The organism is Streptomyces griseorubiginosus, assembly GCF_001514195.1.
In the GTDB taxonomy this organism is placed as follows: domain Bacteria; phylum Actinomycetota; class Actinomycetes; order Streptomycetales; family Streptomycetaceae; genus Streptomyces; species Streptomyces griseorubiginosus.
Window position 1 is genome coordinate 87207 of record NZ_KQ948738.1, and the last position, 461373, is coordinate 548579.

381 protein-coding genes and 5 pseudogenes (1 of these 386 cut by a window edge) are annotated in these 461373 nt (G+C 71.3%); 188 read left to right on the forward strand and 198 right to left on the reverse strand.

The annotated features are described in order from the left end of the window. Positions 1-160 precede the first annotated feature (160 nt). The 4 genes from AQJ54_RS23195 to AQJ54_RS23210 all read left to right on the forward strand — a co-directional run bounded on the left by AQJ54_RS23195 (position 161) and on the right by AQJ54_RS23210 (position 5005). On the forward strand, positions 161-568 hold the full coding sequence (locus AQJ54_RS23195) for a HEAT repeat domain-containing protein (RefSeq protein WP_107121126.1): 408 nt from the start codon (positions 161-163) through the stop codon (positions 566-568). Positions 569-998: 430 nt separating this feature from the next. Further along, on the forward strand, positions 999-2138 hold the full coding sequence (locus AQJ54_RS23200) for a GNAT family N-acetyltransferase (protein ID WP_062240632.1): 1140 nt from the start codon (positions 999-1001) through the stop codon (positions 2136-2138). Between the two features lie 118 nt (positions 2139-2256). Continuing rightward, positions 2257-3486, forward strand: coding sequence for a DegT/DnrJ/EryC1/StrS family aminotransferase (locus tag AQJ54_RS23205; RefSeq protein ID WP_062241285.1), 1230 nt, complete (start codon positions 2257-2259; stop codon positions 3484-3486). Between the two features lie 76 nt (positions 3487-3562). Continuing rightward, on the forward strand, positions 3563-5005 hold the full coding sequence (locus AQJ54_RS23210) for a glyceraldehyde-3-phosphate dehydrogenase (protein ID WP_062026542.1): 1443 nt from the start codon (positions 3563-3565) through the stop codon (positions 5003-5005). Between the two features lie 99 nt (positions 5006-5104). Here AQJ54_RS23210 and AQJ54_RS23215 read toward each other — a convergent pair whose 3' ends face one another. Both AQJ54_RS23215 and AQJ54_RS23220 read right to left on the reverse strand, forming a co-directional pair. Continuing rightward, positions 5105-6334: an aminotransferase class V-fold PLP-dependent enzyme gene (locus tag AQJ54_RS23215; protein WP_062241293.1), complete on the reverse strand. Its 1230-nt coding sequence runs from the start codon at positions 6332-6334 to the stop codon at positions 5105-5107. Between the two features lie 103 nt (positions 6335-6437). Next, positions 6438-6635, reverse strand: a complete 198-nt coding sequence (locus AQJ54_RS23220) for a hypothetical protein (protein ID WP_062026541.1) — start codon at positions 6633-6635, stop codon at positions 6438-6440. A 365-nt stretch (positions 6636-7000) separates the two neighbouring features. Between AQJ54_RS23220 and AQJ54_RS23225 the strand changes: the two genes are divergently transcribed. Continuing rightward, positions 7001-8026, forward strand: coding sequence for a LacI family DNA-binding transcriptional regulator (locus AQJ54_RS23225; protein WP_062240633.1), 1026 nt, complete (start codon positions 7001-7003; stop codon positions 8024-8026). Here AQJ54_RS23225 and AQJ54_RS23230 read toward each other — a convergent pair. Beyond that, a complete protein-coding gene (locus AQJ54_RS23230) occupies positions 8003-11956 on the reverse strand; it encodes a glycosyl hydrolase (RefSeq protein ID WP_062240634.1) in 3954 nt (1317 codons plus the stop codon). The genes AQJ54_RS23225 and AQJ54_RS23230 overlap by 24 nt on opposite strands. Before the next feature lie 237 nt (positions 11957-12193). On the opposite strand from AQJ54_RS23230, the gene AQJ54_RS23235 reads away from it, so the two are divergent. Both AQJ54_RS23235 and AQJ54_RS23240 read left to right on the forward strand, forming a co-directional pair. Further along, positions 12194-13492 carry an MFS transporter gene (locus AQJ54_RS23235; RefSeq protein WP_062240636.1) on the forward strand — a complete coding sequence of 433 codons (1299 nt, stop codon included), beginning with the start codon at positions 12194-12196 and terminating at the stop codon, positions 13490-13492. A 25-nt stretch (positions 13493-13517) separates the two neighbouring features. Beyond that, the gene (locus AQJ54_RS23240) at positions 13518-14990 is read left to right on the forward strand and encodes an L-fucose/L-arabinose isomerase family protein (RefSeq protein ID WP_062240638.1); all 1473 of its coding nucleotides are present in this window, start codon (positions 13518-13520) and stop codon (positions 14988-14990) included. Between the two features lie 193 nt (positions 14991-15183). Here the strand turns inward: AQJ54_RS23240 and AQJ54_RS23245 are convergent, their stop codons facing one another. Beyond that, entirely contained in the window at positions 15184-15939 is a 756-nt protein-coding gene (locus tag AQJ54_RS23245; protein WP_062240640.1) for a FadR/GntR family transcriptional regulator, read from the reverse strand. 241 nt (positions 15940-16180) lie between these two features. On the opposite strand from AQJ54_RS23245, the gene AQJ54_RS23250 reads away from it, so the two are divergent. From AQJ54_RS23250 to AQJ54_RS23275, 6 genes are read left to right on the forward strand one after another with little or no spacing between them, the layout of a single operon-like run. Next, positions 16181-17077: a proline iminopeptidase-family hydrolase gene (locus AQJ54_RS23250; protein WP_062240642.1), complete on the forward strand. Its 897-nt coding sequence runs from the start codon at positions 16181-16183 to the stop codon at positions 17075-17077. A gap of 17 nt (positions 17078-17094) precedes the next feature. Beyond that, a complete protein-coding gene (locus tag AQJ54_RS23255; protein ID WP_062240644.1) occupies positions 17095-18813 on the forward strand; it encodes an ABC transporter substrate-binding protein in 1719 nt (572 codons plus the stop codon). Next, positions 18801-19826 carry an ABC transporter permease gene (locus tag AQJ54_RS23260; RefSeq protein ID WP_248845418.1) on the forward strand — a complete coding sequence of 342 codons (1026 nt, stop codon included), beginning with the start codon at positions 18801-18803 and terminating at the stop codon, positions 19824-19826. Before AQJ54_RS23255 ends, AQJ54_RS23260 begins: the two co-directional genes overlap by 13 nt. A 2-nt stretch (positions 19827-19828) precedes the next feature. Further along, entirely contained in the window at positions 19829-20797 is a 969-nt protein-coding gene (locus AQJ54_RS23265) for an ABC transporter permease (RefSeq protein WP_062240648.1), read from the forward strand. Then, entirely contained in the window at positions 20790-21851 is a 1062-nt protein-coding gene (locus AQJ54_RS23270) for an ABC transporter ATP-binding protein (protein ID WP_062240650.1), read from the forward strand. The genes AQJ54_RS23265 and AQJ54_RS23270 overlap by 8 nt, the downstream gene beginning before the upstream one ends. Then, positions 21848-22864 carry an ABC transporter ATP-binding protein gene (locus AQJ54_RS23275; protein WP_079069993.1) on the forward strand — a complete coding sequence of 339 codons (1017 nt, stop codon included), beginning with the start codon at positions 21848-21850 and terminating at the stop codon, positions 22862-22864. Before AQJ54_RS23270 ends, AQJ54_RS23275 begins: the two co-directional genes overlap by 4 nt. Positions 22865-22921: 57 nt before the next feature. Here AQJ54_RS23275 and AQJ54_RS23280 read toward each other — a convergent pair whose 3' ends face one another. The 3 genes from AQJ54_RS23280 to AQJ54_RS23290 all read right to left on the reverse strand — a co-directional run bounded on the left by AQJ54_RS23280 (position 22922) and on the right by AQJ54_RS23290 (position 25889). Beyond that, entirely contained in the window at positions 22922-23392 is a 471-nt protein-coding gene (locus AQJ54_RS23280) for a carboxymuconolactone decarboxylase family protein (protein WP_062026529.1), read from the reverse strand. Positions 23393-23486: 94 nt separating this feature from the next. Then, positions 23487-24092, reverse strand: a complete 606-nt coding sequence (locus AQJ54_RS23285) for a restriction endonuclease (protein WP_391144586.1) — start codon at positions 24090-24092, stop codon at positions 23487-23489. 738 nt (positions 24093-24830) lie between these two features. Then, positions 24831-25889, reverse strand: a complete 1059-nt coding sequence (locus tag AQJ54_RS23290; protein ID WP_062240654.1) for a glycoside hydrolase family 5 protein — start codon at positions 25887-25889, stop codon at positions 24831-24833. 148 nt (positions 25890-26037) lie between these two features. On the opposite strand from AQJ54_RS23290, the gene AQJ54_RS23295 reads away from it, so the two are divergent. Genes AQJ54_RS23295 through AQJ54_RS23305 form a run of 3 tightly spaced genes read left to right on the forward strand, consistent with a single transcriptional unit; the run spans position 26038 to position 29095 of the window. Then, positions 26038-27084, forward strand: coding sequence for a LacI family DNA-binding transcriptional regulator (locus AQJ54_RS23295; protein ID WP_062026526.1), 1047 nt, complete (start codon positions 26038-26040; stop codon positions 27082-27084). A gap of 28 nt (positions 27085-27112) precedes the next feature. Beyond that, positions 27113-27643, forward strand: a complete 531-nt coding sequence (locus AQJ54_RS23300; RefSeq protein ID WP_062240657.1) for an AAA family ATPase — start codon at positions 27113-27115, stop codon at positions 27641-27643. 33 nt (positions 27644-27676) lie between these two features. Further along, positions 27677-29095 (forward strand): MFS transporter, encoded by a 1419-nt coding sequence (locus AQJ54_RS23305; protein WP_248845420.1) that lies wholly within the window; start codon positions 27677-27679, stop codon positions 29093-29095. Here AQJ54_RS23305 and icmF read toward each other — a convergent pair. Together icmF and AQJ54_RS23315 are read right to left on the reverse strand one after the other, a co-directional pair. After that, the gene (gene icmF, locus AQJ54_RS23310; RefSeq protein ID WP_062240661.1) at positions 29046-32276 is read right to left on the reverse strand and encodes a fused isobutyryl-CoA mutase/GTPase IcmF; all 3231 of its coding nucleotides are present in this window, start codon (positions 32274-32276) and stop codon (positions 29046-29048) included. The two genes, AQJ54_RS23305 and icmF, sit on opposite strands and share 50 nt — an antisense overlap. Before the next feature lie 216 nt (positions 32277-32492). Beyond that, complete coding sequence (locus AQJ54_RS23315; protein ID WP_062026522.1) at positions 32493-33407, reverse strand: AraC family transcriptional regulator; 915 nt, start codon at positions 33405-33407, stop codon at positions 32493-32495. An 88-nt stretch (positions 33408-33495) separates the two neighbouring features. Between AQJ54_RS23315 and AQJ54_RS23320 the strand changes: the two genes are divergently transcribed. The 5 genes from AQJ54_RS23320 (at position 33496) to AQJ54_RS23340 (ending at position 39824) form a co-directional block, all read left to right on the forward strand. Beyond that, positions 33496-34500, forward strand: a complete 1005-nt coding sequence (locus AQJ54_RS23320; RefSeq protein ID WP_062240663.1) for an aldo/keto reductase — start codon at positions 33496-33498, stop codon at positions 34498-34500. Positions 34501-34789: 289 nt separating this feature from the next. After that, positions 34790-36961 carry an MMPL family transporter gene (locus AQJ54_RS23325; protein WP_062240665.1) on the forward strand — a complete coding sequence of 724 codons (2172 nt, stop codon included), beginning with the start codon at positions 34790-34792 and terminating at the stop codon, positions 36959-36961. A gap of 199 nt (positions 36962-37160) precedes the next feature. Next, positions 37161-37484, forward strand: a complete 324-nt coding sequence (locus AQJ54_RS23330) for a hypothetical protein (protein WP_062240667.1) — start codon at positions 37161-37163, stop codon at positions 37482-37484. A gap of 152 nt (positions 37485-37636) precedes the next feature. After that, positions 37637-38704 (forward strand): glycerophosphodiester phosphodiesterase family protein, encoded by a 1068-nt coding sequence (locus AQJ54_RS23335; protein ID WP_062240669.1) that lies wholly within the window; start codon positions 37637-37639, stop codon positions 38702-38704. Positions 38705-38792: 88 nt separating this feature from the next. Beyond that, positions 38793-39824, forward strand: a complete 1032-nt coding sequence (locus AQJ54_RS23340) for a LacI family DNA-binding transcriptional regulator (protein WP_062026517.1) — start codon at positions 38793-38795, stop codon at positions 39822-39824. Positions 39825-39843: 19 nt separating this feature from the next. Here AQJ54_RS23340 and AQJ54_RS23345 read toward each other — a convergent pair whose 3' ends face one another. Continuing rightward, a complete protein-coding gene (locus AQJ54_RS23345) occupies positions 39844-40488 on the reverse strand; it encodes a DUF6629 family protein (RefSeq protein WP_062240671.1) in 645 nt (214 codons plus the stop codon). A gap of 84 nt (positions 40489-40572) precedes the next feature. Here AQJ54_RS23345 and AQJ54_RS23350 point away from each other — a divergent pair, with 84 nt between their 5' ends. Next, a complete protein-coding gene (locus AQJ54_RS23350; RefSeq protein WP_062240673.1) occupies positions 40573-41319 on the forward strand; it encodes a phosphotransferase family protein in 747 nt (248 codons plus the stop codon). A 28-nt stretch (positions 41320-41347) separates the two neighbouring features. On the opposite strand, the gene AQJ54_RS23355 is transcribed toward AQJ54_RS23350, so the two are convergent. The 3 genes from AQJ54_RS23355 to AQJ54_RS23365 all read right to left on the reverse strand — a co-directional run bounded on the left by AQJ54_RS23355 (position 41348) and on the right by AQJ54_RS23365 (position 46778). Further along, on the reverse strand, positions 41348-42622 hold the full coding sequence (locus tag AQJ54_RS23355; RefSeq protein WP_062240675.1) for a hypothetical protein: 1275 nt from the start codon (positions 42620-42622) through the stop codon (positions 41348-41350). Continuing rightward, positions 42619-43743 (reverse strand): hypothetical protein, encoded by a 1125-nt coding sequence (locus AQJ54_RS23360; protein WP_062241297.1) that lies wholly within the window; start codon positions 43741-43743, stop codon positions 42619-42621. Before AQJ54_RS23360 ends, AQJ54_RS23355 begins: the two co-directional genes overlap by 4 nt. A 215-nt stretch (positions 43744-43958) precedes the next feature. Next, entirely contained in the window at positions 43959-46778 is a 2820-nt protein-coding gene (locus tag AQJ54_RS23365) for a tetratricopeptide repeat protein (RefSeq protein ID WP_062240678.1), read from the reverse strand. Positions 46779-47055: 277 nt separating this feature from the next. On the opposite strand from AQJ54_RS23365, the gene AQJ54_RS23370 reads away from it, so the two are divergent. Beyond that, complete coding sequence (locus AQJ54_RS23370) at positions 47056-49254, forward strand: protein kinase domain-containing protein (RefSeq protein ID WP_248845421.1); 2199 nt, start codon at positions 47056-47058, stop codon at positions 49252-49254. Between the two features lie 52 nt (positions 49255-49306). Here AQJ54_RS23370 and AQJ54_RS23375 read toward each other — a convergent pair whose 3' ends face one another. Continuing rightward, the gene (locus tag AQJ54_RS23375; protein ID WP_062240680.1) at positions 49307-50449 is read right to left on the reverse strand and encodes a S1 family peptidase; all 1143 of its coding nucleotides are present in this window, start codon (positions 50447-50449) and stop codon (positions 49307-49309) included. A 208-nt stretch (positions 50450-50657) separates the two neighbouring features. Between AQJ54_RS23375 and AQJ54_RS23380 the strand changes: the two genes are divergently transcribed. Continuing rightward, positions 50658-51368, forward strand: a complete 711-nt coding sequence (locus tag AQJ54_RS23380; RefSeq protein ID WP_062240682.1) for a ThuA domain-containing protein — start codon at positions 50658-50660, stop codon at positions 51366-51368. Beyond that, positions 51338-52435, forward strand: coding sequence for a Gfo/Idh/MocA family protein (locus AQJ54_RS23385; protein WP_062240684.1), 1098 nt, complete (start codon positions 51338-51340; stop codon positions 52433-52435). Before AQJ54_RS23380 ends, AQJ54_RS23385 begins: the two co-directional genes overlap by 31 nt. Here AQJ54_RS23385 and AQJ54_RS23390 read toward each other — a convergent pair whose 3' ends face one another. Both AQJ54_RS23390 and AQJ54_RS23395 read right to left on the reverse strand, forming a co-directional pair. Beyond that, positions 52436-53911 (reverse strand): glutamate-cysteine ligase family protein, encoded by a 1476-nt coding sequence (locus tag AQJ54_RS23390; RefSeq protein ID WP_062240686.1) that lies wholly within the window; start codon positions 53909-53911, stop codon positions 52436-52438. Positions 53912-54135: 224 nt separating this feature from the next. Next, positions 54136-57318: an amidohydrolase family protein gene (locus tag AQJ54_RS23395; RefSeq protein WP_062240688.1), complete on the reverse strand. Its 3183-nt coding sequence runs from the start codon at positions 57316-57318 to the stop codon at positions 54136-54138. A 337-nt stretch (positions 57319-57655) separates the two neighbouring features. On the opposite strand from AQJ54_RS23395, the gene AQJ54_RS23400 reads away from it, so the two are divergent. After that, entirely contained in the window at positions 57656-58267 is a 612-nt protein-coding gene (locus AQJ54_RS23400; RefSeq protein ID WP_062240690.1) for a YdcF family protein, read from the forward strand. Positions 58268-58544: 277 nt separating this feature from the next. On the opposite strand, the gene AQJ54_RS23405 is transcribed toward AQJ54_RS23400, so the two are convergent. Further along, a complete protein-coding gene (locus AQJ54_RS23405) occupies positions 58545-59465 on the reverse strand; it encodes a helix-turn-helix domain-containing protein (protein ID WP_248845422.1) in 921 nt (306 codons plus the stop codon). Positions 59466-59762: 297 nt separating this feature from the next. On the opposite strand from AQJ54_RS23405, the gene AQJ54_RS23410 reads away from it, so the two are divergent. The 3 genes from AQJ54_RS23410 (at position 59763) to AQJ54_RS45725 (ending at position 61945) form a co-directional block, all read left to right on the forward strand. Continuing rightward, positions 59763-60929, forward strand: coding sequence for an MFS transporter (locus AQJ54_RS23410; RefSeq protein ID WP_062240694.1), 1167 nt, complete (start codon positions 59763-59765; stop codon positions 60927-60929). 453 nt (positions 60930-61382) lie between these two features. Continuing rightward, on the forward strand, positions 61383-61607 hold the full coding sequence (locus AQJ54_RS23415) for a LexA family protein (protein WP_062026505.1): 225 nt from the start codon (positions 61383-61385) through the stop codon (positions 61605-61607). Then, positions 61604-61945 (forward strand): hypothetical protein, encoded by a 342-nt coding sequence (locus AQJ54_RS45725; protein ID WP_159055546.1) that lies wholly within the window; start codon positions 61604-61606, stop codon positions 61943-61945. The genes AQJ54_RS23415 and AQJ54_RS45725 overlap by 4 nt, the downstream gene beginning before the upstream one ends. On the opposite strand, the gene AQJ54_RS23420 is transcribed toward AQJ54_RS45725, so the two are convergent. After that, positions 61875-63014, reverse strand: a complete 1140-nt coding sequence (locus AQJ54_RS23420) for a hypothetical protein (protein WP_062240696.1) — start codon at positions 63012-63014, stop codon at positions 61875-61877. The genes AQJ54_RS45725 and AQJ54_RS23420 overlap by 71 nt on opposite strands. Before the next feature lie 124 nt (positions 63015-63138). Further along, complete coding sequence (locus AQJ54_RS23425; RefSeq protein WP_062026625.1) at positions 63139-63474, reverse strand: hypothetical protein; 336 nt, start codon at positions 63472-63474, stop codon at positions 63139-63141. Between the two features lie 160 nt (positions 63475-63634). Between AQJ54_RS23425 and AQJ54_RS23430 the strand changes: the two genes are divergently transcribed. Beyond that, positions 63635-64255 carry a TetR/AcrR family transcriptional regulator gene (locus AQJ54_RS23430; RefSeq protein ID WP_062240698.1) on the forward strand — a complete coding sequence of 207 codons (621 nt, stop codon included), beginning with the start codon at positions 63635-63637 and terminating at the stop codon, positions 64253-64255. A 77-nt stretch (positions 64256-64332) separates the two neighbouring features. Here the strand turns inward: AQJ54_RS23430 and AQJ54_RS23435 are convergent, their stop codons facing one another. Further along, positions 64333-65028, reverse strand: coding sequence for a type 1 glutamine amidotransferase domain-containing protein (locus AQJ54_RS23435; RefSeq protein WP_062240702.1), 696 nt, complete (start codon positions 65026-65028; stop codon positions 64333-64335). Between the two features lie 50 nt (positions 65029-65078). Here AQJ54_RS23435 and AQJ54_RS23440 point away from each other — a divergent pair, with 50 nt between their 5' ends. Continuing rightward, on the forward strand, positions 65079-66023 hold the full coding sequence (locus tag AQJ54_RS23440; protein ID WP_062240704.1) for a LysR family transcriptional regulator: 945 nt from the start codon (positions 65079-65081) through the stop codon (positions 66021-66023). Positions 66024-66058: 35 nt separating this feature from the next. Then, positions 66059-66817 carry a maleylpyruvate isomerase family mycothiol-dependent enzyme gene (locus AQJ54_RS23445; RefSeq protein WP_062240705.1) on the forward strand — a complete coding sequence of 253 codons (759 nt, stop codon included), beginning with the start codon at positions 66059-66061 and terminating at the stop codon, positions 66815-66817. A gap of 161 nt (positions 66818-66978) precedes the next feature. Here the strand turns inward: AQJ54_RS23445 and AQJ54_RS23450 are convergent, their stop codons facing one another. Then, complete coding sequence (locus AQJ54_RS23450; RefSeq protein WP_062240707.1) at positions 66979-67359, reverse strand: MarR family winged helix-turn-helix transcriptional regulator; 381 nt, start codon at positions 67357-67359, stop codon at positions 66979-66981. Positions 67360-67445: 86 nt separating this feature from the next. Here AQJ54_RS23450 and AQJ54_RS23455 point away from each other — a divergent pair, with 86 nt between their 5' ends. Continuing rightward, complete coding sequence (locus tag AQJ54_RS23455) at positions 67446-68933, forward strand: MFS transporter (RefSeq protein ID WP_062240712.1); 1488 nt, start codon at positions 67446-67448, stop codon at positions 68931-68933. Positions 68934-69016: 83 nt separating this feature from the next. Further along, complete coding sequence (locus AQJ54_RS23460; RefSeq protein ID WP_062240714.1) at positions 69017-69304, forward strand: DUF6332 family protein; 288 nt, start codon at positions 69017-69019, stop codon at positions 69302-69304. Here AQJ54_RS23460 and AQJ54_RS23465 read toward each other — a convergent pair. From AQJ54_RS23465 to AQJ54_RS23475, 3 genes are all read right to left on the reverse strand, one after another. Beyond that, positions 69265-69930 (reverse strand): response regulator, encoded by a 666-nt coding sequence (locus tag AQJ54_RS23465; RefSeq protein WP_062026496.1) that lies wholly within the window; start codon positions 69928-69930, stop codon positions 69265-69267. The genes AQJ54_RS23460 and AQJ54_RS23465 overlap by 40 nt on opposite strands. Beyond that, the gene (locus AQJ54_RS23470) at positions 69927-71141 is read right to left on the reverse strand and encodes a sensor histidine kinase (RefSeq protein WP_062240716.1); all 1215 of its coding nucleotides are present in this window, start codon (positions 71139-71141) and stop codon (positions 69927-69929) included. Before AQJ54_RS23470 ends, AQJ54_RS23465 begins: the two co-directional genes overlap by 4 nt. 111 nt (positions 71142-71252) lie before the next feature. Then, the gene (locus tag AQJ54_RS23475; protein ID WP_062240718.1) at positions 71253-71945 is read right to left on the reverse strand and encodes a TetR/AcrR family transcriptional regulator; all 693 of its coding nucleotides are present in this window, start codon (positions 71943-71945) and stop codon (positions 71253-71255) included. 130 nt (positions 71946-72075) lie between these two features. Between AQJ54_RS23475 and AQJ54_RS23480 the strand changes: the two genes are divergently transcribed. Then, complete coding sequence (locus AQJ54_RS23480) at positions 72076-72528, forward strand: nitroreductase family deazaflavin-dependent oxidoreductase (RefSeq protein ID WP_062026493.1); 453 nt, start codon at positions 72076-72078, stop codon at positions 72526-72528. Positions 72529-72562: 34 nt separating this feature from the next. On the opposite strand, the gene AQJ54_RS23485 is transcribed toward AQJ54_RS23480, so the two are convergent. After that, complete coding sequence (locus AQJ54_RS23485) at positions 72563-73807, reverse strand: geranylgeranyl reductase family protein (protein WP_062241301.1); 1245 nt, start codon at positions 73805-73807, stop codon at positions 72563-72565. 244 nt (positions 73808-74051) lie between these two features. Between AQJ54_RS23485 and AQJ54_RS23490 the strand changes: the two genes are divergently transcribed. Both AQJ54_RS23490 and AQJ54_RS23495 read left to right on the forward strand, forming a co-directional pair. Continuing rightward, on the forward strand, positions 74052-75410 hold the full coding sequence (locus tag AQJ54_RS23490; RefSeq protein WP_062026492.1) for a dipeptidase: 1359 nt from the start codon (positions 74052-74054) through the stop codon (positions 75408-75410). A 242-nt stretch (positions 75411-75652) separates the two neighbouring features. Then, positions 75653-76765: a hypothetical protein gene (locus AQJ54_RS23495; protein WP_062240720.1), complete on the forward strand. Its 1113-nt coding sequence runs from the start codon at positions 75653-75655 to the stop codon at positions 76763-76765. Here AQJ54_RS23495 and AQJ54_RS23500 read toward each other — a convergent pair. From AQJ54_RS23500 to AQJ54_RS23535, 8 genes are all read right to left on the reverse strand, one after another. Next, positions 76666-77787, reverse strand: a complete 1122-nt coding sequence (locus AQJ54_RS23500) for an ABC transporter ATP-binding protein (protein WP_062026490.1) — start codon at positions 77785-77787, stop codon at positions 76666-76668. The genes AQJ54_RS23495 and AQJ54_RS23500 overlap by 100 nt on opposite strands. Then, positions 77784-78860, reverse strand: coding sequence for an ABC transporter ATP-binding protein (locus AQJ54_RS23505; protein ID WP_062240723.1), 1077 nt, complete (start codon positions 78858-78860; stop codon positions 77784-77786). The genes AQJ54_RS23500 and AQJ54_RS23505 overlap by 4 nt, the downstream gene beginning before the upstream one ends. Before the next feature lie 27 nt (positions 78861-78887). Then, on the reverse strand, positions 78888-79880 hold the full coding sequence (locus AQJ54_RS23510; protein ID WP_062026488.1) for an ABC transporter permease: 993 nt from the start codon (positions 79878-79880) through the stop codon (positions 78888-78890). A 72-nt stretch (positions 79881-79952) separates the two neighbouring features. Then, positions 79953-81620 (reverse strand): ABC transporter substrate-binding protein, encoded by a 1668-nt coding sequence (locus AQJ54_RS23515; RefSeq protein WP_062240725.1) that lies wholly within the window; start codon positions 81618-81620, stop codon positions 79953-79955. Positions 81621-81700: 80 nt separating this feature from the next. After that, on the reverse strand, positions 81701-82729 hold the full coding sequence (locus AQJ54_RS23520) for an ABC transporter permease (RefSeq protein ID WP_062240727.1): 1029 nt from the start codon (positions 82727-82729) through the stop codon (positions 81701-81703). A 346-nt stretch (positions 82730-83075) separates the two neighbouring features. After that, the gene (locus tag AQJ54_RS23525) at positions 83076-84116 is read right to left on the reverse strand and encodes an NUDIX hydrolase (protein ID WP_062240729.1); all 1041 of its coding nucleotides are present in this window, start codon (positions 84114-84116) and stop codon (positions 83076-83078) included. Positions 84117-84260: 144 nt separating this feature from the next. After that, positions 84261-84461, reverse strand: coding sequence for a hypothetical protein (locus AQJ54_RS23530; RefSeq protein ID WP_062026484.1), 201 nt, complete (start codon positions 84459-84461; stop codon positions 84261-84263). Between the two features lie 460 nt (positions 84462-84921). After that, positions 84922-85872, reverse strand: coding sequence for an ROK family protein (locus tag AQJ54_RS23535; RefSeq protein ID WP_062240731.1), 951 nt, complete (start codon positions 85870-85872; stop codon positions 84922-84924). Positions 85873-86087: 215 nt separating this feature from the next. On the opposite strand from AQJ54_RS23535, the gene AQJ54_RS23540 reads away from it, so the two are divergent. Then, complete coding sequence (locus tag AQJ54_RS23540) at positions 86088-87137, forward strand: LacI family DNA-binding transcriptional regulator (RefSeq protein WP_062240733.1); 1050 nt, start codon at positions 86088-86090, stop codon at positions 87135-87137. 159 nt (positions 87138-87296) lie between these two features. After that, positions 87297-88034: a hypothetical protein gene (locus AQJ54_RS23545; RefSeq protein WP_248845440.1), complete on the forward strand. Its 738-nt coding sequence runs from the start codon at positions 87297-87299 to the stop codon at positions 88032-88034. On the opposite strand, the gene AQJ54_RS23550 is transcribed toward AQJ54_RS23545, so the two are convergent. Both AQJ54_RS23550 and AQJ54_RS23555 read right to left on the reverse strand, forming a co-directional pair. Then, positions 87980-90061 carry a serine/threonine protein kinase gene (locus AQJ54_RS23550; protein ID WP_062240735.1) on the reverse strand — a complete coding sequence of 694 codons (2082 nt, stop codon included), beginning with the start codon at positions 90059-90061 and terminating at the stop codon, positions 87980-87982. The genes AQJ54_RS23545 and AQJ54_RS23550 overlap by 55 nt on opposite strands. Positions 90062-90273: 212 nt before the next feature. Further along, entirely contained in the window at positions 90274-91578 is a 1305-nt protein-coding gene (locus AQJ54_RS23555) for a DUF6986 family protein (protein ID WP_062026480.1), read from the reverse strand. 191 nt (positions 91579-91769) lie between these two features. Between AQJ54_RS23555 and AQJ54_RS23560 the strand changes: the two genes are divergently transcribed. Further along, the gene (locus AQJ54_RS23560; RefSeq protein WP_062240737.1) at positions 91770-92663 is read left to right on the forward strand and encodes an endonuclease/exonuclease/phosphatase family protein; all 894 of its coding nucleotides are present in this window, start codon (positions 91770-91772) and stop codon (positions 92661-92663) included. 59 nt (positions 92664-92722) lie between these two features. On the opposite strand, the gene AQJ54_RS23565 is transcribed toward AQJ54_RS23560, so the two are convergent. The 4 genes from AQJ54_RS23565 to AQJ54_RS23580 form a co-directional block, all read right to left on the reverse strand. Further along, entirely contained in the window at positions 92723-93685 is a 963-nt protein-coding gene (locus AQJ54_RS23565; RefSeq protein WP_062026478.1) for an electron transfer flavoprotein subunit alpha/FixB family protein, read from the reverse strand. A 70-nt stretch (positions 93686-93755) separates the two neighbouring features. Continuing rightward, positions 93756-94544 (reverse strand): electron transfer flavoprotein subunit beta/FixA family protein, encoded by a 789-nt coding sequence (locus AQJ54_RS23570; RefSeq protein ID WP_028809541.1) that lies wholly within the window; start codon positions 94542-94544, stop codon positions 93756-93758. A 275-nt stretch (positions 94545-94819) separates the two neighbouring features. Beyond that, positions 94820-95329 carry a flavin reductase family protein gene (locus tag AQJ54_RS23575; RefSeq protein WP_062026477.1) on the reverse strand — a complete coding sequence of 170 codons (510 nt, stop codon included), beginning with the start codon at positions 95327-95329 and terminating at the stop codon, positions 94820-94822. A gap of 208 nt (positions 95330-95537) precedes the next feature. Further along, positions 95538-95951, reverse strand: coding sequence for a TlpA family protein disulfide reductase (locus AQJ54_RS23580; RefSeq protein WP_079070015.1), 414 nt, complete (start codon positions 95949-95951; stop codon positions 95538-95540). 75 nt (positions 95952-96026) lie between these two features. Here AQJ54_RS23580 and AQJ54_RS23585 point away from each other — a divergent pair, with 75 nt between their 5' ends. Beyond that, entirely contained in the window at positions 96027-96443 is a 417-nt protein-coding gene (locus tag AQJ54_RS23585) for a DUF4395 domain-containing protein (RefSeq protein WP_062240739.1), read from the forward strand. Positions 96444-96627: 184 nt separating this feature from the next. After that, positions 96628-97356 (forward strand): lysophospholipid acyltransferase family protein, encoded by a 729-nt coding sequence (locus AQJ54_RS23590; RefSeq protein ID WP_062026474.1) that lies wholly within the window; start codon positions 96628-96630, stop codon positions 97354-97356. On the opposite strand, the gene AQJ54_RS23595 is transcribed toward AQJ54_RS23590, so the two are convergent. The 6 genes from AQJ54_RS23595 to AQJ54_RS23620 form a co-directional block, all read right to left on the reverse strand. Further along, complete coding sequence (locus tag AQJ54_RS23595) at positions 97353-98048, reverse strand: B3/B4 domain-containing protein (protein ID WP_062240741.1); 696 nt, start codon at positions 98046-98048, stop codon at positions 97353-97355. The genes AQJ54_RS23590 and AQJ54_RS23595 overlap by 4 nt on opposite strands. Then, positions 98045-98629, reverse strand: coding sequence for a transglutaminase domain-containing protein (locus AQJ54_RS23600; protein ID WP_062240744.1), 585 nt, complete (start codon positions 98627-98629; stop codon positions 98045-98047). The genes AQJ54_RS23595 and AQJ54_RS23600 overlap by 4 nt, the downstream gene beginning before the upstream one ends. Before the next feature lie 61 nt (positions 98630-98690). Further along, a complete protein-coding gene (locus tag AQJ54_RS23605; RefSeq protein ID WP_062240746.1) occupies positions 98691-99206 on the reverse strand; it encodes a GNAT family N-acetyltransferase in 516 nt (171 codons plus the stop codon). A gap of 38 nt (positions 99207-99244) precedes the next feature. Next, positions 99245-100318 carry a threonine aldolase family protein gene (locus tag AQJ54_RS23610; RefSeq protein ID WP_062240748.1) on the reverse strand — a complete coding sequence of 358 codons (1074 nt, stop codon included), beginning with the start codon at positions 100316-100318 and terminating at the stop codon, positions 99245-99247. Further along, positions 100315-101064 (reverse strand): SDR family oxidoreductase, encoded by a 750-nt coding sequence (locus tag AQJ54_RS23615; protein WP_062026469.1) that lies wholly within the window; start codon positions 101062-101064, stop codon positions 100315-100317. The genes AQJ54_RS23610 and AQJ54_RS23615 overlap by 4 nt, the downstream gene beginning before the upstream one ends. Positions 101065-101099: 35 nt before the next feature. Next, a complete protein-coding gene (locus AQJ54_RS23620) occupies positions 101100-102497 on the reverse strand; it encodes a DUF6421 family protein (RefSeq protein WP_062026468.1) in 1398 nt (465 codons plus the stop codon). A 270-nt stretch (positions 102498-102767) separates the two neighbouring features. Here AQJ54_RS23620 and AQJ54_RS23625 point away from each other — a divergent pair, with 270 nt between their 5' ends. Further along, positions 102768-103451, forward strand: coding sequence for a glycerophosphodiester phosphodiesterase (locus AQJ54_RS23625; protein WP_062240750.1), 684 nt, complete (start codon positions 102768-102770; stop codon positions 103449-103451). 15 nt (positions 103452-103466) lie between these two features. On the opposite strand, the gene AQJ54_RS23630 is transcribed toward AQJ54_RS23625, so the two are convergent. Then, positions 103467-104003: a GNAT family N-acetyltransferase gene (locus AQJ54_RS23630; RefSeq protein WP_062026466.1), complete on the reverse strand. Its 537-nt coding sequence runs from the start codon at positions 104001-104003 to the stop codon at positions 103467-103469. A 71-nt stretch (positions 104004-104074) separates the two neighbouring features. Here AQJ54_RS23630 and AQJ54_RS23635 point away from each other — a divergent pair, with 71 nt between their 5' ends. Together AQJ54_RS23635 and AQJ54_RS23640 are read left to right on the forward strand one after the other, a co-directional pair. After that, on the forward strand, positions 104075-104467 hold the full coding sequence (locus AQJ54_RS23635) for a VOC family protein (RefSeq protein ID WP_062240752.1): 393 nt from the start codon (positions 104075-104077) through the stop codon (positions 104465-104467). A gap of 91 nt (positions 104468-104558) precedes the next feature. Then, entirely contained in the window at positions 104559-105881 is a 1323-nt protein-coding gene (locus tag AQJ54_RS23640; RefSeq protein ID WP_062240754.1) for a diacylglycerol/lipid kinase family protein, read from the forward strand. Positions 105882-105944: 63 nt separating this feature from the next. Here the strand turns inward: AQJ54_RS23640 and AQJ54_RS23645 are convergent, their stop codons facing one another. From AQJ54_RS23645 to AQJ54_RS23655, 3 genes are all read right to left on the reverse strand, one after another. Beyond that, the gene (locus AQJ54_RS23645) at positions 105945-108530 is read right to left on the reverse strand and encodes a carbohydrate-binding protein (RefSeq protein ID WP_062240756.1); all 2586 of its coding nucleotides are present in this window, start codon (positions 108528-108530) and stop codon (positions 105945-105947) included. A gap of 198 nt (positions 108531-108728) precedes the next feature. After that, the gene (locus AQJ54_RS23650) at positions 108729-109268 is read right to left on the reverse strand and encodes a MarR family winged helix-turn-helix transcriptional regulator (protein WP_062026462.1); all 540 of its coding nucleotides are present in this window, start codon (positions 109266-109268) and stop codon (positions 108729-108731) included. After that, a complete protein-coding gene (locus tag AQJ54_RS23655; protein ID WP_062240758.1) occupies positions 109265-110968 on the reverse strand; it encodes an FUSC family protein in 1704 nt (567 codons plus the stop codon). The genes AQJ54_RS23650 and AQJ54_RS23655 overlap by 4 nt, the downstream gene beginning before the upstream one ends. Positions 110969-111134: 166 nt before the next feature. Here AQJ54_RS23655 and AQJ54_RS23660 point away from each other — a divergent pair, with 166 nt between their 5' ends. The 4 genes from AQJ54_RS23660 (at position 111135) to AQJ54_RS23675 (ending at position 114240) form a co-directional block, all read left to right on the forward strand. Beyond that, positions 111135-111665: a DUF5134 domain-containing protein gene (locus tag AQJ54_RS23660; protein WP_062241304.1), complete on the forward strand. Its 531-nt coding sequence runs from the start codon at positions 111135-111137 to the stop codon at positions 111663-111665. Between the two features lie 220 nt (positions 111666-111885). Beyond that, positions 111886-112605 (forward strand): phosphatase PAP2 family protein, encoded by a 720-nt coding sequence (locus AQJ54_RS23665; protein WP_062240760.1) that lies wholly within the window; start codon positions 111886-111888, stop codon positions 112603-112605. Positions 112606-112657: 52 nt separating this feature from the next. Next, the gene (locus AQJ54_RS23670; protein WP_062240763.1) at positions 112658-113350 is read left to right on the forward strand and encodes an HAD family hydrolase; all 693 of its coding nucleotides are present in this window, start codon (positions 112658-112660) and stop codon (positions 113348-113350) included. A gap of 215 nt (positions 113351-113565) precedes the next feature. Then, complete coding sequence (locus AQJ54_RS23675; RefSeq protein ID WP_062240765.1) at positions 113566-114240, forward strand: TetR/AcrR family transcriptional regulator; 675 nt, start codon at positions 113566-113568, stop codon at positions 114238-114240. On the opposite strand, the gene AQJ54_RS23680 is transcribed toward AQJ54_RS23675, so the two are convergent. After that, positions 114228-115730 (reverse strand): LVIVD repeat-containing protein, encoded by a 1503-nt coding sequence (locus AQJ54_RS23680; RefSeq protein ID WP_062240767.1) that lies wholly within the window; start codon positions 115728-115730, stop codon positions 114228-114230. The genes AQJ54_RS23675 and AQJ54_RS23680 overlap by 13 nt on opposite strands. Before the next feature lie 95 nt (positions 115731-115825). Between AQJ54_RS23680 and AQJ54_RS23685 the strand changes: the two genes are divergently transcribed. Then, on the forward strand, positions 115826-116494 hold the full coding sequence (locus AQJ54_RS23685; RefSeq protein ID WP_062240769.1) for a DUF305 domain-containing protein: 669 nt from the start codon (positions 115826-115828) through the stop codon (positions 116492-116494). Between the two features lie 58 nt (positions 116495-116552). Here the strand turns inward: AQJ54_RS23685 and AQJ54_RS23690 are convergent, their stop codons facing one another. Further along, positions 116553-117020 carry a DUF6214 family protein gene (locus AQJ54_RS23690; protein ID WP_062240771.1) on the reverse strand — a complete coding sequence of 156 codons (468 nt, stop codon included), beginning with the start codon at positions 117018-117020 and terminating at the stop codon, positions 116553-116555. Between the two features lie 189 nt (positions 117021-117209). Between AQJ54_RS23690 and AQJ54_RS23695 the strand changes: the two genes are divergently transcribed. Both AQJ54_RS23695 and AQJ54_RS23700 read left to right on the forward strand, forming a co-directional pair. Then, the gene (locus AQJ54_RS23695) at positions 117210-118574 is read left to right on the forward strand and encodes an FAD-dependent oxidoreductase (RefSeq protein ID WP_062240772.1); all 1365 of its coding nucleotides are present in this window, start codon (positions 117210-117212) and stop codon (positions 118572-118574) included. 45 nt (positions 118575-118619) lie between these two features. Further along, positions 118620-120032 (forward strand): nucleobase:cation symporter-2 family protein, encoded by a 1413-nt coding sequence (locus tag AQJ54_RS23700; protein ID WP_248845423.1) that lies wholly within the window; start codon positions 118620-118622, stop codon positions 120030-120032. On the opposite strand, the gene AQJ54_RS23705 is transcribed toward AQJ54_RS23700, so the two are convergent. Further along, entirely contained in the window at positions 119952-120305 is a 354-nt protein-coding gene (locus AQJ54_RS23705) for an ArsR/SmtB family transcription factor (RefSeq protein ID WP_062026452.1), read from the reverse strand. The two genes, AQJ54_RS23700 and AQJ54_RS23705, sit on opposite strands and share 81 nt — an antisense overlap. A gap of 153 nt (positions 120306-120458) precedes the next feature. On the opposite strand from AQJ54_RS23705, the gene AQJ54_RS23710 reads away from it, so the two are divergent. After that, positions 120459-121538: an NADH:flavin oxidoreductase/NADH oxidase gene (locus AQJ54_RS23710; protein ID WP_062026451.1), complete on the forward strand. Its 1080-nt coding sequence runs from the start codon at positions 120459-120461 to the stop codon at positions 121536-121538. Positions 121539-121569: 31 nt separating this feature from the next. Here AQJ54_RS23710 and AQJ54_RS23715 read toward each other — a convergent pair whose 3' ends face one another. Next, positions 121570-122874: an extracellular catalytic domain type 1 short-chain-length polyhydroxyalkanoate depolymerase gene (locus AQJ54_RS23715; RefSeq protein WP_062241308.1), complete on the reverse strand. Its 1305-nt coding sequence runs from the start codon at positions 122872-122874 to the stop codon at positions 121570-121572. Between the two features lie 307 nt (positions 122875-123181). On the opposite strand from AQJ54_RS23715, the gene AQJ54_RS23720 reads away from it, so the two are divergent. Together AQJ54_RS23720 and AQJ54_RS23725 are read left to right on the forward strand one after the other, a co-directional pair. Continuing rightward, entirely contained in the window at positions 123182-124159 is a 978-nt protein-coding gene (locus AQJ54_RS23720) for a pectate lyase family protein (RefSeq protein WP_062240774.1), read from the forward strand. A 49-nt stretch (positions 124160-124208) separates the two neighbouring features. Beyond that, complete coding sequence (locus AQJ54_RS23725; protein WP_062240776.1) at positions 124209-125012, forward strand: pectate lyase; 804 nt, start codon at positions 124209-124211, stop codon at positions 125010-125012. 65 nt (positions 125013-125077) lie between these two features. Here AQJ54_RS23725 and AQJ54_RS23730 read toward each other — a convergent pair whose 3' ends face one another. After that, positions 125078-125836 carry a PaaX family transcriptional regulator C-terminal domain-containing protein gene (locus tag AQJ54_RS23730; protein ID WP_062240777.1) on the reverse strand — a complete coding sequence of 253 codons (759 nt, stop codon included), beginning with the start codon at positions 125834-125836 and terminating at the stop codon, positions 125078-125080. 56 nt (positions 125837-125892) lie between these two features. Between AQJ54_RS23730 and AQJ54_RS23735 the strand changes: the two genes are divergently transcribed. Both AQJ54_RS23735 and AQJ54_RS23740 read left to right on the forward strand, forming a co-directional pair. Further along, positions 125893-127557, forward strand: coding sequence for an acyl-CoA dehydrogenase family protein (locus AQJ54_RS23735; RefSeq protein WP_062240778.1), 1665 nt, complete (start codon positions 125893-125895; stop codon positions 127555-127557). Positions 127558-127693: 136 nt separating this feature from the next. Beyond that, on the forward strand, positions 127694-129781 hold the full coding sequence (locus AQJ54_RS23740; RefSeq protein WP_062240779.1) for a HEAT repeat domain-containing protein: 2088 nt from the start codon (positions 127694-127696) through the stop codon (positions 129779-129781). Between the two features lie 241 nt (positions 129782-130022). On the opposite strand, the gene AQJ54_RS23745 is transcribed toward AQJ54_RS23740, so the two are convergent. Continuing rightward, a complete protein-coding gene (locus AQJ54_RS23745; protein ID WP_062240780.1) occupies positions 130023-130610 on the reverse strand; it encodes an Rv1733c family protein in 588 nt (195 codons plus the stop codon). Between the two features lie 302 nt (positions 130611-130912). Here AQJ54_RS23745 and AQJ54_RS23750 point away from each other — a divergent pair, with 302 nt between their 5' ends. After that, complete coding sequence (locus AQJ54_RS23750; protein WP_062240781.1) at positions 130913-131998, forward strand: WD40/YVTN/BNR-like repeat-containing protein; 1086 nt, start codon at positions 130913-130915, stop codon at positions 131996-131998. Positions 131999-132047: 49 nt separating this feature from the next. Here the strand turns inward: AQJ54_RS23750 and AQJ54_RS23755 are convergent, their stop codons facing one another. Beyond that, positions 132048-132884, reverse strand: coding sequence for an MOSC domain-containing protein (locus tag AQJ54_RS23755; RefSeq protein ID WP_062240782.1), 837 nt, complete (start codon positions 132882-132884; stop codon positions 132048-132050). A gap of 246 nt (positions 132885-133130) precedes the next feature. Here AQJ54_RS23755 and modA point away from each other — a divergent pair, with 246 nt between their 5' ends. From modA to AQJ54_RS23770, 3 genes are read left to right on the forward strand one after another with little or no spacing between them, the layout of a single operon-like run. Continuing rightward, positions 133131-133958, forward strand: a complete 828-nt coding sequence (modA, locus tag AQJ54_RS23760; protein WP_062240783.1) for a molybdate ABC transporter substrate-binding protein — start codon at positions 133131-133133, stop codon at positions 133956-133958. Continuing rightward, the gene (modB, locus tag AQJ54_RS23765) at positions 133955-134833 is read left to right on the forward strand and encodes a molybdate ABC transporter permease subunit (RefSeq protein WP_062240785.1); all 879 of its coding nucleotides are present in this window, start codon (positions 133955-133957) and stop codon (positions 134831-134833) included. Before modA ends, modB begins: the two co-directional genes overlap by 4 nt. Continuing rightward, positions 134830-135897, forward strand: coding sequence for an ABC transporter ATP-binding protein (locus AQJ54_RS23770; protein ID WP_062026439.1), 1068 nt, complete (start codon positions 134830-134832; stop codon positions 135895-135897). The genes modB and AQJ54_RS23770 overlap by 4 nt, the downstream gene beginning before the upstream one ends. A 16-nt stretch (positions 135898-135913) precedes the next feature. On the opposite strand, the gene AQJ54_RS23775 is transcribed toward AQJ54_RS23770, so the two are convergent. Beyond that, complete coding sequence (locus AQJ54_RS23775) at positions 135914-136690, reverse strand: phosphotransferase enzyme family protein (protein WP_248845424.1); 777 nt, start codon at positions 136688-136690, stop codon at positions 135914-135916. A gap of 215 nt (positions 136691-136905) precedes the next feature. After that, positions 136906-137700 carry a hypothetical protein gene (locus tag AQJ54_RS23780; RefSeq protein ID WP_159055547.1) on the reverse strand — a complete coding sequence of 265 codons (795 nt, stop codon included), beginning with the start codon at positions 137698-137700 and terminating at the stop codon, positions 136906-136908. 308 nt (positions 137701-138008) lie between these two features. Between AQJ54_RS23780 and AQJ54_RS23785 the strand changes: the two genes are divergently transcribed. Beyond that, on the forward strand, positions 138009-138461 hold the full coding sequence (locus tag AQJ54_RS23785) for a peptidoglycan-binding domain-containing protein (protein ID WP_062240790.1): 453 nt from the start codon (positions 138009-138011) through the stop codon (positions 138459-138461). A gap of 70 nt (positions 138462-138531) precedes the next feature. On the opposite strand, the gene AQJ54_RS23790 is transcribed toward AQJ54_RS23785, so the two are convergent. Further along, positions 138532-139209, reverse strand: a complete 678-nt coding sequence (locus AQJ54_RS23790; protein ID WP_028809551.1) for a uracil-DNA glycosylase — start codon at positions 139207-139209, stop codon at positions 138532-138534. Positions 139210-139488: 279 nt separating this feature from the next. Here AQJ54_RS23790 and AQJ54_RS23795 point away from each other — a divergent pair, with 279 nt between their 5' ends. Next, complete coding sequence (locus tag AQJ54_RS23795; RefSeq protein WP_062240793.1) at positions 139489-140460, forward strand: N-acetylglucosamine kinase; 972 nt, start codon at positions 139489-139491, stop codon at positions 140458-140460. Positions 140461-140555: 95 nt separating this feature from the next. Continuing rightward, complete coding sequence (locus tag AQJ54_RS23800) at positions 140556-141479, forward strand: sirohydrochlorin chelatase (RefSeq protein ID WP_063802974.1); 924 nt, start codon at positions 140556-140558, stop codon at positions 141477-141479. Positions 141480-141641: 162 nt separating this feature from the next. On the opposite strand, the gene AQJ54_RS23805 is transcribed toward AQJ54_RS23800, so the two are convergent. Together AQJ54_RS23805 and AQJ54_RS23810 are read right to left on the reverse strand one after the other, a co-directional pair. Next, a complete protein-coding gene (locus tag AQJ54_RS23805) occupies positions 141642-142673 on the reverse strand; it encodes a lactonase family protein (RefSeq protein WP_062240794.1) in 1032 nt (343 codons plus the stop codon). A 165-nt stretch (positions 142674-142838) separates the two neighbouring features. Beyond that, positions 142839-144326: an FUSC family protein gene (locus AQJ54_RS23810; RefSeq protein WP_062240797.1), complete on the reverse strand. Its 1488-nt coding sequence runs from the start codon at positions 144324-144326 to the stop codon at positions 142839-142841. Positions 144327-144571: 245 nt separating this feature from the next. On the opposite strand from AQJ54_RS23810, the gene AQJ54_RS23815 reads away from it, so the two are divergent. Together AQJ54_RS23815 and AQJ54_RS23820 are read left to right on the forward strand one after the other, a co-directional pair. After that, complete coding sequence (locus AQJ54_RS23815; RefSeq protein WP_062026432.1) at positions 144572-145048, forward strand: Lrp/AsnC family transcriptional regulator; 477 nt, start codon at positions 144572-144574, stop codon at positions 145046-145048. Positions 145049-145067: 19 nt separating this feature from the next. Continuing rightward, a complete protein-coding gene (locus tag AQJ54_RS23820; protein WP_062240798.1) occupies positions 145068-145754 on the forward strand; it encodes an HAD family hydrolase in 687 nt (228 codons plus the stop codon). Between the two features lie 12 nt (positions 145755-145766). Here AQJ54_RS23820 and AQJ54_RS23825 read toward each other — a convergent pair whose 3' ends face one another. After that, the gene (locus AQJ54_RS23825; RefSeq protein WP_062240800.1) at positions 145767-146261 is read right to left on the reverse strand and encodes an FBP domain-containing protein; all 495 of its coding nucleotides are present in this window, start codon (positions 146259-146261) and stop codon (positions 145767-145769) included. Between the two features lie 70 nt (positions 146262-146331). Here AQJ54_RS23825 and AQJ54_RS23830 point away from each other — a divergent pair, with 70 nt between their 5' ends. Together AQJ54_RS23830 and AQJ54_RS23835 are read left to right on the forward strand one after the other, a co-directional pair. Continuing rightward, the gene (locus AQJ54_RS23830) at positions 146332-146901 is read left to right on the forward strand and encodes a TetR/AcrR family transcriptional regulator (protein ID WP_062240802.1); all 570 of its coding nucleotides are present in this window, start codon (positions 146332-146334) and stop codon (positions 146899-146901) included. Positions 146902-146917: 16 nt separating this feature from the next. After that, positions 146918-148093: a GDSL-type esterase/lipase family protein gene (locus AQJ54_RS23835; RefSeq protein WP_062240804.1), complete on the forward strand. Its 1176-nt coding sequence runs from the start codon at positions 146918-146920 to the stop codon at positions 148091-148093. Positions 148094-148328: 235 nt separating this feature from the next. Here the strand turns inward: AQJ54_RS23835 and AQJ54_RS23840 are convergent, their stop codons facing one another. Next, the gene (locus AQJ54_RS23840; RefSeq protein WP_062240806.1) at positions 148329-149177 is read right to left on the reverse strand and encodes a LysR substrate-binding domain-containing protein; all 849 of its coding nucleotides are present in this window, start codon (positions 149175-149177) and stop codon (positions 148329-148331) included. Between the two features lie 58 nt (positions 149178-149235). Between AQJ54_RS23840 and AQJ54_RS23845 the strand changes: the two genes are divergently transcribed. Continuing rightward, positions 149236-149619 (forward strand): DUF5997 family protein, encoded by a 384-nt coding sequence (locus tag AQJ54_RS23845; RefSeq protein WP_062026426.1) that lies wholly within the window; start codon positions 149236-149238, stop codon positions 149617-149619. Positions 149620-149705: 86 nt separating this feature from the next. Beyond that, positions 149706-151877, forward strand: coding sequence for a TerD family protein (locus tag AQJ54_RS23850; protein WP_062241312.1), 2172 nt, complete (start codon positions 149706-149708; stop codon positions 151875-151877). Between the two features lie 233 nt (positions 151878-152110). Here the strand turns inward: AQJ54_RS23850 and AQJ54_RS23855 are convergent, their stop codons facing one another. Next, the gene (locus AQJ54_RS23855; RefSeq protein WP_248845441.1) at positions 152111-152989 is read right to left on the reverse strand and encodes a fructosamine kinase family protein; all 879 of its coding nucleotides are present in this window, start codon (positions 152987-152989) and stop codon (positions 152111-152113) included. Positions 152990-153158: 169 nt separating this feature from the next. Here AQJ54_RS23855 and AQJ54_RS23860 point away from each other — a divergent pair, with 169 nt between their 5' ends. The 5 genes from AQJ54_RS23860 to AQJ54_RS23880 are packed head-to-tail and all read left to right on the forward strand — an operon-like array spanning position 153159 to position 158519. Then, a complete protein-coding gene (locus AQJ54_RS23860) occupies positions 153159-154493 on the forward strand; it encodes a sugar ABC transporter substrate-binding protein (protein ID WP_062240809.1) in 1335 nt (444 codons plus the stop codon). After that, complete coding sequence (locus tag AQJ54_RS23865; protein WP_062240811.1) at positions 154490-155395, forward strand: carbohydrate ABC transporter permease; 906 nt, start codon at positions 154490-154492, stop codon at positions 155393-155395. Before AQJ54_RS23860 ends, AQJ54_RS23865 begins: the two co-directional genes overlap by 4 nt. Continuing rightward, positions 155392-156336: a carbohydrate ABC transporter permease gene (locus tag AQJ54_RS23870; protein ID WP_062240813.1), complete on the forward strand. Its 945-nt coding sequence runs from the start codon at positions 155392-155394 to the stop codon at positions 156334-156336. Before AQJ54_RS23865 ends, AQJ54_RS23870 begins: the two co-directional genes overlap by 4 nt. A 24-nt stretch (positions 156337-156360) precedes the next feature. After that, positions 156361-157269, forward strand: coding sequence for a 5-dehydro-4-deoxyglucarate dehydratase (locus AQJ54_RS23875; RefSeq protein WP_062240815.1), 909 nt, complete (start codon positions 156361-156363; stop codon positions 157267-157269). Next, on the forward strand, positions 157266-158519 hold the full coding sequence (locus AQJ54_RS23880; protein ID WP_062240818.1) for a glucarate dehydratase family protein: 1254 nt from the start codon (positions 157266-157268) through the stop codon (positions 158517-158519). The genes AQJ54_RS23875 and AQJ54_RS23880 overlap by 4 nt, the downstream gene beginning before the upstream one ends. A 52-nt stretch (positions 158520-158571) precedes the next feature. On the opposite strand, the gene AQJ54_RS23885 is transcribed toward AQJ54_RS23880, so the two are convergent. Then, positions 158572-162564, reverse strand: a complete 3993-nt coding sequence (locus AQJ54_RS23885) for an nSTAND1 domain-containing NTPase (protein WP_062240820.1) — start codon at positions 162562-162564, stop codon at positions 158572-158574. 242 nt (positions 162565-162806) lie between these two features. Between AQJ54_RS23885 and AQJ54_RS23890 the strand changes: the two genes are divergently transcribed. From AQJ54_RS23890 to AQJ54_RS23910, 5 genes are all read left to right on the forward strand, one after another. Continuing rightward, entirely contained in the window at positions 162807-163271 is a 465-nt protein-coding gene (locus AQJ54_RS23890) for a hypothetical protein (protein ID WP_062240822.1), read from the forward strand. Between the two features lie 302 nt (positions 163272-163573). Beyond that, positions 163574-164395 (forward strand): hypothetical protein, encoded by an 822-nt coding sequence (locus tag AQJ54_RS23895; RefSeq protein ID WP_248845425.1) that lies wholly within the window; start codon positions 163574-163576, stop codon positions 164393-164395. An 85-nt stretch (positions 164396-164480) separates the two neighbouring features. Continuing rightward, entirely contained in the window at positions 164481-165536 is a 1056-nt protein-coding gene (locus AQJ54_RS23900; RefSeq protein WP_062240826.1) for an NAD-dependent epimerase/dehydratase family protein, read from the forward strand. Between the two features lie 138 nt (positions 165537-165674). Further along, positions 165675-167294, forward strand: coding sequence for an NlpC/P60 family protein (locus tag AQJ54_RS23905; RefSeq protein WP_062240827.1), 1620 nt, complete (start codon positions 165675-165677; stop codon positions 167292-167294). 203 nt (positions 167295-167497) lie between these two features. Then, positions 167498-168268: a response regulator transcription factor gene (locus AQJ54_RS23910; protein WP_062240829.1), complete on the forward strand. Its 771-nt coding sequence runs from the start codon at positions 167498-167500 to the stop codon at positions 168266-168268. On the opposite strand, the gene AQJ54_RS23915 is transcribed toward AQJ54_RS23910, so the two are convergent. From AQJ54_RS23915 to AQJ54_RS23945, 7 genes are all read right to left on the reverse strand, one after another. After that, entirely contained in the window at positions 168237-169790 is a 1554-nt protein-coding gene (locus AQJ54_RS23915) for an MFS transporter (protein ID WP_248845426.1), read from the reverse strand. The two genes, AQJ54_RS23910 and AQJ54_RS23915, sit on opposite strands and share 32 nt — an antisense overlap. Before the next feature lie 35 nt (positions 169791-169825). Further along, positions 169826-171271, reverse strand: a complete 1446-nt coding sequence (locus AQJ54_RS23920) for an alpha-amylase family protein (protein WP_062240831.1) — start codon at positions 171269-171271, stop codon at positions 169826-169828. Then, the gene (locus AQJ54_RS23925) at positions 171268-173952 is read right to left on the reverse strand and encodes an MGH1-like glycoside hydrolase domain-containing protein (RefSeq protein WP_062240833.1); all 2685 of its coding nucleotides are present in this window, start codon (positions 173950-173952) and stop codon (positions 171268-171270) included. Before AQJ54_RS23925 ends, AQJ54_RS23920 begins: the two co-directional genes overlap by 4 nt. Positions 173953-174064: 112 nt before the next feature. After that, positions 174065-177439, reverse strand: coding sequence for a pyruvate carboxylase (locus AQJ54_RS23930; protein ID WP_062240835.1), 3375 nt, complete (start codon positions 177437-177439; stop codon positions 174065-174067). A gap of 124 nt (positions 177440-177563) precedes the next feature. Beyond that, positions 177564-178352, reverse strand: a complete 789-nt coding sequence (locus AQJ54_RS23935) for a DUF427 domain-containing protein (RefSeq protein ID WP_062240837.1) — start codon at positions 178350-178352, stop codon at positions 177564-177566. A 14-nt stretch (positions 178353-178366) separates the two neighbouring features. Next, positions 178367-179563: a cysteine desulfurase-like protein gene (locus AQJ54_RS23940; RefSeq protein ID WP_062240839.1), complete on the reverse strand. Its 1197-nt coding sequence runs from the start codon at positions 179561-179563 to the stop codon at positions 178367-178369. A 107-nt stretch (positions 179564-179670) separates the two neighbouring features. Then, entirely contained in the window at positions 179671-180081 is a 411-nt protein-coding gene (locus tag AQJ54_RS23945) for a MerR family transcriptional regulator (RefSeq protein WP_062026618.1), read from the reverse strand. A gap of 99 nt (positions 180082-180180) precedes the next feature. Between AQJ54_RS23945 and AQJ54_RS23950 the strand changes: the two genes are divergently transcribed. From AQJ54_RS23950 to AQJ54_RS23960, 3 genes are all read left to right on the forward strand, one after another. Continuing rightward, on the forward strand, positions 180181-181254 hold the full coding sequence (locus AQJ54_RS23950; protein ID WP_062240841.1) for an alkene reductase: 1074 nt from the start codon (positions 180181-180183) through the stop codon (positions 181252-181254). Between the two features lie 74 nt (positions 181255-181328). Next, the gene (locus AQJ54_RS23955; protein ID WP_062240843.1) at positions 181329-182588 is read left to right on the forward strand and encodes a glycosyltransferase family 4 protein; all 1260 of its coding nucleotides are present in this window, start codon (positions 181329-181331) and stop codon (positions 182586-182588) included. Further along, positions 182585-183376, forward strand: coding sequence for a hypothetical protein (locus AQJ54_RS23960; protein WP_062240845.1), 792 nt, complete (start codon positions 182585-182587; stop codon positions 183374-183376). The genes AQJ54_RS23955 and AQJ54_RS23960 overlap by 4 nt, the downstream gene beginning before the upstream one ends. 19 nt (positions 183377-183395) lie before the next feature. On the opposite strand, the gene AQJ54_RS23965 is transcribed toward AQJ54_RS23960, so the two are convergent. Further along, positions 183396-184712 carry a cytochrome P450 gene (locus tag AQJ54_RS23965; protein ID WP_062240847.1) on the reverse strand — a complete coding sequence of 439 codons (1317 nt, stop codon included), beginning with the start codon at positions 184710-184712 and terminating at the stop codon, positions 183396-183398. A gap of 155 nt (positions 184713-184867) precedes the next feature. Between AQJ54_RS23965 and AQJ54_RS23970 the strand changes: the two genes are divergently transcribed. From AQJ54_RS23970 to AQJ54_RS24000, 7 genes are all read left to right on the forward strand, one after another. After that, positions 184868-186541: a hypothetical protein gene (locus AQJ54_RS23970; RefSeq protein WP_062240849.1), complete on the forward strand. Its 1674-nt coding sequence runs from the start codon at positions 184868-184870 to the stop codon at positions 186539-186541. A gap of 84 nt (positions 186542-186625) precedes the next feature. After that, on the forward strand, positions 186626-187882 hold the full coding sequence (locus AQJ54_RS23975) for an AAA family ATPase (protein ID WP_248845427.1): 1257 nt from the start codon (positions 186626-186628) through the stop codon (positions 187880-187882). Beyond that, a complete protein-coding gene (locus AQJ54_RS23980) occupies positions 187879-189240 on the forward strand; it encodes a vWA domain-containing protein (protein WP_062240853.1) in 1362 nt (453 codons plus the stop codon). The genes AQJ54_RS23975 and AQJ54_RS23980 overlap by 4 nt, the downstream gene beginning before the upstream one ends. A gap of 102 nt (positions 189241-189342) precedes the next feature. Beyond that, entirely contained in the window at positions 189343-190242 is a 900-nt protein-coding gene (locus AQJ54_RS23985; RefSeq protein WP_062240855.1) for an amidohydrolase family protein, read from the forward strand. Between the two features lie 161 nt (positions 190243-190403). Next, positions 190404-191342 (forward strand): metal ABC transporter solute-binding protein, Zn/Mn family, encoded by a 939-nt coding sequence (locus tag AQJ54_RS23990; RefSeq protein WP_062240857.1) that lies wholly within the window; start codon positions 190404-190406, stop codon positions 191340-191342. Further along, positions 191339-192139 carry a metal ABC transporter ATP-binding protein gene (locus tag AQJ54_RS23995; protein WP_062240858.1) on the forward strand — a complete coding sequence of 267 codons (801 nt, stop codon included), beginning with the start codon at positions 191339-191341 and terminating at the stop codon, positions 192137-192139. The genes AQJ54_RS23990 and AQJ54_RS23995 overlap by 4 nt, the downstream gene beginning before the upstream one ends. Next, positions 192136-193005, forward strand: a complete 870-nt coding sequence (locus tag AQJ54_RS24000) for a metal ABC transporter permease (protein ID WP_062240861.1) — start codon at positions 192136-192138, stop codon at positions 193003-193005. Before AQJ54_RS23995 ends, AQJ54_RS24000 begins: the two co-directional genes overlap by 4 nt. 6 nt (positions 193006-193011) lie before the next feature. On the opposite strand, the gene AQJ54_RS24005 is transcribed toward AQJ54_RS24000, so the two are convergent. Next, positions 193012-193803, reverse strand: a complete 792-nt coding sequence (locus tag AQJ54_RS24005) for a helix-turn-helix domain-containing protein (RefSeq protein WP_062026397.1) — start codon at positions 193801-193803, stop codon at positions 193012-193014. A 70-nt stretch (positions 193804-193873) separates the two neighbouring features. On the opposite strand from AQJ54_RS24005, the gene AQJ54_RS24010 reads away from it, so the two are divergent. The 5 genes from AQJ54_RS24010 (at position 193874) to AQJ54_RS24030 (ending at position 198042) form a co-directional block, all read left to right on the forward strand. After that, the gene (locus tag AQJ54_RS24010; protein WP_174857009.1) at positions 193874-194695 is read left to right on the forward strand and encodes a phytanoyl-CoA dioxygenase family protein; all 822 of its coding nucleotides are present in this window, start codon (positions 193874-193876) and stop codon (positions 194693-194695) included. Beyond that, positions 194692-194991 (forward strand): hypothetical protein, encoded by a 300-nt coding sequence (locus AQJ54_RS24015; RefSeq protein ID WP_062026396.1) that lies wholly within the window; start codon positions 194692-194694, stop codon positions 194989-194991. Before AQJ54_RS24010 ends, AQJ54_RS24015 begins: the two co-directional genes overlap by 4 nt. 91 nt (positions 194992-195082) lie before the next feature. Continuing rightward, complete coding sequence (locus AQJ54_RS24020; RefSeq protein WP_062026395.1) at positions 195083-196840, forward strand: SpoIIE family protein phosphatase; 1758 nt, start codon at positions 195083-195085, stop codon at positions 196838-196840. A gap of 284 nt (positions 196841-197124) precedes the next feature. Further along, complete coding sequence (locus tag AQJ54_RS24025) at positions 197125-197499, forward strand: roadblock/LC7 domain-containing protein (protein WP_062026394.1); 375 nt, start codon at positions 197125-197127, stop codon at positions 197497-197499. 153 nt (positions 197500-197652) lie between these two features. Further along, on the forward strand, positions 197653-198042 hold the full coding sequence (locus AQJ54_RS24030; protein ID WP_030316789.1) for an ArsR/SmtB family transcription factor: 390 nt from the start codon (positions 197653-197655) through the stop codon (positions 198040-198042). On the opposite strand, the gene AQJ54_RS24035 is transcribed toward AQJ54_RS24030, so the two are convergent. The 3 genes from AQJ54_RS24035 to AQJ54_RS24045 are packed head-to-tail and all read right to left on the reverse strand — an operon-like array spanning position 198008 to position 200747. Continuing rightward, complete coding sequence (locus tag AQJ54_RS24035; protein WP_062240862.1) at positions 198008-198589, reverse strand: hypothetical protein; 582 nt, start codon at positions 198587-198589, stop codon at positions 198008-198010. The genes AQJ54_RS24030 and AQJ54_RS24035 overlap by 35 nt on opposite strands. Then, positions 198586-200049, reverse strand: a complete 1464-nt coding sequence (locus AQJ54_RS24040) for a sensor histidine kinase (protein ID WP_062240865.1) — start codon at positions 200047-200049, stop codon at positions 198586-198588. Before AQJ54_RS24040 ends, AQJ54_RS24035 begins: the two co-directional genes overlap by 4 nt. Before the next feature lie 2 nt (positions 200050-200051). Beyond that, positions 200052-200747: a response regulator transcription factor gene (locus AQJ54_RS24045; RefSeq protein WP_062240866.1), complete on the reverse strand. Its 696-nt coding sequence runs from the start codon at positions 200745-200747 to the stop codon at positions 200052-200054. A 158-nt stretch (positions 200748-200905) separates the two neighbouring features. Between AQJ54_RS24045 and AQJ54_RS24050 the strand changes: the two genes are divergently transcribed. The 3 genes from AQJ54_RS24050 to AQJ54_RS24060 all read left to right on the forward strand — a co-directional run bounded on the left by AQJ54_RS24050 (position 200906) and on the right by AQJ54_RS24060 (position 206210). Continuing rightward, positions 200906-201727 carry a DUF3152 domain-containing protein gene (locus AQJ54_RS24050; RefSeq protein ID WP_062240868.1) on the forward strand — a complete coding sequence of 274 codons (822 nt, stop codon included), beginning with the start codon at positions 200906-200908 and terminating at the stop codon, positions 201725-201727. Between the two features lie 30 nt (positions 201728-201757). Then, positions 201758-205204, forward strand: a complete 3447-nt coding sequence (locus tag AQJ54_RS24055) for a S8 family serine peptidase (RefSeq protein WP_169808248.1) — start codon at positions 201758-201760, stop codon at positions 205202-205204. Positions 205205-205394: 190 nt separating this feature from the next. Next, positions 205395-206210, forward strand: a complete 816-nt coding sequence (locus AQJ54_RS24060) for an SAM-dependent methyltransferase (RefSeq protein ID WP_062026388.1) — start codon at positions 205395-205397, stop codon at positions 206208-206210. An 87-nt stretch (positions 206211-206297) separates the two neighbouring features. Here the strand turns inward: AQJ54_RS24060 and AQJ54_RS24065 are convergent, their stop codons facing one another. Together AQJ54_RS24065 and AQJ54_RS24070 are read right to left on the reverse strand one after the other, a co-directional pair. Next, positions 206298-207134, reverse strand: coding sequence for a helix-turn-helix domain-containing protein (locus AQJ54_RS24065; RefSeq protein ID WP_062026387.1), 837 nt, complete (start codon positions 207132-207134; stop codon positions 206298-206300). A 210-nt stretch (positions 207135-207344) separates the two neighbouring features. After that, positions 207345-208607: an MFS transporter gene (locus tag AQJ54_RS24070; RefSeq protein WP_062240870.1), complete on the reverse strand. Its 1263-nt coding sequence runs from the start codon at positions 208605-208607 to the stop codon at positions 207345-207347. 256 nt (positions 208608-208863) lie between these two features. On the opposite strand from AQJ54_RS24070, the gene AQJ54_RS24075 reads away from it, so the two are divergent. Then, complete coding sequence (locus AQJ54_RS24075) at positions 208864-209760, forward strand: S1 family peptidase (protein ID WP_248845428.1); 897 nt, start codon at positions 208864-208866, stop codon at positions 209758-209760. Positions 209761-209783: 23 nt separating this feature from the next. On the opposite strand, the gene AQJ54_RS24080 is transcribed toward AQJ54_RS24075, so the two are convergent. After that, positions 209784-211268 (reverse strand): hypothetical protein, encoded by a 1485-nt coding sequence (locus tag AQJ54_RS24080; RefSeq protein WP_062240875.1) that lies wholly within the window; start codon positions 211266-211268, stop codon positions 209784-209786. A 194-nt stretch (positions 211269-211462) separates the two neighbouring features. On the opposite strand from AQJ54_RS24080, the gene AQJ54_RS24085 reads away from it, so the two are divergent. After that, positions 211463-214393, forward strand: a complete 2931-nt coding sequence (locus AQJ54_RS24085) for an AfsR/SARP family transcriptional regulator (protein ID WP_062240877.1) — start codon at positions 211463-211465, stop codon at positions 214391-214393. A gap of 173 nt (positions 214394-214566) precedes the next feature. Here the strand turns inward: AQJ54_RS24085 and AQJ54_RS24090 are convergent, their stop codons facing one another. From AQJ54_RS24090 to AQJ54_RS24105, 4 genes are all read right to left on the reverse strand, one after another. Next, a complete protein-coding gene (locus AQJ54_RS24090) occupies positions 214567-216141 on the reverse strand; it encodes a glycosyl hydrolase (RefSeq protein WP_062240879.1) in 1575 nt (524 codons plus the stop codon). Positions 216142-216255: 114 nt separating this feature from the next. Beyond that, entirely contained in the window at positions 216256-217347 is a 1092-nt protein-coding gene (locus tag AQJ54_RS24095) for a hypothetical protein (protein ID WP_062240881.1), read from the reverse strand. Between the two features lie 77 nt (positions 217348-217424). Continuing rightward, entirely contained in the window at positions 217425-217766 is a 342-nt protein-coding gene (locus AQJ54_RS24100; protein WP_062240883.1) for a hypothetical protein, read from the reverse strand. 323 nt (positions 217767-218089) lie between these two features. Next, a complete protein-coding gene (locus tag AQJ54_RS24105; RefSeq protein WP_062240884.1) occupies positions 218090-218521 on the reverse strand; it encodes a DUF4913 domain-containing protein in 432 nt (143 codons plus the stop codon). Between the two features lie 155 nt (positions 218522-218676). Between AQJ54_RS24105 and AQJ54_RS24110 the strand changes: the two genes are divergently transcribed. Beyond that, positions 218677-220125, forward strand: a complete 1449-nt coding sequence (locus tag AQJ54_RS24110) for a hypothetical protein (protein WP_062240885.1) — start codon at positions 218677-218679, stop codon at positions 220123-220125. A gap of 97 nt (positions 220126-220222) precedes the next feature. Here the strand turns inward: AQJ54_RS24110 and AQJ54_RS24115 are convergent, their stop codons facing one another. Further along, positions 220223-221950: a hypothetical protein gene (locus tag AQJ54_RS24115; RefSeq protein WP_062240886.1), complete on the reverse strand. Its 1728-nt coding sequence runs from the start codon at positions 221948-221950 to the stop codon at positions 220223-220225. Positions 221951-222138: 188 nt separating this feature from the next. Between AQJ54_RS24115 and AQJ54_RS24120 the strand changes: the two genes are divergently transcribed. Continuing rightward, positions 222139-222621: a DUF4913 domain-containing protein gene (locus AQJ54_RS24120; protein ID WP_248845429.1), complete on the forward strand. Its 483-nt coding sequence runs from the start codon at positions 222139-222141 to the stop codon at positions 222619-222621. 69 nt (positions 222622-222690) lie between these two features. Here the strand turns inward: AQJ54_RS24120 and AQJ54_RS24125 are convergent. Continuing rightward, a pseudogene (locus AQJ54_RS24125) lies at positions 222691-222921 on the reverse strand (C40 family peptidase); the annotation flags it as partial. 107 nt (positions 222922-223028) lie between these two features. Continuing rightward, positions 223029-224063, reverse strand: a complete 1035-nt coding sequence (locus AQJ54_RS24130) for a C40 family peptidase (RefSeq protein ID WP_062240888.1) — start codon at positions 224061-224063, stop codon at positions 223029-223031. Positions 224064-224245: 182 nt separating this feature from the next. Between AQJ54_RS24130 and AQJ54_RS24135 the strand changes: the two genes are divergently transcribed. Beyond that, positions 224246-224638 carry a hypothetical protein gene (locus AQJ54_RS24135; protein ID WP_062026374.1) on the forward strand — a complete coding sequence of 131 codons (393 nt, stop codon included), beginning with the start codon at positions 224246-224248 and terminating at the stop codon, positions 224636-224638. Continuing rightward, positions 224635-225873 carry a DUF418 domain-containing protein gene (locus AQJ54_RS24140; protein WP_248844964.1) on the forward strand — a complete coding sequence of 413 codons (1239 nt, stop codon included), beginning with the start codon at positions 224635-224637 and terminating at the stop codon, positions 225871-225873. Before AQJ54_RS24135 ends, AQJ54_RS24140 begins: the two co-directional genes overlap by 4 nt. On the opposite strand, the gene AQJ54_RS24145 is transcribed toward AQJ54_RS24140, so the two are convergent. The 8 genes from AQJ54_RS24145 to AQJ54_RS46405 all read right to left on the reverse strand — a co-directional run bounded on the left by AQJ54_RS24145 (position 225770) and on the right by AQJ54_RS46405 (position 234471). Next, the gene (locus AQJ54_RS24145) at positions 225770-227593 is read right to left on the reverse strand and encodes a type IV secretory system conjugative DNA transfer family protein (protein WP_062240890.1); all 1824 of its coding nucleotides are present in this window, start codon (positions 227591-227593) and stop codon (positions 225770-225772) included. The two genes, AQJ54_RS24140 and AQJ54_RS24145, sit on opposite strands and share 104 nt — an antisense overlap. Beyond that, positions 227581-229392 carry a P-loop NTPase family protein gene (locus AQJ54_RS24150; protein WP_062240892.1) on the reverse strand — a complete coding sequence of 604 codons (1812 nt, stop codon included), beginning with the start codon at positions 229390-229392 and terminating at the stop codon, positions 227581-227583. Before AQJ54_RS24150 ends, AQJ54_RS24145 begins: the two co-directional genes overlap by 13 nt. Then, the gene (locus AQJ54_RS24155) at positions 229389-230882 is read right to left on the reverse strand and encodes an SCO6880 family protein (RefSeq protein WP_062240893.1); all 1494 of its coding nucleotides are present in this window, start codon (positions 230880-230882) and stop codon (positions 229389-229391) included. Before AQJ54_RS24155 ends, AQJ54_RS24150 begins: the two co-directional genes overlap by 4 nt. 167 nt (positions 230883-231049) lie before the next feature. After that, a complete protein-coding gene (locus AQJ54_RS24160) occupies positions 231050-232279 on the reverse strand; it encodes a hypothetical protein (RefSeq protein ID WP_062240896.1) in 1230 nt (409 codons plus the stop codon). Between the two features lies 1 nt (position 232280). Further along, positions 232281-233036: a DUF8175 domain-containg protein gene (locus AQJ54_RS24165; protein WP_063802971.1), complete on the reverse strand. Its 756-nt coding sequence runs from the start codon at positions 233034-233036 to the stop codon at positions 232281-232283. A 13-nt stretch (positions 233037-233049) separates the two neighbouring features. Then, on the reverse strand, positions 233050-233337 hold the full coding sequence (locus AQJ54_RS24170) for a hypothetical protein (protein WP_062026368.1): 288 nt from the start codon (positions 233335-233337) through the stop codon (positions 233050-233052). A gap of 79 nt (positions 233338-233416) precedes the next feature. Further along, the gene (locus tag AQJ54_RS24175; RefSeq protein ID WP_062026367.1) at positions 233417-233698 is read right to left on the reverse strand and encodes a hypothetical protein; all 282 of its coding nucleotides are present in this window, start codon (positions 233696-233698) and stop codon (positions 233417-233419) included. Continuing rightward, entirely contained in the window at positions 233698-234471 is a 774-nt protein-coding gene (locus AQJ54_RS46405) for a hypothetical protein (RefSeq protein ID WP_062240898.1), read from the reverse strand. The genes AQJ54_RS24175 and AQJ54_RS46405 overlap by 1 nt, the downstream gene beginning before the upstream one ends. A 321-nt stretch (positions 234472-234792) precedes the next feature. Here AQJ54_RS46405 and AQJ54_RS24185 point away from each other — a divergent pair, with 321 nt between their 5' ends. The 3 genes from AQJ54_RS24185 (at position 234793) to AQJ54_RS24195 (ending at position 237460) form a co-directional block, all read left to right on the forward strand. Next, entirely contained in the window at positions 234793-235623 is an 831-nt protein-coding gene (locus AQJ54_RS24185) for a transglycosylase SLT domain-containing protein (RefSeq protein WP_062240899.1), read from the forward strand. Between the two features lie 28 nt (positions 235624-235651). Then, on the forward strand, positions 235652-236692 hold the full coding sequence (locus tag AQJ54_RS24190) for a hypothetical protein (RefSeq protein WP_159055548.1): 1041 nt from the start codon (positions 235652-235654) through the stop codon (positions 236690-236692). A 177-nt stretch (positions 236693-236869) separates the two neighbouring features. Further along, positions 236870-237460, forward strand: coding sequence for a sigma-70 family RNA polymerase sigma factor (locus tag AQJ54_RS24195; RefSeq protein WP_062240903.1), 591 nt, complete (start codon positions 236870-236872; stop codon positions 237458-237460). 26 nt (positions 237461-237486) lie between these two features. Here AQJ54_RS24195 and AQJ54_RS24200 read toward each other — a convergent pair whose 3' ends face one another. Both AQJ54_RS24200 and AQJ54_RS24205 read right to left on the reverse strand, forming a co-directional pair. Beyond that, positions 237487-240423, reverse strand: coding sequence for an AfsR/SARP family transcriptional regulator (locus AQJ54_RS24200; RefSeq protein WP_079069997.1), 2937 nt, complete (start codon positions 240421-240423; stop codon positions 237487-237489). Between the two features lie 79 nt (positions 240424-240502). Beyond that, positions 240503-240925 (reverse strand): secondary thiamine-phosphate synthase enzyme YjbQ, encoded by a 423-nt coding sequence (locus tag AQJ54_RS24205; RefSeq protein ID WP_062240905.1) that lies wholly within the window; start codon positions 240923-240925, stop codon positions 240503-240505. A 122-nt stretch (positions 240926-241047) separates the two neighbouring features. On the opposite strand from AQJ54_RS24205, the gene AQJ54_RS47805 reads away from it, so the two are divergent. The 6 genes and pseudogenes from AQJ54_RS47805 to AQJ54_RS24225 all read left to right on the forward strand — a co-directional run bounded on the left by AQJ54_RS47805 (position 241048) and on the right by AQJ54_RS24225 (position 245500). Beyond that, positions 241048-241131, forward strand: coding sequence for a putative leader peptide (locus tag AQJ54_RS47805; RefSeq protein ID WP_349817350.1), 84 nt, complete (start codon positions 241048-241050; stop codon positions 241129-241131). 153 nt (positions 241132-241284) lie between these two features. Continuing rightward, positions 241285-242205: an ABC transporter permease gene (locus AQJ54_RS24210; RefSeq protein WP_062026361.1), complete on the forward strand. Its 921-nt coding sequence runs from the start codon at positions 241285-241287 to the stop codon at positions 242203-242205. Beyond that, entirely contained in the window at positions 242178-243038 is an 861-nt protein-coding gene (locus tag AQJ54_RS24215; protein WP_062240907.1) for an ABC transporter ATP-binding protein, read from the forward strand. The genes AQJ54_RS24210 and AQJ54_RS24215 overlap by 28 nt, the downstream gene beginning before the upstream one ends. Positions 243039-243080: 42 nt before the next feature. Continuing rightward, on the forward strand, positions 243081-244106 hold the full coding sequence (locus AQJ54_RS24220; protein ID WP_062240909.1) for an ABC transporter substrate-binding protein: 1026 nt from the start codon (positions 243081-243083) through the stop codon (positions 244104-244106). Next, positions 244103-244359: pseudogene (locus tag AQJ54_RS46780) on the forward strand (hypothetical protein); the annotation flags it as partial. The gene AQJ54_RS24220 and the pseudogene AQJ54_RS46780, both read left to right, overlap by 4 nt. A 64-nt stretch (positions 244360-244423) precedes the next feature. After that, complete coding sequence (locus AQJ54_RS24225) at positions 244424-245500, forward strand: NAD(P)-binding domain-containing protein (RefSeq protein ID WP_062240910.1); 1077 nt, start codon at positions 244424-244426, stop codon at positions 245498-245500. A gap of 133 nt (positions 245501-245633) precedes the next feature. On the opposite strand, the gene mltG is transcribed toward AQJ54_RS24225, so the two are convergent. Together mltG and AQJ54_RS24235 are read right to left on the reverse strand one after the other, a co-directional pair. Then, positions 245634-246485, reverse strand: a complete 852-nt coding sequence (gene mltG, locus AQJ54_RS24230) for an endolytic transglycosylase MltG (protein ID WP_062240912.1) — start codon at positions 246483-246485, stop codon at positions 245634-245636. Between the two features lie 43 nt (positions 246486-246528). After that, entirely contained in the window at positions 246529-248340 is a 1812-nt protein-coding gene (locus AQJ54_RS24235) for an ABC transporter ATP-binding protein (RefSeq protein ID WP_062240914.1), read from the reverse strand. 94 nt (positions 248341-248434) lie between these two features. Between AQJ54_RS24235 and AQJ54_RS24240 the strand changes: the two genes are divergently transcribed. Further along, a complete protein-coding gene (locus tag AQJ54_RS24240) occupies positions 248435-248881 on the forward strand; it encodes a MarR family winged helix-turn-helix transcriptional regulator (RefSeq protein WP_062240916.1) in 447 nt (148 codons plus the stop codon). Between the two features lie 87 nt (positions 248882-248968). Here the strand turns inward: AQJ54_RS24240 and AQJ54_RS24245 are convergent, their stop codons facing one another. The 3 genes from AQJ54_RS24245 to AQJ54_RS24255 form a co-directional block, all read right to left on the reverse strand. Continuing rightward, a complete protein-coding gene (locus AQJ54_RS24245; RefSeq protein ID WP_062240918.1) occupies positions 248969-250393 on the reverse strand; it encodes a cation:dicarboxylate symporter family transporter in 1425 nt (474 codons plus the stop codon). Positions 250394-250561: 168 nt separating this feature from the next. After that, positions 250562-252214 carry a peptide-N4-asparagine amidase gene (locus tag AQJ54_RS24250; protein ID WP_062240921.1) on the reverse strand — a complete coding sequence of 551 codons (1653 nt, stop codon included), beginning with the start codon at positions 252212-252214 and terminating at the stop codon, positions 250562-250564. Positions 252215-252270: 56 nt separating this feature from the next. After that, the gene (locus AQJ54_RS24255; RefSeq protein ID WP_062240923.1) at positions 252271-253020 is read right to left on the reverse strand and encodes a hypothetical protein; all 750 of its coding nucleotides are present in this window, start codon (positions 253018-253020) and stop codon (positions 252271-252273) included. Positions 253021-253288: 268 nt separating this feature from the next. Here AQJ54_RS24255 and AQJ54_RS24260 point away from each other — a divergent pair, with 268 nt between their 5' ends. From AQJ54_RS24260 to AQJ54_RS24275, 4 genes are all read left to right on the forward strand, one after another. After that, positions 253289-255145 carry an ABC transporter transmembrane domain-containing protein gene (locus AQJ54_RS24260; RefSeq protein WP_062240925.1) on the forward strand — a complete coding sequence of 619 codons (1857 nt, stop codon included), beginning with the start codon at positions 253289-253291 and terminating at the stop codon, positions 255143-255145. Continuing rightward, the gene (locus AQJ54_RS24265) at positions 255142-256923 is read left to right on the forward strand and encodes an ABC transporter ATP-binding protein (protein WP_062240927.1); all 1782 of its coding nucleotides are present in this window, start codon (positions 255142-255144) and stop codon (positions 256921-256923) included. The genes AQJ54_RS24260 and AQJ54_RS24265 overlap by 4 nt, the downstream gene beginning before the upstream one ends. A 341-nt stretch (positions 256924-257264) precedes the next feature. Then, positions 257265-257735, forward strand: a complete 471-nt coding sequence (locus tag AQJ54_RS24270) for a DUF5709 domain-containing protein (RefSeq protein ID WP_062026349.1) — start codon at positions 257265-257267, stop codon at positions 257733-257735. Positions 257736-257804: 69 nt separating this feature from the next. After that, positions 257805-258065, forward strand: a complete 261-nt coding sequence (locus AQJ54_RS24275) for a type B 50S ribosomal protein L31 (protein ID WP_030316680.1) — start codon at positions 257805-257807, stop codon at positions 258063-258065. Positions 258066-258127: 62 nt separating this feature from the next. On the opposite strand, the gene AQJ54_RS24280 is transcribed toward AQJ54_RS24275, so the two are convergent. Further along, positions 258128-258922 (reverse strand): metal-dependent hydrolase, encoded by a 795-nt coding sequence (locus AQJ54_RS24280; protein ID WP_062240929.1) that lies wholly within the window; start codon positions 258920-258922, stop codon positions 258128-258130. A gap of 145 nt (positions 258923-259067) precedes the next feature. On the opposite strand from AQJ54_RS24280, the gene AQJ54_RS24285 reads away from it, so the two are divergent. Next, positions 259068-261581, forward strand: coding sequence for a DEAD/DEAH box helicase (locus tag AQJ54_RS24285; RefSeq protein ID WP_062240931.1), 2514 nt, complete (start codon positions 259068-259070; stop codon positions 261579-261581). A gap of 73 nt (positions 261582-261654) precedes the next feature. Continuing rightward, entirely contained in the window at positions 261655-262521 is an 867-nt protein-coding gene (locus tag AQJ54_RS24290) for an acyl-CoA thioesterase (protein WP_030316676.1), read from the forward strand. 22 nt (positions 262522-262543) lie between these two features. Here the strand turns inward: AQJ54_RS24290 and AQJ54_RS24295 are convergent, their stop codons facing one another. Then, positions 262544-263440: a DUF6397 family protein gene (locus AQJ54_RS24295; RefSeq protein ID WP_062240934.1), complete on the reverse strand. Its 897-nt coding sequence runs from the start codon at positions 263438-263440 to the stop codon at positions 262544-262546. Between the two features lie 124 nt (positions 263441-263564). Then, positions 263565-263978, reverse strand: coding sequence for a roadblock/LC7 domain-containing protein (locus AQJ54_RS24300; RefSeq protein WP_020137219.1), 414 nt, complete (start codon positions 263976-263978; stop codon positions 263565-263567). A gap of 93 nt (positions 263979-264071) precedes the next feature. On the opposite strand from AQJ54_RS24300, the gene AQJ54_RS24305 reads away from it, so the two are divergent. Beyond that, entirely contained in the window at positions 264072-264500 is a 429-nt protein-coding gene (locus tag AQJ54_RS24305; protein ID WP_062026344.1) for a PPOX class F420-dependent oxidoreductase, read from the forward strand. Positions 264501-264513: 13 nt separating this feature from the next. Here AQJ54_RS24305 and AQJ54_RS24310 read toward each other — a convergent pair whose 3' ends face one another. The 5 genes from AQJ54_RS24310 to AQJ54_RS24330 all read right to left on the reverse strand — a co-directional run bounded on the left by AQJ54_RS24310 (position 264514) and on the right by AQJ54_RS24330 (position 269573). Then, the gene (locus AQJ54_RS24310) at positions 264514-265119 is read right to left on the reverse strand and encodes a GTP-binding protein (protein WP_020137221.1); all 606 of its coding nucleotides are present in this window, start codon (positions 265117-265119) and stop codon (positions 264514-264516) included. Between the two features lie 129 nt (positions 265120-265248). Next, positions 265249-265662 carry a DUF742 domain-containing protein gene (locus AQJ54_RS24315; RefSeq protein ID WP_062026343.1) on the reverse strand — a complete coding sequence of 138 codons (414 nt, stop codon included), beginning with the start codon at positions 265660-265662 and terminating at the stop codon, positions 265249-265251. Positions 265663-265684: 22 nt separating this feature from the next. Next, the gene (locus AQJ54_RS24320; protein WP_020137223.1) at positions 265685-266155 is read right to left on the reverse strand and encodes a roadblock/LC7 domain-containing protein; all 471 of its coding nucleotides are present in this window, start codon (positions 266153-266155) and stop codon (positions 265685-265687) included. Continuing rightward, positions 266152-268716: a sensor histidine kinase gene (locus AQJ54_RS24325; protein WP_062240936.1), complete on the reverse strand. Its 2565-nt coding sequence runs from the start codon at positions 268714-268716 to the stop codon at positions 266152-266154. Before AQJ54_RS24325 ends, AQJ54_RS24320 begins: the two co-directional genes overlap by 4 nt. 83 nt (positions 268717-268799) lie before the next feature. Next, a complete protein-coding gene (locus tag AQJ54_RS24330; RefSeq protein WP_030316663.1) occupies positions 268800-269573 on the reverse strand; it encodes an MHYT domain-containing protein in 774 nt (257 codons plus the stop codon). A gap of 152 nt (positions 269574-269725) precedes the next feature. On the opposite strand from AQJ54_RS24330, the gene AQJ54_RS24335 reads away from it, so the two are divergent. After that, complete coding sequence (locus AQJ54_RS24335; RefSeq protein ID WP_062241320.1) at positions 269726-270325, forward strand: class I SAM-dependent methyltransferase; 600 nt, start codon at positions 269726-269728, stop codon at positions 270323-270325. 45 nt (positions 270326-270370) lie between these two features. Here AQJ54_RS24335 and AQJ54_RS24340 read toward each other — a convergent pair whose 3' ends face one another. Then, entirely contained in the window at positions 270371-271126 is a 756-nt protein-coding gene (locus AQJ54_RS24340) for an alpha/beta fold hydrolase (protein ID WP_062240938.1), read from the reverse strand. A 107-nt stretch (positions 271127-271233) separates the two neighbouring features. Between AQJ54_RS24340 and AQJ54_RS24345 the strand changes: the two genes are divergently transcribed. After that, positions 271234-271758, forward strand: a complete 525-nt coding sequence (locus tag AQJ54_RS24345) for a PadR family transcriptional regulator (protein WP_062240941.1) — start codon at positions 271234-271236, stop codon at positions 271756-271758. A gap of 111 nt (positions 271759-271869) precedes the next feature. Then, the gene (locus AQJ54_RS24350) at positions 271870-272355 is read left to right on the forward strand and encodes a VOC family protein (protein ID WP_079069998.1); all 486 of its coding nucleotides are present in this window, start codon (positions 271870-271872) and stop codon (positions 272353-272355) included. A 77-nt stretch (positions 272356-272432) separates the two neighbouring features. Here AQJ54_RS24350 and AQJ54_RS24355 read toward each other — a convergent pair whose 3' ends face one another. Next, positions 272433-273791, reverse strand: a complete 1359-nt coding sequence (locus AQJ54_RS24355) for an NAD(P)/FAD-dependent oxidoreductase (RefSeq protein ID WP_062241325.1) — start codon at positions 273789-273791, stop codon at positions 272433-272435. Between the two features lie 253 nt (positions 273792-274044). Between AQJ54_RS24355 and AQJ54_RS24360 the strand changes: the two genes are divergently transcribed. Both AQJ54_RS24360 and AQJ54_RS24365 read left to right on the forward strand, forming a co-directional pair. After that, entirely contained in the window at positions 274045-274341 is a 297-nt protein-coding gene (locus tag AQJ54_RS24360) for a hypothetical protein (RefSeq protein ID WP_062241327.1), read from the forward strand. A 135-nt stretch (positions 274342-274476) separates the two neighbouring features. Then, positions 274477-275523, forward strand: coding sequence for a hypothetical protein (locus AQJ54_RS24365; RefSeq protein WP_062240943.1), 1047 nt, complete (start codon positions 274477-274479; stop codon positions 275521-275523). A gap of 53 nt (positions 275524-275576) precedes the next feature. Here AQJ54_RS24365 and AQJ54_RS24370 read toward each other — a convergent pair whose 3' ends face one another. Both AQJ54_RS24370 and AQJ54_RS24375 read right to left on the reverse strand, forming a co-directional pair. Then, positions 275577-275759 (reverse strand): hypothetical protein, encoded by a 183-nt coding sequence (locus tag AQJ54_RS24370; RefSeq protein ID WP_020137233.1) that lies wholly within the window; start codon positions 275757-275759, stop codon positions 275577-275579. A 120-nt stretch (positions 275760-275879) separates the two neighbouring features. Continuing rightward, entirely contained in the window at positions 275880-276938 is a 1059-nt protein-coding gene (locus AQJ54_RS24375; RefSeq protein ID WP_062240945.1) for a fatty acid desaturase family protein, read from the reverse strand. Positions 276939-277289: 351 nt separating this feature from the next. On the opposite strand from AQJ54_RS24375, the gene AQJ54_RS24380 reads away from it, so the two are divergent. Both AQJ54_RS24380 and AQJ54_RS24385 read left to right on the forward strand, forming a co-directional pair. Beyond that, positions 277290-280208: a DEAD/DEAH box helicase gene (locus tag AQJ54_RS24380; RefSeq protein ID WP_248845442.1), complete on the forward strand. Its 2919-nt coding sequence runs from the start codon at positions 277290-277292 to the stop codon at positions 280206-280208. Then, positions 280205-281464: a hypothetical protein gene (locus AQJ54_RS24385; RefSeq protein ID WP_062240946.1), complete on the forward strand. Its 1260-nt coding sequence runs from the start codon at positions 280205-280207 to the stop codon at positions 281462-281464. The genes AQJ54_RS24380 and AQJ54_RS24385 overlap by 4 nt, the downstream gene beginning before the upstream one ends. A 235-nt stretch (positions 281465-281699) precedes the next feature. Here AQJ54_RS24385 and AQJ54_RS46785 read toward each other — a convergent pair whose 3' ends face one another. Both AQJ54_RS46785 and xylA read right to left on the reverse strand, forming a co-directional pair. After that, complete coding sequence (locus tag AQJ54_RS46785) at positions 281700-282152, reverse strand: hypothetical protein (protein ID WP_248845431.1); 453 nt, start codon at positions 282150-282152, stop codon at positions 281700-281702. Positions 282153-282385: 233 nt separating this feature from the next. Further along, on the reverse strand, positions 282386-283552 hold the full coding sequence (gene xylA / locus AQJ54_RS24395) for a xylose isomerase (RefSeq protein ID WP_062240948.1): 1167 nt from the start codon (positions 283550-283552) through the stop codon (positions 282386-282388). A 146-nt stretch (positions 283553-283698) separates the two neighbouring features. Between xylA and xylB the strand changes: the two genes are divergently transcribed. From xylB to adh, 6 genes are all read left to right on the forward strand, one after another. Next, positions 283699-285144, forward strand: a complete 1446-nt coding sequence (gene xylB, locus AQJ54_RS24400; RefSeq protein ID WP_062240950.1) for a xylulokinase — start codon at positions 283699-283701, stop codon at positions 285142-285144. Between the two features lie 7 nt (positions 285145-285151). Next, complete coding sequence (locus tag AQJ54_RS24405; protein WP_248845432.1) at positions 285152-286456, forward strand: ROK family transcriptional regulator; 1305 nt, start codon at positions 285152-285154, stop codon at positions 286454-286456. A gap of 247 nt (positions 286457-286703) precedes the next feature. Further along, positions 286704-287717, forward strand: a complete 1014-nt coding sequence (locus AQJ54_RS24410) for an acetamidase/formamidase family protein (RefSeq protein WP_062240952.1) — start codon at positions 286704-286706, stop codon at positions 287715-287717. Between the two features lie 28 nt (positions 287718-287745). After that, a complete protein-coding gene (locus AQJ54_RS24415; protein ID WP_062240953.1) occupies positions 287746-288345 on the forward strand; it encodes an N-acetylmuramoyl-L-alanine amidase in 600 nt (199 codons plus the stop codon). Positions 288346-288406: 61 nt separating this feature from the next. Further along, positions 288407-289723, forward strand: coding sequence for a GAF domain-containing protein (locus AQJ54_RS24420; RefSeq protein ID WP_211278583.1), 1317 nt, complete (start codon positions 288407-288409; stop codon positions 289721-289723). Between the two features lie 56 nt (positions 289724-289779). Further along, positions 289780-291303 (forward strand): aldehyde dehydrogenase, encoded by a 1524-nt coding sequence (gene adh / locus AQJ54_RS24425; protein ID WP_062240955.1) that lies wholly within the window; start codon positions 289780-289782, stop codon positions 291301-291303. 99 nt (positions 291304-291402) lie between these two features. On the opposite strand, the gene AQJ54_RS24430 is transcribed toward adh, so the two are convergent. The 10 genes from AQJ54_RS24430 to AQJ54_RS24475 all read right to left on the reverse strand — a co-directional run bounded on the left by AQJ54_RS24430 (position 291403) and on the right by AQJ54_RS24475 (position 308886). Beyond that, the gene (locus AQJ54_RS24430; RefSeq protein WP_062240956.1) at positions 291403-292332 is read right to left on the reverse strand and encodes an extracellular catalytic domain type 1 short-chain-length polyhydroxyalkanoate depolymerase; all 930 of its coding nucleotides are present in this window, start codon (positions 292330-292332) and stop codon (positions 291403-291405) included. Positions 292333-292377: 45 nt separating this feature from the next. Next, positions 292378-293682 carry an RICIN domain-containing protein gene (locus AQJ54_RS24435; protein WP_062241334.1) on the reverse strand — a complete coding sequence of 435 codons (1305 nt, stop codon included), beginning with the start codon at positions 293680-293682 and terminating at the stop codon, positions 292378-292380. Between the two features lie 44 nt (positions 293683-293726). Then, entirely contained in the window at positions 293727-295709 is a 1983-nt protein-coding gene (locus AQJ54_RS24440; protein WP_062240957.1) for an alpha-L-fucosidase, read from the reverse strand. A gap of 56 nt (positions 295710-295765) precedes the next feature. Further along, positions 295766-298174 carry a ricin-type beta-trefoil lectin domain protein gene (locus AQJ54_RS24445; protein ID WP_062240958.1) on the reverse strand — a complete coding sequence of 803 codons (2409 nt, stop codon included), beginning with the start codon at positions 298172-298174 and terminating at the stop codon, positions 295766-295768. A 96-nt stretch (positions 298175-298270) separates the two neighbouring features. Continuing rightward, on the reverse strand, positions 298271-300103 hold the full coding sequence (locus AQJ54_RS24450; protein ID WP_062240959.1) for an RICIN domain-containing protein: 1833 nt from the start codon (positions 300101-300103) through the stop codon (positions 298271-298273). A 146-nt stretch (positions 300104-300249) separates the two neighbouring features. Next, the gene (locus AQJ54_RS24455; protein ID WP_062240968.1) at positions 300250-301761 is read right to left on the reverse strand and encodes an arabinofuranosidase catalytic domain-containing protein; all 1512 of its coding nucleotides are present in this window, start codon (positions 301759-301761) and stop codon (positions 300250-300252) included. Positions 301762-301791: 30 nt separating this feature from the next. Continuing rightward, complete coding sequence (locus AQJ54_RS24460; RefSeq protein WP_062240970.1) at positions 301792-303393, reverse strand: glycoside hydrolase family 27 protein; 1602 nt, start codon at positions 303391-303393, stop codon at positions 301792-301794. Between the two features lie 54 nt (positions 303394-303447). Then, positions 303448-304878, reverse strand: a complete 1431-nt coding sequence (locus AQJ54_RS24465; protein ID WP_062240972.1) for an arabinofuranosidase catalytic domain-containing protein — start codon at positions 304876-304878, stop codon at positions 303448-303450. A 359-nt stretch (positions 304879-305237) separates the two neighbouring features. Then, positions 305238-306374: an SGNH/GDSL hydrolase family protein gene (locus tag AQJ54_RS24470; protein ID WP_062026321.1), complete on the reverse strand. Its 1137-nt coding sequence runs from the start codon at positions 306372-306374 to the stop codon at positions 305238-305240. A gap of 55 nt (positions 306375-306429) precedes the next feature. Beyond that, positions 306430-308886, reverse strand: coding sequence for an RICIN domain-containing protein (locus AQJ54_RS24475; RefSeq protein ID WP_248845434.1), 2457 nt, complete (start codon positions 308884-308886; stop codon positions 306430-306432). A gap of 412 nt (positions 308887-309298) precedes the next feature. Here AQJ54_RS24475 and AQJ54_RS24480 point away from each other — a divergent pair, with 412 nt between their 5' ends. Then, positions 309299-310309: a LacI family DNA-binding transcriptional regulator gene (locus AQJ54_RS24480; protein ID WP_062240974.1), complete on the forward strand. Its 1011-nt coding sequence runs from the start codon at positions 309299-309301 to the stop codon at positions 310307-310309. A 74-nt stretch (positions 310310-310383) separates the two neighbouring features. Here the strand turns inward: AQJ54_RS24480 and AQJ54_RS24485 are convergent, their stop codons facing one another. The 6 genes from AQJ54_RS24485 to AQJ54_RS24510 form a co-directional block, all read right to left on the reverse strand. After that, positions 310384-311238, reverse strand: a complete 855-nt coding sequence (locus AQJ54_RS24485) for an NAD(P)H-binding protein (protein WP_062240976.1) — start codon at positions 311236-311238, stop codon at positions 310384-310386. A gap of 68 nt (positions 311239-311306) precedes the next feature. Continuing rightward, a complete protein-coding gene (locus tag AQJ54_RS24490) occupies positions 311307-312761 on the reverse strand; it encodes an FAD-dependent oxidoreductase (protein WP_062240978.1) in 1455 nt (484 codons plus the stop codon). A 233-nt stretch (positions 312762-312994) separates the two neighbouring features. Further along, the gene (locus tag AQJ54_RS24495) at positions 312995-314203 is read right to left on the reverse strand and encodes a hypothetical protein (RefSeq protein ID WP_062240980.1); all 1209 of its coding nucleotides are present in this window, start codon (positions 314201-314203) and stop codon (positions 312995-312997) included. Continuing rightward, a complete protein-coding gene (locus AQJ54_RS24500) occupies positions 314200-315207 on the reverse strand; it encodes an LLM class F420-dependent oxidoreductase (RefSeq protein ID WP_062240982.1) in 1008 nt (335 codons plus the stop codon). Before AQJ54_RS24500 ends, AQJ54_RS24495 begins: the two co-directional genes overlap by 4 nt. 12 nt (positions 315208-315219) lie before the next feature. Beyond that, positions 315220-316446, reverse strand: a complete 1227-nt coding sequence (locus AQJ54_RS24505) for a cytochrome P450 (protein WP_062026314.1) — start codon at positions 316444-316446, stop codon at positions 315220-315222. Positions 316447-316585: 139 nt separating this feature from the next. Further along, positions 316586-317290 (reverse strand): TetR/AcrR family transcriptional regulator C-terminal domain-containing protein, encoded by a 705-nt coding sequence (locus AQJ54_RS24510; RefSeq protein ID WP_062026313.1) that lies wholly within the window; start codon positions 317288-317290, stop codon positions 316586-316588. A 227-nt stretch (positions 317291-317517) separates the two neighbouring features. Between AQJ54_RS24510 and AQJ54_RS24515 the strand changes: the two genes are divergently transcribed. The 13 genes from AQJ54_RS24515 to AQJ54_RS45730 all read left to right on the forward strand — a co-directional run bounded on the left by AQJ54_RS24515 (position 317518) and on the right by AQJ54_RS45730 (position 328112). Next, entirely contained in the window at positions 317518-318981 is a 1464-nt protein-coding gene (locus tag AQJ54_RS24515; protein WP_062240984.1) for an MFS transporter, read from the forward strand. A gap of 363 nt (positions 318982-319344) precedes the next feature. Continuing rightward, positions 319345-320022 (forward strand): response regulator transcription factor, encoded by a 678-nt coding sequence (locus tag AQJ54_RS24520; protein WP_243659675.1) that lies wholly within the window; start codon positions 319345-319347, stop codon positions 320020-320022. A 283-nt stretch (positions 320023-320305) separates the two neighbouring features. Then, on the forward strand, positions 320306-320977 hold the full coding sequence (locus AQJ54_RS47625) for a TcmI family type II polyketide cyclase (protein ID WP_159055549.1): 672 nt from the start codon (positions 320306-320308) through the stop codon (positions 320975-320977). Continuing rightward, complete coding sequence (locus tag AQJ54_RS24530; RefSeq protein WP_062240986.1) at positions 320974-322245, forward strand: beta-ketoacyl-[acyl-carrier-protein] synthase family protein; 1272 nt, start codon at positions 320974-320976, stop codon at positions 322243-322245. The genes AQJ54_RS47625 and AQJ54_RS24530 overlap by 4 nt, the downstream gene beginning before the upstream one ends. After that, positions 322242-323435, forward strand: coding sequence for a ketosynthase chain-length factor (locus tag AQJ54_RS24535; protein WP_062240988.1), 1194 nt, complete (start codon positions 322242-322244; stop codon positions 323433-323435). Before AQJ54_RS24530 ends, AQJ54_RS24535 begins: the two co-directional genes overlap by 4 nt. Positions 323436-323503: 68 nt before the next feature. Further along, complete coding sequence (locus AQJ54_RS24540) at positions 323504-323767, forward strand: acyl carrier protein (protein WP_062026309.1); 264 nt, start codon at positions 323504-323506, stop codon at positions 323765-323767. Positions 323768-323824: 57 nt separating this feature from the next. Next, positions 323825-324610, forward strand: coding sequence for a 3-oxoacyl-ACP reductase FabG (gene fabG / locus AQJ54_RS24545; protein ID WP_062240989.1), 786 nt, complete (start codon positions 323825-323827; stop codon positions 324608-324610). A 27-nt stretch (positions 324611-324637) separates the two neighbouring features. Further along, positions 324638-325588, forward strand: a complete 951-nt coding sequence (locus AQJ54_RS24550; protein ID WP_062026307.1) for an aromatase/cyclase — start codon at positions 324638-324640, stop codon at positions 325586-325588. After that, positions 325585-326493: an alpha/beta hydrolase gene (locus AQJ54_RS24555; RefSeq protein WP_107121391.1), complete on the forward strand. Its 909-nt coding sequence runs from the start codon at positions 325585-325587 to the stop codon at positions 326491-326493. Before AQJ54_RS24550 ends, AQJ54_RS24555 begins: the two co-directional genes overlap by 4 nt. A gap of 165 nt (positions 326494-326658) precedes the next feature. Beyond that, positions 326659-327060, forward strand: coding sequence for a lipocalin-like domain-containing protein (locus AQJ54_RS24560; RefSeq protein WP_062026306.1), 402 nt, complete (start codon positions 326659-326661; stop codon positions 327058-327060). Next, the gene (locus AQJ54_RS24565; RefSeq protein ID WP_159055550.1) at positions 327057-327248 is read left to right on the forward strand and encodes a hypothetical protein; all 192 of its coding nucleotides are present in this window, start codon (positions 327057-327059) and stop codon (positions 327246-327248) included. Before AQJ54_RS24560 ends, AQJ54_RS24565 begins: the two co-directional genes overlap by 4 nt. After that, the gene (locus AQJ54_RS24570; RefSeq protein ID WP_062240993.1) at positions 327245-327979 is read left to right on the forward strand and encodes a 4'-phosphopantetheinyl transferase family protein; all 735 of its coding nucleotides are present in this window, start codon (positions 327245-327247) and stop codon (positions 327977-327979) included. Before AQJ54_RS24565 ends, AQJ54_RS24570 begins: the two co-directional genes overlap by 4 nt. Beyond that, a complete protein-coding gene (locus tag AQJ54_RS45730) occupies positions 327972-328112 on the forward strand; it encodes a hypothetical protein (RefSeq protein WP_159055551.1) in 141 nt (46 codons plus the stop codon). The genes AQJ54_RS24570 and AQJ54_RS45730 overlap by 8 nt, the downstream gene beginning before the upstream one ends. A gap of 85 nt (positions 328113-328197) precedes the next feature. Here the strand turns inward: AQJ54_RS45730 and AQJ54_RS24575 are convergent, their stop codons facing one another. From AQJ54_RS24575 to AQJ54_RS24620, 10 genes are all read right to left on the reverse strand, one after another. Continuing rightward, a complete protein-coding gene (locus AQJ54_RS24575; protein ID WP_062240995.1) occupies positions 328198-329619 on the reverse strand; it encodes a DEAD/DEAH box helicase in 1422 nt (473 codons plus the stop codon). 155 nt (positions 329620-329774) lie between these two features. Continuing rightward, a complete protein-coding gene (locus tag AQJ54_RS24580; protein WP_062240997.1) occupies positions 329775-330620 on the reverse strand; it encodes an endonuclease/exonuclease/phosphatase family protein in 846 nt (281 codons plus the stop codon). A 91-nt stretch (positions 330621-330711) separates the two neighbouring features. Next, positions 330712-333714 (reverse strand): tetratricopeptide repeat protein, encoded by a 3003-nt coding sequence (locus tag AQJ54_RS24585; RefSeq protein WP_062240999.1) that lies wholly within the window; start codon positions 333712-333714, stop codon positions 330712-330714. Between the two features lie 2 nt (positions 333715-333716). Further along, on the reverse strand, positions 333717-335543 hold the full coding sequence (locus tag AQJ54_RS24590; RefSeq protein WP_062241001.1) for an HSP90 family protein: 1827 nt from the start codon (positions 335541-335543) through the stop codon (positions 333717-333719). A gap of 61 nt (positions 335544-335604) precedes the next feature. Continuing rightward, positions 335605-336597, reverse strand: coding sequence for a tetratricopeptide repeat protein (locus tag AQJ54_RS24595; protein WP_062026299.1), 993 nt, complete (start codon positions 336595-336597; stop codon positions 335605-335607). 250 nt (positions 336598-336847) lie between these two features. Beyond that, positions 336848-338575: an amylo-alpha-1,6-glucosidase gene (locus AQJ54_RS24600; RefSeq protein WP_062241004.1), complete on the reverse strand. Its 1728-nt coding sequence runs from the start codon at positions 338573-338575 to the stop codon at positions 336848-336850. A 77-nt stretch (positions 338576-338652) separates the two neighbouring features. Beyond that, on the reverse strand, positions 338653-339462 hold the full coding sequence (locus tag AQJ54_RS24605) for a carbohydrate ABC transporter permease (protein ID WP_062241006.1): 810 nt from the start codon (positions 339460-339462) through the stop codon (positions 338653-338655). Then, positions 339459-340409, reverse strand: coding sequence for a carbohydrate ABC transporter permease (locus AQJ54_RS24610; protein WP_063806460.1), 951 nt, complete (start codon positions 340407-340409; stop codon positions 339459-339461). Before AQJ54_RS24610 ends, AQJ54_RS24605 begins: the two co-directional genes overlap by 4 nt. 23 nt (positions 340410-340432) lie before the next feature. Next, positions 340433-341680 carry a sugar ABC transporter substrate-binding protein gene (locus AQJ54_RS24615; protein WP_062241008.1) on the reverse strand — a complete coding sequence of 416 codons (1248 nt, stop codon included), beginning with the start codon at positions 341678-341680 and terminating at the stop codon, positions 340433-340435. A 108-nt stretch (positions 341681-341788) separates the two neighbouring features. Further along, positions 341789-342799 carry a LacI family DNA-binding transcriptional regulator gene (locus tag AQJ54_RS24620; RefSeq protein WP_062026295.1) on the reverse strand — a complete coding sequence of 337 codons (1011 nt, stop codon included), beginning with the start codon at positions 342797-342799 and terminating at the stop codon, positions 341789-341791. Positions 342800-343201: 402 nt separating this feature from the next. On the opposite strand from AQJ54_RS24620, the gene AQJ54_RS24625 reads away from it, so the two are divergent. After that, positions 343202-346807 (forward strand): LamG-like jellyroll fold domain-containing protein, encoded by a 3606-nt coding sequence (locus tag AQJ54_RS24625; protein WP_062241009.1) that lies wholly within the window; start codon positions 343202-343204, stop codon positions 346805-346807. Between the two features lie 37 nt (positions 346808-346844). Here the strand turns inward: AQJ54_RS24625 and AQJ54_RS24630 are convergent, their stop codons facing one another. After that, positions 346845-347882: a LacI family DNA-binding transcriptional regulator gene (locus tag AQJ54_RS24630; RefSeq protein ID WP_107121129.1), complete on the reverse strand. Its 1038-nt coding sequence runs from the start codon at positions 347880-347882 to the stop codon at positions 346845-346847. Positions 347883-348073: 191 nt separating this feature from the next. Here AQJ54_RS24630 and purU point away from each other — a divergent pair, with 191 nt between their 5' ends. Both purU and AQJ54_RS24640 read left to right on the forward strand, forming a co-directional pair. Beyond that, positions 348074-348946 (forward strand): formyltetrahydrofolate deformylase, encoded by an 873-nt coding sequence (gene purU, locus AQJ54_RS24635; protein WP_030316557.1) that lies wholly within the window; start codon positions 348074-348076, stop codon positions 348944-348946. 32 nt (positions 348947-348978) lie between these two features. After that, the gene (locus tag AQJ54_RS24640; RefSeq protein ID WP_174857007.1) at positions 348979-349770 is read left to right on the forward strand and encodes an IclR family transcriptional regulator; all 792 of its coding nucleotides are present in this window, start codon (positions 348979-348981) and stop codon (positions 349768-349770) included. Between the two features lie 30 nt (positions 349771-349800). Here AQJ54_RS24640 and AQJ54_RS24645 read toward each other — a convergent pair whose 3' ends face one another. The 9 genes from AQJ54_RS24645 to betA all read right to left on the reverse strand — a co-directional run bounded on the left by AQJ54_RS24645 (position 349801) and on the right by betA (position 365082). Beyond that, on the reverse strand, positions 349801-350439 hold the full coding sequence (locus AQJ54_RS24645) for a sarcosine oxidase subunit gamma (RefSeq protein WP_062241343.1): 639 nt from the start codon (positions 350437-350439) through the stop codon (positions 349801-349803). 22 nt (positions 350440-350461) lie between these two features. After that, complete coding sequence (locus tag AQJ54_RS24650; RefSeq protein WP_062241013.1) at positions 350462-353728, reverse strand: sarcosine oxidase subunit alpha family protein; 3267 nt, start codon at positions 353726-353728, stop codon at positions 350462-350464. Between the two features lie 23 nt (positions 353729-353751). After that, entirely contained in the window at positions 353752-354984 is a 1233-nt protein-coding gene (locus AQJ54_RS24655; protein WP_062241015.1) for a sarcosine oxidase subunit beta family protein, read from the reverse strand. A 56-nt stretch (positions 354985-355040) separates the two neighbouring features. Then, a complete protein-coding gene (locus tag AQJ54_RS24660; protein WP_062241017.1) occupies positions 355041-357479 on the reverse strand; it encodes a GcvT family protein in 2439 nt (812 codons plus the stop codon). A gap of 181 nt (positions 357480-357660) precedes the next feature. Next, on the reverse strand, positions 357661-358626 hold the full coding sequence (locus tag AQJ54_RS24665; RefSeq protein WP_062241019.1) for an ABC transporter substrate-binding protein: 966 nt from the start codon (positions 358624-358626) through the stop codon (positions 357661-357663). Between the two features lie 13 nt (positions 358627-358639). Next, positions 358640-360649, reverse strand: coding sequence for an ABC transporter permease (locus AQJ54_RS24670; protein ID WP_062241021.1), 2010 nt, complete (start codon positions 360647-360649; stop codon positions 358640-358642). Beyond that, positions 360649-361737: a quaternary amine ABC transporter ATP-binding protein gene (locus AQJ54_RS24675; protein ID WP_062241023.1), complete on the reverse strand. Its 1089-nt coding sequence runs from the start codon at positions 361735-361737 to the stop codon at positions 360649-360651. The genes AQJ54_RS24670 and AQJ54_RS24675 overlap by 1 nt, the downstream gene beginning before the upstream one ends. Positions 361738-361757: 20 nt before the next feature. Then, positions 361758-363227 carry an aldehyde dehydrogenase family protein gene (locus AQJ54_RS24680; protein WP_062241025.1) on the reverse strand — a complete coding sequence of 490 codons (1470 nt, stop codon included), beginning with the start codon at positions 363225-363227 and terminating at the stop codon, positions 361758-361760. Between the two features lie 184 nt (positions 363228-363411). After that, positions 363412-365082, reverse strand: a complete 1671-nt coding sequence (gene betA, locus AQJ54_RS24685) for a choline dehydrogenase (protein ID WP_062026285.1) — start codon at positions 365080-365082, stop codon at positions 363412-363414. A gap of 241 nt (positions 365083-365323) precedes the next feature. Between betA and AQJ54_RS24690 the strand changes: the two genes are divergently transcribed. After that, positions 365324-365806: a MarR family winged helix-turn-helix transcriptional regulator gene (locus AQJ54_RS24690; protein WP_062241345.1), complete on the forward strand. Its 483-nt coding sequence runs from the start codon at positions 365324-365326 to the stop codon at positions 365804-365806. A 34-nt stretch (positions 365807-365840) separates the two neighbouring features. Here AQJ54_RS24690 and AQJ54_RS24695 read toward each other — a convergent pair whose 3' ends face one another. From AQJ54_RS24695 to AQJ54_RS24725, 7 genes are all read right to left on the reverse strand, one after another. After that, the gene (locus tag AQJ54_RS24695; protein ID WP_211278584.1) at positions 365841-367028 is read right to left on the reverse strand and encodes a PP2C family protein-serine/threonine phosphatase; all 1188 of its coding nucleotides are present in this window, start codon (positions 367026-367028) and stop codon (positions 365841-365843) included. Positions 367029-367166: 138 nt separating this feature from the next. After that, entirely contained in the window at positions 367167-368903 is a 1737-nt protein-coding gene (locus tag AQJ54_RS24700; RefSeq protein ID WP_062241027.1) for a PP2C family protein-serine/threonine phosphatase, read from the reverse strand. Continuing rightward, complete coding sequence (locus tag AQJ54_RS24705; protein WP_062241028.1) at positions 368900-370054, reverse strand: SpoIIE family protein phosphatase; 1155 nt, start codon at positions 370052-370054, stop codon at positions 368900-368902. The genes AQJ54_RS24700 and AQJ54_RS24705 overlap by 4 nt, the downstream gene beginning before the upstream one ends. Then, positions 370051-370494: an ATP-binding protein gene (locus AQJ54_RS24710; protein ID WP_062026282.1), complete on the reverse strand. Its 444-nt coding sequence runs from the start codon at positions 370492-370494 to the stop codon at positions 370051-370053. Before AQJ54_RS24710 ends, AQJ54_RS24705 begins: the two co-directional genes overlap by 4 nt. Beyond that, positions 370494-370913: an STAS domain-containing protein gene (locus tag AQJ54_RS24715; protein ID WP_062241030.1), complete on the reverse strand. Its 420-nt coding sequence runs from the start codon at positions 370911-370913 to the stop codon at positions 370494-370496. Before AQJ54_RS24715 ends, AQJ54_RS24710 begins: the two co-directional genes overlap by 1 nt. After that, positions 370910-371806 carry an STAS domain-containing protein gene (locus AQJ54_RS24720; protein ID WP_062026280.1) on the reverse strand — a complete coding sequence of 299 codons (897 nt, stop codon included), beginning with the start codon at positions 371804-371806 and terminating at the stop codon, positions 370910-370912. The genes AQJ54_RS24715 and AQJ54_RS24720 overlap by 4 nt, the downstream gene beginning before the upstream one ends. Positions 371807-371914: 108 nt before the next feature. Beyond that, positions 371915-373108, reverse strand: a complete 1194-nt coding sequence (locus tag AQJ54_RS24725; protein WP_062026597.1) for a PP2C family protein-serine/threonine phosphatase — start codon at positions 373106-373108, stop codon at positions 371915-371917. Between the two features lie 195 nt (positions 373109-373303). On the opposite strand from AQJ54_RS24725, the gene AQJ54_RS24730 reads away from it, so the two are divergent. Next, positions 373304-373735 carry a MarR family transcriptional regulator gene (locus AQJ54_RS24730; RefSeq protein WP_062026279.1) on the forward strand — a complete coding sequence of 144 codons (432 nt, stop codon included), beginning with the start codon at positions 373304-373306 and terminating at the stop codon, positions 373733-373735. 398 nt (positions 373736-374133) lie between these two features. Here the strand turns inward: AQJ54_RS24730 and AQJ54_RS24735 are convergent, their stop codons facing one another. After that, on the reverse strand, positions 374134-374973 hold the full coding sequence (locus AQJ54_RS24735; protein ID WP_381011007.1) for an RNA polymerase sigma factor SigF: 840 nt from the start codon (positions 374971-374973) through the stop codon (positions 374134-374136). 223 nt (positions 374974-375196) lie between these two features. On the opposite strand from AQJ54_RS24735, the gene AQJ54_RS24740 reads away from it, so the two are divergent. Together AQJ54_RS24740 and AQJ54_RS24745 are read left to right on the forward strand one after the other, a co-directional pair. Next, positions 375197-376393 carry a phospholipase D-like domain-containing protein gene (locus tag AQJ54_RS24740; RefSeq protein WP_062026278.1) on the forward strand — a complete coding sequence of 399 codons (1197 nt, stop codon included), beginning with the start codon at positions 375197-375199 and terminating at the stop codon, positions 376391-376393. A gap of 137 nt (positions 376394-376530) precedes the next feature. Further along, a complete protein-coding gene (locus AQJ54_RS24745; protein WP_062026277.1) occupies positions 376531-377277 on the forward strand; it encodes an IclR family transcriptional regulator in 747 nt (248 codons plus the stop codon). Here AQJ54_RS24745 and AQJ54_RS24750 read toward each other — a convergent pair. From AQJ54_RS24750 to AQJ54_RS24790, 9 genes are all read right to left on the reverse strand, one after another. Continuing rightward, a complete protein-coding gene (locus tag AQJ54_RS24750; RefSeq protein ID WP_062241031.1) occupies positions 377265-378392 on the reverse strand; it encodes an aromatic ring-hydroxylating oxygenase subunit alpha in 1128 nt (375 codons plus the stop codon). The genes AQJ54_RS24745 and AQJ54_RS24750 overlap by 13 nt on opposite strands. 86 nt (positions 378393-378478) lie before the next feature. Further along, positions 378479-379639 carry an NAD(P)/FAD-dependent oxidoreductase gene (locus AQJ54_RS24755; RefSeq protein ID WP_062241032.1) on the reverse strand — a complete coding sequence of 387 codons (1161 nt, stop codon included), beginning with the start codon at positions 379637-379639 and terminating at the stop codon, positions 378479-378481. Further along, entirely contained in the window at positions 379636-379998 is a 363-nt protein-coding gene (locus tag AQJ54_RS24760) for a bifunctional 3-phenylpropionate/cinnamic acid dioxygenase ferredoxin subunit (RefSeq protein WP_020137296.1), read from the reverse strand. The genes AQJ54_RS24755 and AQJ54_RS24760 overlap by 4 nt, the downstream gene beginning before the upstream one ends. Positions 379999-380146: 148 nt before the next feature. Then, the gene (locus tag AQJ54_RS24765; protein WP_062026274.1) at positions 380147-381232 is read right to left on the reverse strand and encodes an S-(hydroxymethyl)mycothiol dehydrogenase; all 1086 of its coding nucleotides are present in this window, start codon (positions 381230-381232) and stop codon (positions 380147-380149) included. A 381-nt stretch (positions 381233-381613) separates the two neighbouring features. After that, complete coding sequence (locus AQJ54_RS24770; protein ID WP_062241033.1) at positions 381614-383989, reverse strand: ATP-binding cassette domain-containing protein; 2376 nt, start codon at positions 383987-383989, stop codon at positions 381614-381616. A 54-nt stretch (positions 383990-384043) separates the two neighbouring features. Then, positions 384044-384379, reverse strand: coding sequence for a VOC family protein (locus tag AQJ54_RS24775; RefSeq protein ID WP_062241348.1), 336 nt, complete (start codon positions 384377-384379; stop codon positions 384044-384046). A 65-nt stretch (positions 384380-384444) separates the two neighbouring features. Then, a complete protein-coding gene (locus AQJ54_RS24780) occupies positions 384445-385035 on the reverse strand; it encodes a TetR/AcrR family transcriptional regulator (protein WP_062241034.1) in 591 nt (196 codons plus the stop codon). A 39-nt stretch (positions 385036-385074) separates the two neighbouring features. Next, positions 385075-387126 carry a galactose-binding domain-containing protein gene (locus AQJ54_RS24785; RefSeq protein ID WP_062241035.1) on the reverse strand — a complete coding sequence of 684 codons (2052 nt, stop codon included), beginning with the start codon at positions 387124-387126 and terminating at the stop codon, positions 385075-385077. A gap of 154 nt (positions 387127-387280) precedes the next feature. Further along, positions 387281-388930 (reverse strand): cellulase family glycosylhydrolase, encoded by a 1650-nt coding sequence (locus AQJ54_RS24790; RefSeq protein ID WP_062241036.1) that lies wholly within the window; start codon positions 388928-388930, stop codon positions 387281-387283. A gap of 182 nt (positions 388931-389112) precedes the next feature. Between AQJ54_RS24790 and AQJ54_RS24795 the strand changes: the two genes are divergently transcribed. From AQJ54_RS24795 to AQJ54_RS24810, 5 genes are all read left to right on the forward strand, one after another. After that, positions 389113-390279, forward strand: coding sequence for a bifunctional class I SAM-dependent methyltransferase/NUDIX hydrolase (locus tag AQJ54_RS24795; protein ID WP_248845435.1), 1167 nt, complete (start codon positions 389113-389115; stop codon positions 390277-390279). Positions 390280-390352: 73 nt separating this feature from the next. After that, positions 390353-390631 carry a hypothetical protein gene (locus tag AQJ54_RS24800; protein ID WP_062241039.1) on the forward strand — a complete coding sequence of 93 codons (279 nt, stop codon included), beginning with the start codon at positions 390353-390355 and terminating at the stop codon, positions 390629-390631. Between the two features lie 36 nt (positions 390632-390667). After that, the gene (locus AQJ54_RS45735; RefSeq protein WP_159055552.1) at positions 390668-390817 is read left to right on the forward strand and encodes a hypothetical protein; all 150 of its coding nucleotides are present in this window, start codon (positions 390668-390670) and stop codon (positions 390815-390817) included. Between the two features lie 56 nt (positions 390818-390873). Next, on the forward strand, positions 390874-391266 hold the full coding sequence (locus tag AQJ54_RS24805) for a DUF779 domain-containing protein (RefSeq protein WP_243659678.1): 393 nt from the start codon (positions 390874-390876) through the stop codon (positions 391264-391266). Between the two features lie 73 nt (positions 391267-391339). Continuing rightward, positions 391340-392575, forward strand: coding sequence for a phosphodiester glycosidase family protein (locus AQJ54_RS24810; protein WP_062241041.1), 1236 nt, complete (start codon positions 391340-391342; stop codon positions 392573-392575). A gap of 12 nt (positions 392576-392587) precedes the next feature. Here AQJ54_RS24810 and AQJ54_RS24815 read toward each other — a convergent pair whose 3' ends face one another. From AQJ54_RS24815 to AQJ54_RS24835, 5 genes are all read right to left on the reverse strand, one after another. Continuing rightward, positions 392588-392782 (reverse strand): hypothetical protein, encoded by a 195-nt coding sequence (locus AQJ54_RS24815; RefSeq protein WP_020140413.1) that lies wholly within the window; start codon positions 392780-392782, stop codon positions 392588-392590. A 166-nt stretch (positions 392783-392948) separates the two neighbouring features. Further along, complete coding sequence (locus AQJ54_RS24820; protein WP_062241043.1) at positions 392949-393806, reverse strand: phosphatidylinositol-specific phospholipase C/glycerophosphodiester phosphodiesterase family protein; 858 nt, start codon at positions 393804-393806, stop codon at positions 392949-392951. A 182-nt stretch (positions 393807-393988) separates the two neighbouring features. Then, complete coding sequence (locus tag AQJ54_RS24825; RefSeq protein ID WP_062241045.1) at positions 393989-395062, reverse strand: acyl-CoA dehydrogenase family protein; 1074 nt, start codon at positions 395060-395062, stop codon at positions 393989-393991. Then, the gene (locus tag AQJ54_RS24830) at positions 395059-396240 is read right to left on the reverse strand and encodes an acyl-CoA dehydrogenase family protein (protein WP_062241047.1); all 1182 of its coding nucleotides are present in this window, start codon (positions 396238-396240) and stop codon (positions 395059-395061) included. The genes AQJ54_RS24825 and AQJ54_RS24830 overlap by 4 nt, the downstream gene beginning before the upstream one ends. Beyond that, on the reverse strand, positions 396237-397205 hold the full coding sequence (locus AQJ54_RS24835; RefSeq protein ID WP_062241050.1) for an NADPH:quinone oxidoreductase family protein: 969 nt from the start codon (positions 397203-397205) through the stop codon (positions 396237-396239). The genes AQJ54_RS24830 and AQJ54_RS24835 overlap by 4 nt, the downstream gene beginning before the upstream one ends. A gap of 232 nt (positions 397206-397437) precedes the next feature. Between AQJ54_RS24835 and AQJ54_RS24840 the strand changes: the two genes are divergently transcribed. The 3 genes from AQJ54_RS24840 to AQJ54_RS24850 all read left to right on the forward strand — a co-directional run bounded on the left by AQJ54_RS24840 (position 397438) and on the right by AQJ54_RS24850 (position 399109). Beyond that, positions 397438-397908, forward strand: a complete 471-nt coding sequence (locus AQJ54_RS24840) for a CGNR zinc finger domain-containing protein (protein ID WP_062241052.1) — start codon at positions 397438-397440, stop codon at positions 397906-397908. 206 nt (positions 397909-398114) lie between these two features. Then, complete coding sequence (locus AQJ54_RS24845; RefSeq protein WP_062241053.1) at positions 398115-398489, forward strand: VOC family protein; 375 nt, start codon at positions 398115-398117, stop codon at positions 398487-398489. 74 nt (positions 398490-398563) lie between these two features. Continuing rightward, positions 398564-399109, forward strand: a complete 546-nt coding sequence (locus tag AQJ54_RS24850) for a GNAT family N-acetyltransferase (RefSeq protein WP_062241056.1) — start codon at positions 398564-398566, stop codon at positions 399107-399109. Positions 399110-399124: 15 nt separating this feature from the next. On the opposite strand, the gene AQJ54_RS24855 is transcribed toward AQJ54_RS24850, so the two are convergent. The 3 genes from AQJ54_RS24855 to AQJ54_RS24865 form a co-directional block, all read right to left on the reverse strand. Beyond that, positions 399125-399982, reverse strand: a complete 858-nt coding sequence (locus tag AQJ54_RS24855; RefSeq protein WP_062026259.1) for a prephenate dehydratase — start codon at positions 399980-399982, stop codon at positions 399125-399127. Between the two features lie 61 nt (positions 399983-400043). Then, positions 400044-401696 carry a dolichyl-phosphate-mannose--protein mannosyltransferase gene (locus AQJ54_RS24860; protein WP_248845436.1) on the reverse strand — a complete coding sequence of 551 codons (1653 nt, stop codon included), beginning with the start codon at positions 401694-401696 and terminating at the stop codon, positions 400044-400046. 146 nt (positions 401697-401842) lie between these two features. Continuing rightward, complete coding sequence (locus AQJ54_RS24865; protein WP_062026258.1) at positions 401843-402415, reverse strand: helix-turn-helix domain-containing protein; 573 nt, start codon at positions 402413-402415, stop codon at positions 401843-401845. 82 nt (positions 402416-402497) lie between these two features. Here AQJ54_RS24865 and AQJ54_RS24870 point away from each other — a divergent pair, with 82 nt between their 5' ends. The 5 genes from AQJ54_RS24870 (at position 402498) to AQJ54_RS24890 (ending at position 407187) form a co-directional block, all read left to right on the forward strand. Next, on the forward strand, positions 402498-403442 hold the full coding sequence (locus AQJ54_RS24870; RefSeq protein ID WP_062241351.1) for an NAD(P)/FAD-dependent oxidoreductase: 945 nt from the start codon (positions 402498-402500) through the stop codon (positions 403440-403442). A 29-nt stretch (positions 403443-403471) separates the two neighbouring features. Next, positions 403472-405010: an ATP-dependent DNA ligase gene (locus AQJ54_RS24875; protein ID WP_062241059.1), complete on the forward strand. Its 1539-nt coding sequence runs from the start codon at positions 403472-403474 to the stop codon at positions 405008-405010. After that, on the forward strand, positions 405007-405468 hold the full coding sequence (locus AQJ54_RS24880; protein WP_062241062.1) for an NUDIX hydrolase: 462 nt from the start codon (positions 405007-405009) through the stop codon (positions 405466-405468). Before AQJ54_RS24875 ends, AQJ54_RS24880 begins: the two co-directional genes overlap by 4 nt. Before the next feature lie 72 nt (positions 405469-405540). Beyond that, on the forward strand, positions 405541-406926 hold the full coding sequence (locus AQJ54_RS24885; RefSeq protein WP_062241064.1) for an NADP-dependent succinic semialdehyde dehydrogenase: 1386 nt from the start codon (positions 405541-405543) through the stop codon (positions 406924-406926). Between the two features lie 24 nt (positions 406927-406950). Further along, on the forward strand, positions 406951-407187 hold the full coding sequence (locus AQJ54_RS24890; RefSeq protein WP_007380390.1) for a DUF6213 family protein: 237 nt from the start codon (positions 406951-406953) through the stop codon (positions 407185-407187). A 78-nt stretch (positions 407188-407265) separates the two neighbouring features. Here the strand turns inward: AQJ54_RS24890 and AQJ54_RS24895 are convergent, their stop codons facing one another. Further along, positions 407266-408495 carry an acyl-CoA dehydrogenase family protein gene (locus AQJ54_RS24895; protein WP_062026254.1) on the reverse strand — a complete coding sequence of 410 codons (1230 nt, stop codon included), beginning with the start codon at positions 408493-408495 and terminating at the stop codon, positions 407266-407268. Between the two features lie 171 nt (positions 408496-408666). Between AQJ54_RS24895 and AQJ54_RS24900 the strand changes: the two genes are divergently transcribed. Further along, positions 408667-409311 carry a TetR/AcrR family transcriptional regulator gene (locus AQJ54_RS24900; RefSeq protein ID WP_020140431.1) on the forward strand — a complete coding sequence of 215 codons (645 nt, stop codon included), beginning with the start codon at positions 408667-408669 and terminating at the stop codon, positions 409309-409311. A 65-nt stretch (positions 409312-409376) separates the two neighbouring features. Here the strand turns inward: AQJ54_RS24900 and def are convergent, their stop codons facing one another. Further along, a complete protein-coding gene (gene def / locus AQJ54_RS24905; protein ID WP_062241066.1) occupies positions 409377-409922 on the reverse strand; it encodes a peptide deformylase in 546 nt (181 codons plus the stop codon). A gap of 112 nt (positions 409923-410034) precedes the next feature. Between def and AQJ54_RS24910 the strand changes: the two genes are divergently transcribed. The 7 genes from AQJ54_RS24910 (at position 410035) to AQJ54_RS45105 (ending at position 417949) form a co-directional block, all read left to right on the forward strand. Continuing rightward, positions 410035-411273 (forward strand): MurT ligase domain-containing protein, encoded by a 1239-nt coding sequence (locus AQJ54_RS24910; RefSeq protein WP_020140433.1) that lies wholly within the window; start codon positions 410035-410037, stop codon positions 411271-411273. A gap of 16 nt (positions 411274-411289) precedes the next feature. After that, complete coding sequence (locus tag AQJ54_RS24915) at positions 411290-412018, forward strand: type 1 glutamine amidotransferase (RefSeq protein ID WP_020140434.1); 729 nt, start codon at positions 411290-411292, stop codon at positions 412016-412018. A 191-nt stretch (positions 412019-412209) separates the two neighbouring features. Then, positions 412210-413235, forward strand: coding sequence for a 6-phosphofructokinase (locus AQJ54_RS24920; RefSeq protein WP_062026251.1), 1026 nt, complete (start codon positions 412210-412212; stop codon positions 413233-413235). A 156-nt stretch (positions 413236-413391) separates the two neighbouring features. After that, complete coding sequence (locus AQJ54_RS24925; protein ID WP_062026250.1) at positions 413392-414342, forward strand: cytochrome c oxidase assembly protein; 951 nt, start codon at positions 413392-413394, stop codon at positions 414340-414342. A 70-nt stretch (positions 414343-414412) separates the two neighbouring features. Next, positions 414413-415816 carry a PASTA domain-containing protein gene (locus tag AQJ54_RS45100; RefSeq protein ID WP_062026249.1) on the forward strand — a complete coding sequence of 468 codons (1404 nt, stop codon included), beginning with the start codon at positions 414413-414415 and terminating at the stop codon, positions 415814-415816. Positions 415817-415866: 50 nt separating this feature from the next. Further along, positions 415867-417762 carry a serine/threonine-protein kinase gene (locus tag AQJ54_RS24935; RefSeq protein WP_062241068.1) on the forward strand — a complete coding sequence of 632 codons (1896 nt, stop codon included), beginning with the start codon at positions 415867-415869 and terminating at the stop codon, positions 417760-417762. A 13-nt stretch (positions 417763-417775) separates the two neighbouring features. Next, positions 417776-417949, forward strand: coding sequence for a hypothetical protein (locus tag AQJ54_RS45105; protein WP_020140439.1), 174 nt, complete (start codon positions 417776-417778; stop codon positions 417947-417949). Position 417950: 1 nt separating this feature from the next. Here AQJ54_RS45105 and AQJ54_RS24940 read toward each other — a convergent pair whose 3' ends face one another. From AQJ54_RS24940 to AQJ54_RS24955, 4 genes are all read right to left on the reverse strand, one after another. Then, the gene (locus AQJ54_RS24940) at positions 417951-419156 is read right to left on the reverse strand and encodes a sensor histidine kinase (protein ID WP_062241070.1); all 1206 of its coding nucleotides are present in this window, start codon (positions 419154-419156) and stop codon (positions 417951-417953) included. A 73-nt stretch (positions 419157-419229) separates the two neighbouring features. Then, positions 419230-420942 (reverse strand): sodium/solute symporter, encoded by a 1713-nt coding sequence (locus tag AQJ54_RS24945; protein WP_062241073.1) that lies wholly within the window; start codon positions 420940-420942, stop codon positions 419230-419232. A gap of 22 nt (positions 420943-420964) precedes the next feature. After that, positions 420965-421324: a hypothetical protein gene (locus AQJ54_RS24950; protein ID WP_062026245.1), complete on the reverse strand. Its 360-nt coding sequence runs from the start codon at positions 421322-421324 to the stop codon at positions 420965-420967. A gap of 2 nt (positions 421325-421326) precedes the next feature. Further along, positions 421327-422076: a LytR/AlgR family response regulator transcription factor gene (locus AQJ54_RS24955; RefSeq protein ID WP_062026244.1), complete on the reverse strand. Its 750-nt coding sequence runs from the start codon at positions 422074-422076 to the stop codon at positions 421327-421329. A gap of 78 nt (positions 422077-422154) precedes the next feature. Between AQJ54_RS24955 and AQJ54_RS24960 the strand changes: the two genes are divergently transcribed. The 7 genes from AQJ54_RS24960 (at position 422155) to AQJ54_RS24990 (ending at position 431122) form a co-directional block, all read left to right on the forward strand. Next, positions 422155-422643, forward strand: coding sequence for an Lrp/AsnC family transcriptional regulator (locus tag AQJ54_RS24960; protein ID WP_030316437.1), 489 nt, complete (start codon positions 422155-422157; stop codon positions 422641-422643). Positions 422644-422794: 151 nt separating this feature from the next. Next, positions 422795-423619, forward strand: coding sequence for a dimethylargininase (gene ddaH, locus AQJ54_RS24965; RefSeq protein WP_062241075.1), 825 nt, complete (start codon positions 422795-422797; stop codon positions 423617-423619). Continuing rightward, positions 423616-424836 (forward strand): ornithine--oxo-acid transaminase, encoded by a 1221-nt coding sequence (gene rocD / locus AQJ54_RS24970; protein ID WP_062241077.1) that lies wholly within the window; start codon positions 423616-423618, stop codon positions 424834-424836. Before ddaH ends, rocD begins: the two co-directional genes overlap by 4 nt. 185 nt (positions 424837-425021) lie before the next feature. Continuing rightward, on the forward strand, positions 425022-427664 hold the full coding sequence (locus AQJ54_RS24975) for a SpoIIE family protein phosphatase (RefSeq protein ID WP_062241079.1): 2643 nt from the start codon (positions 425022-425024) through the stop codon (positions 427662-427664). A gap of 115 nt (positions 427665-427779) precedes the next feature. Then, positions 427780-429009: a PP2C family protein-serine/threonine phosphatase gene (locus AQJ54_RS24980; RefSeq protein WP_062241353.1), complete on the forward strand. Its 1230-nt coding sequence runs from the start codon at positions 427780-427782 to the stop codon at positions 429007-429009. 294 nt (positions 429010-429303) lie between these two features. Continuing rightward, entirely contained in the window at positions 429304-430023 is a 720-nt protein-coding gene (locus AQJ54_RS24985; RefSeq protein WP_030316429.1) for a lysophospholipid acyltransferase family protein, read from the forward strand. A 73-nt stretch (positions 430024-430096) separates the two neighbouring features. After that, on the forward strand, positions 430097-431122 hold the full coding sequence (locus tag AQJ54_RS24990; protein WP_062241081.1) for an NAD-dependent epimerase/dehydratase family protein: 1026 nt from the start codon (positions 430097-430099) through the stop codon (positions 431120-431122). A 46-nt stretch (positions 431123-431168) separates the two neighbouring features. Here the strand turns inward: AQJ54_RS24990 and AQJ54_RS24995 are convergent, their stop codons facing one another. From AQJ54_RS24995 to AQJ54_RS25030, 8 genes are all read right to left on the reverse strand, one after another. Beyond that, positions 431169-432782 (reverse strand): alpha/beta hydrolase, encoded by a 1614-nt coding sequence (locus AQJ54_RS24995; RefSeq protein ID WP_062241355.1) that lies wholly within the window; start codon positions 432780-432782, stop codon positions 431169-431171. Positions 432783-432913: 131 nt separating this feature from the next. Beyond that, positions 432914-433693: an urease accessory protein UreD gene (locus AQJ54_RS25000; protein WP_062241083.1), complete on the reverse strand. Its 780-nt coding sequence runs from the start codon at positions 433691-433693 to the stop codon at positions 432914-432916. Then, positions 433678-434358 (reverse strand): urease accessory protein UreG, encoded by a 681-nt coding sequence (gene ureG, locus AQJ54_RS25005; protein ID WP_062026238.1) that lies wholly within the window; start codon positions 434356-434358, stop codon positions 433678-433680. Before ureG ends, AQJ54_RS25000 begins: the two co-directional genes overlap by 16 nt. A gap of 91 nt (positions 434359-434449) precedes the next feature. Further along, on the reverse strand, positions 434450-435124 hold the full coding sequence (locus AQJ54_RS25010; RefSeq protein WP_062241084.1) for an urease accessory protein UreF: 675 nt from the start codon (positions 435122-435124) through the stop codon (positions 434450-434452). Between the two features lie 13 nt (positions 435125-435137). Then, positions 435138-436859 carry an urease subunit alpha gene (locus AQJ54_RS25015; protein ID WP_062241086.1) on the reverse strand — a complete coding sequence of 574 codons (1722 nt, stop codon included), beginning with the start codon at positions 436857-436859 and terminating at the stop codon, positions 435138-435140. Next, positions 436852-437163 (reverse strand): urease subunit beta, encoded by a 312-nt coding sequence (locus AQJ54_RS25020; protein WP_020123372.1) that lies wholly within the window; start codon positions 437161-437163, stop codon positions 436852-436854. The genes AQJ54_RS25015 and AQJ54_RS25020 overlap by 8 nt, the downstream gene beginning before the upstream one ends. 9 nt (positions 437164-437172) lie before the next feature. Beyond that, the gene (locus AQJ54_RS25025) at positions 437173-437475 is read right to left on the reverse strand and encodes an urease subunit gamma (RefSeq protein WP_028810102.1); all 303 of its coding nucleotides are present in this window, start codon (positions 437473-437475) and stop codon (positions 437173-437175) included. A 177-nt stretch (positions 437476-437652) separates the two neighbouring features. Further along, positions 437653-438282, reverse strand: coding sequence for a TetR/AcrR family transcriptional regulator (locus AQJ54_RS25030; protein ID WP_062241088.1), 630 nt, complete (start codon positions 438280-438282; stop codon positions 437653-437655). A 100-nt stretch (positions 438283-438382) separates the two neighbouring features. Here AQJ54_RS25030 and AQJ54_RS25035 point away from each other — a divergent pair, with 100 nt between their 5' ends. Then, on the forward strand, positions 438383-439375 hold the full coding sequence (locus AQJ54_RS25035) for an ABC transporter permease (protein WP_062241089.1): 993 nt from the start codon (positions 438383-438385) through the stop codon (positions 439373-439375). Positions 439376-439438: 63 nt separating this feature from the next. Here AQJ54_RS25035 and AQJ54_RS25040 read toward each other — a convergent pair whose 3' ends face one another. Then, the gene (locus AQJ54_RS25040; protein ID WP_062026232.1) at positions 439439-439717 is read right to left on the reverse strand and encodes a type II toxin-antitoxin system Phd/YefM family antitoxin; all 279 of its coding nucleotides are present in this window, start codon (positions 439715-439717) and stop codon (positions 439439-439441) included. Positions 439718-440053: 336 nt separating this feature from the next. Here AQJ54_RS25040 and AQJ54_RS47810 point away from each other — a divergent pair. After that, positions 440054-440209, forward strand: a pseudogene (locus tag AQJ54_RS47810) (hypothetical protein); the annotation flags it as partial. A gap of 347 nt (positions 440210-440556) precedes the next feature. Here AQJ54_RS47810 and AQJ54_RS45740 read toward each other — a convergent pair. The 3 genes from AQJ54_RS45740 to AQJ54_RS25050 all read right to left on the reverse strand — a co-directional run bounded on the left by AQJ54_RS45740 (position 440557) and on the right by AQJ54_RS25050 (position 451558). Further along, on the reverse strand, positions 440557-440901 hold the full coding sequence (locus AQJ54_RS45740; RefSeq protein ID WP_159055553.1) for a hypothetical protein: 345 nt from the start codon (positions 440899-440901) through the stop codon (positions 440557-440559). A 2-nt stretch (positions 440902-440903) separates the two neighbouring features. Then, positions 440904-447395 carry a polymorphic toxin-type HINT domain-containing protein gene (locus AQJ54_RS25045; protein WP_062241092.1) on the reverse strand — a complete coding sequence of 2164 codons (6492 nt, stop codon included), beginning with the start codon at positions 447393-447395 and terminating at the stop codon, positions 440904-440906. A 461-nt stretch (positions 447396-447856) separates the two neighbouring features. Further along, entirely contained in the window at positions 447857-451558 is a 3702-nt protein-coding gene (locus tag AQJ54_RS25050; protein ID WP_063806455.1) for a laminin G domain-containing protein, read from the reverse strand. Positions 451559-452049: 491 nt separating this feature from the next. On the opposite strand from AQJ54_RS25050, the pseudogene AQJ54_RS46170 reads away from it, so the two are divergent. Both AQJ54_RS46170 and AQJ54_RS25055 read left to right on the forward strand, forming a co-directional pair. Further along, positions 452050-452153: pseudogene (locus tag AQJ54_RS46170) on the forward strand (IS5/IS1182 family transposase); the annotation flags it as partial. Between the two features lie 495 nt (positions 452154-452648). Beyond that, complete coding sequence (locus tag AQJ54_RS25055; protein ID WP_159055554.1) at positions 452649-453170, forward strand: hypothetical protein; 522 nt, start codon at positions 452649-452651, stop codon at positions 453168-453170. A gap of 9 nt (positions 453171-453179) precedes the next feature. Here AQJ54_RS25055 and AQJ54_RS46410 read toward each other — a convergent pair. From AQJ54_RS46410 to AQJ54_RS25065, 3 genes and pseudogenes are all read right to left on the reverse strand, one after another. Beyond that, positions 453180-453371: pseudogene (locus AQJ54_RS46410) on the reverse strand (IS5/IS1182 family transposase); the annotation flags it as partial. A gap of 22 nt (positions 453372-453393) precedes the next feature. Beyond that, on the reverse strand, positions 453394-453810 hold the full coding sequence (locus AQJ54_RS25060; RefSeq protein ID WP_062241096.1) for a hypothetical protein: 417 nt from the start codon (positions 453808-453810) through the stop codon (positions 453394-453396). Next, positions 453807-460196: an RHS repeat domain-containing protein gene (locus AQJ54_RS25065; RefSeq protein ID WP_079070005.1), complete on the reverse strand. Its 6390-nt coding sequence runs from the start codon at positions 460194-460196 to the stop codon at positions 453807-453809. The genes AQJ54_RS25060 and AQJ54_RS25065 overlap by 4 nt, the downstream gene beginning before the upstream one ends. A gap of 498 nt (positions 460197-460694) precedes the next feature. On the opposite strand from AQJ54_RS25065, the gene AQJ54_RS25070 reads away from it, so the two are divergent. Further along, on the forward strand, positions 460695-461373 hold the 5' end (the start) of the coding sequence (locus AQJ54_RS25070; protein ID WP_062241100.1) for an FG-GAP-like repeat-containing protein. It continues 2531 nt past the right edge of the window; the window shows 679 of its 3210 coding nt (coding positions 1-679); its start codon is at positions 460695-460697; the stop codon falls past the right edge of the window.

Here is a 461373-nt window from a genome sequence, read left to right on the forward strand (position 1 = left end):
AGGCATGGGCGGGGGCGAACCCCGCCGGGGGTGCCGGACATGAGTCGAGGTGCGGACATCGTCGGGGGCTGCCTCTGTGTCCTTCCGCAAGCGGGTCGCCGCTTCGGCCCCGCGGTTCGGTCTGCTTCCTCGGGCATGAGACCGTCTCGTCGTGCCAGAGATGACGAGTGGGCTGGAGGCGGCCTTGGCCGAGGCGTCCTCTCCTTCGTGGACGCGACGCGTTCGTGCCGGCCGTGACCTCGCTTCCTTCGCCGATGTTCCTGAGGCCGCGGCAGTCCTGGTGGGGCTGCTGCTGGATGCCGAGGACACGGCGGTGACGCGACAGACGGCAGAGGCCCTGGCCCGCATCGGAACGGTGGCCGCCGTGAGACTCATCGCTCTCGCGGTTGTCGAGGCCGACGGCAACCAGGCCGAGTGGCTGGAGACCGGGGTGCACGACGCGCTCGCGGGACCGGACGGCGTGCCGGAGGTTGCAGCGGCCTGTAGGCATCTTGCCCAGGACCAGGACGAAGCTGTCCGGCAGGGAATCGCGGAGATCTCGGCGTGGACAGGCGACACAGAGCGTTGACCTGAATCGACCTGTCCTGGCTGGTTCATGCGGGCGTTGCTTATAAGAAACGGGACCGACCAGACCCAACCCGCAGACAGCATCCCCCATCCCGCCGACCACACGGCGAGGCCGTTCCCTCCACGCGGAACGCGCGCAGCCCCCGACCGGTCACCCGGATCCTGAACTCGCCCCCCCACGAGCCCTTCCCCGTCAGGTAAGTCGAATTCACGGCGAGTCGGGCACCGGAACCCCGTCGGTCGTCGTGCGCGTACTCGCGAGAGCGGCGACCGCGATCGCGGCCGCCCGGCGACCGGCCGTGGGAACCATATGCGTACGTTCGGCGTTGTTCCGTTACAGCGGGCACCCTTGACAGCGTGCGTACTGTTTCGCGACGTTTGATCCTTGCCGACCGTTCGATCGGCAATGGGGGAATGGGGGGCGGTCGCCCATGCGATCGACGAGCAGCGACACGGACATCACGATCCACAGACCCGACGAACTCGATGCCACGCTCCGGGGGGCCTGGCATCGGGCGATGGACGAGTCCCCCGACTACGCCAACCCCTTCCTGGCACCGGAGTTCGCGGCCGGGATCGGCAGACACCGCGCCGGCACCCGGGTGGCGGTCCTGCACCAGCGGGGCGAGGCCGTGGGCTTCCTGCCGTACGAGCGCGGCAGCTTCGGTGTGGGCCGGGCCGTCGGCCTCGGACTCTCCGACTGCCAGGGCCTGGTGCACCGCCCCGGGGTCAGCTGGGACACCCGCGCCCTGCTGAAGGCCTGCGGGCTCTCGGTGTTCGAGTTCGACCACCTCGTGGAGGAGCAGAAGCCGTTCGCCCCGTACGTCACGGGCACCTACGCCTCCCCGGTGATCGATCTGAAGGTGGGAAGCGACAGTTACCCGGAGTGGCTGCGCGGCGCCTACCCGGGGCTCGCCAAGACGACCCTCAAGAAGGAGCGCCGGCTCACCCGCGACCTGGGCGAGCTGCGGTTCGTGTTCGACGAGCGGGACCCGAGCGCGCTGCGCACGCTGATGCGGTGGAAGTCCGCGCAGTACCGCAGGACGGGCCGGATGGACCGGTTCGCGCGGCCGTGGATCGTGCGTCTCGTGGAGGACCTCTTCCAGGTCCGCGAGGAGCACTTCTCCGGGGTCCTGTCGGTGGTGTATGCCGGCGACCGGCCGGTGGCCGCGCATTTCGGGCCGATCTCGCGCACCGTCTTCGCCCCCTGGTTCACCGCGTACGACCCCGAGCTGCGCTACTACTCCCCCGGATTGATCATGCACCTGCGGATGGCCGAGGCGGCGGGGCGGCGGGGGGCGCGGCTGATGGACATGGGGCGCGGCGACAAGGAGTGGAAGGACTGGCTCAAGACCCGGGAGCTGCGCGTGGCGGAAGGATTCGCCACCCGTCCCCACCCGGTGGCGACGGCACACCGTATGTGGCGGCGGCCGGTGCGGGGCCTGCGCAACACGGTCAACGCGCACCCGGCCCTGCGCGAGCCCGCCGACCGCCTGCTGAAGACCGTCGGGACCCTGCGCACCTCCCGGCAGCACACGGACTCCGGTGGAGCGGGACCGCTGGCGAACTGAGCTCGCTCCTCAGGAGGCACGCGCCCCCGGGCGGGTCGAGCCCGCTCACCGCCTCCCCACAGCGGGCGCGCCGACCTCCCGCACGGCTCTTCTCTGCCCACCGACACAAGGGGTGCCGATGCCGTACGGCTCACTGCTGGCCACGACGATGACACGGCGACTGGGCCGCGAGTGCGTCTACACGCCCTCGGCCCGGCTGGCCCTGTACCTTGCGCTCCGGCGCTGGTGCCGGCCCGGCGCGCGGGTGCTGATGTCGCCGGTGAACGACGACGTGATCCTGTTCGTGGTCCTCGCGGCCGGACTGCGCCCCGTGCAGGCGCCCGTGTCCGTGTGGGACGGCAACATCGACCCGGCCGCCGTACCGGAGTCGACCTGGCGGAGCGTCGACGCGGTCCTGACCACCAACCTGTACGGCGTCCCCGACCGGGTTCTCGAACTGCGGCGCCGCTGCGAGCAGTTGGGCATCCCGCTGTTCGAGGACGCGGCGCACGCCATCGGCAGCCATGTGGACGGGCAGCCGGTGGGGACCTTCGGCAGGGCGGCCGCGTTCAGCCTCTCCAAGCACGTGGCCGGGATGGCCGGCGGCTTCCTCGCCGTCGAGGACGCCCGTACCCGCCGCGAGCTGGAGCTGCTGCGGGACGACCTCCTGACTCCCGGCCGGCTGCGCGAGGACCTGGCCACCACCCTGCGTCCGCTGGCGAGGTCCGCCGTCCGGTCGCTCCACCTGGTGCGGCCGGTGTGGCGGGCCATGGAGCGGCTGGGGCTGATGGAGCGGGAGGCGTTCCGGATGGACCTGCGGGCACCGCGACTGGCCGCCGCCGCCCGGGAGGCACCGGGCCTGACCGCCTACGACCGGTGGATCCGGGTCGATCTGCACGGCTACCGCTCCCGGCACGGCTCGCTGGTCCGCGGTCAGTTGCGGTTGCGGATGGCCCGCCTGGACGAGGACCTCGCCCGGCGCAGGGCCGGCGTCGCCCTGCTGTCGGGCACACCGTGGGCCTCGCCCGCGCTGCGCGACCGCACCGCGCACGACGGCCCCCTCCCCCTCTTCCGGGTGCCGCTCCTGGTCCACGACCGCGACGCGCTCGTCCAGCGCCTGGTGCGGCACGACGTGGTCTCCGGCTACCTCTACGACCCGCCGCTGGACGACTACGCGGGCGCGGAGTTCGTCGAGCCCTCCCCCGATCCGTCGGCCGCCCGCTGGTTCGCCGCGCACGCGCTCCCGGCCGATCCGCTGCTGGCCCGCAGGATCCTGGCCGCGTTCACGAAGGAGCGGGTGGTCGACGCGCACCCCGCGCTGCTGCGGCCGGTCCCGGACGCCACGCGGCCCCGGATCCTCGGTCAGTGAGCTCTGCCACCCCCACGATCGATCAAAACATCAGGGGGTTAGCATATGAGCGCTGCCTAGCTCGAAAGAGAATTCTGTGACTGTCAAGGACGACTCGTTCACCGACTGGAAGAACCGCGAAGAGATCGCGGAATCGATGATCCCGATGATCGGGAGGCTGCACCGGGAGCGGGACGTAACGGTTCTCCTGCACAGCCGTTCCCTCGTGAACAAGTCGGTGGTCAGCATCCTCAAGACCCACCGGTTCGCCCGGCAGATCGCCGGTGAGGAGCTCTCCGTCACCGACACGCTGCCCTTCGTCCAGGCCCTCACGACGCTGGACCTCGGCCCCTCGCAGATCGACATCGGCCGCCTGGCCGAGATCTACAAGACCGACGAACGGGGCCTGTCGGTCGCCGAGTTCACTGCCGAGGCCGTGGCGGGCGCGACGGGCGGCAACAAGATCGAGCGCCGCGAGCCGCGGGACGTCGTCCTCTACGGCTTCGGCCGCATCGGCCGCCTGGTCGCACGGCTGCTGATCGAGAAGGCCGGTTCCGGCAACGGCCTGCGGCTGCGCGCGATCGTGGTCCGTGGGGGTGGTGACCAGGACATCGTCAAGCGGGCCTCGCTGCTGCGCCGGGACTCCATCCACGGCCAGTTCCAGGGCACGATCACCGTCGACGAGGCCGAGGGCGCGATCATCGCCAACGGCAACACCATCAAGGTGATCTACGCGAACGACCCGTCCGAGGTGGACTACACGGCGTACGGCATCAAGGACGCCATCCTCATCGACAACACCGGCAAGTGGCGCGACCGCGAGGGCCTCTCGCAGCACCTGCGCCCCGGCATCGACAAGGTCGTACTGACCGCGCCGGGCAAGGGCGACGTCCCGAACATCGTGCACGGCGTCAACCACGACACCGTCAAGCCGGACGAGCAGATCCTGTCCTGCGCGTCCTGCACCACCAACGCGATCGTGCCGCCGCTGAAGGCGATGGCCGACGAGTACGGCGTGCTGCGCGGCCACGTGGAGACGGTCCACTCGTTCACCAACGACCAGAACCTGCTGGACAATTACCACAAGGCCGACCGCCGGGGCCGCTCCGCGCCGCTCAACATGGTCATCACGGAGACCGGCGCTGCCTCCGCCGTCGCCAAGGCGCTGCCCGACCTGAAGGCGCCGATCACCGGGAGCTCGATCCGGGTGCCGGTGCCGGACGTCTCCATCGCGATCCTGAGCCTGCGGCTGGGCCGCGAGACCACCCGCGAGGAGGTCCTGGACTACCTGCGTGACGTCTCGCTGACCTCTCCGCTCAAGCGCCAGATCGACTTCACGACGGCCCCGGACGCGGTCTCCATGGACTTCGTCGGCTCCCGCCACGCCTCGATCATCGACGCGGGCGCCACCAAGGTCGACGGCGACAACGCGATCCTCTACCTCTGGTACGACAACGAGTTCGGCTACTCCTGCCAGGTCATCCGGGTCGTCCAGCACGTCTCGGGGGTCGAGTACCCGACGTACCCGTCGGCGGTCTGATCCGGGCTCGTCCGGAACTCCGCGGATCAGTGCGCACCGAGGGTGCGAGGGGGGTCGGAACGTATCTCTCCAGCACCCGCGCACTGATCCGCTCCAGGATCAGTCCCGGCCCGCCGCCCTGGCCCACTCGCCGAGCACCGGGACGCACTTCTCGGCGAAGTACTCGTAGTCCTCGGCCGTGTTGTAGACATGCGCGGACAGGCGTAGGTAGCCGATGCCGTCGAAGCTGGTGAAGGCGGCCTCGACGTCGAGTTCTCCGGCCACCCGGTCGCGCAGGGCGTCGGCGTCGAGGCGGGTGAGGCCGAGGCCGTCGGGCAGCCGCACCAGACGCATGCCGGGCACGGGCATGCCGACGTCGACCGCGCAGTCGGCACCCGTGAGGTCGGCGAAGGCGGCCCCGATCACCTGGGCCCCGTAGTCGGCGAGCCGGTCCATGTAGCCGCGGGCGGTGGGCCACCCCCAGGTGTCGGCGACGAAGGCGAGAGCGGTCGGCGCGGCGAGGTAGGCGGTGGCGTCCAGGGTGCCCTGATGGTCGAAGCGGTCGGGGTACGGCTCGTGCGCGCCCCATGAGTCGATCAGGGGGTGGAGCGCCTCGCGCAGCGGTCCCCGGGCGACCAGCGCGGCCGTACCGCGGGGTGCGCAGCCCCATTTGTGCAGGTTGCCGGTCCAGAAGTCGTACGTGGCCCCCGCGAGCGGCGATGCGAGCAGACCGGGAGCGTGGGCGCCGTCCACGAGCACCGGGATGTCGCGCCGCCCGGCCTCCGCGCCGATCCGCTCCACCGGCAGCCTACGGGCGGTCGCCGAGGTGATCTGGTCGAGGACCACGAGGTCGGTGTCGGCGCTCAGCGAGGCCACGACGGCCTCGTACGCCGTGTCCTCGTCGGCGCCCAGCGGGACGTGGACGGTGCGCACCCGGCCTCCCCAGCGGCGGGCCAGCCGCTCGGCGCCCATGCTCACGGCCCCGTAGCCGTGGTCGGTGACGACGATCTCGCCGCCGCGGCGCCTGGTGAGTGCCTGGTGGACGACGCTCGCCCCGGCACTGGCGTTGGGCACCAGGGCCAGATCGCCCGGGTCGACGTCGAGGAAGGCCGCGAGTTCCACGCGGGCCGCCGCGATGCGCGGCGGCAGCGTCGGGAACCACACCACGGGTGAGCGTTCCATCTCGGCGCGCAGGGCCTGCTGGCGTTCCTGCGCGACCAGGGGCACCGCCCCGAACGACCCGTGGTTGAGGTGCCGTTGGGCGGGGTCGAGCGACCACGCCTCGGCGGCGGGTCTGCCGTCGGCCAGCAGCAGTGGGGCCGGCGCGCCGGCCGGCTCGGTGTCGCTCACGGAACTCTCCTCGTCGGCGGTGTCGGGACGGTCGCCCTCCAGAGGAAACACCAAGGGCCCCGGATCAGCGGATCCGGGGCCCTCGCAACGTGCGATGCCGTGGTCAGCCGAGGACGACGTCGGCGTTCGCGTGCGCGGCGACACCCTGGGCCGAGACGAACGCGCCGAGGTCGGCGCAGACGGCGAGCGGACCGGCCTCGACGTGCAGACCGGAGGTCGCGGCGGCGGCCACACCACCGGAGATGGTGTCGAGGTCCGCGTCGTTGATCTCGATGGTCTCGAAGCGGGGAGCGGAGTTCATGACGTGCGTTTCCTTTCGCGGAAGCAATGCCGGGGACGGCTCCCGGATCGAAGCATGACCAGGGCATGACTGCCAGTCGCAGCACGTCGGTCGTCGCGCCCGGCTTCACCAGCGTCGCAACCCGCTCACCGAACACGTCATTTCCTTCACAGACTTCGCCGTCGCACCGACGCGCAAAAGGCGTGTGACGGCACAACCGCGGCCATGGTTCGGGCCGGTTCCGACCTGGAGGTGCGCGGTGTGCAGGTTCACCGGATTTTCGATGACCGCCGGGGCGAAGTCCGTCGCCCCTCATGCGAAAAACGTTTCACGTACCGCGAGGGTAGACTTGCGTCGCCCGGTCGAACGGCCGCAACAGCGAGGGGGTGGACGCCATTTCGCTTCGCCCCGCCCGCATCCAGGACGTCGCCGCCGCAGCCGGAGTCTCCGTGTCCACGGTGTCGAACGTCCTCAACCGTCCGGAGCGGGTCAATGCCCGCACCGCCGAGCGGGTCCGTGACGCGGTCGCCGCGCTCGACTACGTCCCGCACCCGGGAGCCGCCGGTCTGCGCACCGGTCACTCCTCGTCGATCGGTCTCGTGCTGCCGGACGTGGCCAACTCGTTCTACTCACGCATCGCGCGCGGTGCCGCGGACGCGGCGTACGAGCACGGCTACTCCCTCGTGCTCTGCGACAGCGGCGACGACCCGGAGCGGGAGCAGGGCTACTTCACCATGCTGGTCGAACAGCGGGCGGTGGGCGCGGTGGTGGTCCCGCTCAGCGCCGACCCCACCCGATTGTCGCGGCTGCGCGAGCGCGGGATACCGCTGGTCCTGGCGGACCGCGCGATGCCCGCCCAGGAGGGCTGTTCGGTCTCCGTGGACGACATCGCCGGTGGCCGCATGGCCGTGCAGCACCTGCTGGACCGTGGGGCGCGCGACATCCTCGTCGTCAACGGCGACCGGACGATCCGCCAGTGCGCCGACCGCTACCAGGGCGCCCGCCAGGCCGTGCGCACCCGGCGCGAGGCCCGCCTCGGGCAGGTGGTCGCCGAGGAGATGACGGTGGCGTACGGCACCGCCATAGCCCGGGGTCTCGACGAACTGCCCGACGCCGTCTTCTGCACCAACGACTTCTTGGCGGCGGGACTGTGCCGCGCACTCGGCGAGCGCGGGGTGAAGGTCCCGGAGGACGTCCAGGTGGTCGGATACGGCGACCTGGACATCGCGAGCTTCGTGGGCACGACCCTCACCACGGTCCGTCAGCCAGTCGAGGAGCTCGGCAGGGCGGCCGTGGAGATGCTCCTCGACGAGGTGGAGGCCCGGACCGAACACGCCCACGAGGCAAGGGTGTTCGCGCCGGGCATGGTCCTGCGGGACTCCACCCGGTCAGCCTCCGACGGGCCTTTCTAGCGTCACCGGACCCAGCAGTCCGGACGGCAGTTGCGAGGGGAACGCCCAGGCGGTCGGGGTGGCCTCGGCGAGGTAGGGCGCCAGGGTGTTGTGGACGGTCACGTCGAGGCGCACGGTACGCCCGGCGCAGCCGCGCAGGGTGAAACGGTACGGCGCGCAGAAGGCCTCCCCGACGAGCTCCCCGTCGACGGACACCGCCGCGCTGCCGCGCACCCGGCCCAGGTCGAGCACCGGATCCGGCCCGGCCGGCAGCTCAAGGGTCCGCGTGTACGTCACGCCTCCGCTCCAGCCTCCCAGCCCGAACTCCCCCCACTCCCCCAGCGGCAGGGGTGCCGGAACCGTGCGCACCCGCACCGGCTCGCGCCAGGCCGAACCACCGCGCAGGACGGCCGTGGGGGCGGTGACCACCTCCAACTCCGTTGCCTCGGACAGGGGTTGGTTGAGCATCAACTCGCAGGCGTGCAGATCGATTTCAGATCCGCGGCCGACCCTCACCCGGGCCGGAAGCTCCACCGGCAGCTCCAGGGACACGGTTCCCGCCGGCGCGGTGAACCGGAAGCGCTGTTCGGCCTCCCGGACGTCGTCGGTGGACCGCAGCGGCAGTACGGCGGAGCCGAGCACCGGCGCTCCGGCCAGCCACTCGGCCTCGGGCAGGGGGTGCGGTCGTACGGCAGCGGCACAGTGCTGCAACTCCCCCCAGCGGCCCTCGTGTTCGACGGTGAGCCCGCTCCACTCCCCCGTCCGCGCTTCCCAGCCGGGGCCGCTGACCAGGGCGGTGGTGCCCGCCACCAGGTCGACGAACACCGCGTCCCGGGCGTCCACGCTGTCGGTCACGAGTTCCAGCTCGTGACCGCCCGCGCTCAGGGCCAGTTCGTGCCGGAAGAACATCGGCACCGCGCCCCAGTCGGACTCGTAGTACTCGACCTTCTCCTGCCGCGCCACGACCGCTCCGTCGAGCAGGACGGTGACGCCCACCGCGGCGCCCACGACGAGGACCGCCGTCGCCCCCGGGTCCGGGGTGCCGATCCGGCCGCTGTAGGTCACGCGGCCGTCCGGGCGGACGCCGTCGGGGACTCGCATGAACAGCGGGCGTGGTACGAACCCGTCCGGACGGGACAGACAGAAGAAGCTGCCCAAGGGGGTGCCGGCGGCGCCCGAGATGGTCTGCGGGCGGTCCTGGGCGTCGGACAGCTCGTACTCGAGCACGTTGCGTGCCCGCTCGACCTCCACCCGGGCGGAGGCCAGGTAGCCGCCGCTGGTGTCGACCCTGCTGCCGTTCCACCACACGCGTTTGGTCGCGGCCGCGCCGATGTGCAGGTCGGCGGGCCCGCGGTGGTCGGTCTGCACGACGGTCCTGACCCGGGCGACGAGACCCGGCCCGGGCACGGGAACGCGGACGAACTCCTCGGGGACGAGCCCCTTGTTGCCCAGCAGCCCGTTCGGGTCCGGGATGCCGCGGCTCGACGAGTACAGCGAGACCTCCCACCCGGCCGGAGCCAACTCCCGCTCTCCGGAGAGGACTTGCTCGACTGCGGCCACGTCGAGGGGAGCCGGTGCCTGAGCGGCCGGCACGGGCGCAAGGACACGGACCCGATTGCCGTAGGTCACGCGCGCCCGCTCCCAGGGGCCGTCGCCCTCGCTCCACCGCATGGTCCAGATCTGCGGCTCGGCGACGGACGAACCGGCGGGCAGCGCCAGGTCGCCCCAGGTGTTGTCCATCGTGGGGACGAGGCTGCCCTCCCAGCCGGTCGCCAGGTCGAGGGTCTGCGACGCCTGCGGCTCCGGCCTGGCGGGCGGAGGTGTGTCGTCCGTCGGCGGGCCTTCGCGCCATACGACGAGGGCAGCCGGGGCGCCTTCCAGGGGCACCTCGACGGTGGAGACGCCGTCGGTGACCGTGACCCGTGCGGGCCGCCGGTCACCGGTCGCCGGGTTCCAGACCTCGGCCTCGGCGACCGGTCCCCGCACGGTGACGGTGGAGCTGCGGGCGTAGCGGGCGGGGTCGATCTCGTGACGGCCCCTCGGCGGATGCGTACGGGCGTCGGGAAACGCCCCCGTGACCAGCGCGACCGCCATGTCGCCGTTCCTGCGGACGAGCAGCGGCACCTCCCCCGTGGCGTAGCCTGAGGCATCGGCGACCGCGGCCGCGGCGGCCTCGGCGTCGGGCACCCGCTCCAGGCGCGGGTGGTCCACCAGCGCTGCCACGACGGCGTCGTCACCGGACGTCCCCGCGGCGTGGGCCGGTGGTCGGCCGACGACCACGACCCGGCCTCCGGCGTCGAGGAGTTCGGTCAGCCGGCGGGCCGTCTCGTGCTCCAGGACACTCGTCGAGGGCAACAGGACGGCGGTGTACGCCAGGTCCCGGACGCGCAGGGCGCCGTCGCCGGCCTTGGCGCCCTGGACCGAGGCGTCGTCGATGACGTCGAAGGAGACGCGACGGCGGTCGAGGGCGCCCACGGCGGGTTCGAGCCAGTTGTTGGTGCCGCAGAGCTCCAGGTAGTGGCGCTGGGTCTCGTCGGCGTGGGGCTCGCCGAGGCGGCCGTCGCCGAAGTGCTGGACGGGGGCGTCGAGCGGGATGAGGGCCTGCATGGTGGCGGTGGGGTGCAGGACCGCCACGTCGGCGCTGTAGGTGCCCCAGGACAGGATCGAGCAGATCCGGGCGACGGCCCGGGAGAAGGCGGGGTACTGCTGCCAGTAGGGCTGGCGCCAGTCGGTGGAGGGGGGCGCCCACTCGAACCAGCCGCCCGCGGTGCCGAAGTAACTGGCGTGCGGGTTGTACAGGTTGGCGCCGCTGCGCAGGAAGGGCAGCAGCCAGTCGTAGGTCTCCTCCAGGGTGCCGCCCCAGCCGGAGGAGTGGAAGGACTCGATCCAGACGCGCTCGTGGCCGTAGAGGTGGGCCATGGAGGAGTGCACCTTGGCGTCGCCGTGGTGGTCGCTGCCGGCGGCGCTGTACCAGCGGTGGGTGCGGAAGTAGTCCGTGTAGAGCTGGGTCGACTGGGCCGGGTAGCCGGAGCGGGCCGGGTGGCTCTGGTCGCAGCCCAGGAGCAGGCCGCGCTCCTCGTGCCAGGCGGCGAGGGGGCGGAAGAGGGCCTCCTCGGTGAGTTCGGCACGGACGGCGTAGTAGTCGGCGCGGATTTTGCGGTCCCTCGGGCTGTCGCCCCTGAAGAGGGCCGGGAGGTAATCGAGGAGGTCGTAGCCGCGCCTGGTGCGGAACTCCTCGGGGAACCGTGCGGTCCAGGAGTTGGTGGCGGGCAGTTCGTCCTGGAAGCTGCCGGCGATGACGTTGCCCAGGTACTCGGGGACGCGGCGGTCGTACTCGTGATGAATGGCGTCGAACAGGCGACCGACCGACTGGGGGTTCAGGTAGTCGAAGGCGGTGGGGACGGCGAGGACCAGGCGGACCTCGGTGCCGTCGGGGGCCTCGATCCGCGCAAGCCCGGTGGGACGGCCGGAGTCCGTTGCGCCGACCGGCAGGCGTGCACCCGAACTGTCGTACGCCCCGAGCAGTGCCTCGGCGCCCCGCAGCGCGACCGTGCCGCCCGACACGACGGCCGTGCGCGAGCGCAGGGCCCGGCCCGCCGCCTCGGGGTGCCGTCGGGTGATGCCGCCCTGGACGTTGGCGCCGGAGAAGCCGATCTGGTCGTAGAACCACAGGCGGGTGCCCAGGTCACCGGCGATCTCGCAGGCGTCGGTGAAGCGGGCCCACCACTCCTCGCCGAACCACACCGGATCGTCGGTGCGGGCGCCGAAGGTCGGGCCGGCCGGGGCCAGGTTGATCACCACGAGGTTGTGGACGCCGCCGTCCGCGAACCGGCGCAGCTGCCAGGCGAGGCGCTCGCGGGTCACCTTGGCGCCGGACCACCACCACAGCGGGGTGGGTCCGAAGTCCCGGGGCGGGTTATCGAACAGCTGTCGCAGAGCTGGAGAGATCACGGATAGGTCCTTCCGACTGGCCCGGACACTCTCACGGATCAAAAACGTTTTACATCAGCCTCACCGTAAGACAGGCCCGAGGAGCCCACCAGGGCCGCGGGGCCGTCAGGTCGTTTCCACGGATGGCCGCATGACGTCTTGTTGGAACGTTTTTACGCTCCTATAGTCGCTGGAATCGGCCGAGAACAGCGACGTCCCCCTCCGCTCGGACCCACTCTCCCCAGACGGAGCCGCATCATGGCCCGAACCTCCCCTGCCCCGAACCAGCCGGAACCCCCCATCGAGAAGCGCCTGTGGAAGGTCGCGACGCTCTCCGGCATGGCGTCCTACCTCGACGCCGCACTCATCGTCAGCATCGGCGTCAACCTGGCCATCTACCGCGACGCCTACGACATGGGCGTCTGGATGGCCGGGGCGATCAGCGCGATCGTCACCATCTGCATCGCGGTCGGATCCCTGGTCGGCGGCCGTCTCGCCGACGTCTTCGGTCGCCGCCGCCTCTACAACCTCGACATCCTCTGCTACGCCGTCGGGGCGATCATCATCACGCTGGCGCCCGACGACATCACCCTTCTGGTGGGTGTCCTGCTCGCCGGTCTCGCGGCGGGCGCCGACCTGCCGACCTCCCTGGCGGTCGTCTCGGACGCGGCCCCCGACCACGCCCGGGGCAGACTCATCGCGTTCACGCAGGTCATGTGGATGCTGGGCATCATCGTCGTGGTCTTCGCCGGCTTCGCCCTGTCGGACACCGGCATGCTCGGCGCCCGCCTCATCACCGCCCATCTGGCCGTCGCCGCACTGCTCACCTGGCATCTGCGCTCCCGGCTGGAGCTGGCCACCGGGCCGGACCCGGAGCAGGACCGGGTCACGACGGAGAAGCCGGCCGAGCAGCAGGGTGTGGCCCTGAAGAACGTCTGGACCCGCGCCGCGCTGGTGCCCATGCTCGCCACCTTCGCCTTCTACGTCACATGGGGCCTCGGCGCCAACACCATGGGCCAGTTCACGACGTATCTGCTGGTCACCGTCAGCGGGGCCTCGCAGAGCGTGGCGACCGGCATCAATCTCGCGTGTCTGCCGATCGGTCTGCTGCTGACGCTCGCCTTCGTGCGGATCGCCGACGGCCCGCGGCGCGACAAGATGTTCTACGTCGCCACGGTCGTGCAGATCGCCGCCTTCGCGATCGGCACCCTCACCCTCGGCGCCATCGTGGGCTTCCTCGTCTTCTACGTCCTCTACCAGCTGTCCTATCCCTTCGCGGGCGAGGCCAACTACAAGGTGTGGTCGCAGCTGACGCTGCCCGCGGACACCCGGGGCACCACGCAGGGCATCACCTACGCCGTCTCCCGCGGGGTCTTCGCGGGCGTCGCGTTCGTCACGCCCGCACTCCTGGACAGGAGCCCCAGCCTGTTGCTGTGGGTGATCACCGGGTGCATGGCGCTGTCGGCGATCGCGGGCGTCTACATCGTGCGCGTCCTCGTGCCCCGCGCGGCCCCGGACGTCACCGCGCCGGCCGACGTCAGGGTCGCGCAGACCTGAACCGACCACCGAAGGAGCGCCGACCATGGCGACCACCGAATCCACCACGACCCGTCCCGGTGAACGGCAGGCCGCCCTGGCCGAGTTGCTCCCGCCCGTGACCCGTCGCCGCCCGCGGATCGGGCTGGTCTCCGGCGGACTCGGCACCTACTGGCCGCAGTTCCCCGGCCTGCTGCCCCAGTTGAAGGAGTCGGCGGCCTATGTCGCCGAGCGGCTGGGCCAGTTGGACGCCGAGGTGACGGACGCCGGGTTCGTCTCCGACGCCCAGGAGGGCGCGGCCGCCGCCGAGCGGCTGCGCCGGGCGGACTGCGATCTGATCGTGCTGTTCCTGACGACGTACCTGACCTCGTCGATGGTGCTGCCGATCGCCCAGCGGACCCACACCCCGGTCCTGGTCGTCGACCTCCAGCCGTCCGAGCGGATGGACCACGCGTCCTTCGACACGGGTGCCTGGCTGGCGTACTGCTCGCAGTGCTCGGTGCCGGAGGTCGGCAACGTCTTCCGGCGGGCCGGGATCCCCTTCCGGTCGGTGTCCGGCTGGCTGCGGCAGGAGTCGGCGTGGCGGCGCGTCGAGCGGTGGGTGCGGGCCGCGCACGTCCGGGCCGCGCTGCGGCACGCCCGGCACGGGCTGATGGGGCACGTGTATCCCGGGATGCTCGATGTGCAGACCGATCCGACGCTGCTATCCGCGACCTTCGGCTCGCACGTCGAGGTGCTGGAGTTCGACGACCTGCGCCAGCGGGTGGAGAAGGTGACCGAGGCGGAGACCCGGGAGCGGGTGGCGCTGGCGCGCAAGGTGTTCAGCATCGACGGCAGCGTGGTCGACGAGGACTTCGCCTGGGGCGCGACCGTGTCGGTGGCCCTGGACCGGCTGGTGGAGGACTTCCGGCTCGACTCGCTCGCCTACTACCACCGGGGCCTCGACGGCGAGCTGCACGAGCGGATCGGTGCCGGGATGATCCTGGGGGCCTCGCTGCTCACCGCCCGGGGAGTGCCCGCGGCCGGTGAGTTCGAACTGCGCACCAGTATCGCCCAGTTGGCCTCGCAGAGCATCGGCGCCGGGGGCTCCTTCACGGAGATCCAGGCGCTGAACTTCGAGGACGGCGTGGTGGAGATGGGCCACGACGGGCCCGCCCACCTGGCGCTCAGCTCCCGCGACCCGCTGCTGCGGGGTCTCGGCGTCTACCACGGCAAGCGCGGCTGGGGCGTCAGCGTGGAGTTCGACGTCCGGCCGGGGCCGGTCACCCTCCTCGGGCTCGGCCAGGACGCGGACGGCAGCCTGTCCTTCATCACGTCCGAGGGCACGGTCGTCCCCGGACCGGTCCTGGAGATCGGCAACACGACCAGCCGGGTGGACTTCGGCCGGGACCCCGGGGAGTGGGTGGACGCGTGGAGCGCCACGGGGGTCGGGCATCACTGGTCGCTCGCGGTGGGCCGGCACGGCGCCGACTTCGGCGCGGCGGCGAGTCTGCTGGGGATCGATCACCGGGAGGCATAGGGAGCGGTCACCGGGAGGTATAAGGAGCGGTCCGGCCGCGGTCGAGGGGCCCGAGCCACCCACACCCGCGGCCAGGAGGCCCCAGCCACCCACACCCGCGCGTCAGGGGACCTAAGCCACCCACACCCGCGACAAGAGGGCCCAGTCACCCGCACCCGCAAGTCAAGGGGCCCTGAGCCACCCGCACCCGCGGTCAAGGGGCCTGAGTCGCCCGCACCCGTGCCAGGACGTCCCGGATCATCTCCGCGCTGATCATGAAGTGCTCCCTCGCGATCTCCTCGGCGCGCTCCGGCTCACCCGCCGCCACGGCCTCGTAGAGCGCGGTGTGCCCATGGCCGGCCCGCTCATGGTGGGACCGCTCGCCCCTGCCCCAGGGCTCGACCGGGAAGCCCAGGCTGATGCGGGTGAGCAGGTCCCGGCTGAGCTGGGCGATCTGCGGATTGTGGGTGGCCGCGCAGATCGCCCGGTGGAACGCGCTGTCGGCGGCCTGCTCCTCGCGGGGTGTGCTCGCGGAGAGGTGCGCGGACAGTGCCTCGCGCATCGGCTCCAGATCCTCGGGCCGGCGCCGCCGGGCGGCCGTCGCGGCCACCATGCCCTCCACCAGACCGCGCAGGTCGAAGAGTTGCTCGAACTCCGCCCAGCGGGGCAGCAGCGTACGGCGGACCGCGGCGCCGGAGGACTCGGTCCAGCTGTCGCGGACGAACGCCCCGCCGTTGCGGCCCCGCCGGCTCTCCACGACCCCCAGCGCCTGGAGACGGGCCACCGCCTCGCGCACGGTGGGACGGCTAACGCCGAGCAGTCCGGTCAGATCGCGTTCGGCGGGCAGCCGCTCGCCGGGCAGGAAGTCGCCGACGGCGATGGCGGTGAGCAGCCGGTCGGTGACCTCGTCGACCGCCGAAGTCACCCTGACCGGACGCAGCGAGGCCGTCGGACCGTCGCCCAGGAGCACGCGGTCGAGGACGCGCGAGAACTCGTCACCGGGCTCGGATGCGGATGTCAGGTGTCCTCCCGCAAGTCGTCGTTCCTGTAAACGAACACGGGCCGTGTGAACCCGTCGTTACGTCTTTCCCTGCCCCAGCTAAAAGGTCTTGTGGACTGACCTTTTACCGCCCCACTATCTCACCCATCCGTCACACCCAACTATTTTCAGACGTCGGTCGGCTGGTTCCGACCGGTCTGGGAGGCTCTTCGTGGCGATCCCCGAACCGAACCACACCGGAACCGTCGACTTCAACGGGCATTCCACCTGGTACCGGATCACGGGCGAGCCGGGCAGGACACCCCTGGTGGTCCTGCACGGCGGCCCCGGCGCCGGCCACCACTACACGCTCAGCATCGCGGGCATCTCCCGGCAGGGCCGGCCCGTGATCCACTACGACCAGCTCGGCACCGGGTTCTCCACCCATCTGCCCGACAAGGGGGCCGACTTCTGGACCGTCCAGCTCTTCCTCAACGAACTGGACAACCTGCTCACAGAGTTGGGCATCGCCGACGGGTACCACATTCTCGGCCAGTCCTGGGGCGGCATGCTCGCCGCCGAGCACGCGGTACGGCGCCCCGCCGGCCTTCGGGGACTGGTCATCGCCAACTCCCCCGCGTCCATGGGGCTGTGGCTGGCGGCGGCCGCCGAGCTGCGCGCCGCGCTTCCCGAGAAGGTCCAGCGCACGCTGTACGCCCACGAGGCGGCCGGGACCACGGACCACCCCGACTACCGGGCGGCCGAACAGGTCTTCAACGAACGGCATGTGTGCCGCCTGACCCCCAACCCGCCCGAGGTGCAGGCCACCTGGGACAACATCGCGGCCGATCCGACCGTGTACCACACGATGAACGGCCCCAACGAGTTCCATGTCGTCGGCACCCTCAAGGACTGGTCCGTCATCGACCGGTTGCACCTGATCGAGGCACCGACCCTGCTGGTGTCCGGCCGCTTCGACGAGGCGACCCCCGAGACCGTACGCCCCTTCGCCGACCACATCCCCGATGTGCGCTGGCACATGTTCGAGCACTCGAGCCACATGCCGCACGTCGAGGAGGAGGAGCTCTACCTCCGGATCGTCGGCGAGTTCCTCGACTCCACCGACTGACACGGGAGTTGTCCGCCATGTCCCGCACCACCAGACGCATCGCGCCGGCCGCAGCCGTTGCCGCCCTCGCCCTGACCGCCGCCTGTTCGTCCTCCTCCGACTCGGGGTCCTCCTCCGCGCCGAGCTCGTCCGGCTCCGGTTCCTCCGCGTTCCAGGCCCAGCACAAGGGCGGCACGCTCAAGCTCGTCGCCCACGCGGCTGCGGGCAGCTTCGACCCGCAGGTCAACTACACGCTCCAGTACTGGCAGTTGTTCCAGTCGATGTACGACGGGCTGCTCGCCTTCAAGAAGGTCGGCGGGCAGGAGTCCTTCACGGTCGTGCCGGACCTGGCCACCGCGATGCCGAAGGTGACCAACGGCGGCAAGACATACACCTTCACGCTCCGCAAGGGCATCACCTTCTCCAACGGCAAGCCGCTGACCACGGACGACGTGGTGGCGTCGTTCCAGCGCATCTTCAAGGTCTCCAGCCCCACCGCGGGCACCTTCTACAACGGCATCGTCGGCGCCGACGCCTGTCTCAAGACGCCCGCCTCCTGCACCCTGCCGAAGGGCGTGATCGGCGACGCCAAGACGAACACCGTCACCATCAATCTGACTGCCCCGGATCCCGAGTTCGAGTACAAACTCGCCGTCCCGCACGCCGTCGTCGTACCGAAGGACTCACCCACGAAGGACGCCGGGACCAAGCCGCTGCCGACGACCGGCCCCTACACGGCGGCCTCGTACGACCCCAACCGGGCGCTGAAGCTGGTGCGCAACCCGCACTTCAAGGAGTGGTCGCGGGAAGCCGAACCGCAGGGGTACCCGGACGTCATCGACTACACCTTCGGCCAGACGGTCGAGTCCGAGGTGACCGCCGTGGAGAACGGCCAGGCGGACTGGATGTTCGACGCCCCGCCCGCCGACCGGCTGAGCGAGATCGGCACCAAGTACGCCTCCCAGGCGCATGTGAACCCGCTGACAGCCTTCTGGTACGCCACGCTGAACGTCCACATGGCCCCGTTCGACAACAAGCTGGCGCGGCAGGCGATCAACTGGGCCGTCGACCGGTCCGCCGTGGTACGGCTGTACGGCGGCACCAACCTCGCCTCCCCCGCCTGCACGATCCTGCCGCCTGGCTTCCCCGGACACGTCAACTCCTGCGACTACACCAAGGGCGGCGGTACCACCTGGAGGGCGGCGGACCTCGCCAAGGCGAAGGCGCTGGTCAAGCAGTCCGGTACGGCCGGGCAGGAGGTCGGGATCGTCGTGCAGGACGACGACGTCAACAAGTCGATCGGGCAGTACCTCCAGAGCCTGCTCACCCAGCTCGGCTACAAGGCGACGCTCAAGCCGCTCTCGGGGAACATCCAGTTCACCTACATCCAGAACACCAAGAACAAGGTGCAACTGGCCCTGACGTCCTGGTACCAGGACTATCCGGCGGCCTCGGACTTCCTCAACGTGCTGCTCTCCTGCGCGAGTTACCACCCTGGCAGCGACTCCAGCATCAACATCTCCGGGTTCTGCGACAAGACGGTCGACGCGCGGATGCAGGCGGCGATCAAGACCTCGCAGACCGACAAGGCAGGCGCGGACAAGCAGTGGGGGGCCGTCGACCAGCAGATCATGGGCGAGTCGCCGGTCGTCCCGCTGATCAACCCGAAGCTGATCGACTTCACCTCGACCCGGGTCGGCAACTACCGGTTCAGCAAGCAGTTCTACATGCTGGTCGGGCAGCTGTGGGTGAAGTGACCCTCGCCCCGTCGGCAGGGGCCCGGCGCTCGCCGGGCCCCTGGCGGACCGCCGCCGGCGACCTGCTGCGCAACAGGTCCGCCCTGGCCTCGGCCGCGGTCCTTCTCCTCGTCGTGCTGGCGACGGTGTGCGCCCCGCTCTACGCGGACCACATCGCCCACACCGACCCCTTCCAGTCCCACGTCTCCGGCACCACCGTGGTCGACGGGAAGACCGTGCCGGTGCTCACCCCGAGCAGCACCGGCCTCGGTCTCGGCGTCACCCCGATCGGTCCGACCTGGGACCCCGCCCACTACTTCCTCGGCGCCGACAACCAGGGCCGCGATGTCATGGCCCGGCTGCTGTACGGCGGCCGTACGAGCCTGTTCATCGGGTTCACGGCGGCGCTGCTCACCTGCGTCCTCGGCACGGCCGTGGGGGTCGTCGCCGGGTACGCGGGCGGGGTCTTGGACGCGGTCATCTCCCGGGTCCTGGACGTCATCTGGGCGTTCCCGGTGTACCTGCTGGCCATCTGCCTTTCGGTGGTGCTGCTCACCAACGGCCTGAAGCTCGGCCCACTCACCGTCGACGCCGGGAGTCTGTGGCTGCCCGTCGCGATCATCGCGGCGATCTACGTGCCGTACATCGCGCGGCCGTTGCGCGGTCAGGTGCTGGTGCTGCGGAACAAGGAGTACATCCAGGCGGCCGTCGGCTCCGGTGCGCCCACCCCACGCATCCTGCGCCGGGAGGTGCTGCCGAACGTGGTGCCCACGGCACTCGTGTTCGTGCCGTTGATGACCGCGCTGGCCATGCTCACCGAGTCGGCGCTGTCCTTCCTGTCCGTCGGCGTCCAGCCTCCCGACGCCAGTTGGGGCACGATCATCGAGGACGGTCTGGGGCTCCTCTACACCAGGCCCGCCGTGACCATCGCGCCCGGCCTGCTGATCGCGCTGACGACGGCCGCACTCAACGTCCTCGGCGACGGGGTACGTGACGCGCTCGACCCGGGCGCCCGGCTGCGCGGAGGGGTGTGACCATGCTTGCCTTCGCCCTCAAGCGCTTCGGCTCGGCCCTGCTGGTGATGTTCGCGATCAGTGTGCTGGTGTTCCTCATCTTCTTCGCCACTCCGGGGGTCGACCCGGCGGCCCGTATCGCCGGCCGCAACGCCGACCCGGCCACGCTCGCCCAGGTGCGGCACTCCTTCGGCCTGGACCGGCCGATGCCGGTCCGCTATCTGCTGATGATGCGTCATCTGCTGATCGACCGGGACCTGGAGTCGTTCGTCAACCGCGGCTCGCGGGTCATCCCGCAGATCCTCCAGGCCACTCCGGTGACGCTGTCGCTGGTCGTCGGGGCGGCCCTGATCTGGATGACGGCCGGCATCCTCATGGGCACCGCGGCGGCCACCCTGCGCGGCAGAGCCGCCGACCCGCTGATCATGCTCGTCGGTGTGGTCGGCGTCTCGCTCCCGGCCTACTGGCTGGGCGAGGTCGTCAACCTCCTCACCCAGAAGCAGTTGCACGACTCGCTGTTCTCCTGGGTGCCCCCGCCCGGCTACGTCGGCCTCGGGCAGGACCCCGGTCAGTGGGCGCTGCACATGCTCTTCCCCTGGCTGACCCTGGCCCTGCTGTACGCCGGGATCTACGCCCGGCTGCTGCGCGGGGAGGTCGTCACCGCGCTGAACGAGGACTACGTCCGTACGGCCCGCGCCAAGGGCCTGTCCGAGCGGCGCATCCTGATCCGGCACGCCCTGCGCTGCTCGCTGATCCCGATCGTGTCCCTGTTCGGCCTGGACTTCGGGGCGCTGGTGGGCGGTGCGGCCCTGCTCACCGAAGTGGTCTTCGGCCTGCCCGGCATAGGCAAGCTCACCTTCGACGCCCTCCAGAACCTGGACCTGCCCGTGATCATGGGGACCGTGCTGTACGCGGCGTTCTTCGTGGTCCTCGCCAACGCCCTGGTGGACATCCTGTACGCACGACTCGATCCGAGGGCCCGCCATGCCTGAACCGCTGCTGGACGTACGCGACTTGAGCGTGCGCTTCCGTACCCGCCAGGGGGTCGTCACCGCTGTCGACGGCATCTCGTTCTCCGTCGCGCCCGGTGAGGTCCTGGGCATGGTCGGCGAGTCGGGCTCCGGCAAGAGCGTGTCGATGCTGGCCGTGCTGAGGCTCCTCACCAACCCGAACGTCTCCGTGTCGGGCCAGGTCCTCTTCCGTGGGCGTGACCTGCTCACCCTGCCCGACAAGGAGATGCGCGCGGTACGCGGCCGGGAGATCGCGATGGTCTTCCAGGACCCGATGACCGCGCTGACGCCGGTGTACACCGTGGGCTGGCAGATCGCCGAGGCGATCCGGGCCCACGAACAGGTCTCCCGCAAGGAGGCGCGAGCCCGTGCGGTCCGGTTGCTCTCGGACGTCGGCATCCCCCACGCGGCCTCGCGGGCGCACGCCTATCCGCACGAGTTCTCCGGCGGGATGCGCCAGCGCGCGGTCATCGCGATGGCGCTCTCCTGCGGGCCCTCTCTGCTCATCGCCGACGAACCGACCACGGCGCTGGACGTCACCGTGCAGGCTCAGATCCTCGATCTGATGCGGGAGCTGAACAGCCGGGGCTCCGCGATGGTGCTCATCACCCACGACATGGGCGTGGTGTCCCAGATCGCCGACCGGGTGCTCGTGATGTACGGGGGCCGGGCGGCCGAACAGGGGCCGCGGCAGGCGGTGTTCCACCGTCCGCGGCACCCGTACACCTGGGCCCTGCTCGACTCGGTGCCGCGGGTCGGCGGGGCCCGGGTGCGGCGGCTGCCGACCATCGCCGGCACTCCTGTCTCGCCGGGCGCGATCCCCGAGGGCTGCGCGTTCGCCCCGCGCTGCCGACTGCGGCACGAGCGATGCGCGGAACGGCCGGCGCTGACCGCGGGCAACGCTGAACCCACGCATCTGGACGCCTGCTGGCTCCCGGGCGAGGACCGCGCACGCCTCAGGGTGGCGGCCGACGGGGACCGCGCACGACCCGATGCGGCGGCCGACGAGGACGTGAACAGGGAGGTGGCGTCGTGACGCCCCAGGAGAGCGTGACGGTGGACGAGGCGGCACCCCCCGGGGAGGTCCTGCTGCGCGCCACCGACCTCACCAAGCACTACCCCGTGCGCGGCAGACGCCAGGTGCTGCGTGCCGTCGACGGGGTCTCCCTGGAGGTGCGCGGCGGAGAGACCCTCGGCGTCGTCGGCGAGTCCGGTTGCGGCAAGTCCACGCTGGGACGCTGCCTGGTCCGGCTCACCGAACTCACCGGCGGGCGGGTCGAGTTCGACGGACAGGACATCTCGACGCTGTCCAACCGACGGCTGCGACGGGTGCGTCCGGGCATGCAACTGGTCTTCCAGGACCCACAGGCCTCGCTCAACCCCCGCCGCCGTGCCGGGGACATCGTGGCCGAACCGCTGCTGGTCCACCGGTACGGCGACAAGCACGCGGTCCGCCGCAAGGTCGGGGAGCTCTTTGACGTCGTAGGACTGGCGGCGGCCCATCTGGACCGGTACCCGCACGAGTTCTCCGGCGGGCAGCGCCAACGCATCGGTATCGCGCGGGCTTTGGCTACGAACCCGAAGCTGGTCGTGGCCGACGAGCCGGTGTCCGCGCTCGACGTGTCGATCCAGGCCCAGGTGCTGAACCTGTTCGCCGATCTCCAGGAGGAGTTCGGCCTGACCTATGTCTTCATCGCGCACGATCTCGGGGTGGTCCGTCATGTGTCGGACCGGATCGCGGTGATGTATCTCGGCGGGATCGTCGAACTCGCCGGGACCGACGCCCTGTACGCACAGCCCGCCCACCCGTACACCCAGGCGCTGCTGTCGGCCGTCCCGGACATCGACGACGGGACGGTCGGGGGCGAGAGGCCGCGCGAGCGGATCGTGCTGACCGGTGAGGTGCCCAGCCCGGCGGACAAGCCGACGGGATGTCCGTTCCGTACGCGGTGTCCCTACGTCCAGGAGCTGTGTGCGGTCGAGCGTCCGCCGCTCACGATGACGGCTTCCGGCCGCCATGTGGCCTGTCACTATCCGCTGGCCGGATGAGGAACCGGGGCCGGCCCGGGGTCTGCAGCCCCCAGGTGGCCGACCCGGCCGTCAGGTTCAGCCGAACTGGCCCACGACGTAGTCGCCGGCCGGCTGCTGGGTGAGGACGTTCAGCCGGTTGAAGGCGTTGATGACGGCGATCAGGGAGACCAGGGCGAGGAGTTGCTCCTCGTCGTAGTGCTTGGCGGCGTTCTCCCAGACCTCGTCGGACACGCCGGTCCCGTCGGCGAGGCGGGTGCCCTGCTCGGCGAGCTCCAGCGCGGCGCGCTCGGCCTCGGTGAAGACCTTGGCCTCACGCCAGGCGGCGACCATGTGGAGGCGCTGCGCGGTCTCGCCCGCGGCGGCGGCCTCCTTGGTGTGCATGTCGAGGCAGAACCCGCAGCCGTTGATCTGGCTGGCGCGGATCTTCACCAACTCCTGTGTGGTCAGCGGCAGTCCCGAGTCCGTGACCACCTTGCCCGCGGAGGCGAAGTGCTTCAGCAGCTTGCCGGCCAGCGGGCTGGTGAAGACGTTGAGTCGGGCTTCCATGGTGTGCTCCTTCTGCCGTGGTCGATGGCTACACACCTATGACTGAAGAGCCCGACGGTTTGTGACACGGACGAATGTGACCTGCGTCTCCCGCCTACTCGCCGTAGGCCTGCTTCCAGCGCCTGCGGTGGCGGGCGTCGCCCTGGCCGCGGCCGTTCACCTCGCTCAGGGACATCAGCGAGGCCCCGTTGTTCCACAGGCCGAGGTGGTCGCGGTGCACGGCGAGGATGTCGTGCTCCAGCGCGAACCTCTCGGAGGGGCCGGTGAAGCGCGAGGTCGTCACGAGCACGGCCAGGTCGGCGCGGAAGTGCAGCCGGGCGCCCAGCAGTTCGCGCAGTTCGCGGTTGGGGATGGCGCGGTGCGGTGCGTAGCGCTTGCACTGGACGACGATCGTGCGGCCGTCCGGCAGCCGTGCGAGGACGTCGGCGCCGTTGTCGCCCGCACCGCCCACGCGCCGGACCTCCGTGCAGCCGTCCCTTCGGCACAGGTCCGCGACCAGTTCCTCGAACTCGGTGCCCGTCATGGCGTCCACCTCGGCGAGGGTGCGCCGCCCCGCCCGCACCGCGTCCTCCCGACGCCAGTCACGATCCCGGCTGCGCAGAAGCCGGTCCGTGCGCCACAGTCGCAGGCCGACGGCCACGAGGATACGGACCAGCAGGAAACCCAACACATACGGCCACACGTGGGACCAGTACGTCATCACGACGACCAGTGCCGCCGCGCCGCCCACCTCACCCCACTTGACCCGCTGCATCCGCCGCCGGACAGCGGCCGCACCCCATCGACGCGTGGCCACGACGGCCTCCCCTCCCCCGCTTCTCCTGCCGAGAAGTCTGGGCAGGTCGGGGCGGCGCGGGTAGGGGGCGAGTCGGCCATGTCCGGATGCCGAGGAGGGGCGGGGTGGGATGCGGGCAGGTACGGGGGGCTGACGCGGGCGGGCAGGCGGTCGGAGGCAGGGAGGCGCGCAGGTGCAGGGGGCTGACGCGGGCGAGCGCTCGGCCGGAGGCAGGCAGGCGCGCAGGTGCAGGGGGCTGACGCGGGCCGGCACTCTGCCGGAGGCAGGCAGGCGCGAGGCCAAACGCAGGCAGCGCGCTGTTGGAGGCGCGGAGGCGCGCAGGCGGACGCGAGGAGGCGGGCCGGTCGCAGCCGCGCAGGCACAAGGTCGGACGCCAGCAGGCGCGACAGCGCACGCAGACAAGCGCCAGGGCGAACGCGAGAAGGCATGCGCTCAGCGCCGCAGAGGCACAAGGCGGGACACCAGCAAGCGCGACGGCGGACGTCAGAAGGCATGCGGTCGGCGCCGCGGAGGCACCTGGTCGGACGCCAACAGGCGGGCGCCGCGGGTGCCGTAAGCGCCCGACCAGCGGTCACGGACGGCCGGGTCCGGGCGCGGGTCGGCCGCGATGCCCGAGGGCACCGCGGCCGGTCGGCGGGCGGGTCAGCCCTGGACGGGCTTGCCGCGGCCCCAGCCCCAGGCGAGCCGGTCGGCGCCGGACCTGTTGGTGGTCTCCAGCCATGGCCGGGCCGCCGGACCGACGAGCTTCTGGATCGAGTAGATGTCGTCGGTGCGCAGGCCGGGCCAGTACACCGAGCCCATCTTCAGCTCGCGGAAGGTGTCGGTGGCGGCCTGGATGAAGTTGACGTAGTTGTCGTCCGGGGTCTTCACGTTGTAGTTCAGGCCGGTCGTCATCGGCGCGCCGAACTCGTCGGCCACCGTCCGGTTCGCGCAGTCGCCGATGCGGGTCTTCACGTCGGCCACCCACTCGTCGTAGGTGGCGTACGACTTCCAGAAGCCGTAGTCGTGCAGCGACAGGTAGGTCCCCTTCAGGCGCGGGTCGGCGCACACCGTGGTGACGTGGTCGTTGTAGCCGGCGCCGCTGACGAAGACGCGGTTGCGGGGGACGAACCGGTAGGTGTCCAGCCACTTGGCGGCGATGTCGGCCCACTGGGCGTCGGTGTAGCCGTGGGGCTCGTTCATCGGCTCGAAGTAGACCCGGGAGTTGTTCTTGTAGGCCTTGACGACGGTGTTCCACATGGGCCAGTAGGTGGCCTCGTCGTCGATGAAGCCGTCCCTGCGGTCTCCCGTGCCCTCCCAGTAGGACACGATGACCTTGAAGCCCTGGGCCGTGGCCGCGTCGATGACGCCCCGGTACGACTTCCAGTACGAGCCGTTGACGGTGTACGGGTTGATCGGCAGTCGTACGGTGTTGGCGCCGAGGTTGGTGCGGAACGCCGCGATGACGCGGCTCGCCTTGGTGTAGGTCTGGGCGTAGGTGTCCGTGGTCGACAGGCCCGACAGCTGGAGCTCGTCGTCGGCGAAGTTGTCGCGCGGGTCGGCCCAGTTGACGCCCTTGAACTGGGTCGTGTCGGTGGTCGGCGCGGCGGCGGAGGCGGGACTGCCGGTGAGGCCGGCGGCGCTGATCGCGGCGATCGCGACGGCGACGAGGGAGGCACGCAGGTGGGGGGCGCGAGGGGAACTGGTGGGGGTCTTGCGCATCGACCAAACCCTTTCCGGATGACAGCATGTTTACGTAAACATGACGGCGCCGGAATCGTGGCATCCGCTCCGGCGGCCGTCAAGGTTTCCCCCACGTAACATCCGGTGCGATACGCAACACGTCCGTGCGCGTGTGAAGGAGGCAGCAGTGGTCGAGCGGGGAGGTTCCGGTGTCCCCGGTGGGCGGCGCAAGCAGCGGGTGTCCATGGCCGACGTCGCGAAGCTGGCGGGCGTCTCCTCGCAGACGGTCTCACGGGTCTCCAACGGTCACCCGGGAGTGATCAGTTCGACGCGCGAGCAGGTCCTGGCGGCGATGCGCGAGTTGGGATACAGACCCAACAGTGCCGCGCGGGCGCTGCGGTACGGCCAGTTCAACACCATCGGCGTGATCCTGTTCAGTCTGTCCTCGACGGGCAACAGCCGCACCGTGGAGGCGATCGCCACGCACGCGGCGGCCGAGGGGTACGCGACCACTCTGATCCCCATCGACGTCCCGACCCAGGACAACGTGCTGGGCGCGTTCACCCGCATGGGCGAGCTGGCCGTGGACGCGGTCATCGTCATCATGGAGATCCATCTCCTCGACACCGGGACGGTCCAGCTGCCGCCCGGGGTGCATGTCGTCGTGGTGGACTCCGACGCGGGCGACCGCTACAGCGTGGTCGACACCGACCAGGCGGACGGGGCCAGGAAGGCCGTACGGCATCTGCTCGACCTGGGACACCGGACCGTGTGGCATGTGACGGGTCCGCAGGAGTCCTTCGCGGGGCAGCGGCGGGCGCAGGCGTGGCGGGCCGTGCTCGGGGAGGCGGGGCGGCCGGTGCCGCCCGCGCTGTACGGGGACTGGTCGGCGGCCTCCGGTTACGAGGCAGGGCTCGTGCTGCCCGAACCGCCGGACTGCACGGCCGTGTTCGCCGCCAACGACCAGATGGCGCTGGGGCTGTTGCGGGCGTTCCACGAGCGGGGGCTGTCTGTGCCGTACGACGTCAGCGTGGTGGGTTTCGACGACATCCCCGACGCGGGGTTCTTCGTGCCACCGCTGACCACCGTCCACCAGGACTTCGCCGAGGTGGGCCACCGCTGCGTCCAGAAGGCCCTGGAGCAGATCCGCGCCCAGACCGAGGCACGCCCCGGCACGGACCTCGTGCCGACCACCCTGGTGGTGAGGGGCAGCACGGCACCGCCGTCGGTCTGAACCGGGTACATCGAAAAGGGGGATTGCTGTGATCGTCTGGATCAACGGCGCGTTCGGCAGCGGCAAGAGCACGCTCGTGGAGGAACTGCGGCCGCGGTGGCCCGAGTCGCTGGTCTTCGACCCGGAGATGGTCGGCTATGTGCTGCGGGAGATCGTGGAGGTGCCGACCGGCGACTTCCAGGACCTCCGGCTGTGGCGACGGCAGGTAGCGCAGTTGGCCGTGGGCCTGGTCGAGGAGTACCGGCGGCCGCTGCTGGTGCCCATGACCCTGGTGAACCCGGGCTATCTGGACGAGATCTTCGGCGCGCTGAGGGAAGCCGGCCTCGACGTCCGTCACTTCTTCCTCAAGGTCGCTCCCGAGGTGCTGGAACGGCGGATCGACGGGCGGAGCTTCTTCCCCGACGATCCCGCGCGGGAGGAGCGGGTCCGCGCCTGGTGCAAGGAGCGGATCGAGGCCTGTTCCGCCGCCGTCGACACGCTGCCCGGTGACACCGTGTTCCTCGATGGAGAGGCGAGCCCAGGAGAGTTGGCCGGGCAGGTGCTCGCTCACCTCGGTTGACCTTGACCCTGCGGGAACCCGCAGCCTCGGTGCATGACGCGTGCGAAACGGATGCTGGTCGACGTGCGGCCGCTGCGGGTGGGCGAGTTCCGGCGGCTGTGGCTGGCCGGGATCGTGACCGGACTCGGAGCTCAACTCACCGCGGTCGTCGTGCCGTTGCAGATCTACGAGGTCTCCGGTTCGTCGGCCGACGTGGGGCTGGCCGGCCTCGTCGGACTCGTTCCGATGGCCGCGGCGGCGCTGTGGGGCGGGGCGCTCGCCGACCTGCGGGACAGACGGCGAGTGCTGCTGGTGACGACGATCGGCATCGGCGGCACGTCGTTGCTGCTGTGGGCGCAGGCGTGGGCGAACCTGCGGTCGGTCGGTGTGCTGTTCGTGCTGGTGGCTGTCCAACAGGCCCTGTTCGGCGCGAACTCCACGGTCGGCAGGGCCGTCACTCCCCGTCTGGTGCCACCCGAACTGCTCCCCGCCGCCAACGCGCTCCAGTCGACCGTCCTCCTGGCCGCCGGGATCGCCGGGCCGCTGCTCGCGGGCGGCCTGTTGCCGGTCGTCGGCAGCCGGACGCTGTACCTGGCGGACGCCATCGCCGTCTGCGCGACGGTGTGGGCCGTGTGGCGGCTGCCGGATCTGCCTCCGTACGACGGCGGAGAACGGCCGAAGGGAGCGGTACTGCGGCAGATCGGCGACGGCATACGGCTGGTGATGGACCGTCAGGTGCTTCTTCTGGTCTACGTCGCCGACTTCGCCGCACTGTCCCTCGGTCTGCCCACCGCGCTCTTCCCCCAGCTCGCCGCGGAGACCTTCCGTCCGTCGGACATCGGGGTGCTGTACGCCGCCGTGTCGGCCGGTGGTGTGCTGGCGGGGCTGTTCTCCGGGGCCTTCACACGGGTCGGCCGGCACGGTGTCGCGGTCGGGGTCTCGGTCGGCGTGTGGGGAGCGGCCGTCGCCGGGTTCGGGCTGTCCGGCACCCTGGTCCCGGCGGTGGCGTGGCTGGTGCTCGCCGGGGGCGCGCTCCTCGCGCTGGGGGTCTTCCGCAAGACCGTGCTCCAGACGGCCGTTCCGGACGGGATGCGGGGCCGGCTCCAGGGCATCGACACGGTGGTCGCCGTCGGTGGGCCGCGCGTGGGCAACCTCCTGCACGGCACGGTCGGCGCCGCCCTCGGCGTCCCGTGGACGGTCACGGGAGGCGGTGTCCTGACCGTCGCGGCGGCACTGCTGCTGCTCGTGCTCTTCCCTGGGTTCCGGCGTGCGGGCGGTCGCGGCGAAGCCCGCCGGGGTCCTCGCAGACCTCCTCACCGAAGTCGGCGAGGAGGTCCACATGGTGACGATGTCGCCCGCCTGGCTGCCGCACCGCGCGATCCCGGTGCCGCCCGCCGCCTCCCGGTCGGTCGGGCCGGCGCCCTCAGACGTTCCGCCGGTACTGCCCGCCCACCTCGAAGAACGCCTCGGTGATCTGCTGGAGGGAGCAGACGCGGGTGGCGTCCATGAGGACCGCGAACACGTTCTCGCCGCGCACCGCCGCGTCCTTGAGGGCGGCCAGGGCGGCCTGGGCCTCGTCGTGGTGGCGGGCGTGGAAGTCCCGTACGCGCTCCAGCTGGGACTGCTTCTCCTCCTCGGTGGCGCGGGCCAGTTCGACCACGGCCGGCTCGGCGGTGTCGGCGTGTGGGTTGCGGAAGGTGTTGACGCCGATGAGGGGCAGCGTGCCGTCGTGCTTGCGCTGCTCGTAGAGCATGGACTCGTCCTGGATACGGCCGCGCTGGTAGCCGGTCTCCATCGCGCCGAGCACTCCGCCGCGCTCGTTGATCCGCTCGAACTCCTGGAGGACGGCCTCTTCGACCAGGTCGGTCAGCTCGTCGATGATGAACGATCCCTGGAGGGGGTTCTCGTTCATCGCGAGGCCCCACTCCCGGTTGATGATCAGCTGGATGGCGAGGGCCCGGCGCACCGACTCCTCGGTGGGTGTGGTCACCGCCTCGTCGTAGGCGTTGGTGTGCAGGCTGTTGCAGTTGTCGTAGATGGCGATGAGCGCCTGGAGCGTGGTGCGGATGTCGTTGAAGTCCATCTCCTGGGCGTGCAGGGAGCGTCCGGAGGTCTGGACGTGGTACTTCAGCTTCTGGCTGCGCTCGCCCGCGCCGTACTTCTCCTTCATCGCCACCGCCCAGATGCGGCGGGCGACCCGGCCGAGGACCGAGTACTCGGGGTCCATGCCGTTGGAGAAGAAGAACGACAGGTTGGGCGCGAAGTCGTCGACCTTCATCCCGCGGGCGAGGTAGGCCTCGACATAGGTGAAGCCGTTGGCGAGGGTGAAGGCGAGCTGGCTGATGGGGTTCGCGCCCGCTTCGGCGATGTGGTAGCCGGAGATGGACACCGAGTAGAAGTTGCGGACCTGCTGCCGGATGAACCACTCCTGGATGTCGGCCATCATCCGCAGGCTGAACTCGGTGGAGAACAGGCAGGTGTTCTGGCCCTGGTCCTCCTTGAGGATGTCGGCCTGCACGGTGCCGCGCACGTTCGCGAGCGCGTGCGCGCGCAGCCTGGCCGCCTCCTCCGGCGCGGGGTCGCGGCCCTCCTCGGCCCGGAACCGCTCGATCTGCTGGTCGATCGCGGTGTTGAGGAAGAACGCCAGGACGGCCGGGGCCGGGCCGTTGATCGTCATGGAGACGGAGGTCGTGGGCGCCACGAGGTCGAAGCCGTCGTAGAGCGCCTTCATGTCCTCCAGGGTGGCCACGGAGACCCCGGAGGTGCCGACCTTGCCGTAGATGTCGGGGCGTTCGTCGGGGTCGCGGCCGTAGAGGGTCACGGAGTCGAACGCGGTGGACAGGCGGGTCGCCGGCTGGCCCTCGGACAGGAGCTTGAAGCGGCGGTTGGTGCGGAAGGGGTCGCCCTCGCCCGCGAACATGCGGGCCGGGTCCTCGCCGTCGCGCTTGAAGGGGAACACCCCGGCCGTGAAGGGGAATCGGCCGGGGAGGTTCTCGCTCCGCCAGAACCGTACGAGTTCGCCGTGGTCGGTGAAGCGGGGCAGGGCGACCCGGGGGATCTTGTTGCCGGACAGGGACTCACGGGTCAGCTTGGTGCGGATCTCCTTGTCACGGACCTTCACCACCTGCTCGTCGCCGGAGTAGGAGGCGATCACCGCGGGCCAGTGGTTGATCTGCTCCGTGATCTCGTACGGCAGCTGCCTGCGCGCCTCGGTCAGCAGGGACCGTACGTCCTCGGCGTCCAGGCCGGCGTCGGCGAGCTCGCCCTCGACGATCTCCAGCCGCTGCACCCGCCGTGCCCGCTCGGCCAGTTGGAGGGTCTCGGCGTGATAGCCCCGGACGGCGTCGGTGATCTCGGCGAGGTAGCGCACCCGGTCCGTGGGGACCACCTGGCGGATGCCGGAGGAGTGGCGTACGTCCACCGGGTCCAGCGCTCCCTCGGACAGCGGCAGGCCCCTGTCCGCCAGCGTGCCCCTGAGGTGCTGGTAGAGCGCGGTGACGCCGTCGTCGTTGAACGTGGCCGCGGAGGTGCCGTACACCGGCATGTCCTCGGGCCGCTGTCCGAACGCCTCGCGGTTGCGCACGAGTTGGCGTCCCACGTCCCGCAGGGCGTCCTTGGCGCCGCGCCGCTCGAACTTGTTGATGGCCACCACGTCGGCGAAGTCGAGCATGTCGATCTTCTCCAGCTGCGAGGCGGCCCCGAACTCCGGGGTCATCACGTACAGCGAGGCGTCCACGAACGGCACGATCGCGGCGTCGCCCTGGCCGATGCCCGGCGTCTCCACGACCACCAGGTCGAACCCGGCGGCCTTCACCACGTCGATCACGTCGGAGAGGTGCTCGGGCAGCTCACGGCTGCCGCGGGTGGCCAGGCTGCGGAAGAACACCCGCTCGCCGTCGAGGGAGTTCATCCGGATCCGGTCGCCGAGCAGGGCGCCACCGCCCCGGCGCCGGGTCGGGTCCACGGCGATCACGGCGATGCGCAGGGCGTCCCGCTGGTCGACCCGGAACCGGCGCACCAGTTCGTCGGTCAGCGACGACTTGCCCGAGCCGCCGGTACCGGTGATGCCGAGCACCGGTACGCGCCGCCCGGCCGCGGCGGTCCGCAGTTCCGCGCGGAACTCCGCTGGCAGCTTGCCGAGTTCGGCGCCGGTGACGGCCCGGGCGATCGCGAACCGGTCGCCGGCCAGGACCGCGGAGAGGTCGGCCGGCTTGCCGTCCCAGAGGTCGAAGTCGCAGTCCCGTACGACGGTGTTGACCATCCCGGCCAGGCCCATCCGCTGGCCGTCCTCGGGCGAGAAGATCGTCACCCCGCCCTCGCGGAGCCGGGCGATCTCCTCGGGCACGATGACACCGCCCCCACCGCCCACCACCCGGATGTGCTCCGCGCCCTGCTTGCGCAGCGAGGCGACCAGGTACTCGAAGTACTCGACGTGTCCGCCCTGGTAGGACGAGACCGCCACGCCGTGCGCGTCCTCCTCCAGTGCCGCGTCCACGACCTCCCGCACGGACCGGTTGTGGCCGAGGTGGATGACCTCGGCACCCTGCGACTGGAAGATCCGCCGCATGATGTTGATCGAGGCGTCGTGCCCGTCGAACAGCGCCGAGGCGGTGACCAGGCGGACGGGGTGGACGGGGCGGTGCAGATCGCTCATGGCGAGGCCTTCCCAAGACACGACGAAGAGCGGGGCTGAGAAAATAGTAGGACGTCCTAGTAAATTATCAGGGGTCGGCGTGCTGAAGAACACACGCCTCGCCGTGGGACCGGGATCAGTGTCCGGACCCGACGTCCGCCGAGCGGGCGAGCGGGGGCCCGGAGCCGCCACCGGGGAACACCGGGCAGCCGCAGCCGCTACCAGTGCGCCTCCACGTCAGGGCTTCGCGCCCGTCGCGTCGCGCAGCAGCGGTACTTCGCCGGCCTCGGACAGCCGGGTGCGCAGCCGTGCCGCGTCCTGGCCGGGCGGCAGCCCGTACGCGCGTCGGTACTCGCGGTTGAACTGGGTGGCGCTGACGTAGCCGACGTCCTGGGCGACCTGGGCCGCCGTGCCCTCACCGGTGAGCAGCCGCCGTCGCGCTTCCTGGAGCCGCAGGTGCTTATGGAACCGCAGGGGGCTCATGCCGGTGGCCGCCTTGAAGTGCCGGTGCAGGGTCGCCGGGCTCATCCGGGCCACCTCGGCGATCTCGTCGATGCCGAGCCGCTCGGTGCAGTGGTCGCGGATCCACCGGGCCGTCATACGGATCCGGGCGGCGGCGGAGTCGGCGAGCGACCAGTGGCGCAGTACGGGCCCGAGCGGGCTGCGCAGCAGGCGGTAGAGGATCTCGGTCTCGATGCGGGGCGCCAGGGGGCCGATGTCCTCCGGGGCGTCGAGGAGGCGGACCCAGCGGGTGACCGCGTCGACGAGCTCCGGTGCCATCGGCGCGGTGACCGCCGCCGCGGCGGGCTGTGGCGACGGCGGTCCGGTCGTCGCCAGCTCCAGCTGGAGGGCGGAGAGCGCCTGGTTGTCGAGCCGCATGACGGCGGCCCGGTAGGGCACCTCCTCGAAGGCGGCGGTGACCGGCAGGTCGAGGGTGAACAGCGCCATCGAGCCGGGCGGGGTGATCCAGCTGCGCTCGCCCGCCGCGGTGCGCTTGGCGCCGTCGGCGATGAAGCAGACCATGGGCTCGTACATCACCTCGATGGGCTCCATGATCTTGTCCACCGCGACCAGCGACAGTCGGGGCACAGCGGTCTGCGACCACGGCCCCACGCAGTGCCGCTCGACGACCCGTGCCAGTCCGTCCAGCATGAGAGGGACCCTTCGCCTGAGAGGATCAGGCAATCCTATGCGATCAGCGCCCCATGACGTCCGGGCACCGTGTTCCTAGCGTGGAGCCATGACTCAGCACCAGAGGAACCTCCCGCTCCGCAGGCTCGGCACCCAGGGTCTGGAGGTCGGCGCCGTCGGCCTCGGCACGATGGGCATGACGATGGCCTACGGCACCGCGGACGAGCAGGGCAGCATCGCCACCCTCCGCCGCGCCCACGAACTCGGCGTCACCCTCTTCGACACCGCCGAGCTGTACGGCATGGGCACCGGCAGCAACGAGCAGCTCCTCGGGCGGGCCCTCAAGGACGTCCGCGACGACGTCGTCCTCGCCACCAAGTTCGGCTTCGACCTGAGCGACCCGACGAAGCTCGGCGCTCTCGACAGCCGCCCCGAGCACATCCGCGAGGTCACCGAGAACAGCCTGCGCCACCTCGCCACCGACCACATCGACGTGCTCTACCAGCACCGGGTCGATCCGGCCGTGCCCATCGAGGAGGTGGCCGGCACCGTCGGCGAGCTGATCGCGGAAGGCAAGGTCCGCTATTTCGGTCTGAGCGAGGCGGGCCCCGACATCCTCCGGCGCGCCCACGCCGTGCACCCGGTGTCCGTGCTCCAGACCGAGTACTCGGTGTTCGAGCGGGCCGTGGAGCAAGAAGTGCTGCCCGTCGTGCGCGAGCTGGGCATCGGCTTCGTGCCGTACTCGCCGCTGGGCCGCGGCTTCCTCACGGGGGCGGTGCGGCCGGCCGCCGAGTACCCGTCGGACGACATGCGCAGCTGGGACGAGCGCTGGCAGCCCGGCAACTACGAGAAGAACCTCGCCGCCGTGCGTGAGCTGACCGCCCTGGCGGAGTCCAAGGGCATCGCGGTCACCCAGCTGGCCCTCGCCTGGCTGCTGGCCCAGGGTGACGACATCGTGCCGATCCCGGGCACGCGCAGCGTCCGCCGTCTGGAGGAGAACGTCGCCTCCGCGTCCGTCGACCTCACGCCCGAGGACCTCGCCCGGGTCCAGGAGATCCTCCCGCACGGCTCGGCCGGCTCCCGCTACCCGCAGAGCATGATGCCGATCTGGTAACGACAGGCCCGTGCCGAGTACAGAAGGAGGGCGGGCAACCTGCTCTCCTGCTCGGCGAGTTGCCCCGCCATCCCCGGTAGGCACGGGCTCGGCGGCCACGACGACCCCGGCGGCCATAACTCGCGAGCGATCTTCGTTCGTGATCCCTACGATGAGGGCCGAGAAAAGAGCCCAAGACAACCATCCGGCCGCCCGAGGGGGGAATGCCCTGCGGGGCGGCCGGGGTCGCCGATGCCAGGGACCGCTCCCCGGGCTGCGGTGATCTTCCTGTCCAGGAGGACGCCCCCGCATGTTCCGACGTATTGGCAACGTAGTCGTCCGACATCCCGTGTGGACGATCGTGGCCTGGCTCATCGCCGCCGTGGCGATCGTGGCCACCGCCCCCAGCCTGCCCTCGAACAGTGACGAGAGCAGCTTTCTCCCCAAGAGCTATGAATCCATCAAGGCCGCGGACATCCAGGCGAAGGCGTTCCCCGCCGCCTTCACCCCGTCCGCGATCGCGCTCTACCAGCGCACCGACGGCGGCAAGCTGACCGCCGCCGACAAGAAGGACGTCGAGCGGATCAGTTCCGAGCTCGGCGAGAAGAAGATCGACCAGGTGCAGAAGGTGGTCCCCGGCCAGCCGTCCTCGGACGGCAGGTACACCATGACCCTGGTCCAGATGGACAGCAAGAACGCGGGCCAGCCCGTGCAGGCCGACGCGGCCAAGGTGCTGCGCGACGACGTCAAACAACTCGTCAAGGGCACGAACCTCGAGGTCAAGCTCGGCGGCTCCGCCGCTCAGGCGCTCGACCAGCAGGACTCCTCCAAGCGCGGCGAGGCGCTGATCGGCATCGGTACCTTCGTCATCATCCTGGTGACCCTGCTGATCATCTTCCGGGCGCCGATCCTGGCCTTCCTGCCCCTGATCACCATCGGGCTGGTGTCCGCCATCGCCAACGGGCTGATCGCGTACGCCACCAAGCTGTTCGGCCTCCAGGCCAACAGCTCGATCTCCTCGATCCTGATCGTGGTGCTGTTCGGCGTGGGCACCGACTACTTCCTGTTCCTGATGTTCCGGTACCGCGAACGGCTGCGCCTGGGCGACGAACCGAAGCAGGCCATGGTCAACGCCGTCGACCGGGTCGGTGAGGCCATCGCCTCCGCCGCCGGCGCGGTCATCATCGCCTTCTTCGCGCTGGTCCTGTCCACGCTGGGCTTCCTCAAGCAGATGGGCCCGGCTCTTGCCATCGCGGTCACCGTCACCCTGATCGCGGGCCTGACGCTGATCCCGGCCGTCGTCTCGCTGATCGGCCCGAAGGTCTTCTGGCCGTCCAAGTCCTGGCAGCGGGAGCCGGAGAACGCCCGGTTCGCCGCCCTCGGCCGGGGCGTGCAGAAGCGTCCGGCGCTCACCGCCGCGCTCTCCGGTCTTGTCCTGGTCGTGCTGTCGCTCGGGACCCTCGGCTTCAACGCCACCTTCGACCTGGCCGCGGGCTCCATGCCCAAGACCAAGGAGTCGATGGTCGTCCAGGACGAGATGCAGAAGGCCTACTCGGCGGGTGCCGCCGCACCCACCGACGTGTACCTCTCCAGCACCGACGGCAAGGCGATCGACACGACGGTCTTCGACGCGTACGTGAAGAAGCTCGCGGCCGTGGACGGGGTGGCGAACGCCCGCCTGGCCCAGCTGAACAAGGACGGCAGCACGATCGACTTCAACGTGACGCTCAAGTACGAGGCGTCCACGGACAAGGCGATCGAGACGGTGGGCCGGGTCCGTGAGGTCGCGCACGCCGACGCCCCGCCCGGCACCGAGGCCGTGGTGGGCGGCATGTCCTCGATCTACAAGGACATCGACACCGCCGTCACCCACGACTACAAGACGGTCTTCCCCGTCGCCGCCCTGCTGATCATGCTCATCCTGGGGCTGCTGCTGCGCAGTGTGGTCGCCCCCTGGTACCTGATCGCCTCGGTCGGCCTGGGCTTCGGCGCCACGCTCGGTGCGACGGTCTGGATCTTCCAGGGCGCGGTCGGTCATTCGGGCCTGATGTTCATGCTGCCGGTGATCATGTATCTCTTCGTGGTCGCCATCGGCACCGACTACAACATCCTGATGATCGCCCGGCTGCGGGAGGAGGCCCGCGAGGGCCGGGAGCCGCGCGAGGCGGCGGGCATGGCCCTGCGGCACGCCGGTCCCACGGTGGCCGCCGCCGGGTTCATCCTGGCGGCGACCTTCGCCACGATGATGCTGGCCGGGAACGCCCTCCTCACCGAGATGGGCTTCGCGGTGTCCTTCGGCATCGCCGTCGCCGCGTTCGTCATGGCGATGTTCTTCACCCCGAGCCTCACGGCCCTGATCGGCCACGCCGCCTGGTGGCCGGGCCACGCCGACCGGGCGAAGGAACCGACGGCGACCCCGGCTCCGGTCTCGGGCGGTGAGCGGGACACGCTCGCGCACGATCCGGCGGGGCGCCGCAGCTGACCCCACCCCTACCGACGGCGGCCACCGGGCTCTACGGCCCGGTGGCCGCCGTACGTCTGGAGGCCCTCCTCGTCACCGACCAGCGGTCGACGTCCTGGTCAAGGACGGGGAGTGGATCGCTGATCATTTAAGATGCGCGCAGCGATCGCCAGGGGGACCAGTGAAAACTCGACGGCTGCACGGATGCCTCGGAACAGTCGTGGGGCTGGCTCTCGCGGCGGCCACCGCCATGCTTCTGGGCAGGGCGTGGAACGCCTGTGACGTGGGCGTCAACAACGCGGCCAACAGCACCTTCCTGATATGGCTCTTCATTCCGGGCCTCTGGGCGGTCCTGGTACTGGCGTGGGTCGCGGTGGGCGCTCTTTTCGGGAACCACCCCCTTGTCCATGCCCTCGCCCTCGCGGTGGCGCTTGCCGGTCTGGTCTGGTGCACCCTCTCGCTCTGGCTGGGCGAAGCCACCCCTGTGTGCCCCGACGGCGTACCCCCGTGGTGGCCGCGTCTCATCCCCGCACCGGGGTTCTGAGAAAGCAACCTCGCGGAGGCAGGCGAACCGGAGATACCGAACGGAGCCGCGTTTCCCTGACCTTCATCGCGGGATCACGTCCCGGGGCTTGAACCGGCGCGTGTTCCCACTAGCGTCTGCAGGTGTCCCGCTCCCCCACGAGTGAGGTGTCGATGTCCGCAAGGCATGTCCTCGCCGGCCTGGCGTCGGCGGCGTTGCTCACGGTCTCGGTCGCGGTGCCCGCCGGGGCATACGACGGCCGCCAACTGCCCGACCGGAAGGCCCACTTCGACCTCCAGGCCCACCGCGGCGGCCTCGGTATGACGACCGAGGAGTCCCTGGAGGGGTTCGGCAAGGCGCTGCGGCTCGGGGTGTCCACACTGGAGCTGGACACCCATGTCACCAAGGACCGCAGGGTCGTCGTCAACCACGACCGGCAGATCAGCGCGGTCAAGTGCCGTGACACGGCGCCGGTGACGCCCGACGACCCGATGTACCCGTATGTCGGCAAGTACATCAAGGATCTGACGTTCGCTCAGATCCGGACGCTGGACTGCGGTTATCAGCAACTGCCCGGATTTCCCGAGCAGGAGGTCGTCCAGGGCTTCCGGATGGTCGAGCTGAAGGACGTCCTGAACCTGGTCAAGCGCTACCGCGCCCGGCAGGTCACGCTGAACATCGAGACGAAGGTCGAGGCGGGCGCTCCCGAACAGACCGCGCCGCGCGGGCTGTTCGTGCGGCGCGTGTACGAGGAGATCCACCGCTCGGGCATCGAGAACCAGGTCACGATCCAGTCCTTCGACTGGGGCGCGCTCAAGGCGATGCACGAACTGGCGCCGAGGTGGCCCCTGGTCGCGCTCACCAACTACGACTTCCTCCAGGTCGGCCGACCGGGCGCGTCCCCCTGGCTCGGCGGGATCGACGCAGACGACTACGGCGGCGACTTCGTGAGGGCCGCCGCCACCGTCCCCGGCGTCAAGGCCCTCTCCCCGAACTACGGCTTCCCGCAGAGCGGCAAGGTCGGTGACCCCGGCTTCCGCTTCTACGCGGACCGCACGATGGTCCGCGAGGCCCATGCCCGGGGCCTCAAGGTCATCCCCTGGACCTGCGACGACCCGGCCACCGTGGAGGCGCTCATGGACATGGGCGTCGACGGCGTCATCACGGACTATCCCAACCGCGTACGGCAGATCATGGCCGACCGGGGTATGCGCCTGCCCCGGCCGTACCGGCCCCGCTGACGGAGGAACCGGCACCGACTCGTCCAGCAGCGTGATCCGTCGCCCTGTCCCCTTGACGTCCGCGGGAGCGACCAGCGAGACTCCAGACATGAATGTGACCGGTCACAACCGCAGTCCGGCGAGCATCCGTGATGTCGCCGCGGCCGCCGGGGTCTCCTACCAGACGGTGTCCCGGGTGATCAACGGCCACCCGAGCGTCAAGCAGTCCACGCGCGAACGCGTCCTCGCCGCCATCGACGAGCTGGGCTTCCGCCGCAACGCCACCGCGCTCGCCCTGGCCAGGGGCCGCAGCAGGGCCGTGACCGTGCTCACCGCCAACACCACCCACTACGGCTACGCCTCGATCCTCCAGGGCGTCGAGGAGTCGGCCCGGTCGGCAGCCTACTCGGTGGGCGTGGGGGTCCTCGAGTCGGCCGACCCGGCCGCCGTCACCGCCGAGGTGCAGCGCGCCGCCGACGCGGGCGGCGGACTCGTGGTGATCGCCTACGACCCGGAGGGCGTCCAGGCCCTGGAGGCGGTCCCGGCCGGAGTCCCGGTCGTCGGCATCGTCGAGACCCCCGCGAGCCCGCCCACGGACAACCGGCCGTGGGTGTGGACCGACGACCGCCAGGCCGCCTACGAGGCGACCCGGCATCTGCTGTCCCTCGGTCACGAGACCGTGCACTACGTCGCCATCCCCTCCAGCACCCGCCGCACCGGAGCCCGCACCAGCGGCTGGCGACAGGCCCTCAAGGAGGCAGGCGCCGCACAACCCCGGCCCGTGCAGGGCAGTTGGGGTCCGGCAGGCGGCCACGCGGCGGGGCGGAAACTGGCCCGGGACCCCTCGGTCACGGCGATCCTGTGCGGCAACGACGACCTGGCCCTCGGGGTGCTGCGCGCCCTGCACGAGGCCGGCCGCTCGGTGCCGGGCGAGGTCAGCGTGGCCGGGTTCGACGACGCCCCGCACTCCGCCTATCTGACACCGTCCCTGACGACCGTACGCCTGGACTTCACCGGGCTGGGCCGGGCCGCGTTCGCCCTGCTGCACGGAGTCCTGGAGGAGTCCGCGCCGATCGCTCCGCACCCCGTGTCCGTACCGGAACTGGTGGTCCGGGAGAGCACAGGGCGACCATCGGCCTGAACCCCTTGTCGTGCACCGATCAGTACCGGGTGTCCCACGCCGGCAGGGGCCTCGGCGCGGGACCTCGGCGCACCCAGCCGTACAGCACCACCGAGCAGAGAGCCGCGAGCGCGCACCAGGTCGACACGAACTCCAGCCGCCACAGCAGCCAGCACACCAGAGCACCCGCGCCGACGAGGATCCCGAGCACGGTGAGCCGGCGCTCGCCGGAGAGCAGCAGGGCGCCGACCGTGGCGACCAGGTAGCCGGCGACGAGGAGTCGGGCGTGGGGCAGTCCGATGACGTAGGCCATGGTGTGGCCGCGGATCTCGGCCCGGACCGGGCGGGTGGCGAGCCCGTACGCGAGGAACGCGGCCGTCGCCGTCCCCAGCAGGACGAGGGGGGTCACGCGGCGCCTCGCCCGGCGTGCGGAGGCGGACCACACGCCCGCCGGCACCCACAGCGCGAGGAGGGGCAGGGCGATGACGGCCCACGCCAGGGTGGCCGCACCGGTTCCGCCGCCCATGTGCCAGACCTGGGCCTCGACCAGTTGGTGAGCGCCGAGCAGCAGGGGCAGCGCGGCCAGCGGGAGGTCCCCGGCCCGCCGGGTCCCGGCCACACACGCCACCCCGACGGAGGTGATGGCGGCACCCGCCACGAGATCAGCTGTCGCACTCCAGCACATGACACCACCATGTCAGCACCGGGCACCGCACGTACGCGGGAAATCCGGCGACGTCGGTGAACGTCGCCGGGATACTGGGCGTCCATGGATGAGGTCGAGGTCGTCGTCGCCCATGCCGAGCGGGCGACTCTGCGCGTCGGGGACGTGTTCCTGAAGGTGGACGCCGATCGGGCGCGCCTCGACGCCGAGGTCGAGGCGATGTCCCTCGCGCCGGTCCCGACCCCCGAAGTCCTGTGGTGCAGGCCGCCCGTCCTCGCGCTCGCCGCCCTCCCGGGAACGACACTCGGGCGCCTGGGCGGGCCGTCGACCGGATCGCCGGCGGCCTGGGCCGCGGCGGGCGCCGCCATCCGCCGACTGCACGACGCGCCGCTGCCGCCACGGCCGGGACAGGCCGGCCGGGACGTCGTGGCGTTGGCGGCGGAACTCGACGAGGAGTGCGAGGTGCTCGTGGCGAACGGTGTCCTGCCCGCCGACCTGGTCGCCCGCAACCGCCGGGTCGCCGAGGCCGCGCTCCGGCCGTGGACTCCGGCGTTCACCCACGGCGACCTCCAGATCGCGCACGTCTTCGTCGACGGCGACGAGGTCACGGGCATCATCGACTGGTCCGAGGCGGGCCGGGGCGACGCCCTCCACGACCTCGCCACCTTCACGCTCGGCCACGAGGAGCACCTCGACGACGTCCTCGCCGGCTACGGCACGGACGTCGACCTCGACGTGATCCGCGCGTGGTGGTCGTTGCGCAGTCTGCTGATCGTCCGCTGGCTCGGCGAACACGGCTTCGACCCGTTCGCGCCGGGGTGTGAGGTCGATGTGCTGAGATCCCGGATGTGAGACCGAGTTCTTGTGGCCGCCGGACCGTTCACCCCTGCGGCTCGCAGATCGCCTGGGGCGGGCGGAAGCTGCGGTCCGTACCCGAGTCGGTGTTCGTCTGGACGCGGATCGTCTCCAACTGGTCGAGAAGCGAGTCGAGCTGACGTTCCGTCGGGTCACGGAAGAACTCCAGGACGGCCCGGTGGAAGGCGTCGCGGAGTTCGGGCGCCATCACGTCGGAGGCGTCGAAGCACAGGGTGTGGGCGCGGGAGGTGAGCAGGGAGTGGATCTCGCGCTCGACCGGGGTCGCGGACTTCGGCAGTGCCAGCCCGGCGGTGTCCGGGAAGAGCGGCCGCACCTCGGGTTCCGCCTCGCCGCGCCAGAGTTCGCGCCCGGCCCGGCTCGACAGCCGCGCCACGAGTTCCTGGGCGTCCGGGTCGTCGCTGAAGACGGCCGCCATGTCACCGGCGACCTCGAAGGTGTCCCGGTAGGCGGACGGACCGCCCAGATAACGGGCCGACGGCTCCACCTCGACGTCGTCGCCGGCGTAGACGTACCGGATGAAGGCGCTCTGGTGTTCGTGCGTGCAGTCGAAGCCGGGCGAGTCGAGCAGCCCGCGCGGCTGTCCGTCGGCCGTGGACGTGCCCTCGAACGACGTGGTCAGGGACTGCTCGACCGCCTCCGGGGTGCGCTTGCCGAGCAGGCGTGCCCAGCTGGTCCAGGCCCCTTTGACGGCCGGGTCACGCCAGTCGAGGCGGCCCGTGGCCCACTGGGTGTAGAGCGCGGGTCCGGCCCGGTGGAGCACGAGGTCCTCGATCCAGTCGGTGCCCGGCCAGCCGGAGGTGGCCTGCGAGGCGAGGCCGACACACCACGTGGGCCGGTCGCCCGGCGCGCCCCGCTTGCTCCACACCAGGCTCTTGAGGTCGATCTTCAGCGGCACCCAGAAAGTGCGCTGCCTGTTGTCCACGATCAGGGTCGGCGACCAGGGCGCGAAGGCCCGCTCGGCACTCTCGTCGACGAGAGGCCTCAGCTTGTCGCGGCGGGCGTACTCGGTGAGTTCGCCGATGCTGTTGAGGACCGCCACGTCCGGCGGATCGTCGGCCTCCAGCTGTGAGACGAGCGTCTCGCGGAGCGAGCGGGTTCCTTCGTAGGTGTACGTCCGTCCCGTCCCGTCGTCCAGTTCGTCCAGGGCGGCTTCGAAGGCCTTGCCCTCCTCGCCGGTCCAGGGGCCGAGGACGACGAGCGGGTCGCGGGTGTCCGTGCCGCAGCCGGGGACCAGGGCGAGCAGGCAGGCCGCGAGGAGGGTGCGCAGCAGGCGGCTCATGCGAGGGCTCCCGGTCGGGTGACGACGAGGTACTCACGGCGGTAGGTGTGCAGGGCGCCGGCGATGACGGCCGCGGCGACCAGGCCCGTGGGGAACACGAACGGGGCGGTTCCGTCCAGGGCGGCGAACCGTCCGTCCGCTAGGGTCTCGTCGATCCGGACCCGGAGCGTCTCGACGGCCCGCGGGTCCGGTCCGGCGAAGGGGCGTTCCTCGGCGATCATCTCGACCGGCGGCGAGGTCCGTTCGGCCAAAGCGTCCGCGAGGGCGACGGTCTCGTGCTGGGCGTGCAGGGCGAGCAGGGCGTCAACAGCCAGGAAGGGCACGGCGAGCAGGGGCAGGGCGGCGGCCGCGAGGGGGATGCTCAGCCGGATCCGGAAGCGGCGGCGCAGGAAGGCCACCGTGCGCCACAGCCCTGCGGCCAGGAGGACGAGGGCGAGCGCGGCGACGACCACCGCGGTGATGCCGCCGGCGCCCCAGGCGGCCCGGTCGGCGAGGCGTGCGCGCAGTCGCCCCTCCAGGCCGGTCACCCGGTCCACGATCGAGGTCGCTGCGGAGCCGGTCGCGGCCGGGCATGCGGGGTAGGGGTTCGTACGGGTGGCGTCGGTGGCCCGGGAGCAGAGCATGCTGCGCGCGTAGGAGAGTTCGGCGTCACGCAGCACCGGGTCGCCCGCATGACCCTGGGCCCGGCCGATCCGGCTGGTGTAGTCGACCACCAGCGCGGACACGACCCGCAGTTCCTGTTCCTCGGCGACAGTGAGGGCCCCGCTGCGGGTGACCTGGTTCAGGCTCTGCGTGGCACGGGCGATCCGGGTCCGGTACCGGTCGCTGAGCCCGCTGAGCTCGGCCGCGCGCCCCTCGTCGAGGTTGCGCTCGGCCTCGCCCTGCGCGATGAGCAGCGAGGCCCGGGCGTCGGCGAGGTCGACCAGGGCGGGCGCGGCGCGATCGCGCAGGTAGGCGGAGTCGTCGCGCGCGCCCGCGTAGGCCCAGCCGAGCGCCCCGAAGGCCACCACGGCGAGCAACGGCAGGGCGACGAGCCGGTCCCGCAGATATCCGCGGTTGCGCCGGTCGGCGCTCGACGGCCAGGCGTAGCGGCGGACCCGACGGCCGAGTTCGGCGGTCACGGCGGCTCCGGCCCGCGTGAGGCGACGTGCGGTGTGCGTGAGGCCGCGTGGGGGGCCGCCGGAAGTCAGCGGGCGCATCTCCTGCCGAGCCATGGGGTGTCCCTGCGAAGTCGGGAGGCGAACGGACGGATCAGGTGTGCACGGTCCAGAAGAATCCGAGCCACGGGCGTCCTCGACGGCGTTGAAACGGGCCGTCCGGCGAGCGAGTTGGCCCGTCACGGCGGTTCCGGCCCGCGGGAGGGGGCGGGCGTTCCGCGCGAGGACGCGTGGGCGGTCGTCCGGAGCCAGTCTGCGAATCTCCTGCCGAGCCATGGGCTGTCCCGGCGATGCCGGAAAGCGAGCGGACGTGTCTCGTAGGCACGGTCCAGGAGGCTCTCGGCCACGGCGGCGTCCTCGGCGGCGGTGGAACGGGCGGCCTGGTGGGCGAGGGTGACGTAGCGGCGGGAGAGGTCCTCGCGCAGGGCGTGCTCGTCGGGCGGGAGACCGAGCCGGGGGTCGGCACCCGCGGACAGGGCCGCGAGACCCGCCGCGTCGAGGGCACCGCGGGCGAGGGCCCCCTGTACGGCCTCCCAGACCTCGACGGTCATCCGGACCCTGGCCTCCTCGTCGGTGAGGCCGTGGGCGTGGAAGAGCAGGGCGAGCCGGTCCAGCACCTCACGCAGCCGCCGCGGCACGTCATCGTCGCGCTCGGCGCGGCGCACGTACTCGATGCCGATCCGCACGGCCGCGGTCCGCGCGGGGGTCCGGTGCCGCGAGTGCTGCGGTACGGCGTCCAGTTCGCGTACGGCCTCCTCGTGGGCCCTTTCGCCGTCCCGTGCGAGGCGGGCACGCGCGGCGCCGAAGGCGGCGCTGCCGAGGGAGGGGTTGCGCAGCCGTACGGCCTCGTAGAAGGTCAGGGCCGCGTGCCCGTGGCCGAGGCGTTCCGCGCAGTGGCCGAGGGCGAGCTTGGGCGCGTACTCACCGGGGATCGCCGCGTACACCCGGTCGAAGTGGCCCCAGGCCGCGGTGACTTGGCCCCGGGCCAGAGCGAGGAGACCCCGGTGCCAGTCCAGCCGCCAGTCGTAGGGGGCACGCCCGGGGCCGATCCGTGTCTCGGCCGCGCGCAACTCCCGTGCCGCGGCGTCGGGTCCGTCCGCCGGGTTGCGCAACCGCAGTCGGCAGCGCAGGAGATGGACCTCGGTGGAGTCCGGCCAGTCGCCGATGTGCTGGAGCAGGGCCTCAGGAGCGGCGTCGGCCAGCCGGCTCAGCTCGGCGTGGTGCTCGTCGTGCGGGTCGGGGCGCGGGACGGGCAGGCGTTGGGCGACCTCGGCGGGCGGCGGTGGGGCGAACGGGGTCGGGGCGCCGGGTGCGGCCCAGTGGGCGAGCGGCGGGGCGGAGCCGAGGGCGCCGTCGAGGGCGTAGGGCGACTGGAGGAAGAGCGGGGAGGGCTCGAAGGTCTCGGTGCCGGTCCGCAGGGATCTCAACTCCCGGAAGACACCGCGTAATTGCTCGTCCATCTCCCGCGCGTCGGCGAACCGCCCGGCCGGCACACGCAGGGTCGCGCGACGCAGCACCCGAGCGAGGGAAACCAGACCGAGCCCATGGGGGACGGGGGCGGTGGCATCGGCTACGGACCAGGCGTCCTTGGAGACCGGCGAGGGCTTGCGGGGAGCGGGGGCGCCTACTGTGCCGGGCACGCCGTCTATGCCGGGCAGGCGTTCTGCGCCGGGCACGCGTTCTGTGCCGGGCACGCGTTCTGTGCCGGGCACGCGTTCTGTGCCGGGCACGCGTTCTGTGCCGGGCACGCGTTCTGTGCCGGGTGCCCCTTCGGGACCCGGCGCCCCGTTGCGATGCGAGGCCCTTTCCCGAGTCGGCGCGCCTTCTCGACCCGGCGTGCCTTCGCCACCGGGCGCTCTTTCGACACCCGGCGCCCCCTTGCGACCAGGTACCCCTTCGCGATGCAAGGCGCCCTCTCGACCCGGCATGCCCTCTCGACCCGGCGCGCCTTCGCACCCCGGTGCCTCCTCGGTTCCGAGGCCCTCCCCGGCACCGCCCCCCTCGCCGATGCCCGGTGTCTCCAAGGCACCCGGCACTTCCCCGACTCCGGCCCCCGGCCCCGGCCTTGGCCCCGACGGCGGCTTCGATGCCGCCACCGGAGTCGAGGCCGAGCCCGAATCCAGCCCCGCCCTCTGCCCCCGTCCCTGCGCGGCTCCCGGCCCTGCCCCCGACCCGACGCCCCGCTCCCCCACCCCCCGCAACTCCTCCAGCGTCCGAAGATCCCCCAACCGCGCCAGGTCCTCCGCCGACCGGCCCAGCCCGCACAGTCGCCGCAGTGTCTCCCCCAGGCTGAACAGGTCGTCCTGGCCGGTGGATTCGCCGTTCGGCCCGACCGTCGGTGCTCTGAAGCCGTCCGTCGTCATCCCCGGCGCCCCGGCCGGACGTACGCTCCCCACGTCGATGATCTTCGTGGTGGTGCCGTCGTGCATGACGTTGTCGGGTTTGAGGTCGCCGTAGACCTTGCCGGGCCGGTCGGCGTGCAGATACGCGAGGGCGGACAGGATCCGCACCCCGTACGCGAGCACGAACTCGTGGAAGCGCCGGTCGCCGAACTCCCCCGGGTTCAGCCTGGCCCGCGCCCGCACCTCCTCCAACGTGAGCCCGTCCACGTACTGGAGGACCAGGAAGTCGCCGAGTTCGGGATGGTGGCCGTAGTTGAAGACGCGGATGATGTCGTCGTGGCCGAGGTCGACCAGGGCGCGCCGCTCCCGGGCCAGCGCGCCGGCCGCGGCGCCCGCCCGCTCGGGGCGCAGCATCTTGATGGCGACCTCGCGGTCGTCGACCTTGGTGTCGAGGGCGAGATAGACCTCGCCCATGCCGCCGTAGCCGAGGGGCCGGATGAGCCGGTACTGACCGGCGAGCAACCGCCCCGGCGGCAGGGGCAGTTCCCGGGCGTCGGCGAACGGGGCCCAGCCGCGGCCCAGCAGGGTGATCGAGGGCAGCACGGTCGGATCGGGGTTCTCCGCGGGCAGTTCGACCTGCGCGGTCCTCAGGTGCATCGGCTGTCCGGTGACGACGAGCGGACCGAACGACCCCCCGGATTCCGGAACCTCACCGAATGCACTCCCGCCCCGAGCCCCCTTCATCCTCCTCAGAATAGGGCCACGTGCCGGGATTGACCCCTTGCGTTCCTCCAGCGAACCGTGGGGCTGCCGATTCGGGACACGGCAAGGCCGAGAGGGGCGTCCCGCGCGGATCGGTGCCCCTCTAGAGTGAGGAGTTCCTGTCAGAGGGGTCCGGACCGCAGCCGTCCAGGCCGGCAGCGGTGAAGGAGACATGGTGACCCTGCGCGAGCACGATCCGGAGTCCGTCGGCGGCTACCGGATCGAGTCGCGGATCGGGACCGGCGGCATGGGTGTCGTCTACCTCGGCAGATCGGCGTCGGGACGGGCCGTGGCCGTCAAGGTCGTGCACACCCGCTACGCCGACAACCCCGAGTTCCGGGCCAGGTTCCGGCAGGAGATCGCCGCCGCCCGGCGGGTCAGCGGCGCGTTCACGGCACCGGTCGTGGACGCCGACCCGGAGGCGGCACGGCCGTGGATGGCCACCGCGTTCGTCCCGGGCCGTACCCTCGCCGAACGCGTCGGCGAGACGGGGCCGCTGGACCGGCCCGCACTGCGCCGCCTGGGCACCGAACTCGCCGAGGCGCTGCGGGAGATCCACCGTGCGGAGGTCGTGCACCGGGACCTCAAGCCGAGCAACGTGCTGCTGCTGGAGAGCGAGGGCGACGACGGGGCGGTGCGGGTCATCGACTTCGGCATCTCCCGCGCGGCCGACAGCGATGTCCGCACGCAGACCGGCATGGTGATGGGCTCACCGCCCTTCATGGCTCCGGAGCAGTTCAGCAGGCCGCACGAGGTCGGTCCCGCCGTGGACGTGTTCTCGCTGGGCGCGGTCCTCGTGTACGCGGCCACCGGGCACAGCCCCTTCGAGGCGGAGAACGCCTACCTGGCCGCGTACAACACCGTGCACGGCGAGCCGAGGCTGGGTGAACTGCCCGCGGAGCTGCGCCCGTTGGTCGCCCGGTGTCTCGCGAAGGAGCCCGGGGACCGGCCCACCGCGAGCGAGGTGCTGGAGGCGCTGGCGGCGCTGCCGGAGGAGTTGTCCGACGGCGCGCCGGACGAGGAGCGGTCCCGGGCGCCGGAGACCGCGCCGACGGAGGCGGTGGTGTCGCCGCTCGGGGGCACCGAGGCGCTCCGGACGGAACGCCGTGGACCTCGGGGCCGGCGCGGGCGGAGGCTGTGGGCCGCCGTGGCCGCCGTGCTGCTTCTCGGCGGGACCGGGGCGGCCGCGGTCGCCATGATGGAGGACGACCCGGCGAGCACCGTCGGGGAAGCCGTGCCGGCCGCCCCGAGGTCGCCGTCGGCGGGGAAGGTCCCGGCGGGCTGGCGGCCCTGGCACAACACGCTGGGGTCGGACGGGAAGGACGAGCCGAGGGGCCTCGGTCCCTCGTGCACTCCGGACGCGCTCGGCGTCTTCTGCGCCTCCGAAGAGGTCGCGCTGATGCGGCTGGACCCGGCGACGGGAAAGACCGACTGGACCAGGCCCATGAGCCGCAAGCAGGTCAGCAGCTTCTCGCTGCGGCAGCCCGTCGTCCGGGACGGCGTGGTGTTCGTCTACAGCGCGGACCGCTCGCAGGGGGTCGACGCGTACGACGCGAGAACCGGCAGGCTCCTGTGGCAACTCAAGGGCCCCCTGGGCGACTTCGACTACCTGGGCAAGGCACTGCTGGTCCGTCTCGACACGCTCGACGCCTCCGCCGCCTCCCCCGGGACCGCCGCGCGCTACGCGGCGTACGAGCCGCGCACGGGCAAGGAGTTGTGGCGGCGCGAGCTGAGCACCACCTCGTCGAGCCCCTTCCACGAGGGCCCCGAGGGCACGCTCTACGCGGATCTGCGCGGCGGGTCCGGTGGCATCGCCCGCATCGACGCGCGGAGCGGCCGGACGCTGAGCAGTGTGGCAGCCCCGAAGGGCGGTCTCTGGCTGGCCACGATCCACGACAGCACGGCCTACTACGCCCGCTGGGAGGGCGACTCGGGCGTCTCCGCCGAGTTCTTCGTGCAGGACCTCCACTCCGGCAAGAGCCGCCGGATCGACTTCCCCTGGAGCGTCCAGCCGGAGGCGCCGCCGCTCGTCGTGGGCGACACGCTGTACATCTTCGACTACGGCAACGAGACGCTGCTCGCCCTCGACGTCAAGCGCGGCAAGCCGCTGTGGTCCAGCTCCCGCGACCTGCGCGTCTTCAGCGAACCGTCCTACCACGACGGCCGGTTGTACGTGACGATGCCGGACACCAGTGTCCTGGCGCTGGACCCAAGGACGGGCAAGGAGATCGGCCGTACGTCCCCGTCCTTCGACACGACGGGCCGTTCCTTCGAGGAGCTCTCGCCGAGCTCGGTACCGCCGCTGCTGGTGGGCGACGTGCTGTACGGGGTCACCGGGCCGGGTGTCTTCTCGGTGCCCGACGTCACCTGAACGGGCGTTGGGGGCCCGGCACCTGGGCCGGACCCCCACCGAGTCGGCCGGTTCAGTAGGTGTGCAGGGTCAGGCCGTAGCGGTTGAGGATCTCGTTGACGGGCTGGAACCAGGTCTCGCCGCCGCTGGAGCAGTTGCCCCAGCCGCCGGAGGTGACGCCCTGGGCCTGGTCGCCGCTGATGAACGAGCCGCCGGAGTCACCGGGTTCGGCGCAGACGCTGGTCTTGGTCATCTGGTGCACCGCGCCCTGGCTGTAGTTGACGGTCTCGTTCATGGCGAGGACCGTGCCGCAGTGCCAGTGGGTCGTCGAGCCCGAGCGGCAGATGGAGGAGCCGACGGGCGCCACGTTGGAGCCGCGTACGAGCTGGTCGGAGACGGTGCCCCAGCCGAGCACCACCGGGACGGTCCACCAGCCGCTGCCCACGTTGACCCAGGCGTAGTCGTTGTCCGGGAAGGAGGAGCCCTGGAAAGTGCCGACGTAGCTGCGGTCCCAGCCGTAGACGCTGCCGGTGTGCTGGTCGCAGTGCCCGGCGGTGACGAAGCCGCCGTAGACCGAGAAGCCGATGGAGCAGCGGACGTTGCCGGTGTAGTAGGGGTCGCCGCCGACGGTTCCGGCGGCGAAGGTGGTGGGCGCGGAGGCCACTTCGCGGACGGTGATGGGTCCTGCCGCACGGGCGCGGGCGAGGAAGGCCCGGACATCGTTGTCACCCTGTCGGCCTCGGACAACGTTCACCACGACCTTGCCGGCCTTCGCGTCGACGTGCCAACTGCTGACGGCGTCGGGCGCGGTGATCCTGTCGATCCTGGCCTGAGTGGCGGCGAGTGCGCGGGCGCTGTGCGCGACCGTGCGCACACCGGCACCGGTGGCGCGGATCTTCTGGAGGGTGCCGGTGGAGGTGCCGGGGGTGACGGCGACGGTGAGGGTGCCCCGGTCGGCGTCGAACCAGGAGCCGCCGTACGAGGCGCCGGCGGCCTTGCGCGCCACCGGTTCCAGGGCGGCGGCCTTCTTCTCGGCGGCGAGTCTGGCCTCGGCCTGCTGGCGCGTGAGGCCGAAGTCCCGCTGCATCGCGGTGAGCAGCCCGGCCGAGGCGGGCGCCTTCTCCTCGGCGGTGGCGGGGGTGGTCGCGGCGGTGGCGCCGGCGCCGAGCAGGAGCAGCACGGCGAGGCCCGCGCGCAGGATGCGGTTGCGTCTCATGGAGATTGCCCTTCGTTGTGGCAACGGGACGGCAGAGTTCTCTGAGAGCGCTCTCAGTGGTGTGGCGGGGCAGAGCCTAACCGCGCCAGCCTCTCAGGTCCATACCAATTTCCGGCCGCGAAAATTTCGCGCACCTGCCACCCCTTTGTCGGGCGGAGACGGCGGGCGATAGTGGGGTGACCCTTTTCCCCGCACGTGAAGGAACGCGATGACGCGGAAGAAAGCCCTGGTGGTACGAGGTGGTTGGGAGGGGCACCAGCCGGTTGCGGCCACGGAGCTCTTCCTGCCCTTCCTCCGCGACCACGCCTACGACGTCCTGATCGAGGAGTCGACCGACGTGTACGCCGACGCCGACGCGATGGCCGAGACCGACCTCGTCGTACAGTGCGTGACGATGTCGGAGATCAAGCCCGAGCAGCTGTCCGGGCTGAGCGCGGCGGTGGTGGCGGGGACCGGATTCACCGGCTGGCACGGTGGGATCGCCGACTCCTTCCGGGCCTCCTCCGACTACCTCCACCTGGTCGGCGGGCAGTTCGCGACCCACCCCGGCAAGGAGCCGTGCGAGCGCGCGGGCGACGAGTCCGACAACTTCCTCCCGTACACGATCAACGTCACCGACCTCGGCCGTGAGCATCCGATCACCGCGGGGATAGAGGACTTCGAACTGCACACCGAGCAGTACTGGGTGCTGCACGACGACCTGGTCGACGTCCTCGCCACCACCACCCATCCCGCCCGGCCGTGGCAGCCGTGGCACCGGCCGGTCACCTCCCCCGCGGTCTGGACCCGGCAGTGGGGCGCGGGACGAGTCGTGGTGACGACCCCGGGACACAGCCTCGACGTGCTGGAGAACCCGAACGTCCGTACCGTCATCGAGAGGGGCATGCTGTGGGCGACGCGCACCGCATCGGCGTCGTAGGTCTCGGCGTCATCTCCCGTGCCTACCTGGACACCCTCGTCGGCCGCGACGCGGTGCGGGTCACCGCGGTCGCCGACCTCGACGCCTCCCGGTCGGCCGCCGTGGCCGCCGAACTGCCCGGCGTGCGGGCGCTGTCCGTGGCGGAACTGCTCAACAGCCCTGACGTGGACACGGTGTTGAACCTCACCGTGCCCGCGGCCCACGCCGAGATCGCCCTCGGCGCCATCGGGCACGGCAAGAACGTCTACGGCGAGAAGCCGCTGGCCGCCGAACTCGCCGACGCCCAGGCCGTCTTGGAGGCCGCGGCGAAGGCGTCCGTACGGGTGGGATGCGCGCCGGACACCGTCCTGGGCACCGGAGTCCAGACGGCACGGGCGGCGGTGGAGGCCGGTGCGATCGGCCGCCCCCTGTTCGCCTCGGCCGTCATGATCACCCCGGGTCACGAACGCTGGCACCCCCAGCCCGACTTCTACTACGCCCCCGGCGGTGGCCCGCTGCTGGACATGGGGCCGTACTACCTGACCTCGCTGGTGCATCTGCTGGGCCCGGTGCGGGCCGTGATCGGGGCGTCGAGCCGGCTGCGCTCCGAGCGGGTCATCGGCTCAGGTCCCCGCGCGGGCGAGCGGATCCCGGTCGAGGTGGACAGCCATGTCTCCGGTGTCCTGGAACACGAGGGCGGGGCCCTGACGACGCTCACGACGAGCTTCGACGGCGTGGGCACCACGGCCGCGCCGATCGAGGTGCACGGCGAGACCGGCACCCTCACGGTCCCGGATCCGAACCACTTCGACGGCGAGGTACGGCTCCTGGAGCTCGGCGGGTCCGAGCGGCGCACGCTCCCGCCCTCGGCCGGGTACGTCGGTGGCGCTCGGGGGGTCGGGCTGCTCGACTTCGTCGCCGCCGACGGCGGGCGCCCGGCGCGGGCGAGCGGTGAACTCGCCCTGCACGTCCTGGAGACGATGACGGCACTGCTGCGCTCCTCGGCCGAAGGACGCCGGATCGAGCTGTCGACGTCGGTGCAGCGGCCCGCCCCGGTGCCGCTGACACCGGTGGAGGAGTGGCGGTGATCAGTCCACCGGCCAGGTGTGCGCGGGCGCGTTGAGGTGCATGTAGTCCATGTAGGTCATCGTCATCCGGCGGAGCGCCTCCTGCCGGTCGCAGCCCGCCTTCTCCAGTCGGTGGACCGTCTCCGCCTGCCACAGGGCGCCGTTGCGGCCCGTGACACACCGCTGCTCGATGACGCCGAGCAGGGGCTCGCGCCACTCGGCGTCCATGCCGGCCAGTTCCAGACCCTGGTGGGCGAGGGGCAGCAGGCGCCGCAACACCAGTTCCGTGACCGGCACTTCGCCCACCCCGGGCCAGTACAGGCGGGCGTCGATGCCGTCACGGGCCGCGGTGTGCAGGTTCTCCTCGGCGACCGAGAAGGACATCCGCGTCCACACCGGCCGGTCCTCGTCGACGAGGGCGCGGGTCAGGCCGTAGTAGAAGGCGCCGTTGGCGATGGTGTCGGCGACCGTGGGTCCGGCGGGCAGGACCCGGTTCTCGATGCGCAGATGGGGGCCGCTGTCGGTGACGGCGTAGATCGGGCGGTTCCAGCGGTAGATCGTGCCGTTGTGCAGGGTGAGTTCGCCGAGCTCCGGGACGCCGCCGTCGTCGAGGGCCTGCTGCGGGTCCTCCTCGTCGCAGATCGGCAGGAGGGCCGGGAAGTAGCGCACGTTCTCCTCGAACAGGTCGAAGACGCTGGTGATCCAGCGCTCCCCGAACCACACCCGGGGCCGTACGCCCTGCGCCTTGATCTCCTGGGGACGGGTGTCGGTGGCCTGCTCGAAGAGGGGGATACGGGTCTCGCGCCACAGCTCCTTGCCGAACAGGAAGGGTGAGTTGGCCGCGAGGGCGGTCTGGACCCCGGCGACCGCCTGGGCCGCGTTCCAGTAGTCCGCGAACTCCTTGGGGGCGACCTGGAGATGGAACTGGGTGCTGGTGCAGGCGGCCTCGGGGGTGATGGCGTCGGCGTACATGGCGAGGCGTTCCACGCCGTCCACCCTGATCCGCAGGTCCTCGCCGCGGGCCGCGAAGATCTGCTCGTTGAGCAGCCGGTAGCGGGGGTCGCCGGACAGGGCGGTCTCGTCCACGTCCGACTCGCCCAGCGTCGGCAGGATGCCCACCATGATCAGGTGTGCGCCGATCGCCGAGGCGCGTTCCTCGGCGTGGTTGAGCGCGTCCCTGATCTCCTGCTCCCAGGAGCCGGGGCCGCCGGACAGGAGCCGGCGGGGCGGGATGTTGATCTCCAGGTTGAAGCGGCCCAGCTCGGTCGACCAGGCGGGGTCGGCGATCGCCCGGAGCACCTCGGTGTTGCGCATCGCGGGACGGCCGTCGTCGCCCACCAGGTTGAGCTCGATCTCCAGCCCGACCTGCGGCCGCTCGCTCTCGAAACCGGACTCGCGCAGCATCTGGGCGAGGACGTCCAGGCAGGTGTGCATCTTGTCCCGGTACCGTCGGCGGTCCTCCCGCGTGAACACCAGAGCCGGCACATCACGTCCCATAGGGCCCTCCCGAGTCCCCCCGGCGGTTGCCTCTGCGGTCCCAGAGTCCCACCTCGGACGCTCCTCGCCCAGTCAGCGCGGGCCACCGGGGCGGTGTGCGACGACTCGGTCACGGTACGTGCACCCCGCACCAGCGGCCGCTCCTGCTCACTTCGCACGGTGCGGTGCCTCACCGACCCGGGGTGCGCGCGGAGCAGGAGTCGGACACCTCGGACCCGGGACCGTCAGAACGCGGCCCCCGGATCGCAGCAGCCCTCCCGTCGCATGTGGCGGGACACCTCGAGCCAGTCCGTGGCGGCAGCGGCACCGTCGCGCCGGGCGGAGCCGAAGGCGTCCACGAGGTCCGTCTGCTCGAAGAGCACGCCGCCGCGCAGGACCGCCGCCGTGCGGATCAGGGCGTCGAAGTCGTCGAAGGGGTCACCGTCCACGATGGTCACGTCGGCGAGCTTGCCCTCCTCCAGCGTGCCGAGATCGGCGTCCGCCCCGAAGACACGGGCGGGCAGCAGGGTGGCGGTGCGCAGCGTCTCGGCCGGGGAGAGCCCGCCGCGGTGCAGCGCCCGCAGCGCGAGGTGCAGATGCAGCCCGACCGGCACGAGCGGCTGGTCGGTGCCGAGCGCCACGAGACCGCCGTCCGCGAGGATGCGCCGATAGACGGACAGCTCGCGGTCGAGGGTGGCCAGTTGGGCGGCGGTGGGAGGCTGCGCCGCCTGCTGCCGGACCAACGCGGTGTCCCACGGCGGCATCAGCGTGGTGACCCGGCGGTCCTCGGCCGGCGCGGGGTCGGCGCCCAGCAGCGGGAACGCCGTGAACGGGGTGGCGATCAGGTGGAAGCCGGCCCGGGTGTAGATCTCCTGGACATCCTGGTGGGACCGGCCGGTGGCGCTGGTCGCGTGCCCGAACTCCAGTCGCTGCGTCGCCTGCAGATGGGTCGTCAGATCCTGGCCCAACTGCACACCAGGCGTGCAGAGATGGCTGCCGCTGCGGACACCGAGCCGCTCATGGGCGAACTCCGCGGCCTCCTTCATCACCCAACCCGGGGCGCGGACATACGTCTTCACGAAGTCCCAGTCCAGCGCGGCCGCCCGCCGCAGTGATCGGCGCAGCCCCTCGGGGGTCCGGTGGGCACGGCCCATGCTGTACGCGACGCGGGCCCCGTCCAGCAGTTCACCGGTGGTCAGCAGCCGCGGCCCGGCGAGCACGCCCGCGGCGACCGCCTCCCGGATCCGGGCCTGCTCGTAGGCGAAGCCGCCCAGCGAGACGGCGGTCGTGACACCGTACGCGAGTTGGAGCGCGGTCTGGCGGCCGCCGTAGGTGCTCTGCCAGGGGTGGGTGTGCGCGTCCCACAGCCCCGGGAGCACGGTCCGCCCGCTCGCGTCGACCCGTCTGACGGCGGGGCGTCCGCCGCGGTGCGGTGCGACCTCGGCGACACGGCCGTCCCGGATCAGCACGTCGACGTCCTCGCGGACCTCCGGCCCGGTGCCGTCCCAGAACCGGCCGGCGTGCACGAGGGTGTCGACGGGGCGCGGACGGCGGTAGTCCAACGGCACCTTGACGGTGCGGGCCTTGCCGCCGCGGACGTCGATCAGGCGCAGGGTGCCCGCGGAGAGGTAGAGCAGGCTGCGGGCGTCGGCGGACCAACTGGGGTGATCGGCGGGCTCGTCGGTCAGCCGGTACGGCTTCCCGTCGGGGGTGCCGTCCGCGCGGACCGGCAGCAGCCACAGGGCGGACTCGGCGACCACGGCGAGGTGGCGGCCGTCCGGTGACCAGACCGGACCGGAGTCGTAGCGGTCCGAGAGGGAGGTGTGCGGGGCGAGGGCGTGCAGGACGGCGGTGCCGGTGGTGGTGTCGACGATCCGGATGAGGTTGTAGCCCTCGCGGAAGCGCTGGTTGAGCCGGTTGCGGTCGCACAGGGCGACGTACCGGCCGTCGGGTGACCAGCTGGGGCGGCCGGGCAGCCCGCCGGCGCCGAGGGGTGCGACGAGGGTCCTCTCGCTGCCGTCGGGCAGGTCGCGCACGAGGAGGTTGCCGGACATGTCGAGACAGGCGAGCCGCCTTCCGTCGGGCGAGAGGGCGGGGAAGACCCGGCCGCCGGCGGCGAGCACGGTCTCCTCGCCGGAGTCGAGGTCACGGCGCCGGACCGCGAACAGTCCGTCGCGGTCGTCGGCGTACACCAGGCCCGTGCCGTCGGGGGTCCAGGTCGGTCCGAGCACATAGCGGGTGGGCGGGACCTGGAGGATCCTGCGCGGTGGCCGCCCGCCCGACGTCCCCGCGGTCCACAGGGCGTTGAGGGCCGCGAAGGCCACGCTGCGGCCGTCGGGCGAGAGTGCGGGCAGGTGGAGCGAGCGCACCGGACGGGTGGCGGCGCCCTCGAAGTCGTACGGCTTGACCCGGTAGCGGGGTCGTCGCACGGGCATCGCCGCCGTGAACGGGATCCGCTCCCCCGCCGCGGGCGCCTCGGGGTCGAGGAGGCGGAACTGCCCGTCGACCGCGAGCAGGAGTCGTTCGCCGTCGGACCAGCGGGGCGGGGCGGGCAGGACGTCTCCGTCCACGGTGACGGGTGTGCCGTCCACGACGAGGGTGCAGGAGGCGGTGGGCGCGGGCGTGGTGCGCAGGTACGCCAGCCGGCCGCCCGGTGCGACGGCCGGGGTCATGAGCTGGGCGCCGGAGTCGTCGGTGTGCTCCACGGCGACCGGTCCGGAGCCGTCGGCGGCGACCGAGGCGATGGTGTCGGCACGCAGACCGCCCGCCGCGGTGACGGCCGCGCGCACGAACAGCACGCGCTCGCCGTCGGCGGACCAGGTGGGGTCGAAGTCCTCCCAGCCGCCCGCCGGACCCGGATCCTGCCGGCCGGTGAGCCGGGTCAGTGCGCCGGTGCGCACGTCGACGACCCAGACCCGGTAGGGGCTGCCGGTCACGGTGTCGCCGCCGCGCTCGGAGGCGAACGCGATCCGGGTGCCGTCCGGGGACCAGGCGGGCCCTCGGTCGTCCCAGGGGCCGTGGGTGAGCTGCCGCAGGTCGCTGCCGTCGGGCCGCAGCGTCCAGAGGTGGAAGCCGCCGCCGCGGTAGGCGCAGACGACGAGGCGGCTGCCGTCCGGCGAGAACTGCGGACGGGTGGGTTCCAGTCCGGGCGCGGTGAGCGCGACGGCGGTGCCACCGGTCCGCGGCAGCGACCAGAGGATGTTCTGGACCTCGGCGACGAGCCGGTCACCGGCCGGGGAGAGGGTCGCGGAACCGCCGGTGGTGGCGGTCAGGGTGAGGCTGACCGGCCGGGCGGGGGCGGCGGCCGAGGCGGGTGTGCCGGCGGCCGACACGGCGGTGGCGGTGGCCGTGACGCCGGCCGCCTGGAGGAAGGTGCGGCGGGAGAGCGGGCCGGGGCGGGAAGGGCCGGGAGTGCCGTGGACGTCCAAGGGAGTCTCCAGTGCGCGGGTGAGGTGCCGGATCTCAGGGACCTTCCCCGTGAGGACGGGCCCTGCGCTCGGACACCGGGTCCGGGAGCGGTTTTGCGCCCCCGGACACCAACCCCTCAACTCACCGGTCGTCACGCACCGGGGCCTTGCCGCGCCGCGGAACTTCCCGACGGGAGCGGTGACTTGGGCGCCGCTCCAACGGCCGTCGCGGTCGCCACGGTGCCCGCAGTGTGGTCTGCCCGGTCATGCGATCGCGGTCGCTGCCGAAGCGGACGGTCCCCTGCGCGTCTCCGGCAGACAAGGGCGGCGTGAGGTCGATGTGTCCTAGAGTCGCCGGATGCGACGAGCAACAGGACTGGCGACGGCCGCGGTTGCCGCCCTCGCGTGGGGTGAGTGGCTGAACTGGCGCTGGTCCCGGGTTCTCGTGGGAGACCGAGCGGGCACTTCGACGGCCGTGGTGGTGTTGGGGTACCGCAATCCCCGGCCGACGGCGAACTTGATCAACCGGTGGCGAGTCCGTGCCGGTCTGCGTTCCGTCACCGATACCGATGCCGATGTCGATGCCGGAGAAACCCGCGTGATCTTCAGCGGTGGCGAGAACGGCGCCGGGGGCACCGAGGCCCAACTGATGGCCGATTACGCGCGATCGGTGCTCGCGTTCGACGGCACGGTGGTCCTCGAGGACCGGTCCACGACGACGTGGGAGAACATCACGAACGTCATCCCGCTGATCGAGGACGTGGACCGCATCAAGATCGTGTCGCAGCCGGCTCACGCGCTCAAGGCCCGCGCGTACCTGCGCCGACAGCGCCCCGATCTGGCGGCGAAGCTGGTGCGCGCGGAGGACTACCGCGTGGGCGAGTGGTTGCTCGTCAAACCGCTGCTGGCTCTGTACGGGCTGTGGACCCTACGGGTACTGGAGTCCGACGAGCGGACTGTCTCGTCGTAGGCGGGGGTGGTCGGCCCGGGCCGTGGGGTGTCCACCTTGGCGGAGGGGGCGCGAGGGCCCGGTCCGCCTTGGCGCAGAGGCGCGCGAGGGCCCAGTCCGCCTGGGCGGAGAGGCGCGCGAGGGCCGCTCCGAATCAACTCCGGTCGTCGCGTGGATTCCGGCAAGGACAGCAGCCGTCGCTCGAGGCCGCGTGCCCGCCACCCCGCACCGCGAGGTCCGGCCGGTCGGACGGTCCCCCGCGCCATCCGACCGGCCATCGGTCGTACGAGCCGGGACGCTACCGGGCCTCGGCCGACGCGGTCTTGGAAGAATTTGCACTCCTGGTCAGCGCCACCGCCCCTTCGACCCGCCGCGCCGCCACCATCCGCCCGGGTGTGGTTCCGGCGATGGCCCGGAACTCGCGGTTGAGATGGGCCTGATCGTAGAAGCCACAGGCCGTGGAGATCTCGGTCAGGCTCGCCGTCCCGCGGCCGAGCAGGGTCACGGCACGGCGGAACCGCAGCACCCGGGCGGACGCCTTCGGGGTGAGCCCGATCTGCTGGGTGAACCGCCGGATCAAGTACCCCTGGCTCCAGCCCACTTCGGCGGCGATCCGGGCGATCGGGATCGCTCCGGCGCTGCCGGAGAGCAACTGCCAGGCCTGGTCGACCTCCGCAGTGGGATCGGGGCCTAGACCCAGCCGGTCGAGGAGGGCCGCGTCCAGCAGGTCGAACCTGGCGGCCCAGTCCCGGGTGGCCGCCATCCGTTCCACCAACTCCCCTGCCCCGGGGCCCAGGACGTCCCGGATCTCGACGGCCAGGTTCGTCAACTCGCTCATCGGCATGCCGAACAGCCGGTACGCGCCGAGCGGGGTGAACTCGACCCGGATCGCCTCCTGACCGCCGGGGTGCGTACAGATCGCGGGCCGGTCCTCCAGCCCCACCACCAGCGACCCGATGGACCCGCTGCCCTCGTCCCGCATGCCGAGCCTGCGCAGCTGCGTGAACGGTTCGGCGAGACTGATCAGCAAGGTCGCGCACCCGGTCGGCACCAGCCTCGCCTCGTACGGAGTGGGCACGGCCTCCCAGTAGCCGACGTAACTGCGCAAGTGCGGCCGCAGTCCGGGATGCCAGGGCCGCGTGACCCGCCACAGGCCACCGAGCCGCGCGATCTCGACCGCTCCCGTCCCAGCCGTGGTGCCGCGTGCACCGAGAACCACCAAAGAGGCTCCCCTCATCCCCGAGGGACCGCTCCGCACCACCGGCCCGCCGAACAGGCCGAGCCCTCACCGCCGTCCGGCGGGGCGGCGGATCGTCCGCCTGGCCCAGTATCCCCACCGGCACGGCCGACTCAACGGCACGGAAGTGAAGTCGGCTTGCGGACCGGCGCGAATGCGATGACGTGGAAGCCGGGCGGACGGGCCAGGACCGCTCAACCGAACACCCTTGCCCACAACCGAGCGCCCACCTACCCTGATTTTGTGCCGCAAATAAACAAAGCCCGGTCGCACAGCGCCGTGCGGGGCAGTCGCAGCGACCTCAGCCGGCTCCGCATCGCCCTCACCGTCTTCTTCGCTCTCGACGGCTTCATCTTCGCCGGATGGGTCGTCCGCATCCCCGCGATCAAGGAACGGACGGGTGCCTCCGCCAGCGCCCTCGGCCTCGCCCTCCTCGGCGTGTCGGCCGGCGCGGTGATCACCATGATGCTGACCGGCCGCCTGTGCGGGCGCTACGGCACCCACCGCGTCACCGTCGCCTGCGCCGTCCTGCTCTCCCTCAGCGTCGCGCTGCCGCCCCTGACCCACTCCGCGGTCGCGCTCGGCACCGTCCTGCTGCTGTTCGGCGCGGCCTACGGCAGCCTCAACGTGGCGTTCAACAGCGCCGCCGTCGATCTCGTGGCCACCCTGCGCCGGCCGATCATGCCCAGCTTCCACGCAGCCTTCAGCCTCGGGGGCATGATCGGCGCCGGTCTCGGCGGACTCGTCGCCGGCAGCCTCTCCCCCGTCCGGCACCTGTTCGGGCTCACCCTGATCGGCCTGCTCGTCACCGCCGTCGCGGGCCGGACCCTGCTGCGCATCCAGCCCCCGAGCGCCCCGGAGGACACCACCCACCAGCCCTCCGCACCGCGCCGCCCGAACCCCCGGACCCGCGGTCTCGTCATCACCTTCGGCCTGATCGCCCTGTGCACGGCCTACGGCGAGGGCGCCCTGGCCGACTGGAGCGCGCTGCACCTGGAGCACGACCTCGACGCCGCACCCGGGGTCGCGGCGGTCGGCTACTCCTGCTTCGCGCTCGCCATGACCATCGGCCGTCTGACCGGCACCAGGCTGCTCGAACGCCTCGGCCAGACCCGCACGCTCGTGGGCGGCGGCGCCACCGCCGCACTCGGCATGCTGCTCGGCGCCCTCGCCCCCTCCGTCTGGGCCGCGCTCCTCGGCTTCATGATCACCGGGCTCGGTCTCGCCAACCTCTTCCCCGTCGCCGTCGAGCGTGCGGGCAGGCTGGCCGGACCGGACGGGGTCGCGATCGCCTCCACCCTCGGCTACGGCGGCATGCTCCTCGGGCCGCCCGCGATCGGTTTCATGGCCGACTGGTTCTCCCTACCCGCCGCCCTCACCAGCGTGGCGGTCCTCGCCGCGACAGCCGCGGCCATCGCCCTGCTGACCCGCCGGGCGGCGGGCTGAACAAGGCATCCCGGCGGCGGTGGGCCTGCGCGACCCCCTTGACGTCACCGCCCGGACACCCCGGCACATCCGCCATCCGCCTGCTGCACGGGGCAGGACTCAGCGTCGGGGCATGCCTACGACTCACCGTCTCGTACGCCTGTTCCGCCGCCCCGCCACCACACTTCGCCGCCCCCGCCACCCCGCGACCACACCCCCCCCCAGGCCCCACCGCCCCGCGACCGCACCCCCCAGGCCCCACCGCCCCGCGAACACACTCCCCCGCCCTCCGCCGTCCCGCCCTCGGCCGTCCCGCCCTCCGCCTCCGCAGTCCCGCCCTCCCCGTCCCGCGTTCAGCGCCGTGACCAGCGGCTCCATGCCGCCCCATGGCAACCGCACCCCCTCACTCCCGCCGACCGATCGACCGATCATGTCGACTTGCCGTCGAATTCGAACACGCGATCTAATCCGACTATGGCGAACCACAGGGTCGACTACCTCACCAGCACCCAGGAGCAGATCCTGCGCTGCATCCGCGAGTCGATCACCGAGCGCGGCGAAGCCCCCACCGTGCGGGAGATCGGCGCGTGGGTCGGCCTGCGCAGCCGTTCCTCCGTCCACTACCACCTGGGCCGGATCGAGGCGCTCGGGTACATCGCCCGCGAGCCGCACAGACCGCGCGGGATCAGACTCACATGACCGTCCCCGCGCCCGATCCGCAGCGTTTCCACCTCACGGTGTCCTCCAGCGGCCGCCCGGTGATGCACGGCTGGTGGTCGCGGGAGGCCACGGCCCGCGACAAGTTCCGGGACTGGATCGGCGCGTACGGCGGGATGCCGGCCGCACACCTCCTGCTGGCCGAGCGGACCGGGGACGACGAGCGGCCGGTGGAGAGCTGGCCCGTGGACGCCCCGCCCGGGCACCGGGCCGAGGCCGGGCGCTCCGGGTCCGGGGAGAGCGGCAGCCCTACCGGCCCGCCTCCTCGGGACCGTCGGCCACCGACGGGTGGACGTACCGGCCCTCGTCGAACGGCGTGAACCACTCCTCGAACGCCACGAGTTCGATCCCGAGGGGATGGCCGAGCGTCTCCTCGTCGTCGCCGTCGAGCGAGCCGTCGTGGAGCCACTCGTGATCCATGTCCTCGAAGACGTGGCCGGCGAAGGCGTCGAGCGCCGCCGAGACGTCGTCGTCGAGAAGGCCGTAGACCTCCAGGGTCGCCGTCGCCTCGCGCAGGAGGAACCGCAGGGCGAGCTCCTCGGCCACACAGCCGAGCCGCCGGAAGCTTCCGTCGGTGAAGCGGGTGGTCAGGGCGATCACGGTCACCAGGAAGCGGCGGGCGAACAGGGCGTCGTAGCGCAGGGCGTACCGGTCGGGCAGCCGCTCCAGGTGCCACAGGGGCCCTTCGCATTCGGCGACGCTGCTGTCCTCCTGCGTCAGGACCTGCACGTCCTCGAACAGCTCGGCGATCAGAACGTCGGTCGCGAGGACGAGCGCACCGGCCACGAGCGCGGCACCCTCCGGAGAGACGGAGAAGCCCGCGGCCTCGTCCTCCCGCCCCTCCGCGCCGTCGAGAACGCCGAGGGCGGCGGGAGGGAACGAGCGCAGCCGATCCGCCAGTTCCAGCATCCGGTTCCGTACGGACTTCGCCCGTACGTCCGCGTCGTACTCCTCGCCGACGCGCTCACCGGCCGGGGGCTGTGTGTGCCGGGCCTTGCGGGCGGCCGGGTCGTCGGGCGGGACGTCGGGACCGTCGGCGGCGTCGAGGCTCTCCTTGGCGAGATCCTGGTGGAGTTCGACCTCGCAGCGCTCGATCCGCCAGTCCGCGAGCAGTTCGGAGCGCTCCAGCAGTTCGTCCACCAGGACCTGCACCGCGTCCTCGGCGAACTCCAGCGCCGGAGCGTCCACGAAGACCTTCAGCAGGGCGCCGTCCGGGTGGACGGCCACGATGCTGTCGAGGAGCTCGGCTTCCGCACCGTCGGCGCCCTCCAGGGACTTGACGGACTGGAATCCGTCCTCGAGGAGGGCCACGGCGCCCGCTCGCTGGAGGGGGTCCATCTCCGGAGTGCCTTCCGGGATGCGGGTGTCCACAGTCACTACGTACGTCACACACCGAGCTTCGCAGGAAGGAACCGTTCTGCGCGGAAGAACGGCTGGTCCGCGCGGTCTGTTCGCGATCAGTTACCCGTTGCATCACTCCGCTGCCCGTTGCATCACTCCGCTGCCCGTTGCGTCACTCCGCGTGAGCCACTGCCTCCTCCCGCAGCTGGACGGCCGCCGCCAGACTCAGCTTCGGCTCCGCCTTGCGCAGCGCCCGCACCGCCGCCACCGAGGTGATGTCACCCGTGAAGCCGACCTCGGCCAGCCGGGAGCGGACCCAGCGGGCGCGCAACTCCGCCTCGGTGGCGGCCGCGGTGGACTCGACGAGGGCGGCGGCGCGTTCCAGCCCGGGGCGCTCCTCGGGGGTGGCCTCGGCCAGCGCCTGCCGCAGGGCCGCACCGACCAGGTCGGCGTCCCTGACGAGCAGCACGAAGTTGTGTTTCTTGTTCAGTCCCGTGATTCCCGGCATGCGGATCATCGTGAGGGTCATGTCCCGCCCGCGCCAAGCGACTTGAGGAGCTTCAGAGGCTCACTTCCAGGACCCGCTTCACCGTCGAGACAGTTTCATATTGAACAACCGAGGAGTAATCTGAAAATGTACGAAACCGTTTCGTTTGGATGAGGTGGGCATGGACGGCAGCGACAGGGGCGGCACCGGCACCGCCCGCGTCCCCCGCAACCGCCGCAGCAAGCTGACGCGGGCGCGGCAGGCGGAGCTGTTCACGAGCGTCCTGGACCTGCTGCGGGAGGTCGGCTACGACAGCCTCACCATGGAGGCCGTCGCCGCCCGCACCCGGTGCAGCAAGGCCACCCTCTACCGCCAGTGGACGGGAAAGCCGCAGCTGGTCGCCGAGGCGCTGCGCCATGAGAAGCCCGTCGCCCTGGCCGGTATCGACACCGGCTCGCTGCGCGGCGACTTCCTGGCGGTGGTGGACCGGTTGAGCAAGCGGCAGATCGAGCGGGACACCGCACTGCTGCGCGGGCTCGTCCAGGCCTCCCACGCCCACCCCGACCTGCTCGAGGCGCTGCGCGAGCTGTTCGTGTTCCCCGAACTGACCGCTCTCGCCGAGTTGTTGGGACATGCCGTCGAGCGGGGTGAGGTCTCCCCGGACACCCCGGCCCTGCGCTTCGTCCCGCACGCGCTCGTCGGCCTGCTGCTCGCCCACCAGCTGGCGGAGGCCCGGCCGGCCGACCCCGCCTTCGTCCGGGACTACGTCGACGCGGTGGTCCTGCCCGCCCTGGACGTCTGAGCGCCTCCCCGGGCGGCCGACGAGGCGGGCAGGGCGTCCCCGCCTCGCGCCGACCGCCCGCGCTACCCCCCGGGGCCTCAGCCCAGCTTCTTCAGCAGTTCGTCAGCGAGCGGCGCGGAGGACGCCGGGTTCTGCCCGGTCACCAGGTTGCCGTCGACGATCACGTGCGGGGCCCACGGCTCGGCCGCGTCGACCAGCACACCCGCCTCGGTGAGCCGGTCCTGGAGCAGCCACTTCGCCTTGTCGGCGAGGCCCGCCTGGGTCTCCTCGGCGTTGGTGAACGCGGCCACCCGGCGCCCGGCGAACGCGTTGGAGCCGTCGGCCCCGGTCGCGGCGAGCAGCGCGGCGGGAGCGTGGCAGACGACACCGAGGGGCTTGCCGCTCTCCAGGGCGGCGGTGAGCAGCCGGCCGGAGTCCGCGTCGACCGCCAGGTCCTCCATCGGGCCGTGGCCGCCGGGGTAGAACACGGCCGCGTAGTCGTCGAGGCGCACGTCCTCCAGGCGCAGGGGCCGCTGGAGTTCGGCGGCCGAGGCGAGCACCCCGGCGATGCGGTCGGCGTTCTCCTGCCCGCCGTTGACCTCGGCGGCGAGGCTGCCCTTGTCCACGGTCGGCACGACTCCACCGGGGGTGGCCACCACGATCTCGTGGCCGGCGGCCTTGAAGGCCTCGTACGGGGCGACGGCCTCCTCGGCCCAGAAGCCGGTGGGGTGCTGCGAACCGTCGGCCAGCGTCCAGTGATCGGCGCCGGTCATCACAAAAAGGATCTTCGACATGGTGAAACCGTAGTCCCGCCCCGGCTGGGCGGGCCAATAGGCTCACGCATATGAGGGATAGGAACACCAATGGCTCCGGGGAGCCCGCGCGGAGCGTCGCCGCCCCGCTGGACCTGAATCTGCTGCGGACGTTCCTAACGGTCCACCGCACCGGCTCCTTCACCGCCGCCGCGCGCCTTCTGGGCCTCTCCCAGCCCACGGTCACCACCCAGATCCGCAGTCTGGAACGGCAGTTGGGCCACGAGCTGTTCGAGCGCCAGGCGCGGGGCGTGACCCCGGCACCGCACGCGGACGAGCTCGCCGCCCGAATCGTGCGACCCCTGGACGAGCTGGCCGCGGTCGCCGGGCCCGCCGACGGCGCGGACGACGCCCCGGCCGAGCCGGTACACCTGGCCGGCCCCGCCGAGCTGCTGTCCCGCTGTGTGCTGCCGGGGCTGTCTCCCCTGGTGGACGCGGGGGTACGGCTACGCATCACGCCGGGTCTGACCGAACCGCTCCTGGAGGATCTGCGCGCGGGCCGGCACGACCTGGTGATCGCCACCTTCCGGCCCCGCGGCCGCGCCCTCACGGCCCTGCCACTGACCGACGAGGAGTTCGTCCTGGTCACGTCCCCCACCCAGGCGAGACGGCTCACCTCCCCCGCCCGCCTCCAGGCCGCCCTGCACGCCGTCCCCCTCGTCGCCTACGCCGAGGACCTGCCCATCGTGCGCCGGTACTGGCGGCACGTGTTCGGGGGGCGCCTGGTGCGGCAGCCCGAGGTGACCATGCCCGACCTGAACGCGGTCAAGGCCGCCGTCGTCGGCGGCACCGGATTCACCGTGCTGCCCCGCTACCTGTGCGCCGCGGAGCTGGCGTCGGGATCACTGGTCCTGCTGCACGATCCCGAGGACCCGCCCATCAACACCAGCTTCCTGGTGCAGCGGCCCGGCACCTCCGGCAACCCGCACGTGGCCGTGGTCCGCGACCACCTGCTGGCGGCGGCCCGCGACTGGTAGTCCCGCCGGGCGTCGCCGTGGGGCACACTCCCCCCATGGAGACAGCCGAGTTCATCCGGATCCTGGAGCGTGAAGGCCGGTCGCTGGCGTCGGCCGCGGAGCGGGCGGGTACCGACGCCAAGGTGCCGACCTGCCCGCAGTGGCAGGTGCGGGATCTGCTCAGGCACACGGGGGTGGTGCATCGGTGGGCGACCGCGTTCGTGGCCGAGGGACACACCGCGTTCCGCCCCATGGCCGACGAACCCGCCCTGGACGGCGAGGAGTTGCTGGCCTGGTTCCGCAGCGGCCACCGTCGTCTCGTCGACACGCTCGACTCGGCGGCACCCGATGTGGAGTGCTGGCACTTCCTGCCCGCCCCCTCACCGCTGGCTTTCTGGGCCCGGCGCCAGGCGCACGAGACGGCCGTGCACCGCTTCGACGCGGAGGCGGCCCGCGGCGGCACCCACGGCGAGATCGCCCGGGACTTCGCGGCCGAGCTCGGGCCGGACTTCGCAGCCGACGGCATCGACGAGTTGCTGCGCGGGTTCCACGCCCGCGCGAAGAGCGGGGCCCGCAGCGCCGAGCCCCGGGTCCTGCGGGTGCGGGCGGGCGACACCGACGGCGCGGTGTGGACCGTACGGCTGAGCGAGGAGCCGCCCGCGGCGGAGCGCGGGGAGCAGGGGCCCGCCGACTGCGAGGTGTCCGGGCCGGCGGCGGACCTGTATCTGGCGCTGTGGAACCGGCTGCCGTTCCCCCGCGTGACCGGGGACGCCTCGGTCGCCGAGCTCTGGCGGCAGCGGTCCGCCGTGGACTAGGAAGACGCCCCCTGACCAGGAGGGCCGCCGCGGACAAGAGGGCCGCCGTGGTCAAGAGGGCCGCCGTGGACAAGAGGGCCGCCGCGGACAAGAGGGCCGCCGCGGACCAGAAGGGCCGCCGCGACCAGGAGGCCTGCCGCGGCCAGGAGGCCCGCCACGGACTAGGAGGGCTCCAGCATCCTGGTGAGGACCGCGCGCTGCACCGGAAGGGCGTCGCCGTGCAGCGCGCGTCCCTTCGGGGTGAGCGACACCCGGACGCCCCGGCGGTCCTCCGCGCACATCCCGCGTTCGACGAGGCCGTCCTTCTCCAGGCGGGCGATCAGCCGGGACAGGGCGCTCTGGCTCAGGTGGACGCGCTCGGAGATCTCCTGGACCCGGTAGGCGCAGTCGCCGTCGGCCAGGACGTCCAGCACCTCGAAGTCACTCGCGCACAGGCCGTGGCCGTGCAGCGCGCGGTCCAGTTCGCACTGCGTGCGCGCGTGCAGGGCCAGGATGCCCCGCCACTGCTCCGCCAGCTCCCGCTCGGGCTTCATCGCCACCATGCGCGGCACCGTAGCAGAGAACACAGATTATTGCACCGGAATTAAATGCATTTGCATTCGATGCATACGCATGTAGTGTCTTCGGCATGACCTCTCCGCTCACCACCCCCGCGGACCCTTCCTCAGCGGTCCGCTGGACACCCAGGCTCTGGGGCACCCTGCTGGTGCTGTGCGCCGCCATGTTCCTGGACGCGCTGGACGTGTCGATGGTCGGCGTCGCCCTGCCCTCCATCGGCGCCGACCTGGACCTCTCGACCTCGACGCTGCAATGGATCGTCAGCGGCTACATCCTCGGCTACGGCGGTCTCCTGCTCCTGGGCGGCCGGGCCGCCGACCTGCTGGGCCGCCGTCAGGTCTTCCTGGTGGCGCTCGGCGTCTTCGCGGTCGCCTCGCTGCTCGGCGGCCTCGTCGACTCGGGGCCGCTGCTGATCGCCAGCCGGTTCATCAAGGGCCTGAGCGCCGCCTTCACCGCGCCCGCGGGCCTGTCCATCATCACCACGACGTTCCCCGAGGGCCCGCTGCGCAACCGCGCGCTCTCCATCTACACCACCTGCGCCGCCACCGGCTTCTCCATGGGCCTGGTGCTCTCCGGCCTGCTCACCGAGGCCAGTTGGCGGCTGACCATGCTGCTGCCCGCCCCGATCGCGCTGCTCGCCCTGGTCGCCGGCCTGAAGCTGCTGCCGCGCAGCGCCCGGGAGAAGGACCACAACGGCTACGACGTCCCCGGCGCCGTTCTCGGCACCGCCTCGATGCTGCTGCTGGTCTTCACCGTCGTCCAGGCCCCGGAGTCCGGCTGGGCCTCCGCCCGCACCCTGCTGTCCTTCCTCGCCGTGGCCGCCCTGCTCACGGTGTTCGTCCTGGTCGAGCGGCGCTCGCCGGGCCCGCTGATCCGCCTCGGGGTGCTGCGCTCCGGCTCCCAGCTCCGGGCCCAGCTCGGCGCCATGGCCTTCTTCGGCTCGTACGTCGGCTTCCAGTTCCTGGTGACCCTGTACATGCAGTCGCTGCTCGGCTGGTCGGCGCTGCACACCGCGCTCGCCTTCCTGCCCGCCGGCGCTTTGGTGGCGGTTTCGTCCACGAAGGTCGGCTCGATCGTCGACCGGTTCGGCACCCACCGGCTGATCCCGGCCGGCTTCGCACTGATGGTCGTCGGGTACGGGCTGTTCCTGGGCGTCGACCTCAGCCCCGTGTACGCCGCCGCGATCCTGCCGTCGATGCTGCTCATCGGCGCCGCCTGCGCGCTGGTCTTCCCCTCGCTGAACATCCAGGCCACCAACGGCGTCGAGGACCACGAGCAGGGCATGGTCTCCGGACTGCTCAACACCTCGGTCCAGGTCGGCGGCGCGATCTTCCTGGCCGTCGTGACCGCCGTGGTGACCGCGGGCGCCCCCGAGCACGCCACCCCGCAGGCCGTCCTCGACAGCTACCGCCCCGGACTGATCGTGGTCACGGCCGTCGCCGCGGCCGGACTGCTGATCACCCTCACGGGAGTCCGCACCGCGCGCCGGCCGCAGCCGTCGGTCGTGGTCGCCAAGTCCACCGTGCGGGAGGCGGAGCGCGTCGCCGTACGCGACTAGCGCGACCAGGGGGACGCCTCCGGCACCGTGCGCCCGGCGGAGCATGCTTGCTCCGCCGGGCGCACGGCTGTGAGACTTCCAGGATGGAGACGTACGGGGGACGCCGGAGCCAGGCCGAGCGGGACGCCATCACCGTGGAGATCGGATACGCCCTGTGCAGCGCGCTGTTCGCGGCGGCGGTGCTGTTCGGGGCGGTGGCCGGGCCTGCGCTGCTGTTCGAACTTCCGGGCTCCGTCGAGCTGTTGCTGCTCCGCGTGGGGCTCGTTCTCGCTCCCCTGCTCTTCGTGGCGCGGGTGGTGAGCGTGCTGGTGCGGTTCCGGCGGGAGGGCGCTCAGCCCAGCCAGCCCGGTCGCACCAGTCCCGACTCGTAGGCCAGCACGACCAGTTGGGCCCGGTCGCGGGCGCCGAGCTTGACCATCGTGCGGCTGACGTGGGTCTTGGCGGTCAGGGGGCTGACGACCAGGCGCCGGGCGATCTCGTCGTTGGACAGGCCGATACCGACCAGGGCCATCACCTCCCGTTCCCGCTCGGTGAGTTCGGCGAGGGCGCCGTCGGCCGCGGGTTCCTTGGAGCGGGCCGCGAACTCGGCGATGAGACGGCGGGTCACACCCGGGGAGAGCAGCGCGTCCCCGCCGACCACCGCCCTTACGGCGCGCAGGAGTTCCTCCGGTTCGGTGTCCTTGACGAGGAAGCCGGAGGCGCCGGAGCGGATCGCCTCGAAGACGTACTCGTCGAGTTCGAAGGTGGTGAGCACGACCACCTTCACCTCGCCGAGAGCGGTGTCCTGCGTGATGCGCCGGGTCGCGGCGAGGCCGTCGAGCAGCGGCATCCGGATGTCCATCAGGACGATGTCGGGCCGCAGTTCACGCACCTTGCGGACCGCCTCCTCGCCGTCGGAGGCCTCCCCGGCCACCTCGATGTCCGGCTGGGCGTCGAGCAGTGCCCGGAAGCCCGCCCGCACGAGGGACTGGTCGTCGGCGAGCAGTACGCGGATCACCGGTCGTCCTCCTTGGCCTTCACCTTGAGCGGCAGTACGGCGAGCACCCGGAACCCGCCGTCGGGACGCGGGCCCGCCTCGATGGTGCCACCGAGGGCCGCGGCCCGCTCCCGCATCCCGGCCAGGCCGTTGCCGCCGCCGCCCGCGTCGGCGCCGGTCGCGGGTCCGTCGTCGTCGACACGGAGCCGTAGGGCGTCCTTGTCGTGGTCGAGCCGCACGCGCGCGTGCCGCGATCCCGAGTGCCGTACGACGTTGGTGAGCGCCTCCTGGACGATGCGGAAGGCGGCGAGGTCGGCGCCGGGCGGCAGGGGCGGTGCCGTTCCGGTCACCTCGACGGTGAGGCCGGCGGACGCGGCCTGGGAGGTCAGCTCGGGGAGGCGGTCGAGCCCCGGGGCGGGGGTACGGGGCGCGTCGCCCGGGGTGCGCAGGGTGTCGAGGACCTGGCGGACCTCGCCGAGCGCCTCCTTGCTGGCGGCCTTGATGGTGGTGAGCGCGGTACGGGCCTGTTCGGGGTCCGAGTCGAGGAGGGCGAGGCCGACGCCCGCCTGGACGTTGATCACGGAGATGCTGTGGGCGAGGACGTCGTGGAGTTCGCGGGCGATCCGCAGCCGTTCCTCGTCGGCGCGGCGCCGGGCGGCCCGGGCGCGTTCGGCGCGCTCGCGGGCCCACTGTTCGCGCCGGGTGCGGGCGAGTTCCGACACGGCGACGATGGCCACCACCCAGGCCGCGACCACGCCCTCCTGCCCCCAGGGGGCGGCGGAGTCGTGGTCGGGCGGCAGCCACCTGAACAGCCAGTGGGCGACCAGGACGTGCCCGGCCCAGAGCATTCCGAGCGCGCTCCAGGCGGCCTTGCGGTGTCCGGTCACGACGGCGCTGAAACAGGCGAGGGCGACGGGGAGGAAGACGGGCCCGTAGGGGTATCCGGCGCCCAGGTACAGCACGGCGGCGACCGCGGTCCCGAAGACGACGAAGACCGGGTGCCGGTGCCGCCACAGCAGCAGCCCCGAGCCGATCACCAGGAGCGCCCGCGCGAACGGATCGAGTGCGGCCCGTGCCCCGGCCTGCTGGTGCGCCGCGAAGTTCGACCCCACGAGCACGAAGAGGGTCAGCAGCAGGGTGGACACCCACGGCCACCGGCTCTGCTGCCGCTCACCCCCGAACCGCTGCCACCACGGCGAACGATCCCCGCGCACGCCCCGCACACCGTCCATGACAGCCACGCTAGGGCCCCGTACCGGTCCGGGCGTCCTCTGAGCGGGGTGATCAGCCGTACTCCCGGCGAAGTACGCGAGCCAGGGGCCGGTCCGCGGTGTCCGGAACCGCTACCGCAGCCCCACGCCCCACCCCAACTGCCGTACCGCATGACGGAAGAACGGAGCGCGGGCTTCCACGACCCGGTTGAACTGGCCGAAGAGCTCGAAGCCGACCAGGCCGTAGAGCTGGGACCAGGCCGCCACCAGGGCCGTGACCGCCTCGGGCGGGAGGTCGGGGGCGAGGTCGGCGGCGATGCGGTCGGCCTCGGGGCGGAGTTCCTCGGGCAGTGGGGGAAGCGTGCGCAGGCCGCCCGGGGTGTGGTGGGCGTCGCGCACCACGCCGATCAGGAGGAGGCCGACGCGGGCGGCGGGCGGGACCGTCGTCTGCGGCGCGGTGTAGCCGGGGACGGGGGAGCCGTAGATCAGCGCGTACTCGTGCGGATGGTCGAGGGACCAGCCGCGGACCGCCTCGCACACCGTGACCCACCGGTCCAGAGGTTCCGCCCCCGCGGCCGCCTCGTGGGCCCGTTCCGCGCTCTCCCCCAGCGAGTCGTAGGCGTCGATGATCAGCGCGGTGAGGAGTTCGTCGCGGCTCGGGAAGTAGCGGTACAGCGCGGAGGAGACCATCCCCAGCTCGCGCGCCACGGCCCGCAGCGAGAGCTTGGCCGCCCCCTCGGCCGCGAGCTGCCGGCGCGCCTCGTCCTTGATGGCTGCGGTGACTTCGATCCGGGCGCGGGCCCGGGCGCCCTGTGCGGTGTTCATGGGCCTCAGTCTCGCAAAAAGAGAGCGGTGCACACAAGAGAGAGCGCCGCTCTTGCTTTGCCGTGCGGATGCGTGCAGACTGATGCCACGAAACGAGAGCACTGCTCTCTCAACTCGATGGGGAGACACCATGTCGTCGTCGCCGTACTACCTCAAGGGCAGCCCGCTCAACGTCCGACTCAACGGCGTCATCGGCTGGCTGGCCCGGCACGGCTTCAGCCTCGCGGGCACCGCGGAGATGTCGGTGCGCGGCCGCAAGAGCGGACAGTTGCAGCGGATCCCGGTCAACCCGCACACGTACGACGGCGGGCAGTACCTCGTCTCGGCGCGCGGGCACTCCCAGTGGGTGCGCAACATGCGCGCAGCCGGCGGCGGGGAGCTGCGAGTCGGCCGCAAGGTGCGCGAGTTCACCGCGGTGGAGCTGCCCGACGCGGAGAAGCTGCCGATCCTGCGGACCTATCTGGAGAAGTGGGGCTGGGAGGTCAACCAGTACTTCCAGGGCGTGACCGCGAAGTCCTCCGACGAGGAGATCGTCGCGGCCGCCCCGGACCACCCGGTGTTCCGGATCACGGTCAGGAAGTGACCGTGGGGCAGGCGCACCCCACGGACACCGACCGTCAGGACGCGGCCTCTTCGCCCTTGTCGGAGCCCTTGTCGGTCTCCCGCTCGCCCGAGCCCGCACCCCGCTCGGCCGGACGCGGGTCCAGGGCGGCCAGCGCCCGCTGGGCCATCGGCCGGCCCCGGACCAGCTCGCCCAGCGAGGTCGCGCCCTGGGTGATCTCCTTGAACGCGTTCCACGCGGGCCTGAAACCCGTCAGCGCCGCGTGGAAGAGGCCGGGGCGGCGCTCGAACGCGGTCAGCATCCGCTTGCCGACGCTCATCTCGACGCCGAGTCCCGCCTTGACGGCGAACGCGTAGTTCAGCGCCTGGCGCCGGGTGTCGACCGCGTCATGGGCCTCCGCGATCCGCACCGCCCACTCCCCCGCGAGCCGGCCGGAGCGCAGCGCGAAGGAGATGCCCTCACGGGTCCACGGCTCCAGCAGCCCGGCCGCGTCACCGCACACCAGCACCCGCCCGCGCGAGAGCGGCGAGTCGTCGGCACGGCAGCGGGTCAAGTGGCCGGAGGAGATGCTCGGTTCGAACCCCGCGAGGCCGAGCCGCGCGACGAAGTCCTCCAAGTACCGCTTGGTGGCCGCGCCTTCACCGCGCGCCGAGATCACGCCGACCGTCAGGGTGTCCCCCTTCGGGAAGACCCAGCCGTAACTGCCGGGCATCGGGCCCCAGTCGATGAGGACCCGGCCCTTCCAGTCCTCGGCGACGGTCTCCGGCACCGGGATCTCCGACTCGAGGCCGAGGTCGACCTGGTCGAGCTTGACCCCGACATGCGCTCCTATCCGGCTGGCGCTGCCGTCGGCCCCGACGACCGCCCGCGCGAGGACGGTCTCGCCGCCCTGGAGCACCACCGCGACCGTGCGCCGGTCCGGCACCGCCGAGCCGTGCTGCTCGACACGCTGCACGGTGACGCCCGTGCGCAGCTCGGCGCCCGCCTTCTGGGCGTGCTCGACGAGCTGCTGGTCGAACTCGGGCCGGTTGATCAGCCCGAACAGCATCTGCTTGGAGCGCCGGGTGCGGGTGAAACGGCCGTTGTTCGAGAAGGTGACCGCGTGCACCTTGTCCCGGAAGGGCAGCTCGAAGCCGGGCGGCAGCGCGTCCCGCGAGGGTCCGATGATGCCGCCGCCGCACGTCTTGTACCGCGGCAGCTCGGCCTTCTCCAGCAACAGCACACGCCGTCCCGTGACCGCCGCCGCGTAGGCGGCCGAGGCCCCCGCGGGTCCCGCGCCCACCACGACGACGTCCCACACCCGCTGCGCCTCGTCCCGGACGCCGTCCGCCGGGGAGTCGCCCGCCGAGGGGCCGGCCGCCGAAGAGCCGTCCGTCGAAGGGTCGCCCGCCGAAGAGTTCTCGCTGCTCACGATGGTCTACTGCTCCTGATCAAGCCGCTGCCGCACCTGTCTCCCGCATCCTACGGCGGGCCCGCCCACAACCCACTGTGGGAGGATCTACGGCACTCACAGGTACAACGTCGCACCCACAAGGAGCGTGCCCATGTCGTCGAATCCGGTCGCCGAGACCGTCGCCTCGCTGATGCCGAGGGCGCGGGCGGAGCTCACCGAACTGGTGGCGTTCAGGTCGGTGGCGGACTTCGAGCAGTTCCCGAGGAGCGAGAGCGAGGCCGCCGCGAACTGGGTCGCGGACGCGCTCAGGGCCGAGGGTTTCCAGGACGTGGCCCTGCTCGACACCCCGGACGGCACGCAGTCGGTCTACGGCTACCTGCCGGGCCCCGAGGGCGCGAAGACCGTCCTGCTCTACGCCCACTACGACGTGCAGCCCCCGCTGGACGAGGCGGGCTGGCAGACCCCGCCCTTCGAGCTCACCGAGCGCGAGGACGGCCGCTGGTACGGGCGCGGGGCCGCCGACTGCAAGGGCGGGCTGATCATGCACCTGCTCGCGCTGCGCGCCCTGAAGGCCGACGGCGGGATCCCGGTGCACGTCAAGTTCATCGCCGAGGGCTCGGAGGAGCAGGGCACGGGCGGCCTGGAGAGGTACGCCGAGGCGCACCCCGGGCTCCTCGACGCGAACGCCGTCGTCATCGGCGACGCGGGCAACTTCCGCACCGGTCTGCCGACGGTGACCGCGACCCTGCGCGGCATGACCATGATGCGGGTCCGGATCGACACCCTGGAGGGCAACCTCCACTCGGGCCAGTTCGGCGGTGCCGCCCCGGACGCGCTGGCGGCGCTGATCCGGGTCCTGGACTCGCTGCGCGCGAAGGACGGCTCCACCACGATCGACGGGCTCACCCCGGACGCGTCCTGGGAGGGCCTCGCGTACGACGAGGAGCAGTTCCGCAAGGACGCGAAGGTCCTGGACGGGGTGGAGCTGATCGGCGACGGCACGGTGGCCGACCGCATCTGGGCCCGCCCGGCGGTCACGGTCCTCGGCATCGACTGCCCGCCGGTGGTCGGCGCCACCCCGTCCGTGCAGGCGAGCGCCCGCGCCCTGGTCAGCCTGCGGGTGCCGCCGGGCATCGACGCGGCGGAGGCGAACAAGCTGCTGCGGGCCCACATCGAGGCGCACACGCCGTGGGGTGCCCGTGTGAGCATCGAACAGGTCGGCCAGGGTCAGCCGTTCAGCGCGGACACCACCAGCCCCGCCTACGCGGCGATGGCCGAGGCGATGGCGGTGGCCTACCCGGGCCAGGAGATGCAGTACGCCGGCCAGGGCGGCTCGATCCCCCTGTGCAACACCCTCGCATCGCTCTACCCGCACGCGGAGATCCTCCTCATCGGCCTGAGCGAACCGGCGGCCCAGATCCACGCCGTGAACGAGAGCGTCTCCCCGCAGGAGCTGGAGCGCCTGTCGATCACGGAGGCCCTGTTCCTGCGCAACTACGCGGCGAGCTGATCGACGGCTCCGCGCTCGGCGGAAAGGCCCTCGCCCGCGGCCGGGGGCCTTTCCACGGTCGTCTGCCGGAGGTCGGCCAGGCCCACCTCCGGCGCCACGACGACGAGTCGCCCCTGATCGACGCGGGCCCTGCGGGTTCGGCGCCGCCGATCGCCGCCGGCATCCAAGGGCGCCTACGACGGATCGTGCTCACCCGCTGCAAGGCTCGCCCGTGTCGGCCACGGAGACCCGATCATGGGCCCATGGACTCTCCCGCCCGCCTCCGCACCCACGCCGACCTCGCCTCCACCCTCGCGCTCCTGAGCGACAGCGACCTCGCGGAGCTCGTGGCGTCGGGTACGGCCGCCGGTAGCGGTATCGGCGGGCGGGCGGTGCTGTTGGAGGTGGACGGGGTGCGGGTGTTCGTGAAGCGGGTACCACTCACCGACACCGAACTCCGTCCGCACCACGTCCGCTCCACAGCGAACGTCTTCGACCTGCCGGTCCCTTGCCACTACGGCATCGGCGCGATCGGCAGCCCCGGCTTCGGCGCCTGGCGCGAGCTGGCGGTGCACGAGATGACGACGAACTGGGTGCGGTCGGGCCGGTTCCCGGGATTTCCGCTCCTGCACCACTGGCGGGTGCTGCCCGACACCCCGCAGCCGCTGCCCGGGGAACTCGCCGACGAGGGGCGGGCCGTGGCCTACTGGGGAGGCTCACCAGGGCTCAGGGAGCGCCTCGCGGCCCTGCGCACCGCCTCCGCGAGCCTCACCCTGTTCCTGGAGCACGTGCCGCACACCCTCCACGACTGGTTCCACGCCCAACTGCGCACGGACGACGCCGCCTCGGCCTGCGCGCTGGTGGAGCAGGGCCTCGACGCCGTCACCGGATTCCTGCGGGAGCAGCAACTCGTCCACTTCGACGCCCACTTCCGCAACATCCTCACCGACGGGCACCGGCTCCACCTGACCGACTACGGCCTCTCCCTGTCCGGCCGCTTCCGACTCGGCCCGCAGGAGCGCGACTTCCTCGACCGGCACCGCCCCTACGACCGCGCCTACGTCTTCTCGTACCTCGTCCACTGGCTGGTCGTCGACCAGTACGGCTACGACCGGGACGAGCGCGAGGACTTCATCCGCACGTGCGCGGACGGCAGGCGCCCCGAGGGCATCCCCCGGGCCGCCGCCGAGCTCATCTCACGTCACGCCCGACTCGCCGTCGTCGTAGGGGACTTCAACCGGCGCCTGGAACAGGAGAGCCGACTGACGCCCTACCCTCACGAAGCGGCGGACGCGTTGTCCTCCAGGGTCGTCAGTGCCGGGTCGAGCACGATGTCCTCGGCGCGGGCCTCGACGCTCGGCTCCTCCGGGAAGTGACAGGCCGTCAAGTGGCCCTCCGCGTTGCCCCCGAGCCGTACCAGCGGCGGTTCCTCGGTCGCGCACCGCTCCTGGGCCTTCCAGCAGCGGGTGCGGAAGCGGCAGCCGGAGGGCGGGTCGACCGGTGAGGGCACGTCCCCGGCGAGCCGGATGCGCTCGCGTCGGTGCACGGCGTCCGGGTCGGCCTCGGGGACCGCGGAGAGCAGCGCGTGGGTGTAGGGGTGCCGGGGGCCTGTGTAGAGGGTCTGCCGGTCGGCGACCTCGACGATCTTGCCGAGGTACATCACCGCGACCCGCTCGCAGAAGTGCCGTACGACGGCGAGGTCGTGGGCGATGAAGACGAACGCGATGCCCAGTTCCCGCTGGAGGTCCTGGAGCAGGTTGACGATCTGCGCCTGGATGGACACGTCCAGGGCGGAGACCGGCTCGTCGGCCACGATCAGCTTGGGCCGCAGTGCGAGGGCGCGGGCGATCCCGATGCGCTGGCGCTGACCGCCGGAGAACTCGTTCGGGTAGCGGTTGTAGTGCTCGGGGTTGAGGCCGACCGTCTCCAGGAGTTCCTGGGCGCGCTTCTTGTGACCCTGCGGCGGGTTGATGTCGTTGAGCCGCATCGGCGTCTCGACGATCGTGCCGACCGTGTGCCGGGGGTTCAGCGACGAGTACGGGTCCTGGAAGATCATCTGGAGGTTGCGGCGGGCCTCCTTCATCCGGTTCTCCGGGGTGTGGGTGATGTCCTCCCCGTCGAACACCACCTTCCCGGCCGTGGGTTCCAGCAGCCGGGTGATGAGCCGGCCCGTGGTCGACTTGCCGCAGCCGGACTCGCCGACCAGTCCGAGCGACTGGCCCGCGCCGACCGTGAAGTCGATGCCGTCGACGGCGTGCACGGCCCCGATCTGCCGCTGGAAGACGATTCCGCGGCGGATCGGGAAGTGCTTGGTGAGGCCGCTGACTTCGAGCAGGTGCTCCCCGGCGGCGGGCTGGGTGGTGCTCACGGGCTGCTCCTGTTCGTCCGCCGCGCTCACTGCGCGGCCCCCGTGGCCGTACGGACGCGGATCTCTTGCCGGGTCTCGGGGGTGAGGTGGCAGGCGGCGAGGTGCCGTCCGGTGCCGGCCACCTCGACCAGCTCGGGCCGGTCGACCGCGCAACGCCCCTCGGGCACCCAGCCCTTGTAGGTGCAGCGGGGGTGGAAGGCGCAGCCGCCGGGCGGGTTGATGAGGCTGGGCGGGGAGCCGGCGATCGGGTTCAGCCGTCGTCCGACGTCGCCGGTGATCTGCGGCATGGATTCCAACAGGCCCCACGTGTAGGGGTGCTGGGGCTCCTTGAGCACGTCGTGGACGGTGCCGTACTCGATGCGGCGGCCGCCGTACATCACCAGGATGTCGTCGGCGATGTCGGCCACCACCCCGAGGTCGTGGGTGATGAGGATGACCGCGGAGCCGAACTCCTCCTGGAGGTCCCGGATCAGGTCCAGGATCTGCGCCTGGACGGTGACGTCGAGGGCGGTGGTCGGCTCGTCGGCGATGAGCAGTTCGGGGTCGCAGACCAGCGCCATGGCGATCATGGCGCGCTGGCGCATACCGCCGGAGAACTGGTGCGGATAGTCCCGCACCCGGCGTTGGGGCTGCGGGATGCCGACCCGCTTCAGCATCTCCACGGCCCGCTCCCGGGCCTCCTTCTTGGAGACCTTGTGGTGGACCTGGTAGGCCTCGGCGATCTGGGCGCCGACGGTGAAGTAGGGGTGCAGCGCGGACAGCGGGTCCTGGAAGATCATGGAGACGGTACGGCCGCGCAGCGAGCGCATGGCGTGCTCGGGCAGGGAGACCAACTCCCGGCCGTCCAGGCGTATCTCGCCGGAGACCTGGGCGCGCGTGCCCTTGTGCAGACCGAGCAGGGCCAGCGAGGTGACCGACTTCCCCGAGCCGGACTCGCCGACGATGCCGAGGGTGCTGCCCTTCTCCAGGGTGAAGGAGACGCCGTCGACGGACTTGACGATCCCGTCCTCGGTGGGGAAGTGCACACGCAGGTCCCGTACGTCGAGGAAGGGCGCGGCCGCGTCGTCGGCGGCCGCCGGTTGCGGTGAGGTCAGGAGGGACACGGGCTTTCCTTGCTGCGGGTGAGGGGCTCAGGCGAGGCGGACGCGGGGGTCGATGAGGCCGTAGACCACGTCGACGACCACGTTGGCGAGGACGACGAAGGTGGCCGCGAAGAGCGTGGTGCCGAGGATGACCGGCAGGTCGGAGTTCTGTACCGAGTCGACCGCGAGCTTGCCGATGCCGTTGATGCCGAACACCGACTCGGTGATGACCGCGGAGCCGCCGATCAGCGAGCCGACGTCCATGCCGAAGATGGTGATGATCGGGGTGATCGCGGCCCGCAGGCCGTGCTTGAGGACGACGCGCTGACTGGACAGGCCCTTGGCGCGGGCGGTGCGCATGTAGTCCTCGGCGAAGACCTCCAGCATGGAGGAGCGGGTGAGCCGGGTGTACAGCGCGAGGTAGACGATGACGAGGGTGAACCAGGGCAGGATCAGCCCCTGGAACCAGGCTCCCGGGTCCTGGGTGATCGGGGTGTAGCCGGAGGCGGGCAGGATCTGCCACTTGTCGACGAACAGGTAGAGCAGCAGCAGTCCGACGAAGTAGATCTGCACGGAGACACCGAGCAGGGCGAGTCCCACCGCCGCCTTGTCCGCGGCCTTGCCCCGGCGGACCGCGGCGACCGTGCCGAGGCCGACGCCCAGGATCAGGAAGAACACCGCCGCGCCGAGACCGAGCGAGAGGTCGGCGGGGAAGTCGTCGAGGAGGGTGGTCAGGACCGGGGTGTCGGTCTGGAAGGAGATGCCCAGGCAGGGCGCGCCGCAGTGGATGTGCACGCTCTCGTCGCCGAAGTCCCGGCCGACGAAGAGTCCCTTGAAGAACTCCCAGAACTGCTTGAGGAAGGTCTGGTCGAGCCCCAGCGAATGCTTGATCTCGGCCAGCCGGGACGGCGAACAGGTCTTGCCGCAGGCCAGGAGGGCGGGGTCGGACGGCAGCGCGAAGAAGATCACGAAGGTGATCACGGTGATCACCAGGAGGATCGCGACCGCTGCCAGCAGGCGCCGGATGAGGTAACGAAGCATGTCGTGCTGGACCCTGACGTGAGAGGGGGTGCCCCGCCGGCCGGGACCGCCGGCGGGGCTGGGAGGGGTGCGTCAGCTCTTGACGTAGACGTGGACCAGGCTGGGCTCGGCGAGGATCGGGTCCGAGATGACTCCGCCCACCTTGGAGCCCGCCAGATCGCTGAACTTCATGTACATCAGCGGGATCACGGCGGCGTCCTTCATGATCTGCTGGTCCAGCGCGCCGTAGGCGGCGTCGGCCTGCTTGACGTCCGTCATCTTGGCGATCTTGTCGATCTGCGCGTTGACCGCGGGGTCGTTCAGGTACGACAGGTCCTGGTTGGACTGCGGCAGCTTCGCGATCTGGCGTCCGTCGAAGAGGACGGGCAGCACGGTGGAGGCGTTCGGCCAGTCCGCGATCCAGTCGCCCCAGGTGAGGTCGTACTGGTTCTTGACGTTGTCGATGTTGCTGAAGTAGTTCGCCGCGTCGATCGGGGTGATGTTCACCGTGATGCCGATCTTCGCGAGCGAGGTCTTCACGGCGTCGCCGAAGTGCTCCAGGGTCGGGGTGTTCTCGACCGCGAGCGACATGGTGAGCTTGGGGTCGCCGGCCTGCTTCATCAGCGCCTTGGCCTTGGTGAGGTCTCCGGCGGGGTTGGTGCTGTAGAGGTTGAACTTCTGGTAGCCGTCGATGCCGGGGCTGAGCATGGTGCTCGCGTAGTCGCCGTAGGCCGAACCGCCGAACGCGCCGCGGACGGTGGTCTTGTCGATCGCGTACTCGATCGCCTGACGGACCTTGACGTTCTTGGTCCGGGTGGTGTTGATGGCGAGGTAGTTGATGCCCGGGGCCGGGATGTTGTAGAGGCGCGACTTCAGGGACGGGTCATTGGTGATCGTCGTCAGGTCGGAGCCCGCTATCGGCCACTGCATGATCGAGGTCTGGGCGGTGCCGGCGTCGGACTTGATCTGCTGGTCGATCGCCGACTGGTCCTGGCCGAGCTGCACGTCGATCTCGTTGACGTTCTGCTGCCGGATCGGGTCGGTCGACTGCTTCCAGTGGGTGTTCCTGACGAGGACGAGTTCCTTGTTCTTGGTGTACGACTTGATCATGTACGGCCCGTCGGACCAGACGTGGGTGTCGTACGTGGCGCCGGTGTCGTGCGCCTTGGGCACCCCGGACCAGCCGGGCATGGCGGTCGTCTGGTTGAAGTCGGCGACCGGCTGGTTCAGGTGGAAGACGATGGTGGAGGCGTCGGGCGTCTGGATGGAGGCGAGTTCCTTGCCCTTGTAGGGGCCCTTGTAGGTGGAGCCGCCGACCAGCCACTGACTGGCGTACGGCGGGCCGCCGTTGATGTCGGGCGAGAAGGTCCGCTCGACGCCGTACTTGACGTCCTGCGAGGTGACCGGCGTGCCGTCCTGCCAGTCGACGCCCTTGCGCAGGTGGAAGGTCCACACCGTGTCGTTCGCGCTGGGCGTTCCGGTGTCGGTGGCCAGGTCGCCGACCAGTTTGGGCGTCGAGCCCGTCTCGTCCCAGCCGGTCAGGGTGCGCACGAGCTCCTGGTCCATGCTCGAACCCTCGGTCGTGTAGACGCGCTGGGGGTCGAGGTGGTCGAAGTCGGCGTGGTCGAGGACGGTCAGGGTGCCGCCCTTCGCCGGGGAGCCGCTTCCGCTGGTGCTGGAGGAGCCTCCGCATGCGGTGGCCCCCAGGGCGATCGCCACGGCGGTGGCCGTGAGCGCGATCGAGCGCCTTCTGCGCGTCATGAGGTAACACTCCGTTCTTCTACGGCTCGGCGACGACGGCTCAAGTGGGGCCGCACTCGCCGGTGTTGAGGGGGACCGCGTCAGCCGCGGGCCGCGCGGGGATCCAGGGCGTCCCGGACGCCGTCACCGAGGAGGTTCAGCGCCAGGACGAGAATCAGCAGCAGGACTCCGGGAACGAACAGGTACATGGGGTCCTGGAGGAAGAACTGGGAGGCGTCCGAGAGCAGCGCTCCCCAGTCCGGGTTGGGCGGGATGACACCCACGCCGAGGTAGGACAGGGCCGCCTCGGTGGTGATGTTCTGCGGGACGGCCAGCGCGAAGGAGATCAGCACCGGCGCCCACAGGTTCGGCAGCAACTGCCGGAAGAGGATGTGCCACTTGCCGGCGCTCATGATCCGCGCCGCGTCGACGAACTCCCGCTCGCGCAGGGACAGGACCTGGCCGCGGACCAGACGGGCGGTGTAGGCCCAGGCGAACACCGCGATGTTCAGGACGAGGACGAGCAGCCGCAGGTTCTCGTCGGTGCCTCCGTGGTCGTTGGTCTGCATCGCGTTCTGGATGACCGGGGTCAGCGCGATGATGAACAGCAGCTGCGGGAAGGCCAGCATCACGTCCATGATCCGCGACAGCACGGAGTCGACCCAGCCGCCGGAGTACCCGGCCGCGAGGCCGGCCACGACGCCGACGACGGTGGACAGGACGGCCGAGGCGAAGCCGACGAAGAGCGAGGTGCGCAGGCCGTAGACGATCCGGGCGAACAGGTCGTAGCCGGTGCCCGGTTCGACGCCGAGCAGATGGGTGAGGCTGATGCCGCCCAGCGAGCCGCGGGGGAAGTTCCCGGTGTCGGGGTTGATCGCCTTGCCGTCGGGGGTGATCGGGCCCCAGCCGGTGATGTCGGTCAGGACCGGCGCCAACAGCGCGATCAGGATGAAGAGCACCGTGATCACGAACGCGGCCATGGTGACCTTGTCGCGTCTGATGCGCCGCCAGGCCATGCGGGCGGGCGACCGTCCGGTGATGGCGGTGCCGTCGCTCAGCGGGGCCGGCGAGGGTTCGCCGGTCGCTTGCGTGGCGCCGGTGGCGGGCATCGGCTGCTGTTGCGTCGTCATCGTGCGGACGTCCCGGGTATGTGCTGAAGCTGGCGCGGGGGTCTCGGCATGAGGCTGTCCCCTGGAGGAAAAGGCGTCGGTCGCCGGCCGTTGTCGGCGCCGTGAGGCTGAGCGGGACTGTCGCAACACGCCGGAAGGCCGGTCAAGCCGGAAAATGACCGAAAAGGGGATTGTTTGCGCTCGTTGCCAAGAGTTGACGAGGGCGGGGTGTTCCGTTAGCTCTGACATGGAGGTAACGCGACGATTCCCTTGGCGGGTTCTCGCCTTCCACTTGCCAGATCCGAACATGCTTCGAACGCGACAAGGCCCCGCCGGCCGCGAACGCCGGCGGGGCCTCGAACGGTCCTCAGCCTGTCGGAATCCCCGCTTCCAGGTACAGGGCGGCACCGCGTTCCCGGGCCCTGAGCGCCCACCGCAACCGCTCGTAGCGCACCGGCGGCAGCAGCTCCGCGGCCTCCTCCTCGCTCGCGAAGCACCAGCCCCGCAGCTCGGGTCCGGGCAGCAGGACCCGGCCCGCCTCGGTGGAGTCGAGCCGTCCGCCGTCGAAGAGCAGCCGCAGTCCGCCGTACCCGGGAGGCGCGGGCGGTTCCCAGTCGACGACCAGGAGACGGGGCACGTCGTCCAGCTGGATGCCGGTCTCCTCGGCGACCTCGCGCACCCCGGCCCGCGCGGGCGCCTCGCCGGGTTCGACGACCCCGCCGGGGAACTCCCAGCCTGCCTTGTAGGTGGGGTCGACGAGCAGCACCCGGTCCTGCTCGTCGAAGAGGAGGACCCCGGCGGCCACCGTCTCGGCGGTGGGCTCCGGGGTCTGCACGATGTCGCACGCGGGCACGGTCCCGGCACCGAGGTCCTCGGCGATCCGGACGGCCGTCTCGTACGGGGTGAGCCCGCTGGTGTCGATCGGATGGGCGTCGGCGGTGAGCCAGGAGGCGAGGGCGGCCCGGTAGGGCTCGATGCGGTCGTACGCCCAGTGGCCCTGGCCCGTCGCGCCGAGCGGCAGGGCCGGTGTGGCGCCCCGCCCGGCTATTCGTTCCCGCAGGATCGTTTCCGCCGGAGCGAGGAGCAGATGCCGGACACTGATCCGGCGGGCGGCGAGGCCGCCGAAGATCTCGTCGCGGTACTCCTGGCGCAGCAGGGTCATGGGGACCACGAGGGTCCCGCCGAGCTCGGCGAGCATCGCGGCAGCAGTGTCGATCACCAGTCGTCGCCAGATCGGCAGGTCCTGGAAGTCGCCGACCTCGGCGAGGTGCTTGGGCGGCAGCAGGCGCACGACCGCTGCGCCGATCTCCTCGGGGTCGAAGAGCGTGCTGTTCGGGATCAGTTCGATCAGTTCCCGTGCGGCGGTGGTCTTCCCCGCACCGAACGCGCCGTTGATCCAGACGATCACGGACTCCCCCTCTTCTGTTTGGCCCCCTGTGGCTTGCCCGTTCCACCCTGCCACGGAAACCAGCCGCAGTTGAGAGCACACGAAACGGCGCCGGGACCCTCGTTCGAGGGCTCCGGCGCCGTGGCCTCGCGGGGGCGGGCCCCGTCAGACGTTGTTCCCCAGCGCACTCTCCTCCACGCCGTCCAGACTGGCGTCGGCGATGGTGTGGTGGGGGTCGACGGCGGTGAGGGTCTTGTCGAGGTCGAGGTCACCGAGCGCACCGCCCGCGGCGTGCGAGGGGGTGACCGCCGCGACGACGAAGCCGGTGGCGAGGGAGGCGATGGCGAGCATGCTGCGCTTCTTCATGAGCTGATCAACGCAGCCACACGCGATGGGTCACGCCCACCCACTCCGCTCACCGGGTGGAACGCTCCGCCGGGGCTACACCCACCACTCCGGCCACCGGACGAAACGCGACGCCGCCTCACACGCGCTGAGGCCACCGGACGGAATGCCCCGCCGGCACAACACACGCCGCGTTGGCCACCGGACGGAACCTTCCGCAGCCGTCCCATCCGCAGCTCCGGCCACCGGACGGAACCGTCGGCCGCCATCACACTCGCCGCTCAGCCCACCAGATGGGACCTCCCGCCGCCATCACGCCCGCCGCTCGGGCCACAAGACAGAACCGTCCGCCGCCATCACACTCGCTGCTCAGCCCACCAGGTGGAACCTTCCGCCGCCGTCCCACCCGCCGCTCTGGCCACCGGCTGGGGGGTTCCGCCTGGCCGCTCCGCTCACCGGGTGGAACGTTCCGCCCCCGCCGTCAGACGGCCGCCGCGGTGTCCGTCTGACGGGCGAGCGCCGCCGCGGCCGCCCCGACCAGGCCTGCGTCCGTGCCCATCTGCGCGGGCACGATCGTCAGGCGCTGGACGAAGGACAGGGTCGCGTAGCTGCCCAGGGCCTTGCGCAGGGGCTCGAAGAGGATGTCTCCGGCCTTGCCGACCCCGCCGCCGATCACGGCGATGTCGATCTCGACGAGGGTCGCGGTGGCGGCGATACCGGCGGCCAGCGCCTGGGCCGCCCGCGCGAAGGAGGCCACGGCGACCGGGTCACCGGACCGGGCCGCCTGGGCCACCGCGGCGGCGGACGTGTCGCCGTCCGGGCCGGGCCGCCAGCCGTTCTCCAGCGCGCGCCGGGCGATGTTCGGACCGCTCGCGATGCGCTCCACACAGCCGCGCGCACCGCACGGGCACGGGTCGCCGTCCAGGTCGACACTGATGTGCCCGATGTGACCGGCGTTGCCGGTGGGGCCGGCGTGCAGCTGGCCGTTCAGCACCAGACCGCCCCCGACACCGGTCGAGACGACCATGCACAGCGCGTTGTCGTGTCCGCGTGCCGCGCCCTGCCAGTGCTCCGCGGCCGTGATCGCCACACCGTCGCCGATCAGCTCGACGGGGAGCCCGCCCGCCGCCTCCCGGACCCGCCGGACCAGCGGAAAGTCGCGCCAGCCGGGCACGTTCACCGGGCTCACCGTGCCGGTGGAGGCGTCCACCGGACCCGCACTGCCGATCCCGAGGGCGCCGGCCCGTCCCCACAGCGGCGAGCCGGCCAGCTCGCCGACGGTCTCCTCGACGGCCCGCATGACGGTCTCGCCGTCCTCCTGCGCGGGTGTGGCGCGCTGGGCGCGGTGCAGGATCCGGCCGTGGCCGTCCACCAGCGCCCCGGCGATCTTGGTGCCGCCGATGTCGAGCGCAGCCACGAGGTCGGTGTGCATCAGTGTCAGTTCTCCGCGTCACCTTGAGGAATGGGCAGTCCGGTCTCGCGGTGGGGGCGCAGGCCGGCAGATTGCGGTGGACAGTGTCTCCTGCATCTGACAACGTTGTCCAGGCTCTATGCTCGACGCCACATCCTCATACAAAATCATGGGCCGCCACACCCCTTTGCCACGACCTTGCCAAGAGCTCTGACGACAGGACAGGACGCCGTATCGTGCCCGAGACCCACAGCCGAGCAGACCGTCTCTCCGCGACCCGGTACGGCAACCGCCCGACCATGAAGGACGTGGCCGCCCGGGCCGGCGTGGGGCTCAAGACGGTCTCCCGCGTGGTCAACGGCGAAGCGGGGGTCACGGCCGAGACCGAGCACCGGGTCAAGGAGGCCATCGAGGCGCTCGGCTTCCGCCGCAACGACAGCGCGCGGGTGCTGCGCAAGGGGCGCACCGCGAGCATCGGCCTGGTCCTGGAGGACCTCGCCGACCCGTTCTACGGCCCGCTGAGCCGCGCGGTGGAGGAGGTCGCCCGGGCCAACGGGGCGCTGCTCATCAACGGTTCCAGCGCTGAGGACCCGGAGCGGGAGCAGGAGTTGGTGCTGGCGCTGTGCGCGCGGCGCGTGGACGGGCTGGTGGTGATCCCGGCCGGCGACGACCACCGGTATCTGGAGCCGGAGCTCAAGGCGGGCGTCGCGACGGTGTTCGTGGACCGTCCGGCGGGCCGGATCGACGCCGACGTGGTCCTGTCCGACAACTTCGGGGGCGCGCGGGACGGGGTGGCCCACCTCATCGGGCACGGGCACCGCCGGATCGGCTTCATCGGCGACATGCCCCGCATCCACACGGCCGCCGAGCGGCTGCGCGGGTACCGGGCGGCGATGGAGGACGCCGGCATAGCGGTCGAGGACGCGTGGACCTCCCTGGGCGTCACCGACCCCGAGCGGGTACGCCGGGCAGCCGAGGAGATGCTCTCCGGGCCCTCCCCGGTCACCGCGATCTTCGCCGGCAACAACCGCGTGACGGTCACCGTGGTCCGCGTCCTCGCCGAGCACACCCGGCGGGTCGCCTTCGTCGGCTTCGACGACATCGAGCTCGCGGACCTCCTCCAGCCGGGCGTCACGGTCGTCGCCCAGGACGCGGCGGCCCTGGGCCGCACGGCCGCGGAACGACTCTTCCGCCAACTGGACGGCACGCTCCTGACCCCGGAACGCATCGAACTGCCCACCCGGTTGATCACACGCGGCTCGGGCGAGTTGCCTCCGGCGGACTGAGCGGAGTGCATGGGGAGCGGGGAGAATCGTCGAGTGGGTGAGGTCACGTGGCTGGACCGGGACGACGGCGAGAGAGGGGCGCCGGAGGCGGGGAGCCCTGACCCGGCCGCCCCCTCCCTGGAGTCGCTGGGGCTCGCCGAGGCTCCGCGTGATCATCCGTTGCTCTACCCCGGCGCCTGGCCGACGCACTCCGGCCTGCTCGACGGCGACCGGCTGCACCCGCTCGACCGGCTGGTGCACGAGGACCGCACCCCCGTCCTCGCGATCGGGTCCAACGCCAGTCCCGGGCAACTGCGGCACAAGATGGTCGAGTTCGGTATCGCCTCACCGGTCCCGATGGTCAGGGCGCGCGTGACCGGCGTCGGCGTCGGGGTGTCCGCGCATGTCAGCCGGATGGGATACGTCTCCGCCTCCCCCTTCCACGCCCCGGACTCCACACGGGAGTTGTTCGTCATCTGGCTGGACGCCGAGCAGCTCGCGGTCGTCGACGCGAGCGAAGGCGTCCCCCTGAGAAACGGCAACTACGGCCGCGCCTGGCTGCCCTCACCCGAGGTGCGGGTCGAGCTGGAGGACGGCGTGACCCTGCCCGGCGTCCACTCCTACGTCAACCGCCACGGCGTGCTGCACGACGGCACGGGCCTCCCGCGCACCCACCCCGGGCAGCGGGAGCTGCTCACCGAACTCCTCGTGGGATCGGCCCGGTTGAGAGAGCTGTTCGGGGTCACCCCCGAGGAGTTCGTGACCCGGGCCCGCGCCGACCGCGGGCGGTGCGAGGCCGGCACCCGGCTCTTCGCCGAGGAGAAGCGGGTGACGGAGTCCGGTCTGGAGCGGTACGTGAGGGTTCAGCAGACCGGGAGTCCCGGCACCGGCTCGTCGTTGCCGCCGCCCTTGACGTAGACGACGCTGACGTACACCCCGGTGTTGCCGCTGTCGTCGTCGGTCCTGGCCCACCACACGTTGGTCCACTCCCCCGAGGTCTCGCGGCGCCCCAGGTTCGACTGGCAGAAGAAGTAGTTGGTGCCCGCGTAGAGGATCCCGGCCTCGGCGCCGGAGGCCGTGTAGGACTTGGCGGTCTTCCAGACCGTGCAGTTGTACTTGCCGCCGCCGATCGCCGTGCAGGCCGGGGCGGGAGTGCTGGGCTCGTCGGTCGGACCGCCGCTCCCCGACTCGCCGGAGCCGCCTCCGTGCGCGTCGCCCTTCCCCGAAGTGCCGCCTTTGGAGGTCGCCTTGGCGGACGGGGAGGCACCGCTCGTGGGGTCGGAGCCGCCCTTGTCGCCGGAGGTCGCCTTCGCGCTCGGCGACTTCTTCTCGTCCCCGGATGTGGGCTTGGCGCCGGCGGAGCGGTCGGTGTCGGTCCGCCCGGACGGGGTGGAGGAGACCGACGGGCTCGCCCCGGACCCGATCGGCCGGGCGTCGGCATCGGCCTCACCCGAGCCGTTCAGCAGCGCTGCGGTCGTCCCGGCCGCGGCGAGCACGACGGCGACGGCCACGGCGGCGAGCAGGGCCCGCCCCTTGCGGCGAGGTGAGCCGGAAGCGGCTATCGCGGCGGTCGGCGGCTGCTCCTGGGAGACCTGCGAGCCCGGTCCGTGCACGAGGGGCCCCGCCTCTCCCGACGCTCCTCCGCCGGGAAACCCGCCGCCCTGCGCACCGGGAAGCCCCGCGCCCGGAGCGTGAACCTGAGCCGTGGGAAAGCCCGCACCCGGAGCATGAGCCTGGGCCGTCGGAAACCCTGCACCCGAAGCGTGAACCTGGGCCGCATGCCCCTGCTCCGCGTCCCCGAACCCGGCCACGGCCGGAGTTACAGTCCCCTGCCCCGGCACCACAGTGGGATCGGCCGACGGACCACCGGCCCCCGGCACCACCGTGGGATCGGTCGACAGACCACCGGCCCCCGCCCCCTCCGACTGCTGCGGTCCGGTCCCATGGGCCGCTCCCGCCGCTCCCGCCCCTCCCGGCATCCGGAAAGCCGCCGGCAGGACCGGGCCGCCGTCCGGCTCCGTGCGCACCCGCGTCTCCTGCGCCTCCGTACCGCGCAGCGTGGTCGTCGCACTGTCGGTGGCGGGGGCGTCCGCCACGGCCTGGAGCAGGTCGCGGGCCTCCTCGGCCCCGGGGCGCGCCTCGGGCCGCTTGTCGAGCAGGCGTCGCAGGACCGGTGCGAGGGGCCCGGCGCGCTGTGGCTCGGGCAGCGGTTCGCCGACGATCGCGGTGAGCGTGGAGAACGTCGAGGTGCGGCGGAACGGCGCGGCTCCCTCGACGGCCGCGTACAGCGTGGCGCCGAGGGCCCACACGTCGGAGGCCGGGCCGGGATCCGCGCCCTGGGCGCGCTCGGGGGCCATGTAGTCCAGGGAGCCGACCAGATGACCGGTGCGGGTGAGGCTGGTGGCGGCGCCGTCCCCCGGGTCCTCCATGGTGGCGATGCCGAAGTCGGTGAGCAGCACCCGGCCGGAGTGGTCGAGCAGGATGTTGCCGGGCTTGACGTCCCGGTGCAGGACACCGGCCCGGTGGGCGGCGGCGAGCGCGTCCATGACCTTGGCGCCGATGCCGGCCGCCTCGCGCGGGTCGAGGGGTCCGCTCTTGCGCAGCACCTGGTCGAGGGACGGGCCCTCGACCAGCTCCATGACGATCAGCGGGCGTCCCTCGACCTCGCCGATGTCGTGCACCGCGACGACTCCGGGATGCCGGACCCGGGCCGCCGCGCGGGCCTCGCGCTGCATCCGCAGCCGCAAATCCGCCAGTTCGGGCCCGTCGGCGTCGTGGTACGTGCGCAGTTCCTTGACCGCGACCTCGCGGCCGAGCACCTCGTCGACCGCCCGCCAGACCACGCCCATGCCGCCGCGGCCGAGCTGGCCCACGACCCGGTATCGCCCGGCCAGCAGCCGACCGGCGTCGTCCTGGCCCTTTCCGTTGGTCTCCCCCGAAGACACCGCTGCCCCGTTCCTGTGACATGTCAATGCGTGCGGTACAGACTACGGGGCAGGAGTGACAACTCCAGTGCGCGGTTGCGACTGTGACAGCTCCGCGACGTGCGCGACTTCGGGCGGAGACGGTCGGGGCGTCGCCGCGGCTACGGGCGAAGACGGTCCGGGTCTCGCCCCCGCGGCTACGGGCGAAGACGGTCCGGGTCTCGCCCCCGCGGCTACTGGGCGGAGACGGTCAGGTCGCCGCGCCGCGGGGCCGCGTACCCCTCCAGGTCGGCGCGGGTCAGACCGGTGAGCCGGGCCACCTCCCCGATGTCCAGGGCACCGCAGTCCAGCCCGCGCAGCAGATAGCCGCTGAGCGCCTTTGCGGTGGCGGGTTCGTCCATGACGTCACCGCCGACCCTGCCCGCGTACCGGGCGAGCCGGGCGGCGGCCTGCTCGAAGCCCTCGCGGTAGAAGGCGAACACGGCCGCGTACCGGGTCGGAATGTGGCCGGGGTGCATGTCCCAGCCCTGGTAGTAGGCGCGGGCCAGGGCGCGGCGGGTGAGGCCGTAGTGCAGTCGCCAGGCGTCGTGGACCTTCGCGGTGGGGCCGACGGGCAGCACGTTGGTGGAGCCGTCCGAGACCCGTACACCGGTGCCCGCGGCGGCGACCTGCATGACCGCCTTGGCGTGGTCGGCGGCGGGGTGGTCGCTGGCCTGGTGGGCGGCGGAGACGCCGAGGCAGGCGCTGTAGTCGAAGGTGCCGTAGTGCAGTCCGGTGGCGCGTCCTTCGGCGGCCTGGATCATGCGGGCGACGGTGGCGGTGCCGTCGCCGGCGAGGATGGACTGGCTGGTCTCGATCTGGATCTCGAAGCCGAGCCGCCCCGCGTCCAGTCCGTGCGCCTTCTCGAAGGCCTCCAGGAGCCGGACGAACGCGCCGACCTGCTCGGCGTACGTCACCTTCGGCAGGGTCAGCACCAGCCCGTCGGGGAGTCCGCCCGCCGCCATCAGGCCGGTGAGGAAGACGTCGAGGGTGCGGATGCCGCGGTCCCGGACGGCCGCCTCCATGCACTTCATGCGGATGCCCATGTACGGCGCCGCCGTGCCGTTCTCGTACGCCTCGGCGATCAGGCGGGCCGCGCGGGCCGCCGTCTCGTCCTCCTCGGCGTCCGGGCGCGGGCCGTAGCCGTCCTCGAAGTCGACCCGGAGGTCCTCGATCGGCTCGTGCTCCAGCTTGGCGCGCACGCGCGTGTACACGGGCTCGGCGAGTTCGTCGGACAGCCCGAGGACGGCGGCGAAGGACCCGGCGTCCGGGGCGTGTTCGTCCAGGGCGGCGAGGGCCCGGTCGCCCCAGGTGCGGATCGTGTCGGCGGCGAAGGCGTCGCCCGGGACGTAGACGGTGTGCACGGGCTGGCGGGTCCCGGGGTCTCCGGGGTAGCGGCGCTCCAGTTCGGCGTCGACCGGCGCGAGGGAGGCGCTGATCTCCTCGCTGACGGCGCCCGCGAGGCTCCTCGCGACCTGCTCCTGCCGGCCCTGACCCATCCTGTACCCTCCAGTTTTCCGCTGTACGGAATCAACAATCCGTAGAACGAAGTTATCCGTGAAGCTTCCCGACGGTCAACACCCTGTCCACAGCATGAGCGATCACGTTCATCCGAACTGCCGAGAACCCCTACGCCGTCTTCCACACTCCGGTTCGACCATTCATCCTGGTCCGTCGGGAGGGACCTCACATGCCGGACACCCACAGATTGACGCGTCGCATGGGGCTCAGAACCGCCGTGGCCGCCGCCGTCATCGTGCCGCTGATGGGCACGCTGCCGGCATCGGCCGCGAAGCCGTCCAACCGCCGACTCGATCTCATGACGTTCAACCTGCGGTACGCCGACACCGCCGAACCCAACAGCTGGGCCACCCGCCGCCCGGTGATGCGCCGCCTGTTACGCCGGGAGACGCCCACACTGATCGGCACCCAGGAAGGCCTGTACCAGCAACTGCTGGACATCCACGCCGACCTCGGACCGCGCTACGACTGGATCGGCACCGGCCGCGAGGGCGGCAGCCGGGACGAGTCCACGGCGGTCTTCTACGACAACCGGCGCCTGGCCCCCGTCGAGCACGACACGCTCTGGCTCTCCGACACCCCGAGGGTGATCGGCTCGAACACCTGGGGCGGGTCGCTCCCCCGGATCCTCACGTGGGTCCGCTTCCGCGACCGGAGCGCCGACGACCGGGAGTTCTACGTCGTCAACACCCACTTCGACCATGTGGGACAGTACGCGCGCGAGCGGTCGGCGCAGTTCCTCGGCGAGACGATCGCCGGGTTCGACCCAGCCCTCCCGGTCGTCGTGACCGGCGACTTCAACGCCACGGCCCACGACAACCGGGCGTACGACATCCTGCTGGCCGGCGGGCTGGTCGACACCTGGGACGCGGCTGCCGAGCGGGGCCGGCAGTACGCCACCTTCCACGGCTACAAACCCCTGACGCCCGACGGCGACCGCATCGACTGGATCCTCACCACCCCCGGCATCACCGTCCACCGGGCCTCCGTCAACACCTTCGCGCTCGACGGGCAGTACCCGAGCGACCACCTTCCGGTGCAGGCCACGGTGACCCTGGGATGAGCCGAGGCCCCCGTGACCGCGTCGGCGGTCACGGGGGCCTCGTACGCCCGGAGTCGGGATCAGCCCTTGCGGGTCTTGATCTCCTCGGTGAGGGCGGGGACGACGTCGAAGAGGTCGCCGACCACGCCGTAGTCGACGAGGTCGAAGATCGGGGCCTCGGCGTCCTTGTTGACGGCCACGATGGTCTTCGAGGTCTGCATGCCCGCGCGGTGCTGGATGGCGCCGGAGATGCCGTTGGCGATGTACAGCTGCGGGGAGACCGACTTGCCGGTCTGGCCGACCTGGTTGGTGTGCGGGTACCAGCCCGCGTCCACCGCGGCACGCGAGGCACCCACGGCCGCGCCGAGGGAGTCGGCGAGCGCCTCGATGATCGCGAAGTTGTCGGCGCCGTTGACGCCGCGGCCGCCGGAGACCACGATCGCGGCCTCGGTCAGCTCCGGACGCCCGGTCGACTCGCGCGGGGTGCGGCCGGTGACCTTGGTGCCCGTGGCCTGCGCGGAGAAGGTCACGCTCAGCTCCGAGACGTCACCGGCGGCCGGGGCGGCCTCGACGGCGGCGGAGTTGGGCTTGACGGTGATGACCGGGGTGCCCTTGGAGACGCGGGACTTGGTGGTGAAGGAGGCGGCGAACACCGACTGGGTGGCCACCGGGCCCTCGTCGCCGGCCTCGAGGTCGACGGCGTCGGTGATGATGCCGGAGCCGATGCGCAGCGCCAGACGGGCGGCGATCTCCTTGCCCTCGGCGGAGGACGGGACCAGGACGGCGGCCGGGGACACAGCCTCGACGGCGGCCTGGAGGGCGTCGACCTTGGGGACGACCAGGTAGTCGGCGTACTCGGAGGCGTCGTGGGTGAGGACCTTGACGGCGCCGTGCTCGGCGAGGGCGGCGGCGGTGTCGGCGGCACCCGCGCCGAGCGCGACGGCGACCGGCTCGCCGATACGGCGGGCGAGGGTCAGCAGCTCCAGGGTGGGCTTGCGGACGGCACCGTCCACGTGGTCGACGTAGACGAGAACTTCAGCCATGGGAATGCTCTCCTGCGGATTGCGAAGTCTGAGGGGCGGAAGGGGGTTGAGCCTCAGCGGGCCAGAACCCTTAGATGAACTTCTGGCTCGCGAGGAACTCGGCGAGCTGCTTGCCGCCCTCGCCCTCGTCCTTGACGATCGTGCCGGCGGTGCGGGCCGGACGCTCCGCGGCGGAGTCGACCTTGGTCCAGGCGCCCTCGAGGCCGACCTGCTCGGCCTCCAGGTCCAGGTCGGACAGGTCCCAGGACTCCACCGGCTTCTTCTTGGCCGCCATGATGCCCTTGAAGGACGGGTAACGCGCCTCGCCCGACTGGTCGGTCACCGAGACCACGGCCGGCAGGGACGCCTCCAGCTGCTCCGAGGCGGCGTCGCCGTCGCGGCGGCCCTTGACGGTGCCGTCCTCGACCGAGACCTCGGAGAGCAGGGTGACCTGCGGGACGCCCAGACGCTCGGCGAGCAGGGCCGGGACGACGCCCATGGTGCCGTCGGTGGAGGCCATGCCGGAGACGACCAGGTCGTAACCGGCCTTCTCGATCGCCTTGGCCAGCACCAGGGAGGTGCCGAGGGCGTCGGTGCCGTGCAGGTCGTCGTCCTCGACGTGGATGGCCTTGTCGGCACCCATGGACAGCGCCTTGCGCAGCGCGTCCTTGGCGTCCTCGGGGCCCACCGTCAGGACGGTGACCTCGACGTCGTCGTCGGAGTTCTCGGAGATCTGCAGCGCCTGCTCGACCGCGTACTCGTCCAGCTCGGAGAGCAGACCGTCCACGTCGTCCCGGTCGACGGTCAGGTCATCGGCGAAGTGCCGGTCGCCAGTGGCGTCGGGCACGTACTTCACAGTGACAACGATCCTCAAGCTCACGCCGGCTCTCCTACTGCATCGTCATTTCTCGGCTGCCTCTTGCAGGCAGCATAGGCGCCCCAAGCGGCCGATCCCGGTCGGGGCGGGCTGCGCTCCGGCCGAAATATTACTCGCCAGTACACCCACTACGTGCCCGCTAAGCAAGCGCTTTGAACTGTGACCTTTGCAACGCAGCGTAATCGGAACTCGACGGCCGCGCACACCAGAGGAAGAGCCGACGATCCGATCGGGCGCACGCGCCCCTGAGGTGCCGCCCCCTGGACCGGCGCGGTGAATCAGTCGCGCAAGGCGTTGAAGCGGCCCTGGTGGTACAGCAGGGGCCGGCCCACCCCGGCGGGGTCGCCGATCCGCACCTCGGCCAGCACGATGCGGTGGTCCCCGGCGGGCACACGCGTGTGCACCCGGCAGACCGTCCAGGCGAGGACGTCGTCGAGGACGGGGACGCCCTCGGGTCCCTCGTGCCAGGCCGTCGGCGCGCCGAAGCGGTCCGCGCCGCTGCGGGCGAAGGTGGCGGCCAGCTCCTCCTGGTGCTCGCCCAGTATGTGCACCCCCACGTGCTCGGCCCGGGATATCGCGGGCCAGCTGGAGGCGCCCGTGCCGATCCCGAAGGAGAGCATGGGCGGATCGGCGGAGACCGAGGCGAGAGAGGTGGCGGTGAAGCCGACCGGACCCTCGTCACCCCGTGCGGTGATCACGGCGACGCCCGCGGCGTGCCGCCGGAAGAGGGAGCGCAGGAGGTCGGGAGAGGCGAGCCGGGGGGTGCCGAGGTCGGAGATGGCCGTCATGCGGGATTCCTTCTGCGAGGGGTGGCGAACGGGACCGTGGCTGCTCAAGAAGCCGGACAGCGCGCGCTCGCGGTGCGGGCGAGGTCGACATGGACCCGCCCGTACAGAAGGAGTTCCAAAGGCATACGGTCAGGTTGACGATACGTGCTGCGCACAGTCAAGTACGTTCCGGCATCTGGGAGATGCCTCACCGTCGGGTCGTCCCGCGTCAAACCGCCTCCCCGATCGCCGCGATGACGTCGGCCTTGCGCGGTTGCCCCGCGGCTCGCCGGACGACCCGGCCGCGGGCGTCGAGGACCAGCACGGTCGGCGTCTTGAGGATGTCGAGTTCACGGACCAGGTCGAGGTTCTTCTCGGCGTCGATCTCGACGTGGGTCACTCCGGGAACCATGCCGGCGACCTCGCCGAGCACCCGCCGGGTCGCCCGGCAGGGTGCGCAGAAGGCGCTGGAGAACTGGACGAGCGTGGCGCGTTCGCCGAGTTCCGCGCCCAACTCGGCGGCGCCGAGCCTCTTGCCGTCGTCGCGCCCGCGCACCCGTACTCTCCCGCTCCGCCGCCGTTGCAGCACTCCGTAGGCGCTCGCCGCCGCGAGCACCACCCCACACACCACAAGTCCGGTCATCACCTGCACAAGCATTCACGAGACTGCAAAGATTCCCGCCTCCCCTGAGTCTTTCCGTTGCGGAATGCTTGATTCATGGACATTGACGCAAGGGGGCCGCGCTTCGGAGCGGCCGTGACGTCCGTCGTTCTGGCGGCCGTTCTGATCACGGGCAGCGTCTGGCTGCTGGCCTGGCAGACGCTGGCGTTCGCGCTGGGCGCGGCGGGCGGGGTGGGGCGTTCATCGTACGGCTGGCTGTTCCGCAAGGCCGTACGGCCGCGGATCGGGCCGCCGACCGAGTTCGAGTCGCCCCAACCGCCGCGGTTCGCGCAGGCGGTGGGCCTCGCCTTCGCGGCCCTCGGACTCGTGGGGTACGGGATCGGGCCGGAGTGGCTGGGGCTCGCCGCCACCGGGCTGGCCCTCGCGGCGGCCTTCCTCAATGCCGCGTTCGGGTACTGCCTGGGCTGCGAGATGTACCTGCTCGTGCGGCGGGTGGCGGTACGTGCCGAGTAAAGGCGGCTTAAAAGCCCGAGGTGGATCACCGGAGGGACGTGACGAGAATCTCGCCCGCGTCGGGCACCAGGACTGGCTCCCCGCCCGTTCTTCGGGCACGATCTGCGAGATGCCGTAAACCTACGGCTGCGTAACTTAATGCCGGCTCCCCCTCCCGGCAGAGCAGGAAGGGCTCACCCCGCCCATGGCAGAGCTTGTCTACCGTCCCGTCGTCGGATTCGCCCAGGCGCTGTTCAAGGCATGGGACCTCAAGATCGACTGCAAGGGTTCGGAGAACATCCCGCGCTCGGGCGGCGCCGTGCTGGTGAGCAACCACATCAGCTACCTGGACTTCGTCTTCAACGGCCTGGCCGCGCTCCCGCAGAAGCGTCTCGTGCGTTTCATGGCGAAGGAGTCGGTGTTCCGCCACAAGGTCTCGGGGCCGCTGATGCGCGGGATGAAGCACATCCCGGTCGACCGCCAGCAGGGCGAGACGGCGTACGCCCACGCCCTGGAGTCGCTGCGGTCGGGTGAGATCGTCGGGGTCTTCCCGGAGGCGACGATCTCGCAGTCCTTCACCCTGAAGAGCTTCAAGTCGGGTGCGGCGCGGATGGCGCAGGAGGCGGGCGTCCCCCTGATCCCGATGGCCGTCTGGGGCACCCAGCGGCTGTGGACCAAGGGGCACCCGCGCAACTTCAAGCGCAGCCACATCCCGATCACGATTCGGGTCGGCGAGGCGATCGAGGCGTCCCGGGACAAGTACGCCGGGGCCCTCACCCGTCAGGTCCGCGAACGTGTCAACGAGTTGCTGGAAGCGGCTCAGCGTGCGTATCCGGTGCGGCCGAAGGGGCCGGACGACACCTGGTGGATGCCGGCACATCTCGGCGGAACGGCACCCACGCCGGAAGCGGTGCGCGAGGCCGAGGCCCGCTAGCCGGCTGTCCCCGCCGTCTCGATCCGGGCTCCCGGGCTGAACTTCTCCAGCAGTTCGGCCAGTTCGGCGGCGGCCCGCTCCACGTCGGCCACCGGCATCGGCGCCAGGCTCTCCAGCAGGAAGATCCCCGAGACCGTCTCCTCCGTGAGCCGGGTGCGGGGGCCCTGGCGCCAGTTCCAGCGCCGGCAGGTCACACCGGCGTCGTCGCGCCACACCACCTCCCCCTCCTCGGGATGCTCGACGACCTCCTCCCCCGCGGCCACCGTCACGAACTCCTCGTCGCCGGTGGCCCGTACGAGGCGCATGCCGCCCTGGATCCGGTCGAGGTCCTCGCCGCCGACGGGGACGAGGTGGGCGACGCTGATCGCGTTGTAGAGGTCGACCAGAAGGTTGACGCGCGGCAGGCCGGCGCCCGACAACGCCCTCTTGGCCAGCGCCTCGGCGGAGTTGCGGGTGCGGGACGGCTTCGCGCCGAACGCCGTGTACACCTCCCGCCAGGCCGCGATGTGCGGGTGCTCGTGCGGGGCGCGCCCGTCCAGTCGTACGGCGAGCCGGCGGACCGCGTCGTCGAGGAGCGCCGAACTGGCCGCGGTGCTGGGCCCGTTCACGAGTCCGTGCGCCTCGACGACGAGGTGCGTGAAGCCGGGCGCGAGGGCACGTACCTCGTCGGACACGGTCAGGGAGAGGGTCATGGAGTGCCTCGGAGAGCGACGGGGAGCGTTTGCCAGAGACGCGGGCGGTCCGGGGCCGCTTTCAGGACCTCCAGGACCGTCGGGTGCGGTTCAGCGTACAGGACCGGATAGTCCATCTCGCTGGACCCCGGTGCGGGCGTGAAGGCCAGCAGCTCGCCATTGAGGGAGAACTGGGCGTTCACGCCGGGCTTGTTCCCCCGGGGGTCCTGGCGGTGCCAGGCGCCGTTGAAGCGCACGGCGACCAGACCGTGCACCACGTCCAGCTTCTGGTAGCAGAGCGCCGTCGGGATGTCCTCGGCGCGCAGCAGTGCGGCCAGCGCGTGCGCCTTGGCGTAGCAGATGCCGGTGCCCTGCTCCAGCACGTCCGACGCCCGCCAGGTGACGCGGGGATCGCCGGAGTCCTGGGAGTGCGGGATGGCGTCCCGGACGTACTCGAAGGCCAGTCGCGCATAGGAATACGAGTCCTCGGACTCCTTGGCGAGCCGCGCGGCGACCTCCCGGACCACCGGATGGTCATGGTCGATGACGTCGTCGGCCGCCAAGTAGGCGGACAGGTCAGGGGTGTTCTGGATCAGCTCCATGCCGGCAGAGCATAGGAAAACGATCACCGTCGAGTCAATCGATTTACGGTACTTAGTATATTTATGCAGGCGCCGCATAGCAGTGCACGGTCACTGCCTGGGAGGCACTCCAGCGCTGCTCGACCGTGGCCAGCCGCGTCCAGCCCAGCCGTTCGTACAGGGCCGCCGCGGCGGCGTCGGACGCGACGACGTCGAGCACCGGGTGCAGTCCGCGGTGCCGCGCCTCCTCCGTCACCCGGGCCATCAGCAGCGCGCCGATCCCGTGCCCTCGGGCGCACGGTGCGACGAACAACCGCCCCACGACCGCGGCCAGTTCCCGGCTCGTGCCGTGCCGCTCGCTCCACAGCCCGGGGGCCATGTCGCCCTCGGCGCTGCGGGAGAGACCGACATGGCCGACCACCCGGCCGTCGAGTTCGGCGACCCAGGCCCCGAGCCCGGCCGGCTGCGACAGCCAGTCGCCGGGCCGGGCAGGCCAGTTCACCGGGTAGCCGTCGCCGCGGTGGACCTCCTCCAGCACCCGTACGCAGGCCTCGACGTCGTCATCGGTCCTCGGCCGGACCCGGCGCTCCGTGTTCACGCCGTCATGCAAGCACAGGAGCGCCCCGGCTCACGGCCCTACCGGGCCATCTCCTCCTTGAGCGCCGCCAGGAAGGCGTCCACGTCGTCCTCCGTCGTGTCGAAGGCGCACATCCAGCGGACGTCGCCCGCGGCCTCGTCCCAGAAGTAGAAGCGGAAGCGCTTCTGGAGGCGCTCGCTCACGTCGTGCGGGAGCCGGGCGAAGACGCCGTTGGCCTGCACCGGGTAGAGGATCTCCACGCCGTGGACCGCGCGCACGCCCTCGGCGAGGCGCTGGGCCATCTCGTTGGCATGACGGGCGTTGCGCAGCCACAGGTCCCTGGCGAGCAGGGCCTCCAACTGCACCGACACGAACCGCATCTTGGACGCGAGCTGCATCGACAGCTTGCGCAGGTGCTTCATGTGGGAGACGGCGTCCTGGTTGATCACCACGACCGCCTCGCCGAACAGCGCACCGTTCTTGGTGCCGCCCAGCGAGAGGATGTCCACGCCGACCGCGTTGGTGAACGTCCGCATCGGCACGTCCAGGGAGGCGGCCGCGTTGGCTATGCGGGAGCCGTCCAGGTGGACCTTCATGCCGTGCGCGTGCGCGTGGTCGCAGATCGCTCGGATCTCGTCCGGGGTGTAGAGGGTGCCGAGCTCCGTGGACTGGGTGATCGAGACGACCTGCGGCATCGCACGGTGCTCGTCCTCCCAGCCGTACGCCTGCCGGTCGATCAGCTCGGGGGTGAGCTTGCCGTCCGGCGTCGGCACGGTGAGCAGCTTCAGGCCGCCCATCCGCTCGGGGGCGCCGCCCTCGTCGACGTTGATGTGCGCGCTCTCGGCGCAGATCACCGCGCCCCAGCGGTCGGTGACCGCCTGGAGCGCGACGACGTTGGCGCCGGTGCCGTTGAAGACCGGGAAGGCCTCCGCCGTGGCACCGAAGTGACTGCGGACGATGCTCTGGAGGTGCTCGGTGTAGTCGTCCTCGCCGTACGCGACCTGGTGCCCGCCGTTGGCGAGGGCCAGGGCGGCGAGCACCTCCGGGTGGGCCCCGGCGTAGTTGTCGCTGGCGAATCCGCGGACCTGCGGGTCGTGACGGCGGCGCGCCTGGGTGAAGGCGGTCGGGTTCACGGCTTCTCGGTCAGCCACAGACGTTTTCCGTTCACTTCGGCGGCGGGCTTCTCCCAGACACCGGCGATGGCCTCGGCCAGTTCCTCGACGTCGGTGAAGCCCGCGAACTTCGCGTTGGGCCGCTCGGCACGCATGGCCTCGTGCACCAACGCCTTCACCACCAGGATCGCAGCCGCGGACGTCGGCCCGTCGGCGCCCCCGGCCTTGCGGAAGGCGTCGGCGAGGGCGAGGGTCCAGGCCTCGGCGGCGGCCTTGGCGGCGGCGTACGAGGCGTTGCCGGCGGTCGGCTTGGTCGCGCCGGCCGCGCTGATCAGGACGTAACGGCCGCGCTCGCTGCGCTGGAGGCCCTCGTAGAAGGCCAGCGAGGTGTGCTGCACGGTGCGGATCAGCAGCAGTTCCAGGAAGTCCCAGTCGTCGAGGCTGGACTTGATGAAGGTCTCGCTGCCGCGCCAGCCGCCGACGAGGTGGACCAGGCCGTCGACGCGGCCGAAGTCCTTCTCGATGTGCGTGGCCCAGTCGCGGGTGGAGTCGAGGTCGAGCAGGTCGACGGGTTCCCCGGTGACGGTGGCGCCGCCGGACGCGTAGCGTGCCGCGTCCACGGCCTCCGCGAGCCGCTCGGGGTCGTTGTCGGCACCGACGACGGTCGCGCCCGCCTCGGCCAGGCGCAGCAGTGCCGCCCGGCCGGCGGGACCGCCCGCTCCGGCCACCGCGATCACCGCACCGCTGAGAGCTCCGTTCCCCACCATGCGCTTCGCCTCCTGAGCAGTTGTGGTGCGGTCGCTCACGCGGCGACCCGCTCGGCACTCTCCGCCGTGATGCCCCGGGTGGAGGCGATCACGTTCTTGAGCTTCTTGGAGAGGGCCTCATAGAACATGCTCAGCGGAAACTCGTCCGGAAGCACGTCATCGACGAGTTTCCGGGGCGGCTGGGACAGGTCGAGGGCGTCCGGGCCCTTGGCCCACCTGGATCCGGGGTGCGGGGCGAGGTACTGGGAGACCAGGTCGTAGGCGGCGAACCAGTGGACCAGCTTCGGGCGGTCGATGCCGGCCCGGTACAGGTCCTCGATCTCGGCGCACAGCTGGTTGGTGACCTGCGGGGCGCGCTGCCAGTCGATGAACAGCTTGTTGTCGGTCCAGCGGACGACGTCGTGCTTGTGCAGGTAGGCGAAGAGGAGCTGGCCGCCGAGCCCGTCGTAGTTGCGTACCCGCTCGCCGGTGACCGGGAAGCGGAACATGCGGTCGAACAGGACCGCGTACTGCACGTCACGGGCCTGCGGGACGCCGTCCTCCTGGAGCTTCACGGCCTCCTTGAAGGCGGTGAGGTCGCAGCGCAGCTCTTCGAGGCCGTACATCCAGAACGGCTGGCGCTGCTTGATCATGAACGGGTCGAAGGGCAGGTCGCCGTGGCTGTGGGTGCGGTCGTGGACCATGTCCCACAGCACGAAGGCCTCCTCGCAGCGCTTCTGGTCGTGGACCATCGCGGCGATGTCCTCGGGCAGCTCCAGACCGAGGATGCCGACCGCGGCGTCGGTGACGCGGCGGAAGCGGGCGGCCTCGCGGTCGCAGAAGATGCCACCCCAGGAGAATCGTTCCGGCGCCTCGCGCACGGCGATCGTCTCCGGGAAGAGGACGGCGGAGTTGGTGTCGTACCCGGCGGTGAAGTCCTCGAACTTGATGCCGCAGAACAGCGGGTTGTCGTAGCGGGTGCGCTCCAGCTCGGCCAGCCAGTCGGGCCAGACCATGCGCAGCACGACCGCCTCGAGGTTGCGGTCGGGGTTGCCGTTCTGCGTGTACATCGCGAAGACGACCAGGTGCTGGAGACCGTCCGCGCGGTTCGCGGCGGGCTGGAAGGCCAGCAGGGAGTCCAGGAAGTCGGGCACCGCGAAGCCGCCCTCGGCCCAGCGCCTGAGGTCCTTCACGAGGGCCGCGTGGTAGTCGGCGTCGTGCGGGAGCAGCGGGGACAGTTCTTCCACGGCCTCGACGACACGCCGAACGGCGGCCTCGGCGTCGGAGCGCGTGGGGGCGCCCTCGGCCTCGAAGTCGATCGACCCGTCCTTGGACTGCCATGGCCGGATCCGCTCCACGGCATCCTTGAGCACAGGCCATGCCGGGTGCTCCACCACCCTGGCCATGGGAGGAACCTGGTCCCCCGTCGTCGCCTGCACAAGAATTTCCGTCATGTCCCATCCTCCACGGGAGAACCTCGCGTATGGAGACCGTATACATACGGCCTTCCTTCCAGCAAGAGCGACCACGGGAAGTTATCCTGCGCAACGCAATGGTCACCGAACTTTTTCCTGTCGAGTGCCATGAACACCGCGATTGCGGGTACGAGTTAACGGCTTCCCCGTTCCGCCGCGATCCCTCGTGTACGCACGGGTCCATCACACGGCGTAGCCGTTAGGCTGCGGCCCTGCACCGAGCCGCCGTCGACGGAAGCGAGTTGAACCTTGAACTTCCTTACCATCGGTCATCGCGGAGTCATGGGTACCGAACCCGAGAACACCCTCCGTTCCTTCGTCGCCGCCCAGCAGGCCGGCCTCGACGTCATCGAACTCGATCTGCACCTGAGCAAGGACGGCGCCCTCGTCGTCATGCACGACACCCACGTGGACCGCACGACCGACGGAACCGGCCCGATCGCCGAGAAGACCCTCACCGAGCTGCGCGCCCTGGACGCCGGGCGCGGGGAACAGGTGCCGGTGTTCGAGGAGGTGCTGGACACCGTCCGCTCGCCGCTCCAGGCCGAGATCAAGGACATCGCGGCGGCCCGGGCCCTGGCCGAGGTCATGCTCCGGCGGGACCTGGTCTCCCGGGTCGAGGTGTCCTCGTTCCACGACGAGGCGATCGCCGAGATCGGGCGGCTGGTGCCCGGCGTACGGACCGCGCTGATCGGCAGCCGGTTCGGCCCCGACATCGTGGAGCGCGCCGTGGAGGCCGGCGCCGGGACGGTCTGCCTCAACATCCGCCGGCTGACCCTGGAGGTCGTGGGGGCGGCCCGCAAGGCGGACCTGAAGATCATCGGCTGGGTGGTGAACACGCAGGACCACCTGCGCCTGGTGCGCGCCCTGGAGCTGGACGGCGCCACGACCGACTACCCCGAGATCAAGCGCACCGGCCGCTTCACCGCCTGACCCACGGCAGGAACGTCACACCAACGGCTTGACCAGCAGCTCGAACCGGAGGTCCTCGCGCTGCGGGATGCCGAAGCGCTCGTCGCCGTACGGGAAGGGCGTCATCCGTCCCGTACGGCGGTAGCCGCGCCGCTCGTACCAGGCGATGAGCTCCTCCCGCACGGAGATCACCGTCATGTGCATCTCGGTGACGCCCCAGGTCTCGACGGCCAGCCGCTCCGCCTGAGCGATGACCACCTTGCCGAGGCCGCCGCCCTGGAGCGTCGGGCTGACCGCGAACATCCCGAAGTAGGCGTAGTCGCCGCGGTGTTCGAGCTGGCAGCAGGCGACCACCCGGCCGTCCCGCTCCACGGTCAGCAGCCGGCTGTCGGGCGACTTGATGACCGCGAGCACGCCCTCCGGGTCGGTGCGCTGCCCTTCGAGGATGTCCGCCTCGGTGGTCCACCCGGCCCGGCTGTCGTCCCCGCGGTAGGCCGACTCGACCAGCGCGACGAGGGTGTCCACATCGGCGTCCGTGGCATCACGGAAGGTGAGTCCGGCGGTGGTCTCCATGGGGCGCATCTCCACTTCAGCGGCACGACTCGGGCACGGCCGAGCGTAACGCCCCCGATAGGCTCGCCCGCATGGTGCACGTACTGAGCGGCCGCGTCCTGCTGCGGCCCACCGATCCGGAGCGTTCCCGCGTCTTCTACGGCGACCAGCTGGGCCTCGCCGTGTACCGCGAGTTCGGGACGGGCCCGGAGCGGGGCACCGTCTACTTCCTCGGCGGCGGCTTCCTGGAGCTGTCGGGACGCTCCGAGGCACCGCCCGCCGCGGACGTCCGGCTCTGGCTCCAGGTCCCGGACGTGACCGCGGCGCACCAGGAGCTGCTCGCGAAGGGCGTCGAGATCGTCCGGCCGCCGGTGAAGGAGACGTGGGGGCTGGTCGAGATGTGGGTGGCGGACCCGGACGGGACACCGATCGTGCTGGTGGAGGTGCCGGCGGACCATCCGATCCGGTACCGGCCCGGAATCTGACCGCATCCCGCGCGACACCGTTCGTTCCTCCGACCTGGATATGCTCCGCCGACCGCCGTCGCCCCGAGGGCGTCGAGCAGTGGAGGAGTGGATGAGCGTGGACCTGACCGGCGCGGCCTGGGACAGACAGCGCTGGGCCGCCCGGGTGTCGCTGGCAGCGGCGGCGCTCGCCGTGCTGCTGCCGCTCGCCTACGGCGGACTCGGCGGAGTGCTGCTGCTCGCGGCCGGCCTCGCGGGCGCGGCCGTCACAGCGGCGGCGCTGTGGTGGACGCTGACCCGGCGCGGCCCGGAGCGCTGGCTGTCGGCCGTGGTCACGGTCGTCACGCCCACCCTCCTCGTGGTGCTGTTCGCGGTGACGCTGGGCCGGGTGCTCCTGCTGTCCCTGGCGCTGTGGACCGTGGCCGTGTCGAGCGGACGGTACGCGCTGCGCAGCACCGGCCGCCTCCCGCGGCGGACGAAGGAGCACCGGGCGCGGCCGGTGGAGCGGCCGTTCCTGATCATGAACCCCCGTTCCGGTGGCGGAAAGGTCGAGCGGTTCGCGCTGAAGGAGAAGGCCGAAGGGCTGGGGGCGCGGGTCGTGCTGCTCGACCCGGAGGAGCACCAGGACGTGACCGCGCTGGCACGGGCGGCCGTGGCGGAGGGCGCCGACCTGCTCGGCGTCGCGGGCGGTGACGGCACCCAGGCACTGGTCGCCGCCGTCGCCGCGGAACACGACCTGCCCTTCCTCGTCATCTCCGCCGGAACCCGCAACCACTTCGCCATGGACCTCGGCCTCGACCGCACCGACCCCTCGACCTGCCTGGACGCGCTCACCGACGGGGTCGAACTGCACGTGGACCTGGGTTTCGCCGGGGACCATCCGTTCGTCAACAACGCCTCCTTCGGCGCGTACGCGGCGGTCGTGCAGAGCCCCGCCTACCGCGACGACAAGATCGGCACCACTCTGGAGCTCCTGCCCGACCTGCTCACCCGCCAGCGGGGCCCGCACCTGACCGCGCGGGTCGGCGACACCACCCTGGACGGACCACAGGCGGTACTGGTGAGCAACAACGCCTACCGCACCGGCGATCCGGCAGGTCTCGGCCGGCGTCGACGGCTCGACTCCGGGCGACTCGGCGTGCTCGGCGTCAAGGTGGACAGCGCGGCCGAGGCCGCGGCACTGCTGCTCGCTCCCGATCCGCAGGGGCTCGTGGTGCTGTCCGCGCGGGAGGCGGTCGTCGACGCCGACCGGACGGAGATCGAGGTCGGCGTCGACGGCGAGGCGCTGGTCCTGCCCACCCCGGTCCACTGCCGTATCGCCCCGGGGGCACTGCGCGTCCGCGTACCGCGGAAACGCCCCGGGGTGCCGGTGGAACAACCCCGCCTGAACTGGCGGCGGTTGCGGAAGCTCGCGGCGACGGCCGGGCGGGGTTGAGCCGCGGGAATTGAGCCTGCGGCGACGGCCGGGCGAGCCTGAGCCGTAGGGGTTCAGCCCCGGTCAGGCAGGCCCCTCCCCCTGGGCCAGCGGTGTCACCGTCACCTGGTCGATGACGGGGGCGTACGCGGAGCGCCGGCCGTAGGTGTCCTCGGTGCCGCCGACCAGGTCGGGGAGCCGGTCGGAGGTGAAGGTGACGGTGTTGGGGCCCGGGCGCAGGGTGACGGGCACGGCGAGCGTCCAGAAGTTGTTGAAGTGGAAGGTCGTGGGGAACAGGACCCGGTGCGCGGGGCCGCCGTTGACGGAGATGTCGGCGTGGCGGCAGACCGGGTCCGGGTTGTAGTGGGTGGAGGGCGGCTGCTCGCCGTTGGAGTAGCGCACGGTCAGCGCGTGGCGGCCGGCGCGGTCCGCGGTGACCGTCAGGGAGAGCGCGTTGGCCGGCCCGGCGCCGACTCCCTCGACCGCCTTGCCGCCGTGGGCGCAGGAGTGTCCGACCACCCTCGCGGTCCCGGTCAGGACGCCCTCCTCGGCGGCGTACACGCTCGTGGGCAGCAGGCCGCGCGAGGGGGCGATCCGCAGCCGGTCCACGATCAGGCGGTCCGAGGCGCCGGTGACGGTGATCTTGTTGACGCCGCCGGCCAGGAAGAGCGGTACGGCACCGCGCTCGACGCGTCCGATCTCCTCGCCGTTGACGCTCAACACCCCTTCCCCGGGCCCGAGTACGTCGAGGGTCACGGAGGCTTCGCCGTCGTCGGCCGCGTGTGCCCAGAAGGTGACGGTGCCGCCGCGCGGGAGCACGGCGACTCCGGGTCCCGAGGCACCTCGATGGGCGTGGCTGACCCGGGCGCCCCCGCCGAGATCCGCGAACTCGGCGTCGTACAGGGCGGTTTCGTCCTCGCCCCGCAGGACGAGGTCCAGCTTGTCGACGACCGCGTCGCCCTGGGTGACACCGAGCTCGGGGTCCTGGGCGGCGAGGGTGATCCGGTGCCGGCCCGCGGTCAGCCGCACCCGGGTGTCGGTGTGCCCCCACACCGCCCACTTGTAGCCGAGCGGCAGCCGCAGTTCGCGCGGGTCCTCGCCGTCGACGCGCAGGAAGACGTTGGTGGGGCCCTGTTCGCGCACGAGGTCCGCCAGATTGTGCGAGTTGGCGAACACCAGCAGCTCGTACGTGCCGTCCTGCGGGACCTCGACATCGAAGGCGAGCACCCCGTCGGAACCGGTGCGCAGGCCGCCCACGTGGTAGCCGCCGGAAGTGGCGAACCGGTCGACGGCGGACGGGGAGCCCTCGGGCCCGTTCTTCGTGTAGCCGCCGCCCGTGTAGGTCGCGTCCTCGGCTTCGTACGTCCCCCGCCAACGCACCGCAGGCGGCAGGGACTTGGCCCCGTTGCCGCCGGGCGACAGGATCACCTGGCAGGCCGACATGGCGTCGAGGCCGGTCAGACCGACCGTCACCATGCCCTCGACGACCGGCAGTTCCTCGTCCCGCAGCCGCAACGGCTGTTCGGAGGCGCCCACTTGGCCCGTCCAGGGGATCTCCACGAGCCGGACGTGGACCACGGAGCCGAAGACCTCCTCGTCCACGTGCTCGAAGACGAGGTCGGCGGCGCCCCCGGCTCCGCCGAACAGCGCCCGGGCCTGCCGCTTCCCACGGTCGAGGGTGGCGACGCCCTGGAGGGTGTACTGCACGTTGGGGTGCGGGGCGACGACCCGGACGGTGTTGCCGGTCAGCTGTCCGTAGGCGTTGTACAGCCACCACTGGCCGTTGGCCTTGTTCGCCTCCACCGCCGAGTCGTTGAGATTGCCGGCGATGTTCCAGTAGGCGAGGTCGGCGTCGACCTTCGACTCCTCGATCGCGGCGATCCACTGGATCATCTGGCCGGGCACCGAGACGTGGTAGTTGTGGGCGTACTCGTTGATGTTGACGGGCAGCGGGCCGATGCCCAACTCACGCTCCAGCGCGCGGTACTTGGCTGTGTTCGTGCGGACCTCGGCGGGCGAGGACAGTTCGTGCCAGGTGACGATGTCGGGGAGCACGTCCCGGGACTTCGCGAACTCCAGGAAGTCCCTGACCTCGGGGTACAGGACGCAGGTGTTGGGTCCGGCGATGCGCGCGCCCGGGTCGAGGTCCTTGATGAGACGGTAGGCGGCCTCCCAGGCGCCGAAGTAGTGGTCGGGCCGGATCCGCCAGGAGACCCCGTCGTAGCTCCACTCCCCCTCGCCGAACATGTTGCCCTCGGGCTCGTTGAACGGCACGTACACGACGTGCGACCTCAACTCCCCCAGGGTGAGGACGTGTTCGACCTGGCGGCGGATCACGTCCAGGTGTCCGGCGAGCCGCTCCTCGCCGGTGGCGCCGGGCCACTCGTAGGGGAAACCGCGGTAGAAGTCGGGCAGATAGACGTAGACGTCCTTGCCGCCGGCCGCCACGAAGGGCGGCAGGATCTCCAGGGCGTCACCGCCGGGATGCTGGACGCCGTCCTGGGCCTTGGTGGTCACCGTGCGCGGGTACATGCCCTCGACCACCACGCGGCTGGGCACTCCGTCGCCGTAGAGGCCGTAGAGCGTGCCGCTCGCTCCGCCGTGGAAGGGGCCGGTCTCGGTGCCGAGGTCGATGGTGAGCCGGTCGGGGGTGGGGACTTCGGCTGTCACGGCAACCCTCCTTCGTTCGAGATTCCGCACGACGGTCGATGATCCGCACCGACCTGGACGAACGTAGGAAGCGGGGATGCGCCGCGTCAACAGGCGACAGGTTCAAGAACTTCCGAAACCGCAGGTCGGGGGCAGACCCGCAGCGCTCCGGGGGCTGTCCTCCAGTCAGGCCCGCAGCACTCGGGGACTGCCCTCCAATCAGGCCCGCAGCACGCCGAGGCTGCCCTCCAGTCGGGCGAGCAGTTCGCCGAGCCGGGTGGCGAGCTCGTCCCGCGCCTCGGGGGCGAGGACGGACAGCACGGCCGTCTCGTAGGCCAGTTGCTCGGGGAGGATCCCGTCGACCAGCTCGCGCCCGGCGTCGGTGAGCCGGACGTGGGCGACCCGGCGGTCGCGGGTGTCGCCCCGGCGCTCCACCAACCCTCGCTCGGTCAGCTGCTTGAGGCGTTTGGTGACGGCGGCACCGGAGGAGAAGGTCTCGCGGGCCAGGTCGCCGGGGGTGAGTTCGTGGCCGGTGCGGCGCAGGGCGCCGAGCAGGTCGAACTCGGGGCGGCTGAGCCCGGCCCGGCGCAGCGGTGCGTCCTCGGCCTGCTGGAGGAGGGCGGCGCAGCGGTTGACCCGGCCGATGATCTCCATGGGGCCGGTGTCGAGGCCCGGGTGGACGGTCTGCCACTGCCGGACGACGGCGGCGACGGTGTCGTTCCTCGCCGCGTCCGCCGCTCGTCCGTTCGCTGCCGTCATGCGTCTGCGCCCTCCGCTCTGTGGTGCCGGACCGTCGCGGCGAGCGTACGGTGTCCGTTCCGCTCGGCGTGCACGACCCTCTCCTGGGGCAGGGCCCGCTGCCACCATTCGCCGGAGGCGGCCTCGACTCCGGCACGCAGGTCCACCAGGGCGGCGGCGAGGACACGCCGGGCGTGATCCAGCGCGCCGGGTGCCGGGCGAGGGTCCGCGAGGAGCCGTGCGGTGCGCTCCCGCGCCCCTTCCACGGCGGCCAGTGCCCGCTCGACCCGGTCGCCGGCCCGCCGGTTGGTGACGGCGACGGCGGCGAGGAACCCCACCACGGCACCGACGAGGGTGTCCACGAGCCGCTCGGTGATCAGCCGGCCCGGCTCCTGGTATCCGGCGAACTCGGTGATGAGCAGTGCCATCGGGGTCACACAGATGCTGCCCAGCCAGTAGTTGCGGGCGATGAGCGCCTCGGCGCCGAAGTTGAACGCGAGGCAGCACAGCACGAGCGCCGCCGCCCCGAGGTGCGCGAGCGGGACCACGGCGGCGAACACCAGCACCCCGACGAGGTTGCCGACGACCCGCTGGACGCCCCGGCTCCAGGTGAGGGTGATGTTGGCCTGGTAGAGGGAGGCCGCGGTGACCAGTGCCCAGTAGGGGCGGCCGACACCGAGCGCGAGGGAGGCGTATCCGGCCAGGGCACAGCCGAGGGCGGTACGTACGGCGATCGGGGCAAGGGGTCCGAGGGCGCGCCACCAGGGGTGGGCGGTGAGGGCCAGTTCGACGTCCACGCCGAGGAGTTCGTCGTCGTACGGCGCCTTGGGCACCGGTCCGTTGCCGCGCAGTGCGCGGGCCCAGGCGCGCAGTCGGGCCGGGTCCGTGTCGGCGGGGGCGGCGAGGGCGATCTCGGCGCGGACGACGAGGCGTTCGAGGGCGCGCCGGGTCTCTGAGCGGGCTCCGCGCGAGAGAAGGGTGTGCCAGGCGGACTGGACGGCGGTGTGGGCGGTCCGGCTCTCGGGAGTCAGGTCGGAGTGGGCGCTTCGGCTCTCCTCGGTCCGGCCGGCGTGGGCGTTTCGGCTCGCCTCGGTCCGGCCGGCCTGAGCGCTTCGGCTCGCCTCGGCGAGGCCGGCATGGGCGTTTCGGCTCTCCACGTACGCCGCGGCGGCGAGCAGGGCGTGGGCGGTGGCCCGTCGCTCCGGGCCGTGCGGGCGCAGCAGGCCGGGTGCCATGCAGACCAGCCAGGCCCAGGCGCCCGCCGCGAGGGCCAGGGCGAGGTGGCCGGGGACCTGGGCGAGGGTCTGCGGGGCGAACAGGGCGGCGGAGCTGATGAAGGTCAGGATCACGTGGCCCGGCGGGCCGATCCGGGTCGCGTCGCACAGGGCCTTCTGCACGGCGGCCAGCAGGGCGCCCACGGTGACGAGGACGACCGCGCTGCCGGTGAGGGAGGCGGCGACCAGAGCGACGCCGAGGCCGGTGACCATGCCGAGCAGCACCCAGGCCAGGACGCGGGCCCGGGCGGCGTAGGGCCGGCTGTGGGCGTACAGGGCGCACAGGGAACCGGCCATGGTGTACATCGCCAGATCGAGCCGGCCGAGGGCCAGCAGGGTCAGGTTGGGCGGGGCGACCGCGACGACCACGCTGAGGGCGGGCTTGAACCAGATGTCCGAGGGCCTGCCCAGGCGCAGCACACCGGTCAGCGGGAGTCGAGCGTTCATGGACACAACCTTAACAGGTGTTTTACCAGTAAACGATCTGACGTCTGGCGTCACCTGCTTCGACCTGTCGTGCTCCGTCGCACGCTCCCCGCGTACACCCTTGCGCTCGATTGCGCGCCGCACGGCCCGGGCATTCCTTGACCGACCGTCGACGGGGGAGGTGGACGTGCACGGACCGGCTTCGCCCGGCTGGCTGCTGGTGGCACTCTGCGCGGCGACCGGGGCGTACTGCCTGCTGCGGATGCGCAGCGGCGTCGAGGAGCAGCGCCGGGCCGCGGGCGGCGAGGCGCTGATGGGTTTCGGCATGGCCGCGATGGCCGTACCGACCGCGGTGTTCACGCCGCCGTCGTGGGCCTGGCCGCTCTACACGGCCGTGTTCGGGGCCGCCGCGCTGCGCGCGCTGTGGGCGGCCCGCACGAGCGCCCACCATCTGCACCACCTGGTGGGGGCCGGGGCCATGGTCTACATGGCGGTGGCGATGGCGTCCTCGACCGGACACCACGGCGGCGCGGGAGTGCCCCTCGTGACGGGCCTGCTGCTCCTCTACTTCACCGGATACGTCCTGCTGTCCGGCGTCCGTCTGATACCCGTGACCGCCGGCGTCGGAGCCGTCGGCTGGGCCGACCGGCCCGAACTCGCGCGGGCGTGCCGGCTGTCGATGGGCATCGGGATGGTGGCCATGCTGCTGACGATGTGAGACGGGGGCGCGCCGAGCCTGCCGCTTGCGGCGTGATCGCCCGGTCGTCTCTTTCGGCACGGCCACCCGTTCACCTTCGTCGCGGCCGCCCGTTCATCCTCGGCACGGCCGCCCGTTCATCCTCGGCACGGCCACTCGGTCGTCCTCGGCACGGCCGCTCGCAGTCGCCCTGACCCCGGGGATTCGCCTCAAGGCGCACCGGTCGGCGAGGATCGTTGCTATGCACACCCCGTCCGTCGCCTCCCCGCCCCGACCGCCGGAGCACCGGACCACGGCTCGCGCCACCGGTGTCCTCGCCCTGTGCTCGGCGCTGCTGCTCGTGCTGGTCGTCGCCGGGTGGAGCCCGCTGCTCACCGCCGACGGCGACATCGCCGACACCACCCACCGCTGGGCGGTGGACGAACCGGGGCTCACGCATGTCTTCCGGATCCTCTCCGACTGGGTCTGGGACCCCTGGACGATGCGCATCCTGGCCGCGGTCGCGGCGATCTGGCTGGTGTGGCGGCGCAACGCCCGCTGGACGGCCGTATGGCTGGTGGCCGCCTGTGCGGTGGGCACCCTGGTCCAGCAGGCCCTGAAGGCCGCGGTCGGCCGCGAACGCCCCGTCTGGCCGGACCCCGTCGACACCGCGCACTTCGCCGCCTACCCCTCGGGACATGCCCTGACGGCCACGGTCGTCTGCGGCCTGCTGCTGTGGCTCCTGCATCATGAGGGCGTCGGCGGCGCACTGTGGGGCACGGCCCTGGCAGTCGCCGTGCTCTCCGTCGCGGGCGTGGGCCTCACACGCATCTGGCTGGGCGTCCACTGGCCCTCGGACGTTCTGGGCGGATGGGTCCTGGGCGCGACCCTGGTGGCGCTGGCCATCCTGGTCCACCGGCGATGGGGGCCGGGCGGGCCCGAGGGACAACTGAAGCCGGAGGCGGGCCCGCACGACGACTGAAGCCGGGGGCGGGCCCGCACGACGACTGAGCACGTACGCCTAAGATCGCCGCATGACTGCCGTCCTCTTCGACTTCTCGGGCACCCTCTTCCGGATCGAGTCCACCGAGTCCTGGTTGCAGGCCGTCCTCGACGAGGCGGGACTCACCCTCGGCGAGGCCGAGTTGACGCGTGCCGCGCAGGCGCTGGAGAGCGCGGGGGCGCTGCCCGGCGGGGCGGCGCCCGGGATACCGATGCCTGACGAGGTCGCCGCCGTGTGGGGGGTGCGGGACGAGAGCGCCGAGCTGCACCGGGCGGCCTACACCGGCCTCTCGCGGCTGGTCCCGCTGCCGGACCCGGCCCTGCACGACGCCCTGTACGAACGGCACATGTCCCCCGCCGCCTGGCAGCCGTACCCCGACGCCGCCGAGGTGCTGCGGACGCTGCGCGAGCGCGGGATCGGGGTGGGTGTGGTCAGCAACATCGGCTGGGACCTGCGGCCCGTCTTCCGGGCGCACGGCCTCGATCCGTACGTCGACGCGTATGTGCTGTCGTACGAGCACGGCGTCCAGAAGCCGGACGTCAGGCTCTTCAAGACGGCCTGCGCGGCGCTCGGCGTCGAGCCGGGGGACGTGCTGATGGTCGGCGACGACCGGCGGGCGGACGGCGGTGCGGCGGCCCTGGGCTGCGGGGTGCACTTCGTGGACCATCTGCCGGTGGCGGGCCGCCCTGACGGGCTGCGGCCGGTCCTGGATCTGGTGGGCTGAGAGACCGGGTTGGCGCCCGGAAATCGACGACCGAAAACGGGGCGGTCACCCCGCCAGGAAGGTCGCCTGAGGCCACTAATGGGGCATAAGCTCGCCCGCCCTGGACGATCCCCCGCGTCGCCCAGAGCAGGCGGCAGCCGGAACAGGCCTTTCGCGGGCCTGCCCCGATGCGCTGAGTATAGTTGGCTGATAGCCAGTCAACGCAGGAGTTAAGCATGTCCCCGCGCAGCGCCTCGGTCAATGAAGAGTTGCGCCGCCGTTCCCGGGAGCGGCTCCTGCGGGCGGCCATCGAGCTGGTCTCCGAGCGCGGCTACGAGGCCACGACCCTCGGCGACATCGCGGACCGGGCGGGTTCGGCGCGCGGTCTGGTGTCGTACTACTTCCCCGGCAAGCGCCGGCTGGTGCAGTCCGCCGTGCACCGGCTCATGCACCGCACGCTGGAGGAGGCCCTGGAACGCGAGCCGCGGACCGAGGACGGCCGGGAGCGGATGGCTCGGGCCATCGACGCCGTCCTGGGCCTGGCCCGGGACCGGACCGTGCTGATGCGTCAGCACATGGCCGGCCTGCTCGACACCGACGGCTTCGTGGAGTGCCCGGAGCAGCAGCGCCTGGCCGAACTGCTGCGCGACACCATGGAGCGGCACGGCTCCCAGACGGTCGAGACCGACTATCCGATGCTGCGCTCCCAGCTCATGGGCGCGGTCTACGCCATGGTCGTCCCCAACGTCCCGATGCCTCTCGCGACCCTGCGCGCCGAGCTGTTCACGCGGTACCGGCTCGACTGGGAGCAGGGCGTCCCGCCGGGCACCGAGATGCCCGGCGGGACGTGTGACGCGGATCTGTCGCGGTACTTCGATACGGGCCCGGAGCCCGGGGATCAGTCGAAGTAGTCCGGCTGCGTCTGGACGTTGAGCTCCCCGAGCCGCACCTTCCTGGCCGGATCCGTCCGCTTGTCGCTGAGCTTCAGGACGTCGAAGCCTTTGACGATGTCGTTGGAGTAGATGTAGCCGTTGTAGTAGTACGCCGACCAGGCCCCGCCGGTCTGCATGGTGGTCGTGCTGAGCGGACCGCGCTCGAAGTAGGCGATCTCCCGCGGCTTCGACGAGTCGGTGAAGTCCCAGACGGACACGCCACCCTGGTACCACGCCTGGACCATGAGGTCCTTGCCCTTGACCGGGATCAGCGAGCCGTTGTGGGCGACGCAGTTCTCGGTGTCGGCCTGGTGGCGGGGGATCTTGTAGTAGCTGCGGAAGACGAGCTTGCGCTTGTCGCCCTTGCCGACGATGTCGTAGATGCCGTCGGCGCCGCGGTTCGGGCCGATCGCCGCGTTGCAGGTGGCCGCACCGCCGCCGCCCAACTCGTCGGTGAAGACGACCTTGTTCGCCTTCTGGTTGAAGGTCGCCGAGTGCCAGAACGCGAAGTTCACGTTGTCCTGCACCCGGTCGATGACCTTCGGGTGCTCCGGGTCCTTGATGGAGAACAGGATGCCGTCACCCATGCAGGCACCCGCCGCGAGGTCCTTGTCCGGGAGCACGGTGATGTCGTGGCAGCCGGTCGTCTTGGAGACGCCGGGGTTGGTGGGTGCGCCGGGGTTGCCGCCGCCGTCGGGGCCCTCACCCGGGAAGAGCACCGGGAAGTTCACGACCGCCGCCTGCTCGGGGGCGTTGCGCGGCACCTTGATGACCGAGATGCCGTCGTGCGGGGGCTGGCAGTCGGGGTAGGCGGCGTTCGGGGAGTACGAGGAGACGTAGAGGTAGACGTCCCTGCGCTCCGGCACCAGCGTGTGGGTGTGCGAGCCGCAGGCGGTCTCCACGGCGGCGACGTACTTCGGGTTGCGCTTGTCGCTGATGTCGAAGACCTTCATGCCCTCCCAGGAGGACTTCTCCGTCACCGGCTGGGTGGTGCTGTTGCAACTGCTGTCGCTGCGCGAGGAGTCGGTGGAGAGGAACAACAGGTTCCCCGAGACGGAGATGTCGTTCTGGGAGCCGGGGCACAGCACCTGGGCGATCGTCTTCGGCGCCTTCGGGTTGCTGATGTCGAAGATGCGGAAGCCGTCGTAGTTGCCGGCGAACGCGTACCGGCCCTGGAAGGCCAGGTCCGAATTGGTGCCGGGCAGTGCGTCCTTGGGGACGTTGACGAGGTGTTCGATGTTGGCGGAGTGGACGATCTCGTCCTGGCCGGGGATCTCGCCGTCGGCTATCGCCGCGCGCACCTCGGCCTCGGCGCTCCTGGACACCCCCTTGCTCGCGGCCGGCCCGTCCCCGGGGTCGGGGGTCGCGACGGCCGGACCGGCGGTCAGCAGAGCGGCCAGGAGGCCCGCGGCGGCCGCGGCAACTCCCAGACGTCTGTGCCGGGTTCGGGACTCATTCAACAGGATCACTGTTTCCTCCCTGTGCCGTTCATGTGGAACGGTTCACGCGTCACCGCAGTATCGTCTGCACCATGCACAGATCAACAGAGGGCAACGAACCTGTAATGAGAGGACCATGGGTGAGTACTGTGCTTTTCGGCCGTGTGCCGTTCGTGACGGCCGTCCTGGCAGCCGTCGCAGCCCTGGCCCTCGCGGGCTGCGACTCCGACGCGGACCCCAAGTCGGCCTCGGCGACCGGGCCTTCGGTGCTGGTGCCGGGCAAGCCGGGTGAGGCGAACCGCACGCTCTCCGCGCAGGACGCGGAGGAACAGCGCGCCGACGACGACACCCCCAACTCGGCGGACGTCTCGTACGCCCGGATGATGATCACGCACCACGCCCAGGCCCTGGACATGACCGAACTGGTCCCGCAGCGGGCCGAGTCGGCGCAGCTCAAGGCCCTCGCCGAGCGGATCCAGGCCGCCCAGGGGCCGGAGATCGAGGCGATGAGGGCCTGGCTGAAGCAGCACGGCAAGTCCGAGAAGAGCGACGGGCACCTGCACGCCGCGATGCCCGGCATGGCGAGCGCATCACAGCTGAAGAACCTGCGCGCGGCGAAGGGGAAGGCGTTCGACGAGCTCTTCCTCACGCTGATGATCACTCACCACCAGGGGGCGATCACCATGGCGACGGAGGTGAAGGGGCAGGGCAACAACATCCGGATCGAGGAGATGGCGGACGACGTGGTGGCCCAGCAGACGAGCGAGATCAACCGGATGCGGGACATGCTCTGAGCCCCGCGCCCGACGAGACCGCCCGACGGGGCCGCCCGGGACTGCCCGACGAAGCCGCTCAGCGCCGGGCGTGACGCGGCGTCAGGAAGCCTGCGTCGCGCGCCTGCGAGATGAGCCGGAGCGACTTGCGGCGACTGTGCCCGGTCGCGCACATCACCGCGAGGACCGGGTCGACGCCGTCCTCCTGGGCGGCCCGGTACTCCTGCGCGATCAGCCAGCGCCCCTCGATCCCGCGGGGCCAGGCCGGGCGGGCGCGGCGCGGCCCGGCCGCCTCTCCATCGGTGGCCTCCGCCCCGGGCTCCCTGCCGCACGCCTCGAACAGCGGCCCTTCGATCCAGTCGGCGAGCACCCCCAGGTCGTCGAGCGACAGCGCGGGCTGCGCCCGGACGTCCTCCAGGGACACACCGTTCTCGGTCACGACCGCGAGCGTGTCCACCCTGGCGCCGTCGGCGAAGGCCAGCCGGACGTGGAACCACGCCGTCGCGCCCCCGTCCTCCCGCACTTCCCACGCGGGCCACACGGACACGCTGCCGTCCGTCGGACAACGATCAGAAAGATTAAGAAAGGATGCTTCTAGCACACACGCAACGTAACCGCATGATCACATTCCATACGAACGGACACGCACGCCGAGGTCCCTCCGGCACCCTGTCAGAGCAGCTCCGGCGGTGCGATCCTGGGGGTGTCAGCGACTCCTCTCGTAAGGAGTTCAGCCGTGCTGCGTGTCGCCGTCATCGGCTCCGGGCCCAGCGGCTGCTACACCGCCCAGAGTCTCGTCCAGCAGGACCCCGACGTGCTCGTGGACGTCCTGGACCGGCTGCCCTGCCCCTACGGCCTGGTGCGCTACGGCGTGGCACCGGACCACGAGAAGATCAAGTCGCTCCAGAACACCCTGCGCACCGTCCTGGAGCACGACCGGGTGCGGTTCCTCGGCGGAGTCGGGATCGGTCCGGGCGGAGTGCCCGCCGCGCGGCTGCGCGAGCTGTACCACGCGGTGGTCCACTGCGTGGGCGCCGCCACCGACCGCCGTCTGGGCATCCCGGGCGAGGACCTGCCGGGCAGCTGGTCGGCGACGGAGTTCGTGTCCTGGTACAGCGCGCATCCAGACTCCACGGCCGACGGTTTCGTCGCCGGCGCCCGCTCGGCGGTGGTGATCGGCGTGGGCAACGTGGCGGTCGACGTGACCCGGATGCTGGCGCGCGGGGCGACGGAGCTCAGCGCCACCGACATCCCGCAGTCCGCGCTGACCGCCCTGGCGGCGAGCAGGGTGGCCGACGTCCACATGGTGGGCCGGCGCGGCCCCTCCCAGGCCCGCTTCACCACGAAGGAGCTGCGTGAGCTGGGCTCGCTGCCTGGCGTCGAAGTGGCGGTGCGGGAGGACGAGTTGGCACGGGACCCGGCGTATCCGGATCCCGCTTCCCTGCCCGCGCCGCAGCGCCGGAACGTGGAGGTGCTGCGGGGCTGGGCTGGGGCCGCCCCGCGGCCGGCACCCCGCACGATCTCGTTGCGCTTCTTCCTCCGCCCGGTCGAACTCCTCGCCGACGGCGGCCGGGTGGGCGCGGTCCGCTTCGAACGGACCACGCCGGACGGCAGCGGGGGCGTGCGCGGGACCGGTGAGTTCGAGGAGATCGAGGCGCAGTTGGTGCTGCGGTCGGTGGGCTACCGGGGCCTGCCGGTGGAGGGACTGCCGTTCGACGAGCAGTGCGGCACGGTGCCCCACGTCGACGGCCGTGTCGTGCGCGGCTGCTTCGTCATGCGGGGCGAGTACGTGGCCGGCTGGATCAAGCGCGGCCCGACCGGAGTGATCGGCACCAACCGCCCGGACGCCAAGGAGACGGTGGCCTCCCTGCTCGAGGACGCCCCCGCCCTCGTAGAGCGCGAACTGCCCGGAGACCCGCTCGACGCGCTGCGAGCGGACGGAGTCGTGCCGGTGGAATGGGCGGGTTGGTGCGCGATAGAACGCGCGGAGGCGGAGCTGGGCGCGTCCCTGGGCCGGGGCGTGGTGAAGCTGCCCGACTGGCAGTCCCTGCTGCATGCCGCCCAGGGGATCCCCTCGGAGCACCCGGCAACTCATGGATAACACGCCCGAAATCAACAAACTGTGCAAGGAGCTTACGGTCCCCCCATGACCCAGCACCCCGCCATGCCTCCGCACCCCGTCATGACCAAGCACCCCGTCGACGAAGTCCCCCCGGTCCGGCAGCTCGCCGCCTTCGGCCTCCAGCACGTGCTCGCGATGTACGCCGGCGCGGTCGCCGTCCCCCTGATCGTCGGCAGTGCGATGAAGCTGTCGCCCGCCGACCTCGCGTACCTCATCACGGCCGACCTCCTGGTGTGCGGCATCGCCACACTCATCCAGTGCGTCGGCTTCTGGCGCTTCGGCGTACGGCTCCCCATCATGCAGGGCTGCACCTTCGCGGCCGTGTCACCGATGGTGCTGATCGGTACGACCGGCGGCGGACTGCCCGCGATCTACGGCTCGGTGATCGTCGCCGGACTGGCGATCATGCTGCTCGCACCGGTCTTCGGCAGGCTGCTCCGCTTCTTCCCGCCCCTGGTCACCGGCACCGTGATCCTGATCATCGGGATCTCGCTGCTGCCGGTCGCGGGCAACTGGGTGGCCGGTGGCGCCGGCTCCGCGGACTTCGGCGCACCGAAGAACATCGCGCTGGCCGTGTTCGTGCTGGCGGTGGTGCTGGGTGTGCAGCGGTTCGCCCCGGCCTTCCTGAGCCGGATCGCCGTACTGATCGGCATCGTGGTGGGTCTCGTGGTGGCCGTGCCCTTCGGGTTCACGGACTTCGACGGGGTCGGGGACGCCGACTGGGTCGGCATCAGCACTCCGTTCCACTTCGGTGCGCCCACCTTCGAGTTCTCGGCGATCGTGTCGATGCTGGTGGTGGCGCTGGTGACGATGACCGAGACGACCGGCGACCTGATCGCGGTCGGCGAGATGACGGACCGCAAGGTGCAGCCGCGCTCCCTCGCGGACGGTCTGCGCGCGGACGGCCTCTCCACCGTGCTCGGTGGCGTCTTCAACACCTTCCCGTACACGGCGTACGCCCAGAACGTCGGCCTCGTCGGCATGACCCGGGTGCGCAGCCGCTGGGTCGTCGCCACGGCCGGCGGCATCCTGGTGCTGCTGGGACTGCTGCCCAAGCTGGGCGCGGTGGTCGCGGCGATTCCGGCACCCGTGCTCGGAGGCGCGGGCCTGGTGATGTTCGGGACGGTGGCGGCGAGCGGCCTGAGGACCCTCGCCCAGGTGGACTTCAGGGGCAACAACAACCTGACGGTGGTGGCCGTCTCGGTCGCTATGGGGGTGCTGCCGGTCGGGGTGCCGACGATCTACGGGAAGTTCCCCGACTGGTTCCAGACGGTGATGAACAGCGGGATCAGCGCGGGCTGTCTGACGGCGATCGTGCTGAACCTGCTGTTCAACCACCTTCCCGCGCGGTCCGGTTCAGCCGCTCCCGATCCGGACGGCCTGGCGGGCGGCGGCGTCGAGGAGGGCGTCGAGAAGCCCCGGGAAGAGATCGTCTAGGTCGTCCGCGCGCAGGCCGTTCATCTTGGCCGTGCCCTGGTAGACCTGGCGGATCACGCCGCTCTCGCGCAGCACCCGGAAGTGATGGGTGGTCGTCGACTTGGTGACGGGCAGGTCGAAGTGCGAACAGGAGAGCTCGGCGCCGGCGGCGGCGAGCTCCCGCACGATCCGCAGACGCATCGGGTCGGAGAGCGCGTGCAGGACGCCCTCCAGGCGGATCTCGTCGCGCTCGGGGTGCGGAAGATCGCGGCTGCTGACAGCGGGGGAGGTCACGGCGGCTCACTTCTTCCGGTCCTGCGGGAATCCTTCGGGGAAAGCTGCGGGCGAACCCATAGTACGAGAACTCTCGTAGTTTGACATCCGGCGTACTACGATGCCTATCGTACGAGTCGACCAGCACCGGTCCCGTGACGATTGGAGCCCGCCGTGAGTGCACTCTTCGAGCCCTTCACCCTGCGCGATGTGACGATTCCGAACCGGGTGTGGATGCCGCCGATGTGCCAGTACTCGGCCGCTCCGGAGGGTCCCGAGACCGGCGCTCCGAACGACTGGCACTTCGCGCACTACGCGGCCCGCGCGGCAGGCGGGACGGGTCTGGTCCTCGTCGAGGCCACCGGGGTCAGCCCCGAGGGCCGCATCTCCCCCTACGACCTCGGCATCTGGAACGACACCCAGGTCGAGGCGTTCCGTCGCATCACCCGCTTCCTGGTCTCCCAGGGCACGGTCCCGGGCATCCAGCTCGCCCACGCCGGCCGCAAGGCAGCCACCGACCAGCCCTGGAAGGGTGGTGCGCCCCTCACCCCGGACCACCTGGGGTGGCAGCCGCTGGGCCCGAGCCCGGTGGCCTTCGACGAGAAGCACCCGGTCCCGGCGGAACTGACGACCGCTCAGATCGCCTCGGTGGTGGGGCAGTTCGCGGACGCGGCCCGTCGCGCCCTGGCCGCCGGTTTCGAGGTCGCCGAGATCCACGGCGCCCACGGCTATCTGATCGGCAACTTCCTCTCCCCGCACAGCAACCGGCGCACGGACGAGTACGGCGGCTCCTACGAGAACCGCACCCGCTTCGCACTGGAGGTCGTCGACGCGGTGCGCGCGGTCTGGCCCGACGACAAGCCCCTCTTCTTCCGCATCTCGGCGACCGACTGGCTCACGGAGGGCGGCTGGACCCCGGACGACACCGTCCGCTTCGCCCGCGACCTCCAGGCGCACGGCATCGACCTCCTGGACGTCTCCAGCGGCGGCAACGCGTCCGGCGTCCGCATCCCGGTCGGCCCCGGCTACCAGGTTCCCTTCGCCGCCCGGGTCAAGGCCGAGACGACGCTGCCGGTGGCCGCGGTGGGCCTCATCACGGACGCCGAGCAGGCGGAGAAGATCCTCTCCAACGGCGAGGCGGACGCGGTCCTGCTGGGCCGTGAGCTGCTGCGCAACCCGTCCTGGGCCCGGCACGCGGCGCGCGAGCTGGGCGGGGACGTCCACGTGCCGGACCAGTACCACCGCTCGGTCTGACACCGGACGTCCCGCGCGAGCCGTGCGGCGCTCAACCCGCCGCGCACGCCTTCCCGTTGAGCGTGAAGCCGCTCGGCGCCGCGCTGTCGCCGCCGTGGTTCGCCTGGTAGCCGATGCCCACGCTCATGTTCGGGGCGATCGTCCCGTTGTACGACACGTTCGTGGCGGTCACGGCCCCCGAACTCGGGGCGTACGTGGCGCCCCAGCCGCCGGTGATGGTCTGGCCGCCGGGCAGGGTGAAGGCGAGTCGCCAGCCGTTGATCGTCGACGTGCCGGTGTTGGTGACGGTGACCGACGCCGTCAGACCGGTGTTCCAGGCGTTGGTCGTGACCGTCACCTTGCAGGCGCCGGGCTCGGGTTGGGGTACCGACCCACCGCCGTCCAGACCGAAGAAGGTCAGGGCGCGGGCGGCCATGCCCGCGCCGTAGGCGTTGTGGCCGACGCCCCGGAGACTGACGGCCTCCACGGGGGCGCGGTCACCGGTGGCGCCGTAGCGGGTGCGGGTCCAGCCGGAGACGGGCGAGTCGGTGGCCGCGGGCGTCTGACCGACGCCGAGGACGTTCGTCCACTGCTTGATCTCCTCGCCGAAGTTGGGGTAGCGCAGCACGTCGTCCTCGGTGCCGTGCCACACCTGCATGCGGGGCCGGGGCCCGGTCCAGCCGGGGTAGGCGGCGCGCACCAGGTTGCCCCACTCCTGCGGGGTACGGATGATCGTGCCGCCCGCGCAGGCGCTGTTCCACTCCGAGCCGTCCGTGGTCGCGAAGCAGCCGAAGGGGACGCCGGCGAAGGCCGCGCCCGCCGCGAAGACGTCCGGGTAGTCGCCGAGCAGGACGTTGGTCATCATCGCGCCGGAGGAGTTGCCGGTGGCGTAGATCCTGGCGGTGTCGGCGGAGTAGGTGCGGACCGTCCAGTCGATCATCGACTTGATGCCGACGGGATCGCTGCCGCCGCCTCGCTTCAGCGCCTGCGGCGAGGACACGTCGAAGCACTTGCTGGCGCGGGTGACCGAGGGATAGATCACGACGAAGCCGTGGGTGTCGGCCAGTCGGGCCCACTCGGTGCCGCTGTACATGGCCGGTCCTGAGCCCGTGCAGTAGTGCACGGCCACGACGACGGCTGGGTGCGGGGAGACGTCGGCCGGCACATACAGGTACATCTGGAGGTTGCTGGGGTTCGTGCCGAAGCCCGTCACCTCGGTGAGGGTCGCAGCCGGTACCGCCTCGGTGCGCGCCGAGGCGGTGGGTGTGCAGAGGAGAACCGCGGCGAGCAACGACAGCACGGCCGTCAACGCCGAACACAGCCGCCTCGTCGCGGAGTTGTGGGGGGTGGCGGACACGTCGATGCCCCTTTCCTTCAGCGGGATGATGGGGGGGGATCTCTCGGAAGGGAAGCGTCCGGCGTGCATCGTGGCATGCACATGGCCCCCATGGAAGCGCTCCCACACCTCGAAAGAATTCGCTCGACGCAAGGCGTTGACTAGAAAGCGCTTGCCCCCTACCTTCCGTTCAGCGATGTGAACACTCTCGCGATATCCGACCCACCCATCGCACTCTGCATCACACCTGCTGTTCAGCAGGTCGATTACTGATCACGTACATGTCCAACCTGGCTCCACGCAGGCACCACGAAGGGACGCACCCCGCATGCGTACTCGCCCCCCACGTACACACGCGCAAAGATCCGCTCTGGCCGCCGGTGCGGCCGCGCTCGCGACGGCGGCCGCGCTGGCCGTCCCGCAGCCGGCCGGGGCCGCCGAGACCTCCCCCATGGGTTTCGGCGCCGGAACCACCGGCGGCGGCAGCGCTTCGGCGGTCACCGTCTCGACCCTGGCCGCGTTCAAGACGGCCGTCACGGGCAGCACGGCGAAGGTCGTGAAGGTCAACGGCCTGATCCCACTGAGCGGCACGGTCGACGTCGGCTCCAACACCACGGTCCTGGGCGTCGGTTCGTCGTCCGGGTTCACCGGTGGCGGGCTGCGGCTGAAGAAGGTCACGAACGTCGTCGTGCGCAACCTGAACATCAGCAAGCCCCTCGCGCCCGCCGACGGCATCGAGGTGCAGGCCTCGACCAAGGTCTGGATCGACCACAACTCCTTCTCGGCGGACCGCGATCACGACAAGGACTACTACGACGGTCTGCTGGACATCAATCACGCCTCTGACAACGTCACGGTGTCCTGGAACACCTTCAAGGACCACTTCAAGGGCTCGCTCGTCGGCCACAGCGACAACAACGCGAGCGAGGACACCGGCCACCTGAAGGTGACGTACCACCACAACTGGTTCGACAACGTCAACTCGCGCATCCCCAGCCTGCGGTTCGGCACCGGGCACTTCTACGACAACTACGTCGTCGGCGCCGAGACCGCGGTGCACTCGCGGATGGGCGCCCAGATGCTCGTGGAGAACAACGTCTTCCGCGGTACCGCAGTCGCCGTCACCACGAACCGGAGCAGTGATGTCGACGGCTACGCCAACCTGCGCGGCAACGACCTCGGCGGAGCCGCCACCGAGATCTCCCGCGTCGGCACCTTCACCGCCGCGCCGTACGGCTACACCGCCGAACCCGCCTCCTCCGTCGTCGCCTCGGTGACCGGTGGCGCGGGCGCCGGAAAGCTCTGACCACCCACATCGCTCAACCGTCCACCCCTACGGAAGAAGGACTCGGGACATGACTTCTTCGCCACCTCCCCGCGCGCGTACGCGTGCGCTGACCGGAGCCGCGGCCGCACTCGGCCTCTCGGTTGGCATGATCATGACCATGCAGGCACCGACCGCGAGCGCCGCCACCTGGCCCTCCGCGAACGGCAGCCAGGCGGTCTCCTCGACCATCCAGCTGTCCGGCACCAAGGACTACGGGATGAAGCGCCTGTACGGCACCGGCGACCTGGGCAGCGGCAGCCAGGACGAGGACCAGGGGCCGATCCTGAACCTGGCCGCCGGAACCGTCCTCAAGAACGTCATCATCGGGGCGCCCGCCGCCGACGGCATCCACTGCGCGGGCAGTTGCACGCTCCAGAACGTGTGGTGGGAGGACGTCGGCGAGGACGCGGCGACCTTCCGCGGCTCCTCGTCGTCCAACGTGTACACCGTCTCCGGCGGCGGCGCGCGGTCGGCCAGCGACAAGGTGTTCCAGTTCAACGGGGCCGGGACGCTCAACGTGTCGAACTTCGCGGTGCAGAACTTCGGCACCTTCGTGCGCTCCTGCGGCAACTGCTCGACGCAGTACAAGAGGACGATCAACCTCAACACCATCGAGGCGACCTACTCCGGGAACAAGCTCGTCGGCATCAACACCAACTACGGCGACAGCGCGACCCTGAAGAAGATCACGATCGTCGGCGACTCAGGCAAGAAGATCGTCCCGTGCCAGAAGTACATCGGGAACAACACGGGCAAGGAGCCGACCACCAACGGCAAGGATCCTGACGGCACTTATTGCAAGTACACGACCTCCGACATCACCTACAGGTAGTCCCGTCGGCAGGTGAAGGCGGCCGTACGGAGCGTCTCCGTCCGACGCTCCCTACGGCCGCCGCGTCAGAGACGCCGATCGCGCTGGGGGACGGTGTCCGCCAGCTCCCGCCGATAGGCCGCGTACGCGGACCGCAGCCGCTCCCCCGGCCAGTCCGGCGGCAGGAGCTCGGGCGGCAGGACCGGGTCGGCCAGCAGATGCCGTACGACCGCCGCGAACCCGGTGAGCCGGTCCGCGGGCCGTTCGGCGCGGGCGACATGGGCGAGCAGTGCCCGGGCGTCGGCCGCCCAGCCGTCGAGGGGCCACAACGCGGCGGCCAGTTCGGGCCCGGGGCGTTCGAGGCGGGCCGTGCAGCGCTGGGCGACCGCGTCGAGGTCCTCGGGGAGCCGTCGTAGCAGGTTGGCGGGGCGCAGCCAGACGCCCTCACGGAGTTCCGCGAGCCTGAGGGCGGTCAACCGGGCGCGCAGCTCGGCGCGTTCGGCCGGGCCACGGCCCGTCGCGGTGATCACGACCATCTCCCAGTCGCCGCTCCACGCGCGCGTGGAGGGGTGCACGGCGTCGTCCTGGCGGCGCTGCCGCGCGAGCAGACGGTCGCTGAGGCCGTAGACGGAGTCGACGCGCCGCAGGTCACCGGCGCCGACCATCCGGCTGAGCGCGGCACGCAGCGTGGAGCCGCCCACCCCGAACGGCTCCACCGCGCGGATCAGGTCCTTCACCGGCATCTCCGGTGGATGCGCGCCGAGCAGCAGGCTCAGCACGACCGACCGCGCGGAGAGCGGTCGCAGGTCCGCCTCACCGGGCTGCACCGACACGTTCCTAGGCATGGCCAGTCACTGTACGTCTTGTTGCACTATTGATACGACCGCAGGGCAAGTGCAACATGGTCTCCATGGCCACCCCACCCGCGCTCGAAGCGTCCACCACCCACACCGTCACCAACCAGCCGCCGCCCCTCGCCCCCTACGACGCCTCCGCCGACCCCGCTCTGCTGGAGGGGCTGCGCCGCGAGGGCGCCGGCTGGGCCGAGGAGCAGGTGCGGCGGCTCGGGCTGCGCGCGGGCTCCGCCGAGGCCCAGGAGTGGGCGGATCTGGCCAACCGGCACGAGCCGGTCCTGCGCACGCACGACCGTTACGGCAATCGTGTCGACGAGGTCGACTTCCATCCGAGCTGGCACCACCTGATGCGGACCGCCGTGGCCGAAGGGCTGGCCGGCACCCCGTGGGCGGAGGACCGGCCGGGCGCCCATGTCGCCCGCACCGCGGGCGGGTTGGTGTGGGGGCACACGGACGCGGGCCACGGCTGTCCCACGTCGATGACGTACGCGGCGATCCCGGCACTGCGCCGGGAGCCGGACCTGGCGAAGGTCTACGAACCCTTGCTGACCGGCCGCGTGTACGAGCCGGAGCTCAGGGTCCCGACCGAGAAGGGCGGGCTGCTGGCGGGCATGGGGATGACCGAGAAACAGGGCGGCTCCGACGTCCGCACGAACTCCACGGCGGCCACGCCGACCGCCGAGCCCGGCGTGTACACCCTGCGCGGCCACAAGTGGTTCACCTCGGCCCCGATGTCCGACGTCTTCCTGGTGCTGGCGCAGGCGCCCGGCGGGCTGTCGTGCTTCCTCGTGCCGCGGATCCTGCCGGACGGCAGCCGCAACACCTTCCGCATCCAGCGTCTCAAGGACAAGCTCGGCAACCGGTCGAACGCCTCGTCCGAGCCCGAGTTCGACCGGACCGTGGCCTGGCTCGTCGGTCCGGAGGGACAGGGCGTCAAGACGATCATCGAGATGGTCAACTGCACACGCCTGGACTGCGTGATGATGTCGGCGACCCTGATGCGCAAGACCCTCGTCGAGGCCGGCCACCACGCCCGGCACCGCAGCGCGTTCGGCGCCCGGCTGGTCGACCAGCCGCTGATGCGCAACGTCCTGGCCGACCTCGCGCTGGAGTCCGAGGCCGCCACCACGCTCACGCTCCGGCTGGCGGGCGCGGCCGATCGCGCGGTGCGCGGGGACGCCGGTGAGCAGGCGTTCCGCCGTATCGCCACCGCGGTGGGCAAGTACTGGGTCACCAAGCGGGGTCCGGCCTTCACCGCCGAGGCCCTGGAGTGCCTCGGGGGCAACGGCTACGTGGAGGAGTCGGGCATGCCCCGGCACTACCGGGAGGCGCCCCTGCTCTCCATCTGGGAGGGGTCGGGCAACGTCAACGCCCTAGACGTCCTGCGGGCGTTGCGCCGCGAGCCGGAGACCGCCGAGGCGCTGTTCGGCGAACTCGCCCTGGCCCAGGGGGCGGACGCCCGGCTGGACACGGCCGTGGCCCGGTTGAAGGACCTGTTGACCACGGCGTCCGAGACGGGTGCCCGACGCCTGGTGGAGCACATGGCCCTGACGCTCCAGGCCTCCCTCCTCGTCCGGCACGCCCCGGCCGCGGTCGCCGACGCGTTCTGCGCAAGCCGGCTGGGCGGCGACTGGGGTCATGCCTTCGGCACCCTGCCCGACGCCACGGACCTGGACACGGTCCTCGCAAGGGCGCTGCCCGGCGACAACTGAGGCCGTTCCAGGACCTCCTGGCGAAAACCGGGCCCCGCCCTGTCCGGATCGCTCACCGTCACCCACCGATTCCGCTTCGTTGTCAGTCCCGTGGTGCAGACTCCGATCAGTTGGTGCTTCGCCTGGGGAGGACGACGTGTTCACGGGGATCGACGAGGTCGACTGGGCCTCGCTGCGGCATGCGTACGGCAGCGCGGAGGACGTGCCCGCCCTGCTGCGGGGACTCGCCTCCGCGGACCGGGACGAGCGGGAGACCGCCCTCGACGGGATGTACGGCGCCGTGCACCACCAGGGCGACGTGTACGACTCGACCCTGGCCTGCGTTCCGTTTCTGCTCGCGCTCGTGGCGAGCGGAGAGGTCGCGGACCGGGCGGGCATCGTCGAACTGCTGGTGAGCATCGGGGGCGAGGGGCGGGAGGACGGGGTCCCGGGCCCCGCGGGCTTACCTGTTGGGGACTCGGCGCACGCCGCCGCCGACGGCGACCTGTGCGCGCGTGCCGCTGTCGGGGTGCGGGCCGGCGCCGAGGTGTTCGTCCGGCTGGCGGGGGACGCCGACCCCTCCGTCCGCCGGGCCGCACCCACCGCACTGGTGGGCTTCCTCGACGAACCGGCCCGTGTGCTGGCGCTGTTGCGGGAGCGCTGCGCCCTGGAGCGGGACGACCGGGTTCTGCAAGCCCTCACCGAGAGCCTGGGTGTGTTCGTCCGCCGCCGTCCCGGACACGCGGCCGGGGCACTGGAGTTGTTGACGACCCTCAGCTCCGAGCCGTACGCCCCGGGACCGCGACTGGCAGCCCTCGGCCAGCTCGTCGCCTGCGCTCCCGACCACCTGCCGGTGGACCTGGTGCCTGCCGCCGTCGGACTGCTCAGGGAGCGTTCCGCGCGGCGGTCCGCCGGACGGGACGGCGTCGGCTGCCCGCACTCCGACACCCTCGCGAGCCGGTTACGGCGGCTACGGCCCTCGGACGACGAGGGCTCGCAGCTGCTGCGCACCCTGCACCGCGGTCTCGGCGACCGGCTCGACCTGCGGAAGGCCCTCCTGCGGGGGCAGTTGACCAGCCCGGACGTGGTCGACCGCTGCAACGCCGTATGGATGGCGGCGGGGCTCCTCCGCGAGTGGCGGGCCGACTGGGCCGAGCCGGTGTCCCTGATCGGCGCTCAACTCCGTTTCGAGGAGGGCCGGTTGCGGGAGGCGGCGGTGTCCGTCCTGGAGGATCTCCACACCCTGGCCGCCCCCGCCGCCGACGACCTCGCCGCTCTGGTGGCCTCCCGCCCCGATCTGTGGGTGCGGCGGTGGGAGCGCGGGGCACCGACACTGGGCGGCCCGCTCAAGGCACTGGCGAGGAGCGGGGACCGCCGGGCGGTGCCGGTGCTCTCGGAGGTGCTCGACGGTCCTGTCGTCCCGGACGATCTGGGGTACGCGATCGGACCTCTGGGCCGTTCCGCCGCCTCGCTCGCCCCCGCGTTGCGCCGACGGCTGGGCGAGACTCCCCTGGACTCCCCCGGAGTGTTCGAGCGGGCCGTACCCCTGCTGTCGGCGGTGGCCGCGCTGCGTGACGCGGAGGCGGTGCCGGAGGTGCTGCGCGTGTTGCGCGGCGTACCGGCGGGGGCGCGGCTGCGGGACGCGGTCGTGGAGTCGGCCGTTCGTGCGCTCGACGCGGTCGGGAAGGAGGGGGCGGGCGCCCACGCACCGGAGGTCATACCGGTGCTGCGTCAGCTGCTGGCGACGGAGTACGCGGCGGTCGCGGCGGGGCCGTTGTGGTCCGTGGAGGGCGATGCGTCGGCCGTACTGCCTGTGCTGACGGCCGAGTTGGCCGAAGGGCGGCCACGGCGACGGGCCGCCGCGGGGGCGCTGGCGCGACTGGGGCCCGCGGCGGCTCGGGCCCTGGCGGAGTTGCGGCGGACGGTCCGGGCGGACGACCTGTGGGAGCGGGTCGCCGCCGCGTGCGCCGTGTGGCGGATCAGCGGGGACGCGGACCTGTCCGCGCCGGTGCTGAGAGCGGCCTGGACGCAGAACCCGTACACGCGCCGGACCATCACGTCCTGCCTCGCCGCGCTGGGCCCCGCGGGCGTGCCGCTGCACGATCTCGTCCGCGCGGAAGTCACCGCCCGGCGACGGCATCTCGCGGTGCGGGGCGGCGGCCGCGGAAGCCAGGACGTGCTGGACGACGAACGGCTGGTGCGGGCGTGTGGGGAGGTGTTGGCGGGGGCTTCGGGGATGGAGTGACTGGGCCAGGGGGTGTGGGTGAACGAAGGCCGGGAGGGGCGTGACCGGCCGCGACCGGAGGACGGGAACGCCCGGGCCGGAGGACGGGAAGGTCCGGGGCCGGGTCGGAGGGCGGGAGTGGCCAAGGGCCGATGGGCGTGGGTTTCCGGGTCCGGAGGGCGTGCCCCCTGGCGGCCCCGGACTGGCTGGACGGCCATCCCCCGGCCGCTCACACGCTGGACCCCGCCCTCGCTCCCGCCGCTCACCTCCCGTCCGCGCGTCTCCCGCCCCACAGGGGGCCGAAGTGGGCCCAGTCCGTGTCCCACTGGTCCAGGCGGCGGCGTTCCAGACGGCCGCGGAGGACTCGGGCGCCGACGAAGGGGACGGCGGCGGCGCTGACACCGACGAGGGCGCCGATGAGCGCGGCACGGATCTGGGCCTGGCCCTCGGTCGCGGGCTGGGTCATCAGACGGCCGTGGGCGTCGGTCCAGATCGTGACCGGCGTGCCCTGGGTGCTGCCGGGGTCGACGCGGACCTGACCCGTGTGGTCCGACCCGTCGGCCCCGGTCCACGCCACCTCGCCCCACACCCGCTCGCCACTGGACGTACCCGGGTCGGCCGTGCCGGGAGCGTGTTCGGTGAGCCGGGCGACGACCGGCTGCCATTCGACGCGCTCCCGCGCCAGCTGATGCTCGACGGCCCGGCTCACCGCCAGCCCCGCGCCCACCCCCGCTAACAGAGTGACAAGCCAGGCACCGAGCACGACCCACGCCTCGAGGGTGTCGGCACGGCGTCTGAGCGGATTGCGCCGCCACCGCCACAGCCAGACCTTGGGACCACGGAACGCCATCGAAGGCATCCTCCTCATGAGCGACGGGCGCACGAACATGCCGGACCGCTCTCCCATACGGGCGAGTTCCCCTCGATGCTCACGGGTCTCGGCGAGTTCTCCGTCACCACCGTCCCCCGGCCGTGGGCCCGCGCGGGCATCTTGGCGAAAGCCGCCCGTCAAGGGCGGCGGACGGTTATCATCCGCGCCCTTACCTGCTCTGACCTGCGGCGAAGCCGTCTCCAGGGGTGAGTGTCAGTGGTGGGGTGCAGACTGGCCGGTGGCTGGGACAAAGACGTCGAAGCACAGCGGAGGTGACCGGTATGACGGAGAAGCTGCTTGCCGTGGGGACACGCAAGGGTCTGTTCATCGGGCGGGCGCGCGGCGGCACCTGGGAGTTCGACGAGAGCCCCTACTTCAACGCACAGGCCGTGTACTCGGTGGCGATCGACACGCGAGGCGATCGTCCGCGGCTGCTGGCCGGAGGGGACAGCGCGCACTGGGGACCGTCCGTGTTCCACTCCGACGACCTGGGCCGCACCTGGACCGAGCCCGCTCAGCCGGCGGTGAAGTTCCCGAAGGACACCGGGGCCTCGCTGGAGCGGGTCTGGCAGCTGCACCCGGCGGCCGCCGAGCCGGACGTGGTGTACGCGGGCACGGAACCGGCCGCGCTGTACCGCTCCGAGGACCGTGGGGAGAGCTTCGAGCTGGTCCGGCCCCTGTGGGAGCATCCGACGCGCTCGAAGTGGGTGCCGGGAGGCGGCGGTGAGGGCCTGCACACCGTCCTGACCGACCGACGGGATCCGCGTGCGGTCACGGTGGCCGTCTCCACGGCCGGGGTGTTCCGTACGAAGGACGGCGGGGCGAGCTGGGAGCCGTCCAACTCCGGTGTCTCGGCGGTGTTCCTGCCGGACCCGAACCCGGAGTTCGGCCAGTGCGTGCACAAGGTCGCGCGGGACGCGGCCGACCCGGACCGGCTGTATCTCCAGAACCACTGGGGGGTGTACAGAAGCGACGACGCGGGTGGGCACTGGACGGACATCGGCGAGGGACTGCCGTCCACCTTCGGCTTCGCCACGGCCGCGCACCCGCACCGCGGCGGGACGGCGTACGTCTTCCCGATCAACGCCGACGCGGACCGGGTCCCGGCCGACCGCCGGTGCCGGGTGTTCCGCACGGCGGACGCGGGCAAGAGCTGGGAGCCGCTGACCTCGGGGCTGCCGCAGGAGGACCACTACGGCACGGTGCTGCGGGACGCGATGTGCACGGACGACGCGGACCCGGCCGGCGTCTACTTCGGCAACCGCAACGGCGAGGTGTACGCATCGGGCGACGACGGCGACAGCTGGCGGCAGCTGGCCTCCCATCTGCCGGACGTGCTGTGTGTAAGGGCGGCGGTGATCGGCTGACCCGGGCACAGGGGGCGGGGCAGTTGGTGCCCCTGAAGCGGTGGCGGCCTCAGCAGAGGGTGATCGTGTCGCCCACTCGGACCGTGCCCGCCTCAAGGACGTCCAAGTAGACGCCGAGACAGGAGAGCCGGCCCAGGTCGAGCACGGGGACCCGGTGCTCGCGGGCGACCGCGCGCATGATGCCGGGGTCCGGCGGGAGCTCGTCGTGGCCGAGGGTCGGGATCACGCAGCGGGGCGTGGGCACCACCACCCGGAACAGCGCCTCGCCGGCCCGCAGCCGGGCGCTCGGCCAGGTGTCCTCGGGAAATCCCGGTTCCCCGCCGGTGTCGACGACCAGGTTCGGCCGGAAACGGCGGGCGTCGAAGTCCCCGGCGGGATGGGCCTCGCGCATCCGGGCCAGGGAGGCCGTGGTGAGGAGATGCACCTGGCCGAAGTCGAGGAAGGTGCCCTGGGCGACGCTGCCCGTCGTGATGCTCGTCCCAGTGGCATCGACGGAGGCCGACTCCCGCACCACGTCCGGGACCCCGCCCTCGTACTCGGGCACGGCACGTTCGAGTCTGCTGTGCTCGGGCGCGACAGCCGAGAGGAAGACCTTGCGGCCCAGCAACTCGGACAGCCGTACGTCCAGCTCGGGGTCCTCGGCCGGCAGGGCGGTCCCGTCGGGCAGGACGATCCGTACGCGGCCGCGGTCGTCCCACCGGCTGCGACAGCGCAGCAAGGCACCCCACTTGCGCGGGTGCTTGGCACTGCCGACCGCGCCCGTCCCGTCGAGCACGGCGTACGTCCGGTCGCCACGGAACCCCCTCTCCGTGACCGTCACCGCGCTCACGGCCTCGCCCAGCATCGACTTCACCGGATAGCGGTACAGCGCCGCCACACTCCCCATGGATCAAGTATCCCGATGGGTGGTGCCTCCCCGACCGGCGTCCAGTACGTCGCATGTACAAACGCACATGCCAACCTGATGGATCAAGGTTCCGGCTCATGCAATGGCACCAGAGACTTTTGCCTCGCATATGCGGCACTATGGTCGACCGTGGGGGTCGCACCGTCGAGCGTGGCGTCGAGCGACCGTTGGCCAGGCCGTGAGGCCGTAGTGGGGTCCTTGAGGACCTTGAGGAGTGGACCCGTGATGACCCGTTCCGTGCGCACCCGCAGCCGTCGGTCCGTGCAGGTGGCCGCCCTGGGCGCCGCCGCGCTGCTGGCCCTGAGCGCCTGCTCCTCCTCCGACGACTCGAGCTCCGCGAAGTCGGGCGCCTCGCAGTCGGGCTCCGGGACGAAGGTCTCCGGTGACATCACCGTCTTCGCCGCTGCCTCGCTGAAGGAGAGCTTCACGACGCTCGGCAAGGACTTCGAGAAGGCCCACCCCGGCACGAAGGTCACCTTCAGCTTCGGCGGCAGCGACTCCCTCGCCGCCTCCATCACCGGCGGGGCACCAGCCGACGTGTTCGCCTCCGCCAGCCCCAAGACGATGAAGGTCGTCACGGACGCCAAGGACAACGCCGACGCGCCCGCCACCTTCGTGCGCAACCAGCTGGAGATCGCCACCCTGCCCGGCAACCCCGACAAGGTCGCCTCGCTGAAGGACCTCACCGGCAAGGACCTGAAGGTGGTCCTTTGCGACAAGACGGTCCCCTGTGGCGCCGCCGCCGAGAAGGCGCTCACGGCGAGCAAGCTGAAGCTCACCCCGGTGTCCTACGAGGAGGACGTCAAGTCGGCCCTCAACAAGGTGGTGTTGAAGGAGGCCGACGCGGCCGTCGTGTACAGGACCGATGTGAGGGCGGCAGGTGACAAGGTGGAGGGTGTGGAGTTCCCCGAGTCCGCCGACGCCATCAACGCCTACCCGATCGCCCTGCTCAAGGAGTCGAAGAACACCGAGACCGCCAAGGCGTTCATCGCGCTGGTGCGGTCCGCCGAGGGCCAGAAGGTCCTGACCTCAGCCGGGTTCCTTCAGCCGTGACGCTCCGCTCCCCCGGCCGGGCCGACGCCACGGACACCCTCACGGGCGGTCCGCAGCGTCGCCGTGCCTCCGGGTTCGGTGGGAGTCGACGGGCTCGCGGCGGTGCTCCGCTGCCGCTGCTCGTGCCCGCTCTGATCGGCCTGGCGTTCCTGACCCTGCCGCTCGTCGCGCTGCTGATCCGGGCTCCCTGGCGCAGCATGCCCGAGCTGCTCACCAGCCCCGAGGTCTGGCAGGCGCTCCGGCTCTCCCTGGTGTGCGCGACGGCGGCGACCGCGGTGAGCCTGGTGATCGGGGTGCCGCTGGCCTGGCTGCTGGCCCGCGTGGAGTTCCCCGGCCGCGGCCTCGTACGGGCCCTGGTCACACTGCCGCTCGTGCTGCCCCCGGTGGTCGGCGGTGTCGCCCTGCTCATGGCGCTGGGCCGCAACGGGGTCGTCGGCAAGTGGCTGGACTCCTGGTTCGGCGTCACGCTGCCCTTCACCACCACCGGGGTGGTGATCGCCGAGGCGTTCGTGGCGATGCCGTTCCTCGTCATCAGCGTCGAGGGCACCCTGCGCGCCGCCGACCCCCGGTACGAGGAGGCCGCCGCCACGCTCGGCGCGTCCCGCTTCACCGCGTTCCGCCGCGTCACCCTCCCGCTCATCGCGCCCGGCGTGGCGGCGGGCGCCGTCCTGGCCTGGGCACGTGCGCTGGGTGAGTTCGGGGCGACGATCACCTTCGCGGGCAACTTCCCGGGCCGTACCCAGACCATGCCGCTGGCCGTCTACCTGGCCCTCCAGAACGACCCGGAGTCCGCGATCGCCCTCAGCCTGGTCCTGCTCGCCGTCTCCGTCGCGGTCCTGGCCGGACTGCGCGACCGCTGGATGAGCGCCTCATGACCGAGACCGGCACGCCCGGCGCCGCCGCGGGCCTCGACGCCCGTCTCGTGGTCGAGCGCGGCCCCTTCCACCTCGACGTCACGCTCGCGGCGGCGCCCGGTGACGTGGTCGCGCTCCTCGGCCCGAACGGCGCAGGCAAGACCACGGCACTGCGCGCGCTCGCCGGTCTCGTACCGCTGTCCGCCGGTCATCTGCGGCTGGACGGAGCCGAGTTGGACGGTACGCCGCCGGAGTCCCGCCCGGTCGGGGTCGTCTTCCAGGACTATCTGCTCTTCCCGCACCTGAGCGCACTGGACAACGTGGCCTTCGGCCCGCGCTGTCACGGGGCGAGCAGGGCGGCGGCCCGCGCGCAGGCCGCCGTATGGCTGGAACGTCTGGACCTCACCGCGCACGCGTCCGCCAAGCCCCGGCGCCTGTCGGGCGGCCAGGCCCAACGGGTGGCCCTCGCCCGCGCGTTGGCCACGCACCCGCGGCTGCTCCTCCTCGACGAACCCCTTGCCGCCCTCGACGCCCGCACCCGGCTCGAGGTCCGGGCCCAACTCCGGCACCATCTGGCAGAGTTCGAGGCGGTCGCCGTCCTCGTCACGCACGATCCGCTGGACGCCATGGTCCTGGCCGACCGTCTCGTCGTCGTCGAGGACGGCCGGATCGTCCAGGAGGGCACCCCGGCACACATCGCCCGGCATCCCCGCACCGACTACATCGCCCACCTGGTCGGTCTCAACCTGTACCGGGGCGAGGCGGAGGGGCACACCGTCCGGGTGGAGGGCGGTGCGGAGGTCACCACCACGGAGGACCTCACCGGTCCCGTCTTCGTCGCCTTCCCGCCCAGTGCGGTCACCCTGCACCGGGACCGGCCCACCGGCTCCAGCGCCCGCAACCTCTGGCGCTGCGAGGTGGCCGGACTGGAGACCCACGGCGACCAGATCCGCGCCGCGCTCACCGGCCCGCTCCCCCTCGCCGCCGACCTCACGACCATCGCCGCCGCGGAACTCGACCTGCACCCCGGGGCCACCGTATGGGCCACGGTGAAGGCGACGCAGACCCACGCGTATCCCGCGTGAAGGCACCCGGCAGGGCCTAGGAGCGCCCGTTCGCGTCCGGCCCGTAGGTCTCCTCGATCCACCGGGCGTCCGTGAGGTACCGCCGGTCGTGTCCCTCGGCGACATGGCGCCGTACGGCCGTGTGGCCCGCCGCCGCTTCGGCGTGCATCCACTCCACCAGCGCCCGCAGCCGGGCCCCCGCGGCCGTGGGAAGTGCCGCTCGCTCCGCCTCGGACAGGCCGTAGGCGTCGGCGAAGAGACTCAGCCGGCGCCTTCCCTCGGGCACCGGCAGCGAGGGCTCGGCCGCGTCCGGGGCGTAGAGCGGCACAAAGCGGTAGGCGGTGTACGCCACGTCCCACAGGCGTGGGGCGGGGTGGGCGGTGTCGAAGTCGATGAACGCGACCGGGAGCCGGTCACGGAAGACGGTGTTGTAGGTGGCCGCGTCGCCGTGGCAGACGACCTCCGCGGGCTCGCGCGGTGCGAACTGCCATACGTCGTCGAGCAGTCGCACGAAGCTCGCCGAGGCGTCGTGGAACTCCCGCAGGAGTCGGGCCGCGGCGATCAGAGACGCGTCACTGCGCACCTGGGGCGCGTCGAAGTCGTGCCCGACCTCTCCGGGCAGGAACTCGACGATCTCCTCCTCGCCGTCCTCACTCATCCCGTACGGCCGCGGTGCCCCGGTGAACCCCGCCGCCGCGAGATGGGCGAGGAACCTCTGCACGGTCGCGCTCCATGGAGCCGCGGGGCGTCTGACGCGGTCCCCTTCGCGCACGACCTCGTTGATTCCGCCGGTCAGCACTTCGCGATCCTCCACGAGGGCACGGTAGGCGGCTCGACGGGGAGCACGCAGCCGGTTTTCGACGAGCCCGCGGTTCGGCGCGCGATCCTCAGGCCCCGTCCTGGCGTGCCGTCCTCAGGCGCCGTCCTGGCGTGCCGTCCTCAGGCGCCCACTGGCGCGCCGTCCTCAGACGCCGTCCTGGCGTGCCGCCCTCAGACGCCGTCCTGGCGCGCCGTCCTGGCGCACCGTCCTCAGGCCCCGCCCTTCCTCAGAACCGCCATCACGTCCCCGGACGCCACGGTCTGCTCCCCGTCCGGACGGTGCACGGTGACGGGTTCGCCGAGGTCGCTGAACCGCACCGAGAAGGACCGGCCACCCTCGACCCGGTACTCGGCCTCGACCCGGTGGTCGCCGAGCCGCGCCTTCGGACCGGACCGCTCCGGCACGTACACCCGGACGGTCACCGGTCCCGCGGTCCGGGACAGCGGGCGCAGCCGCTCCCCGTCGCGCACAGTCACGGAGCCGGAGACCACGTCACCGGCGCCCGTCGCGGCCTCCGCGAGCAGCGACCCCGTCCGGCACACCGGCGCGATGCCCTCCGACTCCGGCACCTCACCGGGCAGGGTCGTGACCATGTACGAGCCCCGCAGCAGCCGGACGGCGGTCCACCGCCCGTCCTGCGCCGGGTCCGCGACCGGGTCGAGCTCGGGGGTCTCCTCGTCCCCGGCGAGCCTGCTCACGGCCTCGGGCAGCGCGCTGTCGGCCCAACGCGTCCACACCCGCTCCCCGATCAGCAGGCTCTCCGCGTCCCCCACCGTGCCCGCGCAGGCGCCGTGGCCGTCGAGGCGGGCGTCGAAACCGGTCCGTGAGCCGTCGGGGCCACGGAATTCCCCCACCATGCGGAAGGACTTGGCCTCGCCCAGGGGCCGGAGAGCCTCCTCGAAGGCCCGGGCCTCATCGCTGCGCTCGTCGGCCGTGCACGACGTCACCGACACGGCCGCCAGCAGCACCGCCGCGCACACCCCGCCACCCGGCCTCACTCGCATGCCCGTCTCTCCCCCCGATGGCCCGCAACTCGCCGACTTCCCTACGACAACGACCACTTGACCATCACGTCGAGGCCCTTCGCCACCCCGTCCGGCGAACAAGTGGTTTGTCGGCCAGAGTTCATGAATTCCTGACGCAAATCCCTTGCGGCACATTCTCAGGATTTGGCCCGAATTCAGTCATACGAAAAAGAAGCTCGCATTCGCACGGGATTCGAGCGCATTTCCCCTGGCACGCTGTGCTCGATGCGACCGCAGGCGCCGGCGGTCGCGTCGCATCCGTCGCAGTCGACAGGAAAGAGAAAGCAGTGCGAACTTCTCTGGCCAGGACACTCGTCACCACCAGCGCCGTCGTCGGCATCGCCCTGGGAGGCCTCGCGGGAGCGGGTGCGAGCGTGGCGGCCCCGCAGCACGCCACCAAGGCCGCGGTCAGCAGCTCGCGACTCGCACCCCTCGCGGTCAACAACCTCGGCCTGGACACGGCCCGGGCCAGGAACTGGCAGAGCTGCCTGAACGCATGGGGCTTCAACGCCGGTACCGAGGACGGGCAGCTGGGCACCAACAGCTGGAAAGCGGCCCAGCGCATGCTCAATGCCTGGGGTTACAACGCCGGTACCGTCGACGGAATCGTCGGGAGCAACACGATCACGGCGCTCCAGAAGTTCCTGAACAACGTCGGGTACAACGCCGGAACCCCCGACGGGATCGCCGGTCCGCAGACCAGGGCCGCGTTCTGGAATTACAACGCCACGGGTTGCTGACCGGACCCTGAGTGCCGCGCAGGGCTGGTCGAGCGGCGCGTCGGCCGCTCGACCAGCCCGGACCGGCGTCTCAGGGAAGCCGCCAGTCCACCGGCTGCACACCCTGCCCGACGAGAAGGTCGTTGGCCCGGCTGAACGGGCGGGAGCCGAAGAAGCCCCGGTCCGCCGACATGGGGGACGGATGCGCGGACTCGATCGCGGGCAGCTCCCCGAGCAGCGGGCGCAGATTGCGCGCGTCACGGCCCCACAGGATCGACACGAGCGGCTTGCCCCGCGCCGCGAGAGCGCGTATCGCCTGCTCGGTGACCTCCTCCCAGCCCTGGCCGCGGTGGGCTCCGGGCTTGCGCGGGGCGGTCGTCAGCGCCCTGTTGAGCAGCAGCACACCCTGCCGGGTCCACGGCGTCAGGTCGCCGTTCGACGGCCTGGGCAGCCCGAGGTCGGAGTGCATCTCGCGGAAGATGTTCTCCAGGCTGCCCGGCAGCGAGCGCACCTCCGGCGCCACCGCGAAGCTCAGCCCGATGGCCATCCCCGGTGTGGGGTAGGGGTCCTGACCGACGATCAGGACGCGTACGTCGTCGAAGGGCTGCTGGAAGGCCCGCAGCACGTTCTGTCCGGCCGGCAGGTAGGTCCGGCCGGCCGCTATCTCGGCCCGCAGGAAGTCCCCCATCGCGGCGATGCGTTCGGCCACGGGTTCCAGGGCCTTCGCCCAGCCCGCTTCAACTAGTTCATGCAAAGGTCGTGGTGCCACAGCGCGTCACCCTACTGGCCCGCACCGACACCCCGTGTACGCAGGGAGGCCCGGCGCCCGGGCCGCTACTCTTCCTCCTCTCACGCGGCCGACGGCTCACCGGGGCCGGCGGCTGATCGGGGCCGACGGCTCAACGGGGTCGGCGGCTCATCTGGGCCGGCGGCTATCGGGGCCACCAGCTCACCGGGACCGACAGCTCACCGGGGCCGACAGCTAAAAGCGCCGGCGGCTCCCGCGGCCGCCGGTTCACGCGGCCGCCGGCCAGGAAGGGGCGAGTTAGTGACGGAAGGGTTCCTGGCCGTCGACTCCGGCGGGTCCGGTCTGCGGGCCGTCGTGGGCGTCCCGGGGCGGGAGGCCACGGCCCCGCGGGAGTCCGGGGTACCGGTGCGGACTGGCCCGCTTGGGATCGATCCGGGGCATCTGATGGAGCAGCTCGTGCCCATGGTCCGGTCCCTGCTGCCCGAGGCGGGAGTGACCGCGCTCGGCACGGCCGTCGTCGGAGCGGCGGGAATGGCGACCCTGGGCGACGCCCTGCGGGCCGAGCTGCCCGCCGCGCTGGCCAGGGAGTTCGGGGTCCGGACCGTCGCGCTCGTCGCGGACGCGGTGACCGCCTACACCGGCGCCCTCGGCCCACACCCCGGCGCGGTGATCGCGGCCGGCACCGGCCTGATCGCGATCGGCACCGACCTCAAGGAATGGCGCCGCGCGGACGGTTGGGGCCATCTGCTGGGCGACTGCGGCGGTGGGGCGTGGATCGGGCGGGCCGGGCTGGAGGCCGCGCTGCGCGCCCACGACGGGCGGCCCGGCGGCTCCACGGCCCTGCTGGCGCTGGCCGAAGAGATGTTCGGTCCGGTGCGGGAACTGCCCGGCAAGCTCTACCCGCGGCCGGACCGGCCCGCCGTGCTCGCCTCCTTCGCACCCCAAGTGGCCGCCTGCGCCGACCGCGACCCAGTCGCGAGCGGCATCCTGCGCGAGGCGGCCCGGCACATCGCCGGGTCGGCGGCCGCGGTCTGCCCGACGGAGGGCGAACCGCGTGTCTGTCTCACCGGTGGCTTGTTCCGGACGGGTGCCGCACTCGTCGTACCGCTGGAGGAAGAGCTGAGGCGGCTGCTGCCGCACGCCCGGAACGTCCCCGCGGCGGGCGGGCCGTTGGAGGGATCGGTACAGATCGCCACAGAACTGGCGCGGGGTTCGTTCGCCCTGCCGAGTGACGAGTCGATGGTGTACCTGGTGACCCCAAAGAGGGGCTGAAGGGGACGTAACTCATCAGACAAAACCGGACGGATACCGCTCACCTGCACCCTCCCCGAACAGGGAAGCCCAGGAAACCAGTAACATGCGTCGCCATGAGCTCCCCCACTGGGCCCGCGTCCGGCCTGCCAGTACGAATGCCGCGACCTCGCCAGCCCGGGCGGCACCGCCGACCCGAGCCCCTGGCGGCTCCCGAGGGCGCGCCCGCGCTCGTCCTCGCGGTCCCGGGCACGCCCGGTGCCGCCACGCGCGGTCTCGCCGAGGAGGTCGTGAGCATCGCGCGCTCCGAGCTGCCCGGCCTCGACGCCCGGATCGGGTACCTCGACGGTGACGACTCGGAGTTCCCCACGCTCCAGGGCGTCCTGGTGCACGCCGCCGAAGAGCGCACGGCCCGTTACGAGCAGGCCAAGGCGGCCGGTGTGGACGTCAGGGAGCCCGAGGGCCCCGTCGCCGTCGTCGTGCCGCTGCTCGCCGGCCCGGACAACGCGCTGCTGCGCCGGATCCGCCAGGCCGTGATGGACAGCCGGATCGCGGCGGACCTCACGGATGTGCTGGGCCCGCACCCGCTGCTCGCCGAGGCGCTGCACGTGCGGCTGTCCGAGGCCGGGCTGGCCCGTGCCGACCGGGCCCGGCTGTTCACCGTGGCCACGGCCGCGGACGGCATCGTCCTGGCCGCCGTGGGCGGCGAGGAGGCCGTGCAGGCGGCTGGGATCACCGGCATGCTGCTCGCCGCGCGCCTCGCGGTGCCGGTGATGGCGGCGGCGCTCGACCAGGAGGGCTCGATCGCGTCCATCGCCGACCAGCTGCGCTCCTCCGGTTCGCAGCAGCTGGCGCTGGCGCCCTACCTGATAGGGCCGGAGATCGATCCCGCCGTGATCGAGGAGGCCGCCAAGGAGGCCGGCTGCTCCGCCGCCGACCCGCTCGGCCCCTACCCGGCGATCGGCAAGCTCGCCCTCGCCAAGTACACGACCGCGCTGGGCATCGCCCCGCAGCAGGCGCAGGGCGCGCCGGTGCGCTGACCGCACCGCCCCGCCCCTTGTGCCGAAAGGGACCACTCCAGCTGTCGGAGCGGTCCCTTCGGCATGTGTGCGGTTGGCCCGGCCCCGGGCGCAGCGGGCCGCCATGGGGCGAGCGGGCCGCCGTGGGGCGAGCGGGCCGCCGTGGGGCGAGCGGGCGCGGTGTCAGCCGAAGACCACGCAGGACGCGGCCGGTACCTCGATCGAGCCCTCGTAGCGGGGAAGGCCGGTGTCCGGGTCCACGGCGAACCAGGTCACCTCGCCGGAGCGCTCGTTGGCCACGTACAGGTATCCGCCGGACTCGGCGAGCGCCCGGGGCCAGTCGCCGCCGCAGAAGACCGTGCCGACCAGCCGCAGTTCGTCGCCCTCGACGGCGAACGTCGACAGGACGTCCTCGCCGCGGGTGGCGGTCCACACGAACCGGCCGTCGGGGGACGCGACCACGCCCGAGGGGTAGGCGTTGCCCGCCGGGGGTCCGGCCAGCACCCGCGTCTCGCTCAGGGGCCTCAACAGCCCTTCTTCGGCGTCCCAGCGACAGACGGTCAGGGTCGGTGTCAGCTCGTTGAGGACGTACGCGTGCCGGCCGCCGGGGTGGAAGGCCAGGTGGCGGGGGCCGGAGCCGGGGCGCAGGGCGATCTCGCGGTGGACGGCGAGGGTGCCGTCCGTCAGCGTGCACACCCGCACCGAGTCGGTGCCGAGGTCGACGGTGACGATCCACCGGCCGCTGGGGTCGGGCTGTACCTGGTGGGCGTGCGGGCCCTGCTGGCGGGGGGTGTGGGGACCCGCCCCGGTGTGCCGGAGCACGGCGGAGGGGGCGGCCTTCAGGGCGCCGTCCACGCGCAGGGGTACGACGGTGACGCTGCCGGAGCCGTAGTTGGCGGTGAGGACGTGCCCGGCGTGCACGGCGAGATGGGTGGGGCCGTTCCCGTCCACCGGCACCGGCGGGCCGGCCGGCTCGGGCCGCTCGCCGGTCACCCGGTACGCGGCCACCGCGCCCTCGGCCGTCTCGCTGACCGCGTACAGCACCTCGCGGTCGGCCGACAGGGCAAGGTACGACGGATCGGGGACGCCCTTCAGCGCTCCCAGGGTCTTCAGCGCCCCGGTGTCCGGGGACACGGTCGCCGTCACGATGCCGGGGCCCCCGGCCGCCGTGAACGACCCGATGTAGGCCCGCCGCCGCCCGCCGCCTTCTGCCACCGTGGTCCCCTCTCGGTCCTGTGCCGTCCGGGGCGACGGTAGCAGTCGATCACGACCGGTCTAGACCAGCAGCGGTCATCTTCACAAGTCGAGATCCTTAAGTCGAGACCAGCAGCGGCCACCTTCGCGGGTGCAGCGGACGAGCGGGCGCCCGGGGAGCCGGGGTCAGGCTCCGACCAGCCGTGAGCCCGACGGCGCCCGCAGGGGCGTGGCCAGTTCCGCGAGCGCCCTTTCCAGACCGTGGAGATGGGCCAGCGCGGGCTCCTCCGCGAGCGGGCGGTCCGTGACCGGGAGGTCTTTGCCGCCGGTGAGCGCCTCCACCGCGGCCTCCACCCGCCAGCACGCGGCGGCCAGCCGGGCGTCGTGCGAGGCCTCCGGGTCGGCGGCGACGGCGACCAGGCCGCGGATCTCCCGGGCGCAGTCGTCGAGGAGGGCGAGCACCCGCCGGGCGCGTCGCTTGCGGGCGGACATGGGGGTGAGGGGGTGCACCAGCGGGGCCACCGAGAGACGGACCCTGCCGAGCAGCTGCTCCAGTTCGGCCACCCGGCCGGCCGGGTCGGCGTCCGGCACGCCGGCCAGCCGGGCCGCCGCCTCGGCCGTGCAGGCGTGCACACAGCGCAGGGCGCGCTGGATCCAGGCGTCGGTGACGGCGTGGGTGGTGATCGGCAGCACGAAGAGCACCGCGAGGACGGCGCCGACCGCGCCGACGCCGGTCTCCGCGAGGCGCAGGGCCAGCAGACCGGGCTCCAGGACGCCGAGGAGGCCGTAGAGGAGCTCGGCGAGCAGGGTGACCCAGAGCATCATCCAGGTGTACGAGACGGCGGCCGTGTAGAAGATGCCGAAGACGCAGACGGCGACGAGTACGGCCGTCGGGGCCGGGGCCCCGTGCAGCGGTACGGCGACGAGCAGACCGAGTCCGATGCCGATCAGCGTGCCGAGGACCCGGCGGAAGCCGCGCACCAGGGTCTCGCCGCGCGAGGTGGTGTTCACGAAGATCCACCAGGTGGCGCCGACGGCCCAGTACCAGCGCTGCCCCGAGATCAACTGGCCGACCACGAGGGCGAAGCCCGCGCCGGCCGTGGCCTGGACGGCCTGGCGGGTGGTCGCGCGGGCCAGGCCGGTGCCGGCGGGCGGGGCGGGCACCGGCGCCGGGGGCAGTCGGCGCTCGTAGCACCACAGTCCGAAGCGGACCGCGGCCGCGGTGAGGACGGACAGCAGGACGGCGGCGTACAGCTCGGGCAGTTGCCCGGTGCCGGCGTGCAGGAACTGCGCCACGAAGAATGTCATGAACGCGAAGACCCCGAGGCTGTGCCCGCGCGGGCCCCAGCGGCGGGCGTGGACGCCGGCGCCGACGACGGCGAGGAAGGTGAGGTCGCGGGCGACGGGGTGGTCGTGCAGTGCGGCCGCCGCGGTGAGGACCGGCAGGCCGACGACGGGCAGCAGCGCGGTGGTGACCGCCTGGCCCCGCACGGTGGCGTCCGTGACGGTGAACAGGGCGAGCAGCGCGGCCAGGCCGCCGGCGACGGCACCGGTGAGGGAATGCCCCGCGAGACCGCACACGACGACCGCGCAGCCGATGCCGAGCACCGCTCGCGCGGCGAAGCGCAGCCGGACCCGTCCCGGGTCCGGAGCCATGAACACCCTCTTCAGCACGTACCGCCCCCTGGAACTCTCCGGAGACCGGCGCGGAGGAACTCTCCGGACACCGGCATGGAAAAGGCGCCGCGGGGATCCGCAGCGCCATCGACGGGCACATTGCAGCATCCTCACCGCTGTCGGCTCAAGCGGGGCCGAATATGCTGGGCCATTGGTACAGGAAGAGCGGTCCCGGGTCGTCCATCGGCGAGCCATCGGACCAGGCGGGCCATCGGACAAGTGAGCGCGGGAGGTCGTACGGCATGGCCGTGGACGAACTCGACACCCGGATCCTGCGACTGCTGCTGGAGCAGCCGCGGACGAGCGTGCGGGAGTACGCCCGGATTCTGGGCGTGGCCCGCGGGACCCTGCAGGCCCGGCTGGACCGCCTGGAGCGGGACGGGGTGATCACCGGGACGGGGCCCTCGCTGTCGGCCGCCGCGCTGGGGCATCCGGTGCTGGCGTTCGTGCACATCGAGGTGACGCAGGGGCGGCTGGACGACGTGGGGGACGCGCTGGCGGCGGTGCCGGAGATCGTGGAGGCGTTCTCGATCGCGGGCGGCGGGGATCTGCTGACGCGGGTCGTGGCCCGGGACAACGCGCATCTGGAGGACGTGATCCAGACGGTGATCAGCCTGCCGGGTGTGGTGCGGACGCGTACGGAGGTGGCGCTGCGGGAGCGGGTCGCGCACCGGCTGCTGCCGCTCGTGGAGTCGGTGGGGCGCGCGGCCCGGAATTGATCTTTGCCATCCTGGAGACATGAGCAGGCTCAGCGGCATCTCGGTCATCTTCGATCTCGACGGAACGCTCGTGGACAGCGAGCCGAACTACTACGAGGCGGGCCGGCAGCTCCTCGCGGAGCACGGTGTCCCGGAGTTCAGCCGGGCCGACCACGAGCGGTACGTGGGGATCAGTACGCGCGAGACGGTCGCGCGGTGGAAGTCGCGGTACGGACTGCGGGCGTCCGTGGCGGAGCTGCTCGCGGACAAGAACCGGCGGTATCTGGAGCTGGCCCGGGCCGCCACGCGCGTGTACCCCGAGATGCGGAGGTTCGTGGAGCTGCTGGCGGCCGAGGGCGTGCCGATGGCCGTCGCCTCGGGGTCGTCGCGGGAGGCCATCGAGGCGATTCTGGCCGGGACGGGCCTGGACGCGTATCTGCGGACGGTCGTCTCGGCCGACGAGGTCGCCCACGGCAAGCCCGCGCCGGACGTCTTCCTGGAGGCGGCCCGCCGGCTGGGTGCGGCCCCTGCCGACTGTGTGGTCCTGGAGGACGCGGCCCCGGGTGCGGCCGCCGCGCACGCGGCCGGAATGCGCTGCGTCGCGATCCCGTACGTCCCCGCCCAGGCCGACGCACCGGACTTCGCCCACGCCGGTCTCCTGCTGCGGGGAGGCCAGGAGGAGTTCACGGCGCGGGCGGCGTTCGCGTGGGTGACAGAGGTGTCCTGAACCTGAAAAGCCCTACGACCCCAGCACCTTGGCGACGAACGCGGTGAGGTTCGTGACCGTCCGCTGGACCTTCTCCTCCAGGGTGAGCGTCTCGTGCAGGCGCGCGCCCGCCCCCGCGTCCCGCTTCCCCCGCACGTACAGCGAACATGCCAGGTCGTCGCATATGTAGGCGCCGACCGAGTTGCCCTGCTGCCCGGCCTTGCCCGCCTTCGGGGCGACCATCAGCGAGACGCCCCCGCTGTGGGTGGTCAGGCACATCGAGCACATGCTCTTGCGCGTCTGCGAGAAGCCGCGCGCACCGGCCCGCAGTTGGACGGCTCTCGGGCGGCCGTCCAGCACGGTCACGAGGTAGGCGCGGTCGGGGGCCTGCGGATCGCGCCAGCCGAGGTAGTCGAGGTCCTCCCACGGCCGCTCGGCCAGATCGCGCGGCACGGCCAGCCGCTTGGCCTCGCCCTTCGTGCAGTTGACGAAGGCGGCACGGATCTCTTGTTCGGTCAGCGATTCCATAACCTCAAGCTAGTTTGCCTAAAAGCTTTAGGCAAACGCATAATCGGTTCTGGCGACTGGGAGGACGGCCATGGCACGAGTGGGGCTGACGACGGATCGACTGGTCCGGGCGGGCGCGGAGCTGGCCGACGAGGTGGGCTTCGAGCACGTGACCGTCTCGGAGCTGGCCCGGCGCTTCGACGTGAAGGTCGCGAGCCTGTACTCGCACGTCAAGAACTCCCAGGACCTGAAGACCCGGATCGCCCTGTTCGCCCTGGAGGAGCTCGCCGACCTCTCCGCCGACGCGGTGGCGGGGCGGGCCGGCAAGGACGCCCTGACCGCATACGCCGACGTCTACCGCGACTACGCCCTCACCCACCCCGGCCGGGCCGCGGCCACTCGGCTCAGGCTCGACCCCGAGACGGCGGCGGCCAGTGCGGGCGTACGGCACTCGCAGATGATGCGGGCGATCCTGCGCGGTTACGACCTGCCGGAATCCGACCGGACCCATGCCGTACGGCTGCTGGGCAGCACCTTCCACGGATACGCGAGCCTGGAGGGGGCAGGCGGGTTCAGCCACAGCTCACCCGACTCCGAGGAGTCCTGGAGACGCATCCTGGACGCCCTCGACACGCTGTTGCGCAACTGGCCCACCCGCTGACCGACAGGCTGAGGACATGCCCGACTGGATCACCACACCCGTCACCGCCGACCTGCTGCGCGGCGCCCTCGACGTGGAGCGGACCGAGCTCGGTGTGCTGCCGCACCGGCTGCCCGCACGGGCCCGCGCCCAGAACACCGACGAACAGCTGGCCATGGCCGAGTCCCAGCCCGCGGGGGTACGGCTGGTCTTCCGCACCCGGGCGACCGTGGTGAAGCTGGAGAGCCTGCCGACCAAGCGGACCTACGTGGGGGCCCCACCGCGGCCGCACGGCCTGTACGACCTGGTGGTCGACGGACGACCGGCCGGTCAGGGCAGCGTGCTCGACGGCAACGTCATCACCGTCGACATGACCGCGGGGACTTCCGAGCTGCGGCCGGGCCCGCCCGGGACCGTGCGGTTCGACGGGTTGTCCGGTGAGGTCAAGGACGTCGAGATATGGCTGCCGCACAACGAGACCACCGAGCTGATCGCCCTGCGCACCGACGCGCCCGTCGAACCGGCCCCTCCCGCCGACCGCCGGGTGTGGCTCCACCACGGCAGCTCCATCAGCCACGGCTCCGACGCGGCGAGCCCCTCACGGACCTGGCCCGCGGTCGCCGCGACGCTGGGCGGGGTGGAGCTGATCAACCTGGGCCTCGCGGGAAGCGCGCTGCTCGACCCGTTCACCGCGCGGGCGGTGCGGGACACCCCCGCCGACGTGATCAGCCTCAAGATCGGCATCAACATCGTCAACCATGACCTGATGCGGCTGCGGGCCTTCGGTCCGGCGGTCCACGGTTTCCTCGACACGGTCCGCGAGGGCCACCCGGACGCGCCCTTGCTGGTCGTCTCACCGATCCTGTGCCCGATCCACGAGGAGACGCCGGGGCCCTGCTTCCCGGACTTCAGCGAGATCGGGGAGGGGCGGTTCAGGTTCAGGACGATGGGCGATCCGGCGGAGCGCGCCACCGGGAAGCTGACCCTCCAGGTCATCCGCGAGGAACTGGCCCGGATCGTCAAGCAGCGGGCCGCCGAGGATCCGCACCTGCACTATCTGGACGGGCGTGAGCTGTACGGAGAGCCCGACGCGGCGGACCTCCCGCTCCCGGACGACCTCCATCCGGACGCGGCGACGCACCGGCTCATGGGGGAACGGTTCGCGGGGGCGGTTTTCGGGGCGGACGGGGTGTTCGGGGGCGAGGGCGACTGAGGGGGCGGCTTGAGGGGGCGGGCGGGAAGGCGGGAGGCGGTGGCGGCCGTCGGAGCCGGGGCCGCCGTGGCAGTCGTGGCCGCCGTCGAAGCCGTGGGCGGTCGCAGACGTGGCAGCCGTGGCCGCCATCGCGGCCGTGGGCGGTCGCAGCGTGGCACCGTGGCCGCCATCGCAGCCGTGGGCGGTCGCAGCGTGGCAGCCGGGGCCGCCACCGCAGCCGTAACGGCTGTGACGCCTATCCCCTGCGCTTGGGCTTGCCCCGTCGACCAGCCGCGCCGCCCTTGGCGCCGCCGGCCCTGCCGGACCCGCCGCCGGTTCCGCCGCCCGTTCCGCCGGACCTCCCGGAGCCTCCCCTGGCGCCCCTGGCCCCGCCGGAGGCTCCCCGCGCCGCGCCCTTCCCGGCGCCTCCTCCCGGCTTGCCGCCGCCCTTTCCGGCCGGTCCCTTCTTCGGTTCCTTCTCCGGTTTCGGCTGTGTCCGGCCCCGTGAGCTGTTCACCGTCCGGCCCCGGACGATGCCGATGAAGTCCTCGACCAGGTCCGTCGTGGCGTCCTCGGGCCAGGCGAGGGCGACGGCGGACTCCGGGGCGTCGGTGACGGGGCGGTAGGTGAGGTCGCGGCGGTGGTGGAGGCGGGCCAGGGACTGCGGGACGACGAGGACGCCGATGTTCGCCGCCACGAGCTCGATCGCGTCGGCCGTGGTGGCCGGACGTTCGAAGGCGGGTTCGCCGGGCGGTTGCTCCCAGCCGATGACGTCGTCGAGGGGATGGACGACGACCTCGTCGGTGAGGTCGTCCAGGGTGATCTCCTCGGCCGCGGTCACCACGTGGTCCTTGGGGACGACGACGACCGTGGTCTCGGTGTAGAGGGGGATCGCGCTGAACACCGTACGGTCGACCGGGAGTCGCACGAGCCCGGCGTCCGCGCGGCCGTCGCGCAACACGTCGGAGGCCTCGGAAGCCGTCACCTGGAGGAGCTCCAGGGGGATGTCCGGCAGACGCTCCTGCCAGATCCGCACCCACTTGGCGGGCGTCACCCCGGGGACGTACGCGAGCCGGAAGGACGGGGATGCTGGCGAGTCTGTCACGCGGCAAGGTTACCCACTGTGGTCGGACGTCTCGTGCGCGGCCGATAGTCTTGATGCCATGACGTCGCACCAGAACACCCAGACGATGAAGCCCGCGACCGCGGCGAAGAAGCTGGGTGTGTACCTCCCCGCCACCCCTGCCGAGTTCCAGGAGGGTGTCGTCTCGCGCGCCGAGCTGAACGAGCTCCAGACGAACCCGCCCCAGTGGCTCCAGGACCTGCGACGCAACGGCCCGCACCCCCGTCCCGTCGTCGCGGCCCGGCTGGGTGTCTCCATCGCCGGACTCGCCCGCGGCGGGATCACCGAGGCGCTCACCACCGAGCAGATCGAGGCGCTGCGCGAGGACGGCCCCGAGTGGCTGGAGAAGGAGCGCGCCACGCAGGCGGAGGTCCGCAAGGAGGCCGCCCGCCTGAAGGAGAAGAAGGCCCAGCAGCAGGACTAGCGTCTGCCCCTCGTCAGGGAGCACCCTCCGCGGGCCGCCGGAAAACTCCGATGCGCCCGGTCGAACACCTCTGCGACCATTCCGGCATGATCCACCGTCTGGAACGCCTGGTCATCCGGCACACCCTTCGCATCCCCGCCCCCGCGGGCCCCGCCGGGGCGGGTGAGGTCGCCGCGCGGCAGTTCGACGCCGCGCTGATGTCCGTCGGCTTCAAGCTGTCGGCCGACGCGTTGAGGACGCTGTCGGGGCTGTCCGAGGGCACGGTCGTCGACACCGCCGTGCGCACCCTGGCCACCGTCCGCGAGCTGGTCGGCGACCATGTGCGGCACAACGTCTACTTCGTCGACTTCCCGGCGAACGTCCCGGACACCTTCGAGTTCTGGACGCGCTGCCTGACCGAGGCGCTGGAGGACCGCAAGGCCCGGCCCGGCATCATCGCCCAGCTCCGCACCGGTGTGCTCAACCTGCTCACGCTGCCGTCGTACGGCTCCTACCAGCACACCTACGAGGAGATGCTGGCCGCGCACGACGAGCTGCTCGCGGCAGCCGGCGACCGGCTGACCGTCCTGCACCTGGGCGAGCCCCTGGAGGCCGAGGTCACCGCCCTGTACCTGGGGCTGGCCGGCAGCAGCACGCCACTGGGCGAGGAGCACCTGGCCGACCTCGGGGTGCTCGCCCGGCACTGCGCGGACGGCCCCCAGCCGGAGACGATCCCGGTGCGGGAGAACCGTGCCGTCATCAACGCGGCCCGGCTCAAGGCGGGTTCGGCTCCGCTCCTGGACACCGTGACCGATGTGCTGCGGCTGGCCTGCGCGGTGTCGGACGGGGACGTGAGCCTTCAGCAGCCGACCCGGTTCCGCACGATGTCCCGGCCGGTGCGCCGCGCCCTGCTCGCGGGGCTGGACGACGTCGTCGCCCGGGCTCCCGCCAAGCTCGCCGACGTCCTCGCGCACCGCGAAGCCTTCAAGCGGCTCGGCGAGCGTCTGCACCCGCACGAGTACCCGCGGTGGCCGCATGCCGCCGAGGTGTTCGCCGTCGCCCGGGGCGAGAAGAGGGCGTACTCCTTCGACGGCCGGGTGGAGGCGCTGTTCGAGGCCGGCGACGTCACCGGGGCCGTGGAGCTGCTCAAGTCCGCGCCGGGCAAGCTGTTCCGCGGGCTGGACCGGCTGCTGCGTTCCGCCGCCGGCCAGGAGGAGCGGGACGCCGTGGTGGCCGCCGTCGAGGAGGTCGCACCGGAGGTCTCCGGACGGGTCGTGCTGTCGGTGCGCGAGTACCTGCACAACCGGGCCGAGGAGACGGGCCGCAAGCGGGTGTTCGTCAACCGGGGCGGGCGCGCCCATGTCACCGACGACGCGCGTCCGGCCGTACCGGAGGACGAGCGCAAGCGACTGATCGCGGTGCTCGACGCGGAGACGGCGCGTCGACTCCCGTCTCCTGAGCGGCTGTTGGTGGATCCCGATGTCCTCGGGGTGGCGCTTCCGCTCAGCGGGCGGGCGACCGCGGCCGGGCTCGGTATGCGGCCGAGGGGGTCCGTCTCGCGGGTCGACGGGGAGCTGCTGCGGTTCTTCGTGTACTGGAAGCAGAAGCAGCGCGTGACCGACTACGACCTGTCGGCGCTGCTGCTGGACGCGGAGTACGACACGGTGTCGTGGCTGTCGTACACCAATCTCCGCGCGGTGGAGGGCGAGCACTCCGGTGACATCACCAACGCCCCGGACGGCGCCTCGGAGTTCATCAACCTGCGGCTCGGGGCAGTGCAGGGCACGTATGTCGTCCCGCAGGTCAACATCTACTCCGGGGAGCAGTTCGAGGAGGCCGAGGAGTCGTTCTTCGGGTTCATGCTGCGTGAGGGCGAGCAGAAGGGGCGGCCCTTCGAGCCCCGGACCGTGCGCATGAAGTCGGAGCTGCGCGGTCCTGGCCGGGTGGCGCTGCCGCTGGCGTTCCGGCGTGCGGAGGACGGGAGTTGGCACGCCAAGTGGCTGCACCTGTACCTGAAAGGGCATCCGGCGCACAACCGCGTCGAGGGCAACCAGGTGTCGGTGGCGAACCTGCTGCGCGGCATCGTCGAGCGCGAGCAGCTCACGGTCGGGTATCTGACCGGGCTGATGGCGAACGGCGGTACGGACGTGGCGACTTGGGACGCCGCGGCGGTGCCCGACGAGCCGGTGACCTACATCGGTCTGGAGCGGCCGGAGGGTCTGCACCCGGACTCGGTGGTCATCACCCCGGAAAATCTGCGCGACTTGATCCCCGAGTGACTGTTAGCGTTACGCCTGGCGAGGCCATGGAAGGGCTTCCTTCTCACTGCGATGAGACCCCATGGGGCTCGGATTTCAGTCCTTCCGCTTTCCTCGCCCTCGATGTGACGTTCGCGGTGAGGCCATGAGGGGGCTTCCTTCTCACCGGTCTCGAAAACCGGCCTTGCAATGGCCCCAGCTCCTTCGCTCTCCTCACCGCGACGTCACGGGCCCAGGCGGTCCCGGACGGTGTCTCACCGTTCCAGGGCCGCCTTCGCCGCGCTGAGCGCCTGCTCCGCGTATCCGCGCCCGAACAGCACGGCGTGCACCAACAGCGGGAAGAGCTGGTGCAGTCCGATGCGGTCCCGCCAGCCGTCGGCGAGCGGGGCGGCCCGCTCGTAGCCGCGCAGCACCTCGTCCAGGTGCGGGCAGCCGAACAGGTGGAGCATCGCCAGGTCGGTCTCGCGGTGACCGCCGTGCGCGGCGGGGTCGATCAGCCAGGCGTGACCGTCGGCGCCCCAGAGGACGTTGCCGTTCCAGAGGTCGCCGTGGAGTCGGGCGGGCGGCTCGGCGGGGCCCGCGAGGTCGGGCAGCCGCTCGCAGAGCCGTTCGATCACCGGCGCCTCCCCCGAGGCGATGGTGCCGTCGTCCACGGCGCTCCGCAGGTACGGCAGCACGCGGTGCTCGGCGTACCACTCGGGCCAGTCGGCGCCCTCGACGTTCCGCATCGGCGCCCGCCCGATGTACGCCTCCCGCGGGCCGCCGGGCGGCGGCGAGCCGAAGGCGGGGGCACCGGCCGTGTGCAGGGCGGCTAGCGCGTGTCCCAGGTCGGCCGCCGCGTCCCGGCCCGGCCGGCCCCGGGGTACCAGATCCGTGACCAGCCACCGGTCGTCATGGCCGTGCACGACGGGCACCCGGACCGGCACGGCCCCGGTCCCCGCCCTTCCCAGCCAGCGCAGACCCGCCGCCTCGGCCGCCGCTTCACCGGGCGCCTCACCCCGCTTGACCATCAGCGTCCGGCCGTCGTCGAGGGTGACTTCGGTCAGCGCGCCGGACACCGGCCGCTCCCCGGTCGCCGTCCGGCCGGTGAGTCGCGCCGCCGCCGCACTCGGGCCGTCACCGTCGTCGTACACCTGAACCTCTCTCGTCAGCACAGCCCCCATGGTGCCCGAGGGGCTCCTGCACAGCCTCTGTGAAGACTCCCCGCCATGTCTTGACATGCAGAAAGCGCAATCCGTAGCTTGGCCGATCATTTAGATCCGTGAAGGACGTTCACGGATATGAACTGAGCGGAGAGTGTCCATGGGCGATCGCCGACGACGACGCCGCCTGGCCGCGACGGCCGCCGCCGCGGGACTGATGTTCGGAGCGGCTGCCTGTGGCTCCGGCTCCGACGCCGCGGGCAGCAGCGATCCGAACACGCTGGAAGTGTGGACCCGGAGCAATCCGGACGACGCCGCCACCTATGACCGGGTCTTCGCCGCCTTCACCAAGAAGACCGGCATCAGGATCGACTACCAGCCGGTCATCACCTTCGACCAGCAGCTCCAGAGCCGGGCGTCCACCAAGGACCTGCCGGACGTGATGATCAACGACACGGCACTCATGGGCAGTTACCAGAGCCAGGGGCTGCTCAAGCCGATCGACCCGCACTCGCTCGCGGGCGGCGACCAGATCACCGCGAAGTCCTGGTCCTCCACGGTGGGCGTCGACGGGAAGCACTACGGCATCCCGTACTCCCGTCAGGCCCAGACCCTCATGATCCGCAAGGACTGGCTGAAGAAGCTGGGGCTCAAGGCGCCCACGACCTGGCAGGAGATGCTCTCCGTCGCGAAGGCCTTCGCCACCGAGGACCCCGACGGCGACGGCAAGGCCGACACCTACGGCATCGTCGCCCCGGCCAGCGCCCAGAACGGCTACGCGGCCATGTGGGGTTCGAGCTTCCTGTGGCAGGGCGGCGCGCAGATCATCAAGCCCGACGGCAAGGGCAAGTACTCCCCTGCCATGGACTCGGCCGCCGCGGTCAACACCGTGACGTGGATGAAGGACAACCTCTTCTGCGGCGCCAAGGGGATCGTCCAGCCCGGCGCGATCACCGCCGTCACGGGAACCGCCACCAACTTCCAGGACGGCAACGCCGGGATGTACCTGACCGGGCCGTACAACATCACCACCTACGACACCACGCCCGGCAGGAAGACGTACGAGGTCGTCCCCGCCCCCGCGGGCCCGGCCGGCGGCGATGTACTGGCCGACGGCGAGAACGTCTACCTCGGCGCGAGGACCGGCAAGGACCGCCAGGAGCTGGCACTGGCCGCGTTCCTCGTCTCGCCGGAGGGCCAGCGGATCGCCATGACCAGCGTGGACGGCCACCAGCCGGTCGTCCGCATCCCGGTCAACTCGACCCTGGACGCGGCCGAGGTCCGGCACGACCCCCGCTGGAGCGTCGTGCAGAAGGCCTACGAGACCGCCTCCGAGCAGTTCCCGAACGCGCCGGACTTCGCGCCCATCAAGCAGGACACCGCCGACGCCCTCAACTCGATCTTCACGTACTGCGGCGGTGACGTCCGCTCCCAGCTCAAGGAACTGAACGACACCCTCGCCGGTGACCTCAAGGACCAGGACCTGCTGAAATGACCGCGACCGCACCCGCCCTCACCGCGCGCAGGGCCTTCCGCAAGAAGGCCGTCGTCCCCTGGCTGTTCCTGGCCCCGGGTCTGCTGCTCGCGCTCGTCTTCAAGTTCTGGCCGATGGCCAAGGGCATCTGGCTCAGCTTCTTCGACGTGCGGCCCTTCCTCGGCGACCGGTGGATCGGCCTCGACAACTACACCCGGGTCCTGACCGACCACCGCTTCCAGGAGGCCATCGGGCACACCCTGGTCCTGGGGATCGGGCAGTCGGTCGGCGCGATCGTGGTCGGCTTCGCTCTCGCGCTGCTGCTGGAGGGCCAGGCCCGCTCGCTGAAGATCCTGCGGACGGCGGTGTTCCTGCCCGCGGTCACCGCGACCGCCGTCGTCGGTGAGCTGTGGCGGCTGATGTACTACCCGACCTCGGACGGCCTGATCAACAGCGGTCTGCACTTCTTCGGCCTCGGGACCGTGCAGTTCCTCGACAACCCGAACATCGCGCTCTACTCGACGATGGCGATGGGCATCTGGATCTGGGCCCCGTACAACATGGTGATCTTCCTGGCCGGTCTCGCGGGCGTGGACCGCTCGCTGTACGAGGCGGCGGCGATGGACGGCGTCTCGCTGGGGCAGCGGCTGCGGTACGTGACGCTCCCCGCGATCCGTCCCGCGCTGATGATCGTGCTCACCCTCGCCACCATCCGCGGTCTGCGTGTCTTCACCGAGGTCTACGTCCTCACCGGAGGCGGTCCCGCCGGGTCGACCGAGGTGTGGATGACCCGGGCCTACACCCTGGGCTTCACCCGCAACGACATCGGCGGCGCCTCGGCGGCCTCGGTCGTGCTGCTGTGCGTGACGCTCCTGCTCACCGTCGTCGTCAACCACCTCCGCACGAGGGGAGAAGCGCGATGAGCGCCCCCGTCATCGACTCCGTCCGGCCGGCGGCACCTGACACCCCGGCCGGGCGGACCACCAAGGACCAGCGGACCACCCCGGCCCGCTTCGACACCGCGCTCGGCTGGAACGACAAGCCCGGGCTCGCCTGGGGCCTGCGCGTCCTGCTCTGCCTGATCGCCCTCGCGGTGTTCGCGGCGCCCTTCCTGACGATCTTCTCCGGCGCCTTCACCACCCACCCGAGCGGCTCCTCGCTGTCGTTCCTGCCGCACGACACCACCCTGTCGAACTTCAGGGTGGCGGCCGCCCAGGGCATGTGGGACTACCTCGGCAACTCGCTGGTCATCGCGGGCGGCGGGCTGCTGCTCCAACTCGTGGTGTGCACCCTGGCGGCGTACGCGCTGGCGCGGCACCGGTTCCGCGGGCAGGCGCTGATCATGATGCTGTTCATGATGACGCTGATGCTGCCCGAGGAGGTCATCGCGATCCCGCTGTCGCTGGTCCTCGGCGACGTGCCGGTCCTGCACCTGGACCTCAAGGGCACGGTGTGGGGCGTCATCCTGCCGCTGGGCGCCTGGGGCTTCTCGGTGATGATGCTGACCGAGTTCATGCGGGACATCCCCGACGAGATCGAGGAGGCGGCCCGTCTGGACGGCGTCGGCGAGCTGCGGATGCTGTGGCAGATCGTCCTGCCGCTGTGCAGGCCCGCGCTCGGCGTGGCCGGTGTGCTCGGCTTCATCATGATCTGGGACCAGTACCTGCTGCCCCTGATCGCCGCCAAGGACCCCACCGACTACACGGTCACCGTCGCCCTGGCCACCCTGCGCACCGACCCCGTGGTCGGCTCGGGTGTGGTGCTGGCCGGTGCGGTCATCGCCCTGATCCCCAGCCTGATCGTCTATCTGCTCCTCCAGCGCTCGCTGGTCACCGGCATCGCCGCCGGTGCCACCAAGGGCTGAGACCACCGTAGTTGCGAGGGAGACATGAAGTTCCAAGGAGTGCTGTTCTTCCCGGTGACGCCGTTCGCCGCGGACGGCTCGCTGGACGAGGAACGCCTCGCCCGGCACATCGAGAACGGCGTCGCGGCCGGTGCGGGCGGTGTGTTCGTCGCCTGCGGCACCGGTGAGTTCCACGCCCTGACCTCGGACGAGGTGGAGCGGGCGACCCGGGTCGCGGTGGAGACGACCGCCGGCCGCATGCCGGTCCTCGCCGCCGCGGGCGGCCCCACGCCGGTCGCCCGCGACCAGGCCGCCCGCGTGGCCCGCGCGGGCGCCGACGGCCTGCTGCTGCTCCCGCCGTACCTGGTGACGGCTCCGCAGCAGGGCCTGGTGCGCTACGTCGAGGAGGTCACCGCCGCGAGCGACCTGCCGGTGGTCTTCTACCAGCGCGGCACCGCCCGCCTCACCCCGGAGACCGCTGCCGGGATCGCCGCGCTGCCCAAGGTGGTCGGCATCAAGGACGGCCTCGGCGACATCGAGCACATGCACCGCGTCGTGCGCGCGGTGCGGGCCGTACCGGGCACGGAGGACTTCGAGTTCTTCAACGGCCTGCCGACGGCGGAGATGACGGCGCCCGCCTACCAGGGCATCGGCGTGTCCCTGTACTCCTCCGCCGTGTTCGCCTTCGCGCCCGAGATCGCCCTCGCCTTCCACCGGGCGCTCGCCGCGGGCGACCGACCGCTCGTGGACACGCTCCTCGACGAGTTCTACGGCCCCCTCGTCCGGCTCCGCGACGAAGTACCGGGCTACGCCGTGGCGTTGGTCAAGTCGGGAGTGGCCCTGCGTGGCCTGGACGTGGGTGGCGTACGGGCACCCCTCGTCGATCCGGGCCCCGAGCACATCGCGCGGCTGGCGAAGCTGATCGACCGTGGACTGGAGGTGGTCGGCGCATGAGCGACCCGACCCGTATCAAAGAGCTGATCGTCACTCCCATCGCCTTCCGGGACCCGCCCCTGCTCAACTCCAACGGCGTGCACGAACCCCTCGCCCTGCGGATCATCCTGCAACTCGTCCTGGAGGACGGCACGGTGGGTCTGGGCGAGTCCCCCGGCGGGGTGGCCCGCCTGGAACGACTCGAGGCAGCGGCGAAGGTCGTCGTGGGCATGGACGTCTTCGACGCGACGGTCGTCTCGGCCGCGATCGACGCCAACTTGATGCCGACCGTGCCCTCCTCGCACGAGCGGGGCTGGACCACCTCGGCCGTGGAGGTGGCCTGTCTCGACGCGCAGGGCAAGCTGCTCGGCCGCCCGGTCAGCGATCTGCTGGGCGGCCGGGTCCGGGACTCGGTGCCGTTCGCCGCGTACCTCTTCTACAAGTGGGCCGAGCACCCCGCGCTCGACGGCCGCGCCGCCGTGGCGGACGAGTGGGGCGAGGCCCTGGACCCGGCGGGCATCGTCGAGCAGGCCCGGCTCATGCAGGAGCGGTACGGCTTCAGGTCGTTCAAGCTGAAGGGCGGTGTGTTCCCGCCGGACGAGGAGATCGCCGCGATCCGGGCGCTCGCGGAGGCCTTCCCCGGACAGCCGCTGCGCCTGGATCCGAACGTGGCGTGGACGGTGGAGACGTCGACGTACGTGGCGCGTGAACTCGACGGTGTCCTGGAGTACTTGGAGGACCCGACCAAGGGCATCGAGGGCATGGCGGCGGTGGCGAAGGACGCGCCGATGCCGCTGGGCACCAACATGTGCGTCATCGCCTGGGAGCATCTGCGGCCGGCGGTCGAACAGAACGCGATCCAGGTGCTGCTGACGGACCACCACTACTGGGGCGGACTGCGCCGCACCCGCGAACTGGCCGCCGTCTGCGAGGCGTTCGGCCTGGCCCTGTCGATGCACTCCAACTCGCACCTCGGCATCAGCCTCGCCGCCATGACCCATGTCGCGGCGGCGATCCCGAACCTCGACCACTCCTGCGACACGCACTACCCGTGGAACCACGCCGACGACGTGATCCGCCCGGGCGTCCTGGAGTTCCGCGACGGCGAGGTCGAGGTCCCGACCGGCCCCGGCCTCGGCGTGGAGCTCGACCATGAGGTGCTGGAGCGGCTGCACCGCCTCTACGTCGACTCCGGGGTGCGCAGCCGGGACGACACCGGATACATGCGCCGTTTCCGGCCCGACTACGAACTCCGGCTTCCCCGCTGGTGAGTTGCCCACGCAGGGAGAGGGCGCCCGGGTGACTGCGGGCGCCCTCTCCCGCTCAGTTCTCCTCCCGGCAGCGTTCCACGGGCAGGTCCGTGACGAGCTGCTGCCAGCGGGGGCCGTCCTGGGCGCGGGTCAGTCTGCACACCTCGGCGGCCCGGTCGCGGACGTCGGGGTTCCAGAGCCGTACCGTGCCGTCGACACCGCTGCTGGCGAGGGTCCGCCCGCCGGGGGCGAAGGCCACACCCCACACCGCGTTGGTATGACCGGTGAGCGTGGCCACCGGCTCTCGCACCCGCGTGTCCCACAGCCGTACGGTGCCGTCGTGACCGCTGCTGGCCAGTGTCCGCCCGTGCGGGGCGAAGGCGAGTCCGCGGACCGAGCCGGTGTGCCCGGTGAGCGTGGCCATGGCCCGGTGCCCTGCGGGGTCCCACAGCCGCACGGTGCCGTCGTTGCCGCTGCTGGCCAGCGTCCGCCCGTCCGGGGCGAACGCCACGGCGCGTACGGCGCCGGTGTGTCCGCCGAGTGTGGCGAGCGGCTGCCGGCGGGCCACGTCCCACAGCCGCACGGTCAGGTCGTCGCTCGCGCTCGCGAGGGTATGGCCGTCGGGGCTGAAGGCCACCGCGTTCACGAAGTCGGTGTGTCCGAGAAGGGTGGCCAGCGGCTTGCCCCGGGCCACGTCCCACAGGCGGACCGTGCCGTCGAGGCCGGCGGACGCGAGAGTGCGTCCGTCGGGGGCGAAGGCCACCGAGAACACCGCGCCCGCATGCCCCCGCAGCACCGCGAGCTGCCGACGCCCGGCCACGTCCCACAACCGCACCGTGCCGCCGGAGCCGGCCGAGGCCAGCGTGCGTCCGTCGGGGGCGAAGGCCACCGAGAACACCGCGCCCGCATGCCCCCGCAGCACCGCCAGCTGCCGACGCCCGGCCACGTCCCACAACCGCACCGTGTGATCCGCGTCGGCGGCGGCCAGGGTCCTCCCGTCCGGGCTGAACGCGGCTTGCCAGACCTCCGTGAACGGCCGGGCCGTCAGTGCCGAGCGGCTCAGGTCCCACAGCACCACGGACTCGTCGAACCCGGCCGTGGCCAGCAGCGTGCCGCCGGGACCCGCCGCCACCCCGAGGACGTAGTCGGTGTGCCCAGACAGGACGGTCGTGATCCGGTGCCCGCGGACGTCCCACAGACGCACGGCGCCGTCCCCGGCCGCGCCGATCACCGTGGTCGAGTCGGGGGTGAAGGCGACCGCGTTCACGTCGTCGCTGGGCCCGGTCAGCGCGGCGGTGCTCCGCAGCCGTGCGCGGTTCCACAGCCGTACGACACGATCGGCGCCGCCCGAGGCGAGGGTGCGGCCGTCGGGGGCGAACGCCACACCCAGGACCTCGGCGGTGTGCCCGGCGAGGACGGCCAGGGGCCGGTGCCGGACGGTGTCCCACAGCCGCACGGTGTGGTCGGAGCCACCCGAGGCGAGGGTCCGTCCGTCGGGGCTGTACGCCAGGGCGTTGACGGCGTCCCGGTGTCCCCTGAAGGTGGCGACCCGGTCATGGGCACCACCGGCCCGCCACAGGATGATCGTGCCGCCGGACTCCGCCGATGCCAGGGTCCGCCCGTCGGGGGCGTAGGCGACGGCCCGCACCGGAGTGTCCGTGGTGAGAGTGGCGACGACCCGGCGCGTGGCAACGTCCCACACCCGAACGGTCCCGCCCTCAGCTCCCACGACCCCCGCAGCCAGCGTGCGCCCGTCGGGACTGAAGGCCACCGAGCGCACTTTGCCGGGCGCGGTCAGGACCGCGGTCCGCCGGCGTTCGGCGGTCCGCCAGAGCCTGACCGTCCCGTCACTGCTCCCGCTCGCGAGAAGACCGCCGCCGGGAGCGAAGGCGACGGAGTTGACGGGCCCCACGTGCCCGGTCAACCGGCCTGCGAAGTACTGCGCCTGGGTGCTGAGCAGGGCGCCGCGGGCCTCCGTGGTCGGTTCGGTGGCGTAGGCCTCGGCGGCGAGCAGCAGGGCGGCCTCCGGCTGGGCGCTCGCCATCGCGGTGGACCGCACGGCCAGAGACTGGGACAGCGTGACCCGGCTCTGCCGCAGGGCCTCGGACCGCTGCTGGTAAGCGAGTCCGCCTGCGGTCACGGCCAGGCCCAGCAGAGCCGCGAGCACGGCCAGCAGGCGGCGCTGCCGACGCGCCTGACGCCGGTCGGCGTGCTGCCTCCGGAGTTCCTCGGCTCGGCTCGCCTCGTAGAACTCCGCCTCCCTGGGGCCCAGTTCGGCCCGGTCCGCGACCTCCCGTGCCCACTCCGCGACGGTGGCGAGCCGGGGCCCCCGGTAGAGCAGGGAGGGGTCGCGTCCTTCGCGCTCCCATTCGGCCGCCGCGTCGGCGAGTTGCTGCCGGATGAGCAGTCCGGCCCGGTCCGCATGGATCCAGCCGCGCAGTCTGGGCCAGACGTGCAGCAGCGCCTCGTGCGTGATCTCGACGGTGTCCCGGTCCACGGTGATCAGCCGGGCCCGCACGAAGGCGTCGAGGGCCGCGGCCGCCGCCGCGGGGTCGGGGAGCTGGTCCAGCAGCACGGCGCGGTCGAGTCTGCGACGGGTCTCCTCGCTGCCGTCACCGAGCTGGACCAGTCGCACCAGGGCCTGGCGGATCATGGTCTGTTCGGCGGGGTAGAGGCGGGCGAAGCCGGTCTCCGCGGTCCTCGCGACGGCGCCCTGGATGCCGCCGCTCAGCTCGTAGTCCGTGATGGTCAGGGTCCGCCCGTCGCCGCGCTGCCAGGTGGCCATCAGCGCGTGGGAGAGCAGGGGGAGGGCGCCCGGCGGGGCGGGTGCGGACTCGTCGTGGTCGGGCGGTCCGTCCGCCGGCCGCGGTGGGTGCGGTGCGTCCAGCGCGTGCAGTGGGTGCGGGTGTGGTGGGTGCGGTGCGTCCAGCGCGTGCAGTGGGTGCGGTTCGGCGGTCGGGTCCGAGCGCAGTCCCACGTCCCGCAGCAGCAGGGGGACGAGACCGGGCGCGAGTTCGAGGCCGGCCTGCCGGGCGGGGCGGGTGATCGCCTCGCGCAGTTCCCGTACGGTCATCGGCCGCAGCACGAAGAGCCCCGCGGCGAACACCGCGGCGAGTTCGGGATGGTCGAGGCAGCGACCGGTGAAGTCGGCCCGCATTCCGATGACCACGGCGGACGGAGCCACTCCCGGCTCGGCGCTCTCCCCCTGAATCGACGTCGACAGGGCGCACAACGCCCTAATGAAGGCACGCCGTTCGCCCTCGTCGGCGCAGAGCGTGAAGACCTCCTCGAACTGGTCCACCAGCAACACCAGTCGGCTGGGCGGCGGTTCACGCTCGGCCGGGGCCAGGTCCTCGCCATCGGCTCGGCGCCTCGCCCGAACTATCGCCGTGGACAGCCGGGACGGGTCCTCGCGGAGTTCGTCGGCCGTGACGGGCAGGTCCAGGCCCAGTGTCGCGGAGGTGCGGGACAGGAGTTCGTCGAGCGGGCGGGCCGTCGGGGTGAGGGCCACGACCGGCCAGTCACGTGACCCCGCCATCGGCAGCGCGCCGTTCCGCAAGGCGGGCACGAGTCCGGCGTTGAGCAGCGAGGACTTGCCCGCCCCTGACGGCGCCACGAGCAACAGCGGTCCGCTGCCCACGCGTTCGAAGAGCCGGTCGACCAGTGCGGCGGTCGTCCGTTCCCGCCCGAAGAACCAGCGGGCGTCCTGTGCGGTGAAGGCGGCCAGGCCACGGTAGGGGCACTCCCGCTCCGGCTCTCCGGACCGGCCGGGCCTCTCCCCGGTGCGGGCCGGTGTCAGCAGCCGCAGGAGAGCGCCACCCGCTTGCAGCGCCTCGTCGCAACGGCGCCCCACATCCTCCGTGGCCGGCTTGGAACCGTTCTCGATCTTGCTGAGATATCCCTTGCTGTAGTGCACCCGCTGAGCGAGCGCGGTGAGCGACAGCCCTCTTTGCTGCCGCAGCCGTCTCAGCTCGGAAGGAAAGTCCGGCGGCGCACCACCGGAACCCCCTTTTTCGGTCCCACCGTCCGCCGCCCTGTCCCCGGTCGTGTGCGGGTTCTCGACCACGCCACCTCCCCCGCGGCGGCCCGTGTCCCCCCGTCGGTCACGTCTCGCACCGCCGCCCCAACTCCACGCTACAGGCGGGCCAGTTGGGGCCCCGGCGGCGATCAGAGGCAGGTGTTTCCCTGTTTCCCGTTGCCGGTGGTCGACGGGAAACGTCTCGACGTGCCCATGAGCTGGGCCGAAAGCTCGGAACCCGGGTCGGTTACCCAGCCGGCTCCTGAACAGGATCTTCCAGGGAGTGAACCATGAGGACCCGTACTCTTTCGGCCGTTGTCGCGGGATCGGCCACCGCCGCGCTCCTGCTGACCGGCGTCGGCACGGCCACGGCCGCCCCGGCCAAGTCGGACCAGCACCGCAAGACCTCCGCGCCCGCCACGGCCAAGGCCGCGGCCGCTCCGGCCAGGGCGGCGTGGGACGGATACATCTACCTGTACTACAGCGCCGCGGCCAACAGCGCCTGGCGGGCCTATTACGGCCCCACCACGGACTTCGGCTCCGACACCTTCAACAACGGCGTCGACGGCTACGGCCAGCGCGTGAAGAACAACGTCAACCGGGCGTTCAACAACGACCAGCACTGGGCTGCGAACATTTGGTACAACGAGAACTACCAGGGCGCGGTGGACACCTTCTTTCCGGGCGAGGCACGCCAGTTGAAGGTCGGGGTGCGCAACGACAACGCCTCGCTGAACTGGACGTACGTGGGCTGACCTCGACGCACCCTGTGGCGGGCCGGGAAGACCTCTCCCGGCCCGCCACAGTCGGCCGTCGTCGCACCAACCACCCTCATCTGTCCGCCCCAAGAGGGGATACGTCCATGCGCCCATCGTCAACGGCCCTCGGCGGCGCGGCTGTTCGATCCGCCGCGCTGCTCAGTGTCCTGGCCTGTCTCGTCGCCGTCACCGGTTGTTCGGACGGGACCGCGAGCCCGCGACCCCGCGCGTCCGCGCACGGCACGACACACCAGGGCACCGATGTCGCCAGGGGAACTCCGCCTGTGGCAGGAGTCCCGGTGATCCTCGGGGTGAAGTCCCTGGTCCTGCCGATCGAGCCCTATCTGGTCACCGACCGCCAGATGTCCGCCGTCCTGCGCGCCCGGGAGGAACTGGTGGCCCCCTGCATGCGCCGGTTCGGCTTCGCGTGGCCGGACCCCGGCCCGGGCACGGGCGACAGCGGGGGCATGCCCTCGGGCATGAAGAACGCGGCCAACATGGATCGCCGGTACGGCATCACGGATCCCGCGCTCGCGGCCCGCCACGGGTACCACTTCGCACCTGACGCCGGGCAGCGCACCACCAAGGAGCCCCCCGCCACCCGGCCCGACGCCGACGCGCTGGCCGTCCTGACGGGACGCACCGGCGACGGCACACCGGCCCCGAGCCGCTATCACGGCCTGGCGGTACCGGAGGGGGGTTGTCAGGGCCAGGCGACCGCCCGGCTGACCGGTGGCCGGCCGCTCGGCAACGACCCGCTGGCCGGCGAGATCAACATCGTCAGCTACCAGAAGTCGCGGGCCGACCCTCGCGTCAAAGCGGTCTTCCGCGCATGGTCGGCCTGTATGCGGAAACGGGGATACTCCTACGCGGCCCCCACCGACGCTCCCGGCAAGGACCCCCGGTTCACCGGCCCCGCGCCGACCCGACAGGAGATCGCCCTGGCCGAGGCGGACGTGGCGTGCAAGCGCCAGACCAACGTGATCGGCGTCTGGTTCACCGTGGACACCGCCTACCAGCGGCGGATGATGGCCACGAAGGGGCCGGAACTCGCTCACGCGAAGGACGCCGTCCGCATCCAGACGGCGAACGCTGCCCGCGTCCTGAACGGCGACCGCTGAGCTCCCCGTTGGCTGTGTGGCCGACCGCCTGCCGCGGAAGATCCGCCGGTGCTTCAATGTCATCCCCGGGCGGAGGAGCGGCGGCATGGGTGCGGAGTCGGGCAGGGTCCTGGTGACCGGCGGCAGCGGTTTCGTCGGCAGTCATCTGGTACGGCGTCTGCTGGAGCGCGGCTACGAGGTGCACGCCACCGTGCGCAGCCTCGCGAACCCGGCGAAGGTACGGCCGTTGCGGGACATGCAGGACGAATTCCCCGGCGCACTCAGCCTGTTCGAGGCGGACCTCCTCCAAGAGGGTTCCTTCGACGAGGCCATGGCCGGCTGCCGGGTGGTCTTCCACGTCGCCTCACCCTTCTTCATGCCGGAGAAGATCAAGGACGGCCGCAAGGACATGGTCGACCCGGCCCTGACCGGCACCCGCAACGTCCTGGCCGGCATCGAGCGGACGCCGTCCGTGGAGCGGCTGGTGTTCACCTCCACGGTCGGCGCGATCTTCGGCGACTACTCCGACGTGCGGGACATGGAGGGGCGGATCCTGTCGGAGCGGTACTTCAACACCAGCAGCACGGTGGAGAACAACCCGTACCACTACGCCAAGACCGTTGCCGAGCGCGCCGCGTGGGACGCGGAGGCCGCGCAGAGCCGCTGGCGGATGGTCTCCGTCAACCCCGGCCTGATCCTGGGCCCCTCCCTCACCCCCGCCTCCGAGTCCGGCAGCCTCTTCCTCCTGGAGGAGCTGTTCAAGGGCTACTTCTTCTACGGCGCCCCGGACTTCAGCTTCACCACGGTCGACGTCCGTGACGTGGCCGACGCGCACATCGCGGCCGCCGAGAAGCCCGACGCGAAGGGCCGTTACATCCTGGCCGCCCGGACCATGACGTCGTTCCACGAGATGTCCCGCGTCATCCGCACCCGGTACCCCCGTGACCTGCGCCTTCCGCGGACCGCGCTCCCGCACTGGCCGGTGCGGATCCTGGGCCCCGCGTTCGGGCTCACCCAGGACTACATCCGCAAGCATCTCGGCATCCGCTTCGAGGTGGACAACAGCCGCAGCGTGACCGAACTCGGCCTCGTCTACCGGCCGGTGGAGGAGACGGTTCTCGACCAATACGAGGCCTGGCGCCGACAGCGCGTCCGACGCTGACCCCCTCACCTGCGGGAACGGGCGCACGCGACGAAGGTCACAGTTACATCTCGCCCTTTTCACACTTCAATCTTCACGTGAGCCTCACAAGTTGGTTAGGTTTACGTCGAACAGCACGACGGAAGGGGCACATCTTTCATGGCGCCGGATCGAACTTCGCGCAATGGAGGGTTCAGCCTCCCGGCCAAGCGCAACTCCGCACTCGCGACGGCCGCGATGGCCTCCGCGGCCCTTCTCTCCCAGACCGGGAACGCCGCGGCCGACGAGGCGCCGAGCCGCGACGAGGTGGACCGGCGGATCACCAACCTCTACGACCGCGCGGAGACGGACTCCGGCACCTACAACGCCACCCGCGCGGCTGCGACCAGGGCGTCGAGCACCCGCGGCCGTACCCCTTCGACCAGCGGCGGGAGCCGCAGGTCCGGGAGCGAGCCCGGTCTCGAAGCCCTCGCCAAGCAGTGGTACGGCGTGGGCCGCGCGAAGCTGGGTCCGTTCGTCGAGGCGACCCTGCCGGGCGACCGGCTGCCCGCCCCCGCCGCCGAGACGCGTCGTCAGCGTCCCGCGGAGGCCCCCGCGGCACGCGCGCCGAAGCCGGCCGAACAGGCCGTGCCCGAGCTGACCGCCAAGCCGATGCTCGCCCTTCCGCCCGCGCCGGAACAGCCCCCCGTGTGGACACCGGACCCGGCGTCGCAGCCGCTCACCGGCACCGGTGAGATACCCACCGTGAGCGCCCCGCAACTCGAGACCGGGTTCCCGGAGTACAGCACGCAGGCCGGCAACGGCCTCGCCGAGTACGGCACACAAACCGGCCCGGCCCTCCCGGGGTACGGGACGCAGGGCGGCGGTCAACTCCCACAACTCCCCACCGGGACACCGGAGTACGCCACGCAGGTCGCCACGGGTCTGCCAGAGTACGCCGGGCAGCTCAGCACCGGGCTCCCCGAGTACACCGGGCAACTCACCACGGGCCTGCCGGAGTACCCGGCACAGCCATCCGCCACGGGATACCCGGAGCCGACGGGTCAGTTCAGCACGGGTCAGTTCAGCACCGCACTCTCTGGTGACACCGGCCAGTTCAGCACCGCCCTCCCCGGTGACACCGGTCAGTTCAGCACCGCGATCCCTAACGGCACCGGACAGTTCACCGCCCCGCTCCCCGACAGCACAGGCCAGTTCAGCACCACGATCCCGAACGGCACCGGCCAGTTCGCCGCCCCGCTCCCGGGTTACGCCCCTCAGCCCACCCCGCTCGCCGACTACTCCACCGACCTCGGCACCTCGCTCACCGCGGTCGCGCCGGCTCCCGGCATCCCCTCCCCCCGCTCCCCCGAACCGCAGTGGCAGGCCCCGGCGCAGAGTGCCGCCCCCGCCTCGCTCCCGACCGCGGACCCCGGTTACGACTCGAAGGTCATCCAGGTGCTCGCCTTCGCCCGGTCCCAGATCGGCAAGCCCTGCGTCTGGGGTGCGGCGGGCCCGGGGTCGTACGACAACGCCGGTCTCACGCAGGCCGCCTGGAAGGTCGCCGGGGTCTCCCTGCCGCGTACCTCCCTCGGCCAGGCGAGCACCGGCACGGCGGTCCCGCTGTACGCGATGCAACCCGGTGACCTGGTCTTCTTCCACGACGACTTCAGCCACGTGGGCCTGTGCACCGGCAACGGCATGATGATCCACGCGCCCGGCCCCGGGGCCTCGATCCGCGAGGAGTCGATCTACCCGACCGGCGAGTCGATCATCCGGAGCGCGATCCGCCCCGCCTGACCTGCCCCTGCCCCTGCCGTGAGGCGTGGCGCGGGCCGCCGGTCCCCGGTGCCGGCGGCCCGCACGAAAAAGGAGAGACTCAGGCATCCCCACCCGTGCCCGGTCTCCCCCGCTGCGGCGCCGTAGCGTCGATGTGCTGGAGTTATGTCGACAACATCGATGTTGCTCGGATGAAGTGTGGGTCAGCGAGGTACGGGGCCGGTATGGGTACAACTGCGTATGAGCGGGTGCTGTCGGTCGCCGTGGCCGCGCTCCACGAACGCGACCCGGAGCAGCTGTGGCCGCTGCTGGCGGCGGATCTGCCGGCCCTGTGCGGTGGCGACGCGCTGATCTACAAGCTGGACGACTGGAACGAGAGCGAGGGCACCCTCGGTCTGTCTCCCGCTGCCACCGCCGAGTTCACCGTGCTCGGGGACGAGGAGACGGGTCTGCTGCGCGCGGGGTACCCCCTGGCCGCGCACTACGCGGGCCGGGTGGACCGGACGCCGGTGAGTGCCGGCCGGGTGGCCGGCCGTGCCTGGCCGGGGAGCCCGACCGCGCGGCTGCTCGACCGTCTCCTGGACGTCGATCACGTGCTGGGGATCCCCCTGCCCGGCTCGACCACCCCGATCACGGGGTGTCTGGTGTACCGCTCGGGCCGGGACTTCAGCGACGACGAGCTGCGGCTGGCCGAGCAGTTGCAGCCGCTGCTGGCGGCCGTGGAGCAGCAGCGGCAGTTGCTGCGGCGGCTCGACGCGTCGTCCGGGCAGGCCGCGGACCTGGCGCTCACGCCCCGGGAGACGACCGTCCTGGTCCTGCTCGGCGACGCGCTCACCGCCCTGTCGATAGGCCGCAGGCTCGGGATATCGGAGCGTACGGTCCACAAGCACATCGCGAACATCTACCGCAAGCTCGGCACCCACGACCGCGTGAGCACGGTCCTGCACGCGCAGCGGCTGGGGCTCATCCCTGCGGCATCGGCGGCCCGCCCTTGAGGCGTTCCAGGTCGGAGGGGCGGACCTGGATGACCACGATCGCGATGAGCGCGGCGAGCACGGTGAAGATGGCGGCCATGACGAAGGCGGCCGAGGCTCCGGCCGTGAGGACCTCGTCGCCCCACCGGCCCGGGAGTTGCCCGGTGCGTTCGAAGATCCGGCGCTCGACCGGGGTGGCCTGCGCGAGGAAGCGGGGGATCTGCTTCTCCGCCTCGTTGGTGCTGGCGGTGCCGAACATCGTGACCAGGATGGACAGTCCCAGTGAACCTCCCACCTGCTGGGTGGCGTTGAGGAGGCCGGAGGCCGCGCCGGTCTCCTCGGTGGGGACGTTGGAGAGCGCCATCAGGGTCAGCGAGACGAACTCCATGCCCATGCCGAGGCTGAAGACGAGCATCGGTCCGAGGACGCTGCCCGCGTAGGTGGAGTCGACATCGGTGAGGGTCAGCCAGCCGAGGCCGATCGCGGCCAGGATGGCGCCGCCCACCATGAAGGGCTTGGGACCGTAGATGGGCAGGAACCGGGAGGCCAGTCCGGCGCCGACCGCGATGACCGCGCTGACCGGCAGGAACGCGAACCCCGTGGCCAGCGGGCTGAAGTTGAGGACGTTCTGGGTGAAGAGCGTCAGGAAGAAGAACATGCCGAAGATCGCCGCCGCGAGGCACAGCATGATGCCGTAGGTGCCCGCCCGGTTGCGGTCGGCGAACATGTGCAGCGGGGTGATGGGCTGCCGGGAACGCTTCTCGATCATCACGAACGCCACGAGCAGGACGACCGCCCCGGCGAACGAGCACAGGGTGAGCGTGTCCCGCCAGCCCTCCTGGGCGGCCCGGATGAAGCCGTACACCAGCAGCACCATCCCGGCGGTGGCGGTCAGCGCGCCGATGATGTCGAAGTTGCCGGGGTGGCGTTCGGACTCGCGGATCCAGCGGGGTGTGGCGAGCGCGATGAGCAGTCCGATGGGCACGTTGACGAAGAGCACCCACCGCCAGTTCAGCCACTCGACGAGGACGCCTCCGGCCAGCAGCCCGATGGCGCCGCCGCCCGCGGAGACCGCGGCGAAGACACCGAACGCCCGGTTGCGCTCGGGGCCTTCACGGAAGGTCGTGCTGATCAGCGCGAGCGAGGTCGGGGACGCGATGGCGCCGCCGACGCCCTGGAGGGCGCGTGCGGAGAGGAGTTGGCCCTCGTTCTGGGCGAGTCCGCCGAGCAGGGAGGCGAGCACGAACAGCAGCACGCCGAAGATGAACACCCGCCGTCTGCCGAGGATGTCGCCGGCCCGGCCGCCGAGCAGCAGCAGTCCGCCGAAGGTGAGGGTGTACGCGTTGACCACCCAGGCCAGGCTCGTCGTGGAGAAGTCCAGGGAGCGCTGGATGTCCGGGAGGGCGATGTTCACGATGGTGATGTCGAGGACCACCATCAGCTGGCAGGACGCGATGACCAGCAGCGCAATGGCGTTGCCACCGCCGCCGGAGTCCGGTGGGGTGGTCCGTGCTGCAGAACTGGCCTGCGGGTCGCTGCTCATGGTCTCCGTACGACCGTACGCCCGTGCTGGGGCCCTCACCACTCGAGGACGTGGCACCCCCAGGCCGGGAGGGACACGAACAGTCCGGAGTCGTTCAGTTCGTCTCCGTCACGGTCGTACACCGCCCCGTCGAGCAGGTCGGTCAGGCGGTGCGGCCGTCCGCGCAGGTCGTCCCACGGAAGGGGCAGCCGGGCCTGGGCGGGGCCGTCGGAGTCGTTGACCACGACCAGGTGACGGGCGTCGGTGCGGGTCCAGGTCCAGGCGAGGAGCCGGCGATGGGTGTCGTTGTCGGGCCAGCCCACGGGGGTCACGAGCCGCCATTCGCCCCGGCGCACGACGACGGCGGCGGTCAGCAGACGGCCGTAGAACGCGCGCAGCGGTTCGTCGACGGTCTCCTGCGGTCTGCGGCTCAGGAACACCGGTGGCCGCACCTTGCGGCCCTCGAACTGGCCCTCGTGCCAGAGCGTGGCGCCGGGCAGCGTGGCGACGGCCACGGCGGCCGCGCGTTCCCGGTCCCCGGGGACCACCGCGGCGACCCGGGGCTCGTCGTGGTTCTCCAGGAAGCGGACGAGACCGTGCTGGTAGGTGAGGTCCGCGCCGAGGTGGGCGCGGACGGAGTCGGCGTCCTGGTGCAGGAGGCGGTCGTAGAGGCGCTTGTCGTAGCAGTGGTCGAAGCCCTGCTTCTGGAGGGCCCCTTCGAGGTCCCAGTAGGCCTCCGCCACGAAGAGGAACCCGGGGTGGCGCTCCCGTACCCGGGGGATGACGTACGGCCAGAAGTCCTCGGCCGGGGCGGTGCCCGCACGGTCGCCCCAGGTCTTGCCGAAGACGTCGTTCATCAGCAGCATCGCCATGTCGCAGCGCACGCCGTCGGCCTGGTCGGCGATGGACGCCAGGGTCTCGACGGTCGCGGTCCGCAACTCCTCGCTGAACGCGTTGAGTTGGACCACGTCCGGCCATGGCGGGAAGTAGGGGTCGCGGCCGCGGGCACAGATCCCGCCGCCGGTCTCGATGAAGCCTCCCGGGTCCCGGGCGAGATCCTCCGCGCTGCCCCGGATCATGCAGTCGGGGCGTTCGGTGAGCCAGGGATGGTCGGGGGCGACGTGGTTGGGCACGTAGTCGAGGAGCAAACCCATTCCGCGGGCCGCCAGTCGGGCGCGGGCGGCGGCGAGGCCCTCGGGGCCGCCCAGCACCGGATCGACGACGTAGTTCCGTACGCAGTAGGGCGATCCGGCGATGTCCGCCTCGGTGACGTCGGGGAGGGCGTCACGGAAGGAGGCCGTCAGCCCCTCGTCCTGCAAGGCGATCCGCAGTCCCGCCGGGCTGCGCTCCCACACGCCCATCAGCCACACCGTGTCGACACCGGGAAGCACCAGGGAGTCCCAGACCTCCTCCGGCACCTCCCCGAGCGTGATGTCACGCCCGTACCGACGGCTCAACTCGCCGAGCCACACCAGGGTGTTGATCTCGTGGACGACCGTCATGACAGCGACTCCCGTCCGCCCCGTTGCCAGTCCTCCTCGCTGATGGCGTGGAAGAGGGTCGCGGTGGCCGCCACCAGGCCCGTCCAGCCGGTCTGGTGACTGGCGCCGAGGCCCGTGCCGTTGTCGCCGTGGAAGTACTCGTAGAAGAGGACCAGGTCCTTCCAGTGCGGGTCCTCGGCGAACACCGGCCGGCCGCCGTGCACCGGCCGGTGGCCGTCGGCGTCGGGCAGGAAGGTGGCGGTGAGCCGGTCGGAGATCTCGCGGGCGACCTCGTACAGGTTGAGCCGCCGTCCGGAGCCGGTCGGGCACTCCACGGTGAAGCCGGGGCCGTGGTGGGCGTGGAGGTTCAGCAGCGCGCGGATGAGGAGGATGTTCATCGGGAACCACACCGGGCCGCGCCAGTTGGAGTTCCCGCCGAACATCCCCGAGTCGGACTCGGCGGGCAGATACCCGACGCCGTAGCTCTGCCCGTGCACGTCGAAGGTGTACGGGTGTTTCGCGTGGTACCTGGACAGGGACCGGATGCCGTGCGGGCCGAGGAACTCGTCCTCGTCGAGCATGCGGGCCAGGATGCGGCGCAGCCGGTCCTCGCCGAACAGCGCGAAGAGGTAGCGGCCGTCGGTGTCGGGGTGGTCGGCTCCCTGCTGGGCGACGAAGGCCTCGACGGCCGGGTGCCGTCGGATGAAGTCCCGTGCTCCCTCGACCAGTTCGGGAAACGCCCGGTTGGCCCGGTCGCCGACGAGGCTGGTCGCCGCGAGCGGGATCAGACCGACCAGGGACCGCACCTTGAGGCGGGTGGCGCTGCCGTCGGGCAGCCGCAGGACGTCGTAGAAGAAGCCGTCCTCCTCGTCCCACAGGCTGGTGTTGTCCTGGCCGATGCGGTTCAGGGCGACGGCGATCCACGCGAAGTGCTCGAAGAGCATCTGTGCCTGCTCGACGTAGACCGGGTTGTCCACGGCGAGTTCGACGGCGATGTCGAGGAGGTTCTGGCAGTACAGGGCCATCCACGCGGTGCCGTCGGCCTGGTCGAGGCGGCCGCCGGTGGGCAGGGGCGCGCTGCGGTCGAAGACGCCGATGTTGTCGAGGCCGAGGAAGCCGCCCTGGAAGACGTTGTTGCCGTCGGCGTCCTTGCGGTTGAGCCACCAGGTGAAGTTCTTCGTCAGCTTCTGGAAGGCGTTCTCCAGGAAGGCGCGGTCGCCATGGCCGGTGCGGTGCTTCTCCAGTTCGTAGACGAAGAGGACCGCCCAGGCGTGCACGGGCGGGTTGACGTCCGAGAAGTTCCATTCGTACGCGGGGATCTGGCCGTTGGGGTGGAGGTAGAGGCGGCGCAGCAGCAGATCGAGCTGGGACTTGGCGAAGCCGATGTCGACCATGGACAGGGCGAGGGTGTGGAAGGCGAGGTCCCAGGCGGCGAACCAGGGGTACTCCCAGGTGTCCGGCATCGACATGATCTCGTCGTTGACCATGTGGTACCAGGCGCTGTTGCGGATTCGCGGGTCGGCGGCGAGCGGGTCCACGCCGTGCTCGGCGAGCCAGCGCTCGACATCGAGGTAGTAGTACTGCTTGCTCCACAGCATCCCGGCGAGGGCCTGGCGGACGAGTCGGCGCTCCTCCTCCCCCGTGGCGGGCGGGATGACGTCGGCGTAGAAGGTGTCGGCCTCGGTGCGACGCAAGGCGAGGACGTCGTCGAAACCGTCCCAGGGGTCGGTGAGTTCGGTGTCCGTCAGGCGCAGGCGGATCCGGGCGCTGTCTGCGGCGGGGATCGTCAGCACGTGGTGGACGGCGGCCTTGGTGCCGGTGCGCGCGGGGTTGACGGCGTCCGTCGCGCCGTGGACGACGTACCGGTCGATGCCGTCCTTCACGTACGGGGTGGTGTTCGGGCTGCCGAAGATGCGCTCGTTGTCGGTCTCGTTGTCGGTGAAGAGCGTCTCGCCGCCCTGGTGGTGGAGCCATCGCGTCCCGAGTTCCTCGTGGTCGGCGCGGATCGCCCCCTCGACGGCGCTCAGTGCCGGCACCGCCGTGCCGCCCGCCCAGGACCAGGTGTGCCGGAACCACAGGGTCGGCAGGAGGTGCAGGACGGCCTCGTCGGGGCCCCTGTTGTGGGCGGTGATCTCGATCAGGAGGTCGTCCGGTCCGGCTTTGGCGTACTCGACGAAGACGTCGAAGTAGCGGTTCTCGTCGAAGACACCGGTGTCGAGGAGTTCGTACTCGGCGTCCTCGCGGCCGCGCGCCCGGTTGCCGGCGACGAGGTCGCCGTAGGGGAACTCGCCCTGCGGGTACTTGTACAGGTACGTCATGGACGAGTGGGTGGGCGTGTTGTCGAGGTGGAACCAGTACTCCTTGACGTCCTCGCCGTGGTTGCCCTCCGCGTTGGTCAGGCCGAACATCCGCTCCTTGAGGAGGGGGTCGCGGCCGTTCCACAGGGCGAGCGCGAAGCACAGCCGCTGTTTGTCGTCGCTGACCCCGGCGATGCCGTCCTCGCCCCAGCGGTAGGCGCGGGAGCGGGCCTGGTCGTGGGTGAAGTACGACCAGGCGTCGCCGCCCGCGCTGTAGTCCTCGCGGACGGTGCCCCACTGCCGTTCGCTCAGGTAGGGCCCCCAGCGTCGCCAGGGGACCGTGCCCGCGTCCGCCTCGGCCAGTCGTCGGCGCTCGGCGTCGGGTGTGCCGCTTCCGTTCGTCATCCGCCGGTCCTCTCGCCGCCCGGGACATGTGACCAGACTTGGCCTCGGAGGAGCGGACCGCAATGGTGGTGAGCTGTACGGAAGCGGGTGTCACCGTTCCGGCCGAGGTGTGTCAGCCGATCTCGACCAGCAGGTCACCGCCTTCCACCTGCTGCACCTTGTTGATCGCGAGCCGGGACACCCGTCCCGCCTTCGACGCGGTGATCGTGGCCTCCATCTTCATCGCCTCGATCGTGGCCACGGTCGCCCCGGCCGCCACCTCGTCGCCCTCGGCGACCACGAGGGTGACCACGCCGGCGAAGGGGGCGGCGACATGGCCGGCGTTGGAGCGGTCGGCCTTCTCGGTGGTCGGGATGTCCGAGGAGGCGGCGACGTCGCGGATCTGGATGGGCCGCAGCTGGCCGTTCAGCGTGGACATCACCGTGCGCATGCCCCGCTCGTCGGCCTCGCCGACGGCCTCCAGGGCGATGAGGAGGCGGACGCCGGGCTCCAGGTCGACGGCGTACTCCTTGCCCGGGCGCAGGCCGTAGAAGAAGTCCTTGCTCTCCAGGAGGCTGGTGTCGCCGTAGGACTGGCGGTGGGTCTCGAACTCGCGGGTCGGGGCGGGGAACAGGAGCCGGTTGAGGGTCGAGCGGCGGTCCTTCTCCAGGCCCTCGCGGTCCTCGGCGGACAGTTCCTGGACGGGCTTGGCGTCGGCGCGGCCCTTCAGGGCCTTGGTGCGGAAGGGCTCGGGCCAGCCGCCGGGCGGGGTGCCGAGCTCGCCGCGCAGGAAGCCGATGACGGAGTCGGGGATGTCGAAGCGGTCCGGGGTCTCCTCGAACTCCTTGGGGTCGACCCCGGCGCCGACCAGGTGCAGGGCGAGGTCGCCGACCACCTTGGAGGAGGGGGTGACCTTCACCAGGTGGCCCAGGAGCCGGTCCGCGGCCGCGTACATCGCCTCGATGTCCTCGAAGCGGTCGCCGAGGCCGAGGGCGACGGCCTGGGTGCGCAGGTTGGAGAGCTGGCCGCCGGGGATCTCGTGGTCGTAGACGCGCCCGGTCGGGGAGGCGAGGCCCGCCTCGAAGGGGGCGTAGACGCGGCGCACGCTCTCCCAGTACGGCTCTATGTCGCCGACCGCGCGCAGGTCGAGGCCGGTGGGCCGGTCGGAGTGGTCGGTCGCGGCGACGATCGCGGAGAGGGAGGGCTGGGAGGTGGTGCCGGCCATGGAGGCGACGGCCCCGTCCACGGCGTCGGCGCCCGCCTGGATCGCGGCCAGATAGGTGGCGAGCTGGCCGCCCGCGGTGTCGTGGGTGTGGATGTGCACCGGCAGGTCGAACTCGCGGCGCAGCGCCGAGACCAGCTTGGCGGCGGCGGGGGCGCGCAGCAGGCCCGCCATGTCCTTGACGGCCAGGACGTGGGCGCCCGCGTCGACGATCTGCTCGGCGAGGCGCAGGTAGTAGTCGAGGGTGTAGAGGCGCTCGTTCGGGTCGGAAAGGTCCGAGGTGTAGCAGAGGGCGACCTCGGCGATCGAGGTGCCGGTGGCGCGGACGGCCTCGATGGCGGGGCGCATCTGGCTGACGTCGTTGAGGGCGTCGAAGATGCGGAAGATGTCGATGCCGGTCTCGGCCGCCTCCTGCACGAAGGCGTCGGTCACCTCGGTCGGGTACGGGGTGTAGCCGACGGTGTTGCGGCCGCGCAGCAGCATCTGGAGGCAAATGTTGGGGACGGCCTCGCGCAGGGCGGCGAGCCGGTCCCAGGGGTCCTCGGCGAGGAAGCGCAGGGCGACGTCGTAGGTGGCGCCGCCCCAGCACTCCAGGGACAGCAGCTGGGGCAGGGTGCGGGCGACGGCCGGGGCGACGGCGAGCATGTCCTTGGTGCGCACGCGGGTGGCGAGCAGGGACTGGTGGGCGTCACGGAAGGTGGTGTCGGTGACGCCGATGGTCGGGGACTCGCGCAGCCAGCGGGCGAAGCCCTCGGGTCCGAGCTCGGTGAGCTTCTGCTTGGAGCCCGCGGGCGGCTCGATGTCCGGTGTCGTCGGCAGCTTGGAGACGGGGTCGATCAGCTCGGGCCGCTCGCCGTGCGGCTTGTTGACCGTCACGTCGGCGAGGTAGGTGAGCAACTTGGTGCCGCGGTCCGCGGAGTGACGGGCCGTCAGCAGATGCGGGCGCTGCTCGATGAACGACGTGGTGACGTTGCCCGCCTGGAAGTCCGGGTCGTCAAGGACCGCTTGCAGGAAGGGGATGTTGGTGGCCACCCCGCGGATGCGGAACTCGGCGACGGCTCGCCGGGCCCGGTTGACCGCGGTGGTGAAGTCCCGTCCCCGGCAGGAGAGTTTGACCAGCATGGAGTCGAAGTGGGCGCTGATCTCCGTACCGGCGTGGGTGGTTCCGCCGTCGAGGCGGATGCCGGAGCCGCCGGGTGAGCGGTAGGCGCTGATGCGGCCGGTGTCGGGGCGGAAGCCGTTGGCGGGGTCCTCGGTGGTGATACGGCACTGGAGGGCGGCGCCGTGCAGCCGGATCGTCTCCTGGGAGAGGCCGAGGTCGGCGAGGGTGGCGCCGGCCGCGATCCGGAGCTGGGCCTGGACGAGGTCGACGTCGGTGACCTCCTCGGTGACCGTGTGCTCGACCTGGATGCGCGGGTTCATCTCGATGAAGACGTGGTTGCCGTCCCGGTCGAGGAGGAACTCGACGGTGCCCGCGTTGCGGTAGCCGATCTCGCGGGCGAAGCGGACGGCGTCGGCGCAGATGCGGTCGCGCAGCCCGGGGTCGAGGTTGGGCGCGGGGGCCAGCTCGATGACCTTCTGGTGGCGGCGCTGGACCGAGCAGTCGCGCTCGTAGAGGTGGATGACGTTGCCCTGGCCGTCGGCGAGGATCTGCACCTCGATGTGGCGGGGCTCGACGACGGCCTTCTCCAGGAAGACGGTCGAGTCGCCGAAGGCGGAGGCGGCCTCGCGGGCGGCCGCCTCGATGGACTCCCGCAGCTGCGCAGGGTCCTCGACGCGGCGCATACCGCGTCCGCCCCCGCCCGCGACGGCCTTCACGAAGACGGGGAAGCCGATGTCGTCGGCGGCCCGGACCAGCTCGTCCACGTCGTCCGAGGGCGCCGAGGAGCCCAGGACCGGCACTCCCGCGGCGCGGGCGGCGGCGACCGCGCGGGCCTTGTTGCCGGTCAGCTCCAGGATGTCGGCGCTGGGGCCGACGAAGGTGATGTCGGCCTCCTCGCAGGCCCGCGCGAGCTCCGGGTTCTCGGAGAGGAAGCCGTAGCCGGGGTAGACGGCGTCGGCGCCGGCCTGGCGGGCGGCGCGGATGATCTCCTCGACGGAGAGGTAGGCCCGCACGGGATGGCCCGGTTCGCCGATCTCGTAGGCCTCGTCGGCTTTGAGTCGGTGCAGTGAGTTGCGGTCCTCGTGGGGGAAGACGGCGACCGTCCTCGCGCCCACCTCATAACCCGCGCGAAACGCGCGAATCGCGATCTCACCACGGTTGGCGACCAGTACCTTGCGGAGCATTCCCGATCCCTTCGGCCTGCCGGTGACGCCCCCATGGTGTCGGCAAAGACCGCCCGTGGCCATGAGAGTCAGGTCACGTGTCGCAGGCCGTTTGGGGACGGCACCGGCGGTCACCAGGTCATGATCACTTCACGGTGCCGGTGAAGAAGGTGACCGGCCGCTCCTGGCGCTCTCCGTCCACGGTGATGTCGACGGCCTCGTTGTAGAAGGCGAGCATCCCCTTGATCACTCCGACGGCGGGGAGCGGGTCCGGGTAGCTCCAGACGATGTTGGCGTGGCCGCCGGTGGACCAGTACTCGGCGGTGCCCTTGTAGGGGCACTGGCTGTGGTGGTCGGTGGCTTCGAGCAGGTCGAGGCGGACGTCCTCGCGCGGGATGTAGTAGCGCGTGGGCAGGCCGGTCTCGAAGAGGAGCACGGGCCGGTGGGTGTCGGCGACGACCGTGCCGTCGACCTCCACCCGGACATGGCGGCTGCTGGGCATGGCGTCCACGCGTTTGTGCGGGTCACGGGGGTGGACGAAGATCTCTTCCTCCTCCTCGTACCAGTGGTCGAGGCCGGTCCCCCAGCGGCGGAACCAGGCGAAGGCGATGTGGCCGGCGAGGTCGGCGGCGGGGAAGGTCCAGGCGGCGTTCTCCACGGTCTCGCCGTCGACTTCGAGGTCGTAGAAGATCTGTGATCCGGTGTGGCTCCCGGTCCGCGGGTTCTTCGCGGGCCGCAGCAGGTCCTCCCGGACGTCGGCGCGCGGGAAGGCGTAGAGCGGGACGGGGACGTCGGGTTCCCAGACGAGGACGGGATGCCGGCTGTCGACGACCGTGACGTCCCCCTTTCGGCCGCGCACCCAGCGCTCGCTGGGCTCCCAGAGCAGGCCCTCCGGTGTGGTCCGTACGTTGCGTGCGGTGGGGAAGGTGGTCATGGGTGGTTCTCCCTTCACCTCTCCAGGAAGTCGGTCAGCCCGGTCAGGAGCCGGTCGACGTCCTCCGTGTCGTTGTAGGGGGCGAGGCCCACGCGCAGGCCGCCGGTGTCGCCGAGGCCGAGGTGACGCGAGGCCTCGACGGCGTAGAACGAGCCGAGGGGGGCCTGGACACCGCGCTCGGCGAGGAAGCCGTAGGCGTCGGCCGTGTCGTGGTGGTCGAAGGTCAGGAGCAGGGTGGGGGTGCGGTCTGCGGCCCTGGAGTGGACGGTGATCCCGTCGAGCGCGGCCAGCCCCTTGTCGATCCGGGTGCGCAGGACGTGTTCGTGGGCTTCGAGTGCCGCGTACCCGGCGGCCAGCCGCTCGCGGCGGGTGCCGGTGGCGTCCGGGTCCAGCCGGTCGGCGAGGAAGTCGACCGCGGCGGTCGTCCCGGCGAGGAACTCGTAGGGCAGCGTGCCCAGTTCGAAGCGCTCGGGGACGGCGTCGGTGGAGGGCAGCAGCTTGTCCGGGCGCAGGGTCTCCAGCAACTCCGGGCGGGCGGCGAGGACTCCGTGGTGGGGGCCGAGGAACTTGTACGGGGAGCAGACGTGGAAGTCGGCGCCCGACTCCTCCAGGTCGACGAGGGAGTGGGCGGTGTGGTGGACGCCGTCGACGTACAGGAGTGCGCCTGCTTCGTGCACCGCCTGTGCGATGGCGGGGATGTCGGGGCGGGTGCCGATCAGGTTGGAGGCCGCGGTGACGGCGACGAGCCGGGTGCGATCGGACAGTACGGCCCGGATGGCGTCGACCGTCAACTCCCCTGTTGCGGGGTCGAAATCGGCCCAGCGGACGGTGGCGCCCGACTGTGTCCACGGCCGGATGTTGGCGTCGTGGTCGAGGCGGGTGACGACCACCTCGTCGCCGGGCGACCAGGTCTTGGCAAGGGTGCGCGAGAACTCGTAGGTGAGCTGGGTGGCGCTGCGGCCGAAGACGATCCCCGACGGGTCCGCGCCGAGGAGGTCCGCCATGGCCCGCCGCGCCCCGGTGACGATGGCCTCGGCGTTGCGCTCCCCCAGCGTGATGCGCCCCCGGTTCGACAGGGGCTGCGCCAGCGCGTCCGCGATGGCCCGGATGACGGGCGTGGGGGTCTGGGTGCCGCCGGGCCCGTCGAAGTGGGCGGTCCCTGCGGCCAGGGCCGGGAAGTGGGAGCGGAGGGCGGCGATGTCGTACGTCACGGGGGGCTCCTTGATCCGACCGGTTCCGTCACTCCCAGCGTGTCACGCGTCCGGGGGGATGCACGGTGGTCCCCGCATGTCCCGCATCCTCGGGGACTCGGGTGGTCTCAGCGTGTCACGCACTCCGCGGGGTCTGGTCTCACGGCCGTCACCCCCGCCCGCAGCCTCTCCCGGTGGGCCCGGTTCGTGGCCATCAGGGTGTCCAGGGCGTCGCGGGTGCGGATCAGTTCGGCTATGTGGTCGGTGAGGCGGTCGCGTTCCTCGGCCATCCGCTCCAGCGCCGCGTCGGCGGTCTCCTCGCTGGGCGAGTCGATGCACGGCAGCAGTTCGATGATCGTGCGGCTGGACAGTCCGGCGGCGTACATGCGCTGAAGGAAGAGGACACGCTCGACAGCCTGCTCCATGTAGTGCCGTTGTCCGCTCGTGCTGCGCGTGCTGATGAGCAGTCCCTGCTCCTCGTAGTAGCGCAGAGCTCGGACACTGACCCCGGTCCGCGCCGCCAACTCGCCGATGCGCATGTGTTCCTCCAGGAAGGACTTGACCCTCACGTCGACGTCAGGTTTTAGCGTAACCGCGTGCCCGGACACGGGGACGACGGATCATGAAGGAGACATGACGTGACGACGCTTTTCACCGGATTCGAGCTCGGCGGTCTGCGGCTGCCCAACCGGGTGGTCATGGCCCCGATGTCGCGGGTGCGGGCCGCCGAGGGCGGTCTGGCGACGCCCTCCATGGCGCGTTACTACGCCCAGCGCGCCTCCGCCGGGCTGATCGTCAGCGAGGGTGTGCAGCCGAGCCTGATCGGGCAGTCCAATCCGGGCACTCCGGGGCTGCACACCGATGAGCAGGTCGCCTCGTGGCGGCAGGTGACGGAGGCCGTGCACACCAACGGGGGCCGGATCTTCGCCCAGATCATGCACGGCGGGCGGGTCTCGCACCCGGACACCACCGGACTGCGGCCCGTCGGCCCCTCGGCCGTCCCGGCCACCGGAGAGCTGTTCACCCCCACGGGACGGCAGACCCCGCCGGTGCCGCGGGCGCTGCGCACGGACGAGGTGCCCGAGCACGCCGGGTCGTACGCCGAGGCTGCCCGCCGCGCCGTGGACGCCGGGTTCGACGGGGTGGAACTGCACGGCGCCAACGGCTACTTGATCTCGCAGTTCCTCTCCACCAACGCCAATCTGCGCACCGACCGCTACGGCGGTTCGGTGGCGGGCCGGATCCGGTTCGCGGTGGAGGCGGCCGCCGCGACCGTGGACGCCGTGGGCGCGCACCGGACCGGCATCCGGCTCTCCCCCGGCGGCACCTTCTGGGGAGTCGAGGAGACGGACGTCCCCGAGCTGTACACCGCTCTCCTGGCCGAGCTGTCCCGACTCGGCCTGGCCTACGTCCACTTGGAGGCCACCGCCCCCGAGGAGACACTCGTCGCCCTGCGCCGGGCGTGGCCGGGAGCCCTCGTCATGAACCCGGTGCTGCCGCTGGGCGCCAAGCAGACCGGCCGCAGCGAGGCCGACCACTGGCTCGGGCTCGGCGCCGATCTCATCAGCTTCGGCCGAGCGTTCATCGCCAACCCGGACCTGGTCGAACGGCTGCGCACCGGGCTGCCGCTCGCCCCCGCGGACGAGACCACGTACTTCGAGGGCGGCGACAACGGCTATCTCACTTATCCCGCATACCAGTACACGGCGTGACGCCAAGGCGGCGAGGGCACCACGAAAGGGTAACGAAGGTCAACCAGAGGCAATGTGACGTGGTCTAGCCCGGCATGAAGATCTCTTTCCTGCTGCACAACGCCTACGGGATCGGAGGCACGATCACCACCACGTTCAATCTGGCCCAGACCCTGGCCCGACGGCACGAGGTGGAGATCATCTCGGTGCTGCGGCACCGGGAGCTCCCCACCTTCGTGCTGGACCCCCGGGTCTCGCTGCGGTCCCTGGTCGACCTCAGAGAGGACAAGGAGCACCCTTCGCACCTGAGACCGGCGCGGGTGTTCCCGCGCTCCGAGTACCGGTACGGCCAGTACAGCGAGTTGACGGACCAGCGCATAGCCGAGGCCCTGGCCACGACCGACGCGGACGCGGTGATCGGCACCCGGCCCGGGCTCAACGTGCATCTCGCGCGCGAGGCGCCCGGCCATGTCGCCCGGGTGGGACAGGAGCACCTCACCCTGGACAAGCACTCGCCCCGGCTGCGCACCGCGCTGCGCCGGGCCTATCGCGGGCTCGACGTGCTCACCACGGTGACCGAGGCGGACGCGGCCTCCTACCGGCGCCGGATGCGGCTGCCCGGCGTACGGGTGGAGGCGCTGCCGAACAGCGTGCCGGATCCGGTGCTCCCGCCCGCGGACGGTTCCGCGAAGGTGGTCGTCGCGGCCGGGCGACTGGTCGGGCTGAAGCGGTACGACCTGCTCGTGGAGGCCTTCGCCGCGGTCGCCGCGAAGCATCCGGACTGGCAGCTGCGCATCTACGGCAAGGGGGAGGAACAGGACCGGCTGCGCCGGCTGATAACCGACCTCAGGCTGTGGAACAACGTCTTCCTGATGGGGCCCGCGGCCCCCATGGAGGCCGAGTGGGTCAAGGGCTCGATCGGGGCGGCCACCTCCGACTTCGAACCCTTCGGCATGACCATCGTCGAGGCGATGCGCTGCGGGCTGCCCGTGGTGAGCACCGACTGCCCCCACGGTCCGGCCGAGATCATCGCGGACGGCGTCGACGGGCGGCTGGTGCCGGTCGGGGACCGGGACGCGCTGGCCGCGGCCCTGCTGGAGCTGGTCGGGGACGACGAACTGCGCCGCCGGATGAGCAGGGCCGCGCTGGAGAACGCGCGGCGGTTCGCTCCGGAGCCCGTCGTGGAGCAGGCCGAGGGCCTCATCGCGGAGGCGGTCGCGGCACGCCGGGCGGGACGGCCCGTGGTGCGGGGTGGCCAGGGCGCGGCCCTGTCGGCCCGGGGTTCCGCCGCCAGGGACACCGCGCTGGCCGCGGCGAGCGGCGCACTGCGCCTCGTACGGAAGGGACGGTCATGACCACACCACGCGCGGGGTGCGCGGTCGACGCGGACGGCAGGATCACCTTCGAGGTGCCTGGGGCAGGGGGCCTGCGGTTGCTGCTGCGGCTGCGTCCGAAGAAGGGGCAGCCCGAGGAGGACCTGCACGTCCTGGACCTGCTCGCCCCGGACTCGGCCGACGAGGGGCGCGCGCAGGCCGTGCTGGGTGCCGATCCGGTGCTTGCGGAGGGGCGCTGGGACGTGTACCTGCTCCAGGGCACCGAGCGGACACGGCTGCGCCCGGGACCGCGCGATCTGCGCGCCCTGATGGACGGGCAACTGCGGGAGCGGCGGGGGCCGTTGGCCGTGCGGGTCCCCTATGCCACCAAGGACGGCTTCCTCGCGGTGCGGACCTGGCTGCGGCCCGCGCACGCTGAGGTCGGGCCCGTCGACGTCACGGACCGGACGCTGACGATCGCGGCCCGGCTGCACGGCTCCCCGCTCGCCGAGGGCGCCCGTGTGGAGCTGCGGCTGCGCCGGGACAACGACGTCACACGCACGCTGGAGCCCCAGGTCCGGGCGGACGGCCACGCCTTCTCGTACACCGTCGACGACACGCTGGACCTGGACCGGGATCCGGGCATCTGGGACATGTTCCTACGGCCCGCTCCCGGGGCTGCGCCGATCCGGCTCGCCCGGCTGCTGGACGACGTGGCGGACCGCAAGGAGGTCTTCGTCTACCCGGGTGCCGTGGTCGGGGGCGCGGTCGTGCGGCCGTACTACACGGTCGACAACGACCTGTCCCTGGAGGTGAAGCGGGCCGGGTGAGACGCCTGGCGGGCCCGGTTCAGCCCCAACGCACGTGCAGGGCTGGCGGTTTGCGGAACACCAGGCCCTGCGGGGCGGTGGGGCGGGCCGGGTCGAGGCGGAGGGCCGGGAGGCGGTCGAGCAGATGCCGTAGGGCGATTTTCGTCTCCAGGCGGGCCAGATGGGCGGCGAGGCAGTAGTGCGGGCCGTGCGCGAAGGCCAATTGGAGACGGGAGTTGTCGCGGCGCACGTCGAAGCGGTCGGGGTCCGGGAAGACCGCGGGGTCACGGTTGGCGCCGGCCAGGGAGACGGTGACGAGGTCGCCCTTGCGGATCGGCGCCCCGCCGAGGGTGGTGTCGCGGGTGGCATAGCGGTCGACGACGGCCGCGCCGGGCTCCAGGCGCAGGGACTCCTCGATCGCGCCGTCCAGGAGGGCGGAGTCGGCACGGACCAGGGCGAGTTGGTCGGGATGCCGGAGCAGGTGCAGCAGGGCGTTGGTGATCATCGCCTCGGTGGTCTCTATGCCGCCGAACATCAACACCGCGGCGTTGGAGGCCACTTCGGGCAGGGTCAGCCGGTCGGCGGCGGCGGTGAGGAGCGAGGTGGTGGGCAGTTCTGCTTCCGCGACGGCGCTGCCTTCTGCTTCCGCCTCGATGCCTTCCGCTTCCGCCGCGGTGTCTTCCTCCTCGGCCGCGGTGCCTTTCGTGACGGTGGCCCCTTTCGCGGCGGCGGCCCCTTTCGTGACGGTGGCCCCTTTCGCGGCGGCGGCCCCTTTCGCGACGGTGGTCTCGACCGCGGCCCGGAGGCGCGCGTACGCCTCGGGGCCCGCGGGGTCCGCCGCGTGGCCCGCCGTGAGGTCCGACACGGCCCGCACGATGGCGTCGTACCAGGAGAGGACCGTACCGGTGTCGGCGTCCACGAGGCCGAGCGCCTTGGTCACCACGGCCACGGCGAGCGGGCCGGCGAAGTCCCGGCGGAGGTCGGCGGCGCCGTGGGGTTCGAGTGCGGTGAGGAGGCGGTCGGTCTCCTCCTCGATGAACTCCGCGAATCCTTCCCGCACTTCACGCGGGCGGAAGGGCGCGGCGAACGGCTCGCGGTGGCGGGTGTGCTCGGCGCCGTCGAGGGAGAGCATGCTCGGTCCGACGACCTGCGCGGTGGTGAAGCGGGGGTCGTCGACGGTGAAGGTCTCGGCGTCCCGCATCACGTCGAGCGCGAGATCGCGGCGGGTCACCAGCCAGCCGTTGAGCGCGGGCAGCCAGGACACCGGCTCGTGCGCCCGCAGTTCGGCCAGGCGCGGGTGCGGGTCCCGGGCGAGTTCGGCCGGCGTGGTCGTCGCGCCGAGGGGGAATGCGATCACGGTGTCGAGGCTAGCAACCGGGCATCGGCGCCCGTCCGTCCGCGGCCGGGCGGTAAATGCCTGGCGGGGAGCGGACGCACGGGGTTACGCTCCCCGGCGATGACGACTCACACCTCTCAGAGATCGGAGGTCCCGTCCGCGCAAGGTGAGTGCTGATGCTCCCTTGGACTGCGAACGAGGACTCCTCCCGTACGTCTTTCTGGCCGCGCGTGCGCGAGTTCGCCGTGCCGGCCTCCATGATCGAGACCGCGACCGCCCGGCGTCTCGCCGGCGACTGGGCCGGGGCGTGTGCCGCCGCGGGCTTCGACATCGACCTCACCCTCCGTGCCGCGGCCCGCGATCACGGCCGGGACCTCATGTCCCGGCTCCGCGCCGATCTGCGGGCCCTGGCTCCCGACCTGCTGCGCTGGCACATGCCGAGGATCGCCCCGGACGGGCTGCTGAGGCCCGGGCTGACCCTGACGCTGGCGCGGTACGAGGCCGCCGACGGCCCCGTACACCTCGTGGCCAGGACCGCACCCGCGTGGGCGGACTCCGGTCAGCGGATCAGCCTCGCGCTGTGGTCCCGCTCCTCGGACGAGGCCGTACACCACCCGCATCCCCGCCCGAACCGACGCTTCCGCCTGGATCTGCACCGGCATCTGTGGGATGCGGGCAGGGTCGGGGAGTTGTGGGAGCGGTCGGGGGCGGGGGGAGTGCTGGGGCGGTCGGGGGGTGGGGAGTTTCCGTGGCTGCCGCCTGCCGGAGAGCCGCTGGAGCGGGTCGCGGCGGGTGAGCCACGGCAGTGGTCCGCGGTCGGTGAGCCACGGCAGTGGTCCGCGGACGGGGATCCGCCGCGGCAGGACGCAGCCGGGGAGTTCCGGCAGAGCGCCGGGCCCGGCCATCCACAGCAGTGGCCCGGCTCCGGAGAGCCGCCGCGGCAGGACGCAGCCTGGCAGTTCCGGCAGAGCGCCCGGCCCGGCCATCCACAGCAGTGGTCCGGTTGCGGAGAGCCGCCGTGGGAGTGGTTCGACGGCGGTCGCGCTTCCCCCTCCGGTGCTGCGTCGCTCGCCCCGCTGCCCGACGGCTGTGCCGTGGACCGCTGGGCCGCCGAGGCCCGGATTCTGCTCGCTGCCGAAGGGCGGTCCGCCGGGCGGGTGTTGGTGCGGTGCGGCGGACGGCAGCGGGTGGTGTGGGAGGTGGATCCGCACCGAGCGGTTCCGGTGCCGTGCGACGGTCCCCTGCCCCTCCTCCCCGTCTTGCCCGACGCGGCGACCTGGATCCTCCCCGACCTCGAACTGCTCCGCACCGGCGCGATCGAGGCGGACCGGCTCCACCCCCTGGTCGCTGAGGCCCTCGTCCCGGGGCACGCGGCCACCGGCCCGCCCCCGGTTCCCGACCGGCCGGGGCGACCGCACACCGTGGAGTGCCGGGGTGCCCGCCACCGGATCGGTCTGGTCGACGGGGTGCTGGCCCCACTGGACCACGACCCGGACGAGATCCGCCGCGAGGAGCTGCTGGTCGCGCTCACCGGCACGCCGCTCCCCTGCCTCCAGGCCATCGACGAGGCGCACCGCCGCCCGCACTGTCTCGACGGCGTGCGCGAGCGCCTCGCGCACGGGGACCTCACCGGCGCCCTGGCCGTGGTGGAAGGGCTGCTCGGGCCCGAGGCGCTGCTGCGTCCCGGTCCGCTCCGGGAGGCACTGGAGGCGGCCGCGCATCAGCGGATCACCTACGGCCTGTTCAGAACGGGCATGACGGGACCGGGCCCAGCCTGGTACCGCCCGACCCCGAACGGCCGCCGCCCCCGGAACCACCGCACCCGTCCACGCCGCGCGACCCCGCGCTAAACGCACCCGGGCCGGCGGACTCCGACCCGCTCGCCTCGACGCACCCGCCCTCCCTCCCTTCTCACGCCCCAAAGGTGATGCCCCATGCCCATTGCTGTGCCCACGCCCACGCCCACGCCCGCCGCTTCTGCCGCCCCCTCCCCCACCTCCCAACTCGACGTCGCCGCAGACCTGTTGGCCCTCCTGCGCGCCTCCACCACCGAACCCCGCCCCGACGACCAGCTGGAGGCCCTCACCTTGGCCGTGGCCGCCGATCTGCCCGTCCTGCTGTGGGGTGAGCCCGGTATCGGCAAGACGGCCGCGCTGACACAGCTCGCCGCCGCCCTGGACCTCCCGCTGACCACCGTGATCGCCAGCGTGCACGAGCCGTCCGACTTCGCGGGGCTGCCCGTGGTCGGCGACGATCCCGCGACCCAGGGTGTGCCGATGGCCCCGCCGGACTGGGCGGTACGGCTGGTGCGGGCCGGCCGGGGGCTGCTGTTCCTGGACGAGCTGTCCACCGCGCCGCCCGCCGTCCAGGCCGCACTGCTCCGGCTGGTGCTGGAGCGGCGGATCGGCGCCCTGCGGCTGCCGCCCGGGGTGCGGATCGTCGCCGCTGCCAACCCCCGTTCCTCGGCGGCCGACGGCTGGGAGCTGAGCCCGCCGCTGGCCAACCGGTTCGTCCATCTCCAGTGGACCCACGACCACGACGTCGTCGTACGCGGACTGGGTGGGACCTGGCCGCGGGCCACCCTGCCTCGGCTGGACCCGGCGAGGCTGCCGGAGGCCGTGGACTTCGCCCGGCGCGCGGTGTGCGGGCTGCTCGCCGCGCGGCCCACGCTGGTGCACCGGCTGCCCTCCGGGGAGACTCAGCGGGGCGGGCCCTGGCCCTCGCCCCGCAGCTGGGACATGACCTTGTCGCTGATCGCCTTCGCGACCGCGGCAGGCTCCTCGCGGGACGTGTTGTCCTCGCTGGTCCGGGGCACGGTCGGGGACGGCCCCGGCCTCGAACTGCTGGCGAGCCTGGACCGGTTGGACCTGCCGGACCCGGAGGACGTGCTCGCCGATCCGGCGGGGGCCGTGCTGCCCGAGCGGGGCGATCTGCGGCAGGCCGTGCTCGACGGCGTGGTGGCCGCCGTGCGCGCCCGTCCTGAGCGGGCCCGCTGGGACTCGGCCTGGGCGGTGCTGGTACGGGCGCTGGAGACCGGGGCGCCGGACCTGGTGGTGGTGCCCGCGACCACGCTCGCCTCGCTGCGCCAGGAGGACTGGGACGTACCCGCGGCGATCGACAAGCTCGCCGGGACGGTGGCGCTGTCCCGCCGTGCGGACCGGGCCGCGGTCGCCGCGCAGGGTCGCCGATGAGCACGCACAGCACCGCGGACACGCACCCCGCCGAAGACACCGGCCGACAGGCGAACCCGACGGCCGCACGTCGGGCGGCCGTCGAGGAGGCGGACCCGCCGCCCACCCCGCAACCAGCCCGCCTCGACCGCGACAAACTCTTCGCCGCCCGACTCCACGCCGCCCGGACCCGCCCCTACCTGGCCACCGCGCTGTTCGCCCTGCACACCGTCGAGTCGCCGCACGTGCCGACCATGGGCGTCGACCGGTACTGGCGCTGCTACGTCTCCCCGGCGTTCGTGGCCCGGACGCCGGTGGAGGAGCTGGCGGGGGTGTGGGTGCACGAGGTGTCGCACCTGCTGCGGGACCACCACGGGCGCGGCGACCGGCTGGCCCGGGAGCGCGGGCTGACCGGGCTGGGAGACCGGCTGCGGATGAACATCGCCGCGGACTGCGAGATCAACGACGACGTGTACGGCGAGGGGCTGGTCCGGCCGGCCGGTGCCGTCGAGCCCTGGAAGCTGCGGTTGCCCAACGACCGGCTGATGGAGGAGTACGTCGGCGACATCAGCCTCGGACCGCTCACCCTGGACCTGTCCTGGCTGGACTGCGGCAGTGGCGCGGACGGGCTGGAGCGGGAGTGGGACCTGGGGCCCGACGGCGCCGACGGGCTGAGCGAGCAGGAACGCGACGCGGTCCGCTTCCGGGTGGCGCAGGGCATCAACGCGCGGCCAGGCAACACGCCGAAGGGCTGGCGGAGGTGGGCGGAGGAGGCGTTCCATCCCCCGCAGCCCTGGCGGGAACTGCTCGGCGCGGCGATGCGCTCCGCGGTCTCCGCCGGCGGCGCGGGCGACGACTACAGCTACGGCCGGCCGGCCCGGCGCTCCGCGGGCCTGCCCGGAGTGGTGCTGCCGAGTCTGCGGCGCAGGCCGCCGAGGGTCTGCGTGATCATCGACACCTCCGGTTCGGTCAGCGACGAGGAACTGGGCAGCGCGCTCCTGGAGGTCGCCGCCATCGCCCGTGCCGTGGGCGGCCGCCGTGACCTGGTCCACGTCCTGTCCTGCGACGCGGCGGCCGGGGCCGTGCGTCCGCTGTGCCGGACCGAGGGCATCCCGCTGGTCGGCGGCGGGGGCACCGATCTGCGCACCGGTTTCCGGAAGGCGCTGCGCTCCGGTCCCCGCCCGGACGTCGTGGTGGCCCTGACCGACGGCGGGACGCCCTGGCCGAGCGCGCGCCCCCCGTGCCGTACGGTCGTCGGGCTTTTCTCCCGGCCGGGGGTGAGCCAGGCACGACGGGAGAACAATCCGGAGTACGTGCCGAAAACGCCGCCCGCGTGGGCCCGCGTGGTCGAGATCGGGTCGGTGTCCGCGGCCCGGTGAGGTCCACTGGTCCTGTGGGGTGGACGCGGGGGTGGTCGGCCACGAGATCATGGGGGCCTGCGATGTCCGGAGCACCTTGCGCGCCTGGGTGGGAGGAGCGTCATGACCAATGTCGACGTGCACCAGCATCTGTGGAGCCCCTCGCTGGTGACGGCCTTGAGGGCGCGGCGCGAGCCGCCGTTTCTCGACGGCTGGACCCTGTATCTGGACGGCGAGCCGCCCTACGACCTCCCGCCCGCCGACCACGACGCGACCCTGCGCGCGGAACTCGCCGCCGCCGACGGCCTCGGTCTGGCGCTGGTCTCGCTGTCGGCGCCGATCGGCGTGGAGTGGCTGCCCGCGGCCGAGGCCCGGCCGCTGCTGGACGCCTATCACGAGGGTGCGGCCGCGCTGCCCGAGCCGTTCGGGGCGTGGGCGGCCGCCGGGGTGCGCGACATCGACGCGAGGGGGACGGCCGAGGCTCTCGACCAGGGTTTCGTCGGGCTCCAGCTGCCCGCCAACAGCCTTGTGGACGCGATGGGTTACGCCCGCTGCGCCCCGCTGCTCGATCTGCTCGAGGAGCGCGACCTGCCGCTTTTCGTCCATCCGGGACCCGCGGCCGGGGGTTCCGCGGGTCCCGGCTGGTGGCCCGCGATGGTCCCGTACGTCCAGCAGATGCACGCCGCCTGGTTCGCCTTCCGTGCCTTCGGCCGGCCCCGGCACCCCCGGCTGCGGGTCTGCTTCGCGCTGCTGGCCGGGCTCGCCCCGCTGCACGGCGAACGGTTCGCCGCGCGTGGGGACGGCGGGAGCGAGCCGGACCCGCTGGTGTTCGTGGAGACGTCCTCGTACGGGCCGCGCGCGGTCGAGTCCGTCGTCCGGGCCCTCGGCGTGGACGCCGTGGTCCAGGGTTCGGACCGGCCGTACGCCGAACCGCCGGGGCACCCCGGCCACGGGCTCGGCGGAGCGGCGGCCTACGCCTTCCGGATCGCCAACCCGCGCAGGCTCCTCACCGGGAAGGAATGAGCGGGCGTTCCTCGGCCGGGTGCCGCCGGTCGCAGGCCTGTGACCAGGAACAGGTCAATTAATGGCAACGGTTTTCACATACCGGCACTCGGGACTGTTTACGACAATCATTTCCATCTAGCGTGACGGGGCCATCAGAAACGCGCTTGGAGGATCGATCCATGTCCACGTCCCCGTCCCGCCGCATCGCGCTGCTCTTCGGCGCCTCCGTCGCCCTGCTGGCCGGCTGCGGCAGCTCCTCGGACTCCGGGAGCGGTGGGAGCGCGTCCGCCGCCCCGGCGGCCTCGTCCAAGGTCGCCGTAGTCGCCTCCACGAACGTCTACGGCGACATCGTCTCGCGCATAGGCGGCGACAAGGTCTCCGTCACCTCCGTCATCAGCGACCCCGACCAGGACCCGCACTCCTACGAGGCCAGCCCCCAGAACCAGTTGGCCCTGTCGAAGGCGAAGGTCGTCGTCGAGAACGGCGGCGGCTACGACGACTTCGTGGACCGCATGCTCAAGAGCGGCGGCAACTCCTCCGCCGAGGTGATCAACGCGGTGAAGGTCTCCGGAAAGACCGCGCCCAAGGGCGGCGAGCTCAACGAGCACGTCTGGTACGACTTCCCCACCGTCGCGAGGATCGCCGACCGCATATCCGCCGCCCTCGGCAAGGCCGACCCCGCGAACGCCGCGCTCTACACGAGGAACGCCGGGGCCTTCAAAGCGCAGCTCGCGCCGCTGGAGGCCAAGGAGGCGCAGATCAAGAAGGAGCACGCCGGTGAGGGGATCGCCATCACCGAGCCGGTTCCGCTGTACATGACCGCGGCGAGCGGCCTCGTCGACAGGACGCCCGCCGCGTTCAGCGAGGCCGTCGAGGAGGGCACCGACGTCTCCCCCAAGGTGCTCCAGGAGGCGCTCGCCCTGTTCTCCGGCAAGAAGGTCAAGGCTCTGGTCTACAACGAGCAGACGTCCGGACCCCAGACCGAGAAGTCCGAGCAGGCGGCCAAGGCGGCCGGCATTCCGGTGGTCCCGGTGACGGAGACCCTTCCCAGCGGCAAGGACTACCTCGGCTGGATGACCTCCAACGTCGACGCGCTCGCGAACGCGCTGGCCAAGTGAGCTCCGTCATCAGCCTGCGCGGGGCCGCGCTCTCCTACGGCCCGCGCACGGTCTGGCACGACCTCGAACTCGACGTCCGGCCAGGGGAGTTCCTCGCCGTGCTGGGTCCGAACGGAGCGGGCAAGACCAGCTTCGTGCGGGCCCTGCTCGGCCGGCAGCCGCTGTCCGCCGGGGAGTTGACGGTGCTCGGCCGTCCTCCCCGGGAGGCCGCCCGGCACATCGGGTACGTCCCCCAGCAGGCCGCCCTGTCCGCTCAGGCGATGCTCCGCGCCCGTGACCTCGTGCGGTTCGGCATCGACGGCCACCGCTTCGGACCACGCCTGCGAACGGCCGCCGTACGCAAGCGTGTTGACGAGATCCTGGATGCCGTGGGTGCCTCGGCGTACGCCGATGTCCCGGTCGGCACGCTGTCCGGCGGCGAGCGTCAACGCGTCCGCGTCGGGCAGGCGCTCGCGACCGATCCCCGCATCCTGCTGTGCGACGAGCCGTTGCTCTCCCTCGACCTCCACCACCAGCGTGCGGTCACCGAGTTGGTGGACGCCCGCCGCCGCTCCCACGGCACCGCGGTGGTGTTCGTGACGCACGAGATCAACCCGGTGCTCGACCTCGTGGACCGGGTGCTGTACCTGGCGCCGGGCGGTCACCGGGTCGGCACCCCCGACGAGGTGCTGACCTCCGCGTCCCTGTCCCGGCTGTACGGCACCCGGGTCGACGTCGTCCACGTGGACGGCCGGATCGTGGTGGTCGGCGCCCTCGACGACCCCGCGCACCACGTGCCCGAGGAGGTCCACCCGTGAGCGTCTGGCACCAGCTGTTCGACTTCGACGACTACGGCGAACTCCTCGTCCTGGTCCGCAACTCGCTCGTCGTCGGAGCGGCCCTCGGTCTGGTCGGCGGACTCGCCGGGGTCTTCGTCGCGATGCGCGACCTGCCCTTCGCGGTGCACGGCATCAGCGAACTGTCCTTCGCGGGCGCCTCCGCGGCCCTGCTGCTGGGCACGAACATCGTGGCAGGCTCGATCACCGGCTCCCTGCTCGCGGCCGGAGCAATCGGCGTGCTCGGCACGCGCGCACGGGACCGCAACTCGGTGATCGGCATCCTGATGCCGTTCGGGCTGGGTCTGGGCGTGCTCTTCCTCGCCCTGTACAAGGGGCGGGCGGCCAACAAGTTCGGGCTGCTCACGGGGCAGATAGTCGCCGTGGACACCCCGCAGACGGCCTGGCTGCTCGCCACCTCCGCGGTCGTCCTGACCGCCCTCGTGGTGATGTGGCGCCCGCTGGCCTTCGCGAGCGCGGACCCCGATGTCGCCGAGGCCCGCGGAGTGCCGGTGCGCGGTCTCTCCTTCGCGTTCATGATCGTGCTCGGCCTCGCGGTCGCCCTGTCGGTGCAGGTGGTGGGCGCCCTGCTGGTGCTGTCCCTGCTGATCACCCCGGCCGCGGCCGCCGCCCGTGTCACCGCGTCCCCGGTCCTGCTGCCGCTGCTGAGCGTGGTCTTCGCGACGGCCTCGATCGAGGGCGGCATCCTGCTCGCCCTGGGCAGCAGCATCCCGATCAGCCCGTACGTGACGACGGTCTCGTTCGCGTTCTACGTCGTCTGCGGTGCGGTCGGCCGGTACCGCGCCCGGCGCGGGGGTGCGCGGCGAGCGGTTCCGGCACCGGCGTGAGAGGTGTCATCCCCTCGGTTGCCCGTGCTGCTCGCGTACCGCCCGCGGTGACGCCCCCAGTTCCTTGCGGCACGCCTTGTTGAAGGCCTGGAGGTCGGGGACGCCGACCGTGGCCGCGACGGCCGGGATGGCGAGCGTCGAGGCGACGAGCAGGTGCCGGGCGCGGTCCATGCGGCGGCGCCGGATGTAGGCGACGACCGTACGGCCGGTGTCCTCACGGAACAGCCTGGTCAGGTGGGTGTGCGAGACCCCGGCGGCGCGGGCGACGGCGGGCACGGTCAGGGGACCCGCCAGGTGCTCCTCGATGTAGGCGACGGCCGTGCGCAGGGCGGGGTGCCGGGAGCCGGGGCGGGTCTCGGCCGCGGTGAGGCCCGTGGTGCGCCACAGCACGGTCCACAGCTCGGCGGCGGCCCTGGCCTTCGACTGCGCGCCGGCCGCGACCGTCTGCCGCAGCAGTCCGCCGAGCACACCCGCTTCGGCGCCGGCGTCCTGCATCACCGGGACCCGGCGCCGCTCGCCCTCGCCGGGCAGCCGGAAGTGGGCGTACAGGTGCTCGCAGCGCGCGGAGTCGTAGTGGAAGTGGACCTCGGTGTCCGGCGGGACCAGGCTCACGTGGCCGGGGCGGATGGGGTGCCGGGTGCCGCCGAGGCCGAGGGTGCCGGAGTAGCCGTAGAGATGGAGCTGCCAGAGCCGCGGGAGCCGGAACACCTCGTGCGGGCCGGCGGAGCCGTGGACGCCGACGCCGGCGTTCTCCACCCGGGGCGGCAGGTCGAGGGCCAGGTCGACGTGGGTCGTCATGGTGGAAAATTACCAGTGGTCGCCGATTACGGCCCACGACTTCCGGGCCCGCAGTTCCTACGGTTGCCGTATGTCAACCACACGACAGCTGCTGAACTCCGTCCAGGTGGCGCGGTTCGTGGCCCACGGTTTCCTGCGCCTGGACGGCATCGTGCCCCAGGAGATGAACGAGGAGGCGCTGGAGGTCCTCGCCGCCGGGCTGCCCTCCGTGCCGTACGGCACCCCCGTGCCGAAGGCGTTCCCCGAGGGGTCCTTCACGCGCCGGCTCCTCGATCTGCCCGCCGTCGCGGGGGCGCTGGAGAGCCTGGTGGGGCCGGGTCCGGAGATCGACCACCACGCCCTGCACGTCCGCGAGCCGCGGGAGGGCAGCGCGCAGCCGCTGCACGCGGACGCCCTGATCGATGTGCGGCCGGACGCCTTCGACGTCCAGCTCATGTACTACCCGCAGGAGGTCACCGCGGACATGGGCGGCACGCTCATCGTCCCCGGCAGCCATCTGCGCCGGATCAACGAGTCCGACACCGGCCGCTACCAGAACCTGCTCGGCCAGACCCGGCTGACCTGCCCGGCCGGCACGGTGGTGCTGGTGCACCACGGGATCTGGCACGGGGGGCGGCGCAACGACAGCGACATCGTCCGCCGCATGTACAAGATCCGCTTCAACCCGACCGTGCCGCAGGTGCGGCTGTGGGACACCGCGGACCTGGACGCGCCGGCCGTCCGGGAGGAGCTGGGGCGCTACTTCCCCTGGTACGAGCAGGCCACCGCGCGGCTGGAGATCCTGAACCGGGTCCGGCTGTGGCGCACCCTGACCGGCGACCCCCACTTCGACATCGAGCACTGGGCCACCCGGATCGACAACCGGCCCGCCGCACAGAGGAGCACCGCATGACCCTCTCCACCACCGTGCGCCAGCAGGTCCTCGTCCTGTACCTGGACACCTCCGCGCTCGACTCGTGGGTCAAGGGCTGGGCGCGCTACGACGGCACCGGCCGCACCCGCCCGACCACCGGGGACAGCGACGAGCCGCCGTACCGGACCGGTGTCGAGGCCCTGCTGGACGGCTGGCGGCTCTTCCAGGCCTCGCAGCTGATCCCGCCGTACCCGGGGGCCGAGCACGAGACGTCGTTCCTCAAGCACGAGTTCTTCTTCGAGCGGCTGGTCGAGACGGCGGAGGAGCCGGGCTGAGATTCAGCTCATAGCTTCTCCGGCTCAAAATGTGGTCCAATACGCCATAAGTATGACGAAACGGACTCCGCCCTTCGAGGAATCACACCTGATGAGCCAGCCCCCGCTGTCCGCCCGTCCCGCGCCCTTTCTCTCCACGGAGAGCCTCAGGGCGCTGTCGGAGACGGCCCGGGCGGCGGGGACCGGGCAGGCGCTGGACGAGCTGTGGACGGCTCGCCGGTTCCTGGACGGGACACCGGCGGCCGTCGCCGTCCTGGACCCGGAGCTGCGCTACCTGTACCTCAACGACACCGTGGCGGCGCTCAACGGACTGCCCGTCGAGGATCACCTGGGCCGCCCGATGCCGGAGGTGATCCCGGGCTCGGGGCCCTCTGCGAGGGTGGCCCGCGAGGTGCTCCGCACCGGCCGGGCGCAGACCGTCGTGTTCGACGGGCGGGTGCCGGTCGATGCGGCGGACACACCGCGCTGGTGGCTCGGCGCGTTCCACCGGCTCGACGGCGAGAACGGCGAGGTCCTCGGGGTCGCCGCGGTCGTCATGGAGGTCACCGAGGGCATCCGGCAGCGGGAGTCGCTGCGGCGGGCGCAGGACCGCCTGGAACTGCTGGAGGAGACCGCCACCCGGGTCGGCAGCACGCTGGACGCGGCCGAGGCCTGCCGGGCGCTGACCGATCTGCTGGTGCCGCGGTTCGCCGACTACGCCGCCGTGGACGTCCTCGACCCGGAGGGCACGCGCAAGGCCCCGGCCACCCCGGTGCCGGTACGGCTGCGACGCATGGCGGTGGCCGCCGCGCCCGGCCTGCCCGAACCGCTCACGCCCACGACCAGGAGCGGTGAGGTGATCTTCCACCAGGCCAGTTCCTCGATGACCCAGGTGCTGACCGGTCACCGGCCCATGGTCCTCAACCGGCCGGACGACGACACCCTGCGGCTGCTCGCCCCCACCCGGCAGCGACTGGAGCACTACCGGGCCCTGAAGGTGCACTCCGTGGCCTATCTCCCGCTCATGGCCGGCGGTGAGCCCGTGGGGGCCGTCATCGTCGGCCGCCGGGCGGACTCCCCCGAGTTCACGCCGGAGGACGTCGAACTGCTGGAGCTGCTGACCGGGCGGGCCGCGACGGCGATCGCCCACGCCCTGCGCTACACCCACGAGCACGAGACCGCGCTGGAGATGCAGCGCGCCTTCCTGGCCACCCCGCACACCCCGGGGCCCGGCGTGGAGATCGCCAGCCGCTATCTGCCCGCCGGACGGGGCGCCGAGGTCGGCGGGGACTGGTTCGACGCCGTCGCCCTGCCCGGCGGACGCACCCTGCTGGTGGTCGGGGACGTCATGGGGCACGGGGTGCGGGCGGCCGCGGCGATGAGCGAGTACCGCTCACTGCTGCGCGCGCTGGCCCTCCAGGGGCTCGACCCCGACCGGCTGCTCACCGAGGCCGACCGCACGGCTCACGCCCTCGACCTGGACCGTGTCGCCACCTGTGTGCTGGCCCTGCTGGACCCCGCCGCCGGGGAGGCGGTCCTCGCGACGGCCGGCCATGTCCCGCCCCTGCTGGTGCGGCCGGACACCGCCCCCGAGCTGGCGGACCTGCCCGTCGGTCCGCCGCTGGGCACGGGTTCCGACGGCTACGAGAGCAGGCGCTGCCCGCTGCCGCCGGGCTCCCTGCTGCTCGCCTACACCGACGGACTGGTGGAGCGGCGGGGCGAGGACATCGACACCGGTCTCGCCGCGCTCACCACCCTTCCGCTCGCCTCCGGGCGGCCCCTGCCGGACGTCCTCACCAGCGTCCTCGACCGGCTGGCCCCGGCCAGTTCGGAGGACGACGTGACCCTGCTGGCGGCCCGCACCCACTGAGCACCGTCACGTCCGTGGCTCTCGGCCGACCTCGAAGTCCCTGTACCGGGCGCGGACGGGACGCTGCCGGCCGACATCGCCTTCGCCTTCGGCTCCGGTGTCATCTTCCGTTCCCCGAAGGCCAGTTGTGGCCCGGCAGGTGGTCGCCTCGTGATGGTGTTCGGTCAACGGGGAGCAGTCCCGAAGACCCCGGCCGCCGGCCGCCGCGCGGCGCATACGGTCCGGGGATCCGGCGGACGGACCCGGCAGGGCCCGCCGCGACCCACAGGCACAAGGGAGGCACCGTGGCGAGTGTGGAAGTGTCGCTGAAGGAGATGATGGCCGGCACGGAAGGGGCGGTGGCGGCCGCGGTCGTCGACTACACCAGCGGGATGGCGCTGGGCACCCTGGGCGGCGGCAAGGACCTGGACACGACGGTCGCGGCGGCCGGCAACACCGATGTCATCCGGGCCAAGGTCCGCACCATGGAGCAGCTGGGCCTCAAGAGCAACATCGAGGACATCCTCATCACGCTGGAGCACCAGTACCACCTCATCCGGCTGGTGACCGGCCGCAACGGCAACGGCCTGTTCCTGTACCTGGTCCTCGACAAGGCCCGCTCGAACCTGGCGATGGCCCGCCACCAACTCAAGCGGGTCGAGGAGCAGTTGGAGGTATAGGCCCGCTCCGGTCGGGGTCGTCGTGCGCCCACGATGTGAAGACTTCTTCAAGTCGCCACATCCACATGAGTCCATTCCGTGGCCGCCCGGCGTCCCCGACCAGCAGGATCGGCACCGACGACCCCGTACCGTCCGGCAGGGAGCGAGCGCCCCATGCAGGTCCCCCTCTACCAGGCCAAGGCGGACTTCTTCCGCATGCTCGGCCACCCGGTGCGCATCCGGGTCCTGGAGCTGCTCCAGCACGGGCCGGTGCCCGTCCGTGACCTGCTCGCCGACATCGACATCGAGCCGTCCAGCCTCTCCCAGCAGCTGGCCGTCCTCCGGCGGTCCGGCATCGTGGTCTCCATCCGGGAGGGTTCCACGGTGAGTTACGCGCTGGCCGGCGGTGACGTCGCCGAACTCCTGCGCGCCGCCCGCCGTATCCTCACCGAGCTCCTCGCCGGCCAGAACCAGCTCCTGAGCCAGCTCCAGCAGGCGGACACCGCGGCCGCCCCGGCGGGGAGCCTGCTCACCGAGCGGGGCAGCGCGCGTCCGACGTCCTGACCAGGTGTCCGCCGCCGGTCACCGCCGCGGTCATCGAGGGGGTGCCGGGGCGGGTGAGGCGGTACGCGGCGGTGGCCGTGCACACCAGCTGCCGTACGCCGAGATCACTCAACCCGGCCATGCCCACCGGCAGTCGGATCGTCATCGTGCTCCCCGTGACCGTCGCGGTCGGGGTGTCCGACGCGGAGCTCCCGGCCGCGCCGGGCGGGTCCGACGGCGAGCCCCCCGGTACGTCGACGGCGGCCGACGGCAGTGCCATGGCGGTCGGGAGGAGGGGCAGCTCGGTGGTGAGACCGTCGGTGGTGTCGGTGCCGCCCTCCCCGGCCAGCGGACCTGCGATCAGCAGTCGCAGCGCGTCCGTGGGGTCGCCGGGTCGGCCGGTGTTGCGTTGCATGGCGACGAGTCGGCCGTTCTCGACGAAGTAGACCGGCGTGAGCGGCAGGACCCCGCTCGCGGGACCGCCCGCCTCGACCACCCCGGTCGCGGGGATCCCGCAGGAGGTGAGGGCGAGCAACGCCAGCAGCGGGGCGCGGTGCAGTGCCTTCATGGCCGGTACTCCTCGGTCGGCTCCGCCCGCCGCAGCGGGAGTTCCACGGTGAAGACGGCACCGCCCGCCGGGTGGCCGGCGGCGCGCACGGTACCGCCGTGGAGGCGGACGTTCTCGGCGGTGATGGCCAGGCCGAGGCCACTGCCCTCGGAGCGGATCCGGGCGCTGTCGGACTTGTAGAACCGCTCGAAGACATGGGGCAGGACGTCGGACGGGATGCCGGGGCCGCTGTCCCGGACCTCGATCACGGCCACCGTGTCGTCCCCGCCCAGGCGCACGGTGACCGGACGGGCGCCGTGCTTTAGGGCGTTGCCCACCAGGTTGGCGACGACCACGTCGATGCGGCGCGGGTCGACGCGTGCGCGGACCGCGTGCGGCGGCGGCAGTTCGGTCTCCACCGTGTCCGTCCAGCCGCGGGAGCCGAGGGTGCGCCGGATCGACTCGGCGAGGTCGATCTCGTCCAGGTGGAGCACCGCGGCGCCCGCGTCGAAGCGGGAGATCTCCATCAAGTCGTCGACGAGCCGGGCGAGTTTGACGGTCTCCGTGCTGATCAGCCGGACCGCGGTGGCGGTGTCCGGGTCCAGTCGGGCGGCGTCCTCGTCGAGGACGTCGGTGACCGCGGACATCGCGGCGAGCGGGGTGCGCAGTTCGTGCGAGACGTCGGCGGCGAAGCGGCGGGCCCGCGCCTCCATCTCGCGCAGTTCCGCGACCGAGGTCTCCAGTGCGGCAGCCGTCTCGTTGAACGTGTGGGACAGCTCGGCGAGTTCGTCGGAGCCGTTGACCGCGAGCCGCGTGTCCAGGCGGCCCTCGGCGACCCGGCGGGTGGCGAGCCGCAGCTTGCGCACCGGGACCAGCACGCCGCGCGCGGCGAGGAGGGCGAGCACCACGGCGAGGGCCAGGGCGGCCACCATGGCCCGTTCGGCCGCGGTCACCAGGGCGTCGACGTAGGCCTGTTCGGTGGTCTGCGGGACCACCAGGAACACCCGGACCCCGCTGGCCGTCTCGACGCTGTCCGGGATGCGCTGGGTGCTGAAGAGGATCGACATGCCGACGACGAGGGAGGTGCGGCCGTCGTGGCGGACCCGCTGGAACACGGTGGCCCGGCTGGACGCGACGGCCTCGCGCAGGGCGGGAGTCACCTCGGTGAAGGGGTCGCCGGAGGCGGAGGAGCCGCTCAGGTCCCCGTAGGTCACCAGGACCCGCCAGCTGCCCTGGGACTCGGTGGCCGCCGTGTCCTCCGCGAACTTCCGCAGCGCCGACCGCTCGGGAGGGAGGGCGAGTTCGGCGGCGTGCTGGTTGAGCTGGGCGCGCAGTTGTCTGATGGTGGCGTCCTGACTCTGCTGGAGCACTCCGGTGCGGGCCTCCCGGAAGGTCAGGGCACCCGTCGTGACCGCGGAGACCGCGGCGACGAGCCCGAAGGCCACCACCAGGCGGAACCGGAGCCCGCGCAGCCGGCGCATCCTCACGGCGCCGCGAATCGGTAGCCGAAGCCGCGCACGGTGTGGATGTACCGGGGTGCGCGGGGCGGTTCGGACATCTTGGTGCGCAGGCGTTTGACGCAGGCGTCCACCAGACGTGCGTCGCCGTGGTAGTCGTGCTCCCAGACCGCCTCCAGAAGCTGCTGACGGCTGAACACCTGGCCCGGCGAGGCGGTCAGGGTGAGCAGGAGCCGCAGCTCGGAGGGGGCGAGGGCGATCGGCTCGCCGTGCAGCGCGACCGTCAACCCGGCCCGGTCGACGGCCAGTTCGCCGTAGGTGTGGATCTTCGGCAGGCCCTCGGCGCCGGGCGCGGCCCCGGCCGCCCGGCGCAGGACGGCACGTATGCGCGCGTCGAGCACGCGGGCCAGGACGGGTTTGACGACGTAGTCGTCGGCGCCGGCCTCCAGGCCGACAACGATGTCCACTTCGTCCCCCCGGGCGGTCGCCATGATGATCGGCAGGGTCTGGTCGAGGTTCCGTACGGTGCGGCACACCTCCAGACCGGTCATGCCCGGGAGCATCAGATCGAGGACGACGATGTCCGGCCGGAAGGACCGCAGCCGCTCAAGACCCTCCTCGCCGGTCGCGGCGGCGGCGACGTCATGCCCCTGCCGGCGCAGGGCCAGGGCGACGCCCTCCCGGACGGCCGGGTCGTCTTCGATCAGCAGTACGCGTGACATGCGCACAGTATCCACATCGACATGACCACGAGGAGGGTTATCGTTTCGTTACCTTCCGGGCCAGGTCCGATCACATGGCGATCACATCGTGAACGACCGTGACAGCGCACAAACGAAACCCCGGCGGCGGTCGTCGCCGGAAACGCTCCGCGGGGCGCGTGCAGGGCCGACTGACCGGCGGTCTGGCCGCGTTGGCGGTTTTCGCGGCGGTCGGTGGCGCGGTGGTGGCGTGGCTGCCGTCCGACGCGAAACGACCGCCCACGGCGACCGCGCCTTCAGGGACCGGTTCCTCCACGGCCACCGCGCCTTCCGGGAGTCCGGTGACCGACTCCCCCGCGTCCTCCGGAACTCCGGCGCCGCCGCGGACCGGTGAGCCGCCGGGACGGAACAAGTCGAGCCCTTCCACGACTCCCCTTCCGGAGAGCGGCCCGGGGACCTTCGTCACCGCGCCCGGCCACAGCGGGAAGGTCGGCAGGGGCACACCCCTGCGCTACCGGGTCGAGGTGGAGAAGGGCATCGCCATCTCCCCCGCGGACGTGGCCGCACAGGTGGAGCGGACCCTGGCCGACCCGCGCGGCTGGACGGCCGACGGCCACTCGGCGTTCCAGCGGGTGTCGAGCGGGCCCACCGACTTCAGGGTGCGCCTCGCCACCCCGGGGACCGTCGACGCGATCTGCGCCGAGGGCGGCCTCGACACCGGCGGCAAGGTCAATTGCAGCGTGCACGACGACGTGATGGTCAACCTCAGACGCTGGGTCCTGGCGACCGAGTTCTACACCGACGATGTCGTCGGGTACCGCTCCCTGATCATCAACCACGAGGTGGGCCACTTCCTCGGCCACGGCCATGTCACCTGCCCCGGCGAGGGCCGGCCGGCCCCGGCGATGATGCAGCAGATCAAGGGCCTGCACGGCTGCGTCCCCAATGTCTGGCCGTACGACCGCGACGGCCGCCTGATCACGGGCCCCACCGCCCCGTGAGTCCTGATCCCCCAACGAACTGGAGTTCAGATGCAGTTACGCGTACGCCACAGACACGCGGCCCTGGCCGCGGGGGTGGCTTCCGCGGCCCTGGTCCTCGCCGGGCTGCCGACCGGGGCGGGAGCCGTCGGCACGGGAACGGTCGGCGCTGGAGCCGTCGGCACGGGAACGGTCGGCGCGGGAGCCGTCGGCATCGCGTCGGGCAAGAGCGGCCGTACCGCCTCGGCGGTGAAGACGGTCACGCTCGTCACCGGCGACCGGGTCCTGGTGGACGGCACCGGGCAGGTCTCCGGTGTGCAGCGGGCCCAGGGCCGCGAAGGCATGCCGTTCTCGGTCCGGGTCGTCGCCGGGCACACCCGGGTCGTTCCCGGTGACGCCCAACTGCTGCTGGCACAGGGCAAGTTGGACCCCCGACTGTTCGACGTCACCCAGTTGGTCAAGGACGGCTACGACGACAGGGGCCGTTCCGACCTGCCGCTGATCGTCACCTTCCGTGGCAACAAGGCGCCTTCCACCAGTCCGTTCACCGCCGCCGGGGCACGGCTCGGCCGGCAGCTGCCGGTCGTCAACGGCAGGGCGATGCGCTCCGCGAAGAAGCGCGGTGCCGGGTTCTGGAAGGCCGTGACCGACAACTCGGCCGCGGGGACGGCGCGGTTCGCCTCCGGGGCCGGCGTGGAGAAGCTGTGGCTCGACGGGAAGCGCCGGGCCTCGCTCGACCGGAGCGTCCCGCAGATCGGCGCACCGACCGCCTGGGCGGCGGGCTTCGACGGCACCGGCACCAAGGTCGCCGTCCTGGACACCGGCATCGACAGCAGCCACCCCGATCTCGCGGGCAAGGTGGTCGCGGAGCACGACTTCAGCGGCACCGGCAGCACGACCGACAGGTACGGGCACGGCACGCACGTGGCGTCCACCGTGGCGGGCAGCGGAGCGAAGTCCGGCGGGAAGTACAAGGGCGTCGCACCCGGCGCGGAACTCCTCAACGGCAAGGTCCTGGACGACTGGGGCGAGGGCGACGACTCCGAGATCATCGCGGGCATGGAGTGGGCGGTGGCCCAGGGCGCGGACGTCGTCAACCTGAGCCTCGGCGGCCCGGATCTCCCCGGCGTCGACCCGATGGAGGAAGCGGTCGACCGGCTCTCCGCCGAGTCCGGCACCCTCTTCGTCATCGCGGCCGGCAACGAGGGCGACGGCGAGCGGACCGTGGGCTCACCGGGTAGCGCGGCGTCCGCCCTGACCGTCGGCGCGGTCGACAAGTCCGACGCGCTCGCCGACTTCTCCAGCCGCGGTCCGCGCGTCGGCGACGGCGGGGTCAAGCCGGACCTGACCGCGCCGGGGGTCGCCATCACCGCCGCGGCCGCGGCGGGCAGTTTCCTGGCGGAGCAGTATCCCTCCGACGTCCCCGGCTACCTGACGATCGAGGGCACCTCGATGGCCACCCCGCATGTGGCGGGCGCGGCGGCGATCCTCGCCCAGCAGCACCCCGGCTGGAGCGGTGAGCGGATCAAGGCGGTGCTGACCGGCTCCGCGAAGCCGGGCACGTACAGCTCCTTCCAGCAGGGCACCGGACGGGTCGATCTGGTCCGGGCGCTGGACGAGAGCGTGGTCACCGAGCAAGGCCCGCTCGACTTCGGCGTCCAGCAGTGGCCGCACGACGACGACACGGCCCGGACCAAGAAGCTCACCTACCGCAACCTCGGCACCGGGCCGGTCACGCTCGACCTGTCCGTGGACGCGTACGGAGTGGACCGAAAGCCCGCCGCCGCAGGCATGTTCACCGTCTCCCCGCAGCGGATCACGGTCCCCGCGGGCGGCGAGGCGAGCGCGGAGGTCACCGCGGACACCCGCGCCGGAACCGTGGACGGCAGCTTCGGCGGCTCGGTCACGGCCTCCTCCGCCGACGGCAGGATCCAGGTGCGGTCCGCGGTCGGGGTGGACCGCGAGGTCGAGTCGTACGACCTGACGCTCCGGCACACCGACGAGGACGGCAGGGCGACCGGCGATGCCGTGACCTCCGTCGCGGACCTGAACGGCAGCTTCTACGCCGAGTACGCCGACGAGCGGGACGGCGAGCTGACCGTCCGGCTGCCCAAGGCCGACTACCTCCTCAACGGGGTGATCCACCCGTCGACCAGCTCCGCCACGCACGCCGTCCTGGTCCAGCCGAAGCTCAGCCTGGACCGGGACATGACGGTGGATGTGGACGCCCGGCAGGCGAAGCCGGTGGACGTCACCGTGCCGGACGCGGGGGCCGTGAACGACGACGCCGCGGTCACCGTGGAGTACGGGCGGGGCGAGGGGCTCGACGACGCCCATCTCGAGTTCCTGTTGCCCACCTTCGTGGGCTCCCGGTTCGGGCGGCTCGGCCCGGACGGCTCGGTGACGGGGCTGACCTCCCTGTTCTCCGGCCGCTGGGCCGGCAAGGACAAGGACGGCAGGCCGGTCAACTACCACCTGAGCTGGTACCGGGAGGGCAGCCTGGACGGCTTCACCGCGAAGATCGCACGGAGACAGCTGGCCAAGGTGGAACTGGAGGTCGGCGAGCCGGTCGACGGCCGGCGCGTCCAGGCCGAGGTGACCCCGCACCTGCCCGACGGCCGTCTGGTGCCCGGCGGGAGCGACATGCGCGGCGACCTGCCGTACCGGAGCACCGAGTACGTCCTCGACAACGGGGTGAAGTGGTCGGTGCGCACCTGGCAGCGCTTCGGTGACGGCCAGGACGCGGTCTTCGAGGGCTTCCTGATGCGCATGCCGAGGCACTGGAAGGCCGGCCGCACCTACGCCGAGCGATTCGGCGTCGGCGTCTTCGGACCGGTCCTGAACGGCCCCGACGACCTCGGGCCGGGCAGGGGCTACCCGGGTGTCGGCCGCGACGGGAACACCCTCAGGGTCTTCCTGCCGCTGTTCGGCGACGGCTCCGGGCACTGGGGTCTGAGCAAGCCGGCCTCGGTGACGTCCCGGCTGGAGGCGGACGGCAAGGAGATCGCCGACGACTACGGCATCCAGCCGACCACCGACCCGACGGAGTACACCCTGCCCGCCGGGGACACCGCGTACCGGCTGACCGTGGACAACTCCCGTGACCCGGCCGTGTATCCGGTCAGCACCCGTGTCCACGCCGAGTGGACCTTCCGCTCGGCGAAGACCCCCGAGGGCGACTTCGCCACGGTGCCTCTGTCCACGGTCCGCTTCAGCCCGAAGCTGACCCTGGCGAGCACCGCGAAGGCGGGCCGGCACTTCGAGGTGCCCTTCACCGTCGAGGGGGCGGCGGCCGGACAGCGCCCGGCCGCGCTCGCCTTCCAGGTGTCGTACGACGAGGGCAGGACCTGGCAGCCCGCCAAGTCCGTCGGCGGGACGCACCTGTCGCTGAAGCACCCGGCGAAGGCGGGTTCCGTGTCGCTGCGCGCGGAGCTGACCGACCGGGCGGGCAACACCGTGACCCAGACGATCGAAAGGGCCTACCTGATCACCGAGTGACCTGCCCACGCACCTGTGCCCGGGACGGCCGTACCGCCGTGCCGGGCACAGGCGTGTCCCAACCACCGTAAGAAAACGGCCGGTTGGGGCCAATGATTCACATGGGGTGACTCACGGGGACTAACGTGGAAGGCCCCGAACGGCGTTCGACCGTTCGGCGGTTCCCCCATCGCGCACACGAGGAGCGTCCATGGCTGATCAGGCGGAGAACGCGGCAGCGGAGGCACTGCCCAAGATCGACACCTCCGTCCCCCAGTCGGCCCGGATCTGGAACTACTGGTTGGGCGGGAAGGACAACTACGAGGTCGACCGGGTGGCCGGGGACGCCTTCCGGGAGATCTTCCCGGGGATCGAGACCGGCGCCCGCGCCGCCCGGTACTTCCTGGCCCGTGCCGTCCGCCATCTCGCCGGTGAGGAGGGCGTACGGCAGTTCCTGGACATCGGCACCGGGCTGCCCAACGTCGACAACACCCACCAGATCGCCCAGCGGGTGGCCCCGGAGTCCCGGATCGTCTACGTCGACAACGACCCGCTGGTGCTGGCCCACGCCCGCGCGCTGCTCACCAGCACACCGGAAGGCGTCACCAACTACGTCGACGCCGATCTGCGCGACCCGGCCACGATCCTGCGGGAGGCCGCGCGGACCCTGGACTTCGACAAGCCCGTCGCCCTCATGCTGATGGGCATCCTCGGCCACATCGAGGACCACGAGGAGGCGTGCGCGATCGTGCGGGAACTGGTGGCCGGGCTGCCCTCCGGCAGCTTCCTCGTGCAGTACGACAGCACGGACACCAGCAAGGACTACCTCGAGGCCATCCAGCAGTACAACGAGGGCGGTTCGATCCCGTACATCCTGCGCAGCCCCGAGCAGATCGCGCGCTACTTCGACGGTCTCGAACTGCTCGAACCGGGGGTGGCGTCCTGCTCGCGCTGGCGCCCCGACACCGAGGCTCTCGGTCTGCCGGCCGAGGTCCACCAGTACGGCGGGGTCGCGCGCAAGAACTGAGACGGACCCAGGAGTCAGGACCCAGGAGTCAGGACCCAGGAGTCAGGTCTCCTGGAGTCAGGTCTCCTGGAGTCAGGTCTCCTGGAGTCAGGTCTCCTGGAGGATGCGGTGCAGGATCGTGGGCGTCTCGTCCGGTGACTCGGCCTCCACCGCGAGGCTGTTCAGCGCGTCCCAGTAGGACTCGATGTCGGCGGGCCGGTCCGGGTAGAGCCCGGTGGTGAGTTGTTCGAGGTAGACCAGGTCGGGCAACTCGCTGCCGGGCAGCCGCACGACGGTGATCGGGCCGCCCTCCGCGGAGTGGCCGCCCCCGTGGAACGTCATGACCTGCACGGTCACCTGGGGAAGCCGGCACATGTCGATGAGGTGCCTCAACTGGGCGCGCATGGTCGCGGCTCCGCCGACCGGGCGGCGCAGCGCCGCCTCGTCGAGCACGGCCCACAGCCGGGTCGCGGGCCGCCGGTGCAGGATCCGCTGCCGGGAGAGGAGTAAGGCCACGCGTCGCTCGATCTCCTGTGGGGAGGCGTCGGCGTGGGCCCGCCGCAGGGCGGCACGGGCGTAGTCCGGGGTCTGGAGCAGGGCGGGGACGCGCTGCACCTCGAAGCAGCGGACCAGGCTCGCCGCCTGTTCGGCCGCGAGATAGGCCTGGGCCCAGGCGGGCACGACGTCATGGAAGTCCTGCCACCAGGCTGGGGTGTTGGCCTCCTCGGCGAGCGTCATCAGGGTGGCGCGCTCGGCCTCGTCCGTGACCTCGTACAGGGTGAGCAGGTCGGCCACGTCCCGCAGCTTGAAGCCGTGGCGGCCCGCCTCCATGCGGCTGATCTTGGACCGGGAGCCGCGGATCACGTGCCCGGCGGTCTCCCGGGAGATGTCCTGGCGTTCCCGCAGTGCGCGCAGCCGTGCTCCCAGCAGCAGCCGCGGCACCATGGGCCCGGCCGACGCACCGCCCAGGAGTCCGTGTTCGGTAGGTGTTCCTGCGGGCTCCGTGGCACCCATGGGCATGTCTCCCTGCGGTGGTACGCGACCGTGCTGGTGTACAGGCACTGCGAGTTGCCATCGTAGGGGCTGAGGGCCGGGCAAGGACCGGGGGCGCGTAGCGGCTGAGGGTTGGGCGCGCACCGATGGCCGGAATCGGCCCTACACGCAGTCGGCGGCCGCCGGGTCCGCGGTCCGTGCGGCCGGGCCGCCGAACCGGATGCCCTTCGCCTCTTTGCCGACGGCGCTCAGCAGGATGACGACCGCCAGGGCGGGCACGACGGTCCAGGTCATCGCCGCGGGATAGCCGTGCCGTTCGGCGAGGGCCTCCTGGATGGGCAGGTTGAGGGCGGCGATGAGATTGCCGAGCTGGTAGGTGACGCCGGGGTAGAAACCGCGGATCGCGTCCGGACTCATCTCGGTCAGGTGGGCGGGAATCACGCCCCAGGCCCCCTGGACGCACAGCTGCATCAGGAAGGAGGAGAGCATCAGCCAGCCCGTGGTCGTGGACAGCACGAAGAAGGGCACCACGACCAGGCCGGCGGCCGCCGCGATCATGATCGTGCGGCGGCGGCCCAGCCGCTCCGAGAAGGCGCCGAGCAGCGCGCCGCCGATGATGGCGCCGATGTTGTAGACGACGGCGATGGCGATGGAGGTGTCCGGGGACAGGCCCAGGCCCTTCTTCACGAAGGTCGGGTAGATGTCCTGGGTGCCGTGGGACATCCAGTTGAAGGCCGTCATCAGGGCCACCAGGTACACGAAGCGCCTGAGCACCGCCGGATTCCTGAACACCTGGTGGGCGGGGGTGCGGTTGAGCTTGACGCTCTTCTCCCAGACCTCGCTCTCCTCGACCCGGCTGCGCACCCACAGCGCGACCAGGGCGGGCACCAGGCTGAAGGCGAACAACCCGCGCCAGCCGAAGACGGGTTCGATGACGAAGAACGCCACGGCGGCGAGCAGGTACCCCAGCGAGTAGCCGCTCTGGAGCAGCCCCGACCAGAAACCGCGCCGCTCGGCGGGGATCTTCTCCATGGCGAGGGCCGCGCCCAGTCCCCACTCGCCGCCCATGCCGATGCCGTACAGCAGCCGAAGCACCAGCAGGACGGCGTAGTTGGGCGCGAAGGCGCAGGCGAAGCCGACGACCGAGTAGAAGACGACGTCGACCATGAGGGGCACCCGCCGGCCCCGGCGGTCCGCCCACATCCCGAAGACGAAGGCGCCGACCGGCCGCATCACGAGGGTGGCGGTGGTGAGGAAGGCCATGTCGGTGAGGGAGACGTGGAAGTCGTCCGCTATCTCGCTGTAGACGAGGACCACCAGGAAGTAGTCGAACGCGTCCATCGCCCAGCCCAGGTAGGCGGCGAGGAACGCGTTGCGCTGATCCCTGGTGAGACCTCGCGCCTGCTCCGAGACGGTCTTCAGCATGGCGGCCCTTCCCACGGTTCCGCCGGTCAGGCTAGGTCGGGGCAGCGAAGCACACAACGCAAACACCGGCAAAGCAAGAGCCACAATTGCCCCAAGAGGGCGCCCGATTCACCGTTCGCGCCGGGGAAGCGCGACCGAAGGCGCCCTATCCGTGCCGGGCGGGGGCGGGGACACTGGGGCGTCGGCACCGGCGTGACCCCGTCCACCGTCGCCGGTGCACCGGCGTGGCCCCGTCCACCGTCCTCGGGAGGCTTGCGTGACGAGAACTCGCCGTACCGGCTTCGGACGACCGCAGGTGATCGCCTCGGTGATCAGCCTGCTCCTGGCCGCCGCGCTCGCGGTGTCCGACGCGACCGCGGCGACGACGGCGGCGCCCGTCGCCCCCTCCGGTTCCTCGGTGACCGGCGCCGCTTCCGCCGTCGAGTCCCTCGGGATCGCCGGGACGAGTTGGGCGGTGGACGAACGCACCGGGAAGCTGAGGGTGTTCACCGACTCCACGGTCACGGCCGCGGAATTGGCCAAGGTCCGCCGGACCACCGGCCGTTGGGCGGGTACCGCCACCCTCGAACGGCTCGACGGCCGGCTGCGCACCCTCCTGTCTGGCGGCGACGGCGTCTACACGACCGGGTGGCGCTGCTCGGCCGGGGTCAACGTGCAGAGCGGCTCCACCTACTACTTCGTGACCGCCGGCCACTGCACGGACGGCGCGTCCACCTGGTACACCGGCTCCACCCTGACCACGACGGTCGGGTCCACCGTCGTCACCAGCTTCCCGGGCAACGACTACGGCGTCGTCCGGTACTCCAACCCGGCCGTCCCGCACCCCGGCACGATCGGCTCCGTCGACGTGACCGGCACCGCGACGGCCCGCGTCGGCCAGAGCGTCTGCCGCCGCGGCTCCACCACGGGCGTCCGCTGCGGCGTGATCACCGGCCTGAACGCCTCCGTCAACTACGGCGGCGGAGACGTCGTGTCCGGCCTGATCCAGACGAACATCTGCGCGGAGCCCGGCGACAGCGGCGGCCCCCTCTACGCCGGAGACAAGGTCATCGGCATCCTCTCCGGCGGCTCCGGCAACTGCTCGACCGGAGGGACCACGTACTACCAGCCGATCCAGGAAGTGCTGGAGGCCTACGGGTTGTCGGTCTATTGAGGGTCAGCGTCTTCGTATGCGCTTCACAACCAGAGCTTGACCGCCTCGAGCCAGCGTGTGTTCTCCAGGGCGCCTCCGAAGATGTAGCCGGGGCGGGGCTGGGTGCAGTCTGCGCTGCCCCAGTCGTAGCCGTGGACCTTGGTCGAGCGGCAGAGTTGGCCGCTGCCGATGTTGATGGCGAAGCCCGTCATGTAGGGGGCGCTCGACTTCGTACTGCCGATGTAGTTGTTCTTGCCGTCGCCTATGACGGCCGTCCAGTGTGGCTTCCACTTGCCCCGGCCGTCGGTCGACTTCGCATCGTGGACGAAGGCGTTGGCGGCCGAGCCGGCTCCGCCGTACACCGCGATGTTGAGGGCCTTGATCGGATGCGTTCCGCTCGTCGTTCCGGCGAGGGTGCCGTCGCACACGGGTTTCTGCCAACCCTGCCCGGAGAGGTACGCGCGGTAGCAGATGTGCCGCCCGGACGGGTCGCTCCGGTGGAGCCGGTTCACCGCCGTGGCGGCGGTCTCCTGCGCGGGCTTCGCCGTCACGGTGGCCCGCGGTGGCCTCGCGGTCACGGTGACGGTGACCCCGCCCACGCCTCCGGCTCCCCCCTTCTCTTCTCCCTTCTTCTTCGGGGCCTTGGCACTCGCCGACGCTTTCGGCTTGGCGGACGGTGAGGCGGCTGTCGCACTGGGCGATGGCCGCACGGTCGAAGACGTGGCCGACGGGGTGTCCTCGGCCAGGGGAGTCTCTGTCTCCGTGCTCGAACGGGCTGTCTGCTTCTGACGCCCCCCGTCGTCCGATGCACTGCTGCCCAGGATCACCAGCGGAACGATGACCAGGGCGGCCACGCCGAGCGCCACCGGTCCTACGACCAGGGGCTTGTGGAGCAGACCGGGCGACTTGTACTCGTCGTCCGACTGACGCGTTCCGTTCCTCGGGGCGGCCTTCGGGGCGACCTTGGGGGCGACCTTGGGGGCCAGGCGGACGACGGGCGGGGGTGGCGCGGCGGGTCGCTGTTGGTGCTCCTGTGTGTACGGCTCGACGTCGAAGCCATCGTCTTCGTCCGCTTCGCCCGCTTCGTCTTCTTCGCCTTCGTCTTCTTCGCCTTCGTCCGCTTCGCCCGCTTCGGCTTCTTCGGCTTCTTCGGCTTCGTCCGCTTCGAGATCAGCAGGGTCGGGTACTGCTGCGGACACACCTACAGGGACTTCGGCGGGCTCCGGCAGCGCCTCCCGCTGTTCCAGAAGGCTGCTCGAACCGTCCGGGGCGACCTCGACGAACGCCACGTAGCCCGCGGAGGGGTCGGAGATGGTCGCCGTCACGCCGGCGTCCAGGTCCCGTGCGTATCCCTGGAGTCTGTCGAGGATCGCGGCGTCGACCGACTCTCCGTCCGCGACCTCGACGGGTTCTCCGTCGATGGTGGCCGAGCCGTCTCCGGAGATGACCACCGCGTGGCGTGGCCCCGGCACGAGGCGATCGCTCCCCGTGACCGGCTCGTCCGTCTCTTCCTCTTCACCCCGGCTCATGGCTCTTCCTTTCTGACGCGTCCCGGCCCAACGGCCCGATCGGGGACGGTGTGGCGGTCCCCGGGTAGCGCAACGGGCGCTCGTTCGGGAATGGTTCAATCCCGCCGACCAGCAAATTGCGGCGATCCGACCACGAGGTGACATTCCGTCAGGGGGCGCGTGGGGCGGGATGGATGTTGAGTACAGTCCTGGGGATGAACGGCTACGAGACTTCCGTGCGTTTCGCCGTCCTGGGGCCGGTCCGGGCCTGGCGCGGCGAACAGGAACTGAACCTTGGTTCGCCACAGCAGCGGGCCGTCCTGGCAGCGCTGCTGCTGCGGAGCGGACGCGCTGTCGCACTCTCCGAACTCCTCGACGCGGTCTGGGGCGAGGAGCAGCCCGCGGCCGCGGTGTCGGTGCTCCGGACCTATGTGTCGCGCCTGCGCAAGGTGATCGATTCGGGGCGGGAGGTGACCGGAGCCGGGAGTGTGGTGGTGTCGGTCGGGGACGGGTATCTGATCCGTGTGCCGGAGGACGGCCTGGATCTCAGTGTGTTCGAGCAACGGGTCACGGAAGCGAGGAAGCAGCGCGCCGCCGGGGACCTGTCCGCCGCCGCCGAACTGCTGCGCGCGGCGCTCGACGGATGGCAGGGCGGGGCACTGGCCGGTCTCCCCGGCCCCCTGGCCGAGTCCGAGAGCTCCCGGCTGAACGAGGAGCGTTTGGTCGCGCTGGAGACCTGGCTGGAGATCGAAGTCGAACGCGGACGCCACAGCGACGTCGTCGCCGAACTGATCGCGTTGACCGGTCAGTACCCGCTGCGGGAGCAGCTGTGCCGACTGCTCATGCTGGCGCTCTACCGGTCCGGGAGGCAGGCCGAGGCACTGGCGGCCTACCGCAGTACGCGGAGCACCCTGGTCACCGAGCTGGGCATCGAACCCGGTACGCCGCTTCAGGACCTGCACGACCGCATACTGGCGGCCGACGCGTCCCTGGACGCCCCTTCGCCGGGGCGGCCGGTGCCGCCGGCCCCTGCGGTGCCCCCCGCATTACCCGACGCTTCACCCCCCGTCTTACCCGCGGGCCGTCCGGCCCAACTGCCCGCAGACTTGCCGACGTTCGTCGGCCGGCACGCCGAACTCGACCGAGCTCGCGCCCTGTTGTCCGGCCAGGACGACGCCCCGGCCACCGTGGTGATCAGCGCGATCGGCGGTATGGCCGGCATCGGCAAGACCACCCTGGCCGTGCACTGGGCGCACGAGATGGCCGACCGCTTCCCCGACGGACAGCTCTACCTCAATCTGCGCGGCTTCGACCCGACCGGCTCCCTGGTGACGCCGGACGAGGCCATCCGTACGCTTCTCGGCGCACTCGGCGTCCCGCCGATGCGGATCCCCGCCGGCCTCGACGCCCAGACGGCGCTCTACCGCAGCATGCTCGCCCAGCGGCGGATGCTGATCCTGCTCGACAACGCCCGTGACACCGACCAGGTCCGCCCCCTGCTGCCCGGTTCCTCCCGCAGCCTGGTCATCGTCACCAGCCGCAACCAGCTCACCGGCCTGGTCGCCGGTGAGGGGGCCCATCCGCTGCCGCTGGACCAGCTGAGCTCCGCCGAGGCCCACGACCTCCTGGCCCGCCGGCTCGGCACCGACCGGCTGGCGGCGGAACCTCAGGCCACGAACGAGATCATCGCCCGGTGCGCCCGGCTGCCGCTCGCGCTGGCCATCGTCGCCGCCCATGCCGTCGCGCACCCCGGCTTCCCGCTCAGCGCCATCGCCGGGGAACTGCGCGACAGCCACGGCAGCCTCGACGCCTTCGCCTCCGGCGACGACATCAGCACCGACGTACGGGCGGTCTTCTCCTGGTCGTACAAAGCGGTGTCGGATCCCGCCGCGTGTCTGTTCCGCCTGCTGGGGCTGCACTCCGGACCTGACATCTCCGCACCGGCCGCCGCGGCCCTCGCCGGGCTCCCGCTGCGGGAGGTGCGCGCCCTGCTCGTCGAGCTCACCCGCGCTCACCTGCTGACCGAACACTTCCCGGGCCGCTACACCCTGCACGACCTGTTGCACGTCTACGCCACCGAACGGGTCCACGCCGAGGAGACGCCTCCGGAGCGGGAGCGAGCCCTGGGGCGGCTGCTCGCCTGGTACCTGCACACCGCTGACGCCGCCTACCCGCACATCACCCCGCACCGTCGCCGGATCCCCCTCGAACCGCTGCCCGACCTGTGCACGCCCCTGGAGTTCACGACGCACGACCAGGCCCTGGACTGGTGCGAGACCGAGCGGGCCAACCTGGTCGCCGCGGTCCACCAGGCGGCGGAGTCCGGGCGGTCCGGTGTCGCATGGCGTCTGCCTGCCGTGCTGTGGGGGTTCTTCTACCTCCGCAGCCATACGCACGACTGGGTGGACACCGCGCGGACGGGCCTGGCCGCGGCCAATGCCGCCGGCGACCGCCGGGGCAGGGCTCAAGGCCTCGCGGACCTGGCCGCCGCGCTGCGCGGCTCGAGCCGGTTCGAGGAGGCCATCGACCACTTGCGCCGGGCGATGGTCGCCTACCGGGATCTCGGGGACACGGAGGGCAGGGCGTCGGCCGTGACCAATCTGGGCGACTCCTATCTCCAGAGCGGCCGGCTCGACAAGGCCGCGGAGTACATCCGCCGCGGCCTGGCCGTCGAACGGGTCATCGGCAGCCCCTGGGGAGTGGGAATCTGCCTGAGCAACCTCGGCGACGTCTACCAGCGGCAGGGCCGGTTCGACGAGGCCATCGGCTGTCTGGAGGAGGCGTTGATCGTGCTGCGCGCCAGCGCCAACCCCTGGGTCGAAGGCGTCGCCCTCGACATCCTCGGTACGGCCCATCGCCGCCTCCAGCGCTACGAGGAGGCCGTCGACTACTACCACCAGGCCCTCAGGACGCACCGGGACGTCGGCAACCGGTGGGGAGAGGGCCACACGCTGGGCAACCTCGGTGACGCCCAACTGGCCGCCGGCGAGCCGGAGGCCGCCCGCGACAGCTGGCGTCAGGCACTGGCGATCTTCGTGGAGTTCGACCATCAGGACGCCGCGAAGATCCGTGAGCGCCTCGGCAGGCCGGCGGACGCACCGCCGGACGCGGAGGCGCGATCCGCAGCGTCGAAGCGCGCCGCCTGACCCGGGCCGCAGACCGGTCACGGCCTGGCCGTGGCCCCAGGGGGGAACGGGGACACGGCCAGGCTGCACCAGTACAACAGGTGGGAGGTCAGGACGGTTCACCTCTCCGTTCGGATGGTTCACCTCTCCGTTCAGACGGTTCACTTCTCCGTTCGGACGGTTCGCCTCCCCGTTCAACTCGCGTCCTGGTACACACGGCCGCTGGCGTTGGCGGTCGTGCCGTCGTAGAGGCCGGTCGGGCTGGTCACCGTGGACAGCGTGAACCACGCGTAGCGCTCCACGAAGCCCAGGCTGTCCAGCATCCGTGTCGAGGACTTGATGAAGTCGGTCTGTTCCTGCTCGCCGGGATAGCGGGGGGTGTCCTGGGAGAAGTCGATCAGGCCGTACTCGGTCAGCCAGACCGGCTTGTGGTAGCGGTCCCAGACGGCTTGCAGATAGCCGCGCAACTGGTCGGTCGCGTCCGGGCCGAAGTCGGAGCCGTACCAGTGCACAGGGATGAAGTCGACGCGCAGGTTGCGGTCGGCGGCTCCCTTCATGAAGCGGTCCAGCCAGCCGCCGTCCAGGTCGGCGCCGGCGGCGACCGCGGGTGCGCCCAGGCGCAGGCCGGTGGCCTCCAGCCGGGGCCACAGATCGAGGGCCTGCTCGGGCGTCATGTTCGCCTGCTTGGGGTTGTCGGGTTCGTTGAATCCGAGCAGTTCCTTGGTGCCGCCCTGCGTCGCGGCGCTCAGTTCGGCGTCGGTGACGGAGCCGGGGCCCCAGATCATCGGGACGTAGTCGACGCCGTCCGGCTTGGTGACCGCGCCGGTGGAGGAGGCCCAGTTGAGGTACCAGGAGGCGCCCGAGGCGGCAAGCGCCTGGGAGGCGCCGTCGACGGGGTTGAGGCTGACGCCCTTGCGGGCCGGGGCGGCTGTGGGGGCGGGGGCGGGCTGGGCGGTGGCGGGGTCGGCCGGGGCGGTGGTACCGGTCCCGAAGGCGACGGTCAGTCCGCTGCACCTGATGCACTGGTACATGACCTTGTTCCCCGGCTCGGCGTCCTGCTTCGACCAGGCGTACGCCGTCGGGCACTTCTGGTTGACCATGTCGCTGTACGGGGTCTTGGCGTCCCGGTTCGGGTTGGTGCACACCAGCGGATGGCCTGCCGGGTCCTTCGTCAGGTTGTCGGCGGGGCAGGCGGACAGCAGGTCCTCGGCACAGCCCGCGACCGCGCACTCGCCGCTCGCGGGAGGCGTCAGGCCGTTCGGCGTGATGGTGATGGGCGCGGCGACGGCGTCGACGTAGCTGACGTCGTACCAGGGCGCCGCGGAGTCGGCCGGGTCGAAGTTGAACTCCGCCAGTCCGGTCGGCTGTTGGCCGAGGGAGCAGTGGTCGGCGTACGGTCCGCAGTCGCCCACGACGCAGTGGAACGTGCTCCCCTCGTCACCACTGCATCCCTGGCGGGCGAAGAAGGTGCCGCGCCAGTGCCCGGCGCCCTCGTGTTCGGGAACGCGGATCGTGGCGGACTGGCCCGGGTCCAGCACCGGCAGTCCGGTAATCGCGGTCGAACCGTCCGCGTTGACCTCGCTGCCGACCCAGATACGGCTGCTGGTGCGGTTCTGCAGGGTGATGGTGTGGTCGGCCACGTCTGCGGCCGGGGTTCCGTCGATGTTCGTACCGCTGCCGGCCCGGTGGGTCTGGATGGCTACGGCGGTGCCGGTGACTCCGACGATGACCAGGAGCAGGGCGAGGAGGAACGAGGTGCGTCTGCGCACAGGGCGGGCCTCTCCGTTGGGGTGGGGTCGTGCGGCTCGACCGGTGACCGGTTCTCGCCGCCGGTGGCACGACGGATGGGAGGTGGCGGACGGTTCATCCGGCGACGGAAGCCCTCATCGCCGCATGGTCGGGGGTGCCTTCTGAACAATGGGTCTGGTTCCGGCGGGAGTTGCCGGGGTCGCGCGCGGGGTGACGGGCGAGACGGGGGTGGGAGTGTTGCGCAGGACGTCCAGTCCGGCTTCGTCGAGAACGTGCGGCCGGAACGGTCCATCGGGCGACGTCGGAGTCATGGGGCTGAGGCCCATGTCGTCCAAGGGGGCATCGATGAGATGCGCCGACGCCTGCTGTGCGGTGAGGGCGTTGCTGTCATGGGCACTGGTGTCGCCGTGCGGGCTGACGGTGGCGTTGCGGAGCTGCTCCGCCACTTCGAAGGCGTGGCTGTCGACCGACTCGGCCTCCCACGGCAGGTCCTCCCGGTTCAACGGGAGCCGTATCGCCCCGTGTTCGGGGACCGGGTCATCGAAGGCGTCCACGTCGGGTTTCCCTTCCAGCAGCTCCCGCACCTGCGCGTTGGCGGCGTACCGCGCGACGGTCGGTATGCGCTCCGGGTACTTCTCGTAGGCCTCCTTCCACCTCTCGTCGGACAGGACTAGACGCATGATCTCGTTCTCGAAGGCCTCGTGTTCTAGCGTCGGATTCGTCCAGCCGGGTCCTCCGGTCCGCTCGGCGTGGGCCAGCTGCCCGCGGGCGCCCTCCTGGGCGATGGTCAGCAGCGCCAACTCCTCCGGGGACAGCCTCTGTTGCGAGGTCTCCCTCGACATCACCCGGCTCCGGTCCCCCGCCTGAGCGTACGGCTGCCCTTCCCCGCCGTACGCGTGCGCGGCCTGCTCGGGTGACAGGCCGGGGCCCTCGTCGCCGGGCAGCGCGAAGTAGTCCCCGCCCGACCCTGACGAGGATCTGCCCAGGGCACGGTTCACCACGCGGCGCAGTGAGTTCCACAAGTCCCCGATGAGCCGGTCGACTTCGGCCGAGAAGCGCGCCGCGGAATCGTAGGCGCCGTCGAAGATCCGCCCGATCCCCCGGCCGAGTCTCCGGCCGACCCGGCCGACCCGGCCGACCCGGCCGAGGGACGATTCCTGTGCCGGTCCAGGGGGATTCTTCCTCACCTCGTTCGGCTGCCGGCCTGCCCCGCTGTCGAACGCCACGTCGTCTCTCCTTCACATCAAAGGCGCCGCCCGGAGCCCGGACGAGGCCCGCACGGTCCGCTGCCGCGGCCCGTGGCTCACCGGTCGGCGGGCACCGCGTCGGGCAGGATCCGGGCCGGAGTCGTGACCGTGGAGTCGTAGGACGGCCGCACCGCCGCCGGCGACGCCGGTTCGAACCCTGCGGGCAGGAGCAGCAGCCGGGCCGGCAGCGGGACTTCGGGCGGCCTCGGTGCGTCGCCGGCCGTGCGCGGCAGGTCCCGGCGGGGGTAGAGCCCCGCCGCGTCCGCGCCGGGCCGGCGCCGTCGCAGCAGCCCGCCCGGCGCGAACCGGCCGGCACCGGTGACAGGCCGGTCCTGGTGCTCGGTCACCCGGTCGAGGGCGGCGCCGGGCGCGTCGCACGGAGCGCCTCCGCACCCCATGGATCCGCACCCCATGGCTCCGCACCCCATGGCTCCGCACCCCAAGTCTGCGCACCCCATGGCTCCGCACCTCCGCGCCAAGTGCCCGCACTCACGGGGCACGGCTGCGTTTCCTTCGGACATGTGCGTTCCTCCCCGATCCGCCGACCGGCCTCGGTCGGCCGCGCACCGACGCCGATGCACGATGCCCAACGGATCCGGCACGCCGAACGGTTCAACGGCGGTGTCGGAGCTGAACCGTTCATCTGACGCACGCCGTGGGGCCGCCCGACCGAGCGCGCCCCAGTGCCCGTCACGCATCTCGGAGAGAGGCGGTGGACCGTTCAGCCGGGGTACTGGTCCATGCCCGGCGCCTCCTTGGCGCGATGGGCGCCGGGCTTGCAGCCGGCGAACGGGCCCTGGGGATCCCGAAGCGCGGCCATGATGTGCGTGAGGTAGTCGCGGTGCCAGGTCGCGGGTCCGGTTCCGGCGGACTCGGGGCCGGTCAGCTCCTGCCAGGCCATCCACAGCCCGTACAGCTGCGCCACCGCTTCCTTGTGCTCCCACCAGCGGTTGCACCAGGGGGCGTTGGAGGTGACCTCCCTGCCGTACACGGGCAGCAGCAGGTGACGCACCCACAAGGTCAGGCGGTTCAGGCCGTCCTGGTACTCGGGACCGTCCATGTAGAGGATGAAGGCGGGCTGCTTCGGCTGCTCCGTCGTCGACTGCCCCTTCTGCGGCTGCTCTTGCGTCGTCTCCGGCGCGAGGGTGGTCATGTCTGTGCTCCGTAGGCTCGATGGGCTTCTCGTCACCAGCACGACGGGGCGACGCGACTCCCGGTTCAGTCCAGGTGTTGAACCTCCTGACGTGCGCGCTCCGTTGTGTGTGGCAGCCGGTGGCACCAGGCCACCGGGGCAGGAAGGAATGGGACATGCCTCTTCAGGATCCGGCGAACGAGCCCGAGGCGGTCCAGATGATCTGGTTCGGCGAGGAGATGAGCCAGAGCGCGAAGGCGGGCCTGCGGGAGCTGAGTCTCAGGTTCCCGAACTCGAAGAAGGAGCTCGTGGTGATGCCGCGGAGCCGTCCCGGGGAAGCCGGGCAGCAGCGGCGTGCGGAGCTGATGGCCGGATACCGCGAGGAGGCGGAGCAGTACGGCGTCGAGGTGGTGAACGTCCGTGGCCGGACCGCTCAGCTGGCCAAGGCCGTCGAGGGCAAGTACACCGCGGACACCATCAACGACATCTACACCATGGAGATGAGCAACCACGGCTACATCGCCGCGAAGGACCTGACCCAGTACCTGCTGCGCGGCACCGGCACCGGCCTCACCCTGGACCTGTCGCACCACCACATGACGGGCGAGGAGTGGGACGCGGTCCAGGCCGACCCCAACTTCTCCGAGGCCGTGGTGGCGCCGGTGGACTTCTCCACCGCGGAACTGAAGATCGTCGACCTCTCGCACGGCCAGGACGCCAACTACCGGCATGTCCTGCACGCGGGTTACCAGGCGCTCTCGGAGCGGCACGACGAGGCCGGCATCGACTACCAGATGATGCCGCACCTCGATGTCTTCGCCATGTACACCCGAGAGGGCACCCGGGGACAGCAGGTGGCGCAGGCCGCCGCGAGCCAGTACATCGGCTATCTGGCCCAGATGTCCCAGGACGAGGTGCGCAAGGGGAACGTCACCTTCCGGCCGAACGACACCAGCACGCGGTTCCGGCCCGAGACCATCAACCTCGCGGACAACAACCTCCTGGCCGCCAAGTACAACACCCAGGACCCGGGCCGCGCCGACATCATCGGCCGGATGGCGGTCAGCGCCCTCGCCGACGGCATCCACCTCGTCTACGGCGAAGCGGTGACGCCGCCCGGCGGGACCTCCGCGGACATGCCGGTCATCAACGTACGCCCCGAGGTGATGAGCGACATCAGCATGCGGGCGTTCCAGGTCGGCAACTCCCGTGTCCTGCCGCAGCTGAGCCTGGGCAAGACGAACCAGGGCGAGTGGCGTACGGACGCCACGAACGACCCGGGCGACCTGAGCCGGATCCACGGCGAGCGGGTCACCCTCGTCCAGGCCGCCAACCTCGGGGTCAGGCAGGCGGCCGAGATGGGCTTCGAAGGACTGAACAAACCGTCGCGCATCACCTACGACGTGCACCGCCAGGCCCGTTCGGAAGGCGGCTCGCCGATCCGCACACCGAGTCCGGCCTCCTCCGAAGGGGAGGGCATGAGCCAGATCGCGGCCGGTGTGGCCAATCTCCAGATGCCCCGGACTCCGTCCCCGGAGGGGTCGAACCCGACCGGCAAGGTTTCCGAGCAGCCGCGGCCCCCGGTGCACCGGGCGGCGACCACCGGGATGCCGGCCGGACGCTAGAGCCGAAACCAAGGGGGTGGGCGGCGAGACCGACAAGGTCTCGCCGCCCACCCCCTTCGTCATTTCCTGAACCGTGCCGGCCAGGAGGGGCAGGTGGTCAGCGGCGGGGTCCCTTCGACGCCCCCGCGAGCCACTTCAACGCGGCGGACGGCTCCTTCTTGTTCTTGCCACCCCCGCCACCCCCGCTCTTCTTCGGCTTGGAGGCCGATTCCGCCGGGGCCGGCGCCGGCTGCTCGAACTCCTTCGGACTGGGAGTCCTGTTCCCCACCGATACCCCGCCCTCCGAGGACGAGTACCCCAGCGGGACACCGCCGCCCGAGGAGTCGGAGTAGGAGGAGGCACTCCCCAGAGGGACGCCTCCAGAGGAATGGGAGGCGGCGTACCCCGTGTTGTCGTAGGTGCTGGCAGTGGGGTTGAACTTCTGGATGCCCTGGACCGGCGCCGCAGCACCGTAGGACGCCATCAAGGCCGGATCGACGCCGTAGCGGCTCGTCGGGAAGGGGGACTGCGCCGTCGTCTGAGGGAAGTACCCGGCGTGGGGAGCTGCCGTCCGCGGAGAGACGTCCCCGCTGGAAGGACCGTAGGGGGACATCCTGGACATGCCCTGGGTCAGCTGCTCGGTGTTCCATGCCTCGGTGGCCGCACTCATCCGCCGCTGCTGCTGCTGCGACTCGAAGATCGCGATCTTCTCCCGCAGCGACTGCTTGCCCGCTTCCAGCGCCGCCATCTCGTTCAGGACGTTCACCCTGGTCAGGTCGTCTCCCGTCAGCCCCTCGGTGCTCAGCAGAACACCGCCACCGGATGACGCCCTGGACAGTTCTTCCGGACTTACCGAGATGTCCGCTCCGGCGGCGTACGGGTCCGACATGCACACGACCGCGGTCGGATCGTCGAACACCTCGTGGAAGCTTTCGAGCCGTACGCCGCCTGACGAGCTGCTCTGTCCCGAACTGCTCGGAGAACTGGACGAACTGCTGGCGTTCCGCGCCTTCTCCTTGCCACGCCACCGGTTCTGCTTGTCCGCGAAGTCGGAGTCCGGGGACGGGATCCGGTCGAATGTTCCCTGGGAGTGGACGTTGAAGCTTTCCCTTGTCGTCAGTGACCAATTGGCCGAGTCCTCGGATTCGTTCCTCCAGCCCATGAGCTTGACGTGCATGTGGGGAACCTTCCCCGCCTTGATCATCTTCTCCAGGTGCGGCCACTCGTACCGCGACAGCACGCTGCTCGCCACCCGCCCGCCGAGCATGATCGCCTTGACGGGTCCCGGCCCTTCGGCGCCGTCCACGTAGTGGTCGGACATCTGCGTCCAGAGCCGGGCCTGCACCGGAGCGTCCGACCACCTCTCGAAACCGAAGTTCTTGCCGTTGAGGATCTCTCCAGGAGGTGAGGACTCCAGAATCATGCCCCCGTCCTCCGCCGCCTTCTTCGCCGGATAGTACGGTTCCGTCTTGCTCCACAGGTACTTGTGCCGCCTGGCCTCGTTCGCGATCTGTGTCAGCTTGCTGGTGAAGGCACTGGTGAAACGCCCGGCCTTGCTGATGCTCGTCCTGTGTTCCTTGTACGCGTCCCTCCATTTCTGCGCCGGGACATGCAGCGCGTTCAGGCGGTCGAACTGGGCCATCAGGTCGTCCGCGGCGGTGCCGGCCCAGTTCTCGTTGGGTGTGTGCCCCTGCTCGATCCAACGACCGTTCTCGGACAGCTGGTGCATGTAGCCGTCGAACGCCCGCATGAACGTGGGGTCCTTGTGCAGCCCGTACTTCTCCAGCCGTTTCCTTACGGCTGTTTCATCCGCGTTGAATTGAGCCCGATCGAACGTCGCCACCATGGCGAGGCCCTCCTCTTCGGAGATTCGGCTGATCCGATTCCGCCGCAAGGGCGGTCTCGGTGTTGGAACGGCCCCCCGCTGCCTCGCGGTTCAGCTCGTCAAGGAATTCGGTGAACCGGGTGCCGGGCCCATGCGTTGCAGCCAGAAAAAGAGCCGCCCTTCACCACCGCACGTCAGAGAGGACAGCCATGACGACGGTCCCCACATCCGACGCGGGGCTCCGGACACATGCGCCGGAGGGACCCCGTGCCGATGCTCCGCAACAGCCCTCCACTCCGAAGTTCATCCTCTATGCGGAGGGGCCCGAATACGGCCGGTCGCTGCGCCAGTTGACCCTGTGGGTGCATCACGTGCTGCTGCCGGTCTACGGCCGCGAGGTCACCTCCCAGGCCCCGTGGTGCTCCCGCTGGTGGGAGCACCCGGAGGCGGTGGCCCAGTTGCACGGGCTGTGGCTCGCCTGGGCGGAGTTGAGCGACACCGCCTCCGAGTCCGGCATGACCGGGCCTGCCGGCTGGCACCGCGACTACCTGAACCCGACCATGCAGATCCTGCGGGACCCGGCAGGCCCCTTCGCCGGTTGCAAGCCGGGCTCGCACCGCTCGAAGCAGGCTCCGCCCGTTGACCTGGTCGATCCGTTCGCACCGCCGCCTCAGCCGCCCGGCAAGGACTGACGGACGCCGGGTAAGCGACGACGAGGGGCGGACTCCGACGGTCCGCCCCTCGTCGTCGCGTACCCCGTGTCACGCGTCCGGCCGCACCACCCCCAATATCTGCATCGAGGCCGCCGGAGACTCGTACACGTACCGCCCCGGTCGCGGCGCGGAGATGATGTTCCCGCCCCCGGCGTAGATCGCCACATGGCTCGCGTCGGAGAAGTAGATGATCAGGTCCCCGGGGCGCATGTCCTCGACGGGGACGTGCTTCAGCTGGGCCCACTGCATTTCCGACGTGCGGGGGATGGTGACGCCCGCCGTTCGCACCGCCGCCTCAGCCGCCCGGCAAGGACTGACGGACGCCGGGTAAGCGACGACGAGGGGCGGACTCCGACGGTCCGCCCCTCGTCGTCGCGTACCCCGTGTCACGCGTCCGGCCGCACCACCCCCAATATCTGCATCGAGGCCGCCGGAGACTCGTACACGTACCGCCCCGGTCGCGGCGCGGAGATGATGTTCCCGCCCCCGGCGTAGATCGCCACATGGCTCGCGTCGGAGAAGTAGATGATCAGGTCCCCGGGGCGCATGTCCTCGACGGGGACGTGCTTCAGCTGGGCCCACTGCATTTCCGACGTGCGGGGGATGGTGACGCCCGCCGCAAGCCACGCCTGGCTCGTGAGGCCGGAGCAGTCGAAGGAGTCGGGTCCCTCGGCGCCCCAGACGTAGGGCTTGCCGATCTGCCGGGCGGCGAAGGCGAGGGCCTTCCGGCCGGCGGCCGTCGCGTCGGTGCCGACCTTGTCGAGGATGCCCGTGCTCTCCCACTTCGCCTGGGCCCGGTCGGACTCCTGCTTCTCCAGGGCGGCGAGACGGGCCCGCTCCTTCGCCGCCAGCGAGGACTCCAACGCCTTCGCCTCGGCGATGTGGCGCTCGATCGTCCTGCGCTGCGTCGCCATCGCGCGACGGCTCGCCCGCAACCGCTCCAGTTCCGCCGCCGCCTCGTCCGTGCGGGTGCGCAGGGCGGACTTCGTCGTCTTCAGCTCGGTCAGCAGGTTCTGTGCGTTCTGCTGGGCCTGGAGCGCCAACCCCGCGTTGTCCAGGGCCCGGGAGGGGTCACTGGCCAGCGCGAACTGGAGCTCGGCCGGCACACCGCCGGCGCGGTACTGGGCCCTGGCCGTCGCGCCGGCGGCGGAGTTGAGGCGGGTCAGCTTGGCCTCGGCCGCGCGGACCTGGGCGTCGAGTGCACTGACCCGTCTCGTCTGTGCCTTCACCTTGCCGTCGGCCGCGTTGTACTTGTCGGTCGCCACCTCCGCCTGGTGGTACAGGCTCTCCAGTTCGTTCTGTACCTCGGTGAGGGTCCGAGGGTCGGCTCGGGCGCCCTGTTGGCTCGCCGCGGTCAGGGCGCAGGCCAGGGCGACGGCTGTCGCCGCCCGGTAGCCGTGTCTGCGCAGGGGCCGTCTCATCTGGGCCGAAGCTCCCTTCGTGGGCATGGGTGTGGATGCGTACGCACAACGGGCGCCGCCTGTACGGCGGTTCAGCGGGGCGGTGGCGGCGTGAACCGGTGGCGGGGTGCGGACGTGAACCCGTCGCGCGCGGGAGACGTTGTGCGCGAAGAGGTAGGACGGCCGGCCGGTGAAGGGACCCTATGGACGCCAAGTTGCTGCTGCTCACCCTGTGCACGGGGGTGGGTCTCGGGTTTCTCCTTCTCGCCGTACGGCAGTTGCTGACCGTGGCGCGGTTGTGGGTGCGGGGAGTGCTGGTGACGGGCACCGTGATCCCGCGTGTCGCGGGCGACCCGCGGCGGAGCGGGCTCGTGCTGTTCACCGACCACCTGGGGCGGCCCGTCGTCGTCGACACGGGCGCGTACGGCCCGCTGCGCGGACTGCCCGAGGTCGGCGGCACGGTGCCCGTCTGCTATCCGCGCAACAGGCCCACGGCGGCCCGGCTCTGGACTCCCCGGTATCTGCTGTCGCCCGCGTTGGGGTGGTTCCTGACGTCGACGGTCGTGTTCGCGTGCGGCACCCGGCTGACCCGGTGAACAGTCCCAAGACGGTCGGCTCCGGGCGGGTCCAGGACGTCGATGTGCTGCGCGGATTCGCCCTGTTCGGCATCCTGCTCGTCAACGCCCAGCTGATGGCGAGTCCTTACACCGCGTTCGGCGGCGGCCCTGATGCCTCCGGCCTCGACCGGGGCGCCGCCTGGGCGGTGACCGCGACCACCACCCTCTACCAGCTGTTCTCGTTCCTCTTCGGCTACAGCTTCGTCCTCCAGGAACGCTCCGCGGAGCGGCCGGGCGGCGGGTCCGCCGGACGTCATCTCCGGCGGACGGCAGGGCTGTTCGGCCTCGGGCTCGTGCACGCGGTGCTGCTCTACAGCGGCGACATCCTGATGACGTACGCCGCCCTGGGGCTGGTCCTGTACGCGCTGCGCGGGCTGAGCCCGCGGGCGGCGCTGCGGGTCGCGGTCTGTCTGGTGGTGGGCCTCGCGCTGCTGCTGCTCGGGTACGGGATGCTGACCGTCGCCTTCACGCAACCGGCCACCCCGGCGCAGTACGCCCCCGAGGTCGCGCAGAGTGTGGCCGGCTATCGCGGCGGTTTTCTGTCGGTGGTCGGGGCACGTCTGCACGAGTTGCCGACGGCCCTCGGCGCGAACCTGCTCTACACCCCCGACATGCTGGCCGCGTTCCTCGCCGGCCTCGCGGCGGCCAAGGTGGGCCTGGTGGAGCGGCGCGGCCGGGACCGGAAGTGGCTCAAGACCGTCGTCGTCAGGTGGCTGCCGGTCGGCCTCGCCGGCGGTGTGGTGACCGCGTGCTGTGCGAACGGGCCGCTGGACAGCCGCTGGTTCCTGGTCGGGCACGCGGTGTCGCTGCTGACCGCGCCCGCGCTCACGGCGTCGTACGCCTGCGGTCTGCTCCTGCTGCTGACCGCCGTGCGCCCGGTGGCGGCGCGGGTGCTGGCCGCCTCCGGGCGCATGGCCCTCACTCAGTACCTCGCACAGTCACTGGTCCTCGCGCTCGTCTTCACCGGTTACGGCCTCGGTCTCTACGACAGGGTGGGCACCGCCGTCGTCCTGGCCTGGTGTCCGGTGCTGTACGGCGTCCAACTCGCCCTGGGCGTATGGCTCATGGGGCGGGTGCGGTACGCGCCGGCGGAACTGGTGCTGCGGACCGTCACGCTCGGGCGGCGTCCCGGTAGCCCTCCAGGTCCACGACGTTCCCCTTCTCCAGGGTCAGGCCCTGACCCGGCAGCAGGCGAGCCGCTGCGCGTGCCGTGATGGCCGCCGTCTCCGCCTTCGCGGCCTGCGAGATCTCTGCGGCACCGGGCTCCTTGTACCAGGGACGCAGCCGGATGAGGGCCGGCTTGACGCCGGTGGCGAGGAGGAGGGCGGTGCCCTTGGGCAGGGCGCGGATCCGGTCGGGCGGCAGGACGGACTCCTGGCGGTAGGAGTAGGAGCGGGACGTGCCGTCCTTGCTGCGGGAGACGCTCGGGGTCTTCACGTCGTGCTGGCCGACCAGGGTGGAGATCTTCTGCACGAAGTCGGCGTCGTCCAGTCCGGCGCCGAGGAGCTTGATGGTCGCCGCGCTCCACAGCGCGTCCATGCCGACGTCGCCCCACACGCGGGCGCCCTGGCGGTAACTCTGGAGCAGGGTCACGACGTTGATGCCGCGCGAGCCGAAGTGGGAGTACAGGTCGGGGAGATCGGAGATGCGGCACACGTTGGCCGCCTCGTCGAGGACCGCGGTCAGCGGCGGGTCGAGCCGGCCGCCCATCCGCTCGGCGGCCACGACACCCGCCCGCATCGTCGCGTCGGCGAGACCCGCGATGACGCCGGCCGCGGAACCACCGCCGTCCTTGGAGAGCAGGTAGAGGGTGTCGGTGCTGAGGACGTGCTCGTGGGGGCGGAACTCCGGGAGTTCGGGATCGGGGGTGACCCAGGCGAGGATCTCCGGGTCGAGGAGGCAGGACGCGGTCTGGCGGGCGGTCTCGTAGATGCCGTCCCGGGTCTCCACCGCGCCACGCACCGTGCCCTGCAACTGCTCGGCCATAGCGACCAGTCCGACTTCTCGGAGCAGGTCGATCGGGGTGCGGTCGGCGGGGTCGGCGAGCCAGGCCAGCAGCTCGGTCAGCGGGGCCCGGCCGCGGGCGGCGGCCAGGAAGAGCGCGGTCAGGGTGTTCTGGGCGGCCGAGATCCAGAAGTCCTTCTTGGCGGTGTCGTCGTTGACGGACGCCACGAAGTGACCGGCCATCCGGCGGGCGCCCTCGATGGTGTGGCACTCGCCGAGGATGTTCCACCACATGGCGCGCGGGGCGTGGGCGATGCCCTGCGGGTCGAACGTCCATACCGTGCCCGCCTTTTCGCGCTGGGCGCGGGTGACGGCGTACACGTCTGACTTGTTGGAGGTCAGCAGGACCGCGCCCTGGGCGCGCAGCACCCGGGGCACGGCGATGCCGGTGGACTTGCCGGCCCGGGGTGCCATCAGATCGAGTTCGACGTCCTCGTAACTGCTACGCAGTTCGGGGCCCTTGGGGTCGAGGTCGCCGAGGAGGTTGCCGGTCTCGTCGGGGTGGAGCTCCTCGCGGCCCTTGAGGGTGGGGCGCAGTTCGCGGGCCCGGGCCTCGATGCCCGCCGGGCACATGGCGGCGAGTTCACGCTTCCCGGCGAGACCCTTGGGTGCCTTGCCGCGGTCCAGGACGAAGTTGACGGCGAGCGCGGCGGGTACGGCGATGAGCGCCAGCATGCCGAACATGCCCGCGTAGAGCACGGCGGCCGGGGCGCCCGGCCACAGGGCGGTGGGTCCCCGGGAGATCAGGGTGGAGGCGGTGGACAGGGCGAACGGCGGGGCGTCCCAGCCGTAGCCGGCGAGGCCTGCGCCGAAGGTGCCGCCGGCCCAGACGACGGTGAAGGCGAGGATGCCGAAGGCGGCCAGCGCGGCGATGGCCCACTGCGTCTGGTCGCCGAGGTCGGTGCTGCGGGGTCCGCTCACGCCGTCCACCCCCTGACCGACGCGTCGTCGGCGGGGAGTTCGAGGGGGGCGGGGTCTCCCGGGAAGGCCAGGGGCAGCGGCCCGTCCTGGGAGAGTCGTGCGACCTCCCGGGCGGCCCGGGCGGCGGCCTGCTCGATGGCCGCCTCGTTGGTCGTCCAGCGGGTGTTGGTGTTGTGCAGCTCGCGCTCGGCGTCGGTGATGGCGACCTTGATCGGGATGCCGGGGCGGCCACCGACCTTGATGAGGAAGCGCCCACGGCCCGGTGGCTCCTCGTCCTCGCCCCGCACGCCCCAGCCGGGCGGCGAGGACCAGGACGACACGAGTTCGATCTCGCGGCGGGAGAGTCCGACGACCTTGCCGAGGTCCTCCATCTCGGTCTTCGGCAGTCCGGCGCAGACGACCATCCCGGCGCGTTCGACGAAGCCGCGCGCCTTGGCGCGGTCGGCGTCGGTGCCGAGGGCCTCGGCGTCCTTGAGGGTGTGGGTGATCTTGGCGTCGCCGAGGCCGAGGGAGCGGTTGAGGCGGGTGAGCGCATCGATGCGGTCGACGATGCCGGAGGCGGCCCGCAGCGGGCGCCACAGCTCGTCGAGGACGGTGAAGAACCAGCGCCGGGGCGCCAGTCCGGCGTCCGCGAGGGCGTGCGAGGCGGCGACCGTGCCGAGGCCGTCGGACCAGGCGGCGAGCATCGCGGCGGCGGTCAGCTGGGTGTCGGCCTCGCCGATGCCGGAGATGTCGATGCACACGGCGGGTGCGTTCGCGTCGATCCGGGTGGACGTCTCGGAGGCGAAGGTGTCGCCGAGCGGGCCGTCGAGGATGCCGAGCAGGGAGCGGTGCAGCGGGTCCACGGCGTCCCGGTAGCGGGCGTCGTCGCCGCGGTCGAGGGTGACCGCGCGGACCCGGTCGGGGCCCTCGGTGAGGACCCGCAGCACGTCGGGCAGCAGCACCGTGCGGCCGGGCGGGGTGCGTTCGCGCAGGTGGTGCAGGACGGCGGAGAGCACGGACTGCTCGTGGTCGTCCATGGTCCGGCCGCGCACGATGGTGATGAGGGCGGCGACCATGTTCAGCACCCGGCCGTGGGCCTCCGCCTTCAGCACCTCGCCGGCCTCGCCGCCGATCTTCGCTGCGGCCTCCCCCATGGCCCCCGGGTCCAGGACGTTGATGCCGCCCCGGCCGCGCCCGATGGAGATGACCTGGCCGCCGAGCGCGCGGACGGTGTCGGCGTAGTCGGGCTTGAGGTCGCCGAGGACCAGCGGGACGACCCCGGTCGCGGCGAGCCCGATCAGCATCCGGTTGATGAGGGTCGACTTGCCCAGACCCGGCATGCCGAGCATGAACAGGGAGGGGTTGGAGATGTAGCGGGCCCGGGTGAACCAGTTCAGCGGATCGCCGCAGACCGTGGCGCCGGTGGACAGATGCTGCCCGAGCGGCACTCCGGTCATGGGAGAGCCCGAACCGGCGGCGAACGGCCACATGCCGCAGGCCTGGACCGTGGTGGCGCGCCACATGGTGGGCGGATCCATGTAACCGACGCGGCCACCGCCGGCCCCCTGCCAGCCGCGGGCCGGGACGTACAGCTCCCGGGGCTTGGCAGGGCCCTTCTCCTTGCCGCCGCGCTGGGCGTCGGACCCGGCGGCCTTCGCCTTCGCGGACTTCTTCGCGGACTTCGCCGACTTCTTCGCGGCGGCCTGGGCGCCGAATCCGTCCAGGCCGACCAGCCCCGAGCCGCCCGCGGCCAGGTCCCGGAGCGCCTCCTCCTCGGCCAGCCGGTCCGCGCGCTCGGCCAGCTTCTCTTCGCTTCGGCGGCTCACAGCGCCTCCTGGAGTTCGTGCGGGACGAGGGTCTGTTCCCACGGAAGGATTCCGGCGGGCAGGGTGCAGCTGAACGCGGCGGCCTGCATCCGGTCGGCGGGGCGCATCAGCACCCGGGACGCCGCGGTCAGGTTGCGTACGGTGACGCTGGCGTCGGCGAGTTCCTCCATGGTGTCGACGGTGACCGTCAGCATCAGGGAGAACTCCACGAGCCCGGCGCCGGACGCCTCCTCGGCGGCGGTCTGTTCGGCCGCCCGCACCTCGGAGGCCGCGCGCGCCTGGACCATGCCCTTGCCGGACGTGGCCATGAACTGGGCGCTGCGCCGGTCGGCCTCGACGATACGGGCCGAGGTGGCGGGGTCGATGGCCCGGTAGACCAGGGCGACCCGCTTGCGCCGGGTGCCGGGGGCGGCCTCCAGCATGCCGCGCAGCACCGAGGAGCGGACGGTGCCGCGGGGGGCCAGGGTCAGCATCCAGGTGCGGGAGACACCCGAGTCGTGCTGGTAGGCGTTGACCGTCTCCACGGCGGCGGCGGGACCGGCGTCGTCCCACTCCAGGCCCGTTCCGCCCTCCATGGCACGGGCGTTCAGGACGTCGGCGGCGACGGCGGGGTCGTAGGCGACCCGGACGACCTCGGCGATCCGCTCGGCCGACAGCGGGTAGGCGGCGCCGCCGCCGGCCGCGACGAGCCCGCTGAGCAGGCCGGGGATGCGGATGGCCAGTTCGGTCATCACGTCCTCCTTCCGGCGCTTCTGGCCCGCGGGGTTGCCGTAGGTGAGGGTGACGTAGGTGTGCATCTCGGAGGAGGCGCTCGGGTAGCGGTCGACGACCTCCTCCATCACGGCGCGGGCCGCGGGGGGCGCGTCGGGGTGGATGCGGGGCAGCACCTCGTGGGCGAGCCGGGTGCCGGGGTCGGGGGCGGTCTCCACGATCACGGTGGCGCCCTTCAGGCCGGGTTCGTGGGAGAGCCGGGCCAGCCACTCGCCCCACAGCGCGACCCAGACGTCGACCTGGTCCGGATCGATCAGCGAACCACCGTCGGGGTCGCAACCCAGGACGATCGTGTACAGGTCGCGCTGCGGGTGGTGCAGGATCCCGAAGGGGCGGTCGTAGGCGTCCCGGCCCTCGCTCGCGGTGACCTTGTTGAGCAGTCCCGGCGGGCGGAACCGGCCGCCGGGCCGCGCGGACAGCGGGCCGGAGACGTAGAGGTGCGCGCCTGCGGCCTTGCGGCGCCACCAACCGACGCGCAGGGCGAAGAGCTGGTAGACGTTGCGGCCGTCCTGGGTGCGGATGGCGAGCGGGATGAGGAACAGGACGACCGGGACGAACACGATGATCGCCGCGTACAGCGAGATCAGGGACGCCAGCAGGGTGGCGACGAGTCCGCCGAAGATCACGAAGGTGCCGACGAGTCCGAGCGGTCCGAGCCCCGCGCGCCTCGGCCTGCGCCAGTTCCCGTAGGTCGGATGGGAGACGGCTTCCGTGGACATGTGTCCGGTTTCCTTTCGTGCAGTGATGGGGGTACGGCATGAGTCGAGGGCCGAGGGGAGACCGCCGGGCGCCCTGGGGGGAGGGCGTCCGGCGGCCGTTCGTCAGGGGAGGCGGCACCGGGACGGGGTACGGGCGTACCGCCCGGGTGTCGTGAACTCCCCCTGGATCACTTGTTGTTGCCGAGGTCTCCGTCGCCGCCCTCGACGGCACCGGAGACGGTCGCACCCGCGGTCTGGGCCGCGGCCACGGCTGCGAGGACCGCGATACCGGCGGGGCCGCCGAGCGCCGCTCCGGCCTCCGCACCGCCGGCGGCCTTGCCCGCACCGCCGCCGCCCTTGCTCGCCCCGCTCGGACCGCCCGGGCCGGACGCGCCGCCCGCCCCGCTGCCACCGGATGCCCCGTCCGCACCGGAGCCACCGGCCGCCCCTCCGGTGCCGCTCGCTCCGCTCGGGCCCTTCTGTCCGCTCTCTCCGCCGGCCCCGCCGGACCCGCCGCTCATGGCGCCCACCTGCACGGCACCGGTCGCCAGTTGGCTGCCCGCCTGGCCCATGGCGGCCATCGGGTCGCCGGTGCCCATGGCGGCGGTGGCGGGTACGACGAGCTTCAGCAGTGCGGGAAGCGCGATGGCGGAGAGCAGCATCACGCCGATGCCGGCGATACGGGTGTTGACGTTGGGGTTCGTACCGGTCTTGCCCTGGCTGATCATCGTCATGCCGGCGTTCAGTACGAGCGCTACCGCGGGCTTGTAGAGCAGCCAGGAGATCATCCAGCCGATGTGCTTGCGCCACCAGCCGGCGCCCCAGTCCGTCATCGAGGCCGCGGCGGCGATCGGCAGGGTACCGAGCATGATCATCATGACGCCGAGCCGGATGTACATCAGGATCGTGTGCAGGATGCCCGCGAGCAGCAGCAGGAAGGCGAGGATCAGCAGCAGGAAGGACTGGATGTCGCTGTTGTCCCCGCAGGCGCCGATGTTGTCCAGCGCGTTCTGCACGGAGTCGTTGAACAGGTAGGTGGAGTAGCTGTCCGCGATCCTTGCCGCGGCCAGGCAGACGGTGGTGGCCGCGCCCGCGACGAGGACGACGCGCAGGATCCCCTTCAGTGCGGTGACACCGGCGGTACCCCTGCGCTCGAGGGCCATCTTGCCGGCCGCGAACAGCAGGGAACCGACGGCCAGGTAGACCACGATCCACGAGGTCTTGTCACTGAGGTCGTTCGAGGTGGTCGTGTCGTCCAGGGTCGGGACGCTGTCGGCCAGCCCCGCGAACACCGCGATCGCGGCGGCGAGGATCGACTTCGCGATCAGACCGATGACCGTCCCGACCGGGTCGCCGAGAAAGCTGAAGAACCCGGTGATCGCGTCCGCGAGCGGATTCCCGTTGCTGCACGCCGCCACGTCAGGCCCCCCAGAGTGTGTAACCGACGGCGCTCTGCTCGGTGGCCAACTGCGAGTACAGGCCTCCGCTTCCGTCGGGCTGGATCTTCCAGTCGCCGCCGCTCCAGCGCACGGAGACGCTGGTCGCGGCATAGCCCTGCGCGTTCCTGATCAGCAGCCTGACGGTCGCCGCCTCCCTGGTGTACGAGGTCACCTTGAACCCTGCGTAGGACGACGTGGCCGGGGCGCTGTTCGAGGCGTCCGTGTCGGGCACGGCGGTGCGCTGGAACACGAACAGTTCGCGTCCCTGCCCGGCCACCACCTGCTGGTCGGTGACCGTGCGCCACTGCGTTCCGCTCATCTGGGTGGGGATGCCGGTGGCGGCCAGCGCGGCGCCCATGGGCGTGTGCGCGAAGCACCACCACACGGCGCCCTCGATCCTGGTCGGCCCCGCCGAGGCCGAGACCGGCACCCGCCCGATGCTCACCGGGTGCCAGCTGATGTCCTTCGGCACGGACGGGGGGATCGCGTCGCCCGCGCTGTCGTCGGTACGGCAGCCACCGGGCCGGCCGTCCTTCTGGGTGGCGCTGCCGGACAGCGGGCCTTTGGACACCGGCGCCTGGGCACGGCCGCCGGAGCCGGAGCCCGACGTCACCGTGGCGATCACGCCCAGGACCACGACCAGCGCGAGGAACCCCGCCGATGCCTGCCAACTGCGCTGCTTCCAGTACGGCCCGGACTCCTCGGACCGCTGTCCTCCGCGCTTGAAGATGCCCACTGGCCCGCGCTCTCTAGTTGAAGACGAACTGGACGAGCGGGCCGGCCGTGGCCACCAGGACACAGCCGCCGAGCACCATGCCGAGGCGGCTCATGTGCTCCGAGCTCTCCCCCCGCTTGACGGAGATGGCCATCATCGCGCCGGTGACCAGCACGCCGCAGACACCGGCCGCGGTGCCGGCCCAGGCGAGGATGCCGAGGACGAGGTTCACCTTGGTGGTCAGCGGACCGGGGGCGTTGCTGGTCGGCTGCGGGACGTTGGCGGCAAGGTAGTGGGAGGCTTCGTAGAGCATTGCGGACATGAGGATTCTCCGAGGATTCGGCGCCCGGCCGAATGGTGGGCCGGGCGGTGAACTTGCTTTGCTGAAAGGCCTGTTGGTCTCAGGGGCCCAGAAGGGTCAGGTCGCCGAGGAACGTGACGAGCGGACCGGCCGTGGTGGCGATCACGCAGCCCAGGGCGACGAAGAAGACCCCGCGGAAGTGCTCGCCGCCCTCGCCCGGGTCGCCCCGGCGCAGCTGGAGCGACATCTGCATGCCGACGATGATCAGTCCGGCGACACCGCAGGCCGAGGCGCACCAGGCGAGGGTGTTGAGGATCAGGTGACCGTCGTCGCCCGGGTCGTACCCGTCGGCCAAGTACCGCGCGGCGGAGGCAAGTTGCATCACGACCTGGCTCCCTCGCCGTAGACGTCGCTGCCCACCAGCCGGGAGAGCGTGACGAGTTGCCTGGGGACGTACTTCAACGGACCGTCCGTGCGCCACGCCGGGATCCACGGCACACGGTGCACAGGGGCGACGGAGCGCAGGACGCGGATGCGGCGCAGCAGACCGAGCGGCAGCCGCCCGGGGGCGTCGGCGACGAGCACCACGGCCAGCAGTTCGAGCCCCTGCGGGGCGTTGCCGTCCTTGAGCGCGCCGAGCGCCCGGGACACGGACCGCAGGCCGCGCGCGCTGGTCCGGCCGACCAGGACGATCCGGTACGGCTCCCCCCGCGCGGGCTCGGGCCAGCGGTCACCCACGTCCACACCGCCGAGGGCCTCGACCAGCGAGGTCGCGCCGGAGCCGCCGTGGGCCTTGACCCACCCGACCTCCTCGCGCGACCGGCCGCCCGCCGCCCTCCCGGCTCGTTTCGACCGGCCCCGGCCTTGTTCCGCCGGACGGCCCGAAGAGGCTTTGCGCACCGAGGAGTTGACCGAGGATGCGGCCTGCTGCGCGGCGGGTGCCCTGGGAGCGGTGGTCTGCCGTGCGGCGGGGGGCCCGGGGGCGGTCGGCTGCCGTGCAGCGGGTGACCCGAGGGCGGTGGTCTGCCGTGCGGCGGGGGGCCCGGGGGCGGTCGACTGCCGTGCGGCGGGTCCTCCGGTGGCGGTGGCCTGCCCTGCGGCGGGCGCCGGGGGCCGGGAGACGGCCGGGGCGATCTGGCGTGGGGCGGGCGCCACGACGCTCCGCGTCCGCGGTGCCGGTGCCTCCTGCCGGACGGGGGCGGCCGTGCCGCCGTCCGTCTCCGGGTGTGCCGGCTCCGTGGACTTGGGTCCCCGTACCCATGACTGCGGGATCGGTTGTGGTGCCGAAGGAGTGCCCACGATGTTCTTCCCGCCCCCCTCCTGGCTCGTGCTTCCGCTGCTCTGTCTCATCCGGTTTCCGCTGTTCTGAACCTTTTTGCCACGGGCCCCGTTTCGGTCTGGCGGGTCCGTCGGACAGCACAACGGGCCGTGTGGCCACAGCGGTTCAAGGCAAGTCGAAGAAGGCGGAGGACGCGGATGGGTGCCGCAGAGAGCGAGAACGGCGCAGGCTCGAGCGCCGTCGTGTACGGCGTGGCCGGCGCCGGCGTGGGCGGCTGCGTGATGATCCCGCTCGCCGTGGCGGGCGCCGTTCCCCTGATCATCATCTTCGGCGGGCTCGGCGTCCTGCTCGCCCCGCTCATCGCGCTGATCCTGCTCTTCGGAGGGGGCGGCGGCAGCGCCGACGACTACAGCAGCGACAACGACACCGCGAACCAGATGGTGGCCGTCCTCCGGGGCGACGGGAAGGGCGAGCTGGACACCTCCACGGTCCCCTCGGACCTGGTGGACCCCATCAAGAAGGCCGGCGAGCAGTGCGACGCGATCGGCCCGATCGTCATCGCCTCCCAGCTGGAGAAGGCGTCCGGCTTCAACTCCACCCTGGTCGGCCCGCACGGCGAGACGGGCATCGCACAGCTGACGCCGGACACCTTCAGCAAGTACGGCAAGGACGACGACGACAACGGCAAGACCCAGGCGACGGACAACAAGGATTCGATCATGGCCCTGGCCCGCTACATGTGCGATCTGGCGAGCCAGGGACAGACGTTGCTGGACAACGGCACGGTCGTGAAGACCACCGACAAGGACGGCAACACCACCAACAGCGTGCTGGACCTCGCCCTGGCCGGTCACGCCGTCGGAATGGACGCCGTGAAGGCGGCCAAGGGCGTCCCGCAGTCGAACGACGCCCTGAGCTACGTCCTCGCCGTTCGCGCCCAGTTCGCCAAGTACCAGGGCATCGCCGCCCCGCCCTCGGGCGCCACCCCCGGGGTCACACCGACCTCGACGCCGACCGGCACGAACTGACACTCCCCCACCCGACCGGACCCACCGCATGAGGAAGACAGCCATGGACCTGGACCACTTCAAGGTGTACGTCACCGACGACGGCCTCGCCGAGATCAACGGCGACCCGCTCGTCCCCGCTCCCGGTCAGTCCGTGCACGAGGCCGTGCTCGACGCGTTGCACCGGTACGCCGAGGAGTCCGGCGCGGCCGTGGACGCCACGGTCGGCGACGGCCCCGGTACGGCCCACTTCGTCCTCCGGGTGCTGCCGGACGGCTCCAGCCACGTCCTCGCGTCCGGAGCCGGGTCAGGGTCCGGAGCCGGGTCAGGGTCCGGGTCCGGGTCCGGGTCGGGGTCCGGGGAAGATCCGGAACCCGACCAGCGGTCCGCCGCCGCCGAGCCGGACCCCGGACCGGGCTCCGAGCTGTCCGCCGACGGTGCGGCCTCCCCCACCGTCACCGCGGCGCCCGTCGCCCCAGACTCCGGGTTCACCTCCACCTCGACCTCCGCCTCCAGCTCAGTCTCCTCATCCGCCATCGCCGGCGCGATCGCCCGCGCCCGCGCCACCGCCGTCACCGGTACGACCGTGCGGGACCCCGCCCCCGGCCCGACCGTGCGGGAACCCGTCCCCGGCATCGACACGCCTCCCGCCGCGCTGTCCGAACAGGTGGGCCGGATCAACGAGTTGGGGGTCGCCGGCCGGCTCGACGAGGCGTTCGTCAGGGCGACCGCGCTGCGCGAGCGCCTGACCGGTTCGGTGGGTGCCGAGCATCCGCACGCGCTGGAGGCGCGGGCCCTGGAGGCATACCTCGCCCACCTGCGCGGCGACCACCGTGAGGCCGTCGTGCTGGCACTGGCCGTGGCGCGGGTCCGGTGCCGGGACCGCGACGAGCGGGCCCCGATGGACGTGGCACGCGCGGCGGCGGCCTGGCAGCAGCTCGACGACGACCGGGCCGCCGTCACCCATGGACGCGAACTGCTGCACATGTGGGACATGTTGAGCCGTCATCGTGCGCTGACGCCCGGCCACACAGAGATCGCCGACATGGTCCGCAGACACGTGGAGGCGCTGGAGGGGGCGTACGTCTGACCTTTCGTACGCGAGCACGCGCACTCCGGCGCACTCCCCCTGACCGGCTCGTCAATCGCCTCGTACACCAGGCGTCAAACAGACGTGGACCGCCCCTCGGAACACTCCGTTCCCCAAGAGCACCGCCCTGGCCCGCAGTGGGCCGGGGCGGTCGACCCGAGGAACAGGAGCACTCGCATGAACGTGACGGCCATCGGTTCGGCCAGCGCCGTCTCGCCCGAGGAGCGGGCACTGCGCGACCTCTACCTGGAACACGGTCCGGCCCTGTACTCGTACGTCCTGCGCATGCTGGACTGGGACACCCACCGCGCGGAGGACATCCTCCAGGAGACGCTGCTGCGCTGCTGGAGCAACGGGAACCTGGCCGACGCCGAGGGCATGGCCGTCCGCCCCTGGATGTTCCGGGTCGCCCGCAACCTCGTGATCGACGCGCACCGGACCCGGATGGCCCGCCCGTTGGAGATCAGCGACACCAGCTGGCTGGGCGACATGCACGCCGAGGTGGACGACATCGAACGGATGCTGTCGTCGATAGTGCTGCACAAGGCCCTGGAGTCGCTCACGCCCGCGCACCGTGAGGTGCTCCGGGCGACGTTCTTCGCGGACCGCACCACCCAGCAGGCCGCGGAGGACCTGGGGATTCCGCGCGGCACCGTGAAGTCCCGTGTGTACTACGCGCTGCGCAGCCTGCGCCTCGCTCTGCGGGAGCTCGGAGTCGTGGTGGAGGAGACATGGCAGGAGAACGCGGAGACGGATGTAGCCTGCTGAGCGGGCGGCCGAAGCCCATGAGGGCGTCAGCGGCCCTTCGGTGCCACCGGCTCGTCGGTGTCCGGTTCGCGCAGGGCCGAGGCCACCTCCTCGGCCTCCGGATGGCCCAGCTCCTCCAGCAGCGCGAGGGCCGACCGCAGCGCCTCGCGGGCCGCTTCCCGGTCACCGGTGGCACGGCGGGCGTCGCTGAGATGACGCAGGACGTCGGCTTCGAGATACCGGTCGCCGATCAGGGCGAACAGGCTCACCGACCGCTCGAAATGCTCGATGGCCTCCGCGTACCGGCCGAGGTGGTGGTAGGCGTAGCCGAGGGTGTCCTGCGTCGAGGCCGCTCCGTAGGGGTCGTCCATCTCCTCGTGGAGGGCCAGACCCTCCCGGCAGCAGTCGAGGGCCTTCGCGTGGTCGCCGATCAGGATCCAGGTCCAGGCGACCTCGTTGAGCACGCCGGCCTCGCCGTTGCGGTCGCCCTCGGCCCGAAGGAGGGCGCGGGCCTGTGCGTAGTGGTCGAGGGCGGCCGGGCGCCGGTCCGTCCGGTTGGCCAGGTAGGCGAGGGCACGATGGGCGCGGGCCTGACCGAAGGGGTCGCCGGCGTCACGGAACAGGTCCAGTGCGCGTGCGAGGCACCTCGACGCGGGCTCCGCATGGTCGAGCTGTGAGTGGGCGACACCCAGACCGCACAGGGAGTACGCCTGGCCGAGGGGATCGCCGAGTTTCCGTGCCGCCTCCAGCGCCACGCTGTTGATCTTCAGGAGGTCGTGCCAGAACCCGAGCCGGTTGAAGTAGACGTCCAGGGCGGCCGCGGTGCGCCAGGCGTGTTCGTCGTAACCGTGGGCGGCGGCGTGCTCGACGATCGCGCTCAGGACGTACCGCTCCGTACGCAGCCAACTGGTCGCCTGCGCCCGGTCGTTGAACCGGAGGGGCTCGCTGCCCGTTGTGCTCGGCGGCAGGGCGATGGGCTCGCGGAACGGTCCGAGGACCGAGGAGGCGTTGTGCGCGGTCCGCAGGAAGTGGTCGTGCATCCGCAGCAGGGTCGCGCCGCGGGCGCTCTCGCCGTCCTCGGCCTCGGCGAGTTCGGCGGCGTAGGCGCGCAGCAGGTCGTGGAAGACGAACCGGCCCGGAGCGTGTTCGTTGAGCAGGCTCGCCCCGGTGAGTTCGCTCAGCAGGGCGCGGACTTCCCGCCGTGGCGCACCGGTCAGTGCGGTGGCCGCGGCGGTGGTGATGTCGGGGCCCGGATGCAGGGCGAGACGGCGGAAGAGTCCGGCCGCCTCGGGCGACAGGGCGTGGTACGACCAGGAGAACACGGCCCGGGCGTCGGTGCCGGCGTCGTCGCCGACGAACGCGTCGAGGCTGCCGTGGTGGTCCCGGAGTTCCTGGGCGACGTCGGCGAGCCGGAAGCCGGGACGGTGGGCCGTGCGGGCGGCCACGATGGCCAGGGCGAGCGGCAGCCGGGCGCACAGCTCGGTGATCGCGGCGACGGCCTCCGGTTCGGCGTCGACGCGGGCGCGGCCCAGCCGCCGGTCCAGCAACTCGCGGGATTCCTCGGGGCTCAGCAGACCTGTCGTGAGCGGATGGGCACCGTGCCCGGCGACGAGTCCGCCGAGCCGTCTGCGGCTGGTGACGATGACGAGGCTGCCGGGTGTGCCGGGCAGCAGGGGCCGTACCTGCTCGGCGTCGCGGGCGTTGTCCAGCACGATCAGGAAGCGCCGGTCGGCGAGGATGCTGCGGTAGAGGGCGGACTGCGCGTCGAGTTCCTCCGGGACGGTCTGCGGGGTCATGCCGAGCGCCACGAGGAACATCTCGATCGCGGAGCCGGGCAGCATCCGGGAGCCCTGCGGGTCGTAGCCGCGCAGGTTGACGTAGAGGCTGCCGTCGGGGAAGCGGTGGGCGACCCGGTGGGCCCAGTGCACGGCGAGGGTGGTCTTGCCGGTCCCCGCCATGCCGTCGATGACGCCGATGACCGGGGTGCCGGGCGGTCCGTCTCCCTCGGGCAGCAGGGCCGCGAGGGTGTCGAGTTCGGCGCGGCGACCGGTGAACAAGGGGAGATCGGCGGGGAGTTGGGCGGGGCTCACCGCTCCGGGCCGGCGGCTGGGCAAGGAGGCCTCCGGCTCCGGAGGTGGCGCTGCACCGGGGCTGTCCCGGGTGTGGGTGTCGGGGGCCGGTGCGATGAGGGTCGGCCCGGCGAGTGCGGGGTCTGCGGCGAGAAGCCGTGCGTGTACGGCCCGCAAGGACGGCCCGGGCTCGATGCCCAGTTCGTCGACCAGCAGGCGGCGCGTGCTCGCGTAGGCCTCCAGTGCCTCGGCCTGCCGCCCGCACCGGTACAGAGCGGTCAGCAGCAGCTCGACCACCGACTCCCGCAGCGGATGCGCAGTGCGCAGCGCCAGCAGTTCCGGCACCGCCGCCTCGTGACGGCCCAGCTCCAGCTCCATGGACAGCCGCAACTCCAGGGCGCCCAGCCGGCGTTCGGTCAGTTCGGTCCGCGCGGACTCGGCGTAGGGGCCGGGGACGCCGGCCAGTGGCGCACCGCCCCCGGCGGTCTGCACGGTACGCAGCAACCGCACCGCGCCGGTCGTGTCGCCGACGACCCGGCACCGCTCGGCCTGCGTCAACGCCTCCTCGAACTCGGCCAGATCACTGGAGATCCGGTCGTTGCGCAGGGCGTATCCGTCCCCGACGGAGACCAGCAGCCCGGACGGCCGCCCTGGCCTCCGCTCGGGTTCGAACAGCTTGCGGAGCCGTGAGACGTAGGTACGCACCATCGCGACGGCACCCGGAGACGGCCGTGCGCCCCAGACGCCGTCCACGAGATCGGTCACCCCGACCGGCCGCCCCCGGCCGAGCAGCAGCGCCGCGAGCACCGCACGTTGCTGAGGGGACCCAAGCGCCAGTTCGACAGGCCCCCGCCAGGCACGCAGCGGGCCGAGCAGGGCGAACCGGAGGCTGGGCGGTGCGCTTTCTTCCTCCACGGTCCAGCACCGTAGCGACCGAGGCGCCGAACACGAATACGAATAGTTGTTTCCGGCCATAGGTCGGCTTGGAGGACGCTCACCCCAGGAAGCTCAGCCGCACCTTGCGCTCGGGGTTGTCGACGTTGGTGTCCACCAGGCACACCGACTGCCACGTCCCCAGCTCCAGGCGCCCGTTGAGGACCGGCAGCGTCGCGTGGGGCGGGACGAGGGCCGGGAGGACGTGGTCGCGGCCGTGGCCGGGGCTGCCGTGGCGGTGCTGCCAGCGGTCGTCGGCGGGGAGCAGGGTGTGGAGGGCGGCGAGGAGGTCTTCGTCGCTGCCGGCGCCCGTCTCGATGACGGCCACGCCGGCCGTCGCGTGCGGCACGAAGACGTTGAGGAGGCCGTCACGGCCGGCGGCCGCCTCCCTCAGGAAGGCCTCGCAGTCGCCGGTGAGGTCGACGATCCGCTCCGACGAACCGGAGGAGACGTTCAGGACTCGGGTGGTGAAAGCGTCAGACATGCCCCCATCCTCACCCCTGCGGCCGGATTCACTCGTCATCGACGGCCCGTTCTGCGATACGGCGGGTCCACTCCGCGAGACGCCATTGACCGTCGTCGCGCGCACTGACTACTTTCTGCCGCATGTTGCGTTCAGCCCTGCTCACCACGCGCGGTCACATCGACCTGCTGCGGGTGGCCTCCGCCGCGTGTCGCCGCGGCTGCTGACGCCTTTCTCCCGCTGTCCCGCGCCTGGGCTCCGCCCTGCCGACACGTCCGGTTCGCGCTGATCTCCGGCTGCTGAACGGCCGTTGGCGCGCGGCTGGACTCAGCGGCGCCCGCCTTCATCCCCCACGCCGCTCTCCCCTCCGTGGAGCTCCCATGAGCATCAGCCATGCCCCACCCGACTCCCAAGAACCCGATATTTCTGACATATCGCAACAGGTGAACAGCCCCGGGAACGCCGTCGGCTCGGATGCCACCCCGGACGCCACGGCCACAGGCCTGGAACCCATCGTCCCCGCCTCCTCCCGCCGCACCCGTGTCCCCCGCTGGCTGCGCCGCACGACCGGCCCCGTGCTGCTGCTGATCCTGTGGCAGCTCCTGAGCGCGACCGGTGTGCTGACGCCCGACGTGCTCGCCTCCCCCGGCCGGATCGCCCAGGTCGCGGGGGATCTGATCGCCGACGGCTCACTGGCCTCCGCGATGACGACCTCGCTCCAGCGGGTCGCCGGCGGGCTGCTGCTCGGCACGGTCATCGGCACCGGACTCGCCCTCGTCTCCGGCCTGTTCAGGGTCGGTGAGGACATTGTGGACGCCCCGGTCCAGATGCTGCGGACCGTGCCGTTCGTCGGTCTGATCCCGCTGTTCATCATCTGGTTCGGCATCGGCGAGGCGCCCAAGATCGCCATCATCACGCTGGGCGTGACCTTCCCGCTCTACCTCAACGTCTACGCCGGCATCCGGGGCGTGGACTCCCAGCTGATCGAGGCCGGGGAGTCCCTCGGACTCTCCCGCTGGGGACTCGTCCGGCATGTCATCCTGCCGGGCGCGCTGCCCGGCGCCATGACGGGCCTGCGCTACTCCCTCGGCATCGCCTGGCTCGCGCTCGTCTTCGCCGAGCAGGTCAACGCGGACTCCGGCATCGGCTTCCTGATGGTGCAGGCACGGGACTTCCTGCGCACCGACGTCATCGTGGTCTGCCTGATCGTCTACGCCTTCCTCGGCCTGCTGGCCGACTTCATCGTCCGCACGCTCGAAAGGCTGCTGCTGCAATGGCGACCCACCTTCACCGGCCGGTGAGCCCCACGGCGCCCGAGGCGGCGCAGACATCCTCCGGTCCCACAGGGGCCGACAGGGCGACCGAAGTCACTGTTACCAAGGAAGTCACCGAAACCACCGACGCGTCCGCGGCGGCACCCCGCCCCGCGCACGCCGTCCGTGTCGAGGGCCTGACCCGCTCCTTCGACGGCCGCCCGGTCATCGACGACCTCCGACTGGACGTCCGCCCAGGCGAGTTCGTGGCCCTCCTCGGCCGCAGCGGCTGCGGGAAGTCCACCCTGCTGCGCATCCTCGCCGGGCTCGACCGGGACATCGAGGGCACCGTCCTGGTCCCGCGCCGCAAGGCGGTCGCCTTCCAGGCGCCCCGCCTCATGCCGTGGAAGAAGGTGTGGCGCAACGTCCTGCTCGGCCTGCCAGGCAAGCCCGCACGCGCCGTAGCCGACCAGGCCCTGGAGGAGGTCGGACTCGGCCACCGCAGTGACGCCTGGCCCAAGACCCTCTCCGGCGGCGAGGCCCAACGTGCCTCCCTGGCACGGGCGTTGGTGCGCGAGCCCGATCTCCTGCTGCTGGACGAGCCGTTCGGCGCGCTCGACGCCCTCACCCGCATCAAGGCCCAGCGCCTGGTGGGTGAGTTGTGGCAGCGCCGCGGCTGCGCGGTGCTCCTGGTGACGCACGACGTCGAGGAGGCCGTCCTGCTCGCCGACCGGGTCCTCGTGATGGACGAGGGCGTCATCGCACACGAGCAGGAGATCGACCTCGACCGGCCGAGGGACATCGCCGACCCCCGGTTCGCGGAGATCCGCGGACAGCTCCTGGAGCGCCTCGGCGTCGCCACCGCCGCCGAAGCCGCCTGAACTCCCCCGCACACCACCTCGGTTTCACAGAACGGACTCCCCATGCGACGCCGCCTCGCCCCCGCCGCACTGCTTCTCCCCTTCGCCCTCCTGCTCACCGCCTGCGGCGGAAACGCCACCGCCGGCACGGGCTCCGACACCGACGGCAAGGGCTCGCTGACACTGAACGTCGGTGACCAGAAGGGCGGTTCGGCGGCCATCCTGCACGCCGCGGGGGAACTCAAGAACCTCGACTACAAGATCAAGTGGTCGACCTTCACCTCCGGTCCGCCGCTCCTGGAGGCCGTCAACGCCAAGGCCGTCGACATCGGCGGGGTCGGCAACACCCCGCCCGTCTTCGCGGCCGGCGCCGACTCGAAGATCACGGTGGTGGCGGCCTGGCACGGCACCTCCAAGGGCGACGCCCTCCTCGTCCCGAACGGCTCGAAGCTGACCGATCCCGCGCAGCTCAAGGGCAGGTCGGTGGCCGTGGCGCAGGGTTCCTCCGCCCACTACCAGCTGGTCGCCTCGCTGAAGGCGGCCGGGCTGAGCCTGAGCGACGTGAAGGTCAAGTACCTCCAGCCGGCCGACGCGCTGGCCGCGTTCACCTCCGGCAAGGTCGACGCGTGGGCGGTGTGGGACCCGTACACCTCGCAGATCCTTCAGGCGAAGCAGGGGCGGGTGCTGACCACCGGTGACGGGATCACCAACGGCCTGACCTTCCAGGTGGCTTCGCCGAGCGCGCTGAAGGACCCGAAGAAGGTCGCCGCGATCAAGGACTACCTGGAGCGGCTGCGGCGCGCCTACAAGTGGGTCTACTCCCACGAGTCGGAGTGGGCGAAGGTCTGGGCGAAGGAGACGGGCCTGCCCGAGGACGTGGCGCTCGCCGCGGTGAAGCGGACGTACACCACGCGGGTGGCCGTCGCGGTCGACCAGCAGCTGATCGCCTCGGAGCAGCAGATCGCCGACACCTTCACCCAGTTGAAGCTGATCCCGCGCAAGGTCGACTTCGGCGACTTCACGGACCCGCGGTTCAACGGCGGCCTCCCGGCCTCCACCACCGCGCCGCGCCCCTCGGAGACGAACTGACGCGCCGGTACCACCGGTTCCTGCTCACCGACGGTGACGACCGCACCCTCGTGGACCGGCACGCCTACGGTTCGAACCGCAGCGGGCAGGTGCCGGGGCTCCAAGGCGGTGCTCACGCCGACCGGGACCTTGTGCGAGGACGCCTGGCTGACCACCACGGCCCTCGCCACAGCCGTACGCCTTCGAAGGCACCCACCCCCAGGTCGAGGGCGGCCTGACCGCACTGCCGCCGGACCCGGTGCCGCAGTTGTTCTCCCATCCTGGTGGCAGGAGGGCGAGGTGGGAAGATCCGGCCTCCCGCCGCCGTTAGTAGAAATGTGAACAACACGCGCGAGGTCGAGGTCGTCGTCATAGGTGCTGGTCAGGCGGGTCTGTCCAGCGCCTATCACCTGCGCCGCACCGGTTTCGAGCCGGAGCGCGACTTCGTGGTCCTGGACCACTCCCCCGCGCCCGGCGGCGCCTGGCAGTTCCGATGGCCCTCGCTGACGTACGGCAAGGTGCACGGCATGCACGCGCTGCCGGGCATGGAGCTCACGGACGCCGATCCGGAGCGGCCGTCGTCGGCCGTGATCGCGGAGTACTTCACCGCGTACGAACGCGCCTTCGACCTGCGGGTACGACGCCCTGTCGACGTCCGTGCCGTGCGCGAGGGCGTCGACGGCAGGCTGCTGGTGGAGACCTCGGACGGCACCTGGTCGACCCGGGCGCTGATCAACGCGACCGGTACCTGGGACCGGCCGTTCTGGCCGCGCTATCCGGGCCAGGAGACCTTCCGGGGACGGCAGTTGCACACCGCGCAGTACCCGGGGCCCGAGGCGTTCGCCGGGTTGCGGGTGGTCGTGGTGGGCGGCGGCGCGTCCGGCACCCAGCACCTGATGGAGCTCGCCCCCTACGCGGCGGCCACCACCTGGGTCACCCGGAGCGAGCCGGTGTTCCGTGAGGGCCCCTTCACCGAGGACGTCGGCCGGGAGGCCGTGGCGCTCGTCGAGGAGCGGGTGAGGCAGGGGCTGCCGCCGAAGAGCGTGGTGTCGGTGACCGGACTGCCGCTCAACGACGCGGTACGGCAGGCCCTCGCGAACGGTGTACTGGACCGGCAGCCGATGTTCGAGCGGATCACGCCGGAGGGCGTGGAGTGGAAGGACGGGCGGCGCGTCGACGCCGACGTCATCCTGTGGGCGACCGGTTTCCGGGCCGCCATCGAGCACCTGGCCCCGCTGAAGCTGCGGGAGCCGGGCGGTGGCATCCGGGTCGAGGGCACCCGCGCGGTCGCCGATCCCCGGGTCCATCTGGTCGGCTACGGCCCGTCGGCGAGCACGATCGGCGCCAACCGCGCGGGCCGCGCCGCCGTACGGGACATCAAGCGGCTGCTGGCCGAGGAGCCGGTGGCCGCTTGACGCTCCCTGTGACGCGGCATCGCTTTGCGCTCCGTGCGACGCGGCATCGCTTTGCGCTCCGTGCAACGCGGCATCGCTTGGCGCTCCGAGCGACACTGCGTCGCTTCCAGCCGCATGTGACGGTTCGTCACTTTCAGTCCTGCTTGGCCGAGTTCTTCTGGTTCTTGTTGAACTCGGCCACGTTGCGCCGGTGTTCCTCGAAGTTGTCGGTGAAGCGGGTGTCGCCCGGCTTCACCGTCACGAAGTACAGCCAGTTGCCCGCGGCCGGTGCGATCGCGGCACGCATCGCGTCCTCCCCGGGGTTGTCGATCGGAGTGGGCGGCAGGCCCATGCGCTGGTACGAGTTGTAGGGGCTGTCGATGCGGGTGTCGGCGCTGGTCGTCCGCAACGTGGAGCGGTTCAGGGCGTAGTTGACGGTGGAGTCCATCTGGAGCGGCATTCCTCGCTCCAGGCGGTTGAAGACGACCCGGGCGACCTTCGCCATGTCGGCCTTGGTCGCCGCCTCGGCCTGGACGATGCTCGCGATGGTGACGGCCTGGTAGACGTTCATGGCGTTGCGCTGTGCACCGGCCGCGATCGGGGCGCCGTTGAACTTCTTGTTGGCGGTGTCGACCATGAACGAGAGCAGCGCCTCCGGCGTCGTCTTCCTGCCGTTCCGCTCCAGCGGGTACGTCGCCGGGAAGAGATAGCCCTCCGGGTTGCCCTCCGCCTCGTTCGGCAGCTTGAGGTGCGCCTTGGCCAGGGACCTCTTGGCGCTCCCCGGCGGCCGGCCGAGGGCCTTGTCGACGGCGTCGTAGACCTGCCCGGCCCGCCAGCCCTCGGGGATGAGCAGGGTGGTGGGCTCCTTGGCGCCCTGGCCGCTGTCGAGCATCAGCAGCGGCACCGCCACGGCGGTGCCGGCCACGACGGCCCCGGTGGCGATGAGGACGAGACGCCCCCGGCGCGTCAGTCGGATCGTGCTCCGTGGCGGAGTGTTCTGGTACATGCGGGCACGGTAACCCGCATATCACCACAAACCCGGCATATTTTCAGCTTGTCGGTTCCAGTTGGGCATCTCGGCGTACGAGCGCCGCGTACCGCCCGTCCTGCTCCAGGAGCTCCTCGTGCGTACCCCGCTCGGCCACCCGGCCGGAGTCGAGGACCACGATCTGGTCGGCATCGCGAATGGTGGACAGCCGGTGCGCGATGGTCAGCGTGGTGCGGTTGGCCGAGAGCGCGTCGATGGCCTCCTGCACGGCGTGCTCGGTACGCGTGTCCAGGGCGCTGGTCGCCTCGTCCAGGATGAGGACGGGCGGGTCCCGCAGAATGGTCCGCGCGATGGCGAGGCGCTGCTTCTCGCCTCCCGAGAAGCGATGACCGCGTTCGCCCACGACCGTGTCGTAGCCGTCGGGCAGGGACGCGATGTGGTCGTGGATCTGCGCCGCCCGCGCCGCCTGCTCGATCTCCTCGTCGGTCGCGTCCGGCTTCGCGAAGCGCAGGTTGTCGGCGACCGTGGCGTGGAAGAGGTACGTCTCCTGCGAGACGACCCCGATGGCCCGCGCGAGGGTGTCGAAGTCCAGGTCCCGGACGTCGACCCCGTCGAGGGTGACCCGGCCGCCCGTCACGTCGTAGAGCCGCGGGACGAGATAGCCGAGGGTGGACTTGCCGGCGCCGGTCGAGCCGACGAGCGCGAGGCTGCTGCCCGCCGGGACGTCGATGTCGATGCCGGTGAGGACGGGGGCGCGCTCGTCGTCGTCGCTGTCGTACCGGAACTCGACGCCCTCCAGCCGGACCTCGCCCTTCACGCGGTCGAGGTGGACCGGGTCCTCCCGCTCGGTGATGTCGATCGGCAGGTCGAGGTACTCGAAGATGCGCTGGAAGAGCGCGAGCGACGTCTGGATCTGGACGCCGGTCGACAGCAGGCTCACGGCCGGGCGGAACAGGCCCTGCTGGAGCGAGACGAAGGCGACGATGGTGCCGAGGGAGATGTCCGGGCCGCCGGCCTGGAGGGCGATGCCCGCGGTCCAGTAGATGACGGCGGGCATGGCGGACATGACGATCCCGATCACGGCCATCCGCCAGCGTCCTGCCATGTTCGACCGCACTTCGAGGTCGACCAGGCTCTCGGACTCGTCGGCGAAGGACCGGGTCAGCGAGTCGGAGCGGCCCATGGTGCGGCCGAGCAGGATGCCGCTGACGGAGAGCGACTCGGTGACCGTCGCGGCCATCGCGGCCATCTGCTTCTGGCGCTGCGTGGTGATCTTCTTGCGTTCGTTGCCGACCCGCCGGCTGATCCACACGAACACCGGGAGCAGCAGCAGCGAGACGACGGTCAGGCGCCAGTCGAGGGCGATCATCGCGATGATCGTGGCGACGACGCTGGTCAGGTTGGAGACGAGCGAGGTCGCGGTCGAGGTGACGGTGGCCTGCATGCCGCCGATGTCGTTGGCGATGCGGGACTGCACCTCGCCGGTGCGGGTGCGGGTGAAGAAGGCGAGCGACATGCGCTGGAGGCGGCCGTAGACCGCGGTGCGCAGGTCGTGCATGACGCGCTGGCCGACCGTGGTGGAGATCAGGGTCTGGCCGACGCCGAAGACGCCGGTCAGGACCGCGCTCAGGATCATGCCCAGCGCGAGCAGGCTGAGCAGTCCGGTGCGGCCCTGGGGGATCGCCACGTCCAGCGTTTCCTTCAGCAGGAACGGGGTGGCGACGGTGACCAGGGCGGAGGCGCCGACCAGCAGGCCGACGACGGCGAGCCGGGCACGGTAGGGCTTGAAGAGCCGGAGGATGCGGCGCACCTGCCGGGGCTGGTCGGTCGAGGTGCCGGGCGTGGGGGTCCAGTCGATGTGATCGCGGGGCATGGTCTCCTGCGGAAGGTGAGGCGGTGAGGACCAACGGAGCTTAGCTCATTGTTACCTATACTCACAATGAACCAGGTCCTGATATTGTTCCCGCATGACCACGCCAGATTCCGACGGCCTGCTCGCCGAGCAGTTGCTCAGACTGACGCGCCGGGTGTTCCGCATCCAGAAGCGCCACCTGGGACAGCGCGGTCTCGGCGTCACACCCGCGCAGTCCAGGCTGCTGCGCACCCTCGCGCACTGCGACACACCGCCGCGCATGGCCGACCTCGCCGAGCGGCTGGAGGTGGTCCCCCGGGCCGTGACCAGTCTCGTCGACGCGCTGGAGGACGGCGGCAAGGTGCGGCGGGTACCGGATCCGACCAACCGCCGGGTGATCCGCATCGAGCTGACCGGGGACGGCGTCAAGACCCTGCGCGAGTTGCACGACGTACGCAGGGCCGCCGCGGAGGAGATCCTCGCTCCGCTGTCGGACGAGCAGCGCGCGGCGCTCGGAGGGCTGCTGGACACGCTGGTGGACGGGCCGTACTGGCAGCACTGACGGGCAGCACTCGCGGCACCGAGGACGAGCGAGGCCACCACTCCTGTCGTACGGAGCGGTGGCCTCGGGGCGTCGCGACCGCGAGCGTCAACTCACCTCGGCGACGGGCTCCTTGACGACCGGTTCCTCGACGACCGGTTCCGTGACGACCGGAGCCGGGGCGGTCTCCTCCTCCGCCTCGGGTACGGCTGCCGGGGCGGGCTCCTCCTCCGCCTCGGGGACGACCTCGCCGCCCAGCACCTTCTTCGCCTTGTCGATGTCCAGGGCGCCCTCCCAGCGGGACACCGCGAAGACCGCGACGCAGTTGCCGAGGAGGTTGGTCACCACGCGCATCGAGTCCATGATGCGGTCGACGCCGAGGAGCAGGGCGACCGCACCGGCGGGGATCGCGCCGAGCGAGGCGGCGGTGGCGGACAGGGCGAGGAACGCCGAGCCGGGGATGCCCGCCATGCCCTTGCTGGTCAGCATCAGCACCAGGACCACGGTGATCTGCTGGCCGAGGCTGAGGTCGACGCCGACGGCCTGGGCGATGAACAGGGTGCCGATGGAGAGGTAGAGCGAGGCGCCGTCGAGGTTGAAGGAGTAGCCGGTCGGCAGCACCAGGCCCACCGCGTCGTCGCGCGCCCCGGCCTTGCGCAGCTTCTGCATCACGCGCGGCATGACGGACTCGGTGGACGCGGTGCCGAGCGCGAGCAGCATCTCCTCGCGGATGTAGCGCAGGAACTTCCACAGGCTGAGCCCGGTGAGCGCCTTGAGCGCGACGGCGAGCAGCGCGATGAAGAGCGCGGCGGCCATGTAGCACAGGACGATCAGCTTGGCGTAGGTCTCGATGACGCCGAGGCCGTACTGGCCGATCAGCACGGCCATGGCGCCGAACACGGCGATCGGCGCGAGGCGCATCACGAAGCCGACGATCGCGAAGATGATCTCCTGGGCCTGCTCGATGGCGGGCAGCACCCGCGGGACCTTGGTGTGCCCGAGGTGGAGCAGCGCGGCGCCCACCAGACAGGCCAGGATGAGCACCTGGAGCAGGGAGTTCTCGGCGAAGGCGCCGATGAAACTGGTGGGCAGCGCGTTGACGATGAACTCGGTCGTCGAGGGCAGATGTCCGCCGGCCGTCTTGGCGTCCACGGCCGCGGAGTTGAGCGTGGCGGGGTCGACGTGCATCCCCGAGCCGGGCTGGACGAGGTTGGCGGCGAGCAGTCCGATGACCAGCGCGAGGGTGCTCGCGACCTCGAACCAGATCAGCGCCTTGAGCCCGATCCGGCCGAACGCCTTGAGGTCGCCCGCCTTGGCGATGCCGACGACGACCACACAGAACACGAGCGGCGAGATGATCGTCTTGATGAGCCGGGTGAAGCCGTCGCCGAGCGGTTGGAGGTCCGAGGCGAAGCCGGGCCACAGCTTGCCGACGACGATGCCGAGGACCAGCGCGACGGCGACCTGGACGAAGAGAGAGGTACGCAGTGTGTGTGCGACGCGTCGCGGCAGGGACGGGACGGACGGCGGCACGGGCACTCCTTGGGGGGACGGGGAGCCACAGAAGCCAGGGGAGACTTCTGCGATACGGAAAGCGGCTTCCGTGAGGACTACTCTGGAGGGACCGTTGATCGCCTACGAGACCGCCGTGTTTCCGCCGCGTAAATCACGCACCCTGTGACGCACCGCACACAACTCGGCTCAGCAGCCGTCGCGTTCCTCGGTCAGCACTCCCTGCACGGTCACGAGTGACCGGTCGTGGCATCCGGCCGAGCCCCGGATCCGGTAGTGCTCGCTCGTCGTGCCGACCGCGTGCCGCTGATCGCGCGGGACGTTGATCGTGTAGGTGGCGTCGCCCGTGTAGGTGTCGTCGAGCCGGGACCACACCGCGGTGCGGCGGCCTCGGCTCACCATGGACTCGGCGCGGTCACCGAGGGTCAGTACCGTCCGGAGGCGGTCACCCGCGCCGACCGTGGTCGTGCCGTCCATCGTGTACGTCCGGTGGGTGCGGGTGGTGCGGGCCGGGCCACGGCCGTCCACGGTCACCGATTCGTCGTCCGTCCAAGTGGCCTTGAGCGCGTCGGGGTTCTCGCCGTCACCCCAGCGATGGGTGGACGTGTTCGCCAGTGAGCGGCGGACGGTGGTCGTCACCCGGCCGTGCGAGGTGTCCACGTACCCGGCGACGGTGAGCCGGTGGTCACCGTCGGTGTCCACGCGCTGCTCCGAACCGGGCGTCCAGACGGAGGAGTTGGCGAGGTCACCGCTGTCGTGCGTGATGAGCCCTCCGGTGACGTGCCTGCTCCTGGTGTCCTGCCAGACGAGGACGTTCACCGGCGTGCTCCACCCGGACTGCCCCGCGGGCACACCGACGACCGAGACCTCCAGGCGATGCGGGCGCCCGTCGTTGAGGATCCCGGCGAAAGGGGTCAGGTCGTATTCGATCGGCTTGACGTCGAAGGCGCGGGGGCCCGGAACGACGTACCAGAGAAAGGGGTTGGACCAGCCCCCGGTCCACACGGTCGGGAACGGGGCGGCGATGCCCGCGAGTTGGCCGTCGACCTGGATCTGGACCTCGCGGTAGGGGCCACCGTCCGCCCGGCAGGAGTACGGCGCGTTCGACGGCACCGTCAGATACCAGTACTCCTCGCAGCCGCCGCCGGAGCCGGTGGCGTACACCTCGGCGACGATGCGTTCGCTGTTGCGCGGGGTGGTGAGGGCCCCGTCGGCGAGGGTGAGCACGCGGCCGGGAGTGCTGCCGGCGTCCGGTGCGCCTGCGTAGAACGTCAGCGTCACCTTCACGTCGATGATGCCGGTGTAGGTGTCGTCGACGACGTTCCCGATGAGCATCTCGACGTCCTGGCGACGGCGGAGTGTGTCGCTGTAGCGCGTCACGTCCTTCTCCACGGACCACTCGATGCCGTCGGGCGAGGGCTGCGGGGTGGACGTGCGGAGCACCTCGACCCCGCCGATGTGCAGATAGCCGAGCCGGTCGAACTGCCGTCCCTTGACGTGGCCTTCGAGACGCAGCACGACCTTGCTCCAGCGGTCGCCACAGCCCTTGGGCGGGGCGTAGGTGCCGGTGTACGGCGTGAAGTCGCGGAACCGCGCTTCGGCGACGGTGACCCGGCAGGACCTGCCCGGGGGCTTGGTGACGGGCGGGGCGGCGGTGACGGGGTCGTGCCAGTCGGTGCCGAACTCGGCGGGAGCGGGGGTGGGTTGGTCTGCGGGCGCCGCCGGTCGGGCTGACGCTGTCTGTGCGGGGCGCGCCGCCGACTGGGCCGGGGCCGCTCCGAGCAGTGTGCTCACCAGAAGGGTCGCCCCTGTGAGCATGGACATGACTATCCGACTCTTCATGGCCGTGTTCTACGGCGAGTCGGGCGTCTCCCGCAATGACGCCTCCCCCGGCCGGCTTACGCCGCCAGGTCCGCCCTGTCCCCCATCACCACCACGGGATGGCGGTCCGGATCGAGCGTGCGCAGCAGATACCGCATCGCCGACCTGGACACGCTGACACAGGCCGACGTACCGCTGCCGTGGTCCATGTGCAGCCAGATACCGCCGCCCTTGGCGTAACCCTCGGGCCGAGTCTGGTTGTTGGGCGGGGTGCCCTCGACACGGTTGTAGTCGACGGCGATCACGTAGTCGAAGTCGTGCCAGTAGGACCGGGGCCACCAGCGCGGGGCGGCGATCGCGGCCGACCTCGTGTAGGGCAGCCGCGCGCCGGGGTCCGGGAGCACGCCGCCCGCGTCACTGAGCGTGAACACCCCGACCGGGCTGCGCCGGTCGCCCTCGTGGTGGTCGGTGGTCCAGCCCTTCTTGCCGTTGTGGGCGGGCCAGCCGCGGACACGGTCCCAGCCGGAGCCGTGCCTGGCGTACAGCACGACGGTGGCGTCCGCGGAGTTCCTCCCGTCGCCGTAGACCGCGACGACCTGGCGGGAGTTCGCGGGGATGCGCGTCCGGAGGCGGTCGCCGACGCCGGGGATACGGGTCGGTCGGCCCGCGGATGCGTCCCCGGCCTCGGTGCGGGGGACGGGGCCGGCGGACGCGGGGGTGGCGCCGGTGTGTGCCGGGCCCGGGCCGCCGCACGCTCCCAGCGGGAGCAGCAACACTCCCACCGCTGTCGTGGCCACCGCGATCCGCCGTACGCCTCCGCCTCCCATCGGTCCATCGTCGCACCGGAGCGCCGGGGCGGCCGAGCCGCCGGTTGTGCGCGGCACGCGCGTCACGCGGGGCGGGCGAGCCGGTTGCTGTGCGTCGCGTGGGGCGGAAGTGCCCCTTCCCTGCCGCGGGCGGGCCGGTTCTCCATGCGTCGCGGCGGAAAACCTGTTGCCTCCGGACACGCTCTGCCGCGAACCTTTCACGGTTTGCAGCCGCCGTGCGCGGCTCTCCTCCCACCCCCCTGACACGAGCAACCGGGACACACCCCTCATGCAGATCCAAGACCTTCCGTATGCCGATCCGGGAGTGCCCGACGCACGCTCGGGCCCCCGGTTCCTGTGGTGGCTCTTCAGGAACCAGCTGGGCGGTCAGTTCAAGTCGCTGGCCTGGGGACTACTGCACTTCCTCTCGGTCTCCGCGCTGCCCTTCTGCGTCGGCGTGGCCGTACAGGCCGTCGTCGACCACTCCGGCCGCCGACTCGCCCTCGCGGGCGGACTGCTGGCGCTGTGCTGCGTCGGCAACGCGGTGGGCGACACCTTCCTGCACCGCACCGCCGTCACCAACTGGATCACGGCCGCCGCGCGCGTCCAGCAGCTGCTGGCCCGCAAGGCCGCGAACCTGGGCTCCGCTCTGACCCGACGGGTCGCGGCCGGCGAGGTCGTGGCCGTCTCCACCGGTGACGTCGAGAAGATCGGCTGGTTCGTGGAGGCCTGGTCCCGGTTCACCGCGGCGGCCGTCACGATCGTCGTGGTCTGCGTCGGGCTGGTCGTCTACCAGCCGGCGCTCGGCGTGGTGGTCGCCGTGGGCCTGCCGGTGCTGGCCCTCTCGGTGCTGCCCCTGCTGCCCCGGGCGACCAGACGCGCCGACTTCCAGCGCGAGAAGGCGGGCCGCGCCACCGAGCTGGCCTCCGACACCGTCGCCGGGCTGCGCGTACTGCGCGGCATCGGCGGTGAAGAACTCTTCCTCGACCGCTACCGCAGGGCCTCCCAGGAGGTCCGCCACGCGGCCGTGCGCAGTGCCCGGATGTGGTCGCTGATCGCCGCGATCCAGGTCCTGCTGCCGGGTCTGCTGCTGATCGCGGTCGTCTGGTACGGCGTCCACCTGGCCCGCCAGGGCCGGGTGGAGATCGGCGAACTGGTCGCCGTCTACAGCTCGGTGATGATCCTGACCTACCCGCTGCGGCACTTCGAGGAGATCGCCATGGCGTACTCCTTCTCGCGCCCCTCGGCCGGCCGGGCCGCCCGGGTGCTGTCGTTGGAACGGGCCACGCCGTCCGACGGGGCGGCGGCTGCGGAGGTCCCGGGAGACATGCCCTCCGGGGACCTGTACGACCCGGCCACCGGTCTGCTCGCCCCCTCCGGGCGGCTCACCGCGGTGGTCTGCGGCGACCCGGATGCGGCGGGGCTGCTCGCCGAACGGCTCGGTGGACACCCCTCGGAGGGGGGCGTCTCCGTGCTGCTGGGCGGCGTGCCACTGGACGAGCTGCCGCTCGACTCGGCACGCACCGCCGTTCTCGTCCAGGACAAGGACCCGGTGCTGCTCTCCGGCAGCCTTCGCGAACTGCTCGACGTGCCCGCCTCGGGTGACGTCGGTGCCGTGGAGGCGCTCGCCGCCGCGCAGTGCGCGGACGTACTGGCCGCCCTGGTCCAGGGGTCCCTGGACGCCGAGGACCCGATGGACGCCCGCATCACCGAACGCGGGCGCTCCCTCTCGGGCGGCCAGCGCCAACGGCTCGCCCTGGCCCGGTCGCTGTTCACCGACCCGGAGGTGCTGGTCCTGGACGAACCGACCTCCGCGGTGGACTCGCACACCGAGGCACGGATCGCGGACGGCGTACGGGACCTGCGGAGCGGGCGCACCACGGTGGTGTTCACCTCCTCGCCCCTGCTCCTGGACCGCGCCGACCGCGTGGTGCTCGTCCACGACGGCGAGGTCGCGGCGGTCGGCGTGCACCGCGAGCTGGTGCACAAGGAACCGCGGTACCGGGCGGTCGTCACCCGCGAGACGGACGACGAGGCCGCGCTGAACGATGCGCGGCACGAGAACCATGTACGGCACGAGAAGGACGGCGTACCGCACGAGCACGACGTGCTGCACGCCCTGGAAGAGATCGAGGAGAGCGCATGATCGGCGTGGCGCCACCGGCGTACGACCCGGCGGCACCGACGACGGCGAACACCCTGCCCGTCGGAGCCCCCGCGACCGTACGCGCCTACGTGGCCGAACTGTTCCGCCGGCACCGCCGCGCCTTCGCCCTCCTCGTCGGCGTGAACACTGTGTCGGTGGTGGCCTCCATGGTGGGGCCCTGGCTGCTCGGCGACCTCGTCGAGCGGGTCTCGGACGGGGCGCGCGAACTCCACCTCGAGCTGACCGCGGGACTGTTCGTCATCGCCCTGGTCGTCCAGGCCGTCTTCGTACGGCAGGTGCGGCTGCGCGGTGCGATGCTCGGCGAACAGATGCTGGCCGACCTGCGCGAGGACTTCCTCGTGCGGTCGGTCGGCCTGCCGCCCGGCGTCCTGGAACGGGCCGGGACCGGCGACCTGCTGTCCCGGATCACGACCGACATCGACCGGCTCGGCAACGCCATGCGCGAGGCCGTACCGCAACTGGCGATCGGTGTGGTGTGGGCGGCCCTGCTGCTCGGCGGACTCGTGATCACCGCGCCGCCGCTGGCCGCCGCCGTCCTGCTCGCCCTGCCGCTGCTGATCGCCGGCTGCCGCTGGTACTTCAAGCGGGCACCGTCCGCGTACCGCTCGGAGGCCGCCGGGTACGCCGCGGTGGCCGCCGCGCTCGCGGAGACCGTGGACGCGGGGCGCACGATCGAGGCGCACCGGCTCGGTGCCCGCCGCATCGAGCTGTCGGAGCGGCGGATCAGGGAGTGGACCACCTGGGAGCGGTACACGCTGTGGCTGCGGTCGGTGCTCTTCCCGTGCATCAACGTCAGCCACGTGATGATCCTCTCGTCGGTGCTGATGGTCGGCGGGGTGTTCGTCCTCCAGGGCTGGATCGGGGTCGGCCAGCTCACGACCGGTGCGCTGATCGCGCAGATGCTGATCGACCCGGTCGGGCTGATCCTGCGCTGGTACGACGAGCTCCAGGTGGCCCAGGTGTCGCTGGCCCGGCTGGTGGGCGTCCGGGACGTCGAGCCGGCCGGTACGGACGCCGGGCTCGCGCCCGACGGGCGGGAGGTGCGTGCGGACCGGGTGCACTTCGGCTACCTGGAGGGAGTCGACGTCCTGCGCAAGGTGTCCCTGGAGGTCGCGCCCGGCACCCGGCTGGCGCTGGTCGGTCCCTCGGGCGCCGGCAAGTCCACCCTGGGCAGACTGCTGGCCGGCATCTACGCGCCCCGGGACGGCCGGGTCACCCTGGGCGGCGCCGAGCTGTCCGGGATGTCCGCCGAACGGGTCCGTGAGCATGTGGCCCTCGTCAACCAGGAGCACCACGTCTTCGTGGGCTCCCTGCGCGACAACCTCCTGCTCGCCCGGACGGACGCCACGGACGCCGAGCTGTGGGCGGCCCTGGGCGCGGTCGACGCGGACGGGTGGGCACGCGCGCTCGACGACGGCCTGGACACCGAGGTCGGCTCGGGCGGGCTGACCGTCACCCCCGCCCAGGCACAGCAGGTGGCGCTGGCCCGTCTGGTGCTGGCCGACCCGCACACCCTGGTCCTCGACGAGGCGACGTCGCTGCTCGACCCCCGGGCGGCCCGTCACCTGGAACGCTCCCTGGCCCGCGTCCTCGACGGCCGCACGGTCGTCGCGATCGCCCACCGGCTGCACACTGCCCACGACGCGGACGTCATCGCCGTCGTCGAGAACGGCCGCATCAGCGAGCTGGGCAGCCACGAGGAGCTGGTCACGGCGGACGGCGCGTATGCGGCGTTGTGGCGGTCCTGGCACGGGTGAGGAGCGGGACGACGCCGGGGTGACGGACGCCGGGGTGGTGGGCGCCGGGTGGGGGGGGCGTCGGGTGGGTGGTGGGCCCACCTCACGCCACGCCCCGCTCGCCCCCTCCCCCGGCAGCCACCCCACCCCACACCCCGGCCCCGCCTACCCCTGCTCCGGCCGGTGCAGCGCCCCTGGCGTTGCGCTGTCCCGAACCGGGGTGGAAGGCTGGACAGCAGCACCGGCTCAGGGAGCGTGTGCGGGCGGCTCGGGCCGCCTGCGGGCGCGGCAAGTGCCCCGGGGGTCCGTGGCCCGCCTGGGCTGCGGAGGATCGGGCCCGTCCCCTTCACCTGGAGGTACCCGTGGACAGCTCCGACGGATGGGGAGACGACGTCTACCAGCCCGACGGCTCCGAGATCCAGGACGACGCGGGGCTGCTCGACGCGGAGGACACCCTGGAGGACGACGGGGTCGACGACCCCCTCGACCGCGGCTGGTCCCCACCGGACAGACCGTGGGCGGTGGAGCACACCGGCGTGACCGCCGCGGAGCGCCGACAGGGCGAGACGCTGGACCAGCGGCTCGCTGAGGAACTTCCCGACTTCGTGCCGTCCGACGGCGACGGCATCGGCGACGTGGACGGCACCGACGGCGAACTCCTGGACAACGAGGTCGGCGCGATGCGCTCCGGCCGTCTCGTGGCCCCCGACGAAGGGGCTCACGAGGACGAGGAGAGCGCGCTGGTCGCCACGGACGTGGGCATCGACGGCGCCGCGGCGTCCGCCGAGGAGGCGGCGATGCACATCGTGGACGAGGAGACCCTGTCCGGCTGAGAACACAGCTGAGAACACGGCTGGGAGCACGGCTGAGAGCACGACACCCGCACCGCACGAGGAACCGCCATGCAGCAGGACAAGCACCCCGACTACCACGAGGTCGTCTTCCGTGACCGCTCCGCCGGTTACGCCTTCCTGACCCGCTCCACCGCGACCAGCGACCGGACCATCGAGTGGGACGACGGCGAGACCTACCCGGTGGTGGACGTGGAGATCTCCTCGGAGAGCCACCCCTTCTACACCGGGAAGGCGCGGACGGTGGACTCGGAGGGCCGCGTGGCTGCCTTCGAGCGGCGGTACGGCGGCGGGACCGGCCAGGACGGCTGACCGACCGGCCGCCCCCGGCGCGCCAGGGCCGGGGAGCGTGTCAGTACCCTCGCGCGCCGGCCTCAGATGAAGTTCAGCGCCGCCGCGCAGCCCACTCCCCCGAGCAGCATGAACGCCGGCATCAGCACCTTCAGCTCGACCCAGCTGCCCGCGCGGAACCGCATCACCTTCGGCGGTCCGATCGGGTACCAGCGCTTTCGGCCCACCGGGATCGGCCACAGGATCGGGCAGCCCGACACCGTCAGCGCGTCCCCGATGTCGTGCACGAGCGCACCCAGGACCACCGGCAGCCCCAGCCACATGTACTCCTGGCCGGGCTGGGTGAACAGCCAGTTCGAGCCGTTGCCCGGCTTGTCCAGGACACCGGCGATGATCCACGCACTGGTGGCCGCCAGCAGCCACACCAGGACGTCGGCACTGGAGCCCCGGGTGGCCCGCCACAGCAGGCCCTCGATGGCCAGCACCATGTGCACGAAGAGGATCGCGAGCACGGCCCACCGGTCGCCGGTGATCGCCACCACCGAGCAGCCCACACCGATCAGGACGGCCCACAGCCAGGTGTGCGTGAGCGTGCGGTGACCGCCGGAACGACGAGGGTCGCCCTGCTTCCTGGTCGCCTTGTAGACGGCGTAGGAGAGCTTGTCGACGATCTCGCACAGGGCCCGGGAGACCGGCCCGAAGGCCCGCGAGATCGTGGCCGCCTTGTGGTCGAGATCGGGAGCGAGCGCGGCGCCGGCGCAGATCAGCGCTCCGGCCAGCAGCACGGGCCACGGCATGGTGTGCCCCGTGGCGGCGGCAGCCGCTCCTACGCCCAGCCAGGCCGCGGCGCCCGACAGTGAGTGTGCTGGTCCCATCATCGGCGTTGCCCGCCCCATTCCTCGTGTGCCACCGTCCAGTTGACCGGCTGCGCTGACGCTCCGTCGGCGACACAGCGTACTGGTCATGATCTTCCTCCCGACAACCGATTCCCCTGTAGGGGAGGAGGCCAGGCAAGATGGGTCCGTGACCCTCATCGATCAGCTGCCGCAGACCGCAGACCCCGACGCCCTCTACGAAGCCTTCGAGTCGTGGGCCGGGGAGCGGGGTCTCACGCTCTACCCCCACCAGGAGGAGGCGCTGATCGAGGTGGTCTCCGGCGCGAACGTGATCGTGTCGACGCCCACCGGCTCCGGCAAGAGCATGATCGCGGCGGGTGCCCACTTCGCCGCCCTGGCCCGCGACGAGGTCACCTTCTACACCGCGCCCATCAAGGCGCTGGTCTCGGAGAAGTTCTTCGAGCTGTGCAAGATGTTCGGCACCGAGAACGTCGGCATGCTGACCGGTGACGCCTCCGTCAACGCCGACGCGCCCGTGATCTGCTGCACCGCCGAGGTCCTCGCGTCGATCGCGCTGCGCGACGGCAAGCAGGCGGACGTCGGCCAGGTCGTCATGGACGAGTTCCACTTCTACGCGGAGGCGGACCGCGGCTGGGCCTGGCAGATCCCCATCCTGGAGCTTCCGCAGGCGCAGTTCATCCTGATGTCGGCCACGCTCGGCGACGTCTCGATGTTCGAGAAGGACCTCACCCGGCGCACCGGCCGGCCGACGTCGGTGGTGCGCTCGGCGACCCGCCCCGTGCCGCTCTCCTACGAGTACAGGCTCACCCCGCTCACCGAGACCCTGACGGAGCTCCTGGAGACCAAGCAGGCGCCGGTCTACATCGTGCACTTCACGCAGGCGCAGGCCGTGGAGCGGGCGCAGGCGCTGATGAGCATCAACATGTGCTCGCGCGAGGAGAAGGACCAGATCGCCGAGCTGATCGGCAACTTCCGCTTCACCACCAAGTTCGGCCGCAACCTCTCCCGCTACGTCCGCCACGGCATCGGCGTCCACCACGCCGGCATGCTGCCCAAGTACCGGCGGCTGGTGGAGAAGCTCGCCCAGGCCGGTCTGCTGAAGGTCATCTGCGGCACCGACACCCTCGGCGTCGGTGTCAACGTGCCCATCCGCACGGTGCTGTTCACGGCACTGACCAAGTACGACGGCAACCGTGTCCGCACCCTGCGCGCCCGCGAGTTCCACCAGATCGCGGGGCGCGCGGGCCGGGCCGGCTTCGACACCGCGGGCTTCGTGGTCGCCCAGGCGCCCGAGCACGTCGTCGAGAACGAGAAGGCGCTCGCCAAGGCCGGTGACGATCCGAAGAAGCGCCGCAAGGTCGTCCGCAAGAAGGCGCCCGAGGGATTCGTCGCCTGGTCGGACAGCACCTTCGAGAAGCTGATCGCCTCCGAGCCGGAGCCGCTGACGTCCCGCTTCCGGGTCACCCACACGATGCTCCTTTCGGTGATCGCCCGCCCGGGCAACGCGTTCGAGGCCATGCGGCACCTCCTGGAGGACAACCACGAGCCGCGCAAGCAGCAGTTGCGGCACATCAGGCGGGCGATCGCCATCTACCGTTCGCTGCTGGACGGCGGCATCGTCGAGAAGCTCGACGAGCCCGACGCCGCCGGCCGGATCGTCCGCCTCACCGTGGACCTCCAGCAGGACTTCGCGCTGAACCAGCCGCTGTCCACGTTCGCGCTCGCCGCGTTCGAGCTGCTCGACCCCGAATCGCCGTCCTACGCCCTGGACATGGTGTCGGTCGTGGAGTCCACGCTGGACGACCCCCGGCAGATCCTCGTCGCCCAGCTGAACAAGGCGAAGGGCGAGGCGGTGGCCGCGATGAAGGCGGACGGCGTCGAGTACGAGGAGCGCATGGAGCGCCTCCAGGACGTCAGCTACCCGAAGCCCCTGGAGGAGCTGCTCTTCCACGCGTACAACACGTACCGCAAGAGCCATCCGTGGGTCGGCGACCATCCGCTCTCCCCGAAGTCCGTCATCCGTGACATGTACGAACGAGCCATGTCCTTCACGGAGTTGGTGTCCTTCTACGAGCTGGCCCGCACCGAGGGCATCGTGCTGCGGTACCTCGCCAGCGCGTACAAGGCGCTCGATCACAACATCCCGGACGACCTGAAGTCCGAGGACCTCCAGGACCTGATCGAGTGGCTCGGCGAGACGGTCCGCCAGGTCGACTCCAGCCTCCTGGACGAGTGGGAGCAGCTCGCCAACCCGGAGGAGATGACCGCCGAGGAGGCCCAGGAGAGGGCCGACGAGGTCAAGCCGGTCACCACCAACGCGCGCGCCTTCCGGGTCCTGGTCCGCAATGCCATGTTCCGCCGCGTCGAACTCGCCGCCCTGGACCAGGTCGAGGAACTCGGCGAGATGGACGCCGAGGCCGGCTGGGACGCCGATGCGTGGGGCGAGGCGATGGACAAGTACTGGGACGAGTACGACGACCTCGGCACCGGCCCCGACGCGCGTGGTCCGAAGCTGCTGCGGATCGAGGAGGAGCCGGAGAACAGGCTCTGGCGCGTCCGCCAGACCTTCGCCGACCCGAACGGCGACCACGACTGGGGCATCAGTGCGGAGGTCGACCTCACCGCCTCCGACGCGGAGGGCCGCGCGGTCGTCCGGGTCACCGACGTCGGCCAGCTGTGAGTCGCATGCCGGCCGTGAGGGCCAGGTCTTTTGTGAGCCCCAGGTCCGTTGTGAGCCAAGGAGAATCCCACCGATGACGAACCCGGCCGAGAGGCTCGTCGATCTGCTCGACCTGGAGCAGATCGAGGTCAACATCTTCCGCGGCCGAAGCCCGCACGAGTCCCTCCAGCGGGTCTTCGGCGGCCAGGTCGCGGGCCAGGCGCTGGTGGCCGCCGCCCGCACCACGGAGGGCGACCGCCCGGTGCACTCGCTGCACGCGTACTTCCTGCGTCCGGGCCGGCCCGGCGTGCCGATCGTGTACCAGGTCGAGCGGGTGCGGGACGGGCGGTCGTTCACCACCCGCCGGGTCACCGCGGTGCAGCAGGGCCGCACGATCTTCAATCTCACCGCCTCCTTTCACAAGCCTGAGGAAGGTCCGTTCGAGCACCAGCTGCCGCCCGCTCGCAAGGTCCCGGACCCGGAGTCCCTGCCGCGGGTCGGGGATGAGATCCGGGAGCACCTGGGCGAGCTGCCCGAGCAGTTGGAGCGGATGGCGCGCCGCCAGCCCTTCGACATCCGGTACGTGGACCGGCTGCGCTGGAGCGCCGAGGAGGTCAAGGACGCCGAGCCGCGCAGTGCGGTGTGGATGCGCGCGGTCGGGCCGCTGGGCGACGACCCGGTGGTGCACACCTGCGCGCTGACCTACGCGAGCGACATGACCCTGCTGGACGCCGTCCGCCTCCCGGTCCAGCCCCTCTGGGGCCCGCGGACCTTCGACATCGCGTCGCTGGACCACGCCATGTGGTTCCACCGGCCCTTCCGCGCGGACGAGTGGTTCCTGTACGACCAGGAGTCGCCGATCGCGACGGGCGGACGCGGGCTGGCCCGCGGCCGGATCTACGACCTGGAGGGGCGTCTGCTGGTGTCCGTCGTCCAGGAAGGGTTGTTCCGGGCGCTGTAGGCGGTGCGTTCAGGCGGTGCGTTCAGGCGCTTCTGCGCCGGAGCCAGCCCAGCAGGCCGCCGCGGGACGGTTCCTGCGGCGCCGCCGGCGCCGACGGCTCTGCCGGTGGCGGCGCGGCGGGTGTCCGCCGGGCCGCCGGGCGTGGTGCGGGCCGGAAGCGTCGGGCGTCGTCCAGGACATGGACCAGCTCGCTCCTCAGCCATTCGGTCTCCGCCGGGTCGTCCGCCGTCATGATCTTCTCGACGAGGTGCGCGGCAGGTGAGCCCAGCGCCCCGTGGGCGGGCGGTCCGGGCCGGAAACGGCTCAGGTGCGAGCGGTCGTAGGGGTCCGGGACGAGTTCCGCGATCTGGGCGGGGTCGAGGAAGGCGGCGAGGACTCCGGCGCTCTCCCAGGGGTCTTCGGCGAGGCGCAGGAGGAATCCCCGGTGGCGTCCGCGCCAGTTGCGGGCACGCAGGTCGACGCCCTCGTCCAGCATGTCGCGCAGACCTTCGGGCATGCGTCGCCCGGTCAGCAGCGGCTTGTTCTCCTCGACCACCGTGAACTCCTCGAGTTCCGTGGCCAGATACAGCCATACGACGGTCCGGTACCTGTTGAGGTAGAAGCGCACCGGCGAGATCAGGCCGAGGCGGGCCAGGCGGGTGAACCTGCCGACGGGGATGTCCATGACCTCCGCGCCCTCGGTGGTGCCCACGAGCCGTACCCGCTCACGCAGTGCGTCCGGGAAGCCGTCCGTGGCCCGCTGCCGGTCGATCTCCGAAGGAGTCACGCGGCGGCCCCCGCCTCCTTCGTCGGGCATCGTCCGGATCAGACCGAGGTGGACGGCGAGGTCGAACTCGCTGCGCTTGAGGCCCAGTTCGCGGGCCGCGCGGCTGGGTGTGCAGGAGTGGCGCCGGATTTGGGTGATCGTGCTGCTCGACATGGTCGCTCCCCCGTGGAGTCGTCGCTCACGCTGTGTGCGTTCGCCGTGTGACACACCGTAGCCGGTGGGGCGAGACGCGTGGCGGGCCTGTGGATAACCCCACGGGGGGCGAAGAACTGGCAGGTCAGAGGTCTGTCGGCGAACTCCGCTCGGGCTGGCGGGCGTCCACGTCGAGATGCTCGCCGACCCGGTTGACGAGCAGTGTCATCTCGTAGGCGATCTGGCCGATGTCGGCGTCCGAGCCGCTGAGCACGCACAGACAGCTACCGGTGCCGGCCGCGGTGACGAACAGCACCGCGTCGTCGAACTCGATCATCGTCTGCCGTACCTGACCTGCGCCGAAGTGCCGGCCGGATCCTTTGGCGAGGCTGTGCAGTCCGGACGAGACGGCGGCGAGATGTTCCGCGTCCTCGCGGCGCAGTCCCGTGCTCGCGCCCGTCACCAGTCCGTCGTTGGACAGCACCAGCGCGTGCCGGACGTGGTCGACGCGCTCGGTCAGATCGTCCAGCAGCCAGCCGAGGCCCTGCTTCTCCGGCATGTGTCCCGTCTCCCCGTGTGACGTCTCCTCCAGCCCGGAGGATCTCCCGCAAGCCTTCCCCACGACCGTCAACGGGGCAAGGAGAATGGGGACATGGCACAGAAGATGACCGATGAGGAATGGCGGGAGTTCGTCTCGTACGGCACCCGTACCGGCAAGTTGTCCACCGTCCGGGCCGACGGGAGCCCGCATGTGGCGCCGATCTGGTTCGTGCTCGACGGTGACGATCTGGTGTTCAACACCGGGAAGGCCACCGTCAAGGGGCGCAATCTGGCGCGGGACGGGCGTGTCGCCCTGTGCGTGGACGACGACCGGCCGCCCTTCGACTACGTGGTGGTGCAGGGCCGGGCCCGGCTGTCGGAGGATCTCGACGAGGTCCGGCACTGGGCCGGCCGGATCGGCGCGCGGTACATGGGCGAGGAGCGGGCCGAGGAGTTCGCGGCCCGCAACGGCGTTCCGGGCGAACTCCTCGTCCGCGTGAAGATCGACAAGGTGCTGGCGGAGAAGCGCGTCGCCGACTGACGGATCCGCCCGGTCAGCCCACCGAGTCGAGCAGCCGGGCGGTGTGCATGCGCCCGGCGTACTCGACCAGGCGGATGAGCACCTCCTTCCCCGAGTCACGGTCCCGTGCGTCGCAGAGCACCACGGGAGTTCCCTGGTCGAGGTCGAGCGCGCGGGACACGTCGTGGGCGCCGTAGCTCCGGGCGCCGGCGAAGCAGTTGACGGCCACCACGAACGGGATGTGCCGGTGCTCGAAGTAGTCCACGGCCGGGAAGCAGTCCTCCAGGCGCCGGGTGTCGGCGAGGACGACGGCGCCCAGGGCTCCCTGGGACAACTCGTCCCACAGGAACCAGAAGCGGTCCTGGCCGGGGGTGCCGAAGAGGTAGAGGGACAGGCCGGAGCGGATGGTGATGCGGCCGAAGTCCATGGCGACGGTCGTGGTGACCTTCTGGTCCACGCCGTCGGTGTCGTCCACCAGCTGGCCGGCCTCGCTGAGCAGTTCCTCGGTGCGCAGCGGCCTGATCTCGCTGACCGCGCCCACCAGGGTGGTCTTGCCCACGCCGAAACCGCCGGCGACCAGTATCTTCAGCGCAAGGGCGGTCGGCTCGCCGTCCTGGGCGTCGGAGTTCTCGGAGACCATCGATCACTTCTCTCGGGAGGGCCGGCAACGGGCGGCGACGTCGGCACGGGGTCGCGAAATCAGCATCATGACAACTAGGGCTCGCCTTCGGGCGGTTCGACCGCTTATTGCCCGGTTCTGAACGTTCATCTACAGCGCCCGAAGCCCTTCGATCACCTCGCGCAGAATCCGTTCGTCGGGAAGCTGCGCGGGCGGTACCGGTCGGCTGACGGTGACACAGCCGAGTTCCAGGAGGTCCCCCAGGAGCACCCTGACCACGCCGACGGGCAGGTCGGCGCCCGCGCCGAGCTCCGCCACCGACTGCGTCTCGAGGCGGCACAGATCGATCAGGGCACGGTGTTCGGGCCCGAGCGCGCTGTCCTCGCCCGGGCCGGGCGCGCCCGCGTCCAGGGTGACGAGGGCGATCAGGTCGAAACGCACCCCGGTGGGGCCGGGTTTGGTGCGTCCGCCCGTCATCGCGTAGGGGCGGACGAGAGGCCCGGCCTCGCCGTCGTACCACTGGCTTCCCTGGTCGTGCGGGAGGCCCGTCATGTCCTCGGTCATGCCTGCCGACCGCCCTTCGCTCTCATCCGGCGGGCGGCCGCGCACCCACGCGCGGCGCCGTGTAGAGGTGCTCCCCGACGCGTTTGACCAGCCGTGCCATCTCGTAGGCGACCAGGCCGATGTCCGCGGTCACCGCGGTGAGCACGGCGAGACAGGAGCCGTCTCCCGCGGCGGCCACGAACAGGAAGCCGTCGTCCATCTCGACCATGGTCTGGCGCACTCCCCCGGCCCCGAAGTGGCGGCCGGCGCCCTTCGCGAGGCTGTGGAAGCCGGAGGAGACGGCCGCGAGGTGTTCCGCGTCCTCGCGGCGCAGGTCCGTGGAGGACCCCACGGCGAGGCCGTCGTTGGACAGCACCACGGCGTGCCGTACCTCGCTCACCCGCAGCACCAGGTCGTCCAGCAGCCAGTCGAGTTCGCCGGACCTCCCCCACTCCCGGTTCCGCTCGCGCGGGGGGACCCCCATGTCGGCCCTCATGTTCGGGTCCTGGATCATCCTCGGTCTCCTTCGCTGCTGTCTCTGCCCGCTGGGGAATCTGGGGCGGCGGCGCGCCCGGGCTGCCTGCCGCCCCCGCGTGCCCAGCCGTCCCGGTACGCGGCCATCCGGTCCCGTACGACCTCGGGTGAACGGCCCTCATCGGCCCGGCGGCCGGTCGCCGGGGCCGGTTCCTGCGAGCGCTGCTCGCGCAGTTGGGGGGCGAGGCTCGCCTGGCGGACCCGGCGGGGCAGGTCGTCGGACTCCTCCGGCTCCTCGGACGGTCGGTGCAGGCGCAAGGCGGTCACTCCGGCAGGCGGTGTGTCGGTCGTGCCCCGGTCGGCCGTTCCCCGGTCGGCCGCGACCGCGCGGGGGGCCACTAGGGCGGGCCGCTCGGCGGAGGCGGGGACGGACTCCTGGTCGCGTTCGGCGGACACGCGCGCGTACTCGCGGTGTGCGAGCCGTTCCCGGTCGACGGCTTCGGCGGCCCTGGCGGCCTCGGCGCCTTCGGCGGGTGAACGTTCCGCCGCCTTGCTGTGCAGCAGCGCCGTCGGCAGCAGGACGACCGCGGTGGTACCGCCGTAGGGCGAGGTGCGCAGGTGCACCTTGATGCCGTGGCGGGCCGCGAGCCTGCTGACCACGAACAGACCCAGCCGGTCGCTGTCGAACAGGTCGAGCGCCTCGGACTGTTCGATCCGGCGGTTGGCCTCGGCGAGGGTCTCCTTGCCCATGCCCAGGCCGCGGTCCTCGACCTCGACGGCGTAGCCGTTGCCGACGGGTTCGCCGGTGACGCGCACACGCGTGTGGGGCGGTGAGAACTGGGCGGCGTTCTCGATGACCTCGGCCAGCAGGTGGGTGAGGTCGGCGACGGCGGCGCCGACGACGGACGCGTCGGGCAGCTGACGCACCTCCACGCGCGCGTAGTCCTCGACCTCGGACACGGCCGCGCGCACCACGTTGGTCAGCGACACCGGCATGCGCCAGGCGCGGCCGGGTGCGGCGCCGGAGAGGATGATCAGGCTCTCCGCGTGGCGGCGCATGCGGGTGGTGAGGTGGTCGAGCCGGAAGAGGTCGCTCAGTTCGTTGGGGTCGTCGGAGCGGCGTTCCATGCTGTCGAGCAGGCTCAGCTGGCGGTGGACGAGGATCTGGCTGCGGCGGGCGAGGTTGACGAAGACGCCGGAGATGCCGCTGGCGAGTTCGGCGCGCTCCACCGCGGCCCGCAGGGCGGCGCGGTGCACGGTGGCGAGTGCCTCGGCGACCTGGCCGGTCTCGTCCTCGGCGGGCGGCCCGGGGGGAGCCTCGGACCGCAAGTCGATCTCGTCGCCGGCCCGCAGCCTGTCCATGGCGTCCGGGAGTTTGCGGCGGGCGATCTCCAGGGCGCTGTTGCGCAGGCTCACGAGTTCGACGACGAGGCCGCGTCCGATGCGCACGGAGATGACCAGGGAGGCGGCGACGGCGACGAGCCCGAGAAGGACCGCTGCGCCCGCCGGGGTGAGCAGGCCCCGGGTGAACGGGTCGGCGCGGTGGGCGACCCCGCTCCCGGCGGTCTGCTGGACGGCCCGCATGCCGCTCTGCACGCGCGCGTGTGCCGTCTGCCAGGTGGTCTCCGGCGTCGACTCGACGGCACGCGCGCCGGGAGCGGCGGCGAGTGTCCGGTCCTCCGCCGCGGTCACGGTGGCGAAGGCACCGCTGCCGGCGACCTTCCGCCAGGCCTCGCGGTCGGAGCCGCGCAGGTCGGCCACGGCGCTCTCGGTGAAGGCCCGTCGGGTGTCGACGGCCCCGGTGAACAGCCGCAGCCGCTCACCGGCGAGGACGCCCGACAGGCGCGCGCTCGCCAGCACGGCGTCCTCCTGGGCCAGTGACTCGCCCGCGCGGGAGAACTCGAGCAGTACGCGCGCGTCGGAGCCGAGCTGAGCGTCCTGGATGCCGGTGAGGGCACCGCCCACGGCGAAGGCACCGGTGATGGTCCTGGTGTAACGGCCGTACGTCTCGTCCCATCCGGCGCTGCGGTCCAGCACGGCGGCGCGCAGGGGCCGCAGTTGCTCGACGGCCGTCACGAATGCTTTGAGGCGCTGGGCGACACCGGCGGGCAGTTCCTCGCCGTCGGCGACGGTGTTGTGCTCGCCGAGCCGCAGCCGGGCCACGGCCTGGTCGGTGCGTGCGGCGAGTGTGCGGAGGTCGTCGCTCTGCGCCGCGGACGGGTCGGTGGCGTAGCGGACCGCGGCGGACCGCTCCGCCTGGAGCGCGGTGACGGCGTCGGCGACGGGTGACCGTACGGCGTCGTCCACCCGCTGCAACTGCCGCAGCCGGGAGACGTCCTGGGCGGTGCTGACGGTCGCGTACGCCCACAGGGCGAGCAGTGAGACGACGGGCACCATCAGCAGGCAGACGATCTTGGCGCGGACGGTGCGCGGGCGTATCCGCCAGTGTCCCGGGCGTGCGGGTATGTCCTCCGTTACCGGGCCCGCCGTGTCGTCGGGCACTTCGTCGGCCGGCGGACCGGCGTGGGCGCGGCGGCCGCGTGCGGGTGTCTGGGGCAGCGGCTCGGCGCCGGCTGTGAGGGTCCTACGCGGTGTACGCATGGCCTCCTCGCTCGGGAGTGGTTCGGGGCGTCTCGTCGGGGCCGTCCGGGGCTCGGATCCGCCGCCTGGAGGGGACGCCGCGGCTATGAGGGGACGGTCTCGGCCGCGCGCTGGGCCGAGGCGGTGGCCTCGCGCTCTCCTGTCGTGGGCGACAGCGCGACGAAGGCCGAGGTCAGGAAGAGGTAGGAGCCGAGACCGACGGCGAGCGGGAAGATGAACTGCATCGCCGTGGCGCCGGGCAGGACGGCCCCGGAGGGTGCGACGCGCACGCTCACCGCGAACATCCCGGTGTAGTGCATGCTGCTCACCGCGGCCCCCATGATGAGCGAGGCGATGGTGACGGCGACGGGTGACTTGATGTTGAGCGCCGCCCAGAGAGCTGCCGTCGCCGCGACGACGGCGATCAGGACCGAGAGGCCGACGAGCGCCGGGTCGTAGTCGATGTGACCGTGCAGTCGGACGGCCGCCATGCCCAGGTAGTGCATGCTCGCCACGCCCAGCCCGGTGGTGAGTCCGCCGAGGAAGAGCGCGCGGATCCGGTCACGGCCGTAGCCGACCGCGAAGACGCCCGCGGAGACGACGACCATGGCGACCAGGAGGCTCGCGATGGTCAGGGGTACGTCGTAGCGGATGTCGGTGCCGCTCACGCTGAAGCCGAGCATGGCCACGAAGTGCATGGTCCAGATGCCGGTCCCGATGGCCGAGGCGGCGGTGATGAGCCAGTTGCGCCGCGAACGGCCGGTCGCTCCGAGCGCGCGGACGGTGCAGCGCAGGCCGAGCGCGGCTCCGATGCACGCCATGACGTACGAGAGTGTGGGCGTCAGCCAGCCCAGGGCTGCGTGGTCCAGGTGTCCCATGGCCAAGGGACGCTAGTGGGGTCAGGGGCGCACAAAGAGGGCGCATTTCGAAAGGTGCTGCAATATGACGCAGACGGGCATCTGAACGATCGCGTCACGCTCGAACGTGTGCGCCGGGTATTCATCCGTGTCGGTGAGGGATCATGCGGACCATGAGCGACGACCACACACATGTCCAGGAGTTCTTCTCGGCCCGTGCGGCCGAGTGGGACCGCAGGTTTCCGGACGACGGTCCCGCCTACGCCGCCGCGGTCGCCGAACTCGGCCTGCGGGCGGGCGACCGCGTACTCGACGCGGGCTGCGGCACCGGACGGGCCCTGACGCCCCTGCGCGCGGCCGTGGGGCCCACCGGAGTGGTCGTGGGAGCCGATCTGACCCCGGCCATGCTGGAGGCGGCCGTAGGGGCGGGCAGGGACCGGGACGGCCGGCTGCTGCTCGCCGACGTGACCGCGCTGCCGCTGCGCTCGCGGTCACTCGACGCCGTGTTCGGCGCGGGCCTGATCTCGCACCTGCCCGAACCGGCCGAGAGTCTGCGTGAGTTGGCCCGAGTCGTGCGGCCCGGCGGAGTCCTGGCCCTGTTCCACCCGATCGGCAGAGCGGCGCTGGCCGCGCGGCAGGGCCGGCAGATCACCCCCGAGGACCTGCGCGCGGAAGCCAACCTCCGTCCACTGCTGGCCGGTTCGGGATGGCACATGACGTCGTACACCGACGAGGCCGCCAGATTTCTGGCGTTGGCTGTGCGCGAGGGCTGACGCCGCGCACCCCGGCCGTGGTGTCCTCACGGGGAGTGACCGCACTCACCCCGTCCCGGCGACCGCGGCCACGAAGGCGTCGGGATTCTCGAACATGACGTTGTGGCCGGCGCCGGGCACGGTCAGGACCCGCACGCCCGCCACCTCCAGGCCCTCGCGTCCTTCGAGTTCGCCGGTGAGCTCGCCCTGGAGGTACACGCGCTCCATGGGCAGCGCTTCGAGAATCGCACGCATCATGGGGTCCGATCCGCGTCTGAGGCCGGCCGCGCTCCGGTGCAGGGCGCGCGGGTCGGCCAGCCGCATGGTCGCCGCCCACAGTGGGCCCGCCTTCTCGAGCACGCGCGCGTGGCCGCCCGCGACGAAGTCGTCCTCCTCGTAGGCGTCGATCCAGGTACTGCCCGCCGAGGACGGGGGCGAGGGGTCGAGGTTGGCCTCCGTCAGGACCAGCCGGGAGACGAGTTCGGGCCTGCGGTGAGCGAGGACGAGCGCGACCGACCCGCCCATGCTGTGCGCGATCAGCTCGACACCGGTCAGGCCCGCCGCGTCCAGCACGACCGCCAGGGCGTCCGCGTGGTCCTCCAGCGTGTAGCCGAAGTCCTGGGGACGGTCACTGGCCCCGTGGCCGGGCAGGTCGACGAACAGGCTTCGCCGCCCGGCGAGTTCGGGCCGGGCGGCGATGTGCGCGTGGTAGACGGCCGAGACCGCCCCCAGCCCGTGCACATACACGCGTGCCGGTTCCGCGCCGGGCGTCTCGGTCCAGCGGATCCTGCTTCCCCTGCCGTCGAACTCGGCCTGCTTCATGGTGCCCTCCCTTGTGCGTCCACCAGGACAATACCTCGACACCGATGTATTGCGTAGCAGATGTACACCACTGGAGAGGTACAGCGTCGGTACGACAGAATGCGTGCATGCTGGAGATGGCCATCCTCGGATTCCTCTACGACACCCCGCTGCACGGCTATGAGCTGCGCAAACGCATCACCGCACTGGCGGGACACGTGCGGCCGGTCGCCGAGAGCACGCTGTACCCGGCGATCAAGCGCCTGGAGACGGCGGGACTGCTGGCACGTACGACGGAACCCGGCGCCGTGGCCGCGCCCCGTCACGTCCTGACGCTCACCGACGAGGGACGGCGAGAGCTTCGGCGCCGGCTCGCCGAACCGGTCCGGCGCGACATCACCGACGAGAACCGGTGGTTCACCGTCCTCGCCTTCCTCCGGCACCTGGACGACGCCGGAGCGCAGGCGGCCGTGCTGCGACGACGGCTCGCCTTCCTGGAGGAGCCCGCCAGCTTCTTCTACGAGGGCGACCGGCCGTTGAGCGCCGAGGAGTTGGACGACCCCTTCCGCCGCGGGGTGCTGGTCATCGCGCGTGCCACGTCCCGGGCCGAACTCGGCTGGCTGCGGGAGACGATCGCCGCGCTCGACAGCTGATCCGGGGCGGCGCCGCGCCACGTCGGCGCTTGACCTCAAGCGAACTTGAGCTTCTACGTTCCCTCCAGGGCCGCGGGACCGACCGGCGGCGTCATTTCGTGGAGGTTCGCCGTGACCGAGCGCCCAGCCCATGCCGTGGTCCCCGACCGCTACCGCTATGCGGTGATCCCGCACATCATGGTCGACGACGCCGCCGCGGCGATCGACTTCTACCGGCGGGCGTTCGGCGCTCGCGAGGATTTCAGGCTGGACGCCCCGGGCGGCGGGATTCTGCACGCCGAGATCACCATCGGGCAGTCCGCCCTGATGCTCGGCGACGCCACCGTGGACGAGGCGGAGTCCGGCGCCTTCGCCGCGCCCGCCTCCCTCGGCGGCGGCACGTCCGTCGCGCTGCATGTCTTCGTGCCGGACGTGGACAGCCTGGCGAAGCGCGCGGAAGCCGCCGGCGCCGAGATCCTCCAGCCTCCGCAGGACACGTTCCACGGTGACCGCACGGTCATCCTCAAGGACCCCTCAGGACACTTGTGGGTCTTTCTGACGCACGTGGAGGATCTGTCGGAAGAGGAACTCCAGCACCGTCTGACCACCGCCGGGTGACCTCCCCGCCCCGACACCCCCGGGCGTCACCGGTCCGCGGAACGCCAGGCGCCACCGGCCCGCGGTCGCGATGATCATCACGTGCGCGAACCGGGCTCCTCCGGCGCCGTCGGCGGCTCGGCCGGCGTGGGCGGGACCTGGCCGAACAGGACGGCCCGGGCCACGGGCGGCGCGAACAGTGCGCCGACGGGGGCCGAGAGGGTCAGCACGGCACGGAAGGCAGCGCCCACGACGGGGTTCCCGGGAGCTCGCTCCTGCACCCGGCGCAGGTACCAGCCGGCGACCTGGTCGGCCGGTCCGCCGGCGAGCGCGCTGCCGACCGCTCCGGGCATCTTCCGGTCGGCGCCCGCGGAGATGTCCCACGCCTGCCGGGAGGCGGCGAGGAGCGCCTGCTGCACGCGCCGTGTCGTGGGCGTCCGACGCGGGTCGGCCAGGGCGTCGCGCAGAGCGACCGCGCTCATCGCGGCCACGGCCATGCCCTGGCCGTAGATCGGGTTGAACGTGCACAGGGCGTCGCCGGTGGCGAGGAAGCCCGCAGGACGGCCCGGCACGTCGTAGCGGCGGCGTACGTTGGCGGTCCGCCGGTAGCCGAACGCCGGGGAGAGGGGCTCGGCGTCCGCCAGCCACCGGTCCAGCAGCGGATGCGCCAGCCTCTTGGTGTACGTCACGAACTCTTCGTCGCCCGTGGGTGGTTCGTCGCCGCGCAGCCCCGAGACGATCACCAGGTGGCTGCCGTCCTCCAGGGGCAGTGCGCCGCCTCCGTGGACCTGGTCGGGGCCGGGGTAGACGTAGTAGCCGAGGGTGTCGCCGTCGAGGACACCGTCCGGGCCGCGGTAGACGCGGGAGGCGTAGGCGAGCCCGGTGTCGATGGTCTCCTCCGGCGCGGCCTCGGCGCCGATCGCCGTGAGCCATTGAGCAGCTTTGGTTCCGCCGCCGGAGGCGTCCACGACCAGATCGGCCTCCAGCGGCCGCGCCTCGGCGTGGGCGTCGCCGGAGCGCTCCCGCAGGAGTACGCCCCGCACGCGCGCGGCGTCACCGAGGAGTCCGACGACATCGGTCCCGTCCACCACGCTGATCACCGGGTCGGCGAGGACCCGCCGCCGGACCAGTTCCTCCAGTTGCGCGCGGGACCCGGTGTAGATGTGCGTGGTGGCCGGATACCGGCGGAACCAGCGCCCGTTCTGCCACATCACCATGTCCGACGGCATGCCCACCCGAGGGGCGCCCGCCTCCCGCAGCTCGTCCAGGAAGCCGGGCAGCAGCGCCTCCAGGGCCTGCTGGCCGCCCTTCAGCAGGACGTGCGGATGCCGCCCCTGAGGGACGCCGGGACGGGGCTTGGGGCCGTCCGGGAACCGGTCGCGCTCGACAACGGTCACCCGGTCGGCGTGGCCGGCCAGGGCGTGCGCCGCGAGGAGCCCCGCGAGGCTGCCGCCCACGACCACCGCGTGCCGTTCCCCTCGACGGTCCCCTTCGCCCCAACGGCCTTTCTGTACGGCAGATTTCACCGGTCGCCCCCTTGGTCGCCACGTGGTGGAAGGGCACAAGTATCCCGCCCCGTAAAGTGGGTTGACGGCTTTCCGGCCTTAGGAACGCCGTGTCCCTCTTCTGCCGCCGACGCTCGGACCCACGTCGAGCGGGGAAGAGGAATGTTCGACAGGACCACGTCACTCAGGGGGAAAGGTGGTCGCCATGTGGGGCAGGATCCGCAAGTCAGGCACCCGGTTCGTGAACGCGATGCGCATCGAGGAGCAGCCCGAGGGGGCGGCTCGCACGTACAACCTGTTCGAGGCTGCCGCCGCGTATGTCTCGGCCTGCGCCGAGGACGACCAGGAGCGGCTCGAGGAGGCCGCGGCCTGGGTGTCGCCCGAAGCGCTGTCGTTCGGGGTCAACGAACTCGCGTGCCGGGCCGTCATCGCCCTCGCCCGGGAGCGCGACGAGTCGCCGCGTGAGGTGGCCCGCGCGCTCCTCGGACTGCCGGCGGCCTGATCGACGGGCAAAGGATGGTCGATTCGCCCCGTCCAGCCGGAAAACTGCAGCTCCGGGTGTTCTTGCCAGTCGTGACAAGCGCCTTCCCCGCGCACTAGGGTGCGCGCCGTTGGACTTACCGATGGGGAGGCTGGGATGGCCGGGACGGACGAGGACGCCGTCGCCGCCGCGGAGGACGCGCTCTATGTGCTGACGGCGGTGCTGCTGACGCCGGCGAAGTTCCCGAGCGTGCTGGGCGACGACTATCCGGAGGCGTGTGCGGCGCTCGGTCTGGCGCCGCTGGCCGACGGGTACGGCCTGGTGATCGGCCAGGACGGGGCCGGCGCCCGGTGGACGGTCGTCATCGACGACGTCTCCCTGGTGGCGGTGGCGATCGCGTCCTGGGACTGCGGCATGGAGTACGAACTGTCGCCCGAGGAGCACACCGTGGTGGCCGCGCTGCCCGGTTGGCCCCTCGCGGTCGCCGTGGCCGCGCCCGGCGTGCCGGCGCCGCACGACCCGGAGGCCGATGCCGCCTACGGTCCCGTGCTCGCGCCCCCGGACACCACGACCTGGGGATCGGCCCAGCGGCGCCTGGGTGCCGACGAGATCGCGCTCCAGTGGGCGATGTGGCGCGAGCAGATCGACGACTCGGCCTTCGCGAGCCCGAGCGGCGCGTCGGCCGCGTCGACGGCGCCCGAGAAGACCTCCGCGGGGAAGGCCTCCGAAGAGAAGGCCGCGGACCAAGGCCCCGCCGAAGTCAGCTCCTCGGCAAGCGGCTCCTCGGCTGGCAGCTCCTCGCCAGGCAGTTCCTCGCCAGGCAGTTCCTCGAACGGCCAGGCCGCCGGCGGGGGCATCGCGGAGAGTGGCTCCTCGGACGGCACGGGCGCGGTCACGGACGCCTCGGGCGGGGCCGGGAAGACGGCGGGCAAAGGCCACAGCGGTGTGCGGCGCGTGCTCGCCGAGGCCCGTGCCTACATCGAGTCGCCGCCGCCCCTCGGTCGAGTCAGGTCCTCGTTCGCGTCGGGCGACTCCCGGACGCTGCGAGCCGACGGCCCCGGGTGGTCGCTGGTGGCCCGGACCGACGACATCGCGTTCGTGCTCCTGGACGACGAGCCCGGGGAGGTCCTGCCGGTGGGGCGGGGCCCGGAGCTGCCGGGACTGCTGGCCGCGCTCGACAAGTTGGCCGTACGCCCCAGCTGAACCGCCGCTCCGCACCGGCCGGGCCTGACGTGCTCCCGGCCGGTGCGCGGAGGTCAGCGGCCCAGTTCCTTGCGGGTGACCCGGCGCAGCCTGCGCCGCTGGGAGGGGTCCAGGGTGAGGTAGGCGGCGGCCGGGACCCCCAGGACGATCAGGAGTGCGGCCCACCAGGGCAGCCAGATCAGCAGGAGCAGCCCGACCGCCACACCCCCTGCGGCGATCTTCGCGTTCTTCGACATGTGTGTCGCCTCCTTCGCGGCCCTTGCCGCTCTCTGTCCGGAAAAACGGGTCCGCGCTGCCTGTAGTTCCGGACCACGACCCTGAGACATCCCTGAGAACACCCCCTGAGACGTCCCGGATCAGTGGTCGGTCCGAAGCGGCTCGCCCACATCGTGCATGTGCTTCAGCGCCTGCCGGTAGGAGTCGACGAGACCGGTCTCGGTGTAGGGGATACCCAGATCCCGGCAGTGCGCGCGCACGAGCGGCTGTGCGAGGCGCAGATGCGGCCGGGGCATGCTGGGAAACAGGTGGTGCTCCACCTGGTAGTTGAGCCCTCCGAGGAACCAGTCGGTGAGGGCGCCGCCGCGGATGTTGCGGGAGGTGAGCACCTGTCGGCGCAGGTGGCCCCAGGACTCGCCGTCCGGGTCGGGCATCTCCATGCCCTTGTGGTTGGGCGCGAACGACATCCCGAGGTGCAGGCCGAACAACGCCTGGTGGATCGCCGCGAAGGCCAGCGCCTTGCCGGGCGACATGACGGTCAGCAACAGCGTGGCGTAGGCGGCGACATGGGTCACCAGGAGGGCGCCTTCGACGGCACGCTCTCCCGGAGCCTGGCGGCGCAGATCCCGGAAGCCCTGGATCTTCAGGGCGATGCCTTCGAGCAGGGTGAGGGGGAAGAACAGCCAGGCCTGCCGGCGGGTGAGCCAACGCCGGAAGCCCGTACGCAGCTTGGCCTGTTCACCGGTGAAGACCAGGACGTCCGCGGCGACGTCGGGGTCCTTGTCGATGTGGTTGGGGTTGGCGTGGTGGCGGTTGTGCTTGTGGTTCCACCAGGAGTAGCTCATCCCCAGGAGCAGGTTGCCGTGGACCAGGCCGATGACGCGGCTGGTGGCCTTGTCGCCGGTGATCTGGGCGTGGCCGGCGTCGTGGCCTATGAAGGCGGTGCGGGCGGAGAAGACGGCGAGGAGCGGGGCCAGCAGCAGGGTCAGCCAGGTGTCGCCGGACAGGATCACGGCCGTGACAAGGCCGGCCAGGGCGAGTGCGTTGACGGCGATGGTCCGGGCGTACCAGCCGTGGCGGCGCTCAAGGAGCCCCCGGTTCTTCACCACGCGCAGGAGTGGCGTGAACTCACTGGGGCCGGGCGGTGAGCCGGACGTACCGCGCGGGTGGGGTACGAGGGTTGCGGTGCGCTGCGGCATGTCCGGACTCCGGCTCTCTCAGGAAACGTTCTGACCTGAGGAAACGTACGAAGTGGTGACCTGTCGCGACCATCCGACAGTCCCCCCTGCGGGGACGGGGGGCAACACCGGGGGCAGAGGGGGGTTGGCAACACCTCCGCGCAAAGCGACTCGGATCGACAAAGGGGCTCGGATCGCTCTCCGACGGCCGTGGGGAGTGATGTACCCTCGACCACTCCGACCGAGTAGTCAAGTTTGAGGAGTACCGCGATCACCGTCCAGAGGTTCCCCGCGGCAACACCGTCCGAGATCTCCGCACTGGCATCCTGCTGTGCCGTGTTCCTGCCGGGAGACCCGGCCCGCACGGGCGTCATGGCCTTCTGGAGGCCGGACGGCACCCCGCCGCCCGCCGTGGCGGCGGGAAGGGCCGAGGAGACGGCTCTCGTGGTGCCCGGCAGCGGCGGCGCGGAACTGGTGAGCCGGCCCGCGGTCCTGCTGCCGGTCCGCGCCGCCCTGCCGGTCCTCACGCGTGCGCGTGCCTCGGCGCAAGGGCATCGCGCCACCGAGTTCTGGGGTGCCGCGGCCGTGCTCGCCCTCCAGTGCGTGGCGCGTGGGCTGCTGCTGCCCGGCCTGTCCCCCGCAGACCATGACGCCTGGCGCGTCGGCCCCCTGGGCGCGGCGGACATCGAGCGCGTCCAACGGCTCGCCGCCGCGATGCCGCCCGAGGCGCACGCCGTACCCCTGAGCAGCGCCGAACCGCTGCGCCTGCCCGAGCCCGAACAGCTGCTGCGCGCTTTCCTGGACGCCGTCGCGGACGCCCTGCCCCGCTCCCCCGCGGCACCCCTCGTGACCGGCGGACCCGCCTACGCCGCTCAGGAACCGCAGTACCTGCCTGAACAGCGCGCGTGGGCGGCGGAGGTCGCCGCGGGCCATGACGCGGGCGTACGCGTCTCCTTGCGGATCGAGGTCGCAGGTCTGGTCACCGATGCCGAGGTCCAGGGTCTGGTCAGCGATCGCGAGGCCGAGGGTCTGGTCAGCGAAGCCAAGGGTCCGGCCGTCGCCTATCGCGAAGCCAAGGGTCCGGCCACCGATCCCGAAGGCCAGGTTCCGGCTGCCGATCCCGAAGGCCAGATTCCGACTGCCGATCACAAAGGCCAGATTCCGGCTGCCGACGAACAGCCCTCCTTCCGGTCCGTGCTCCAGGTGCACAGCGTGAGCGACCCGGCGATGGTCGCCGACGCTGCCGACGTGTGGACGGGAACCGCGGCCTTCGACTCACGCGCGCGGATGGACGTCCTCCTCGCCCTCCGCCGGGCAGCGCGCGCGTGGCCGCCGCTCGCCCCGCTGCTCTCGGCACCGGTGCCGGACGCCGTGGAGCTCGTGGACGAGGAGGTGACCGACCTCCTGGGCGAGGGAGCCCGGGCTCTCGCACGCATCGGGGTCGAGGTGCACTGGCCCCGGGCGCTGACCAGAAACCTCACCACGCGTGCGACGGTCGGGCCGCCGGACGGCGACGGGGGCACCTCGGGTGCTCCGTCCTTCCTGTCCGCCGACGCCCTGCTCGCGTTCGACTGGTGGTTCGCGCTGGGCGACCAGCGGCTCACGCGCGAGGAGCTGGACCGGCTCGCCGAGTCGAACCGCCCTGTCGTACGGCTGCGCGACCAGTGGGTGCTGGTCGACCCGCACGAGGTACGCCGGGCGCAGGCACGGCAGGACCGCAAGGTGACACCCGTCGACGCCCTGAGCGCCGCTCTGACGGGCTCCGCCGAGATCGACGGCCGCAGGGTCGACGTACAGCCCACCGGATGGCTGGCGGCCCTCAGGGACCGGCTCTCGGACCCTGAGGGCCAGGAGCCGGTCCCGCAACCGGCCGCGCTCTCCGCGACGCTGCGCGACTACCAGCGCCGGGGCCTCAACTGGCTGGCCCGTATGACGTCCTCGGGGCTCGGCTGCTGTCTCGCCGACGACATGGGGCTCGGCAAGACGATCACCTTGATCGCGCTGCATCTGCACCGGCAGACCGACAGCACGTCCGCCGGCCCCACCCTCGTGGTGTGCCCGACCTCCTTGATGGGCAACTGGCAGCGCGAGATCGCGAGGTTCGCTCCCGGTACGGCCGTGCGCCGCTTCCACGGACCGCGGCGCGACCTCGACGGCCTGGCCGACGGGGAGTTCGTGCTGACCACGTACGGCACCATGCGCCTGGACGCGCCCCGCCTCGCCGAGGTGGCATGGGGAATGGTCGTCGCGGACGAGGCCCAGCACGTGAAGAACCCTTACTCGGCGACCGCCCGTGAGCTTCGCACGATCGACGCACGCGCACGCGTGGCGCTCACCGGCACCCCGGTCGAGAACAACCTGTCCGAGCTGTGGGCCATCCTCGACTGGACGACTCCGGGCCTGCTGGGCCGGCTGGGCACGTTCCGCGACCGGTACGCGCAGGCGGTCGAGAGCGGCCGGGACCCTGCTGCCGCGGAACGGCTGGCCCGGCTGGTGCGGCCCTTCCTGTTGCGCCGCCGCAAGTCGGACCCGGGCATCGCCCCGGAGCTGCCGCCGAAGACCGAGACCGACCGTGCCGTCTCGCTCACCCCGGAACAGGTCGGCCTGTACGAGGCCGTGGTGCGGGAGACCCTCGCGGAGATCGCCGCCGCGGACAGCATGGCGCGGCGGGGACTGATCGTGAAGCTCCTGACGGGCCTCAAACAGATCTGCAACCACCCGGCGCAGTTCCTCAAGGAGGAGCGGCCCACGATCGCGGCCCGCTCCGGGAAGCTGGAACTCCTGGACGAACTCCTGGACACGATCCTCGCCGAAGGGGCGAGCGTGCTGGTGTTCACGCAGTACGTGCGCATGGCCGGTCTCATCGAGCGCCATCTCGCGGCACGCGGTCTGCGCACGCAGTTCCTGCACGGCGGGACCCCGGTCGCCGGGCGGGAGGCGATGGTGGCGCGGTTCCAGGAGGGCGAAGTACCCGTGTTCCTGCTGTCGTTGAAGGCCGCGGGCACCGGACTGAACCTCACCCGGGCCGAGCACGTCGTGCACTACGACCGCTGGTGGAACCCGGCCGTCGAGGCACAGGCCACCGACCGCGCGTACCGCATCGGGCAGACCCGTCCCGTGCAGGTGCACCGGTTGATCGCCGAGGGGACGATCGAGGACCGCATCGCCGACATGCTGCACCGCAAGCGGGAGTTGGCCGACGCGGTGCTCGGTGCCGGCGAGGCGGCCCTGACCGAGCTGACGGACGCCGAGCTCGCGGACCTGGTCGAACTTCGAGGGGGCGCACGATGACGGGCCACGACACCGACACCGAGCGCACGTTCGCGGCACTGCCGCCCGCCCAGGGACGAGGGTTCGCGCGGACATGGTGGGGCAAGGCGTGGTTGCGGGCGCTGGAGGACGCCGCACTGGACTCGGGGCAGGTGAAGACCGGGCGGCGGCTCGCCCGCGCGGGTGCGGTGGGCGCGGTGTCCGTGCGCGCGGGACGCATCACGGCCGTCGTCCTCGACCGTGACCGCACCGCCCACCGTGCCGACGTGCTGCTGGCCGAGCTGTCGGCCGAGCAGTGGGACCGTTTCCTCGACCTGGCCGTGGAACGGTCGGGGTACGTCGCCGCGCTGCTGGACCGCGAGATGCCCACGCACCTCGTGGAGGACGCGGCAAGCGCCGGCATCGACCTGCTGCCGGGGCTCGGCGACCTGGAACCGGAGTGCGACTGCGGAGCCTGGGACCACTGCGGGCACACGGCGGCACTCTGCTACCAGATGGCCCGCCTGGTGGACCAGGACCCGTTCGTCCTGCTGCTGATGCGCGGCCGCGGCGAACAGAGCGTCCTGGACGCCCTCCAGGCCCGCACCGCGGCTCCCGCGGAGGAGGCCCCCGCACCGGAGGGCGTGGACGCCGCCGAGGCGTACGCGGCCGGCGACATCCTGCCGCCGCTGCCCGCACCGCCGGTACCGCCCCACCCGCCCGGTCTTCCGCCCGCTCTGGACACCGAGGTTCCGCCGGCGCCGGGAGTGGATCCGGCCGCCCTCCGCCACCTGGCCGCGCGGACCGCCGTGGAGGCGCAGCGGCTGCTCACGGAGGCCCTCCGGCCGCACTCCGACCAGCACGCCGCCGCAGGCGCCGAACTGACGGCCGCTCAGGACGCGGTGCGGCTCGCGGTCGACGCCCCCGACGAGGCGGTGACGGGGCGACTGGCCGAGGGATCGGGGCGCGATCCGCACTCTCTGGCTCTCGCCACGCGCGCGTGGGAGCTCGGTGGAGCGGCCGCGCTCGCCGTACTGGAGGAGGAGTGGGCGCCGGACGAGGAGGGAGAAATTCACGCACGCGCGCGTGCCGACCTGCACTCGGCCTGGGACGAGGACGAGCGGCCGACGTTGCGGGCGGTCGGCAACCGATGGACCGTCGCGGACGCGCCCGTTCAGATACGCCTGGGGCGGGACGGCCGCTGGTGGCCGTACCGGCGGGAACAGGGACGCTGGGTGCCCGCGGGCCCGGCCGCGCTGGATCCGGCGACGGCGCTGGCCTCGGCGGGGTCCGCCTGAGCCGCATCGCAGCAGTAGTTCGGCCGGCCCCCGCAGGAGCGTGCTGCGTGGCCGAATCCGAGGTGCCCACGCGTGGGGCGCCGCACGGCGACGGCCGTCTCCGTGCGGCCCGGCGGCGCTCCCAGGCAGTGATGCAGACCGCGGCGTCGATCAGGTCCGGTTCGGGAGGCCATGCCGAGGAGTTCCGGAGCGGCGCCGTACCCCCCAGCCGTCATCCAGCCGCACCCCCCAGCCCTCACCCGAAGGACGGAAGCAACGACTCCAGGTCGCTCGGGAACTCGCTGGGAAGCTCGCTGGGGAACTGCGACGGAAGCTCGCTGGGCAGCTCGCTCGGGAGCCGTGTGGGCAGGCTGAACGACGGCTCGGGAGAGCCGCTCGTGCTGGTCTGCGGGGCCGGGTTCTTGTCCTGTGGGTCGTCATTGCCCGATGCCATGAAGATCACGGCGATCACGGCGACGGCGGCCACGACCAGGACGAGCAGCGCGAACAGCGGGCCGCGGCGCCGACCTGGGCCTCTGGGCCCACCGCCCCGGCCTTCGTGGACGGGCGGTATCGGCTGGGTCGAGGGCAGACCCCCGTAGGGGTTCGGTCCCTTGCGTCCGAAGTCGTCAGGAGGTGGTCCGAAACCACCGCCCGGAGGCGGTGTGTCGCCCGGCGGTCCGGGCGGCTGGGGCGGTACCGGCGGCATGGCCATAGCGTCCAGAGTCGCCGCGAACCGGTCACGGGGCGACCCCCGCGCGGGAGTTGATACGGGCTCATGCCGTGGATCGCATGATTCCGGAACATTCCGCGCGGGGTCACCCCCCTACGCGCGCGTGCGCCTGACCGTCGGACCGCGCTCGTGCTCTCCGACCGTCGGCATCTGCGTATGCCGTCGAAGGAGGCCACTCACGACCGACCGCACACGCGCGTGGGCCTCGTTCAGCCGCGGGCACCCAGGAGGTGGTCCATGGCGAGCTGGTCGAGCTGTTCGAAGGCCATGCCGCGGGCGGCGGCCGCCTCCACGTCGAAGTCCTCGAAGGCGGTGCGGTCCGCGAGCAGCGACTTGAGGCCGTCCGCGGCCGTCTGCTGCGCCAGCTCGTCCAGGCGGGCGGCGCGCAGCGCCTCCTGGACCTGCGGGTCGGCGCGGAAGGCGGTGGCGCGCTCCTTGAGGATGAGGTAGTTGCGCATGCAGCCCGCGGCCGACGCCCACACACCGTCGAGGTCCTCGGTCCGCGGGGGCTTGAAGTCGAAGTGCTTCGGGCCGGCGTAACCGGCGCTCTCCAGCAGGTCGACGAGCCAGAAGGCGGCACGCAGGTCACCGGCGCCGAAGCGCAGGTCCTGGTCGTACTTGATGCCGGACTGGCCGTTGAGGTCGATGTGGAAGAGCTTGCCCGCCCACAGGGCCTGCGCGATGCCGTGCGGGAAGTTCAGCCCGGCCATCTGCTCGTGGCCGACCTCGGGGTTGACGCCGTACAGCTCGGGGCGCTCCAGGCGCTCGATGAACGCGAGGGCGTGGCCGACGGTGGGCATCAGGATGTCGCCGCGCGGCTCGTTCGGCTTGGGCTCGATCGCGAACTTCAGGTCGTAGCCCTGCTCGGTGACGTACTCGCCGAGGAGGTCGAAGGCCTCCTTCATGCGGTCGAGCGCCACGCGCACGTCCTTGGCGGCGCCGGACTCGGCGCCCTCGCGGCCGCCCCAGGCGACGTAGGTCTCGGCGCCGAGCTCGACCGCGAGGTCGATGTTGCGGATGGTCTTGCGCAGGGCGTAGCGGCGGACGTCGCGGTCGTTGGCGGTGAACGCGCCGTCCTTGAAGACCGGGTGCGTGAAGAGGTTGGTGGTCGCCATCGGCACCTTCATGCCGGTCGCGTCCAGGGCCTCGCGGAAGCGCTTGATGTGGTTCTCGCGCTCGCTGTCCGAGGACCCGAAGGGGATCAGGTCGTCGTCGTGGAAGGTCACGCCGTGGGCGCCGAGCTCGGCCAGGCGCTGCACCGTCTCGACCGGGTCGAGGGCACGGCGGGTGGCGTCGCCGAACGGGTCCCTTCCCTGCCAGCCGACGGTCCACAGGCCGAAGGTGAACCTGTCCTCGGGGGTGGGCTGGTAGTTCATGACGCGGCTCCTTGCTGCTCCGGACTATTTCGTCATGGCGGTTTACAAATTAGTATGCACACACGTCTCTGGGAAGAGACAAGGTGTCTTCGGATGGAGACACCGGCCGCATCGAGATCATGAGCCGCGCAAAAAGGGAGAGCCCGATGTCAGCAGCCGAGGGTCCGCTCGTCGTCGGTGTGGACACGTCCACCCAGTCCACCAAGGCGCTGGTGGTCGACGCGGCCACCGGCCGGGTCGTCGCCCGCGGCCAGGCGCCGCACACCGTGTCGTCCGGGGCCGGCCGCGAGAGCGACCCCCGCCAGTGGTGGGACGCGCTCTCCGAGGCCCTGCGCCAGTGCGGGGACGCCGCGCGGGAGGCCGCCGCGGTGTCGATCGGCGGTCAGCAGCACGGCCTCGTCACCCTGGACGCGCGGGGCGAGCCGGTCCGCCCGGCCATGCTCTGGAACGACGTGCGCTCGGCGCCGCAGGCCAGACGGCTCATCGACGAGCTGGGCGGCCCGAAGGCCTGGGCGGAGCGGACCGGAAGCGTGCCGGGCGCCTCCTTCACGGTCACGAAGTGGGCCTGGCTCGCCGAGCACGAGCCGGAGGCCCTGCGTGCCACCAAGGCCGTCCGCCTGCCCCACGACTACCTCACCGAGCGTCTCACCGGCGAGGGCACCACCGACCGCGGTGACGCCTCCGGCACCGGCTGGTGGGCGTCGGCGACGGAGTCGTACGACAGCGAGATCCTCGCGCACGTGGGACTCGACCCCGCGCTGCTCCCCCGCGTGGTCCGGCCCGGCGAGGTCGCCGGCACCGTCCGTGACGGCCATGACCTGCCGTTCTCCAAGGGCACCCTGGTCGCGCCCGGCACCGGTGACAACGCGGCGGCCGCGCTGGGCCTCGGGCTGCGCCCCGGCACGCCGGTGATGAGTCTCGGCACCTCGGGCACGGTGTACGCGGTGTCGAAGCGCCGCCCCACCGACGCGACCGGCACCGTGGCGGGCTTCGCCGACGCGCACGGCGACTGGCTGCCGCTCGCCTGCACCCTGAACTGCACGCTCGCCGTTGACCGCGTGGCGGCCCTGCTGAACCTGGACCGCGAGGCCGTGGAGCCGGTCTCGGGGGTCACCCTGCTGCCCTATCTGGACGGCGAGCGCACCCCGAACCTGCCGAACGCCTCGGGTCTCCTGCACGGCCTGCGCCACGACACCACCGGCGGGCAGCTCCTCCAGGCGGCCTACGACGGTGCCGTACAGGCGCTGCTCGGGGCCCTGGACCTGGTGCTCGACGCGGACGCCGACCGTTCCACGCCGCTGCTGCTGATCGGCGGCGGCGCCCAGGGCACCGCCTGGCAGCAGACCGTACGACGGCTCTCGGGACGTCCGGTCCAGGTGCCGGAGGCCAAGGAGCTGGTCGCGCTGGGCGCCGCCGCGCAGGCCGCCGGGCTGCTGACCGGCGAGGACCCGGGCGCGGTCGCTCGCCGCTGGAACACGACCGCCGGGCCCGTGCTGGAGGCCGTGGAGCGGGACGACGAGACGCTGGCCAGGATCGCCGGGGTACTCTCCGACGCGGCGCCGCTGCTGGAGCGGGGGACCTCTGAGGAGTGAGGGAGGCATGACCGCACCGCTGCACAACGCCGAACCGGCCGGCCCGCACGATGCCCGCCCTGCCGCCTCGGGGCGCGGCCCGCACGACGCGCCACCGGCAGGACCGGCGCGTGGCCCGCACGACACCCACCCGGCGGGCCCCCGCCGGGGCCTGCCCGACACGCAGCAGGGCATGCGCCGCCGCAATCTGGCCCGTGTCATGCACGCCGTGAGCGCCGAGGGGCCGCTGTCGCGTGCCGCGGTGGCGTCGCGGATCGGTCTGACCCGGGCCGCGGTGTCGACCCTCGTCGACGAGCTCATACGCTCGGGGCTCCTGGAGGAACTGGGCCCCGAGCGCCCCGGGCGGGTCGGCAGGCCCGGCTCCGCGCTCGCCGTCAGCGGGCGGGGCCCCGCCGGGATAGGCGCGGAGATCGGCGTGGACCACCTCGCGGTCTGCGCGGTCGACCTGCGTGGCCGGACCCGCGCACAGGTGGTGCGGTACGGCGCGAACCGGGGCCGCGCGCCCGAGCCGGTGATCGCGGAACTCTCCTCGCTGGTCCGCGAGGTGGTGGCGGAGGCCGAGAGCGAGGGCCTGTGGCCCGCGGGACTCGCCGTGGCGGTGCCCGGCCTGGTGGCGCGTGACGCCCGGACCGTCGTCCGCGCCCCCAACCTCGACTGGCACGACACCGATCTCGGCGCCCTGCTGCCCGAGGACTTCCCGCTGACCGTGGGCAACGAGGCCAACTTCGGCGCGCTGGCCGAACTCTGGCTGGGCGACGGCACACCCCACGACTTCCTGCACGTCTCGGCGGAGATCGGCATCGGCGCGGCCCTGGTGGTGGACGGCCAGCTGCTGCGCGGCACCCGCGGTTTCGCGGGCGAGCTGGGCCATGTGCCGGTGCGCCCGGACGGCCCCCGCTGTCCGTGCGGCGGCCGGGGCTGTCTGGAGCAGTACGCCGGTGAGGAGGCCGTGCTCAGGGCGGCGGGCCTCGAACAGGGCGAGGACCGGGTCGGGCTGCTCGCGCAGCACGCGGCGGACGGCGACGAGGACGTGCGGGACGCCCTGCGCGAGGCGGGAGAGGCACTCGGTATCGCGCTGACCGGAGCGGTCAATCTCCTCGACCCCGAAGGCGTGGTGCTCGGCGGGGCGCTGGCGGGGCTCGCGCCCTGGCTGCTGCCCTCGCTGCGGGACGAACTGGCCCGGCGCACCGCCGGTCAGGCCTGTCCTGTGTCGGTGTCACGCCTGGGTTCGCAGGGGCCGCTGCTGGGCGCCGCGCACTCGGTGGTGCGGGCGGTGCTGGACGACCCGTCGGTTGTGGGCGAACGGGCCTGATCCCCCCGTCACTTCACCCCACCGGGTGAGGGGGTTATCCACACATCCAAGGTTGTCCACGGAAAAACCAAGCGGTCTTCTGTCCAATCGGCACCCCCCGTACCGTGATTCACGCGAGGCACCCAGCGACCTCGCACAACGCGAGCGGGGGTGACATGTCGACGGAAACAGCCGCGGAACTGCGGCGTGACGCCATCGGACTGCGCGAGGTCCTCTGCGAACCCGACCGAATCGGAGCCGTGCAGCGATGAGCGACCCCAGAATTCTGACGGTACGGCCCGAACCGGGCGAGTACGCCTGGACGTTCGGCGGTGCCCCGCCGGTGGCCCGCATCAAGCCCGGTACCGTGCTCGACCTCTACACCGAGGACTGCTTCGCGGGGCGGGTGCGGTCCGAGAAGGACCTGGTGTCCGAGGTGTGCGAATTCCCCTTCCTGAACCCGCAGACCGGTCCCTTCCACATCGAGGGCGCCGAGCCGGGCGACACCGTCGCCGTGCACTTCGTGTCCGTGGAACCGGCCCGGGACTGGGCCGCGTCCACCACGGTCCCCCTGTTCGGCGCGCTCACCTCCACGCACACCACGGCCACGCTCCAGCCCCCGCTGCCGGAGACCGTGTGGATCTGGCAGCTGGACCGGACCCGCCGCACGGCCCTGTTCCGGGCGCACGACAGCGACATCGAGATCGAGCTGCCCATGGACCCGATGCACGGCACCGTCGGGGTGGCGCCGGCCAATCTGGAGGTGCGCTCGGCGCTGGTGCCCGACGCGCACGGCGGGAACATGGACACACCGGAGATGCGGGCCGGCGTCACCTGCTACCTCGGGGTCAACGTGGAGGGCGCGCTGCTCAGCCTCGGTGACGGCCACGCCCGGCAGGGCGAGGGAGAGACCTGCGGGGTCGCCGTCGAGTGCGCGATGAACACCGTGGTGATCGTGGAACTGCTCAAGGGGCTCGCCACGCCCTGGCCGCGCATCGAGTCGGACACCCACATCATCTCGACCGGCTCGGCCCGCCCGCTGGAGGACGCGTTCCGGATATCCCAGCTCGACCTGGTGCAGTGGCTGGTCCGCGACTACGGGTTCAGCGAGCTGGACGCCTACCAGTTCGCCACGCAGGCCGTGGAATCGCCGTTGGCCAACGTCTGCGACACCAACTACACGTGCGTGGCGAAGATCCGCAAGGAATGGCTGCCCGCGCGCGAGACTCACCGCGGAGTGCACGACCGGCTCCGTGAGACCGCGGCGGCCTTTCGGGGCTGAACGCCGCCGACCTGAGAGGCACCGATCCTTGGAACGCGCCAGGCCGCTGTTCGACCGACGGCGGCTGCTGAAGGGGGCCTTGCTGGCCGCCGTACCGTACACACTGCTTCCCGAGACACGGGCGGGGGCGGCTCCGCAGAGCGGCGACTACCCCCTCGCCGAGTGGCAGCCCGCCACGTCCTCCAACTTCACGGAGTCGGACCGTCCGTGGTCCTACCGGGTGAACCTGGTGGTCGTCCACGTCACGCAGACCACGTACACCGAGGCCCTGGACATCTTCCGCAACCCGGCGAAGCAGGTCTCCGCCCACTACGTCGTGCGCTCGGCCGACGGGCACGTCGCGCAGTGCGTGCGGGAGGCGGACGTCGCCTGGCATGCGGGGAACTGGGACTACAACACGCGCAGCATCGGCATCGAGCACGAGGGGTGGGTGGACAAGCCGGCCTACTTCACCGACGCCCTGTACGAGGAGTCCGCGAAGCTCACGGCGGGGATCTGCGACAAGTACGGCATTCCCCGGGACCGCGCGCACATCATCGGGCACTACGAGGTGCCGGGTTCGGATCACACCGACCCGGGGCCGTCCTGGGACTGGACGCGCTACATGAGGATGGTGGAAGCCATGTGATCCGGTCTCGTTCGGGTGGCGCCGGTCGAAGAGGTTGTCGGGTCGGGCACCCGGAGTGACGATGTTCCCAGCCGCATCGTGTTCCGGGGAGGCCGAGTTGTCCGATCCATGGGTGGCCCTGGAGGCGGGTGCCGACCCCGCCGAGCGGGTCCGGATGCTGCTGCGGGCGCACGAGACGTTCACCGAGGCGGGTACGGTGCAGCGGCCGGTGCGCCCGGTGGTGGCGGATTCGTGGCGGCGTTCCGCGCGGGCGGGGGTGGGGCCCGACGGGACGGCGAGCGTCGAACTCAGCGACGGCGACCTCGGCGCGTACCGGGCGGAGCATCCGCTGGCGCGGGTCATGCCGTTGTTCCGTGAGCTGATGGGGACCTTCGCCTCCGACGGGGAGCATCTGCTCGCGGTGTGCGACGAGCACGGCAGGCTGCTGTGGGTCGAGGGGCACGCGACGACCCGGCGGAAGGCCGACCGGATGAACTTCGTGCCGGGGGCGCGGTGGTCGGAGACCGCGGTCGGGACGAACGCGCCGGGCACCGCGGTGGCGGTGGACCGGCCCGTGCAGGTGTTCGCGGCCGAGCACTTCATCCGCCGGGTGCAGCCGTGGACGTGCGCGGCGGCGCCGGTGCACGATCCGCGGACCGGGCGGGTGCTGGGAGCCGTGGACATCACCGGCGGGGACGGGCTGGCCCATCCGCACAGTCTGGGCTTCGTCCAGGCGGTCGCGCGGGCCGCCGAGTCGCAGCTGGCGCTGCTGCTCCCGCCCGAGACGGCCGCCGACACCCCCGAACTGAGCGCGCTGGGCCGGGACGAAGCGGTGTTCGCGAGCGCCGGACGCAGGATCAGGCTGAGCCGGCGGCACAGCGAGATCCTGGTACTGCTGTCCCGGCACCCGGAGGGCCTGAGCGGGGACGAGCTGCTGTGCGCGCTGTACGAGGACGAGTCGGTGACGCCGGTGACGCTGCGGGCCGAACTGGCCAGGCTGCGGCGGGTGCTGGGTCCGGGGCTGCTGGCGTCGCGGCCGTACCGCCTGACCGTGCCGGTCGAGTCGGACGTGGCCGTCGTGGAGCGGCGGTTGGAGAGCGGGGCGGTCACGGGGGCGGCGCGGGGGTACACCGGTCCGCTGCTGCCCGCCTCGCGGGCCCCGGCAGTGGCACGGCTCAGGCGTCTGATCGCCGACGGGCTGCGCACGGCGTTGATCGCCCGCCGGGATCCCGACCTGCTGGCGGACTGGGCGCACGCGCCGTGGGGCGAGGACGACCTCGACGTGTGGCGGGCGCTGGCGGCCGTACGGCCCACGGCGAGCGTGCGGTCCCGGCTGGCCGCGCTGGAGTCGGAGCTGGCCGCGCCGACGGCAACGTGGTTGCAACGTCCGCGCTTCTAGCCTCACGCGCAGAGCCGCCCAACGGCGGGCGGCGCTGCTGAAGGAGGCTGGCCAGCATGACCCGTTACGCGGCACCCGGCACCGAGGGCGCGATCGTCTCCTACCAGGCGCGCTACGACCACTTCATCGGTGGCGAGTACGTGCCGCCGGCGCGCGGGCAGTACTTCGAGAACCCGTCTCCGGTGAACGGGCAGCCGTTCACCGAGGTCGCGCGGGGTACCGCCGAGGACGTGGAGCGGGCGCTGGACGCCGCGCACGCCGCCGCGCCGGGCTGGGGCCGGACCTCGGTGACCGAACGCTCCGACATCCTCCTCAAGATCGCCGACCGGATGGAGGCGAACCTGGAGAAGCTCGCCGTCGCGGAGAGCTGGGAGAACGGCAAGCCGGTCCGGGAGACCCTGGCGGCCGACATCCCGCTGGCCATCGACCACTTCCGCTACTTCGCTGGGGCGATCCGGGCCCAGGAGGGGTCGCTCGGCGAGGTCGACGACGACACGGTGGCGTACCACTTCCACGAGCCGCTCGGCGTCGTCGCGCAGATCATCCCGTGGAACTTCCCGATCCTGATGGCGACATGGAAGCTGGCTCCGGCCCTCGCGGCGGGCAACGCGGTCGTCATCAAGCCCGCCGAGCAGACCCCGGCCTCGATCCACTACTGGATGAGCCTGATCGCGGACCTGCTGCCGCCGGGCGTGGTGAACATCGTCAACGGCTTCGGCGTGGAGGCGGGCAAGCCGCTCGCGTCGAGCCCGCGGGTGGCGAAGGTGGCGTTCACCGGCGAGACCACGACGGGGCGGCTGATCATGCAGTACGCCTCCGAGAACATCAAGCCGGTCACCCTGGAACTCGGCGGCAAGTCGCCGAACATCTTCTTCGACGACGTCTGGGCGCGGGACGACGACTTCCGGGACAAGGCACTTGAGGGGTTCACGATGTTCGCCCTCAACCAGGGCGAGGTCTGCACGTGTCCGTCCCGGGCGTTGATCCAGAGCGGCAACTACGCCGACTTCCTCCAGGCGGCCGTGGCCCGCACCGAACTCATCAAGCCGGGCCATCCCCTCGACACCGACACGATGATCGGCGCCCAGGCCTCCAACGACCAGCTGGAGAAGATCCTCTCCTACCTGGACGTCGGCCGCCAGGAGGGGGCGCGTGTGCTCACCGGCGGCGAACGGATCGAGTACGACGGCGAGTTGAAGGGCGGTTACTACGTCCAGCCGACGATCTTCGAGGGCGACAACCGCATGCGGATCTTCCAGGAGGAGATCTTCGGCCCGGTCGTCTCGGTGACGTCCTTCGCCGACTTCGACGACGCCCTGAAGATCGCCAACGACACACTGTACGGGCTCGGGGCGGGCGTGTGGACCCGGGACATCAACACGGCGTACCGCGCGGGCCGCGCGATCCAGGCGGGCCGCGTCTGGACGAACTGCTACCACGCGTACCCGGCGCACGCCGCGTTCGGCGGGTACAAGCAGTCGGGGATCGGGCGGGAGACGCACAAGATGATGCTGGAGCACTACCAGCAGACGAAGAACCTCCTGGTGTCGTACTCGCCGAAGAAGCTGGGTTTCTTCTAGAGCCACGACGTAGGGCTCCGCTTGGAAGACACCCTCGCAGCGGTGCCGCACGTCCACCACCGCCCGACCGCGGAGGGATCCGCGGTCGGGCGTCCTTTCTCAGTGGTCGAGGCCGAGGAAGGTGAGGGCGTAGGCGAGCATGCCGGACTGGGGCAGGGTGTGGCCCGCGCCCGCGATGCTGATGCCTTCCACCGGGGCCTGCGGGCCCGTGCCGCCGTAGCGGGTACGGGTCCAGGCCGGCCGCGGACCGTCGGTCGCGGACGGGGTCTGGCTCAGGCCCTGGAGGTTCGTCCACTGCTTGATCTCCTCGCCGAAGTTGCGGTAGGCGAGGGTCGTGTCGGTGGTGCCGTGCCACAACTGCATGCGCGGATAACGGCCGTTGTAGCCCGGATACATGGAGCGGGCCAGGTCACCCCACTGCTGGGCCGTCTTGCTGACGTTGCCGCCGGAGCACTGACCGTTCCACTGGGAACCGTCGCTGGTGGCGAAGCAGCCCGCCGGCACCCCGGAGAACGCGGAAGCGGCGCTGAACACGTCGGGGTACTCGGCGGCCAGCACGTTCGTCATCATGGCGCCCGAGGAGAATCCGCTGACGACGACGCGGGCCGGATCGACGTTGTACCGCTGCCGGGTGTAGGCGACCATCGACATGATGCCGGTGGAGTCGCTGCCGCCGCCCCGCTTGAGCGCCGCCGGTGAGGAGACGTCGAAGCAGTGTCCGCTGCGGGTGGCCTCCGGCAGGACGATGATGTAGCCGTACCGGTCGGCGGCGGTGACGTAGTCGTGTCCGTTGCCGCCGAAGATCCCCCCGGCCGAGCCCCCGCAGTAGTGGACCAGGACCAGCAGGGCGGGCCGGGACGCCAGGCGGTCGGGCACGTACAGGTACATGTTGAGACTGGTGGGGTTGTTCCCGAAGCCGGTGACGCGGGTCAGGCTCGCCGCGGCCGCCGGTTGGGGCGCGAGGAGCGTCAGGACTGCGGCCAGGGGCAGTAACACCATCGCCAGGGCCGCGTGCAGAGCGCGTCTCACAGGTGGACCTCTTTCCCGTGATCGTCGAGAGGGAGGGGTGGCGGTTCAGCTCTCGAGGCGCCAGCGCTGGTTCGTGCCGCCCGAGCAGCTCCAGAGCTGGATCTTCGTGCCGTTGGCCGTGCCCTGGCCGTTGGCGTCCAGGCAGAGGCCCGACTGCGCCGCGGTGATCGTGCCGTCGGGGTTGACGTTCCACTGCTGGTCCGGCTGGCCGTTGCAGTCCCAGATCGCGGCCGGTGTGCCGTTGCCCGCCCCCTGGCCCACGCCGAGGCACTTGTTGCCGTAGATCACCAGCTGCTTTCCGGTGCTGTAGGTCCACCGCTGGTTGGTGCCGCCGTTGCAGTCCCACAGTTGGGCCTGTGTGCCGTTGGTGGTGGTGAAGTTGTTGATGTCGAGGCAGCGTCCGGACTGCTGGCCGACGATCTTCTGGTTGCCGGACGGCTGCGGGTCCGGCGGCGGCGTCGTGCCCGAGCCGAACTGGGTGAAGAACTGCCACACCGCCGCCGACGTCCAGGTGCGCCAGCCGTCGCCGGTGGAGCCGTCGACGGGGCCGGGGTCGTGGCCCGCTCCGTCGAACGCGGCCCAGACGACGGGGTATCCGGACCTGCATCCGGAGTAGGTGGTGATGATGTGCGTCAGGCTTCCGTAGGCCGGCTCGGGCGGGTTCTGCGGGGTGCAGCCGTTCGTCCGGACGAAGGTGTCACGCAGGTCTCGTCCCGACTGGATGGGCAGCACGTTGTCCCTGAGGCCGTGCAGTCCCATGTACGCGATGGGCTGGTTGCCGCCGTTGCACCCGCTGAGGTTGGCTCCGGAGTAGACCGCGACCGCGCGGAAGACCGTGGCCCGGGAGCAGGCGAGGGCGTACGACATCCCGCCGCCGTAGCTGAAGCCGCCGGCGAACAACTGGGTGGTGTCGACGCACAGGCCCGCTTCGATCTGGTTGACCATGGCGTCGACGAAGGCCACGTCCTGGCCGCCGGGATTGGCCCAGCCGTTGCCGTTGCCCTGGGGGGCGACGAAGATCGTGCCGTTGTTCGCGTTGTCCGCCAGGCGCCGCAGGCCGTAGTAGGACCAGTTGTACCCGTCCGTTCCACCCGAGTCGACGTCGTTCGCGGTGCCGCCCCGCCAGTGGAAGCCGAAGATCAGCCGGTAGGGGCGGTTGCTGTCGTAGCCGGCGGGGACCCGCAGGATGTAGCTGCGGTTCTGGCCGCCGCTCTGGATCGTGTGGTTACCGCTGGCGAGCGCCGGGGGCTTGCCGCAGCCGGTGCTGGCCGCCGCGGGTGCCCTGAGACCGCTGCTGAACGAGGTGCCCGCAGTGGTCAGGACGAGAAGCAGCGCGGCCACGAGGGACATCAAGAGCGGTTTGCGTTTCATACACACCTTCCTCTGTCATGGATTCAGACCGCGGTGATGGTCCATGCGTTGTTGGTGCTGGAGTTCGGCGTCCACAGCACCGTCGTCGAACCGGCCGTGGTGCTGCCGCTGCCGTCGAGGGCGGTGCCGGTGCCGCGGTTGACGATCTGGTAGCGGTTGTTGCCGAGGCCGGTGAGTGACCACTGCTGGTTGTTGCCGCCGTTCCATGCCTCCTGGCGGGCGGGAGCGCCGTTGGCGGTGTTGCCCCAGCTGTCGGCGGCCATGCCGTTGGTGCGGTTCATGATCCGGTAGTAGCCGTTGCCGAGGTCGATCAACTGCCACTGGAGGTTGGTGCTGCCGTCGTAGTTCCACTGCTTGAGGTTGGAGCCGGAGGCCACGTTGCCCCCGCTGTCGAGCACCAGTCCGCTGGTCACGTTGGCGATCCTGACCCAGGTCGTGGAGCCGCCCGGCGCGCCCAGGACGGGGATCTCACCGGAGAAGGTGAGCTTGACCGTGTACGCCAGCGCGCTGAACGGCGCGTTGGACGAGGGCATGGTGAGGTGCAGGCCGGAGGCGTCCTGGGTGGGTGCGGGCAGGTCGATGTAGGTGCCGGCGGTGTTGTTGAGGAGTTGGGCGCGCGTCAGGCTGCTGAGGTTGATCTGGTTGGAGTTCAGCGTCGCGATGGTCAGGGTGCCGCCCTGCCAGCCGAGGGCGGTGGCGTAGAGCACCTTGTTGTCCTTGCTGCGGGTGAACCGGACGTCCTGCGGTTTGCCCGCGACCGGTCCGCTGAAGGAACCCCCACCCATCTTGGTGGGGCCTTCGCCGTAACTGGCCCAGGAGCGGGTGGAATAGACCGCCTCTCCGAAGCGGCCCAGCCAGTCCCCCATGGCGAGCAGGATGGACTGCTGTCCGGAAGGGATGGTGCCGTCGGCCATCGGGGCGATGTTCAGCAGCATGCTCCCGCCCTTGCTGACCCGGTCGATCAGCGAGTGGAGCAGGGCCTGCGTCGAGTAGTAGCCGATGCCGACCGTGTAGCACCAACTGGAGGAGGAGATGCTGTCGTCGGTCAGCCAGTAGGGGGTGAGCAGCCCGGCGGGGCCGCCGCGCTCGAAGTCGAAGACCTCACCCTTGTTGTTGAAGCCGTCCTTGTAGGTCGCGGCCACGTCCTTGTTCCACGCGACCGCCTGGTTGTAGTAGTGCGCGAGGAACTGGAGCCGGTAGGACTCCTGCACCTGGTTCAGGGCGAAGTCCTGCCACAGCAGGTCCGGTTGGTAGCCGTCGACGACCTCGACCAGCTTGTCGTACCAGAGCTTGTTCTCCGCCGCCGAGCCCTGCTGGCCGTAGAGGATGCGCAGCGTCGGGTCCGACTGGGACGGCACATGGTCGTAGTAGCCGTTGAAGTGGTAGGCGTGGTGCAGGGAGGTCATGAACTTCAGCCCCTGCCCGCGGATGGCCTGGGCGTGCAGTCCCACCAGGTCCAGTTTTGGGCCGTGCTGGACCGAGTTCCACGGGTTGGAGCGGCTGTTCCACATGGAGAAGCCGTCGTGGTGTTCGGCGACCGGTCCTGCGAACCGGGCGCCCGCGGCCTTGAACAGCCGCGCCCAGGCGTCGGGGTCGAAGTTGCCGCCCTGGGAGGCCAGTTTGGGGGCGAACTGAACAAAGTTGCCCGCCTTGTCGCGGGCGCCGTCGATGAAGTTGTTGTAGGGCCAGGCCGAGGGGTCGCCGTAGGTGGCCTTGTGGTGGTTGTTCTCGGCCGAGCCGCCGATGTACATGTTGCGCGGGTACCACTCGTTGCCGAACGCCGGGACGCTGAAGGCGCCCCAGTGGTAGTAGATGCCGAACTTGGCGTCCTGGAACCAGCCGGGAGCCGGAGGGTGCTGGTCCACGGAGGACCAGCTCGGGGTGTAGCTCTGCGGGCCCTCGGTCGCGGCGGCATCTGGTGCGAACCGCAGCAGGCCGACGGCTGTCGCGGCACCGGCCGCCGCCAGCAGCCGGCGCCGGCTGAGCGGCAGGGGGGAGGAAGTCATGTGGGGCCTTTCGGAAGGATCGGGCGGGCTCGGGAGTCCGCCCGCCGGTCACGGGGTCAGTCGCGCGTCCACTTCTGGCTGCTGCCGCCGTTGCAGGTCGACAGCTGGAGCGGGGTGCCGTTGGCCGTTCCGGCGCCGGTGGCGTCCAGGCAGAGACCGGACTGGACGCCGGTGAGGGTGCCGTCGGTGCGGAACGTCCACTTCTGGTTGGCGCCGCCGTTGCAGTCCCAGATGGTCACCTTGGTGCCGGGGGTGGTGCCCTGTCCGGCCGCGTCCAGGCAGGCGCTGCCGTAGACCCGCAGCTCACCGGCCGAGGTGTTCGTCCACTGCTGGTTGCTGCCGCCGTTGCAGTCCCACAGCGCCACCTGGGTGCCGGCCGTGTGCGACTGGTTCGGCACGTCCACGCACCGGCCGGAGGCGGTCCCCACGATCGCGCCGGTGGTGCCGCCGTCGTTTCCGCCGCTGCCGGGGGTGATGGACAGGTTGTCGAACTGAGCCGTCTCGCCCTGGCTGGTCCCGTAGCCGATCTGGCCGGTCGCCCAGGTGCCGTCGCTCGCGGAACCGACCGTGGCACCGTCGACGACCGCGGTGATCGTGGCGCCGGAGAAGGTGAGGCCCAGGGTGTGCCAGCGGTTGGTGCCCAGCGCGGCGGTCGTGCCGCGGGCCAGGGTGGCGACGGTGTTGTTGGTGTTCGAGTTGAGGATCGACCAGGCTCCGGTGTCGCTCACCCGCAGGCGGTAGGCGTTCTGCCCGCCGCCGCGGTCGTAGTCGTGCGCGCCCGCACGGCCGATCAGTTCGACGTAGCCGGGCTGTTCGAGCAGCACGTCCGACGAGACCGTGTAGTTGCCCCAGCCCGTCTCTCCGAGCAACGCGTGCGGATCCGTCAGCGAGTCCCAGGTGATCGGCTTCTGCGGGCTCATCTGGCGCACGCACATCCCGGCGCGGCCGCCGCCGCAGCCCACCGCCTCGAAGGCGCCCTGCCAGTCCATGAGGTACTTCGCCTCGGTGCCGGTGGCGTTGCCGTCGAAGGAGTCGCTGTACGGCAGCTTCAGTGAGGCCTTGGCCGGGCCGGTGGCGGTGCCCTTGCCCTGCCCGGTCGTGGTGGTCAGGGTGTAGAGGTGGCCGGGCCGCGCGGTCAGGCTGAAGGTGCCGCCGGACGGGGTGATGTCGGTGGCGTGCACGAAGTGGTCGGCCGTGTTGCCGGACCTGACGTCGGTGGACCAGACGTGCACGGTTCCGGTGGACAGCCCCCCGGTGACGCTGAAGTTCAGCGTCTGGTCGCCGCCGGCGTCCATCGTCTCGACGACCGTGGACCAGTCGGAGTTGTTGGGGGACTTGAGCGACACGTAGCTTCCGTTGGCGCGGTTGCCGCCGATGTAGCCGCTGGAGGAGTCGAGGTACCGCCACCCCGGGGCGGTGAACTGGCTGGTGTGCGCCATCACCCAGGCGTTCTTGCCGATCGAGTAGGCGCCGGACCACGGCTGCGCGGCCAGGGCGAGACCCATCGTGGGGTACGGCAGGTTGGGGGTGAGGGCGGCGACGACCGGCCAGTTGAGGTAGGCGGTCATCCGTCCGTCGATGTACCCGCGGTTGATGCCGCGGGCCACGGCCTGCGCTCCCCCGTTGTAGTCGTCCGAGCCGTTCTCGCTCGCCCACAGGGGCTTGCCGGACGACAGGGCCGCCGCGGGCACCGAGCAGTCGGACTGGGCCGACCGGTAGCCGCAGGGGTAGTGCGTGCCGATGGCGCTCACGGCGGAGGCGAACGACGCGTTGGAGTTGATGTCGTTGGCCACGCCCCAGTCCGAGTCGGCGGCGACGATCTTGACGCTGCCGTAGCCGTTGCTGTTGAGCGCGCTGCGTAGCTGCTGGTACCAGGAGACGTTGTAGCCGCGCTCGTTCCAGCCGCCGAGGTAGTCGATGCTCAGCCCGTGCTTCTTGGCGCAACCCAGCCACGCGAGGTCGTAGTTGACCATGTCGGTGGACCAGAAGTTGCCGCCGCCGATCCAGCCGGGGGCGCCCCAGGCGAGCCCGTACAGCTTGAGGTTCGGGTTGCGCGCCTTGGCCTGCTCCATCAGCCACCACTCGTAGCCCCGGTCGCAGTTGAGGTCGGACCGGGTGTGCTGGTGGCTCGGCTCGGCGCCCGAGGTGGAGTTGGTGTCGCCGCCGATCTCCGCCTTGAGGATCTGGAGGGAGGCGCCGTAGCCGGGCTTGAACAGGTAGTCGAGGATCTGGCCGCGCTGGGGCTCTGGGTAGTCGATCAGGAGTCTGCTGTTGCCGCCCCCGCCGCTGATGGCGCCGACACCGTCGAAGACACGGCCGCCGGAGGTGCCGTTGAGGGTGATGGAGGTGGCGGCCTGGGCGGGCGCGGCGGCCGTGCCGACGACGCCGCCGGCGGTCAGGAGGAGGCCCGCGACGACGGCCGTCGGGACACGCAGGCGCCGTAACAGCCGTGCGATTGCTGACACGGTGGGATCCTTTCGAAGGTGGGGGGTGTCCACGGCCGGTGCGGTCGACGGACGGTCCAGGACGGTTGAGGACGGTTCAGGACGGTTCAGGACGGTTCAGCGGACGAAGAAGTCCTGGTTGGTGCCGGGGGCGTTCTTGCACGGCCACTGGTCCAGTTGCTGACCGGTGGTGTTGCCGGCGCCGTAGACGTCCAGGCACAGGCCACTGTTCTTGTTCTGGAACGCGTAGGACCCGTCCGACTGCCGCACGGCCAGCCAGAGTCCGTTGGCCGCTGTGCCGGGAGGCTGTTGGACGATGTTCGGGGTGCCGGCGGTCATGGAGCTGCCCGCGACCGCGACGTCCTGGCCGGAGCTCTGGGCGCGCAGTTCGCCGTAGCCGCCCGAGGCCGGCACGAACTGGAACTGCTGGTTGCTCTGCCCGTTGCAGGTCCACTGGTCGATCGCGGCGCCCGCGCTGCCCGAGTTGCCGTACACGTCCAGGCACAAGTTGTCGTGGGCGGCGACGAGTTGGTGGTATCCGGCCGGGAAGCCCGTACCGCCGGAGGAGGCGGGGGTCAGATAGACGGTGAACGCGTCGTGGGCGCCCTGGAACGTGAACGGCACGGTGATCGAACCGCCGGCGGTGCTCACGTTCTGGTCGTACACGGTCAGGGGAGCCGCGAGGGGCGCCTGGTCCGGTATGCGGTGCACGGTGACATGGACGTTGCCGTCGTTCGCCGGCCAGGGCAGGGACGACAGCCCGGTGAAGGTCACGGACGCGGCACCTGTGTACCCGTTGGAGTCCCCGACGACCGCGACCGCCCGCCCGGCGGAGGAGTCCACGGCGGCCGAGATCGCCGTCGAGCCGACCTGGCCGGAGGTGTCGACGAGGGTGCCGGTCATGTCGGCGTACTCCCGCAGCGCCCACCAGTTGCCGGTGGGCTGCCAGCTGCCGCCGCTCTGGGTGAGGACGCCGGTCAGGTTGGGGGTGACGCAGCAGACCCAGTTGCCGCGCATCGCGTTGGTGTAGCCGGACTGCGCGAACCGGGCGAGGTACCAGGCCGTCACCCCGGTGGTCTGCCGGTCGGCGGGCTGGTACTCGTTGGAGGACAGGGGCAGTTGGCCGATGCCTGCCGTGGTCAGGGCTGCGTTCAGGGCGCGCGCGACGGTGACCGGGTCGTCGACGTCGCCCTCGTTGTGGTTGGCGATCATGTCGGGTACGGTTCCGGCCGCCTTCACGTGTGCTAGCCAGGTCCGCCACTGTCCGGGGTTGCGTTCCGGGGTGAACGCGAAGGACGGCCCGACGATCTGCGCCCCGGGGGCGATCCGCCGGATCTCGCGGTAGGCCGTGTCCCACATCTGGAAGTACTGGGCGCTGTTGACACCGCGGGTCCAGAAGGCGGAGATGTCGGGCTCGTTCCAGATGTCGTAGGAGAAGGTGAGCCCCGTGGCCTGGAGTGCGCCCACCGTGGAGTCGATGAAGCGGAGCCAGTCGGAGCAGTCGCCGTTGTCGCACGGGTACCTGGTGTTGGACGGCTGGCCGCCGTTCGCGCCGTAGATGTCGCTGACGAGGACCTGGTACTGCGCGTGGTAGGGCGGCCGGGTCAGGCGTTTCGCCTGAGCGGTGATCGAGTCGAGGTCGGCCCGGGTGGCCGAGCCGTACTGGTAGCCGTCCCTGATCCAGCCGCCGGAGAACCATCCGCCGCCGCGGAAGGCGTTGATGCCCAGCGGCTGGAGGAACTGGTCGACGGGCTGGGTGCCGTCCTGGCTGATGCCGTAGAGGAACCCCTCCCCCACTCCGGTCGACGGCCCGCGGGCCGAGGCCAGGTTCACGCTCAGCGACCTGCCCTCGGCGGCCCTGCTCACGGTCGTCGACAGCAGCGGCAGCACGAGCGCCAGGAGGATGCCGGCCAGCAGTGCCCGACGGCCGGATCTCACTCTCGTCCTCATCCGATTCTCCTGCGATTGGGCGCCGCTGCGCTGCGGCGCGCGTGCTGGACAGGGCCGGCTTCGGTGCGGGGGGTTGGTGCGCGCAGCGGCATGCCGGGGCGGCGGTCGGATGCCGCCCCGGAGCCGCGCGCGGATCCCTCACACGGTCAGCTCAGCGACCACTGTTGGTTGGACTGGCTGTTGCAGGTCCACAGCTCCACGGGGGTGCCGTTGGCGGTGGCGGCGCCGGTCACGTCCAGGCACAGGCCGGACTGGGCGCTGGTGACGGTGCCGTTGGCGTTGACGTTCCACTGCTGGTTGGGCTGGCCGTTGCAGGTCCAGGTGATGACCTTGGTGCCGGGGCTGGTGCCCTGGCCGGAGGCGTCCAGGCACAGCCGGCTGCTGCCGGAGTACACACTGAGCTCGCGGGAGCCGGTCCGGGACCAGGTCTGGTTCGCCGCACCCGAGCAGTCCCGGATCTGCGTCTGCGTACCCGGGGTCGTGGACGCGCCCGGCACCTCCAGGCACTTGCCCGCGCCCACCGCGTGCAGCGCGGTCGAGGTACCGCCACCGCCACCCGAGCCGTAGCCGGCCGCGGTGATGCTTGCCTGGACGGCGTTCTCCGTGGCGTCGGAGGGGTAGCCGGCCGTGACGGCGCCCTCGAAGAACTCGCCGGTGCCGGAGACGCTGTTGTCTCCCCCGGTGCCGAGCAGGACGGAACTGTCGACCTTCATCGGCGAGTAGCCGTTCGGCAGGGGGCCGGAGAAGGTGGTGGTAAGGCCGCCGCTCGCGCCGTCGCCGTATTTGAGGGTGAAGTTGGTGGTGCCGTTGTTCTTCTCCCAGGCGCTGACGAAGGGGTGGTGCACACCGGGGTTGTTCGGGTCCTTGTTGGAGCCGGTGTTGGTGTGGAACATGCCGTTCTCCAGGTCGGCCTCCACCCACGGCCCCGACCCGGTGCAGCCGCCGAACCAGCAGGCGTTGCCCCAGTAGATCGCGTTCATGGTGGCGTTGCCGGTGTCGGTGTGGGTGTTCTCACCGAGGCCGTAGTCGAAGCAGCACCACTGGTTCGTGTAGTTCGACGACGTCACCATGTAGATGCCTGAGGGCTGGGATCCGGTGGGCACGCCTTTGGCGTTGTCGTGCCGGTAGCCGACGCCCTGGGCGACCTTGACGCCGAAGACCTGGTGGCCGGCCGCGGTCACCGGCAGGGCCATGGCGTCCGCGCCGACGTCGGAACCGTTGGGCCCGGGGCCCTTCCAGTAGCCGCCCCAGGAGATCGGCATGTCGTTGTGCTGGGTGCTCTGGTCGTAGATCTTCGTGATCGTGCACGACGTGCCCGAGCAGAACGACACCTGTGACGCGCCGTCGGCGTAGCCGCCCGCGCTCAGCAGACCTATGTCGCGGTAGCTGCGGTCGGAGGCCCGCTGGATCTGGTAGAGCGGGCCGTTGTACGACGCGAAAAGCGCCCTGGTCGTGGAGTGCGCCGTCACGCACGGCGTACCGCCCGCGGCGTAGAGGTCGCACGGGAGCGACGCGTCGGCAACACGCTGAGCCACTGTTGCGGGCCGGGGCGCCGTGGCGAACGCCGGGGCACCGAACGCGGCCACGATCGTCGCCAGAGCGACAAGGAACACGGCTTTCCATCGCCTGCGTGGGCGATCACTGCCTGGTGCGAGCATGGAGCTCTCCTCCGGGTTCCGAATGCGGAGTCATCCCAACGTCCACCGCTGGCTGCTGCCGCCGTTGCAGGTCCGCAACTCGGCGAGGGTGCCGTCGGCGGTGGCCCCTCCGGCGACGTCCAGGCACAGGCCCGACTGGACGCCGGTGATGGTGCCGTCGGCGTTCAGCGTCCACTGCTGGTTGGTCTGGCCGTTGCACGACCAGATCTCCACCTTGGTCCCCGGCGTGGTCTGGTTGTTGTAGGCGTCCAGGCACATCTGGCTGCTGCCGGAGTAGACGGTGAACTGGTTCGACGCGGTGTGCGTCCAGGTCTGGTTGGCGCCGCCGTTGCAGCTCCAGATCTCCACCTGGGTGCCGGCGGTCGTGGTCGCGCGGGGTACGTCGAGGCACTTGCCCGCACCCACGGCGTGCACCGCGCCGGTCACGGCGGAGCCGCCGCCGCTGGTGCCGCCCGCGACCCGGTACATGACCGTGCCGTGCGCCGGTACGGAGGCGCTGATCGTGCCCGAGGTGGCGGAGGTCGCCCCCGACCACAGGTCGGTCAGGGTGTAGGAGGAGGCGCCGGTCTTCCCGATCGCGGCCGCGGTGGTGGAGATGGTCGCCGTCGAGCCCGTCTCGTTGAACAGCGCCACCGACACGTCCCCGTTCGCCAGCGGCTTGGCGAGGACGTCCAGGCCGCCCGAGGACGACACCATGGTGCCCTGCTTGCCCAGGGGGTCCTGGTCGACCGCGATCACCCGGGAGTTGGTCAGGGTGGCCAGCGTGTCCGCGCTCGCCGAGGGGATGTTGGTGCCCGCGATCAGCGGCGCCGCCATCTCCGCCCAGAGGCTGAACTCGCTGCGGCTCTCGGTGGCCGTCATCGAGCCGTTGCCGACCTCCAGCATGTCCGGGTCGTTCCAGTGACCGGGACCGGCGTACGAGGCGAGTCCCACGTTGCTGTGGAAGATCGACAGCATGCTGGAGAAACTCGCGCTGATGTCCCCGGTGGTGCGCCAGCTGTTGCCCACGTCCGCGCCCCAGGTCCACACGTTGTCCTGGCCCCAGTTGCACAGGCTGTACAGGATCGGCCGCCCGGTGGCCGCCAGCGCGTCACGCATCGCGGTGTACCGGGTCCGCGCGGGGGCCCCGGTGTTGTTGCAGTTGTCGTACTTCAGGTAGTCCACGCCCCACGACGCGAAGGACTGCGCGTCCGTCGTCTCGTGGCCCAGGCTGCCGGGGTAGCCGGCGCAGGTCGCGGTGCCCGCGTCCTCGTAGATGCCGAGTTTCAGCCCCAGCGAGTGCACGTAGTCCGCGGTGCCCTTGATGCCGTCGGGGAACTTGGCCGGGTCCGGCACCAGGCGGCCGGCGGAGTCACGGTTGTGGGTCATCCAGCAGTCGTCGATGTTGACGTAGGAGTAGCCCGCCGCCTGCATGCCGTTGGTGTGCATCGCCTGTGCGGTGGACTTGATCAGGGACTCGGACACGTTGCAGCCGTACGCGTTCCAGTCGTTGAAGCCCATCTGCGGGGTCAGTGCGAGCCCGTTGCCGAGCGCGGCGGCGGGTGGTGCCGTACCGAGGGAGAGGAGAGGGACGCCCACGCAGAACAGCGCGAGGGAGAAGGCGCACGCCAACACCCGGGTAATCATGCCCATGTCATTAGCTCCTGGGGCCGGGTCACGGCAGAACTCGCCGTAGGACAGAAGGACTCAGCGGTAGCCGGCCGCTGTGATGTTGGCCTGGACGGCGTTGTCGGTCGCGTCGGAGGGGTAGCCGGCGACGATGGCTCCCTCGTAGAAGGTGCCGGCGCTCAGGTTGGCGCCACCGCCTGGCTTGCAGCAGTCGCCGCCGCTCCCCAGGACGATGGCCCCCTGCTTCTTCATGGGGCTGTATCCGCCGGGGAGTCCGCCGTCCCACAGGGTGGTGAGACCACCGGACTGCGCGTTGCCGCCCTTGAGGGCGAACCTCGACGTGCCGTTGTTCTTCAGCATCGCCGTCACGAACTTGCTGGGAAATGCCCGCTGGTTGGGGTTCCAGGACTGGCTGCCGCCGGGGTACAGGCCCCATTCGAGGTCGGCCTGCACCCAGGGACCGCTGCCGGCGCACCCGCCGAACCAGCACTCGGTACCGAAGTTGATCGCGTCCATCGCACCGGCGGCGTCGGCCTTCCGGGTCGTCTCGCTGTTGCCGTAGTCGAAGCAGCAGCCGCTGTTGACGTGGGTACCGCTGGTCACCATGTACGCCCCTTCGGGTGCGGCACCGGTCGGTACGCCGGTCAGGTGGCCGTCCCGCCAGTAGCTGTTGCCGGGGTTGATGTACAGCGAGTACGCCTTGGTGCCCCCGGCGGTGAGCGACTCGGAGGTCGCCTTCGCGGGGCTGCTCTGACTCGACCCGGGGACCTGGGACGAACCCTGGTACCACAGGTCGTTGCCGTGCCCCGACTGGTCGCGTACGACCGTGATCACGCACGAGGTGCCCGCGCAGAACGCGTCCTGCGCCGCCGCGTCGGCGAAGCCGCCGGGCGCCAGCACGCCGATGTCCCGGGTGGCGTTGTCCGAGGAGCGCCTGACCTGGTAGAGGGAGCCGTTGTACGAACTCAGGAGCGCACGCACCGTGCTGTGCGCGGCCACGCACGGCGTGCCGCCCGCGGCGTAGAGGTCACAGGGGCCGGAGCCGCCGGGCGGAGGCGGCGGGGATGCTGGGGTGCTCCACTTCTGGTTGCTCTGGCCGTTGCAGGTCCACAGGATGACCGCGGTGCCGTTGGCCGTTGCCGCTCCGCTGACGTCCAGGCAGAAGCCGGATGCCGTGCCGGTGACGGACCCGTCGGAGTTCTGACGCCACACCTGGGCCGGGCGGCCGTCGCAGGCCCGGATGACCACGGGGGCTCCGGGGGCCGTCCGGTTGTCGTAGGCGTCCACGCACCGGGTGCCGCCCATCGTCCTCAGCTCACCCGCCGACGTGAACTCGAAGGCCTGGTTGGTCTGGCCGTTGCAGTCCCAGATGTCCAGCGCGGTGCCCGGTGTGTCGACGTTGCCCTTGACGTCGAGGCACCGGCCCGACGCCGAGCTCACGAGGGTCGCCGCCGACGCCGGTGCCGGCCATGAGGGCGCGTTCGACAGCAGCACGGCCAGCAGTGCCATCACACATGCGGTGGCGGCCGCCGGTAAGCGTTGTCCAAGGGCCGCGGGGCTGCAGGGCTGAACGGATGAAGGCTGCATTCTGTTCCTCGGCAGTGGGGGAAGGGGACAGAGAGTGCCGTGCCTGTCCGAAGGGGCCCGGACGCTCGGGAGCATCACAGGAAACCCTCAGACATCCCATGTCGATAGTGATTCCACACGCCTCCCGCACTGTCAATAGACCTGTCACCCCTCACCAGAACAGTATCCATCCCATGTATACGCATGTGGGAGCCGCTGTCAGGGCAGGCCGGAACCCGCGTCCGGCGACGGCCGCCGTGCCGGGCGCGGGTGGTCGGTCACCTCACCTGAGGTTCACCGGGTCAGGAGACCGGGAGAGCCGTCCACTGCTGGTTGGCGCCGCCGTTGCAGTCCCACAGGACCAGTTGCGTGCCGTCGGCGGATCCGGCGGGGATGTCGAGGCAGCGGCCGGAGACCGGGTTGCGGTAACCGCCGTTGTACGTCTGCCACTGCTGGTTGGTGCCGCCGTTGCAGTCCCAGACAGCGATCTTCGTGCCGTTGGCGGTACCGCGACCGGTGGCGTCGAGGCACTTCCCCAGGGCCCGCAGGGTGCCGTCGGAGCGAGCGGACCAGAGCTGGCCGTCGGAGCCGTTGCAGGACCAGCTGTCCACCACGGTCCCGTTGGCGCTGTTGCCGCCGCTGACGTCCAGGCACTTGCCCGCGATCCCCGAGCGCACCTCGGCGCCGCCCGCGGACACCGGCGGCTTGATCCAGCCGGCCGCGTCGGCGGCCTGGATCCCGGCGTTGAAGGCGTCGGCCATCTTGCGGTAGCCGGTGTCGTTGGGGTGCAGGGCGTCGGCCAGGTCCGCTCTGGTCAGGGCGCTCATGTCCACCAGCCGTACGTGCTTGCCGGCGGCCTGCGCGTCCTGGACGATCCCGGGGATCCTGGCGTTGAACGCGGGCCGGTTGGCCTCCTCCGTGCCGCTGGTGGAGATGATCACCGTGCCGACCAGGACGGTCGCGTCGGGCGCGGCACTGGTGATCCGGTCGATGAGCGCGCGCAGCCGGTCGGGGGCGGTCGGGATCTGGTAGTTGCCGTTGAGGTCGTTGGTGCCGATCTCCAGAGTGACCACGTTGGGGCGGTAGCGGGCCAGCACGGAGTCCGCGATGCCGGTGATCTGGTCGATCCGCCAGCCGGAGTGGCCTTCGTTGTCCGGGTCGGACATGGTGCCGTTGCGACCCGAGCCGACGAAGTCCGGTGCGTGTCCCTCGGCCGCCAACTGGTCCCGCAGGAAGCCCCGGTAGCCGTTCCCCGACGAGCTGCCGACTCCCCAGGTGATGGAGTCCCCGAGCGGCATCAACCGCAGGGCGGTGGGCGCGGCGGCCCGTACGGCGGAGGGCGGCGACTCGGTGCCGGTGGCGGCCGCCGCGTGCGGGGCGGCGGCGAGACCGAGCACGGTCGCCAGCGCCGCGGCCCAGGGGGCCAGGTACTTCTTCATGAGCGTTCCTCACTGGTGCGGGTCAGTGGGTGGGGTGAACGAGTGCGCGGGCCGGTCAGCGGGGTGTGAAGTCCTGGTTGCTGCCGGCCGTGTTCTTGCAGGGCCATTGGTCGAGCTGCTGGCCGAGATTGCTGCCGCCGCCGTAGACGTCGAGGCAGAGGCCGCTGTTCTTGTTCTGGAAGGAGTACGAGCCGTCGGACTGCCGCACCGGCAGCCACAGAGCGCCGGCCGATCCGTCCGGGGCCTGCTGCACGATGTCCGGAGTACCGGCGGTCGTGGAGCCGCCGGCCACCGCCACGACCTGTCCGGAGTGCTGCGCGCGCAGTTGCCCGTAGCCGCCCGAGACCGGCAGGAACTCGAACTGCTGGTTGCCCTGTCCGTTGCAGGTCCACTGGTCGATCGCGGCGCCGGCGCCGGTGGAGTTGCCGTACACGTCGAGGCACAGGCTGCTGCTGCCGATCACCAACTGGTGCCGGCCGGTGGGGAATCCCTCCCCGCCGCCGGTCGGCTGGACGCCTGCCTGCTGGATGACCTGCCGGGCGCCCTGCGGCCAGTTGGTTCCGCTGACCTGGACGTTGCCGGTGAGGACGTTGTTGTGCGGCGGGCCGGTGGCCACGTAGGTGTTGCCGCCGTTGTACCAGTTGCCGGAGAAGGTGCTGTCGTCGGTGTGGTTGTTCGCGTTGGCGTTGGTGAGAGCCCAGTTGCCCGCGTCCTGCACCACGTTGGCGGACACCTTCAGGTACCGGGAGCCCTCGTCGAGGTAGAGCGCGGTGGTGCGGTTGTTGTCGTACATGTAGTTCTCGGAGATCACCGAGCCGGGGGCCGCGGACAGGCTGTAGATGCTGCCGCCGTCGTACATCGCGTTCTTGGTGTCGAAGACCAGGTTGTGGGAGACGGTGTTGTTCTTCAGTGTGGTGGGGGTGCTGTAGATCGGCTGGTAGTTGTACGTGCCGCGGTTGACGTAGTCCTGGCTGCCACCCGGGTCGTTCATCCCCCAGCCCCAGCCGATGTCGATCCCGTCGTAGGGCAGGTGGTCGCACTGGTTGTGGGTGATCGTCGCGTTGGTGACGTAGGTGGACAGGATTCCCGCGGTCTCCTTGTAGTCGGTGCCCACCCCGCTGACCTTGTTGTTGCTGATGGTGATGTTCTGGTTGGTCATCTGCGGGTTGCCGGGGTGGTGTGCGTCCGGCTGGATCCCGCCGACCTGGATGCCGCTGCCGGCGATGTCGGTGAACGTGTTGCCGGTGACGGTGACGCCGTTGGCGCCCAGTCCGACGCCGGACGCGGTGGCGACGCCGTCGTTGCCCACGCCGAGGCCGGCCTGCCCGAGTTCGGAGAAGGTGTTGCCGGAGAACGCGATGTCGGTGGCGGCGGAGACCTGGACGGCCGCGGGCATCTGCACCCAGTGGTTGCGGGTGGCCTCGAACTGGGTGCACCCCGACTTGCAGGTGCTGAGCCAGTTGGCGGGCATCGCGAAGGTGCCGGTGATGTGCGCGCCGCTCTGCTGGTCCGCGTAGCCGTCGGGTCCGCTCGGGCCGAGCCAGGAGGTTCCCGTGAACCGGATGCCGCTGAACCTCAGGCCGGTCGCCGGTGAGCCGTAGCTGCCGCTGACGCCGAGCAGGCTCTGGAGCCGGGGCAGTTCGACGTCGAGGCTGTTCGGGTTCTGCCCGGGCTGGGCCCGGTAGTAGAGGTCGCCCGTGGACGCGTCCAGGTACCACTGTCCGGCCTGCTTGAGGAACGCGTAGTTGTTCTCCAGGTACATCGTCCCGCCGGCGAACGGCGCGTTGACGGTGTCGTAGCCCCAGGAGTTGTTGTTCCACGCGGGCTGCTGCATGGTGATCGTTCTGCCGCTGATCGACTTGACCGGCGCATAGCGGTCGGTGAAGGAGTTGAGGCTCTCGACCTCCATGTGGCTCTGGTCCGAGAGGCCGGCCAGGTAGTCGAGGGAGGAGTCGGTGACGGTGAGGCCGGTCTGGGTGAACGTGAAGGCGGAGCGGGGCACCTGGATCGCCGCGCGCGGCGCCTGGGTGCCGTTCACGTACAGCTGACGTGTGTTGACGCCGCTGCCGACGTGGGCCGACCAGATGTTGCTGCTCTGATCATGCACCTGCCAACCGGAAATACGCTGGGCGCCGCTCAGGACCGGCTGCTGCCCTGGGGCGGCCTGGTAGGTGATGGTGTGTCCGTTCTGGCCGCCGTCGCCGGAGCCGAAGGACAGCGGCTGGGACAACCGGTAGGTGCCACCGGCCAGGTTGACGACGACGTCCGCGTCGGCCGCGAGGCGGTGGGCGGGCTGCCGCGCCTGGTCGATCGTCGCGAACGGCTGCTCGGCGGTGCCGGTCCCGCCGGGGGCGGCAGCCGGATCCACGTACAGGGTGGCGGCGGCAGGCTCTTGGCGCTCGGTGGGTACGCCGAACGCAGCCGTGGCCGTGGCCAGGCTGCCGGCCAACAAGGCGAGCAGAGCTACCGGGGCGGCGGCCCACCGGCCGCGGAGCACTTCGGCTCTCGACATGGTCATCCTTCAGTGCTGGCGCGTGAGGCCCCGCCGCACGGTGCTCGACTGATCTCCTACCGTGCCGGCGCAACCCGGTCGGGTCGTGCGGTGACGCTGGGGGCGCGAGATTGCAGAGAGGTTTCGGGGGGAGACGGTGCTCCCGGCTCCGCGGGCTGTCAAGGTCGTGGGACGGCCTCTCGCGAAGCTTGTCGCGGAATCGATTCGACGGCTGATTCCTGCGGGTCGAGGGCATCGTCGGCTCGAAATGTTTCGGCGAGCACGCGCATCGGTTCGCGTCGCGCCGTACGGTGTCTGGTGTCTGGTGTCCGGAGTCCGGTGTCCGAGAAATTCGGACCCGCACTCGTGTCCGGCGGAGCACCGAGGGCCGCGGTCCGTCCTGTCGGCCTCCGGGTGGGTTCTTGGGGGCTGCATGAACATCGGGGAGATCGCTCGGCGCGCGGGCGTGTCCCGCAGCACGGTGTCGTACGCGCTCAGCGGCAAGCGTCCCGTCGCGAGCAGCACCCGCAGACGGGTGCAGGACGTGATCGACGAGCTGGGGTACCGGCCCAACGCGACCGCTCGGGCCCTGAAGGAGGGCCGGACCCGGACGATCGGTCTCGTCATCCCGCCGGCGGGCAACCGGCTCACACACATGCAACTGGACTTCGTGGCCAGCGTGGTCGACGCGGCCGCCCGGGTCGACCTGGATGTGCTCCTGTCCCCCTCCGGCGAGGACCACGACCGCTCCTTCGAACGGCTGGTCTCGGAGGGCCGCGTGGACGGCGTCATCCTGATGGAGATCCGTCTGGAGGACCCCCGTGTGGGCCGCCTCCAGGCTGCCGGGGTGCCGTTCGTGGGCATCGGGCACACGGCCGGCGACCAGGGGATGTCCTGGATCGACGTCGACTACGCCGGCCTGGTCCGGCACTGCGTGCGGCACCTCGCCGACCTCGGGCACCGCCGGGTGGCGCTGATCACGCGTTCCGCCGAACTCGTCGCGGCCGGTTACGGTCCCGCGCGCAGGGCCGGCGAGGGTTTCGCGGCCGCCGTGGCCGAACGCGGTCTCGACGGCATCGAGGTGCCGTGCGGGGACGACGCCCGCTCAGGTCAGGAGTGCGTCGAGGCGCTGCTGCGCGGGCATTCCGGCCTCACCGCCGTGACCACGATCAACGAGGCCGCCCTGCCCGGCATCCAGCGGGCGCTGGCCGACGCCGGCCTCGCGGTGCCGTACGACTTCTCCATCACCGGGGTGGCGGCCAGGACCTGGGCGGAGGACTTCCGCCCGCCCCTCACCGCGGCGGACGTACCAGCCCTGGAAATGGGAGAGAAGGCCGTGGCTCTCCTGATGCAACGCATCACCGCGCCGGACGCCCCGCCCCGCCACATCCTGCTGACCCCACCGATCTCACTGCGCTCCAGCACGGCGGCGGCGCGTACGTGAGGGGATGTCAGGGCCGTAGGAGAAGGAGCCGCACCCGGACCGGGTGCGGCTCCTTCGTGTGGGGGGGCCGGGCGTCAGGCAGCGGTGAACGCCTGACGGTGTTCCAGGGCCCAGTCGGCGAAGGCCGTCGGAGCGCGGCCGGTGATCCGGGCGACCGTGTCCGTCACCGGGGCGGCGGTACCGACCGAGGCGGCGTACGTGCCGAGGACGGAGTCGATCAGGCCCGGCACTCCGAAACCGCCGTAGTCCAGCTCCAGTTGGGCCCTGGCGGCGCCGTCGACCAGGTCGACGACGGCCACCGGACGCCCGGTCGCCGCTCCGATCAGCTCGGCCTGCCGGCGCTGTGTCATGGACTCCGGGCCGGTGAGCTCGTACGTGGCGTCCTCGTGGCCGTCCGTCAGCAGGGCCTGCACGGCGACCGCCGCGATGTCACGCTCGTGGATCGGGGAGAGCGTGCTCTCGGCGTACGGGATGCGGACCTCACCGCTCTCGCGGATCGCGGGAGCCCATTGCAGCGCGTTGCTCGCGAACGCGCCCGGCCGCAGCACCGTACGGGCGAGACCGCTGCGCTCCACCGCCTGCTCGACCGACAGATGCATGAGGCCGATCGGATGGCTGGTCACGTCCGGCGCGCCCACCGCGGCGGACGACAGCAGGACCACGTGCCGCACCCCGGACGCCTTGGCGAGGTCCAGGAACTCGGCGATGCCGGACGGGTTGGGGAACAGGAAGAGCTTCTCCACGCCCGACAGAGCGTCCTTGAACGAACCGGGGTCGTCCAGATCCCCGGCGTGTACGTCGACGCCCGCGGGCAGTCCGGCGGTCTTCGGGTTCCGGGAGGTGGCGCGCACCGGAACGCCGGCCGCGAGCAGGGACTCGACAACCTTGCGGCCGACGTTGCCGGTCGCTCCGGTCACCAGAACGGTCATGCGATGGATCTCCTGTGCGTGTGGGGGGAGTTGTGGGGGGGGAAGTGCAGGACGGAAAGGAGGACGGGTCAGGGCGTGCCGAACCAGCGGTGGAGCGCTTCCACGAGCGGCGTGCCGGGCACCCAGCAGATGTAACCGTCGGGGCGCACGAGCACGGCCTCGGCGGCGAGATCGGGGAGCTGCGGTACCTCCACGGCGTCCACCCGGCCGGTCCACGGCGCCGCTTCGGCGACGAGTTCCGTCCGCGTGGTGAGCAGAACCCCGTGCCCCTGGTGGAACAGTTCGCCGGCCCAACGGCCGTCCGGCAGCGCGAAGTCGGTGAGCCGGGACCCGACGGGTTCGTCGCCCCCGAGGTCGTAGCGGATGGAGAGCCCGGAGATCGCCCCGCCGAGCAGGCGGTTGGCCTCCGGCAGCTTGATCAGCTGGGCGAAGATCTCACGCAGCGCGTCGTGCTCGATGCCCTTCTGGCCGAGGGCGACCTGGGCGCGGGTGTTGGTGAGGACGCCGGCGCCCACCGGGTGGCGTTCGCCGTGGTAGGTGTCGAGCAACCCTTCGGGGGCCCAGCCGGCGATCTCGGCGGCGAGTTTCCAGCCCAGGTTCATGGCGTCCTGCACGCCGGTGTTGAGCCCCTGTCCGCCGAGCGGGAGGTGGACGTGAGCGGCGTCGCCCGCGAGGAAGGCCCGACCGATGCGGTAGTGCTCCGCGAGGCGTGAGGCGTCGCTGAACCGGGAGCCCCAGCGCACCTCCTTCACCTCGGTCTCCGCGCCGTAGAAATCCTGGATCACCGCGATGACCTCGTCCTCCGGCACCTTCGCGCGCTGGTCGTCGATCACCTGGTCGGCGACGCTGTAGAAGATCCGGTAGACGCCGTCCGACTCCTTGCCGATCGGGAAGATGTTCGCGAACGACCCGTCCGGACGCATCCGGGGCGAGCCCTTGGTGTCCCAGGTCGTCGCGATCCCCTCACCGGTGACACCGAGCACGACGTCGGCGACGGTGCCGAACCACCGCGCGTCCAGTCCTGGGAAGTCGACTCCGAGTTCCTTGCGGACGAAACTGCGGCCGCCGTCGCAGCCCGCCAGGTAGCGGGCCTCGATCCACTTGCCCCCGGCCTGGACGCGGACCCGTTCGTCGTCCTGCTCGATGCCGGTGACCTCCGCGTCCCACTGGACCCGCACCCCGAGGGCGGCGAGGTGCTCCTCCAGCACCTTCTCGACCTCGGCCTGCGGGATGGCGACCTGGTACGGGTAGCGGGAGTTCCAGCCGTCCAGCGTCAGCGGGACGGGCAGGTGGGCGAAATGGGTGGTCTCCAGCCGGGTCCTGGCCTGCTCCTCCGCGCCGTCGAGCATGCCGCGCAGGGCCAGCATCTCCGCGGTGCGGGGGTGGAGATTCAGGGCGCGGCTCTCGCCGGTCCGGCCGGGCCCCTTGTCGAGCAGGGCCACGCGTGCGCCGGCGAGGGCCAGCTCGTGGGCCAGCATCAGACCGGTGGGTCCAGCGCCCACCACGATCACGTCAGCGTCCATCACTGCACCTCTCTGCCTTCCGGTTCAGAACACTGTTCTAGCAGTGAACTACGTTTTCTTGCAAGTACAACGTTCTCGCGGGCCGCCGCGAGGAGGCCGTCATGGCCTCCGGGGGCCCGCGAGAACGCGCGGAATCACCAGCTGTGCCTCGGGGCGATGCCCCGGAATTGCCAGGTGTGCGTCGGGGCGATGCCCCGGGATCACCAGGTGTGCCTCGGGGCGATGCCCCGGGATCACCAGGTGTGCGTCGGGGCGATGCCCCACGCGTCCAACTCCAGCTCGACCAGGCCGTGATCGACCTCCACACCGGCGGACTGGAAACCGACGGACACGGTCTCGCCGGCCCGGAGGACGAAGCAGTTCATCCGGCCGGGCGGTCCCCCGGCGCCCGAGACGGTGCGGAAGAGAATGCCCAGGGCGGGTCCGAAGACGTCCCGGGCCTCCGGCAGGATCTCGCCGGCGTTGGACAGCGCGGCGTCCGTCTGCGGGTAGCCGGTGAGGTGCCGACCGACCGCTTCGGAGTACGCCGCCTTGCTCAGTCGGCGGATTTCCGAGAGGTCGGTGTAGCGGCCGCGCAGACCGTCCAGGCACAGCGTGGCGATGCCGACCATGTTGGACGATTCCAGGTCGCCGGGCCGCCGGAAGCTCACGGGCAGCCCAAGCGTGAACGGCCGGCCCGCCTCGGTGGTGCCCCGCGCCGCCCGCAGGATGTTCGCGGTCATGGCGAGCATCAGCCCCGTCACGCTGCCTCCACCGCGCTCGGCCACCCGCTCGGCCTCGGCGGCGGACACCGTGAAGGCGAGCCGGGAACGGACGGGCACCGCGCCGCCACCCTGCGGCGACCGCCCGAACAGCAGCCGGCCGGCGGTGGCGGGTACCTCGGCGGCCTTGTCGCGCAACCGCGCCAGGGCCAGCCGGGAGTACGTCCACACGCCTTCCGTCAGCGCGTCGGTGATGTCGTCCACGAGCGAGGGCGGCCCGGAGCGCCCCTGCCGGGCGGTCTCCCGGGCGGCGAGCGTGGCGGCGCCGATCAGGCCCTGGCCGTCGGTCAGCGCGTGCGAACCCACCAGGGACACCACGGACGTACCGTCGGCGACATGCGCCGCGCTCAGTTCCCAGCCGCGGCCTCCATGGGCGTCGAGCTCGACCCGGCAGGAGGCGTCGGCCCAGTCCATCACCTCCTCCGGGGCGACCGTCCTCGGTGAGACGCGCAGCGGACGGCAGCCGGTGTGCCGCTCCCAGACCGGGCGGGCCAGCGGCAGCCGGGCCGGCCGCATCCGGCGGTTCAACGGGCCCTGGGCCAGGTTGCTGTGGATCTTCGCCAGCGCTTCGGGGGCCGGCCGGCCCTGGACCCGCCAGAGCAGCTGCACCGGCGGGTTCACCCCCAGCTGTTGCATCAGTACGTCACCTCCGGTGAGGCGCTGCGATCCGCCTGTCGTCATGTCGTCGTCCCCGCCTCCGGCGCGAGCCCGACCAGGGGGGCCAGCGTGCGCCCGGCCAGCGTGATGGCGTCCGGATCGTGCGCGTTGGCCAGCATGTTGGCCATGAGCCCGTCGACTCCGTGGCACAGCACCCGCTCCCGCAGCTGCTCGGTGACCTCGGCCGGGGTACCGACGAAGAACCGGTCGGTCGCCGCGGCCCGCTCGGAGTCGGTCAGCTCGGCCACGTTCACGCCCGACCTGAGCAACGCCTCGTCCAGCAGTTTGCGGGCCCGGTCGCCGTCCTCGTCGATGATCAGCGGCATGGCGAAGCTGGTCTCCAGAGTCGCCGGATCACGGCCGGCCTCGGCGCACCGCGCCCGCACCGCGGCCATCTTCCGCGGCAGCTCCGAAGCGGTGCAGATGATGTTGAGGTGGTCGGCGTGCCGGGCGGCGAACGCGAACGTCTTCTTCTCGCCCCCGCCTCCGATCAGCAGCGGCAGGTCCTCCCGGAGCCGGGGCTCGTTGATGGCGTTCTCGGCCCGGAACCAACGCCCGTCGACCCGCGGCCGCGCCCCGCGCAGCATGGGGACGGCGATGGCGAGCGCCTCCTCGAACCGGCCGAAACGCTCCGCGACGGTACCGAACTCGTAGCCGTATTCGCGGTGTTCCTGCTCGTGCCAGCCGGCGCCGACGCCGAGCACCGCGCGCCCTTGGCTGATCACGTCGAGCGTGGTGACCATCTTGGCCAGCAGGGCGGGGTTGCGGTAGCCGATGCCGGTCACCATGGTCGACAGCTGCACCCGGCCGGTGGCTGCCGCCAGTGCACCGAGCAGGGTGTACGCCTCGAGCATCGGGCCGTCGGGCGGGCCGATCAGGGGCGGCTGGTAGAAGTGGTCCATCGTGGTGACCAGGTCGAAGCCGGAGTCCTCCGCGGCTCGCACCTGGGCGACCAGTGCGGGGAAGAGGTCGGTGACCGTCTCCGTGTGATGGAAGTACGGGATGTGGTAGCCGAGCCGTATGCTCACGTGCGGTTCCTCCTACCAGGTGACGGGTAGTTCGCTGGGGCCGAAGAACTGGCCGAAGTACTTGAAGGGCAGAGCGCCGGGGTCCACGGCGAGCCGCAGGTCCGGGACGCGGCTGAAGAGCCGGTCGAGGAGGATCTGGAGCTCGGCGCGCACCAGGTTCTGGCCGAGGCACTGGTGCGCCCCGTAGCCGAACGCGACGTGCCGGGTGTCGGGGGTGCGCCGGATGTCGAAGCGGTCCGGGTCGGGGAACGCGTCGGCGTCCCGGTTCGCCGGCAGGGTGGGGATGATGACGCCGTCGCCCGCGCGGATGCGAACGCCGCCGATCTCCACGTCCTCCAGGGCCATCCGCAACGGCCCGGTGTCGGTGATCGACAGAAAGCGCAGCAGCTCCTCGACCGCGGCCGGCGTCCGGTCGGGGTCGGCGGCGAGCTCCTTCAGCTGCTCCGGGTCGGAGAGCAGGGTGAGCACCGACAGGGAGATCATCGCCGCGCTGGAGGCGTGTCCGGCGATCTGCAGCAACTGCACCAGGCTGGCGAGTTCGAACCGGTCCGCGGCTCCGCCGCGCTCCCGGCGGGACCGCTCGATCTGGCGGCTGAGGAAGTCGTCGGCCGGGTTCTCCTCCTTGGCCGCGATGACGGCGTCGAGGTGGGCATGGAGCCCCTCGGCGGCGGCCCGCTGCTCCTCTTCCGTACGGGCCTCGCGCAGCATCTTCTCGGTGTTGCGCTCGATGGTGTCGAGGTCGTCCGCCGGAACGCCCAGGAACGTCTCGAGCACCAGCGTCGGCACGGGGTTCGCGAGGTGGGCGACGAAGTCGACCGGCCGCTCGGGCTGCGCCAGCAACCGGTCGATCGCCGTGTCGACGATGCGCTGGATGCGCGGCTTCATCGCGTTGATCCTGCGCACGGAGAACTCGCTGAGCACCGCGCGCCGGGCCTGGGAGTGCTCGGGGCCGTCCATGTTCACGAGGAACGGCGAGAAATAGGTCAGCGCCTTGAGTCCACCCGGAGACAGTTCAGGAAAACCGGGCCGAAGTTTCTCGGAACTGAAGCGGGCATCGGAAAGAACCGCCCGGGCGTCCTCGTTCTTGGTGATGAGCCAGGCCAAGCGCCCGTCGGACATCCGGATCTGGTGCACCCGGCCGCCCACCTCGTCCAGTTTCCGGTACGTGTCCGGAACGCTGAACGGGCAGGTGCGGAGTATCGGAAACTCCGGGACGGCATCGGTCGCGATCTCGTTCATGGCTATTCCCTTGGTTAAGCCGAGGGGGGCGGCATGAACGTTAGCGCTATTGTTTTCCCTGGGCGTCAGACCAGAGTCAGCTCTTTGTCAATTCTCTGACCGGAAAACTGCAGCAAAATCCATCACGGAAAACAACCGGTCAGTCCGTGATGAAAGTCGCCAGTCCCGAGATCAGCATGTCCAGGCCCAGTTCGAACCTGCCGTCACTGTCGGCGTCCAGCATGACGTCCACGTGGGCGGCGATGGACGGGAACCGGTCCGCGGGCAGGGAGGTGAAGTAGTCGCGGACGGGCTCGAGCCAGTCGTCCAGGTCCTTGTGCGCCAGCCGCCAGCCCTCGTACACGTCGGCCGTCGTGTAGAGGGTGAGCCGGTGCAGGGCCCAGGACGCGGTCTTCGCGGAGACGCCCACGTTCAGCAGCACCGACAGCAGCCGCTCGGTGATGGCCACGCCGATGGCGGTGGGAGGGAACGCGGCGAAGTTGTAGAGGGCGATGTCGCCGTGGGCGGACAGCACCCGCTGCATCTTCGTGTAGTGCGCCTTGAGGTCCTTGTCCCACTGCCCGGTGACCTCCGGGACGCCGACCTCCTTCATCACGCGCTCGAGGACCAGGAGGAGCAACTCCTCACGGTTCTGCACATGCGCGTACAGGCTGGAGGCGACCACGCCCAGGTCGCCCGCGACCCGGCGCATCGTGACCGCCGCGGTGCCCTCCGCGTCGACGACCGCGAGCGCGGCGTCGACGATCCGCTCCGCCGTGAGCGGAACGCGCGGGGGTGCAGCGGCTTTCCGGCGCGCCTCCCACGGGGGGACGGGCACCTCGTCGGTGTTCGACTTCTGATGCATCTCGAAAACCTTACCGGTGAGGACAGGCGCCCGAAGGCGCGGGTTCGGATCGGACCGTGGTGCTCTGGCTCGGGTTGACGCCGAACATGATTCTAGAGTAGAACATCGTTCGCTTGCGTGACAGCGTTCAGTGCAAGACAACATCATTCCAACAGAGAACACCGTTCATCGGGGGGTCCCGACCACCGTGGGCGGCACCCTCAGCTGTCTCGACCCAGGAGGTCGGCATGTCCACTACCGAAACGCCGCAGTCCGTGGCCTTGCCCGAGAGCCCCGGGGTCTCTGCCAGGCGGGCATGGGCGGCCGTCGGCGTCATTCTCATCGGCGAGATCATGGATCTGCTCGATTCGCTGGTCACCACGATCGCCGGACCGACGATCACGCGCGACATGGGCGGCTCGCAGGAGTTCATCCAATGGCTCGCGGCCGGATACACCATCGCCATGGCTGCCGGACTGCTCATCGGCGGGCGGCTCGGCGACAAGTACGGCCGCAAGAACCTCTTCCTGGTCGGCCTGGCCGGATTCACCGCGACCTCGCTGGTCTCGGCGCTGGCGACCAACCCGGAGACCCTGATCACCGCCCGGATCCTGCAGGGTCTGCTCGGTGCGCTGATGGTTCCGCAGGCGCTCGGCATCATCCGGAGCGTGTTCCCGCCGGACAAGGTGGCCGTGGCCTTCGGTGTGACCGGGCCCGCGATGGCGCTGTCCGGCGTGGCCGGGCCGATCGTGGCGGGCTGGCTGGTCGACGCGGACTACTTCGGCTGGGGCTGGCGGATGATCTTCGCCGTCAACGTTCCCATCGGCGGCCTCGCCCTGCTGGCCGGATTCGCCGTGCTGCCCAGGTCGACACGGCAGAAGGACCTCAGGATCGACGTGGTGGGCGCCCTGATCGCCGCGGCCGGGATGGCCGCCGTGATCTTCTCGCTCGTGCAGGGCCGTGAGCTGGGCTGGCCGTGGTGGGTGTTCGTGCTGCTGGCCGCTGGCGTCGGCGCCCTCGCCGGCTTCGTCCGCTACCAGATCCAGCGGGCGGCCAAGGGCCTGTCGACACTCATCACTCCCTCGCTGTTCGGGAAGAAGGCGTTCGTCTCCGGGCTGTCCGTCGGCATCCTCTTCTTCAGCGTGATGATGGGCGGCGCGCTGCTGTTCAGCCTCTTCTTCCAGTTGGGCCTCGGCATGAGCCCGCTGAAGTCGGGACTCGCCACGATCGCGCAGGCGGCCGGCATGCTGCTCGGGTTCGGCTTCTCCCAGGCGCTCGGAATGGCGCGACGGACGATGTTCCTCGGGTTCGCCGCCGTCGCCGCCGGTCTGCTGGCCGCACTGGGCACGATCGCCGTGCAGGACGACCCGGTGAACGCCTGGTGGCTCTCCCCCGCGCTCGCGGTCGTCGGCATCGGTTCCGGGCTCGCCATCGCGCCGTTCTTCGACATCGTGCTCTCGGGCGTCGACGAGGAGGAGACCGGCTCCGCCGCGGGCACCCTGAGCTCCGCCCAGCAGGTGGGCAACGCGCTCGGCGCCTCGGTGCTCGGCACGGTCTTCTTCTCCGTACTGGACGGAGAGCGCGGGCACGGGGCGTCGGCCTTCACGACGGCGGCCTCGACGGGTCTCCTGGTGGCGGTCGCGTTCGTCGCGGGCGCCGCACTGTGCACCTTGTGGCTGCCCGAGCGCGCTGTACGGCACGTAGAGGTGTGACACACCGTCCCGCGCAGGCCATACCGCACCACATCTCGCCAGGCCGAAAGAATTCAGCCACCGAGCAGAAATTTCTATGCGGCCTTGGCGTATCGCGACCTACCGTACATGCTTGATTCGCCACGGTTGCCGATGAAGTCAACGTGAGTCCCGGCCGGAATCTCGATCGATAGGTGAAAGGGAAACAAAGCTTTACGAAAAATTGATCGAGATTGCCGTCTGTCGCACATCCAGAACATGGGGGTATGGATGAATCAGAGTGCCGTGATATCGGAAAGTGACATACGGCCGGAGGCGGTCGGTGGGACCGATCGGCATCGGTACCGCGGGAGCGCCGCCGTGCTGCCGGCGCGGCCTCTGCCCGTGTCGTTGCCGGCGTTCGACACCTGGCAGGTGCTCCTCGTCGAGAGCGGGCACCGGCAGCGGGAGCTGCTGAGCGAGGCGCTGGGCCGGCATGTGCACCAGGTGACCTGCGTCGACACCGGCGCCAAGGCGCTCGACGTCTACGACCAGGCGGATGTGGTGCTGCTGGGCCCGGACCTGCCCGACATCGACGGGCTGGAGGTGTGCCGGGCCATCCGGGCCACCTGTGACATCCCGATCATCGTGGTCACCGACCGCGACTCCGAGCTGGACTGCGTGCTGGCCCTCCAGGCCGGGGCCGACGACTACGTGGTCAAGCCCTACGGATTCCGGGAACTCCTGGCCCGTATGGACGCGGTGATGCGGCGCGCGACTCCGCGCCGGCAGGGTGAGCACATCATCGAGCACGGACCCCTGCGGATCGACACCCTCACCCGCGAAGTGCAGCTGCACAACCGGATGATCCCGATGAGCCGCAAGGAATTCGACCTCCTCCGACTGCTCGCGGCCAATCCCGACAGTGTCATCTCGCGCGAGCACATCATGCGACAGGTCTGGAACGACTCCTGGTCGCGCCGCACGGTCGACACACACGTCAGCAGCATTCGCGGCAAACTCGGTGAGAAGTCCTGGATTCTCACCGTGCGGGGCGTCGGCTTCCGCATCGGGCGACCGTAGCGGTGACGTCGTAACACGGACGTAGCCTCGATGTCATAACAGAAGAGAAAGCCTTTTCCGGCCGCCGCCGCAGCTCCTCCAGCTGCGGCGGCGGCTTTCTCATGCCCTGAACTGCCCGTCTGACATTTCCCTGACCTGCCGCTGAGTTCCGCATGAGCAAACCTGACACTTACCTTCGCGGAAATGTAGAACTTATGAAGTGGAACGTGTTGAGAGCACAACGAGCCCTGGTGAATAGTGACTGCATAATCCGATGCGTCGGAACGGAACGGGAGGGCAGGGCATGTTCACTGTGGTGAGCGTGGGCAGGTTGAACGGGGAATACGGAAAGGAGATATCCGAGATCTTCGCCGAATTCGACGCGGCGACCGCGCCCGGAATACCCGGCCTGAAACGCCGGCAGCTGTACAGCTACTACGACGTGTTCGTCCACATCCAGGACTTCACCGGAGAGAACGCCGACAAGAAGGCCGAGGCAGCGGCGAAGGATTCGCGGGCGACCGAGCTCCGCGAGCGGCTGGCGCCCCTGATCACGGCATACGACCCGACCCTCGCCGACGACCGTGCCGCGACCTTCTACCACTGGGAGGGAGACCCGCCCGTGGACAAGGAGACCGGCCTGCACAGCACGGTCATCGTGAACCGTGTCGCCGACGAGGTCGTCCCGGAGGTCGCCCGGCTCTTCGGCGAACTGGACGCCACCGACTTCCCGTACCGGATGGGCACCCGGCGCCGGCAGCTGTTCTCGTACCACGGCGTGTACTTCCACATCCAGGACTTCCCGAGCGAGAACGGCACGGCCGTGATCGACCAGGCGTGGAAGCAGGCCGACCCGCGCTTCGTGAAGATCTGCGCCGACCTCGACCCGCTGGTCAAGAAGTACGCCCCGGAGCGCTGGCGCTCCACCGCCGACCAGATCGCCCACCGCTTCTACCTCTGGGAGGCCTCGGCATGACCGCGCGACGAGTCGTCATCACCGGCGTCGAGGTCCTCGCCCCCGGCGGAGTCGGCGCCCGGAAGTTCTGGGAGTTGCTCACCGAGGGACGCACCGCGACCCGGGGCATCACCTTCTTCGACCCCAGCCCGTTCCGCTCCCGCGTGGCCGCCGAGGTCGACTTCGACCCGTACGCGCACGGCCTGACCCGGCAGGAGGTCCGGCGGATGGACCGGGCCGCCCAGTTCGCGGTGGTCGCCGCGCGCGGCGCCGTCACCGACAGCGGCCTGGCCCTCGACGCTCTCGACCCCTACCGGATCGGCGTCACCGTCGGTACCGCCGTCGGCTCCACCATGAGCCTCGACGAGGACTACCGGATGGTCAGTGACGACGGCCGCCTCGATCTGGTCGACCACACCTACGCCGACCCGTACTTCTACAACTACTTCGTACCGAGCTCCTTCGCGGCCGAGGTCGCCCGCGCCGTCGGCGCACAGGGACCGAGCAGCGTGGTGTCGGCGGGCTGCACCTCCGGACTCGACTCCGTGGGCTACGCCGCCGAACTGATCCGGGAGGGCACGGCCGACGTCGTGGTCACCGGCGCCACCGACGCGCCGATCTCACCGATCACCCTCGCCTGCTTCGACGCGATCAAGGCGACCACACCGCGCAACGACGAACCGGAGCAGGCCTCCCGGCCCTTCGACGGCACCCGCAACGGGTTCGTGCTCGGCGAGGGCGCCGCGGCGTTCGTCCTGGAAGAACTCGAGAGCGCGCGGCGCCGGGGTGCCCGTATCTACGCGGAGATCGCGGGATACGCGACCCGGAGCAACGCGTACCACATGACGGGCCTGCGCGCCGACGGCGCGGAGATGGCCGAGGCGATCACCGTCGCCCTCGACGAGGCCCGGATGAACCCCACGGACATCGACTACATCAACGCGCACGGCTCGGGGACCAAGCAGAACGACCGTCACGAGACCGCCGCGTTCAAGCGCAGCCTGGGCGACCACGCGTACCGCACCCCGGTGAGCTCCATCAAGTCCATGGTGGGGCACTCGCTCGGCGCGATCGGCTCCATCGAGATCGCCGCATCGATCCTCGCGATCCAGCACAACGTGGTGCCGCCCACCGCGAACCTGCACACCCCCGACCCCGAGTGCGACCTGGACTACGTGCCGCTCACGTCCCGCGACCAGCTCGTCGACGCCGTCCTCACGGTCGGCAGCGGCTTCGGCGGGTTCCAGAGCGCGATGGTCCTGGCCCAGCCCGAAAGGAGCGCGGCATGACGGCCCCAGTGGTGGTGACCGGCCTGGGCGTGGCGGCGCCCAACGGACTCGGCGGCCAGGACTTCTGGAACGCGACCCTCGCCGGCAAGAGCGGCATCGGCCCGCTCACCCACTTCGACTCCTCCCGGTACCCGGCGAAGCTCGCCGGCGAGATCAACGGCTTCACGGCCGAGGACCACCTGCCCAGCAGGCTGATGCCCCAGACCGACCGGGTCACCCGGCTCTCGCTCGTCGCAGCGGACTGGGCCCTCGCCGACGCCGGGGTGACGCCGGCCGACCTGCCCGAGTTCAGCATGGGCGTGAGCACGGCAAGCTCGGCGGGCGGGTTCGCCTTCAGCCAGCAGGAGCTGAAGAACCTGTGGAGCAAGGGCAGCCAGTACGTGAGCGCGTACCAGTCGTTCGCCTGGTTCTACGCGGTCAACACCGGCCAGATCTCCATCCGGCACGGGATGAAGGGCCCCAGCGGAGTGGTCGTCACGGACCAGGCCGGCGGTCTGGACGCGGTGGCCCAGGCCCGGCGCCAGATCCGCAAGGGCACCTCGCTCGTCGTCGCCGGCGCCGTGGACGCGCTGCTGTGCTCCTGGGGCTGGACAGGACTGCTCACCAGTGGCCGCCTCTGCACGGCCGCGGAGCCGACCCACGCCTACCTGCCCTTCGACGACCGGGCCGCCGGCCATGTGGCCGGTGAGGGTGGTGCCCTGCTCATCATGGAGTCGGCCGACTCCGCGAAGACCCGCGGCGCCAAGGTGTACGGGGAGATCGCCGGGTACGCCGCCACCTTCGACGGAGCCGAACCCGGGCTGCGCAGGGCCGTGGAACTCGCCCTCGCCGACGCGGGCGTGACTCCGGCCGACGTGGACGTGGTGTTCGCCGACGCGGCGGCCGAGCCGGAGCTCGACCGTGTCGAGGCAGAGGCGATCGTCGAGGTCTTCGGGCCGCACGGAGTCCCGGTCACCGCGCCGAAGACGATGACGGGGCGGCTGTACGCCGGGGGCGCGGCACTCGACCTGGCCACGGCCTTCCTCGCCCTGGCCGAGGACACGATCCCGCCGACGGTCCACACCGAGCCGGCCGAACGGTACGGCCTCGACCTGGTCGTCTCCCAACCCCGTGCCGCCCGCCTGCGCACCGCGCTCGTCCTCGCCCGAGGTCACGGCGGCTTCAACTCGGCCATGGTCGTGCGCTCCTGAGCGCCACCGCACCTTCTTCCACACGCTCCCACTCCCACCACAAGCAGAAGCAGACAGGAAGGCTCACCATGTCCCGCACCTTCACCCTCGACGACCTCAAGCGGATCCTCCTCGAAGGCTCCGGCGCCCCCGACGGCACCGGTCTCGACGGGGATGTCCTCGACACCGACTTCGCGGACATCGGCTACGACTCGCTCGCCCTGCTGGAGACCGCCAGCCGCGTCGAGCGGGAGTACGGCATCGAGCTGGACGAGACCGTCGTGGGCGACGCGACCACCCCGCGCGCCCTCCTCGACGCCGTCTCCGCCCACCTGGTCGCCCAGGCCGCCTGACCGCAACAGCCCGGCAGCGCAGGAAAACCACAGACACACCACAGGGAAAGAGGGGACATGACAGAGCAGAAGAGCCGGGTCGTCCTGGTGACGGGTGCCACCAGCGGCATCGGCCTCGCCGTCACCCGGCTGCTGGCCGGGCAGGGGCACCGGGTGTTCATCGGCTCCCGCTCCGAGGACAAGGTCGTCGCGACCGTCAAGCACCTCCAGGAGGAGCAGCTCGACGTGGACGGCGTGGTCCTCGACGTGCGGTCCCTGGACTCGGTCCGCGGGTTCGTCCAGGCGGCCGTCGAGCGTTTCGGCACCGTCGACGTGCTCGTCAACAACGCGGGGATCCCCGGCGGTGGCGTCACCGCCGACATCCCGAACGAGCTGTGGGACGACATCATCGAGACCAACCTCAACAGCGTGTTCCGCCTGACCCGCGAGGTGCTGACCGCGGGCGGAATGCGGCACAAGGACTGGGGGCGCATCGTCAACATCGCCTCCACCGCCGGCAAGCAGGGCGTCGTCCTCGGCGCGCCGTACTCCGCCTCCAAGCACGGCGTCGTCGGCTTCACCAAGGCGCTGGGCAACGAACTGGCCCCCACCGGCATCACGGTCAACGCGGTCTGCCCGGGCTATGTCGAGACCCCGATGGCGGAGCGGGTACGGCAGAACTACTCCCGCCTGTCCGGTTCCCCGGAGTCGGCGATCCTGGAGAAGTTCCAGGCCAAGATCCCGCTGGGCCGCTACTCCACCCCCGAGGAAGTGGCGGGCCTGGTCGGTTACCTGGTGACCGACACGGCGGCGTCCATCACCGCGCAGGCCCTGAACGTCTGCGGCGGCCTCGGCAACTTCTGACCATCCCCGAGCGCGAAGGAGTTCCCCATGCCGTCGGAGCTGCACGAGTCCCGTCACGAGATCAAGATCTCGGCCCCCGCCGAAACCGTCTACCGCATGCTCGCGCATGCCGAGGACTGGCCCCGGCTGTTTCCCCCGAACATCTACGTCGACCAAGTGGAGCGCGGCGAACGCGAGGAGCGCATCCGTATCTGGGCGACGGCCGGTGACACCGTCAAGAACTGGACCTCGCGCCGGATCCTCGACCCGGAGAACCTCCGCATCCGGTTCCGGCAGGAGGTCAGCACACCTCCCGTGGCCGCGATGGGCGGCACCTGGCACATAGAAGCGCTGCCCTCCGGAGACGCGCTGGTGCGCCTCGACCACGACTACCAGGCGGTCGACACCGAGAGCCTGGCCTGGCTCGACGAGGTGGTGGACGGCAACTCCCGCTCGGAACTGGAGAACCTGCGGGCGATCGCCGAGTCCGAGGGCGCCACCGACGAAAGGACCTGCTCCTTCGAGGACACGATCGCGATCAGCGGGTCCGCCGCTGACGTGTACGAGTTCATCGACCGGGCGGATTTGTGGACGGACCGCCTGCCGCACGTCCTCGCGGTACGGCTCGAGGAGCCGGCACCCGGCGTGCAGACGCTGGAGATGGACACCCTGTCCAAGGACGGCAGCTCGCACACCACGAAGTCGTACCGCGTGTGCCTGCCGCACCACCGGATCGCCTACAAGCAGGTCACCCTGCCCGCCCTGATCACGCTGCACACCGGCCGCTGGACCATCACGCCGACCGAGGACGGCGTCACGGCCTCCTCGCAGCACACGTTCACGGTCAACACCGAGAACATCGCGAAGATCCTGGGCGCGGACGCGACCCTGCAGGACGCGATCGGCTACGTCCGTACGGCGCTGAGCACCAACAGCATGGCGACCCTCGGTCTGGCGAAGTCGTTCGCCGAGGGGCGCGCCGGGGGCGACCGTCCGTGACGGTGGCACAGCCGGCCGCCCCGGCGGGAGTGCGCGGCATCACCCTGGACGCGGACGGCATCACCCTGTCCGCGCTGCTCGCCCTCCCGTCACAGGCTCCGTGCAGGGCGATGGTCGTCGCCCTGCACGGAGCCGGGATGAGCGCCTCGTACTTCCACGGACCGGCCCACCCGGACACGTCGTTCCTCGACCTCGCCACGAGCCTCGGGTTCGCGGCGGTGGCCGTGGACCGCCCGGGCTACGGCCTCTCGGCCCGGCAGCTGCCCCAGGGGCAGGGCGTCGCGGAACAGGCGGCGACGCTCGGCGCGGCCCTGCGCTCCCTGACGGCGCGGTACGACACGGGCAGCGGCGTCTTCCTCCTCGCCCATTCGTTCGGCGGAAAGCCGACGCTGCGGATGGCCGCGGACGGCACGGTGCCGCACCTGCTCGGCCTCGACGTCTCCGGCTGCGGCGGCGAGTACGCGGTGCCGTTCAGCGCCCGGGACACGCACGGACGACGCGGCTGGCAGCTCAACTGGGGGCCGCTGCGGCTGTATCCGCCGGGGACGTTCCAGGCCAGCGGCGCCGTCGTCGCCTCGGTTCCGCCGCGCGAGTTCGCGGACGCGGTGCGCTGGCCGGAGGAGTTCGCCGACTTCGCCGGGCGGATCCGGGTGCCGGTCCGGTTCACCTTCGCCGAGCACGAGGCCTGGTGGCAGCACGACCAGCAGGCGGTCGCCCGGCTGCGGTCGCGGCTGAGCTCGGCCCCCCGCGTGGTGACGGACCTTCAGCCCGACGCGGGCCACAACATCAGCCTCGGCTGGACGGCCCGCGCCTACCACCTCCGAGCCCTCGGCTTCGCGGAGGAGTGCCTGCGGTGGCGGGAATCGGAGCGGAGCCCCGCGCTGGTGTCCTCCCGCAGCGCCTGACACCGCTGCGGGCCCCCCTGGCCGCAGGTTCTACTGGCCGCCGGTTCCCCTGGCCCCTGGTGCTACTGCTCCTGGTTCTACTGGCCGCTCGTTCCCCTGGCCGCTGGTTCCCCGATCGCGAACACCCGACCCGATCAGACCCACGTTCAGAAAGCAGGACCGGACATGACCCAGCACATCGTCGGCGTGTGGCACCTGGACGCCTTCCACGACGTGGACGAGGCCGGGCGGCCCGTGGGAGAGGGCCCTCTCGGCCCGGCCCCGTCGGGCATGCTGATCTACACGCCCGACGGCCACGTCTCGGTGAGCATGATGCCCACCGGCCACTCCGCGGCGCCGGGCCCTTCGTACATGGGATACGCGGGCGAGTGGTGGGAGCAGGACGGGAAGCTCGTGCACCGTATCCACATCTCGTCGCGCCGGGACTGGATCGGCGTCGAGCAGTCGCGGGACGCCGAACTCGACGGAGACGTCCTCACCGTCCGCGCCACCCGGGAGGTGGACGACCGTCCGCAGCGGCGGGTCCTCGTGTGGCGCAGGGCCGATCGGTCCGGGGGCGCCCGATGAGCACCCTGGTGGAGACACTCGCCGGGACGGCCGAGGCCGGCGACCACCCCCTGCTGGTGGCCCTGAGCATCTTCGCCCCCGGAGCGATGCACGCCGTGGCCGCCGGCCCGGAGCAGGACCGGGCGGACGGTCGGAGCACCGCGGCGGTGGCCGCGCACCTCGGACGGCTGGGACTGGAGGACACATGACCCCGGGCGCCGCCGGCCCCCCGCGCGTGCTGCTCCTCGCGTACGACCTGCGCTCTCCGGGCACCGAGGAACTCGCCCACGCGGTGTTGAACGTGCTGTCGCCGACCGAACGCGAGCGGGTGCTGCGCAAGCGGCTGGCCGCCGACCGGACCCGCTCGCTGATCGGACGGTGGCTGGCCCGCCGGGCGGCCGCACGCATCGTCGGCTCCCCATGGACGACCCTGAGCACCGGGCAGCGTCCCGGCGGGCAGCCGTACGTGGTGGGCAGGCCGCAGTTGTCACTGAGCATCGCGCACGGCGGCCGGTACGCGCTGGCCGCCGCGGCCCTGGAGGCGCGGGTGGGAGTCGACACGGAGCAGGTGGCACGTGTGACGCGGCTGCCCGACCACGCTTTCCTCGGCCCCGGCGAGCGGGCGGCCCTGAGGGCCGTGCCGCGGGGCGAGGAGCGCCGGGCGGCCTTGTGGGTGCTGAAAGAGGCAGCCGCCAAACTGACCGGCCAGGGCCTGCGTGCGGGCCTGCGCAATATCGGGTTCGAGTGCCCGGGCACCCGTTTCCCGCTTGCCGCGCGCACCCCTTACGCCGCCGCGGAGTTCAGAGCCTTCCGGCTCCCCGGCGGATACGTCGCCGCGGTGGGCTCGTCCGCAGGCGAACCACCCCGGGAACCCGTGTTCGTGACCCCGTTTCGAGAGACAGCCCTGAACACCGGAAGGACGGACCGCTTTCATGAATGATCTCGCGCAGCAGAACCGCATGGCCGGGGCCGACGACCCCGCCGAGGCACCCGAGCAGGCGCCCCGCGACGACGAGAGCCGGGACGCCTACGACGTGGAGGCGGAGCAGCACATCTGGCGCAGCGTCAACTGACGTACAGGTCCGCCGCACCGCCGTCGCGCAAGGCGATCCGGACCACGGTCGGCGTGATTTCGTCAGGGACTCGGCCCGTCCGGGCTCAGCCGCCGCGCCGCACCCGGGCCGCCCTGCGGGCCTCCGCGAGTTTGCGGGCCTCGTCGGTCTTGCGGGAGGGGCGGGACGGCTTGGCGCCGGAGCCGGTCTGCGGGTCCTTGGTGCTGCCCAGGCCTCGGAACGGGGTGTTGTGGTTCTTGGGGCGTGCGGCGGCGGGGCCGCCGTCAAGGGGGGCCCCGGAGGGGGTCCTGGCGCCGGTGATCCGGGTCAACTGGGCCTCGCCCGACCGTACTTTGCTGATCTGCGGGGTGACGTCGGCGTCCGCCATGACCTGGCTCGTCTCGCGGCGCTGTCCCGACAGGACGAGGGTGACCACGGTTCCGGAGCGGCCGGCCCGGGCCGTGCGGCCCGCACGGTGCAGATAGTCCTTGGGGTCGGTGGCCGGGTCGACGTTGACCACCAGGTCGAGGTCGTCGACGTGCAGGCCGCGGGCGGCGACGTTGGTCGCCACCAGCGCGGTGACCTGACCGTTCTTGAACTGGGCCAGGGTGCGGGTGCGTTGCGGCTGGGACTTGCCACTGTGCAGGGCGGCGGCGGGCACACCGCTGGCCCGCAGGTGCCGGGTGAGCTGGTCGACGCCGTGCTTGGTGTCCAGGAAGAGCAGGACGCGGCCGTCCCGGGCGGCGATCTCCGTGGTCACGGCGTACCGGTCCGGGCCGTGCACGACGAAGACGTGGTGTTCGATCGCGGTGACCGCGCTGGAGGAGGGGTCGACGGAGTGGACGGCGGGCTCGCGCAGGTAGCTCCGGACCAGTTGGTCGACGTCGCGGTCGAGGGTGGCGGAGAACAGCATGCGCTGCCCGTCGGGGCGCACCTGGTCCAGGATCTCGGTGACCTGCGGCAGGAATCCCATGTCGCACATCTGGTCGGCCTCGTCGAGGACGGTGACGCGCACCCGTCCCAGGCGGCAGGCCTTGCGCTCGATGAGGTCGTGCAGCCGGCCGGGCGTGGCGACGACGATCTCGGCGCCGTCGCGCAGGGCGGCTGCCTGCCGTCCGACGGACACTCCGCCCACGACGGTCGCGAGCCGCAGCCGCAGGGCGTCGGCGTACGGGGTGAGCGCCTCTCCCACCTGCTGGGCGAGCTCCCGGGTGGGCACCAGGACGAGCGCCAGCGGCTCCTTGGGCTGGGCGCGCCGCCCGGCCGTCCGGGCGAGCAGGCCCAGGCCGAAGGCGAGCGTCTTGCCGGATCCGGTACGGCCGCGGCCCAGGACGTCGCGGCCCGCGAGGGCGTTCGGCAGCGTCGCCGCCTGCACGGGGAACGGCACGGTCACCTGGTGCTCGGCGAGCGTCCGCAGCAGTTCCGCCGGCAGCCCGAGATCGGCGAAGGACGCCACCGGGGGCGTCACCGAGAGGTCGCCGGGCGCCTCGTCCTGCTGCCGGGCGTCGGCACGTGCTGCATCGCTCACTGAAAGCCTTCCTCCGAAGGGACCGTACCGAGGAAGGCGCGGCGGGGACGCGGTCACCGGCCTGGAATCCCGGACGGAACCCGGCACGGCGACACTGCAAACCCCCGACAGTAGCACGCGCCGGTGTCCTGCCGAGGGGTGCGCTGTCCGTCCTGCTACGGGCGCGCGGTCAGGGACAGGTCGGCGTACACGAGGTGGTGGTCCGAGACGGCGGTGGGGCGGACGTGCTGGCTGAGGGGGGCGACGTCGCGGAGGAAGACGTAGTCGAACTTGCTCTGCCAGTCGGTGGTCGGCTCGCAGGGGCCGGACCGTGAGGGGTGGCACTCGGGGTCCGCGTCCGCGGCCAGTTTCCACATCGGGGCGAGTTCGGAGGCGTACGGCACCGCGTTGAAGTCCCCGATGACGATCGCGCGGTCGTACCGGGCGACCTCGGCGGCGAGCACGCCGACCTGCTCCGCCCGGACCGCCTCCTGGCGTCGTTCGGCGAGGTGGGTGTTGAGGAGCCGGACCTTGCGGCCGCCCACCGTGGTGGTGACCTCCATGTACCCGCGGTCCTCGGAACCGCCGTCGGGGTACTCCCTGGCGACGACATGGGTCATCGGGGCCGCCGACAGGATCGCCTCGCCGTAGCCGCCCGGGTTCCACGGCGCTCCCCCGCACCGGCCCCAGCTCTTGAGGACCGGCCCGTACTCGACGTGGTAGACGAGCCCGTGGAGGTTCTCCAGGTAGTCCCGGATCTTCTCGACGTCACCCACGCAGGCTTCCTGGAGGCCGACGACCTGGGGCGCGTACTTGGCGATCTCGGCGGCCCGGTCGTCGTTGCCCGTCTCGCAGGGGTTGCAGAGGTTCCAGGTCATGACCCGGTTCGGTACGGCCTTCCTGGCCGGCTCGGCGGGCGCGGACCCGGCGTCGAGGGCACCGCTCGGCGCGCTGGGACCGGAGAGCACCATCCAGGCCAGGACCAGCGCACCGACGACCAACCACGTGCCCTTTCCGAGCACCCTTGCCTCCTCGACATGGACCACAGGGCGACTGACGTCTACGTCAACGATGCCAGGGACTCGGTTCGTTCCCCGCCCCGACGGAACCTGGTCACTCCTCGTCGCGCAGTCGGGCCGCCAGCGAGGCCAGGGGGGCGGTCTCTTCCTCGTGGCCCAGGGCGGTCAGGTGGGAGACCGCCGCGTCGAGGCGGGTGAGCGCCGGGGCGGTGCGCTTGAGGTAGAGGCCCTCCACGACCCCCGTCAGGCGGACGCACTCGGCCCACTGCCCGGCCCAGTCGTCCTCCGGCCCCGGCTCACCCAGCAGGGCCTGGGCCTTCTCCAGAGCGGCCAGAGCGTCCTCGTACGCGCGGCCGTAGGCGTTCACCCGCCCGTACTCGTAGGCGAGCGCGGTGTCCAGGGAGGGACCGCGGGTCTCGGATACGCCGTGGGTTCCGTGCTCGGCCTCTCCGGCCTCGTCCGCGATCCGGTTCTCGTCGGCGATCCGGGCCTCCCCGGCCTCGTCCGCGATCCGGGCCTCGTCCGCGATCCTGCCCGCGTCGGCGAGGTAGGCGAGCGCGGCCGGGAGGCCGTCGGGGCCCTGCTGCTGGGCCTGGAGACAGGCCAGTTCACGCAGGGAGTTGCTCAGCTGCTCGTGGCGCGGGGCCAGGCGGTGCGCGGCGATCGCCTGGTCCGCCGCCTCGCGGGCCCGGTCGAACTCGCCGGACTCACCGAGGAGTACGGCCGTCTCCGCGGCGATCATGGCGTGGCTGCCGGGGTCGTCGTCCCAGTCGGCCGACTCGGCGGCGAGGGCGGCGAACTCCGCGGTGGCGGCCTTGAGGTCCTCCCCCGCCCGCAGCGCGCGGGCCCGGGTCAGGCGCAACTGCGCGGTGAGCCGGTCGTCCAGTTCACCGGCGGCGACGTCCGGTTCGGCGAGCACGGAGTCGAGCAGGGCGATGCAGTCCTCGACGCGGCCGAGGTCCAGGCTGAGACGGGCCGCGTTGCTGTAGGTGCAGAACGCGTCGATCCGCCTGTCGCGGCGCAGGTCCGTCTCCGCGGCGCGGGTCAGGTGCCGCAGTGCCTCGTCGGGGCGGCCGAGGTGCATACAGGCCTCGGCGAGGTCGGCGAGGAGACGGGAGGGGTCGATCGTGTCGCCCTGCCACTGACCGGACAGGCGGAGCGCCTCGGCGAAGTCGGTGTATGCGGCCTGGGCGTCCTGGAGCCCGAGCTGGAGACGGCCGCGCAGTCCCAGCGTCCGGGGCAGGTGCCAGTCGGGGCCCTGGGACCTGAGCCGTTCGAGCAGGGCGTCGATCTCGGCGAGCGCGGCGGGCAGGTCGCCCGCCAGGGCATGGGTGGTGGCGCGCAGCAGCAGGCCGCCGGAGATCTGCCCGGCGACGTCGTGCCGGGTGGCGAAGGTGTGCAGCAGGTCCAGCTCGGCGAAGACCGGCGCGATGTGCTCCTCGCTCCTCGTCCACTGGAGGCGCATGCCGAGCAGGGTGGCGCGCAGGCGCAGCAGGCGGGCCTCCTGGTAAGGGGGGAGGCCGGTCGTGCTCTCGTGCAGACGGACCATGGTCGCGTGGGCGTCGGTGAGCACGGCGGCCTTCGCCTCGGCTCCCTCGGCGCGCTCGGCCTCGGCGAGGAGGGCGGTGCCGCGCTCCACCGCCGCGTGACCGGGTTCTCCCGCGTCCTCGTAGAGGGCCGCGGCCTCCTCGTGGAGGGCGGCGGCCTCGGCGTGGTCGTCCTTCTCGCCGGCCTGGCTCGCCTCGTCGGACAGCAGGTCGGCGCGCAGCAGGACGAGCGGACCGACGGCCGGGTCGTCGGGGTGGGTGTAGTCGGGGGCGGCGACGAGCGTGCGCAAGCGGGTCCAGCAGGCGCGGGTGTCCGGGTGCCCCTTCTCGTCCAGGGCCCTTGCCCGGAGGATGAGTTCGGACAGTGATTCGGGTACGGCCTCGGCTGCGCGGGGAGCCGGTGCCGCAGCCGGTGCGGCCGGGGCCACGTCGTCGAGGCTGCGGGTGCGCAGGGTGAGTTCCAGCGCGTCCAGGAGCGGGGCCCGGTCCAGGCGGGCCCGGCGGCGGTCGGTCACGGTGGTGGTGCCGTTGCGGGTGTCGAAGCGGGCGGCGAGGTCGTCGGCGCGGGTCCGCACCTCGGCGCGCAGGCCGGACACCGTCCAGGTGCGGCCCGGGTGGCCGGCGGCCGGCAACTCGCCGTGGCCGAGGGACTCGACCCGCTGGAGGAGGACCTCGACGCCGGTGAGGAAGTCGAGCTGTTCCAGCGGGGAGTCGACCTCGTCGAAGAGGTTGCGGTTCTCGGCGAGCAGTTCGAGGCCGCGCGCCTCGTTGCCGGTCAGCGCGCAGAACTCCAGGTGCCGGCCGACCTCGCCGGCCATCGAGGGGTTGCGACGGCAGCCGCGGTACCCGGCGAGGTGCAGTTCCCTGGCCCGTTCGACGCGGCCGGTGCGCAGCAGGGGCAGCAGCGCGTACGACACGGAGCGGGCCGGTTCCTCCTGGCAGGACTCCTTGCCGGCGAGGACGGGCTCCCAGACGGCCAGGGCCCGTTCGTCGTCACCGGCGGTGAGGTGGTGGCAGGCGCGTCGGCAGATCTCGCAGGCCTCGCAGTCGCTGAACCGGGTCCGGGTGCGGGCCGCCCACAGCTCGTAGGCGAGGGTGGTGTCCTCGCCGGTGTGCGCCGCGAGCTGGTACGCCTCCCCGTAGTAGGGCTGGAGGCCCAGGCCGGCCTTCTCGTAGCGCTCGCGCATCTCCGTGAGCCACTGGTTCAGGCCGGTAAGCGGTATCTCGGGCAGCTGGCGCAGGGCGTTGGACACCCACTTGAACCGCCAGAACAGCATGTACCGCAGCCGCTCGTCGAAGAGGTCGGGCTGCTCGTCGAAGAGGTTCAGCAGCCGGGCGAAGACGACGGGCGACTTCCGGGGCTCGGAACCGTAGGTGTACGCCTCCTGGAGTTCGAGGAGGGCGTGGATGAGCGGGACGGGCTCCTCGAACTGCTCGGCGGCGTCGACGAGTTCCTCGGCGGTGACGGTGCGGGTACGGCCGTAGGGGCGCTCGTCGTTCGCCTGGAGGGCCTGGTACAGCTCGTCGGTGTTCTGGGGTGCGGTCGGCATCGTCAGCTGTCCTTGCGGAGGGCGTGGGCGAGGAGGTCGAGGAAGGAGCGGTTGATGAGGCTCGACTCGGCGGGCCTGAGCGGGCGCCGGGACAGCATCGCGGCCTGGCCGTAGAGGGCTTCGGCGCTGGTGCGGGCCAGTTCGGGTTCGTCGATGGTGACGGCGGTGCGGACCAGCGGGTTGAGCTGGTTGAGGATCAGCTGGGCGCGGGGGGCCTCCTGGCGCAGGGCGCCGAGGATGTCGCCCCACACTCCGCCCTGCTGCTCGCGGGCGAGCCGGGAGCGGGTGCGTTCGTGCCGGGCCTCGCGGCTGTCGACGAGGAGGGCGGGGGCCGAGGCGGGGTGGAAGGTGCGCAGCGCGACGTCGCAGTCGAAGACGGCGAGGGCCTCACGGGCCTGGGCGAGGTAGGCCGAGGCGGCGAGTTCGGTCTCCCGGTCGACGGGGTCGAGGTGGGCGGTGAGGGTCGCCGGGTCGAGGTCGGCGACGGTGGCCTCGGGCCGGATCTCGGGCAGCCGGTGGACCAGTTCGCGGTCGTAGGTGTAGCCGCCGTTGACGACGCCGAGACCGGCGGCCGAGGCGATGGCGGCGACCTGCCGGAACTCCTCGACGCTGGAGGTCACGAGCACGGTGGGGTGGGTGCGGGCGAACTCGTCGAGGGTGCAGTGCCCGTCGGTGGTCTCGAACGGCAGCCAGGGCAGCAGCATCCGGAGGATCTCGTCGTCGTGCACGGCGAGGGACTTGACGGCCAGGTGGTGGGCCTGGAGGAAGCGGCCGAGCAGTTCGGGGTCGCTGGCGGCGGCGCGGGCGATCCAGTCCCGCAGCCGTTCGGCGAGGGCGTCGCGGACCGCGGCGAGGGTGTCGTCCTCGTACAGGGACTCGCGGGAGGCCGTCGGGCGCAGGCTCTCGGCGTCCACGACGCAGCGGACGAAGAACGCCCAGTCGGGCAGGATCTCCTCGGCCTGCTCGGACAGCAGCATGCCCTTGACGTGCACGCGGTGCCCGTGGCGGCGCCCGGCCGGGACCGCCTCGGGAAGGACGCAGGCGATGCCCTTGAGGCCCACGGCGGGCAGGTCGAGTTCGATGGTGTCCAGCGGGGTGAATCCGAAGACGTCCTCGCCGTAGGCGGCCAGCGCGCGGGAGCGGGCACCCGGCGTCGGGTGGGCGCGCGCCCAGGGTGCGGGCTCGGGGTTCACCGGGACGGCGGTGCCGCCCGTGCCGTCGTCGAAGGTCACCGGGTGCCGCAGCAGGGAGCCGAAGTGGCGGGCCAGTGTGTGCACTTGGGCCGGGCGGGTCCACTCGCCCGCGTCGGCGCGCGGGGTCAGGGTGACCGTGGTGCCGGGCCGGGGGCGGGCGGAGGCGGGCAGGGTGCGGACGGTGTAGCTGCCGTCGCCGCGGCCCCGCCATTCCACGGCGGGCGCGTCGGGGGTGCGGGCGGAGCGGCTGACGACGTGGATCTCGTCGGCGACGAGGAAACAGGAGAGCAGGCCGATGCCGAACTGCCCGATGAAGTCCGCGCGTTGCTCGGCGACCTGCTCGGCGCGCTTGCTGCTGCGGCCGATGGTGGCGAGGAAGGTGTGCACGTCGGCCTCGGTGAGACCGACGCCGTCGTCCTCGACCCGGACGACCGAGCCGTCGGCGTACAGGCGGATGCCGAAGTCGCCGTGCGGCTCGATCGCGTGCCGCGCGGTGAGGGCGTCGACCGCGTTCTGGAGGAGTTCGCGCAGGTAGACGCGGGGGCTGGAGTAGAGGTGGTGGGAGAGGAGGTCCACCAGGCCGCGGAGGTCGACCTGGAAGGTGCGGTCGGTGGCGGCGTCGTGCGGCAGGGGCATGGGGCAGTCCGGGTCAGGTCGTGGCGGAAGGGCGGGCGGGGACCGTGTGCGGCCCGGCGGCTCAGAAGGCCTTGCGGAAGCGGGCGTAGACCTTCTGCGGGTCCGCCATGAAGGTCCACGGCCACTCGGTGAAGACGCCGTCCAGCTCGCGGAAGACGTTGGAGGCCGTGCTGCTGCCCGCCAGGGACAGGGCCATCGCGAAGATGTTGTAGTCGCCCTGCCAGCCCAGACGGCGTTCGTACGCGTGGTGCAGGATGCTGCGCTCCGCCGCTTCCCTCAACTCGGTGCGGATCCGCGGGTCCTGGAGGCAGTCGCGGCTGTCGGACTCCACCCAGTCCTCGATGTGGGCCATGGCGACGGCACAGCCGAGCCGGTGCCCGTCGGGTGCGGCGGCGAAGGCCTTGCGGGCGAACTCCAGGGCCTGGCCGGGCTCTCCGCCCCAGCGGGGCTGGAGGTGCGACACCCACTCCAGGTGGAGGTCCAGGTTCAGCGGATCACGGCGCAGACCGGCCGCGAGCCGGGCGTCCTGGACGCTGTCGTCGACGGACATGCCGCGTCCCGAGGTGAGCAGATGGCGCCAGGGCGTGACCCAGTCGGGCTGCAACTCGGCGGCCTCCAGCAGGTGTTCCTCGGCGATGCGCAGCCGCTCGTAGAAGGTCTCCCACTGTCCGCGGCTGACGTCCACGGCACGGGCGGACGTACGCGCCTCCCAGCCCCAGGCGACATGGCGCGCACCCGAGATCAGCAGGGCGGTCGCCCGGAGCCGCTTGTCGTCCTTGTCCTCCTCGGCGGCCCGGACGATCCATTCCTCCAGGCCGTCCACGTCGGTCAGTTGACCCAGGACCGCCTGCTCGCGGCCGAGGTCGAAGGGGACGAGGGCCGCCTTGACCGCCGCCCAGTCTCCGGCGTCGGCCGCCTCCACGAGGGCGAGCACCCGGGCGTCGCCGAGCGCGCGCAGGGCGTACACCCCGTTCTTCTGCTTGCGCGGTACGGGCAGGGCGTGCGGATCCGCCGTCGGTCTCTCCCGGCCCCCACCGAACAGCTTGCCGAACATGACGCGCCCTCCCCTGGTCCCGCGTGATCGTCCGGTGCAGCATAAGGGGACCCACCGACAGCGCTTCCACCGGGTTTTCACGAGGACTGCACGGTCCGGCCGCGCCGGGCGGGGGGTCTCAGCAGGCGGCCCGGACCAGCGCGTCGAACGCGAGGGCGTCAGGGGCGGTGCGCGGGGACTGGCCCCGCCCACCAGTGCCGGCTGCCCTCACCTTCCGCTGCTACGGCCGGCCGACAAGCCCACCGACGCCTCACCCGGCGTCCCGCCGGAGGTGGGCCTCTGCGAGGAGGAGGTAGGCGGCGGCCGTCCAGGTGTAGGCGCGGTCGCGCAGCCCCGTGCCGGTCAGGGCGTCGAAGTTCTCCGCGAAGCCGTGGGCCTCGCACAGCGCGCGGAAACGGGCGCTGATCTCGTCCGCCAGCCGGTGGTGGCCACCGCGGCGCAAACCGTCCTCGACCAGGATCGTGGCGGGGGCCCAGATGGGGCCGCGCCAGTAGCCGTCGGAGAGGTAGTGCGGCGAGTCCGGCCGCTCGGTGGCCAGGCCGTACGGGGTCAGATGGGCCTCGACACGGTCGGCCAGCACCGCGCCGATCTCCGGGGGCAGATGCTCGCCCAGCACCACGGGCACCAGGTCGAGCAGGCTCGCCGTGCTCCAGGTGTCGCCGCTGTCGACGCCACGGGCCACGAACCGGTCGCCGGTCCAGAGCTGGTCCAGCATCGCCCGCTGGGTCTCCTCGGCGACCCGCGTCCACCGGGCGGCTTCGTCCGGGCGGTCCAACAGGGTCGCCAGTTCGGCGAGTTCACGGAGCTGGAGGACGAGGAAGGCGGCCAGGTCGGCGGTGACGACGACGCGTTCGGGGTCGAAGGTGGTGGCGTTGTCCCAGCCGCTGTCGTTGCCGTGCTGGTAGTGCGGCAGGTCGGCGCCGGGAGCACGCCGGGCGGTGAGCCAGAACTCCGTCCAGCGGGCCAGCCGCTCGTACGTCACCGTCAGTTCCGCCCGGTCGGGGGGCGCGGGCAGCCGACGGCGCAGGAGGCCGGACGTCCAGCCGTGGATGGGCGGTTTGACGAAGTTGTGGAGCACCTCGGAGTGGGTGACCGAGTCGGGCAGGGCCCCGGACTCGTCCTGGTGGTCGAAGGGCAGCTGGAACTGGTCACGGGCCAGCTCGGGGCAACCGGGCGCCAGGGCGAGGGCGTTGAAGCAGTGGTCCCAGCTCCAGACCTTGTCCATCCAGTGCTTGGACATCAGGACGCCGGGCCGGGTGACGAGTCCGGCCGGGCGGACGGTCGCGGACCACAGGACGTAAGCGGCGAGTTCGGCGGCCGGGGTGGCGGACGACCGCCAGGGGGCCACGCGGTCGGCGAAGTCCGCGAAGGAGTTCCGCGCGGCTTCGACCACCTTGGCGAACACGGCCGTCGGGACGTAGGGGGGCCGGGCCGTGTCGAGTTCCTCGACCGCGAGCTCCCAGCTGTCACCGGCGACGGTGAGGCCGCGGTCGGCGGCGCCCAGTGCCTGGCTGCCGAACAGGTCCGTCACGCTCCCGGACAGCACGGTGACACGGTAGCGGCGGCCGGTCTCGTACGACGTGAACACGTAGGCGTCGGCGGCCGGTTCGCGGTAGAAGTAGGTGCCGCTGAACGGGGTCAGCGTCCGGGCCGCCGCCGAGATCCTGAGCGGCAGACCGGCGCCGCGCAGCCGTACCGTGTCCGGCGACTCGTAGGCGAGGTCGCCCCGGCCGTCCGGACCGGTCCAGCTCAGCAGCCCGGGACTCGCCTCGATCAGGGTCTCGGCCCGCTCGCCGGTGGCGGGGGCGAGCGGTACGAGGCTCAGGACGGCGTGCATGCCGTTCTGGTGCGAGACGAGGTGGAGGTCCTCGGCCCGCCTCTTCTCCGCCAGCACGGGGGAGATGCCGAACCAGGATCCGTACGTGCTGAACGGGATGTCATGGACGGAGAAGGCCGGGCCGGAGCGGTCGGCGGTCATCAAAAGGCACTCGTTTCTCGAGCAGGAATCGTCAGGGATCGTCGGGGATCGCCGGAGGGAGGGATGCGTCGCCGGTCTCAGTCCTTGACCGCGCCGGCCGTGACGCCCGCGGCGACATAACGCTGGGCCAGCACGAGGATGACGGCGGCCGGCAGCGAGGCCACGACGGCGGTGGCCATGATGGCGTTCCACTCCTGGTTGTTGTTGCCGATGTAGTGGTAGATGCCGAGCGTGATGGGCTCGTGGGCGCCGCCGTTGACCAGGGTCCCCGCGAAGACGAAGTCGGACCACGACCACAGGAACGCGAACAGCGAAACCGTGACGACGGCGTTGCGGCTCATCGGCAGGACCACCGACCAGAAGGTGCGCAGGGCGCGCGCCCCGTCCACCTGGGCGGCCTGGAGGAGTTCGCCGGGGATGCCGGACATGAACGCGGTGAAGATGAGCACCGCGAACGGGACCGCCAGGGTGGAGTCGGCGACGATCAGGCCGGGGACGGACTGGAGCAGGCCGAGCTGGAGGTAGATGGCGTAGAAGCCCATGGCCATGATGATGCCCGGGATCATCTGGGCGGCCAGGAGCAGGAAGCCGAGCACTCCGCCGCCGCGTGGGCGCAGCTTGGCGAGCGCGTAGCCGGCGGGCGCGGCCAGGGCCACGGTGAGCACCACGGTGCCGAGGCCGATGACCAGGCTGGTGCCGAGGTAGGGCAACTGCTCGTCGAGGACGGTCCGGTAGCCGGCGAGGGTGCCGTGGACGGGGAACAGGTCGGGCGGGCTCTTGCGCATGTCCTGGTCGCGGGTGAAGGACACGTTGACCATCCAGTACACCGGGAAGAGCATGATCCCGGTGAACAGCAGGCCGAGGGCCGTCTTCAGGGGTCGTGTCATGACAGTGCCTGCTTCCGCTGCACCCGCACGTAGATCAGGCCGAAGACCAGGGCGGCAACCACCAGCAGGTTGCCCACGGCGGCTCCCGGGCCGAAGGCGGGCAGCAGGTTGCCGAAGCCGAGCCGGTAGGACCAGGTGGCGAAGGTGGTGGACGAGTCCGCGGGACCGCCCTTGGTCATGATCCAGATGATGTCGAAGACCTTGAGCGTGTAGACGAGGCCCAGCAGCAGCGTGATCGCGGAGACCGGGCGCAGCAGCGGGAAGGTGATGCGCCAGAAGCGCTGCCAGGCGCCCGCGCCGTCCAGTGCGGCCGCCTCGTACAGGCCGGCCGGGATGGACTGGAGGCCGCTGTGGAGCACGACCAGGTTGAACGGGACGCCGATCCAGATGTTCGCGATGATCACCGAGGTCAGGGACCACGACGGTGAGGTCAGCCAGTTGACCGGGCCGACCCCGAGGGCGCCCAGCAGGGTGTTGACGACGCCCGATTCGCTGTTGAGCATCCAGGACCAGGTGGACGCCGACACGATCAGCGGCAGCAGCCAGGGCACCAGGAACAGGGCCCGCAGGGTGGCGGAGAGCCGGAAGTTCTGGTGGAAGAAGACCGCGAGGGCCAGTCCGATGGCGTACTGGAAGACCAGACAGACGGCGGTGAAGACCGCGGTGTGCAGCAGGGCCGGGGCGAAGGTCGGATCGTCCAGGATCTTGCGGTAGTTGGCCAGTCCCGTGAACGGCGCGTCGCCCTGGACGAAGGAGCGGACGGTGTAGTCGCGCAGGCTCAGGTCGAGGTTGCGGTAGAGCGGATAGGCGTAGAAGAGGCCGAGGTAGAGGGTGACGGGGGCGAGGAAGGCCCAGGCGGCCCACAGGGGGGAGGCAGGCCGGCGCCGGGGCTGGGGGGCCGCGCCCCGGGACTCGGTCCGCGGGGGCGGCGCTTGGGTCGTGCGGATCGTCAACTGACTCCGGGAGGTGCTCACTTGGCGGCGGACTGGGCTTCGGTCAGCGCGTCCTTCGGGGACTTGGAACCGCTGAGGGCGGACTGGACGGCCTTCCACAACTGCTCCGAGATCTTCGGGTACTTGGTGCCCAGGTCGTCACTGGTACGGCCCTTGGCGGTGCGGACCGCGGCGACCCACGGCTTCAGTTCGGCCTCGGCCGCCACCTGCTTGTCCTGGACCTCGGTGGTGGGGGCCACGTAGGACAGGGTGGTGTCGGTGGCGTAGAGGTTCTGGGTGCTGGTCAGGCAGCCGGCCAGCTTCTGGGAGGTGGTGTAGCGGGCGGTGTCCTTCTGGGCCGGGAGGGTGACGAACTCCCCGCCGGTCGGGGCGGGTGCGTTGCCGCCGGAGGCGCCCGGTATCGGGAGGACGCCGTACGCGAAACCGGCCTTCCTGGCGTTGGCGAGCTGCCAGGTGCCGTTCTCCGCGAACGCGTAGTCGCCGGTCGCGAACTCCTGCCAGCTGGTGGTCTGGGTGTTGTTGAGGACCGAGTTGGGGGCGTAGCCGGCCTTCAGCCAGTCCTTCCACAGGGAGAGCGCCGACTGGCCCTGGGCGGAGTCGAGTCGGGTCAGCTGGGCGCCCGCACCCCAGAACCACGGCAGGAACTGGAAGCTGCCCTCCTCGGTGCCGATCGCGGAGAAGGTGATGCCCTTCTTGCCGGCCTTCTTCACCTTCGCCAGGGCCGCCGTGAGCGTCGGCCAGTCCTTCACCGAGGCGATGTCCACTCCCGCGCCCTCGAGGACCTTCTTGTTGTAGTAGAGCGCGAGGGTGTTGGCGCCGATGGGGGTGCCGTACGTCTTGCCGCCGGACTGGCCGGCCGCGAGGAGGTTGGGGTCGACCTTCGAGGTGTCGAGCTTGTTCTCCTCGGTCGTGGTGAGGACTCCCGCCTCGGCCAGCGTGGAGACGACCGGGTTGTCGACGACGAGGACGTCCGGGGAGTTGCCCTGCTGGGCGGCGAGCAGGGTCTTGTTGGCGAGGTCGCTGGTGTCGAAGGCGGTCCGCTTGACCTTCACGCCGGCCGCGGTGCCGCACTTGTCGAGCAGGTCGGTCCAGGCCGAGCCCTTGGTGAACTGCGGGTACGGGTCCCAGACGGTGTACGTGCCGCTGTCGGCGGCCTTGGTGCCGCTGCCGCCCGAGCCGGAGCCGCAGGCCGTGGCGGTGGTGGCGACGGCCAGCACGAGCAGGACCGCTGCGGTCGGGCGGGGCCGTCCCAGGAAGCTGTTCATGGTGGACTCCTACGGGTTCGTGGCATGCGGGTGCCGCGGGAAGGGGTCGGGAGGGTGAGCGGGCACGCCGAACAGCGCCTTCAGGGTCGGGCGCTGACAAAGCTGTGATCAGGCCCCTGCGGGCCCGGTGCTGGCGCGCAGCGAGATCGGGGGGACGAGGAGGTGGTGGCGGGGCGGCGCCTCGGGACGACCGAGCCGCTCCACCAGGAGGTCGACGGCGAGCCGGCCCATCTCGGCGGCCGGCACGTCCGCCGCGGTGAGCTGCGGGGTCACCGTCTCCGCCCACCGGTTGGCGACGACCCCGGTGACGGAGAAGTCGCGCGGCACATGGCGGCCCGCGTGGGCGAGCCCCCGGTACAGGCCGCCCAGCGCGGCCTCGTTGAGGGTGACCAGGCCCGTGGTGGCCGGGTCGTCGTGCAGGATCCTCTCCAGGCAGGCCTGGCCGGAGGCGGGGTCGTCGCCGCAGCAGTACGTGCGGACGGTGAGCCCGCGTTCGGCCGCTGCCTTCGTGAAGCCGTCGAGGCCGCGGTGGGCCGACTCGTAGCCGGAGCGCAGGAGTTGTTCGGGCCGGTTGACGAAGGCGATCCGGCGGTGGCCGAGGTCCGCGAGGTGGTGGACGCAGGCCGCCGCCAGCGCCGTGTGGTCGAGGCCGACGAACCAGCCGTCCTCCGCGTGGGCGGTGCGGCCGATGGCGACGGAGGGGAAGCCGAGCCGGGCCAGGTGGTCGGCCCGGTCGTCCTCCAGCCTGATCTCCATCAGGATCGCGCCGTCGACCCGCCGCTCCCCCAGCAGCCGCTGGAAGGAACGGTCGCTGTCCACCCCGCTGGGCGACAGCAGCACGTCGTAGTCACAGGCCGCTGCGGCCTCCACCACGCTGCCGATGAAGTCCAGCTGCATCCCGGTGTAGTGGTTGCCGGCCGGCGGGAAGACCAGGCCGATGGTGCTGGTCCGGCCGTTGGCCAGGGCGCGGGCGCTGGCGCTGGGCTGGTAGCCGAGTTCGTCGACGACCTGCTGGATCCTGCGGCGCGTGTCCTCGGACACCGGGCGTTTGCCGCTCAGCGCGTAGGACACGGTGCTGCGCGAGACACCGGCCCGGCGGGCGATCTCACCGATGTTCACGGCGACTCCTCGGGATGGGCGACCGGCCGTCGAACCGGTTCGCGTGATGTGAACGTAGGAATCGGCGGGGCGTCTGTCAATACCCGGAACAGAACCTCCGGTGACCGACGGGACGTCCGAGAAGAACCCTGCGCCCAAGGGATTGCTGGCCCCAGGACCCGATGCTAGCTTCGCCGAACCGGTTCGACACAGCCGGACCCCGGCACCCCCCACCCCCACTCGTACCAGAGCCGCCGCACCCGCCCCGATCCCCACGACGGAGGCCGCTCCGTCCTTCCGCAGGTCACGCAGTCGAACCGGTCGACGACGGAGGCGGGCGGACGGACGCCGCCTCCCCCGACGATTGAGGTCGCACTCATGCCATCCGCTGACAGATCCGCGCGCCGTCGAGCCCCGGCCGCCATGGCGCTGGCCCTCGGCGCGGGCCTGCTGGCCGCACCCGCCGTCCCCGCGCAGGCCGCCGAACCGCCGGGGCCCGTCGCCCGTTACACCTTCGACCAGGACGACCTCGCCTCCGGGAAGATCGCCGACAGTTCCGGCAACGGTCTGACGGCGAGTCTGGTGAACGGCACCACCGCCCGGTCCGTCGCGGGCGCCGACGGCGGCCGGGCGCTGGCCCTGCCCGGCGGGGCGCCCACCTCCGACGGCGCGTACGTCCGGCTGCCCCGCGAGGTGGTCGGCGACGCGAGCGACCTGACCGTCTCCGCCCGGGTGAAGTGGAGCGGGGACACCTCGCCCTGGCAGCGGATCTTCGACCTGGGCACCGACACCTCCCGGTACCTCTTCAGCACCCCGTACAACGGCAGCGGGCTGTTCCAGACCTCCGTCACCACGGGTGGAGGCGGCGGCGAGACCCAGGTCCGCGGCTACGCTCCGCTGCCCGCCGACGGCTGGCGGACGGTCACCGTCACCCTCGACACCGCCGCCGGCCGGCTCACCACCTACCTCGACGGGGTGGCGGTGTCCTCCGCCGCGACCGCGATCAAGGCCAAGGACCTGCTGAGCGGTTCGGCGACCGCGGCCGGCTACATAGGCAAGTCCCTCTACCCGGACCCGCTGCTCAAGGGCGCCGTCGACGACTTCACGGTGTGGCACACCGCGCTCAGCGCCGATCAGGTGGCCGGCCTGGTCGGGACCGTGCCGAGCCTCCAGGACCTCTCGACGACGTCCTTCGACGTCCGGACGACCGACGGAACCGCCCCGTCGCTCCCGGCCGCCGTCCGCGCCACCTTCTCGGACGGCTACGACCGCGACACGGCCATCGTCTGGGACGCCGTACCGCCCGAGAAGTACGCCAAACCGGGGACCTTCACCGTGGCCGGGACCGCGGCCGGACGGGCGGTGCGGGCGACGGTGACCGTGGTCCGCGAGGGCCAGCTCACCGTGGACCTGGGCTCGGACACCGGGGCGTTCCACGGCGGCGCCTCCGGCACCCTGTACGGCGTGTACGGACCGGACGTGCCCACCAACAACCTCATCGAGGGCATGGGCCTGCGCACGGTCTCCACCAAGGCCCAGGACGGGCCGCAACATCCCGGCGCCGACGCGCTGGACGTGGTGAAGCCGCTGGCCGACTCCACCGACGGCGATGTGTACATCTACATGACCGACATCCACCGCGGCTTCCCCTACGAGTGGCCGGGCGACACCCCCGCGCAGAAGGTGAAGCTGTACGAGGAGAAGATCGCCAAGCAGGTCGACCAGGTCCTCCAGCTGCCGAAGCAGTACCAGGACAACATCGTCTTCGTGCCGTTCAACGAGCCCGAGGGCAACATGTTCGGTACCGGGCAGTGGAGTTACAACAGGGTCAGCTGGCTGACCGACCCGGACGACTACTTCGCGGCCTGGGACTCCGCGTACAAGCTCATCAAGGCGAGGATGCCCGAGGCGCGGATCGCCGGGCCCAACACCAGTGTCCTGTACGACCAGGTGAAGGGCTTCCTCACCCACGCCCTGGCCGCCGGCACCCTCCCGGACGTCATCACCTGGCACGAGCTGAGCCACCCGGAGGCGGTGCGCGCCAGCGTGGCCAAGTACCGCGTGTGGGAGAAGGAGTTGTTCAAGGGCACCGCCCGCGAGGGCACGCAACTACCCGTCAACATCAACGAGTACGCCTTCAACTACCACACCTCGGTCCCCGGCCAGATGATCCAGTGGGTGTCCGCGATCGAGGAGTCCAAGGTGGACGCCGACATCGCGTACTGGAACATCGACGGCAACCTCTCCGACTCCGCGGTGCAGTCGAACCGGGGCAACGGCCAGTGGTGGCTGCTGAACTCGTACGCCTCGATGAGCGGCCACACCGTCTCGGTGATCCCGCCGTTCCCCGGCCAGAACTACACCATGCAGGGCGTGGCCACCCTGGACGAGAAGAAGAAGCAGGCCAGGCTGCTCTTCGGCGGCTCGAACGGCAAGGGCCACATCACCTTCTCGGGCGTGCCGAAGAAGCTGTTCGGCACGAGCGTGCACGCCTGGGTGCGCGAGATCGAGTGGAGCGGGCAGGTCGGCGACAACTCCGGTCCGAAGCTGCTCACCGAGCGGAACCTGAAGGTCGCGGACGACGGCACGGTCACCGTCGACTTCGGCGACGGCACGCTCCCGGCGCTGAAGGAGTCCTCGGCGTACGAGATCGTCCTGAGCCCGGCCGGCAAGGCGAAGGGCACACAGACCGCGCCGGTGCGCTGGCAGGGTTCCTACGAGGCGGAGGACGCGGCACACACCGGGTCGGGCTACTCCAAGAACGGTCCCGAGGGCTCGACGTCGGACGTGTCGAAGTTCTACACCTCCGGCGGGTACGACGTGGGCGGGCTGCGCACCGGCTCGGACGTCACGCTCGACTTCCCGGTGGACGTGCCGGAGGACGGCACCTACGACCTGAGCGTCTTCGCCAACTCCCTCAACACCTTCGACAAGGTGAAGGAGCAGGGACCCACCAACGTCTTCCTGCGCGTGGACGGCCAGTCCGCCGGCGAGCAGGAGCTGTACCTGCCGCTCGGCTACAAGTGGGTGGTGTGGGACCACACCGACACCAAGGTGCATCTCACCAAGGGCAGGCACACCCTGACGCTCGCCGCGAGGAGCCTCGACGGCAAGCGCGTGACGAAGGGTGACGCCATCGTGGACCGGCTCACGCTGTCCCTGCCGGACGCCTCCGCCGACACCCGGGTGTACGAGGGCGAGTTGGCCTGGCTGGGCGGTGGGGCGCAGGCGGTGTACGACCTGCCGCAGCGGGCGGCCACCGGCTCGGGCGCGGCCCGGCTCGCGAAGGGCCAGACGGCCACGTTCTGGGTCTACTCCCCCGCCGACCGGGAGGCCACGCTCAGGGTCGACACCCTCGGCGGCGCGGACGGCCGGGTCTCGGTGAACGGACACGAGGTGCTGCGCCTGGCCAAGGACCGGCGGACGGTGGCGGTGTCCCTCTCCGGAGGCGTCAACAAGGTGACGGTGACCGGCGGTTCGGCCCCGACGCTCCTCGACCGGCTGACGGTCACCCCGACCGAGGGCGCGCTGCCGGTGCGGACCTACGAGGCCCAGGACGCCCGGCTCGCGGGCACCGCTTCCCTCACCTCGCTGTCCCTGGCGACCGACGGCACGGCGATCACCGGCGTCGGCGGCGACCCGGGCAACGGCAACACCGCGACCTTCGACGTCACCGCGGACAAGGCGGGCCTGTACGCGCTGCGGGTGCGCTACTCCAACCCCGAGCAGTCGGAGGCCACCCACTACAACCCGGACCCGCTGGCCCGGCACGCGGACATCTCCGTCAACGGCGGCGCGGGCCGGCGGGTCGGCTTCCCGCACACCTTCCACCAGAACGACTTCTGGGAGCTGACCGTGCCGGTCACCTTGAAGAAGGGACTGAACACGATCTCCTTCCGCTCCGAGGAACTGCCCAACTTCGACGGCACGACCTACGCGTCGGACACCTTCCCCGGGGTGCTGCTGCGCTCCCGGTACGCACCGCTGATCGACCGGATCGCGGTGGCGCCGTACGCACGGGAGAGGTGACGGCGGCCTTCTGACCCCGGCCCTGGGGGCGAGGCTCTCAGGGCCCGGGCGGCGGTGCCGTCGAGGCGCGTACGACGAGTTCGACCGGCGGTTCGCTCGCCGGGGCCGGCTCGGCGTCCGGTTCCTCGATGGCCCGGACCAGCAGGCGGAGCCCTTCGTGCGCCACGGCGTCGAAGGGCTGACGCACGGTGGTCAGCGGCGGGGTGACATAGGCGGAGACGGGAGTGTCGTCGAAGCCGACGACGCTCACGTCCTCCGGCACCCGCAGGCCCGCTTCCAGCAGGCCGCGGACCAGGCCGATGGCCATGTCGTCGTTGGCGGCGAACACCGCGGTGACCCCGCCCTCGGCGGCGACGGTCCGGGCCGCCGCGTAGCCGGACGCGGCCGACCAGTCGCCCTCGATGACGGCGGGCTGCTCGCGGTCGTGGGCCGCGAGCGCCGTCCGCCAGCCCTGGAGCCGGTCCCGGGCGGCGAACCACCGTTGTGGACCGGCCAGATGATGGACCGTCGCATGACCTAGTTCCAGCAGGTGTTCGGTGGCCGCGCGGGCCAGTGACTCGGCGCCGACTCCCACGGCCACGGTCCGCGCACCGCCGAAGGTCGCGGGCGCTCCGAGGACCAGGACCGGCACGCCCACGTCGAGCGCCACCGAGCCCTCGTCGATCGGTTCGGACACCACGATGCCGTCCACGCCCTGGGCGAGGAGCGAGTCCACGGCTCCGGCGACGCCCGCCGGATCGCCCTCCAGCGTGTTGACGACGCGGAGCGCGTACCCCGCGTCGCGGGCGGCCCGTTCGATGCCGATGAGCAGGGAGGCGGGGCCGTAGAGGGCGGTGCCGAGGGTGACCACGCCGATCGAGCGGGTGCGCCCCGTGGCCAGGGCGCGGGCCGCGGTGTTCAGCCGGTAGCCGAGTTCCTCCGCGGCTTCCAGCACCCGCGCCCGCACGTCCGCCGACACATAGCGCTCGCCGTTGAAGACCCGGGAGACGGTCTTCTGCGAGACACCGGCCCGCTGGGCGACGTCCACGGCACGGGGTGCGCCGGGACTCCCGCCCTGTCCTGCCACTGGCGTCATCACTGTCTCCCGAGGTCCGGTGGCTCAGATCCTAACCGGGGTGCACAGCAGCCCCACGACGGCCGGCACCCTCGGCGTACCGCTTCCGCAGCACTCCACCCCTGGGCCCCTTGACCGCGAGGCGCCGCTGCCGCGAGCATGTTGCGTATCAGTCGCACTGTTGCGTAATACGCAGCCTTCGGGAGGACTCAGTGTCTCTTCGACCCCAACCCGACCGCGAGTTCGTCCTCACCCTCTCCTGCCCCGACCGCTCCGGACTGGTCCACGCCGTCAGCGGCTTCCTCGTCCGGCACTCCGGGAACATCCGGGAGAGCCAGCAGTTCGACGACCGGCTTCAGGACCGCTTCTTCATGCGCGTCCACTTCGACGTCTCCGACCCGGCCACCTCCCTGGAGACGCTGCGCTCCGGTTTCGCCCCGGTCGCCGAGGCGTACCGGATCACCTGGCAGCTGCACAACGCGTCGACGCCGACCCGCACCCTGATCATGGTGTCCAAGTTCGGCCACTGCCTGAACGACCTGCTCTTCCGGTGGCGCACCGGCGCACTGAACATCGAGGTGCCGGCGATCGTCTCCAACCACCCCGACTTCGCGCCGCTCGCCGAGAGCTACGGCATCCCCTTCCACCATGTGCCGGTGACCCCGGAGACCAAGCCCGAGGCGGAGGCGCGGCTGCTGGAGCTCGTGGAGCGGCTGGACGTCGACCTGGTGGTCCTCGCCCGCTACATGCAGATCCTCTCCAACGACCTGTGCAAGCAGCTGGAGGGCCGGGCGATCAACATCCACCACTCGTTCCTGCCGAGCTTCAAGGGCGCCCGCCCCTACGTCCAGGCGCACGAGCGGGGCGTCAAGCTGGTCGGGGCCACCGCTCACTACGTCACCCCCGACCTCGACGAGGGGCCCATCATCGAGCAGGACGTGATGCGGGTGAGCCACGCGCAGAGTCCCGAGACCCTGGTCACCCTGGGCCGGGACGTGGAGGCGCAGGTCCTCGCCCGGGCCGTGGAGTGGCACAGCCAGAGCCGGGTCATGATCAACGGTCGGCGCACGGTGGTCTTCCGCTGACCTGTGTTGCCTCTTTCGCATATGGTTCCGCCATGAGCAGCAACGGCACCGAGTCCGCGGGGGCGTCCGGCGGCGGTGTGCAGTCCGTGGACCGGGCTGTCACCGTGCTGGAGATCCTGGCCCAGCGCGGCGAGGCAGGCGTCAGTGAAGTGGCCGACGCCATCGACGTCCACAAGTCCACCGCGTTCCGCCTGCTCGGCGCGCTGGAGGCGCACGGGATGGTCGAGCAGGAGGGCGAGCGCGGGAAGTACCGGCTCGGCTTCGGCATCGTGCGGCTGGCCGGCGCGGTCACCGGCCGCATCGACGTCACCAAGCACGGGCGCGGGATCTGCGAGCGCCTCGCCGACACCCTGGGCGAGACGATGAACATCGCGGTCCTGGAGTCCCACCATGTGATCAACCTCGACCAGGTGCGCGGCCAGTCAGCGATCACCGCGCAGAACTGGGTCGGCCGGCTCACCCCGATGCACTGCACGTCGAGCGGCAAGGTCCTGCTCGCCCACCTCGACCCCAGGCGCCTGGACGAACTCGTCGCCGAGGCCGGGCTCCCCCGCATGACGGCGCACACCCTGACGTCCCGCAAGAGCCTGGACGCGGAACTGGCCCGGGTCCGTGAGCGCGGCTACGCCATGACCGTGGAGGAGTACGAGGAGGGCCTCAACGCGATGGCCGCACCCGTGCGTTCCTCGGGCGGCGAGGTCGTCGCCGCCCTGACCGCGTCCGGGCCCGCCTTCCGCCTCACCGAGGAGCGGATGCACGAGCTGGCCCCCCTCCTGATCGAGGGAGCGGACGAACTCAGCCGCCGGATGGGCCACTTGGGCTGACGCGCCGTCAAAAGATCTGCCGGCGCTCCGTCAAGAGATCTGCCGGCGCTCGGTCAAGAGGTCCGGGCCCGTCCACTCCACGGCCGCGTCCACCAACCAGTCGGCGAGATAGCCGGCGAAGGACGAACGCACCAGCACCCAGAACCCGCTGCTGGGCTCGTCGCGGGCGACCAGCACCACCTGGGTGCGCCCCAGCGTGGTCTGGGCGCAGCGTCCGGCCCTGAAGGCACGCGGGTGCAGGTCCAGGGAACAGCCGTGGGCCAGCAGATCGCGGGCCCGGGGTCCCGAGACCAGCAGGGTGGTGCGCTGCGCGGACACGTCCACGACGGACACCGGCTCGTCACCGCCGGCCTCGCGGATACGGCTCTCCATGTCCCTGCGGCCGGGCGGCCCCACCACGAGCCACTCGTCGGGGCCGAGCCACAGCGCGGTGAGCTCCCCGGCGCGTACGACGGTGTCGGGCTCCACGGGCAGGGTGAGCCCGAGCGCCAGCCCGACCGCGTCGGCCGCCGCGCCCTTGGGGTCGAGGCGCACGTCGAGCTGGGTCAGGAAGGGCAGCTCCGCCAGCCGGACCGCGCCCCCAGAGGCACGGGTCACGGCGGCCAGGCGCTCCCGCGCCTGCTCCAGCGGGCTGCGGAGCGGGGCGGTGGTCGGGGCGGTTCCGGCCATCGCGGCGGTCGGGGCGGCGGTGTCAGCCATCGCGGCGGGCTCCCTCGGGGTCGTAGAGGACGGGGCTTGCGACGGTCACCGGGACCAGCCGGTCGCCGACGGGGGCGTAGAGCCGCTCGCCGACCCGCTCCCGGCCGCCCTTGATCAGGGCGAGGGCGAAGGTCCGGCCGAGGGCCGCGCTGCGGTAGCTGGAGGTGACATGGCCGAGCATCGGGACGGGCGGCGCGGGCAGCACGCTGTCGGCGACCAGCTGGGTGCCCTCGGGCAGGAGGGTGCCCGGCTCCTCGGGGAGCAGGCCGACGAGGTGCTTGCGGTCGGGGCGGACGGTGTCGGCGCGGGCGTAGGAGCGCTTGCCGATGAAGTCGGGCTTCTTCTTGGACACCGCCCAGCTCATGCCGAGGTCGTGCGGGGTGACGGTGCCGTCGGTGTCCTGGCCGATGATCGGGTAGCCCTTCTCGGCGCGCAGGACGTGCATGGTCTCGGTGCCGTACGGGGTGATGCCGTACGGGGCCCCGGCCTCGGCCAGCGCCTCCCACAGGGTGCGGGCCTGCCACGGCGACACGTTGATCTCGTAGGCGAGTTCGCCGGAGAAGCTGATCCGGCACAAGCGCGCCTCGATGCCCGCGACGGGGGTCTCGCGCCAGGCCATGAAGGGGAAGTCGTCGTTCGCGACCGCCAGTTCGGGCGCGAGGGAGCCGAGGACCGCGCGGGACCTCGGCCCGACCAGGGCGACGGTGGCCCACTGCTCGGTGACCGAGGTGCAGTGCACCCGCAGCTCCGGCCACTCCGTCTGGAGCCACTCCTCCATCCAGTCCAGTACGGCCGCCGCGTGGCCGGTGGTCGTGGTGACCAGGAAGCGGTCGGGGGCGAGACGGATGACGGTGCCGTCGTCGAAGACCATGCCGTCCAGCCGGCACATCACGCCGTAGCGGATCATGCCGACCTTCAGGGTGGACATCATGTTGGTGTAGAGGCGGTCCAGGAACACGGCCGCGTCCGGGCCCTGTACGTCGATCTTGCCGAGGGTGGAGGCGTCCATGAAGGCCACGCCCTCGCGGGCGGCGGCGCACTCGCGCAGGACGGCCGCCGTCATGTCCTCGCCGTCGCGCGGGTAGTACCAGGGGCGCTTCCACTGGCCGACGTTCTCGAAGCGGGCGCCGTGCTCGACGTGCCACTCGTGCAGGGCGGTCGTACGCACCGGGTCGTGCAGGGCGCCCCGGTCGCGGCCCGCGAGCGCGGCGAAGGAGACGGGTGTGTACGGGGGCCGGAAGGTCGTGGTGCCGAGCGCGGAGACGTCCACGCCGAGCAGTTCGGCGACGACCCCGCTGGCGAGGACGCCGGAGGTCTTGCCCTGGTCGTTGGCGGTACCGGCCGTGGTGTAGCGCTTGGTGTGCTCCACCGAGCGCATGCCGGCGCCGGTGGCGCGGGCCAGGTCGTCCACGGTGACGTCGCGTTGCAGGTCGACGAAGCGGGGGGCGCCCTCGCGGCCCGGGACGGTGAAGACCTGCATGGGCGGGGTCGGCCGGGGCGGTGCGGGCACCTGCGGGAGCACGGGGGTCCGGGCGGTGTAGCCCTCGGCCTCGACCGCTCGGGCTCCGGCGGCGGCGCCCTGGTCGAGGATCTCGCGCAGGTCCCACACGCCGTTCGCGGCGCCCGCGACCTCGACGGCCTGACGACAGGAGTCCGGGACGAAGGTGCCGAGCGTCTCGTCGTGGCGCAGGGTGCCGCCCGCCTGGCTGAACAGGTGGGCCACCGGGTTCCAGCCGCCGGAGACGAGGAGCAGGTCGGCGGCGAACTCCCGCTGCCCCACAGTCGTTCCGTACGGGGCGACGGTCACCGCGGTGAGGCGCGCCTCGCCCTCGGTGCCGGTGACGGCGTGGCCGGGCAGCACCTCGATGCCGGCCTCGCGGGCGCGGTCGGCCCACTCCCCCGGCTCGGGACGGGTGTCGACGATCGCCGCCACCGCCACGCCGGCCGCGTGCAGGTCCAGCGCCGCCGCGTACGCGCTGTCGTTGGTGGTGAACACCACCGCGTGGCGACCGGGCAGAACGCCGTACCGGTTGAGGTGGGCGCGGGCCGAGGCGGCCAGCATCACTCCGGGACGGTCGTTGTCGGCGAAGGCGAGGGAGCGTTCGTGGGCGCCGGTGGCGAGGACGACGCGGCGGGCGCGGATGCGGTGGACGCGTTCGCGGGAGACGTGCGCGGGGGCGTCCGCGCCGAGGTGGTTGGTGCGGCGCTCGACGGCGAGGAGGTGGTTGTCGTCGTAGTGGCCGAAGACGGTGGTGCGGCGCAGCACGCGGACGTCGGGGGTGGCTTCGAGGAGGGCCGTGGTCGCCGCGGCCCAGTCGAGGTGTTCGGCCGTGCCCAACAGGACCCCGCCGGGCTCCGGTTGGTCGTCGGCGAGGACGACCCGGGCGCCGCTGCCCGCTGCCGCGGCGGCTGCCGCGAGGCCGGCCGGGCCGGCGCCGACGATCAGGACGTCGCAGTGGGTGTGGACGGCGTCGTAGCGGGCGGGGTCGGGGGTGGTGGCGAGGCGGCCCTGGCCGGGGAGGCCGTTCGCTACGAGGCCGTCGTGGAGTTCGACGGTGGTCGCGGGGAGCATCGGCTCGGGGAAGGGTTCTTCGATCTGGACGACCGCGTTGGGTTCTTCGGCGCCGGCGGAGAAGATGCCTCTTGGGCGGCCGAGTTTGATGCTGGTGCCGGTTTGGATGATGCCGTTGGCGAGGAGGGCGGAGGCGAGGGTGTCGCCCTTGTAGCCCTGGTATGCGGTGCCGTCGAAGGTGAAGGTGAGGGGTTGGTCGCGGGCGATGCGGCCTCGGGTGGGGTGGCGGTGGGGGGTTTCTTCGCCCCCGCCGCCCCTACCCGTCCCATATCCAGGGGCTGCCGCCCCTTCGCCCCCGCTTCCAGGGGCTCCGCCCCCGGACCCCCGCTCCTCAAACGCCGGAGGGGCTGAAGATGCCGAACGGGGCTGGGATGTGACCGGAAGAGGGCGCGAAGTCACCGGAAGCGGCACCGTCGCCTCCGGCCGGCTCTCGCCCACCTTGTACACCGCCAACACCTCGTTCGTCGCCGTGTTCCGTACCGCGTTGAACCAGCGTCGGCAGCCCGCCGCGTGGCTCCAGCGTTCGGCGAAGGGGCCCTTCGGGTTGGCGCGGAAGAAGAGGTAGCGGGCCCACTCCTCGTCGGTCAGGTCGGCCGGGGTCTCCGGGTAGGGGACGTGGGCCTGGCCGCCGTAGTGGAACTCGGACTCGTCGCGGGGTCCGCACCACGGGCAGGGGATCAGCAGCATGTCGTTCGGCTCCTCGAGGATCCCTAGTGGGCCACCGCGGCGGCGCCGTGCTCGTCGACGAGCGCGCCGGTGGTGAAACGGTCGAGCGTGAAGGGGGCGTTGAGCGGGTGGGGCGTGTCGTGGGCGATCGTGTGGGCGTAGACCCAGCCGACGCCCGGGGTGGCCTTGAAACCGCCGGTCCCCCAGCCGCAGTTGAGGTACAGGTTCTCGACGGGCGTGAGGCCGATGATCGGTGAGGCGTCGGGGCTGACGTCGACGATGCCGCCCCAGGTGCGCAGGACGTGGGCGCGGGCGAAGGCCGGGAAGAGCTCCAGGGCGGCCGCCATCTGTTCCTCGATGATGTGGAACGCCCCGCGCTGGGTGTAGGAGTTGTACGAGTCGATGCCCGCCCCCATCACCAGCTCGCCCTTGTGCGCCTGGCTGACATACACGTGGACGGCGTTGGACATCACGACCGTCGGGTGCACGGGCTCCAGCAGTTCGGAGACCAGGGCCTGCAACGGATGGCTCTGGAGCGGGAGTTCGATGCCGGCCATGGCGGCGAGGACCGAGGTGTGGCCCGCCGAGCACAGGGCGACCTTGCCCGCCGCGATGGGGCCGCGTGTGGTCTGGACACCGGTCACCCGGCCGCCGACCACGTCCAGTCCCGTGACCTCGCAGTTCTGGATGATGTCGATGCCCGCCGCGTCGGCCGAGCGGGCCAGGCCCCAGGCGACGTGGTCGTGCTTGGCGATGCCGGCGCGGGGCTGGTAGGTGCCGCCGAGGACCGGGTAGCGCACGTCGGGTGAGATGTCGACGATCGGGCAGACCTCTTTGACGCCGTCGGCGTCGAGCCATTCCGCGTCCACGCCGTTGAGGCGGTTCGCCTCCACCCGGCGCACGCTGTCGCGGACGTCCTGAAGGCTGTGGGCGAGGTTCAGCACACCGCGCTGGGAGAAGAGGATCGGGTAGTCGAGTTCGTCCGCGAGGCCCTCCCAGAGTTTGAGGGCGTGCTCGTAGATGCCGGCGCTCTCGTCCCAGAGGTAGTTGGAGCGGATGATCGTGGTGTTGCGGGCCATGTTGCCGCCCGCGAGCCAGCCCTTCTCCAGCACGGCCACGTTGGTGATGCCGTGGTTCCTGGCGAGGTAGTGGGCGGTGGCCAGGCCGTGTCCGCCGCCGCCGACGACGATCACGTCGTAGGAGCGCTTCGGCTCGGGTGTGCGCCACAGCCAGTCCGGGTGTTCGGGGAGTTCGGCGCCGGGGGTGCGGGGGCTCATCGGATGTCTCCTGAGGTGCCGGGAGGGTGCGGGGACGGCGTCTCCTGCGCGCCGGGTCAGCCGCGCAGACGGGACATGGCCGGGTCGAACAGGGGCTCCTCGGCGACCACGGCCTCCACCAGCTGGTCGAAGTAGCCGATCCGGAGGGGTGTGCCGGGGGTGGCCAGGTCCGCCGGGAGCCACGCGTACGCGATGCCCTTGCCGATGGTGTGGCCGAAGGCGGCGCTGGTGACGTAGCCGACGGCGCGCTCGCCGTCGTACACCGGCTCCTTGCCCATGACGACGGCCCGCGGGTCGTCGACGGTCAGGCAGGTCAGCTTCCGTCGTACGTCGGCCTTGCGCCGCTCCAGTGCCGCCTTGCCGATGAAGTCCTCCTTGTCGGCCTTGACGGCGAAGCCGACCCCGGCCTCGTACGGGTCGTGCTCGTAGGTCATGTCGGTGCCGAAGGAGCGGTAACCCTTCTCCAGGCGGAGGCTGTTGAAGGCGCCCCGGCCGGCCGCGATGCCGCCCAGCGGCTTCGCCGCCCGCCACAGGGTGTCCCACAGCTTCTGGCCGAGATCGGCGGTGGTGTACAGCTCCCAGCCGAGTTCGCCGACGTACGACAGCCGCATGGCCGTCACCGGGACGGACCCGATGTGGGCGCGCTTGGCGCGGAAGTACTTCAGGCCCGTCGCCGAGAAGTCCTCGTCGGTGAGCGGCTGGAGGACGTCCCGGGCGAGCGGCCCCCACAGCCCGATGCAGCAGGTGCCCGGGGTGATGTCGCGGACCTGGACGGTGCCGTCGGCGGGCAGGTGGCGGGTGAACCAGTCGAGGTCGAGGTTGCCGTTGGCGCCGACCTGAAAGACGTCGGGGGCGAGGCGCGCGACGGTGATGTCGCTGCGGATGCCGCCGTCGTGGTCGAGGAGCAGGGTGTACGTCACCGAGCCGACGGACTTGGCGACCTTGCCGGTGCACAGCCGCTCCAGGAAGTCGGCGGCTCCCCGTCCGCTGACCTCCAGGCGCTTGAGGGCCGTCATGTCGTACAGCGCGACGGTCTCACGGGTGACCTGGGCCTCGGCGGCAACGATCGGCGACCAGTAGCGAGCGGCCCAGTCGTTCGGGGTGACGATCGAACGGCCTTCCACCAGGCCCGCGTTGGACTCGTACCAGTGCGGGCGCTCCCAGCCGTTGGCCTCCAGGAACACCGCGCCCAGCTCCTGCTGGCGGGCGTGGAAGGGGCTCGTGCGGATCGGGCGCGGGTCGCCCGAGGGCTGGAGCGGGTGGAGGATGTCGTAGACCTCGACGAAGTTCTGGCAATCGCGGGCCAGCACGTACTCTGGGGAGAGCTGGTGCGGTTCGAAGCGGTTGACGTCGCACTCGTGGAGGTCGAAGGAGGAGCAGTGGCCGTCGACCAGCCACTCGGCGACGGCCCGGCCGACTCCGGCGGAGTGGGTGACCCAGACGGCCTCGGCGACCCAGAAGCCCTTGACGTCCGGGGACTCGCCGAGCAGGGGCATGCCGTCGGTGGTGAAGGAGAACAGGCCGTTGATGCCCTCCTCGACCTTGGCGTCCTTCGTGGCCGGGAGCAGTGACTGCGTCTCGGTCCAGGCGTCCGCGAAGTCGTCCTCGGTGAACTTCAGGACGGACGGCATGGCGTCGGCCTCGTCGAAGGAGAGGATCTCGTCGGCGGTGATCGGCAAGGGGCGGTGGCCGTAGTAGCCGATGCCGAGGGTGTCGTGGCGGTCGCGGTAGTAGAGGTCGGCGTCCTGGTGGCGCAGGATCGGGCGGACCGCTTCCTCGGTCTGGCCGGCGAGCGCGGGGACCGGGCCGGTCCAGGCGAGCTGGTGGGCGAGCGGGGTGAGCGGGAGGTTCATGCCCACCATGCGGGCGATCCTCGGGCCCCAGATGCCGGCGCAGCAGACCACGATCTCGGCCTCCAGGTCGCCCTGGTCGGTGCGGACGCCGGTGACCTCGCCCTCGGTCCGGAGGATGTCCAGGACCTCGTGGCGGGCCAGGAAGGTCACTCCGCGCTCGGTGGCCCGGCGGATCTGCGCCTCGACGGCGAGGACGGCCTTGGCGAGGCCGTCGGTGGGGATGTGCAGGCCGGCGAGGACGCGGTCGGGGTTGACCAGGGGGTGCTTCTCGACGCACTCCTCGGCGGTCAGGATCCGCGAGTCCACGCCCCAGGCGGTGAGCCAGCCGTGCCGGCGGTGCAGTTCGGTGACGCGCTCCGGGGTGGTGGCCACCTCCAGGCCGCCGACCTGGAGGAAGCAGGGCTGTCCGTCGACGTCGAGGGAGCAGAGCTTCTCGACGGTGTAGCGGGCCAGCTCGGTCATCGTCTTGGAGGGGTTGGCCTGGAAGACCAGTCCGGGGGCGTGCGAGGACGACCCGCCGGTGGCGGGCAGGGGGCCCTGGTCGACGACGGTCACCTCGGTCCAGCCGCGCGCGGAGAGTTCGTCGGCGAGTGCTGCGCCGACGACGCCCGCTCCGATGATGACCACTCGGGGTCCCGCCATCGCCGCACCTCCGGATAAGTTGCTTTTTACGCAACACGATTCAGGCTGCGCAACTCAATGTGCCCGTCGCGCCGGTGGGTGTCAAGAGGGTCCGTGACCTCGCGGAACCGGCCGGGAAACGGCAAGGCCCGGTGGGCGGCGCACACCCGCGCGCGCCGCCCACCGGGCCCCCTGGACCGGCCTACTTGAGCCAGGCGTCGACCTTGGCACGGTTCGCGTCGACCCACTTCTTGGCGGCCGCGTCCGGCGTCATCTTGTCCACGGCGATGTACTTGGCCACGACGTTCTGGTCGTCATTGGTCCAGTTGAACTTCTTCACCAGGTCGTAGGCGGGGCTGCCGGACTTGGCGAACTTGGCGCTGACGATCTTGTCGAGGTCGTAGACCGGGTAGTCGCAGGCCACCTTGGCCGCATCCGCGTCGCAGCCGGTCTTGTACGCGGGCAGGTCGACCTTGACCAGCGGCACCTCGGACAGGAACCACTGCGGCTCGTAGAAGTAGCCGATCACCCACTGCTTGTTCTTCTCGGCGTTGCGGTAGGCCTGGATGAGCGCGGTCTCACTGCCCGCGTACACCACCTTGAAGTCCAGCTTGAGGTTCTTGACGAGGGCCTCGTCGTTGGTGACGTACGACGGGTCGCCGTCCAGGAGCTGGCCCTTGCCGCCGGATTCCGAGGTCTTGAACTTCGCCGCGTACTTGTTGAGGTTCTTCCAGTCCTTGATGTCCGGGTGGGCCTTGGCCAGCCACGGCGGCACGTACCAGCCGATGATGCCCTTGTTGCCGGTCGAGCCGGCCTCCACGGCGGTCTTCTGCTGGGTGATGTACTTGTTCTTCAGGTCGTCGTGACCCCAGTTCTCCAGGACGGCGTCGACCTCGCCGGTGCCGAAGCCCTGCCAGGCGATCTCCTCCTTGAGGTCCTTCTTGGTGACCTTGCACTTGAGGTCGTTCTCGGCGACGTACGCGACGACCGCCGCGTCGGCCTCGTAGCCGACCCACGGGTTGACCGCGAGGTTGAAGGTGCCGCACTTGCCCGAGCTGCCCGAACCGCCGGCCTCCGAGGAGTCGCCGACCTTCGCGCCGCCGCAGGCCGTGAGGGTGAGACCGAGGACCGCCAGGCCGGCCGCGCCGGCTCGCCAGTGTCTTGCCATCGTGTGGTGCTCCTTATGCGCTGGTGCGGCGAGCCGCTGCCTGAGTGATCCGGTCGAACATGACGCCGAGCAGGACGATGGCGAGTCCGGCCGCCAGGCCCTTGCCGTACAGCTGTCCCTGCGAGAAGCCGGCCACCACGTCGTAGCCGAGGGCGCCCGCGCCCACGAGGCCGCCGACGACGACCATCGACAGCACGTAGATCAGACCCTGGTTGGTCGCGAGCGTCAGGGCGCTGCGGGCCATCGGGAGCTGGACCTTGGTGATGATCTGCCAGGTGTTGCACCCGGTGGAGGTGGCCGCCTCGACGGTGGTCGCGGGGACGGTCCGCACCCCGTCCGCGATGATCTTGATGGCGACCGGGGCCGCGTAGACGATCGCGGCGACGATGGCCGTGAACCGGGTCGCGCCGAACAGGGCGAGGAACGGCACGAGGTAGACGAACGGCGGCATGACCTGGGCCGCGTCCAGGGTGGGCCGCACGAGTCGGTCCACCAGCGCGCTGCGGCCCATCCACACCCCGAAGACCATGCCCAGCAGCATGACCAGCACGGTGGCCACCACGGTCGACGCGAGCGTGGTCATGGCGTCCGCCCACAGGCCCGTGGCGACCAGCAGACCCACGCAGACGGCCGTGGTGATCCCGGCCCGCCAGCCACCGAGGACCACGGCGATCCCGACGAGGGCGGCACCGACCAGCCACCACGGGGAGTCGGTCAGCAGGGCCTGGAAGGGGTTCAGCAGACCGTTGGTGAGGGCGTCGCGGAAGCCGTTGGTCAGCCCGGACAGGTGGTCCTGGGCCCAGGTGGTCACGTCGTCGGCGGCCTTGGCGACATGGCTGCCGATGGTGCCGTCGCCGGGGAACTCGGCCGCCCACACGTAGGTGTGCGAGAGATAGAGGAGTACGGCCGTCACCGCTCCCCCGGCCACGACCAGATGCCGGCGCCACTTCAGCAGGGGGTTGCCGGACCGCCGGGCCGCCTCCGCACGTCCGCTCGCCGCGGTGGTGACCCGGTCCAGGACGATCGCCAGGACGACGATCGCGAGGCCCGCGTTGAACGCCGTGCCCACGTCGAGGGACTGGAGGGCCTGGACGACGGTCTTGCCGAGTCCGGGGGCGTCGATCAGGGCGGCGATGGTCACCATGGCGAGGGCGGCCATGATGGTCTGGTTGACGCCCATCACCACGGTCCGCTTGGACATGGGCAGCAGCACCTTGAGCAGCGACTGCCCACGGGTGGCGCCCATGGACTCGGCCGCCTCGACGGTCGTCGGGGGCACCGAGCGGATGGCGTGCGCGGTGATGCGGATGGCCGGTGGCGCCGCGTAGATGACGGTGGCGATGGTCGCGGAGGCGCCGCCGATGAGGAAGAACAGGGTGAGCGGCGCGAGGTAGACCATGGTCGGCATGGTCTGCATGAAGTCCAGGAAGGGCGTGACGATCCGGTTGACCCGTTCCGACAGGCCCGCCCACACACCGAGCGGAATCGCGAACAGCAGGGCCACGAGGACCGCGGAGAGCGTCAGCGCCAGGGTGTCCATGCTCTCCTGCCACAGGCCCTGGAGTCCGAGGAAGGTGAAGCCGGCCACGGCCAGCAGCGCGACCCGCCAGTTGGCCACCGCCCAGGAGACGTAGCCGGCCAGGCCGACGACTCCGAGCCAGCCGATCTGCGGGAGCGGGCGGTCGCCGGAGGGCTGGGAGATGAGGTCCTGGACGAAGGTCGCCAGGGTGTCGATGACCAGCCGGATCTCGTTGAAGAAGTACAGGAAGAGCGGGTTGGAGTTGCGGTCGGCGCCGATGGAGTCGTTGACGTCGTTGAGCCGGCGGTGCAGATCGGTGAGGTCGGCCGCGGCCAGCGACAGCGTCTGCTTCCCGCGCAGGACGACGAACAGGACGAGCCAGACGACCACGATCCCGGCGATCACCACGGACCGCCTGATCCTGCGCGCGGGGGCGACCGGCGGGGGCGTCGGGTTCTGCCGGCCCTCCCCCGAGGTCTCGGGTTTCTCCATGACGACGGTCATCACGCGTCGCCTTCCTGCCCGGCGACCACCGCGAGGATCTCCTCGTCCCCGACGATGCCGAGGAGTTCGCCGTTCTCGACCACCTTGACGGGCTTCTCGGCCGCGAGGACCGCCCGGGTGGCCTCCTTGACGACGACGTCCGGACCCAACTCGGGCCCGTCCAGCGGGTCTTCGGGGGTGACGGGGCGCATGATCCAGCGCAGGGTCAGCACGTCGCCGCGCGGCACGTCCTTCACGAAGTCGCGGACGTAGTCGTCGGCGGGGGCGCCGACGAGTTCGTCGCCGGTGCCGCACTGGACCATCTTCCCGTCGCGCATGATGAGGATGCGGTCGCCGAGCTTGAGGGCCTCGGAGAGGTCGTGGGTGATGAACACCATGGTCTTGCCGACCTCGTGGTGCAGCCGGACGACCTCGCTCTGCATGTCACGGCGGATCAGCGGGTCGAGCGCGGAGAACGGCTCGTCGAAGAGGAGGACGTCCGGGTCGCCGGCCAACGCCCTTGCCAGGCCCACACGTTGCTGCATGCCGCCGGAGAGCTGGTCGGGGTAGGAGTTCTCGTAGCCGGCCAGGCCCACGAGTTCGACGACCTCCAGGGCCCGCCGGGTGCGCTCGGCCCTGCCCATGCCGCGGATCTCGAGACCGAACGCCACGTTGTCGACGACGCGGCGGTGGGGCAGCAGACCGAAGTGCTGGAAGACCATGGAGAACTTGCTGCGCCGCAGTTCGCGCAGCCGGCGCTCGTCGGCGTCCCGGATGTCCTCGCCCTCGAAGACGATCTCGCCGGCGGTGGGCTCGATCAGCCGGGTCAGACAGCGCACCAGGGTGGACTTGCCGGAGCCGGACAGCCCCATGACGACGAAGACCTCGCCGGGCGCGACCTCGAAGTGCACGTCCCGCACGGCGGCGGTGCAGCCGGTGCGCTCCATGAGCTCGCGGCGGCTGAGCCCGCACAGCTCCTCGGACTCCGGCACCCGCTCGGCCTTCGGCCCGAACACCTTCCACAGCCCGCGCACGGAGATCACCGGTGTGGGAGCCGCGTCCTCGGGGGTGCCGCGCCGCGGCGGCACCTCGGTCTTGGTGGGGGTCATGGTCGACCTCTTCTCGGCGTTCAGCCGCGGAACCAGTGCTGCGGCCGGGGTTGGATGTTCTGCCAGACGTGCTTGGTCTCGCGGTACTCGTCGAGGCCGGTCGGTCCCAGTTCCCGGCCCACACCGGAGTGCCCGAAGCCACCCCATTCCGCCTGCGGCACATAGGGGTGGTAGTCGTTGATCCACACCGTGCCGTGCCGCAGCCGCCGGGCGACCCGCTGGGCCTTCCCCGCGTCCTGGGTCCACACGGCTCCGGCGAGGCCGTACTCGGTGTCGTTGGCGATGCGGACGGCGTCGTCCTCGTCGGTGAAGCGCTCCACGGTGAGGACGGGCCCGAAGGACTCCTCGTGGACCACCCTCATGTCCTGGGTGCACTCGTCGAGGACGGTGGGCGGGTAGAAGTGGCCGTTCGCGAGGGCCGGGTCGGTGGGGCGTGCGCCGCCGCAGCGCAGGACGGCGCCCTCCGCCAGACCGGCGGCCACGTACGCCTCGACCTTTGCCAGGTGCTGCGCGGAGATCAGGGCCCCGGTTTCGGCCTCGGGGTCGAAGGGGCCGCCGAGGCGGATCAGCCGGGCCCGCCGGACCACCTCGTCGACGAAGCGGTCGTGCAGGGAGTCCTCGACGATCAGCCGGGCGCCGGCCGAGCAGACCTGGCCGGAGTGCAGGAAGACGGCCGTGAGCGCGAAGTCCACGGCCGTCTCGAAGTCGGCGTCGGCGAAGACGACGTTGGGGTTCTTGCCGCCGAGTTCCAGGGCGACCTTCTTCACGGTCGCGGCGGCCGTCGCCATGATCCGTCGGCCGGTCTCCAGGCCGCCGGTGAAGGAGACCATGTCGACGCGGGGGTCCTCGGAGAGCGGTGCGCCCACCTCGGGTCCGGCTCCCAGGACGAGGTTGGCGACCCCGGCCGGCAGTCCGGCCTCGGCCAGCGCCCTGATGAGCAGGATCGAGGTGGAGGGGGTGAGCTCGCTGGGCTTGAGGACGAGGGTGTTTCCGGCCACCAGGGCCGGGGCGACCTTCCAACTCGCTTGCAGGAGAGGGTAGTTCCACGGTGTGATCAGAGCGCACACACCGACCGGCTCGTAGGTCACCCGGCTGACGGCGTCGTCCCGCCCGGTGTCGATCACGCGGCCGGCGTCGGTGCCGCCGAGGCCGCCGTAGTAGCGGAGACAGGAGACGACGTCGGCGATGTCGTACTCGCTCTCCACCAGCCGTTTGCCGGTGTCGAGGGACTCGGCGCGGGCGAACTCCTTTGCGTCGCGCTCGATGAGGTCGGCGGTGCGCAGCAGCAGGGCGCCGCGCTCGCGCTCGGGGGTGTGCGGCCAGGGTCCCTCGTCGAAGGCCCGGCGGGCGGCGGCGACGGCCGCCTCGGTGTCGGGGCGGGTGCCCTCGGAGACGGTCGCGGAGAGCGTGCCGTCGGCGGGACATCGGATCTCCCGGCGGCCTCCGGCCACCGGCTCCCGCCATTCACCGTCCACATACAGGTCTGCCACGTCGGGAGCCCTTCGAGCGATTCCGTTGCGCATCGCGCACCGCATTGCTTGTGGTGGAACACTCTGGAGAATGCGTGAACCCACGTCAAGGGGTTGGCGGATGACGGTTTGAGCACGCGGACGCCGTGCGGCCGGGCGGCCTGCGGCCGGTTTCCGGAACAAGCGTCCGCGCGCAAATTCCGTGTTACCCGGCCTGCGTTCGCGCGTCGCGGTGGCGGTAGTAGACGGCCTTGGAGGGCGCGAGCGGCTCCTTGCCGAGGATGAGGTCGGCCGCCTTCTCGGCGATCATCATCACCGGCGCGTAGATGTTGCCGTTGGTGACGTACGGCATCACGGACGCGTCGACGACCCGCAGCCCCTCGACACCGTGCACGCGCATGCTGGTGGGGTCCACGACGGCCATCTCGTCGGTGCCCATCTTGCAGGTGCAGGAGGGGTGCAGGGCCGTCTCGCCGTCCTTGGCGACCCAGGCGAGGATCTCCTCGTCGGTCTCCACGGAGGGTCCCGGTGAGATCTCCCCGGCGTTGAAGGGGGCCAGCGCGGGCTGGTTGAGCAGCTTGCGGGCGACCCGGATCGCCTCGACCCACTCACGTCGGTCCTGTTCGGTGGAGAGGTAGTTGAAGCGCAGCGCCGGGTGCTCCTGCGGATCCCTGCTCCTGATCTTCACCGAGCCCAGGGCGTCGGAGTACATGGGTCCCACGTGCACCTGGTAGCCGTGTCCGCCGGCGGGCACCGAGCCGTCGTAGCGGACCGCGATCGGCAGGAAGTGGAACATCAGGTTGGGGTAGTCCACGTCGTCGTTGCTGCGCGCGAAGCCGCCCGCCTCGAAGTGGTTGGTCGCGGCGGGACCCCTGCGGAAGAGCCATTGCAGGCCGATGAAGGGGGCGCGCCACTTCGCGAGGTACGGCTGCATGGAGACGGGCTGCTTGCAGGCGTACTGGATGTACACCTCCAGGTGGTCCTGGAGGTTCTCGCCGACGCCGGGCAGGTCGTGGACGACGTCGATGCCGAGCGCGCGCAGCTCCTCGGCGTTGCCGACGCCGGAGAGCTGAAGCAGCTGCGGGGAGTTGATGGCGCCGCCGCAGAGGATGACCTCCTTGGCGCGGACCTGCTGGAGCGCACCCTTTCCGCGCCGGTACTCGACGCCGACGGCCTTCTTGCCCTCGAACAGGACGCGGGTGACGAGGGCGCGGGTGGTGACGGTGAGGTTGGGACGCTTCCTGACGGGCTTCAGGTAGGCCTTGGAGGCGGAGAGCCGGCGGCCGCGGTGGACGTTGCGGTCGAACTTGGCGAAGCCCTCCTGCCGGTAGCCGTTGACGTCGTCGGTGGGCGCGTACCCGGCCTCCTCCGTCGCCTTCTGGAAAGCGGTGAACAGCGGGTTGGTGGCCGGCCCGCGCTCCAGGACGAGGGGGCCGTCATGGCCGCGGAACTCGTCGTCGGGGTCGGCCGCGAGACAGTTCTCCATGCGCTTGAAGTACGGCAGGCAGTGCGCGTAGTCCCAGGTCTCCATGCCGGGATCGGCGGCCCAGCGCTCGTAGTCCATGGGGTTGCCGCGCTGGAAGATCATGCCGTTGATGCTGCTGGAGCCGCCCAGCACCTTGCCGCGGGCGTGGTAGACGCGCCGGCCTCCCATGTGCGGTTCGGGCTCGGACTCGTACTTCCAGTCGTAGAAGCGGCTGCCGATGGGGTAGGTCAGCGCCGCGGGCATGTGGATGAAGACGTCCCACGGATAGTCGGGCCGACCGGCCTCCAGGACCAGCACCTGGTGGGCCGGGTCGGCGGACAGGCGGTTGGCCAGCGCGCTGCCGGCCGATCCACCACCGACGATGACGAAGTCGTACTGCTGAGGAGCCATGGTCCCTCGTCTCGCTCGCGCCGTAGATATGCGCGGCATGCTAATACGGGTATCGCTATGCGCACCAGGTTGCGACCGACGCAACCTGGCGGGGAGATTCAGGACGAAAACGCGTTTCTCGTCCGGCCGGACTTCCTACGATGGCTCCGGTTCGGAGTGCTTGCTCGACGATGCTTCGGGTACCGCGTTTGAATGAGGGTTGCATCTGTATGGGCAGGCGATTACTGAAAGCGATGTGTTCGTGACGCGTCTCAGTGGCTCCGGGGACGACCAGGCAAACGGGTCGGCCGAGGATCCCATGGCCCTCGCGCGGGAGATCTCCGACGCCGTGGACCGCCTCGCGAACCTCTGGTCCGTCGCCGCCCAGGGCGCCCGCCTCCGCCTGTCGCCGCACCAGTTGCGGGCCCTTCAGATCCTGGAGGCGACGCCCGGCCTCAACCTCACCGCGCTGTCGGAGAGCATGGACATAGGTCTGCCGACCGCGAGCCGGCTCTGCGACCGGCTGGAGGCGGCCGGGCTGCTGGAGCGGGCGCTGCACCCGCAGAAGCGGCGCGAGGTGCGGCTCAGCCTCACCGGTCCGGGCCTCCAGGTGCTCGACGAGGTGAGCGTCCGCAGGTCGCAGGCGCTCGCCTCGGTCCTCGCGGCGATGACCCCGGCCGAGCGCTCGGCCCTGGACCGAGGCCTCCGGGGATTCCGGGCGGCACAGGACACGCCCGAGCCGTGAGAAGCCGCCCGGAGAGGTCGTCCCGGGACTCCGGTCAGGCGGTGCGGCCGTGCCAGTCCAGGCAGATGACGGCCGCGTCGGCCGGGAGCTGCCTGCTGCCGTGGTGGTCCATCAGGCCGGACACGACCGCGCGCGCGGTCTCGTAGGCCGGGGTCGACCGGGTCGCGCCGAGAATCCCGCGCAGGGCCCGCTCGCCGAAGAGGTCGCCCGTCGCCGAGCGGCTGCCGTGCACACCGGAGCTGACCACGATGAGCCGGTCGCCGGGCTCGACATGGAAGGTCTGCTCGTCGTAGAGCGTCTCCTCGAACATCCCGAGCGGCAACTGCGCGTCCAGCTCCACGCGTTCGATGCGCTCGCCGCGCTGCCGGAACAGCTGCGGGGAGCCCGCGTCGACGGCCCGTACGAGGCCGGTGGCGAGATGGAACTCCAGCAGCAGGGTGGAGGCGTACACCTTGCCGCCGTACTGGGCGAAGACCGCCTGGTCGGCGAGACAGGCCTGGTCGGCGAGGCCTATGCCGGCCCGGCGGGCGTTGCGCAGGGCGCCCACCGTCAGGCTGGTGAGCAGGGCGGCGTTGATGCCCTCGCCCATGCCGTCGGTGACGGACAGGACGAGATGGTCGGCGCTGGTGGACCAGTCGAAGTTGTCCCCGCCGATGGAGTAGGCGGGTTCCAGATGGGCGCCGAGGGCGTACTCCTCGCGCGCGCACCCGCGGCCGGGCAGCAACTGCCACTGCATCTCGGCGGCCAGGGTGAGCCGGCGGGTGCGACGGGCCTGGAGGTAGAGGTCGGTGTCACGGCCCGCGGTGGTGACCTCGTGGCCGAGCGCCGTCGCGAAGTCACCGAGGTGCAGGACGGTCTCGGGGGCCGCGGTGCCCGCGGGCAGCCGTACGGACAGCACGCCGAGGCGGTCTCCGCGCACGGTGATGGGCAGGTGCACCAGGTGCCCGGCCGGGTCGCTCAGGTCCTCGACCACCGGGCTCTGACGGGTGAAGGCGCTGCCCGCCGGGCCCTCGTGGGCGGACACCGGCTCCTCGGTGTGCGGCAGATGGGAGACCGGCTGGAGCACGGCCAGTCCGTAGTCGGCCAGCAGGAGCGTCACGTCCTGGGCGCCGGCCCGCTCGGCCAGCAGACGACGGGCGGTGACGACCAGCGCGTGCGGAGGGGCCGCGCGCAGCTGGGCTTCCATGGAGGGAAGCGACTCGAAGGCGTTCACGACATCCACCCTTTCACCATGTCTCCTCCACGCTATCGCGCGGGTAACCGGTCTCAGGAGGGATGGGCCGAGGAGGCCTGTGCCGGGAACGCCGTGCGGTGAGGAGGCCGTGGGCTCAGGACGCCTCGGGCCGGGGAGGCCGTGGGCTCAGGACGCCGGGTACGTGACGGTGTGGCACAGCAGCAGGCAGACGTCGTCGTCGCGCTCCGAGTCGTGCATCAGGGGCTTCAGCAACGCCTCGGCCGCCGCGTCCAGGTCCTGTTCCAGCTCCGGGGTGCTGAGCCCGGCCAGCGCCTGGCGGAGCCGCTCGATGCCCGGGTCGATGCCGTGCGCCCGGCGTTCCACCAGCCCGTCCGTGTACAGCACCAGGGAGGAGCCCGCCGGGAGCCGGGTGACGTGGTCGGCGTAGGTGAAGGCGATGGGAATGCCCAGCATGACGCCGGGAGCGTCGTCCAGTATCCGCACCGAGCCGTCGGCGTCGCGCACCACGGCGGGCGGATGGCCCGCCGACGCCCAGACCACCTCGGGGTCCCCGGGTCGGAAGCGGGCGATCATCGCGGTGGCGTACAGCTGGGGTTGCAGATGGCGGAGCATGCGGTGCAGACGTGTGAGGATCTCCGCCGGTGAGTTGTCCTCCACGGCGTAGGCCCGCAGTGCCGTGCGCAGTTGGCCCATGACGACGGCGGCGTGCATCCCGTGCCCGGTCACGTCCCCTATGACGGCCAGCAGACTCCCGTCGGGCTGGAGGAAGGCGTCGTACCAGTCGCCCCCGATGTTCATGCCCTGGGTGGCCGGGAGGTAGCGCGCGGCCAGGAGCAGGCCGTCGGGGTCGGGCAGCTCGGTGAGCTGGGCGCGCTGGAGGGCCTCGGCGGTGTCGCGGTGCTGCTCGTACCGGCGGGCGTTGTCCAGGGCGACACCGGCCCGGCGGCCGAGTTCGACGAGCATCAGGCAGGTGTCCGCGTCGAAGCGGGGGCCGGGGGCGATGAGGGTGAGCACACCGAGCAGGCGGTGTGTGATCAGGGGAATGGCGAGCAGGGGCCGGTCCGGCGACATGGCGGCGGGCGGGAGGTCGTCGGTGCCCGGCAGGTTCCCGGGGTGCGCGGCGGCGTGCTGGGGGCGGCCGGTGCGGGCGGCGACCACCGCGGCCCTGGAGTGTTCCTGTACGGGGCCGGTCTCCTCGTCGCCCTGCTCCTCGTCGAAGAGCCAGACGTCGAGGCGAGCCGCGTACTCCGGCACCAGCAGGTCGGTCAGCCGGCGCAGGACTTCGGTGGGGCTGAGGGAGGAGGTGATGGCCGCGCTGGCGTCGGCGAGGAAGTTCAGCAGGCGGCGGGCCCGCTCCACCTCGGCCCGCGCGGACCGCTCGGCCTCCAGCAGTTCCCGCTGGGCGAGCGCGGCGGCTTCCAGGTCGGAGTGCAGCGCGAGGACACCCTGGTTCGTCTGGTGCAGCTCCTCGCGGTGCAACTGGACGAGTCGTTCCTGCTCGTCCAGGAGGCGCAGTACGGCGGCGGTGTCCTCGTCGGCGGACAGCAGGGCCCGGGACGGCGACGTCGGGCGGCCGGCGCGACCGCCGGGCGCGGGCGGGTTCGGCAGCGGGCAGGAGAGGACCGGCTCGCAGGCCGGCTCATTTTGGGCGGTCCCGCCGTCGAAGGGCCGCAGCCGGACGTCGAGCCGCCCCTCGTGCTCGGTTCCGCCCGTGAGGAGGCGGAGCTCCCAGGTGCCGCCCTGGTCGAGGCAGTTCCGCAGCCGGGCGGACAGGGAGGTCAGGAAGCGGGCCCGGTCCAGTGCCGGGGTGCCGGCGGCCACGACGATCCCGGCGGCGGCGGCACGGGCACGGGCCGCGTCGGCCGCCGACGCGATCTTCCAGACGTCGGTGTCGTCGGTCATGGACGTCCGTCCGCGGCGGGGGTCAGGACGGCCACGCTGGTGTCGTCCCGCAGCGGCCGCGCGGCGCTGCCGGCGTCCCGCAGGACGACCGCGGCCACCACGGCGGGATCGTGGGCGAGGAGCAGGGGGTCCAGGGGCGGCACCCAGCGGCCCGGCAGTCCGTCGCTGTGCAGGACGAGCAGGCTGTCGTGCCCCCATTCGGCCTCGCGCAGCGGCACGGTGGCGGGGAAGTGCGCCCCGACGATGCCCGGGTGCGAGATGAACGGCTGCCATCCGGTGCCGGTGCGCAGCCTGGCGCCGATGTTGCCGACCCCGGCGAAGGACAACCGGCCGGTGTCCTCGTCGAGTTGGGCGACCCCGACGGCCGCGCCGCGGGTCGTCCGCAGCACGGTGTGCAGGCGTCGCAGGAGGTCGGCGGGCGGCAGGTCGGCGTCGCGGCGCAGTTCCTCGACGGCGGCGGTGGACGCCTCGGCCGCCTTCTCGCCGTGGCCGAGTCCGTCGGCGAGCAGCAGGGTGACGCGGGGGCCGGAGCGGACCCAGCCGAAGGCGTCGCCGGAGTGCTCGGCGTGGGCGTAGGAGGCGGTGACGCCGCCGGCCCGGACGTTCTCGCTGGCCCGGACACCCCCGCCGACCCGCACGCTCCCGCCCACCCGCAGGTTCCGCCCGGCCCGGACGCTGCCGCCGGTCCGCAGGCCGCTCCCGGTCCGCCCCGGGCCCGCGGCGCGCGACGTCCGCGCCCGGGTGATGCGCGCGACGGCGACGGTGCCCTCCCCGGGCCGGCTGTGCAGGTCGAAGTCGTCGGCGACGCGCCGGCAGGTGCCGAGCCCCGCCCCGAGCGAGGCGGCGGAGGTCGTGTAACCGTCCGTGCTGGCCGCCCCGACGTCACCGATGCCGGGCCCGTGGTCGAGCGAGACGATCTGGACGCAGGGTTCGGTCCCGGCGCGGGAGTCGGCGGGGCCGACGAGGTTGATGACGATACGGCCGCCGCTGGCGTGCTTGACGAGGTTGGTGGCCAGTTCGGTGGCGACCAGCGCCGCGGCCGCCGTGCTGGGGGCGTCGAGCGACACCTCGGCACAGGCGGCCTCCGCTGCCACGCGGGCGTCCCGGACCCGGGTGCTCTCCTGGACCGGGATGTCCCAGACCCTGCTCATGGCGCCCCCGTGCGGGGCGAGGGCAACCCGGCGGCCCAGTCGGTGACGGTGACGGTGGTGCCCTCGCCGGGGCGGCTGTCGAGGGTGAACTCCTGGACCAGCCGTTTGGCCCCGCTCAGGCCCATGCCCAGTCCGCCCCCGGTGGTGTAGCCGTCGGTCATGGCGAGGTCGACGTCCCGGATGCCGGGGCCGTTGTCCACGAAGGACAGGCGCAGTCCGCGGGCGGCGCCCTCCTCCAGGGTCGTCATCTCCACGTGCCCGCCACCGCCGTGCACCAGGGTGTTGCGGGCGAGTTCGCTGGCCGCGGTCACCAGTTTCGTCTGCTGGACCAGGCCGAAGCCGAGTCCGGCGGCGGCCTGACGGACCTGCTGGCGCACCCAGGCCAGGTCGGCGTCCGAGGCGATGGGCAGCCGGGCGGTGGGGGCGGGTGGGGCATGCATCAAGCATCCCCTTCCGGGTGTGCGGGGGCGGCCGACCCGGGGCCGCGCCCGAGGAGGGACAGCGCCCTGTCGACGTCCAGGGCCGTCACCAGGCCGGGCAGGGTGAGGCCCAGTTCGACCAGGGTGATGGCCACGGCGGGCCGCATCCCGGCCACGACGGTCCGGGTGGCGAGGAGTCGGGCGTTGGCCGCGATCTCGGCGAGGATGCGGCCGAGGAAGGAGTCGACGATCTCCACCCCGGAGATGTCGATGACGACTCCGCCCACCGGCACCGGGTGGTGGGCGATGCGGTGGGAGATGTGGTCCTGGAGCTGCTCGGCGGTGGCGTCGTGCAGCTCTCCCTGCAGGGTGACCAGCAGGACGTCTCCCAGTGCCAGGACCGGCACCGAGGAGGCGGGGGTGGCGGGGAGGCCGCTCACCGCGGGCTCCCTCCCTGGGCCGGGCCCTGGGAGACGACGATGCCCTGCTCGGTGAGCGCGTAGGCCAGGGCGTCGGCCAGGCCGGCCCGGGTGATGATCGTCCCGAGGTCGATGCCGAGGTGGACGATGGTCTGCGCGATCGCGGGACGGATGCCGGAGACGATGCACTCGGCGCCCATCAGTCGGGCCGCGGCGACCGTCTTCATCAGGTGCTGGGCGACCAGCGAGTCGACGGTCGGGACCCCGGTGATGTCGAGGATGGCGTACCGGGCCCGCTGGTCCACGATCGCCTCCAGCAGGCTCTCCATCACGACCTGGCTGCGGGCGCTGTCGAGGGTGCCGATGAGGGGGACGGCGACGATGCCCTCCCACAGCTTGATGACGGGGGTGGCCACCTCGAGCAGTTGGAGCTGCTGCCGGGCGATGAGTTCCTCGCCGGCGCTCACGCTGGTCTCCATGACCACCAGGCGCAACGTGCCCATCAGGACGGTCAGCGCGAGCAGACAGGCCTCGAGGTGCTCGCTGGAGGAATCCTCAAACTCGGCCCTCAGCAGGGTGAGAGTCGGCTCGCGCAGACCCGCGACCTCTCCGGCGATCTGGGAGGAGCTGAATCCGGCCTGGGTCCGGGAGGCGGCCATCCGCCCGAGCTGGTCCCTGACGGCGGCGAAGCCCGGGGCCTGCACGTCCTCAAGACGGCCGGAGCGCGCCACGTCGGCCAGGGCGTCCACGACGGCCTTGCAGGCCTCGACGGCCTCGTCACGTGAGACGGTGAAGACGGTACGGAACAGAGGCGCGTCCGCCCAGCGCTGGGCGATCTGTTCGCGCCTGCGTTCCAGGAACCCGCCGAGTTCCTTCGCCACCCCGTCGGCCGTGTCGTGCTCCGCCACCTGCATCGTCTCCCTGCCGCTGTCTCGTCAACCCACCTCACCGCGGGCCATCTTGCAATTATTGCCTTATGACAAACATTATCGTCGCCGCCCACCCCGAACAACACGGGATCGTCACAACCGACCGGAGCCTTCCTCACCGCCGTCGGGCCGCCCGCGCCAGTCCAGGCAGACGATCAAGGCGTCGTCGTCCGCGAGGGCTTCACCGCGATGACCGGTCAACTCCCGCAGAATCGCACGCGGCACCTCGGCGGCGGGCAGCAGCCGGGTGGCGTGGATGGCCCGTGTGAGGGCCGCGTCGCCGTACTTCTCGCCACGCGGGGAGGCCACGGTGTGCACTCCGTCACTGACGAAGACGAGCCGGTCCCCCGGCTCCACCTGGAAGTCCTGGGCGGTGTAGTCCGTCTCCTCGAACATGCCCAAGGGCAACTGGGCGTCGAACTCGACGCGTTCCACGGTGCCCTCGCGCAGCCGCAGCAGCTGGGGGGAGCCCGCGTCCACGACGCTCGCCCGGCCGGTGCTCAGGTCGAAGTCGAACATGAGGACCGACAGATAGCAGCGCCCCTGGTAGTGGGCGTAGACCGCCTGGTCCGCCAGAGCGGCCTGGTCGGCGATGGGGATGTCGGCCCGCCGGGCGTTGCGCAGGGCGTTGATGGCCAGGTTCGTCAGGAGGGACGCCTCTATGCCCTCCCCCATGCCGTTGGTCACGTAGAGGCTCAGATGGTCTGCGGTGGCGGACCAGTCGAAGTTGTCGCCGAAGATGGCGTACGCCGGTTCCAGCTGGGCCGCGAGGTCGAACTCCGGGCGGGAGCAGGCCCGTCCGGGCAGCAGCTGCCACTGCATCTCGGCGGCCAGGGTGAGCCGGTCCTTGCGGCGCGCCTGGAGGTAGAGGTCGGTGTCGCGCTCGGCCACGAGCACCTCGTGCCCGAGCACGTCGGCGATCTCGACCAGTTCGGACTCGTACCGGCGGGCCTCGTCGGCCGTGGCCAGCGTGACCGTCAGCACGCCGAGGCGGTCGCCGCGCACACTGACCGGCAGGTGCAGACGGACCGGCCCGTCCCGGAGGTCCTCGCGGTACGGCCGCTGGGAACCGAAGGCCCGGCCGGCCGGACTGTTGTGCACGGAGACCGGGTCCAGCGTGTGCGGCAGCACCGACACCGGCTGGAGGACCGTCAGGCCGTAGTCGGCCATGAACAACTCGACGGACCGGGCGCCGTACCGTTCGACGAGGACGGCACGCACGGCGTCGAGAAGCTCGTGGGGAGCCGCTGTCCGCAGGGCGCGTTCAGCGGCCTCGAATCTGTTCACGATGAGCAATACACCATCTTTCGTCGGGGGACGTGGGACCTCGCTCGGGAGACCCGCCATGTGCACGAGCTGTGTCGGTCGCGGCGGCCCGCCGGGGGCCGGGCCCGCGCCTAGTACGCTGACAGGCACCCCAGTGCCTGCGAGAGTGTGACCGTGACTGCCTTCCGCCGCCCCGCCGCCGATGAGGTGGCGCGCGTGACCACGACGGCCGTCGAGTTGCTGGAGTTCGTGTGGGGCAGGGCCTCGACCGCGCCGGCCTCGGCGTCCCAGCTGCGGGTGCTGCACATCCTCGAGCACCATGACGGCATCAACCTCCGCGCTCTCGCCGAGTCGCTGGCCTCCACGCCGCCGTCCACGAGCCGGCTGTGCGACCGGCTGGTGGCCGCCGGCTTCGTCGAGCGGGTGACGGGTGTCCAGGACCGCCGCGAGGTGAGGCTGCACCTCAGCAGCCGGGGCCGGGCTTTCCTGGCCGATCTGCGGGCCCGCCGGGAGAAGGAGCTGAGCAGGGTGCTGGCGGACATGCCCGCCGCCCAGCGGGTCGCGCTGCTGGAGGGGCTGGAGGCCTTCTGCGCCTCGGCGGCGACACAGCTGCACGACACCCACGGGTCCGACAGCCGGACCGCCTGAACCGCGCCACGCGGCACCGGTGCCGCCGTCACCCCTCGGCGACGGCGCCCCACGCACGGAGCGGTCTCCGTCAACCGGAGCATTCCAGGTCCTTCCCCGCGCACGTCCGACACGGCCACTTTGTTGCCTCCTGACTATTGTTGTCAAACGGCAACAGTGCGCTTTCGCGGCCCTTACTCCGACTCGCTTACCCCGAATCGGCGCGAACTGTGATGGTTGTGTGCCATCTCTCTCGAACGAGTGGTATCGGCCCCTGTCAGGCGTTCCCTTGTGCGACGGAGTGCGCCCTCACAGGCCGGCGCGGACGGCCGTGAAGACAGGGTGAAAAACGGCAGCGGCACCTCCGGTGTGCGCCGGAGGTGCCGCTGGTGATCGCGGATGCGTGTGCCGGGGCCGGGTCAGCGGGTGCTGAGCATGCCCTCGCGCAGCCGGGCCAGCAGTCGGGCGATCAGCCGGGACACGTGCATCTGAGAGACCCCGAGGCGTTCGGCGATCTGGGCCTGGGTGAGTTCCTCGACGAAGCGCCAGTGGATGATCCTGCGGTCGCGGTCGTCGAGCGAGGCGATCATCGGCGCGAGGGCGTGGAAGTCCTCGACCAGGCCGAGCGCCGGGTCCTGGCCGCCGATGAAGTCGGCGAGCGCGCTCTCCCCGTCCTCACTGCCGTTGATCGCCGCGTCCAGGGACGCCGACCGGTAGGCGTTGGAGGCGAGTTGGGCCTCGACGACCTCCTCCTCGGGCAGGCTCATCAGCTCGGACAGCTCCGCGGTGGTCGGAGTGCGGCCCAGCCGGCTGCTCAGCTCCTCGCTGGCGCGGGCCAGTTGCACCCGGGCCTCCTGGAGCCGGCGCGGCACGTGCACGGCCCAGGAGGTGTCGCGGAAGAACCGCTTGATCTCGCCGACTATGTAGGGGACGGCGAAGGAGGTGAACTCCACCTCACGGGTCAGCTCGAACCGGTCGATCGCCTTGATCAGGCCGATCATGCCGACCTGGACGATGTCCTCCCGCTCCTCCTGGCCCCGGCCGCGGAACCGGCCGGCCGCGTAGCGGACCAGGGAGATGTTCATCTCGATCAGCGTGTTGCGGGCGTACTGGTGCTCGGGGGTCCCTTCCTCCAGGACCGCGAGCTTCTCGAAGAACAGCTTCGACAGTTCACGCGCGTCCTTCGGAGCCACCTGCGAAGGGTCGGTGATCTCCGGCATACCCGCCGTCCGTCCGGCAGTCTGCACGGTCGTCGCCATCATGTGCCCCTCCCACAGGGTGTCTTGCCCGAGCCGGTCCGGTGACCGGCGATCAGCCGTCTACCCCCACCTCCTGCGCATATGCCCGTACTTCGCGGATCATCCGCGACTCGTCCGGGACCGGGGCGCGGCGGCCGGGAGTGAGCGCGGCGCTGCCGGGCATCCGCTCTCCGGGCCGCACCGCGGCCCGCGACCACCTGTCCTGCTCTCCGGGAGATTCGGCGTGATCCTCGATGACAGACCCGTGTCCCCAGCATCCGGCGCGGAGGCCCGCAAGCTGCGTCTGCGGCGCCGCCTGGAGCGGCTGATCGGCGTCGCCGCCACCGAAGGCAACGAGCTGATCCCGTTGCGCAACGGCGACCGGATCTTCCCCGCGATGCTCGGGGCGATCCGGTCGGCGCGGCACACGATCGACATGATGACGTTCGTCTACTGGCGCGGTGAGATCGCTCGCGACTTCGCGGCCGCTCTCGCCGACCGTGCCCGGGCGGGCGTGCGGGTACGGCTGCTGCTCGACGGTTTCGGCGCCAAGGAGATCGAACCGAGTCTGCTGGACCTCATGGACACCGCCGGGGTGCAGGTGGCCTGGTTCCGCAAGCCGGTGTGGCTGTCGCCGTTCAAGCAGAACCACCGCTGCCATCGCAAGGCCCTGATCGTCGACGAGCACACCGCGTTCACCGGCGGTGTCGGCATCGCGGAGGAGTGGTGCGGCGACGCCCGGCACCCCGGGGAGTGGCGGGACACCCATGTCCAGGTGCGCGGCCCGGCCGTGGACGGCATCGCCGCCGCGTTCGCCCAGAACTGGGCCGAGTGCCATGACGAACTCTTCGACGACCGCGACCGTTTCACCGAGCACCGCCAGGCCGGCTCGTCGGTCGTGCAGGTGGTCCGCGGCTCCGCCAGCATCGGCTGGCAGGACATGCAGACCCTCATCCGGGTGATGCTCGCCTCCGCCGAGGAGCGGTTCCGGCTCGCCACCGCGTACTTCGCGCCCGACACCTACTTCGTCGACCTGCTGTGCGACACCGCCCGGCGGGGCGTGCGCGTGGAGATCCTGCTCCCCGGCCCGCACACGGACCAGCGCGCCTGTCAGCTCGCCGGTCAGCAGCACTACCGGCGGCTGCTGGAGGCCGGGGTCCGGATCCGGCAGTACCAGCCGACGATGATGCACGCCAAGATCATCACGGTCGACTCGGTCGCCTCCCTCATCGGCTCCACCAACTTCAACCGCCGTTCCATGGACCACGACGAGGAGGTCATGCTCGCCGTGCTGGACGAGGCGTTCACCGCCGCACTCGACCAGGACTACGAGGCCGATCTGGAGCACAGCGTGGACATCGAACTCGCCCGGTGGAAACGGCGTCCGGCGCTCCAGCGGGCCAAGGAGGCGGCCGTGACCCCGATCCGGCGTTTCCTGTGAGCGGCGCCGCCCCCGGCCCGGGAAGCGGGGCCGCCCGGAGTCGCGGTCGCAAACGCGCTGTAGCGCAGAGTGCGTATAGTTGCGTTGTGAGCAACTACAACCCGGACAACGAAACGACAGGGTCGTCGAGCGGCGGAGTGCAGTCCGTCGACCGGGCCATTCACGTACTGGAGATCCTGGCCCGCCGGGGCGAGGCCGGCGTCAGTGAGGTCGCCGCCGAGATCGACGTCCACAAGTCCACGGCGTTCCGGCTGCTCGGAGCCCTGGAGGCGCGGGGTCTGGTGGAGCAGGCCGGTGAGCGCGGGAAGTACCGGCTCGGTTTCGGGATCGTGCGGCTGGCCGGCGCGGTCACCGGGCGCATCGACATCACCCAGCAGAGCCGCCCGGTCTGCGAGGACCTGGCCGAGGAACTCGGCGAGACCGTCAACCTCGCGGTGCTCCAGGAGAGCTACGCGGTCAACCTCTACCAGGTGCGCGGCCCGGGTGCCGTCACCGCGCAGAACTGGGTCGGCCAGCTGACCCCCCTGCACGCCACCTCCAGCGGCAAGATCCTGCTGGCCCACCTGCCCGACGAGGAGCGCTCCGCGCTGCTGACGGAGACCGGGCTGAAGAAGGTCACCCCGCGCACCATCACCGCGAAGACCAAGCTCGAGCGGAACCTCGCCGAGGCCCGGGAACGCGGGTACGCCTGGGCCCTGGAGGAGCTGGAGCTGGGGCTGCACGCCATGGCCGCGCCGGTGCGCGACCGCGACGGCGAGGTCATCGCGGCGCTCAGCGCCTCGGGGCCCGCGTACCGGCTCTCCGAGGAGCGCCTGCACGAACTGGCGCCGGTCCTGGTCAAGGGCGCGCAGGAGATCAGTCACCGCATGGGCTACCTGGGCTGACCGCCCAGCCGGGCCTGCACCCAGTCGTGGAACTCCCCGATGTGGTGCTCGCTGGGCACGAGGACACCGCCCTTGGCGTAGAGCCGTGAGCTCATCCCGGGCTGGGTGCGCTCGCAGGCGTCGAAGTCCTGCCGGTTGACCCGGTCGAACAGCTCCACCGACCGGCTGACGTCCTTGCCGCTCTCGACGACGTGCGGAAGGTAGAGCCAGTCGCACTCGACGACCGTCCGGTCCGCGGCCATCGGGTACATCCGGTGCAGGATCACGTGGTCGGGCACCAGGTTGACGAAGACCTGCGGCCGCACGGTGATCGCGTAGTAGCGGCGGTCCTGGTCCGCCGAGACTCCGGGCAGCCGGTCCAGCCCCTCCGAGCCGTCCACGGTGAAACCCTGGATGTCCTCGCCGAACTCCGCGCCGTGGCCCACGTAGTACTGGGCGGCGTAGCCGTCGGCGAACTCCGGTAGCACCTCGGTGAGTTCGGGATGGATCGTCGCGCAGTGGTAGCACTCCATGAAGTTCTCGATGATCAGCTTCCAGTTCGCCTTCACGTCGTAGACGATCCGGCGGCCGACGCTGAGGTGGTCGATGTCGTAGCGCTCGATGGACTCGGTGTCGCCGAGCCGGGTGATCACGTCCTGGATCACCTCGTCGAAGGGCGGCGGGTCCTCGGCGAGGCAGACCCACACATAGCCGAGCCACTCGCGCACGGCCACGCTCGCCAGGCCGTACTCGGTGCGGCCCACGTCCGGCATCTTCGTCAGGTTCGGCGCCGCGACGAGCTTGCCCGTCAGGTCGTACGTCCAGGCGTGGTACGGGCATTGGAAGGCCCGCTTGACCTCGCCGGACTCCTCGGTGCACAGCTTGGCGCCGCGGTGCCGGCACACGTTGAACCAGGCCCGGATCGAGTTGTCCCGGGCGCGGGCGATCAGGATGCTCTCCCGGCCCACCTGCACGGTCTTGAAAGCGCCGGGCCGGGGAAGGTCGTCGGCGCGGACGGCGCAGAACCACATCGCTTCGAAGATGCGCTCCTGCTCCTGGGCGAAGATCCCGGGATCCGTGTAGGAGGCGCCGGGGAGGGTGGCGATCAGACTGTCCGGCAGGCTGGTCGAGGTCACAGGGCACTCCTCGGGATGTCGTGGACCGGTGAGACACGCCGGACCGGGAACGGCGGCGTTCTGTAGGGAGTCGCGGCGGTGAACGGTCAGGCCGCGGCGGCGAGTTGCTTGCGCCAGCGCATGAACAGCCGCGGCTGGTTCATCCCGAGCACGGCGACCGGATGCTCCCCGCGCCGGTAGACGGCCAGGACGTTGCGGTCGTCCCGGGCGCCTTCCTCGATCGTCACGCTGTCGGCACCGGCCGCGTGACCGGCGAACTGGATCCTGACGCCGTACTGGTCGGACCAGAAGTACGGCGGCCTCGGCGCGGCCGGTTCCACCGCGCCCCCGGCCAGCAGCGCCGCCACGGCCGCGTCGGGCCGCTCCAGGGCGCCGGTCCAGTGCTCCACGCGGCGGTGCAGGCCCGCGCGCGGGTCGTACCAGGAGGCGCAGTCGCCGACCGCGACGACTCCGGCGAGGCTGGTGCGTCCGTCGGTGCCGCAGACCACGCCATCGGCGAGTGCGATGCCGGAGCCGGCCAGCCACTCGACACAGGGGCGGGCGCCGACGCCCACGACCACCAGATCGGCGGGCAGGCTGCGGCCGTCCTCCAGCAGGACGGCCTCGACCCGGCTCTCGCCGCTCAGTCCCTTGACGCCGACTCCGCACAATAGCCGTACGCCGTGGTCCGCGTGCAGGGCGGAGACGATCCCGCCCATGGCGGCGCCGAGCGGCCCGGCCAGCGGGGTGGGGGCGGCTTCGACGACGGTCACGTCGAGTCCGAGGGCGTACGCCGTGGAGGCGACCTCGGCGCCGACGAAGCCGCCGCCGATCACCACCAGCCGTCCGCCCAGGGCGAGTTCGTCGCGCAGGGCACGGGCGTCGTCCAGGGTGCGCAGGGTGTGCACCCCGGCGAGGCCCGCGGTGCCGGGCAGGGTGCGGGCGGTGGCGCCGGTCGCGATGACGACGCCGTCGGCCCGGATCTCGCCGCCGTCGTCGAGCCGTACGGCGCGCCGCGGGCCGTCGAGTCCGGTGGCGCGGACGCCGAGCAGCCACTCGGCGCTCAGGTCCTCGTCGTCCGTCTCCAGCGCGAGGTCCGCCTCGCCCAGGGAGCCGGCCAGGAACTCCTTGGACAACGGCGGTCTGTCGTAGGGGCGGTGGAGCTCGTCGCCGATGACGACGAGCCGTCCGTCGTAGCCCCGCTTGCGCAGGGAGCGTGCCGCCGACAGGCCGGCGAGCGAGGCGCCGACCACGGCGACGGTTTTCACGCGGGTCCTCCGGCGAGCCGGACGGCCACGCAGGGCGGCAGGTTGGGGGCGTCGGTGGAGAGCTGGACGTAGATCATGCCGTCCTCGACGCGGACCTCGTGGGTGCGCACCGGGCGTTTGGCCGGAGGGGCGTCGACGGCACCCGTGCGCAGGTCGAACTTCGAGGCGTGCAGCGGGCATTCGACCTCGCAGCCCTCCAGCCAGCCGTCGGCGAGCGAGGCGTCCTGATGGGTGCAGGTGTCGTCGATGGCGAAGACCTCGCCGTCGTCGGTGTGGAACACCGAGACCGGCGGATCGATGTCGAGCCGGTAGGCCTCGCCTCGCGGAAGATCCACGAGACGGCACGCGGGAATCATCATGACACCTCGGTGCGTATAGCGAAACGGATTGCGGTGAACGCAACGTCAGTGTGCGGGCGCCCGCAAACCCTTGTCAAGGAGTCCAGGCGGCGGACACGACTGCCGCTCGGGGTTGCCTCTTGCGCAACGCGATGCGCACTGAGGAACGTCACAACACGACCACGGAGCGCAGCACCTCGCCCCGGTGCATCTTCTCGAACGCCTTCTCCACGTCTTCGAGGCCGATGGTCTCGGAGACGAAGGCGTCGAGGTCGAAGCGTCCCGACAGATAGAGGTCGATGAGGGCGGGGAAGTCACGGGAGGGCAGGCAGTCGCCGTACCAGGAGGACTTGAGGGAGCCGCCGCGCCCGAAGACGTCGAGGAGCGGCAGCTCCAGCTTCATCTCCGGGGTCGGGACCCCGACGAGGACGACGGTGCCGGCGAGGTCGCGGGCGTAGAAGGCCTGCTGGTACGTCTCCGGGCGGCCGACCGCCTCGATGACGACGTCGGCGCCGAAGCCGCCGGTCAGTTCGCGGATCGCCTCGACGGGGTCGTTCTCGCGGGAGTCGACGGTGTGGGTGGCGCCCATCCCGGTGGCGCGTTCCAGTTTGCGCGGGTCCACGTCGACGGCGATGACCTTGGCGGCCCCGGCGAGGCTCGCTCCCGCGACGGCGGCCGTGCCGACCCCGCCGCAGCCGATGACGGCGACGGAGTCCCCGCGGCCGACCGCGCCGGTGTTCACGGCCGCGCCGAAGCCGGCCATGACCCCGCAGCCGAGCAGGCCGGCGGCGGTCGCCGGGGCGGCGGGGTCGACCTTGGTGCACTGGCCGGCGGCGACGAGGGTCTTCTCGGCGAAGGCGCCGATGCCGAGGGCGGGGGCGAGCGGGGTGCCGTCGGTGAGGGTCATCTTCTGCTGGGCGTTGTGGGTGGCGAAGCAGTACCAGGGCTTGCCCTTGCTGCATGCGCGGCAGGTGCCGCAGACCGCGCGCCAGTTGAGGATGACGAAGTCGCCGGGGGCGAGGCCGGTGACACCCTCCCCGACGGCTTCGACACGGCCGGCCGCCTCGTGCCCCAGCAGGAAGGGGAACTCGTCGTTGATCCCGCCTTCCCGGTAGTGCAGATCGGTGTGACAGACCCCGCACGCCTCCACCTTCACCAGCGCCTCGCCGGGCCCCGGGTCGGGCACGACGATCGTCTCGACGGAGACGGGGGCGCCCTTCACCCGGGCGACGACAGCACGAACCTCATGAGCCATGGGTCACTCCTCCGACTAGGCTTGGTTGCCTCATCCGCGACACGACGCGCTATGCGCAACCGAGCATCGGGGAGGGGAAGCCGGGGGTCAAGGGGTCGGATTCGGCCGGGTGGGGCAGGGGGATGCGCGGCAGGGGGCGGGGAGGCGGGGCGGGGGATTCGCGCCGTGGGTGGAGGAGGCTGCACAGGTGTGGGACCGGACGTTCGCGGCGCCGGTCGGGGGGGCCGGGGAGTCCAGAGCGGAGGACGGGCGGGAGGGGCGAGGTACGACCCAGCCCACGCCCGGCCCAGCCCCGGCACTCCCGCTCGTGGAAGACAGAGGGCCCGCGGGCCGGGCCCCACCCAGCCCGCACACCAAGTCGCCGCCCGGACCCGACCCCCGTCACTCCCCCACGTAAGCCGCCAGATGCTCCGCCGTCAGCGTGCCCCCGGTCGCCACCAGTTCCGCCGGGGTTCCCTCGAAGACGATGCGGCCGCCGTCGTGGCCCGCTCCCGGGCCGAGGTCGATGATCCAGTCGGCGTTGGCCATGACCGCCTGGTGGTGTTCCACGACGATGACGGACTTGCCGGAGTCGACGAGGCGGTCGAGGAGGCCGAGGAGCTGTTCGACATCGGCGAGGTGGAGGCCGGTCGTCGGCTCGTCGAGGATGTAGACGCCGCCCTTGTCCCCCATGTGGGTCGCCAGCTTCAGCCGCTGCCGCTCACCGCCGGACAGCGTGGTGAGCGGCTGCCCGAGGGTGAGGTAGCCGAGCCCGACGTCCGACAGCCGCTCCAGGATCCGGTGCGCGGCGGGCGTCCGCGCCTCACCGGTGTCGAAGAACTCCAACGCCTCCGTCACCGGCATCGCGAGCACCTCGCTGATGTCCCGCCCACCGAGGTGGTACTCGAGGACCGAGGCCTGGAACCGCTTCCCCTCGCACTCCTCGCAGGTCGTCGCGACCCCGGCCATCATGGCGAGGTCGGTGTAGACGACCCCCGCACCGTTGCAGGTGGGACACGCCCCCTCCGAGTTCGCGCTGAAGAGCGCCGGCTTCACCCCGTTGACCTTCGCGAACGCCTTCCGGATCGGTTCGAGGAGACCCGTGTACGTCGCCGGGTTGCTGCGCCGCGAGCCGCGGATGGCGCCCTGGTCCACGGAGACCACCCCCTCCGCGGCCGGGATCGACCCGTGCACCAGCGAGCTCTTGCCGGACCCCGCCACCCCGGTGATCACGGTCAGCACCCCGAGCGGGATGTCCACGTCGACGTCCTGGAGGTTGTGCGTGCTCGCACCCCGGATCTCCAGCACACCGGTCGCCTTGCGGACCGTGTCCTTGAGACCGGCCCGGTCGTCGAAGTGGCGCCCGGTGACCGTGCCACTGGTCCGCAGCGCCTCGACCGTGCCCTCGAAGCAGACCGAACCGCCCGCCGTACCGGCACCCGGGCCGAGGTCGACGACATGGTCGGCGATCACGATCGTCTCCGGCTTGTGCTCCACGACGAGCACCGTGTTCCCCTTGTCCCGCAGGCGCAGCAGCAGGTTGTTCATGCGCTGGATGTCATGCGGGTGCAGCCCGACCGTCGGTTCGTCGAAGACGTAGGTGACATCGGTGAGGGAGGAGCCGAGGTGGCGGATCATCTTGGTGCGCTGCGCCTCGCCGCCGGACAGCGTGCCCGAGGGCCGGTCCAGGGAGAGATAGCCGAGCCCGATCTCCACGAAGGAGTCGAGGGTCTCCCCGAGCGCCGTCAGCAGCGGCCCGACCGAGGGTTCCTTCAGCGCGCGGACCCACTCGGCGAGGTCGCTGATCTGCATCGCGCAGGCGTTGGCGATGCTGATCCCCTTGATCTTCGAGGACCGGGCGCCCTCTTTGAGCCGGGTGCCCTCGCAGTCGGGGCACACCATGAAGGTGATGGCCCGGTCCACGAACTCCCGGATGTGCGGCTGCATCGACTCGTGGTCCTTGGCGAGCATCGACTTCTGGATCCGCGGCACGAGACCCTCGTAGGTCATGTTGATGCCCGCGATCTTCATCCTGACCGGCTCGCGGTACAGGAAGTCCTGGAGCTCGCGCTTGGTGAACTTCCCGATCGGCTTGTCCGCGGGGAAGAAGCCGGACTCGCTGTAGAGGCGGTAGTTCCAGCCTCCGGCCTTGTAGCCGGGGATGGTCAGGGCGCCCTCGTCCAGTGACTTGGAGTCGTCGTAGAGCTGGGCGAGGTCGATGTCGTTGACGGTGCCCCGGCCTTCGCAGCGCGGGCACATGCCGCCGACGATGCTGAAGCTGCGCCGCTCCTTGACGGTCTGCCCGCCCCGCTCCATGGTCACCGCGCCCGCCCCGCTGATGGAGGCCACGTTGAAGGAGAAGGCCTTGGGCGAGCCGATGTGCGGGGTGCCGAGTCTGCTGAAGAGGATGCGCAGCATCGCGTTGGTGTCGGTGACGGTGCCGACGGTGGAGCGCGGGTCGCCGCCGAGGCGCTGCTGGTCGACGGTGATCGCGGTGGTGAGGCCGTCGAGGACGTCGACCTCGGGCCTGGCGAGGGTGGGCATGAAGCCCTGGACGAAGGCGCTGTAGGTCTCGTTGATCAGCCGCTGCGACTCGGCGGCGATGGTGTCGAAGACCAGCGAGCTCTTCCCGGAGCCGGAGACTCCGGTGAAGACCGTGAGCCGGCGCTTCGGGATCTCGATGCTGACGTCCTTGAGGTTGTTCTCGCGCGCCCCGTGCACGCGGATCAGGTCGTGGCTGTCAGCGGTGTGCCGGTCGCCCGAAGTGGCCTTGCCCATGGTCTTTCGTCCTCCCGTTTCGACGACTTCGCACACTATGTCGACGCGTGCGTCTCAGCGCAGCTCCTGGACCCGGATCACATTGCCCGCGGGGTCGAGGAAGGCGCAGTCCCGCACACCGTACGACTGCTCGATCGGCTCCTGGATCACCTCGGCGCGGGCCTGGAGCCACTCGAAGGCGGCGTCGAGGTCGGGGGTGGTGAGCAGGAGCCCGGGGCCCTCTCCCACGGGGTGCAGCACCACCGAGGGGCCGCCCTCGGGACCGACCGTGATCCGGCGCCGGCCTCCGTGGCCGGTGTCACCCCGGACCTCGAAGCCGAGCACGTCCCGGTAGAACGCCAGTGACGCTTCCGGGTCGTCATGCGGAAGGAAGCTCGCCCGAATGTCCATGTCCGTCACGCTAGCCACGGCTCACGGCCGGCGCTTCTCGAATCCTGACCGGTCTCAGCGCACCCTCAGCGCACCAGACCCGCGATGTGCGCCGTTACGGTGTCGAGGATGTCCGACCAGGCGGCCGCGTCGCCGAGCACGAGGTAGTTGAGGGTGAGCCCGTCGGTCATGGCCGCGAGATACCGGGCCAGGACGGACACGGGCACCCTCAGCTCCAGGTCCATGTCCCGGCGCAGCTGCTCGATGAGCTCGGCGTAGGCCTCGCCGTACACCTCGTACTGGCGTCGGGCGAGGTGGTCGAAGCCGGGCTCGCGCAGGGCGTACTGGGTGAGCTCGTAGGTGAGCATGTGCGCCTCGGGGTTGGCGCGGACATGGTCCCAGTAGGCCCGGAAACCGGCGGCGACGGTCTCCTCCAGGGTGTCCTTCGGGCGCAGCGCCTCCTGCACCACGCTCACCGAGTGGTCGGTGAGCGTGGTGATCACGGCCTCGACCAGGGCCTGCTTGGAGTCGAAGCAGTAGTGGAAGACGCTCAGGGACACGCCGGCCTCGGCGGCGATGGACCGGGTCGTCGTCTTCGCGACGCCGTCCCGGGCCATCGCCCTGATCGCCGCTTCCGTCAGCTGTCTGCGCCGCTCGGCCGACGGCATGCGTGCCATGTGTGTCCCCCGCTGTCGTGTCCCCCGCGGTCGAACGGATCAGCCGCTGTGGACGCCCACCTCGTAGAGCGAGTATCCCCAGTCGGTGCCGCGGCCGAGACCGTGGACCCGGACGTACCGTGCCGGGGTACCGGCGAACTTGGCGGTGTCCAGACCGCCGTCGCCGGAGGTCGTCGACCAGACGGTCCGCCAGTTCGTCCCGTCCGTCGACAGCTCGATCCGGTACGACTTCCCGTACGCCCGCTCCCAGTCGAGCGTGACCTTGGAGACCAGGTTGGTGGAGCCCAGGTCGACCTGCCACCACTGGTCGTCGCTCCAGTCGCTCGCCCAGCGACTGGAGTCGTCGCCGTCCACGGCCCGCCCCGGCTGGTAGCTGGTGAAGGGGTTGGACTCCGACGAACTGGCCGTGGCCGGACGTCCGTTGGCGAGGTTGACGGAGGCCTGGTGCCGCTCGGTGGCGCCCCAGGTGTCGAGGTAGGACTCGGCCCCGCGGAACAGGTCGTCGACCACGTCCTGACCGCCGACGAGCCGGATGTCCTCGATCCAGTCGGGGATCAGACCGACGTGCGCGGCTCCGTCGGTGTTGAAGTCGAAGGTGCGCTGCCCGGAGGTCTGCTTGTCGATCACCGAGCCGCCGTCGACGCTCTTGAAGGGGTACGTCACCTTGTTCGCGGCGTCCGCTCCACGCGGTGCGGGGTGGTCGCCGATGCCGTTGAAGTCGGTGCCGAAGCCGTAGCCGACGCCGTACTTGTCCCGCAGGGCGTTCGTGCGCTTCGCCTCCGCGGCGAACCCCTCGGAGCCGTGCATGTACTGGGCGACGAACCCGCCCAACGAGTAGACGCGCTCGGTCCAGTTGAGGTCCATCCAGCTGTGCGAGGACAGCACACCGGGGTAGTTGGCGGCCTCGAAGATGTCGAGGACCTGGCCGGTGGCCTTGACGCTCATGTGGTCGATCTCGAGCATCATCTTGCGTTTCATCATGCCGCGCACGGCGTACTCGCCGAGATCGGTGAGCCCGCGGACGTTGCACTGCGCGGCCTTGTCGTACGACGGGACGTCGACGCCGGACGGCAGGTCGGCCTCGGCCTCGGAGGCCGCCGTGCCGATCGGGTTGTCGTGCTGCGGGCCCTTGCAGGCCTCGGTCTTCCAGAAGGTGCCGGTGGACAGGAACTGCCCGACGTTGATGGCGGTGCCGAGACCGCCCTCGTCGAAGCGGACCCCGCACAGCGCGTTGTCGAACTTGTGGCACAGGAACATGGAGCGCACGCCGAGGCCGTACAGCTCGTCGAGGCCCTTGTCGATGTCCGCCTTGCTGCACTGACCGATGTCGAGGATCTGCTTGCAGCCGAACGGCTCGGACGTCTCGACGCCGAGCACGACGGCCAGCTTGCCCTGCTCGATGACCTGTCGGGCCTGCGCGCTGTCGGTGACGATCCGGAACCAGCCCTTGCCGGTGCCGCCGTACATCTTGTCGACGAAGCCCTGGAGGTCGTAGGCGAGCTTGGCCTGGAGGCGGATCGAGGTCATCTCGTCGCAACCACGGTCCTTGAACGGGTAGATCGAGCAGATCATCCCGTTGGTGACGAGGTCGTTGACGAGCACGCGCTGGCCACCGCGCCAGGCCCGCTCCACCCAGGCGTAGTAGTTGGCCTGGTGGGTCATCGAGTCGTACGCCGGCCAGTCCTTGAAGGTGGGCCAGCCGGCCGGGTCGTGCTTGCCGTCGCCGCCGTGGGTGATGTAGTCGAAGAGCGCGAGGCTGCCGTCGGGGTAGTGCTCGGGGCAGTCCTTGAGGGCGTCGGCGACTCCGGACTCGGAGAACACCTTGCCGCAGATCAGCCGGCCACCGAAGGCCTCGTTGGAGAAGAGGTGGTTGTGCGCGTCAACGAACCCCCGTACCTCGCCCGCGGAGTTGGTGCCGGTGAAGGGTGCTCCGGTCACGTTGATCTGGGCGTCGGGGGTGGGCCGTGCGGTCGGCGTCCACCAGTCGGTGGCGGCCGAACTCGGCGTGGGGCCGAGGATCGCGGCCAGTACCAGGAAGAGCACGGAGACGATGGTGATGTTCTTGCGTCTGCGGCAGGAGCGTCCGGTCACGGCACACGTCCCTCGGTCGGCGGGGGCGCCGTCGACCGAGGGAGTTTGACTGCCCTTGGAATTGTCATGACCGGCGCAATAGATGCGTCGAGGATCGCGACGAGCGCGTTCCGAGTCAAGAGTCCGGGACAGTTGACCTGATGCCTGGGGTACATCAACCGTTCACGCAGGACGCCCCGTTGAGGGTGAACGCGCCGGGCGCGGTGTTCTTGGCCCCCTTGCTGCCGATGAAGCCGACGGTCACCGAGCCCCCGGCGGGGATGGTGCTGGTGTACGCGGCCGGGGTGACGGTCACCGCGCCACCGCTCTGCGCTGCGGTGCCGCCCCACATGCTGGAGACGGTCTGCCCGTCGGCGAAGGAGAAGCCGAGCTTCCAGCCGGTGACGGCGGCCGTTCCTGTGTTGCGGACGGCGATCTCGCCCTGGAAGCCGCCGGTCCACTCACCGACCACGCGGTAGCCGACCGAGCAGCTCCCGGCGGGCGTGGCGGCGGTGGTGACGCTCACCGTCGCCGAGCGGGCCGACCTGTTGCCGGCCGCGTCACGGGCGTAAACGGCAAAGGAGTAGGCGGTGTTGGCGGTCAGGCCGGTGACCGTCACCGAAGTGCCGGTGGCGGACGCGACCGTGGTCTCCGTGCCCCCGCCGACCCGCACGACGTCGTATCCGGCGATGCCAACGTTGTCAGAGGACGCGGTCCAGGCGAGGTGGGCCGAGGACGCGGTCACCGCGGAGGCGGTCGGGGTGCCGGGGGCGGTCGGGGCCTGGGTGTCGGTGGAGCCGCCGCCGAAGACCGTGGCCTCCTTGGCGGTCTGCGCGATGCCGTTGGGGCCGTGGAAGACGCGCTGCCCCCACGAAGTCATCTGCGCCGGGTCGAAGTTGAGCACGAGGTCGAGGCTCGGATCGGTGTTTCCGCTCCAGGACCAGGCCAGGTAGCCCAGCTTGAGCTGTTGGGCCGTCGCCATCATGGTGTCCTCGTCGGGGTCGCCCCACTGGTCGGCAGGGCCGCCGAACTCCCCTATGAGGATGGGCAGTTTGGCGTCGACGAAGGCGTTCAGATAGTCGGTGACCTCGGCCGCGGTGTCGTAGACGCTGTACATGTGGATCGAGAAGATCAGGTTGCCGGTGGTGTCGGCTGCGTACACGGACCGGGCGTTGGTGCGCATGACCTGTTGCCAGTCCTGACCCCAGTTGGGCGCGTCCACCATGATCGTGTGCTGGAGACCGGCGTTGCGGAGCTTCTGTATCGCGGCGATGGTCGGAGCGGTCCACCCCTCCGGACCGGTGTTCCCCCAGGGCTCGTTGCCGATGTTGATGACGATGTAGTTCTCCTGGCCGGCGAGCACGCCCTTGAGGCCGATCCAGTAGTCCGCGGCCTGGTCGAGGGTGCCGGCGGCGCTCTCCTCGCCGTAGCCGGTGGTGTCGTGCACCTCCAGGACGCAGATGAGCCTGTTCGCCTTGCACTGGGCGATGACGTCGGCCACGTCCGCCGCACTGTTGGCGGTCCAGCGGTGCCCGTCGGCGAGGACGACCCGGACGGTGTTGGCGCCCTGCGCCTTGATGTCGGCCAGCGAGCCCAGCTTGTCGGGGTACCAGGTGTGGGCGTGGTTGACGCCGCGCATCACGAAGTCGTTGCCGTTGCCCTCGACGAGGCGGCCGTTGCTGATGTGCAGCCCGGTGGCCTGGGCGCCCGGCTCGACGGCGGCCTGGGCGGTCCCGGGGCAGAGGGCGCCGGGGACCATGAGACCGATCAGGGCGGCCAGTCCGGCCAGGAGGGTGCGCAGGGGGCTCGTTCTCGTTTCTCTCATTGCGACTCCGGGGTGGGTGGGGTTGGCGGAAAGCGGAACGGGTGCACGGGAATGGACACAGGAATGGGAGCGCTCCCATGGAAGCCACTCTGCCAAGTACACGTCAAGATGCGCGACGGCAAAGGGAGTCGCGGGGGCGGCACATAGGGTGGCGGCCTCGACCACCGCACCCTGGAGGCACCTTGACCAGTCGCCCCGTCGACCCGGATTCCGTGAACGCCGCGGCCTGGCAGGCCTACGGCGACCACCATCTGCGGCGCGGCACGGTGCTGCCGGAGCCGGCGCGGTTCGACTGGGGCTTCTGGGGCACCGGGCCGGGCGCCGAGATCCTCGGCGAACTCGCCGGGCGCCGGGTGCTGGACCTCGGCTGCGGGCCGGCCCGGCACGCGGCGCACCTGGTCCGGGCGCACGGCGCATCGGTGGACGCGGTCGACTCCTCCCCCGCCCAGCTCGAACGGGCCCGCGCCGCCCACGGCTCCGTGCCCGGCCTGAACCTGATCAGGGCCGACGCCGTCGAACACCTGGGCACGGCGGAGCCGTACGACGTCATCTACTCGGTCAACGGGATGCCGTACATCGACCCCCGCCGACTGCTGCCCGCCCTCGCCGCGGCACTGCGCCCGGGCGGGACCCTGTGCTTCACGGTGCTGCACACCAACTCCCGCGGTGACGGCCCCTCGACGGTCGTCGCGTCCCGGCCCGAGGTGCTGCGGCCGGCGGGAGGCGGCGAGGTGACCGTGCACATGTGGGTGCTGACGACCGAACTCTGGACCGACCTGCTGGCCGAGAACGGTCTGCGGGTCGAGGGTGTGGAAGTCCTCGACGCGCCGGAGGCGGACAACCACGCCTCCTACCGGATCTTCCGGGTGACCCGACCGGTCAGGGTCTCCTCCCGCCCCCGCGGCAGCCGCCCGCCGGTCCCGCACGCGGCGATCGGGGTCGGCGCCATCCTGTACGGCCCGCGCGGACTGCTCCTCGGCAGGCACCGGCGCGGGACCTGGGAGTTGCCAGGGGGCACGGTGGAGCCCGGGGAGTCACTGGAGGAGACCGTCGTCCGCGAACTCCGCGAGGAGACCGGGATCGAGTCCCGCCCTTCCGACGTACGGCTCCTGGGCACGCTCCTCGATCATGTCGAGGGGGTGGTCCGGATGACCGTGGCCACCGAGGTCACCACCTGGCACGGCGAACCGTCCGACCAGCCGGGCGAACGCGTCGGCGGCTGGCGCTGGTTCCCGTTGGACCGCCTCCCGGAGAACCTGTTCGTGTGCAGCGCGCAGGGCCTTACGGTGTGGCGCCCTGACCTGCCGATCGACCACACGCCGGCGTACTTCACGCGGTATGCGGACTGACGCGGCGACCTGCGACGCACACCCGTGACGCCCCGCCGGCCGCCCTCGCAGAGCAGGGGCCTAAAGTCGGCCCGTGATCTTCGTCGCGGATGGCCAGTCCATCTACCAACTCAGCACGTGGTCGGGCCGCTCCGATGCGGTTGTCTGGATCGGCCTGGTCGCGATCTGGTCGTTCACAGCCAAGTGGAGGCACCCGGTCGTGGCGCAGGGCGAGGACCCGGACCGTGTTCAGCGGCTGGGCCGCAAGCGGTCGCTCCTGCTGGCGGTGGGGCTCGTCGCGGCTGCGGTCCTGTGGCCCGTTCTCGGCTTCTTCTTCCTCCTCGACTTCGGCTGCGACTTCGCCACCTGCTAGCGCCGCGGCACGCGGGATCAGGAAGGATGGCCGCCCATGGTACTCAAGGACGTCCTGGCCGACTGGCGGGACTACGACGACGCCGCGTTCCGGCTCGGGATCTTCCTCGGCGTCTTCCCGCCCGACCAGAAGTTCAACTGGGTGAAGCGGATCAAGTGGAACCCGGAGCCCCTCGACCTGTCCTGAGGCCTCAGGGCACCGGAGCATGCAACCCCTTCGCAACCTTCCCCGTGCTGGACTCCATGACCATGGACGAGGATTCCGCACGTGCCGGGTACGACGAGGTGCCCCGGGTCGAGCTCACGGCCGCGGCCGCCGCGTTGCTGCGTCGGCTGCACGAGGCGCACGGGCCGTTGATGTTCCATCAGTCCGGCGGCTGCTGCGACGGGAGCGCGCCGATGTGCTACCCGGAGGGCGAGTTCCGTACCGGTGGTTCCGACGTGCTGCTGGCCGAGTTGGACGTGGCCGGGGTCGAGGCGCCGGTGACGTTCTGGATGTCGCGGAGCCAGTACGAGGTGTGGGCGCACACCCGGCTGATCGTCGACGTCGTGGAGGGCCGGGGCAGCGGATTCTCCCTGGAGGCACCCGAGGGAGTGCGTTTCCTCATCCGTTCGCGTGTGGTCGGTGCCGAGTAGCCACGCGGATCCCCGTCGTCTGGTGCACTTCCCCTGAGTTCTGGGACAGTTGACGAGACCTCAGGGGAGAGCTGTGACGCACCGTCAAGGACGTTTCGGCGCAGGCAGATCGGTACTGACGCTTGTCGCGGCCCTCGGCACCCTGGCCGGTTCGGCCCTGGTGGGCGCGGCACCCGCGAGCGCCGCCCCGCAGTGGACACGGCTCGCCAAGGGCGTGCGCTACGGCCAGTTCGACCTCTCCGGGGCCGCGGGACCGGCGCACGCCCATGTGCTGAGCGTCGACCTGCGCGCTCCGCGGGTGCGGGTGGAGCTGCTGAATCCGGGTGCGGTGGCCGCGCGGGCCACGGTGTCCCGGCAGGCGACCGCGCAGGGCGCCCTCGCGGGGGTGAACGGCGACTTCTTCAACATCTCCGAGACCCAGCACCCGGGCGTGGAGGCGACCGGCGCGAGCGTGGGACCGGCGATCGCGCACGGGCGGGTGCTGAAGGGGGCGGTCCCGGACGGCCAGCGTTTCGGCCCCGCGCTGCCCCCCGGCACGAGCACCGAGGACGTGTTCGGGGTGGGTACCGACCGCCGGGCCCGCCTGGACGACCTGACGCTCGACGGATCGGTGCGCACACCCCAGGGTCTGCTGCCGCTCGGCGGCCTCAACCAGTACGCGCTGCCCGTCGGTTCGGTGGGGGCGTTCACCTCGGACTGGGGCAACGTGTCCCGGGTGCGGGCGACCTGCGGGACGGACACCGACCGGGCGGCCCCGTGCAGCACCGACACCTACGAGGTGACGGTCCGTGCCGGACACGTCGTCGCGGCGGCCGGCACCCCGGGCCACGGGCCGATCGCCGCGAACACCACCGTCCTCGTGGGCCGGGAGGCGGGCGCGCAGGAGCTGCGGAAGCTCGCGGTCGGCTCGACGGTGAAGGTGCGGCACCGGCTGGTCGCCGCCTCGTCGCGGGTCCCGTACCGCTTCGCGCTCGGCGGCTATCCGGTGCTGGAGGGCGGCCGAGCGCTGCCCGGCCTCGACGACACCACCTCGGCGGTGCGTACGGCCGTGGGCATCTCGGACGGCGGCCGGACGCTGTATCTCCTCGCACTGGACGGAGCGCCCGACTACCGCGGTGGGCTGACCATCGCGGAAGTCGCCCGCGCCATGCGGAGGTTGGGCTCGGTGGACGCCTTCAGCCTGGACGGCGGCGGCTCGACGACCATGGCCGCCCGGTTGCCGGGCGCGAGTTCCGTCACTGCCCTCAACCACCCCTCCGGCGGCGCCGAACGCCCCGTCCCGAACGGCATCGGGGTCTTCTCGGGCTGATCCCGGCCCTGGTCAGGGACGCAGACTGCCGACGATGTCGGCGGTCGCCGTCATCCCGCTGTGGATCGTGGGAGCGATGCTCGTGCTCGCGAGGCAGAAGCCGAGGAGCGCGCACACCAGCGCGTGGGAGACCTTGAGTCCGCCGCTGCGCAGGAAGATCACCGCCAGGATCAGCAGCAGCACCAGCACCGAAATGGAAATCGCCATGGACAGCCTCCTCCGCCACGCCGCCGGTTCCGTTTCGCGGCGTTCGGGCGCAAGTGTGGCGTAGCGGAGGGTTCGTCCGTGCGGCGGAAGCGTCCTCCGAACGAGTGGTGTCCCACCCGTCGGAGAACACCTTTCGACGTGTGGTGTCCCACCCGTCGGAGAACGCCTATCGACGGGCGTCCAGGAAGGCTTCGAGGCCCGCCAGGTCGTCCGTGTTGAGGTAGTCGACGTCGGCGGCGAGGAGTTCGCCCCACAGCGCGTCCCGGTCCGGACCCGGCAGGTCGGGGGTGGCCCAGAACCGTACCTTCTGCCCCCGCGCGTGGGCCTGCCCGACGATGCTCCGCAGCTTCTGCCGCTCGGCCTCGGGGAAGGCGCCTTCTCCGAGCCAGGTGAAGTTGAGCGTCCAGTTGTCGCTGATCAGCGGGATGAACGAGGCGGGAGCCGGGGAGCCGAGGTCGGCGAGGCGGCCGTCGTAGAAGGCCCGTCGGACCGTCTGGACCTCCATGGGGACCCGGGCCGCCCGGTCGCCGGAGATCACGGCGGTGACCGCTCCGGGGACCACCTTGCCGTGCACGTAGGTCGTGAACAGGTGCTTGTGGCGCCGGAGACGGCGGTCGAGTTCGAGATACGTCGAGGAGCCCTCGGTCTTGATGTCGATGAGGAGCTGGAGCGGGCGGCGCCGACCCCGGTACACCGAACCGCGGTTGGCCTTGACGATCCTGGCCAGCGGGTCGAGGTACAGGGACTCCAGCGTGCGCGTCGGATCGAGGTCGTCCACGGTGTGGCCGACCAGGAGCTGGTCGCCGACGAGGAAGATGTCGGCCTCGACGCTGCCGAACCGGTGGTCGAGGGCGTCGAGGAGGGGGCGCGGATGCTCGTAGTCGTTGTGTGCGTGGGCGCGCCACAGCGGACGTGGGCGGTGCTTGCGGTCGGCGGCCCACGCGCTGCCGGCGGGCGGGGCGAGCACCGCGGCGGCCGTGGCCCCGAAGGCGGTGAGGGCTGTGCGACGACTGATGCGGGCCATGTTCTGCCTCCCTGTGGGCCGGTTCGGAACCACAGGGAGTATGGGGCCGTCCGCACCCCAATGAACCGGTACGCGACAGGAGTTGGCCGGACCGCCGCCCCTCGTTCACTCCTTCCGCGCACGCGGCATGGGAAAGCCCGCCCCAGGTGGGGCGGGCTTCACCGGGCTGTGGGAGGGGACGTTCAGGGCGTCTGGAGGTCGACGAGTTCGGCCAGCCGGGCGCGGTGCGCACCCGCCGTGCCGTACGCGATCGAGTCGGACTTGGCCCGCTTCAGGTACAGGTGCACCGGGTGCTCCCACGTCATGCCGATCCCGGCGTGCAGCTGGAGCGCCTCCTCGGCGGCGTGCACGGCGACGGACGCCGCGTACGCCTGGGCGACGGCAACGGCCACGTCCGTGTCCACGCCGGTGGCGAGCGCGTCGGCCGCGTTGCGGGCGGCGGCACGGAGGTTGACGACCTCCAGCCACAGCTGGGCGAGCCGGTGCTTGAGCGCCTGGAATCCGCCGACGGGCCGGTTGAACTGCTTGCGCTCCTTGAGGTAGCGCACCGTCTCGGTCAACGTCCATTCGGCGAGCCCGAACTGCTCGGAGGCGAGCAGCCCGGCCCCGGCCCTGAGCGCCCGGTGCACGGCGGCCTCGGCGTCACCGAGGAGGCGGCCGGGCACCCCGTCGAGCGTGACGGTCGCGAGCGGCCGGGTCAGGTCGAAGGTGACCTGCGGGGTGACGGTCGCCGCGTCGGCGTCCACGGCGTACAGTCCGCCGTCGTCCGCGGGCACCAGCAGCACATCGGCGGCCTGGGCGTCCGCGATCGCCGTCAACTCTCCGTGCAGTGAGCCGTCTTCATGGCGTACGACCTTGTAGGCGCCGCCCGGAGCGACGTTCAGGGCGACGGCGAGGGCGCCGATCCTCCGCCCGGAGGCGAGCTCGGCGAGGAGGTCGTCGGCGTCGCAGGCGAGCAGGGCCTCGGTGGCGACGACCGCGCTGGTGAGGTAGGGGACGGGGGCGACCGCGCGGCCCAACTCCTCCAGGACGACGGCGACTTCGCGGTGGGTGGCGCCCTGGCCGCCCTTGTCCTCCGGGACCAGCAGCCCCGCGAGGCCCATCCCGTCGGTGAGGGCCTTCCAGGCCGCGAGGTCGTGCGGGGTGTCCGACTCGGTGCGGGCGATCACGCCGGGTGCGTCGCAGTGGTCGGCGAGCAGGTCCCGGACGGCGGCGCGGAGGGCCTCTTCCTCCTCGGAGTAGAGAAGATCGGTCATCGGGCGAGGTCCTTCCAGGCGACGTCCTTGTCGGTGCGCGGTTCGGCCGGGAGGCCAAGGACCCGCTCGGCGACGATGTTCAGCAGGACCTCGCTGGTCCCGCCCTCGATGCTGTTGCCCTTGGAGCGGAGGTAGCGGTAGCCGGCGTCCCGGCCGGTGAAGTCCACCAGCTCGGGGCGGCGCATGGTCCAGTCGTCGTACAACAAACCTTCCTCACCACGGAGTTCGACCTCCAGGCCGCTGATCTCCTGGTTGAGGCGGGCGAAGGCGAGCTTCATGCCCGCGCCCTCGGGTCCGGGCTGGCCCGCGACGAGCTGCTGGCGCAGGCGTTCGGCGGTGAGGCGGGCGACCTCGGAGTCGACCCAGAGCTTGAGCAGCCGCTGGTGCAGGTCCTGGGTGCGCAGTTCGGGGCGTTCGCGCCAGGTCCTGGAGACCGGGCCGATCATGCCGCCCTCGCGGGGCAGCCGCATGCCGCCGATGGCGACGCGCTCGTTGTTGAGGGTGGTCTGGGCGACCCGCCAGCCGTCGCCGATCTCGCCGAGGCGGCGGTCGTCGGGGATGCGGACGTCGGTGAGGAACACCTCGTTGAACTCGGCCTCGCCGGTGATCTGCCGCAGGGGGCGGACGTCGACGCCGGGGTCGGTCATGTCGCAGATGAAGTAGGTGATGCCCGCGTGCTTGGGCACGTCCGGGTCGGTGCGGGCGATGAGGATGGCCCAGCGGGAGTTGTGGGCGCCCGAGGTCCACACCTTCTGCCCGTTGACCACCCACTCGTCGCCTTCGCGGACGGCCCGGGTACCGAGCGCGGCGAGGTCGGATCCGGCGCCGGGCTCGCTGAACAGCTGGCACCAGACCTCCTCCCCCACCCACAGGGGTCGCAGATAGCGCTGCTTCTGCTCCTCGGTGCCGTACTTGAGGATCGTCGGAGCGGCCATGCCGAGGCCGATGCCGTTGCGCCGGGGGTCGTTGTCGGGGGCGCCAGCGGCCTCCAGCTCGGCGTCCACGACGGCCTGGAGGGAGCGGGGCGCGTTCAGTCCGCCGAGGCCCTCGGGGTAGTGCACCCAGGCCAGTCCGGCGTCGAAGCGGGCCTTGAGGAAGTCCAGGCGGTCCGTGCTCGCGGGCGGGTGTGAGGCCAGCAACTCGGCGGTGAGGCGCTGGAGTTCGGCTGCGTCGGTCATGCCTGTGCTCCCGTGGGTACGACGGCGATCCGGCCGGTGGTCACCCCGTCACCGAGGCGCTGCACGGCGTCCGCGGCCCCCGCCAGCGGCACCCGCTCGCTCACCAGCGGCTTGATGGCGCCCCGGGCGGCCAGTTCGGTGAGCTGCTCGTGGCAGTGCTGGACCAGCTTGGGGTTCTTGGTGTTGTACAGGCCCCAGTGCAGGCCGAGGATCGAGTAGTTCTTCACCAGGGCGTGGTTGAGGGCGGGGCTCGGGATGGTCCCGCTCGCGAAGCCGACGACCACGATCCGGCCCTCGAAGGCGACGACTTTGGTCGACTGCGTGTAGGCCTCGCCGCCGACGGGGTCGTAGATCACATCCGCGCCCCGGCCCCCGGTGGCCTCCTTGACGGCGGCGACGACGTCCTCGCTCCGCCGGTCGACCACCACGTCACAGCCCAGTTCCCGGGCCACGGCGGCCTTGTCGGCACCGCCGACGACCCCGATGACGGTGGCCCCGGCCGCCTTGCCGAGCTGCACGGCCGCGCTGCCGACCCCTCCCGCGGCAGCGTGGACGAGCAGCGTCTCGCCGGCCTCCAGGTGGGCCCGTCGGTGCAGACCGAACCAGCCCGTCTGGTAGCCGATGTGCAGCGCGGCGGCCTCGGCGTCGTCCAGCGAGTCCGGTGCGGGCAGCAGGGCGGCGGCGTCCGCGACGGCGTACTCGGCGAAACCGCCGTGCGGCAGCGCGGGGTTGGCGATCACGCGCCGCCCGTCCTCGGTCTCGCCGCAGATCTCCACGCCGGGTGTGAAGGGCAGCGGCGGGCGCACCTGGTAGTGGCCGCGGCACATCAGGACGTCCGGGAAGTTGATGTTCGCGGCGCGCACCTTCAGCAGGACCTGGCCGTCGCCGGGCACGGGACGTGCCACGTCCTCGAGGCGCATCACCTCGCTCGGCTCAGCGTTCTCGTGCACTTGCCATGCCTGCATGGGGGGCCTCCACAGGACTGCGTCGTCATGCCGGGTCTGATCCCGGGTCCGACGGGGTCCGACCAGGATCTCTCGCATACTAAGCGGTCGCTTGCCATGAGGGAACAGCCGCCGGGAGAAAGTACCGCCACCCGCGGAGGGCGGGGCGCCACCGCTCCGGCATCCTCAAGCGACCGGCGTTTCTTGCCCAGCCAGGCAGTCACCCGTCAAGATGGTGATGTGAACCTGGTTCGTGTCGCCCGAGCGGCTCAACGCCTGGTATCTGGGGGCCGGACTCGTGGACGCGATCACGCCCGGGCGGGAGGCGGACGTCCGGGCGGCGGTCACCGTGCGGGAGGCCGTCTACCGGCTCGTCACCGATCGCCGTCTCGGCGAGGGGTTCGACCGGGAGGCGCTCGCCGTGCTCAACGCCGCGGCCCGCGAGACTCCCACGACACCGCCGCTCACCCTGTCGGGCCGGCACACCGACGCGACGCCCGCGCAGGTCCTCGCGACGGTCGCCCGCCAGGCCGTGGAGCTGCTGAGCGGCCCCGACGTGCCCCTCATGAAGGAATGCGGCAACCCCGAGTGCACCCGCGTCTACATCGACCGCTCGCGCGGCATGCGACGCCAGTGGTGCGGCATGGAGTCCTGCGGCAACCGGATCAAGGCCGCCGCGTACCGGGCCCGCAAGAAGGACTCCCCCGCGAGGACCGCGGGCTGAACGCCTACAGGCCCAGGTCGAGGGCCAGGCACGAGTAGTACTTCCAGCCTCTGGCCGGGTCGCAGGACACGTCCGCTCCACCCCGGGGAACGGCCTCCACCCGCGCACACTCGGGGCACGTCTCCTGTCAAGGCGGTGACGCAAGCTACCCGGGCAGGCCGCTGTCCGCCGCGCATGTCCTCCCCGGTCGTGGGTACGCCCCCTCCATGATTCGAAAACTGCAAGCGGTGGCCCTCGACTGCGCCGACCCGGTACGGCTCGCCGAGTTCTGGGCGGAACTGCTCGGCGGCCGGGTGGTCAAGCACCCGGAGGATCCCGACTGGGTCGAGGTGCACGGGTTCGAGGGCACACCGCTGGCCTGCCAGCGGGTGGACGACTACCGGCCGCCGCAGTGGCCGGGACAGGAACACCCGCAACAGCTCCACCTCGACTTCGACGTGGACGACCTCGACGGCGAGGAGCAGCGGGCGCTCGCCCTCGGGGCGACCGTGCTGGAACGCAGCGACCAGCTCCGCCCGGAGGCCAACTGGCGGGTCTACGCGGACCCGGCCGGCCATCCGTTCTGCCTCTGCTTCCACTGAGCGCGAGCCTGAACCCGAGCCCGCCGCCGGCTATTCGGTTGCCGCAGGTCGGCGCGGTCCTATAGGAAGCTCGCATGCTGAAGGGCGCCAAGGTCGGGCTGAGGGCCCGCCACGATGACGACATACCGGTGCTGCGGACCGAGCTCTACGACGACGTGGTCAACTCCTCGCGCGCCGGGAGCGGACCGTGGCGTCCGATCACGCCGGGCGCGAAGGACCCGCGGCTCGTGGTGGACGACGAGGAAGAGGGACACGTCCCGTTCTCCGTGGTGGAGCTGGAGGGCGGGACGCTGGTCGGCACCGCGACCCTGTGGGGCATCGACACCCACAACCGCTGCGCCCACATCGGCCTCGGACTGCTGCCGTCCTGCCGGGGCAAGGGATACGGCACCGACGTGGTCGCCGTGCTGTGCCACTACGGTTTCGTCGTGCGCGGTCTGCACCGGCTCCAGATCGAGACCCTGGCGGACAACGAGGCGATGCTGAGGTCCGCCGAGCGCAACGGCTTCGTCCGCGAGGGCGTCCTGCGCTCCTCGGCCTGGGTGATGGGCGAGTTCCTGGACGAGGTCCTGCTGGGACTCCTCGCCGAGGACTGGAAGCCCGCCCCGCCCACACCCTGAGCGCCCTGAGCGCCCTCAGCGCTCAGCCGCACCCGCCGCCGTACGCGACCGGTGCGGATGGGCCGGGTAGACGCCGAGGATCCGCACCTCGGTGGAGAAGAAGCCCAGCTCGTGCAGGGCGAGGGCGACGTGCCGCTCGTCGGGGTGGCCCTCGATCTCGACGTAGAAGCGGCTGGCGTCGAGGCCCGCGCCGACCTGGTAGCTCTCGATCTTCGTGAGGTTCACCCCGCTGGTGGCGAACCCGCCGAGCGCCTTGAACAGCGCGCTGGGGATGTTGCGGACGGAGAAGAACAGGCTCGTCATGGTCGGCCGCCCGGTGTCGGGGGCCACGACCGCGTCCCGGGACAGGACGACGAACCGGGTCGTGTTGTCGGGGTCGTCCTCGACCCCGGCGCGCAGCACGTCGAGGCCGTACCGCGCGGCGGCCGCGGGCGGGGCGAGCGCCGCGTGCCGCGGGTCCCCCAGCTCGGCCACCTCGCGCGCCGCGCCGGCGGTGTCGTCGGAGACGAGGGTCCGCCAGCCGCCCTCCCGCAGGACCTTGCGGCACTGCCCGAGGGCGTGCACATGGCTGCGTACGCACTCCACCTGGTCCACCGTCGCCCCGGCCACGCCCATCAGGTCGAAGCGGATGGCGAGGAAGTGCTCGGCGATGATGAACAGCCCCGACTCGGGCAGCAGATGGTGGACGTCGGCGACCCGTCCGGCCGCGGAGTTGTCCACCGGGATCACCGCCACGTCGGCGGTGCCGAGCGTCACCGCGTCCAGTGCCTGCTCGAAGCTCGTGCAGGGCTGCTCGGCGCACCCGGGGTACAGGGTGTGCGCGGCGGTCGCCGAGTTGGATCCGGGTTCACCTTGGTACGCGACGGTCGTCACTGTGCTCGGTCTCTTGTCGTGGGGCGGCGGAAGCTCCGTAACGTACCAGGGTTCGGCCGTCTCAGATCCAGGTGTCCAGCCACATCCGGGCGTGCCAGTCGGCGTACGGGATCGTCACGCCGGTGTAGAGCGGGAAGAACCAGATGAAGTTCCACACGATCAGCAGGACGAGGGTGCCCGCGGCCACCGCGCCCAGGGTGCGCCGCCGCAGGTCGGAGCCTGGTGGGCCCAGCATCGCGCCGACCGTCATCGCCACCGCCAGGCACAGGTAGGGCACGAAGACGACGGCGTAGAAGGAGAAGATCGTGCGGTCCTGGTACAGGAACCAGGGCAGGTATCCGGCGCCCACCCCGCACAGGATCGCCCCGGCCCGCCAGTCGCGGCGCAGCGCCCAGCGGAAGAGCAGATAGGCGAGGGCCCCGCAGGCCGACCACCACAGCAGCGGGGTGCCGAGGGCGAGGACGGTCTGGGAGCAGTCGACCGCGGTGCGGCAGCCGTCCTGCCCCGGCTTCGGCGACTGGTAGTCGAACAGCACGGGGCGCCCCTGGACCAGCCAGCTCCAGGGGTTCGACTGGTACTTGTGCGGGGTGTGCAGCCCCACGTTGAACTCGTACACGGCGTGCTCGTAGTGCCAGAGGCTGCGCAGCGGGGCCGGGATCCAGGACCAGGTGCCGCCGCGGCCGTCGGCCCAGTGCCGTCCGTAGCCGTCGTCGGACAGGAACCAGCCGGTCCAGGTGGCCAGGTAGGTCAGCACGGCGACCGGTACCAGGGACAGCAGGGACCAGCCGAGGCCCTTGTTCAGCACCGCCAGGTACGGGCGGCGGGAGCCGGCCACGCGGCGGGAGCCGACGTCCCACAGCACGGTCAGGGCCGTGAAGAACACCAGGACGTACAGGCCGTTCCACTTGGTGGAGGCCGCCAGGCCCAGGAAGACGCCCGCGGCGAGGCGCCAGGGGCGCGGTCCGGTCCCGGTGTGGTCGGCGGCGTGCTCGTCGGGGCGGGGCCGGCCGTCCGCGCCGACCGGCAGGGCGGCGGCGAGGCGGGCCCGCGCGTGGTCCCGGTCGATCAGCAGACAGCCGAAGGCCGCCAGGACGAAGAACATGACGACGAGGTCGAGGAGGGCGGTCCGGCTCATCACCACGTGCAGCCCGTCCACCGCGAGGAGCGCCCCGGCCAGACAGCCCAGGAACGTCGAGCGGAACAGCCTGCGTCCGACGCGGCACAGCATGAGCACCGACAGGGTGCCGAGGGCCGCCGTCATGAAGCGCCAGCCGAAGGGAGTGAGGCCGAACATCCACTCGCCGAGGGCGATGACCCACTTGCCGGTCGGCGGGTGCGCGACGAAGGTGCCGGTGTCGGAGAGGGAGATCACCTGGGGGTCGGCGAGGAGCTGCGGGTCGGCGATCTTGCGGTCCGGCCAGGTGCCCTCGTAACCGAGCCGCAGCAGGGACCAGGCGTCCTTGGCGTAGAAGGTCTCGTCGAAGATCACCGCCCGCGGCCGGCCGAGGTGCCAGAACCGGATCACGCCCGCCATGGCCGCCACGAGCAGCGGGCCCAGCCAGTCCCACACCGAGCGCTTCGGGAAAGGCGGGACGAGACGTTCACGGACGTCGGTCGCCGGGCGGGCCGTGCAGCCGTGCCGGCGAAGCCTGTCCTGCCAGTTCAGGGGCGCTGCCGAAGTGCGGGGGTCCTCGACGAGGGGGGAACGGGTCATGTGGCCGCTGGTCACCGGGCACCCTGCCGTGCGGCGCGGTGCGGCCGCCGCAATATCTCGTCCATCCGGCGAACTTACCCGGGCCGCAGGCCAGTTGTCGCGGGCGGGGGCACTCACGCCTTCTCAGGAGTCATGGAACGGGTCGCTCACGCCTTCCGGGGTCGCGCGCGGACGTGCATCCGCTCGCCCTGCGGCCCGAAGAGGCTGAGGAACTCCGCCGGCCCCTCCCCCGTCGAGCCGAACCAGTGCGGCACCCGGGTGTCGAACTCGGCCGCCTCCCCCGCCGTCATCACCACGTCGTGCTCCCCCAGCACCACCCGCAGCCGCCCCGCCAGGACGTACAGCCACTCGTAGCCTTCGTGCGTACGGGGCTCCGGCTCCTCGTCCCGGCGCGGCACCAGCACCTTGAAGGCCTGGAGGCCGCCCGGCTGCCGGGTGAGCGGCCAGAAGGTGCGCCCGTGCCGTTCGAGCGGCGCGGTTCGCACCCGGGGGTCGCCGACCTCCGGGGCGCCGACCAGTTCGTCGAGCGGCACCTGATGGGCCTGCGCGATCGGCAGCAGCAGCTCCAGGCTGGGCTTGCGCAGACCGGACTCCAGCCGGGACAGCGTGCTCACGGAGATCCCTGTCGACCGGGACAGCGAAGCGAGCGTCACCTCCCGGTCCTTGCGCAGCCGTCGCAGTCGGGGGCCGACCTCCGCGAGAACGTCATCGGTACTCATGCGGGATATTGCAGAATCGGCAAAGAAGTTTGTCAATCCCGCACCCGCGCGTGACGGTGTCGGCATGACCGAGACATACGAGATGACCGAGACGTACGAGGTGATCGTCATCGGCGGCGGTGCCGCCGGACTGTCCGCCGCACTCGTCCTGGGCCGCTCCCGCCGCCGCACGCTCGTCGTCGACGCGGGCGAGCCGCGCAACGCGCCCGCCGCGCACATGCAGGGCTTCCTCACCCGGGACGGCATGCCGCCCGCCGAGTTCCTGGCGATCGGACGAAAGGAGATCGAGCGGTACGGCGTCGAGCTGGTCGCGGACCGGGTCGTGGAGGTCGCGGACCGGGTCGTGGAGGTCGCGGAGGGCTTCGCCGTGACCCTGGCGAGCGGTCGCGTGCTCCGGGCCCGGCGCCTGGTCGTCGCGACCGGCCTGAAGGACGAGCTGCCCGAAGTGCCCGGGGTCGCCGAGCGCTTCGGCAAGGACGTGCTGCACTGCCCGTACTGCCATGGCTGGGAGGTCCGCGACCAGGCCTTCGGCGTGCTGGCCACGAGCCCGCTCAGCGTGCACCAGGCATTGATGGTGTCCCAGTGGTCCAAGGACGTGACGTTCTTCCTGCACGAGGTCGCGGAGGCCGACCTGGCGGCCGACGACCTGCGCAGGCTCGCCGCGGCGGGTGTAGAGGTGGTGCCCGGCGAGGTCGCCGAGCTGGTGGTGACGGACGACCGGCTGACCGCCGTACGCCTGAAGGACGGGACCGCCCTTGCGCGCGAGGTCGTCTTCACCGCCCCTCGGGCCGTCCCCCGCAGCGGCCTTCTGGAGCGGCTCGGGGCCGAACTGGCCGAGACCCCGTTCGGCGCGTACCCGGTCGTCGACGCGACGGGACAGACCTCCGTGCCGGGGGTGTGGGCCGCGGGGAACGCCGTCGGCTTCGGTGAGCAGGTGATCAACGCGGCGGCGGGCGGCTACCGGGCCGGGGCAGCGATCAACGGGGACCTGCTGATGGCGGACCTCGACACGGCCGCCGGGGTGTAGACCCGGCTCCTCCGGTACACCCTGGAGGAATGTTGCTTGCCCGACTGGCACAGGTGTCCCGGGAGGTCGCCGCGACCTCGGCGCGCTCCCAGAAGATCGCGCTGCTCGCGGAGCTGTTCCGGGAGGCGGAGCCGGACGACGTGCCCATCGTCATCCCGTACCTCGCGGGACGGCTCCCGCAGGGCCGGCTCGGCGTCGGGTGGAAGGTGCTGAGCCGCCCGGTCGCACCCGCCGCCGAGCCGAGCCTGACCGTCCGCGAGGTGGACCACCGTCTCACCGCGCTCGGCAAGGTCGCGGGCGCGGGCTCGCAGGCCGAACGGACGCGGCTGGTCGGTGAGTTGCTGGGCGCGGCCACCGAGGACGAGCAGCGGTTCCTGTTCGGGCTGATCAGCGGGGAGGTACGGCAGGGCGCGCTGGACGCGGTCGCCATCGAGGGACTCGCCCGGGCGACGCAGGCACCACCGGCCGACGTCCGCCGTGCCGTGATGCTGGCCGGCTCCCTCCAGACGGTCGCCGAGGCCCTGCTCGGCGAGGGTCCGTCCGCCCTGGACCGCTTCCGTCTCACCGTCGGCCGCCCGGTCCTGCCGATGCTCGCGCACAGCGCCTCCTCGGTGGCCGAGGCGGTCGAGAAGCTCGGTGCGTGCGCGGTCGAGGAGAAGCTGGACGGCATCCGCGTCCAGCTCCACCGGGACGGCGATGCCGTACGGCTCTACACCCGCACCCTGGACGACATCACCGACCGGCTGCCCGAACTGACCGCTGCCGCACTGGAGTTGCGGGGCGATCGGTTCATCCTGGACGGTGAGGTGATCGCCTTCGACGAGACGGGGCGGCCCCGCTCCTTCCAGGAGACCGCGGGCCGGGTCGGCTCCCGCACGGACGTGACGACGGCCGCCGAGGCGGTCCCCGTCTCCCCCGTCTTCTTCGACGCCCTGTCCGTCGACGGCCGGGACCTCCTGGACCTGCCCTTCGCCGAACGCCACGCGGAGCTGGCCCGGCTGGTGCCGGAGCCGATGCGGGTGCGGCGGACCCTGGTGTCGGGCCCCGAGGATCTCCAGCGGGCCGAGGAGTTCCTGGCCGAGACGCTGAAGCGCGGGCACGAGGGCGTGGTCGTGAAGTCCCTCGACGCGCCCTACAGCGCGGGCCGGCGCGGCGCGTCCTGGCTCAAGGTCAAGCCCGTGCACACCCTGGACCTGGTGGTGCTGGCCGCCGAGTGGGGGCACGGCCGCCGCACCGGCAAGCTCTCCAACCTACACCTCGGCGCCCGGACGGCGGACGGCGGCTTCGCGATGCTCGGCAAGACCTTCAAGGGCATGACCGACGCGATGCTCACGTGGCAGACCGAGCGCCTCCAGGAGCTGGCGGTGGAGAGCAGCGGTTACGTGGTGACCGTGCGGCCCGAACTGGTCGTGGAGATCGCCTACGACGGCCTCCAGAGGTCGACCCGCTATCCGGCCGGGGTCACCCTGCGGTTCGCCCGCGTGGTCCGCTACCGGGAGGACAAGCGGCCCGAGGAGGCCGACACCGTGGAGACGCTGCTGGCCGCGCACCCCGAGGTGACGCCGTGAGGACGAGCGCCGGCCTGCTGTTGTTCCGGCACACCGAGGACGGGCTGGAGGTGTTGCTGGGCCATATGGGTGGTCCGTTCTTCGCGCGCCGGGACGCCGGGGCGTGGACGGTACCGAAGGGTGAGTACGAGCCGGAGTCGGAGTCGGCCTGGGACGCGGCCCGGCGGGAGTTCGAGGAGGAGCTCGGACTCCCGCCGCCCGACGGGGAGGCCGTGTCCCTGGGCGAGGTCCGGCAGACCAACGGCAAGGTCGTCACGGCGTGGGCGATCGAGGCGGACCTCGATCCGGCGACCGTGGTGCCGGGGGTGTTCAGCATGGAGTGGCCGCCCAGGTCCGGGCGGACGCAGGAGTTCCCGGAGCTGGACCGAGTGGCGTGGTTCGGCCTGGAGCCGGCCCAGGTCGTGATCGTGAAGGCGCAGGCCGCGTTTCTCGACCGGCTGGCTGAGCACTCGGCCTGATGTCCACGCGTTGCGGTCGCCCCCGCCGCGCGGGAAGGTCGAAGCACAAGTCAGCTCTTCAGGAGGTCGGTCATGCCCATCGCGACGGTGAACCCGGCGAACGGCGAGACGCTCAAGACGTACGAGGCCATGGGCGAGGAGGAGATCGAGCGCAGGCTCCAGCTCGCCGAGGCGACGTTCCGGACCTACCGCACGACGTCCTTCGAGGAGCGCGCCCGCCTCCTGAACCGGGCCGCCGAGGTCCTCGACGAGGCTCAGCAGGACATCGCCCGGGTCATGACCACCGAGATGGGCAAGCCGGTCAAGCAGGCCCGCGCGGAGGCCGCCAAGTGCGCCAAGGCGATGCGCTGGTACGCCGCGCACGCCGAGGCGCTGCTGGCCGACGAGGAGCCCTCGCAGGCCGACGTCGAGGACTCCGGCGGCTCACGCGCGCGCGTGGTCTACCGGCCGCTGGGCCCGGTGCTCGCGGTGATGCCGTGGAACTTCCCGCTGTGGCAGGTGATCCGGTTCGCCGCGCCCGCGCTGATGGCGGGCAACGTGGGTCTGCTCAAGCACGCCTCGAACGTGCCGCAGACCGCGCTGTTCCTGGAGGACCTCTTCCACCAGGCGGGCTACACCCAGGGCTGTTTCCAGACGCTGCTCGTCGGGTCGGGCGCGATCGACGACATCCTGCGCGACGAACGCGTCAAGGCGGCCACGCTGACCGGGAGCGAGCCCGCGGGGCGGGCCGTGGCGTCCACGGCCGGGGACATGGTGAAGAAGACGGTGCTGGAGCTCGGCGGCAGCGACCCGTATCTCGTGATGCCGTCCGCGGACATCGACCGGGCCGCCCAGGTCGCGGTGACCGCGCGGGTGCAGAACAACGGGCAGTCCTGCATCGCCGCCAAGCGGTTCATCGTGCACACCGACGTCTACGACCGGTTCGCCGAACGGTTCGTGGCGGGCATGAAGGCACTCAAGGTCGGCGATCCTCTGGAGGAGGACACCGAGGTGGGGCCGCTCTCCAGCGAACAGGGGCGGAGCGACCTGGAGGAACTGGTCGACGACGCCCGGCGCAGCGGGGCGAGCGTGCTGTGCGGCGGCGAGCGGCCCGACGGGCCCGGCTGGTACTACCCGCCGACCGTCGTCGCCGACGTCACCCGCGAGATGCGCATCCACCGCGAGGAGACCTTCGGCCCGGTGGCCACGCTGTACCGGGCCGCCGACCTCGACGAGGCGGTGCTGATCGCCAACGACTCGCCGTTCGGGCTGAGTTCGAACGTGTGGACGCGGGACGAGGCCGAGGTCGACCGGTGCGTACGGGATCTGGAGGCCGGCGGGGTGTTCGTCAACGGGATGACCGCCTCGCATCCGGCGTTCCCGTTCGGCGGGGTGAAGCGGTCCGGGTACGGGCGTGAGCTGTCCGGGCACGGAATCAGGGAGTTCTGCAACATCACGACGGTTTGGCACGGAGCGTGACGCTTGCGCGGCTACGATCCCGGTGTGAACCGCGAAGTGACTCTGCCTCTGATCGTCGACGACCGCGGGACCTTGCAGGTGGCCGCCGCCGATGTGAGCAAGCTGCTGCGCAGTCTTGGCGGACGGTGGCTGCACTTGGTCGAGGCCGGGGCCGACGGCCTCGACGAGGACACGGTTGCCGCGCTGACCATCGAGTTGGCGAAGCTGGCCGACCGGATCGACGTGGCGTGCATCGCGCACAGCAGCGGTGGGGCGCCGTAGAGGGCGCTGGTGGCGGTGGGGCGCCGTAGGGGTCGCTCGGCTTCAGCGACATGTCCCCTCGGCGCCCCTGGGGCGACGTCAGCGGATGGACATCCCGGAGAGGGTCCGGGCGATCACCAGGCGCTGGATCTCGCTCGTCCCCTCGAAGATGGTGTAGATCGCGGCGTCCCGGTGCATCCGCTCCACCGGGTACTCCCGGGTGTAGCCGTTGCCGCCGAGGATCTGGACCGCCTGCGCGGTGACCTTCTTCGCGGTCTCGCTCGCGAACAGCTTGGACATCGAGCCCTCGGCCGCCGTGAACTGCTTGCCGTTGATCGCCATCCAGGAGGCCCGCCACACCAGCAGCCGGGCCGCGTCGATCGAGGTCCGCATGTCCGCGAGCTGGAAGGCCACGCCCTGGTTGTCGATGATCGGACGCCCGAACTGCTCGCGGGTCTTGGCGTAGTCGAGGGCGACCTCGTAGGCGGCGCGGGCGGTGCCCACCGCCATGGCGCCCACCGCGGGACGGCTGGCCTCGAAGGTCGCCATCGCCGCGTTCTTCACCCGCTCGCCGCCCGCCGCCTTCGCCCGCTCCCGGGCCCGGGCCAGGCGCTGGTCCAACTTCTCCTTGCCGCCGAGCAGGCAGTGGCCGGGGACCCGGACGTTCTCCAGGACGACTTCGGCGGTGTGCGAGGCGCGGATGCCGTGCTTCTTGAACTTCTGGCCCTGGGACAGGCCCGGGGTGTTCGGCGGCACGATGAAGGAGGCGTGGCCCTTGGAGCCGAGTTCGGCGTCCACGACGGCGACGACCACGTGGACGTTGGCGATGCCGCCGTTGGTCGCCCAGGTCTTGGTGCCGTTGAGCACCCACTCGTCCTTGGCCTCGTCGTACACGGCACGCGTGCGCATGGAGGCCACGTCGGAGCCGGCGTCCGGCTCGGAGGAGCAGAACGCGGCGACCTTGACATCGTTGACGTCGCCGTACATCTGGGGGATCCAGGTGCCGATCTGCTCCTCGGTTCCGTTGGCGAGAACGCCCACGGCGGCGAGGCCAGTGCCTACGATCGACAGGGCGATGCCCGCGTCGCCCCAGAACAGCTCCTCCATCGCCATCGGGATACCGAGCCCGGTGGGGTCGAAGTACTGCTGGGCGTAGAAGTCGAGGGAGTAGATGCCGACCTTCGCGGCCTCCTGGATGACCGGCCAGGGAGTCTCCTCACGCTCGTCCCATTCGGCGGCCGCGGGGCGGATGACGTCGGCGGCGAAGCCGTGCAGCCAGTCCCGGACCTCCTTCTGTTCGTCGTTGAGCTCCATGGTGAACTCGGCCATGACCCCTCCAGCGGCGGCACACGTGCATGTTACTAGCGGTAACCCGAGTCTGTTACCCACGGGTAGGAAAAGTCAACTCCGATGACCGGTCAGCAGCCTGTTCGATGCGCGCGACCTGCCGAGTGTTAGTTTGCGCAGGCGTCACCGATTAAGCACGGGTGGGGAGAGCTCATGGACACCACACAGCGGACCGATCAGCAGCGGTCCGCCGACCGCCGTCGGCGTGAGTTGTTGGAGGCCGCGGACCGGGTGGTGCTGCGTGACGGGCCGCACGCCTCCATGAACGCGATCGCCGCCGAGGCCGGTATCACCAAGCCGATCCTGTACCGCCACTTCGGTGACAAGGGGGGACTTTACGCCGCCCTCGCCAAGCGGCACACCGACGCGCTGCTGGACTCGCTGCGGGCCGCGCTGGACGCCCCGGCGGAGCGGCGGGAGCGGGTCGAGGCGACGCTCGACACCTACCTCGCGGCGATCGAGGCGCGGCCCCAGGTGTACCGGTTCCTGATGCATCCCGCGGAGGGGGGCCAGAGCGCGGACCAGGGGTTCGACGTCGGCCAGCATTCCGCGCCGCTGCTGCGGAGGATGGGTGAGGAGTTGGCGCAGGTCATCGAGGACCGGCTGGATCTGGGGCCCGGGAGTCAGCTGCTGGCGCGGGTGTGGGGGCACGGGATCGTCGGGATGATGTACGCGGCGGGTGACTGGTGGTTGGGGGAACGGCCGTGTGAGCGGGGGGAGTTGGTGCGGAGTATGGCGGACCTGTTGTGGGGGCGGCTGGCTGCGGCGGGGGACAAGGTGGGGGGTCCGGGGTTCTGACGGTCGGCTTTCGGCTGCCGGCCGGTGGGGGCTTGTCGCGCAGTTCCCCGCGCCCCTGAGCAGGTTCAGTTGACCCTGCGCCAAGACGATCTGGCCACCTGTCGCATGAGCTTTCGCTTGCGCCGACCCGTCAGGTGGTCCGCGTAGACCCTTCCCTCCAAGTGGTCCATCTCATGTTGCAGGCATCTCGCGAAGAAGCCCGTGCCGTGGATCGTCACCGGCTCGCCCGTCGCCGTGAAACCCTCCACCACCGCGTGGTCGTGGCGTTCCACCCCCGCCTCCAGGCCCGGCAGGGACAGGCAGCCCTCCGGGCCCCGCAGGAGCACGCCGTCGGTCTCCACCAGGCGGGGGTTGACCACATGGCCCAGGTGGCGGACCTCCTCGTCGTCCGGGCAGTCGTAGACGAACACGCGCAGGGGGACGCCCACTTGGTTCGCCGCGAGGCCCACCCCCTCGTGCGCGTACATCGTCGCGAACAGGTCCTCCACGAGACCCGCCAGTTCCGGGCCGAAGTCCGATACGTCCCCGCAGGGTTCGTGCAGGACGGGGTCGCCGAGCAGAGTGAGGGGCCGGACCCGGCCACGGGTGCCCGGAATGGAGCCGTTTCGCATGGCCGCAAGGGTACGGCGATTCGGGAGTGCCTACGGATCTCGATAGGCTGAGGTCCACACCACGTGGCCGGAGTCTGTGGCGCGGCGCGTACGCAAGGAGGATCGAGAACTGATGACAGGCAACTCGGACCCGCTCTCGCCGCGGGCCAAGCTCGCCGTGACGGCGGGCAAGGCCGTCGCGGCGGCATCCCGAGCCGCGGGTCGCGGCAGCGGTTCGGTCATCGGCGGCAAGGTGGCCCTCAAACTCGACCCCGACCTCCTCGCCCGGCTCGCCCAGCACCTGGACGTCGTCCTCGTCTCGGCGACCAACGGAAAGACCACCACCACCCGGTTGATCGCGGAGGCCCTGGGGGCGGCCGGACCCGTCGTCTCCAACGCGCTCGGCGCCAACATGCCCGCCGGGATCACCTCCGCCCTCGCGGGCGGCTCGGACGCCCGCTACGGCGTGATCGAGGTCGACGAGAAGTACCTCGCGGGCGTGGCCCGGGACACCGACCCCAAGTGCATCGCCCTGCTGAACCTCTCCCGCGACCAGCTCGACCGGGCCGCCGAGACCCGCATGCTCGCCGAGAACTGGCGCGAGGGGCTCGCGGGCAGCAAGTCCGTCGTGGTCGCCAACGCCGACGACCCGCTCGTCGTGTGGGCCGCTTCCTCCTCCCCCAACGTCATCTGGGTCGCCGCCGGGCAGATGTGGAAGGACGACGCCTGGTCCTGCCCGTCCTGCGGCGGTGTGATGCAGCGGCCCGGCGACGACTGGTTCTGCGGCGAGTGCGGCTTCCGCCGGCCGACGCCGAGCTGGGCGCTCTCCGGTGACCACGTGCTCGACCCGCACGGCTCGGCCTGGCCCATCCACCTCCAGCTGCCCGGGCGCGCCAACAAGGCCAACGCCGCCTCCTCCGCGGCCGTCGCCGCCGTCTTCGGCGTACCGCCGCAGGTCGCCCTGGAACGCATGTACCAGGTGCAGGCCGTCGCCGGACGCTACGACGTGGTGCAGTTCCAGCAGCGCGACCTCAGGCTGCTGCTCGCGAAGAACCCGGCCGGCTGGCTCGAGACGTTCAGCCTGATCGACCCGCCGCCCACCCCGGTGATCCTCTCCGTCAACGCCCGCGGCGCCGACGGCACCGACACCTCGTGGCTGTGGGACGTCGACTACACCCGGCTGACCGGCCACCCGATCTGCGTGATCGGCGACCGCAAGCTGGACCTCGCGGTGCGTCTGGAGGTCGCGAACCAGAACTTCCAGGTCTGCGACAACCTCGACCAGGCCGTCTCGATGAGCCCGCACGGCCGTATCGAGGTCATCGCGAACTACACCGCCTTCCAGGACCTGCGCCGCCGCGTCGGCAACTGAGACACAGGGGACTTTTGTGAGCGACAACCAACTCCGGATCGTCTGGATCTACCCCGACCTGCTCAGCACCTACGGCGACCAGGGCAACGCCCTCGTCATCGAGCGCCGGGCCCGCCAGCGCGGTCTCGACGTGGCCCGCCTCGACGTGCGCAGCGACCAGGCGATCCCGACCTCCGGCGACATCTACCTGATCGGCGGCGGCGAGGACCGGCCCCAGCGGCTCGCGGCCGAGCGGCTGCGCCGGGACGGCGGACTGCACCGGGCCGTGGGCAACGGCGCGATCGTCTTCTCGGTGTGCGCCGGCTACCAGATCCTCGGCCACGAGTTCATCAACGACCTCGGCCAGCGCGAGCCCGGCCTCGGGCTGCTCGACGTGGTCTCCGTGCGCGGCGAGGGCGCCCGGTGCGTCGGTGACGTCCTCGCCGACATCGACCCGCGGCTCGGTCTGCCCCCGCTGACCGGCTTCGAGAACCACCAGGGCGTCACCCATCTGGGGCCCACCGCCCGCCCGTTCGCCAACGTCAGGCTCGGCAACGGCAACGGCACCGGGGACGGCACCGAGGGGGCGTACAACGACACCGTGTTCGGTACGTACATGCACGGGCCCGTGCTGGCGCGCAACCCGCTCATCGCCGACCTGCTGCTGAAGCTGGCCCTCGACGTGAACGCTCTGCCGCCGACCGACGACCGCTGGTACGAGGCGCTGCGCAACGAGCGCATCGCGGCTGCTCAGCAGCCTGCCTGAGCGGGGCGCCCCGCTCGGTTGCAAGCCTCCGTCAACGGCCCGTCTGACGGGGAGTCCGCACAGGTGAGCGGGGTCGTCCAGCAGGCGGACGCGTGCTTCGGCCCCGCCCCCTCCTGCCGCTAGGGTGGCGGGGTTCGAGCCGGACGACGAGGTCCGGATCCGGCCCCTGTCGAGAAGGTTGTAGCGGGCTTATGCGCATTGGTGTCCTCACGTCCGGCGGCGACTGTCCCGGCCTGAACGCCGTCATCAGGTCCGTCGTGCACCGTGCCCTCGTCGACCACGGCGACGAGGTCATCGGCTTCCGGGACGGCTGGCGCGGCCTCCTGGAGTGCGACTACCTCAAGCTCGACCTCGACGCCGTCGGCGGCATCCTCGCCCGCGGCGGCACGATCCTCGGCTCCTCCCGCGTCCAGCCCTCGCACCTGCGGGACGGTGTGGAGCGGGCCAGGGGCCACGTCGAGGAGCTCGGCCTCGACGCGATCATCCCCATCGGAGGCGAGGGCACCCTCAAGGCGGCCCGGCTGATGTCGGACGCCGGTCTGCCCATCGTGGGCGTGCCGAAGACGATCGACAACGACATCGCGGTCACCGACGTGACCTTCGGGTTCGACACGGCCGTCGGGGTCGCCACCGAGGCGCTCGACCGGCTCAAGACCACCGCCGAGTCCCACCAGCGGGTACTCGTCGTCGAGGTCATGGGCCGGCACACCGGGTGGATAGCGCTGCACTCCGGCATGGCGGCGGGCGCTCACGCCATCGTCGTGCCGGAACGGCCCTTCGACATCGAGGAGTTGACCCGGCGGGTCGGCGAGCGGTTCGAGGCGGGCAAGCGCTTCGCGATCGTCGTGGCGGCGGAGGGTGCCAAGCCGGCGCCCGGCTCCATGGCCTTCGACGAGGGCGGCAAGGACATCTACGGTCACGAGCGGTTCGCCGGGATCGCCCGTCAGCTGTCCATCGAGCTGGAGGGGCGGCTGGGGAAGGAAGCCCGGCCGGTCATCCTGGGGCATGTGCAGCGGGGCGGTACGCCCACGGCCTACGACCGGGTGCTGGCCACGCGGTTCGGGTGGCATGCGGTGGAGGCCGTGCACCGGGGGGAGTTCGGTCACATGACGGCTCTTCGGGGCACCGACATCGTGATGGTGCCGCTGGCGGAGGCGGTGGAGACGTTGAAGACGGTGCCGTCGGCGCGGTACGCGGAAGCGGAGTGTGTGCTTTAGGTCGTACGGCGGGTGCGGCGCCGTCGTGGCTGATCGCGCAGTTCCCCGCGCCCCTAGGTAGATCAATCTGCCCCCGGTCCGAGATGTGACCGGGGGCAGTTCTAGTCTGTAGGGCGGACAGACTAGAACAACCCCCACGAATCAGGAGCCGCCGCGATGGATCACAGCGGGCACGGCATGGTCCACGATCTGCCGCCGTTCACGCTGGGACGAGGGCTGCAGTGGTCGGCCGACCCCTTCTTCCTCGTCGCCTGCCTCCTCGCGCTCGGTCTCTACGCCTGGGGCGTGGTCCGGCTGCGGCGGCGGGGGGATGCGTGGTCCGTCGGGCGGACCGTCTCCTTCGTGATCGGTGTGCTGACCATCGTGCTGATGATGTGCACCGGGCTGAACGACTACGGCATGGTCATGTTCAGCGTGCACATGGTGCAGCACATGGTGATCAGCATGCTCTCGCCGATCCTCCTGCTGCTCGGCGCTCCGGTCACGCTCGCCCTGCGGGCGCTGCCCGTCGCCGGCAAGGGGCGAAGGGGGCCGCGTGAGCTGCTGCTCGCCCTGCTGCACAGCCGGTACATGCGGATCATCACGCATCCGGCGTTCACCATTCCGCTGTTCATCGCGAGCCTGTACGGGCTCTATTTCACGCCGTTGTTCGACTATCTGATGGGGTCGAAGACCGGGCACATCGCGATGATGGTGCACTTCCTCGCGGTCGGTGTCGTCTTCTTCTGGCCGATCATCGGCGTCGACCCGGGACCGCACCGGCCGGGGTATCTGATGCGGATGCTGGAGCTGTTCGCGGGGATGCCGTTCCACGCGTTCTTCGGCATCGCGTTGATGATGGCGTCCGAGCCGATGGTGGGGACGTTCAAGAACCCGCCCGCCTCGCTGCACATCGACGCGCTCTCCGACCAGAACTACGCGGGCGGTATCGCCTGGGCGTTCAGCGAGATTCCCTCCGTGCTGGTGCTGATCGCACTGCTGTTCCAGTGGTACGGCTCCGAACAGCGGCAGGCCAAGCGCAAGGACCGGGCCGCCGACCGGGACGGCGACAAGGAACTCGAGGAGTACAACGCCTATTTGGCCTCACTGAACGCACGCGGACAATAAGCACGTCGTCCTTCCGGAGCATTCAGTAGCATGAAGCGCGTTGGGGGAACCGCCACCGGGGGGAGCGGTCATGACACTTCGCGCATTTATGCACAGGATCGCCGTTCTCACGGTTTTCGCAGTGCTGCTGAGCGGCTGCGGCAAGGGAAATCCACTGACCGTGGTCAAGGCGGTCGCCGCGGGTGCGCCCTCGCTCGCACCGTTCTTCGACGAGGACAGCGGGCTCGGCAAGGACGCCGGGGCCGTGCGGTCGCAGCCCGTGCGGGGCAGTCTCCAGCAGGGGGACACACCAGGTCTCTACGGCGGCAGCAAGCAGCCGACCATCTGTGACGTCGCCGCACTCGAACGATTCCTCACCGATCCCGGGAATCACGACAAGGCCCAGGCGTGGGCGGATGTGCTGAACATCCGCACGGACCGGATACCGGAATATCTGGATCGGCTCACACCCGTGCTGCTGCGTCACGACACGCTCGTCCAGAACCACGACTACAAGAAGGGAAAGGCCGTCCCGTACAACTCCTTGCTCCAGGCGGGAATCGCGATTCTCGTCGATGAACAAGGGCTTCCGGCTGTGAAATGCTCGTGCGGAAATCCGCTGCGGCCCTTCAAGGGTGACACCGGCCGGATTTCCGTCCGGTTCGAGGACGGCAACAAGAAGTGGGCCGGATATGAGCGGAAGTCGGTCGTGGCCGTGCGGCCGGCTCCGCGAAAGCTGGCACGGATCGCTCTGCTCGACGTCCACGAGCCTGCCCGCGGCATCGACCGGCCGGTCGGGACGACCGGTGAGAGGGACGCCGCCTTCGACGCCGGGAAGCCGCGCGTCGTACCGGAACTCGCCGGGACGACCTTCGCCCAGGCCGGTCGGGAGCTCATCGACGCCGGGCTCGCGGCCGGGTACGCCGGGCAGGAGCCCCCGCCCGACGGCGCGAGGGTCACGGTGACGGATCCGCCCGCGGGGAGCGAGCTGGCGTTCGGGCAGTACGTGATGCTGACCGTGGCCGAGGGCGACGGGAGCGCCTCCGGCGGGGAGACCGGACCGGCGACCGTGCCCACGACGGCTCCCCCGCCGCCGCATCCGTCCGGGCCAGGGACACCGCCCTCCGGCACACCGCCCTCGTCCGGCAGCCGGTCCGGTGGCACCTCCTCCGCGCCTCCCTCCTCGTCGCGCGGCACGCCGGGGCCGTCCTCGACCCCGCCGCCGTCGAGCACGGCGCCCGGCTCGGCGTCGCCCGGCTCGGCGTCGCCCGGCTCGGCGTCGCCCGCACCGAAGAAGTCGAGCAGCCCGCCGTCCACCAGTGCCCCGGCGAGCAGCAGCGCGCCGCCTCCCCCGTCTCCTCCTCCACCGCCTCCCGCCACGAGCAGCGCGCCCATGACGGGCGAACCACCCACCGTCACCTCGCGACCCGCCACCAGTGAGCCCGCGAGCAGCGAACCCGCCAGCGGCGGGCCGAGCACCACCGTCGCCACGTAACGCCCGGAGAACCCAAGAGCCGAAGCAGCGCGGAACCGGAGAGTCAGCGGATGCCTTCAGGATCACCGACGTCGGGAGTGGGCCGGGTCATCGCCGGCCGTTATCTGCTGCTGAACCCGCTCGGCAGCGGCGGCATGGGCCATGTGTGGCTCGCCCACGACCGGAGACTCGCCTGCGAGGTCGCGCTCAAGGAGATCGTGTTCCGGGACCCGGTGGAGGCCGGCCACGAGCGTGAGGCACGGGTGGCGCGGGCCCGCGCGGAGGCCCGGCACGCGGCCGGGCTGCGCGGCCACCCGCACGTGGTGACCGTGCACGACGTGCTGGAGCACGACGGGCTGCCGTGGATCGTCATGGAGTACGTGGCCGACGCCGTGGACCTGCGTGACCTGGTCGCGTCCCGCGGACCGCTCGCCCCCGCGGAGTGCGCCCGCGTCGGCCTCGCCGTGCTGGACGCGCTGACCGCCGGGCATCGGCGGGGCGTGATGCACCGGGACGTGAAACCGGCGAACATCCTGCTGGCTCCGGACCGCTCGGGATCGCCTCACGGGCGCGTCCTGCTCACCGACTACGGCATCTCCGTGCAGCCCGACGCCGGGGAGACCCGGTACACGCTGGCGTCGGTGCTGGTGGGGACGGCGGGCTATCTGGCGCCGGAGCGGGCCACGGGCGGGGCGCCCACCCCGGCCGCCGACCTGTTCTCGCTGGGCTGCACGCTGTACCACGCCGTGGAGGGCGTCGGCCCCTTCGAGCGGGGGTCGCATCTGGCCGAGGTGACCGCGGTGGTCATGGAGGAGCCGCGGCCCGCCGTGCGCGCCGGCGCGCTCGGTCCCGTACTGCACGCGCTGCTCGCGAAGGACCCCGGGCAGCGGCTGTCCTCGGCGGAGGCGGAGGCCGCGCTGTCGGCGGTCCTGGCGCCGCCGGCTGAGCCGTATGCGCGGACGCGTACGCAGACGCAGGCCGAGCCGTATCCGCGGACGCAGACCGATCTCGGTTCGCAGCCGCCCTGGGCGGGGGTGCAGGAGCCGCCGTTCGGGCCGGTTCCGCACGGACACCGGTCGTCACCCGGGGCACCGCCGTCGCGGGGCGGCCGTTGGCGGCGGGAGCGTTCGCACGCCCTGCGGGCCGTCCTCGCCTGCGGTCTGGGGCTGGTGCTGGCGCTGGGCGGGGTCTGGTACGCCATGGCCGACCGGTCGTCGCAAGGCGGAAGCGGCGGCGGAGGAGGCGGAGGGGCGAGTGCCCGGCAGCCGTACGGTGAGGCCGTCGGGCTCGCGAAACCGCTGCGGGACGGTGACTGCGTGATCGCCGACTGGCCCGGGTCGGAGCGGTTCCGGGGGACGCCCCGGCTGCGGCTGGACCCCACCTGCGCTACGGCGCCGGACGGCCAGGTGATGGCGTTCGTGCCGGCGGGCTCGGCCGAGGAGGCGCGGCGGACCGGGCCGGCGAAGTGCGAGGAGCGGACGCGGGAGATCCGGGACCGGCTCGCGGACGTCCGCGGCCAGGCCGTCGTACCGACCGAGGAGGGCTTCGCGGCCGCGGGGCGGCGCACGGCCTGTCTGGTGCTGGGGGCGAACGGGCCGGTGTACGGGCCGATCGGCTCGCACCGCGCACCGGGTTCGGCGTTCGCGGACACGGCCACCATGCAGCGGCGGGACTGCCTGGACGTGCGCACCAACCGGGACGCCCGGCTGGTCTCCTGCGCGGGCTCCTACGACGAGCAGGTGCTCGGATTCACCCGATTGGCCCCCGACGTCACGCTGCCCGAGGCGCGCACCGAGTCGGACACGGCGTGTGCGCGCGAGGTGCCTCCGGGCGACTACGGCTTCGATCCGTCGGTCTACACGGCGGGGTCCTGGACGAGCGAGGGCCCGTGGAAGAACGGCACTCATTTCGTCGTGTGCACCGTCCGCAGGCAGAACGGGGGCACCATGGAGGGGGACGAATCCTGAGGAAGGTGTCGCGATGCCCGGTACCGGTTCCACGGATGGCTCGACCAGAACGATGGGGGTGCTCACCGTCGGCGGTCTCGTCGCGGTGACGGCGTACACGGTGGCGCTGGGCAGCAACGGCTGGCTGTGGTTCGGCTGGGTCGTGCTGGGTCTGATCACCCTCGGCATGGTGGCCACCCGCAGTTGACTCAGCCGCCCGTGAGGCGGCCCGCCGAGTGCACGCCCGGCTGGTACTTGGGCAGCCGGGCGGTGATCTTCATGCCCGCGCCCAGGGCGGTCTCGATGACGAGGCCGTAGGAGTCGCCGTACACCTGGCGGAGCCGGTCGTCGACGTTGGACAGTCCGATGCCGCCCGAGGGGCTGACCTCCCCGGCGAGGATACGGCGGAGCAGGACCGGGTCCATTCCGGCGCCGTCGTCCTCGATGACCACGAGGGCCTCGGCGCCCGCGTCCTGGGCGGTGATCTGGATGTGGCACTTGTCGGTCTTGCCCTCCAGGCCGTGCTTGACGGCGTTCTCCACCAGGGGCTGGAGGCACAGGAAGGGCAGGGCTACCGGCAGCACCTCCGGGGCGATCTGGAGGGTGACGGAGAGGCGGTCGCCGAAGCGTGCCCGCACGAGCGCCAAGTAGTGGTCGATGGCGTGGAGTTCGTCGGCGAGGGTGGTGAAGTCGCCGTGCCTGCGGAACGAGTAGCGGGTGAAGTCGGCGAATTCCAGGAGGAGTTCGCGGGCGCGCTCGGGGTCGGTGCGGACGAAGGACGCGATCACGGCGAGCGAGTTGAAGATGAAGTGCGGGGAGATCTGGGCCCGAAGTGCCTTGATCTCGGCCTCGATCAGGCGGGTCCGGGACTGGTCCAGGTCCGCCAGCTCCAGCTGGACGCTGACCCAGCGCGCCACCTCTCCGGCGGCCCGGACCAGTACGGCGGACTCGCGGGGCGCGCAGGCGACCAGGGCGCCGTGGACGCGGTCGTCGACGGTGAGGGGGGCCACGACCGCCCAGCGGACCGGGCAGTCCGGGGTGTCGCAGGTGAGCCGGAAGGCCTCGCCGCGGCCGGTCTCCAGCGGGCCCGCGAGGCGTTCCATGACCTCGGTGCGGTGGTGGCCGCCGACGCCGTCCCAGACCAGGACCTGCTTCTGGTCGCTGAGGCAGAGCGCGTCCGTGCCGAGCAGGGTGCGCAGGCGGCGGGCCGACTTGCGGGCGGTCTCCTCCGTCAGCCCGGCCCGCAGCGGGGGCGCGGCCAGGGAGGCGGTGTGCAGGGTCTCGAAGGTGGCGTGCTCGACGGGGGTGCCGAGACCGCCGAGGGCCTGCGAGCCGGCTGTGCGCCGACCGAGCCAGAAGCCGGCGGCGAGCAGCGGGAGGATCGCCACGCAGAGACCGGCCAGGAATCCGCTCACCGCGCCGCTCCCCTCACGCCTTGACCTCTGCGACCTTGGCCTCTGCGACCTTGACCTCTCACGCCTTGGCCTCTCACGCCTTGACCTCCGCCCGCAGTTCCTCCGGCAGATGGAAGCGGGCCAGGATGGCCGCCGTGCCCGCCGGTACCCGGCTCGCGGTGGCCAGCGACACCACCACCATGGTGAGGAAACCGAGCGGCACCGACCAGAGCGCGGGCCAGGCGAGCAGGGCGTGCAGCGGGCCCCTCGCGGGGAGACCGGCCATGGTCGCGGCCACGGCGAGGAAGGCCGAGCCGCCGCCGACCAGCATGCCCGCGGCGGCGCCGGGCGGGGTGAGCCGCCGCCACCAGATGCCGAGCACGAGCAGGGGGCAGAAGGAGGACGCGGAGACCGCGAAGGCGAGGCCGACCGCGTCGGCGACGGGCAGTCCGCCGACCAGGACGCTCGCGGCCAGCGGGACGCACATCGCGAGGACCGTGCCGAGCCGGAAGTGCCGTACGCCGCGCGCGGGCAGGACGTCCTGGGTGAGCACGCCCGCCACGGCCATGGTGAGCCCGGAGGCCGTGGACAGGAACGCGGCGAAGGCGCCGCCCGCCACCAGTGCGCCCAGTAGGTCGCCGCCGAGGCCGCCGATCATCCGTTCCGGGAGCAGGAGTACCGCCGCGTCGGCGTCCCCGGTGAGGGTGAGTTCGGGGGCGTACAGGCGGCCGAGGGCGCCGTAGACCGGGGGCAGCAGGTAGAAGCAGCCGATCAGGCCGAGGACGGCGACCGTGGTGCGGCGGGCGGCGACGCCGTGCGGGCTGGTGTAGAAGCGGACGACGACGTGCGGCAGGCCCATGGTGCCGAGGAAGGTGGCGAGGATCAGCCCGTACGTGGCGTACAGGGGCCGGTCCTCGCGGCCCGCGGCGAGCGAGGTCGACATGCCGTCGCCGGTGCGGCGGTCGGCGGCCGGGACGGTGGTGCCCTTGGCGAAGGTGAGGCGGGTGCCCTTGTCGATGTGGTGGGTGCCGGCGGGGAGTCGGAGCTGCTGGTCGTCGTGCGGGCGGCCGTCGACGGTGCCGGTCACCGTGACGGTGAGCGGCTGGTCCAGGGTGAGGTCGAGGGTGTCGGCGACTTTGACGACGCGCTGTTCGCGGAAGGTCGCCGGTTCCTCGAAGGCGTGGCTGGGGGCGCCGTCGCCCTGCCAGGCGAGGATCAGGAAGAGGGCGGGGACGAGCAGGGCGGTGAGCTTGAGCCAGTACTGGAAGGCCTGCACGAAGGTGATGCTGCGCATGCCGCCCGCGGCGACGGTGGCGACCACGACGGCGGCGACGATGACTCCGCCGAGCCACTCGGGTGCCCCGGTGAGGACGGTCAACGTGAGTCCGGCGCCCTGGAGTTGGGGCAGCAGGTAGAGCCAGCCGACGCCGACGACGAAGGCGCCCGCGAGCCGCCGTACGGCTTGCGAGGCGAGGCGGGCCTCGGCGAAGTCGGGGAGGGTGTAGGCGCCGGAGCGGCGCAGCGGGGCGGCGACGAACAGGAGCAGGACGAGGTAGCCGGCGGTGTAGCCGACCGGGTACCAGAGCATGTCGGGGCCCTGGACCAGGACCAGGCCCGCGATGCCGAGGAAGGAGGCGGCGGAGAGGTACTCGCCGCTGATGGCGGCCGCGTTGAGGCGGGGGCCGACGGTGCGGGAGGCGACGTAGAAGTCGGAGGTGGTGCGGGAGATGCGCAGGCCGAAGGCGCCGACGAGGACCGTGGCGACCACGACGAGCGCGACGGCCGGTACGGAGTAGCTGGAGTTCATCGGCCCTCTTCCAGCCCGGGGTTCATCGGTCCTCGACCAGGCGCACGAAGTCCCGTTCGTTGCGTTCCGCGCGGCGCACGTACCAGCGGGCCAGCAGGACCAGGGGGACGTAGAGGCCGAAGCCGAGAACGGCCCATTCGAGGCGGCGGGCGTCGGGCATCGCCGCGAAGAGCAGCGGCAGCGGGCCGACGAGCAGGGCGAGGAAGGCGAACACCGCGAGGGCGGCGCGCAGTTGGGTGCGCATCAGGGAGCGGACGTAGGTGTGGCCGAGGGTGGTCTGTTCGTCGATCTCGGTGCGCGGCCGGTAGTAGCCGGAGGCGGGTCGGCTGCGGCGGGGCGGGCCGGTGACGACGACGCGCCGCTCGACGGGGTCCTGGGGCACGGCTAGGGCCTCCTCATCAGCAGGTCGCGCAGTTCGCGGGTGTGGCGGCGGCTGACCTGGAGTTCCTCGCCGCCGACGAGGACGCTCACCGTGCCCGCGTCCAGGCGGAGTTCGCCGACGTGGCGCAGGGCGACGAGGTGGCGGCGGTGGATGCGGACGAAGCCGCGGGAGCGCCAGCGGTCCTCCAGCGTGGACAGCGGGATGCGGACGAGGTGGCTGCCCTTGTCGGTGTGCAGGCGGGCGTAGTCGCCCTGCGCCTCGACGTGGGTGATGTCGTCGACGGCCACGAACCGTGTCACCCCGCCGAGTTCGACGGGTATGTGGTCCGGGTCGGGTTCGTGCACGGGGATGCGGGGCGCTGCGTCGAGGCGTTCGGCGGCGCGGCGGACGGCTTCGGCGAGGCGTTCCTTGCGGACCGGTTTGAGGACGTAGTCGACGGCCTTGAGGTCGAAGGCCTGGACGGCGAAGTCCTCGTGGGCGGTGACGAACACGACCAGCGGCGGCTTGGCGAAGCCGGTCAGCAGCCGGGCGAGGTCGAGGCCGTCGAGCCCCGGCATGTTGATGTCGAGAAAGACGACGTCGATCGCCTCGGGTCCGTGCGGGCCCGACTCCAGCGCGCGGTTGATGCGGCGCAGCGCCTCGGTGGCGTCACCGGCCCCTTCCACACTGCCGATCCGGGGATCGGCGCCGAGGAGGTAGAGCAGTTCCTCCAGCGAGGGGCGTTCGTCGTCGACAGCCAGGGCGCGCAGCATGAACCCGGAGTGTAGGAGCTATTCGTACGACTGGACACGTGCGGTGGTGTGGACGCCCGCGCTGGATACAGTGCCGACATGAACAGCAGGACCGCCGCGTTCGACGAGCTCGACCGGAAGATCATCACCGCGCTGATGGCGAACGCGCGGACCTCCTTCGCGGAGATCGGTGCGGCGATCGGACTGTCCTCCACGGCGGTGAAGCGGCGCGTGGACCGGCTGCGGGACACCGGGGTGATCACCGGGTTCACGGCCACGGTGCGGCCGTCGGCGCTGGGCTGGCGCACCGAGGCGTACGTCGAGGTGTACTGCGAGGGCGCGGCCCCGCCGCGGCGGCTCGCGGAGGTGGTCCGCAACCATCCGGAGATCACCGCGGCGATGACGGTGACCGGTGGCGCGGACGCGCTGCTGCATGTGCGGGCGCGGGACGTGGAGCACTTCGAGGAGGTGCTGGAGCGCATCCGGGTGGAGCCGTTCATCCGGAAGACGATCAGCGTGATGGTGCTGTCCCACCTCCTCCCGGAAAGCCCCGAGGCGGGGGCGAGCCAGCCGGCACCGGAGGCGTAGCGGATAAACGCATGAGCCATGCGTTTCACCGGCGATATTCGCAGCATTCCTGCGCGGACACGCAATTCTTGTTGCTTGTCGGGCCCCCGGGTCACTTCCTACCGTGGTGTCAACCCTCAGTAGACAGCGCAGGAAGCGGAGGAACCCCTCTGTGTCCGACTCCCGTGTGCCGCGCCTGCGGCGGTTCCTGGTCTGCGAACCCAGACACTTCGCCGTGCAGTACGCGATCAATCCCTGGATGCATCCCGACACCCACGTCGACGTGGACCTGGCGCAGGAGCAGTGGCGGACGCTGATCAGCGCCTACGAGTCCCATGGGCACCGTATCGACGCGGTGGAGCCGGTCCCCGGTCTCCCGGACATGGTCTTCGCCGCGAACTCGGCGGTCGTCGTCGGCGGCCGCGTCTTCGGCTCCCTCTTCCACGCGCCCGAGCGGCGCCCCGAGTCCACGCACTACGACCTGTGGTTCAAGAGCGCGGGCTACGACGTCCAGCGCCCCCTGTCGGTCTGCGAGGGCGAGGGCGACCTCGTCTGGACCGGCCGGTACGTGCTGGCCGGGACGGGTTTCCGGACCACCCGGGAGGCGCACCGCGAGGTGCAGGAGTTCTTCGGCCACCCGGTGATCAGCCTGACCCTGGTGGACCCGCACTTCTACCACCTGGACACGGCGCTCTTCGTGCTCGACGACTCGGCGGTGGGCAACAACATCGTCTACTACCCGGAGGCCTTTTCGGCGGGCAGTCGCGCGGTACTCGAACGGCTGTACCCGGACGCGGTGCTCGCGACCCGCGACGACGCGATGGCGTTCGGTCTGAACTCCGTGTCCGACGGCCGGCACGTCTTCATCGCCCCGCAGGCCGAGGCCCTCGCCGTGCGTCTCGACGAGCACGGCTACGTCCCCGTCCCCGTCGACCTCTCCGAGCTCCACAAGGCCGGCGGCGGCATCAAGTGCTGCACCCAGGAGATCCGCTCATGACCGCACCCGTAAGCACGCGTTCCTCCGCCGATCTCATCCGCGCCGAGGAGCCGGTCCTCGCGCACAACTACCACCCGCTGCCCGTGGTCGTCGCCCGTGCCGAGGGCACCTGGGTCGAGGACGTCGAGGGCCGCCGCTACCTGGACATGCTGGCCGGCTACTCCGCCCTCAACTTCGGCCACCGCCACCCGGCGCTGATCGAGGCGGCGCACGCGCAGCTGGACCGGCTGACCCTCACCTCCCGCGCCTTCCACAACGACCGGCTCGCCGAGTTCGCCGAGCGGCTGGCCGAACTGACCGGCCTGGACATGGTGCTGCCGATGAACACCGGCGCGGAGGCGGTGGAGAGCGGCATCAAGGTGGCCCGCAAGTGGGCGTACGAGGTGAAGGGCGTCCCGGCCGACCGGGCCACGATCGTGGTGGCCGCCGAGAACTTCCACGGCCGTACGACGACGATCGTGTCGTTCTCCACCGACGAGACCGCGCGGGCGGGCTTCGGCCCCTTCACACCGGGCTTCCGGATCGTGCCGTACAACGACCTGGCGGCGCTGGAGGCGGCGGTCGACGAGACGACGGCCGCGGTGCTCCTGGAGCCCATCCAGGGCGAGGCGGGCGTGGTCATCCCGGACGACGGCTATCTGACCGGGGTCCGCGAGCTGACCCGCCGCAAGGGCTGCTTGTTCATCGCGGACGAGATCCAGTCGGGCCTCGGCCGCACCGGCCGCACCCTCGCGGTCGAGCACGAAGGGGTCGTCCCGGACGTGCTGCTGCTCGGCAAGGCGCTGGGCGGCGGCATCGTCCCGGTCTCGGCGGTGGTGGCCCGCCGGGACGTGCTCGGCGTCCTGCGCCCGGGCGAACACGGCTCGACCTTCGGCGGCAACCCGCTCGCGGCGGCGGTCGGCACGGCGGTGGTGGAACTCCTGGAGACGGGCGAGTTCCAGAGCGGGGCGGCGGAGCTCGGGTCGGTCCTGCGGGACGGTCTGACCGGACTGGTCGGCAAGGGGGTGGTCGGCTTCCGCGCCCGCGGCCTGTGGGCGGGCGTGGACATCGACCCGGAGATCGGCACCGGCCGCGAGGTCAGCAAGCTGCTCATGCACGAGGGAGTCCTGGTCAAGGACACCCACGGCTCGACGATCCGCCTGGCACCCCCGCTGACGATCACGGCGGAGGAGTTGGAGTCGGCACTCGGGGTCCTGGAGAAGGTACTCAGGCGCTGACCTGCCTCAGGGGCGCGGGGAACTGGACCTGCCTTCAGGGGCGCGGGGGGAGCGCGAAAGGCCCCCCGCCGGCCCGCACCCGCGCCCCCACCGCACCGCCCTCCCCCGTAGGCGAACTCCCACCTCACCGGGTGAAGATGTGACGAAGAGGTGATAGACCACTCTCAGCGACAGAGAGGTCGTCCGTGGGCGCTCACAAAGGGCATGACACCGCGCGGCACCGGTTCGACGTGGCCGATGCCGCGCCACTGCTGCTCGACGCCCACGGCATCGTCACCGGCTGGACGAGGGACGCGGAACGCCTGCTGGACTACGGCGCCTCGGAGGCCGTGGGGATGACCGCCGCCGCCCTGCTCACCGCCGAGGACGCCGGCCGAGTGCCCGAGCTCGCCCAGCGCTGCCGCGCCGACGGCGGCTGGGCGGGGCTGCTGACGGCCGTCCGCAAGGGGGGCCGGCCCGCCCGGCTCATGGTGCGCGTCACCTCGGCCGACACGGACGGCACCGCCCGCTGGCTCGTCCTGCTGTCCGAACTGGCCGAGGCGCCCGGCTGGGACATGAGCCGCCCGGTGCTGGAGCAGATGGTCACCCGCTCCCCCATCGGCATCGCGATCGTCGACACCGACCTGCGCTGTGTGTGGTCCAACCCGGCCCTGGAGCAGTTCGGCAGCGCTCCGGCGCCCGAGCGGCTGGGACTTCGGTTCGGGGAGATCCAGCCGGGCCTGGACGCGGAGGCGATCGAGGCGCAGATGCGGCGGGTGCTGGAGACCGGCGAGCCGATCGTGGAGTACGAGCACGTCGGACGGGTCCGTGCCGCCCCGCACCGGGAGACCGCGCACACCATGTCGTTCACCCGGATCGACGACGACCAGGGCAAGCCGATGGGCGTCTACTACACGGTCGTCGACATCACCGAGCGGCACCGCGCGCGGCAGCGTCTGGCCCTGCTCGACCGGGCCGGTGAGCACATCGGGCGCGGTCTGGACATCCGGCAGACCGCGCAGGAGCTGGCCGACGTGGCCGTGCCGGCGCTGGCCGACTACATCACCGTGGACCTGCTGGAGCCCGTGTTGCGGGGCGCGGAGCCCACCATGCAGGTGCCGCTGGTGCGGGCCGGGCAGCAGTCGGTGAACGAGGGGGTGCCGGAGGCCGTCGTCGCGGTGGGCGAGGTGGCCGCCTACCTGCCCGGCACACCTCCGCTGCGGTGTCTCGTCGAGGGCACGTCCTGGCGGGAGGAGCGGCTCGATCCGCTGGCCGCGGAGTGGGCCACCGACATACCCGGTGGTCGCACGGCGACCTTCCTGGAGCTGGGGCTGCACAGCGTGATGGTCGTGCCGATCCGTGCACGGGGTGCCACGCTCGGCGTCACGACCTTCTTCCGCCGGCGTCGCCAGGAGCCTTTCGACGAGGACGATCTCAACCTCGCCGAGGATCTCGTCTCCCGGGCCGCCGTCTGCGTGGACAACGCCCGGCGCTACACCCGCGAACGTCAGGCGGCGCTCGTCCTCCAGCGCAGTCTGCTCCCGCACCGGCTGCCCGAGCAGGACGCCGTGGAGGTGACGGCCTGCTACCGGCCGGCCGACGAGCTGACCGGCCTCGGCGGCGACTGGTACGACCTGATCCCGCTCTCCGGCGCACGGGTCGCCCTGGTGGTCGGCGAGGTCCCCGGCCACGGAATCGCCGCCGCGGCAGCGATGGGCCGCCTACGGACCGCGGTACGAACGCTGGCGGCCCTGGATCTCCCCCCGGAGGAGGTACTGGGCCACCTGGACGACCTGGTGGCCCGGGCGGCACGGGAGGAGGGCGCGGGCCCCGAGGCGGCGGGAGGCTCGGGGGGCGGGGAGGGGTGCGGGGCTGCGGGAGGGTCGGGACTCGCCGGAGGATCGGGGACAGCGGAGGGCTCGGGGCTCGCGGGCGGGTCGGAGGCCGTGCCCGGAGACACACCAGCTCCCGGCCGCTCGGGAAGCCCCGCTGCCACACCCGCCCCCGGGAACTCGCGGGCCCTGGCCGCCCCCGTCGATCCGTCGGACGAGTCCGACAGTGCTCAGGCGGTGGGGTCCGGGTGTGTGTACGTCGTCTACGACCCCGTCGACGGGCAGTGCGCGATGGCCGCCGCCGGGCATCCCGCGCCCGCCGTGATCCTGCCCGACGGGACCGTCGCCTTCGTGGACCTGCCTCAGGGGCCGTCCCTCGGCGTCGGGGGTCCGCCCTTCGAGTCCGTGGAGCTCGCCCTGGCCCCGGGCAGTACCCTCGCGCTGCACACCGACGGGCTGCTCGCCCACGGTGAGGGCAGGTCGCTCGAAGCGGGCCGGGAGCGGTTGCGCGAGGCCCTGGAGCGGTCGGCCGACACGCTCGACCTGCGCTGCCGGGCCGTCGTGGACTCCCTGGCCCCCGACCAGCCGCACGACGACCTGGCCCTGCTGCTCGCCCGCACCCGGCTGCTGGGGCCCGAACAGGTCGCCGACTGGGACGTGCCCGTGGACCCGGCGCAGGTCGCCGAGGCCCGCAAGGCGGCGTCCCGGCAGCTGACGGAGTGGGGCCTGGAGGACTTCGCGTTCACCACGGAACTGGTCGTCAGTGAACTCGTCACCAACGCCATCCGGCACGCCGTAGGACCGATCCGGCTGCGCCTGATCCGGGCGCGCACCCTGATGTGCGAGGTGCTGGACTGCGGCTCCACCGCGCCCCACCTGCGCCATCCGCGGACCACCGACGAGGGCGGCCGGGGGCTGCTCCTGGTCTCCCAGTTCGCCCAGCGCTGGGGCACCCGGTTCGTGCCCGAGGGGAAGGTCATCTGGGCCGAGCAGTCCCTGCGGGAACCCGGCGCCTGAGCCCCGGAGACCGCGTCCGTATCCACGGCCCCCTCTGCGATCCGTTCCTACGGCCCATCGCTGGAATCCCTCATATCGTGGGAAAATGGGCCATCCCGGCGGCGAGGCGGCTTCCATGAGCGACACATCCATCGACTACGCGGCGGTGTTCCAGGCTCTCCCCGGCGTGGTCGCGCTGGTCACACCGGACCTGGTGTTCGCCGACGTCAACGAGGAGTTCCTCGGCGTGTCGGGCCGGCGGCGCGAGGAGATCGTGGGCCGCTACTTCTTCGACGTCTTCCCGGACAACCCGAACGACCGGGCCGCGACCGGCATGCGCAACCTGGCCGCCTCGCTGCGGCGGGTCCTCGACACCGGCGAGCGCGACGCCATGGCGCTCCAGCGCTACGACGTGGAGGACCCCGAGCGGCCCGGCGAGTGGCAGGTGCGCTACTGGAGCCCCGTCAACGCCCCGGTGCTCGGCCCGGACGGCAAGGTCGCGCTGGTGGTGCACCGGGTGGAGGAGGTCACCGAGCTGATGCGCGCCCGCGGCGGCCCGCGCGGCAGCCGGGCCCGGGTCCTGGAGGCCGAGCTGTACACCCGGGCCCGTGAGATCCAGGAGTTCAACGAACGGCTGCGGCAGGCACACGCGCGTGAGCGGGAGGTCGCGCTGGCCCTCCAGGAGGCGATGCTGCCGGTCAGCCGGCAGTCGCTGCACGACCGGGCGGCCGTCCGCTACCGGCCGGCGGTGGGCGCGCTCAACGTCTGCGGGGACTGGTACGACCTGGTCGACCTGGTGGGCGGGCGCGGGGTCGGCGTCTCCGTGGGCGACGTGGTGGGCCACGGGCTCGGAGCGGCCTGTGTCATGGGGCAGCTGCGGAGCGCCCTGAGCGCGGCCTCGCGGGTGGCCGAGGGTCCGGCGCAGGCCCTGGACGTGCTGGGCCGGTACGCCAATGTGATCGAGGGCGCCGAGTCGGCGACCGCGGTCACCACGTTCATCGACTTCGAGCACGGCAGGATCACCTACAGCAGCGCCGGACACCCGCCGCCGATGCTGGTGCACGCCGACGGCCGGGTGGAGTGCCTCGACAAGGCCACCGACCCCCCGCTGGACGCCCGCCCCGACCCGATCCCCCGGCCGCAGGCGACCACCACGTTCGGCGCGGGCGCGACGCTCGCCCTCTACACCGACGGTCTCGTCGAGCGCCGCCACGAGGACGTCGACATCGGCCTCGCCCGCCTCGCCGACTCCCTCACCCGCCACCGCGAGGAGGACCCCGAGACCCTGGCCGACGCCGTCCTCGCGGAGCTCCTGCCCACCAGCGGCGCGACGGATGACACGGCGCTGGTCATCGTGCGGTTGTGAGGGCGGGTGGGGCGCAGTGCTGCCGGGGCCTCGCCGGGCGGAGTGCTGCCGGGTCTCGCCGGACCGGGGCGCCCGGTGGAAGGCAAGAGGGAGTCCCCGGCCTACCTGTGGCGCGTATCGCGTCACCCGTGCTCGTCGAGTTGCCGTCGGCCGCGCTACGGGATCAAGCTGGAGCGGCGGTCGGGGCTGTTCCGGGTCCCGCCGCCTGCGCCTACACTGACAGCCCCATCTCACGCCGGTTGACCAGCCAGAACGCGGAGTTGAGCCGTCCGCCCGACCGAGGAGCGCCCCCTCTTGTTCTACTACCTGCTCAAATACGTGCTGTTGGGGCCGTTGCTGAGACTGGTCTTCCGGCCTCGAATAGAGGGCCTGGAGCACATCCCGGACTCGGGTGCGGCCATCGTGGCCGGCAACCACCTGTCCTTCTCCGACCACTTCCTGATGCCCGCGGTGCTCAAGCGCCGCATCACCTTCCTGGCGAAGGCCGAGTACTTCACCGGCCCCGGCATCAAGGGCCGGCTGACCGCCTTCTTCTTCCGCAGTGCCGGACAGATCCCGGTCGACCGTTCCGGCAAGGAGGCGGGCCAGGCCGCCATCCGCGAGGGTCTCGGCGTGCTGCGCAAGGACGAGCTACTGGGCATCTACCCGGAGGGCACCCGCTCCCACGACGGCCGCCTCTACAAGGGCAAGGTCGGCGTCGCGGTGATGGCCCTCAGGGCCCAGGTGCCGGTGATCCCCTGCGCGATGATCGGCACCTTCGAGGCCCAGCCGCCCGGCAAGGTCATCCCCAACATCCACCCCGTGGTGATCCGCTTCGGCAAGCCCCTCGACTTCTCCCGCTATGCCGGGATGGAGAACGAGAAGGCGATCCTGCGGGCGATCACCGACGAGATCATGTACGCCATCCTGAAGCTGTCCGACCAGGAGTACGTCGACGAGTACGCGGCCGTGGTGAAGGCGGCCGAGGCCGCTGCCGCCAAGGAGCGCAAGTTCCCGCGCCTGCCGCTCAGTTGACCTCTGCTGTCGGCAGAGCTGCGTGTGCCCGCCCGACGTCCGACCGTAGGGTCACGGCATGACACGACGTGCTGTGGTGATCGGAGCGACCGGACAGATCGGGCGGGTGGCCGTGGGTGCACTGGCCCGCGACGGCTGGGAGGTGACCGCCGTCTCGCGGGGCGGCGCGCGGGACGAGAGCTGGCCCGCCGAGGTGCGTACCGCGCGGGCCGACCGGGCGGACGACTCGGCGCTGGCCGCCGCGGTGGGTGAGGGCTGCGAGGTCCTGGTGGACGTGGTGGCCTACGGGCCGGAGCACGCACGGCAGTTGGTGTCGCTGGCCGACCGGGTCGGCTCCGCCGTGGTGGTCTCCAGCGTCTCGGTGTACGAGGACGACAAGGGCCGCAGCTTCGACACCCAGGCGGAGCCGGACGGCTTCCCCGAGTATCCGGTGCCCACCGGCGAGGAGCAGCGGACGGTCGCCCCGGGCGAGTCGTCGTACAGCACCCGCAAGGCCGGTCTGGAGCGTGAACTCCTGGCCGCGGGCGACCGGTTGCCCACGACGCTGCTGCGCGCGGGGGCGATCCACGGACCGCACTGCCGGACCCCGCGCGAGCTGTACTTCGTCAAGCGCAACCTGGACGGGCGGCCCCGGCGCCTGCTGCCGTACGGCGGCCGGAGCCGCTTCCATCCGGCGAACGTCCACAACATCGCCGAACTGGTCCGGCTCGCCGCCGCCCGGCCCGGCAGCAGGGCCCTGAACGCCGTGGACCCTCACGCCCCGACGGTGGCGGAGATCGCCGCCGCGATCGACTCGGTGATGGGCGTCGAGCCGGAGACCGTGCTGATCGAGGGTGCGCCGCCGTCGCCCACCGTGGGGGACACGCCGTGGTCGGTACCGGTGCCCGTCGTCTTCGACATGTCCGCCGCGGAACGGGAGTTGGGCTACCGCCCGGTGGTGGCACGGTACGCCGACCGGCTCCCGGAGACCGTCGCCTGGATCGAGGACCGGCTGGCCGGCCAGGACTGGCGGGAGGCCTACCCGAGGATGTTCCAGACCTACGGCGACCTCTTCGACTACGCGGCGGAGGACGCGTACCTCGACTCGCTCGGCGCATGAGAGAAGGCGGCCGGTGGCTCCGGCCGCCTTGTCCCGTGTACGTGTGTTACGGCTTCGGCGTGGCGTGCGGGGCGCAGGTCACGTCGGCCGTGTCCAGCTTCCCGCTGAGCAGGTAGGCGTCCACCCGCGGGTTGATGCACGGGTTGACCAGGCCGGTCACACCGTGGGAGCCCGCGTCCTTCTCGGTGATCAGGCGGGAGCCCTTGAAGCGCTTGTGCAGTTCGACGCCGCCCGCGTACGGGGTGGCCGCGTCACGCTGGGACTGCACGATGAGCACACCCGGCAGGCCCTTGCCCGTCCTGACGCTCACCGGAGTCTGCTGCTTGACCGGCCAGGTGGCGCAGGGCAGGTTCATCCAGGCGTTGGCCCAGGTCATGAAGGGGTACTTCTGGTGGAGCGCGGTGTTGTCGCGGTCCCACTTCTTCCAGCTGGTGGGCCACTTGGCGTCGGTGCACTCGACGGCCGTGTAGACGGCGTTGCCGTTCTCCGAGGAGATGTTGCCCGCGGTGTCGGACGGGTCCGGGGCCGCCGCGTCGACCAGCGCCTGGGTGTCGCCGGCGACGTATTTGCCGAACACCGTGGCGACCGGCACCCACGAGGAGTCGTAGTACGGGGCGCTCTGGAAGAAGCTGATCAGCTCGGCCGGGCCGACGACCCCGCCGATGGGGTTCTTCTTGGCGGTGGCGCGCAGTTCGAGCCACTTCGCCTCGACCGCGGCCCGGGTGGTGCCGAGGTGGAAGGTGGCGTCGTTGGCGGCGACCCAGTCCTCCCAGTCCTTCCAGCGGCCCTCGAAGGCGATGTCCTGGTCGAGGTTGGCCTCGTACCAGATCTTCTCGCGGGAGGGGTTCACGACGCTGTCGACGACCATGCGGCGCACGTGGCCCGGGTACATGGTGCCGTAGACGGCGCCGATGTAGGTGCCGTAGGAGACGCCCAGGTAGTTGAGCTTCTTCTCGCCGAGCGCGGCACGGATGACGTCCAGGTCGCGCACGGTGTTGGGCGTGGTCATCTGCTGGAGCATCGCCTTGCCGGTGCGCTCGGCGCAGCCCTCGGCGTACTCGCGGGCCAGCTTGCGCTGAGCCAGCTTGTCGGCCTCGGAGTCCGGGACCGGGTCGGCCTTGGGCGCCTTCACGAACTCCTGCGGGTCGATGCAGGAGATGGGCGCGGAGTGGCCGACGCCGCGCGGGTCGAAGCCCACGAAGTCGTAGGCCTTGGAGACGTTGGCCCAGATCGGGTTCTTGTTGACGACACGGAGCGGGAAGCGCATGCCCGAGCCGCCGGGTCCGCCCGGGTTGTAGACGAGGGCGCCCTGGCGCTCCGCCGGGGTGCCGGTGTTGCCGATGCGGTCGACGGCCAGCTTGATCTGCTTGCCGTTCGGCTTGGCGTAGTCCAGCGGAACGCTGACCCAGCCGCACTGGACCGGCTTCGCGATCCCCCAGTCGGCCGGGCAGTCCGCCCAGTCGATGCCGGCCTTCGCGGCCCGGGCCGCGGCGATCTCGGCGCCGACGGTCTCCCGGTCCTTGCCGTGCCGGCCGCCCCCGTCGTAGGTGTTGGCGCCGGACGCGGGTGCCGCGACGGCACCGGATATGAGTGTGGCCGTGATGAGTACTCCGGCCGAACCGAGCGCGGTCGTCCGCCACTTCGGTCGCGTCTCCCTCAAGAGGGACCCCTCCCCGTACATCGTTTCGAATGCGTACGGGGGATCCTCCTTGCTATGGAGACGCCGTGAACAGGGGGGCGTGACTCTTCTTTGCCAATCCGATAACCGGATGGGGTCGTTCGCTGGGCGAACTACGCACTCAGGACAGCCAACGCCTCGTCCAGCACCCGGCGCAGCCGCAGCGCGTCGGGGGAGACGGCGCTCACGAGTGCGGCGGGCCCGGCCAGCGGGACGACCACGGCGTGCTCGGCGAGCTGTCGTGCCGCCACGGGATGCTCGGCGAACTCCGGCCGCGCGAGCAGGAGTTGGCCCACGGCCCGGTGTCCGGCGAGCACCGCGGGTCCGTCCCAGCCGCCCGGGGCGCCCGGTCCGCAGGTCAGTTCCTGGTCCAGCACAGTCCGGCCGGCGATCCGCAGCACGAGCCGGCTGCTCAGCCGCCCGGGCTCCTCCCCCACCCTTCCGAGGACCTGCTCCTCGCGCAGCACGAACCGGCTGGTATCCGCGAGGTCGACGCGCGTGGTGACGTACAGGTCGCTGCCGCCCGCGGAGATCAACTGCTCGGGCAGCCAGTGCAGTTCGGCTTCCTCGGAGACGGCCAGCCGTACGTCGTAGTGCGCCTCGCCCTTGGTCTGTCCCGGCAGGGCGATGGTGGCGGCGGCCGAACCGACGTGCAGCCTGGCGCCCTCCTGGACCTCGGCCCGCACGGTGAAGTGGTCGCCGCCGAGGGGGCCGCTCATCGCGCCGACCAGCATGACCCGTGCCTCGGCACCGCTCCCCCGGGTGCGCCGCAGGGCCAGCGGGCCGTCGCTCTCCAGTACGGGCAGGGCGGTGCCGCCGCGCCCGTCGTCCCGGGCGACCAGCCGCGCGGTGGCCCGCACTCCGGTCAGGGCCGTGGTCACGCCGCCGTCCACGCGGCGAGCTGCGACCGGACCCAGGCGGCGGTGTCCGCGACGCCGGTCTCGCTCCGCAGGGACTGGAGGACGACCGGGAGCTCCGCGCGCTGGGCCTTGGCGTCGGCGGCCATCCGCGCGAGGTCCGAGCCGACGTACGGGGCGAGGTCGGTCTTGTTGACGATGAGCAGGTCGGCGGTGGTGACGCCGGGGCCGCCCTTCCTCGGGATGTCGTCCCCGCCGGCCACGTCGATGACGAAGATCTGGGCGTCGACCAGACCCTTGGAGAAGGTGGCGGTGAGGTTGTCGCCGCCGCTCTCCACGAGGATCAGGTCCAGGGGGCCGACCTCGTCCTCCAGGTCCTCGACGGCCTCCAGGTTGGCGGAGATGTCGTCACGGATCGCGGTGTGGGGGCAGGCACCCGTCTCCACGGCGGTGATGCGCTCGGGAGGCAAAACGGCTTCCCTGAGGAGGAACTCGGCGTCCTCGCGGGTGTAGATGTCGTTCGTCACGACGGCGAGGGACAGCTCGTCGCGCAGGGCGCGGCAGAGGGCGGCGACGGTGGCGGTCTTGCCGGAGCCGACAGGGCCGCCGAGGCCGATGCGGAGGGCTCGGTGGGAGCCGTCTTTGCGGTGAGCGTCGGCGCTTACTGCGGCGGGGCCGTTGTGGTGGTGGTCCAGGTGCATGTACGGCTCCTCTGGTCTCGTTGTCGGGTGCGGGTGCGTGGGGGCTGGTCGCGCAGTTCCCCGCGCCCCCAACTGGGTTACCTGAGCGCCCCTATGACGCGAACAGGCGTACTGGCCAGGCCGCGTGCAGCTCGGCGGCGATCTCCAGCAATGGCGCCGAAGCCGCGGGCAACGCGTCGGTGCCTTCGTCCGCCACGTTCCGCGCCGCCTCCACTGCCTGATCCGCGACCCGGTCCAGCTCCGGTGCCAGCCGGGCCAGTACGGCCGTTGCGTCGAAGGGGTCCAGGCTCAGGAGCCTGACCGTCGCCGATGCTGGGCCGCTTACGCTCTCGTACACCGCGCAGTACGCGGCGTCCACGGCCTCCAGGCCCGCCGCCCGGGCCGCCAGGCCCAGCACGACCGGCTGGTGGGCGCCCTTGGGGAACTCCCTTGCCAACGCGTCGAGTTCGGCGGACGGCCAGGTCGCGCGGGCCGCCCTCGTCAGTTGTCGGCCCAGCTTGCGGGCGGCGAGCCGCAGCGCGGGGGACGGGGTGCGGGCGTCCGCCGCCGCGTCCAACTCCCGCGGCGGCACGCCGAGTACGGCCGCCGCGGCGAGCGCCGCCGACACCAGTCCCGCCGTGTGCAGTCGCCCCCGGCAGAACGCCTCCAGGCTCTCCGCGTCCGTGATCCGCCCCGCCCCGACCGCCGCCTCCGCCCCGCCGGAGTGCGCGTGGCCTCCGGCGGGGAAACGGCCGTCGGCCAGGACGAGCAGTGCGGCCCGTGACATCACGACCCCGCCATCAGAAGAGGAAGTAGCGCTGGGCCATGGGCAGTTCGGCCGCCGGGGTGGCCTCGACGAGTTCGCCGTCGATGTGCACGGCGAAGCTGTCGGGGTCGACCCGGACGTCGGGCCGGGCGTCGTTCTCGCGCATGTCGGCCTTGGTGACCCCGCGTGTCGACTCGGTGGCCACGAACCGCTTGCCGAGCTGGAGCCGCTCCGGCAGTCCGTCCTCGATGGCGAGCGGGGCCACGAAGTTGAAGGAGTTCGAGGCCGGTGCCCGGCCGATCGCCCCGTACATCGGCCGGGGCAGGATCGGCTGCGGGGTCGGGATGGACGCGTTGGCGTCGCCCATCTGCGCGTAGGCGATCTGGCCGCCCTTCAGGACGAGATGGGGCTTGACGCCGAAGAACGCCGGCTCCCACAGCACCAGGTCGGCCAGCTTGCCCGTCTCGACCGAGCCCACCTCGTGCGCGAGCCCCTGGGCGACGGCGGGGTTGATCGTGTACTTGGCGACATAGCGCCGCACGCGATGGTTGTCCGCGCGGCCGTCGCCCGGCAGGGCGCCCCGGCGCCGCTTCATGACGTGCGCGGTCTGCCAGGTCCGCATGATCACCTCGCCGACCCGGCCCATGGCCTGGGCGTCGGAGGAGATGATCGAGATGGCGCCCAGGTCGTGCAGGATGTCCTCGGCACCGATGGTCGTGGGGCGGATGCGGGACTCGGCGAAGGCGAGGTCCTCCGGGACGGCCGCGTTGAGGTGGTGGCAGACCATCAGCATGTCGAGGTGTTCCTCGGCGGTGTTGACGGTGAAGGGCCGGGTCGGGTTGGTGGAGCTGGGCAGCACGTGCGGCTGGGAGACCACGGTCATGATGTCCGGTGCGTGTCCGCCGCCCGCACCCTCGGTGTGGTAGGCGTGGATGCCCCGGCCACCGATCGCGGCGAGCGTGTCGCCCACGAAACCGGCCTCGTTGAGGGTGTCGGTGTGGATGGCGACCTGGATGCCGGTGCGGTCGGCGACGGTCAGCGAGGCGTCGATGACGGCCGGGGTCGAGCCCCAGTCCTCGTGCAGCTTCAGTCCGAGGGCACCGCCGCGGATCTGGGACAGCATCGCCTCGTGCGAGACGGTGTTGCCCTTGCCGAGGAAGCCGATGTTGAGCGGGTACTGCTCCATCGCCTCCAGCATCCGGGCCAGGTGCCAGGGGCCGGGGGTGACGGTGGTGGCCTTGGAGCCCTCGGCGGGACCGGTGCCACCGCCGACCAGGGTGGTGACGCCGGAGGCGAGCGCCTCGTCGGCGATCTGCGGGCAGATGAAGTGGACGTGCGCGTCGATGCCGCCCGCGGTCAGGATCCGTCCGTTGCCCGCGATGACCTCGGTCTCGGGGCCGATCACCAGGTCCGGGTGGATGCCGTCCATGGTGTCGGGGTTGCCCGCCTTGCCGATGCCGGTGATGCGGCCGTCGCGGATGCCGACGTCGGCCTTGACGACACCCCAGTGGTCGACGACGACCGCGCCGGTGATGACGGTGTCGGGGGTGCCTTCCGCGCGGGTGGCCCTTGACTGGCCCATCGACTCGCGGATGACCTTGCCGCCGCCGAACACGGCCTCGTCACCGGCGAGCCCGGGGCCGCCGGAACGGTCCTCCTCGACCTCGATCAGCAGGTCGGTGTCGGCGAGCCGGATGCGGTCGCCTGTGGTGGGGCCGAACAGGTCGGCGTAGGCGGCACGAGAGATCTCAGGCATCGAGGGCACCTCCGGTCTCCCCGCGCAGCCCCGGCACCACACGGGCGCCGGCGAGCGGGACGAGTTCCACGTCGACCGGGATGCCGGGTTCGAAGCGCACGGCGGTGCCGGCGGCGACGTTCAGCCGCTTGCCACGGGCGGCGGCCCGGTCGAACTCCAGGCCGGGGTTGGTCTCGGCGAAGTGGTAGTGGGAGCCGACCTGGACGGGCCGGTCGGCGGCGTTGAGGACGGTCAGACGGGTGACCTCACGGCCCTCGTTGTAGGCAATCGGGCCGTCGGCGAAGAGGATCTCTCCGGGGATCATCGGGGCCCCTCAGACGATCGGGTCGTGGACGGTGACGAGCTTGGTGCCGTCCGGGAAGGTGGCCTCGACCTGCACGTCGTGGATCATCTCGGGGATGCCTTCCATGACGTCGTCGCGGGTCAGCAGGGTCCGCCCGGAGGCCATGAGTTCGGCGACGGTACGGCCGTCACGTGCGCCCTCGAGGATGTGCGAGGTGATGAGCGCGACCGCCTCGGGGTGGTTGAGCTTGAGCCCGCGGGCCCGGCGCTTCTCGGCGACGTCGGCCGCCACGTGGATCAGCAGCCGTTCTTGCTCGTGCGGGGTCAGTTGCACGTCCCACCTCACAGTCCTCGCTCCGGACCGTGCGGGGTCCGGTTGCCTCAGCCCCGGGCAAAGTCCCTGGTGGCGTGGACCCGCAGGCTAGTTGGATCCGGTTTCAGGCACGTTAACCGAGCTGTGATCCATCAGCGCGGATCGGCGGGGGCCGACGGCGGTCGTCCCGCATCCCCCTCAGCGCGCGCCGGTGTCGTCCCCCATGCTCATCAACGCCCGTAGACCCGCCGCGAGATCGTGGGCGGGGGCCGGCCCGAACAGGGCCTGCTGCGCGATGAAGCCCATCGCGGCCGCCATCATGGTCCGGGCCACCTGCTCCGGGGGCACGTCCGGGCGCATCATCCCGGCGTCCTGGTACTCCCCGACGATCCGCGCCCAGGCCCCGCGCACCGCGCCGTAGCCTTCCCGCAGCAGTGTCGAGAGCTCCTCGTTGCGGATCGTCTCCGCCCACACCTGGACGACCAGTCCCGGGAAGGCGGGCCGGCCGTCCACGGTCAGGGACTCCTTGGCGGCGAGGACCCGCCCGAGCACCGAGGCGACGAGGCGGTCCGGCGGCGGGGGCGGAGTGCTGCGGGCCGCCTCCTCGAACGCCTCCCGGACCTGGCCGAGCACTTCCCCGACGATCGCGCCGATCAGCTCGTCCTTGCCGCTGAAATAGCGGTACACCGCCCCGGCGGACAGATCGACCTCCTTCAGTACGTCCTGCATGGACGTGGCGTGGAAGCCGTTGCGGGCGAAGCAGAGGGCGGCGCCGTCGAGGATCTGACGGCGGCGGGCGTCGAGGTGCGCCTGGGATACACGGGCCATGCACCCAAAGTAAAACGAACATTCCTTCTTGACAAGGAGCGGCAGCGGAGGGACGGTGGTGGCGAAACTAAAACGAACGATCCTTCTCTTTGGAGTCTCCATGGCCACCCGCCGCCTGATCGCGGTCGTCGTCCTCGTGCCCCTGCTGGCCGCTTTGGCGCTGTGGGCCTTCGCATGGCCCGCCGCCCGCACCGCCCCCCGCGATCTGCCGCTCGGTGTGGCCGGCCCGGCCACCGCGACGGCCCAGCTGGAGCAGCAGTTCGCGCGGCACGAGGGTGCCTTCGAGATCCACCGCTACGCCGACGAGGCCGCCGCCCGGTCCGCCATCGAGAACCGGGACGTCTACGGCGCGGTCGTCGTCACCCCCGAGGGCCCCGAGCTGCTCACCGCGTCGGCCGCGAGCCCGGTCGTGGCCCAGCTCCTGCGGCAGGCGGTGACCGAGCAGGCCACCGCCAGGGGCAGCGAAGTGAAGACCGTTGACGTCGTCGCCACCCCCGCGTCCGACCCGAGGGGCGCAGCCCTGAGCTCGTCCGTGCTGCCGCTGGCGCTGGCCGGCCTGGTGGCGGGCGCGGTCGTGACCCTGCTCGGACTGCGCGGATTCCGGGCCGTCGCCGCGCTGACCGTCGCCGCCGCCCTGGTGGGGGTCGTCGCGGCCGCGCTCGCGCACAGCTGGCTCGGTGCCCTCACCGGCAACTGGTGGGCAGAGGCCGGCACGCTCGGTCTTGCGACGCTGGCGGTGAGCGCGGCCGTGGCGGGTCTCGCCGCCCTGGTCGGGCCGGCGGGGATCGGTGCCGTGGCCTTCCTGGTGATGTTCCTCGGCAACCCGTTCTCGGGAGCGGCATCGGCCCCGCAGCTGCTGCCCGAGCCGGTGGGCGCCGTCGGCCAGTGGCTGCCGCCGGGCGCGAGCGCGACCCTGCTGCGTTCGGTGTCGTTCTTCGACGGGGCGGCGGCCACCGGACCCGCCCTGACGCTCACCTGGTGGGCGGTGCTGGGGCTGGGCGCGGTTCTCCTGGGGAACGCCCTGAAGGAGCGGTCGAAGACCACCGCGTCCGCGTCCGACTCCGCGGAGCCCGCGCTCACGCCGGTCGGCTGAGGAATCGGCTCCACCGGACCCCGGCCCGAGCGGCCGGGGTCCACGCGTTGCCGAGACACCTCTCTAGGACGGCCCGGCGCCCCGGTGGTGGGCGGCGATGCCGAACCGCTGCTGTTCGCGAGGAGCGGACGCGACCTCCCGCACGGTCGAGACCGCGCTGATCACCTGGTCCTCGGCGGGCTCCTGGAGCCCCTCGAGCTGTTCGAGGTCGGCGGCCGAGACGAGGGCGACCAGCGGCTTTCCGTGCCGTGTGACGACGACACGCTCGCCGCCGTACACCACCCGGTTGATCAGGTCGGCGAGCTCAGCCCTGGCTTGCGTCACCGGAATCTCGTAGGCCATACCCCTAGCTTACGGGGCGTCCATCTGGTTCACCGTGGTCTATGACGACATCAAAGTTCCAGGTCAGGGGCTCTTCCGTGCTCCCGTGCGCTCTCGTCTGTGAGAAATGGGTGAGACGGGGTGAGACGAAGAGCTATCCGGTCGCACTGAATCCTGGCAGGTCACCGGTGCGGCGGAACGCCCCGCTCCGACCGGCCCTGCACAGAATTCCGGCCGGGCGGGTGCTTGCCCGTCGACGTACCGGAGGCTGGGCGGATCTCCACCCAGCCTCCATCTCGGCAAGCCGTGGTGGGCATCATGCGCGCGGCCTGATCCCGGACGTTTGCCGCCGCGCAGTCCGAACAACTGGAGGCGGCCCGGGAGGCGTTGGAGACGGCGATCGGCAACACCGACATACTGCCGAACACGCTCAAGTCGGTCGGCCGGCCTGCAGAAGGCATTGGTGGCGGGGATGCCGACTCCCGGGAACATGCAGCGGGCGCAGCGAAGTAGATGGAGGAGGCCGCGGCGAGAAGGCGCTGAATGCCCAGTGACGTATGGAGAACAAGCGGAACCGACTGGCCAAGGAAGCGCCTCCGAGGTGACCCATCGGTACACGAACGAGACTTGACGGGAACACGGTAAGCACTGATTAATGCCAGTGCACCTCTTGCAGTTCTGCGCACTTCCTCACGGTGTCTCAGCGCCGCCGCCCTACGTCCCACCCGCGACTACCCCAGAATTCCGACAGCCTTCAGCCTCACCGGATGAACCCGCCAGCGTCGTCCTGGACTGCGCCAGCGCTGTCGCCACGGGGTCATCAATTCGACACCCTTCGGCGCTTCCGAACCGGAAAGTATTCAATCTCCAACAGCCTCCGATTGACCTGCGGCATTGAAGAACTCCCCCAGCAGGTCGAAAAGTACGGCAACCATGCGTTCATCCTGCTCAGGTGTGAAGTATCTGATGTCCGGCAGTGAGCCATCGCGATAAACCTCGCAGAGTACGAGCAGAGGCCAGAAAAGCTCTGGTCTCCCTTTGTTTCGGAACAGTAGCCAACTATGGAATTCTTTCAGGAAATAATGGCCCGATCCCAACTCGTACCCCGAAAGGAACGCACAGGTTCCTTCATAGGTTCGCCGCATAACATAGATACCGTGATGCCTTCGCAGTTCGGGAAGGAATTCACCTAGCGGCTCACCCATGATCAGAATCCGAAGTCAATATCATCCCCGTAATCGAAACGTCTCTTGAATTCGTCAATCTCGATTCCTCTCGGCGCCCATTGGTCGTACACTTTCCCATCTCTGACCACCACAGTGTGATGGAACCAGCTCTCGTCGAGTTCTGGAGTACCCGGACCCTTAGGTCGGTACGGACCCATGGGGTGCCTTTCTCCGCCTGGACCGAAGAATTTGAAGATTTCGCCACCATTTGCGGCGGCATGCTTGGCTGCCCACTCATCACAGCCCGCATTGTGAACGAGAACCGGTGTCTGGCCCGCCAGCACATAGTACGTGTGCAACCCCTTGATGGTGAGGTTGTACGTCCTGGCATGATGTGCGAACGCCCTGTTGCCCGTGACGGTCGCGGTCCGGCGGTCCTCGGTGAGGAGGGTCATGCCGGGCGTGAGCTGGTGCGCCTCGATCCAGCGCTGTTCCGACGGTGACCAGAACGGGTGCTCATAGGTGGCGGTGAGCTTTTCGATGCCCTGATCGGTCTTGATGGACAGCTCGTTGAACTTCTTGTCATTCTCGGTGCTGATAACGCGCGTTACTTCGCCGGCTTTGGTTTCGCCAGTCTCGGGGTCGGTCGCCCATACTTCGTCGCCGACCTTGACGTGCTCGATGTCCTTCGTCGTGCCGTCCGCCATGAGGACGTCCGTCCCGGCGAGGAAACACTGGCAGCCCGAGCTTTTCTTTTTCGAGGAGGGAAGCCGTCCAAGGCCGGCAGAAGCGCTTGACTGTCCGCCCTCACTGATCCCTACGACCACGTTTTCGGCGAAGAAGTTAAAGAAGAACTTTTTCTCCGATGGGCATCCCGTTTTATTGCAGGCGTCCAGCAAAGCCGTAGTTATGTCGAACTTGACAAGTGGTTCCTCCGGGTGGTCGAGATGGAGGTCCATGCCGTAGTAAGACAGTTGGTTCAGTCGCGCGTAGAAGAGCTTGGCGAATTCTGCCGTTCCGTGCCACTCGGCGGGAATGTGGACGCCGGGGAGCAGAGTGATGTACCCGTCTCCGTTCACGTCCGTGTTCGTCGGGCCCTCGTCCGCCCACGTGACATCAGTGTCTCTGTCCTTGACGTTGGTGTTGATGTCACCGGGATTGGTGACACCGTCACCGTTGGAGTCGTTCTTGGGGCACGGAATGTCGAAGCCGTTGCCGGTGCCGCACGCTATGCCCATGCCGCTCGGGTCCGGGTGCGTGACCGGGTTCTGCATGCCGTAGCTGTAGCCGTTCAGCGTCTGGTGCAGCTCCAGTTGGAGCAGGGGGTCGACGCTGATGAACTGACCCGTGCTGGGGTCGTACTCACGCGCTCCGATATGCGTCAGTCCCGTCCCGGCGTCGGCGCTCATGCCGAGGAAGCCCTTGTCGTCGGGCCATACGCCGGTGGTCGCGCCGCGGCCCGTTCCGAAGGGTGTGCTATACCGCTTGGTCAGAGCTTGATTGGCGTCGCTGGTGACGGAGACGGTGCTGGTGCCGTGCTGGTCGCCGGCGAGGAAGCTGAGCTTCTCGGTACCGGATTCGTTGGTGCGCAGGGCGATGGTTGCGCCGGCCGCCTGGTAGTAGCGGTTGGCCCACTTCTTGCCGGTCGTGAGGTGGACTTCTGTGTTGCCGAGGTACAGGACGGTCTCACCGCTGGAGGCATTGTCGCGTCGGATGAGCAACTCGCCGTCGGCGTCGTAGAGATAGTTCGTGGAGGTGGCCGACGCGTCGTCGGTCAGGCGGCTGAGTCTGCCTTCCTCGTTCCAGGCCAGGGTTTGGGCGATGGTGGCGCCGGCGCTCTTGACGCGTGTCGTCGTGTTGCCGGTGTCGTCGTAGGTGTACTGCTTGGCGACGCCGGTGCAGGAACCTGTGGTCGTGGTGGCGGCCAGCGCGTGCGTACGTGCGGAGTCGTAGCAGTACGTGCTGGTGACTGGGGTGGCTGTGTTCTTCTTCTCGGTCTTGCGCTGACCGGAAGCGGTATAGGTGTAGCTGGTCCAGTACGGGGCCGGCCCGCCGAGATTCGTCGTGGTGCGGCCAGAGGTAGCGCAGTCAGCTGTTTTGGGAGTCCAGGCTTCGCTGAGACGGCCGTATGTGTCGTAGGTGAAGCACTGGGTGTCGGCGCCGGTTCCGATATTGGCGCTGTCGGAGATGCCCGTGACGTTGCCGGCGAGATCGTAGGTGTAGGTGAGGTCCTGTACGGCGCCTCGGGTCTGGTCGTCGGCTGAGGCTTTCAGCAGGCGACGCGTGCCCTTCTCGTAGGTGTTGGTGAGGAAGACGCGCTTGACGCCTTCGATGTCGGAGGTTCCCAGCTGGAGTTGGCCGACCTGCCCGAGCGCCGTGTAGTCGGCGGCCAGCAGATAGCTGGATTTGCCCGAGAGTCCGGTTTGCAGGCCGGCACTGTTGTAGACGTTGGTGAGCGATTCGGAGGGGAGACCGGCGGCGGCGGGCTCTTTGAAGCTTGAGACCGAGCCGTCCAGGTAGTAATTCGTCTCGGAGGTGACCGGATTGAGCACCGCCCCGGACTTCACCAGAGGGTCGTCGGTCGGCAGGGTGAGGCTGGTGGCAGTGGGCCGGTAGCGGTTGTCGTACGCCGTGACTTCTTTTTTGTACGTCGCGCCGTTTTCATACCGGATGGACGCGGAGGGCTGCCCCTTGAGGACGGTGTCGTAGGTCCATTCGGACAGCCTGTTGGCTTCGGTTCGGCTGTTGTGCCACAGGCCTGTCTTGCGGCCGAGTTCGTCATAGGAGTAGAGGAGCGTGCGGTCCTCGTCGTCCTTGGTGGTGTCGACCTGGTCCAGTTCGGTGTATGCGGTGGTCGTCGTGCCCTTGTCCGGGTCTACGGTCTTCACCGTGCGGCCGAACAGGTCGTACGTGTAGGACCAGGTTGCGTTGTCGGGTCCGGTGACGATGCCGGGTTTGCCGTCTCGGGTCGGGGTGTGGCGGACGCTGGTGTAGCTCGTGCCGGAAGTGGAGCCGTAGGCGGCGTCGTTGGGCTGTGTGCCCGCGTAGGTGCGGGTTTCGGTGGTGCGTCCGAGGGCGTCGGTGATGGTACGGGTGGCGTTGCCGCCAGCAGGGGCGGAGGTGGCGGTCGAGTCGCCGGTGTACGACGTGGTGGTCTCCCACTTCTTCACGCCGTCGACGAGGAAGGTAGCCGTGGTGGGTCGGGCGGCGCCGTCGAACTGGGTCTCGGTCTGGGCTCCGCCTCCGTACGGCGCTTGTGCGTAGGTGCCGCTGGGGCTGTTGGCGCTGTCGTAGATGTCGGCGTAGGTCTCGTAGACCAGCCCTCGGCTGTCGTAGCGGGTGTCGGTCAGCACGCGTCCGCCGAGGGCCGACGGTGACTGGACCTGCAGGGCGCGCAGTTGCGAGTCGAAGAGAGTGAATGTGGTGTCGTACGTGGTGCCGTTCGCTTTGAGTGTGGCCACGGACGACCAGGGCGCTTTGTTCCGGGCGATGCTGTAGCCGAATTTGGCGCTGGGGGTGTCGGCGGTCTTGGAACGGCCGGGCAGCCAGGTTGCGGTGAGGCGGCCGAGGGCGTCGTAGCTGTGCTCGGTGCGCTTGAGGTTGGCGTCCTGGGTGTAGTTGACGGTGCCGCGGGACGGGTTGTAGCTGGTGCTCGACTGGTGGGCCTGGCCGTTGGAGGCGAGTTTGGGCGCGGTGACGACCTGGGTGGCCAGCGGGCCTGCGGCTGCCGGGTAGTAGGCGGTCGTGGTGGTGCGGCCCTTGGCGTCTGTGGTGGTGAGGGGGCGGCCCAGTTTTGCGGCAGCGGTGTCGTAGGTCGTGGTGGTGACGGTCTGCCAGCCGGTTGCGGCCGGAGGGTTGCGGTCGCTGGTGCCGGATGCGGCCGGGTAGGCCTTGGCTCGTCCCGTCCAGGTGGGCAGGCCCAGCGTGGGTACCTGGCCGGCCGTCCATCCGGTGGCGCCGGCGGTGTCGTAGACGACGGCGGCGTCGGACAGGACGTCACCGCGGCTGTCGGCGTTGGTGGGCAGACTGAGAGTGTCGTCCGTCTTCGCGCAGGACTTGGCAACGGTACGGGTGCGTGAGACCAGGTCGGTCAGGCCCTTGGTGTCGTTGCGGGCGTACCAGGTACGGGTGCAGGTCTCGTCATCGGAGGCGGAACGGTCGCCCTCGTCCTCGACCTTCGTCGTCATGCCGTACTTGGTGTCATAGGTGTACGCAATGCCGGTGGAGCGCCACTTCTTTGCTGTCGTCAGATAGGTGTGGTTATAGGTGCGAGCCGTTCTGACGTAGTGCGCGGTGATGTCGGCATAAGACTTCTTCTGGCTGGCCGTCTGATGGGCCCAGAGGTCGTTGACAGTGGTGCTGACGGCGGTGGCGCCGTTGTACGAGATCTCCTGGCGCAGCTGTCCGGAGTAGCGGTCGTCGTCGGCCACATCGGCGATATCGAGGTCATCCGTCGTCACCGCGGAGTCGTTGCTCAGGTCGATGCCCTTGACCGTGGCGGAACGGGTCGTGCCGTTCTTGCGCTTGTCGCCGTTCATTCCCTGCATGAACAGCTTCACGTTCTTCGAGCGGGTGGTACCGGGGTCACCGGTGTAGGAGGTGACCTTCTGGTATCCCCGCCAGACGGACCAGGTGCGTTCCTTGTTCTTGGTGAACGGGTCGTCGTTGTAGTGCCAGGCGGGGCCGGAGTAGTCGTAGGAGAGCTGGGTGCCCGGGTTGCCGGCGGCGGGGTCGTTGGTGGTGATGGAGGTGACCCGGTACTTGTGGAACCAGTCGAGCTGGGTGTCGCCGCCGTTGATCGCCCAGTAGACCGGGTAGCAGGACAGACTGTTGTCGTCCTCCGCTGCCGGCATGTTGCTGCCGCGCACGCACTCGGGTTCGGAGAAGGTCACGGAGGTGATCGCGCCGGTCTCGGTCGTGATCGTGCCGATACGGGGGCGGGTCAGAGGCAGGATGCTGCCGCCACCCGGCTGGGTGCCCCCGGCCACCCGGTTGGGCCGCTGCTGGTAGGTGAACTCGATCGGCGGCGTTGATACGGCGGTGCCGTCTTTGCCGGTGCGGGTCAGCGAGATGAGACTGAGGGACTGGTCGGAGCTGTTGTCGATGTCGTGCCCGTCCCAGAACTCCTGGCCCAGGGCGTAGGAGTCAACCGGCATGAAGGCGTCCGGCTCTGCCGCCCGGGACCAGTAGTAGGTGTCGATGGCCGTCAGACGCTTGCGGGTGAAGAACGTCGGTCCGGTCGCCTGGCAGTCGGTTTCGCTTGCTGAGCAGATGGTGTCGAAGGGGACGTCCGGCCAGTTGTCGGCGGTGTCGGCGGTCAGGGAGGAGCAACTGGTCGCGAAGCAGCGCTCCTTGTAGGAGAAGGCGACCTTGTCCGAGGCCGGTGCGGTGAACAGTGTGTCGTCACGCTGGCCGTAGCGGATCTCGTCGAGGTATCCGCCGCGCGTGTAGGGCTTCGGTGCCGCTGTGTCACCGTTCTGGGCGTAGTGGTTGTCCTCTGCGGTGTACCAGTAGGTGGAGGCGTTGCCGTGGACGTCCTGGACCAGGTCAAGATTCCAGCGCCATGCCTGGACTGAGGAACGGGCCTTGAACTCGCTGCCCTTGTCGTAGCCCGGTTCTTCCTTGTCGTCGCCGAAGACGGGGACGGTCCACGTCGACTTCGTCCGCTCGGTGCCGGCGCCGGGCAGCTTGTTCAGGCCGAAGGTGTACGTGGTTCCGTTGCTGGTGGTCAGCTGCCAGTACTCGCCGTCCTCGTCGTTGTTGTCCGCGCCTTTGAGCCGGACCACCTTCGAGGCATCGTCATCCTTGAGATGCCACTCGTCCTTGGTGTTGGTGTCGTCCTTGACGAGTTCGGTGGCCTGGCCGTTCAGCACGAGCGAGGCGTTGTCGTACTTCCAGCACAGGTCGCTCTTGTCGGTCTGGCCGTCGTCTTCGCACGAGCCGTAGGTGCGCTCGATGTATGACGAGGTGATGTCGAAGCCCTCACCGATCAGGCTTCCCTGGTTGTTGGTGTTCGCGGTCCGTCCGTCGATGCGGCCGGAGTCGTAGGACAACGCCAGGGACGGAGAAGGCCCCGCAGCTGCCGGCGGGGTAGTGATCGGGTACGACCACGTGAACGAGCCGGAGGAGTTGCCTGCCTGCCAGGTCGAGGACGCCGCCAGCGGACTCGCCTTGAAGTCCCCCGCTCCCGTGGCGGATTCGGCCGCCGTCGTCGCCATGAGGGCCATGACGGTGGGCGTGTTCTGCGAAGTGCCGGAGATCGGAAGGCGGGCCGTGAGGGTCTCGGTCTTCACGTTGTTGGCGGAGGCCAGTTCCGCTTCGGGGATACGGCAGTCCTTCTTGCTGGGCGTGGTCAGTGCGCAGGCCGGCAGGGTTACCAGGCCTATTCGTGAGGACCAGTTCCCGCCGACGGCAGAGGCGAAGGAACTGTAGTCGACGGTGACCTGAGCGTCCCCGGCCTTTTGCGCCTCGACCGTGAACAGCACACCGGTCACCCCGGCCCGGCGGGCCGCCCGCTGATCCAGAACGACCACCTCGGCGTCACCCTTGGCACTCGATCGCCCCGATGAGCCGGCAGCTTTGACCGATCCCACCGTGACGACGGCACCCTTTTTCCCGGCGCCGGACAAGGACTGCTCGGTCGTGGAAGGCCTGGGCCAGGTGCTGCGGCGCTCAGCACGCGCCGAGTCGAACAGGCGCTGGTTGGCCTTCCGTTGCCGAGCCACCATGCTGCGAGCCGCTGCGGCCTTGGGCGAGGTCACCTCCACCACCCGGGTGGGCTTGACCTGGGGTACATCCGGGCGCCCCGGCAACTCGGCAGCCACAGCAAGCGGGGTGAGAGGCGCAGGCACTGACATGACGGCGGCGAGCAGCACGGTCAGTGCCGTGCGCCGGCCACGAAAGCGGAGACGGAACAGAGCAGAGGACACAGCAAGCACTCCATGGGAAAGGGACGGCCGGTGCGTGTGGTGGGAGCAGGACGGTGAACGCAGGATCAGAAACCGACGACGGTCTCCACCTGGTCGACGTCCTTCACCGCGCCCGCCCACAGGCGGATATCGGTGATCCGGCCGGACAAGTAGTGACTCCAGGCACTGTTCGTCCAGCCCTTGCCAGCAGCGAACTCACCGCTGCCGACCGAGGCCGTGTAGGCCTGAGGGGGACTTTGGGCATCGCTCCCGACGTAGAGAGTGATGGTGCGCGTCTGTGCGTCGTAGGCCCCCACGAGAGCCACCTCGGAGTTCAGGACGGCATCTTCCTTGCTGACCACGGATGTGCCGGAGCCGTCCGCCGTCAGGCGCCCGAAGTGCCAGCGAGCCGTCGGCTCCGGTTTGGTGACCGGATTTCCCTCGTCGTCGTAGACCGGGTTGCCTTCGCTATCGACCACCGGTTCGGGGACTGTTCCGGTCTTCTCCACCCAAAGGCTCCAGGACGATCCGTTCGCCGTCCGCTGTCCGAGCACCTGAGCCCGGTAGCCATCAGGTTTACTGAGCAGATCCTTCGTCGAGACGGCCACCTTCGTCGCCGCAGTGAACGAGCCGGTGTCGGCCACGACAGGACGGGAGAGGGTTGCCGCGCCCGTGCCGTCGAGGACGAGTGCCTCACCGTCCAGCGAAGCGCCGCCGGACAGGCTGAGTGGGTTTCCGTACTCACTCAGGTCCGGCAATGAAGCGCCCTGGGCGCCATCAGGTTTATAGCGCGCCACCAGTTCCATGAGCGCTTTGTTGTCGGCGTCCTTGAGTGCCGCCTCCTTCGCCAGCTGGGCCTCGTTCTTGACCTCCTGCCATACCTTCACCTCGTCGATGTCGCCGGTGAAGTACTCGCCGAAGGTGCCCTTCGACTTCACCCGGCCGATCTGGAAGGCGCCGTCCGCCGACCAGCCGCCTGTGGTGAGGGCGTCATTGCCCTGCTTGACGCCGTTGACGTACAGGGTGAGGGACTTCCCGCCGGCACTCGTGTCCACGACGGCAGCCAGATGGGTCCACACCTTGGTCTGCGGTGCTTCCAGAGAGTCGACACGCTGGTTGTCCAGCGCCGTCGTGGAGGTGTCGGCGTCCGCCAGACGCAAGCACCAACGATTGGTGCCGGCGCAGTATCCGAGGAAGAAGGGGCTGCTGTTGACACCGTTCTGGCCCAGTACTGTCTGCGTGGTCCCTGTGGCCGCGAGCCGGACCCATGCGGCCACCGTGTACGACGCCTGGGTCTCCAACAGTTTCCCGGGCGTGGCGGCGTAGCCCTGACCGCCCAGGTTCAGCGCCTTGTCCTCGCCTGTTGCCCCGTTCTCCGTGACGACACCGCGACGGCCGGTGATCACGCGTGTGCCTGCGCTGATCGTCGCGTCGTCGCGGTAGGCCGGCGTGGATGCGGAGACGTCCACGGCGGCGCCGGACCCCTCGTTGAACGTCCACCAGCCGATCGGGCCATCACTCTCACCGACCAGGAAACGAACGGCGTTCTCGCCACCGGGTAGACCGGCCGCGTCCCGCGCCTGAACGGTCAAAGTGACGGTACCGGAGTCGACCGGACTGATCGACTCAGTGAGCGTCAGCCCATTCTTCCAGGCACGCCACGTGCTGTCTGTAGACAGCTTGTACCGGTAGGCGGCGTTGACGTCTCCGTCCGCCGGTCCGAACGTGACCATTCCCGCGACATTCGGCTTGCCCGCAACAGTGCAGGAACCCGGCAGACACGGACTGTAGACGGAATCGAACTTGATGCTCGGGGGCTTGGGCGCCGTGCTGTCCACAGTGAAGTAGCAGTACGGCGTCCAGCCGCTGCTCAGCTTGGAAGCCCCTTTGTTGTAGTAGGTGCTGGTCGCGGCCCGGTATCGGTACTGCTTATTGTCCGCCAGCGTGGCGTCCCAGATCTTGTTCTGGGCGGCCCCGTCCCGCGCGTAGCCGGTCGGCGGACTCTCCGAACCGGAGACCGGCTCCTTGGCATCCGACCAGGTCCCGTCGGCGTTCTTGACGTCGACGTCGAAGTACACTCGCAGCGACTGGTCGGCCTCCCCGCCCGATGCCGTCTGCGCGGTCGCCGCGAGATTCGGTGTCGGGTCCGTCCACATCGTGGGCGCCGATTCCTTCGAGCAGATCTCAGCCGTTCCGGTGTCCAGCCCGTACGCGGTCGGGGTGGCTGGCTTGCCGACGTAGGTGACCTGGATCGTCGCGTCGTCGTCGAACCGCTTCCATGCGATCGGGTCCGACTCGTCCTTCGCCATCAGCATCAGGGTGAGGGTGGAGAACTTGCCGTCCGCGAACGCCTTGACGGTCGGGGTGAGATTCTCGTCCGGCTCTTCCTTGGTGTTGTCCTTGAAGGTGATGGGCGCCCGCGGTTGTGACGGGGTGCAATTCCCGCCGCGGCCTGCGGACACATTCCGGTCGCTCATCTGGTCCCAGGAGCCGTCGGACTTCGGTCCGCGGGGGCCCGGCCACTTGGAGGAGGAAGAGATGCCGTTGGTGCGTTCCAGGTCCACCCAGCGCGGGTCGCACGAGAACGACCATGTCTCGGTGATCTCGAACTGAGCGGACAGGACGTGCTTGCCCTTCAGCTTGCCCGGCGTGAACTCGAAGTACATGCGGTTGGTGTAAGCACTGCCGGTGGTGCAGGAGTAGAGGTAACCGCCGATCACTGCTGATCCGCAGCGGCCCACGCTCATGCCGTTGTCGCCGCCGGAGAAGTTGTAGAACACGTCGCCGTCGGAGGACAGAACGGTGCGCTCGGAGTCGCCCAGGTCAATGGAAGGGTCGATGTAGAGCGGAAGTTCAGCGGCGGTCGTGCTGGCGATCAATCCCGTGTCCGGAGTGACGACCACCGAAGAAGCGCTGACATCGACATCCATGACCGCCGCTTCGTCACCCATGCCGGGACCGGATAGCGGATCGCCTTCGTCGATCGGACCGGCGGGGCGTTCCTCCTCGGAGGACGAAGCCTGGATCGCCGTCACTGAACGACTCTGCGGGCTGACCCCCCTTGCCACCGCGACGCCCATGCGTGCACCTGCGGAGTTCCACATTCGTGCCGAGGGTGAGCGGAACACGACCTGGCCGTTGCCATCCGCCGCTTCCATACTGCCGGCCGCGCCCTCACGGACATTCAGTCCGTCGGCGGCCATCGAGTACTTGAGCGAAGCCAGTTCAGGACTCTTCGCTGCCTCCAGAGTCTCGACCTCCAGAACCTGCCGGAAGCCCTCCACCGTGGCCGTCAGGATCAGGTTCACATTCGGGAGCACGTTCTCGTAGACGGCCCGCTGTCCCTCCAGACGGGGCTCGGGCAGCGGCCCCGGCCACCCCAGACTGACCGACTGCCCGTCCTCGCCGATTGTCACGAGACCTTCGCCGTCACCACCGGGAGAGAAGGACAGGTCGACCGCGGCGGCCTTGGGTCCCACGGACCCGTCCGCACGCTTGACCAACGTCGCATCCGGCTTCACCCATCCACCCCCGGGTTGTTCCACCCGCACCGGAGCGATCGACTTGTCCAACGTGAACGTTTCGCCGTCGGGGTTGGCGAAGACAGTCTCCCGCTCGGTCCGTTCGCCGAGCACTTCGACCGGCTCACCAGACTCCTTCGCGGCCAGCTGTGCCTGTTCGGTCTCCGACAGGACGCTGCGCTCGACCGCTGCAGCCGGCGGGGCGGCAAGGGACGGCGCCAGGCCGGGGGTTGTCACCAGCATGGCGAACGCCGTCAGCGAGACCATCCTGGCGCGTCTCCGTCTGACGGCATGCGGCCGCCACAGTCCCCCGTTGCCCATTCCCCACCCCTTGTTCACACGCTTCACACAGGTGGGCAAATCAGATGCCATGAACTGGTAAGTGTCAAGTAAATAGCGGTAGCTGAAAATGCAGCGCCGAATCGGCTAGCGAGACCTGGCGATTGACCACGTATTGGGGCAAGGAGCGGTCTGCCACCGGTGACATGCTTGCCGTCAAGATCGAGAGGCGCACATTTTTGGACGTAGTTCAGCACGCTTTTCGTGTCCACGCAGGCCACGACCCGTCGTGTGGACTGGCCCAGCGACCCATTTCGGCGCAGGCACTGCTCGGGCGACCGGACGCAGGGTGTAACGCACAAGGCCCCTGCGCCGTTGCGGGTGGTGCTCGACGTCTCACCTCATCGGCGCAGACGCCCTGTTGATTGATTCTCCATGCCCCAGGCGACCTCCTGCACGCGCTGGTCGAGTGGGTCATCATGTTCATCGCCACCCCCGAGAGGATGACCGCTGGGGCAAGCTCCCGCCGCACGAGCGTGCTCAATGCGCCCTGGTGTACCTGCGCAAGCACGACAGCCTTGCGTCACGCCGATGACAGCAGGAGCCGTACGCCGAGTTCCTGCAAAGCGGCAGAAGGCGGGCCGCATTCGGAGCCTTCGGTCGTGTAGCCCCTGCCCCGGGGCTCAAGAGTGCGGGGTCGACCGTGCTTCGGAGGTAGCGCTGTTGGTGTAGAGGCCGTCGGGTTCGCGGTCGTGGGGCTGGAGCCAGGTCCTCGCCCGGCCAGCGCGCCGTCACCATCCTCAGCCACGCACGTTCCATCCGCGCCACCGGCTACCTCACCGATGTCGTACGTGCCATGCCCCCTTGTCACCGTGACCCGCGCGTCGTCCACTTCTCGCATCAGACATCCCAGATCCATGCTTTCAAGGGGTGTGACCGCCTCCTGCGGGTATGGACGGCAGCAGCGGTCGGAACTCATCGGGTGTGAGCCACCGACTCCTCGAACACAGAATCATGTCCATGGCAGGATGTGGTGCTGCCCGGCTCCCAGCGCCGGACCATTCCTTGGGGGGAAGACTTGAACAGATTCCGGCATGCCCGGACCGCGGTGGCCGTGGCGGCCGTACTGCTCGCCACGGCCTGCCAGGAGAGCATGGACCCGACTGCCGCACCGGAGTCGCGCTCCGCGGCCTCCGCCTCCGCCGGACTCGCGGCCTCGCCGTCCCCGGCAGCAAAGACCCGGGACGAGGTGATCAGCGACTTCCGCTACGCCACCAAGTCCTTCGACCTGGGATTGACCGTGGCCAAGGACCCCATGAAACGTGAATGCGTCGCGTATTCCACCGCCTTCTCCCGAACCGAGCCCGGCGAGAAGGACCTGCTGCGCGTAATTAGCCGCCTCAAGGAGCGCGGATGGCGCCTGCGCGGCGACGTGGATGCCGAAGGCGCCACCTTCCTGGAGTCTGGCGGCTGGGAGGCCATCACAGGTGTCGGCCCCCTTCCGGGCGGGTCGGCAGATAAGCACTCTTCGGCCGCTGGCGCCCTCGCGCTGAGCGCCACGTCGACCTGCACCAAGCCGCCGAGTCCCTCCCCGCGCTAACTAATCGTTTCAGAATGAGGTTCGGAGGCGGCGGCGGCATATAAGGCTGCAGGCGAGTTCGAGCAGGCTCTGATGTAGATCACCACGTCGTTCGTAGCAGATAGGGAGCCGTTTGAACTGATGTAGCCAGGCGAGGTGCGCTCGCACCCAGCGCACCGTGCCCAGTCCGGATCCATGGGCGACGCCGCGTCGGGCGATCAGCACTCTTCTGCAGTATTCGTCGTTACTGTGCGTCCGAATGACCTGCGGAAGTCCCACGGATCTCCGAGACGATCAGGGCGTACGCCTGGTCGATCAGGGTGTCGAACTCGTCCATGACTTCCGCGGAGACGGCTGCCGTGAATTCCCCTGGGACCTCGATGGGCGGAGCCTCGATGATGATCCTTCCGGATTCGCGGTAGATACCCAGGGCGATCGAGCCACCGTCGCCCCGCTCGGTGACCTCCAGCATCAGGTCGATAGTGCCCTCCTCCGCCCCATCATCGAAGGAAGCGTAGGCGCACAGGGCAAGCCGCCTGGAAGTGTAGTGGCCCAGTTCGCGCTTCGCTTCCAGTCCGTCGGACCGCAGTCGTGCGGAAAGGGTGGCGGTCGAGGCGTCGAGCCTTGGCAGGATCAGTTCAGTCAGGTCAGCGGTGTTCATTCGGCGATCTCCGAGGCGTCGATGATGGCGTCCTTCACCATTTCGGTGAACGGATGCGGACTGTCGTTCGCCGTTGCGCGTGAGGCTATCCAGCCTTCCATCTGGCTCATGTCCTTCGGGCGGATGGAGACATGGCCGCCGCCGTCCGGTACCGCTTCCAGATCGTCGCCCAGCTTCTGGGTGTCGATGATCTGGACCTTGCCGTTTATCCGATTCCGAGTGTCCCATGAACTCAGGCCCTCGACGTCGTCAGGCCGGGGTGTCAGGCTCTGATAAGTCCCCGAGGCGCCGCGGTAGACGTATCTCGGCACATAGGCGGCAGCCGCTGTAGGGACGTTTCCGCAGCCCCAGGCGAAGACAAAGCACTTCCAGCCATGGATGCTCTTGTCCACGGCCTTGCGCATGCCGTCAGCGGCCATCTTCACGGTGCTGCTCAGCAGCTTCCCGCACATACCGGGCTTACGGCAGACGGCTTCCCAGGTCACGAGGTCGGCATAGGAGCTGCGGACGGCCTGCGGAACCAGGTAGTCGCCGTCCTCGGCCGTGTTCCATTCGAGCGGGACCGAGGCGTTACCCCGGTACAGCTTCCGGTAGAGCTTCTTGAGCTTGGCGATCTGCTGGGAGGTGCCGGAGACCGTGACGTTCCCGATCGTCGTCGTCCGCTTGGGGCCGCTGTCGTCGTCGCTCGAAGAAGGCTTCTCGGTACTGGGCTTCGGTGGCTTGGGGCAGGGGACGTGGTCCGGGTCGTCGTTTCCGCAGAGCAGGTGTCTGCCGGTGGGGTCTGAGGCGTTGACGGGGTCGTCGTCGCTGTAGGAGTAGCCGTTCCACTGCTGCGGATCACCGGCGTCCAGCAGCGGGTCGGGGTCGAGGAAGCGACCGAGGGCCGGATCGTACTCACGGGCACCGAGGTTGGTCAGACCCGTGGTCGGGTCCTGGGTGCCGCCCACGAATCCGTGGTCACCGGGCCAGGCTGCGGACGAGGCGTCGCGTGACTCGCCGAACGGGGTGAACAGACGCCGGGTCACGGTAAGGGTGTCGGCGGTGATGTCGTCGGTGGCCGTGCCGTGAGGATCGGCAGTCTGGTAGCTCAGCCGGGTGCCACTGGTTCCGGCCTTGGCCACGCGGACAGCGGTGGGCGCCGAGCCCAGCTTGTAGTAGCGGGCCGCGGAAGCGGCCGTCCCGGCGGTGAACGTGATCTCATCCATCCCGAGGTAGACCGTGGTCGTACCGTCATCGGTGCGGGCCAGCAAGCCGCCGTCGGCGTCATAGTGGTAGCCGCTGGTGTGGACGGGAGCGGTGGCCGGGCCGGTGGTGAGGCTGGCGAGCTGGCCCCTGGCGTTCCAGGTGAACGACTGGGCCTTGCTGGGCTGATCCTGGCCGGCGGAGGTGGTGCTCGTGGTGGTCGGGTTGCCGGCGGCGTCGTATGCGTAGGCGCGGGTGCTCGTTCCCGTGCTCACCGTGTGGACGCCGTGGGCGTGGCCGGCCGTGTCGTAGGCCTCGTCGGTGGTGACGTTCTTGCTGGTGTCGCCCGACGGGTCGTGGTCGGTGCGGCTGGTGCGGTTGCCGGTCAGGTCGTAGCCGTACGACTGCCAGTAGGGGGCCGGGCCGCCGAGGTGGGCCGTGGAGGGGTTGGTGTCGTCGCAGCCGCCGATTCCGTTGACGGTCGGTGAGGCGGCGGTGTGGGTGGCGCCGGTGTCGGTCCAGACGTCGGTGAGTCGGGAGAGGTAGTCGTAGGCGTAGCACTGGGTGTCGGTGTTGGCCGTGCCGCCGGTGTCCTGGACGTCGCTGGTCGAGGTGATCCGTCCGGACTGGTCGTAGGTGTAGCCGACGGTGTCGACGGCCGCGGTGGCGTCCTCCTTGTTCACGGTGTGGGTGAGCAGTCGTCCGGTGGCCGGTTCCCAGGAGTTGGTGGTCACCACCTGGAGCGGCTTGACGCCCATGGTGGCGCGGGTGGCCTGGCCGAACGGGCTGTAGTTGATCCACGAGGTGTAGGTGTCGGCGCCGCCGCTGGTGACGGGCATGCCCACGCCGTTGTAGCCGAAGCCGAGGGTCTCGTCCGGGATCAGGCCGCCGGTGCCGGTGGTGCTGATGGCGGAGGTGTCGAGGAGTTCCTGTACCGGGGTGTAGGTGTTCTTGGTGGTGTATGAGATCGCCGCAGTGTTGGTGAAGGCCCCGGCGGGGATCGAGATGGTCGCACCGGTCGGCTTGTAGGCGGTGGTGTATCCGGACACGGTGTCGGTGTAGACCGCCTTGCCGGCCTCATAGGCGATCGCGTCGGTCAGCTCGCCCTTGGCAAGGGTGTCGTAGTCCCGGTGGGTCAGATGGATGCTGCTGCCGGTGGCGGCGTCCCAGCCGTAGGTGTCGGTGACCCGGCCGAGGGCGTCGTAGGCCGTGCTGACGGCGCCGGCACCGTTCGGCCGCGCGTCGACTGTCTCGGTCAGTTCGCCGTCGTCGTCGTAGGTGTTCGGGGTCGTTCCGGTGTCGGGGTCGGACTGGCTGGTGATGTCGCCGAGCAGGTCGTAACCGGTCGTCCAGGTGAGGGACTTGGCGGCAGCGTCGGTCGTGGAGGCGGCGGCGTCCAGGGGTCCGGTCTTGGTGACATCGCGGCCGGCGGAGTCGTAAGTGAAGAGGGTCTTGTCGTAGGTGCCGGTAGGGGTGGCTCCGTGGTATTGGCGAAGTTCGGTGGTGTGGCCGCGCGCGTCTGTGAGCGTGGTGGAGGGGGTGCCGCCGCTCGGGGGTGTGACGTCGGTCCGGTCGGCACCTGGGTAGGCGGTCGTCGTCTTCCACTGCTGGGTACCCAGGGAGTACAAGGAGCTGGCGGTAGCGCGGCCCTGGCCGTCGTAGGTCGTGCGGGCGTTGGCCGGGACCTGGGCGATGACCGGCGTGACGAAGGTGCCGGTCGGCGCCGAGGCGCTGTTGTAGTAGGCGGCGTCGTTGCTGGTCGTCCAGCCGTGGGAGTCATAGGACGTGTCCGTGATCAGACGTCCCGTCGAGTCGTCCAGCGGGGTCGCCTGCTCCTGTCGCAGGCGCAGCATAGCGTCGTAGATCCGGAAGTCGGCGCCGTAGTCGCCGCCATCGCGGTAGTTCTGGCTCTCCACCACTGTGGGGGCGGTTTTGGAGACGGTGTAGGTGAACTTGTAGTTCGGGGTGGACGTGTTGGCGGACTGCGTGTGGTCGGGGAGCCAGACTTGAGTCAGACGGCCGAGTCCGTCGTAGGTCTCCGTGGTGACGCGGTTGTTGGAGTCGGTGGTCAGCAGCGGCAGCTGGCGGCCCGCGTCGAAGGTGGTCGTCGTCGGCCACTTCTTGGCGTTCGTGGTCACGATGGTGACCGGCAGGTACTTCTTTTTGGTCGCCGCCGTGCTGCTGCTGTCGCTGTACGTCGTTGTGGTGGCACGGCCAAGCGGGTCGGAGGTGGAGGTCACTCTGCCGTATGCGTCGTAGCCCGCGGTGGCCGCGGTTGCCCACTCGATCGTGCCGTCGGCGGCGAAGTCCTTGGCCTTCTGGGTGCTGGTGGCATCGCCGGGGCCGGGGACGGTGTCGGTGGCCCCCTTGTCGTACCAGGTTCGGATGTCGGCAAGGGTGTGCGCGTCCGGAGTGCTGACGCATCCGCCGGCCTCGGTGATCACCTCGGAGGGATAGGAGCGCATGTTGCGCGAGGCGTCCGAGGCGTACCGGGTCGTCGTGCACTTCTCCGGGGTGCCGGCACCTACGACGGGGGTGCCTGAGGAGTCCACTTCACCCTTGTCGTCGACCTGCGTCGCCAGCCCGGTGGTGCCGTCGAACGCCGTGGTCGTCTCGGAGGTACGCCAGCTGCCGTCGGCCTTCTTCTGCCGTGTGTAGGTCCGGTCGATGTCGGAGAACCGGGCCACCTGGTCGGGCAGCCCGCTTCCGCGAGCGTGGGTGGCTGTGACGGCCGACAGCCAGGGGTGATCGACCGTCTGCGACTCGACTGTGCCGCCGGAGCCCGAGTCCTGGGTGTACTGCGAGGTCTCGTAGGCGAATCCGGAAAGGGCGTCGTCGTCGGTGAGGATGTTGCCGACATAGTCGGTGACCTTGACCGAGGTGGTGGAGCCGGACGCGGTGGTGTCGCTGTCCATGCCGCGCAGGTAGTGCGTGCTGGTCTCGGTGATCGGGTCCGGGGACTTGCCGCTGTGGGTGACGACTTGCTCATAGCCCCGGAAGTCGCCCCAGGTGCGGTACTTGGCGACCGTCAGCTCGCTGTCGTCTCGGTGCCAGGCGGCGCCGCCCAGATAGCTGTAGGTCGTGACGAGCGAGGGCGACCCGGTGGCGGAGATGTCGTTCTCGTCCACCTCCGCCACCGGGTAGGTGTAGAACCAGTCGAGGATCGGGCTGCTGTAGCCCGGTGGGGTCCAGCGGACCGGATAGCACGGCTGAGTGTCCGCGTCTTCGGTCGGAGGGCTGGTGCGCGAGCATGAACTCGGCTTGTAGGTGACCGCGATGTTGTCGCCGGTCTCCGTGGTAAGCGACAGGAGCCGGTAGCGGTTGATCGGCGGGACGTTCTGCGGTTCCTCCAGGCCGTCCACCCGGTTGGGCAGCGTGGCCTGTCCCTGGAGGGTCAACGCCGGGAGGCTGATCGCACTGCCTCCGCCCCGCGTGTCGGAGCCGGTGTGCTGGACAGTGGACAGCCACATCGCCGGCTTGGTGCCGTCATCGGGGTCCGGGTAGGTCTGGCCGAGGGTGTACGTGTCGACGGTCGACCAGGCGGGAGTGGTCAGCGACTCGTCCCAGACCTTCGTCGTGATCTTCGACAGCCGCATCGTCGACCAGAACGTGGGGGTGTAGTTAGTGCACGTCCCTGAGGAGGCGCAGTTCTCGTCGAACGGCACGTCCGGCCAGTGCGCGGCGGTCGAGGCAGTGGGAGCCAAAGAGCAGTCGACACCACTCAGCCCGTCGCACCGCTGGGCGGCGGTGAACACGATCTGCGCGGCGGGGGTGGCCTTGGCGACGTAGTCGGCAACCTGCTGACCGTAGGAGATCGTGGCCGGATAGCCGCCCCGGGTGTACTTCGTCAGGGTGTGCGCGCTGCCGGCACCGTAGTAGTTGGTCTCCGCTTTGTAGCCGTCGACGATGATGTTGTGGTGGGGATCGACGGTGAAGTCCAGGTTCCACCGCCATCCTTGAGTGCACGACGAGGCTGCGAAGGTGGAAGCGTGGCAGGGCTCGCCGGAACCGTTGCCGTACACCGGCACGCCCCAGGCGGAGTTGGTCGTGGCGTCGGTGCCGTCACCGCCGGCGGCGGTGGGCAGGTGGTCGGCACCGAAGTAATACTGGGTACCGTCGTCGGTGGTCAGCCGCCAGTAGGTTCCATTGTTCAGGCCGTTGCTCGCTCCGGAGAGTTCCTCGACGAGCGAACCGTCGTCGTCAGCGAGCCGCCACTTGCCCGAGCCCGCCGGTACCAGCTCCCCGGAGTGCCCGGCAAGTGACAAGGTGGCGTTGTCCCCGGCCCAGCACTCGTCATTGTCGCCCGACTGGCCGTCGTCGGCACAGCCACGGTATGAGCGCTCGATGAAACCGGTGCTGTACTCCCAGCCGTCGCCGACCCATGAGGCCTGGTTGTTCGTCGCCGATGTCCGGCCATCCACGGACGCGGAGTTGTACGACAGGGCCACCTGTGGGGCGTCGCCACCGACCGACTCGGGGACGGTGACCGGATAGGAGTACGTGAACGCGCCGGTGTTCCCTGAGGAGCTCCAGCTGCCCGACGGGGAGAGCGAGGTGGCGGCGTAGGTGCCCGATGTACCAGCAGGGGCCGCGGTCGCGGCCAGCACCATGGTGCCGGCCGCGCTCATCGCACTCGGGGTGGCCGCGGGCGTGGCCGAGAGCGCTATCTCGCCGACCAGACGGTGTCCGGTCAGGTCGTTGGCCGAGGCCGTGACCGGGACTTGGGTGCGGCACGACGGCTTGGCGGGAGTCGTCAGGGCGCAGGCAGGCAGGCGTACCAGTCGGAGGCGGGAGGCGTAGTCGCCACCGTAGGCGTCCTTGACCGAACCGTAGTCGAGCGCCATCGAGAGCCGGCTCGCGCCAGATGTCGCGTCCGACCCGTCCGCGCGGTCCGTTCGGGTCAGGGAGACGAGCAGGCCCTGGACACCGGCCTTTGCGCTGGCGGGACGACTCGCCACGCTGACCTTGAAGGAGCCGGCCGTAACGGCCCGGTCGATGGCGTGCGTTGCCGTCTTCGTACGCGGCAGCAGCCCCTTGTCGAGCATGCCGGGCTTCCCCAGCGTGACCGGGGTGCCGGTCGCATGGCCGGAACCGCCCGACAGGTTCACCTTGGCGGAGATGGCCGCGGGCCAGTGCGGAGCCGTGGGACGGAACGTCTTCATGCGGGGCGACTTGGCCATGACGGTCTTGGCGCGGGCCGGCACGTCGGATGCCCCGTTCGTGACGTCGACCGACGGCGTGGAGGGTAGCGAGAAGGGCGACCACAGATCCGGCTTCCTGGCCTGATCCGTGGCTGCGCTCGATGCCGTCGCCCCACCGGCAGCCAGAGCCACGGACACCAGGCCGACCACTCCGACGCGTATGGCGCCGACCAGACCAACACGTTGCCGCAGCCTCACAGATCCCCCCACAGATGCCACACCGATTCAAGACAGCCGCCGCAATGTATCCACGTCAAGGGCTCGGCTCTCCCAAGAAAAGGACATGGTCTGCCCTGAAGATCATCTCTGGAGGACAGGATTCCGCTTCTGCCGGGCAGGCGAATCAAGCGGATTTGGGGAAGTTAACTCTGATCCGATCCTCTTGCTCAGATCTGCGAAGGCCCATAGGTCCGCAAACGACTCTGCATAGCGAGCGAGATTCGCACTAACGTACGCAGCCGCTCGCGCCCAACTCCGGGCCGCCTTCCGAGACGAGGACGCATGATCCACTCCTCCCTGCCCAGACGCCTCCGCAGACGATCGCCCGCCCTGGTCGCCGCCACCGCCGTTGCCGCCGCGCTGCTCGTTCCGGTGGCGGCCGCCCGGGCGGACACCGCCCCGACCACCACTACGGCAGCCGTCCAGCAGGCCGAGGACACTGCAGCGGCCCAGGCCTCGGAGACCGGTCACCCCGTCCCGGTGGACTCCGCGACGACCCCCACCAGCACCCTGACCGCACAACCCGACGGCACCTTCACCCAGGAGATCAGCTCCGAGCCCGAGCGGGTCCAACACGACGGCTCCTGGGTCCCGTTGGACGCCACACTGCGCCTCAACGGTGACGGCGGCTACTCCCCCGCCGCGTCAACGACCGGCCTGACTCTCTCCGCAGGCGGCACCGCCCCACTGGCCACGCTGGACAACGGCGGCAGACAACTGTCCGTCTTTTGGCCCACCGCGCTACCGGCACCGACCGTGACCGGCGACAGCGCGCTGTACACGAATGTCCTCCCGGACATCGATCTCAAGGTCACCGCAGACGACCAGGGCGGCTTCGCCGAAGTCCTCGTCGTGAAAACCGCGGCCGCAGCCGCAAATCCCGCCTTGGCCCACCTCGCGCTGACCACCATAGGGACGGGCGTCACCGTGGCCGCCGACCATGCCGGCAACCTCACCGCCA

Coding starts and splice junctions, on each gene's coding strand:
- AQJ54_RS23930 (WP_062240835.1), bottom strand. CDS start 177,439: ATGCTCCGCAAGGTACTGGTCGCCAACCGTGGTGAGATCGCGATTCGC.
- AQJ54_RS25015 (WP_062241086.1), bottom strand. CDS start 436,859: ATGCCTGAGATCTCTCGTGCCGCCTACGCCGACCTGTTCGGCCCCACC.
- AQJ54_RS24540 (WP_062026309.1), top strand. CDS start 323,504: ATGTCCCGCACCTTCACCCTCGACGACCTCAAGCGGATCCTCCTCGAA.
- AQJ54_RS45725 (WP_159055546.1), top strand. CDS start 61,604: ATGACCGTCCCCGCGCCCGATCCGCAGCGTTTCCACCTCACGGTGTCC.
- AQJ54_RS24535 (WP_062240988.1), top strand. CDS start 322,242: ATGACGGCCCCAGTGGTGGTGACCGGCCTGGGCGTGGCGGCGCCCAAC.
- AQJ54_RS24365 (WP_062240943.1), top strand. CDS start 274,477: ATGGCCGGGACGGACGAGGACGCCGTCGCCGCCGCGGAGGACGCGCTC.
- AQJ54_RS23375 (WP_062240680.1), bottom strand. CDS start 50,449: ATGAGACGCAACCGCATCCTGCGCGCGGGCCTCGCCGTGCTGCTCCTG.
- AQJ54_RS24335 (WP_062241320.1), top strand. CDS start 269,726: ATGAGCGACGACCACACACATGTCCAGGAGTTCTTCTCGGCCCGTGCG.
- AQJ54_RS24710 (WP_062026282.1), bottom strand. CDS start 370,494: ATGCATGCCCCACCCGCCCCCACCGCCCGGCTGCCCATCGCCTCGGAC.
- AQJ54_RS23620 (WP_062026468.1), bottom strand. CDS start 102,497: ATGACGGAAATTCTTGTGCAGGCGACGACGGGGGACCAGGTTCCTCCC.
- AQJ54_RS24920 (WP_062026251.1), top strand. CDS start 412,210: ATGCGCATTGGTGTCCTCACGTCCGGCGGCGACTGTCCCGGCCTGAAC.
- AQJ54_RS24775 (WP_062241348.1), bottom strand. CDS start 384,379: ATGGACATTCGGGCGAGCTTCCTTCCGCATGACGACCCGGAAGCGTCA.
- AQJ54_RS46785 (WP_248845431.1), bottom strand. CDS start 282,152: ATGCCGCCGGTACCGCCCCAGCCGCCCGGACCGCCGGGCGACACACCG.
- AQJ54_RS23820 (WP_062240798.1), top strand. CDS start 145,068: ATGAGCAGGCTCAGCGGCATCTCGGTCATCTTCGATCTCGACGGAACG.
- AQJ54_RS23935 (WP_062240837.1), bottom strand. CDS start 178,352: ATGACCACCTTCCCCACCGCACGCAACGTACGGACCACACCGGAGGGC.
- AQJ54_RS24115 (WP_062240886.1), bottom strand. CDS start 221,950: ATGGTGGCGACGTTCGATCGGGCTCAATTCAACGCGGATGAAACAGCC.
- AQJ54_RS24895 (WP_062026254.1), bottom strand. CDS start 408,495: ATGGCCGAGTTCACCATGGAGCTCAACGACGAACAGAAGGAGGTCCGG.
- AQJ54_RS23585 (WP_062240739.1), top strand. CDS start 96,027: ATGGACATTGACGCAAGGGGGCCGCGCTTCGGAGCGGCCGTGACGTCC.
- AQJ54_RS24485 (WP_062240976.1), bottom strand. CDS start 311,238: ATGACCGTTCTGGTGACCGGAGCGACCGGCAACGTCGGCCGCAAGGTT.
- AQJ54_RS24110 (WP_062240885.1), top strand. CDS start 218,677: ATGCCTCTTCAGGATCCGGCGAACGAGCCCGAGGCGGTCCAGATGATC.
- AQJ54_RS24420 (WP_211278583.1), top strand. CDS start 288,407: ATGTTCCCAGCCGCATCGTGTTCCGGGGAGGCCGAGTTGTCCGATCCA.
- AQJ54_RS23495 (WP_062240720.1), top strand. CDS start 75,653: ATGGACTCTCCCGCCCGCCTCCGCACCCACGCCGACCTCGCCTCCACC.
- AQJ54_RS24085 (WP_062240877.1), top strand. CDS start 211,463: ATGAACGGCTACGAGACTTCCGTGCGTTTCGCCGTCCTGGGGCCGGTC.
- AQJ54_RS24490 (WP_062240978.1), bottom strand. CDS start 312,761: ATGGACGCTGACGTGATCGTGGTGGGCGCTGGACCCACCGGTCTGATG.
- AQJ54_RS23455 (WP_062240712.1), top strand. CDS start 67,446: ATGACCTCTCCGCTCACCACCCCCGCGGACCCTTCCTCAGCGGTCCGC.
- AQJ54_RS45100 (WP_062026249.1), top strand. CDS start 414,413: ATGACACTTCGCGCATTTATGCACAGGATCGCCGTTCTCACGGTTTTC.
- AQJ54_RS24385 (WP_062240946.1), top strand. CDS start 280,205: ATGACGGGCCACGACACCGACACCGAGCGCACGTTCGCGGCACTGCCG.
- AQJ54_RS24700 (WP_062241027.1), bottom strand. CDS start 368,903: ATGACCGACGACACCGACGTCTGGAAGATCGCGTCGGCGGCCGACGCG.
- AQJ54_RS23470 (WP_062240716.1), bottom strand. CDS start 71,141: ATGGACGGTGTGCGGGGCGTGCGCGGGGATCGTTCGCCGTGGTGGCAG.
- AQJ54_RS23200 (WP_062240632.1), top strand. CDS start 999: ATGCGATCGACGAGCAGCGACACGGACATCACGATCCACAGACCCGAC.
- AQJ54_RS23630 (WP_062026466.1), bottom strand. CDS start 104,003: ATGGAGACCACCGCCGGACTCACCTTCCGTGATGCCACGGACGCCGAT.
- AQJ54_RS24405 (WP_248845432.1), top strand. CDS start 285,152: ATGACCGCACCGCTGCACAACGCCGAACCGGCCGGCCCGCACGATGCC.
- AQJ54_RS23890 (WP_062240822.1), top strand. CDS start 162,807: ATGAGGACCCGTACTCTTTCGGCCGTTGTCGCGGGATCGGCCACCGCC.
- AQJ54_RS23615 (WP_062026469.1), bottom strand. CDS start 101,064: ATGGTGGGGAACGGAGCTCTCAGCGGTGCGGTGATCGCGGTGGCCGGA.
- AQJ54_RS24495 (WP_062240980.1), bottom strand. CDS start 314,203: ATGACGACAGGCGGATCGCAGCGCCTCACCGGAGGTGACGTACTGATG.
- AQJ54_RS23905 (WP_062240827.1), top strand. CDS start 165,675: ATGGCGCCGGATCGAACTTCGCGCAATGGAGGGTTCAGCCTCCCGGCC.
- AQJ54_RS23560 (WP_062240737.1), top strand. CDS start 91,770: ATGCCGGACACCCACAGATTGACGCGTCGCATGGGGCTCAGAACCGCC.
- AQJ54_RS23280 (WP_062026529.1), bottom strand. CDS start 23,392: ATGGAAGCCCGACTCAACGTCTTCACCAGCCCGCTGGCCGGCAAGCTG.
- AQJ54_RS23800 (WP_063802974.1), top strand. CDS start 140,556: ATGAGCTCCCCCACTGGGCCCGCGTCCGGCCTGCCAGTACGAATGCCG.
- AQJ54_RS24570 (WP_062240993.1), top strand. CDS start 327,245: ATGACCCCGGGCGCCGCCGGCCCCCCGCGCGTGCTGCTCCTCGCGTAC.
- AQJ54_RS23415 (WP_062026505.1), top strand. CDS start 61,383: ATGGCGAACCACAGGGTCGACTACCTCACCAGCACCCAGGAGCAGATC.
- AQJ54_RS24175 (WP_062026367.1), bottom strand. CDS start 233,698: ATGCAACTTGCCTCCGCCGCGCGGTACTTGGCCGACGGGTACGACCCG.
- AQJ54_RS24625 (WP_062241009.1), top strand. CDS start 343,202: ATGGCGCTGGCCCTCGGCGCGGGCCTGCTGGCCGCACCCGCCGTCCCC.
- AQJ54_RS23730 (WP_062240777.1), bottom strand. CDS start 125,836: ATGCCTAGGAACGTGTCGGTGCAGCCCGGTGAGGCGGACCTGCGACCG.
- AQJ54_RS23755 (WP_062240782.1), bottom strand. CDS start 132,884: ATGGGGAGTGTGGCGGCGCTGTACCGCTATCCGGTGAAGTCGATGCTG.
- AQJ54_RS24480 (WP_062240974.1), top strand. CDS start 309,299: ATGAACATCGGGGAGATCGCTCGGCGCGCGGGCGTGTCCCGCAGCACG.
- AQJ54_RS24370 (WP_020137233.1), bottom strand. CDS start 275,759: ATGTCGAAGAACGCGAAGATCGCCGCAGGGGGTGTGGCGGTCGGGCTG.
- AQJ54_RS24720 (WP_062026280.1), bottom strand. CDS start 371,806: ATGCAGGTGGCGGAGCACGACACGGCCGACGGGGTGGCGAAGGAACTC.
- AQJ54_RS23340 (WP_062026517.1), top strand. CDS start 38,793: ATGAATGTGACCGGTCACAACCGCAGTCCGGCGAGCATCCGTGATGTC.
- AQJ54_RS24600 (WP_062241004.1), bottom strand. CDS start 338,575: ATGACCGCCGACCGCTCCGGCCCGGCCTTCTCCGTCCATGACATCCCG.
- def (WP_062241066.1), bottom strand. CDS start 409,922: ATGCGAAACGGCTCCATTCCGGGCACCCGTGGCCGGGTCCGGCCCCTC.
- AQJ54_RS23685 (WP_062240769.1), top strand. CDS start 115,826: ATGAGAGGACCATGGGTGAGTACTGTGCTTTTCGGCCGTGTGCCGTTC.
- AQJ54_RS23320 (WP_062240663.1), top strand. CDS start 33,496: ATGACTCAGCACCAGAGGAACCTCCCGCTCCGCAGGCTCGGCACCCAG.
- AQJ54_RS24340 (WP_062240938.1), bottom strand. CDS start 271,126: ATGAAGCAGGCCGAGTTCGACGGCAGGGGAAGCAGGATCCGCTGGACC.
- AQJ54_RS24705 (WP_062241028.1), bottom strand. CDS start 370,054: ATGAGCAGGGTCTGGGACATCCCGGTCCAGGAGAGCACCCGGGTCCGG.
- AQJ54_RS23640 (WP_062240754.1), top strand. CDS start 104,559: ATGAGCGTGGACCTGACCGGCGCGGCCTGGGACAGACAGCGCTGGGCC.
- AQJ54_RS24590 (WP_062241001.1), bottom strand. CDS start 335,543: ATGCCCCTGCCGCACGACGCCGCCACCGACCGCACCTTCCAGGTCGAC.
- AQJ54_RS24605 (WP_062241006.1), bottom strand. CDS start 339,462: ATGACACGACCCCTGAAGACGGCCCTCGGCCTGCTGTTCACCGGGATC.
- AQJ54_RS24155 (WP_062240893.1), bottom strand. CDS start 230,882: ATGTCCACGGAAGCCGTCTCCCATCCGACCTACGGGAACTGGCGCAGG.
- AQJ54_RS23285 (WP_391144586.1), bottom strand. CDS start 24,092: ATGACGTACTGGTCCCACGTGTGGCCGTATGTGTTGGGTTTCCTGCTG.
- AQJ54_RS24450 (WP_062240959.1), bottom strand. CDS start 300,103: ATGAGGACGAGAGTGAGATCCGGCCGTCGGGCACTGCTGGCCGGCATC.
- AQJ54_RS24435 (WP_062241334.1), bottom strand. CDS start 293,682: ATGTCCCTCGTGGCCGCGCTGCTTCTCGTCCTGACCACTGCGGGCACC.
- AQJ54_RS23450 (WP_062240707.1), bottom strand. CDS start 67,359: ATGGTGGCGATGAAGCCCGAGCGGGAGCTGGCGGAGCAGTGGCGGGGC.
- AQJ54_RS24060 (WP_062026388.1), top strand. CDS start 205,395: ATGGCTGATCAGGCGGAGAACGCGGCAGCGGAGGCACTGCCCAAGATC.
- AQJ54_RS23900 (WP_062240826.1), top strand. CDS start 164,481: ATGGGTGCGGAGTCGGGCAGGGTCCTGGTGACCGGCGGCAGCGGTTTC.
- AQJ54_RS24120 (WP_248845429.1), top strand. CDS start 222,139: ATGACGACGGTCCCCACATCCGACGCGGGGCTCCGGACACATGCGCCG.
- AQJ54_RS25020 (WP_020123372.1), bottom strand. CDS start 437,163: ATGATCCCCGGAGAGATCCTCTTCGCCGACGGCCCGATTGCCTACAAC.
- AQJ54_RS24640 (WP_174857007.1), top strand. CDS start 348,979: ATGAGCAGCAACGGCACCGAGTCCGCGGGGGCGTCCGGCGGCGGTGTG.
- AQJ54_RS24215 (WP_062240907.1), top strand. CDS start 242,178: ATGGCGACCCACCTTCACCGGCCGGTGAGCCCCACGGCGCCCGAGGCG.
- AQJ54_RS23510 (WP_062026488.1), bottom strand. CDS start 79,880: ATGCTTCGTTACCTCATCCGGCGCCTGCTGGCAGCGGTCGCGATCCTC.
- AQJ54_RS23205 (WP_062241285.1), top strand. CDS start 2,257: ATGCCGTACGGCTCACTGCTGGCCACGACGATGACACGGCGACTGGGC.
- AQJ54_RS23530 (WP_062026484.1), bottom strand. CDS start 84,461: ATGAAGAAGCGCAGCATGCTCGCCATCGCCTCCCTCGCCACCGGCTTC.
- AQJ54_RS24595 (WP_062026299.1), bottom strand. CDS start 336,597: ATGTTCGGCAAGCTGTTCGGTGGGGGCCGGGAGAGACCGACGGCGGAT.
- AQJ54_RS23345 (WP_062240671.1), bottom strand. CDS start 40,488: ATGTGCTGGAGTGCGACAGCTGATCTCGTGGCGGGTGCCGCCATCACC.
- AQJ54_RS24455 (WP_062240968.1), bottom strand. CDS start 301,761: ATGCTCGCACCAGGCAGTGATCGCCCACGCAGGCGATGGAAAGCCGTG.
- AQJ54_RS24310 (WP_020137221.1), bottom strand. CDS start 265,119: ATGGTCTCCGAGAACTCCGACGCCCAGGACGGCGAGCCGACCGCCCTT.
- AQJ54_RS24835 (WP_062241050.1), bottom strand. CDS start 397,205: ATGCAGGCATGGCAAGTGCACGAGAACGCTGAGCCGAGCGAGGTGATG.
- AQJ54_RS23240 (WP_062240638.1), top strand. CDS start 13,518: ATGGCGACCACCGAATCCACCACGACCCGTCCCGGTGAACGGCAGGCC.
- AQJ54_RS24130 (WP_062240888.1), bottom strand. CDS start 224,063: ATGAGACGGCCCCTGCGCAGACACGGCTACCGGGCGGCGACAGCCGTC.
- AQJ54_RS24005 (WP_062026397.1), bottom strand. CDS start 193,803: ATGACGACCCACGTCGACCTGGCCCTCGACCTGCCGCCCCGGGTGGAG.
- AQJ54_RS24305 (WP_062026344.1), top strand. CDS start 264,072: ATGGCACAGAAGATGACCGATGAGGAATGGCGGGAGTTCGTCTCGTAC.
- AQJ54_RS23435 (WP_062240702.1), bottom strand. CDS start 65,028: ATGTCGAAGATCCTTTTTGTGATGACCGGCGCCGATCACTGGACGCTG.
- AQJ54_RS24885 (WP_062241064.1), top strand. CDS start 405,541: ATGCCCATCGCGACGGTGAACCCGGCGAACGGCGAGACGCTCAAGACG.
- AQJ54_RS24770 (WP_062241033.1), bottom strand. CDS start 383,989: ATGGGCAAGGCCACTTCGGGCGACCGGCACACCGCTGACAGCCACGAC.
- AQJ54_RS23460 (WP_062240714.1), top strand. CDS start 69,017: ATGGAGACGTACGGGGGACGCCGGAGCCAGGCCGAGCGGGACGCCATC.
- AQJ54_RS23535 (WP_062240731.1), bottom strand. CDS start 85,872: ATGCACACCGACCTCGTGGCTGCGCTCGACATCGGCGGCACCAAGATC.
- AQJ54_RS23440 (WP_062240704.1), top strand. CDS start 65,079: ATGAGGGATAGGAACACCAATGGCTCCGGGGAGCCCGCGCGGAGCGTC.
- AQJ54_RS24210 (WP_062026361.1), top strand. CDS start 241,285: ATGAGCATCAGCCATGCCCCACCCGACTCCCAAGAACCCGATATTTCT.
- AQJ54_RS24045 (WP_062240866.1), bottom strand. CDS start 200,747: ATGTCACGCGTACTGCTGATCGAAGACGACCCGGCCGTCCGGGAGGGC.
- AQJ54_RS23675 (WP_062240765.1), top strand. CDS start 113,566: ATGTCCCCGCGCAGCGCCTCGGTCAATGAAGAGTTGCGCCGCCGTTCC.
- AQJ54_RS24865 (WP_062026258.1), bottom strand. CDS start 402,415: ATGAGTACCGATGACGTTCTCGCGGAGGTCGGCCCCCGACTGCGACGG.
- fabG (WP_062240989.1), top strand. CDS start 323,825: ATGACAGAGCAGAAGAGCCGGGTCGTCCTGGTGACGGGTGCCACCAGC.
- AQJ54_RS23880 (WP_062240818.1), top strand. CDS start 157,266: ATGAGCGACCCGACCCGTATCAAAGAGCTGATCGTCACTCCCATCGCC.
- AQJ54_RS25035 (WP_062241089.1), top strand. CDS start 438,383: ATGGCCACCCGCCGCCTGATCGCGGTCGTCGTCCTCGTGCCCCTGCTG.
- AQJ54_RS23745 (WP_062240780.1), bottom strand. CDS start 130,610: ATGGCGTTCCGTGGTCCCAAGGTCTGGCTGTGGCGGTGGCGGCGCAAT.
- AQJ54_RS23355 (WP_062240675.1), bottom strand. CDS start 42,622: ATGAGCCGCCTGCTGCGCACCCTCCTCGCGGCCTGCCTGCTCGCCCTG.
- AQJ54_RS23335 (WP_062240669.1), top strand. CDS start 37,637: ATGTCCGCAAGGCATGTCCTCGCCGGCCTGGCGTCGGCGGCGTTGCTC.
- AQJ54_RS23390 (WP_062240686.1), bottom strand. CDS start 53,911: ATGGGACGTGATGTGCCGGCTCTGGTGTTCACGCGGGAGGACCGCCGA.
- AQJ54_RS23860 (WP_062240809.1), top strand. CDS start 153,159: ATGGGCGATCGCCGACGACGACGCCGCCTGGCCGCGACGGCCGCCGCC.
- AQJ54_RS23655 (WP_062240758.1), bottom strand. CDS start 110,968: ATGAACGCTCGACTCCCGCTGACCGGTGTGCTGCGCCTGGGCAGGCCC.
- AQJ54_RS24290 (WP_030316676.1), top strand. CDS start 261,655: ATGACGAACCCGGCCGAGAGGCTCGTCGATCTGCTCGACCTGGAGCAG.
- AQJ54_RS47805 (WP_349817350.1), top strand. CDS start 241,048: ATGTTGCGTTCAGCCCTGCTCACCACGCGCGGTCACATCGACCTGCTG.
- AQJ54_RS24825 (WP_062241045.1), bottom strand. CDS start 395,062: ATGACCGATCTTCTCTACTCCGAGGAGGAAGAGGCCCTCCGCGCCGCC.
- AQJ54_RS24260 (WP_062240925.1), top strand. CDS start 253,289: ATGCAGATCCAAGACCTTCCGTATGCCGATCCGGGAGTGCCCGACGCA.
- AQJ54_RS24615 (WP_062241008.1), bottom strand. CDS start 341,680: ATGAACAGCTTCCTGGGACGGCCCCGCCCGACCGCAGCGGTCCTGCTC.
- AQJ54_RS24185 (WP_062240899.1), top strand. CDS start 234,793: ATGGGTGCCGCAGAGAGCGAGAACGGCGCAGGCTCGAGCGCCGTCGTG.
- AQJ54_RS24860 (WP_248845436.1), bottom strand. CDS start 401,696: ATGACCCGTTCCCCCCTCGTCGAGGACCCCCGCACTTCGGCAGCGCCC.
- AQJ54_RS25010 (WP_062241084.1), bottom strand. CDS start 435,124: ATGTCACGGGCCGCACTGCTCGTCCTGGCCGACGGCCGTTTCCCCGCC.
- modA (WP_062240783.1), top strand. CDS start 133,131: ATGACCCGTTCCGTGCGCACCCGCAGCCGTCGGTCCGTGCAGGTGGCC.
- AQJ54_RS24100 (WP_062240883.1), bottom strand. CDS start 217,766: ATGGGGTGCGGAGGCGCTCCGTGCGACGCGCCCGGCGCCGCCCTCGAC.
- AQJ54_RS24330 (WP_030316663.1), bottom strand. CDS start 269,573: ATGGGACACCTGGACCACGCAGCCCTGGGCTGGCTGACGCCCACACTC.
- AQJ54_RS24195 (WP_062240903.1), top strand. CDS start 236,870: ATGAACGTGACGGCCATCGGTTCGGCCAGCGCCGTCTCGCCCGAGGAG.
- AQJ54_RS25030 (WP_062241088.1), bottom strand. CDS start 438,282: ATGGCCCGTGTATCCCAGGCGCACCTCGACGCCCGCCGCCGTCAGATC.
- AQJ54_RS23985 (WP_062240855.1), top strand. CDS start 189,343: ATGACCAATGTCGACGTGCACCAGCATCTGTGGAGCCCCTCGCTGGTG.
- AQJ54_RS24375 (WP_062240945.1), bottom strand. CDS start 276,938: ATGCCGCAGCGCACCGCAACCCTCGTACCCCACCCGCGCGGTACGTCC.
- AQJ54_RS24765 (WP_062026274.1), bottom strand. CDS start 381,232: ATGGCTCATGAGGTTCGTGCTGTCGTCGCCCGGGTGAAGGGCGCCCCC.
- AQJ54_RS24960 (WP_030316437.1), top strand. CDS start 422,155: ATGAACAGCAGGACCGCCGCGTTCGACGAGCTCGACCGGAAGATCATC.
- AQJ54_RS47625 (WP_159055549.1), top strand. CDS start 320,306: ATGTTCACTGTGGTGAGCGTGGGCAGGTTGAACGGGGAATACGGAAAG.
- AQJ54_RS23590 (WP_062026474.1), top strand. CDS start 96,628: ATGGCAGAGCTTGTCTACCGTCCCGTCGTCGGATTCGCCCAGGCGCTG.
- AQJ54_RS24630 (WP_107121129.1), bottom strand. CDS start 347,882: ATGACGCCAGTGGCAGGACAGGGCGGGAGTCCCGGCGCACCCCGTGCC.
- AQJ54_RS23370 (WP_248845421.1), top strand. CDS start 47,056: ATGGTGACCCTGCGCGAGCACGATCCGGAGTCCGTCGGCGGCTACCGG.
- AQJ54_RS24850 (WP_062241056.1), top strand. CDS start 398,564: ATGCTGAAGGGCGCCAAGGTCGGGCTGAGGGCCCGCCACGATGACGAC.
- AQJ54_RS23425 (WP_062026625.1), bottom strand. CDS start 63,474: ATGCCGGGAATCACGGGACTGAACAAGAAACACAACTTCGTGCTGCTC.
- AQJ54_RS24410 (WP_062240952.1), top strand. CDS start 286,704: ATGAGCGACCCCAGAATTCTGACGGTACGGCCCGAACCGGGCGAGTAC.
- xylA (WP_062240948.1), bottom strand. CDS start 283,552: ATGAACTACCAGCCCACCCCCGAGGACAGGTTCACCTTCGGCCTGTGG.
- AQJ54_RS24250 (WP_062240921.1), bottom strand. CDS start 252,214: ATGAAGAGTCGGATAGTCATGTCCATGCTCACAGGGGCGACCCTTCTG.
- AQJ54_RS23670 (WP_062240763.1), top strand. CDS start 112,658: ATGACTGCCGTCCTCTTCGACTTCTCGGGCACCCTCTTCCGGATCGAG.
- AQJ54_RS23565 (WP_062026478.1), bottom strand. CDS start 93,685: ATGGCTGAAGTTCTCGTCTACGTCGACCACGTGGACGGTGCCGTCCGC.
- AQJ54_RS23650 (WP_062026462.1), bottom strand. CDS start 109,268: ATGACGGCAGCGAACGGACGAGCGGCGGACGCGGCGAGGAACGACACC.
- AQJ54_RS24380 (WP_248845442.1), top strand. CDS start 277,290: ATGGCCTTCTGGAGGCCGGACGGCACCCCGCCGCCCGCCGTGGCGGCG.
- AQJ54_RS24055 (WP_169808248.1), top strand. CDS start 201,758: ATGCAGTTACGCGTACGCCACAGACACGCGGCCCTGGCCGCGGGGGTG.
- AQJ54_RS23875 (WP_062240815.1), top strand. CDS start 156,361: ATGAAGTTCCAAGGAGTGCTGTTCTTCCCGGTGACGCCGTTCGCCGCG.
- AQJ54_RS23990 (WP_062240857.1), top strand. CDS start 190,404: ATGTCCACGTCCCCGTCCCGCCGCATCGCGCTGCTCTTCGGCGCCTCC.
- AQJ54_RS24955 (WP_062026244.1), bottom strand. CDS start 422,076: ATGCTGCGCGCCCTGGCTGTCGACGACGAACGCCCCTCGCTGGAGGAA.
- AQJ54_RS24900 (WP_020140431.1), top strand. CDS start 408,667: ATGGACACCACACAGCGGACCGATCAGCAGCGGTCCGCCGACCGCCGT.
- AQJ54_RS24135 (WP_062026374.1), top strand. CDS start 224,246: ATGGACGCCAAGTTGCTGCTGCTCACCCTGTGCACGGGGGTGGGTCTC.
- AQJ54_RS24280 (WP_062240929.1), bottom strand. CDS start 258,922: ATGATGGGACCAGCACACTCACTGTCGGGCGCCGCGGCCTGGCTGGGC.
- AQJ54_RS23825 (WP_062240800.1), bottom strand. CDS start 146,261: ATGGAATCGCTGACCGAACAAGAGATCCGTGCCGCCTTCGTCAACTGC.
- AQJ54_RS24460 (WP_062240970.1), bottom strand. CDS start 303,393: ATGGGCATGATTACCCGGGTGTTGGCGTGCGCCTTCTCCCTCGCGCTG.
- AQJ54_RS24070 (WP_062240870.1), bottom strand. CDS start 208,607: ATGCTGAAGACCGTCTCGGAGCAGGCGCGAGGTCTCACCAGGGATCAG.
- AQJ54_RS24510 (WP_062026313.1), bottom strand. CDS start 317,290: ATGCATCAGAAGTCGAACACCGACGAGGTGCCCGTCCCCCCGTGGGAG.
- AQJ54_RS24820 (WP_062241043.1), bottom strand. CDS start 393,806: ATGGCCCGCATCAGTCGTCGCACAGCCCTCACCGCCTTCGGGGCCACG.
- AQJ54_RS24235 (WP_062240914.1), bottom strand. CDS start 248,340: ATGCCCCGCGATCACATCGACTGGACCCCCACGCCCGGCACCTCGACC.
- AQJ54_RS25060 (WP_062241096.1), bottom strand. CDS start 453,810: ATGAACACCGCTGACCTGACTGAACTGATCCTGCCAAGGCTCGACGCC.
- AQJ54_RS23835 (WP_062240804.1), top strand. CDS start 146,918: ATGCCCGACTGGATCACCACACCCGTCACCGCCGACCTGCTGCGCGGC.
- AQJ54_RS23255 (WP_062240644.1), top strand. CDS start 17,095: ATGTCCCGCACCACCAGACGCATCGCGCCGGCCGCAGCCGTTGCCGCC.
- AQJ54_RS24670 (WP_062241021.1), bottom strand. CDS start 360,649: ATGACCGTCGTCATGGAGAAACCCGAGACCTCGGGGGAGGGCCGGCAG.
- AQJ54_RS45740 (WP_159055553.1), bottom strand. CDS start 440,901: ATGGGTGAGCCGCTAGGTGAATTCCTTCCCGAACTGCGAAGGCATCAC.
- AQJ54_RS24465 (WP_062240972.1), bottom strand. CDS start 304,878: ATGGCACTGCTGGCCGTGCTGCTGTCGAACGCGCCCTCATGGCCGGCA.
- betA (WP_062026285.1), bottom strand. CDS start 365,082: ATGGCTCCTCAGCAGTACGACTTCGTCATCGTCGGTGGTGGATCGGCC.
- AQJ54_RS24910 (WP_020140433.1), top strand. CDS start 410,035: ATGACAGGCAACTCGGACCCGCTCTCGCCGCGGGCCAAGCTCGCCGTG.
- AQJ54_RS24845 (WP_062241053.1), top strand. CDS start 398,115: ATGATTCGAAAACTGCAAGCGGTGGCCCTCGACTGCGCCGACCCGGTA.
- AQJ54_RS23600 (WP_062240744.1), bottom strand. CDS start 98,629: ATGGAGCTGATCCAGAACACCCCTGACCTGTCCGCCTACTTGGCGGCC.
- AQJ54_RS24170 (WP_062026368.1), bottom strand. CDS start 233,337: ATGTCCGCAATGCTCTACGAAGCCTCCCACTACCTTGCCGCCAACGTC.
- AQJ54_RS23580 (WP_079070015.1), bottom strand. CDS start 95,951: ATGACCGGACTTGTGGTGTGTGGGGTGGTGCTCGCGGCGGCGAGCGCC.
- AQJ54_RS24675 (WP_062241023.1), bottom strand. CDS start 361,737: ATGACCCCCACCAAGACCGAGGTGCCGCCGCGGCGCGGCACCCCCGAG.
- AQJ54_RS23595 (WP_062240741.1), bottom strand. CDS start 98,048: ATGACCCTCTCCCTGACCGTGTCCGACGAGGTACGTGCCCTCGCGCCC.
- AQJ54_RS23270 (WP_062240650.1), top strand. CDS start 20,790: ATGCCTGAACCGCTGCTGGACGTACGCGACTTGAGCGTGCGCTTCCGT.
- AQJ54_RS23975 (WP_248845427.1), top strand. CDS start 186,626: ATGCCCATTGCTGTGCCCACGCCCACGCCCACGCCCGCCGCTTCTGCC.
- AQJ54_RS23830 (WP_062240802.1), top strand. CDS start 146,332: ATGGCACGAGTGGGGCTGACGACGGATCGACTGGTCCGGGCGGGCGCG.
- AQJ54_RS24655 (WP_062241015.1), bottom strand. CDS start 354,984: ATGAGCCCCCGCACCCCCGGCGCCGAACTCCCCGAACACCCGGACTGG.
- AQJ54_RS23700 (WP_248845423.1), top strand. CDS start 118,620: ATGACCCAGCACCCCGCCATGCCTCCGCACCCCGTCATGACCAAGCAC.
- AQJ54_RS24220 (WP_062240909.1), top strand. CDS start 243,081: ATGCGACGCCGCCTCGCCCCCGCCGCACTGCTTCTCCCCTTCGCCCTC.
- AQJ54_RS23575 (WP_062026477.1), bottom strand. CDS start 95,329: ATGACGGCCATCTCCGACCTCGGCACCCCCCGGCTCGCCTCTCCCGAC.
- AQJ54_RS45735 (WP_159055552.1), top strand. CDS start 390,668: ATGGTACTCAAGGACGTCCTGGCCGACTGGCGGGACTACGACGACGCC.
- AQJ54_RS23980 (WP_062240853.1), top strand. CDS start 187,879: ATGAGCACGCACAGCACCGCGGACACGCACCCCGCCGAAGACACCGGC.
- AQJ54_RS24440 (WP_062240957.1), bottom strand. CDS start 295,709: ATGACTTCCTCCCCCCTGCCGCTCAGCCGGCGCCGGCTGCTGGCGGCG.
- AQJ54_RS24780 (WP_062241034.1), bottom strand. CDS start 385,035: ATGGCACGCATGCCGTCGGCCGAGCGGCGCAGACAGCTGACGGAAGCG.
- icmF (WP_062240661.1), bottom strand. CDS start 32,276: ATGAGCGATCTGCACCGCCCCGTCCACCCCGTCCGCCTGGTCACCGCC.
- AQJ54_RS23955 (WP_062240843.1), top strand. CDS start 181,329: ATGAAGATCTCTTTCCTGCTGCACAACGCCTACGGGATCGGAGGCACG.
- AQJ54_RS23665 (WP_062240760.1), top strand. CDS start 111,886: ATGCACACCCCGTCCGTCGCCTCCCCGCCCCGACCGCCGGAGCACCGG.
- AQJ54_RS24255 (WP_062240923.1), bottom strand. CDS start 253,020: ATGGGAGGCGGAGGCGTACGGCGGATCGCGGTGGCCACGACAGCGGTG.
- AQJ54_RS23475 (WP_062240718.1), bottom strand. CDS start 71,945: ATGAACACCGCACAGGGCGCCCGGGCCCGCGCCCGGATCGAAGTCACC.
- AQJ54_RS24875 (WP_062241059.1), top strand. CDS start 403,472: ATGTTGCTTGCCCGACTGGCACAGGTGTCCCGGGAGGTCGCCGCGACC.
- AQJ54_RS24665 (WP_062241019.1), bottom strand. CDS start 358,626: ATGGCAAGACACTGGCGAGCCGGCGCGGCCGGCCTGGCGGTCCTCGGT.
- AQJ54_RS24790 (WP_062241036.1), bottom strand. CDS start 388,930: ATGAGAGAAACGAGAACGAGCCCCCTGCGCACCCTCCTGGCCGGACTG.
- AQJ54_RS23400 (WP_062240690.1), top strand. CDS start 57,656: ATGCGACGAGCAACAGGACTGGCGACGGCCGCGGTTGCCGCCCTCGCG.
- AQJ54_RS24315 (WP_062026343.1), bottom strand. CDS start 265,662: ATGACCGAGGACATGACGGGCCTCCCGCACGACCAGGGAAGCCAGTGG.
- AQJ54_RS23780 (WP_159055547.1), bottom strand. CDS start 137,700: ATGCGAGTGAGGCCGGGTGGCGGGGTGTGCGCGGCGGTGCTGCTGGCG.
- AQJ54_RS25050 (WP_063806455.1), bottom strand. CDS start 451,558: ATGGTCTCGCTGACGGCGTTCGCCATGCTGGTGACAACCCCCGGCCTG.
- AQJ54_RS23350 (WP_062240673.1), top strand. CDS start 40,573: ATGGATGAGGTCGAGGTCGTCGTCGCCCATGCCGAGCGGGCGACTCTG.
- AQJ54_RS24205 (WP_062240905.1), bottom strand. CDS start 240,925: ATGTCTGACGCTTTCACCACCCGAGTCCTGAACGTCTCCTCCGGTTCG.
- AQJ54_RS24735 (WP_381011007.1), bottom strand. CDS start 374,973: ATGGCGACGACCGTGCAGACTGCCGGACGGACGGCGGGTATGCCGGAG.
- AQJ54_RS24275 (WP_030316680.1), top strand. CDS start 257,805: ATGCAGCAGGACAAGCACCCCGACTACCACGAGGTCGTCTTCCGTGAC.
- AQJ54_RS23480 (WP_062026493.1), top strand. CDS start 72,076: ATGTCGTCGTCGCCGTACTACCTCAAGGGCAGCCCGCTCAACGTCCGA.
- AQJ54_RS24030 (WP_030316789.1), top strand. CDS start 197,653: ATGCAGGTCCCCCTCTACCAGGCCAAGGCGGACTTCTTCCGCATGCTC.
- AQJ54_RS24830 (WP_062241047.1), bottom strand. CDS start 396,240: ATGACCGACGCAGCCGAACTCCAGCGCCTCACCGCCGAGTTGCTGGCC.
- AQJ54_RS23970 (WP_062240849.1), top strand. CDS start 184,868: ATGCTCCCTTGGACTGCGAACGAGGACTCCTCCCGTACGTCTTTCTGG.
- AQJ54_RS23725 (WP_062240776.1), top strand. CDS start 124,209: ATGACTTCTTCGCCACCTCCCCGCGCGCGTACGCGTGCGCTGACCGGA.
- AQJ54_RS23515 (WP_062240725.1), bottom strand. CDS start 81,620: ATGACGCGCAGAAGGCGCTCGATCGCGCTCACGGCCACCGCCGTGGCG.
- AQJ54_RS23305 (WP_248845420.1), top strand. CDS start 27,677: ATGACGCGTGCGAAACGGATGCTGGTCGACGTGCGGCCGCTGCGGGTG.
- AQJ54_RS23290 (WP_062240654.1), bottom strand. CDS start 25,889: ATGCGCAAGACCCCCACCAGTTCCCCTCGCGCCCCCCACCTGCGTGCC.
- AQJ54_RS24190 (WP_159055548.1), top strand. CDS start 235,652: ATGAGGAAGACAGCCATGGACCTGGACCACTTCAAGGTGTACGTCACC.
- AQJ54_RS23315 (WP_062026522.1), bottom strand. CDS start 33,407: ATGCTGGACGGACTGGCACGGGTCGTCGAGCGGCACTGCGTGGGGCCG.
- AQJ54_RS24020 (WP_062026395.1), top strand. CDS start 195,083: ATGAGCCAGCCCCCGCTGTCCGCCCGTCCCGCGCCCTTTCTCTCCACG.
- AQJ54_RS23520 (WP_062240727.1), bottom strand. CDS start 82,729: ATGACGACGCAACAGCAGCCGATGCCCGCCACCGGCGCCACGCAAGCG.
- AQJ54_RS24265 (WP_062240927.1), top strand. CDS start 255,142: ATGATCGGCGTGGCGCCACCGGCGTACGACCCGGCGGCACCGACGACG.
- AQJ54_RS24980 (WP_062241353.1), top strand. CDS start 427,780: ATGAGCGACACATCCATCGACTACGCGGCGGTGTTCCAGGCTCTCCCC.
- AQJ54_RS24015 (WP_062026396.1), top strand. CDS start 194,692: ATGACCCTCTCCACCACCGTGCGCCAGCAGGTCCTCGTCCTGTACCTG.
- AQJ54_RS25040 (WP_062026232.1), bottom strand. CDS start 439,717: ATGGCCTACGAGATTCCGGTGACGCAAGCCAGGGCTGAGCTCGCCGAC.
- AQJ54_RS23920 (WP_062240831.1), bottom strand. CDS start 171,271: ATGACGGTCGTCCACGAGATCAACACCCTGGTGTGGCTCGGCGAGTTG.
- AQJ54_RS24585 (WP_062240999.1), bottom strand. CDS start 333,714: ATGCCGACCGCACCCCAGAACACCGACGAGCTGTACCAGGCCCTCCAG.
- AQJ54_RS24650 (WP_062241013.1), bottom strand. CDS start 353,728: ATGCTGCTGATCCCCTGCCCGTGGTGCGGACCCCGCGACGAGTCCGAG.
- AQJ54_RS23925 (WP_062240833.1), bottom strand. CDS start 173,952: ATGACGAACGGAAGCGGCACACCCGACGCCGAGCGCCGACGACTGGCC.
- AQJ54_RS23870 (WP_062240813.1), top strand. CDS start 155,392: ATGAGCGCCCCCGTCATCGACTCCGTCCGGCCGGCGGCACCTGACACC.
- AQJ54_RS24645 (WP_062241343.1), bottom strand. CDS start 350,439: ATGGCCGGAACCGCCCCGACCACCGCCCCGCTCCGCAGCCCGCTGGAG.
- AQJ54_RS24815 (WP_020140413.1), bottom strand. CDS start 392,782: ATGGCGATTTCCATTTCGGTGCTGGTGCTGCTGCTGATCCTGGCGGTG.
- AQJ54_RS45730 (WP_159055551.1), top strand. CDS start 327,972: ATGAATGATCTCGCGCAGCAGAACCGCATGGCCGGGGCCGACGACCCC.
- AQJ54_RS24040 (WP_062240865.1), bottom strand. CDS start 200,049: ATGCGCCGGCTGCGCGGGCTCCGGTTCCGCCTGGTGGTGGCCTTCGGG.
- AQJ54_RS24945 (WP_062241073.1), bottom strand. CDS start 420,942: ATGAACTCCAGCTACTCCGTACCGGCCGTCGCGCTCGTCGTGGTCGCC.
- mltG (WP_062240912.1), bottom strand. CDS start 246,485: ATGTACCAGAACACTCCGCCACGGAGCACGATCCGACTGACGCGCCGG.
- AQJ54_RS23235 (WP_062240636.1), top strand. CDS start 12,194: ATGGCCCGAACCTCCCCTGCCCCGAACCAGCCGGAACCCCCCATCGAG.
- AQJ54_RS23490 (WP_062026492.1), top strand. CDS start 74,052: ATGTCGTCGAATCCGGTCGCCGAGACCGTCGCCTCGCTGATGCCGAGG.
- AQJ54_RS24870 (WP_062241351.1), top strand. CDS start 402,498: ATGACCGAGACGTACGAGGTGATCGTCATCGGCGGCGGTGCCGCCGGA.
- AQJ54_RS23850 (WP_062241312.1), top strand. CDS start 149,706: ATGATCCACCGTCTGGAACGCCTGGTCATCCGGCACACCCTTCGCATC.
- AQJ54_RS24240 (WP_062240916.1), top strand. CDS start 248,435: ATGACCACGCCAGATTCCGACGGCCTGCTCGCCGAGCAGTTGCTCAGA.
- AQJ54_RS24505 (WP_062026314.1), bottom strand. CDS start 316,446: ATGAACGAGATCGCGACCGATGCCGTCCCGGAGTTTCCGATACTCCGC.
- AQJ54_RS24925 (WP_062026250.1), top strand. CDS start 413,392: ATGGATCACAGCGGGCACGGCATGGTCCACGATCTGCCGCCGTTCACG.
- AQJ54_RS23815 (WP_062026432.1), top strand. CDS start 144,572: ATGGCCGTGGACGAACTCGACACCCGGATCCTGCGACTGCTGCTGGAG.
- AQJ54_RS45105 (WP_020140439.1), top strand. CDS start 417,776: ATGCCCGGTACCGGTTCCACGGATGGCTCGACCAGAACGATGGGGGTG.
- AQJ54_RS24325 (WP_062240936.1), bottom strand. CDS start 268,716: ATGCGTACACCGCGTAGGACCCTCACAGCCGGCGCCGAGCCGCTGCCC.
- rocD (WP_062241077.1), top strand. CDS start 423,616: ATGACCGCACCCGTAAGCACGCGTTCCTCCGCCGATCTCATCCGCGCC.
- AQJ54_RS23865 (WP_062240811.1), top strand. CDS start 154,490: ATGACCGCGACCGCACCCGCCCTCACCGCGCGCAGGGCCTTCCGCAAG.
- AQJ54_RS23635 (WP_062240752.1), top strand. CDS start 104,075: ATGGTGCACGTACTGAGCGGCCGCGTCCTGCTGCGGCCCACCGATCCG.
- AQJ54_RS24935 (WP_062241068.1), top strand. CDS start 415,867: ATGCCTTCAGGATCACCGACGTCGGGAGTGGGCCGGGTCATCGCCGGC.
- adh (WP_062240955.1), top strand. CDS start 289,780: ATGACCCGTTACGCGGCACCCGGCACCGAGGGCGCGATCGTCTCCTAC.
- AQJ54_RS23910 (WP_062240829.1), top strand. CDS start 167,498: ATGGGTACAACTGCGTATGAGCGGGTGCTGTCGGTCGCCGTGGCCGCG.
- AQJ54_RS24760 (WP_020137296.1), bottom strand. CDS start 379,998: ATGATGATTCCCGCGTGCCGTCTCGTGGATCTTCCGCGAGGCGAGGCC.
- AQJ54_RS24035 (WP_062240862.1), bottom strand. CDS start 198,589: ATGAAGGCACTGCACCGCGCCCCGCTGCTGGCGTTGCTCGCCCTCACC.
- ureG (WP_062026238.1), bottom strand. CDS start 434,358: ATGCACCTGGACCACCACCACAACGGCCCCGCCGCAGTAAGCGCCGAC.
- AQJ54_RS24550 (WP_062026307.1), top strand. CDS start 324,638: ATGCCGTCGGAGCTGCACGAGTCCCGTCACGAGATCAAGATCTCGGCC.
- AQJ54_RS24560 (WP_062026306.1), top strand. CDS start 326,659: ATGACCCAGCACATCGTCGGCGTGTGGCACCTGGACGCCTTCCACGAC.
- xylB (WP_062240950.1), top strand. CDS start 283,699: ATGTCAGCAGCCGAGGGTCCGCTCGTCGTCGGTGTGGACACGTCCACC.
- AQJ54_RS24105 (WP_062240884.1), bottom strand. CDS start 218,521: ATGACCACCCTCGCGCCGGAGACGACGCAAGAGCAGCCGCAGAAGGGG.
- AQJ54_RS23960 (WP_062240845.1), top strand. CDS start 182,585: ATGACCACACCACGCGCGGGGTGCGCGGTCGACGCGGACGGCAGGATC.
- AQJ54_RS23445 (WP_062240705.1), top strand. CDS start 66,059: ATGGAGACAGCCGAGTTCATCCGGATCCTGGAGCGTGAAGGCCGGTCG.
- AQJ54_RS24065 (WP_062026387.1), bottom strand. CDS start 207,134: ATGGTGCCGCGGCTGCTGCTGGGAGCACGGCTGCGCGCACTGCGGGAA.
- AQJ54_RS23555 (WP_062026480.1), bottom strand. CDS start 91,578: ATGGGTCAGGGCCGGCAGGAGCAGGTCGCGAGGAGCCTCGCGGGCGCC.
- AQJ54_RS24515 (WP_062240984.1), top strand. CDS start 317,518: ATGTCCACTACCGAAACGCCGCAGTCCGTGGCCTTGCCCGAGAGCCCC.
- AQJ54_RS24565 (WP_159055550.1), top strand. CDS start 327,057: ATGAGCACCCTGGTGGAGACACTCGCCGGGACGGCCGAGGCCGGCGAC.
- AQJ54_RS24530 (WP_062240986.1), top strand. CDS start 320,974: ATGACCGCGCGACGAGTCGTCATCACCGGCGTCGAGGTCCTCGCCCCC.
- AQJ54_RS24475 (WP_248845434.1), bottom strand. CDS start 308,886: ATGTCGAGAGCCGAAGTGCTCCGCGGCCGGTGGGCCGCCGCCCCGGTA.
- AQJ54_RS24360 (WP_062241327.1), top strand. CDS start 274,045: ATGTGGGGCAGGATCCGCAAGTCAGGCACCCGGTTCGTGAACGCGATG.
- AQJ54_RS23220 (WP_062026541.1), bottom strand. CDS start 6,635: ATGAACTCCGCTCCCCGCTTCGAGACCATCGAGATCAACGACGCGGAC.
- AQJ54_RS23750 (WP_062240781.1), top strand. CDS start 130,913: ATGACGGAGAAGCTGCTTGCCGTGGGGACACGCAAGGGTCTGTTCATC.
- AQJ54_RS24320 (WP_020137223.1), bottom strand. CDS start 266,155: ATGATCCAGGACCCGAACATGAGGGCCGACATGGGGGTCCCCCCGCGC.
- AQJ54_RS24470 (WP_062026321.1), bottom strand. CDS start 306,374: ATGAAGAAGTACCTGGCCCCCTGGGCCGCGGCGCTGGCGACCGTGCTC.
- AQJ54_RS23915 (WP_248845426.1), bottom strand. CDS start 169,790: ATGAGCAGCGACCCGCAGGCCAGTTCTGCAGCACGGACCACCCCACCG.
- AQJ54_RS24345 (WP_062240941.1), top strand. CDS start 271,234: ATGCTGGAGATGGCCATCCTCGGATTCCTCTACGACACCCCGCTGCAC.
- AQJ54_RS23325 (WP_062240665.1), top strand. CDS start 34,790: ATGTTCCGACGTATTGGCAACGTAGTCGTCCGACATCCCGTGTGGACG.
- AQJ54_RS23265 (WP_062240648.1), top strand. CDS start 19,829: ATGCTTGCCTTCGCCCTCAAGCGCTTCGGCTCGGCCCTGCTGGTGATG.
- AQJ54_RS23770 (WP_062026439.1), top strand. CDS start 134,830: ATGACCGAGACCGGCACGCCCGGCGCCGCCGCGGGCCTCGACGCCCGT.
- AQJ54_RS24805 (WP_243659678.1), top strand. CDS start 390,874: ATGACCATGGACGAGGATTCCGCACGTGCCGGGTACGACGAGGTGCCC.
- AQJ54_RS24295 (WP_062240934.1), bottom strand. CDS start 263,440: ATGTCGAGCAGCACGATCACCCAAATCCGGCGCCACTCCTGCACACCC.
- AQJ54_RS23365 (WP_062240678.1), bottom strand. CDS start 46,778: ATGCACCTGAGGACCGCGCAGGTCGAACTGCCCGCGGAGAACCCCGAT.
- AQJ54_RS23430 (WP_062240698.1), top strand. CDS start 63,635: ATGGACGGCAGCGACAGGGGCGGCACCGGCACCGCCCGCGTCCCCCGC.
- AQJ54_RS23720 (WP_062240774.1), top strand. CDS start 123,182: ATGCGTACTCGCCCCCCACGTACACACGCGCAAAGATCCGCTCTGGCC.
- AQJ54_RS24660 (WP_062241017.1), bottom strand. CDS start 357,479: ATGGCGGGACCCCGAGTGGTCATCATCGGAGCGGGCGTCGTCGGCGCA.
- AQJ54_RS23945 (WP_062026618.1), bottom strand. CDS start 180,081: ATGCGCATCGGCGAGTTGGCGGCGCGGACCGGGGTCAGTGTCCGAGCT.
- AQJ54_RS24010 (WP_174857009.1), top strand. CDS start 193,874: ATGTCAACCACACGACAGCTGCTGAACTCCGTCCAGGTGGCGCGGTTC.
- AQJ54_RS23380 (WP_062240682.1), top strand. CDS start 50,658: ATGACGCGGAAGAAAGCCCTGGTGGTACGAGGTGGTTGGGAGGGGCAC.
- AQJ54_RS23195 (WP_107121126.1), top strand. CDS start 161: ATGACGAGTGGGCTGGAGGCGGCCTTGGCCGAGGCGTCCTCTCCTTCG.
- AQJ54_RS24300 (WP_020137219.1), bottom strand. CDS start 263,978: ATGCCGGAGAAGCAGGGCCTCGGCTGGCTGCTGGACGATCTGACCGAG.
- AQJ54_RS24080 (WP_062240875.1), bottom strand. CDS start 211,268: ATGAGCCGGGGTGAAGAGGAAGAGACGGACGAGCCGGTCACGGGGAGC.
- AQJ54_RS23845 (WP_062026426.1), top strand. CDS start 149,236: ATGACGTCGCACCAGAACACCCAGACGATGAAGCCCGCGACCGCGGCG.
- AQJ54_RS23735 (WP_062240778.1), top strand. CDS start 125,893: ATGGTCTCCATGGCCACCCCACCCGCGCTCGAAGCGTCCACCACCCAC.